The organism is Pseudomonas sp. GL_090 (genome assembly GCF_057837765.1).
Map to the genome: position 1 here is coordinate 4,474,635 of NZ_CM174452.1, position 461,373 is coordinate 4,936,007.

At 58.3% G+C, this 461,373-nt stretch carries 412 protein-coding genes, 6 tRNA genes, 3 rRNA genes and 9 pseudogenes (2 of these 430 running past the window's edge); 168 read left to right on the forward strand and 262 right to left on the reverse strand.

What is annotated here, in order from left to right; translation table 11 throughout:
• The 3 genes and pseudogenes from AC3ITA_RS20020 to AC3ITA_RS20030 form a co-directional block, all read left to right on the forward strand.
• Nucleotides 1-938, forward strand: partial view of a glycosyltransferase family 4 protein gene (locus AC3ITA_RS20020; RefSeq protein ID WP_489278281.1) — the 3' portion only. The gene continues 193 nt to the left of window position 1, outside the view; only the last 938 of its 1,131 coding nucleotides appear in the window; the start codon falls outside the window, past its left edge; the stop codon is at nt 936-938.
• The gene (locus AC3ITA_RS20025; RefSeq protein ID WP_095942492.1) at nt 939-2,069 is read left to right on the forward strand and encodes a glycosyltransferase family 4 protein; all 1,131 of its coding nucleotides are present in this window, start codon (nt 939-941) and stop codon (nt 2,067-2,069) included.
• A gap of 30 nt (nt 2,070-2,099) precedes the next feature.
• A pseudogene (locus AC3ITA_RS20030) lies at nt 2,100-2,219 on the forward strand (LysR family transcriptional regulator); the annotation flags it as partial.
• A gap of 2 nt (nt 2,220-2,221) precedes the next feature.
• Here the strand turns inward: AC3ITA_RS20030 and mrdA are convergent.
• The 6 genes from mrdA to AC3ITA_RS20060 all read right to left on the reverse strand — a co-directional run bounded on the left by mrdA (nt 2,222) and on the right by AC3ITA_RS20060 (nt 9,556).
• Nucleotides 2,222-4,114 carry a penicillin-binding protein 2 gene (mrdA, locus tag AC3ITA_RS20035; protein ID WP_489278282.1) on the reverse strand — a complete coding sequence of 631 codons (1,893 nt, stop codon included), beginning with the start codon at nt 4,112-4,114 and terminating at the stop codon, nt 2,222-2,224.
• 201 nt (nt 4,115-4,315) lie between these two features.
• Nucleotides 4,316-4,431: ribosomal RNA gene (rrf, locus tag AC3ITA_RS20040) — 5S ribosomal RNA — on the reverse strand.
• Nucleotides 4,432-4,600: 169 nt separating this feature from the next.
• Nucleotides 4,601-7,494, reverse strand: a 23S ribosomal RNA gene (locus AC3ITA_RS20045).
• Nucleotides 7,495-7,735: 241 nt separating this feature from the next.
• Nucleotides 7,736-7,811: transfer RNA gene (locus AC3ITA_RS20050), tRNA-Ala, on the reverse strand.
• Between the two features lie 9 nt (nt 7,812-7,820).
• Nucleotides 7,821-7,897, reverse strand: a tRNA-Ile gene (locus AC3ITA_RS20055).
• Nucleotides 7,898-8,019: 122 nt separating this feature from the next.
• Nucleotides 8,020-9,556 (reverse strand): 16S ribosomal RNA (locus AC3ITA_RS20060).
• Together the 16S, 23S and 5S rRNA genes with 2 tRNA genes alongside form the textbook arrangement of a ribosomal RNA operon.
• A gap of 613 nt (nt 9,557-10,169) precedes the next feature.
• Between AC3ITA_RS20060 and rhtA the strand changes: the two genes are divergently transcribed.
• Together rhtA and AC3ITA_RS20070 are read left to right on the forward strand one after the other, a co-directional pair.
• Nucleotides 10,170-11,057 carry a threonine/homoserine exporter RhtA gene (gene rhtA / locus AC3ITA_RS20065; RefSeq protein ID WP_095945815.1) on the forward strand — a complete coding sequence of 296 codons (888 nt, stop codon included), beginning with the start codon at nt 10,170-10,172 and terminating at the stop codon, nt 11,055-11,057.
• Between the two features lie 169 nt (nt 11,058-11,226).
• Nucleotides 11,227-11,508 carry a hypothetical protein gene (locus tag AC3ITA_RS20070; protein ID WP_150673634.1) on the forward strand — a complete coding sequence of 94 codons (282 nt, stop codon included), beginning with the start codon at nt 11,227-11,229 and terminating at the stop codon, nt 11,506-11,508.
• Nucleotides 11,509-11,522: 14 nt separating this feature from the next.
• Here AC3ITA_RS20070 and AC3ITA_RS20075 read toward each other — a convergent pair whose 3' ends face one another.
• Nucleotides 11,523-12,083 (reverse strand): TetR/AcrR family transcriptional regulator, encoded by a 561-nt coding sequence (locus tag AC3ITA_RS20075; RefSeq protein WP_489278283.1) that lies wholly within the window; start codon nt 12,081-12,083, stop codon nt 11,523-11,525.
• A 93-nt stretch (nt 12,084-12,176) separates the two neighbouring features.
• Between AC3ITA_RS20075 and AC3ITA_RS20080 the strand changes: the two genes are divergently transcribed.
• Together AC3ITA_RS20080 and AC3ITA_RS20085 are read left to right on the forward strand one after the other, a co-directional pair.
• The gene (locus tag AC3ITA_RS20080; protein WP_150673632.1) at nt 12,177-12,905 is read left to right on the forward strand and encodes an SDR family oxidoreductase; all 729 of its coding nucleotides are present in this window, start codon (nt 12,177-12,179) and stop codon (nt 12,903-12,905) included.
• Nucleotides 12,906-12,941: 36 nt separating this feature from the next.
• Complete coding sequence (locus tag AC3ITA_RS20085; RefSeq protein WP_095945819.1) at nt 12,942-13,532, forward strand: 2-hydroxychromene-2-carboxylate isomerase; 591 nt, start codon at nt 12,942-12,944, stop codon at nt 13,530-13,532.
• Here the strand turns inward: AC3ITA_RS20085 and AC3ITA_RS20090 are convergent.
• Nucleotides 13,529-14,527, reverse strand: a complete 999-nt coding sequence (locus AC3ITA_RS20090; protein ID WP_489278284.1) for a zinc-dependent alcohol dehydrogenase family protein — start codon at nt 14,525-14,527, stop codon at nt 13,529-13,531. The genes AC3ITA_RS20085 and AC3ITA_RS20090 overlap by 4 nt on opposite strands.
• A 103-nt stretch (nt 14,528-14,630) precedes the next feature.
• Between AC3ITA_RS20090 and AC3ITA_RS20095 the strand changes: the two genes are divergently transcribed.
• Nucleotides 14,631-15,548, forward strand: a complete 918-nt coding sequence (locus AC3ITA_RS20095) for a LysR family transcriptional regulator (protein ID WP_489278285.1) — start codon at nt 14,631-14,633, stop codon at nt 15,546-15,548.
• Here the strand turns inward: AC3ITA_RS20095 and AC3ITA_RS20100 are convergent.
• From AC3ITA_RS20100 to AC3ITA_RS20115, 4 genes are all read right to left on the reverse strand, one after another.
• A complete protein-coding gene (locus AC3ITA_RS20100) occupies nt 15,541-17,349 on the reverse strand; it encodes an aminopeptidase P family protein (protein ID WP_414928974.1) in 1,809 nt (602 codons plus the stop codon). The two genes, AC3ITA_RS20095 and AC3ITA_RS20100, sit on opposite strands and share 8 nt — an antisense overlap.
• A 65-nt stretch (nt 17,350-17,414) precedes the next feature.
• Nucleotides 17,415-18,572, reverse strand: coding sequence for a cysteine desulfurase family protein (locus AC3ITA_RS20105; RefSeq protein ID WP_489278286.1), 1,158 nt, complete (start codon nt 18,570-18,572; stop codon nt 17,415-17,417).
• Between the two features lie 206 nt (nt 18,573-18,778).
• Nucleotides 18,779-19,393, reverse strand: a complete 615-nt coding sequence (locus AC3ITA_RS20110) for a LysE family translocator (protein ID WP_007993943.1) — start codon at nt 19,391-19,393, stop codon at nt 18,779-18,781.
• A 101-nt stretch (nt 19,394-19,494) separates the two neighbouring features.
• Complete coding sequence (locus AC3ITA_RS20115) at nt 19,495-19,764, reverse strand: hypothetical protein (RefSeq protein WP_150673626.1); 270 nt, start codon at nt 19,762-19,764, stop codon at nt 19,495-19,497.
• 283 nt (nt 19,765-20,047) lie between these two features.
• On the opposite strand from AC3ITA_RS20115, the gene AC3ITA_RS20120 reads away from it, so the two are divergent.
• From AC3ITA_RS20120 to AC3ITA_RS20160, 9 genes are all read left to right on the forward strand, one after another.
• Nucleotides 20,048-20,506, forward strand: coding sequence for a VOC family protein (locus AC3ITA_RS20120; protein ID WP_150673625.1), 459 nt, complete (start codon nt 20,048-20,050; stop codon nt 20,504-20,506).
• Between the two features lie 289 nt (nt 20,507-20,795).
• Nucleotides 20,796-21,998, forward strand: a complete 1,203-nt coding sequence (locus AC3ITA_RS20125; RefSeq protein ID WP_489278287.1) for a PepSY-associated TM helix domain-containing protein — start codon at nt 20,796-20,798, stop codon at nt 21,996-21,998.
• Nucleotides 21,995-22,537, forward strand: a complete 543-nt coding sequence (locus tag AC3ITA_RS20130; protein WP_489278288.1) for a thiamine pyrophosphate-binding protein — start codon at nt 21,995-21,997, stop codon at nt 22,535-22,537. Before AC3ITA_RS20125 ends, AC3ITA_RS20130 begins: the two co-directional genes overlap by 4 nt.
• On the forward strand, nt 22,534-22,863 hold the full coding sequence (locus AC3ITA_RS20135; protein WP_489278289.1) for a hypothetical protein: 330 nt from the start codon (nt 22,534-22,536) through the stop codon (nt 22,861-22,863). Before AC3ITA_RS20130 ends, AC3ITA_RS20135 begins: the two co-directional genes overlap by 4 nt.
• Complete coding sequence (locus AC3ITA_RS20140; RefSeq protein ID WP_489278290.1) at nt 22,860-23,432, forward strand: DUF6162 family protein; 573 nt, start codon at nt 22,860-22,862, stop codon at nt 23,430-23,432. Before AC3ITA_RS20135 ends, AC3ITA_RS20140 begins: the two co-directional genes overlap by 4 nt.
• Before the next feature lie 35 nt (nt 23,433-23,467).
• On the forward strand, nt 23,468-24,394 hold the full coding sequence (locus AC3ITA_RS20145; protein ID WP_489278291.1) for a metal ABC transporter substrate-binding protein: 927 nt from the start codon (nt 23,468-23,470) through the stop codon (nt 24,392-24,394).
• Nucleotides 24,391-25,239 (forward strand): metal ABC transporter ATP-binding protein, encoded by an 849-nt coding sequence (locus tag AC3ITA_RS20150; protein WP_489278292.1) that lies wholly within the window; start codon nt 24,391-24,393, stop codon nt 25,237-25,239. The genes AC3ITA_RS20145 and AC3ITA_RS20150 overlap by 4 nt, the downstream gene beginning before the upstream one ends.
• On the forward strand, nt 25,239-26,138 hold the full coding sequence (locus AC3ITA_RS20155) for a metal ABC transporter permease (RefSeq protein WP_056727050.1): 900 nt from the start codon (nt 25,239-25,241) through the stop codon (nt 26,136-26,138). Before AC3ITA_RS20150 ends, AC3ITA_RS20155 begins: the two co-directional genes overlap by 1 nt.
• On the forward strand, nt 26,139-27,041 hold the full coding sequence (locus AC3ITA_RS20160) for a metal ABC transporter substrate-binding protein (protein WP_489278293.1): 903 nt from the start codon (nt 26,139-26,141) through the stop codon (nt 27,039-27,041).
• Between the two features lie 180 nt (nt 27,042-27,221).
• On the opposite strand, the gene AC3ITA_RS20165 is transcribed toward AC3ITA_RS20160, so the two are convergent.
• From AC3ITA_RS20165 to AC3ITA_RS20180, 4 genes are all read right to left on the reverse strand, one after another.
• Nucleotides 27,222-27,449: an MbtH family protein gene (locus tag AC3ITA_RS20165; RefSeq protein ID WP_057713869.1), complete on the reverse strand. Its 228-nt coding sequence runs from the start codon at nt 27,447-27,449 to the stop codon at nt 27,222-27,224.
• 81 nt (nt 27,450-27,530) lie between these two features.
• Nucleotides 27,531-28,931: an aspartate aminotransferase family protein gene (locus tag AC3ITA_RS20170; protein WP_489278294.1), complete on the reverse strand. Its 1,401-nt coding sequence runs from the start codon at nt 28,929-28,931 to the stop codon at nt 27,531-27,533.
• 266 nt (nt 28,932-29,197) lie between these two features.
• A complete protein-coding gene (locus AC3ITA_RS20175) occupies nt 29,198-30,523 on the reverse strand; it encodes an ATP-binding protein (RefSeq protein ID WP_489278295.1) in 1,326 nt (441 codons plus the stop codon).
• Nucleotides 30,520-31,200 carry a response regulator gene (locus tag AC3ITA_RS20180; RefSeq protein ID WP_095945834.1) on the reverse strand — a complete coding sequence of 227 codons (681 nt, stop codon included), beginning with the start codon at nt 31,198-31,200 and terminating at the stop codon, nt 30,520-30,522. Before AC3ITA_RS20180 ends, AC3ITA_RS20175 begins: the two co-directional genes overlap by 4 nt.
• A 294-nt stretch (nt 31,201-31,494) precedes the next feature.
• Here AC3ITA_RS20180 and AC3ITA_RS20185 point away from each other — a divergent pair, with 294 nt between their 5' ends.
• The 5 genes from AC3ITA_RS20185 (at nt 31,495) to AC3ITA_RS20205 (ending at nt 36,761) form a co-directional block, all read left to right on the forward strand.
• Nucleotides 31,495-32,187, forward strand: a complete 693-nt coding sequence (locus AC3ITA_RS20185; protein WP_489278296.1) for a hypothetical protein — start codon at nt 31,495-31,497, stop codon at nt 32,185-32,187.
• A gap of 159 nt (nt 32,188-32,346) precedes the next feature.
• Nucleotides 32,347-34,083: a protein-disulfide reductase DsbD gene (gene dsbD / locus AC3ITA_RS20190; RefSeq protein WP_489278297.1), complete on the forward strand. Its 1,737-nt coding sequence runs from the start codon at nt 32,347-32,349 to the stop codon at nt 34,081-34,083.
• Nucleotides 34,083-34,937, forward strand: a complete 855-nt coding sequence (locus AC3ITA_RS20195) for a TlpA disulfide reductase family protein (RefSeq protein ID WP_095945837.1) — start codon at nt 34,083-34,085, stop codon at nt 34,935-34,937. Before dsbD ends, AC3ITA_RS20195 begins: the two co-directional genes overlap by 1 nt.
• Nucleotides 34,913-35,680, forward strand: a complete 768-nt coding sequence (gene dsbG / locus AC3ITA_RS20200; protein WP_489278298.1) for a thiol:disulfide interchange protein DsbG — start codon at nt 34,913-34,915, stop codon at nt 35,678-35,680. The genes AC3ITA_RS20195 and dsbG overlap by 25 nt, the downstream gene beginning before the upstream one ends.
• Nucleotides 35,681-35,813: 133 nt before the next feature.
• Nucleotides 35,814-36,761 (forward strand): hypothetical protein, encoded by a 948-nt coding sequence (locus tag AC3ITA_RS20205; RefSeq protein ID WP_150673613.1) that lies wholly within the window; start codon nt 35,814-35,816, stop codon nt 36,759-36,761.
• A gap of 94 nt (nt 36,762-36,855) precedes the next feature.
• On the opposite strand, the gene AC3ITA_RS20210 is transcribed toward AC3ITA_RS20205, so the two are convergent.
• The gene (locus AC3ITA_RS20210) at nt 36,856-37,680 is read right to left on the reverse strand and encodes an alpha/beta fold hydrolase (RefSeq protein WP_489278299.1); all 825 of its coding nucleotides are present in this window, start codon (nt 37,678-37,680) and stop codon (nt 36,856-36,858) included.
• Nucleotides 37,681-37,870: 190 nt separating this feature from the next.
• The gene (locus AC3ITA_RS20215) at nt 37,871-50,869 is read right to left on the reverse strand and encodes a non-ribosomal peptide synthetase (protein ID WP_489278300.1); all 12,999 of its coding nucleotides are present in this window, start codon (nt 50,867-50,869) and stop codon (nt 37,871-37,873) included.
• A gap of 379 nt (nt 50,870-51,248) precedes the next feature.
• Between AC3ITA_RS20215 and AC3ITA_RS20220 the strand changes: the two genes are divergently transcribed.
• A complete protein-coding gene (locus tag AC3ITA_RS20220) occupies nt 51,249-51,797 on the forward strand; it encodes an RNA polymerase factor sigma-70 (RefSeq protein WP_095946262.1) in 549 nt (182 codons plus the stop codon).
• Nucleotides 51,798-51,927: 130 nt separating this feature from the next.
• Here the strand turns inward: AC3ITA_RS20220 and AC3ITA_RS20225 are convergent, their stop codons facing one another.
• The 3 genes from AC3ITA_RS20225 to AC3ITA_RS20235 all read right to left on the reverse strand — a co-directional run bounded on the left by AC3ITA_RS20225 (nt 51,928) and on the right by AC3ITA_RS20235 (nt 54,555).
• On the reverse strand, nt 51,928-52,941 hold the full coding sequence (locus AC3ITA_RS20225) for a GNAT family N-acetyltransferase (RefSeq protein WP_150673610.1): 1,014 nt from the start codon (nt 52,939-52,941) through the stop codon (nt 51,928-51,930).
• 75 nt (nt 52,942-53,016) lie between these two features.
• Nucleotides 53,017-53,835, reverse strand: coding sequence for a substrate-binding periplasmic protein (locus AC3ITA_RS20230; protein WP_150673609.1), 819 nt, complete (start codon nt 53,833-53,835; stop codon nt 53,017-53,019).
• 93 nt (nt 53,836-53,928) lie between these two features.
• Entirely contained in the window at nt 53,929-54,555 is a 627-nt protein-coding gene (locus tag AC3ITA_RS20235) for a TetR/AcrR family transcriptional regulator (RefSeq protein ID WP_095946259.1), read from the reverse strand.
• Nucleotides 54,556-54,733: 178 nt separating this feature from the next.
• On the opposite strand from AC3ITA_RS20235, the gene AC3ITA_RS20240 reads away from it, so the two are divergent.
• From AC3ITA_RS20240 to ppnP, 8 genes are all read left to right on the forward strand, one after another.
• Nucleotides 54,734-56,536 (forward strand): acyclic terpene utilization AtuA family protein, encoded by a 1,803-nt coding sequence (locus AC3ITA_RS20240; RefSeq protein WP_489278301.1) that lies wholly within the window; start codon nt 54,734-54,736, stop codon nt 56,534-56,536.
• Nucleotides 56,537-56,548: 12 nt separating this feature from the next.
• Nucleotides 56,549-57,418: an SDR family oxidoreductase gene (locus tag AC3ITA_RS20245; protein ID WP_150673607.1), complete on the forward strand. Its 870-nt coding sequence runs from the start codon at nt 56,549-56,551 to the stop codon at nt 57,416-57,418.
• Between the two features lie 3 nt (nt 57,419-57,421).
• Nucleotides 57,422-59,038: a geranyl-CoA carboxylase subunit beta gene (gene atuC / locus AC3ITA_RS20250; protein WP_489278302.1), complete on the forward strand. Its 1,617-nt coding sequence runs from the start codon at nt 57,422-57,424 to the stop codon at nt 59,036-59,038.
• 25 nt (nt 59,039-59,063) lie between these two features.
• A complete protein-coding gene (gene atuD, locus AC3ITA_RS20255) occupies nt 59,064-60,221 on the forward strand; it encodes a citronellyl-CoA dehydrogenase (RefSeq protein WP_008049124.1) in 1,158 nt (385 codons plus the stop codon).
• Nucleotides 60,218-61,015, forward strand: a complete 798-nt coding sequence (locus AC3ITA_RS20260) for an enoyl-CoA hydratase/isomerase family protein (protein WP_095946255.1) — start codon at nt 60,218-60,220, stop codon at nt 61,013-61,015. The genes atuD and AC3ITA_RS20260 overlap by 4 nt, the downstream gene beginning before the upstream one ends.
• Nucleotides 61,016-61,125: 110 nt before the next feature.
• The gene (locus AC3ITA_RS20265; RefSeq protein ID WP_489278303.1) at nt 61,126-63,087 is read left to right on the forward strand and encodes an acetyl/propionyl/methylcrotonyl-CoA carboxylase subunit alpha; all 1,962 of its coding nucleotides are present in this window, start codon (nt 61,126-61,128) and stop codon (nt 63,085-63,087) included.
• Between the two features lie 70 nt (nt 63,088-63,157).
• Nucleotides 63,158-63,700, forward strand: a complete 543-nt coding sequence (locus tag AC3ITA_RS20270; RefSeq protein ID WP_095946253.1) for a 3'-5' exonuclease — start codon at nt 63,158-63,160, stop codon at nt 63,698-63,700.
• Between the two features lie 69 nt (nt 63,701-63,769).
• Nucleotides 63,770-64,054 carry a pyrimidine/purine nucleoside phosphorylase gene (ppnP, locus tag AC3ITA_RS20275; protein WP_095946252.1) on the forward strand — a complete coding sequence of 95 codons (285 nt, stop codon included), beginning with the start codon at nt 63,770-63,772 and terminating at the stop codon, nt 64,052-64,054.
• Nucleotides 64,055-64,126: 72 nt separating this feature from the next.
• Here ppnP and AC3ITA_RS20280 read toward each other — a convergent pair whose 3' ends face one another.
• Both AC3ITA_RS20280 and AC3ITA_RS20285 read right to left on the reverse strand, forming a co-directional pair.
• The gene (locus AC3ITA_RS20280) at nt 64,127-64,933 is read right to left on the reverse strand and encodes an MOSC domain-containing protein (protein ID WP_095946251.1); all 807 of its coding nucleotides are present in this window, start codon (nt 64,931-64,933) and stop codon (nt 64,127-64,129) included.
• A gap of 206 nt (nt 64,934-65,139) precedes the next feature.
• Entirely contained in the window at nt 65,140-66,075 is a 936-nt protein-coding gene (locus AC3ITA_RS20285) for a chemotaxis protein CheV (RefSeq protein ID WP_150673604.1), read from the reverse strand.
• A gap of 463 nt (nt 66,076-66,538) precedes the next feature.
• On the opposite strand from AC3ITA_RS20285, the gene AC3ITA_RS20290 reads away from it, so the two are divergent.
• The 3 genes from AC3ITA_RS20290 (at nt 66,539) to AC3ITA_RS20300 (ending at nt 68,845) form a co-directional block, all read left to right on the forward strand.
• A complete protein-coding gene (locus tag AC3ITA_RS20290) occupies nt 66,539-67,009 on the forward strand; it encodes a hypothetical protein (RefSeq protein ID WP_095946334.1) in 471 nt (156 codons plus the stop codon).
• Between the two features lie 286 nt (nt 67,010-67,295).
• Nucleotides 67,296-68,189, forward strand: a complete 894-nt coding sequence (locus AC3ITA_RS20295) for a sensor histidine kinase (protein ID WP_150673637.1) — start codon at nt 67,296-67,298, stop codon at nt 68,187-68,189.
• Nucleotides 68,186-68,845 (forward strand): response regulator, encoded by a 660-nt coding sequence (locus AC3ITA_RS20300; protein WP_095946332.1) that lies wholly within the window; start codon nt 68,186-68,188, stop codon nt 68,843-68,845. The genes AC3ITA_RS20295 and AC3ITA_RS20300 overlap by 4 nt, the downstream gene beginning before the upstream one ends.
• On the opposite strand, the gene yegS is transcribed toward AC3ITA_RS20300, so the two are convergent.
• On the reverse strand, nt 68,829-69,746 hold the full coding sequence (gene yegS / locus AC3ITA_RS20305) for a lipid kinase YegS (protein ID WP_095946331.1): 918 nt from the start codon (nt 69,744-69,746) through the stop codon (nt 68,829-68,831). The two genes, AC3ITA_RS20300 and yegS, sit on opposite strands and share 17 nt — an antisense overlap.
• A 208-nt stretch (nt 69,747-69,954) precedes the next feature.
• Here yegS and AC3ITA_RS20310 point away from each other — a divergent pair, with 208 nt between their 5' ends.
• Nucleotides 69,955-70,269, forward strand: a complete 315-nt coding sequence (locus AC3ITA_RS20310) for a hypothetical protein (RefSeq protein WP_224790035.1) — start codon at nt 69,955-69,957, stop codon at nt 70,267-70,269.
• A gap of 64 nt (nt 70,270-70,333) precedes the next feature.
• Here the strand turns inward: AC3ITA_RS20310 and AC3ITA_RS20315 are convergent, their stop codons facing one another.
• On the reverse strand, nt 70,334-71,560 hold the full coding sequence (locus tag AC3ITA_RS20315) for a molybdopterin molybdotransferase MoeA (protein ID WP_150673603.1): 1,227 nt from the start codon (nt 71,558-71,560) through the stop codon (nt 70,334-70,336).
• Nucleotides 71,544-72,083 carry a molybdenum cofactor biosynthesis protein B gene (moaB, locus tag AC3ITA_RS20320; protein ID WP_095946329.1) on the reverse strand — a complete coding sequence of 180 codons (540 nt, stop codon included), beginning with the start codon at nt 72,081-72,083 and terminating at the stop codon, nt 71,544-71,546. The genes AC3ITA_RS20315 and moaB overlap by 17 nt, the downstream gene beginning before the upstream one ends.
• 81 nt (nt 72,084-72,164) lie before the next feature.
• Between moaB and mobA the strand changes: the two genes are divergently transcribed.
• Together mobA and AC3ITA_RS20330 are read left to right on the forward strand one after the other, a co-directional pair.
• Complete coding sequence (gene mobA, locus AC3ITA_RS20325) at nt 72,165-72,767, forward strand: molybdenum cofactor guanylyltransferase MobA (protein WP_095946328.1); 603 nt, start codon at nt 72,165-72,167, stop codon at nt 72,765-72,767.
• Between the two features lie 77 nt (nt 72,768-72,844).
• Complete coding sequence (locus AC3ITA_RS20330) at nt 72,845-73,066, forward strand: YgdI/YgdR family lipoprotein (RefSeq protein WP_007994800.1); 222 nt, start codon at nt 72,845-72,847, stop codon at nt 73,064-73,066.
• Nucleotides 73,067-73,316: 250 nt separating this feature from the next.
• Here the strand turns inward: AC3ITA_RS20330 and AC3ITA_RS20335 are convergent, their stop codons facing one another.
• From AC3ITA_RS20335 to AC3ITA_RS20350, 4 genes are all read right to left on the reverse strand, one after another.
• Complete coding sequence (locus AC3ITA_RS20335) at nt 73,317-74,207, reverse strand: pseudouridine synthase (RefSeq protein ID WP_095946327.1); 891 nt, start codon at nt 74,205-74,207, stop codon at nt 73,317-73,319.
• Nucleotides 74,208-74,333: 126 nt separating this feature from the next.
• Entirely contained in the window at nt 74,334-74,651 is a 318-nt protein-coding gene (locus tag AC3ITA_RS20340; protein ID WP_150673602.1) for a transcriptional regulator, read from the reverse strand.
• A gap of 172 nt (nt 74,652-74,823) precedes the next feature.
• A complete protein-coding gene (locus AC3ITA_RS20345) occupies nt 74,824-75,060 on the reverse strand; it encodes a glutaredoxin family protein (protein ID WP_150673601.1) in 237 nt (78 codons plus the stop codon).
• A 104-nt stretch (nt 75,061-75,164) separates the two neighbouring features.
• Nucleotides 75,165-76,373, reverse strand: coding sequence for an ammonium transporter (locus AC3ITA_RS20350; protein WP_150673600.1), 1,209 nt, complete (start codon nt 76,371-76,373; stop codon nt 75,165-75,167).
• A gap of 328 nt (nt 76,374-76,701) precedes the next feature.
• On the opposite strand from AC3ITA_RS20350, the gene AC3ITA_RS20355 reads away from it, so the two are divergent.
• The 8 genes from AC3ITA_RS20355 (at nt 76,702) to AC3ITA_RS20390 (ending at nt 87,380) form a co-directional block, all read left to right on the forward strand.
• Entirely contained in the window at nt 76,702-77,016 is a 315-nt protein-coding gene (locus AC3ITA_RS20355) for an ElaB/YgaM/YqjD family protein (protein ID WP_095944929.1), read from the forward strand.
• A gap of 1 nt (nt 77,017) precedes the next feature.
• Complete coding sequence (locus tag AC3ITA_RS20360) at nt 77,018-77,407, forward strand: phage holin family protein (RefSeq protein ID WP_150673599.1); 390 nt, start codon at nt 77,018-77,020, stop codon at nt 77,405-77,407.
• Nucleotides 77,404-77,748, forward strand: coding sequence for a hypothetical protein (locus tag AC3ITA_RS20365; RefSeq protein WP_150673598.1), 345 nt, complete (start codon nt 77,404-77,406; stop codon nt 77,746-77,748). The genes AC3ITA_RS20360 and AC3ITA_RS20365 overlap by 4 nt, the downstream gene beginning before the upstream one ends.
• A 215-nt stretch (nt 77,749-77,963) precedes the next feature.
• Nucleotides 77,964-79,292: a deoxyguanosinetriphosphate triphosphohydrolase gene (locus AC3ITA_RS20370; RefSeq protein WP_008049102.1), complete on the forward strand. Its 1,329-nt coding sequence runs from the start codon at nt 77,964-77,966 to the stop codon at nt 79,290-79,292.
• A 178-nt stretch (nt 79,293-79,470) separates the two neighbouring features.
• Nucleotides 79,471-79,863, forward strand: coding sequence for a response regulator (locus AC3ITA_RS20375; RefSeq protein WP_150673636.1), 393 nt, complete (start codon nt 79,471-79,473; stop codon nt 79,861-79,863).
• Between the two features lie 245 nt (nt 79,864-80,108).
• Nucleotides 80,109-80,735, forward strand: a complete 627-nt coding sequence (locus AC3ITA_RS20380; protein ID WP_008002663.1) for a response regulator transcription factor — start codon at nt 80,109-80,111, stop codon at nt 80,733-80,735.
• Between the two features lie 8 nt (nt 80,736-80,743).
• The gene (locus AC3ITA_RS20385; RefSeq protein WP_489278304.1) at nt 80,744-84,385 is read left to right on the forward strand and encodes a transporter substrate-binding domain-containing protein; all 3,642 of its coding nucleotides are present in this window, start codon (nt 80,744-80,746) and stop codon (nt 84,383-84,385) included.
• A 49-nt stretch (nt 84,386-84,434) separates the two neighbouring features.
• Nucleotides 84,435-87,380 (forward strand): HD domain-containing phosphohydrolase, encoded by a 2,946-nt coding sequence (locus AC3ITA_RS20390; protein ID WP_489278305.1) that lies wholly within the window; start codon nt 84,435-84,437, stop codon nt 87,378-87,380.
• Here AC3ITA_RS20390 and AC3ITA_RS20395 read toward each other — a convergent pair whose 3' ends face one another.
• Nucleotides 87,381-87,863 (reverse strand): GAF domain-containing protein, encoded by a 483-nt coding sequence (locus AC3ITA_RS20395; protein ID WP_095944935.1) that lies wholly within the window; start codon nt 87,861-87,863, stop codon nt 87,381-87,383.
• Nucleotides 87,860-88,750, reverse strand: a complete 891-nt coding sequence (locus AC3ITA_RS20400; RefSeq protein WP_095944936.1) for an ATP-binding protein — start codon at nt 88,748-88,750, stop codon at nt 87,860-87,862. Before AC3ITA_RS20400 ends, AC3ITA_RS20395 begins: the two co-directional genes overlap by 4 nt.
• Nucleotides 88,751-88,873: 123 nt before the next feature.
• Here AC3ITA_RS20400 and AC3ITA_RS20405 point away from each other — a divergent pair, with 123 nt between their 5' ends.
• Entirely contained in the window at nt 88,874-91,237 is a 2,364-nt protein-coding gene (locus tag AC3ITA_RS20405; protein ID WP_095944937.1) for a hybrid sensor histidine kinase/response regulator, read from the forward strand.
• Here the strand turns inward: AC3ITA_RS20405 and AC3ITA_RS20410 are convergent.
• The 3 genes from AC3ITA_RS20410 to msrB form a co-directional block, all read right to left on the reverse strand.
• On the reverse strand, nt 91,221-91,682 hold the full coding sequence (locus tag AC3ITA_RS20410) for a MarR family winged helix-turn-helix transcriptional regulator (RefSeq protein ID WP_095944938.1): 462 nt from the start codon (nt 91,680-91,682) through the stop codon (nt 91,221-91,223). The genes AC3ITA_RS20405 and AC3ITA_RS20410 overlap by 17 nt on opposite strands.
• Nucleotides 91,679-92,164, reverse strand: coding sequence for a glutathione peroxidase (locus AC3ITA_RS20415; RefSeq protein ID WP_056727098.1), 486 nt, complete (start codon nt 92,162-92,164; stop codon nt 91,679-91,681). The genes AC3ITA_RS20410 and AC3ITA_RS20415 overlap by 4 nt, the downstream gene beginning before the upstream one ends.
• A 195-nt stretch (nt 92,165-92,359) precedes the next feature.
• Nucleotides 92,360-92,755, reverse strand: a complete 396-nt coding sequence (msrB, locus tag AC3ITA_RS20420) for a peptide-methionine (R)-S-oxide reductase MsrB (RefSeq protein WP_095944939.1) — start codon at nt 92,753-92,755, stop codon at nt 92,360-92,362.
• A gap of 226 nt (nt 92,756-92,981) precedes the next feature.
• Here msrB and AC3ITA_RS20425 point away from each other — a divergent pair, with 226 nt between their 5' ends.
• Together AC3ITA_RS20425 and htpX are read left to right on the forward strand one after the other, a co-directional pair.
• Nucleotides 92,982-94,193 (forward strand): pyridoxal phosphate-dependent aminotransferase, encoded by a 1,212-nt coding sequence (locus tag AC3ITA_RS20425; protein WP_007973513.1) that lies wholly within the window; start codon nt 92,982-92,984, stop codon nt 94,191-94,193.
• A gap of 314 nt (nt 94,194-94,507) precedes the next feature.
• The gene (htpX, locus tag AC3ITA_RS20430; protein WP_007973520.1) at nt 94,508-95,398 is read left to right on the forward strand and encodes a protease HtpX; all 891 of its coding nucleotides are present in this window, start codon (nt 94,508-94,510) and stop codon (nt 95,396-95,398) included.
• A gap of 181 nt (nt 95,399-95,579) precedes the next feature.
• Here the strand turns inward: htpX and AC3ITA_RS20435 are convergent, their stop codons facing one another.
• Nucleotides 95,580-96,236 carry a thiopurine S-methyltransferase gene (locus AC3ITA_RS20435; RefSeq protein WP_095944940.1) on the reverse strand — a complete coding sequence of 219 codons (657 nt, stop codon included), beginning with the start codon at nt 96,234-96,236 and terminating at the stop codon, nt 95,580-95,582.
• Between the two features lie 102 nt (nt 96,237-96,338).
• Between AC3ITA_RS20435 and AC3ITA_RS20440 the strand changes: the two genes are divergently transcribed.
• Nucleotides 96,339-97,106 (forward strand): DODA-type extradiol aromatic ring-opening family dioxygenase, encoded by a 768-nt coding sequence (locus AC3ITA_RS20440; protein WP_095944941.1) that lies wholly within the window; start codon nt 96,339-96,341, stop codon nt 97,104-97,106.
• A gap of 188 nt (nt 97,107-97,294) precedes the next feature.
• Here AC3ITA_RS20440 and AC3ITA_RS20445 read toward each other — a convergent pair whose 3' ends face one another.
• Complete coding sequence (locus tag AC3ITA_RS20445; protein ID WP_007973525.1) at nt 97,295-98,968, reverse strand: DEAD/DEAH box helicase; 1,674 nt, start codon at nt 98,966-98,968, stop codon at nt 97,295-97,297.
• Nucleotides 98,969-99,390: 422 nt separating this feature from the next.
• On the opposite strand from AC3ITA_RS20445, the gene AC3ITA_RS20450 reads away from it, so the two are divergent.
• A complete protein-coding gene (locus AC3ITA_RS20450; RefSeq protein ID WP_489278306.1) occupies nt 99,391-100,182 on the forward strand; it encodes a crotonase/enoyl-CoA hydratase family protein in 792 nt (263 codons plus the stop codon).
• A 116-nt stretch (nt 100,183-100,298) separates the two neighbouring features.
• On the opposite strand, the gene AC3ITA_RS20455 is transcribed toward AC3ITA_RS20450, so the two are convergent.
• Nucleotides 100,299-101,054: a spermidine synthase gene (locus tag AC3ITA_RS20455; protein ID WP_150673594.1), complete on the reverse strand. Its 756-nt coding sequence runs from the start codon at nt 101,052-101,054 to the stop codon at nt 100,299-100,301.
• Nucleotides 101,055-101,204: 150 nt separating this feature from the next.
• Between AC3ITA_RS20455 and AC3ITA_RS20460 the strand changes: the two genes are divergently transcribed.
• Nucleotides 101,205-102,551, forward strand: coding sequence for a class II 3-deoxy-7-phosphoheptulonate synthase (locus tag AC3ITA_RS20460; RefSeq protein WP_150673593.1), 1,347 nt, complete (start codon nt 101,205-101,207; stop codon nt 102,549-102,551).
• Between the two features lie 98 nt (nt 102,552-102,649).
• Here the strand turns inward: AC3ITA_RS20460 and AC3ITA_RS20465 are convergent, their stop codons facing one another.
• On the reverse strand, nt 102,650-103,879 hold the full coding sequence (locus tag AC3ITA_RS20465; RefSeq protein WP_150673592.1) for a winged helix-turn-helix domain-containing protein: 1,230 nt from the start codon (nt 103,877-103,879) through the stop codon (nt 102,650-102,652).
• Between the two features lie 64 nt (nt 103,880-103,943).
• The gene (locus tag AC3ITA_RS20470; RefSeq protein ID WP_046043392.1) at nt 103,944-104,159 is read right to left on the reverse strand and encodes a DUF1127 domain-containing protein; all 216 of its coding nucleotides are present in this window, start codon (nt 104,157-104,159) and stop codon (nt 103,944-103,946) included.
• Between the two features lie 95 nt (nt 104,160-104,254).
• Here AC3ITA_RS20470 and AC3ITA_RS20475 point away from each other — a divergent pair, with 95 nt between their 5' ends.
• Entirely contained in the window at nt 104,255-105,109 is an 855-nt protein-coding gene (locus AC3ITA_RS20475) for a LysR substrate-binding domain-containing protein (protein ID WP_095944945.1), read from the forward strand.
• Here AC3ITA_RS20475 and AC3ITA_RS20480 read toward each other — a convergent pair.
• Complete coding sequence (locus AC3ITA_RS20480; protein ID WP_095944946.1) at nt 105,099-105,833, reverse strand: sulfite exporter TauE/SafE family protein; 735 nt, start codon at nt 105,831-105,833, stop codon at nt 105,099-105,101. The two genes, AC3ITA_RS20475 and AC3ITA_RS20480, sit on opposite strands and share 11 nt — an antisense overlap.
• A 125-nt stretch (nt 105,834-105,958) precedes the next feature.
• On the opposite strand from AC3ITA_RS20480, the gene AC3ITA_RS20485 reads away from it, so the two are divergent.
• From AC3ITA_RS20485 to AC3ITA_RS20500, 4 genes are all read left to right on the forward strand, one after another.
• A complete protein-coding gene (locus AC3ITA_RS20485) occupies nt 105,959-106,915 on the forward strand; it encodes a LysR family transcriptional regulator (RefSeq protein ID WP_095944947.1) in 957 nt (318 codons plus the stop codon).
• A 67-nt stretch (nt 106,916-106,982) separates the two neighbouring features.
• On the forward strand, nt 106,983-107,444 hold the full coding sequence (locus AC3ITA_RS20490) for a MarR family winged helix-turn-helix transcriptional regulator (RefSeq protein WP_095944948.1): 462 nt from the start codon (nt 106,983-106,985) through the stop codon (nt 107,442-107,444).
• Between the two features lie 364 nt (nt 107,445-107,808).
• Nucleotides 107,809-108,228, forward strand: coding sequence for an organic hydroperoxide resistance protein (locus AC3ITA_RS20495; RefSeq protein WP_095944949.1), 420 nt, complete (start codon nt 107,809-107,811; stop codon nt 108,226-108,228).
• Nucleotides 108,229-108,262: 34 nt separating this feature from the next.
• Nucleotides 108,263-109,276 carry an alpha/beta hydrolase gene (locus AC3ITA_RS20500; protein WP_095944950.1) on the forward strand — a complete coding sequence of 338 codons (1,014 nt, stop codon included), beginning with the start codon at nt 108,263-108,265 and terminating at the stop codon, nt 109,274-109,276.
• 186 nt (nt 109,277-109,462) lie between these two features.
• On the opposite strand, the gene AC3ITA_RS20505 is transcribed toward AC3ITA_RS20500, so the two are convergent.
• Both AC3ITA_RS20505 and earP read right to left on the reverse strand, forming a co-directional pair.
• Nucleotides 109,463-110,032 (reverse strand): elongation factor P, encoded by a 570-nt coding sequence (locus tag AC3ITA_RS20505; RefSeq protein ID WP_028619992.1) that lies wholly within the window; start codon nt 110,030-110,032, stop codon nt 109,463-109,465.
• A gap of 48 nt (nt 110,033-110,080) precedes the next feature.
• The gene (earP, locus tag AC3ITA_RS20510; protein WP_414928998.1) at nt 110,081-111,223 is read right to left on the reverse strand and encodes an elongation factor P maturation arginine rhamnosyltransferase EarP; all 1,143 of its coding nucleotides are present in this window, start codon (nt 111,221-111,223) and stop codon (nt 110,081-110,083) included.
• 124 nt (nt 111,224-111,347) lie between these two features.
• On the opposite strand from earP, the gene AC3ITA_RS20515 reads away from it, so the two are divergent.
• Nucleotides 111,348-111,758 (forward strand): hypothetical protein, encoded by a 411-nt coding sequence (locus AC3ITA_RS20515; RefSeq protein ID WP_095944952.1) that lies wholly within the window; start codon nt 111,348-111,350, stop codon nt 111,756-111,758.
• 2 nt (nt 111,759-111,760) lie between these two features.
• Nucleotides 111,761-112,243, forward strand: a complete 483-nt coding sequence (locus AC3ITA_RS20520) for a GreA/GreB family elongation factor (RefSeq protein WP_095944953.1) — start codon at nt 111,761-111,763, stop codon at nt 112,241-112,243.
• A gap of 15 nt (nt 112,244-112,258) precedes the next feature.
• On the opposite strand, the gene cysB is transcribed toward AC3ITA_RS20520, so the two are convergent.
• From cysB to AC3ITA_RS20545, 5 genes are all read right to left on the reverse strand, one after another.
• Nucleotides 112,259-113,233 (reverse strand): HTH-type transcriptional regulator CysB, encoded by a 975-nt coding sequence (gene cysB, locus AC3ITA_RS20525; RefSeq protein WP_015094029.1) that lies wholly within the window; start codon nt 113,231-113,233, stop codon nt 112,259-112,261.
• A 113-nt stretch (nt 113,234-113,346) separates the two neighbouring features.
• On the reverse strand, nt 113,347-113,850 hold the full coding sequence (locus AC3ITA_RS20530) for a universal stress protein (protein ID WP_046043379.1): 504 nt from the start codon (nt 113,848-113,850) through the stop codon (nt 113,347-113,349).
• Between the two features lie 95 nt (nt 113,851-113,945).
• On the reverse strand, nt 113,946-114,851 hold the full coding sequence (locus AC3ITA_RS20535) for a 5'-nucleotidase (protein WP_046043378.1): 906 nt from the start codon (nt 114,849-114,851) through the stop codon (nt 113,946-113,948).
• Between the two features lie 25 nt (nt 114,852-114,876).
• On the reverse strand, nt 114,877-115,830 hold the full coding sequence (locus tag AC3ITA_RS20540; protein ID WP_095944954.1) for a putative 2-dehydropantoate 2-reductase: 954 nt from the start codon (nt 115,828-115,830) through the stop codon (nt 114,877-114,879).
• Nucleotides 115,827-116,213: a thioredoxin family protein gene (locus AC3ITA_RS20545; protein WP_095944955.1), complete on the reverse strand. Its 387-nt coding sequence runs from the start codon at nt 116,211-116,213 to the stop codon at nt 115,827-115,829. The genes AC3ITA_RS20540 and AC3ITA_RS20545 overlap by 4 nt, the downstream gene beginning before the upstream one ends.
• Between AC3ITA_RS20545 and AC3ITA_RS20550 the strand changes: the two genes are divergently transcribed.
• Complete coding sequence (locus AC3ITA_RS20550; protein WP_095944956.1) at nt 116,212-116,655, forward strand: PilZ domain-containing protein; 444 nt, start codon at nt 116,212-116,214, stop codon at nt 116,653-116,655. The two genes, AC3ITA_RS20545 and AC3ITA_RS20550, sit on opposite strands and share 2 nt — an antisense overlap.
• A 187-nt stretch (nt 116,656-116,842) precedes the next feature.
• Nucleotides 116,843-117,919, forward strand: coding sequence for a 3-deoxy-7-phosphoheptulonate synthase (locus AC3ITA_RS20555; RefSeq protein WP_015094024.1), 1,077 nt, complete (start codon nt 116,843-116,845; stop codon nt 117,917-117,919).
• 86 nt (nt 117,920-118,005) lie between these two features.
• Here the strand turns inward: AC3ITA_RS20555 and AC3ITA_RS20560 are convergent, their stop codons facing one another.
• A complete protein-coding gene (locus AC3ITA_RS20560) occupies nt 118,006-118,293 on the reverse strand; it encodes a GNAT family N-acetyltransferase (RefSeq protein ID WP_007973562.1) in 288 nt (95 codons plus the stop codon).
• A 638-nt stretch (nt 118,294-118,931) separates the two neighbouring features.
• On the opposite strand from AC3ITA_RS20560, the gene oprI reads away from it, so the two are divergent.
• On the forward strand, nt 118,932-119,183 hold the full coding sequence (gene oprI, locus AC3ITA_RS20565) for an outer membrane lipoprotei OprI (protein ID WP_003199355.1): 252 nt from the start codon (nt 118,932-118,934) through the stop codon (nt 119,181-119,183).
• A 123-nt stretch (nt 119,184-119,306) separates the two neighbouring features.
• Here oprI and AC3ITA_RS20570 read toward each other — a convergent pair whose 3' ends face one another.
• The 3 genes from AC3ITA_RS20570 to AC3ITA_RS20580 form a co-directional block, all read right to left on the reverse strand.
• Entirely contained in the window at nt 119,307-120,281 is a 975-nt protein-coding gene (locus AC3ITA_RS20570; protein ID WP_095944957.1) for a L,D-transpeptidase family protein, read from the reverse strand.
• Between the two features lie 1,208 nt (nt 120,282-121,489).
• Nucleotides 121,490-121,783, reverse strand: coding sequence for a hypothetical protein (locus tag AC3ITA_RS20575; protein ID WP_007991769.1), 294 nt, complete (start codon nt 121,781-121,783; stop codon nt 121,490-121,492).
• A gap of 56 nt (nt 121,784-121,839) precedes the next feature.
• Nucleotides 121,840-122,445 carry an arylesterase gene (locus tag AC3ITA_RS20580; protein ID WP_008049055.1) on the reverse strand — a complete coding sequence of 202 codons (606 nt, stop codon included), beginning with the start codon at nt 122,443-122,445 and terminating at the stop codon, nt 121,840-121,842.
• A gap of 10 nt (nt 122,446-122,455) precedes the next feature.
• On the opposite strand from AC3ITA_RS20580, the gene AC3ITA_RS20585 reads away from it, so the two are divergent.
• Genes AC3ITA_RS20585 through greB form a run of 3 tightly spaced genes read left to right on the forward strand, consistent with a single transcriptional unit; the run spans nt 122,456 to nt 126,175 of the window.
• Complete coding sequence (locus AC3ITA_RS20585; protein WP_046043370.1) at nt 122,456-123,139, forward strand: ABC transporter ATP-binding protein; 684 nt, start codon at nt 122,456-122,458, stop codon at nt 123,137-123,139.
• Entirely contained in the window at nt 123,139-125,643 is a 2,505-nt protein-coding gene (locus AC3ITA_RS20590) for an ABC transporter permease (protein ID WP_150673589.1), read from the forward strand. Before AC3ITA_RS20585 ends, AC3ITA_RS20590 begins: the two co-directional genes overlap by 1 nt.
• A gap of 34 nt (nt 125,644-125,677) precedes the next feature.
• On the forward strand, nt 125,678-126,175 hold the full coding sequence (gene greB / locus AC3ITA_RS20595) for a transcription elongation factor GreB (protein ID WP_007973570.1): 498 nt from the start codon (nt 125,678-125,680) through the stop codon (nt 126,173-126,175).
• A gap of 3 nt (nt 126,176-126,178) precedes the next feature.
• On the opposite strand, the gene AC3ITA_RS20600 is transcribed toward greB, so the two are convergent.
• The 3 genes from AC3ITA_RS20600 to AC3ITA_RS20610 all read right to left on the reverse strand — a co-directional run bounded on the left by AC3ITA_RS20600 (nt 126,179) and on the right by AC3ITA_RS20610 (nt 128,695).
• On the reverse strand, nt 126,179-126,487 hold the full coding sequence (locus AC3ITA_RS20600; RefSeq protein ID WP_046043367.1) for a hypothetical protein: 309 nt from the start codon (nt 126,485-126,487) through the stop codon (nt 126,179-126,181).
• A 248-nt stretch (nt 126,488-126,735) separates the two neighbouring features.
• Entirely contained in the window at nt 126,736-127,170 is a 435-nt protein-coding gene (locus AC3ITA_RS20605) for a DoxX family protein (protein ID WP_150673588.1), read from the reverse strand.
• Nucleotides 127,171-127,273: 103 nt separating this feature from the next.
• Nucleotides 127,274-128,695: an MltF family protein gene (locus AC3ITA_RS20610; protein ID WP_150673587.1), complete on the reverse strand. Its 1,422-nt coding sequence runs from the start codon at nt 128,693-128,695 to the stop codon at nt 127,274-127,276.
• Between the two features lie 237 nt (nt 128,696-128,932).
• Here AC3ITA_RS20610 and AC3ITA_RS20615 point away from each other — a divergent pair, with 237 nt between their 5' ends.
• The 3 genes from AC3ITA_RS20615 (at nt 128,933) to AC3ITA_RS20625 (ending at nt 132,025) form a co-directional block, all read left to right on the forward strand.
• Entirely contained in the window at nt 128,933-129,742 is an 810-nt protein-coding gene (locus AC3ITA_RS20615) for a TatD family hydrolase (protein ID WP_095944962.1), read from the forward strand.
• A 206-nt stretch (nt 129,743-129,948) separates the two neighbouring features.
• Nucleotides 129,949-131,430, forward strand: coding sequence for a methyl-accepting chemotaxis protein (locus AC3ITA_RS20620; RefSeq protein ID WP_095944963.1), 1,482 nt, complete (start codon nt 129,949-129,951; stop codon nt 131,428-131,430).
• A gap of 229 nt (nt 131,431-131,659) precedes the next feature.
• A complete protein-coding gene (locus AC3ITA_RS20625) occupies nt 131,660-132,025 on the forward strand; it encodes an Mpo1-like protein (RefSeq protein WP_008049048.1) in 366 nt (121 codons plus the stop codon).
• Here AC3ITA_RS20625 and AC3ITA_RS20630 read toward each other — a convergent pair whose 3' ends face one another.
• The 3 genes from AC3ITA_RS20630 to AC3ITA_RS20640 form a co-directional block, all read right to left on the reverse strand.
• Nucleotides 132,026-132,823, reverse strand: a complete 798-nt coding sequence (locus AC3ITA_RS20630; protein ID WP_489278307.1) for an acyl-CoA thioesterase — start codon at nt 132,821-132,823, stop codon at nt 132,026-132,028.
• A 246-nt stretch (nt 132,824-133,069) separates the two neighbouring features.
• Nucleotides 133,070-133,828, reverse strand: coding sequence for a CHAD domain-containing protein (locus AC3ITA_RS20635; RefSeq protein WP_150673585.1), 759 nt, complete (start codon nt 133,826-133,828; stop codon nt 133,070-133,072).
• A 100-nt stretch (nt 133,829-133,928) separates the two neighbouring features.
• Nucleotides 133,929-134,207: a hypothetical protein gene (locus AC3ITA_RS20640; RefSeq protein ID WP_034150181.1), complete on the reverse strand. Its 279-nt coding sequence runs from the start codon at nt 134,205-134,207 to the stop codon at nt 133,929-133,931.
• 221 nt (nt 134,208-134,428) lie between these two features.
• On the opposite strand from AC3ITA_RS20640, the gene AC3ITA_RS20645 reads away from it, so the two are divergent.
• Nucleotides 134,429-135,466 carry a patatin-like phospholipase family protein gene (locus tag AC3ITA_RS20645; RefSeq protein ID WP_150673584.1) on the forward strand — a complete coding sequence of 346 codons (1,038 nt, stop codon included), beginning with the start codon at nt 134,429-134,431 and terminating at the stop codon, nt 135,464-135,466.
• A gap of 152 nt (nt 135,467-135,618) precedes the next feature.
• On the opposite strand, the gene AC3ITA_RS20650 is transcribed toward AC3ITA_RS20645, so the two are convergent.
• The 6 genes from AC3ITA_RS20650 to kdpF all read right to left on the reverse strand — a co-directional run bounded on the left by AC3ITA_RS20650 (nt 135,619) and on the right by kdpF (nt 143,694).
• Complete coding sequence (locus AC3ITA_RS20650) at nt 135,619-136,317, reverse strand: response regulator (protein WP_150673583.1); 699 nt, start codon at nt 136,315-136,317, stop codon at nt 135,619-135,621.
• A 48-nt stretch (nt 136,318-136,365) separates the two neighbouring features.
• The gene (locus AC3ITA_RS20655; protein ID WP_150673582.1) at nt 136,366-139,017 is read right to left on the reverse strand and encodes a sensor histidine kinase; all 2,652 of its coding nucleotides are present in this window, start codon (nt 139,015-139,017) and stop codon (nt 136,366-136,368) included.
• A gap of 133 nt (nt 139,018-139,150) precedes the next feature.
• Nucleotides 139,151-139,696, reverse strand: a complete 546-nt coding sequence (kdpC, locus tag AC3ITA_RS20660) for a potassium-transporting ATPase subunit KdpC (protein WP_414929001.1) — start codon at nt 139,694-139,696, stop codon at nt 139,151-139,153.
• Nucleotides 139,697-139,833: 137 nt separating this feature from the next.
• Nucleotides 139,834-141,891: a potassium-transporting ATPase subunit KdpB gene (gene kdpB, locus AC3ITA_RS20665; protein ID WP_414929002.1), complete on the reverse strand. Its 2,058-nt coding sequence runs from the start codon at nt 141,889-141,891 to the stop codon at nt 139,834-139,836.
• Nucleotides 141,892-141,901: 10 nt separating this feature from the next.
• Nucleotides 141,902-143,596: a potassium-transporting ATPase subunit KdpA gene (kdpA, locus tag AC3ITA_RS20670; RefSeq protein ID WP_095944971.1), complete on the reverse strand. Its 1,695-nt coding sequence runs from the start codon at nt 143,594-143,596 to the stop codon at nt 141,902-141,904.
• Between the two features lie 8 nt (nt 143,597-143,604).
• Nucleotides 143,605-143,694, reverse strand: a complete 90-nt coding sequence (gene kdpF / locus AC3ITA_RS20675; RefSeq protein ID WP_007899818.1) for a K(+)-transporting ATPase subunit F — start codon at nt 143,692-143,694, stop codon at nt 143,605-143,607.
• Nucleotides 143,695-144,110: 416 nt separating this feature from the next.
• Here kdpF and eat point away from each other — a divergent pair, with 416 nt between their 5' ends.
• The 3 genes from eat (at nt 144,111) to AC3ITA_RS20690 (ending at nt 146,507) form a co-directional block, all read left to right on the forward strand.
• The gene (eat, locus tag AC3ITA_RS20680) at nt 144,111-145,475 is read left to right on the forward strand and encodes an ethanolamine permease (protein ID WP_489278308.1); all 1,365 of its coding nucleotides are present in this window, start codon (nt 144,111-144,113) and stop codon (nt 145,473-145,475) included.
• Between the two features lie 141 nt (nt 145,476-145,616).
• On the forward strand, nt 145,617-145,784 hold the full coding sequence (locus AC3ITA_RS20685) for a DUF2897 family protein (RefSeq protein WP_007985427.1): 168 nt from the start codon (nt 145,617-145,619) through the stop codon (nt 145,782-145,784).
• Nucleotides 145,785-145,949: 165 nt separating this feature from the next.
• A complete protein-coding gene (locus AC3ITA_RS20690) occupies nt 145,950-146,507 on the forward strand; it encodes a TetR/AcrR family transcriptional regulator (protein WP_095944973.1) in 558 nt (185 codons plus the stop codon).
• Here the strand turns inward: AC3ITA_RS20690 and fabF (AC3ITA_RS20695) are convergent.
• The 31 genes and pseudogenes from fabF (AC3ITA_RS20695) to mtnA form a co-directional block, all read right to left on the reverse strand.
• Nucleotides 146,504-147,778: a beta-ketoacyl-ACP synthase II gene (gene fabF, locus AC3ITA_RS20695; protein ID WP_095944974.1), complete on the reverse strand. Its 1,275-nt coding sequence runs from the start codon at nt 147,776-147,778 to the stop codon at nt 146,504-146,506. The genes AC3ITA_RS20690 and fabF (AC3ITA_RS20695) overlap by 4 nt on opposite strands.
• A gap of 31 nt (nt 147,779-147,809) precedes the next feature.
• Nucleotides 147,810-148,604: an SDR family NAD(P)-dependent oxidoreductase gene (locus AC3ITA_RS20700; protein ID WP_150673575.1), complete on the reverse strand. Its 795-nt coding sequence runs from the start codon at nt 148,602-148,604 to the stop codon at nt 147,810-147,812.
• 292 nt (nt 148,605-148,896) lie between these two features.
• A complete protein-coding gene (locus AC3ITA_RS20705) occupies nt 148,897-149,157 on the reverse strand; it encodes a DUF6429 family protein (protein ID WP_258696284.1) in 261 nt (86 codons plus the stop codon).
• Nucleotides 149,158-149,226: 69 nt separating this feature from the next.
• Nucleotides 149,227-150,738 (reverse strand): IS66 family transposase, encoded by a 1,512-nt coding sequence (gene tnpC, locus AC3ITA_RS20710; protein ID WP_489278309.1) that lies wholly within the window; start codon nt 150,736-150,738, stop codon nt 149,227-149,229.
• 18 nt (nt 150,739-150,756) lie between these two features.
• A complete protein-coding gene (gene tnpB, locus AC3ITA_RS20715; RefSeq protein WP_052966798.1) occupies nt 150,757-151,116 on the reverse strand; it encodes an IS66 family insertion sequence element accessory protein TnpB in 360 nt (119 codons plus the stop codon).
• A gap of 86 nt (nt 151,117-151,202) precedes the next feature.
• Nucleotides 151,203-151,538, reverse strand: coding sequence for a ComEA family DNA-binding protein (locus tag AC3ITA_RS20720; RefSeq protein WP_095943941.1), 336 nt, complete (start codon nt 151,536-151,538; stop codon nt 151,203-151,205).
• Between the two features lie 112 nt (nt 151,539-151,650).
• Nucleotides 151,651-153,639 carry a polysaccharide biosynthesis protein gene (locus AC3ITA_RS20725; protein ID WP_008049027.1) on the reverse strand — a complete coding sequence of 663 codons (1,989 nt, stop codon included), beginning with the start codon at nt 153,637-153,639 and terminating at the stop codon, nt 151,651-151,653.
• A 79-nt stretch (nt 153,640-153,718) separates the two neighbouring features.
• Nucleotides 153,719-154,735, reverse strand: coding sequence for an MraY family glycosyltransferase (locus AC3ITA_RS20730; RefSeq protein WP_191628412.1), 1,017 nt, complete (start codon nt 154,733-154,735; stop codon nt 153,719-153,721).
• Complete coding sequence (locus tag AC3ITA_RS20735) at nt 154,735-155,718, reverse strand: UDP-glucose 4-epimerase family protein (protein WP_150673573.1); 984 nt, start codon at nt 155,716-155,718, stop codon at nt 154,735-154,737. The genes AC3ITA_RS20730 and AC3ITA_RS20735 overlap by 1 nt, the downstream gene beginning before the upstream one ends.
• Nucleotides 155,715-156,869 (reverse strand): glycosyltransferase family 4 protein, encoded by a 1,155-nt coding sequence (locus AC3ITA_RS20740; protein WP_150673572.1) that lies wholly within the window; start codon nt 156,867-156,869, stop codon nt 155,715-155,717. The genes AC3ITA_RS20735 and AC3ITA_RS20740 overlap by 4 nt, the downstream gene beginning before the upstream one ends.
• Nucleotides 156,870-157,013: 144 nt before the next feature.
• Entirely contained in the window at nt 157,014-157,976 is a 963-nt protein-coding gene (locus tag AC3ITA_RS20745) for an NAD-dependent epimerase/dehydratase family protein (RefSeq protein WP_150673571.1), read from the reverse strand.
• Nucleotides 157,977-157,990: 14 nt separating this feature from the next.
• The gene (locus AC3ITA_RS20750; protein WP_150673570.1) at nt 157,991-159,064 is read right to left on the reverse strand and encodes an EpsG family protein; all 1,074 of its coding nucleotides are present in this window, start codon (nt 159,062-159,064) and stop codon (nt 157,991-157,993) included.
• Between the two features lie 40 nt (nt 159,065-159,104).
• A complete protein-coding gene (locus AC3ITA_RS20755) occupies nt 159,105-160,013 on the reverse strand; it encodes a glycosyltransferase family 2 protein (protein ID WP_150673569.1) in 909 nt (302 codons plus the stop codon).
• Nucleotides 160,013-161,308: an O-antigen translocase gene (locus tag AC3ITA_RS20760; RefSeq protein WP_150673568.1), complete on the reverse strand. Its 1,296-nt coding sequence runs from the start codon at nt 161,306-161,308 to the stop codon at nt 160,013-160,015. The genes AC3ITA_RS20755 and AC3ITA_RS20760 overlap by 1 nt, the downstream gene beginning before the upstream one ends.
• The gene (gene rffA / locus AC3ITA_RS20765) at nt 161,292-162,437 is read right to left on the reverse strand and encodes a dTDP-4-amino-4,6-dideoxygalactose transaminase (RefSeq protein ID WP_150673567.1); all 1,146 of its coding nucleotides are present in this window, start codon (nt 162,435-162,437) and stop codon (nt 161,292-161,294) included. The genes AC3ITA_RS20760 and rffA overlap by 17 nt, the downstream gene beginning before the upstream one ends.
• On the reverse strand, nt 162,434-162,994 hold the full coding sequence (locus AC3ITA_RS20770) for an acyltransferase (protein ID WP_150673566.1): 561 nt from the start codon (nt 162,992-162,994) through the stop codon (nt 162,434-162,436). Before AC3ITA_RS20770 ends, rffA begins: the two co-directional genes overlap by 4 nt.
• Nucleotides 162,995-163,033: 39 nt before the next feature.
• Nucleotides 163,034-163,912: a glucose-1-phosphate thymidylyltransferase RfbA gene (gene rfbA / locus AC3ITA_RS20775; protein WP_150673565.1), complete on the reverse strand. Its 879-nt coding sequence runs from the start codon at nt 163,910-163,912 to the stop codon at nt 163,034-163,036.
• Nucleotides 163,913-164,126: 214 nt separating this feature from the next.
• Nucleotides 164,127-165,188 (reverse strand): LPS O-antigen chain length determinant protein WzzB, encoded by a 1,062-nt coding sequence (locus AC3ITA_RS20780; protein WP_489278310.1) that lies wholly within the window; start codon nt 165,186-165,188, stop codon nt 164,127-164,129.
• A gap of 430 nt (nt 165,189-165,618) precedes the next feature.
• Nucleotides 165,619-165,750, reverse strand: a pseudogene (locus AC3ITA_RS20785) (dTDP-4-dehydrorhamnose reductase); the annotation flags it as partial.
• Nucleotides 165,747-166,823 carry a dTDP-glucose 4,6-dehydratase gene (gene rfbB / locus AC3ITA_RS20790; protein WP_489278311.1) on the reverse strand — a complete coding sequence of 359 codons (1,077 nt, stop codon included), beginning with the start codon at nt 166,821-166,823 and terminating at the stop codon, nt 165,747-165,749. The pseudogene AC3ITA_RS20785 and the gene rfbB, both read right to left, overlap by 4 nt.
• A 222-nt stretch (nt 166,824-167,045) precedes the next feature.
• Nucleotides 167,046-167,285, reverse strand: a complete 240-nt coding sequence (locus AC3ITA_RS20795; protein WP_414929020.1) for a LapA family protein — start codon at nt 167,283-167,285, stop codon at nt 167,046-167,048.
• A 27-nt stretch (nt 167,286-167,312) separates the two neighbouring features.
• Nucleotides 167,313-167,609, reverse strand: coding sequence for an integration host factor subunit beta (ihfB, locus tag AC3ITA_RS20800; RefSeq protein WP_150673561.1), 297 nt, complete (start codon nt 167,607-167,609; stop codon nt 167,313-167,315).
• Nucleotides 167,610-167,758: 149 nt separating this feature from the next.
• Nucleotides 167,759-168,043: a hypothetical protein gene (locus AC3ITA_RS20805; protein ID WP_150673560.1), complete on the reverse strand. Its 285-nt coding sequence runs from the start codon at nt 168,041-168,043 to the stop codon at nt 167,759-167,761.
• A 214-nt stretch (nt 168,044-168,257) separates the two neighbouring features.
• Nucleotides 168,258-169,949, reverse strand: coding sequence for a 30S ribosomal protein S1 (gene rpsA, locus AC3ITA_RS20810; RefSeq protein ID WP_007973639.1), 1,692 nt, complete (start codon nt 169,947-169,949; stop codon nt 168,258-168,260).
• A 120-nt stretch (nt 169,950-170,069) separates the two neighbouring features.
• Nucleotides 170,070-170,759: a (d)CMP kinase gene (gene cmk / locus AC3ITA_RS20815; RefSeq protein WP_095943965.1), complete on the reverse strand. Its 690-nt coding sequence runs from the start codon at nt 170,757-170,759 to the stop codon at nt 170,070-170,072.
• The gene (locus tag AC3ITA_RS20820) at nt 170,756-172,963 is read right to left on the reverse strand and encodes a bifunctional prephenate dehydrogenase/3-phosphoshikimate 1-carboxyvinyltransferase (protein ID WP_263597165.1); all 2,208 of its coding nucleotides are present in this window, start codon (nt 172,961-172,963) and stop codon (nt 170,756-170,758) included. The genes cmk and AC3ITA_RS20820 overlap by 4 nt, the downstream gene beginning before the upstream one ends.
• 28 nt (nt 172,964-172,991) lie before the next feature.
• A complete protein-coding gene (hisC, locus tag AC3ITA_RS20825) occupies nt 172,992-174,104 on the reverse strand; it encodes a histidinol-phosphate transaminase (protein WP_150672657.1) in 1,113 nt (370 codons plus the stop codon).
• A 13-nt stretch (nt 174,105-174,117) separates the two neighbouring features.
• Entirely contained in the window at nt 174,118-175,212 is a 1,095-nt protein-coding gene (gene pheA, locus AC3ITA_RS20830) for a prephenate dehydratase (RefSeq protein WP_007939916.1), read from the reverse strand.
• On the reverse strand, nt 175,212-176,297 hold the full coding sequence (serC, locus tag AC3ITA_RS20835; RefSeq protein WP_095944015.1) for a 3-phosphoserine/phosphohydroxythreonine transaminase: 1,086 nt from the start codon (nt 176,295-176,297) through the stop codon (nt 175,212-175,214). The genes pheA and serC overlap by 1 nt, the downstream gene beginning before the upstream one ends.
• Before the next feature lie 247 nt (nt 176,298-176,544).
• Nucleotides 176,545-179,199 (reverse strand): DNA gyrase subunit A, encoded by a 2,655-nt coding sequence (gene gyrA / locus AC3ITA_RS20840; RefSeq protein WP_095943968.1) that lies wholly within the window; start codon nt 179,197-179,199, stop codon nt 176,545-176,547.
• A 416-nt stretch (nt 179,200-179,615) separates the two neighbouring features.
• Nucleotides 179,616-180,692 carry an S-methyl-5-thioribose-1-phosphate isomerase gene (gene mtnA, locus AC3ITA_RS20845; RefSeq protein ID WP_095943969.1) on the reverse strand — a complete coding sequence of 359 codons (1,077 nt, stop codon included), beginning with the start codon at nt 180,690-180,692 and terminating at the stop codon, nt 179,616-179,618.
• Nucleotides 180,693-180,800: 108 nt separating this feature from the next.
• Here mtnA and AC3ITA_RS20850 point away from each other — a divergent pair, with 108 nt between their 5' ends.
• The 5 genes from AC3ITA_RS20850 (at nt 180,801) to AC3ITA_RS20870 (ending at nt 185,762) form a co-directional block, all read left to right on the forward strand.
• Nucleotides 180,801-182,135 (forward strand): TRZ/ATZ family hydrolase, encoded by a 1,335-nt coding sequence (locus tag AC3ITA_RS20850; RefSeq protein ID WP_150672656.1) that lies wholly within the window; start codon nt 180,801-180,803, stop codon nt 182,133-182,135.
• A 57-nt stretch (nt 182,136-182,192) separates the two neighbouring features.
• Nucleotides 182,193-182,891, forward strand: coding sequence for a bifunctional 2-polyprenyl-6-hydroxyphenol methylase/3-demethylubiquinol 3-O-methyltransferase UbiG (ubiG, locus tag AC3ITA_RS20855; protein WP_007985381.1), 699 nt, complete (start codon nt 182,193-182,195; stop codon nt 182,889-182,891).
• A gap of 4 nt (nt 182,892-182,895) precedes the next feature.
• On the forward strand, nt 182,896-183,567 hold the full coding sequence (gene mupP / locus AC3ITA_RS20860) for an N-acetylmuramic acid 6-phosphate phosphatase MupP (protein WP_057713765.1): 672 nt from the start codon (nt 182,896-182,898) through the stop codon (nt 183,565-183,567).
• Nucleotides 183,568-183,717: 150 nt separating this feature from the next.
• Nucleotides 183,718-184,458, forward strand: a complete 741-nt coding sequence (locus AC3ITA_RS20865; protein WP_007999919.1) for a YciK family oxidoreductase — start codon at nt 183,718-183,720, stop codon at nt 184,456-184,458.
• A 377-nt stretch (nt 184,459-184,835) separates the two neighbouring features.
• Complete coding sequence (locus tag AC3ITA_RS20870; protein ID WP_095943971.1) at nt 184,836-185,762, forward strand: GGDEF domain-containing protein; 927 nt, start codon at nt 184,836-184,838, stop codon at nt 185,760-185,762.
• Nucleotides 185,763-185,900: 138 nt separating this feature from the next.
• On the opposite strand, the gene AC3ITA_RS20875 is transcribed toward AC3ITA_RS20870, so the two are convergent.
• The 7 genes from AC3ITA_RS20875 to AC3ITA_RS20905 all read right to left on the reverse strand — a co-directional run bounded on the left by AC3ITA_RS20875 (nt 185,901) and on the right by AC3ITA_RS20905 (nt 193,720).
• Nucleotides 185,901-186,662 carry an iron-containing redox enzyme family protein gene (locus tag AC3ITA_RS20875; protein WP_414929023.1) on the reverse strand — a complete coding sequence of 254 codons (762 nt, stop codon included), beginning with the start codon at nt 186,660-186,662 and terminating at the stop codon, nt 185,901-185,903.
• Between the two features lie 76 nt (nt 186,663-186,738).
• Complete coding sequence (locus AC3ITA_RS20880; RefSeq protein ID WP_489278312.1) at nt 186,739-189,198, reverse strand: EAL domain-containing protein; 2,460 nt, start codon at nt 189,196-189,198, stop codon at nt 186,739-186,741.
• A gap of 192 nt (nt 189,199-189,390) precedes the next feature.
• The gene (locus AC3ITA_RS20885; protein WP_489278313.1) at nt 189,391-191,208 is read right to left on the reverse strand and encodes an ABC transporter ATP-binding protein; all 1,818 of its coding nucleotides are present in this window, start codon (nt 191,206-191,208) and stop codon (nt 189,391-189,393) included.
• On the reverse strand, nt 191,201-191,803 hold the full coding sequence (locus AC3ITA_RS20890) for a DsbA family protein (protein ID WP_414929098.1): 603 nt from the start codon (nt 191,801-191,803) through the stop codon (nt 191,201-191,203). The genes AC3ITA_RS20885 and AC3ITA_RS20890 overlap by 8 nt, the downstream gene beginning before the upstream one ends.
• A gap of 36 nt (nt 191,804-191,839) precedes the next feature.
• The gene (gene trhO / locus AC3ITA_RS20895; protein ID WP_489278314.1) at nt 191,840-192,781 is read right to left on the reverse strand and encodes an oxygen-dependent tRNA uridine(34) hydroxylase TrhO; all 942 of its coding nucleotides are present in this window, start codon (nt 192,779-192,781) and stop codon (nt 191,840-191,842) included.
• A gap of 102 nt (nt 192,782-192,883) precedes the next feature.
• Nucleotides 192,884-193,183 carry a BolA family protein gene (locus AC3ITA_RS20900; RefSeq protein WP_008048982.1) on the reverse strand — a complete coding sequence of 100 codons (300 nt, stop codon included), beginning with the start codon at nt 193,181-193,183 and terminating at the stop codon, nt 192,884-192,886.
• A gap of 12 nt (nt 193,184-193,195) precedes the next feature.
• A complete protein-coding gene (locus tag AC3ITA_RS20905) occupies nt 193,196-193,720 on the reverse strand; it encodes a DUF2059 domain-containing protein (protein ID WP_489278315.1) in 525 nt (174 codons plus the stop codon).
• A 191-nt stretch (nt 193,721-193,911) separates the two neighbouring features.
• On the opposite strand from AC3ITA_RS20905, the gene AC3ITA_RS20910 reads away from it, so the two are divergent.
• On the forward strand, nt 193,912-195,306 hold the full coding sequence (locus AC3ITA_RS20910) for a class II fumarate hydratase (RefSeq protein WP_008048978.1): 1,395 nt from the start codon (nt 193,912-193,914) through the stop codon (nt 195,304-195,306).
• Between the two features lie 99 nt (nt 195,307-195,405).
• Here the strand turns inward: AC3ITA_RS20910 and AC3ITA_RS20915 are convergent, their stop codons facing one another.
• From AC3ITA_RS20915 to pap, 3 genes are all read right to left on the reverse strand, one after another.
• The gene (locus tag AC3ITA_RS20915) at nt 195,406-196,365 is read right to left on the reverse strand and encodes a DMT family transporter (RefSeq protein ID WP_095943976.1); all 960 of its coding nucleotides are present in this window, start codon (nt 196,363-196,365) and stop codon (nt 195,406-195,408) included.
• Between the two features lie 265 nt (nt 196,366-196,630).
• Complete coding sequence (locus AC3ITA_RS20920; RefSeq protein ID WP_489278316.1) at nt 196,631-197,815, reverse strand: thiolase family protein; 1,185 nt, start codon at nt 197,813-197,815, stop codon at nt 196,631-196,633.
• Between the two features lie 102 nt (nt 197,816-197,917).
• Nucleotides 197,918-199,438 carry a polyphosphate:AMP phosphotransferase gene (pap, locus tag AC3ITA_RS20925; protein WP_095943978.1) on the reverse strand — a complete coding sequence of 507 codons (1,521 nt, stop codon included), beginning with the start codon at nt 199,436-199,438 and terminating at the stop codon, nt 197,918-197,920.
• Between the two features lie 153 nt (nt 199,439-199,591).
• Here pap and mnmC point away from each other — a divergent pair, with 153 nt between their 5' ends.
• The 5 genes from mnmC (at nt 199,592) to AC3ITA_RS20950 (ending at nt 207,004) form a co-directional block, all read left to right on the forward strand.
• The gene (gene mnmC / locus AC3ITA_RS20930; protein WP_489278317.1) at nt 199,592-201,571 is read left to right on the forward strand and encodes a bifunctional tRNA (5-methylaminomethyl-2-thiouridine)(34)-methyltransferase MnmC2/FAD-dependent 5-carboxymethylaminomethyl-2-thiouridine(34) oxidoreductase MnmC1; all 1,980 of its coding nucleotides are present in this window, start codon (nt 199,592-199,594) and stop codon (nt 201,569-201,571) included.
• 170 nt (nt 201,572-201,741) lie between these two features.
• A complete protein-coding gene (locus tag AC3ITA_RS20935; protein ID WP_150672652.1) occupies nt 201,742-203,514 on the forward strand; it encodes an N-acetylglutaminylglutamine amidotransferase in 1,773 nt (590 codons plus the stop codon).
• A gap of 3 nt (nt 203,515-203,517) precedes the next feature.
• Nucleotides 203,518-205,266, forward strand: a complete 1,749-nt coding sequence (gene ngg / locus AC3ITA_RS20940; RefSeq protein WP_489278318.1) for an N-acetylglutaminylglutamine synthetase — start codon at nt 203,518-203,520, stop codon at nt 205,264-205,266.
• Nucleotides 205,267-205,391: 125 nt separating this feature from the next.
• On the forward strand, nt 205,392-206,582 hold the full coding sequence (locus AC3ITA_RS20945) for an osmoprotectant NAGGN system M42 family peptidase (protein ID WP_150672651.1): 1,191 nt from the start codon (nt 205,392-205,394) through the stop codon (nt 206,580-206,582).
• 194 nt (nt 206,583-206,776) lie between these two features.
• Nucleotides 206,777-207,004: a YheU family protein gene (locus tag AC3ITA_RS20950; protein WP_056727184.1), complete on the forward strand. Its 228-nt coding sequence runs from the start codon at nt 206,777-206,779 to the stop codon at nt 207,002-207,004.
• A 5-nt stretch (nt 207,005-207,009) separates the two neighbouring features.
• Here the strand turns inward: AC3ITA_RS20950 and csrA are convergent, their stop codons facing one another.
• The 3 genes from csrA to AC3ITA_RS20965 form a co-directional block, all read right to left on the reverse strand.
• Nucleotides 207,010-207,195 (reverse strand): carbon storage regulator CsrA, encoded by a 186-nt coding sequence (gene csrA / locus AC3ITA_RS20955; RefSeq protein WP_489278319.1) that lies wholly within the window; start codon nt 207,193-207,195, stop codon nt 207,010-207,012.
• Nucleotides 207,196-207,349: 154 nt separating this feature from the next.
• On the reverse strand, nt 207,350-207,682 hold the full coding sequence (locus AC3ITA_RS20960; RefSeq protein ID WP_095943984.1) for a YnfA family protein: 333 nt from the start codon (nt 207,680-207,682) through the stop codon (nt 207,350-207,352).
• A gap of 64 nt (nt 207,683-207,746) precedes the next feature.
• On the reverse strand, nt 207,747-208,562 hold the full coding sequence (locus tag AC3ITA_RS20965) for an SDR family oxidoreductase (RefSeq protein WP_095943985.1): 816 nt from the start codon (nt 208,560-208,562) through the stop codon (nt 207,747-207,749).
• A 277-nt stretch (nt 208,563-208,839) separates the two neighbouring features.
• Here AC3ITA_RS20965 and AC3ITA_RS20970 point away from each other — a divergent pair, with 277 nt between their 5' ends.
• A complete protein-coding gene (locus AC3ITA_RS20970) occupies nt 208,840-208,998 on the forward strand; it encodes a DUF3309 family protein (protein ID WP_172435350.1) in 159 nt (52 codons plus the stop codon).
• Between the two features lie 58 nt (nt 208,999-209,056).
• On the opposite strand, the gene AC3ITA_RS20975 is transcribed toward AC3ITA_RS20970, so the two are convergent.
• The 10 genes from AC3ITA_RS20975 to AC3ITA_RS21020 form a co-directional block, all read right to left on the reverse strand.
• Nucleotides 209,057-211,150 carry an LTA synthase family protein gene (locus tag AC3ITA_RS20975; protein WP_150672649.1) on the reverse strand — a complete coding sequence of 698 codons (2,094 nt, stop codon included), beginning with the start codon at nt 211,148-211,150 and terminating at the stop codon, nt 209,057-209,059.
• A 338-nt stretch (nt 211,151-211,488) separates the two neighbouring features.
• Nucleotides 211,489-212,094: an START domain-containing protein gene (locus AC3ITA_RS20980; RefSeq protein WP_095943987.1), complete on the reverse strand. Its 606-nt coding sequence runs from the start codon at nt 212,092-212,094 to the stop codon at nt 211,489-211,491.
• Nucleotides 212,095-212,190: 96 nt separating this feature from the next.
• Complete coding sequence (locus AC3ITA_RS20985; RefSeq protein WP_095943988.1) at nt 212,191-212,445, reverse strand: YkgJ family cysteine cluster protein; 255 nt, start codon at nt 212,443-212,445, stop codon at nt 212,191-212,193.
• 167 nt (nt 212,446-212,612) lie between these two features.
• Nucleotides 212,613-213,092 (reverse strand): translation initiation factor 2, encoded by a 480-nt coding sequence (locus tag AC3ITA_RS20990; RefSeq protein WP_150672648.1) that lies wholly within the window; start codon nt 213,090-213,092, stop codon nt 212,613-212,615.
• Nucleotides 213,093-213,172: 80 nt separating this feature from the next.
• On the reverse strand, nt 213,173-214,612 hold the full coding sequence (locus AC3ITA_RS20995; RefSeq protein WP_008050371.1) for an aminotransferase-like domain-containing protein: 1,440 nt from the start codon (nt 214,610-214,612) through the stop codon (nt 213,173-213,175).
• Nucleotides 214,613-214,813: 201 nt separating this feature from the next.
• Entirely contained in the window at nt 214,814-215,626 is an 813-nt protein-coding gene (locus AC3ITA_RS21000; protein WP_489278320.1) for an OmpA family protein, read from the reverse strand.
• Complete coding sequence (locus AC3ITA_RS21005) at nt 215,623-215,979, reverse strand: DUF4398 domain-containing protein (RefSeq protein ID WP_095943991.1); 357 nt, start codon at nt 215,977-215,979, stop codon at nt 215,623-215,625. Before AC3ITA_RS21005 ends, AC3ITA_RS21000 begins: the two co-directional genes overlap by 4 nt.
• Nucleotides 215,980-215,988: 9 nt before the next feature.
• The gene (locus AC3ITA_RS21010) at nt 215,989-216,828 is read right to left on the reverse strand and encodes a substrate-binding periplasmic protein (RefSeq protein ID WP_489278321.1); all 840 of its coding nucleotides are present in this window, start codon (nt 216,826-216,828) and stop codon (nt 215,989-215,991) included.
• 198 nt (nt 216,829-217,026) lie between these two features.
• The gene (locus AC3ITA_RS21015; RefSeq protein ID WP_095943993.1) at nt 217,027-217,956 is read right to left on the reverse strand and encodes an electron transfer flavoprotein subunit alpha/FixB family protein; all 930 of its coding nucleotides are present in this window, start codon (nt 217,954-217,956) and stop codon (nt 217,027-217,029) included.
• Complete coding sequence (locus tag AC3ITA_RS21020; protein WP_116263300.1) at nt 217,957-218,706, reverse strand: electron transfer flavoprotein subunit beta/FixA family protein; 750 nt, start codon at nt 218,704-218,706, stop codon at nt 217,957-217,959.
• Between the two features lie 549 nt (nt 218,707-219,255).
• Here AC3ITA_RS21020 and AC3ITA_RS21025 point away from each other — a divergent pair.
• Nucleotides 219,256-220,920, forward strand: coding sequence for an electron transfer flavoprotein-ubiquinone oxidoreductase (locus tag AC3ITA_RS21025; RefSeq protein ID WP_414929031.1), 1,665 nt, complete (start codon nt 219,256-219,258; stop codon nt 220,918-220,920).
• A 178-nt stretch (nt 220,921-221,098) separates the two neighbouring features.
• Here AC3ITA_RS21025 and AC3ITA_RS21030 read toward each other — a convergent pair whose 3' ends face one another.
• From AC3ITA_RS21030 to AC3ITA_RS21055, 6 genes are all read right to left on the reverse strand, one after another.
• On the reverse strand, nt 221,099-221,902 hold the full coding sequence (locus AC3ITA_RS21030; protein ID WP_489278322.1) for an IclR family transcriptional regulator: 804 nt from the start codon (nt 221,900-221,902) through the stop codon (nt 221,099-221,101).
• A gap of 60 nt (nt 221,903-221,962) precedes the next feature.
• Nucleotides 221,963-223,273 carry an MFS transporter gene (locus AC3ITA_RS21035; RefSeq protein ID WP_489278323.1) on the reverse strand — a complete coding sequence of 437 codons (1,311 nt, stop codon included), beginning with the start codon at nt 223,271-223,273 and terminating at the stop codon, nt 221,963-221,965.
• A 187-nt stretch (nt 223,274-223,460) separates the two neighbouring features.
• On the reverse strand, nt 223,461-224,609 hold the full coding sequence (gene dgoD, locus AC3ITA_RS21040) for a galactonate dehydratase (RefSeq protein ID WP_008047041.1): 1,149 nt from the start codon (nt 224,607-224,609) through the stop codon (nt 223,461-223,463).
• A gap of 48 nt (nt 224,610-224,657) precedes the next feature.
• Nucleotides 224,658-225,278, reverse strand: coding sequence for a 2-dehydro-3-deoxy-6-phosphogalactonate aldolase (locus AC3ITA_RS21045; protein ID WP_414929032.1), 621 nt, complete (start codon nt 225,276-225,278; stop codon nt 224,658-224,660).
• Between the two features lie 19 nt (nt 225,279-225,297).
• Entirely contained in the window at nt 225,298-226,290 is a 993-nt protein-coding gene (locus tag AC3ITA_RS21050; RefSeq protein ID WP_489278324.1) for a 2-dehydro-3-deoxygalactonokinase, read from the reverse strand.
• 145 nt (nt 226,291-226,435) lie between these two features.
• Nucleotides 226,436-226,918 (reverse strand): GNAT family N-acetyltransferase, encoded by a 483-nt coding sequence (locus AC3ITA_RS21055; protein WP_095943999.1) that lies wholly within the window; start codon nt 226,916-226,918, stop codon nt 226,436-226,438.
• A 174-nt stretch (nt 226,919-227,092) separates the two neighbouring features.
• Here AC3ITA_RS21055 and AC3ITA_RS21060 point away from each other — a divergent pair, with 174 nt between their 5' ends.
• The 3 genes from AC3ITA_RS21060 to AC3ITA_RS21070 all read left to right on the forward strand — a co-directional run bounded on the left by AC3ITA_RS21060 (nt 227,093) and on the right by AC3ITA_RS21070 (nt 229,102).
• The gene (locus AC3ITA_RS21060; protein ID WP_489278325.1) at nt 227,093-228,298 is read left to right on the forward strand and encodes an MFS transporter; all 1,206 of its coding nucleotides are present in this window, start codon (nt 227,093-227,095) and stop codon (nt 228,296-228,298) included.
• A gap of 80 nt (nt 228,299-228,378) precedes the next feature.
• Nucleotides 228,379-228,702: a hypothetical protein gene (locus AC3ITA_RS21065; protein ID WP_489278326.1), complete on the forward strand. Its 324-nt coding sequence runs from the start codon at nt 228,379-228,381 to the stop codon at nt 228,700-228,702.
• Nucleotides 228,703-228,721: 19 nt separating this feature from the next.
• Nucleotides 228,722-229,102 carry a Rho termination factor N-terminal domain-containing protein gene (locus AC3ITA_RS21070; RefSeq protein WP_489278327.1) on the forward strand — a complete coding sequence of 127 codons (381 nt, stop codon included), beginning with the start codon at nt 228,722-228,724 and terminating at the stop codon, nt 229,100-229,102.
• Between the two features lie 129 nt (nt 229,103-229,231).
• Here AC3ITA_RS21070 and araH read toward each other — a convergent pair whose 3' ends face one another.
• The 13 genes and pseudogenes from araH to AC3ITA_RS21135 form a co-directional block, all read right to left on the reverse strand.
• The gene (araH, locus tag AC3ITA_RS21075) at nt 229,232-230,200 is read right to left on the reverse strand and encodes an L-arabinose ABC transporter permease AraH (protein ID WP_095944016.1); all 969 of its coding nucleotides are present in this window, start codon (nt 230,198-230,200) and stop codon (nt 229,232-229,234) included.
• 12 nt (nt 230,201-230,212) lie between these two features.
• A complete protein-coding gene (gene araG, locus AC3ITA_RS21080; RefSeq protein ID WP_414929037.1) occupies nt 230,213-231,757 on the reverse strand; it encodes an L-arabinose ABC transporter ATP-binding protein AraG in 1,545 nt (514 codons plus the stop codon).
• Between the two features lie 64 nt (nt 231,758-231,821).
• A complete protein-coding gene (locus AC3ITA_RS21085) occupies nt 231,822-232,826 on the reverse strand; it encodes a substrate-binding domain-containing protein (RefSeq protein ID WP_095944004.1) in 1,005 nt (334 codons plus the stop codon).
• A gap of 127 nt (nt 232,827-232,953) precedes the next feature.
• Nucleotides 232,954-233,772 (reverse strand): SDR family oxidoreductase, encoded by an 819-nt coding sequence (locus AC3ITA_RS21090; RefSeq protein WP_095944005.1) that lies wholly within the window; start codon nt 233,770-233,772, stop codon nt 232,954-232,956.
• Between the two features lie 273 nt (nt 233,773-234,045).
• Nucleotides 234,046-234,921, reverse strand: coding sequence for an SMP-30/gluconolactonase/LRE family protein (locus AC3ITA_RS21095; protein WP_489278328.1), 876 nt, complete (start codon nt 234,919-234,921; stop codon nt 234,046-234,048).
• A 45-nt stretch (nt 234,922-234,966) separates the two neighbouring features.
• On the reverse strand, nt 234,967-235,683 hold the full coding sequence (locus tag AC3ITA_RS21100; protein WP_046037461.1) for a FadR/GntR family transcriptional regulator: 717 nt from the start codon (nt 235,681-235,683) through the stop codon (nt 234,967-234,969).
• Nucleotides 235,684-235,872: 189 nt separating this feature from the next.
• On the reverse strand, nt 235,873-236,433 hold the full coding sequence (locus AC3ITA_RS21105; protein WP_489278329.1) for a DUF1285 domain-containing protein: 561 nt from the start codon (nt 236,431-236,433) through the stop codon (nt 235,873-235,875).
• Nucleotides 236,434-236,449: 16 nt separating this feature from the next.
• Complete coding sequence (locus tag AC3ITA_RS21110) at nt 236,450-237,058, reverse strand: DUF4823 domain-containing protein (protein ID WP_095944007.1); 609 nt, start codon at nt 237,056-237,058, stop codon at nt 236,450-236,452.
• 164 nt (nt 237,059-237,222) lie between these two features.
• Nucleotides 237,223-238,191, reverse strand: a complete 969-nt coding sequence (locus AC3ITA_RS21115) for a GTP 3',8-cyclase MoaA (protein WP_414929038.1) — start codon at nt 238,189-238,191, stop codon at nt 237,223-237,225.
• A 137-nt stretch (nt 238,192-238,328) separates the two neighbouring features.
• Complete coding sequence (locus AC3ITA_RS21120; protein ID WP_008050425.1) at nt 238,329-238,967, reverse strand: TetR/AcrR family transcriptional regulator; 639 nt, start codon at nt 238,965-238,967, stop codon at nt 238,329-238,331.
• A gap of 387 nt (nt 238,968-239,354) precedes the next feature.
• Entirely contained in the window at nt 239,355-240,143 is a 789-nt protein-coding gene (locus AC3ITA_RS21125; RefSeq protein ID WP_095944009.1) for a TatD family hydrolase, read from the reverse strand.
• Nucleotides 240,144-240,215: 72 nt separating this feature from the next.
• Nucleotides 240,216-241,202, reverse strand: coding sequence for a DNA polymerase III subunit delta' (locus AC3ITA_RS21130; protein ID WP_150672637.1), 987 nt, complete (start codon nt 241,200-241,202; stop codon nt 240,216-240,218).
• Nucleotides 241,195-241,533, reverse strand: a pseudogene (locus AC3ITA_RS21135) (dTMP kinase); the annotation flags it as partial. The gene AC3ITA_RS21130 and the pseudogene AC3ITA_RS21135, both read right to left, overlap by 8 nt.
• 116 nt (nt 241,534-241,649) lie before the next feature.
• On the opposite strand from AC3ITA_RS21135, the gene AC3ITA_RS21140 reads away from it, so the two are divergent.
• From AC3ITA_RS21140 to AC3ITA_RS21175, 8 genes are all read left to right on the forward strand, one after another.
• On the forward strand, nt 241,650-242,483 hold the full coding sequence (locus AC3ITA_RS21140) for a deoxynucleotide monophosphate kinase family protein (protein WP_223434643.1): 834 nt from the start codon (nt 241,650-241,652) through the stop codon (nt 242,481-242,483).
• Complete coding sequence (locus AC3ITA_RS21145) at nt 242,484-244,709, forward strand: hypothetical protein (RefSeq protein ID WP_223434644.1); 2,226 nt, start codon at nt 242,484-242,486, stop codon at nt 244,707-244,709. It begins immediately after the preceding gene.
• Entirely contained in the window at nt 244,702-246,894 is a 2,193-nt protein-coding gene (locus AC3ITA_RS21150; protein ID WP_223434645.1) for a tyrosine-type recombinase/integrase, read from the forward strand. Before AC3ITA_RS21145 ends, AC3ITA_RS21150 begins: the two co-directional genes overlap by 8 nt.
• Nucleotides 246,887-247,930 (forward strand): hypothetical protein, encoded by a 1,044-nt coding sequence (locus tag AC3ITA_RS21155; RefSeq protein WP_223434646.1) that lies wholly within the window; start codon nt 246,887-246,889, stop codon nt 247,928-247,930. The genes AC3ITA_RS21150 and AC3ITA_RS21155 overlap by 8 nt, the downstream gene beginning before the upstream one ends.
• 32 nt (nt 247,931-247,962) lie before the next feature.
• Nucleotides 247,963-249,309: a site-specific integrase gene (locus AC3ITA_RS21160; protein WP_489278330.1), complete on the forward strand. Its 1,347-nt coding sequence runs from the start codon at nt 247,963-247,965 to the stop codon at nt 249,307-249,309.
• A gap of 244 nt (nt 249,310-249,553) precedes the next feature.
• Nucleotides 249,554-249,838 carry a hypothetical protein gene (locus AC3ITA_RS21165; RefSeq protein ID WP_093216022.1) on the forward strand — a complete coding sequence of 95 codons (285 nt, stop codon included), beginning with the start codon at nt 249,554-249,556 and terminating at the stop codon, nt 249,836-249,838.
• A 450-nt stretch (nt 249,839-250,288) separates the two neighbouring features.
• Nucleotides 250,289-251,848, forward strand: coding sequence for a hypothetical protein (locus tag AC3ITA_RS21170; protein WP_223434648.1), 1,560 nt, complete (start codon nt 250,289-250,291; stop codon nt 251,846-251,848).
• A gap of 146 nt (nt 251,849-251,994) precedes the next feature.
• Nucleotides 251,995-252,378: a hypothetical protein gene (locus AC3ITA_RS21175; RefSeq protein WP_223434649.1), complete on the forward strand. Its 384-nt coding sequence runs from the start codon at nt 251,995-251,997 to the stop codon at nt 252,376-252,378.
• Between the two features lie 514 nt (nt 252,379-252,892).
• Here the strand turns inward: AC3ITA_RS21175 and AC3ITA_RS21180 are convergent.
• The 4 genes and pseudogenes from AC3ITA_RS21180 to AC3ITA_RS21195 form a co-directional block, all read right to left on the reverse strand.
• On the reverse strand, nt 252,893-253,642 hold the full coding sequence (locus AC3ITA_RS21180) for a hypothetical protein (protein ID WP_223434650.1): 750 nt from the start codon (nt 253,640-253,642) through the stop codon (nt 252,893-252,895).
• 86 nt (nt 253,643-253,728) lie between these two features.
• Complete coding sequence (locus tag AC3ITA_RS21185) at nt 253,729-254,172, reverse strand: hypothetical protein (RefSeq protein WP_223434651.1); 444 nt, start codon at nt 254,170-254,172, stop codon at nt 253,729-253,731.
• Nucleotides 254,173-254,533: 361 nt separating this feature from the next.
• Nucleotides 254,534-254,737: pseudogene (locus AC3ITA_RS21190) on the reverse strand (ABC transporter permease); the annotation flags it as partial.
• Between the two features lie 53 nt (nt 254,738-254,790).
• A pseudogene (locus AC3ITA_RS21195) lies at nt 254,791-254,856 on the reverse strand (hypothetical protein); the annotation flags it as partial.
• 268 nt (nt 254,857-255,124) lie between these two features.
• On the opposite strand from AC3ITA_RS21195, the gene AC3ITA_RS21200 reads away from it, so the two are divergent.
• Entirely contained in the window at nt 255,125-255,316 is a 192-nt protein-coding gene (locus AC3ITA_RS21200) for an MbcA/ParS/Xre antitoxin family protein (protein ID WP_093216014.1), read from the forward strand.
• A gap of 662 nt (nt 255,317-255,978) precedes the next feature.
• Here AC3ITA_RS21200 and AC3ITA_RS21205 read toward each other — a convergent pair.
• Both AC3ITA_RS21205 and AC3ITA_RS21210 read right to left on the reverse strand, forming a co-directional pair.
• Nucleotides 255,979-258,222, reverse strand: coding sequence for a methyl-accepting chemotaxis protein (locus tag AC3ITA_RS21205; protein WP_489278331.1), 2,244 nt, complete (start codon nt 258,220-258,222; stop codon nt 255,979-255,981).
• Between the two features lie 813 nt (nt 258,223-259,035).
• A complete protein-coding gene (locus AC3ITA_RS21210) occupies nt 259,036-259,398 on the reverse strand; it encodes a hypothetical protein (protein WP_489278332.1) in 363 nt (120 codons plus the stop codon).
• Between the two features lie 195 nt (nt 259,399-259,593).
• Between AC3ITA_RS21210 and AC3ITA_RS21215 the strand changes: the two are divergent.
• Nucleotides 259,594-260,247 (forward strand): annotated as a pseudogene (locus tag AC3ITA_RS21215) (type VI secretion protein); the annotation flags it as partial.
• Between the two features lie 160 nt (nt 260,248-260,407).
• On the opposite strand, the gene AC3ITA_RS21220 reads toward AC3ITA_RS21215, so the two are convergent.
• The 3 genes from AC3ITA_RS21220 to AC3ITA_RS21230 form a co-directional block, all read right to left on the reverse strand.
• Nucleotides 260,408-261,478, reverse strand: a complete 1,071-nt coding sequence (locus AC3ITA_RS21220) for an aldo/keto reductase (RefSeq protein ID WP_223434653.1) — start codon at nt 261,476-261,478, stop codon at nt 260,408-260,410.
• A gap of 138 nt (nt 261,479-261,616) precedes the next feature.
• On the reverse strand, nt 261,617-262,003 hold the full coding sequence (locus AC3ITA_RS21225; RefSeq protein WP_223434654.1) for a carboxymuconolactone decarboxylase family protein: 387 nt from the start codon (nt 262,001-262,003) through the stop codon (nt 261,617-261,619).
• Nucleotides 262,000-263,424: an aldehyde dehydrogenase family protein gene (locus AC3ITA_RS21230; protein WP_223434655.1), complete on the reverse strand. Its 1,425-nt coding sequence runs from the start codon at nt 263,422-263,424 to the stop codon at nt 262,000-262,002. Before AC3ITA_RS21230 ends, AC3ITA_RS21225 begins: the two co-directional genes overlap by 4 nt.
• Before the next feature lie 100 nt (nt 263,425-263,524).
• On the opposite strand from AC3ITA_RS21230, the gene AC3ITA_RS21235 reads away from it, so the two are divergent.
• Nucleotides 263,525-264,463: a LysR family transcriptional regulator gene (locus AC3ITA_RS21235; RefSeq protein WP_223434656.1), complete on the forward strand. Its 939-nt coding sequence runs from the start codon at nt 263,525-263,527 to the stop codon at nt 264,461-264,463.
• Between the two features lie 11 nt (nt 264,464-264,474).
• Here AC3ITA_RS21235 and AC3ITA_RS21240 read toward each other — a convergent pair whose 3' ends face one another.
• Entirely contained in the window at nt 264,475-264,915 is a 441-nt protein-coding gene (locus AC3ITA_RS21240; protein WP_223434657.1) for an RrF2 family transcriptional regulator, read from the reverse strand.
• A gap of 96 nt (nt 264,916-265,011) precedes the next feature.
• On the opposite strand from AC3ITA_RS21240, the gene AC3ITA_RS21245 reads away from it, so the two are divergent.
• Both AC3ITA_RS21245 and AC3ITA_RS21250 read left to right on the forward strand, forming a co-directional pair.
• Nucleotides 265,012-265,485 carry a nuclear transport factor 2 family protein gene (locus tag AC3ITA_RS21245; protein ID WP_223434658.1) on the forward strand — a complete coding sequence of 158 codons (474 nt, stop codon included), beginning with the start codon at nt 265,012-265,014 and terminating at the stop codon, nt 265,483-265,485.
• Between the two features lie 10 nt (nt 265,486-265,495).
• Nucleotides 265,496-266,422 carry an NADP-dependent oxidoreductase gene (locus tag AC3ITA_RS21250; RefSeq protein ID WP_223434659.1) on the forward strand — a complete coding sequence of 309 codons (927 nt, stop codon included), beginning with the start codon at nt 265,496-265,498 and terminating at the stop codon, nt 266,420-266,422.
• Nucleotides 266,423-266,884: 462 nt separating this feature from the next.
• Here AC3ITA_RS21250 and zapE read toward each other — a convergent pair whose 3' ends face one another.
• The 8 genes and pseudogenes from zapE to AC3ITA_RS21290 form a co-directional block, all read right to left on the reverse strand.
• The gene (gene zapE, locus AC3ITA_RS21255; RefSeq protein ID WP_223434705.1) at nt 266,885-267,907 is read right to left on the reverse strand and encodes a cell division protein ZapE; all 1,023 of its coding nucleotides are present in this window, start codon (nt 267,905-267,907) and stop codon (nt 266,885-266,887) included.
• 241 nt (nt 267,908-268,148) lie between these two features.
• Nucleotides 268,149-269,012, reverse strand: a complete 864-nt coding sequence (locus tag AC3ITA_RS21260) for a methyl-accepting chemotaxis protein (protein WP_489280815.1) — start codon at nt 269,010-269,012, stop codon at nt 268,149-268,151.
• A pseudogene (locus AC3ITA_RS21265) lies at nt 269,004-269,771 on the reverse strand (MCP four helix bundle domain-containing protein); the annotation flags it as partial. The pseudogene AC3ITA_RS21265 and the gene AC3ITA_RS21260, both read right to left, overlap by 9 nt.
• A 390-nt stretch (nt 269,772-270,161) precedes the next feature.
• Entirely contained in the window at nt 270,162-271,292 is a 1,131-nt protein-coding gene (locus tag AC3ITA_RS21270) for a methyl-accepting chemotaxis protein (RefSeq protein WP_317850741.1), read from the reverse strand.
• A 29-nt stretch (nt 271,293-271,321) separates the two neighbouring features.
• A complete protein-coding gene (locus AC3ITA_RS21275; protein ID WP_223434661.1) occupies nt 271,322-272,923 on the reverse strand; it encodes a GMC family oxidoreductase in 1,602 nt (533 codons plus the stop codon).
• Nucleotides 272,924-272,944: 21 nt separating this feature from the next.
• The gene (locus AC3ITA_RS21280) at nt 272,945-274,420 is read right to left on the reverse strand and encodes an aldehyde dehydrogenase (RefSeq protein WP_489278333.1); all 1,476 of its coding nucleotides are present in this window, start codon (nt 274,418-274,420) and stop codon (nt 272,945-272,947) included.
• Between the two features lie 29 nt (nt 274,421-274,449).
• The gene (locus AC3ITA_RS21285) at nt 274,450-275,637 is read right to left on the reverse strand and encodes an OmpP1/FadL family transporter (protein ID WP_223434663.1); all 1,188 of its coding nucleotides are present in this window, start codon (nt 275,635-275,637) and stop codon (nt 274,450-274,452) included.
• A 480-nt stretch (nt 275,638-276,117) separates the two neighbouring features.
• Nucleotides 276,118-277,062, reverse strand: a complete 945-nt coding sequence (locus AC3ITA_RS21290; protein ID WP_223434664.1) for a LysR family transcriptional regulator — start codon at nt 277,060-277,062, stop codon at nt 276,118-276,120.
• Nucleotides 277,063-277,358: 296 nt separating this feature from the next.
• On the opposite strand from AC3ITA_RS21290, the gene AC3ITA_RS21295 reads away from it, so the two are divergent.
• The 15 genes from AC3ITA_RS21295 (at nt 277,359) to AC3ITA_RS21365 (ending at nt 291,472) form a co-directional block, all read left to right on the forward strand.
• The gene (locus AC3ITA_RS21295; protein ID WP_223434665.1) at nt 277,359-278,696 is read left to right on the forward strand and encodes a Rieske 2Fe-2S domain-containing protein; all 1,338 of its coding nucleotides are present in this window, start codon (nt 277,359-277,361) and stop codon (nt 278,694-278,696) included.
• On the forward strand, nt 278,689-279,645 hold the full coding sequence (locus AC3ITA_RS21300; RefSeq protein ID WP_223434666.1) for a PDR/VanB family oxidoreductase: 957 nt from the start codon (nt 278,689-278,691) through the stop codon (nt 279,643-279,645). The genes AC3ITA_RS21295 and AC3ITA_RS21300 overlap by 8 nt, the downstream gene beginning before the upstream one ends.
• Nucleotides 279,646-279,767: 122 nt before the next feature.
• The gene (locus AC3ITA_RS21305) at nt 279,768-280,661 is read left to right on the forward strand and encodes a transporter (protein ID WP_223434667.1); all 894 of its coding nucleotides are present in this window, start codon (nt 279,768-279,770) and stop codon (nt 280,659-280,661) included.
• Between the two features lie 26 nt (nt 280,662-280,687).
• Nucleotides 280,688-281,422: a 4-oxalmesaconate hydratase gene (gene galB / locus AC3ITA_RS21310; protein ID WP_223434668.1), complete on the forward strand. Its 735-nt coding sequence runs from the start codon at nt 280,688-280,690 to the stop codon at nt 281,420-281,422.
• Entirely contained in the window at nt 281,419-282,129 is a 711-nt protein-coding gene (locus AC3ITA_RS21315) for a 4-carboxy-4-hydroxy-2-oxoadipate aldolase/oxaloacetate decarboxylase (protein WP_223434669.1), read from the forward strand. Before galB ends, AC3ITA_RS21315 begins: the two co-directional genes overlap by 4 nt.
• 518 nt (nt 282,130-282,647) lie before the next feature.
• Complete coding sequence (locus AC3ITA_RS21320) at nt 282,648-283,778, forward strand: 4-oxalomesaconate tautomerase (protein ID WP_223434707.1); 1,131 nt, start codon at nt 282,648-282,650, stop codon at nt 283,776-283,778.
• Nucleotides 283,779-283,824: 46 nt separating this feature from the next.
• Nucleotides 283,825-284,730 (forward strand): amidohydrolase family protein, encoded by a 906-nt coding sequence (locus AC3ITA_RS21325; protein ID WP_223434670.1) that lies wholly within the window; start codon nt 283,825-283,827, stop codon nt 284,728-284,730.
• A gap of 52 nt (nt 284,731-284,782) precedes the next feature.
• Nucleotides 284,783-285,184, forward strand: coding sequence for a protocatechuate 4,5-dioxygenase subunit alpha (gene ligA / locus AC3ITA_RS21330; RefSeq protein ID WP_223434671.1), 402 nt, complete (start codon nt 284,783-284,785; stop codon nt 285,182-285,184).
• On the forward strand, nt 285,177-286,016 hold the full coding sequence (locus AC3ITA_RS21335; RefSeq protein WP_223434672.1) for a class III extradiol dioxygenase subunit beta: 840 nt from the start codon (nt 285,177-285,179) through the stop codon (nt 286,014-286,016). Before ligA ends, AC3ITA_RS21335 begins: the two co-directional genes overlap by 8 nt.
• Nucleotides 286,009-287,025, forward strand: coding sequence for a Gfo/Idh/MocA family oxidoreductase (locus tag AC3ITA_RS21340; RefSeq protein ID WP_223434673.1), 1,017 nt, complete (start codon nt 286,009-286,011; stop codon nt 287,023-287,025). Before AC3ITA_RS21335 ends, AC3ITA_RS21340 begins: the two co-directional genes overlap by 8 nt.
• Nucleotides 287,026-287,055: 30 nt before the next feature.
• Nucleotides 287,056-288,441: an MFS transporter gene (locus tag AC3ITA_RS21345; RefSeq protein WP_223434674.1), complete on the forward strand. Its 1,386-nt coding sequence runs from the start codon at nt 287,056-287,058 to the stop codon at nt 288,439-288,441.
• Between the two features lie 42 nt (nt 288,442-288,483).
• Nucleotides 288,484-289,188, forward strand: coding sequence for an alpha/beta fold hydrolase (locus AC3ITA_RS21350; RefSeq protein WP_223434675.1), 705 nt, complete (start codon nt 288,484-288,486; stop codon nt 289,186-289,188).
• Nucleotides 289,189-289,369: 181 nt separating this feature from the next.
• The gene (locus AC3ITA_RS21355) at nt 289,370-289,873 is read left to right on the forward strand and encodes a hypothetical protein (RefSeq protein ID WP_223434676.1); all 504 of its coding nucleotides are present in this window, start codon (nt 289,370-289,372) and stop codon (nt 289,871-289,873) included.
• 352 nt (nt 289,874-290,225) lie between these two features.
• Nucleotides 290,226-290,615 carry a hypothetical protein gene (locus AC3ITA_RS21360; protein ID WP_489278334.1) on the forward strand — a complete coding sequence of 130 codons (390 nt, stop codon included), beginning with the start codon at nt 290,226-290,228 and terminating at the stop codon, nt 290,613-290,615.
• Nucleotides 290,616-291,139: 524 nt separating this feature from the next.
• Nucleotides 291,140-291,472, forward strand: a complete 333-nt coding sequence (locus AC3ITA_RS21365) for a hypothetical protein (protein WP_093215812.1) — start codon at nt 291,140-291,142, stop codon at nt 291,470-291,472.
• A gap of 888 nt (nt 291,473-292,360) precedes the next feature.
• Here the strand turns inward: AC3ITA_RS21365 and AC3ITA_RS21370 are convergent.
• The 3 genes from AC3ITA_RS21370 to AC3ITA_RS21380 are packed head-to-tail and all read right to left on the reverse strand — an operon-like array spanning nt 292,361 to nt 297,009.
• Nucleotides 292,361-293,608, reverse strand: coding sequence for an aromatic amino acid transaminase (locus AC3ITA_RS21370; protein WP_223434678.1), 1,248 nt, complete (start codon nt 293,606-293,608; stop codon nt 292,361-292,363).
• Between the two features lie 40 nt (nt 293,609-293,648).
• Complete coding sequence (locus AC3ITA_RS21375; RefSeq protein WP_093215799.1) at nt 293,649-294,920, reverse strand: dihydrolipoamide acetyltransferase family protein; 1,272 nt, start codon at nt 294,918-294,920, stop codon at nt 293,649-293,651.
• A 1-nt stretch (nt 294,921) separates the two neighbouring features.
• Complete coding sequence (locus AC3ITA_RS21380; RefSeq protein ID WP_197678821.1) at nt 294,922-297,009, reverse strand: alpha-ketoacid dehydrogenase subunit alpha/beta; 2,088 nt, start codon at nt 297,007-297,009, stop codon at nt 294,922-294,924.
• A 267-nt stretch (nt 297,010-297,276) separates the two neighbouring features.
• Between AC3ITA_RS21380 and AC3ITA_RS21385 the strand changes: the two genes are divergently transcribed.
• The gene (locus AC3ITA_RS21385) at nt 297,277-297,759 is read left to right on the forward strand and encodes an Lrp/AsnC family transcriptional regulator (RefSeq protein WP_093215790.1); all 483 of its coding nucleotides are present in this window, start codon (nt 297,277-297,279) and stop codon (nt 297,757-297,759) included.
• Between the two features lie 67 nt (nt 297,760-297,826).
• On the opposite strand, the gene AC3ITA_RS21390 is transcribed toward AC3ITA_RS21385, so the two are convergent.
• On the reverse strand, nt 297,827-298,735 hold the full coding sequence (locus tag AC3ITA_RS21390) for a LysR family transcriptional regulator (RefSeq protein ID WP_093215786.1): 909 nt from the start codon (nt 298,733-298,735) through the stop codon (nt 297,827-297,829).
• Nucleotides 298,736-299,330: 595 nt separating this feature from the next.
• Between AC3ITA_RS21390 and AC3ITA_RS21395 the strand changes: the two genes are divergently transcribed.
• The 10 genes from AC3ITA_RS21395 (at nt 299,331) to AC3ITA_RS21440 (ending at nt 310,654) form a co-directional block, all read left to right on the forward strand.
• A complete protein-coding gene (locus AC3ITA_RS21395; RefSeq protein WP_093215781.1) occupies nt 299,331-300,305 on the forward strand; it encodes an ABC transporter permease in 975 nt (324 codons plus the stop codon).
• Nucleotides 300,302-301,201 (forward strand): ABC transporter permease, encoded by a 900-nt coding sequence (locus AC3ITA_RS21400; RefSeq protein WP_093215776.1) that lies wholly within the window; start codon nt 300,302-300,304, stop codon nt 301,199-301,201. The genes AC3ITA_RS21395 and AC3ITA_RS21400 overlap by 4 nt, the downstream gene beginning before the upstream one ends.
• Entirely contained in the window at nt 301,198-302,175 is a 978-nt protein-coding gene (locus AC3ITA_RS21405; RefSeq protein WP_489278335.1) for an ABC transporter ATP-binding protein, read from the forward strand. The genes AC3ITA_RS21400 and AC3ITA_RS21405 overlap by 4 nt, the downstream gene beginning before the upstream one ends.
• A gap of 2 nt (nt 302,176-302,177) precedes the next feature.
• Entirely contained in the window at nt 302,178-303,197 is a 1,020-nt protein-coding gene (locus tag AC3ITA_RS21410; protein WP_093230316.1) for an ABC transporter ATP-binding protein, read from the forward strand.
• 73 nt (nt 303,198-303,270) lie between these two features.
• Nucleotides 303,271-304,875: an ABC transporter substrate-binding protein gene (locus AC3ITA_RS21415; RefSeq protein ID WP_197678820.1), complete on the forward strand. Its 1,605-nt coding sequence runs from the start codon at nt 303,271-303,273 to the stop codon at nt 304,873-304,875.
• A gap of 97 nt (nt 304,876-304,972) precedes the next feature.
• On the forward strand, nt 304,973-306,367 hold the full coding sequence (locus tag AC3ITA_RS21420; protein WP_093215763.1) for a dipeptidase: 1,395 nt from the start codon (nt 304,973-304,975) through the stop codon (nt 306,365-306,367).
• 249 nt (nt 306,368-306,616) lie between these two features.
• The gene (locus AC3ITA_RS21425) at nt 306,617-307,978 is read left to right on the forward strand and encodes an OprD family porin (RefSeq protein ID WP_093230313.1); all 1,362 of its coding nucleotides are present in this window, start codon (nt 306,617-306,619) and stop codon (nt 307,976-307,978) included.
• Between the two features lie 105 nt (nt 307,979-308,083).
• Nucleotides 308,084-309,448 (forward strand): acyclic terpene utilization AtuA family protein, encoded by a 1,365-nt coding sequence (locus AC3ITA_RS21430; protein WP_093215748.1) that lies wholly within the window; start codon nt 308,084-308,086, stop codon nt 309,446-309,448.
• Nucleotides 309,445-309,762, forward strand: a complete 318-nt coding sequence (locus AC3ITA_RS21435) for an AtuA-related protein (RefSeq protein ID WP_093215743.1) — start codon at nt 309,445-309,447, stop codon at nt 309,760-309,762. Before AC3ITA_RS21430 ends, AC3ITA_RS21435 begins: the two co-directional genes overlap by 4 nt.
• Nucleotides 309,763-310,237: 475 nt before the next feature.
• Nucleotides 310,238-310,654 carry a hypothetical protein gene (locus tag AC3ITA_RS21440; RefSeq protein ID WP_093215737.1) on the forward strand — a complete coding sequence of 139 codons (417 nt, stop codon included), beginning with the start codon at nt 310,238-310,240 and terminating at the stop codon, nt 310,652-310,654.
• A gap of 634 nt (nt 310,655-311,288) precedes the next feature.
• On the opposite strand, the gene AC3ITA_RS21445 is transcribed toward AC3ITA_RS21440, so the two are convergent.
• The 5 genes from AC3ITA_RS21445 to AC3ITA_RS21465 all read right to left on the reverse strand — a co-directional run bounded on the left by AC3ITA_RS21445 (nt 311,289) and on the right by AC3ITA_RS21465 (nt 314,119).
• Nucleotides 311,289-311,459 (reverse strand): type II toxin-antitoxin system PrlF family antitoxin, encoded by a 171-nt coding sequence (locus AC3ITA_RS21445; RefSeq protein WP_197678818.1) that lies wholly within the window; start codon nt 311,457-311,459, stop codon nt 311,289-311,291.
• 53 nt (nt 311,460-311,512) lie between these two features.
• Nucleotides 311,513-311,923 (reverse strand): antitoxin Xre/MbcA/ParS toxin-binding domain-containing protein, encoded by a 411-nt coding sequence (locus AC3ITA_RS21450; protein WP_093215723.1) that lies wholly within the window; start codon nt 311,921-311,923, stop codon nt 311,513-311,515.
• 424 nt (nt 311,924-312,347) lie between these two features.
• Nucleotides 312,348-312,746 (reverse strand): DUF6957 family protein, encoded by a 399-nt coding sequence (locus AC3ITA_RS21455; protein ID WP_165939615.1) that lies wholly within the window; start codon nt 312,744-312,746, stop codon nt 312,348-312,350.
• Between the two features lie 129 nt (nt 312,747-312,875).
• Entirely contained in the window at nt 312,876-313,220 is a 345-nt protein-coding gene (locus tag AC3ITA_RS21460) for a hypothetical protein (RefSeq protein WP_093215714.1), read from the reverse strand.
• A 167-nt stretch (nt 313,221-313,387) separates the two neighbouring features.
• Nucleotides 313,388-314,119 (reverse strand): metallophosphoesterase, encoded by a 732-nt coding sequence (locus tag AC3ITA_RS21465; protein WP_489278336.1) that lies wholly within the window; start codon nt 314,117-314,119, stop codon nt 313,388-313,390.
• A 199-nt stretch (nt 314,120-314,318) separates the two neighbouring features.
• Between AC3ITA_RS21465 and AC3ITA_RS21470 the strand changes: the two genes are divergently transcribed.
• From AC3ITA_RS21470 to AC3ITA_RS21480, 3 genes are all read left to right on the forward strand, one after another.
• On the forward strand, nt 314,319-314,798 hold the full coding sequence (locus AC3ITA_RS21470; RefSeq protein WP_223434682.1) for a helix-turn-helix domain-containing protein: 480 nt from the start codon (nt 314,319-314,321) through the stop codon (nt 314,796-314,798).
• A gap of 166 nt (nt 314,799-314,964) precedes the next feature.
• Entirely contained in the window at nt 314,965-316,518 is a 1,554-nt protein-coding gene (locus AC3ITA_RS21475) for an LA2681 family HEPN domain-containing protein (RefSeq protein WP_489278337.1), read from the forward strand.
• 186 nt (nt 316,519-316,704) lie between these two features.
• Nucleotides 316,705-317,172: a hypothetical protein gene (locus AC3ITA_RS21480; RefSeq protein WP_489278338.1), complete on the forward strand. Its 468-nt coding sequence runs from the start codon at nt 316,705-316,707 to the stop codon at nt 317,170-317,172.
• 58 nt (nt 317,173-317,230) lie between these two features.
• On the opposite strand, the gene AC3ITA_RS21485 is transcribed toward AC3ITA_RS21480, so the two are convergent.
• From AC3ITA_RS21485 to AC3ITA_RS21580, 20 genes and pseudogenes are all read right to left on the reverse strand, one after another.
• Complete coding sequence (locus tag AC3ITA_RS21485; RefSeq protein ID WP_223434685.1) at nt 317,231-319,438, reverse strand: hypothetical protein; 2,208 nt, start codon at nt 319,436-319,438, stop codon at nt 317,231-317,233.
• Nucleotides 319,439-319,463: 25 nt separating this feature from the next.
• Nucleotides 319,464-319,643 carry a hypothetical protein gene (locus AC3ITA_RS21490; protein ID WP_121731952.1) on the reverse strand — a complete coding sequence of 60 codons (180 nt, stop codon included), beginning with the start codon at nt 319,641-319,643 and terminating at the stop codon, nt 319,464-319,466.
• Between the two features lie 527 nt (nt 319,644-320,170).
• Nucleotides 320,171-321,721 (reverse strand): TIGR04141 family sporadically distributed protein, encoded by a 1,551-nt coding sequence (locus AC3ITA_RS21495; protein ID WP_489278339.1) that lies wholly within the window; start codon nt 321,719-321,721, stop codon nt 320,171-320,173.
• A gap of 256 nt (nt 321,722-321,977) precedes the next feature.
• Entirely contained in the window at nt 321,978-323,102 is a 1,125-nt protein-coding gene (locus AC3ITA_RS21500; protein WP_223434687.1) for an XRE family transcriptional regulator, read from the reverse strand.
• The gene (locus AC3ITA_RS21505) at nt 323,095-323,712 is read right to left on the reverse strand and encodes a hypothetical protein (protein ID WP_223434688.1); all 618 of its coding nucleotides are present in this window, start codon (nt 323,710-323,712) and stop codon (nt 323,095-323,097) included. Before AC3ITA_RS21505 ends, AC3ITA_RS21500 begins: the two co-directional genes overlap by 8 nt.
• A 169-nt stretch (nt 323,713-323,881) precedes the next feature.
• Entirely contained in the window at nt 323,882-325,255 is a 1,374-nt protein-coding gene (locus AC3ITA_RS21510) for a hypothetical protein (protein WP_223434689.1), read from the reverse strand.
• A gap of 285 nt (nt 325,256-325,540) precedes the next feature.
• Nucleotides 325,541-326,920, reverse strand: a complete 1,380-nt coding sequence (locus AC3ITA_RS21515; protein WP_223434690.1) for a hypothetical protein — start codon at nt 326,918-326,920, stop codon at nt 325,541-325,543.
• Between the two features lie 238 nt (nt 326,921-327,158).
• Nucleotides 327,159-329,174, reverse strand: a complete 2,016-nt coding sequence (locus AC3ITA_RS21520) for a DUF3732 domain-containing protein (RefSeq protein ID WP_223434691.1) — start codon at nt 329,172-329,174, stop codon at nt 327,159-327,161.
• Entirely contained in the window at nt 329,171-329,626 is a 456-nt protein-coding gene (locus tag AC3ITA_RS21525; RefSeq protein ID WP_223434692.1) for a three component ABC system middle component, read from the reverse strand. The genes AC3ITA_RS21520 and AC3ITA_RS21525 overlap by 4 nt, the downstream gene beginning before the upstream one ends.
• Before the next feature lie 2 nt (nt 329,627-329,628).
• Entirely contained in the window at nt 329,629-330,789 is a 1,161-nt protein-coding gene (locus tag AC3ITA_RS21530; RefSeq protein WP_223434693.1) for a hypothetical protein, read from the reverse strand.
• Nucleotides 330,790-331,511: 722 nt separating this feature from the next.
• A pseudogene (tmk, locus tag AC3ITA_RS21535) lies at nt 331,512-331,808 on the reverse strand (dTMP kinase); the annotation flags it as partial.
• Nucleotides 331,809-331,827: 19 nt separating this feature from the next.
• Nucleotides 331,828-333,060: an endolytic transglycosylase MltG gene (mltG, locus tag AC3ITA_RS21540; RefSeq protein ID WP_095946393.1), complete on the reverse strand. Its 1,233-nt coding sequence runs from the start codon at nt 333,058-333,060 to the stop codon at nt 331,828-331,830.
• 3 nt (nt 333,061-333,063) lie between these two features.
• Nucleotides 333,064-333,879 carry an aminodeoxychorismate lyase gene (pabC, locus tag AC3ITA_RS21545; protein WP_489278340.1) on the reverse strand — a complete coding sequence of 272 codons (816 nt, stop codon included), beginning with the start codon at nt 333,877-333,879 and terminating at the stop codon, nt 333,064-333,066.
• Nucleotides 333,879-335,123: a beta-ketoacyl-ACP synthase II gene (fabF, locus tag AC3ITA_RS21550; RefSeq protein WP_095946391.1), complete on the reverse strand. Its 1,245-nt coding sequence runs from the start codon at nt 335,121-335,123 to the stop codon at nt 333,879-333,881. Before fabF (AC3ITA_RS21550) ends, pabC begins: the two co-directional genes overlap by 1 nt.
• A gap of 109 nt (nt 335,124-335,232) precedes the next feature.
• A complete protein-coding gene (acpP, locus tag AC3ITA_RS21555) occupies nt 335,233-335,469 on the reverse strand; it encodes an acyl carrier protein (RefSeq protein ID WP_003175607.1) in 237 nt (78 codons plus the stop codon).
• Nucleotides 335,470-335,665: 196 nt separating this feature from the next.
• Entirely contained in the window at nt 335,666-336,406 is a 741-nt protein-coding gene (gene fabG, locus AC3ITA_RS21560; RefSeq protein ID WP_007987168.1) for a 3-oxoacyl-ACP reductase FabG, read from the reverse strand.
• A 16-nt stretch (nt 336,407-336,422) separates the two neighbouring features.
• The gene (gene fabD, locus AC3ITA_RS21565; protein ID WP_095946390.1) at nt 336,423-337,361 is read right to left on the reverse strand and encodes an ACP S-malonyltransferase; all 939 of its coding nucleotides are present in this window, start codon (nt 337,359-337,361) and stop codon (nt 336,423-336,425) included.
• 125 nt (nt 337,362-337,486) lie between these two features.
• Entirely contained in the window at nt 337,487-338,497 is a 1,011-nt protein-coding gene (gene plsX, locus AC3ITA_RS21570; protein ID WP_150672635.1) for a phosphate acyltransferase PlsX, read from the reverse strand.
• A 4-nt stretch (nt 338,498-338,501) separates the two neighbouring features.
• Nucleotides 338,502-338,684 carry a 50S ribosomal protein L32 gene (gene rpmF, locus AC3ITA_RS21575; protein WP_003179396.1) on the reverse strand — a complete coding sequence of 61 codons (183 nt, stop codon included), beginning with the start codon at nt 338,682-338,684 and terminating at the stop codon, nt 338,502-338,504.
• Between the two features lie 13 nt (nt 338,685-338,697).
• A complete protein-coding gene (locus AC3ITA_RS21580) occupies nt 338,698-339,225 on the reverse strand; it encodes a YceD family protein (RefSeq protein WP_007942001.1) in 528 nt (175 codons plus the stop codon).
• Nucleotides 339,226-339,330: 105 nt separating this feature from the next.
• Between AC3ITA_RS21580 and AC3ITA_RS21585 the strand changes: the two genes are divergently transcribed.
• Complete coding sequence (locus AC3ITA_RS21585) at nt 339,331-339,909, forward strand: Maf family protein (protein ID WP_150672634.1); 579 nt, start codon at nt 339,331-339,333, stop codon at nt 339,907-339,909.
• A 54-nt stretch (nt 339,910-339,963) separates the two neighbouring features.
• Here AC3ITA_RS21585 and AC3ITA_RS21590 read toward each other — a convergent pair whose 3' ends face one another.
• Genes AC3ITA_RS21590 through rluC form a run of 3 tightly spaced genes read right to left on the reverse strand, consistent with a single transcriptional unit; the run spans nt 339,964 to nt 342,589 of the window.
• Nucleotides 339,964-340,953, reverse strand: coding sequence for a S49 family peptidase (locus AC3ITA_RS21590; RefSeq protein WP_150672633.1), 990 nt, complete (start codon nt 340,951-340,953; stop codon nt 339,964-339,966).
• Between the two features lie 24 nt (nt 340,954-340,977).
• The gene (locus tag AC3ITA_RS21595; protein WP_489278341.1) at nt 340,978-341,640 is read right to left on the reverse strand and encodes an HAD-IA family hydrolase; all 663 of its coding nucleotides are present in this window, start codon (nt 341,638-341,640) and stop codon (nt 340,978-340,980) included.
• The gene (gene rluC / locus AC3ITA_RS21600) at nt 341,627-342,589 is read right to left on the reverse strand and encodes a 23S rRNA pseudouridine(955/2504/2580) synthase RluC (RefSeq protein WP_095942602.1); all 963 of its coding nucleotides are present in this window, start codon (nt 342,587-342,589) and stop codon (nt 341,627-341,629) included. Before rluC ends, AC3ITA_RS21595 begins: the two co-directional genes overlap by 14 nt.
• 702 nt (nt 342,590-343,291) lie before the next feature.
• Here rluC and rne point away from each other — a divergent pair.
• Nucleotides 343,292-346,537, forward strand: a complete 3,246-nt coding sequence (gene rne / locus AC3ITA_RS21605; RefSeq protein WP_489278342.1) for a ribonuclease E — start codon at nt 343,292-343,294, stop codon at nt 346,535-346,537.
• Between the two features lie 191 nt (nt 346,538-346,728).
• On the opposite strand, the gene AC3ITA_RS21610 is transcribed toward rne, so the two are convergent.
• The 12 genes from AC3ITA_RS21610 to AC3ITA_RS21665 all read right to left on the reverse strand — a co-directional run bounded on the left by AC3ITA_RS21610 (nt 346,729) and on the right by AC3ITA_RS21665 (nt 358,197).
• Nucleotides 346,729-347,325, reverse strand: a complete 597-nt coding sequence (locus tag AC3ITA_RS21610; protein WP_489278343.1) for a nucleotidyltransferase family protein — start codon at nt 347,323-347,325, stop codon at nt 346,729-346,731.
• Nucleotides 347,322-348,305, reverse strand: coding sequence for an XdhC family protein (locus AC3ITA_RS21615; protein WP_489278344.1), 984 nt, complete (start codon nt 348,303-348,305; stop codon nt 347,322-347,324). The genes AC3ITA_RS21610 and AC3ITA_RS21615 overlap by 4 nt, the downstream gene beginning before the upstream one ends.
• Entirely contained in the window at nt 348,305-350,626 is a 2,322-nt protein-coding gene (locus tag AC3ITA_RS21620; RefSeq protein WP_489278345.1) for a xanthine dehydrogenase family protein molybdopterin-binding subunit, read from the reverse strand. The genes AC3ITA_RS21615 and AC3ITA_RS21620 overlap by 1 nt, the downstream gene beginning before the upstream one ends.
• Nucleotides 350,623-351,093 (reverse strand): (2Fe-2S)-binding protein, encoded by a 471-nt coding sequence (locus AC3ITA_RS21625; protein ID WP_015096391.1) that lies wholly within the window; start codon nt 351,091-351,093, stop codon nt 350,623-350,625. Before AC3ITA_RS21625 ends, AC3ITA_RS21620 begins: the two co-directional genes overlap by 4 nt.
• A gap of 250 nt (nt 351,094-351,343) precedes the next feature.
• On the reverse strand, nt 351,344-352,363 hold the full coding sequence (gene murB, locus AC3ITA_RS21630; protein WP_150672628.1) for a UDP-N-acetylmuramate dehydrogenase: 1,020 nt from the start codon (nt 352,361-352,363) through the stop codon (nt 351,344-351,346).
• On the reverse strand, nt 352,360-352,824 hold the full coding sequence (locus AC3ITA_RS21635) for a low molecular weight protein-tyrosine-phosphatase (protein WP_095942608.1): 465 nt from the start codon (nt 352,822-352,824) through the stop codon (nt 352,360-352,362). The genes murB and AC3ITA_RS21635 overlap by 4 nt, the downstream gene beginning before the upstream one ends.
• Nucleotides 352,824-353,588, reverse strand: coding sequence for a 3-deoxy-manno-octulosonate cytidylyltransferase (gene kdsB, locus AC3ITA_RS21640; protein WP_095942609.1), 765 nt, complete (start codon nt 353,586-353,588; stop codon nt 352,824-352,826). The genes AC3ITA_RS21635 and kdsB overlap by 1 nt, the downstream gene beginning before the upstream one ends.
• Complete coding sequence (locus AC3ITA_RS21645; protein WP_003179363.1) at nt 353,585-353,770, reverse strand: Trm112 family protein; 186 nt, start codon at nt 353,768-353,770, stop codon at nt 353,585-353,587. Before AC3ITA_RS21645 ends, kdsB begins: the two co-directional genes overlap by 4 nt.
• A 23-nt stretch (nt 353,771-353,793) precedes the next feature.
• Nucleotides 353,794-354,804 carry a tetraacyldisaccharide 4'-kinase gene (gene lpxK, locus AC3ITA_RS21650; protein ID WP_489278346.1) on the reverse strand — a complete coding sequence of 337 codons (1,011 nt, stop codon included), beginning with the start codon at nt 354,802-354,804 and terminating at the stop codon, nt 353,794-353,796.
• Nucleotides 354,804-355,232: an ExbD/TolR family protein gene (locus AC3ITA_RS21655; RefSeq protein ID WP_095942611.1), complete on the reverse strand. Its 429-nt coding sequence runs from the start codon at nt 355,230-355,232 to the stop codon at nt 354,804-354,806. The genes lpxK and AC3ITA_RS21655 overlap by 1 nt, the downstream gene beginning before the upstream one ends.
• Complete coding sequence (locus AC3ITA_RS21660; RefSeq protein WP_489278347.1) at nt 355,229-355,864, reverse strand: MotA/TolQ/ExbB proton channel family protein; 636 nt, start codon at nt 355,862-355,864, stop codon at nt 355,229-355,231. Before AC3ITA_RS21660 ends, AC3ITA_RS21655 begins: the two co-directional genes overlap by 4 nt.
• A 98-nt stretch (nt 355,865-355,962) precedes the next feature.
• Nucleotides 355,963-358,197 (reverse strand): DNA internalization-related competence protein ComEC/Rec2, encoded by a 2,235-nt coding sequence (locus AC3ITA_RS21665; RefSeq protein WP_489278348.1) that lies wholly within the window; start codon nt 358,195-358,197, stop codon nt 355,963-355,965.
• 135 nt (nt 358,198-358,332) lie between these two features.
• Between AC3ITA_RS21665 and AC3ITA_RS21670 the strand changes: the two genes are divergently transcribed.
• Nucleotides 358,333-358,848, forward strand: a complete 516-nt coding sequence (locus AC3ITA_RS21670) for a DUF2062 domain-containing protein (RefSeq protein ID WP_095942614.1) — start codon at nt 358,333-358,335, stop codon at nt 358,846-358,848.
• Between the two features lie 97 nt (nt 358,849-358,945).
• Here the strand turns inward: AC3ITA_RS21670 and AC3ITA_RS21675 are convergent, their stop codons facing one another.
• The 4 genes from AC3ITA_RS21675 to AC3ITA_RS21690 all read right to left on the reverse strand — a co-directional run bounded on the left by AC3ITA_RS21675 (nt 358,946) and on the right by AC3ITA_RS21690 (nt 362,113).
• On the reverse strand, nt 358,946-359,725 hold the full coding sequence (locus AC3ITA_RS21675; protein WP_008054107.1) for an ABC transporter permease: 780 nt from the start codon (nt 359,723-359,725) through the stop codon (nt 358,946-358,948).
• Nucleotides 359,722-360,654 (reverse strand): ABC transporter ATP-binding protein, encoded by a 933-nt coding sequence (locus AC3ITA_RS21680; protein ID WP_095942615.1) that lies wholly within the window; start codon nt 360,652-360,654, stop codon nt 359,722-359,724. Before AC3ITA_RS21680 ends, AC3ITA_RS21675 begins: the two co-directional genes overlap by 4 nt.
• A 132-nt stretch (nt 360,655-360,786) precedes the next feature.
• Nucleotides 360,787-361,410 (reverse strand): glutathione S-transferase family protein, encoded by a 624-nt coding sequence (locus AC3ITA_RS21685; RefSeq protein WP_095942616.1) that lies wholly within the window; start codon nt 361,408-361,410, stop codon nt 360,787-360,789.
• Nucleotides 361,411-361,453: 43 nt separating this feature from the next.
• The gene (locus tag AC3ITA_RS21690; RefSeq protein WP_489278349.1) at nt 361,454-362,113 is read right to left on the reverse strand and encodes a transglutaminase-like domain-containing protein; all 660 of its coding nucleotides are present in this window, start codon (nt 362,111-362,113) and stop codon (nt 361,454-361,456) included.
• A 204-nt stretch (nt 362,114-362,317) separates the two neighbouring features.
• Between AC3ITA_RS21690 and AC3ITA_RS21695 the strand changes: the two genes are divergently transcribed.
• The 5 genes from AC3ITA_RS21695 to AC3ITA_RS21715 all read left to right on the forward strand — a co-directional run bounded on the left by AC3ITA_RS21695 (nt 362,318) and on the right by AC3ITA_RS21715 (nt 368,197).
• Nucleotides 362,318-364,765, forward strand: a complete 2,448-nt coding sequence (locus tag AC3ITA_RS21695; RefSeq protein ID WP_489278350.1) for an acyl-CoA dehydrogenase — start codon at nt 362,318-362,320, stop codon at nt 364,763-364,765.
• A 74-nt stretch (nt 364,766-364,839) separates the two neighbouring features.
• Nucleotides 364,840-365,247: a PA2817 family protein gene (locus AC3ITA_RS21700; RefSeq protein WP_007991629.1), complete on the forward strand. Its 408-nt coding sequence runs from the start codon at nt 364,840-364,842 to the stop codon at nt 365,245-365,247.
• Between the two features lie 605 nt (nt 365,248-365,852).
• Nucleotides 365,853-367,076 carry a type II and III secretion system protein family protein gene (locus AC3ITA_RS21705; RefSeq protein WP_150672622.1) on the forward strand — a complete coding sequence of 408 codons (1,224 nt, stop codon included), beginning with the start codon at nt 365,853-365,855 and terminating at the stop codon, nt 367,074-367,076.
• A gap of 119 nt (nt 367,077-367,195) precedes the next feature.
• Entirely contained in the window at nt 367,196-367,909 is a 714-nt protein-coding gene (locus AC3ITA_RS21710; RefSeq protein ID WP_150672621.1) for a tetratricopeptide repeat protein, read from the forward strand.
• Between the two features lie 18 nt (nt 367,910-367,927).
• On the forward strand, nt 367,928-368,197 hold the full coding sequence (locus AC3ITA_RS21715; protein ID WP_150672620.1) for a DUF3613 domain-containing protein: 270 nt from the start codon (nt 367,928-367,930) through the stop codon (nt 368,195-368,197).
• A 275-nt stretch (nt 368,198-368,472) separates the two neighbouring features.
• Here the strand turns inward: AC3ITA_RS21715 and AC3ITA_RS21720 are convergent, their stop codons facing one another.
• The 11 genes from AC3ITA_RS21720 to AC3ITA_RS21770 all read right to left on the reverse strand — a co-directional run bounded on the left by AC3ITA_RS21720 (nt 368,473) and on the right by AC3ITA_RS21770 (nt 378,420).
• Nucleotides 368,473-369,435 (reverse strand): type II secretion system F family protein, encoded by a 963-nt coding sequence (locus tag AC3ITA_RS21720; RefSeq protein ID WP_150672619.1) that lies wholly within the window; start codon nt 369,433-369,435, stop codon nt 368,473-368,475.
• A 29-nt stretch (nt 369,436-369,464) separates the two neighbouring features.
• Complete coding sequence (locus AC3ITA_RS21725; protein ID WP_489278351.1) at nt 369,465-370,451, reverse strand: type II secretion system F family protein; 987 nt, start codon at nt 370,449-370,451, stop codon at nt 369,465-369,467.
• A complete protein-coding gene (locus tag AC3ITA_RS21730; protein ID WP_489278352.1) occupies nt 370,448-371,890 on the reverse strand; it encodes a TadA family conjugal transfer-associated ATPase in 1,443 nt (480 codons plus the stop codon). The genes AC3ITA_RS21725 and AC3ITA_RS21730 overlap by 4 nt, the downstream gene beginning before the upstream one ends.
• Before the next feature lie 3 nt (nt 371,891-371,893).
• Nucleotides 371,894-373,114 (reverse strand): AAA family ATPase, encoded by a 1,221-nt coding sequence (locus AC3ITA_RS21735; protein WP_150672616.1) that lies wholly within the window; start codon nt 373,112-373,114, stop codon nt 371,894-371,896.
• On the reverse strand, nt 373,108-373,602 hold the full coding sequence (locus AC3ITA_RS21740) for a TadE/TadG family type IV pilus assembly protein (protein WP_150672615.1): 495 nt from the start codon (nt 373,600-373,602) through the stop codon (nt 373,108-373,110). Before AC3ITA_RS21740 ends, AC3ITA_RS21735 begins: the two co-directional genes overlap by 7 nt.
• On the reverse strand, nt 373,602-374,081 hold the full coding sequence (locus AC3ITA_RS21745; RefSeq protein ID WP_150672614.1) for a TadE/TadG family type IV pilus assembly protein: 480 nt from the start codon (nt 374,079-374,081) through the stop codon (nt 373,602-373,604). Before AC3ITA_RS21745 ends, AC3ITA_RS21740 begins: the two co-directional genes overlap by 1 nt.
• An 8-nt stretch (nt 374,082-374,089) precedes the next feature.
• Entirely contained in the window at nt 374,090-375,424 is a 1,335-nt protein-coding gene (locus AC3ITA_RS21750) for a TadE/TadG family type IV pilus assembly protein (RefSeq protein WP_150672613.1), read from the reverse strand.
• Nucleotides 375,425-375,499: 75 nt separating this feature from the next.
• Nucleotides 375,500-376,315: a Flp pilus assembly protein CpaB gene (gene cpaB / locus AC3ITA_RS21755; protein WP_150672612.1), complete on the reverse strand. Its 816-nt coding sequence runs from the start codon at nt 376,313-376,315 to the stop codon at nt 375,500-375,502.
• Nucleotides 376,316-376,330: 15 nt separating this feature from the next.
• On the reverse strand, nt 376,331-377,659 hold the full coding sequence (locus tag AC3ITA_RS21760) for a DUF8689 domain-containing protein (protein WP_150672611.1): 1,329 nt from the start codon (nt 377,657-377,659) through the stop codon (nt 376,331-376,333).
• A 15-nt stretch (nt 377,660-377,674) separates the two neighbouring features.
• Complete coding sequence (locus tag AC3ITA_RS21765) at nt 377,675-378,193, reverse strand: A24 family peptidase (RefSeq protein ID WP_489278353.1); 519 nt, start codon at nt 378,191-378,193, stop codon at nt 377,675-377,677.
• A 26-nt stretch (nt 378,194-378,219) separates the two neighbouring features.
• On the reverse strand, nt 378,220-378,420 hold the full coding sequence (locus AC3ITA_RS21770) for a Flp family type IVb pilin (RefSeq protein ID WP_150672609.1): 201 nt from the start codon (nt 378,418-378,420) through the stop codon (nt 378,220-378,222).
• 405 nt (nt 378,421-378,825) lie between these two features.
• Here AC3ITA_RS21770 and AC3ITA_RS21775 point away from each other — a divergent pair, with 405 nt between their 5' ends.
• Nucleotides 378,826-379,695, forward strand: coding sequence for an AraC family transcriptional regulator (locus tag AC3ITA_RS21775; protein ID WP_489278354.1), 870 nt, complete (start codon nt 378,826-378,828; stop codon nt 379,693-379,695).
• Nucleotides 379,696-379,753: 58 nt separating this feature from the next.
• Here the strand turns inward: AC3ITA_RS21775 and AC3ITA_RS21780 are convergent.
• From AC3ITA_RS21780 to AC3ITA_RS21795, 4 genes are all read right to left on the reverse strand, one after another.
• Nucleotides 379,754-379,829: transfer RNA gene (locus AC3ITA_RS21780), tRNA-Gly, on the reverse strand.
• Nucleotides 379,830-379,832: 3 nt separating this feature from the next.
• Nucleotides 379,833-379,908: transfer RNA gene (locus AC3ITA_RS21785), tRNA-Glu, on the reverse strand.
• A gap of 104 nt (nt 379,909-380,012) precedes the next feature.
• Nucleotides 380,013-380,088, reverse strand: a tRNA-Gly gene (locus AC3ITA_RS21790).
• 2 nt (nt 380,089-380,090) lie between these two features.
• A tRNA-Glu gene (locus tag AC3ITA_RS21795) sits at nt 380,091-380,166 on the reverse strand.
• 385 nt (nt 380,167-380,551) lie between these two features.
• Between AC3ITA_RS21795 and AC3ITA_RS21800 the strand changes: the two genes are divergently transcribed.
• A complete protein-coding gene (locus AC3ITA_RS21800; RefSeq protein WP_191628382.1) occupies nt 380,552-381,310 on the forward strand; it encodes a hypothetical protein in 759 nt (252 codons plus the stop codon).
• 537 nt (nt 381,311-381,847) lie between these two features.
• On the opposite strand, the gene AC3ITA_RS21805 is transcribed toward AC3ITA_RS21800, so the two are convergent.
• The 4 genes and pseudogenes from AC3ITA_RS21805 to AC3ITA_RS21820 form a co-directional block, all read right to left on the reverse strand.
• Entirely contained in the window at nt 381,848-382,729 is an 882-nt protein-coding gene (locus tag AC3ITA_RS21805) for a methyl-accepting chemotaxis protein (RefSeq protein ID WP_371918222.1), read from the reverse strand.
• Nucleotides 382,709-383,812: pseudogene (locus AC3ITA_RS21810) on the reverse strand (HAMP domain-containing protein); the annotation flags it as partial. The gene AC3ITA_RS21805 and the pseudogene AC3ITA_RS21810, both read right to left, overlap by 21 nt.
• Before the next feature lie 108 nt (nt 383,813-383,920).
• The gene (locus AC3ITA_RS21815; protein WP_489278355.1) at nt 383,921-385,306 is read right to left on the reverse strand and encodes an aminotransferase-like domain-containing protein; all 1,386 of its coding nucleotides are present in this window, start codon (nt 385,304-385,306) and stop codon (nt 383,921-383,923) included.
• 277 nt (nt 385,307-385,583) lie between these two features.
• A complete protein-coding gene (locus AC3ITA_RS21820) occupies nt 385,584-386,345 on the reverse strand; it encodes an SDR family oxidoreductase (RefSeq protein ID WP_095942646.1) in 762 nt (253 codons plus the stop codon).
• 236 nt (nt 386,346-386,581) lie between these two features.
• Between AC3ITA_RS21820 and AC3ITA_RS21825 the strand changes: the two genes are divergently transcribed.
• Entirely contained in the window at nt 386,582-387,586 is a 1,005-nt protein-coding gene (locus AC3ITA_RS21825; protein WP_095942647.1) for an NADP-dependent oxidoreductase, read from the forward strand.
• Between the two features lie 121 nt (nt 387,587-387,707).
• Here the strand turns inward: AC3ITA_RS21825 and pyrF are convergent, their stop codons facing one another.
• The gene (gene pyrF, locus AC3ITA_RS21830) at nt 387,708-388,406 is read right to left on the reverse strand and encodes an orotidine-5'-phosphate decarboxylase (protein ID WP_172435306.1); all 699 of its coding nucleotides are present in this window, start codon (nt 388,404-388,406) and stop codon (nt 387,708-387,710) included.
• A gap of 296 nt (nt 388,407-388,702) precedes the next feature.
• On the opposite strand from pyrF, the gene AC3ITA_RS21835 reads away from it, so the two are divergent.
• The 3 genes from AC3ITA_RS21835 to xopAW all read left to right on the forward strand — a co-directional run bounded on the left by AC3ITA_RS21835 (nt 388,703) and on the right by xopAW (nt 391,376).
• Entirely contained in the window at nt 388,703-389,461 is a 759-nt protein-coding gene (locus tag AC3ITA_RS21835) for a response regulator (RefSeq protein WP_150672603.1), read from the forward strand.
• On the forward strand, nt 389,461-390,510 hold the full coding sequence (locus tag AC3ITA_RS21840) for a sensor histidine kinase (protein WP_414929062.1): 1,050 nt from the start codon (nt 389,461-389,463) through the stop codon (nt 390,508-390,510). Before AC3ITA_RS21835 ends, AC3ITA_RS21840 begins: the two co-directional genes overlap by 1 nt.
• 233 nt (nt 390,511-390,743) lie before the next feature.
• The gene (xopAW, locus tag AC3ITA_RS21845; protein ID WP_150672601.1) at nt 390,744-391,376 is read left to right on the forward strand and encodes a XopAW family type III secretion system calcium-binding effector; all 633 of its coding nucleotides are present in this window, start codon (nt 390,744-390,746) and stop codon (nt 391,374-391,376) included.
• 147 nt (nt 391,377-391,523) lie between these two features.
• On the opposite strand, the gene AC3ITA_RS21850 is transcribed toward xopAW, so the two are convergent.
• The 10 genes from AC3ITA_RS21850 to AC3ITA_RS21895 form a co-directional block, all read right to left on the reverse strand.
• Nucleotides 391,524-392,579 (reverse strand): AI-2E family transporter, encoded by a 1,056-nt coding sequence (locus AC3ITA_RS21850; RefSeq protein WP_095942651.1) that lies wholly within the window; start codon nt 392,577-392,579, stop codon nt 391,524-391,526.
• A 69-nt stretch (nt 392,580-392,648) separates the two neighbouring features.
• Nucleotides 392,649-393,455 carry a DUF4892 domain-containing protein gene (locus tag AC3ITA_RS21855; protein WP_095942652.1) on the reverse strand — a complete coding sequence of 269 codons (807 nt, stop codon included), beginning with the start codon at nt 393,453-393,455 and terminating at the stop codon, nt 392,649-392,651.
• 8 nt (nt 393,456-393,463) lie between these two features.
• Nucleotides 393,464-394,123: a glutathione S-transferase family protein gene (locus AC3ITA_RS21860; protein WP_095942653.1), complete on the reverse strand. Its 660-nt coding sequence runs from the start codon at nt 394,121-394,123 to the stop codon at nt 393,464-393,466.
• A gap of 50 nt (nt 394,124-394,173) precedes the next feature.
• The gene (locus AC3ITA_RS21865; RefSeq protein ID WP_095942654.1) at nt 394,174-395,028 is read right to left on the reverse strand and encodes an alpha/beta hydrolase; all 855 of its coding nucleotides are present in this window, start codon (nt 395,026-395,028) and stop codon (nt 394,174-394,176) included.
• Entirely contained in the window at nt 395,025-395,831 is an 807-nt protein-coding gene (locus AC3ITA_RS21870; protein WP_150672600.1) for an alpha/beta fold hydrolase, read from the reverse strand. The genes AC3ITA_RS21865 and AC3ITA_RS21870 overlap by 4 nt, the downstream gene beginning before the upstream one ends.
• Before the next feature lie 113 nt (nt 395,832-395,944).
• Nucleotides 395,945-396,388 carry a hotdog fold thioesterase gene (locus AC3ITA_RS21875; RefSeq protein WP_095942656.1) on the reverse strand — a complete coding sequence of 148 codons (444 nt, stop codon included), beginning with the start codon at nt 396,386-396,388 and terminating at the stop codon, nt 395,945-395,947.
• 32 nt (nt 396,389-396,420) lie between these two features.
• A complete protein-coding gene (locus AC3ITA_RS21880; protein WP_150672599.1) occupies nt 396,421-398,088 on the reverse strand; it encodes an AMP-binding protein in 1,668 nt (555 codons plus the stop codon).
• Nucleotides 398,089-398,302: 214 nt separating this feature from the next.
• The gene (gene sixA / locus AC3ITA_RS21885) at nt 398,303-398,758 is read right to left on the reverse strand and encodes a phosphohistidine phosphatase SixA (protein ID WP_095942658.1); all 456 of its coding nucleotides are present in this window, start codon (nt 398,756-398,758) and stop codon (nt 398,303-398,305) included.
• Nucleotides 398,755-399,102 carry a DUF4389 domain-containing protein gene (locus AC3ITA_RS21890; RefSeq protein ID WP_056727994.1) on the reverse strand — a complete coding sequence of 116 codons (348 nt, stop codon included), beginning with the start codon at nt 399,100-399,102 and terminating at the stop codon, nt 398,755-398,757. Before AC3ITA_RS21890 ends, sixA begins: the two co-directional genes overlap by 4 nt.
• A gap of 31 nt (nt 399,103-399,133) precedes the next feature.
• Nucleotides 399,134-400,159: an NAD(P)H-dependent glycerol-3-phosphate dehydrogenase gene (locus AC3ITA_RS21895; RefSeq protein WP_095942659.1), complete on the reverse strand. Its 1,026-nt coding sequence runs from the start codon at nt 400,157-400,159 to the stop codon at nt 399,134-399,136.
• Between the two features lie 195 nt (nt 400,160-400,354).
• On the opposite strand from AC3ITA_RS21895, the gene AC3ITA_RS21900 reads away from it, so the two are divergent.
• From AC3ITA_RS21900 to AC3ITA_RS21925, 6 genes are all read left to right on the forward strand, one after another.
• Nucleotides 400,355-402,478 carry a TonB-dependent receptor plug domain-containing protein gene (locus AC3ITA_RS21900; RefSeq protein ID WP_489278356.1) on the forward strand — a complete coding sequence of 708 codons (2,124 nt, stop codon included), beginning with the start codon at nt 400,355-400,357 and terminating at the stop codon, nt 402,476-402,478.
• 1 nt (nt 402,479) lies between these two features.
• Complete coding sequence (locus tag AC3ITA_RS21905) at nt 402,480-403,412, forward strand: ABC transporter substrate-binding protein (RefSeq protein WP_150672596.1); 933 nt, start codon at nt 402,480-402,482, stop codon at nt 403,410-403,412.
• Nucleotides 403,409-405,310, forward strand: coding sequence for an ATP-binding protein (locus AC3ITA_RS21910; RefSeq protein ID WP_489278357.1), 1,902 nt, complete (start codon nt 403,409-403,411; stop codon nt 405,308-405,310). The genes AC3ITA_RS21905 and AC3ITA_RS21910 overlap by 4 nt, the downstream gene beginning before the upstream one ends.
• A 247-nt stretch (nt 405,311-405,557) precedes the next feature.
• Nucleotides 405,558-406,073, forward strand: coding sequence for a 3-hydroxyacyl-[acyl-carrier-protein] dehydratase FabA (gene fabA / locus AC3ITA_RS21915; RefSeq protein WP_003227150.1), 516 nt, complete (start codon nt 405,558-405,560; stop codon nt 406,071-406,073).
• Between the two features lie 11 nt (nt 406,074-406,084).
• Entirely contained in the window at nt 406,085-407,305 is a 1,221-nt protein-coding gene (fabB, locus tag AC3ITA_RS21920; protein WP_095942662.1) for a beta-ketoacyl-ACP synthase I, read from the forward strand.
• A gap of 403 nt (nt 407,306-407,708) precedes the next feature.
• Entirely contained in the window at nt 407,709-407,897 is a 189-nt protein-coding gene (locus AC3ITA_RS21925) for a hypothetical protein (RefSeq protein ID WP_095942663.1), read from the forward strand.
• A 67-nt stretch (nt 407,898-407,964) separates the two neighbouring features.
• On the opposite strand, the gene AC3ITA_RS21930 is transcribed toward AC3ITA_RS21925, so the two are convergent.
• The 8 genes from AC3ITA_RS21930 to AC3ITA_RS21965 form a co-directional block, all read right to left on the reverse strand.
• Nucleotides 407,965-408,912, reverse strand: coding sequence for a hypothetical protein (locus AC3ITA_RS21930; RefSeq protein ID WP_095942664.1), 948 nt, complete (start codon nt 408,910-408,912; stop codon nt 407,965-407,967).
• 158 nt (nt 408,913-409,070) lie between these two features.
• Nucleotides 409,071-409,613, reverse strand: a complete 543-nt coding sequence (locus tag AC3ITA_RS21935) for a DUF2058 domain-containing protein (protein WP_008051468.1) — start codon at nt 409,611-409,613, stop codon at nt 409,071-409,073.
• 28 nt (nt 409,614-409,641) lie between these two features.
• Complete coding sequence (gene mazG / locus AC3ITA_RS21940; protein ID WP_489278358.1) at nt 409,642-410,475, reverse strand: nucleoside triphosphate pyrophosphohydrolase; 834 nt, start codon at nt 410,473-410,475, stop codon at nt 409,642-409,644.
• Between the two features lie 138 nt (nt 410,476-410,613).
• A complete protein-coding gene (gene relA / locus AC3ITA_RS21945) occupies nt 410,614-412,857 on the reverse strand; it encodes a GTP diphosphokinase (RefSeq protein WP_095942666.1) in 2,244 nt (747 codons plus the stop codon).
• Between the two features lie 102 nt (nt 412,858-412,959).
• Entirely contained in the window at nt 412,960-414,312 is a 1,353-nt protein-coding gene (gene rlmD, locus AC3ITA_RS21950) for a 23S rRNA (uracil(1939)-C(5))-methyltransferase RlmD (protein WP_414929067.1), read from the reverse strand.
• Nucleotides 414,312-415,214, reverse strand: coding sequence for a cysteine synthase CysM (gene cysM / locus AC3ITA_RS21955; protein WP_489278359.1), 903 nt, complete (start codon nt 415,212-415,214; stop codon nt 414,312-414,314). The genes rlmD and cysM overlap by 1 nt, the downstream gene beginning before the upstream one ends.
• A 168-nt stretch (nt 415,215-415,382) precedes the next feature.
• A complete protein-coding gene (locus tag AC3ITA_RS21960) occupies nt 415,383-416,804 on the reverse strand; it encodes a histidine kinase sensor domain-containing protein (protein WP_489278360.1) in 1,422 nt (473 codons plus the stop codon).
• Entirely contained in the window at nt 416,794-417,513 is a 720-nt protein-coding gene (locus AC3ITA_RS21965) for a response regulator transcription factor (protein WP_489278361.1), read from the reverse strand. Before AC3ITA_RS21965 ends, AC3ITA_RS21960 begins: the two co-directional genes overlap by 11 nt.
• Nucleotides 417,514-417,728: 215 nt before the next feature.
• Between AC3ITA_RS21965 and AC3ITA_RS21970 the strand changes: the two genes are divergently transcribed.
• From AC3ITA_RS21970 to AC3ITA_RS21985, 4 genes are all read left to right on the forward strand, one after another.
• The gene (locus AC3ITA_RS21970; RefSeq protein WP_095942671.1) at nt 417,729-420,482 is read left to right on the forward strand and encodes a response regulator; all 2,754 of its coding nucleotides are present in this window, start codon (nt 417,729-417,731) and stop codon (nt 420,480-420,482) included.
• Nucleotides 420,483-420,577: 95 nt separating this feature from the next.
• A complete protein-coding gene (locus AC3ITA_RS21975; protein WP_150672590.1) occupies nt 420,578-421,570 on the forward strand; it encodes a 2-hydroxyacid dehydrogenase in 993 nt (330 codons plus the stop codon).
• A 77-nt stretch (nt 421,571-421,647) separates the two neighbouring features.
• On the forward strand, nt 421,648-422,082 hold the full coding sequence (locus tag AC3ITA_RS21980) for a hypothetical protein (RefSeq protein WP_095942673.1): 435 nt from the start codon (nt 421,648-421,650) through the stop codon (nt 422,080-422,082).
• A complete protein-coding gene (locus AC3ITA_RS21985) occupies nt 422,082-422,486 on the forward strand; it encodes an META domain-containing protein (protein WP_095942674.1) in 405 nt (134 codons plus the stop codon). The genes AC3ITA_RS21980 and AC3ITA_RS21985 overlap by 1 nt, the downstream gene beginning before the upstream one ends.
• A 40-nt stretch (nt 422,487-422,526) precedes the next feature.
• On the opposite strand, the gene AC3ITA_RS21990 is transcribed toward AC3ITA_RS21985, so the two are convergent.
• A complete protein-coding gene (locus AC3ITA_RS21990) occupies nt 422,527-422,994 on the reverse strand; it encodes a TlpA disulfide reductase family protein (RefSeq protein ID WP_095942675.1) in 468 nt (155 codons plus the stop codon).
• Between the two features lie 114 nt (nt 422,995-423,108).
• Between AC3ITA_RS21990 and arsC the strand changes: the two genes are divergently transcribed.
• Genes arsC through AC3ITA_RS22005 form a run of 3 tightly spaced genes read left to right on the forward strand, consistent with a single transcriptional unit; the run spans nt 423,109 to nt 424,482 of the window.
• Nucleotides 423,109-423,462 carry an arsenate reductase (glutaredoxin) gene (arsC, locus tag AC3ITA_RS21995; RefSeq protein ID WP_150672588.1) on the forward strand — a complete coding sequence of 118 codons (354 nt, stop codon included), beginning with the start codon at nt 423,109-423,111 and terminating at the stop codon, nt 423,460-423,462.
• Nucleotides 423,459-424,055 carry an NAD(P)H:quinone oxidoreductase gene (gene wrbA / locus AC3ITA_RS22000; protein WP_095942677.1) on the forward strand — a complete coding sequence of 199 codons (597 nt, stop codon included), beginning with the start codon at nt 423,459-423,461 and terminating at the stop codon, nt 424,053-424,055. The genes arsC and wrbA overlap by 4 nt, the downstream gene beginning before the upstream one ends.
• Nucleotide 424,056: 1 nt before the next feature.
• The gene (locus tag AC3ITA_RS22005; RefSeq protein ID WP_150672587.1) at nt 424,057-424,482 is read left to right on the forward strand and encodes a DUF2069 domain-containing protein; all 426 of its coding nucleotides are present in this window, start codon (nt 424,057-424,059) and stop codon (nt 424,480-424,482) included.
• A 100-nt stretch (nt 424,483-424,582) separates the two neighbouring features.
• Here the strand turns inward: AC3ITA_RS22005 and AC3ITA_RS22010 are convergent, their stop codons facing one another.
• Complete coding sequence (locus AC3ITA_RS22010; protein ID WP_095942679.1) at nt 424,583-425,257, reverse strand: DNA-3-methyladenine glycosylase I; 675 nt, start codon at nt 425,255-425,257, stop codon at nt 424,583-424,585.
• A gap of 147 nt (nt 425,258-425,404) precedes the next feature.
• Nucleotides 425,405-426,229, reverse strand: a complete 825-nt coding sequence (gene ttcA / locus AC3ITA_RS22015; protein ID WP_489278362.1) for a tRNA 2-thiocytidine(32) synthetase TtcA — start codon at nt 426,227-426,229, stop codon at nt 425,405-425,407.
• Between the two features lie 282 nt (nt 426,230-426,511).
• On the opposite strand from ttcA, the gene AC3ITA_RS22020 reads away from it, so the two are divergent.
• Nucleotides 426,512-427,114 carry a Yip1 family protein gene (locus AC3ITA_RS22020; RefSeq protein WP_008051494.1) on the forward strand — a complete coding sequence of 201 codons (603 nt, stop codon included), beginning with the start codon at nt 426,512-426,514 and terminating at the stop codon, nt 427,112-427,114.
• A gap of 157 nt (nt 427,115-427,271) precedes the next feature.
• Complete coding sequence (locus AC3ITA_RS22025) at nt 427,272-427,766, forward strand: SprT family zinc-dependent metalloprotease (RefSeq protein ID WP_095942681.1); 495 nt, start codon at nt 427,272-427,274, stop codon at nt 427,764-427,766.
• A 121-nt stretch (nt 427,767-427,887) separates the two neighbouring features.
• Here AC3ITA_RS22025 and AC3ITA_RS22030 read toward each other — a convergent pair whose 3' ends face one another.
• The gene (locus AC3ITA_RS22030; RefSeq protein WP_489278363.1) at nt 427,888-429,069 is read right to left on the reverse strand and encodes a CaiB/BaiF CoA transferase family protein; all 1,182 of its coding nucleotides are present in this window, start codon (nt 429,067-429,069) and stop codon (nt 427,888-427,890) included.
• Between the two features lie 145 nt (nt 429,070-429,214).
• Nucleotides 429,215-430,549 carry a dicarboxylate/amino acid:cation symporter gene (locus AC3ITA_RS22035; RefSeq protein ID WP_414929081.1) on the reverse strand — a complete coding sequence of 445 codons (1,335 nt, stop codon included), beginning with the start codon at nt 430,547-430,549 and terminating at the stop codon, nt 429,215-429,217.
• A 338-nt stretch (nt 430,550-430,887) separates the two neighbouring features.
• On the opposite strand from AC3ITA_RS22035, the gene AC3ITA_RS22040 reads away from it, so the two are divergent.
• A complete protein-coding gene (locus AC3ITA_RS22040) occupies nt 430,888-431,886 on the forward strand; it encodes an AraC family transcriptional regulator (protein ID WP_489278364.1) in 999 nt (332 codons plus the stop codon).
• A gap of 74 nt (nt 431,887-431,960) precedes the next feature.
• Here AC3ITA_RS22040 and AC3ITA_RS22045 read toward each other — a convergent pair whose 3' ends face one another.
• The 3 genes from AC3ITA_RS22045 to AC3ITA_RS22055 all read right to left on the reverse strand — a co-directional run bounded on the left by AC3ITA_RS22045 (nt 431,961) and on the right by AC3ITA_RS22055 (nt 434,773).
• Nucleotides 431,961-433,307 (reverse strand): ATP-binding protein, encoded by a 1,347-nt coding sequence (locus AC3ITA_RS22045; RefSeq protein WP_095942685.1) that lies wholly within the window; start codon nt 433,305-433,307, stop codon nt 431,961-431,963.
• Nucleotides 433,304-433,981 (reverse strand): response regulator, encoded by a 678-nt coding sequence (locus AC3ITA_RS22050; RefSeq protein ID WP_489278365.1) that lies wholly within the window; start codon nt 433,979-433,981, stop codon nt 433,304-433,306. Before AC3ITA_RS22050 ends, AC3ITA_RS22045 begins: the two co-directional genes overlap by 4 nt.
• Nucleotides 433,982-434,170: 189 nt before the next feature.
• Complete coding sequence (locus AC3ITA_RS22055; RefSeq protein WP_095942687.1) at nt 434,171-434,773, reverse strand: hypothetical protein; 603 nt, start codon at nt 434,771-434,773, stop codon at nt 434,171-434,173.
• A 233-nt stretch (nt 434,774-435,006) separates the two neighbouring features.
• On the opposite strand from AC3ITA_RS22055, the gene AC3ITA_RS22060 reads away from it, so the two are divergent.
• On the forward strand, nt 435,007-435,732 hold the full coding sequence (locus tag AC3ITA_RS22060; protein ID WP_224790002.1) for a 4'-phosphopantetheinyl transferase family protein: 726 nt from the start codon (nt 435,007-435,009) through the stop codon (nt 435,730-435,732).
• Between the two features lie 126 nt (nt 435,733-435,858).
• On the opposite strand, the gene AC3ITA_RS22065 is transcribed toward AC3ITA_RS22060, so the two are convergent.
• Together AC3ITA_RS22065 and AC3ITA_RS22070 are read right to left on the reverse strand one after the other, a co-directional pair.
• On the reverse strand, nt 435,859-437,469 hold the full coding sequence (locus AC3ITA_RS22065; RefSeq protein ID WP_095942689.1) for an ATP-binding protein: 1,611 nt from the start codon (nt 437,467-437,469) through the stop codon (nt 435,859-435,861).
• Nucleotides 437,466-438,188 carry a winged helix-turn-helix domain-containing protein gene (locus AC3ITA_RS22070; protein WP_489278366.1) on the reverse strand — a complete coding sequence of 241 codons (723 nt, stop codon included), beginning with the start codon at nt 438,186-438,188 and terminating at the stop codon, nt 437,466-437,468. Before AC3ITA_RS22070 ends, AC3ITA_RS22065 begins: the two co-directional genes overlap by 4 nt.
• A 737-nt stretch (nt 438,189-438,925) precedes the next feature.
• On the opposite strand from AC3ITA_RS22070, the gene AC3ITA_RS22075 reads away from it, so the two are divergent.
• Nucleotides 438,926-441,820 (forward strand): ribonucleoside-diphosphate reductase subunit alpha, encoded by a 2,895-nt coding sequence (locus AC3ITA_RS22075; RefSeq protein WP_095942690.1) that lies wholly within the window; start codon nt 438,926-438,928, stop codon nt 441,818-441,820.
• A gap of 270 nt (nt 441,821-442,090) precedes the next feature.
• Here the strand turns inward: AC3ITA_RS22075 and flgE are convergent, their stop codons facing one another.
• From flgE to AC3ITA_RS22105, 6 genes are all read right to left on the reverse strand, one after another.
• The gene (flgE, locus tag AC3ITA_RS22080) at nt 442,091-443,431 is read right to left on the reverse strand and encodes a flagellar hook protein FlgE (RefSeq protein ID WP_095942691.1); all 1,341 of its coding nucleotides are present in this window, start codon (nt 443,429-443,431) and stop codon (nt 442,091-442,093) included.
• A gap of 31 nt (nt 443,432-443,462) precedes the next feature.
• Nucleotides 443,463-444,185 carry a flagellar hook assembly protein FlgD gene (flgD, locus tag AC3ITA_RS22085; protein WP_095942692.1) on the reverse strand — a complete coding sequence of 241 codons (723 nt, stop codon included), beginning with the start codon at nt 444,183-444,185 and terminating at the stop codon, nt 443,463-443,465.
• Between the two features lie 15 nt (nt 444,186-444,200).
• Nucleotides 444,201-444,644 carry a flagellar basal body rod protein FlgC gene (flgC, locus tag AC3ITA_RS22090; RefSeq protein ID WP_095942693.1) on the reverse strand — a complete coding sequence of 148 codons (444 nt, stop codon included), beginning with the start codon at nt 444,642-444,644 and terminating at the stop codon, nt 444,201-444,203.
• 3 nt (nt 444,645-444,647) lie between these two features.
• Nucleotides 444,648-445,055: a flagellar basal body rod protein FlgB gene (gene flgB / locus AC3ITA_RS22095; RefSeq protein ID WP_008051530.1), complete on the reverse strand. Its 408-nt coding sequence runs from the start codon at nt 445,053-445,055 to the stop codon at nt 444,648-444,650.
• A gap of 364 nt (nt 445,056-445,419) precedes the next feature.
• Complete coding sequence (cheR, locus tag AC3ITA_RS22100; RefSeq protein WP_095942694.1) at nt 445,420-446,247, reverse strand: protein-glutamate O-methyltransferase CheR; 828 nt, start codon at nt 446,245-446,247, stop codon at nt 445,420-445,422.
• A 12-nt stretch (nt 446,248-446,259) separates the two neighbouring features.
• Nucleotides 446,260-447,225, reverse strand: a complete 966-nt coding sequence (locus tag AC3ITA_RS22105) for a chemotaxis protein CheV (RefSeq protein ID WP_095942695.1) — start codon at nt 447,223-447,225, stop codon at nt 446,260-446,262.
• 82 nt (nt 447,226-447,307) lie between these two features.
• Between AC3ITA_RS22105 and flgA the strand changes: the two genes are divergently transcribed.
• The 4 genes from flgA to AC3ITA_RS22125 all read left to right on the forward strand — a co-directional run bounded on the left by flgA (nt 447,308) and on the right by AC3ITA_RS22125 (nt 449,915).
• Nucleotides 447,308-448,066: a flagellar basal body P-ring formation chaperone FlgA gene (gene flgA / locus AC3ITA_RS22110; protein ID WP_095942696.1), complete on the forward strand. Its 759-nt coding sequence runs from the start codon at nt 447,308-447,310 to the stop codon at nt 448,064-448,066.
• A gap of 167 nt (nt 448,067-448,233) precedes the next feature.
• Entirely contained in the window at nt 448,234-448,560 is a 327-nt protein-coding gene (flgM, locus tag AC3ITA_RS22115) for a flagellar biosynthesis anti-sigma factor FlgM (RefSeq protein WP_056728065.1), read from the forward strand.
• Nucleotides 448,561-448,608: 48 nt separating this feature from the next.
• Nucleotides 448,609-449,076: a flagella synthesis protein FlgN gene (locus AC3ITA_RS22120; protein WP_095942697.1), complete on the forward strand. Its 468-nt coding sequence runs from the start codon at nt 448,609-448,611 to the stop codon at nt 449,074-449,076.
• A 92-nt stretch (nt 449,077-449,168) separates the two neighbouring features.
• Nucleotides 449,169-449,915: a flagellar brake protein gene (locus tag AC3ITA_RS22125; protein WP_095942698.1), complete on the forward strand. Its 747-nt coding sequence runs from the start codon at nt 449,169-449,171 to the stop codon at nt 449,913-449,915.
• A gap of 62 nt (nt 449,916-449,977) precedes the next feature.
• Here the strand turns inward: AC3ITA_RS22125 and AC3ITA_RS22130 are convergent, their stop codons facing one another.
• The 4 genes from AC3ITA_RS22130 to AC3ITA_RS22145 all read right to left on the reverse strand — a co-directional run bounded on the left by AC3ITA_RS22130 (nt 449,978) and on the right by AC3ITA_RS22145 (nt 455,170).
• On the reverse strand, nt 449,978-451,360 hold the full coding sequence (locus tag AC3ITA_RS22130; protein ID WP_150672582.1) for an MFS transporter: 1,383 nt from the start codon (nt 451,358-451,360) through the stop codon (nt 449,978-449,980).
• Between the two features lie 70 nt (nt 451,361-451,430).
• A complete protein-coding gene (locus AC3ITA_RS22135) occupies nt 451,431-452,675 on the reverse strand; it encodes a glutamine synthetase family protein (protein ID WP_172435308.1) in 1,245 nt (414 codons plus the stop codon).
• 201 nt (nt 452,676-452,876) lie between these two features.
• On the reverse strand, nt 452,877-453,569 hold the full coding sequence (locus tag AC3ITA_RS22140) for a sensor histidine kinase (RefSeq protein ID WP_150672580.1): 693 nt from the start codon (nt 453,567-453,569) through the stop codon (nt 452,877-452,879).
• Entirely contained in the window at nt 453,566-455,170 is a 1,605-nt protein-coding gene (locus tag AC3ITA_RS22145) for a response regulator (RefSeq protein WP_414929083.1), read from the reverse strand. The genes AC3ITA_RS22140 and AC3ITA_RS22145 overlap by 4 nt, the downstream gene beginning before the upstream one ends.
• A 343-nt stretch (nt 455,171-455,513) precedes the next feature.
• Here AC3ITA_RS22145 and AC3ITA_RS22150 point away from each other — a divergent pair, with 343 nt between their 5' ends.
• The 3 genes from AC3ITA_RS22150 (at nt 455,514) to AC3ITA_RS22160 (ending at nt 461,182) form a co-directional block, all read left to right on the forward strand.
• Nucleotides 455,514-459,647, forward strand: coding sequence for a CheR family methyltransferase (locus AC3ITA_RS22150; RefSeq protein WP_489278367.1), 4,134 nt, complete (start codon nt 455,514-455,516; stop codon nt 459,645-459,647).
• Between the two features lie 558 nt (nt 459,648-460,205).
• Nucleotides 460,206-460,472 (forward strand): hypothetical protein, encoded by a 267-nt coding sequence (locus tag AC3ITA_RS22155; RefSeq protein WP_489278368.1) that lies wholly within the window; start codon nt 460,206-460,208, stop codon nt 460,470-460,472.
• Nucleotides 460,469-461,182: a response regulator transcription factor gene (locus AC3ITA_RS22160; RefSeq protein WP_489278369.1), complete on the forward strand. Its 714-nt coding sequence runs from the start codon at nt 460,469-460,471 to the stop codon at nt 461,180-461,182. Before AC3ITA_RS22155 ends, AC3ITA_RS22160 begins: the two co-directional genes overlap by 4 nt.
• A 35-nt stretch (nt 461,183-461,217) precedes the next feature.
• Here AC3ITA_RS22160 and AC3ITA_RS22165 read toward each other — a convergent pair whose 3' ends face one another.
• Nucleotides 461,218-461,373, reverse strand: partial view of a hypothetical protein gene (locus AC3ITA_RS22165; RefSeq protein ID WP_489278370.1) — the 3' portion only. It continues 9 nt past the right edge of the window; the window shows 156 of its 165 coding nt (coding positions 10-165); the start codon falls outside the window, past its right edge — the gene reads right to left on this strand; the stop codon is at nt 461,218-461,220.

Sequence of the window (461,373 nt, forward strand, 5' to 3'; positions counted from 1 at the left end):
AGATTCCGGGGGCCTATCAAGCCCGGCGGTGGCTGGAGCAGAAACGCTTCGATCAAGGCCGCGCGCAAGCCATCGACCTCTACCACGAACCGAGTTTGTGGCCGCTGTCATTCGACGGCCCGACAGTCATCACCCTGCATGACCTGACTCACCTGCACTATCCCGAAACGCAGCCACCGGCGCGCTTGCGAGAAATCGAACGGCGCGTGACCGATGGCGTGCGACAGGCAAGCCTGATTCTTACCGACTCGCAGTTCATTGCTGACGAAGCCCAGGCGCATTTCGGGTTACCGGTCGAGCGGTTTGTCGTCGCACCGCTGGGTGTAGCCACGCGTTTTCACCCGCGATCCCCCGAGGCTATCGACGCTGTACTCAAGAACCATGGCGTTGAAGCGCGGGGATACTTCCTCTGTGTCGGTACCCTGGAGCCGCGCAAGAATCTGTCCCTCGCCCTGCGCGCCCACGCCCGATTGCCGGAATCGGTCCGTCAGCGTTTTCCATTGCTGATCGTCGGCATGGCCGGCTGGCAGCGCGAGCAGTTCAGCGAAGAATTGCACCAGGCCCTGGCCCGCGGTTGTGTCTGTTTGCTGGGCTATCTGCCTGACGAGCACGTTGCGCAGCTGTTGGCCGGCGCCCGGGCATTGATTTTTCCGTCGCTTTACGAAGGTTTTGGCCTGCCGGTGCTGGAAGCCATGGCTTGCGGAACGCCGGTCATTCTGACCCGACGTTCGGCCATGCCCGAAGTCGCAGGCTCTGCGGGTAACTATGTTGAACCGGATGAAACCGACGGCTTGCGCGATGCAATGAGTCGTCTGATCGAGGATCTAGCGCATTGGCAGGCATGCCGAGAAGCCGGATTGCTACAGGCAAGGCTTTTTACCTGGGAGCGCTGCGCGCAAGTCACGGCCAGCGCTTACCGCCAGGCTCTGGGAGGTTGAATGCGAGTTCTTCATTTTTTCAAGACGTACCTGCCTGACTCGGTCGGCGGGATCGAACAAGTGATTTTCCAGTTGTGCGAAAGCGGCGCCCTGCACGGCGTTGAAGGCAAGGTGCTGACACTCAGTGCCGATCCGACACCGCCGGTGATGCAGGTCGCGCATCATGAAGTCCATCGAGCCCGGCTCGACATTCAGTTCGCCTCCACGGGTTTTTCCTGGAGCGTCTTCAAACAGTTTTGCGAGCTGGCAGCGGAGGCCGACGTAGTCAATTACCACTTTCCATGGCCGTTCATGGACCTGGTGCATTTCGCAAGCAGTCTGAACAAACCCAGCGTGGTGACGTACCACTCGGACATTATCCGCCAGAAACAGCTGCTCAAACTTTACCGGCCGCTGATGAATCGCTTTCTGCACAGCGCCGACCGGATCATCGTTGCATCGCCTAATTACCTGCACACCAGTGATGTGTTGCAACAGTTTCAGCACAAGACCCGAGTGATCCCCTATGGATTGAACAAGACGGGTTACCCACAGCCGGACAGCGATCGAACGGCTCACTGGCGGCAAAAGCTTGGCGATAAGTTCTTTCTGTTTGTGGGTGTGATGCGCTACTACAAAGGGTTGCACATCCTGCTCGACGCCCTGAAGGACCTGGATTACCCGACAGTAATTGTCGGTGCCGGCCCGTTGGAACAAGAGCTGCATGCCCAGGCGGCCGCCTTGGGTTTACGCAATATTCACTTCCTCGGGCGTCTGGGAGACGAGGACAAGGTAGCGTTGCTGCAACTGAGCTATGCCATCGTGTTCCCGTCGCACCTGCGCTCCGAAGCCTTTGGCATTTCACTGCTGGAAGGCGCGATGTATGGCAAACCGATGATCTCCAGTGAGATTGGCACTGGCACCAGTTACATCAACATCCATAACGAGACCGGGCTGGTGGTGCCACCGAGTAATCCATTGGCGTTTCGCGAGGCGATGCGCACGCTTTGGGAAAACCCGGTGCTGGCGGCGCAAATGGGCGAGAAGGCACAGGCCCGTTATCAAAATCTGTTCACGGCGGACGAAATGGGTCGCAAATGGGCAAATTTGTATGAGGAACTGCTGGAAGAAAAAACCCTCGCCTACGCATGAGGCCTTCCTGCAGATCCGAGTTCCCCCCTGCTGCTGCCCCACGAAGGGATTGCCGATGTGGACATTCATTGGCTGTGGAACCGCGAACAGCGCATGAGCCGTGCCGAGACGATCTTTCTCGAAAGCCTGCAACAACGGCTGACAGACTAAATTCAGACGTGAGGATCGCCCGCAGCCTTGCTCGGCGCTGCGTACTGCGGCTTGAGATGGCCATCCTGGTCGAGTAGCCAGGCGTCCATGATCTCCCGCACCACGGGACCGGCAACGCGACCACCGGCCTCGCCGTTTTCGATCATCACCGAAATCACGATCTTCGGGTGCTCGGCCGGGGCGAAACCGACGAACAAGGCATTGTCGCGGTTACGCTCGCGGGTTTTCTCCCGGTTGTAACGCTCGCCCTGCTTGATTGCCACCACCTGTGCGGTACCGCTCTTACCGGCAATACGGTACTGCGCGCCCGCCGCTGCGGCCCGGGCAATCCCGCGGGCATCATGCATCACCATCTGCATGCCATGGTTGACCTGCTCCCAGCCGCGTGGATCCTTGAGCAGAATATTCGGCATCGGATGCTCATCCACCGGCGCGACACCGTCCACGGTTTTGGCCAGGTGCGGACGATTCCACACGCCTTTGTTGGCAATCAGCGCGGTGGCCTGGGCCAACTGCAGTGGCGTGACCTGCATATAGCCCTGGCCGATACCGAGAATCACCGTCTCGCCCGGGAACCAGGCCTGACGACGGGTGGCGCGTTTCCAGGCTTGGGATGGCATCAGGCCGGGAGACTCTTCATTCATGTCCAGGGAGACTTTCTCACCCAGTCCGAACATCGCCATGTAATCGTGCAGACGATCAATCCCCAGTTTGTGAGCAAGGTCGTAGAAATAGGTGTCGTTGGAACGCATGATCGCCGCATCCATATCCACCCAGCCGTCGCCGCTGTGGTTCCAGTTGCGGTACTTGTGATCGAAATCCGGCAGTTGGTAATAACCGGGGTCGAACACACGGGTCTGTGGTGTGACGACACCGGCATCGAGGCCGGCGATTGCCACTTCCGGCTTGATGGTCGAACCCGGCGCATAGAGACCGCGCAGCACACGGTTGAACAGCGGTCGGTCGATGGAGTCCCGGAGTGTGGAGTATTCCCTGGAGCTGATACCGGTGACGAACAGGTTCGGATCGAAACTCGGGTTGCTGACCATGGCCAGCACTTCACCGGTCGACGGATCCAGCGCGACCACCGAACCACGGCGATCCCCCAGGGCTTGTTCGGCGGCTTCCTGAAGCTTGATGTCGAGGCTCAGGACAATGTTTTCGCCGGGCACCGGGTCAGTGTGCTTGAGCACCCGCAGCACGCGACCCTGGGCATTGGTTTCGACTTCCTCATAACCGACATGGCCGTGCAGTTGCGACTCGTAGAATTTTTCGATCCCGGTCTTGCCGATGGATTGGGTACCTCGGTACTCGACGTCATCCAAAGCCTTTGACTCTTTCTCGTTGATACGTCCGACGTAGCCGACTGAATGGGCGAAGTGCTCGCCCAATGGATAGTGCCGAACGAACTGCGGCTCGACATCGAGGCCCGGCAGACGGAACTCGTTGACGGCGAGTACGGCAATCTGTTCTTCGCTCAGCTCATAGAACAGTGTCACGGGTACGAAGGGGTGACGTGCCTGCTTCATCGCCTTGTCGAACAGCGTGCGATCTTCAGCGGGCAAGTGCAGGAGATTGACGACCTCGTCCAGCTCTTCGTTGACATTGGATGCACGTTCGCGGGTGATGGTCAGGTTGAAGCTGGGGCGGTTGTCTGCGAGGAGTACGCCGTTGCGGTCATAGATCAACCCGCGGGGCGGTGTAATCGGCAGGACATGTACGCGATTGTTTTCGGAGATGGTCGAGTGATAGTCGAACTCGACTACCTGCAGGACATACATGCGCACTACCAGTGCACAGGTGACAGCCGCAACGAACAAGGCGCAGGCCATGAGTCTCTTGTTGACCAGGCATGTCTCTTTTTCGTGGTCCTTGATCGGTATCGGTTCGGGCACTTGTGCAGCAACTCTTTGAAAAAGAATGCCGATCCGTGGGCGCAAATTCAGTCCATTAAAAATGAGCTGCACCATACCAAAAGCGTGGAGCCTGGTTTGTGTGATTTTTTTTATAATTGACCTTGGGTGGGCCGGCCTTGTTTTTCGAGCGCAAAAACAAAACCCCTACCTGCATACGCAGATAGGGGTTTCGGAATTTAATCTTGACGATGACCTACTCTCACATGGGGAAACCCCACACTACCATCGGCGATGCATCGTTTCACTGCTGAGTTCGGGATGGGATCAGGTGGTTCCAACGCTCTATGGTCGTCAAGAAATTCGGGTACCGAGTCGTGGCCGGTCGGCCGCGCTTCAGCAAATTGGGTATGTGACAGCTAGGTGTTTTGTGAGCATCTCGAACTTTCGGTTCGTTTCGTCTTCACACACCGCAATCTGGTCTCTTTCGTTTCTTCAACTAGGAGCATCAAATTGCTTGGGTGTTATATGGTCAAGCCTCACGGGCAATTAGTATTGGTTAGCTCAACGCCTCACAGCGCTTACACACCCAACCTATCAACGTCGTAGTCTTCGACGGCCCTTCAGGGGACTCAAGGTCCCAGTGAGATCTCATCTTGAGGCAAGTTTCCCGCTTAGATGCTTTCAGCGGTTATCTTTTCCGAACATAGCTACCCGGCAATGCCACTGGCGTGACAACCGGAACACCAGAGGTTCGTCCACTCCGGTCCTCTCGTACTAGGAGCAGCCCCTCTCAAATCTCAAACGTCCACGGCAGATAGGGACCGAACTGTCTCACGACGTTCTAAACCCAGCTCGCGTACCACTTTAAATGGCGAACAGCCATACCCTTGGGACCGGCTTCAGCCCCAGGATGTGATGAGCCGACATCGAGGTGCCAAACACCGCCGTCGATATGAACTCTTGGGCGGTATCAGCCTGTTATCCCCGGAGTACCTTTTATCCGTTGAGCGATGGCCCTTCCATACAGAACCACCGGATCACTAAGACCTACTTTCGTACCTGCTCGACGTGTCTGTCTCGCAGTCAAGCGCGCTTTTGCCTTTATACTCTACGACCGATTTCCGACCGGTCTGAGCGCACCTTCGTACTCCTCCGTTACTCTTTAGGAGGAGACCGCCCCAGTCAAACTACCCACCATACACTGTCCTCGATCCGGATAACGGACCTGAGTTAGAACCTCAAAGTTGCCAGGGTGGTATTTCAAGGTTGGCTCCACGCGAACTGGCGTCCACGCTTCAAAGCCTCCCACCTATCCTACACAAGCAAATTCAAAGTCCAGTGCAAAGCTATAGTAAAGGTTCACGGGGTCTTTCCGTCTAGCCGCGGATACACTGCATCTTCACAGCGATTTCAATTTCACTGAGTCTCGGGTGGAGACAGCGCCGCCATCGTTACGCCATTCGTGCAGGTCGGAACTTACCCGACAAGGAATTTCGCTACCTTAGGACCGTTATAGTTACGGCCGCCGTTTACCGGGGCTTCGATCAAGAGCTTCGCGTTAGCTAACCCCATCAATTAACCTTCCGGCACCGGGCAGGCGTCACACCCTATACGTCCACTTTCGTGTTTGCAGAGTGCTGTGTTTTTAATAAACAGTCGCAGCGGCCTGGTATCTTCGACCGGCGTGGGCTTACGGAGCAAGTCCTTCACCCTCACCGGCGCACCTTCTCCCGAAGTTACGGTGCCATTTTGCCTAGTTCCTTCACCCGAGTTCTCTCAAGCGCCTTGGTATTCTCTACCCAACCACCTGTGTCGGTTTGGGGTACGGTTCCTGGTTACCTGAAGCTTAGAAGCTTTTCTTGGAAGCATGGCATCAACCACTTCGTGTTCTAAAAGAACACTCGTCATCAGCTCTCGGCCTTAGAATCCCGGATTTACCTAAGATTCCAGCCTACCACCTTAAACTTGGACAACCAACGCCAAGCTGGCCTAGCCTTCTCCGTCCCTCCATCGCAATAACCAGAAGTACAGGAATATTAACCTGTTTTCCATCGACTACGCTTTTCAGCCTCGCCTTAGGGACCGACTAACCCTGCGTCGATTAACGTTGCGCAGGAAACCTTGGTCTTTCGGCGTGGGTGTTTTTCACACCCATTGTCGTTACTCATGTCAGCATTCGCACTTCTGATACCTCCAGCAAGCTTCTCAACTCACCTTCACAGGCTTACAGAACGCTCCTCTACCGCATCATCCGAAGATGATACCCGTAGCTTCGGTGTATGGTTTGAGCCCCGTTACATCTTCCGCGCAGGCCGACTCGACTAGTGAGCTATTACGCTTTCTTTAAAGGGTGGCTGCTTCTAAGCCAACCTCCTAGCTGTCTAAGCCTTCCCACATCGTTTCCCACTTAACCATAACTTTGGGACCTTAGCTGACGGTCTGGGTTGTTTCCCTTTTCACGACGGACGTTAGCACCCGCCGTGTGTCTCCCATGCTCGGCACTTGTAGGTATTCGGAGTTTGCATCGGTTTGGTAAGTCGGGATGACCCCCTAGCCGAAACAGTGCTCTACCCCCTACAGTGATACATGAGGCGCTACCTAAATAGCTTTCGAGGAGAACCAGCTATCTCCGAGCTTGATTAGCCTTTCACTCCGATCCACAGGTCATCCGCTAACTTTTCAACGGTAGTCGGTTCGGTCCTCCAGTCAGTGTTACCTAACCTTCAACCTGCCCATGGATAGATCGCCCGGTTTCGGGTCTATTCCCAGCGACTAGACGCCCTATTAAGACTCGCTTTCGCTACGCCTCCCCTATTCGGTTAAGCTCGCCACTGAAAATAAGTCGCTGACCCATTATACAAAAGGTACGCAGTCACCTAACAAAGTAGGCTCCCACTGCTTGTACGCATACGGTTTCAGGATCTATTTCACTCCCCTCTCCGGGGTTCTTTTCGCCTTTCCCTCACGGTACTAGTTCACTATCGGTCAGTCAGTAGTATTTAGCCTTGGAGGATGGTCCCCCCATATTCAGACAAAGTTTCTCGTGCTCCGTCCTACTCGATTTCATGACCAAGAGATTTTCGCGTACAGGGCTATCACCCACTATGGCCGCACTTTCCAGAGCGTTCCGCTAATCTCAAAGCCACTTAAGGGCTAGTCCCCGTTCGCTCGCCACTACTAAGGGAATCTCGGTTGATTTCTTTTCCTCAGGGTACTTAGATGTTTCAGTTCCCCTGGTTCGCCTCTTGCACCTATGTATTCAGTACAAGATAACCATCTTATGATGGCTGGGTTCCCCCATTCAGACATCTCCGGATCAAAGTCTGTTTGCCGACTCCCCGAAGCTTTTCGCAGGCTACCACGTCTTTCATCGCCTCTGACTGCCAAGGCATCCACCGTATGCGCTTCTTCACTTGACCATATAACCCCAAGCAATCTGGTTATACTATGAAGACGACATTCGCCGAAAATTCGATTGAGCTCCTAAGAGCAACTCACAAATTTTACCTTAGCCTGATCCGTTACCAGTGAAAGTAACGTTCAGTCTATCTTTCTATCACATACCCAAATTTTTAAAGAACGATCTAATCAAAAGACTAGAAATCAATATTCACGCTGGAATATTCATTTCTAAACTCTCAAACGCTTCGAAGCAGTTAATGGTGGAGCCAAACGGGATCGAACCGTTGACCTCCTGCGTGCAAGGCAGGCGCTCTCCCAGCTGAGCTATGGCCCCATACAAAATTGGTGGGTCTGGGCAGATTCGAACTGCCGACCTCACCCTTATCAGGGGTGCGCTCTAACCAACTGAGCTACAGACCCAATTTCGAGCGCGTAACTGTTAGCTTGGAGCTATCAGCTTGGAGCTTAAAGCTGCTTCTATCGTCTTCTTCAATGAATCAAGCAATTCGTGTGGGAACTTATGGAGCAGCTGAGTCGTCGATTAAGGAGGTGATCCAGCCGCAGGTTCCCCTACGGCTACCTTGTTACGACTTCACCCCAGTCATGAATCACACCGTGGTAACCGTCCTCCCGAAGGTTAGACTAGCTACTTCTGGTGCAACCCACTCCCATGGTGTGACGGGCGGTGTGTACAAGGCCCGGGAACGTATTCACCGCGACATTCTGATTCGCGATTACTAGCGATTCCGACTTCACGCAGTCGAGTTGCAGACTGCGATCCGGACTACGATCGGTTTTGTGGGATTAGCTCCACCTCGCGGCTTGGCAACCCTCTGTACCGACCATTGTAGCACGTGTGTAGCCCAGGCCGTAAGGGCCATGATGACTTGACGTCATCCCCACCTTCCTCCGGTTTGTCACCGGCAGTCTCCTTAGAGTGCCCACCATAACGTGCTGGTAACTAAGGACAAGGGTTGCGCTCGTTACGGGACTTAACCCAACATCTCACGACACGAGCTGACGACAGCCATGCAGCACCTGTCTCAATGTTCCCGAAGGCACCAATCCATCTCTGGAAAGTTCATTGGATGTCAAGGCCTGGTAAGGTTCTTCGCGTTGCTTCGAATTAAACCACATGCTCCACCGCTTGTGCGGGCCCCCGTCAATTCATTTGAGTTTTAACCTTGCGGCCGTACTCCCCAGGCGGTCAACTTAATGCGTTAGCTGCGCCACTAAGAGCTCAAGGCTCCCAACGGCTAGTTGACATCGTTTACGGCGTGGACTACCAGGGTATCTAATCCTGTTTGCTCCCCACGCTTTCGCACCTCAGTGTCAGTATCAGTCCAGGTGGTCGCCTTCGCCACTGGTGTTCCTTCCTATATCTACGCATTTCACCGCTACACAGGAAATTCCACCACCCTCTACCATACTCTAGCTTGTCAGTTTTGAATGCAGTTCCCAGGTTGAGCCCGGGGCTTTCACATCCAACTTAACAAACCACCTACGCGCGCTTTACGCCCAGTAATTCCGATTAACGCTTGCACCCTCTGTATTACCGCGGCTGCTGGCACAGAGTTAGCCGGTGCTTATTCTGTCGGTAACGTCAAAACACTAACGTATTAGGTTAATGCCCTTCCTCCCAACTTAAAGTGCTTTACAATCCGAAGACCTTCTTCACACACGCGGCATGGCTGGATCAGGCTTTCGCCCATTGTCCAATATTCCCCACTGCTGCCTCCCGTAGGAGTCTGGACCGTGTCTCAGTTCCAGTGTGACTGATCATCCTCTCAGACCAGTTACGGATCGTCGCCTTGGTGAGCCATTACCTCACCAACTAGCTAATCCGACCTAGGCTCATCTGATAGCGCAAGGCCCGAAGGTCCCCTGCTTTCTCCCGTAGGACGTATGCGGTATTAGCGTTCCTTTCGAAACGTTGTCCCCCACTACCAGGCAGATTCCTAGGCATTACTCACCCGTCCGCCGCTGAATTCAGGAGCAAGCTCCTGTCATCCGCTCGACTTGCATGTGTTAGGCCTGCCGCCAGCGTTCAATCTGAGCCATGATCAAACTCTTCAGTTCAAACATCTTTGGGTTTTGAGAAAACCCTAAACTTGGCTCAGCAATCGTTGGTTACATCTTTGATTTCTCGCGGAGTAACTTGTGATGCTGATAATCTGTTGACTAGCAGTCTGACTCCACAAGCACCCACACGAATTGCTTGATTCAGTTGTTAAAGAGCGGTTGGCTAAGATCTTTCGTCTCAACCGAGGCGCGCATTCTACAGCAGCCTCATTTGCTGTCAAGTGATTATTTTCTGAAGCTTTCAAAGTTTCCTTTGTAACTTCAACCACTTGCGCTTCAGATCTCTCATCAGCGGGAGGCGAATTCTACAGCGTTACACGCTGCTGTCAACACCTCTTTTTCAACTCCCTTTCGGCTTCGATGAACTGAAGCAACCTGCTGCCGAAAACTGCGTAACTCATTGTTTACCAAGGAGTTTTCCGTTTCGACTGCGCCGGAAGTGGGGCGAATTATAGGCCTCCAGAATCTGCCGTCAAGCACTGATTCGGGTTTCTATCGATATGTGCAAAAACACTGCGTATATATAGACGCGCCCGCATGGAATGCGCAGTATATTGCCCAACACAAATAGAAATACCCTTGATTCCTATATTTCGGACGATGCCACGTAATGAATGACCAGCCTCGCAGCCTAGCCTCTACTCTGTTCTCGGTTGGGCTGCTGCTCATAGCCATGGCGTCGATCCAGTCCGGAGCCTCCCTGGCCAAAAGCATGTTCTCCGTTGTCGGCCCTCAGGGGACGACAACATTACGACTGATTTTTGCCAGCGTGATCATGATGCTGATACTGCGTCCATGGCGGGCAAAACTCACGGCAAAATCCCTGCGCACCGTCATCGTCTACGGCATGGCGCTGGGCGGCATGAACTTCCTCTTCTATATGTCATTGCAAACTGTCCCGCTGGGTATCGCAGTGGCGCTTGAATTCACCGGCCCACTGGCGGTGGCAATCTACGCCTCGCGTCGTGCGATCGACTTTTTGTGGATCGCCCTGGCAGCCGCCGGCTTACTGTTACTGATACCGACGGGAGAGGCGACCGCCGGCATTGATCTGGTAGGCGCCGGTTATGCCTTGGGTGCAGGGGTCTGCTGGGCACTGTACATTTTGTTCGGTCAAAAAGCGGGGGCCGACAATGGCGTGCAAACCGCCGCACTCGGGGTAATGATCGCGGCGCTCTTCGTAGCCCCTATCGGTATTGTCCATGCCGGTTCCGCTCTATTGACCCCGTCATTGATTCCTGTGGCCCTGGGCGTCGCCATCCTGTCCACCGCCCTCCCCTACACCCTGGAGATGGTCGCGCTGACCCGCATGCCGGCCAGGACCTTCGGCACCCTGATGAGTATCGAGCCAGCCTTCGGCGCGCTATCCGGCTTGCTGTTCCTTCATGAGTACCTCTCGCTGTCACAATGGATGGCCATCATGTGCATCATTTTGGCATCCGTCGGTGCCACCATGACCATGAGCTCAGCCGCCAGACCAGCAGTAGCGGCAGATTGAAAGCGGATATGACACGGCTCTGGTATTTGCCGCTCAATTAGGCCATGTTTAGCCCCGCACCCCAGAGTCATGCCATGGACCATTTCAGATAGGGATATCGGTACGCGTCAAGCAAAAGCGAATGCAGCCAGACCCGGGCACAAGATCCGGGGACGCTATAAGGACAGTAATGAACCGATTTTTGATACTGGTCGCCGCACTTGCAATTGCGGGCTGCGCAGCGACCTCGGAAACACAGATCAAGCACGGCAGGAAAGGGCTACACATCAACTGTTCCGGACTGTCTTCATCCTGGGACAAGTGCTACGCCAGCGCAGCCAACTCCTGCGCGCCCAAGGGATACAAGGTCATCGCCAAGTCGGGGGATGCCGTGGAAGAGCCCGGCGACTACCCATTTGGCCTCAATCCAGCGGGCTATACCAGCCGCAGCATGATTGTCATCTGCAAATAGGCAGGGCCATTGCGTCAGGTTCTCGGACCTGCGATCTGACGGCCGATTTCCTCGTAGCTGGACTTCAGCACTGTGCGCTGGATATCCGGGCTAGCCAGCATGCGCGCCACGACCAGCGCGCCAATACATTGCGACAGAATCGCCCACGCCAGGCTGTCGCTTTGCAGAACACCCGCCCAACGTTCCTGAAGCCGACAAATCCAGAGCTCCGCTTGTTGGCGGACAGTCAGGTCGGAACGGGCAATTTCCGCCCCCAATGCCGGCAATGCACATCCGGTTTCCGGATTCTCGACATGAGACATACTCAGGTACTGCTTCAAGCAGCGCTCAAGCTTGTCACGGTCCTGCCCCTCCCCCAGTCGCGTCAGGCTTTGTCCCAACTCACGTTCGACAATGCTGGCGAACAACTCGTCTTTCGACGAGAAGTGGCTATAGAAGGCGCCGCCACTCAAGCCAATCGCTTTCATCAGGCCGTCCACGCCTACCGTTGAAAATCCGGACTTCTTGGCCGATACCGCACTGCTCTCCAGCAGCCTTTGCCTGGTTTCCAGCTTGTGACTGGCCGAATAACGCATTGTCCTTCCCCCTGGATTGCTCACCTTGACGTCTGTCGAATCATAGCATAACGTTCGTTTAGTTAACGATCGTTTACCAAAAGGGATCTACCCATGAATAACAAGAAGGTCGTACTGGTCGTCGGTGCAGGTGATGCCACGGGCGGCGCCATTGCCAAGCGTTTCGCCCAAGAGGGTTTTGTCGCCTGCGTCACCCGCCGCAGTGCGGACAAGCTCCAGCCACTGGTGGATGCCATCAAGGCCGATGGTGGCGAGGCACACGGTTTCGCCTGCGACGCCCGCAAGGAAGACGATGTGGTGGCACTGGTCGAGCAGATCGAAAGCGAGGTCGGCCCCATCGAGGCATTCGTGTTCAACATCGGCGCCAACGTGCCGTGCAGCATTCTCGAAGAAACCGCCCGCAAGTATTTCAAGATCTGGGAAATGGCCTGCTTCTCGGGGTTTCTCAATGCGCGGGAAGTGGCCATACGCATGGCCAAGCGCCAGCGGGGCACAATCCTGTTCACAGGTGCCACTGCAGGCCTGCGTGGCGCAGCCGGGTTCGCCGCATTTGCCGGTGCCAAGCACGGCATTCGTGCACTGGCGCAAAGCATGGCCCGAGAGCTCGGACCGATGAATATTCACGTTGCCCATGTCGTCGTCGACGGCGCCATCGATACCGACTTCATCCGTGACAGCTTCCCCGAGAAATACGCGACCAAGGATCAGGACGGCATCCTCAACCCCGAACACATTGCCGAGAATTACTGGTACCTGCACAGCCAGCCCCGCGACGCCTGGACTTTCGAACTGGACCTGCGCCCCTGGAGCGAACGCTGGTAAGCCCTCCCCTACAACAATAAGCAGAGCGCACCGAACATGAGCAAAACCGTGGAATTCCTTTTTGACCTGGGCAGCCCCACCACCTACCTGGCCTATACCCAGTTACCTGCAATCTGCGAGCAAACCGACAGCCAGCTGATCTACATCCCGATCCTGCTCGGCGGTGTGTTCAAGGCCACCGGCAACGCCTCCCCGGCGACCATTCCGGCCAAGGGTCGCCACATGATTCAGGACCTGGACCGTTTTGCCCGGCGCTATGACGTGCCACTGAAGTTCAATCCGCACTTCCCGATCAACACTCTCGTGCTGATGCGTGCCGTGACCGGCATTCAGTTGCACCAACCCGAGCGTTTTTTTGCCTTCATTGACTGCCTGTTCAAGGCCCTATGGGTCGACGGCCGCAACCTCAATGACCCGGCAACCGTGGCGGCGGTGCTGAGCGACAACGGTTTCGATCCCAATGAGGTGCTGGCACTGACCGCCGACGAAACAGTCAAGGCAACGCTCAAGGACAACACCGAGAAAGCAGTGCAGCGCGGTGTATTCGGCGTGCCAAGCATGTTTGTCGATAACCAGCTGTACTTCGGCCAGGATCGACTGGACTTCGTGCTCGAGGCCCTGAGTTAAATCTCGACCACCAACCGCCCCTTTGCCGCTCCTGACAAGAGCAGTACATGGGCGGCTTCTGCCGATTCCAACGTGAACGAGTGCGGGTCAAGCAATGGCGCGAGCTTGCCCGCTTCAATCAACTGCGCCGCCTCGTGCAGAATCTCGCCGTGATGCTCACGCCCCTTGCCGGTCAGGAGCGGCAGCAAAGTGAAGACACCGGAGTAAGTCGCCCCGCGAAAGGAAAGCGGTGCCAGACTGTGCTGCCCCCACCCCAGGCAACTGAGCACATGACCGTGATACATCCGTGCCGCCTTGAATGACGCATCCAGCGTTTCCCCCCCTACTGTGTCATAGACAATGTCGAAACCCTCACCGGCCGTATGCTCAGCCACATAATCTTCAACCGAAGACTTGCGGTAATCGATAAAGGTCGCGCCGAACCCTTCGATAATCGACTGCTGCCCGGCAGAACCCGTGGCAAAAACTTCTGCGCCAAAAGCGCGGGCAATTTGCACCGCTACATGGCCAACACCACCGGCACCACCATGGATCAATACCTTCTGCCCGAGCCGGACCCGAGCCCGGTCGACCAGACCTTCCCAAGCGGTGATCAGCACCAGCGGCAAACCGGCAGCCTCACGCATGCTCAAGTTGTGTGGTTTGCGAGCCAACAATCGCGCGTCGACCACCGCGTACTCGGCCAATGAACCTTGGATACCACCTATACCGGTGGCCATGGCATATACGTCATCCCCCGGCAGCCAACCACTGACGCCCTCCCCCAACGCCTCTACCGTCCCAGCCAGATCCATCCCCACTATCGCCGGCAATGGTTGAGCCGCATGAACCGCCTGCCCGGAGCGGATTTTGCCGTCCAGCGGATTCACGCCGCTGGCCTTGATCCTGACCAGTACCTGCCCCGCCTGCGGCATGGGCCGCGCAATGGAAACCAAACGCAATGGCGCATTGGCCGAGTCGACCATCAGAGCGCGCATATTCAGTGAGTCAGTCATTTCGTCATGCCCCATCAGAAGTGGATGTGGGGCCATCTTGCCTCGCTCAATTCATGCCGATAAGACGCTATATCGCTATAGTGATCATTCCACTACAGCATCAATGAGCGATCCCGTGGACAAACTCAATGCAATGGCGATTTTCGTGCGGGTGGTCGAACGGGGCAGTTTTTCCGCGGTTGCCCGGGAGTTGCAGACCAGCCAGCCGACCATCAGTAAAGTGCTGCAGGCACTGGAAACCCGATTGGGCGGAAAGCTGATTGCCCGCAGTACCCGCAAGCTGTCCCTGACGGACGAAGGTCGGCGGTACTACAACGAATGCCGCCGCATCCTCGCCGCCGTGGATGCGGCGGAACATAGCTTTCAATCCGGTCGGGAAAAGGTCGCCGGACCGTTGAAAGTCGGCTCGTCGGTCAGTTTCGGACGTTTGCAGATCGCCCCCCGCCTGCCGGACTTTCTCAGACACTACCCTGACGTACAGATCGACCTGCAACTCAGCGATCAAAACCAGGATCTGGTCAGCGAAGGGCTGGACGTGACTTTCCGGATCGGAGCCCTGAACGACAGTGGCCTGATCGCTCGCCTTGTCGGTAGCACCCACCGTGTGACCGTCGCCTCCCCTGACTACCTCAGGCAAAACGGCCAACCGCAAACACCGCAGGAACTGGGCGGGCACAACTGCCTGATGTTCAACCTGTTGAGCAGTCAAAACCTGTGGCTGTACACAAAAGACGCCCAACGCCACGAAGTGCGGATCAAGGGCAATGCGCAGAGCAACAATTCCGAGGCGATCCGCGAAATGGTGCTGGGGGGATTGGGGATTGCGTTGTCACCGGTGTGGCTATTCAGCGAAGATCTGAGCGCCGGCCGGGTGAGCGCGATTTTGCAGGACTACAGTACGTTGTCGCTGCCAATTTATGCCGTATCCCCGGCGAATCGTCGCCAATCCGCCAGGGTCAAAGCCTTTGTCGACTACATGGCTCAAGCGCTGGAAAAAGCACCTGAGCTTCACATCAGATAGCCGCAGTACGGGTATTCAGCCACTCCAGCGCGGCACCTTCGACCAACGGACTCAGGCGCTCGCGCACTTCAGCGTGGTAGGCGTTGAACCACTGCTTTTCCTCGTCCGACAGCAGCGAAGTTTCCAGGCAGCGCGTATCGATCGGGCACAGGGTCAGGGTTTCGAACTTGAGGAACTCGCCAAATTCGCTTTTGCCTGCCTCACGGTTCATCGCCAGGTTTTCGATCCGCACCCCCCAACGACCCGGACGATAGGTGCCCGGTTCAATGGACGTGATCATGCCCGGTTGCATCGCGGTTTGCGGTGCAGGTGCGGCCTGATAAGCGATGACTTGCGGACCTTCGTGGACGTTCAGGAAGTAGCCGACGCCATGACCCGTGCCGTGACCGTAGTCGACACTTTCCGCCCAGATGGGCGCACGGGCGATGGCATCGAGCAGCGGCGACAGGATGCCTTTCGGGAACTGCGCGCGGGATAAGGCAATCACGCCCTTGAGCACGCGGGTGCAATCGCGCTTTTGCTCATCGGTCGGTGTGCCCACCGCAACCATCCGCGTGATGTCGGTGGTGCCGCCCAGGTACTGGCCGCCGGAGTCGATTAGCAGCAGGCCGTCCCCTTCGATCACCGCGTGCTCTTCTTCGGTGGCATGGTAGTGCGGCATCGCGCCATTGGCGTTGAACGCGGCGATGGTGTTGAAACTCAGCGACACATAATCCGGACGACGCTCACGGGCGGCGGTGAGTTTTTCGTCGATGGTCAGTTCGGTGATGCGCTCGCGCCCCAGTGCCGAGTCCAGCCAGGCGAAGAATTCGCACAGCGCTGCGCCGTCCTGTTCCATGGCCTGACGGATGTGTTCGGCATCGGCCAGGCTTTTTTGCGATTTGGCCAGGGTGGTCGGGTTCAGGCCTTCGATCAGCTTCACCCCGCTGTCGAGGTTATCCAGCAACCCCGCCGTGACCCGCGCCGGGTCGACCTGCAGGCTCGCACCGCTCGGCACGGCGCGCAGTGCGGCGGCGACCTCGCTGTAATCGCGTAAGGTCACGCCGTCCTGTTCGAGGATGACGCGCAGCTCGGCACTGACTTTGCTCAAGGCGACAAACAGCGTGGCCTGTTGCTGATTGATCAAGGCGAAAGAAACAAACACAGGGTTGAACGACACGTCGCCGCCACGCAGGTTGAACAGCCAGGCGATGTCATCCAGGGTGGCGATGAAATGCCAGTCGGCACCTCGCGCCTGAAGGGTTTCACGCAGTTTGGCGAGTTTTTCCCCACGGCTGACGGTCGCCTGTGGCGGCAGGTGCTGATAGATCGGTTCGTTCGGCAGGCCCGGGCGATCGCTCCAGACGCCGCTCAACAGGTCGATGTCGGTGCGCAGGCGGGCGCCACGCTCTTCAAGTTTGCCGCCCAGGGTCCGTGCCGATGCCACGGCCATGACCGCGCCATCGACCGCGACAACGCCGCCCTCGGGGGTTTGCTCGGCCAGCCATTCCAGTGGCCCGGGTTGACCCGGTTGCAGCTTGACCAGATCAATGCCGCTGCCCTTGAGCTCCTTGCTCGCCTGCTCCCAATAACGGCTATCGGCCCAGACGCCGGCAAAGTCCGGGGTCACGATCAGGGTGCCGACTGAACCATGGAAACCCGACAACCACTGGCGCCCTTGCCAATAGCCCGGCAGGTATTCGGACAGGTGCGGATCGGCCGACGGCACCAGCAAGGCGTGAATGCCCTCCCGGCTCATCAGTTCGCGGGTTTGCGCCAGGCGCTGGGGCACCGATCCATTGATCGAAAGCTGCGTATTCATCGTGTCTCCTGCTAATCACTTGTTCATTATTGTTGAGTGCCGATCAACGTCGGCGCTTCGTCGCCCTATTGCCAGAATGCCGGAGCACTGGCGCAGGCTGCCTTGATCAGTTGAACCGCCTGGTCGATGTCCTGCTCGGTGGTGAAGCGCCCGAGGCTCAAGCGGATGGTGCGACTGGCCGAACGGGCATCATGCCCCAGGGCAAGCAGTACATGGGATGGGGTATTGCTCGCGGAATTGCAGGCCGAGGTCGCGGAAAACGCGATCGAGGCCAGCAATGCCGCCGGGTTGAACTCGCCTTCGCTGAAGGTCAGGCTCAGGGTATGGGGAATGCGCCGGGTCGGGCTGCCGTTCAGGTGCACGCCGGGAACACACTGCAATTGCTCAAGCAAGCGTTCACGCAAACGCACGATAGTGGCTTTCTCTTCATCGAACGCAGCCGCCGCCAGTGCAAAGGCCGCGCCCATGGCCACGATCTGATGGGTCGCCAGCGTGCCGGAACGCAAACCGCCCTCATGCCCGCCGCCATGGATCTGCGCCTGCAAGCGCTGTTGTGCACGCGGACCGACGTACAACGCGCCGATGCCTTTGGGGCCATAGAGCTTGTGCGCGGAAAACGACATCAGGTCCACGGGCCATTGTGCGAGGTCGATCGCCACTTTGCCCGCGCCCTGTGCGGCGTCGACATGAAACAACGCCCCGCGATCACGCACGACCTGACCGATGGCGGGAATATCGTTGAGGGTGCCCAGTTCGTTGTTGACCAGCATCAGCGACACCAGGAAGGTGTCCTCGCGCATGGCTTCGCTGACCGCTTGCGCAGTGATCAGGCCCTCGGCGTCCGGCACCAGATAAGTCACCGCGACACCGGCTTCCTGCAGTTGCTTCGCAGTATCGAGAATGGCCTTGTGTTCGATCTGGCTGGTGATGATATGGCCGCCGCCAGTGCCGCGGGCCTGGGTCACGCCTTTGAGCGCAAGGTTGTTGGATTCGGTGGCGCCGGAAGTCCAGACGATCTGCCCGGGCGTCGCGCCGACCAGTTCGGCGACCTGGCGTCGCGCCTGTTCGACCGATTGCCGGGCCTGCTGGCCGAAGACGTGGGAGCTGGAGGCCGGGTTGCCGAAGTTGCCGGTAAAGCCCAGACACTCGACCATTACCTTGATGACCCGCTCATCCACCGGCGTGGTGGCGGCGTAATCGAAATACAACGGACGTTTATTCATATAAGACTCGCAGAGCGTGTTCCGGGATCAGGAAGCTCGTGACTGCAAACGGCAAAGCGCAGCCTTGTGAGCTGCGCGCTGTTTTCAGAACGCTACCAATACCTGATCGGATGCCGTTAAAGAAGAATTACTTCATTTAAAAGTGCGTAGGAACGCTCCTGAAAAGTCAGCTTAACAGGCATCGGGCAACCGGCTGAAGCAATGCATCAGCTAAAGCTTTCGAGCAACAGCGGATACAGCGAGCCCACGAGCAACGCGGCCATGCCCCAATTGAACAGACGCAGCCAGCGGCGATCCTTCAGAACGTTGCGCAACAGCGTGCCGCAAGCGGCCCAGACACCGACACTCGGCAGGTTGATGATCGCAAAGACGGCCGCGATCACGATCACATTAGTGAAGTAACCCTGCATCGGCGTGTAGGTGCTGATAGCGCCAATGGCCATGATCCAGGCCTTGGGATTGACCCACTGGAACGCGGCGGCGCCCAGATAGCTGATCGGTTTCGCCTCGCCCTGCTGACTCTCCGACATGGGCCCGGAATGGGCGATTTTCCACGCCAGGTACAGCAAATACGCCGCCCCCACATAACGCAGCACCGTGTAGAGCAAAGGGTAAGTCTGGAACACCGCGCCAAGGCCAAAACCGACCGCCACCACCAGTACGAAGAAGCCACAAGTGATGCCGAGCATGTGCGGAATTGTGCGGTTGAAGCCGAAGTTCACCCCGGATGCCAGCAACATGGTGTTGTTCGGGCCGGGGGTGATTGAAGTAACGAGAGCAAACAGGGCGAAGCCCAGCAGCAGGTCAAGAGAGAGCGTCATGGGTGGCAGTCCGTCAGGGTCGGTCAGGTGTTGACCCTATCGCACACCCAGAGCGAAACCCATGGACAGTTACGCGAAACTTGGAGCAGTACAGTTTCGCCTCAGCTTGGACGGCCGTGCAGCTGTACAGATCGCCCAGCGTTCATTTCACCCTGGTTGTCGAAGTTGAACGACTTTTGCGGCTGGCCAAGCAGTTCGGCTTTTTTAGCGTGGTATTCGTCGAAGGACAGGCCGCGGCGGTTCAGCGCTTCCAGTGCCAGTTCCTTGCTTTCTTCAGCCGTGTAAGGCCGAAGTTCAGGGGAAACATGGCTGGCACATCCGGCGAGTACGGAGACGGCGAGCACCAGCAAAGTAGCAATCATCGGTTTCATTTTGGCGTCCTGGCGACTGGGTTAGAGGCAATGGACACAGGCTACCCGCGCCTCCCGGGCAGCAGAAATCAACGCTTTCAATAGTGGCTATCAAGAAATGGCGATCATTGTCGATGTGCCGGGGAACGCGAGCTGGAGACGCACGGGTTGGAGCTGATGGCAGTTGAATGGCATTGCTGCTCGTCGGGCACTCGGTGAAGCGAAAGAGGCTGACCTATATTTATTCGGTCGTATAACGGCAGAGGTACTTTCTATTCACACATCCGGAACAGGGAGATCCATCATGAGCGTCAAACCCATTCCAGAGGGGTATCACAGCGTCACCCCCTATCTGGGCATCAAAAAAGCCGCCGAAGCCATCGCCTTCTACAAAAAAGCCTTCGGCGCCATTGAAATCATGCGTCTGGACATGCCCGATGGCGGTGTCGGCCACGCCGAACTGCGCATCGGCGATTGCCCGATCATGCTCGGCACACCGTGCGATCAAGGGCCGCTGAGCAACCCGGACAATTCACCGTCCGTGGGTCTGCATTTGTACGTGTCGGATGTCGACAAGTCCTACAAACAGGCGATCGATGCCGGCGCAACCGTTGTATCGGAGGTCAAGGATCAGTTTTACGGCGACCGTTCAGGGACCTTGAAGGATCCCTACGGGCACCTGTGGTTCCTGGCCACGCACAAGGAAGACCTGACTCAGGAACAGATCGAGCAACGGGCGAAGGAGATGTTTGCCCAGGGTTGAAATCCTTGGTACTGGAGCGGGCCTCTTCGCGAGCAGGCTCGCTCCCACAGAGGCCCCGCCTTCTACAGCACCGCCGACTTGCCAATCACTTGCGCAAGCATGCCCGCCCCTGACCTGTCGGCAATGAGAAACATTTTCTTTCATTTCCCCTTTCGGGATTTCCCCTGCTCATCCGTCCTACATAGATGCAGTCCTTTCGCGTAGGCAAAAGCCACGACTGGACCTTCAGGGCGCTCATCCCTGCGAAGCCCGCAGCCGAGTTGCCTCTCATCGAGCCAAGACCTCCAATATGTCAAAGAAGTCCCGTTCAAAAATCTGGTTTCTGGTCCATAGCTGGCTGGCATTGCCGATCTGGTTTTTCGTGCTGATCGTCTGTGTGACCGGAACCCTGGCCGTCATCAGCCAGGAGATCGTCTGGCTGGCCAACCCGCCAATGCGCGCCAGCCAACCCTCGGACGATGCTCCGCTGCTCAGCTACCAGCAGGTCATCGAGGCCATCAACAGGGCCGAGCCGCAGACCGTGGTGCAGAGCATCAGTCGCCCCGACGAATCGCACTTCGCCCTGGATGTCGAAGTCAGCTACCCCGACGGGCGCTCGGTGGTGATTTATGTCAATCCGTACAGCGGCGTGATCCAGGGTGTCGCACCGGAGTTCAACTTCCGCGCCTTCACCCGCGCGCTGCACGCTTGGTGGCTGGTGCCGTTCACCAATGGTTACAGTTGGGGCTGGTACCTGGTGTCGTTTCTCGGTTTGCCCTTGCTGGCTTCGCTGATCACCGGGCTGGTGGTCTACAAACGCTTCTGGAAAGGCTTCTTCCGTCCGACCCTGCGCCTTCGCCACGGCGCGCGGATTTTCTGGGGCGACTTTCATCGCTTGAGCGGCATCTGGTCGATCTGGTTCATCGCGGTGATTTCCGTCACCGGCACCTGGTTCCTGATCCAGGCAGTGCTGTCCGACAACCAGATTTCCATTTCCACGGAAAAGATCATCCCGGCGATGTCCCGCGAAGCGGTGCCGCTGTCGCCCAATGGCTCGCCCCCGCCGCGTATCGACCTCGACCGCGCGGTTGAAATCGCCACACAGAAAATTTCCGGGCTGGAAGCCAGTTTCGTCAGCCTGCCGGGCAATGCCTACAGCCACTTGGATGTCGGCGGACGCGGTTGGTATCCATTGATGTTCCAGACCGCCACGATCAACCCGTACAACGGCGAAATCGCCGCCTCGCGCCTGATTTCGGACCGTTCGCCCCTGGAGTTCGTCACCGAATCCATGCGCCCGCTGCACACCGGCGATTTCGGCGGACTGTGGATCAAGCTGATCTGGGCGTTCTTCGGCCTGCTGCTGAGCATGATGGTGCTCAGCGGTCTGCTGATCTGGACCAAGCGCACGGCGCTGGCCACCGCCAATGCCTTCAAACGCAGTAACAAGAAACAGCGCGACACCGCGGCGCAAGCGGCCACGAACCACGAAGTGTCAGAGGTCGACCTGTGAGCCAAGACATTGCAGCCCCGCAACCCTCGCGCCTGAGTGTGTTCTGGCACAGATGGCGCTTTCACCTGAACGTCCTGTTGCTGCTGATCCCACTCGGTTTCATGCCCAAGTACTTCGCCGACGAGGCATTGATGCGCGGCGACAGTGGCCTTGGCGAACGGGAAGTCGGCGAAGTCCGGGTCGGCCCCTGGAGCCTGCGCCTGGCGGAATTGCGCAACTCAGCCCCGATGCTCGAAGGCCCCGCCGGCTTCATGAAGGGTTTCAACGCCGCGCTGTGCGAGGCCTGTATCGACCAGGTCAAGGCCACTTACCTGCGCATCGGCAAGCCCCGCAGCCTGCGCGCCGCCGGGGTGATTTTCTTCGGCGCCCCGTACCGCATGGGCGCTTCGCTGCCCGTCCCGGAAAAGACCACGGCCGATGCCGAACTGTGGATCACCATGGAAGGCTGGGACGGCGCCATGCATCAGGCATCCATTCCTTTGAGCCAGGCCTCCCCCGCCACCATCGCCTGGTTGAACAAACAAGGAGGCACACCATGATCAACCCTCTTCGCCCGCTCAACGTCGTGTTGCTGGTGCTTTGCGCCGGCTTCAGCGCCAGCACCCTGGCCCACAACCCGATGTGCGAATGCAAGGCCATCGACGCGGAGCAGATCAAGTGCACCGGCGGTTTTTCCGACGGCAGCGGCGCTCCGGGCGTGACCCTCGATGTGATCGGCTACGACGAAACCATTCTGGTGCCGGGCAAGCTCGGGCCTGATTCGTCCCTGACCTTCAAGAAGCCCGGCGCCGAGTTCTATGTGCTGTTCGATGCCGGCCCCGGTCACGTCGTGGAAATCGACCAAGCGGACATCGAGGCGCCATGAGCACTCCAACGACCCAAGTCGTGCGCCCGGCCGGTGCCGGTCACGAAACCCTCTACGTTCTGCTGCTGTGCCTGATGATCCTGGCGGTCGCAGGTACCGTGGTGCTCTGGCGCGGTGAATCCCATGAGGTGAGCAGCGTCAGCAGCCATCAACTGGATGCGCGCCGTGACCTCAGTGCATCCGAGCAAGGTATCTACGCCGATCTGCGGGTGACGCTGGACGAGATCCATTTGCTGCTCCAGGAACAGCAAGCGCTGCCGACACCCGAGGCGCTGGCCGAGGAAGGGTTTGCGCCGTTTGCCCGGGACGCCAGCTCCGTCAGCCGGGGCGGCCATGCCTGGCAATTGCTCGACGCCAAGGCCTATTTCGGCCAGAGCCAGACACCGACGGTCGCCGGTTCTTTCCTGATGCGCCTGGCCGCAGCCAATGATGCACCGGACATCTGGCTCAACCGCGCCAGCACGCTCACGGCACCGGCCGACCTCAGCGACGCCGCGCTCGAAAGCGCCGGCTGGCAGCAGGTCATCGCGCAATTCGATGCCGGCGTGACCCGCCAGCACCGGCACTGAACCCTCGCCTTTTTCCGAGAGAAGACCGCTTTCCCATGCCCAATTCATCTCACCGTTGTTTTTTACGCCTGCTGCTGGTCGGCTTGCTCGCCTGCCTGCTGCCCTCACTGGCCAGCGCTGATGAAGTCAAGCGTCTGCGCATCGGCATCACCCTGCACCCTTACTACAGCTACGTGGCGAACATCGTCGGCGACAAGGCTGAGGTGGTGCCGCTGATTCCGGCCGGTTTCAACCCGCATGCCTACGAGCCCCGCGCCGAAGACATCAAGCGCATCAGCGGGCTGGACGTGATCGTGCTCAATGGCGTCGGTCATGATGATTTCGCCGATCGCATGATCGCCGCCAGCGAAACCCCAAAGGTCCCGGTGATCGAAGCCAACGAAAACGTACCGCTGCTGGCCGCCACCGGCGTGGCCGCACGCGGCGCCGGTAAAGTGGTGAACCCCCACACGTTCCTGTCGATCAGCGCCTCCATCGCCCAGGTCAACAACATCGCCCGGGAGCTGGGCAAGCTCGACCCGGCCAATGCCAAGACCTATACCGAGAACGCCCGCGCCTACGGCAAGCGCCTGCGCAAGATGCGCGCCGACGCCCTGGCCAAACTGACCCAGGCACCGAACGCCGAACTGCGGGTGGCCACGGTGCATGCCGCCTACGACTACCTGCTGCGCGAATTCGGCCTGGAAGTGACGGCCGTGGTCGAACCGGCCCACGGTATCGAGCCGAGCCCGAGCCAGCTGAAAAAAACCATCGATCAACTGCGTGAGCTGGACGTGAAGGTGATCTTCTCGGAGATGGACTTTCCTTCCACTTACGTCGACACCATCCAACGCGAATCCGGGGTGAAGCTGTATCCGCTGTCGCACATTTCCTACGGCGAATACACCGCCGACAAGTACGAAAAGGAAATGACCGGCAACCTCGACACCGTGGTGCGGGCGATTCAGGAGTCCGGCGCATGACTTCAAAAGAAACACTAATCGCCCGAGACGCCGAAAATCCTGTGGGAGCCAGCCTGCTGGCGAAGGCGTCCGGCCAGCCAACATCTTCCTTGAATGACACAGCGCAATCGCGAGCAGGCTCGCTCCTACAGGGGGCGGGGCCGACGCTGGATTTTGCTAACGTCAGCCTGACCCTCGGGCGCACGACGATCCTCGACAAGGTGACCTTCCAGGTCCGCCCCGGCGCCGTGCACGCACTGGTCGGCCCCAACGGCGGTGGCAAGAGTTCGCTGATCAAGACCCTGCTCGGGCAGATGCCGCATCAGGGCCGCTTGAGCCTGCAATGGCCTGCGGTGCCTGGGACCATCGGTTATGTGCCACAGGCGCTGGAGTTCGACCGGGGCTTGCCGATGACCGTCGACGATTTCATGGCTGCCATGTGCCAGCGTCGCCCGGCCTTTCTCGGTTTGAGCAAACACTACGCGGCGGCGATTGGCGAGGCGCTGGAGCGGGTCGGCATGCAGGACAAGCGCAAACGCCGCATGGGCGCGCTGTCCGGCGGCGAACGGCAACGGGTGTTGCTGGCCCAGGGACTGATTCCGTCTCCGCAATTGCTGGTGCTCGATGAGCCGATGTCGGCCCTCGATGAAGCCGGCATCCGGGTATTCGAACGCTTGCTCGGCGACTGGCGAGCGGCGGGCATCACCGTGCTGTGGATCGAGCACGATCTGGAAGCGGTCGGGCGCCTGGCCGATCACGTCACCGGGCTCAATCGCCGGGTGTTGTTCGACACCACGCCGCAACAGGCGCTGACACCGGAGCGCCTGTTGACGCTGTTCTCGACGCACCCACGGAGCCTTGCCTAATGAGTTACGAAGCTTTTCGCCTGATGGTCCAGGGCTGGGCGTCGTCGGGTTATCTGCCCGAGGCGCTGGCCTATGGATTCGTGGTCAACGCCTTGATCGCCGGGCTGCTGATCGGCCCGGTGCTGGGAGGCCTGGGCACGCTGGTGGTGGTCAAGCGCTTCGCGTTTTTCTCCGAGGCGGTCGGTCATGCCGCGTTGACCGGCGTGGCCATCGGCATCCTGCTCGGCGAACCCTACACCGGACCTTACGGCAGCCTGTTCGGCTACTGCCTGCTGTTCGGCATCCTGCTCAATTACCTGCGCAACCGCACCGGCCTGGCGCCGGACACCTTGATCGGTGTGTTTCTCTCGGTGTCGCTCGCCCTGGGCGCGAGCCTGCTGCTGATTCTGGCGGGCAAGATCAACGTGCACATCCTGGAAAACGTGCTGTTCGGCTCGGTGCTGACGGTCAACGGCAATGACCTGTTGGTGCTGGCCATCGTCGGTTCACTGGTCATGGCCCTGGCCTTGCCTTTGTACAACCGCATCATGCTCGCCAGTTTCAATCCGCAACTGGCGGCGGTACGCGGGGTGGCGGTGAAAACCCTGGATTACCTGTTCGTGATTCTGGTGACGCTGATCACCGTCGCCGCCGTCAAGGTCATCGGCGCGATTCTGGTCGGCGCCCTGCTGGTGATTCCGGCCGCCGCGGCACGCCTGCTCAGCCAATCGCTGAAGGGCTTTTTTTGGTGTTCGGTACTGATCGCCACCGTCAGCACCCTGTGCGGGATTCTCGCGCCGATCGTCTTTGACCTGCCGATCCCGTCCGGTGCCGCGATCATCCTCGTGGCCGGTATCGCCTTCGCCCTGGCCGCCCTCGCGCGCGGCGTCGTCCCCAGCCTTAAAGGGAACCTTGGATAAATGACTTTTTCACTGCGTCAACTGACCCTCGCCGTCGCCCTGTGCGGGCTGGTGACAACGACCATGGCCGCCGACAACGGCAAACCGCTGCGGGTGCTGGCCTCTTTGCCGATTACTTATGGGCTGGGTGAAGTGTTGCTCAAGGGCACCGATGTCAGCCTCGAACGCGCAGCCCCGGCCAACCTGCCCGGCAGCCGCCAGACCGCCTACTTCACCGGCCGTGGCGCCCCGGCGTTGGCCAAGCTGGCGGACAGTGCCGATGCGGTGATCGGCCTGCGCTCACTGTGGCCGGATGACCCGCTGTACCCGATCTCCCGGCGCAGCAATATCCGCATCGTCGAAGTCGACGCTGCCCGCCCGGTGGACGGCGCCCTGCCCGGTATTGCCGTGCAACCCGGTAACAAGATCGACGGGTTGAACAGTCAGCCGTGGTTCTCCAGCAATAACATGGGGCGCATGGCCGATGTGATGGCGGCGGACCTGGTACGCCTGGCCCCCGAGGCCAAGCCGAAAATCGAAGCCAACCTGGCAACGTTCAAGCAGCGCTTGCTCAAACTCAGTGCCACCAGCGAAGCACGGTTGGCCAATGCGGACAACCTCAGCGTCATGAGTTTGAGCGAGCACTTCGGCTACCTGATTGGCGGACTGAATCTGCAACTGGTCGGGCTCGACGCCAGGCCAGAGGCCGAGTGGACACCGGAGGCACTCAAGGAGTTGGGCGTACAGCTCAAGGACAATGACGTGGCGGTGGTGCTGCATCACCGGCAGCCGTCGGATGCGCTGAAAGCGGTGATTACCGGGTCGGGTAGCCGGTTGGTGGTGTTGAGTACCGATGCCGAGGATCCGGTGGCGGAACTGGAGGGGAATGTGGATTTGCTGATCAAGGGACTGAGTGGTGTGTAGCTGAGTTATCGCGAGCAGGCTCGCTCCTACAGGGGATTTTCAGTGGACACCGAACTTGTGCAAATCCGAGATCCAATGTAGGAGCGAGCCTGCTCGCGATAGCGGCCTGATAGGCGACACAAGACCTGAAAAAGCCCGCTGACCGTCACCAGTCCAGCGGGCTTCTTTTTGCATGACCAATCAGTGCGCCACAGCCGCCTGCTCGTCCATTTTCTGCCGCAGGCTCAACGGGCGCATGTCGGTCCAGGTCTCTTCAATATAAGCCAGGCATTCCTTTTTCAGCCCGCTTTTGCCCACGGTGCGCCAGCCTTGTGGCACGGCTTTGTAGTCGGGCCAGATCGAGTACTGTTCTTCGTGGTTGACCACGACCTGAAAGAGGATGTCCTCGCGGTCGAATACTGACGTCATGGTGTCTCTCCATCGTTATCGGGTGGGCTGCGCTGTGTGCACAGCCGTTATGTAGAAGGAACGGTCCGCAGGGCGGAAAATTTAAAGACTGGTGGTGGCGGCGGTCAGGGCCTGGCCGAAGATTTCGGCCACGCGATCGATCTGCACGGCAGTAATCACCAGCGGCGGCAGGAAACGCACCACCGCGCCATGGCGGCCACCGAGTTCCAGAATCAAGCCACGCTTGAGGCATTCGCGCTGCACCAGGGGTGCCAGGCGGGCGAAGGCCGGCGGGTGACCTTGAGCATCCAGTGCGCCTGTCGGGTCGACCAGTTCGACGCCAAGCATCAAGCCACGTCCGCGAATGTCACCCAGTTGCGGGAAGTCCCGCTGCAGGATGCGCAGGTGCTCGGCCAGGTGCTCGCCCATCGCGGCGGCATGCTCGCAGACCTTGTGTTCCACCAGATAACGCATCACTGCGGAACCGGCGGCCATCGCCATCTGGTTGCCACGGAACGTCCCCGCATGAGCACCCGGCAGCCAGGTGTCGAGCCAGTCGCGATAGACCACCACCGCCAGCGGCAGGCTGCCACCGATGGCCTTGGACATCACCACGACATCGGGAATGATCCCGGCGTGCTCGAAGGCGAACATTTTGCCGGTGCGGGCGAAGCCACTCTGGATTTCATCGACGATCAGCGCGACACCCGCCGCTTCGGTGATCCGCCGCACACCGCGCAACCAGTCCAGATCCGCCGGGATCACCCCGCCCTCGCCTTGCACCACTTCCACAATCACTGCCGCCGGCAATTGCACGCCGGCCTCGGGATCGTTGAGCAGGTTTTCCAGATAACTCAGGTTGGCCTTGACCCCTTGCGCGCCGCCAAGCCCGAACGGGCAGCGGTAATCGTAAGGGTACGGCATGAACTGCACGCCACTGCCGAGCAAGGCGCCCAGGGGCTTTTTCGGCCCCAGGCTGCCCATCAGGCTCAACGCGCCCTGACTCATGCCGTGGTAGCCCCCCTGGAACGACAGCACGGTGCTGCGACCAGTGGCGGTGCGCACCAGCTTCAGTGCCGCTTCCACCGCGTCGGTGCCGGTCGGGCCGCAGAACTGGATCTTCGCTTCAGCGGCGAGGGCTGGTGGCAGCAGACCGAACAGATCCTGGACGAACCGGTCCTTGACCGGGGTGGTCAGGTCCAGGGTATGCAGCGGCAGTTCATCGGCCAGCACTTGCTGAATGGCTTCGATCACCACCGGGTGGTTGTGCCCCAGGGCCAGGGTTCCGGCGCCGGCCAGGCAATCGATGAAGGTGCGGCCTTCGACGTCTTCGACATACAGGCCCTTGGCGCGCTTGAGTGCCAGGGGAATGCGCCGTGGATAGCTGCGGGCGTTGGATTCCTGCCGGCTCTGACGGGCGAGCAGCGGCGATTCGTTGAATTGATAAAGCGTCTCGGCGGACGTCGCCGGCTGCTCTTCGATAAGGCTGGTAGCGACTGACATCTCTCGACCCCTCAATACGCTGTGAATAGTGACCAAAACTGCACACCGGGCAGGTGCGCGTTCCGGTCACGGGGCGCACTTGTCAGGTTTTCCTGTTCTGGAAACGCATCAGCGCTGGAAGGATTTAGGCGGTAACACGCAAACCTCGGTAGGAGCGAGCTCTGCTCGCGATGGACTCAAGAACACCGCGTGCATTCAGAAAGCACGCGTTATCGTTATCGACCATCGCGAGCAGAGCTCGCTCCTACAGTGGTATGTGGTGATTTTCAGACCGGTTGCAGCGGCATCGTCAGCTCAACCCGCAAGCCGTCCGGCCGGCTATCGAAATGCAGGGTGCAACCGCAACGCTGAACGATGGCCTGGACAATCGCCAGCCCCAGACCACAACCGGTGCTCTGGCCGTTGCGCCAGAAACGCTGGGTCAGGTGTTGCAGGTCTTCTTCGGCGATCCCCGGCCCATGGTCGCGCACCACGAACTGCACACGATCGCCGGTGGTTTCCAGGCTCAACTCCACCGTTTTGTCGGCAGGGGTATGGCGCAGTGCGTTGTCGAGCAAGTTGCGCAGCGCGGCAATCGACAGCACAGCGGGCATTTGTACCGGCGCGGCGGAAACCTTGCCCGGCGCCTGAAACCTGATGCGCTGGCGATCGCCGCTCGCCGCGTCCTGGATCGCCAGTTTCGCCACTTGCTCGGCGTTGCATTGCACACCGTCGTCAAACGACAGACTGCCCTCGACCCGCGCCAGCAACAGCAATTGTTCGAGGGTCCGGTGCATGCGGTCCGCCCCCTCTTCGGCCCGGGCCAGGGACTGATCCCGGGCGCTGCCGTCAGTCATCCGCGCCACTTGCAGGTGGGTCTTGATCGCGGTCAGCGGGCTGCGCAGTTCGTGGGCCGCGTCTCCGGTCAGGCGACGTTCGCGCTCGATGGTCTTGCCGATGCGCTGGAGCAACTGGTTCTGGGTTTCCAGCAAGGGTTGCAGCTCGCTGGGCAGCGGCTGGACCTGCAAGGGTTCGAGGGAGTCGGCGCTGCGGCGCATCAAGGCGTCGCGCATGCGGTTGAGCGGCGCCAGCCCCTGACCGATACCCAGCCAGAGCAAACACAGGCAACCGAGCAGCGCCACACCCACCGGCACTGAAGCGGCCAGCAGGATCGACATGTTCAACGCCTCGCGCTCGATCTGCCGGTCGGCGGTGGTGATGCGCAAATCACCCCGGGCCAGTGTGAAACTGCGCCACGGCGCGCCGTCGATCATCTGATCGTGAAAACCGAGTTTCTCGGCCTCCAGAGTCTGCTGCGGCTCGGTGTGACTGCGAGCGAGGATTTCACCGCGCAACGAGCTGACCTGACAGGCCATGCCGCCCGGAATGTTCAGTTGTTCGGCGCTGAAATGAGTGCCCTCGCCCTTGCTCGGCACGGGCGGCAGTTGCTCCATCAGGCCGGCAACCATGCGTGCCGATGCCACCAGGCGCTGGTCGAGGGAAAACATCATTTGATTGCGCAAATCGCTGAGCATCCAGGCCGCGGCCAGGGCCCAGATCAAGGCAAATGCGGCGCCGAGCGTCAGGCTCAGGCGCAAACGCAGACTCATCACTTCGATTCTTCTCCGCCATCAGCCGGCCCCAGGCGATAGCCCAGGCCGCGCACCGTCTCGACAATACCATTGCCAAGTTTACGCCGCAGGTGATGGATATGGACGTTGAGGGCATTACTCTCCAACTCGTCGTTGAAGCCATAGACGCTGTCCTTGAGCTGCTCGGTGGACAACACCCGCCCACGGTTGTGTAACAAGGCTTGCAGCAGCGCCTGTTCGCGGCGCGACAAGTCCACCGGCAACCCCGCGAGCGTGGTTTCGCGGCTGCTCGGGTCGTAGGTCAGGGCGCCGTGTTCGATCAGGTTGACGCTGCGCCCCGCCACCCGCCGCAACAGCGTGTGCAAGCGTGCAGCGAGTTCGCGCAGATCGAACGGCTTGAGCAGATAGTCGTCGGCGCCGGCCTGCAGGCCATCGACGCGATCGGTGACCGAGTCACGGGCCGTGAGGATCAGCACCGGCAGTTCCAGACCGTTATGGCGCAACTGCTGCAACAACTTGAGGCCATCTTCGTCGGGCAAGCCAAGATCGAGCACCATGACGTCGAACTCCGCCACCTTGAGCATCGCCCGGGCTGCTGACGCCGTGGCCACATGTTCCACGGTCAGGCCCTGGGCAGTCAGGCCGGCGACGATACCGCTGGCGATCAGTTCATCGTCTTCGCAAACCAGTACGTGCATGGGCGCTCCAAAAGTAAAAACCAGAGTCAAACACCTGTGGATTAAGGCGCAATTATGACAAGGGGACCGACTGACGAACAGCACGAAAAAGCTCCAGCCCATCCGTCGCGCCCGACACGCGTGTTTACAGGAACACGCAAGTTTGGTGACCTCAACTAGCATGGAAATATAAAGCCGATAAAAACACCTTCAACTTACTCTAGCAAAAACGATAATCTCGTCCCAACTTCGAAGACTGAAAACAGCACATCTCGAAGTACTTCACCACTTAAACATTCTGAAAGGAATCAGATCATGCCAGAACTTAAAAATTTTGTAGCTACCGACCACCGCAGCGGACCCGATCGCATTTACTTTTTCTTCAAGGACACGAACACCTACTCTCGCTTCAACTTGGGGGACAACAAGGTCGCGGACAATCACCCCGCCTCTGTAGTCTCGCACTGGGACGACTTCGACCAACATGTGAAAGACCTGTGCTTCGGGTTTAACACTTCGGGCCGTAACTGGAATCTCGAATTCGAAAGTGATATGACTTGGTTTTTCTATTACGATGGCAATACACCGATGGTATGCAAGTACGATCAACACAACGACAAAGTAAAGTTCAAAAAAAACATTTCAGAAACTGACTGGTCGCCACTACTACCTTACTTCGACAAAATTATTGGTGTCATGTGGGATGAAAAGGCGGAAATCAAGCACACTTTCCACATACTGCTGAATGACGGAAACTACTTCATCTACAATCCGTGGTTAAAAAAAGCATCGAAATTAAACCCGCTCAAAGGCTCGATGTGGAGCAAGCTTGAGCAATATAAAGATCGCATGATAACGACAGTACTTAACGACCACCCACTACTTGACACATTCTTTTATATCTTCCTGACCAATAATGAATATCTGAGATTTGACGTAAATAAACGGAGCATATCGGATCCGATCGCGATCGATGAAGAGTCGTGGCCAGGATTAATTGTAAAATAGGCATCCACGCCCACATGATTCGGGTACCCGTCATCGATCAACTGTCTGAAAAGCCGGAATCAAACGACGCATTTTTAATCCCACAACGGATGGGGTTAATCATCGGTTAATCGCCACCCGCCACCGTGCACCTCATCAGCACAGGGCAAAGGCTTATCCATGCGTCGTCTGTTTTTACTTTTTACCCTAATGATCGCGGGCCTGGCCCAGGCGGGAACCAATCCGTTCGACACCAAACCTGAATTTCTCCCGGTTGATAAAGCCTTCACGTTTACCTCTGAACGTCTGGATTCCGGTGAAACCCAGCTCTATTGGCAGATCACCGACGGCTATTACCTGTACCAGAAACGCTTGAAGTTCGACGGACTGCCCGTCGCGCAGCATCCCGCGTTGCCGGAAGGTGAAACCCACAGCGACGAGTTTTTCGGCGAGCAGCAAGTCTACCGTCAGGGCCTGGAATTGAAGATTCCGGCGGGGGCCAGCGGCCAGGTCAAGGTCAGTTACCAGGGCTGCGCCGATGCCGGCTTGTGTTATCCGCCGCAAACCCGGGTCGTGGACCTGGGTAACGCCAATACGCAGAGTGCGGCCAATGAAGCACCGGATCAGGCACTGGCCAGTAGCCTGCAGCAACGGGCGTTGGGCTGGAGCCTTTTGCTGTTCTTCGGCCTGGGCCTGTTGCTGGCCTTCACGCCTTGTTCATTGCCGATGCTGCCGATCCTGGCCGGGTTGATCGTCGGCAGCGGCGCCACGCCCAGACGTGGATTGGCCCTGGCCAGCAGTTACGTGGTCAGCATGGCGCTGGTGTATGCGGCGATGGGTGTCCTGGCCGCCTCCCTCGGGGCCAACCTGCAAGCCTGGTTGCAGAACCCCTGGCTGCTGGGGAGTTTCGCGGCGATTTTCGTGCTGCTGGCGCTGCCGATGTTCGGCTACTTCGAACTGCAGCTGCCAGTGGCCGTGCGTGATCGCCTGGAAAACGTCTCACGCAATCAACGTGGCGGCAACCTGATCGGCGCCGGGGTGCTGGGGGCGCTGTCTGGTCTGCTGGTCGGCCCATGCATGACCGCACCGCTGGCCGGCGCCCTGCTCTACATCGCGCAAAGCGGTAACGCGTTGCATGGCGGGCTGATCCTGTTCGCCATGGGCATCGGCATCGGTGTGCCACTGTTGCTGCTGGTGACCGTCGGCAATCGCTTCATGCCCAAACCCGGTGCCTGGATGAACCTGGTCAAAGGCATTTTCGGCTTCCTGTTCCTCGCCACCGCATTGTTGATGCTACGCCCGGTGCTCGACGAGTCCCTGTGGGTCGGCTTGTGCGGTGCGCTGCTGTTGATCGCGGCCTACAGCGCCTGGAAACAGTCGGAAGGTTTTGGCCGTATCGCACACCTGTTTGGCGCCAGTTCATTGTTGCTCGGTTTGTGGGGTGGCCTGCTGGTGATCGGGGCGGCCGGCGGCAGTGATGATCCGTTCAATCCATTGCAGGTCTTCCGCGCCTCGGACCAGGCGGTGACCGCCGTGCCGGTTGGCCACGATGCCTTCACCACTCTCAAGGACCCGCAGGCACTGCAACGGGAACTCGACACCGCCCAGGCTCAGGGCCAGTGGGTGCTATTGGACTACTACGCCGACTGGTGCGTGTCGTGCAAGGTCATGGAAAAACAGGTCTTCGGCAAAACCCGTGTCCTCGAAGCCTTGAGTGATGTGCGCTTGCTCCGACTGGACGTCACCGCCGACAATGCCGCCAGCCGCGAACTGCTTGGCCGTTACAAAGTGCCAGGGCCACCGAGCCTGCTGTGGATTGGCGTTGACGGTGAAGAGCGGCGCAGCCAGCGCATCACCGGCGAGGTCGATGCCGATACTTTCCTGCAACGCTGGACCGCCACCCGAGACGCTCGTTAATGCTGACCTTCACCCTCGGCACCTTTGCCATCGCGCTTAATCACCTGCTGCTGATCAGTGCGCTGGCGCTGGCCACCTTTGTCGGCTGGCGGGTCGCCAAGCGTGGTGGTGAAAACCCCGAATCGGTACTGTTCAGTCTGTTCCTGCTGGGCATGCTGGCGGCCCGAATCAGTTTCGTGGTGGCCTATTGGGTGCACTATCGCAACGATCCGTGGCAGGTCATCGACCTGCGCGATGGCGGTTTTCTCGCCTGGCCGGGGGTGATTGTGGTTTTGCTCGCCACGCTGTATCGCGGCTGGCGTCGCCCGGGGCTGCGTCGCCCATTGGGCTATGGCGTGGCCAGTGGCCTGGCGTTCTGGCTGCTGGCGACGTTCTCCCTGTCGATTTATGAACAAGGCACACGCCTGCCGGAAATCACCCTGCGTAACGCCGCCGGCGAAACCGTGCAACTGGCCGACTACAAGGGCGGCCCCTTGGTGATCAATCTCTGGGCTACCTGGTGCCCGCCGTGCCGCCGGGAAATGCCGGTGCTGGAAAACGCCCAGCAACAGCGTCCGGACCTGACGTTCCTGTTCGTCAATCAGGCGGAAAGCATGCAAAGCGTCGCGACCTTTCTGGAAACCCAAGGCCTGAGCCTGTCCAACGTGCTGTTCGACGGCAGCGGGCGTCTGAGTCAGGCCGTCGGTTCCATGGCGTTACCGACTACGCTGTTCTACAACCCCGAGGGTCGCCTGCTGGGCAGCCATCTGGGCGAGTTGTCGGAAGCCAGCCTGGCCCGCGCGCTGGAAAACTTCGACACCGTACCCGCCACCTCTTCAAGGAAATTGCCATGTCCCGCCTCCGCCACCTGCTGACCCTGAGCCTCGGTGCCGCCCTGTTGCACCTGCCATTGGTGCAGGCCGAAGAGTTGCCCGATGCGATCAAGAAAATCGAGGCCAAGGGCGCGAAAATCGTCGGTCAGTTCGACGCCCCCGACGGTTTGCGCGGTTATGCCGCGCAATACCAGAACCGCGGCATGGCGCTGTACCTGACCCCGGATGGCAAACACGTGTTGCTGGGCAACCTGTATGACGCCCAGGGCAATGACCTGAGCAGCGCGCCATTGCAGAAACTGGTGTATGCCCCGATGGCCAAGGAAGTCTGGGCCAAGTTCGAAACCAGCAACTGGATCGGCGACGGCAAGAAGGATGCGCCGCGCGTGGTGTACCTGTTCAGTGACCCGAACTGCCCGTACTGCAACATGTTCTGGGAGCAGGCCCGGCCGTGGGTCAAGGCCGGCAAGGTGCAGTTGCGCCACATCATGGTGGGCATCATCCGCGAGGACAGCCCCGGGAAATCCGCCGCACTGCTCGCCGCCAAAGACCCGGAAAAAGCCCTGCAGGATCACGAAGCGGCTGGCAAGGACAGCGCGCTCAAGGCCTTGAAGGAAGTGCCGCCGGTGATTCAGGCAAAATTCGCAGCCAACATGCAATTGATGGAAGAGCTGGAACTGCAGGCGACCCCGGCGATTTTCTACATGGACGACAAGGGTAATCTGCAACAGCAGCAAGGCGCGCCGTCGCCGGACAAGTTGGCGAAGATTCTCGGGCCTGAATAATAATCCGACATCCACCCCGGACCAACAAAAGGCAATACAACAACACTTAAAACACTTGGCCAACCATTAGAGCTATCAGATAGTCTTATCTTGGCAATGGATAGACCTTCGACATAACTCAAGGACGAATAAAATGGTCAGCGAATTCACCAGAAACTTTGAACCAAGCGCGATGGTTACCGAACTCACCGTATCGATAGCCATCGACAACGATTACTGGGCCGGCACCGACGACAGCATTTATATAAGCATGGGCCACACAACCAACATGCAACTGCTGAAACAGGCCCCGAGAGCCGGATCCAACACCACCATCGAAGTTGATATTTTGAGATTATTTGGAAAACCAAGCATACACATCAGCGAAATAAACCATGTGGGAATTTATCAAATTCCGACAGATCATCCGCTGGACAATGATGATTGGGAACTAGGAAGCGTGACGCTGACCGCAAATGGCATTTTCAGTAATTCATCCTTCAGAAAAATCCACCAATGGCTCGGGAATCACTCAACACACCTGCATCAGGTCTGGGCCGGACAGATCGAATGGTCTGCATGGTCAAACACTGATAAACGTCCTATCGATCTGAATGCCCAGACCTATCCGGTCAGATGGCTGCCCTACATCGCCGATCTGAAATCCTGGCGCACTTACGATCCGTCGAAAATTGAAGGTGTGGGCCAACTAATCGGAATGATAGACGGGAAACTGGTTGGCGAGCTTTTGAAAACACGAGAAACCGAGATCCTGCACCCCAATGCAGACAATGATAGTTATACTTGGGTGTATACACCGGAAGGATCAATAATTTATCGGCGCTGGAAACACGCAGACACTCAGGATTACATACGACACAGTCAACTTGGCAGCGGTCGCCCCGTGATTTGCGCGGGCGAATTCAAAGTTGAGTCGAAGACAAATTCCACCCCCATTAAAAATGTGATCGTTCACATCAATGATGCGTCCGGCCACTATAAGCCTGATGGAGGATCTTGCCTGAGATACGTAGCAGAAAAGTTAAGCGCATTGGGTATCGACGTGAGTGACACCCAATGGTGTTGGACAGCGAGATCTTGAGTATCAGGTATATCAGCCCAAATCGGCCCGCTTTTACAACAACCCTGCAAACCGCAGAATCAGTGTAAAAGCGAGGCTGTTGATGATTTTGCATTCAAGCGTTTCGCGAGTTTTGCTCCGTCAAAAACGCCAGCAAGGTTTCAGTCACAAACCCAGGATTCTCCAGATTGGAAATATGCCCCGCCTGCGGCACCAGTACCCAGGGGCAGCCAATCAGCTCAGCCATTTCACGGGCTTCACCCGGTGGTCGAGGTTTGTCCTGATCGCCGCACATCACCAGTGTGGTCGCTGCGTCCAGTTCGCCCAGTCGTGGCAACAGATCATCCCGCCCAAACGTAATCCGCCCCATCGGCACGATGCTCTCACGCAGGCGATCCGCGGGTAGAGCCTCCAGAGAAGCGCGAAAATCCCGGTAGAGCGCCGACTGCGGATCAATGCCCGGCCGGAAGAAAATCGGCACCACGACATCCAGCAGCGCTGGCGTGATGACACCCGCCTCTTCGATCTGCTTCAACAGTGAAAAGTAATACTGGCGAGTCGGTTCCGGTTCGGCGCCGGCGTAGGTGTCCATCAACACCAGGCCATTGAGCCGGTGCGCTGCCGACAGCGCCAGGCGCACGCCCCACATGCCACCGACCGACAAACCGACCAGCGTGACCCTTTCGATGTCCAGGTGGTCGAGCAAGGCCAATGCCTGACGCGCCAGGTCATCCAGCGATGTCGTACCGACAGGCAACGGCCCGGATTGGCCGTGCCCCCACAGGTCCAGGGCGATCACACGATACTGTTGCGACAGCGCGGCAATCTGCGGCGCCCACATGGCCTGGTCCCACAGATAGCTGCCGACCAGCAGCACCGCCGGGCCGGTGCCTTGATCGATGTAGTGAAGGGCTTGTCCGTCCAGGGTTACGAAGGACATCGAGTGTCTCCGCTAGAAAAATGGAGCAGGAAGACTGAGCGGCTGACGGACAGCCGTCAATCGCCAGAATGTATGCGTTTGTACAATCGCCATCGCGGGCAAGCCCGCTCCCACAGGGTTCGAGGTGTTCACCGACCATGAGTACACCACCTAACTTGCTCGCGATGGGGCCGGCACTGACGCTAAAGGATCAAAGCCCCTCCAGCTCCGCCATCAGGTCATTCAAGCGATCCACCTTCTCCTCGGTGAGTTCGCTCACCGCCAACCCGTCGATGTACCGGGCCAACTCTTCCACCGTGCTGCACTCGAACATCGCCCGCAACGGCACATCCCGTTGCAGGGCTTTCTGCACCCGCGAGGCGATTTGCGTGGCCAGCAGCGAATGCCCGCCCAACTCGAAGAAGTTGTCGCGAACGCCCACCTGCTCGACCTTCAATACTTCGGCCCAGATGTCTGCCAGGGTCTGCTCCAGCTCATTGCGTGGCGCCTGGTAATCCTGACGTTGCAGTTGGCCGATCTCCAGCGCCGGCAGGGCCTTGCGGTCCAATTTGCCATTGGCGTTGAGCGGCAGCTTGTCCAGCCACAGCCAGTGCAGCGGCACCATGTATTCCGGCAGTTCGGCACGCAGGCGTTGCTTGATGCGCTCCAGGCGTTCAGCCGGATTGAGCACTGAATCGACCGCCACCAGATAGCCGACCAGGTGCTTGCCGTTCGCCCCCTCCTGTACACCGACCGCCGCATCGCGGACTTGCGGTTGTTCATGCAGGCGAGCCTCGATTTCGCCCAATTCGATGCGATAACCGCGGATCTTCACCTGATGGTCGATGCGACCGACGTACTCCAGTACGCCGTCACTGCGACGACGGGCCAGGTCGCCGGTGCGATACAGGCGCTCACCCGGTGCACCGAACGGGTTCGGCACAAACACCGGTGCCGTGCGCAGCGGATCGCTGACATAGCCGCGACCGACCCCGGTCCCCGCCACGCACAACTCCCCCACCGCGCCGAGCGGCACCGGTTCCAGCGCTCCGTCGAGCAGGTACAACTTGTTGTTGTCGGTCGGCGTACCGATCGGCAGGTAGCTGCCGCGAGTCGACGCCATATCAACACGGAAGAACGCCACATCATCCGAGCACTCCGCTGGACCGTAGGCGTTCACCAGCCCGATCTGCGGATAGCGCAGCAACCATTGATGCGCCAGTTCCGGTGGCATCGCCTCACCCGTCGGCAGCATCCAGCGCAAGCCGTCGAGGCTCATGCGTTCCTGGGCGAGCATGCCCTGGATCAGCGACGGCACGCTTTCCAGCACGCTGATGCCCTGGCTCTGCACATGGGCCAGCAAGCCTTGCGGATCGTGGGCGATGGTGTTCGGCACGATGTCCACCCTTGCGCCGAACAACGGCGCGGCGAGGAACTGCCAGACCGAAATATCGAAGCTTTGCGAAGCGGTTTGGGCGATCACGTCGGCGTCGCTCAGGTTCAGGTACGGCACCTTGCTCAACTGGTTGTTGAGCATGCCACGCTGTTCGACCATCACGCCTTTGGGCAAACCGGTGGAGCCGGAGGTGTAGATCACATAGGCGAGGTTGTCCGGAGCACTGTAGACACCAGGATTGTCCGCCGACAGCGCAAGGGCCTGGACTTCTTCCCAGACCAGCAGCCGTGGCCGGCTGGTGCTGCCGAACTCCTCAAGCAAGGCCTGCGCCTGCTCACGACTGGCTTGCGTGCACACCAGCAATGACGTGCGGCTCAGATCGATGATCCGGCTCAGACGCTGACTCGGCAAACCCGGGTCCAGCGGCAAGTAACCCGCCCCCGCCTTGAAGCTGCCGATGATCATGCCCAGCAAATCGAGGCTGCGTTCGGCCAGCAGGGCGACCGGTTGATCGCGCCCGACACCGGCGGCGATCAACGCATGACCGAGACGGTTACTGCGCTGGTTCAACTCCAGATAACTGTACTGCCGGTCCAGACAACTGGCGGCAATCCGCTGCGGGTGCCGGGCGACCCGGGATTCAAACAGTGCAACGTAGCTCTGCTCCAGCGGGTAATCCTGTTCGCTCTGGTTGCAGCCATGGATGAGGAAGTCTCGCTCCTCGGCCCCCAGCAGCGGCAGATCGGCCATGTCGCCATGGAAACCCTCCACCAACGCCAGCAGCAAACGCTTGAACTCACCGAGCATGCGCTCGACCGTGGCCTCATCGAAGTAGCGCTGGTCGTAGGACAGGTGCAAGCCCAGGTCATCCCCCGGATAGCACACCGCCGTGAGCGGGAAATTGGTGTGGGTCCGGCCCGAATCCGAGGTCGCGTTGAGGCTCTGCGCACGGTCCAGCACCGAGACCTCCACAGGGGCGTTTTCGAACACGAACAGGCTGTCGAACAGCGGCTGGCCCTTGGGCAGTTCGCTTTGCTCCTGGATGTTCACCAGCGGCAGGTATTCGTATTCACGCAGCTGCATGTTGTGGTCGAGCAGACCGCGGAGCCACTGGCGCACGCTGCAACGCTGGCCGTCCTCGGGCATTTTCACCCGCAGTGCGATGCTGTTGATGAACAGGCCGACGGTACGCTGCATCTGCGGCATGTCCACCGGACGCCCGGCCACGGTGACGCCGAACAGCACATCGCGATCACCGCTCAAGCGCCGCAGCACCAGCGCCCACGCCGCCTGGACGAAGGTATTGATGGTCAGCTGATGGGCCTGGGCCAGTTCGCGCAGTTGCGCGCCGTCACGGGCATCGAGTCTTGTGTAGCGGTCGCCGACGATCATGCCGCCGCTGTCGCCGGCATGTTCGCGCAGCAATGGCCGGTCGCTCGGGATCGGTGTGGTCCGTTCGAAACCCTGCAGGTTGGTTTTCCACCACTGCCGCGCTTCGGCCAGGCTCTGATGCTGCAACCAGCCGATGTAGTCGCGATAACGTGGCGGCACCGCGAGTTGCGCTTCCCGGCCTTCGCCGAGGGCGCTGTAGATTTCGAAGAAATCGTTCATCAGCAGCGAACGGCACCAGGCGTCGATGAGGATGTGGTGGTTGCTCATCATGAACCAGTAGCGTGCCGCGCCCACACGGATCAAACGCAAGTGGAAGGGTGCCTGATTGAGCAGATCGAACCCCGCCTCGCGTTCGGTCTTGAGCAAGAGTTGCAGCTTCGGTTCTTGGTCGGCTTCGGCGAGATCGCGCCAGTCGAGGTATTCGATCGGCGTGCTACCCGGTTTGTGGATCACTTGCAGCATGTCTTCGCCGACGTTCCAGCAGAACGACGCGCGCAACGCTTCGTGGCGGGCGATCACCGCTTGCCAGGCCTGGGCGAAACGCTGCGGGTCGAGTTCGCTGTTGATGCGGTAGCGGTCCTGCATGTAGTACAGGCCGGTACCCGGCTCCAGCAAGGTGTGCAAGAGCATGCCTTCCTGCATCGGGGTTAGCGGGTAGACGTCTTCGATGGCGCCGGCCGGGACCGGCAGCGAATCCAGTTGTGTCTGGCTGAGATTCGCCAGGGGGAAGTCCGACGGCGTCAGGCCACCCGCGTCATCGCGCAGGCAATGTTCGATAAGACTTTGCAGTTCGCCGAGGTAAGCGTCCGCCAACTCGTCGATGGTTTGCGGATCGAAGCGTTCGGCGCTGAACGTCCAGCGCAGCACCAGTTCACCGCCATATACCTGACCGTCGACGCTCAACTCGTTGGGCAGCGGGGCATTGGCATCGTGGGCCGCGCCGATGGCTTCATCCAGTGGATGGAACAGCGCGTCCGCCCCGAAACTCTGGTCAAACTGGCCGAGGTAGTTGAAGGTGATCGGCGCCACCGGCAACCCGGCCATGCGCTGGCGACTCTGGTCATCGGCGAGGTAGCGCAGTACGCCATAACCCAGGCCTTTGTGCGGCACGGCACGCAGTTGCTCCTTGATCGCCTTGATCGACGCACCCTGCCCGGCGGCTTCTTCAACGTTCGACGGGGTCAGGCGCAGGGGATAGGCGCTGGTGAACCAGCCGACGGTGCGGGTCAGGTCGATCTCGTCGAACAGCGCTTCGCGACCGTGGCCTTCCAGTTGAATCAGCGCCGATGGCTGACCGCTCCAGCGGCACAGCACGCGGGCCAATGCGGTCAGCAGCAAGTCGTTGACCTGGGTGCGATAGGCACTCGGTGCCTGTTGCAGCAACTGCCGGGTACGCTCGCTGTCGAGGCGCACGCTGACGGTTTGTGCATGCCGGTTCTGCCGCCCGCCTTCGGGGTGATCGCAGGGCAAATCAGCAGTGGGTCCGGCCAGTTGCGCCTGCCACCCATCCAGTTCCTCACGCAGGGATTCACTGCCGGCGTAGGCCTGCAAACGTGCAGCCCAGTCCTTGAAGGCGCTGGTTTTCGCCGGCAGTTTCACCGACTGCCGCGCGTCCAGTTGGCGATACACGGTTTGCAGATCGTCCAGCAGCACGCGCCATGAAACGCCATCGACCACCAAATGGTGAATCGCGATGAACAGCCGTTGCTGGCCCTCGGGACCATCGACCAGCAACACGCGCAGCAACGGCCCTTGTTCCAGGTCGAGGCTGCGCTGGGCATCGGCGAACAAGGCCGTGCATTTGTCCATGGACGAAACGCGCACCTGCCACAACACCGGCGTGTCGGAAATCCCCTGGTGTGTGGCCTGCCATTGGCCGGCGACCTTGTTGAACCGCAGGCGCAAGGCATCGTGCTGTTCGATCACAGCCAGCAGCGCTTGCTCCAGGCGATGAGGTTCCAGGGCGACAGTCGGTTGCAGCAACAACGCCTGGTTCCAGTGCTGGCGGTGCGGGATGTCGGTGTCGAAGAACCAGTGCTGGATCGGCGTCAGTCGCGACTCGCCCATAATCAAGCCTTGCTCGGCGCTGACCTGCTCGCTGCGAGTGGCCACGGCGGCGAGGGTCTGCACAGTCTGGTGCTGGAACAGGTCACGGGGGCTGAAGTGAATGCCCTGCTGCCGCGCCCGGCTGACCACCTGAATCGACAGAATCGAGTCGCCACCCAGTTCGAAGAAATTGTCGTTGAGGCCAACCTGCCCGACGTTCAGCACTTCGCACCAGATCTGCGCCAGCGTGATTTCAAGCTCGTTGCTCGGCGCCACGTAGTGTTGACGGTTCAGCTCCGGGTCCGGTGCAGGCAGTGCGCGACGATCGAGCTTGCCGTTGGTGGTCAGCGGCATGCCGGCCAGCAGGATCAGGTGCGTGGGCACCATGTAGTCTGGCAGTTGCGATTTCAGATGCGCCTTGAGGGCTTCGCGCAAGGCCGATTGCTGCGTTTCATTCTGTCCGGCGACGTCAGTCACCAGATAGCCGACCAGTTGCTTGCCGCTCGGGGCATCGAGCGCCAGCACCACCGCTTCACGGATCGATTCGTGCTCCAGCAGACGGGTTTCGATTTCACCGAGCTCGATGCGGAAGCCGCGGATCTTCACTTGATGGTCGATGCGTCCGAGGTATTCCACCAGGCCGTCGGCGCGCTGGCGCACCAGGTCGCCGGTACGGTAGATACGCCCGCCGCTGGCGGCAAACGGATCGGCGACAAAGCGCTCCGCGGTCATGCCCGGACGCTGGTGATACCCCTGAGCCAGGCCCGCACCACCGACGTACAACTCGCCCGTCGCGCCTTGCGGCACCAACGCCAGGTCGGCGTCGAGAATGTAGGCCACGCGGTCGCCGATCACGCTGCCGATCGGTACGCTGCCGGCGCCCTCTTCCAGTACTTCAGGGGCAAGACCGGCCAGCGGCATGACCACGGTTTCGGTCGGGCCGTAGGCGTTGAAGAACCGGCTCGGCTGGAAGGCTGCGCGAATGCGCGCCAGGTGATCACCGGTCAGCGCTTCGCCGCCGGTGATGATCATGCGCACCGGCAGGGTTTCATTTTGCGTTGCCAGCCATTGCGCCAACTGGCCGCCGTAGCTTGGCGTGAAACCGAGGACGTTGATGTGATGACGACGGATCAGGCCACAGATTTCTTCCGCGTCCCACTGCCCTTGAGCCCGCAGCACCACCTGCGCACCGCTGAGCAACGGCACCAGCAATCGCTCGGTGGCGGCGTCGAAGTTGATCGAATAGAAGTGCAGTTCGCAATCGTCCGGGCGCATGCCAAAACGCTCGATCACCGCGCGGCAGTGCATGGCGATTTCGCCGTGGGACACCACCACGCCTTTCGGCTTGCCGGTCGAGCCCGAGGTGTAGATCAGGTAGGCCTGATGCTGCGGCAGGCTGATCAGCGGCAGCTCGGTGGCCGGGTAATCGATCAGTTTTTCCGCGTCTTCTTCCAGGCACCAGCGACCCACCGTCGGCGGCACTGCACCCAGGGCTTTGAACATCGCTGCATCACTGAGCAGCAATCCAATGCCGCTGTCTTCGATCATGTAATGCAAGCGGTCCAGCGGGTACTCCGGATCCAGCGGCACATAGGCGCCGCCGGCCTTGAGAATCGCCAGCAGGCCGACGACCATCTCCTGCGAGCGCTGCAGTGCCAGGCCCACGCGCACCTTCGGCCCGACGCCACGCTCGCGCAGCATCCAGGCCAGGCGGTTGGCGCGGCTGTCGAGTTCGGCGTAGCTCAAAGTCTGCCCGGCGAAGGTCAGGGCCGGAGCGTCTTTGCGCGTCAAGGCTTGCTCGGCGAACAGGTGATGGATGCACTGATCCAGCCGGTGTTCGCCCGGCGCGACGCCGAGGCTGTCGAGCAGATGTTGTTGTTCGCCACACGCCAGCAGCGGCAGCTCGCTCAAGCGCTGCTGCGGATCGGCAATCAGCGCCTCCAGCAGGTTGCGCCAATGCCCGGCCATGCGCGCGATGCGCGGCTCGTCGAACAGATCGGTGCTGTAGGTCAGGCAGCAACCCAGGCGATGGTCGAGGTCGGTGACTTCCAGGTTGAGATCGAACTTGGTCGCGCGGGCATCGTTGGCCAGGTACTCGACCGTCATGCCGGCCAGGCTGCGGCTTTGCTGGAACTCCCAGCGCTGCACGTTGCACATCACCTGGAACAACGGGTTGTAGGCGGCGCTACGCGGTGGTTGCAGGGCTTCCACCAGATGATCGAACGGCAGGTCCTGATGGGACTGGCCTTCAATCACCGTATGGCGCACCTGCTCGAACAACTCGCCCACGGACATCTGCCCGTCGAGCCGGCAGCGCAGCACTTGGGTGTTGAGGAACGCGCCAATCAGCCCTTCGCTTTCCGGACGAATGCGGTTGGCCACCGGCGCGCCGATGCGCAGATCGGTCTGGCCGCTGTAGCGGTACAGCAGCGTCGCCAGGGTGGCAGTCATGGTCATGAACAGGGTCAGGCCGTTTTGCGCGTTGAAGGCGCGGACCTTTGCCGCGAGCTCATCGCTCAGGTCAAAACGATACAACTCACCCTGATGGCTTTGCACCGGCGGGCGCGGACGGTCGGCCGGCAACTCCAGCAATGGGTGTTCGCGGCCCAGTTGCGCGGTCCAGTAATCGAGCTGGCGCTGACGCTCGCCGGACTCCAGCCACTGACGCTGCCACACGCTGTAATCCAGGTACTGCACCGGCAACGGCGCCAGCGGTGACTCACGATCATCGACGAACGCTTCGTACAGCGCGCTGAGTTCCCGGGCAAAAATGTCCATCGCCCAACCTTCGGTGACGATGTGGTGCAGGGTCAGAACGAAGTAGTGTTCCTGTTCGGCGGTCTTGACCAGGCAGGCGCGCAGCAAAGGTCCGGTTTCCAGATCGAACGGCTGGTGCGCTTCGTCGTCGGCCAGTTGCTGGACCTGCCATTCTCGGACTTCGGCATCCAGCGCGGTGAAATCCTTCCACGCCATGCGCACGCCAGTTTGCGCGTGTACTTGCTGGCGGGCGACACCGTCGATGCTCGGGAACGTGGTGCGCAGGGTTTCGTGACGCAGGATCAGGGTTTGCAGCGCGGCTTCGAAACGCGCCACGTCGAGCACGCCGCGCAGCCGCGCCATGCCGCCGACGTTGTAGGCCGGGCTGTCGGGCTCCATCTGCCAGAGGAACCACATGCGCTGCTGGGAATAGGACAACGGCACCGGCTGGCTGCGGTCGACTTTTTCAATGGGCGGCTGTTTATTGGTGCTGCCGCTGGCCTGGATCAGGCGAACCTGTTCGGCAAACGCACCAAGCTCGCTGTGTTCGAACAGCGCCCGCAGCGGCAACTCGACGTCGCAGGCCTGGCGGGTGCGGGAGATGATTTGCGTGGCCAGCAGCGAGTGGCCGCCGAGGGCAAAGAAATCATCGCGCAAACCGACTTGCGCCAAACCCAGCACTTCGCGCCAGATACCGGCGATGGTTTGCTCCAGTTCAGTCTCTGGCTCGACGTGTTCGCGCACCTGCCACTGCGGTTCCGGCAAGGCGCGACGGTTGAGTTTGCCGCTCGGGCCGAGGGGCATTTGTTCCAGGCGCATCAGTTGCGCCGGCACCATGTATTCCGGCAGTTCGGCGGCCAATGCGTTTTTCAGGCGGGCGGTTTGCTCGGCTTCGTCCCCGGCATTGCTCGCTGCGGTGTAATAACCGATCAACTGCGCCCCGGCCACGGTGTCGCGTACCAGCACCACGGCTTGCGCAACGCCGTCCTGGGCCAACAGCCGCGCCTGGATTTCCTCCGGTTCAACGCGGAACCCGCGCAACTTGACCTGCTGATCGAGACGACCGAGGTATTCGATCACGCCGTTGGCCGTCCAGCGTGCCCGGTCGCCGGTGCGATACAGGCGTGCGCCCGGCTCGCCCGACGGATCGACCACGAAGCGTTCGGCGGTCAACGCGGGGCGACCGAGGTAACCACGAGCTAAACCAACGCCGCTGATGCACAGCTCACCCGGCACGCCGGCCGGCACGGGATTCAAATCGCTGTCGAGCACGCGGCAGATCACGTTGCCCAGTGGCCGGCCAATCGGCGAGCGTTCGCCGTCGGCGCTGGAGCAATGCCAGTGGGTGACGTTGATCGCGGTTTCGGTCGGGCCGTAGCGGTTGTGTAATTGCACTGTCGGCAGTTGCATCAGCACCCGGTTGCGCAGCTCCGCCGGCAAGGCTTCGCCCCCGGAGAACAGCCGGCGCAGGCTGGTGCATTCAGCGCTGAGCGGTTCGTCGATGAACAACGAAAGCAGCGGCGGCACGAAGTGCAACGTGGTCACGCCGTAGGCTTGCACCAGCTGCGCGATGCGGTGCGGATCGCGGTGTTCACCGGGGCCGGCGATCAGCAAACGCGCGCCAGTGATCAGCGGCCAGAAGCACTCCCACACCGACACGTCGAAACTGATCGGCGCCTTTTGCATCAGCACATCGGTTTCGTTCAGGCGGTAAGTGTTCTGCATCCATTGCAGGCGCTCGGCCAGCGCGGCGTGGGTGTTGCCGACGCCTTTGGGCTGGCCGGTGGAACCGGAGGTGTAAATCACATAGGCGAGGTTGTCGCCGTGCAGATGCAGCCCTGGCGCATGGCTCGGCCAGTTCTCCAGATGCAGGGCATCCATGGCGATCACGCTGACGCCGTCAGTCGCTGGCAGGCGCTCAAGCAATCGGGTTTGCGTCAGCAGCAATTCAACACCGCTGTCGCTGAGCATGTAGGCCAGGCGCTCGGCGGGGTAATCCGGATCCAGCGGTACGTAGGCGCCACCGGCCTTGATGATCGCCAGCAGGCCGATCAGCAGTTGCGGCGAACGCTCGCAGGCGATGGCCACGCAGACGTCCGGGCCGACGCCTTTGTCGCGCAGATAATGCGCCAGACGGTTGGCCCGGGTGTGCAGCTCGGCGAAGTCCATCTGGCCGCCGTCCCACATCATCGCGGTGCGCTGCGGGGTCTGGCGTGCCTGCTCGTTGAGCCATTCCGGTAGCCATTGGCTGGCCGCTGCGCAGGGTACGGTGGCCCAGTCTGATTGCTGAAGGTGTTCGGCGGCCGTCAACAGTGGCAGGTCACTAATGGTGGTGTCCGGTTGCTCGCAGACAGCGCGCAGCAGGTTACTGAAATGCTCGGCCAGGCGCTCGATGGTCGCGGCCTCGAACAATTCGCTGGCGTAGTCGAAGGACACGGTCAGGCGACCGTTGCGGTCTTCTTCGCTGTGCAACTGCAAATCGAACTTGGCTTCGCGGCTATGCCACGGCAGCTCTTCAGCCAACAGCCCCGGCAAGCGCTTCAAGGCGCTGAGGTCCCTTTGCTGATGGTTGAACATGACCTGGAACAGGCCCTGCTCGCGAGCCTGCGGGAAGGCTTCCAGCAGTTGCTCGAATGGCAGGTCCTGATGGGCTTGCGCACCCAATGCGGCTTGCCGGGTCTGCGCCAGCAGCTCAACGAATGGCAGGCGCGAGTCCACCTCGGCACGCAGCACCTGGGTATTGATGAAGAAACCGATCAGGCCCTGGGTTTCCAGGCGCGGACGGTTGGCATTGGGCACGCCGATGCGGATATCTCGTTGGCCGCTATAGCGATGCAACAAGGTCTGGAACACAGTCAGCAACAGCATGAATGAAGTCGATTCATGGGCCCGCGCGGTCTGCCGAATCGCATCGCTCAGGGCTGTGCCCAGACGCACGGTGTGGCGAGCGGCGCTGTGCAGTTGTTGGGCAGAACGTGGATGATCGGTGGTCAGGCTCAGGGGCGGATGCTCATCACTCAAGTAATCCTTCCAATAGGCCAGTTGCCGCTCGCCTTCCCCTTGCGCCAGCCATTGCCGTTGCCAGCTGCCGTAGTCTGCGTACTGCGTCGGCAATGGCGCCAGCAGCGCTTGCTGGCCTTGGGTCGCCGCTGCGTACAACCGAGAGAACTCGTCGATCAGCACATTCAGCGACCAGCCGTCAGCGATGATGTGGTGCATCGTCACCAGCAACTGATGGTCTTCGTCGTCGAGGCGAACCAGCGTCACCCACAGCAGCGGGCCTTTCTCCAGATCGAATTGGGTCCGCGCTTCGTCCTCGCGGATCTGCCGCGCCCGGACCTCACGCTCGGCGGCCGGCAGGTCGCTGATGTCGATCAATTGCAGGTTGAACCCGGCAGCCGCAACGACCTGTTGCAGCGCCACGCCGTCACGCTCGAAGAATCGCGTGCGCAGGGATTCGTGACGCTCGATCAACTGCTGGAAACTGGCGCGCAATGCCTCCTCATCCAGTTCGCCGCGCAGGCGCAAGCCGCCGGGAATGTTGTAGGCGCTGCTGTGCGGGTCGAGTTGCCAGGTGATCCACAGACGGTTTTGTGCCAGGGATTGCGGCATCGGTTGCTGGCGCGACAACGCCGTGATCGCGCCCTGGGCCAGGCCACCGTCCTGTTGCTGGCAGGCCACGACATCGGCGAATGCACCGAGGGTCGGGGCTTCAAACAGCAGGCGCAGGTTCAACTCCAGACCGAGCTCTTCACGCAGGCGCGCCACCACTTGCGTCGCCGCGATGGAGTTGCCGCCGAGCAGGAAGAAATGATCGTCGGCACCCACCTGCCCCACCTGCAACTGCTCACACCAGATCTGGCCGATCAAGCTTTGCAGCTCGGAGCCCGACTCGATCTGGCCTGCACTTTCGGTGGCGGCCGACGGGAACATCGCGTAGCTGTCGAGACTGCCGTCAGCCAGACGATTGCGACACGCCGAGCGCTGCAATTTACCGCTGGAGGTCTTGGGCAGCGCGCCCGGATTGAGCAACACCACCACGCTCGGTGCTTGCTGATACGCCTCGGCAACAGCTTGGCGAATGGCTTTTATCAAGGATTCGGGCGGCAGGATTTTCTGCACGCTACGGCTGATTTCGGCAGCGATGCCGATGCCTTCCTGACCGTCAACCGTGACGGCGAAGGCGGCAACCCGGCCTTTGCGCACCACTTCCACTTCGCGCTCGACGGTCTGCTCGATGTCCTGCGGGTACAAGTTGTGCCCGCGCACGATCAGCATGTCCTTCAGGCGCCCGGTGATGAACAGCTCGCCGTTGCGCAGGAAACCCAGGTCCCCGGTGCGCAGCCAGGTCTGCCCGGCGTGCCGGACAAAGGTCTTGGTCGACGCCTCGGGGTTGCGCCAGTAGCCTGAGGCGATGCTCGGCCCGCTGGCCCAGACTTCGCCGACAACGTTGTCGGCCTGTTCGCTGAGCAAGACCGGGTCGATGATCAGTACCGCGTGCGCCGGTTGGCTGATACCGCAACTCATGATCGGGCTGCCCTCGCCCGCTTCGACACGGTTCTGCGCCAGGGCCTGACCGTCTACCCGCAGGTTGCCGATGCCTTGGCCGCGCGCTGTGCCGGCCACGAACAAGGTGGCTTCGGCCAGACCGTAGGAGGCCATGAAACTGTCCGCGGTGAAGCCGCAGGTCGCGAACTTCCCGGCGAAGCGCTCCAGGGTGTCGAGGCGAATCGGCTCGGAACCGGAATACGCCACGCGCCAGCCACTCAGGTCGAGCCGCTCCAGGGCCGACTCGCTGACTCGCTCACTGCACAAGCGATAGGCGAAATCCGGCCCGCCGCTGATGGTGCCGCCGTATTCACTGATCGCCTCCAGCCAGCGCAACGGCCGGCCGAGGAAGTACGCCGGGGACATCAACACGCAAGGCACGCCGCTGAAAATCGGCTGCAACAGGCCGCCGATCAGGCCCATGTCGTGGTACAGCGGCAGCCAGCTGACGATGACGTCGTCGGGGTTCAGGTCAATGCCGAAACCGTGGCGAATCAGCAACTCGTTGGCCACCAGATTGCCGTGGCTGACTTGCACACCTTTGGGCAGCGCGGTGGAACCGGAGGTGTATTGCAGGAAGGCGATGTGATCGTCCTGCAAGTCCACCGCGACCCAGCGTTCGGCCAGCGCACCGTCGAGGGTATCGACACACAGCAGCGGCGGCGCCCCTTCGATCTGCTGCAATCCATCGCGTAACCCGGCACCGGTCAGCAGCAAGCGCGGCTGGGCATCGCCGATGATCGACAGCAGGCGTTCCTGGTGATGACGCCGTGCCGACTCCGGCGGATAGGCCGGCACCGCGATCACGCCCGCGTACAGGCAACCGAAGAATGCCGCGACGTAATCCGGGCCGCTGGGGAACAGCAACACCGCGCGGTCGCCGACATCCGCCTGCGCCTGCAACGCTCCGGCAATCGTCCGCGCCCGCAGGTCAAGTTCGCGATAGCTGAGCACCACAGCCTGGTCCGGGGTCTCGGCGAGAAAGCGCAGGGCCACCCGATCCGGCGTCAGGGCCGCGCGGCGCTGAAGGGCTTGGACCATTGTGCTGGGGAGTTCGAACGCGTCGGTCATGAGGTTTCCTGCCTGATTTCGGCTGTAGGAGCGAGCTTGCTCGCGATGGACGTTAACGATGACGCGTTGCCATTGGATAAACGCGGCGCCGGTGAGCCCATCGCGAGCAAGCTCGCTCCTACAGGGGGTATGAGGATTGCGCTGTTGCATTCACCAATGAGAACGGATGACGTCTGGAGATAATTAGTCGCCAGGCTGGAACACAAAGAGGTGTGAAGTGAGTCAGCGTGTCGCAGTTCTCACTCTGCATCGCTGCAGCGCATTAATTCTTTTTCTCATTTGACAATCATTATCATTAAGCCTAATTTGTCGCTCGATGTGTAGGACGCCCCCCGGTTTTTCGCCGTCCCACTAACCTTTTGGCAGCAGGGTGATTTCCATGATGGAACCAGTATCCACAAGCAGGTGCGATACACCGCTACTTCAGGCATTCGTCGACAATCGACTGATTCTGGTGAAGATCGCAGCCCGAATTACCGGTTGCCGCTCACGTGCCGAAGATGTTGTGCAGGACGCATTCTTCCGGCTGCAATCGGCCCCGCCCATCACCAGTTCGATCAAGGCTCAGCTCAGCTACCTGTTCCAGATCGTGCGCAACCTGGCGATCGACCACTACCGCAAGCAGGCGCTGGAGCAGAAGTATTCCGGTCCTGAAGAGGAAGGGCTGAATGTGGTGATTCAGGGTGCGTCGCCGGAAACCTCGCACATCAATTTTTCGACGCTGGAGCACATTGCCGATGCGTTGACCGAGTTGCCGAGCCGCACCCGCTACGCCTTCGAGATGTATCGCCTGCACGGCGTACCGCAAAAGGACATCGCCAAGGAACTCGGCGTCTCGCCGACCCTGGTGAACTTCATGATCCGTGATGCGCTGGTGCACTGCCGCAAGGTGTCGGGCAACCGGGGCGATATGGCTGCTCGCCAATAAGATCCGATTTTTCAGCGCCTCCATCGCGAGCAGGCTCGCACACAGGGTCCTGCGAGCACAGGGTAAATGTGGGAGCGAGCCTGCTCGCGATGGGGCACTCAAGACCGCCAAAAATCGTGAGCCTTACGCCTCAAGCCAGTGTACAGCGGTCAAAAAACCGCTCCCGCCCCAACACCATCAAGGCCGCGCGCTTGTGCGGGAAGTCGAACTCTTTCTCGCAGTGAAAGCGCTGTTCCTGCATATAACCGATCATCTTCGCGTTATCGGCACGGGGCTCGGCAACCACGCGCTGGGTGCGCGGATCATCGAGAAACAGGTAATGCACCAGCGCCGATAACCAGCTCGCCACCTTGTGCGGACCGCGGTGATTTTCTTCCCCCACCAGCATGTGAATGCCACGGTCGTAATTGCTGGCCTCGTAGAAGGGTGAGATGCGATCTTCCCTGGCCCAGTAGGCTTCGAAATAAGCGAAGGGCTGATCGTCGAAACAACCGATCAGCGTCAGCGTGTGCGGGTCGGCCTCGAGTTTGCTCAGGTATTGGCGATGCTGTTCGAGGCTGCCCTCCTCCTGCCAGAAACTGGCGACTCGCGGGCTGTTCTGCCAGCGGTTGAAGCGTGCCAGGTCTTGCTCGATGTCCAGCGTGCGCAGGGAAACCCGGGCACCCAGCCGCGCATCGAAGCGTCGATACACTTCACCACGAGGCTTGACCGGCCGCCGTGGATGACGCTTGCCGTCGGTGATGAGCATTTGCTGCGGGTAGCTGCCAGTCAGGGAATGCCCCAGCCACGGCTGCGGCAACTGCCAGAACACGGTGCGCTCGCAGCGATACTGGCCACTGACGGGAGTTGGAATCAGCAGACCGCCGGACACGGCTTCGTCCGGCACCTCTTGCAGTTGCCAGGTAAGACACTGGCAGTCGGGGTCGCGAGCGAACAGCCAATAACAGGCCGCCCACAATGCCTGCCCTTCGGGGCGCCTGAAACGCTCCTCCAGTTGCACGTGCAACTCGGGGCCACGACTGAGCCGCAGGGCGGGCAACGGTTGCCCTTCCAGGCTGAGGCTCAGGCGGCAATCGGTTTCATCAGCGGCAAGACGACTGCCTGTCGGCAGACACAAGGCAGTCAGTTCATTCAGATCGGACATGGGTCGGGCTCACGATAATCGTCGACAGTTCAACGAGGTGACGTGAGCCACGGCGGGAAATTTAGGCAAAGACCATCATTTGGCGGCTTGTGGCGCCGGTGCGTTGCGCTGGACCGGCACCAGCGCAATCTTGTACGGTTCGAAAATCTTCAACATCTGGCCATTGTCCCGCAAGCCTTGCAACAGCTTGCCGAAGGCTTCGCCAGTGATGGGCGCGGTCGGACGCAGAATGGCGTAGTGGTGATAGACCTGGTCGACGCGCTGGGACGCCAGCAACTCGCCAGCGACTTTTTCATTGCGCAGGAAGTAGTCGCTCAGGTACGAACGCGTGACCAGGGCGATGTCGGCCCGGTCGCGCAATACCATCAGCAGATTGCTGTCATGGGAATAGGTCAGCGTGGCGTTGTAGTTTTTCGCGAGGTACAGGGGGTCGGCATTGAAGTTGGCGAACTCGTAGTGATAGCCACTGAACAGTGCCAGGCGCTTGCCTTTCAGGTCGGCAAAATAGCTTTGCTGTCGATCGGGCAGGCGTTGCGCGACAAAAATCTCGGCGTCCTCCAAGCCCATGTCGACGGCAGTATGGGGGATATCTTCCCAACCCCAGGCGGGATTTTCGAAGATGGCCATGTCGACCCGGCCCTGCTTGAAATCACCGAAGCGCCGGGGAATGGAAGTGGGCACCAGGATAAACTGGTAGTCAGTTTGCGAGGCATTCAGGGCCTCGACCAGTTGCGGCAGCAACCCGGTATCGGCCCCGGATTCCGGGCGCACGGTGTAAGGCGGAAAGTGCGCGGCACCAATGCGCACCAGTTGCGCAGCCTGGGACGGCATCATCGCTGACGCCGCAAACATCGACAGCAAAAGCCGCGAGGCTGACCAAATTGGTGAACCCATGAAAACGCCCCCACTCCCCAATAAAACGGTACCAATGCATTCAAGCTAGGCGGTTTCGCCCAGTTAGCCAGTTTAATGTAGGCCAATACAAGCTTATTGCCGGTCTTCCAGCACCAGAATCAACGCCTCATCGGCCAACTGATCGAGGCTCATGCTGCCGCCGGCGCGAAACCAGGTGGTGGTCCAGGACAATGCACCGGTCAGGAAGCGGCGGGTGATGAACACATCGCCGCGGATAAACCCGGCGTTCTTGGCTTCGCCCAGCACTTGCAGCCAGATGTCTTCGTAGATGTCCCGCAGCGCCAGCACCTTGGCCTGGCCCTCTTCGGACAGCGAGCGCCATTCGTAGACCAGCACGGCCATGGCCTCGCCGCTGCCGCCCATGATCGACTGCAATTCACAACGGATCAGCGCCAGCACTTGCTCGCGCACACTGCCGGCCTCGGCGATGGCCGCTCGCATCAACGCGGTGTTGTAGAGAATGGTCTCCTCCATCACCGCCCGCAGGATTTCGTCCTTGCTCTTGAAGTGATGAAAAATGCTTCCGGACTGAATGCCCACGGCGCCGGCCAGGTCGCGCACGGTCGTGCGTTCATAGCCTTTATTGCGGAACAGGTGGGCCGCCACTTGCAGCAGCTTGCCACGGGCGCTGTCCGGGTCGGTCAGTTGGCCGTCGTCGACCAATTGGCGCATCACCCTCAGGGCTTTTTGCTCGTCCACCCGTTCTCTCCTACAGTCGTTCAATCAATAACGCCGATCCCCCCGAAAACAGCGGGGTTGCGCGGGCAATTTAAGCGTATGGGTGCAACCAAGCAAGCGCTTGGGCAGAAGATAATCAAGTCATTTACAAACCAAGCGCTTGCTTGGTAATGTCGATGCACTTCGGTTGGAGGTAGTTATGGAATGGACTGCGCCTAAAACAATTCGCATCGGTTGCGCCAGCGCCTTCTGGGGCGATACCTCGACCGCTGCCGCGCAGCTGGTGGAACACGGGCATCTGGACTATCTGGTCTTCGATTACCTGGCCGAAATCACCCTGTCGATCATGGCCGGCGCGCGGATGAAAGATCCCCAGGCCGGCTATGCGGGCGACTTCATCGAAGTGCTCGCGCCCTTGCTGCCGCAGCTTGCGCAGCAAAACATTCGGGTCATCAGTAATGCCGGCGGGGTCAATCCCCAAGCCTGCGCCGCCGCCCTGCAAGCGGCCTGCGACAAGGCCGGGGTGGCGCTGAAGATCGCCGTGTTGCTGGGTGACGACCTGCAACCGCAATTCAAACAGCTGCGCAACCTGCGCATTCATGAAATGTTCAGTGGCGCGCCCCTGCCATCGATGTGTGTCTCGACCAACGCCTACCTCGGCGCACCCGGCATTGTCGAAGCCCTGCGCCTGGGGGCGGACATCGTGATCACCGGGCGCGTGGTCGACAGTGCGGTGGTCAGCGCCGCGCTGGTGCACGAGTTCGGCTGGTCGTGGCACGACTACGACAAGCTCGCCCAGGCGGCATTGGCCGGGCACATCATCGAATGCGGCGCCCAGTGCACGGGCGGCAACTTTACCGACTGGCGCGACGTGCCCGACTACGAACACATCGGTTTTCCCATCGTCGAAGTCAGCGCCGACAGCCAGTTCATCGTCAGCAAACCCGAAGGGACCGGCGGGCTGGTCACGCCGCTGACAGTGGGCGAACAGATGCTGTATGAAATCGGCGACCCGCGGGCGTATCTGCTGCCCGACGTGGTGTGCGATTTCACTCAGGTCAAACTGCTGCAACAAGGCAGGAATGCGGTGCAGGTACACGGTGCCAAAGGCTTGCCGCCGACCGCGCAATACAAGGTCAGCGCCACGTACCCCGATGGTTTCCGCTGCACCGCCAGTTGCCTGATCGCCGGCATCGATGCCGTCGACAAGGCGCGGCGGGTTGCTGATGCGATCATCAACAAGACCTCGGAAATGTTCCGCCAGTGCGGCTGGGCGCCGTACAGCGACGTGAATATCGAGTTGCTGGGCAGCGAGGCCACCTACGGCCCCCACGGCCAGCGTCAGGACAGCCGCGAAGTGGTGATCAAACTCGCGGTGCGCCATCCGGACAAGCAGGCGTTGATCGTGTTCTCCCGGGAAATCGCCCAGGCCGCCACCGGCATGGCGCCGGGGTTGACCGGCATTGTCGGTGGCCGGCCGACCGTGTATCCGCTGATCCGGCTGTTCTCGTTCCTGATCGACAAAACCGCCTGCACGCTGGACATTGATTTCATCGGCCAGCGCCGCTCGTGTGCCCTGCCCGCCCTGGATGTGCTCGACCCGCTGGCCCTGCCAACCCCGATCGCACCACCGAAACCGGTTGGCCTGGCCGACGCCAGCGTGGCCCTGGTCAAACTGGCGGTCGCCCGCTCGGGCGACAAGGGCAACCACAGCAACATCGGCGTCATGGCCCGCGAACCCGAGTTCCTGCCGTGGATCGCAGAAGCCTTGACCCCGGAAGTGATCGTCGACTGGATGGGCCACGTCCTCGATCCAGTCCACGGGCGAGTCGAGCGCTGGTACTTGCCCGCCAGCCACAGCCTGAATTTCCTGCTGGAAAACGCCCTCGGCGGCGGCGGTGTCGCCAGCCTGCGCATCGATCCGCAAGGCAAGGCCTTCGCCCAGCAACTGCTGGAAATCCAGATCCCGGTGCCGCAGCGCATCGCCGACCAGTTCAACTAGAGGATTGCCGCCATGGCCTACGATTCGATTTTCAAAGCCGATTTGTTTGCCGGCCAAAACATCATCGTCACCGGTGGCGGCAGTGGCATCGGCCGCTGCACCGCCCACGAACTGGCGGCCCTCGGCGCCCATGTGCTGCTGGTCGGGCGCAAGGCCGACAAGCTGAAAACCGTTGCGGCGGAGATCACCGACGACGGCGGCAAGGCCGACTGGGCGGTTTGCGATATCCGCGAGGAAGAATTGGTGCAGCATCTGGTCAGCGAATTGATCCGCAAGCATGGCCCCATTCATGGCCTGGTCAATAACGCGGGCGGGCAGTACCCGTCGCCCCTGGCCTCGATCAATCAGAAGGGTTTCGAAACCGTGATGCGCACCAATCTGGTGGGCGGTTTCCTGATGGCCCGGGAAGTGTTCAACCAGTCCATGAGCAAGCACGGCGGGGCCATCGTCAATATGCTCGCCGACATGTGGGGCGGCATGCCGGGCATGGGGCACTCCGGCGCAGCACGTTCGGGCATGGACAACCTCACCAAGACCGCCGCGTACGAATGGGGTCATGCCGGGGTGCGGGTCAACGCCGTGGCGCCGGGGTGGATTGCCTCCAGCGGCATGGACACCTACGAAGGCGCCTTCAAGGCCGTGATCCCGACCCTGCGCGAACATGTGCCGCTCAAGCGTATCGGCACCGAATCGGAAGTCAGCGCGGCGATAGTTTTCCTCCTCAGCCCGGCAGCGGCGTTCGTCAGCGGCAGCACCTTGCGCATCGACGGCGCCGCCAGCCTCGGCGGCCGCGCCTGGCCGATCCACAAGGCGACCAACAGCGAGTCGTACAACGGTTTCCACCGCGCCTACATACCCGACGTATTGAAGGACAAGGAATAACCCATGCCGGTGATTCAATCGTTACTCGATCCCCACAGCGAGTCGTTCGCCCAGAACCGTGCGGTGATGCTGAGCGCCATCGAGCAAGTTCGCGTGCTCGAACAGAACCTGCTGAACAAGGCTGACGAAGCCAGGTCGAAGTTCGAAAAACGCGGCCAGTTACTGCCCCGGGAACGCCTCAATCTGCTGCTGGACCCCGGTGCGCCGTTTCTCGAACTGGCGAGCCTGGCCGGCTACAAGCTGCACGACGACAAGGACGGCAGCTGCGCCGGTGGCGGCTTGATCGCCGGCATCGGCTACGTGTCCGGCGTGCGCGTGCTGGTGGTGGCGAACAACAGCGCGATCAGGGGCGGAACCATCTCTCCCAGCGGATTGAAGAAATCCCTGCGCCTGCAACAGATCGCCATGGAAAACAAACTGCCGGTGATCACCCTCGCCGAAAGCGGCGGCGCCAACCTCAATTACGCGGCGGAGATTTTCGTCGAAGGCGCACGCAGCTTTGCCAATCAGGCGCGGATGTCGGCCATGGGTTTGCCGCAGGTCACCGTGGTGCACGGTTCGGCCACGGCGGGCGGCGCGTATCAGCCGGGACTGTCGGATTACGTGGTGGTGGTACGCGGCAAGGCCAAGCTGTTTCTCGCAGGTCCCCCACTGCTCAAGGCCGCCACCGGCGAAGTCGCCACCGATGAAGAGCTGGGCGGCGCCGAGATGCACGCACAAACCGCCGGCACCGCCGAATACCTGGCTGAAAACGACGCCGACGGCGTGCGTCAGGTACGCGAGATCGTCAGCCTGTTGCCATGGAACGAGCAGTTGCCCCCACTACCCGAACGTCGCTGGAAGGAACCGCTCTACCCCATCGATGAACTGCTGGGGCTGATCCCGGATGATCCGAAAAAGCCCTACGACGTGCGCGAAATCATCGCCCGCCTCGCCGACGCTTCGAACTTTCTTGAATTCAAGGGCGAGTTCGATCAGCAGACGGTGTGCGGTCATCTGAAAGTTCAGGGCCGCGCCTGTGGTTTCATCGGCAACAACGGCCCGATCACGCCAAAGGGCGCGAGCAAGGCCGCGCAGTTCATCCAGCTGTGCGACCAGAGCCAGACGCCGCTGCTGTTTTTCCACAACACCACCGGATTCATGGTCGGCACCGAATCGGAACAGCAAGGCGTGATCAAGCACGGCGCGAAGATGATTCAGGCGGTGGCCAACGCCCGGGTGCCGAAACTGACCATCGTCGTCGGTGGCTCCTATGGTGCCGGCAACTATGCAATGTGCGGGCGCGGCCTGGACCCACGCTTCATCTTCGCCTGGCCCAACAGCCGCACCGCCGTGATGGGCGGCGCGCAAGCGGGCAAAGTGCTGCGCATCGTCACCGAGGCCAAACAGGCCAAGGATGGCCTGGTGCCCGATCCGAAAATGCTCGACATGCTCGAACAAGTCACCGCGCAGAAACTCGACAGCCAGTCCACGGCGCTCTACGGCAGCGCCAATCTGTGGGACGACGGTTTGATCGACCCGCGCGATACCCGGACGTTGCTGGGTTACTTGCTGGATATCTGTCACGAGGCCGAAAGGCGGCCTCTGCAAACCAACAGCTTTGGTGTGGCGCGGCTCTAAGCCGACTAACAGGAGAACAATAAAAATGATCTTCACCCAGGAACACGAAGCACTGCGCCGCACCGTTCGCCAGTTCGTCGAGCATGAGATCAACCCCCACGTCGAGGAATGGGAAAAGGCCGGGCGCTTCCCCATCCACGAGATCTTCCGCAAGGCCGGCGATCTCGGTTTGCTGGGCATTTCCAAACCGGAAAAATTCGGCGGCATGGGGCTCGACTACAGCTATTCGATCGTCGCCGCCGAAGAGTTCGGCACCATCCATTGCGGCGGCATTCCGATGTCCATCGGCGTGCAGACCGACATGTGCACACCTGCACTCGCACGGTTCGGCTCCGATGAACTGCGCGAGGAATTCCTGCGCCCGGCCATCAGCGGCGAGCAGGTCGGCTGCATCGGTGTCTCCGAAGTCGGCGCCGGCTCCGACGTCGCCGGGCTGAAAACCACGGCGCGCAAGGACGGCGACGACTACGTGATCAACGGCAGCAAGATGTGGATCACCAACTCGCCGAGCGCCGACTTCATCTGCCTGCTGGCCAACACCTCAGACGACAAGCCGCACATCAACAAGTCGCTGATCATGGTGCCGATGAACACGCCGGGCATCAGCTTGAGTTCGCATCTGGACAAGCTCGGCATGCGCAGTTCGGAAACCGCCCAGGTGTTTTTCGACAACGTGCGCGTACCGCAGCGCAACCGCATCGGTCATGAAGGCGCGGGGTTCATGATGCAGATGCTGCAGTTCCAGGAGGAACGCCTGTTCGGCGCGGCCAACATGATCAAGGGTCTGGAGTACTGCGTCGACAGCACCATCGAATACTGCAAGGAGCGCAAAACCTTCGGCAACGCGCTGATCGACAATCAGGTGATCCACTTTCGCCTGGCTGAACTGCAAACCGAAATCGAATGCCTGCGGGCGCTGGTCTATCAGGCCACCGAGCAGTACATCAAAGGCCAGGACGTCACGCGCCTGGCCTCCATGGCCAAGCTCAAGGCCGGGCGACTGGGCCGCGAAGTCAGTGACAGTTGCCTGCAATACTGGGGTGGCATGGGCTTCATGTGGGACAACCCGGTGGCCCGGGCTTACCGCGATGTACGGCTGGTGTCGATCGGCGGCGGCGCCGACGAAATCATGCTGGGGATCATCTGCAAACTCATGGGCATTCTGCCGGGGAAGAAGAAATGAACAACCTGCCGGTTTGCCAGACCTTGCTGCTGGAACTGCACAACGGCGTGTTGCACATCACCCTCAACCGCCCGGAATGCCGCAATGCGATGAGCTTGCAGATGGTCGCCGAGTTGCGCTCGGTGCTGGCCGCGGTAGGCGATAAACCCGGAGTTCGCGCCCTGGTGATCGGCGGCGTCGGCGGGCACTTCTGTGCCGGCGGCGACATCAAGGACATGGCCAATGCCCGCGCTCAAGGTTCGACCGCGCACAAGGACCTGAACCGGGTATTCGGCGCCCTATTGCAAGAGGTGCAACACGCACCTCAAGTGGTGATCACGGTGCTGCAAGGCGCGGTACTCGGCGGCGGTCTCGGCCTGGCCTGCGTCAGCGATATCGCCCTGGCCGATCACCAGGCGCAATTCGGCCTGCCGGAAACCAGCCTCGGCCTGTTGCCAGCGCAGATCGCGCCGTTCGTGGTGCAGCGCATCGGCTTGACCCAGGCCCGGCGCCTGGCCCTGACGGCGGCGCGTTTCGACGGTACCCAGGCGCGGCGCATGGGGCTGGTGCATTTTGTCGAGCATGATCCGCAGGCCCTGGCCGAACGTCTCGATGAGGTGTTGGCCCATGTGCTGTGTTGTGCGCCAGGGGCGAATGCGGCGACCAAAAAACTCTTGCTGGCCAGTGCGGGACAGCCCTCGGATGCGCTGCTTGATCAGGCTGCCGAATGGTTCAGCGAAGCGGTGACCGGAGCCGAAGGTGTCGAGGGAACGATGGCCTTCGTGCAAAAACGCAAACCGGGGTGGGCCTCCTGAAAAGCATCGCGAGCAAGCTCGCTCCCACATTTGCAATGCATTCCCCTGTGGGAGCGAGCCTGCTCGCGAAGAGGCCAGCACTTTCACCGCACAATTTGAGAGACACCCCTATGCCCGGACTCAAAAAAATCCTCATCGCCAACCGCGGTGAAATCGCCTGCCGCATCCAGCGCACGGCCCAGGCACTGGGCTATCGCACCGTCGCCGTGTTCAGCGACGCCGACGCCGATGCGCTGCACGTGCGGATGGCCGACGAGGCGGTCAATATCGGCCCGGCCCCGGTGCAACAGTCTTACCTGAATATCCCGGCCATTCTCGACGCAGCGCGGCGCACGGGCGCGGATGCGATCCATCCGGGCTACGGTTTCCTCTCGGAAAACGCCGGGTTTGCCCTTGCCTGCCGGGACGCCGGTTTCACCTTCATCGGCCCCAGCCCCGAGGCCATCGAACTGATGGGCAGCAAGCGCCTGTCGAAAATCGCCATGATCGACGCCGGTGTACCGTGCATCAACGGCTATCAGGGCACCGAACAGGACGACGCCACCCTGAGCCGCGAAGCCGAGCGCATCGGCTATCCGTTGATGATCAAGGCCAGCGCTGGCGGCGGTGGACGCGGCATGCGCCTGGTGCATGACGCCCGCGACTTGCTGGAACAGATTCGCACCGCGCGCTCCGAAGCCTTGAACGGTTTTGGCAACGGCGAACTGATTCTAGAACAGGCACTGGTCGAACCCCGTCACGTCGAGATCCAGCTGTTCGGTGACCGGCATGGCAACCTGATTTACCTCGGCGAACGCGATTGCTCGGTGCAGCGCCGGCATCAGAAAGTCATCGAGGAAGCGCCCTGCCCGGTGATGACCGCTGAGTTGCGCCAGGCCATGGGCGAAGTGGCGCTCAAGGCCGGGCGCGCGGTGAACTACGTCGGCGCGGGCACCGTGGAGTTTTTGCTGGATGCGCGCGGGCAGTTCTATTTCCTGGAGATGAACACCCGACTGCAAGTGGAACACCCGGTGACCGAACTGATCACCGGGCTGGACCTGGTGGCCTGGCAACTGAACATCGCCGAGGGGCAACCATTGCCCTTGCGCCAGGAACAGGTGCAACTCACAGGCCACGCCATGGAAGTACGCCTGTACGCCGAAGACCCGGCCCAGGGTTTCCTGCCGCAAACCGGGCGCATCGTGGCCTGGGAACCGGCATTGCAGGACGGCGTGCGAATTGATCACGGCCTGATCGAAGGCCAGCTCATCAGTCCCTTCTACGACCCGATGCTCGGCAAACTCATCGCCCACGGTGCCACCCGCGAAGAAGCCCGGCGCAAATTGCTGCGGGCCGTACAAGACAGCGTGCTGCTGGGGCTGCAAAGCAATCAACGCCTGCTTGCCAGCCTGCTGGAACACCCGCAGTTCGCCAGCGGAGATTTCAGTACCGGGTTCATCGCGCAGCACTTCGCCGACCACCCCTGCCTGCATCGCAAAACCCCAGCTGCGCACCACTTGGCCATCGTCGCCGCCCTGTTTTATCAGGCGGCGGCACAGGCTCACCCGGCACCGCTTGGCGGTTGGCGCAACAATGCCAGCGTGCCGCTGCACTATCGCATCGGCCTTGAGGATCAGGACTGGCCGGTAGCGTTGCAGGCGATCCCGGGCCAGCCGTTGCGCATTCAGGTCGCCGAGCGCAGCTTCGAACTGAAGATCATCCACAGCGACGGACGCTGGGCCACCCTGGAAATCGAAGGCGTTCGCCAACGCCACGCCTATCGTCTGGAGGCCGGGCGTCTCTGGCTGTTTACCCGGCCAGGCAGCCTGCAGTTCGTGGATCGCACTCAGACGCAGGTTACCGGTCAGGCCAGTGTCAGCTCCGGTACCCTCAAGGCGCCGATGGACGGGGCGATTGTCGACGTCCTGGTCAACGAAGGCAGCAAGGTGACCAAGGGCCAACTGCTGGTCGTACTGGAGGCGATGAAAATGGAGCACCCATTGAAATCGGGCATCGACGGTGTTCTCAAACGCTTGCAGGTCAAAGTCGGGGATCAGGTGAAAAACCGGCAGATTCTGTTGGAGGTCGAATAAGGCGCTAGGCGGAACTGCCGGGTTTGGCTACGCTCAAACCCTACAGGACGCGGATACCAGGAACCCTGCAATGCCTCATTGGCTGGTCATTGATCTGGAGGCCACCACCGATGAAGGGGGTTGGCCCGTAACGGATATGGAAATCATAGAAATCGGCGCCACTCTGGTGGACCGCAAGGGACGCGAGCTGGACCACTTCCAGCGCTTCGTCCGCCCTGTGCGGCGGCCGTTGCTGACGCCGTTTTGCCGCGAGCTGACGCGCATCACCCAAGCCAACATCGATACCGCGCAACCGCTGGGCGAAGTCTGGCCGGCGTTTGAACGCTGGCTCGGCCAACACCATACGCGACTTGAGGGCTGGGCCAGTTGGGGCGATTACGACCGCAAACAACTGCTTCAGGATTGGCAGCAACTGGGACTCGCCAGCATGCTGGCCAACGTACCGCACATGAACCTCAAACAGCGCTTTGCCAAGGCCAGACGACTGGAACGCCCGCTGGGATTAAACGGCGCGTTGCAACTGGCCGGCTTGCAGTTCAACGGCCAACAACACCGGGCGCTGGAAGATGCGCGCAATACCGCACGCCTGCTGCCGCTGGTTCTTCCGCTTTAGACAGGTGACGACTCCCGGGGCCTTGTGCATACTGGCCGGCCCTTTTTAGCCCTTTTCGAGGAATCGCCCATGTTTAAAGTCAACGAGTACTTCGACGGCACCGTCAAGTCGATCGCCTTTGGCACCGCAGAAGGTCCAGCGACCATCGGCGTCATGGCTCCGGGCGAGTACGAATTCGGCACCAGCCAGCGTGAAATCATGCACGTGGTCAGCGGCGCATTGACCGTCATGCTGCCAGACAGCAGCGACTGGGAAACCTTCGCCGCCGGCAGCCAGTTCAACGTGCCGGCCAACAGCAAGTTCCAGCTGAAAGTCGCCGTCGACACCGCTTACCTGTGCGAATACCGCGGCTAAACCTGTCGGGCTTCACTGCCATAAAAAATGCCCGTGTTTTTCGACACGGGCATTTTTTTATTCTGCGCAAAGTTACTCAAGGATCTCCACCGGCATGCCGACTTCGAGTCGACCGTTGCCGTCGTTGACCAGGTTCTGGCCGAACATTGCGCCGTCCGCCTGGGCACGGTATTTCTGCAAGGTGGCCAAGGGTTCGCGATCTTCGCTGCGCTCCCCGGTCTGCGGGTCGATGGTAGTCAGGATGCAGCGCGAACAGGACTTGACCACGCGAAACTCGGCCTCGCCGATACGGATACGCTTCCAGCCATCCTCGGCGAACGCTGCACTGCCTTCGATCACCAGGTTCGGCCGGAAACGCAGCATCTCCAACGGGCGCCCGACCCGTTGCGACAAGTCCTCGAGAGAGGCCTGGCCAATCAGCAACAGCGGATAGCCATCGGCGAAGGCCACCTGGTCGTCATCCTTGCCGAAGCCGGCCTCCGTCATCCGCGCCCGATCCAGCGGCACTTGCACCAGGCGTGTCGGTTTGCCGATGAACCGGCTGACCCAGGCCCCCGCTTCATCGCCCGCATCAGGGACTCGCAAGGTATCGCGCCAGATCGTCACGCCACGCAACTCTGCATCGTTACCAGGCATGGCAATATCGATCGGCGAATGGCCGGGCGCGCTGAGGGTCAAGCCACCCTCGGCATTCCACAGCGCCGACAACTGGCTCATCTGCGCCACCGCGCGCTGGGTCAGGAAGCGCCCACTGGCCTCGTCCACCAGCATCCAGCGGCGATCGCCGTCCAGTCCGAGTTTATCGAGGCCGATCGCTTGCAAGGTCTCGGCCTTGGCGGACTTCAACGGATAACGATACAGCGCGCTCAGACGCAACATGGCCAGCTCCCTGTCAGGTAAAAACGCCACCCTATACGAGCTTGATCACCGAATCAAAGGCTGACAATCGCTTACCGCCATCCCTGTGGGAGCGAGCTTGGTCCGGGCGGCGTTCCGACGATGAGTGCGTATCAGTCGACATTGAGGCCAAATGTCACACCGCCTTCGCGAGCAGGCTCGCTCCCACAGTATGTCCGCTGTTTTATTCAGGCCGTTACTTCGTCGAGCATCAGGCGCTGGCGCACCACATCGACGAGTTTGTCCGGCTGGAATTTGGAGAGGAAATTGTCGCAGCCGACCTTTTTCACCATCGAGTCGTTGAAGCTGCCGGACAGCGAGGTGTGCAGCACCACGTACAAGCCGCGCAGGCGCGGATCGTTGCGGATCTCGGTGGTCAGGCGATAGCCATCCATTTCCGGCATTTCCGCATCGGTGAAGACCATCAGCAGTTTTTCGGTCATGTCCACGCCGGTATCGGCCCAGGCCTTGAGCATGTTCAAGGCCTTCAACCCGTCACTGGCGATGTGCATCTTCACGCCCAACTGTCCCAGGGTATCGCGCAATTGCGTCAAGGCCACGTTTGAGTCATCCACCAGCAGCACCTCACGGCCACGGGCACGTTCCAGCACCGGATCTTCGAGCTTGTCGCGGGAGACCTTGGCGTTGTACGGGACGATTTCGGCCAGGACCTTTTCGACGTCGATGATTTCCACCAGTTGGTCATCGACCTTGCTGATGGCTGTCAGGTAGTGCTGGCGGCCGGCGCTGCTTGGGGGCGGCAGGATGGCTTCCCAGTTCATGTTGACGATCCGGTCCACCCCGCCGACCAGGAAGGCCTGAACCGAACGGTTATATTCGGTGACGATAATCGTGCTGCCAGGCCCCGGCACCAACGGACGCATGCCAATGGCCTGGGACAGGTCGATCACCGGCAGGGTCTGGCCACGCAGGTTGACCACGCCGCACACAAAAGGATGGCGCTGCGGCATCAGCGTCAACTTTGGCAGCTGCAGGACTTCCTGTACTTTAAAGACGTTGATCGCGAACAATTGCCGTCCGGCGAGCCGGAACATGAGAATTTCCAGGCGATTCTCACCCACCAGTTGCGTGCGTTGGTCTACCGTGTCGAGAATGCCGGCCATCAATGACTCCAGGTCTTGTTCGGATGAATTCACTTAAGGAAGGTTATCGGCTGTTGTTGCCGAAGCTTGACCCTCTCTAAAATGCCACGCCCGGCCATTGATGTCACATTAACATCATGCTTTACTGACGCTGTGATTACATTTGCCGCACTTCTTCGCCACGCGACCCTGGTTCTCGCGAAAGGTTCCCCTGCGTAAGGGATTCCCCTATCAACAATCAGGTGCAACCTGATATTCGCAATATCCAATAGCCATTAATGTGACGCCATTCTCATTGCATGAACGGAGTCAGGCTTTTGTGTGCGATCGCAAGCCAGTGGCCAACCACCTTCTCGTGTTCCCCAGCCTGCTTGCGGGCCAGTCGCAGTTCGTTCACCCGACGACTCGGCAATGCCGGGGTTCCGACCGCCCTCGTCGACACACACGATATCCCCTCATTTGACATGACGTTGTGGAGATAAGTATGCCGAACGACCGTAAAGAGTGGGCTCAGCGGCTCCCGGAGTTTCTTGTCGAGGCTGAAAAACTCCTGGCTAAAACCGAGGAATGCCTGAGTCATCTGCAGCTGATCAGCAATGACAAGGACGCCATCGACTGCATGCTCAGCACATTGCTCAAGCTGGCCAACAAGGCCGATACCCTGGCGTTGGCGGCCGTGTCTGAATTCTCTCTGCATATTCATGGCCTGCTCAATCATGCACAGAACACCATGAGCCTGCACGACGAGGCGCTCAGTGCCCTGAAAGACTGCCTGACCCTGATTGCCTGGCAACTCGAACTCATCGACCAGACCACCGGACAGCTCAGCCTCGACGACAGCGAGCAGGTCACCCTGATCGAAGCCTTTGCCTTTCAGGTCGGGCAAAGCCGGTTTCAACCACCGGTCAACGCCAGGCCTTTCACCCTCGTATCCTATTCGGAGCGACAGGCCTGAACTTGCCAAAACATGCCATATGGCGTGTTCTGGTTATCAATTCCGCGCTGTAACTTGAGTGCGCACATGTCGCAAATGACCACCTATATACGGACGCGACCAACGGTATCTTAAGTGCTACCATGCCGCCTGTTAGTTGACGCCAATTAATGGCAGTGTGAATGCAGCCGGACACAGCTCATTGCAGTTCGGAGCTGAGCTCGTCGGCGCTCCACATAAAAAACAGGGGCCTGTCAGCCAGCATGACCGGTCAGCCCGCAGCGAACATCCATTGGCTCCATCCGCTATGCACGCCAGCCTCAAGTCAATCGCCAAGTGGCCACCCTCCCGGGAAAATGCACGCTCATTTACGCTGTCGCTATGCGCCTGCTCGACCCTCGGCAGTCTACTGGTCTATGGCTTGTCCATCCCGTTGCCCCTGTCATTGCTGGTGCTCAACATTGCGGCACTGACCAGTGTTGTCGCGCAGTACTGCCTCTCGCGCAAATCGATCAAATTCCAGCCCCAGGAACTGGCCGACCGGCTGTTGCAGGTCCAGGAAAACGAACGTCACCGGCTTAGCCGCGAACTGCATGACGACATCGGTCAATTGCTGACCGCCGCCAAACTGCAAAGTGACTGGCTCAAACGCCGGATGCCCGAAGAGCTCCAGGGACAATGCACGGTCCTCTGCGACACGCTGGAAGAAACCCTGGCCAAAGTTCGTGACGTATCCGCCATTCTCAATCCCCGGCAGTTGACCAGCCTTGGGCTGGAAGCCAGTCTGCGGGCGCACCTGCTCAAGACTTTGGCCAACACCCCGGTGCACTGGAGCCTGGAATGCCAGCAGCGCCTGACCGGCATACCGGAGGAAATGGCCGTGGCAGCTTTCCGCATTACCCAGGAAGCGGTCACCAACATCCTGCGACATGCCCAGGCCAAGAACCTGCTAGTGTGCCTGCAGCGCCTGCCCCAAGGCCTGAAGTTGCAGATCAGCGACGATGGTCAGGGCTTCGCCCCCGCAACCGACCCTGGTCGTGAAGGGCAGCGCGGTATGGCCGGGATGTCGGAACGGATCGATCAACTGGGCGGCACACTGACCGTGACCAGCGAGCCGGGTAAAGGCACTCAAATCGAAGCTCTTTTCCCCTGGGCGCCCCGCGCGCTCGAACGGGCCAGTTCGAATAAGGTTATGCATTGACTTGTAATTTACTACTGGTGGATGACCACTCGCTGATCAGGGCTGGCGTGCGCGCCCTGGTAATGGATCTGCCCGGCTATGCCGTCATCGGTGAGGCCAGTGACGGCTCGCAGCTGCTCGAAATGGTCGGGCATCTGTCCCCGGATATTGTCCTGCTGGATATTTCGATGCGCCAGACCGGCGGCCTCGAAGCCTTGCAACAGCTCAAGCGGGTGCGCCCGCAGAGCAAGGTGCTGATCCTCTCGATGCACACCGACCCGACCCTGATCATGCAGGCGCTGGAGTCCGGAGCCCATGGCTACCTGCTCAAGGACACCACGGCGACCGAACTCGAACACGCGCTGGAGGCCTTGCGCAACAACGAGCGCTATCTGAGCCCGGCCATTGCCCACACGGTGATCAACCAGGCACTGACCCGAAACCAGAAACACCAGCCCGAACCTGCCGACTCGCACAACCTGACGGCACGTCAGCTGGAAATCCTGCGGTTGATCGTTCGCGGAAAATCCACTCGAGAGATCGCCAACGGCCTGGGGTTGAGCGTCAAGACCGTCGAAACCCACCGTTCGCAGGTCATGAAGCGCTTGCAGATCTACGATGTGGCCGGCCTCGTGCTGTTTGCCGTGCGCGAACAAATCATCAGCCTTGATGACTAGGCACTTCACCGGCACGTAACAGCGGCGAACCCTCGGGCAGATGCACGAGTAACGCCGCCGGGCGAACCGAGAAACGCAGGTTGTCCCCTTCCAGCGGTTCTCCATCAAGATTGATGTACAGCCCTTCCGAAACCTTGATCTCGACCCAGGGCAGGCGCGCCCGGACAAACAGGCTGTCGATGCCGAAACCTTCGGTCAGCAGGTTTTTCAATGTCCCGACCACCTCCTGCGGCGCTGGCAGGATGCTGATATCCAGCAAACCGTCATCAACCAATGCCTGCGGGCACAACACCCGCCCACCTCCGGCCTGCCGGCCATTGCCGATGCCCAGTGCCAGCAGATCGCCGCGCCAGTGAAAATCCGGCCCCTGCAATTCACCGTAGGCGGTATGCAGCTCATTGAAGCGTGACAAGCCGGTGAACAGGTATGCCGCACCGCCGAGGATTTTCTTCAGATCCTCCGGGGTGTTCGCCGTGACATGACTGCCGAACCCACCGGTCGCCATATTCAGGAATATCTGCCCATCAACCTCCCCCAGATCAATGGCAGTCGGCACGCAATCAAGCAGCTCCAGCGCCTGATCAGGCTCCAGAGGCACACCCGCCGCACGCGCAAAGTCATTGGCGGTACCTAACGGCATCAATACCAGGCCGGCCTTTTTCGAATGCCCGGCCATGGCTTCGGCGATATCGCGCAAGGTGCCATCGCCGCCTCCGGCAATGATGTATCGATACCCGGCCGCCAACGCTTCGCCCACCAGTCTCTGCGCATCGCCGGCTTCCCAGGTCAATCGAACAGCCAGCTCCCAACCTCGCTCACGCTGGTTTTCGACGGCGGTGCGAACCGCCTCGTTGAGCGCTTGCTTGCCATGCAGAATCAATAGCGCCTTGCGATCGCTCATTACTCACTCCCGCTTTGAATGGCATCTGGGAGATGTTGACCGCGAAGGCTCCGGTAAAAGTCGCAAAAAATCGAATTATTTCCAGCCGGAAAGTCTTGCCCCCCACACCACAGGAATTTTCTTACAAAACATGAGGAATCGGCCCAATTGACCGGAGATCTGAATTGATAGAGTTTTAGGAGCCAGCGGGACATCACAAGGAAGTGCCATGCAACGCCAAAACCTCGCGTCACCGACCCTTTCGGTCTTGCCGCTCACAGATAATAAAAATGCAGGCCATCGAGCTGAATGCCGCAACAGCACAAAAGCCACGGGAGAAGTTGATATGGAACCTCGCGTCACCGAGCTGGAAACACACCTCAAGTGCATACGCAGGGACATGGAAGAAGCCCGGGATGACGTCAAATCCATCAAGCACCGGCTTGTCTATTCCGCCTGCGGAACAGCCGTGATCCTCGGCCTCCTTGGCTGGATCGCCAATAGTCGTTTCGAGCAGGTCATTTCATTGCTTCTGGCGCATTGAGTTGCCACCCACACAGGACCCGGCTCAATCAACCGGGCCTTGTGTGACAGAGCCACTGAAACTATCAGCCCAGGACTTCGCTCAGCGGAATGAAGAAAACGCTATCGCCCTGAGCCAGCGTGCGACCCTCCAGGACTTCTACCAGTCCATCAGCCCAGGCAGCGCTGCGCAGTACACCGGAACTCTGGTTCTTGTAGATCGTCGCCCTGCCGTTTTCCAGCCGTCCGCGCAAATACTCGCGCCGATTGCCTGGCTGGCGCCAGTCAAACCCCGCCGGCACCTGCACCTTCAGTGGCTCAACGTCTTGCACACCCTGACGGCGCAAGAGATAGGGTCTGGTCAACAAGGCAAAGGTCACGAGGGTCGACGCCGGATTGCCCGGCAAGCCAATCACCGGCACACCGCGAAAATGCCCGAACGTCAGCGGTTTACCCGGCTTGATGGCGAGTTTCCACAGCGTCAGTTCGCCCTCTTCGCGCAGGGCGATGCCCAGAAAATCGGCTTCCCCCACCGATACGCCACCGGTCGAGAGGATCAGGTCGACATCCTTCAACTCACCTAATCGGGAGCGAGTGGTTTCCAGATTGTCCGGCAGAATTCCCGCGTCGACGACCTCACACCCCAAGCGCTGCAACCAGCTACACAACAACACCCGATTGCTGTTGTAGATCTGCCCTGGCCCCAGCGCCTGCCCCGGCTCAATCAACTCGTCACCGGTAGACAGCACCGCCACGCGCACCTTGCGAACCACTTCCAGCTCAGCACATCCCAAGGAGGCAGCCAATCCTTGCTCGATCGGCCCCAGCCGCGTACCTGCCGGCAGAATCAACTCGCCGACGGTGGTTTCCTGGCCTTGCGGGCGAATGTTCTGACCTTGGCTCAAGGCTTGAGTGAAACGGACTCGCTCATCGGCCTGAACCTCGGTGTTTTCCTGCATCTCGACGCAATCGGCACCGGCGGGAACAGGCGCCCCGGTGAAAATGCGCGCACAGGTGCCTGGCTGCAACGGATCGGGGGCCTGACCGGCAAACACCTTCTGACTGACCAGCAACGGCTCTCCCGTCCAGTCAGCCATGCGCAAGGCATAACCGTCCATGGCGCTGTTGGGCCAGGGTGGCAGATCGAGCGTCGACACCAGATCTTCAGCCAGAACGCGCCCTTGTACCTGCGCCAACGGCAAGCGTTCACGCTCGACAATCCTCGAGGCCTCGGCCATTTCCAGCAAGCGCGCCAACGCCTGCTCGACAGGCATCAGGCTGCCAGACTTGCCAGGCTTACCCACGGGATTCACAAGGCGCAGCCTGTTTCAAATGGGGCACGAAATTGCACGGACGATGCCGCGAATCCAGCTGCTCGGCCAGTATGCCGTCCCAAGCGGTGCGTACGGCATTGGTCGAGCCCGGCAAGCAGCAAACCAGCGTGCCGTTGGCCAGACCGGCCAACGCCCGAGACTGAACGGTCGAGCTGCCGATATCGGCAACCGAGATCTGGCGGAACAGCTCACCAAATCCATCGACCTGTTTGTCCAGCAGGCAACCGACGGCTTCCGGCGTGCTGTCACGCCCGGTAAACCCGGTACCGCCGGTGATCAGCACCACCTGCACGACATCGTCGGCGATCCAGTTGGCGACTTGCGCTCGAATTTTGTAGAGGTCATCTTTGAGCAACACCCGGGCGGCCAGGTAATGACCGGCAGCGGTCAAGCCGTCGACAAAGGCCTGACCTGAGGTGTCGGTTTCCAGTGTGCGGGTATCGCTGACAGTCAGCACTGCAATATTCAGCGGTGCGAAAGGTACATCAGCCTTGGCTTTCATAGGCTCGTCCAGTTGTAGGAGAAACAGCCCGGTGTTATATCACAGCGCTCCGTTTTTTCGCCGCCCCCATGGAGGCCTGCCATGACCACGAATTCACAATTGCCACCCTGCTCCATTCTGCTCCTGGCGGGCGGCCGCGGCCAACGTATGGGGGGGCGGGACAAAGGGTTGCTGGACTGGCACGGCGAACCGCTGATTGTGCATCTGCATCGCAAAACCCGTCCGCTGACCGATGACCTGATCATCTCCTGCAATCGAAACCTTGAGAAGTACGCCCCCTACGCCGACCAGTTGGTCCACGATGATGAAGGTGACTTCCCCGGGCCGCTGGCAGGTATTCGCGCAGGCCTGAAAGCTGCTCGCCATAGCCACCTGCTGGTCATGCCGTGTGACGTTCCGGGTATTGATGCTGCGCTGATCGGCACGATGCGCGAGGCCGCCAACCTGCATCCGGACAAGCCGTTGATGGTGCGGCATGATGGCCACTGGGAGCCGTTGTTGTGTGTAATTCCCGTGCTACACAGGGCAGTATTTGAGAATGCCTGGAACGAGGGTGAGCGCAGCCCTGGCCGGTTGATGCGCAAGCTCGGCGCGACAGCGCTGCAATGCCCGGACAACGACCCTCGGCTGGCAAATCTCAACACGCCGGAACTTTTAAGCGGTCATGACACTGTGTCAGACTGATATTGATCAGGAACTTGCGTGGACGGTGCACGTCTCAAGTTCAGCAACCAAAGAATTCTTTTTCGGAGACACAACTCATGACTCAACGGACCCTCGCCACTTTCATGCTCGCACTGGGCCTTGCCACCCTCGCCGGTTGCGCGTCGCCTACAGTGATCACCTTGAATGACGGTCGAGAAATCCAGGCCGTCGACACGCCACAATTCGACAAGGATTCCGGTTTCTACGAATTCGAACAGCTCGACGGCAAACAGACCCGCATCAACAAAGACCAGGTTCGGACCGTCAAGGAGTTGTAATCCTGAACCCGCCGGATACAGAAAAGCCCGCTTGATGCGTAATGCTGTTCACTTAAGCGAATGTGGTCCTCTGTAGGAGCGAGCTTGAACGCGATGGTCGTTAACGATAACGCGTATTTACTGGCTAAACGCGGCGTTCTTGAGTCCATCGCGAGCAAGCTCGCTCCTACAACTTCCTTAACTGAACAGCATTACGCTTGATGCGGGCTTTTTCATGCCTGGAGAACAGCGCTTCAGAGTCGCTTCCTGATCACCATTGCAGGGTGATTTCACTCTCGAACTCACGCGCCTGGCCGGTGACCGGATCGATAAACTTCAGCCCCTGAGCCAGCAATTTCAAAGGGTTGGCGTAGTCATCCTGCGCATCCTTGAGCACATCGGGGTAAAACGGGTCGTTGCAGATACCGGCGCCCAACGCCGCCATATGTACCCGTAGCTGATGTTTCTTGCCTGTCACCGGGTAAAGACCATAACGCCAGAGATCCCCCTGTTTCTCCCTGACTTCGACCGCCGTCTCGGTGTTGCTGGCTCCCGGACCTTCCTGCATGCGGAAGAACGGCTCCCCATCGACCAGTCGGCTCTTATGAACCAACGGAAAAGCCAGGTCGGGTAACGCCTTTGCGATGGCCTCGTAGCGTTTTTCGATTTGCCGGGTTGGAAACAACGACTGATAAGCCGAACGGCTCTGCGGATTGGCAGAAAACAGCACCAGCCCTGCGGTGTGCCGGTCAATGCGATGCAATGGCACCAGGTGCGGATTGTCCAGGCGCCGAATCAAGCGTCGCAGCAGCGTCTGTTCGACGTATTCGCCAGCCGGCGTCACGGGCAGGAAATGTGGCTTGTCGGCTACCACCAGATGCTCGTCCGCGTACAGAATCGACTCGATCACCGGGATCGGCTTTTCATCCGGCACTTCGCGAAAATAATGAATCCGCAAACCTTCCCTGTAGGCCAGATCGAGGGCAATCGGCATGCCCTGCCCGTCGAGGACCCGGCCACGGGCAATCCTGTCCAGCCATTGTTCACGACCGATGGCGCTGAAATGCTCACACAGGCAATCGACAACAGTCTGCCACGGGCCAGGTGGCAAGTAGAGCGTACTGGCCTGACTGTGTGCCGCGGAAAAAGAAGAAGTGGACATACGAAAGCTCTAACCCTCAGTGCAGGCTGGCATTATCCAACAGCAAGGGGAATGAACCTAGGGGGCGTTCTCAATAAGTTTTCCCCGCATGAAAACCTATTGAGAACGCCCCCTGGAGAAGATTCCTCAAGCCGGGATCTGTGCGCGCGCCACCGCTTCGGTGTACTCCTTGAGCCAGCGCAGTACATCGACCGCCTCCCAGCGAGCGGGGTCATACAGGGCGTACAACAATCCCTGATAACCCACGACATCGAGTTGCCGGTGATAACCCGCGCGTTGAAACAAAGCTTCGATTTCTGCGAAACAGGTATTGAAATGCGTTTTGTTGAAGGGCGTTTTCCCCTCGGTCACCAGACCATCCAGACGCAACTCAAGGACAGCCTCGCGTACGACGTCCGCGGACATCCGGTTCACGCTGTTCTTCAACTGTTCGACATTGACCACTATTCATCCCTCTGACGCCCGGGCTTGCCTGCTCACTCCCGAAAATCAGGAACGGCAAGGCAGGCACCGCGAATAACTGTATGCGCATACAGTATCCGATCAACGCCGAATAAGCCAAGGGGATCGATCGCAAAGTTCGACAGGCGGGACATGCCGCCAGCGCAAGAACCGCTCAACGCAGGAACGCCACCACCTGATCGGCACTGAACGGCCAGCTCAGTTCAGCGCCGGTATCGACTCGCCGCAACACCGGAATCCGCAGGCTGTAGGCTGCGAACCATGATTCATCGTCGGCGATGTCCACCAGCTCCACCAGCAGACCGCGCTCGACGAACTCCATCAACATGGCTTCGGCTACTTCACAGAGATGGCATCCAAGGGTGCCGAACAGCTGACATTCGGGAAGCATGAGCGCTCAACCAGAAAATGAAGTGACCATTCTAGGCCTGCCCCGAAAAACCGTCGAGCCATTGAGGCCCCTACCTGATGCCACCGTAAATAAAGAGCCCCGAATCAGTCCTGGCTCACGGCACCGATCTTGTGGATCGACAGGTCCGCGCCGTAGTACTCCTCTTCCTGGCTCAGGCGCAATCCATGCAACGCCTTGATCACGCCGTACACCGCAAACCCGCCGGCCAGTGCCACAGTGATGCCCAGCGCAGTGCCGATCAACTGGCTGATCAGGCTGACCCCGCCCAGCCCGCCCAAAGCGATCTGACCGAAAATGCCGCAGGCGATGCCGCCCCACACGCCGCACAAGCCATGCAACGGCCACACCCCCAACACATCGTCGATGCGCCATTTGCCTTGGGCCGCGGTGAAGCACCAGACAAACAGCGCCCCCGCGACGGCACCGGTGACCAGCGCTCCCACAGGATGCATCAGGTCGGATCCGGCACAGATTGCCACGAGCCCCGCCAAAGGGCCGTTGTGCAGAAAGCCGGGGTCGTTGCGCCCGACAATCAGCGCCGCCACCGTACCGCCAACCATGGCCATCAACGAGTTCACCGCCACCAGTCCGCTGACACCTTGCAGGGTTTGCGCGCTCATGACGTTGAAGCCGAACCAGCCAACGATCAGGATCCACGAGCCCAGTGCCAGAAACGGGATGCTCGATGGCGCGAACGCGACCAGCCGACCCTCGCGATAGCGGCCATTACGCGGCCCGAGCAACAGCACCGCCGCCAGTGCCAGCCAACCGCCCATGGCATGCACCACCACGGAGCCTGCGAAATCATGGAAACCGGCGCCAAAGCGTTCCAGCAACCAGGCTTGCAAACCCAGGTTGCCGTTCCAGACAATGCCTTCGAAGAACGGATAGATGAACGCGACGATCAACGCGGTTGCACACAACTGAGGAGCAAACCTGGCGCGCTCGGCGATCCCCCCGGAAATGATCGCCGGGATCGCCGCGGCAAAGGTCAGCAGGAAGAAAAACTTCACCAGTCCATAACCATGGTCGGCATTGAGCACGGCCGCTGGCTGCATGAACGTCACGCCATAGGAAATCCAATAGCCTATAAAGAAGTAGGCCAGTGTCGAAACGGCGAAGTCGCTGAGGATTTTCGACAACGCATTGACCTGGTTTTTCTGTCGCACGGTTCCGACTTCGAGAAAGGCAAAACCGGCGTGCATGGCCAGAACCATGACCGCACCGATCAGAATGAACAGCGTGTTGGAGCTATGGACCAGGGTGTCCACAGCACTTTGCAGATTTTCCATGGAATGGGCAGACCTTATGGCAGAAAAAAGCACCAAAGCAGTTCGCGATGGCTGCCCATGCACCAAGTTGCAGCTTCAAGGCATCAGCGTACTGATCCCGTTGAACCACTTTGGCGCACGGACGCCGCCCAGGAAAAACGCGCCCCGGCCGTTTACGCGAGTTTTTGATTGTTGGTCCTACGGTTTTACTGAAATCATGCCCGGCATTAGCGCAATGGTGCGCACCGGCGCACCAAGACTCAGCAAAAGTTGTACCAGTCATTTGTACTGAACCTTCGTCGAAGGCTCATACTCGAACGCATCAGAAAGCCACTTAAGGAGATCCACCATGGCCCGCACACAGGCAAAGACCGCCCAAGAAATCCTGATGAACGACTTTCAGACACTGGTCAGTGACACCGAGCGCTTGCTGGAGCACACCGCGACCCTGGCCGGCGATCAGGCCGACGAGTTGCGCGAGCAGATTCACGGCAGTCTCTTGCGTGCCCGTGAAACCCTGAAACTGACCGAAGATTCCCTGCGCGAACACGGCAAGGCTGCTGTCACCGCCACTGAAGACTATGTCCAGGCCAACCCTTGGCAATCCGTCGGGATCGCGGCCGGCGTGGGTTTCCTGATCGGCCTGCTGGCCAGCCGGCGCTGATATGTCGATCGGCGAATCCGGCCCGTCCGTGACGGGAACCAGCTCCTCATCGCGGCGCCTGGGTGCTGCCTTCCTTGGGTTGCTGCATAGCCATGTCGAACTGTTCGGCATCGAATTGCAGGAACAAAAAGCCCGCACCGTCAGCCTGCTGCTGTTTGCCGGCCTGGCGCTGGTGTTTGCGTTGCTGCTGCTGGTAGGGCTGTCGACGCTGGTGCTTATCGTGTTCTGGGACACCTATCGCCTGACCGCCATCATCGGGCTCTGCGTGTTCTACACCCTCGCCGCCATATTCTGCGGAATGCGCTTGAGGGCGGCGATTTTCGATGAGTCCTCGCCCTTCAATGGCACCCTGGAAGAGCTGGCCAACGATCGGGAGCGCCTGCTGCCATGAGCCTGCCTGAATTGCCAAACAACAGCTCGCGCGCGGAAATGCGCAAGGCCCTGATCCGCCTGCGCATGGAAATGCACCGTCAGGAAATCCGCCACGAATCCGCGCAACTGCTGCAGCCCTTGCAACGGGTGCGCGGGATGACGCAAAACCTGCAGGACGGTTTCGGCATCAAGCACGCTCCACTCTGGGGCGTGGCCGCTGTCACCTTGCTGGGCTTTCTGACCGGCAAGGGTGCGAAAAACGGGGGTGGCCTCAGCAGTCTGACCCGGCTGATCCGCCTCGGCGCCACACTGGGGCCGCTGATCAAACTGATCATGCAGGGCTCTTCGCGCAAAGACTGATCAGTTTTTTCTGGCTGTATTCTTGCCATGCCGACGGGATGCGCCCCTTTATCGAGGGGTGCAATCCTGTGCGCCTGCCCGGCCAACAAGCACCCTCCAGGACATGATCTTGCAAGGAGGCCTCGATATCGACGCCGCCGGGTTGTAGTTCCGCTTGCAGGTCATGGCGCGAAACGGGAAGCTAGGCCATCAGACACCTGACGGAGAGACCCGCCTTGGATTGGCACACACTGCTTACCCGCGAACGCCTCGGAAAACCTCTGCACAGCCCTGAAGAACTCGGCCGCAGCCCTTTTCACAAAGACCACGACCGCATCATTTTCTCGGGGGCTTTCCGCCGCCTCGGGCGCAAGACCCAGGTCCATCCGGTGTCCAGCAATGATCACATTCATACGCGCCTGACCCACTCGCTGGAAGTCAGCTGTGTGGGTCGTTCGCTGGGCATGCGCGTCGGCGAAACCATCCGCAGGACTCTGCCCGAATGGTGCGAACCCAGCGACCTGGGGATGGTGGTGCAATCGGCCTGCCTGGCACATGACATCGGCAACCCGCCGTTCGGCCATTCCGGTGAAGACGCGATCCGTCATTGGTTCCAGCAAGCCGCCGGCCGCGGCTGGCTGGATGCCATGAGTGAGGCCGAGCGCAATGACTTCCTGAATTTCGAAGGCAATGCCCAAGGCTTTCGGGTACTCACTCAACTGGAGTATCACCAGTTTGACGGCGGCACCCGCCTGACCTATGCAACGCTGGGCACGTACCTGAAGTATCCATGGACAGCCAGGCACGCCGACTCGCTGGGCTACAAGAAACACAAGTTCGGCTGTTATCAGAGCGAGCTGCCACTGCTGGAGCAGATCGCCCATAAACTCGGCTTGCCACAACTGGAGGAGCAACGTTGGGCGCGGCACCCGCTGGTGTACCTGATGGAGGCCGCCGACGACATCTGCTATGCGCTGATCGATCTGGAAGACGGCCTGGAAATGGAGTTGCTCGAATATGCCGAAGTCGAATCCCTGCTGCTGGGTCTGGTGGGCGATGACTTGCCGGAGACCTATCGCCAGCTCGGTCCCGACGATTCGCGCCGGCGCAAACTGGCGATCCTGCGCGGTAAAGCCATCGAGCACTTGACCAATGCCGCGGCCCGCGCCTTCGTCGAGCAACAGGATGCGCTGCTGGCCGGTACGCTGCCCGGCGATCTGGTGGAACACATGCACGGTCCCGCCAAGCGTTGCGTACTCAATGCCAAGGACATGGCCCGCAAGAAAATTTTCCAGGACAAGCGCAAGACCCTGCACGAGATCGGCGCCTACACCACGCTGGAAATCCTGCTCAACGCCTTTTGCGGTGCCGCGCTGGAGCAGCACAACGGGCGTACGCCGTCGTTCAAGAGCCGCCGCATCCTTGACCTGCTGGGCAACAATGCACCCGATCCTCACGGCCCGTTGCATACCTCGTTTTTGCGCATGATTGATTTCATAGCCGGTATGACCGACAGCTATGCCAGTGACATGGCCCTGGAAATGACCGGCCGTGCCAGCCACTGAGGAGAATGGATTGATCAGCCATTACGGCATTCGTTATGGCCGATCCCCCCTTCAACATCCAACAGCACTCAAGTTTCGTCGAATCGCCCTACAGCACATGGCGAGCAAACTGATCGCTTGCCCGGAACGCTCGCGAAACAATCGCCCTCCCTTCTGTTCGACAGATGAAGTGTTCCCCATGGCCGAAGACGATCTACACATCCTCGTGGTAGAAGACCACCCCTTCCAACTAATAGCCACTCAATACCTGCTGGAAAGTTATGGCTTCACCCGACTGACGACCACCGACAGCGCCAAAGGCGCCGTGCAGCAAATGCTCGAGGCCGATCAACCGTTCGACATCCTTTTATGCGATCAATGCCTGCCCGATCTGAAGGGGCTCGATCTGGTCCGGTTCGCCAGCCAGCGAGGGCTGATTAGACAGGCAATCATTCTGAGTAGCCTGACGACCTCTGAACTGGATGAACTTGAAAAAACGGCCATTTCACATGCGCTGCCATTATTGGGTTACTTGATAAAACCATTGAAACAATCTGAATTTAGAGACTTGTTGACCTCAGCAAAACTATAAAAAAACACTTATAAAAACCAGCAAACATACAAAACAAAACTTACCAACAACCCCCCTTTAAATCGCACCCAAATGCTGGACTTTTTTCAGCCTTCCTAATAAGAAACCTAGTTAATGCGTAGTCCTATTCTTTTTAATATGTAGGACTTTTCCTATATTGCTGCTACAGGTCAGTCAGTTCATGCGCCTCTTCAACTATCTGAGCTATGGTGCGCGCTTTATTTGAGCTCGTATGGGACTTGATTATGAACTCCGTTTTTATTGTCGACGATCACCCCGTTATCCGCCTTGCCGTTCGAATGTTACTGGAACATGAAGGTTACAAAGTCGTCGGCGAAACTGACAATGGGGTCGACGCCATGCAGATGGTTCGCGAATGTATGCCGGACCTGGTCATTCTCGACATCAGCATTCCAAAACTGGATGGTCTGGAAGTGCTGTCCCGATTCAATGCAATGAGCACCCCCCTTAAAACACTGGTACTGACAGCACAATGCCCGACACTTTTCGGTATTCGTTGCATGCAATCGGGCGCATCGGGCTATGTCTGCAAACAAGAGGACATCAGTGAACTGGTCAGCGCCATAAAAGCGGTATTTGCAGGTTACAACTATTTCCCCAGTGAGGCCTTGAACCCCGTCCGCGGAGATGAAACACGCTGCATCGAACTGGAACTGTTCAAATCGGTAAATGACCGGGAACTGATGGTCTTGCAACTTTTTGCCCAGGGCCGCACAAACAAGGAAATCGCCAAGGGCATGTTTCTGAGCAACAAGACCGTAAGCACCTACAAAAAGCGCCTCATGCAGAAACTCAAAGCCAAATCCCTGGTTGAACTGATCGAGATGGCAAAACGTAACGCGCTAGTGTGAGAATCTGGATGCCCAGCCGTTTGAAGGTCTATCTGATTCAACTGACCGCAGGTCTATGCGTGAGCACCTCGTTGTTCGGGGCACCGGGCAATGAAAACTACACGTTGCTCAGCCGCTCGAAGGTCGGAGCGCTGGAGGTTCGGCTGGATGAATCCCAGCAACAATGGATAACACAAAAAAAACAACTGACGCTCGGTACGTCGGCCCCGGACTATCCCCCATTCGACCTGACCACCAGTGGCCGGGACTATGAAGGGTTTACCGCCGATTACGCCGGTCTCCTGGAAAAAGTAACCGGTTTGCCCGTCACGGTTCAGCGTTTCGATTCCCGAGGGGCCGCGATCGCTGCGCTGGAGAACGGCGATGTCGATCTGCTGGGCACCGCCAATGGATTCGAAGCCGGCAATGCTGACATTGCCCTGTCCATACCCTATGCCGTCGACCAACCCGTACTGGTGACCCGCGAAGGGGAAACCCGATCCCTCACCGATGGTCTGGCCGGATTGCGCCTGAGCATGGTGTATCACTACTTGCCGCTGGCGGAAGTCAAGGCGTTGTACCCGAAGGCGATCATCACGTCCTATCCGTCTTACCAGAATGCGATCAATGCCGTTGCTTTCGATCAGGCGGACGTGTTTCTCGGTGACACCATTTCAACTCACTACATGATCAACAAGGGGTACCTGAACAACATCCGCATGGCCAACTTCGGCAAACATGAAGCCTTTGGCTTCAGCTTCGCCGTCAACCGGAACAATCCCGAACTGCTCGGCATCATCAACGCGATGATCACGGCCATCCCCTCCAGTGAACGGGAAAACATCGCCAAACGCTGGAGCGCCGGCAGCGACATTCTGCTGACCGATCAAAAGCTGCAACTCACCGACCGGGAGGAACGCTGGCTGAGCCACCACCCGATTGTGCGCGTTGTCGTCAACGAAGCCTTTGCGCCACTGACATTTTTCGATAGCAATGGCAACTTTCGTGGCGTCACCGCGGATCTGCTTGAGCTGATCAGGCTGCGTACCGGCTTGCGCTTCGATATCCGGAGCAGTCGAAGCGATGACGAGATGATCCAACAGATCAAGGACAACAGGGTAGATGTGATTGCCGCGTTGCTCCCCAGCGCCGAACGTCAAACCCAGCTGAACTTTACCCGCCCCTTTCTGGAAAACTCCTACGTCCTGCTGACCCGCAAAGCAGCCGACAGCCCGACCAACCTCGCGCAGTTGCAGGACAAGCGCCTGAGCATTGCCCGCGGTAATCCACTCATGGATTACCTGCGCAGAGAGTTTCCCCGGATCAAGTTGATCGAAACCCCGGACACCTTCAGCGCCGTGGAGTTACTTGCCGAAGGCCAGGCCGAGGGCGCGGTGAACTCACTGGTCATTGCCAATTATTTCATTTCCTCGCGACTGTTCGAGCACACATTGCAAATCAGCACCACCATCGGCACCGAACAGGCCGCGTTTTCCCTTGCCACCGCTCGGGGCGCCAAAGAGCTGAACGCCATTCTCGACAAGGCGCTGCTGAGCATCTCGCCGGAAGAACTGGGCATCATCAACAGTCGCTGGCGCGGCTATTCGGCGTCCTCGCAAAGCACCTGGCGCAACTATCAAAGACTGTTCTACCAAATCGTCATCGGTGCAGGCGTGCTGTTGCTGATTTCCGTTGCGTGGAACGACTACATGCGACGCCAGATCAAGCAACGCAAGGCGGCCGAGCGTGCGCTGAACGATCAATTCGAGTTCATGCGATCGCTGGTCAATGGCACACCCCATCCGATCTACGTGCGTGATCGCCAGGGGCTGCTGCAAAGTTGCAACGACAGTTACCTGCAAGCGTTCTGCGCCCGGCGTGAAGATGTCATCGGCAAAAGCGTCATGCAGGGATCGATGAGCAATGTGTTCGAAGCCCGGGAGTACCAGGCCGACTACCAGCGCGTGGTGGCCGAGGGCAGACCGTTGATCGTCGATCGCGAGCTGCACATTGGTGGCCGGCGACTGACGATCTACCACTGGATTCTTCCCTATCGGGATTCCAGCGCAAAAGTGCAAGGCATTATCGGTGGCTGGATCGACATCAGCGAACGGCGGCAACTGCTCGATGATCTGCGTTGCGCGAAAGAGCGCGCCGATAACGCCAACCGGGCCAAAAGCACGTTCCTGGCCACGATGAGCCATGAGATCCGCACACCGATGAATGCAATCATCGGCATGCTTGAACTGACACTCAAGCGTCTTGATCATCAGCACCCGGAGCGTCCGGCCATCGATGTCGCCTACCACTCGGCGAAAGGGTTGCTGGAATTGATCGGCGACATTCTGGACATCGCCAGAATCGAATCAGGCCGATTGAGCCTGAGTCCGGAGCGGGTCAATCCGGGTGAACTCGTGACCTCGGTCACGCGGATTTTCGAAGGCCTGGCCCGACAGAAGGAACTCGAACTGGTACTGGAGTTTTCATCGGCGAACCCGAACTTCGATGTGTTGCTGGATCCGTTGCGCTTCAAGCAGGTGCTGTCCAACCTGATCAGCAATGCCATCAAGTTTACCGAACAAGGTCAGGTCCGGGTCATTGTCGACCTGCACCCGGCAACGCAACCTGAGCGTGTTCAGATGCGGCTGCAGGTTCACGACAGTGGTATCGGGATCAGCGAACAGGATCAACAACGCCTGTTCGAACCCTTCGCCCAGGCCGACCACGCCATGCAATCGGCCAGGGGAGGCGCAGGGCTGGGGCTGGTGATCAGCCGCAATCTCTGCGAGATGATGGGCGGCAGCCTGCAATTGCACAGCGAGCCGGGCATCGGCACCCAAGTGGAGGTGTTGTTGCAGCTGGAGACGTTGCCGCTGCAACAGTTGGCCCAAGTTGTCGAAACCCAAGTCGTCGTCGCCACAACCCCATTGAATGTTCTGGTAGTCGACGATCACTCGGCCAATCGATTGCTCACATGCCAGCAACTGGAGTTTCTTGGGCATCGATTCACTGTCGCGGCCGATGGACAGGAGGGATTGGAGGCATGGAAAGACCAGTCTTTTGATCTGGTGATCGCCGATTGCAACATGCCGGTCATGAACGGTTACGAGCTGGCACGTGCCATTCGCCAGCATGAGCGACAACTCCATCGCCCTCCCTGTACCGTTCTTGGCTTTACCGCCAATGCCCAACCGGAAGAAATACAACGCTGCAAACAGGCAGGTATGAACGACTGCCTGTTCAAACCCCTCAGCCTCGGGGCCTTGAGTCAATGGGTGCAAGGCATTGAACCCACCCATGCAGCCCCGGCGTTCAGCCTTCACGGATTGAAACAGCTGACCGGGGGCAACCCGGTGTTGAACCGACGATTGCTGAACGAACTGGTGAGCAGCAACCGCCAGGATCTGCCGACGCTGTTGTCGCTATCCAGCTCAGGGGATACGCAAGCGCTGCGAGACATTGCCCACAAAATCAAAGGCGCGGCCCGGATAGTTCAGGCCTCCCGCCTGATCGACTGCTGCGAGGCACTCGAAGCCGCCTGCCATGAGGATTTCGATCGCGAAGAAGTGGCCGGATGCTGTAAATCCATGGAGCGCGTAATGCTTGAGCTGGAGGACGCATTGCTACGTCAGATCGAGCATTACGACCAAGGCAAAATGCCAGAGCCTTAACTATGCTTGGTCCCTCGGCAGTGTGTTGACCATCATGGAGAAACCCGCAATGCCTGACCCACTGCGCACGGATCCACGAAGGTTTCCGCTGCATGTCCATATCAGCGTGATGTTCACCTTTTTGTTGTTGCTGACCGGGGTGGTGCTGGGGCTTTTCAACTACCGGCAAACCACACAGATCATCTTGTCCAGCAGTGAAAAACTCTTCAACCGCATCGAGCAGGATGTCCGGCTGGACCTGCACGCGACCTATGACCCCATTCGTCATCTGTTAAGCCTGTTGGCACTCAATCCGGCGGGCCAGTCCCCTGATCTGGAACAACGCCTGGCACTGCTCGAACCGTTCAGCCAGTCACTCGAGGACAACCCCAACCTGGCTTCGCTGTACCTGGGCTACGACAATGGCGACTTTTTCATGGTCCGCCCGCTGCGTACCCCAGAGGTCAAAAACCTGGTCAAGGCCCCGGACACGGCGGTTTACCAGGTCTGGAGCATCGAGCACGACAGCAGCGGGCAGGCCCACTCCCAGTCGTTGTTTTTCGACCGGAACCTGACACTTGTCAGCCGTCAGGACAACCTGAACGACACCTACGATCCTCGCAACCGCGCCTGGTTTACCAGCGCCCGCGTCGACAATGCCCAGATCACCACCGAACCCTATATCTTCTTTTCCACCCACAACATCGGCACGACGCTGGCACGACGTAGCGGTGACAAGGCAATCCTGGCCGCTGACCTGACCCTGGCCGAACTCAGCGCGACCCTGGCCAAGCACGTCGTGACCCCCAATACCGAAATCGTCCTGTTCGATGCCGAAGGCAATGCCATTGCCTACCCGGACAGCCGCAGGCTGATCATCGATGATCAGACGTCCCGTCTGATCAAGGCGGCGGACCTGAGCCCCAGCCTGGGTGCGTTGCTCAACAGTCCCCCTCAGGGAAGTCGCCTGAACGCCAGCGGCCGGCAGTGGATCGTGGCCCGCGGCAGCATGCAGGAAGGCGGCCCCCAAGGCCTGCAACTGGCGCTGCTGGTGCCGGAAGACGAGTTGCTCGTCGACGCGTACCGGATGCGCTGGCAAGGTGCGCTCATTACCCTGGCTACCCTGCTGTTATGCGTACCGCTGGGTTGGCTGACGTCAAGAGTTCTGGTCAAACCCTTGCGCGCACTGGTGCAGGAGGCCGATGCGATTCGCAGTTTCGATTTCAATTTTCCGCTTTCCCGTCGCTCGCCGGTGCTCGAAGTCGACCAATTGAGTGTGTCGATGGCACGGATGAAAGACACCCTGGCGAGCTTCTTCCAGATCACAGACAGCCTCAGCGCCGAAACCCGTTTCGCCCCGCTGCTGGAACGGGTGTTGTTTGAAACCGTGAAAATCGGTCAGGCCCAGGCCGGCCTGATCTATTTGCGCGAAGGTGACGGCGAGCACATGGAACCCCATGGACTGGTCATCAACAACACCGCCGAAAACCTGCAAACCTTCGACATCAGCGGACACTCGCTCAAGAACCCGCAAAGCCCCCCATGGCTGCACCAGTTGGCCAACGTCGACACTGTCGTCAGCAACCTGGGTTTCGAGCAGGCGGGTGACCTGCAGAAAATCCTGCTCGCCCTGGAAAGTCCCCGGGTCCATCTGATCGGTATCCGCCTGCACAATCGTCACAACGAAACCGTGGGCGTGCTGGTATTGCTGTTGGCCGACAGCGGCGAGCAGAGCGATCTGGACAAACTGCGGCCGGACCGCATTGCGTTTCTCAAGGCGGTGTCCGGCGCGGCCGCCGTGTGCATCGAGAGCCAGCGCCTGCAAGCCCGGCAAAAACAGCTGCTGGACGCCTTCATTCAACTGCTGGCCGGCGCCATCGACGCCAAAAGCCCCTACACCGGGGGCCATTGCCAGCGCGTTCCGGAACTGACCCTGATGCTCGCCCAAGCGGCGGCAGACAGCCAGGAGCCCGCCTTCAGCGCTTATCAACCAACCGAAGATGAATGGGAGGCACTGCACATCGCCGCCTGGCTGCACGATTGCGGCAAAGTCACCACCCCGGAATACGTTGTCGACAAAGCCACGAAACTGGAAACCCTGACCGATCGCATCCACGAAATCCGTACCCGCTTCGAGGTACTCAAGCGTGATACCTGGATCAGCTACTGGCAGGCCATTGCCCTGGGGGGGGACGAGCCAGCGCTGGCAGAATTGCGCAATGCCAGCCTGGCCGGGCTGGATGATGATTTCGCCTTCGTGGCCCGATGCAATCTCGGCGGTGAAGCCATGGCCGACGCTGACCTGCAACGCCTGCGCTGCCTGGCTGAACGCACCTGGACCCGAACCCTGGATGACCGGCTGGGCGTGTCCTGGGAAGAAAACCGGCGTCAGGCCCGAACGCCCGCCCCTACCCTGCCCGTCAGCGAATCGTTACTGGCGGACAAACCCGAGCATCTGTTCGAGCGCAGCGATAACGAAGTGATACCGCAAGACAATCCCCTGGGCTTCAAACTCGACGTTCCACCCCACAAATACAACCGGGGCGAGCTGTACAACCTGAGCATTGTCCGGGGCACACTGACGAGCGAGGAGCGTTATGTCATCAATAACCACATCGTTCAGACGATCCTGATGCTCAACCATCTGCCGTTCCCCGAGCACTTGCGCAACATCGCGGAAATAGCCGGCGGGCATCACGAAAAAATGGACGGCACCGGGTATCCGAAACGCTTGAAGCGAGAAGAAATGAGCCTGCCGGCGCGGATGATGGCGATTGCCGATATCTTCGAAGCCTTGACGGCCGCCGACCGCCCCTACAAAAAAGCCAAGACCTTGAGCGAGGCGCTGGGCATCATGGCGTTGATGTGCCGTGATGCCCACATCGACCCGGAGGTGTTCGGGCTGTTCATCAAGACACAGGTCTATCTGCAGTACGCCAGGCGCTTCCTCGACCCTGGGCAGATCGATGCGGTGGACGCCTCGGGCCTGCTGGCCAAGGCCGGCCTGGCGTCTTGATCAGCAGTCGGTCAGGCGCAGGAAAATCGCCGCCAGTTGTTCGATTCCAGCCTGGTCCTGCGCGGTGAAACGCGCGAGTTTCGGACTGTCGAGGTCAAGCACGCCGATCAATCGGCCGTCCTTGACCAGCGGCACCACCAATTCGCTGTTCGAGGCGCTGTCGCAGGCAATGTGACCGGGGAACGCGTGCACATCTTCGACTCGTTGAGTCTGCCGGGTGGCTGCCGCCGCTCCGCAAACGCCGCGACCAAACGGAATCCGTACACAAGCGATCTGCCCCTGAAACGGGCCCAGCACCAGTTCTTCATGACGGTTGAGGTAGAAACCGGCCCAATTCAAGTCATCGAGTTGGTTGAACAGAAACGCCGAGAACTGTGCGGCATTGGCGATGAAATCCCGCTCGTCCGCCAACAAGGATTCAAGCTGCGCCTGCAGCATGCCGTAGCCTTCGAGGCCTTGGCCGCTCTTTTGTAAATCGATCATGCCTTGTGCTCCAACAGCTTCAGCCCGACCCAATAACGGGCAAATTGATAGGCGCAACGCCCATTGCGATTGCCTCGGCCGGTGGCCCAGCGCACCGCCAGAATGTCCAGCTCCTCGGTGCGCTGCCACGCCAGTCCGGCCTTGCCAGCCAACTGGCCGATCCAGTGCTCGACGACGTCGAGGAAGTGTTCCTGGGTAAACGGATAGAACGACAGCCACAAACCGAAACGGTCCGATAGCGCGATCTTGTCTTCCACCGCTTCGCTCGGATGCAGTTCGCCGTCAACCCGTTTCCAGTTTTCGTTGTCACTTTCCTTTTCCGGCACCAGGTGGCGACGGTTGGACGTGGCGTACAGCAAAACGTTGTCCGGTGCCTGTTCCAGCGAGCCATCGAGGACACTCTTGAGCACTCGGTAATCACCCTCGCCCGACTCGAACGAGAGGTCATCGCAAAACAGCACGAAACGCTGGGGCAGCTTGCCGATCTGTTCGACCACCCGCGGCAGGTCCGCCAGGTGATCACGTTCAATCTCGATCAAGCGCAAGCCGGCTTGAGCGTGCTCAGCCAACAAGGCGCGCACCAGCGACGACTTGCCTGTGCCGCGCGAGCCCCAGAGCAAGGCGTGGTTGGCCGGCATGCCATCGAGGAACTGTTGGGTATTGCGCCCAAGCTGCTCGACTTGCCGGTCGACGCCGATCAGGTCCGACAAACGCATGTCGAGGCTGACCTCCAGCGGCATCAGATAACCGCCGCGCGACTCACGCTGCCAGCGCGCGGCCAGGCATTGCGTCCAGTCGATGGCTGGCCGGGGGGCCGGCAGCAACGGCTCGATACGGGCCAGAACGGCATCGGCACGTTCAAGAAAAGCATTCAATCGGGAATCCACGACTTCTCCTCGGGCTCGTTCACAGTAATGATGGTGATACAGCGACGAAACACAGCGTCACACAAGCGGCGGCTCCCACAATACAGGCCTCGCGAGAACATCAGCAGGCAGGCATGATCGACTATGCTTGAGCAGCGAAAGGAAACGGAAGTGGTTCACCCCCCCATGGACATCAAATTCACCAACCGGCTGTCATTCAAGCAAGCCCGGCTTACCGTGCTGGTCGGTTTCATTCTGGGTACGCTGCTCAGCCTGCTGCAAATAGGCATCGATTATGCCAGTGAAGACGCCTCCATCAATCGTGAAATCCTTTCATTGCTGGAAATCAGCCACAACCCGGCCTCGCGAATCGCGTACAACATCGACGCCGAACTCTCCAAGGAACTGACCCAGGGCCTGCTGCGCTCGCCGGCGATCATTGGCGCGAAACTGACCGACAACAACGGCACCGTGCTGGCCAACGTCAAGCGGCCCGGCGTGGAAAACGGTTACCGGATGCTCAGTGACTTCCTGTTCGGCGCCAACCGACAGTTCGAAGACCGGCTTTACCTGGATCATATGCCCAACGAATCCCTGGGTACGCTGCGCCTGAGCGTCGACACTTACGCCTTCGGCGACCGGTTCCTGCGCCGGGCCGAAGTGACCCTGCTCAATGGCTTCGCCCGCAGCCTGCTGCTGTCCGGCATCCTGCTGGCGCTGTTCTATGTGATGCTGACCAAACCCCTGGTACGGGTCATCCGTGAACTCAGCGGTCGCGACCCGAGCAGCAACGAATCGACCTCACTGGAGTGCCCCTCCGGGCACGCCAACGATGAGATCGGCGTGCTGGTCAAGGCTGCCAACCAGCAATTCAAGAACATCGCCACCGAAATCCAGCAGCGGCGCAACGCGGAAAACCGCCTGACCGAGTATCTGGGCCAACTGGAAAACATCGTCTCGGCCCGCACTGCCGAACTCAAGGCGATCAACGCCCGGCTGAGCCAGTCCAACGAGGAACTGGAAGTCGCGCGCAGTACCGCCCTCGACATGGCCGAAGCCCGCTCGGTGTTCCTGGCCAACATGAGCCATGAAATCCGCACCCCCCTCAATGGCTTGCTCGGGATGATCGCGCTGTCCCTCGACGGACCGCTGAACCCCGAACAACAGCAGCAACTGTCGATCGCCCATGACTCGGGCAAAGTGCTGGTGGAATTGCTCAACGATATTCTCGATTTGTCGAAGTTCGATGCCGGCCAACTCGAACTCGAACACATCCCCTTCGACCTCGGTTCGCTGATCGAAGACACCGCCAACCTGTTGTCACAGAACGCTGCCCCCAGCGTCGAACTGACCTGCCTGATCGACCCGGATTTCCCGGCACTGGTGCTCGGCGATCCGACCCGGGTGCGGCAGATCGTCAGTAATCTGCTGTCCAACGCGTTGAAGTTCACCCGTTTCGGACGGGTCGACGTGCGCCTGTCGACGTTCGGCGATGGCGTCAGGATCGAAGTGTGCGACACCGGCATCGGCATCCCCCAGGATGCCCAGGTCAAGATCCTCCAGCCTTTCACCCAGGCCGGCGCCGGTATTACCCGACAATTTGGCGGTACCGGGCTGGGCCTGGCCCTGACCTACAACCTTTGCGAAGCCATGCAGGGGCGCCTGACGATCAGCTCCGAGGCGGGGTTTGGCAGCCAGTTCTGCGCGGACTTGCCATTGCCCGGTCATACCCGTGCAATACCTGCTGTTTCGCTCAAGGGCAAAGTCATTGCCATCACAGCCGCCAGCAGCGGGCTGGGGGAAATGTTGAACAGCTTGTTGCCTGTCTGGGGGCTGGACTATGAACGGCGTTCCATCGATGACCCACTGCTTGGCCTGACAGCCGACGTGCTCATCACCGACTGCCCCGAATGCCTGTTCAATCTGCGCCCCAACCTCAGCGCGCCGATCCTGCTGATTACCGCGTATGGCAACTTCATGCCCGGCGAAGAGGTCAACGCCCTCGCCCCCCTGCAACAACAGGCCCGCCCCTTGGCCCGCAATACGCTGCTTCAGACGTTGCGGCGGATCCTGCAACCGCAAACCCACCCGGTCAACGAGGCCCGACTCGACACACAATGCCCGCAACGCCGCGGGAGCGTACTATTGGTGGAAGATAATCCGGTCAACCAGTTGGTGGCCAAGGGCATGCTCGGCAAACTCGGCTGCGAGGTCACCACCGCGGCTCATGGTGGCGAGGCCCTTGACCAGCTCGAGCAACGGGAATTCGACCTGGTGCTGATGGACTGCAACATGCCGGTGATGGACGGCTATGAAGCCAGCCGGCAAATCCGCCGCAGCGGACGCTGGCCTCAACTGCCCATCGTCGCCCTGACGGCCAACGCCATGTCGGAGGAGCGCGAACGCTGTCGTGCCGCGGGCATGAGCGACTACCTGGCCAAACCCTTCCGGCGCGAAGAACTGGCCGCCCTGCTGGACCTGTGGATCCCCCCTACGACAGTGCCTTGATCTGCCCCAACAGGTGATCGAGACCATCGCGCAACTCGTTTAGACGATTCAGATCGACCCCACTGTCGCACAACAGGCGCGCCTTGAGCGGGCCGACCCGGTCGCGCAAGGCCGTGCCGGTTGGCGACAGGCTCAGGTGCACTTCACGCTCATCGCGCGCCGAACGCTGACGCTGCACCAGTTGCAGTTGTTCCAGGCGCTTGAGCAAGGGTGTCAGCGTGCCGGAATCCAGGGCCAGGCGCTCGCCCAATGCCTTGACGGTCGGTTGCTCCGGGGCCGCTTCCTGCCACTCCCACAACACCAGCATCGCCAGGTACTGAGGGTAAGTCAGGCCCAACTGATCGAGCATGGGCTTGTAGGCGCGAATCACCGCCCGGGAAGCCGCGTACAACTTGAAACACAACTGGCTGTCGAGCTTCAGGGAATCGACTGACAAGGTATTCATTTGAGCAGGGCTTCGATCTCGCGGGTCAGGTCCTGCGGCTTGGTCGCCGGAGCGAAGCGCTTGACCAGTTGCCCGTCCTTGCCGATCAGGAACTTGGTGAAGTTCCACTTGATGCCCTGGGAACCCAGCACCCCCGGTGCGCGCTTTTTCAATTGCACGAACAGCGGATGGGCATCGGCACCGTTGACATCGATCTTTTTGAACAGCGGAAAGCTGACACCGAAGTTCAGCTCGCAGAACTCGGAGATCGCTCCTTCGTTACCCGGCTCTTGCTTGCCGAACTGGTTGCAGGGAAAGCCGAGCACCACCAGGCCCTGGTCCTTGTAGGTTTGCCACAGCTCTTCCAGGCCCTTGTACTGCGGAGTGAAACCGCACTTGCTGGCGGTGTTGACCACCAGCACGGCCTTGCCGGCGAAATCCGCCAGGGTCTTTTGCTCACCCTTGATCGTGGTGCAAGGGATGCTCAGCAGGTTGTCGCTCATGTTTGAGGTTCCGAACGAATGGAAGAACCAACAAAATAGCGAGCAATTGAATTGTGTGCAATTTAAATTATCGAACGCCAATCCACTGTAGGAGCGAGCTTGCTCGCAATGGACCAGAGAACAACTCGGGGCACCAGGCTTCCCGCGTTATCGTTGACGACCATCGCGAGCAGGCTCGCTCCTACAGGGCTCGCATTACTCGCGGGGCACCAGTTCCAGGCACACCGAATTGATGCAATAGCGCAGGCCCGTCGGGGGCGGGCCGTCGGGGAACACGTGGCCAAGATGCGCGTCGCATTTGGCGCAGACCACTTCGGTGCGGATCATGCCGTGGCTGACATCGCGGATTTCGGTCATGGCGCTGTCGCCGATCGGCGCGTAGAAACTTGGCCAGCCGCAACCGGAATCGAATTTGGTGCTGGAGTCGAACAGCGGTTCGCGGCAGCAGATGCAGTGGTAGATGCCGTCGGTCTTGGTGGCGTTGTATTTGCCGGAAAACGGACGTTCGGTGCCTTTGAGGCGGCACACGTTGTACTGCTCCGGGTCGAGCATCGCCTTCCATTCTTCCAGGGTTTTTTCCAACTTTTCCATCATCACACCTCAGCGGCTGAAAAAGCCCGATCTGTACCTTTTCCACGGATCGGGCGGCACGTATGATTGCGCCTCGTCAAACGCCAGTCTGGCAGCCAGACCACGCGCATTCAAACGGAAATATGGGTGCTGCATCTCAAGGCGTCAGGCCTGTGTGAATACGCAGGATTCCCAGCACGGTTGCCCAAACGCCGTCTGGATCGTTCATTTTCGGGAACACATCGCCATGCAGGTCAGCAAATCGAACAAGCTCGCCAACGTCTGCTACGACATTCGCGGCCCGGTGCTCAAGCACGCCAAGCGCCTGGAAGAGGAAGGCCATCGCATCCTCAAGCTGAACATCGGCAACCCGGCGCCCTTTGGTTTCGAAGCACCGGATGAAATCCTCCAGGACGTGATCCGCAACCTGCCGACCGCCCAGGGCTACAGCGATTCCAAGGGCCTGTTCAGTGCGCGCAAGGCCGTCATGCAGTACTACCAGCAAAAGCAGGTGGAAGGCGTCGGCATTGAAGACATCTACCTGGGCAACGGCGTTTCCGAACTGATCGTGATGTCGATGCAGGCGCTGCTCAACAATGGCGACGAAGTGCTGGTGCCAGCGCCGGACTATCCATTGTGGACCGCAGCCGTGAGCCTGTCTGGCGGCAATCCGGTGCATTACCTGTGCGACGAGCAGGCCAACTGGTGGCCGGACCTGGCTGACATCAAGGCCAAGATCACCCCGAACACCAAGGCCCTGGTGATCATCAACCCGAATAACCCGACCGGCGCGGTGTATTCGAAGGAAGTGCTGCTGGGCATGCTGGAACTGGCCCGCCAGCACAACCTGGTGGTGTTCTCCGACGAGATCTACGACAAGATCCTCTACGACGACGCCGTGCACATCTGCACCGCCTCCCTGGCGCCGGACCTGCTGTGCCTGACCTTCAACGGTCTGTCCAAGTCCTATCGCGTGGCCGGTTTCCGTTCCGGCTGGATCGCCATTTCCGGCCCGAAACACCACGCCCAGAGCTACATCGAAGGCATCGACATGCTGGCGAACATGCGTCTGTGCGCCAACGTACCGAGCCAGCATGCGATCCAGACCGCCCTGGGTGGCTATCAGAGCATCAATGACCTGGTGCTGCCCCAGGGCCGCCTGCTGGAGCAACGCAACCGCACCTGGGAGTTGCTCAACGACATTCCGGGCGTGAGCTGCGTCAAGCCGATGGGCGCGCTGTATGCGTTCCCGCGGATCGACCCAAAGGTCTGCCCGATCCACAACGACGAAAAGTTCGTCCTCGACCTGCTGCTCTCCGAAAAGCTGCTGGTGGTTCAAGGCACCGCGTTCAACTGGCCATGGCCAGACCACTTCCGCGTCGTGACCCTGCCCCGTGTCGATGACCTGGAAATGGCCATCGGACGCATCGGCGGCTTCCTCAAGTCCTACCGCCAATAAGCGGTCCGTCACCGTGCGACGCCCCGAACGTCGCACGGTGATTCATCCGGCAACATTTGTTTGCATTGCGCCACTGGCAGTCGCTTTTTCGCTGCCGGACAGCGCCTTGCCTGCTCGTGCCTAACAAAGGCGGGGCCTTCGACATGAATTGACTGACAAACACTTCCCGCATACTTGTCGGAAATGCCCTGCAAGCAGCTAGACTGTTGCCGTAGGACACAGTTTGAAATAGTCACCCGGTTGAATACCCCGGTGCAGCACCTTATATACCCCGCAGTACGCTACATCTTTAGCTTGAGGAGATTTCTACAACCATGATGCGCATCCTGCTGTTCTTGGCCACTAACCTGGCGGTCGTGCTGATTGCCAGCATCACCCTGAGCCTTTTCGGCTTCAACGGGTTCATGGCGGCCAATGGGGTTGATCTCAACCTCAATCAGCTGCTGATTTTCTGTGCGGTCTTTGGTTTCGCAGGTTCGCTGTTCTCGCTGTTCATCTCCAAGTGGATGGCGAAGATGAGCACCAGCACCCAGATCATCACCCAGCCACGCACCCGTCACGAGCAATGGCTTCTGCAAACCGTCGAGCAACTGTCCCGCGAAGCCGGGATCAAGATGCCCGAAGTCGGTATCTTCCCGGCCTACGAGGCGAACGCCTTCGCCACTGGCTGGAACAAGAACGACGCATTGGTCGCGGTCAGCCAGGGTTTGCTCGAGCGTTTCTCGCCGGATGAAGTGAAAGCCGTACTGGCCCACGAAATCGGCCACGTTGCCAACGGCGACATGGTTACCCTGGCGCTGATCCAGGGCGTGGTAAACACCTTCGTGATGTTCTTCGCACGGATCATCGGCAATTTCGTCGACAAGGTGATCTTCAAGAACGAAGAAGGCCAGGGCATCGCCTACTATGTGGCGACCATCTTCGCCGAACTGGTTTTGGGCATCCTGGCCAGCGCCATCGTCATGTGGTTCTCGCGCAAGCGCGAATTCCGTGCCGACGAAGCCGGTGCAAACCTGGCCGGCACCGCCGCGATGATTGGTGCCCTGCAACGCCTGCGGGCGGAACAAGGGCTGCCGGTGCACATGCCCGACACCCTGAACGCCTTCGGCATCAACGGTGGCATCAAGCAAGGGTTCGCTCGCATGTTCATGAGCCACCCGCCGCTGGAAGAGCGTATTGATGCGCTGGCTCGTCGTCGCGGCTAAGAGACTTCACGGCAAAAATGAAAAGGCCCGCAGCGATGCGGGCCTTTTTTTGTCTGCTAATTATTGGTGTGTGTGAGGGCCTCATCGCGAGCAGGCTCACTCCTACAGGTGATTTGTGAACGATGCAGACCCCTTGTAGGAGTGAGCCTGCTCGCGATGAGGCCAGAACTGTCGCTACAAATTACCGCGTGGAAACCCGATACACCCGCTCCTCCAGCCGCGTAACACCCGCCTCCAGGAATTTCCCGCTCTCGCTCAACACATCCTGATCTTCCAGGATCTTCAGCGCCCATGAGTCCCCGAACAACCGCAGCACCTCATCATCGAGTACAGCAAACGGCGGGCCGGGCATTTGCGCCTGGTCATAGTCCAGGGTAATCAGCAGTCCAAGGGATTCCTTCGGCAGTATCCGCTTCAAATGGGCGGCATAGCGCTCTCGCATTTCCGCCGGCAGTGCGATCAACGCCGCGCGATCATAAAGCGCGGAGCAATCGGCAACATCACCTGCCGTCAGCTCGAAGAAATCGCCGCACCACAGCTCAATGGAGCCTGCCCGATAGACCTTGAACGGCCCCTGCTCGCTGACGGCTGGATCAAAGCCATGTTCGCTGAAAAACTCCTCGACGGCTTTTTCCGACAGTTCGACTCCCAGGACCTCATGGCCTTGATGGGCGAGCCAGAGCAAATCCAGGCTTTTTCCACATAACGGCACCAACACGCGCGCGCCTTCTTCAAGGCTTAACGCTGGCCAGAACCGTTTCAGATGAGGGTTCACCTGCGGCAGGTGAAAGCCGATCTGGTTCGCCGCCCATTTCTTGTGCCAAAACTCCGGCTGCATAAATAACCCCGAAAATTCGATCAAAACACCCTAAAACTTATATTAGATTTAGATTAATGATCTGACTGAAGATGTTGCATCTTAACTCTCAGGAGCTCATTCATGTTCCCCAGCCTGTACATATCCCACGGCTCCCCCATGCTCGCCCTGGAACCCGGTGCCAGCGGGCCGGCACTCGCTCGCCTGGCGGCCGAAATACCGAAGCCCAAAGCCATCGTGATTGTTTCTGCACACTGGGAAAGCAATGAGTTGCTGGTCAGCGGTAACCCGCAACCGGAAACCTGGCATGACTTCGGCGGCTTCCCCAAAGCCCTGTTCGAAGTCCAGTACCCGGCTCCCGGCGACCCACGACTCGCCGCAGAGGTTGCCGAGTTACTGAAAACCGCTGGTTTTCCTGCACGTATCGACAGCAATCGGCCTTTCGATCATGGTGTCTGGGTGCCTTTATCGCTGATGTACCCGCAGGCAGACATCCCGATTGTCCAGGTTTCGCTGCCCACCCGTGGCGGCCCCGCCCTGCAGACCCGCGTCGGCCACGCGCTGGCCAGCTTGCGCGAGCACGGCGTGCTGCTGATCGGTTCCGGCAGCATCACTCACAACCTGCGGGAACTGGACTGGCATGCCGGCCCCGAGAGCGTTGAACCCTGGGCTCTGGCATTTCGCGACTGGATGATCGAGAAACTCGCCGCGAACGATGAAGCCGCACTGCATGACTATCGCGCGCAGGCGCCGAACGCTGTACGCAATCATCCGAGTGATGAGCACTTGTTGCCGTTGTACTTTGCCCGGGCCGCGGGCGGGCAGTTCGGGGTTGCCCACCTGGGGTTCACCATGGGCGCGCTAGGGATGGACATCTACCGCTTCGGTTAACCCAAGAACCGAGTCGCCCCCATCGCGAGCAGGCTCGCACACAGGGGGGGGATCGCATTCCAATGTGGGAGCGAGCCTGCTCGCGATGGCTGCAACACCATTCGAACGCCGAACACAAATCAACAGACAAAAAAATCCCCGAACCAGTCGGGGATTTTTTATGTTCGATCAATCAGCTCGAGAGCGGATCAATCTTCGCGGTAGCGACGCAGCTTCAACTGCTTGCCGGCAACGCGAGTGTCCTTCAGCTTGGTCAGCAACTTTTCAAGACCATCTTCCGGCAGTTCGACGAGGCTGAAGCTGTCACGCACCTGGATGCGACCGATCGCTTCACGCGCCAGACCACCTTCGTTGAGGATGGCACCCAGCAGGTTCTTGGCGGCGATACCGTCACGCGCACCCAGCGCGGTACGGCAACGTGCACGGCCTTCGCCCAGCGGCATTGGAGCACGACGCTCGCGGTCACCACGCTCAGGACGATCACCGGAACGCTCTGGACGATCGCCACGCGGTGCGTTGTTCGGCACCAGTGGACGTTCTTTCTCGATAGCGGCCAGGTTCAGCGCTTGACCGTTGGTTGCCTTGCGCAGCAGGGCAGCAGCCAGGGCACGCGGGCTGCAACCGATGTCGGCGGTCAGACGATCGAGCAGATCACCGTGAGTCGATTCGGCCTCGGCCACCAGCGGCGACAGGCTGTTGGTCAGTTTCTTGATGCGCGCATCCAGAACGGCTTGAGCGTCCGGCAGGCGAACTTCAGCAACCTTTTGACCGGTTACACGCTCGATCACTTGCAGCATGCGGCGCTCACGAGGAGTCACCAGCAGCAGTGCACGACCTTCGCGACCGGCACGGCCGGTACGGCCGATACGGTGAACGTAGGACTCTGGGTCGTACGGCATGTCAACGTTGAACACGTGAGTGATGCGCGGAACGTCCAGGCCACGAGCGGCAACGTCGGTCGCCACAACGATGTCCAGACGGCCATCCTTGAGGGAATCGATCACGCGCTCACGCTGGTTCTGGGCGATGTCACCATTCAGCGCAGCGGCTTTGTAGCCTTTGGCTTCCAGGGCACTGGCCAGATCCAGGGTCGCTTGCTTGGTGCGCACGAACATGATCAGGGCGTCGAAATCTTCCACTTCCAGCAAGCTGAGAACGGCCGAAGTCTTCTGGTCAGCATGAACCAGCAGGTGAGCCTGCTCGATCGCGGTAACGGTCTGGGTCTTGCTCTGAATCTTGACGTGCTTCGGATCGCGCAGGTGGCGTTCGGCGATGGCACGGATCGATTGAGGCAAGGTTGCCGAGAACAGTACGGTCTGACGGGTTTCCGGCATGGCCTTGAAGATGACTTCCAGGTCGTCCATGAAGCCCAGTTTGAGCATTTCGTCGGCTTCGTCGAGAACCAGGTGGTTCACGGTCGCCAGTACTTTTTCGTCGCGACGCAGGTGGTCGCACAGACGGCCCGGAGTGGCGACAACAATTTGTGCGCCATTACGGATTGCTTTCAATTGTGGGCCCATCGGCGCGCCGCCGTAGACAGCCACAACAGTCACGCCCGGCATTTGCTTGGCGTAGGTTTCGAAAGCGGTTGCAACTTGTAGCGCCAACTCACGAGTTGGGGCCAGGATCAGAGCTTGCGGCTCGCGCTTGGACGGATCAATGCGGTGCAGAATTGGCAGGGCAAAGGCAGCGGTTTTACCGGTACCGGTTTGCGCCTGACCAATCATATCGTGACCGGCGAGAATGATCGGGATCGACTGCTGCTGAATGGCCGAAGGCTCTTCATAGCCGGTAGCGACTACTGCAGCGACAATATTTGGATGAAGTTCAAGAGCGGCGAAGCCGCCGATTTCCTGGGTCATGGGTCTGCCTCTAAGTGCATCCGCAAAGACCCATGCTCCAAAGCTGCACATGCCGTGTTGAGACTCAAGAGTCGCCCTGGCAGCTTTGTCGGCGGGGATTTGCGAAAACGAATGAATGAAAAGAATCGTCAAGGAAGAGTCCGCTGGGCGGACGTGCAGCCGAAGCTGGCTTCGGGGAATTGCGCTACCTAAACGCGGCCCGGTTAAAGGCCGGCGCGCACTATACCGGAATTCGCCCAAAAAGGGAGCTTTTTTTATCGGAAATCCACCGAATACACCGTTGTGTAACAGGCTTTGCGAATAATCGGTCAGCCGTCTATTTTTCAAAGGCCCGGCCTTGCGGGTGATGGCGCTAAAACGGTTCACCCTTTGCCGTGCAGACCGCCGGTCTGGCACGCCTTTCCCACCCTGAGGATCGCTCCATGAATCAGCCCTGCCCCAGTCGAGTCAGCCGCGAACGGCATGGTCATGTGTTCCTGATCGGTCTGGATCGGGTGGCCAAGCGCAACGCCTTCGATCTCGACCTGCTCAACGCGTTGAGCCTGGCCTATGGCGAGTTCGAAGCCGACAGCGAGGCGCGGGTGGCAGTGGTGTTCGCTCACGGCGAGCACTTCACCGCCGGGCTCGACCTGGTCAATGCCAGCGTCTCACTGGCAGATGGCTGGCAGGTTCCGCCCGGCGGCTGTGATCCGTGGGGGGTGTTCGCAGGCCCCAGGGTCAGCAAACCGGTGATCGTCGCCGCCCAAGGCTACTGCCTGACCATCGGCATCGAGTTGATGCTGGCCGCCGACATCAACCTGTGCGCCAGTAACACCCGGTTCGCGCAGATGGAAGTGCAACGCGGGCTCTTCCCGTTCGGCGGCGCCACCCTGCGCCTGCATCAGGTATCCGGTTGGGGCAATGCCATGCGCTGGTTACTGACCGGTGATGCATTCGACGCCCGTGATGCCTTGCACCTGGGCCTGGTGCAGGAAGTCATGGCCAGCGAGGATCTACTGCCCCGGGCGATTGAACTGGCCGAGCGGATCGCCCGCCAGGCACCGCTTGGGGTGCAGGCGACGCTGATGTCTGCGCGACAGGCCCGGTATGAAGGGGAAATCGCGGCGGCACAGGCGTTGCCTCTGATGGTCAAGAAGTTGATGGCCAGCGAGGACGTCAAGGAAGGTGTGCGGTCGATGGTGGAGCGGCGGCCTGGAGTGTTCAAAGGGCTTTAGCCTTGTATTGCCAGTTGGAAAGCTATCGCGAGCAAGCTCGCTCCTACAGTGGATATTCGGTGTTCACAAAACCCTGTGGGAGCGAGCCTGCTCGCGATGGGGCCATCACTGACAACTCAGGTCGCCGGACGAATACACTTGATCAACGACTCCAGCGAATACCCCAACCGTGGCGCCAGCACTTCGGCGCGGGCGATCAGGCCGTCCATGTCCAGTTCCTGATCCAGCTCCGACGGCACGATCAGGATCACGTTGCCCTCCTTCACCGGCAGCTCCCAGTAATGTCGGTGATACAAACCGCGCAACAAGGCGGCGCCCAGGGGTTTGCCATCGTCGGTAGCCCACTGATTGATGATCAGCCAGCCCCCCGGATTCAATCGCTTCTGGCAGTTTTCCAGGAAACTCCAGGCCAGATGCCCGACGCCCGGGCCGACATCGGTATAAAGGTCGACGAAAATCAGGTCCGCCGGCTCAGCGGTGTCCAGCAGCTCCAGCGCATCGCCAACGCGGATGTACAGGCGCGGATCGTCATCCAGCCCCAGGTACTCGATGGCCAGGCGCGGTACGTCGGGGCGCAGCTCGATGGCCTCGACATCTTCCAGCGGCAGGAACTTGAGGCAGGCCTGGGTCAGCGTACCGGCACCGAGGCCGAGGAACAGCGCGCTTTCCGGCTGCTCATGGCACAGCGCGCCGATCAGCATCGCCCGGGTGTAGTCGTACTCGAGCCAGCTCGGATCCGCCGTGAACACGCAGCTTTGCTCGATGGCATCACCGAACTCGAGAAAACGGTAATCGGCCACTTCCAGTACACGAATCACGCCGAACTCGTCCTGTACCTCGGCGAGCAGATGCTCGACGCGCTCCTCAGTCATTTCATCTCCTGATCGTCACCGGGGCCGGCAACGCAATAACACCGCGTGTAGAGAGCGGCAAAGGCGAGATTGTCGGCGAAGCGACGGGAACAGGTCACGCACTAATTTGCTGATAACATGGACGTCCGAGCGAAAACACTAGAGACCGTGATGAGCCAACCCTGGAGCCCTGACAGCTGGCGCGCCCTGCCGATCCAGCAACAACCCCGATACCCCGATGCCGCGCATTTGCAGCGGGTCGAGCAGACCCTGGCCAGCTATCCGCCGCTGGTGTTTGCCGGCGAAGCCCGGGAGTTGCGCCGTCAGTTTGCCGAGGTGACCCAGGGCCGCGCGTTTCTGTTGCAGGGTGGCGACTGCGCGGAAAGTTTCGCCGAATTCTCCGCGGCGAAAATCCGCGACACCTTCAAGGTGTTGTTGCAGATGGCGATCGTGATGACCTTTGCCGCCGGCTGTCCGGTGGTCAAGGTCGGGCGCATGGCCGGGCAGTTCGCCAAACCCCGTTCGGCCAATGACGAAACCATCGATGGCGTGACCCTGCCCGCCTACCGTGGCGACATCGTCAACGGCATCGGTTTCGACGAAAAAAGCCGCGTGCCAGACCCGGAACGCCTGCTGCAGTCCTATCACCAGTCCACCGCCACCCTGAACCTGTTGCGCGCGTTCGCCCAGGGCGGGTTTGCCGATCTGCATCAGGTGCACAAGTGGAACCTGGACTTCATCGCCAACTCGGCACTGGCGGAAAAGTACAGCCACCTGGCCGACCGCATCGATGAAACCCTGGCGTTCATGCGCGCCTGCGGCATGGACAGTTCGCCGCAGTTGCGCGAAACCAGTTTCTTCACCGCCCACGAAGCGTTGCTGCTGAACTACGAAGAAGCCTTCGTGCGTCGTGACAGCCTGACCAACGATTACTACGACTGCTCGGCTCACATGCTGTGGATCGGTGATCGCACCCGCCAGCTCGACGGTGCCCACGTCGAATTCCTGCGCGGGGTGAACAACCCGATCGGGGTCAAGGTCGGCCCGAGCATGAACCCCGACGACCTGGTTCGCTTGATCGACGTGCTCAACCCGGACAACGATCCGGGCCGCCTGAACCTGATCGCGCGGATGGGCGCGAACAAGGTCGGCGATCACTTGCCGCAGCTGATCCGCGCCGTCCAGCGTGAAGGCAAGCAGGTGCTGTGGAGTTCCGACCCGATGCACGGCAACACCATCAAGGCCAGCAGCGGCTACAAGACCCGCGACTTCGCGCAGATCCTTGGGGAGGTGAAGCAGTTCTTCCAGGTGCACGAAGCCGAAGGCAGTTATGCCGGTGGTATCCACATCGAAATGACCGGGCAGAACGTGACCGAGTGCATCGGTGGTGCGCGGCCGATCACCGAGGATGGCTTGTCGGATCGCTACCACACCCATTGCGACCCACGGATGAATGCCGATCAGTCGCTGGAGCTGGCGTTTTTGATTGCTGAGACTTTGAAGCAAGTCCGGCGTTAAATCGCGTCACCCCTATCGCTAGCAGGTTAGCTCCCACATGGGTTTTGTGGACGACACAGATCCAGTGTGGGAGCCAGCCTGCTGGCGATCAGGCCAGATCAGTCACCACCGATTTGGGACAATGCCACCCGCAAACGATCCGCACTCGCCCGCGGGCAATTCATCTGAACCTGTGCCAGCTCCAGCCAACCCGCCATCTGCCGCAGGTTGACCGCCAGCGCCAGCATCCCCTCGTCATCCAGCCCCGGCTCTTCCTCGTGCACCGCATGCACCGCCAAACGGCCAGCCACCCGTTCGGCGCGCAGGTCCACCCGTGCGGCAATCCGTTCGTTGTGCAAAAACGGCAGGACGTAATAGCCATACACCCGTTTGTCCTGTGGCGTGTAGATCTCCAGCCGATAGCGAAAATCAAACAACCGCTCGGTCCGGCTGCGCTCCCAGATCAGCGAATCGAACGGTGAAAGCAAGGCACTGGCGGTGACTTTGCGCGGCACTTTTGGCTCGGGCAGGCAATAGGCCGGTTGTCGCCAGCCCTGGACTTCGCAGATCAGCAATTCACCAGCCTCGACCAACTCGGCCAAATGTGGGCGACTGTCCGCAGGGTTCAAGCGGAAATAGTCACGCAAGTCCTTCTCCGTACCGACCCCCAAGGCCGTTGCCGCATGCCGCAACAGGCCGCGCTGAGCGTCGTCTTCACTCAGAACGGGGTGCGCAAGAACTGCCCGGGGAATCACCCGCTCCGGCAGATCGTAGAGCCTTTCGAATCCGCGCCGTCCGGCAACGGTCACTTCACCGGCCGCGAACAACCATTCCAGCGCATGCTTTTCCGCGCTCCAGTCCCACCAGGGGCTGGCCCGTTCCTGACGGGTCGACAGACTTCCGGCACTCAACGCGCCCTGCTCCTCGACCGAAGCCAGCACCCGGCGAATGGTGTCTTGCTGTTCACGGCCAAAACGCGCCAGTTGCTCATAAATATCTTCGCCACGGCTCGCACGCTGCATGCGCCAACGCATCAACGGGTACATGGAAAGTGGCAATAACGAGGCTTCATGGCCCCAATACTCGAACAACGTACGGCGCCGGCCCTGACTCCAGGCAGCCTGGTCGAGCAAATCGGAGGAATAATTGCCGAGGCGGGAAAACAGCGGAAGATAGTGCGAACGCACCACTGCATTGACCGAATCGATCTGCAGAACGCCCAGCCGTTCGATCAGCCGATTGAGCGCAATAGCCTTGATCGCCGCTGGCGGCGACCGCCCGTTGAACCCTTGGGCGGCCAGCGCCAGACGCCGAGCCTGTTTGAGGGTAAAGGACAACGTTGCGGGCATGAGCGTCTCCTTGTCTGCTCGCAACCTACCTCACCGGTAAGGGGTTTGTGTAGCGTGGCATTCATCATTTATGCATCGGATCATTCCAGAACGGTTTGATCGACTCGTTCTCCACATCCGCACGGCTCATGCCGATGTCCTTGAGTGCTTCGTCGCTCAAGCTCGCCAGCAGTTCGCGCTCGCGATGCAGTTCGTACCAGCGGCCGACCTTGTGCAGCAGATCGGATATCACGTGAATCGAGTGTTTTTCTGATCCGTGGAACTCGTGTTGACCTTTCATCTTGTTGCCCTCCGTTTGGATGACTCCAGTCTCGCGCCGGGTCTAAGATCAATCCAACGAATGTTTCTGATGTCACATATCTCGGAGATTGATGGATGTCCGCCTACCCGAGTATCGATACCGAAGTGCTGCGCACCTTCGTCGCCATCGCCGACCAGGGCGGCTTTACCCGCGCCGGCGAAATGGTCAACCGCACCCAGTCAGCCGTCAGCATGCAGATGAAACGCCTGGAAGAAGATGTGCTGCAGCGCCAGTTGTTCCAGCGCGACGGGCGGCAAGTGCGGCTGACAGCCGAAGGCCAGGTGTTGCTGGGCTATGCGCGGCGCATCCTCAAGTTGCACAGTGAGGTGTTCAATACCTTGCGTGAGCCCGACATGGTTGGCACGGTACGCATCGGCACGCCGGATGATTATGTAATGCGATTCCTCCCGGGGATTCTGCGCCGGTTTGCCCAGTCTTACCCGCTGATTCAGATAGAAGTGCACTGCGAATCATCAAAACAACTGTTGATGCGCCAGGACCTGGACCTGTCCATCGTTACTCGCGAACCGGGCAGCGAAATCGGCCAGTTGTTGCGCAAGGAACGTTTTGTCTGGGCCGAGGCGCAATGCTACAGCGCTCATGAGCAGACGCCGCTGCCACTGGCGATGTTCAACAGTGATTGTTTCTGCCGTCTGTGGGCCTGCAACGCCCTGGACGCCCGGGGGCGCGATTACCGGGTGGCGTACAACAGCGACAGCCTGTCGGCGATCATGGCGGTGGTCAGCGCCGGCCTGGCCGTCACGGCGCAGCTTGAAAGCCTGATCACCGCGGACATGCGCATCCTCGGTGAGGCCCAGGACCTGCCGCTGCTGCCCGAGGCCAGCATCATGCTCGTGCGCAACCTGCATAACCCGTCACCCATCACCGAGTGCCTGGCCGAGCACATCGTCGAAGGCTTCAAACTTTGAAGGCGAGCATCACCGCACAGAACACCAGAAACCCGCAAAACAGCCCGCGCAGCAGCCGCTCCGGCAAAGCGTGGGCAATCTTTACGCCCCAACTGATGCTCATCAGCCCGCCGACCGCCAAGGGTAAGCCGATCACCCAACTGACCTGATGGTGCGCGGCGTAAGTCACCAACGTCACTCCCGTACTCGGCAAGGCCAGCGCCAACGACAACCCCTGCGCAACCACCTGGCTGGTGCCGAACAGACTGGTCAGCACCGGTGTCGCCACCACCGCGCCCCCCACGCCGAACAACCCGCCCATCGTACCGGATGCGGCGCCAAGCAGGCCCAGCCAGGGCCATGAGTAGTTCATCTGCGAGGCCGCCGGGGCGCTGGCGGCGAACATGCGAACGAGGTTGTACGCCGACAGAGCGATCAGAAACGCGACAAAGCCTATGCGCATGGTTTGCGCATCAATGCCCACCGCCCAGATCGATCCGAGCCAGGCGAAGCAGAACCCCATGATGGCCAGCGGTAATGCGTGGCGCAGTTCGATCCGGTTGCGCTGATGATAGCGCCACAGCGCCAGCATCACGTTCGGCACCACCATCACCAGCGCTGTGCCTTGGGCAATCTGCTGATCGAGCCCGAACAGCACGCCCAGCAGCGGAATGGCGATCAGGCCGCCGCCGATGCCAAACAACCCGCCGAGCGTGCCCAACGCAGCGCCGAACATCAGATACATCAAGAACTCAATCACAGCCTTTCCCCGTTGCCGTCAGGCCTTTGATCCTACGCAGTTGCTTCTGGCGCGGAAACGCACAGCATCGCACAATGGCTGTGCCAAATTCGCACAAGCGCAAACCTGCCATGAACCCCAATCAACTGACCGACCAACTGGCCTTGTTCCTCGACGTACTGGAAACCGGCAGTTTTTCCGCCGCCTCGCGCCGTCATCCGCTGACCCCTTCGGCCGTGGCACGGCGTATCGACAGCCTGGAAAGCGCGGTCGGCAGTCAGTTGTTCCTGCGCAGCACTCATGCGGTACGCGCCACCCCGGCGGGACTGGCCTTTGCCGAGCGCGCACGGCGGATTGTCGCCGAGTTGCGCCTGGCCCGGGCCGAGGCCGTGTCCCTGAGCTGCGCGCCAGAAGGCCTGATTCGTATCGATGCGCCGGCAGCCTTTGGTCGGCGGCACCTGGCACCGGTAATTGCCGACTTCCTGATGCTCTACCCCGGGCTCGATGTGCAGTTGCACTTGATCGACAGCTTCGTCGACATGCAGGGCCTGAACCTCGGCAAGGTCGATCTGGTGTTGCGCGCCGGGCAATTGGCTGACACCCGGCTGGTGGCCACACCACTGGCGAGCATCGTGCGTATCGCCTGCGCCAGCCCTGATTATTTGCGGCGTCGCGGCGTGCCGATCGAGCCGTCACGGCTGATGGAACACGACGGACTCGACTGGGATGGCCTGGCCCCGCCCTTCGCCTGGCGTTTCGAGCGCGACGGGCAAATGCAGTTGCACCGGCCGGCACGGATCCGCATGAGCGCCAACAATGCCGAGGCACTGGTGTGCGGCGCATTGGCCGGACTGGGTATCGCGCATCTGCCGACCTGGCTGGCCAGCGAGTACCTGCTGCGGGGTGAGTTGCTGCCGCTGTTCTGCGACAGCGGCCTGCCGAAACCGGAAAGCGCCGGCATCTACGCCTTGCGCCTGGAACAGCAGCCCAACTCCCGCAGTCGTTTGTTGCTGGAGTACCTGAAAACCCGCTTCAGCCCGATTCCGCCCTGGGATCTGGTGCTGCAAACCCATCTGCAACGGCACTGATCAGAATTATCTGGCGCATTAAAGATTCGCCCGCTAGATTCTTGAGATCACAGATCAAGGCTTCGACATGACCACCGAGCGCAACACTCCGGACAACTGCGACAACCTGCTGCTGGACAATCAGGCCTGCTTCGCCCTGCATTCCACATCGCTGATGATGACCAAGGTCTACAAACCCTTGCTGCAAGCGCTGGGCCTGACCTACCCGCAATACCTGGCGATGATGGTGCTGTGGGAAAGGGACGGTTTGACCGTAGGTGAAATCAGCACGCGGTTGCTGACCGATCCTGGCTCGTTGACGCCACTGCTCAAGCGCCTGGAAGCCGAAGGCCTGCTCAGCCGGACCCGCAGCCGCGAAGATGAGCGGGTGGTGATCGTCGAACTTACCGAACAGGGCCGGGCCTTGCGCGACAAGGCCCGTGATGTTCCCCAGTGCATCCTTGGTGCCAGCGGGATGACCGTGGAGCGCCTGCAAAAGCTGCAAGCGGAGCTGCAGGAGCTGCGTCGCCACCTGCAAGACAGCCTCTAATTTCAAGGCCAGCACAGCCCCCTGTGGGAGCGAGCCTGCTCGCGATTGCGTTGTGACATTCAGCCTCTACGTTGACTGACACACCGTAATCGCGAGCAGGCTCGCTCCCACATTTGTTTTGCGCCAGGCCGAAAAATAGGGTTCAGCACCTGTTTCTGAAAAAAATCCTTGCTGAAAAAATCCTCCTCGATAGCTCTAGCTCAACACTTCCAACCAAAACCGCCCCACAGCCTTTCGTTTTTTTCAAATGTCTTTGAAAATTTATATTGCGCACTAAACATTTGCGCGATACATTCATTTCGCACTTACTTAGCGCGCAAACATTTAGCGCAAAACAAACCAAATCCCAAACGAGGCTTTCACCATGCAAACTCTCTATACCGCAATCGCAACTTCCACCGGTGGCCGTGACGGTCGTGCGGTTTCCAGCGATAACATCCTCGACGTCAAGCTCGCCACGCCGAAAGAACTCGGCGGTGCCGGCGGCGCGGCCACCAACCCTGAGCAACTGTTCGCCGCCGGCTACTCCGCCTGCTTCATCGGTGCCCTGAAATTCGTGGCCAGCCAGACCAAGCGCAGCATCCCGAACGACGCTTCGATCACCGCCCACGTCGGCATCGGCCAGATCCCCGGCGGCTTCGGCCTGGACATTGACCTGCACATCAGCTTGCCGGGTCTTGAACAGACCGATGCACAGGCACTGGTCGATGCGGCCCACCAGGTCTGCCCGTACTCCAACGCCACCCGTGGCAACGTCGATGTGCGTCTGCACGTAACCGTCTAAGCGTTGACTACCCAGGCCCGAACAGGAAATGAACATGAACACTTTCAGCAAAGTCTTGACCGGCACCCTTCTCGCCCTGTCCATCAGCAACGCGTTCGCAGGTACCGGGGTTGAACACAACACCCAGGCATTCCTCGACGCTCTGAACGCCGGCACCGGCAAGCCGATGGAACAAATGACACCCGCCGAAGCCCGCGCCGTGCTGGTGGGCGCCCAAGCCGGGGTGAAGCTGACGCTGCCAAAAGCCGATGTCAGCCAGAAGACCATTCAAGTCGACGGCCAACCGATCAGCCTGACCATCGTCCGGCCAGCCGGGGTCAAGGGCGAGTTGCCGGTGTTCATGTTCTTCCACGGCGGTGGCTGGGTGCTGGGGGACTTCCCGACCCACGAGCGGCTGGTGCGTGACCTGGTGACGGGCTCGGGTGCAGCGGCGGTGTTCGTGAACTACACGCCGTCACCGGAAGCGCATTACCCGGTGGCGATTAACCAGGCTTACGCCGCGACCCGATGGGTGGCCGAGCACGGTAAAGAGATCAACGTCGATGGCCAGCGTCTGGCAGTAGCCGGCAACAGCGTCGGCGGCAACATGGCGGCTGTGGTTGCGCTGATGGCCAAGGACAAGGGCACACCGGCGATCAGGTTCCAGGTGCTGTTGTGGCCGGTGACTGATGCCAACTTCGAAACGGCGTCCTACAACCAGTTTGCCGAGGGGCACTTCCTCACCAAAAACATGATGAAGTGGTTCTGGGACAACTACACCACCGACGCCAAACAACGGAACGAGATCTACGCCTCACCACTGCGCGCAACCACCGCTCAGTTGAAAGGACTGCCTCCAGCGCTGGTGCAGACCGCCGGAGCCGACGTGTTGCGCGACGAAGGCGAAGCCTACGCCCGCAAACTGGACGAGGCCGGTGTGCCGGTGACCTCGGTTCGCTACAACGGCCTGATCCACGACTACGGTTTGCTCAACGTGGTAAGCCAGGTGCCAGCGGTGCGTTCGGCGATGCTGCAGGCGTCTGAAGAACTGAAACAACACTTGAAATAACACCGCCCAACTGTAGGAGCGAGCCTGCTCGCGATGGACGCCCAGACAACGCGGGCATTCAGGAAGCCCGCGTTATCGTTAACGCCCATCGCGAGCAGGCTCGCTCCTACAGGAGAACTGGATGTTACATCCAGGCACAAAAAAGCCCGACTCAATGGTCGGGCTTTTTCATTCCTCAAGCGGTGCTTATTTGGCACGGCCTTTGTAGGAACCGCCTTCGCGGGTATCGATCTCGATCTTGTCACCGATTTCGATGAAATCAGCAACTTGCAGCTCAGTACCGTTGCTCAGCTTGGCAGGCTTCATCACCTTGCCGGAAGTGTCGCCGCGAGCCGAACCTTCGGTGTAGTCAACTACGCGCACGATGGTGGTCGGCAGTTCTACGGAAACCAGACGCTCTTCGAAGAAGATCGCTTCGCAAACATCGGTCATGCCTTCTTCAACGAAAGGCAGAACGGCTTCGATGTCTTCAGCGTTCAGCTCGTACATGGTGTAGTCGGTGGTGTCCATGAACGTGTAGGTGTCGCCGCTGATGAAGGACAGGGTCGCTTCTTTGCGGTCGAGGATTACGTCGTCCAGTTTGTCGTCGGCGCTGTAAACGATCTCGGTCTTGTAACCGGTCAGCAGGTTCTTCAGCTTGGTCTTCATGATCGCGCTGTTACGACCGGACTTGGTGAATTCAGCTTTCTGAACCAGCCAAGGATCGTTTTCGAGACGAATCACGGTCCCGGGTTTCAGTTCTTTACCAGTTTTCATTGCGAATATCCGAATTTGGATGGGATTTACAAAAATCTAGGCCGCGTATCATATCCAATTTCCATAAAACTGTACCAGCGCCGTGGCAAGATCGGCCCGCAAGGCCTGTTCCTGACACCACGCCTCGGCGTGTTTTTCCAGCTCTGGCCAGTGTTTACGGGTGAATTGCCAGTGGTCGGCTATTTTTTCACCAGCGTTCCACGCGCGCCAGAGACCGCTGATCGCCTCCCGCGCAGGATCAGAAAGCCCTTTTATATAGACTTCGAGGAAGGCCTCGAGTTTGTCCAGATGGATATCTTCTTCCTGCCGGTAGATGTGCCAGAGAAATGGCCGGCCGGCCCATTGGGCGCGCACAAAGGAGTCTTCGCCGCGCACGGCATTGAAATCGCAACACCACAGCAACAAGTCGTACTGGTCCTGGCGGACGAATGGCAGCACTTGCACAGTCAAGGCATCACGCACATGCACGGCACCGGCCGCCAAACCCTCCACACCGAGCCAACGCTCGACGTCGCCGAGAATCCGCCCTTCCGGCACCAGCAGATGAGTAGCCGTAGAATCGCCAGCCATCGCATCGAGCCAACTGGCCAGCCCGGTGTTTTCGTAGGCAAACAATGAGATCAACTGCGCACCGGGAGCACGATCAATCCCCAAACCGTGCAGGAATTCTCTTTGTGCCTGTGGGTTTTGCTGAAATTGCCGACGACGCTCAAGCAACCCGCGCTCACGTAACAACCCGCCAGTGCCCTTCTGGAACCCCGGAAAGAAAAAGAACTTCTGCACGTTTTTGTACTTCACCGAGGGCAAACCGTGGCAGCCGATCACCCAGTCCTCGGCACTCAGGTAGTCGAGGTTCATCCACAGCGGCGGCTTGTCCCGTTCGACCATGGCGTCCATATAGGCGCTCGGCAATTGACAGGCAAAGGCAGCAATCACCACATCGGCGGCTTCGGTCGGCTGCCACTCGGCGGGCCATTGGCGCACTTCGACGTCGTGCTGCCACTGCCGCGCAGCATGGATGTCGATTTCCGGGCACAGGCGCTCGAACGCTCGCAGGTCATCGACCCATAGACGTACCGCCAGCCCATGTTCGGCCACCAGTTGCCGGGCCAGTCGCCAGGTCACGCCGATGTCGCCGAAGTTGTCGACCACGGTGCAAAAAATATCCCAGCGGGTTTTCATTTCAGGCATTCCAGGCTCCCGTTGGCAAAGGCGCCGATTGTCCGCATAAATTACCCCGTGCAGAAGAGCCGACGGCGATTATTCTTCATGCGACAATCGCCACTCGCCAGTGACCTTTCGCCAGGAGGCAACCATGCCCCACCGCCCCACTCAGCGCCGATCCTTCCCGATCAGCCTCAACGCCCTGCAACTGACCGGCAGCATCGCCCTCGGCATGTGGCTGGGGTTCATTGCCATCGTGCTGACCTGCTGGCTCGCTTCGCGCCTGCTTTTCAGCGAACAACTGGCACCCGTGGCGGCAGCAGTGGAGCAACTGGCCAAACCGCCGATGGAGGCTCAACCGATACCGAGCATTCCGCCACAAAGCCCATTGTTCGAGCAATATGAAGAAAACCTGCGCAAGAACGAGCAGCAGCAACGGCTCGATCAGGCGCGCGGCAGCAGTCGCAACCTGTCCAATCCAAGCTGTCAGTTCTGGTTGCAACAGGACCAGACTGCACCCAGCGAAAAAAGCCGCGCCAACGTCCTGCAATTCTGCGATTGATCATGAATAAGCAAACCGTCCACCAACTGATTCTCGACAAGCTGCGGATCGATCTCGACATCGCCGAACGGGCCGCGCAGACCGCCTACGAAACGGCGACCCACGAAGAAAACATCGCCGAGAACAAGTACGACACCCTGGGGCTGGAAGCATCCTATCTCGCGGCCGGGCAGGCCAGGCGGGTCGAGGAAATTCGCCAGTCACTGAGCCTCTGCCAGAACCTGGCCCCGCGTCCGTATGACGATCAGCGGGGCATCGAAGTGGGCGCGCTGCTCGGGCTCGAGGACGAAAAGGGGCGCGAACAATGGCTGTTTCTGGCCCCCGACGCCGCCGGCCTGAAGGTCGATCTGGTGGGGCAACTGATTACCGTCATCACCCCGCGCTCACCGCTGGGCAAAAGCCTGCTGGGCAAGTTCGAGGGCGATGAGGTGGAGATCATGGTGGCGGGCGCTCGGCAACAGTTCGCAGTCACCGAGGTGGTTTGACCGGCAGAAACGCTGTCAGTGAACGGGCAGTTCAACGCCCTCGAACAGCTCTTCCAGTTCCTGCTTGTTGTGGCACTGAATGGCCTTGGCCATGACTTCGCGGGTCAGGTGCGGCGCGAACTTCTCGATGAAGTCGCACATGAAACCCCGCAGGAAGGTGCCGCGACGGAAGCCGATCTTGGTCACGCTGGACTCGAACAGTTCACTGGCATCGAGTACCACCAGGTCGCTGTCGAGCTTGGTATCGACCGCCATTTTCGCCACGATGCCCACACCCAGACCCAGTCGAACATAGGTCTTGATCACGTCGGCGTCGGCAGCGGTGAACACCACTTTCGGCGTCAGGCCGCGATGGCTGAAAGCTTCGTCGAGTTTCGAACGGCCGGTAAAACCGAACACGTACGTCACGATCGGGTATTCGGCCAGTGCTTCGAGGGTCAGTTTCGACAGCTTGGTCAGCGGGTGGCCCTGAGGCACGACCACGCAACGGTTCCAGCGGTAGCACGGCATCATCACCAGATCACCGAACAGCTCGAGCGCTTCGGTGGCGATGGCGAAATCCACGGTGCCATCAGCGGCCATTTCGGCGATTTGCATGGGCGATCCCTGGTGCATGTGCAGGGCAACGTCCGGGTATTGCTTGATGAAATTGCTGATCACCGGCGGCAATGCATAACGCGCCTGGGTGTGTGTGGTAGCAATCGACAGGGTGCCTTTCTTCTCGTTGGAGAATTCCTGGGCGATCTGCTTGATGCTTTCAACCTTGCGCAAAATTTCGCCAGCGGTGGTGATGATGCGCTCGCCGGCCGGGGTAACGCGGGTCAGATGCTTGCCGCTGCGGGCAAAAACCTCGACGCCCAGTTCGTCTTCCAGCAGACGGATCTGCTTGCTGATGCCGGGTTGAGAGGTGTAAAGGCTTTGGGCTGTAGCGGAAACGTTGAGGTCGTGGTGCGCCACTTCCCAGATGTAGCGCAATTGTTGAAGCTTCATATGAATCCCTCAAAGCAGGTAGACGCCACGGGCATCAGCGACGATATATAACTATATTAATGGCTCGAAGAATAAATCTAGAACTTTTTTATCAGATTGCCATTATTCGTGTCCTAGCGGTCCCCTTGACGACGACGTTGCACCAGCGGCACCAGATAGACAGGCACCTTGGACAGTTGCAACACACGGGCGGCGGTTCGCCCCAAAGGCGTTTCCGCACCGGCACCGTGGCTGTGACTACCTACGATCAACAAATCCACGGAGAGTTTCTGCGCCTGGTCCAGAATCACCTGTGATGGATCGCCCTGTAGCACCCGTACTGCCTGAATCCGCTCCAGGTCGTGCTCCCCTTCATCCCCCAACTCTTCACGAAAACTGTCGAGCACCCGCTGCTCGATACTGGCGATCACCGTATTCAGGCCCTGGCTGTGAAACTCGTTCAGCGCCTGTTCATCGAGATAACTTTGCAGCACCGACTCGGCAAACAACCCCATGGGTTCAACCGCATGCACGACATACAAACCGGCATTGAAGGTCCGGGCCAGTTCCAGGGCATGCTGCATCACCACGGGCGCGTACAGGCCAAGGTCAGTGGCATACAGCATCGTACGAATCATATGACCTCCTCGACTGCCAACATGGCGGAGATTTGATTCAGCTTAGCAGTGCCTTGGCGACTGCGACGTGCGGCGCAACGCATTGAACGGCGGGCTTAAACCTTTTGCTCGTTGCTTATGCCATGGGGCACATGACCGGTGGCGACGACTTCACGGGCCAATTCGCAGTGGCCGGCCTGATCGTCGAAAAACACGTCGGCCGCGAAGGCTTCGAGAAAGGCCGATTTGGTCAGGCCGCCGAGGAACAGCGACTCGTCGAGACGGATGTCCCATTCGCGCAACGTGCGAATCACCCGCTCATGGGCCGGCGCCGATCGCGCCGTGACCAGCGCGGTACGGATCGGACAGGTGTCCTCCGGGAATTCACGCTGCAACAGGTTGAGGGCTGCGAGAAAGCCCTTGAACGGCCCACCGCGCAAGGGCTCGCGGGCGGCCTCACGCTCGCTGGCCTGGAACGCTTCCAGACCGCCGGCCTGATAAATGCGCTCCGACTCATCGGAAAACAGCACCGCGTCTCCGTCGAAGGCAATGCGCAGCTCGTCGCTGGCCGCACGGCTGGCACCGCCCGACAGAATGGTCGCCGCCGCGAACCCGGCGTCCAGTGCATTGCGTACGTCTTCGGCGTGGGTCGAGAGAAACAGGTCGCAGCCAAAGGCCTTGAGGTAGGGATACGGACTGCGCCCGCCGACAAAGGCCGCACGGGAAATGGCCAGTCCATAGTGGTCAATCGAGTTGAACACCCGCAACCCGGTGTCGGCGCTGTTGCGCGACACCAGAATCACCTCGACCCGGGCGCGGCCGAGGCTGTTGTTGAGGTTCAGGAGTTTCTGCACCAACGGGAAGGCATCGCCGGGTTCGAGGATTTCGTCTTCATGTTCGATCTGGTATTGCCGGTAGGCTTCGACGCCACTCGACAGGTAGACCTTGTGGCTTTCGCTCAGGTCGAACAGCGCCCGCGAAGAAATCGCCAGCACCAGCTTGTCGTCAATTGCCTTTGGCATGCCCTTCCCCCTCAGGTCGGTCGACTCAGGTATTGCGTCGATCAATGAAACTCAAACTGCGATACAAGGCCTCGATGCGTGGCATCTCACACCCGGCTGCCTTCGCCGCCGCCAAAGGCCGGGCGTAGATCGCGGCCAGCTCCAGTGGCCGCTTGTGCAAGTAATCGTGGTACATGCTCGGCCAGTAGTCGGGCATCTTTTCGGTCACCATGAACAAATGCTCGGCATACCCTGCCGGTACGTCGTGCCCGCAGGCAACAGCGCCTTGCACCACTTCAGCCATCAGCGCCTTGATCAGCTCGCGGCTGTCGGCATCGGCCATCAACGGTGTAGTGCTCGCCCCCAGCAAAACCGAGAGACCGTTGTAAGGGATATTCCAGACCAGTTTTTGCCAACGCGCCTGGTGTAAATTCGCCATGGCCTGGGAGTCGAGGCCGGCGCTGCGAAACAGCCCGACGCCCTCTTCGACAATCGCGCTGCGTGCCGGTCCATCGGCGGGGCCGCTGTGATAACCCACATGCACCGCGCCCAACGCCTGATGGGTAATCACACCCGGCGCTTCACGATGGACGCAGATGTAGCAGAGCCCTCCGAGCACATGCAGCGAATCGGGGAGCAGCTCGCGCAGGCCGTCTTCCACATCCAGGCCGTTTTGCAACAGCAGTACCTTGGCGTTCGGTGCCGCCGCCTGCAGGATGGCGGGTGCCAGATCGGCGTTGTTGGTGGTTTTCGCCCCCACCAGCAGCCAGTCGCAGGGCGGCATGTCCTCAGCACTTGAATAAGCCTGCACCGGATTCAGTTTCAACGCGCCGTGGGGCGCGCTATCGACTTGCAACCCGTGCTCGGCCACGGCGGAAAATTCGCTGCGCAGCAGAAAATGCACATCAAAACCGGCACGCGCCAGCATCACTCCGTAGAAACCGCCGATTGCGCCGGTCCCGATAATGCCGATCGTCGGCCTGGCAACTGCTCCCATCATGGCAACTCCTCTGCTGTTCGACTCAGCGCCTGGCGCACGGCCCGATTGAGCTCGGTGTCGGTCAGGCGCGATTTCAGTGCTCCAAAGAATTCGCCGTCGCGAACGACAAACAGCGCCGGCAAGTGAAAGACCTGATAGCGCTCGACCACCCCTCCGTTGTTGCCCGCATCGATCCAGCACAGTCGGTCGACTGCCAGGTCGAGTGTCGGTAATTGCTCGCGGGCAAAACGGCAACCGGCGCAGCCGACACTGGTGAAAATGACCAGCGATACACCACTCATCGCCAGCAGCCGTTGGTCGGCGTCAAAATCGGTCAGTTCCAATTCGACCACTATACTGGGAGGAACAATGTCAGATGGCCGACACATGGAGTCTGTGTTCATGGGACGTTTTATTCCTCACCCTGACGATGTGCCCGTCGAATTAACGTTGCTGAAACCTGAGTGTATTTCGCGACGACAGCTGCACACTATCAGTCTCGGGGGCATGGCTTGCAATTATCACCGCGCGTGGCGCCACGGCACGGCGCTGGAGGTACGCATGCCGACGGTAAACCCGGACATGCGCTACCTGGGCTATGTCGCCTGGTGCCTGCGACGCAAGCGCGGTTACCTGGTCGGCATCGCATTCGTTGATGAACAAACGCTGTTCAGTGCCCGAATGGGCGAGCAGGTGTGCCAGATCGAACGCTACTGCCGCCTGCATGACGCCCACGAAGACTTGCAGGATATCCAGGCCCTGGCCCTCGAATGGGTCCAGGAGCATGCCGACGAGTTCTCTCACGATTCGGTGCGCAAGGCTTTTGCGCAGCCGGTGCTGGAATAGGAGCGTTCTTGACCGGTTTGCCCCTCACGGCAGGGAAACTGACTGCAAAAGCCCACCAAACCGGCGTCTGCCCATTGTCGAGCCACGGTGTAACGCGCTAAGGTTCGGCTCCCCGACGCGCTTAATTTGCTGTGCTCCGCCGCGCGGGTTCGCTGGCGGCCGGCACCCGTGACCTGACGAGTAAACGATGGCTGATTTACCGATCAACGACCTAAACGTCGCCTCCAACGAGACACTGATCACTCCCGATCAGCTCAAGCGCGATATTCCCCTGAGCGACGCCGCACTGCGCACCGTCACCAAGGGCCGCGAAGTCATTCGCAATATTCTGGATGGCACCGACCATCGCCTGTTCGTCGTCATCGGGCCCTGCTCGATCCACGACATCAAGGCTGCCCACGAATATGCCGAGCGCCTGAAGGCTCTCGCCGCCGAAGTGTCCGATACCCTGTATCTGGTCATGCGCGTGTATTTCGAGAAGCCACGTACCACCGTCGGCTGGAAAGGCTTGATCAACGACCCGTACCTGGACGACTCGTTCAAGATCCAGGACGGCTTGCACATCGGTCGCCAGTTGCTGCTGGACCTGGCCGAAAAAGGCCTGCCGACCGCCACCGAAGCCCTCGACCCGATCTCCCCGCAGTATTTGCAGGACCTGATCAGCTGGTCGGCCATCGGCGCGCGTACCACCGAATCCCAGACTCACCGTGAAATGGCGTCCGGCCTGTCCTCGGCCGTCGGCTTCAAGAACGGCACCGATGGCGGCCTGACCGTGGCGATCAACGCCCTGCAGTCGGTTTCCAGCCCGCATCGTTTCCTGGGCATCAACCAGGAAGGTGGCGTATCGATCGTGACCACCAAGGGCAATGCCTACGGCCACGTGGTGCTGCGCGGCGGCAACGGCAAGCCGAACTACGATTCGGTCAGCGTTGCGCTCTGCGAGCAGGCGCTGAACAAGGCGAAGATCAAGCCGAACATCATGGTCGATTGCAGCCACGCCAACTCCAACAAGGATCCGGCCCTGCAACCGCTGGTGATGGAGAACGTCGCCAACCAGATCCTCGAAGGCAACAAGTCGATCATCGGCCTGATGGTTGAAAGCCACCTGAACTGGGGCGCCCAGGCGATCCCGAAAGACCTCGCCGACCTGCAGTACGGCGTGTCGATCACCGACGCCTGCATCGACTGGACCGCGACCGAAAACACCTTGCGCAGTATGCATGCCAAGCTCAAGGATGTGCTGCCTAAACGCGATCGCAGCTGATCGCCTGGTTGGCGGCGCAAAAAGCGCACACAGAAAAACGCCGGGCTGAACCCGGCGTTTTTTTTATGCATTCGTTTTGTTGAAGGTCACTGACTCAGCTTGGCCGCATGCCGCTGGTGACGCTCCATGTAGCGCTCGACGTAGGAGCACGATGGAATGACGGTGTAGCCCATTTCGTCAGCGTACTCCAGCGCCTTCTCGGTCAAGGCTGCCGCAATACCGCGACCACGCAATGCGTTGGGCACGAAGGTGCGATAGATATCCAGGGTCTGTTTACCCAGATCCATATAGGTCAGATAGGCACGATGACCGTCCACATTGGTCTCGAACTGATGACCAGCCTGGTCATGGTGGATGGACAACGCCTCGCTCATCACTACTCCTCGCGGGTCTGGAATTCCGACCCCTACCTTACCGATGTTTTTCCGGCGAAGGAACATCTACGCCACCCCGTGCCTGTATGGACACCGAGAAGAGCTGCACCGATCTCGCGCTACCGGGCACGTACAAATAGTAGGCACCATTGGCAGAAATGCTCAAGGTGCGCTCGTCATCGTGCGGATTGGCGGGTGCTGCTCCGGATCACGCAGGATTGGCTCGACCGAAGATGACTCCGGGTCGATAGCCTGTACATTGCCGGATGTTGAGACTTAAGACGAGCGCCCGTTGTTTAAGTCACCTGAACATCGAGAAAGATATTGAGAGGCGCCACACAAAAGCCGAACAAAAGTGTAGACGAATCCATGTAGGCGGACTTTAGCCCCACTGAAAAACAGCGCCATGCCACAAAAACTTTTTCTCGCCAGCTCGCTCAGCCACGGGCCTTGCAGCTGGATATTTTTTAAACAATTCGGTTAAAAGTTGCTCGAAAAAGAATCAACGCCTACAATTTTTTTTGCTTCTTGCGTCACGTCAGTTTTACTTACTACAAGTAATGGGTAGTATGTACGCCGGCTATTTCCTCAATCGGAGGAGATAGCTACTTAATAGAAAGTCCTTGAAGGGGAACACGATGAACAACGTTCTGAAATTCTCTGCTCTGGCTCTGGCCGCAGTTCTGGCTACCGGTTGCAGCAGCGCATCGAAAGAAACCGAAGCACGTCTGACCGCTACTGAAGACGCAGCTGCTCGCTCCCAGGCTCGTGCAGACGAAGCTTACCGTAAAGCTGATGAAGCTCTGGCTGCTGCTCAAAAAGCACAACAGACTGCTGACGAAGCTAACGAGCGTGCTCTGCGCATGCTGGACAAAGCTAGCCGCAAGTAATAATCCTTCGGGATTGTTATCAAGCCGACCCATTTTTTGGGTCGGCTTTTTTATTGCCCGGCGTTTCTCCAGGCAATAAAAAACCCGTCGACGCAGTCCGCGCCGACGGGCTCTTTGCCCGCGCTATTGCAGCGGGTCGATCGGCATGCTGGACACCATCGGTGCAACGCCGTTGCCCGGCACGGCGATCTCAACCGGCAGGCCGTCTTCAGCGGCGACCACATCACGCACCACATCCCAGTTCATGCGCAGGTTGTTGGTGATGTCTTCACGCTTGAGCATCGCATTGATGACTGAGGTGTGCTTGTCGACCACCGACGGGTTGCCCTTATCGTCCAGCGGCGTGTGCGCCTCCAGATAGACCTTGCCGCCACTGAGGCCAAACTTGTACGGGTCGTTGATGATCCGCACCGACGTACCGACCGGCACCATGCCCGCCATTTCCAGCACGTTGTTGTTGAACATGCGGAAGCAACCGTGGCTGGTGCGCATGCCGATACCGAACTTCTTGTTCGAACCGTGAATCAGGTAGCCCGGTGTGCCCAGGGTGAACTTGAACGGCCCCAGAGGGTTGTCAGGGCCAGCCGGCACGACGTTGGGCAGCGGATCACCGTCTGCTGCGTGCTCGGCCTTGATCGAAGCCGGAGGCGTCCAGGTAGGGTTCGGTGTCTTGGCGGTGATGCTGGTGTGGGCAATCGGCGAGCCCCAGCCTTCACGACCGATACCCAGCGGGAACGTGTACACCACGTTCTTGCCTTTCGGGTAGTAGTAGAGGCGGTACTCGGCCAGGTTGATCACGATGCCTTCACGCGGGCCCGGTGGCAGGATGAAGCGGGTCGGCAGGATGATTTCCGTGCCGACGCCTGGCAACCAGGCATCGACACCCGGGTTGGCCGCGACCATTTCCGTGTAGCCCAGATCATAGGTGGTACCAAGGTCGGCGAAGGTATCTTCGTACTTGGCCTTGATCACCTGCACCTGGCCGATGATGTCCTCACCGGGCGGTGGCAGGGGAAGCTCCAATGCTGCGACTGGACCGGCCACAAAGAGGGCGGCAAGAGTCAGGCAGCGGGTGACGGCAGGAAAGCGCGGCAACATCCGGAAAATCCTTCGCATGATCAACAGAGATATAAGAGCGCGATTGTACACCGCTGTCTGTTATTTCGGGGAGATGGCCCGATTGCAGGCAGTGCGAGGCGATTTTGCGATTGTTCTCGGTCCCCCGGGTTTACTCGGGACTTGTGGCCACTGAAGATCCCTGTGGGTTGGTCCGGGCGGCGTTCCGATGATGGCTATGTGTTGGGTGATGAGTGTTTTGAGGGTGTACATATCCGTTGCTGCGGTAACGGCTACTTAGGGTTCCGCCCTTACGGCGGGTCACTTTGGAAAAGCCCCAAAGTAACCAAAAGGCTCTTGCCCCTGACATTCGGTGCCTCGCCCAGGCTCGGCATGCCCTCGCTCCGGTCCTGCTCCGTGGGCCCGCCGCCATCGGCCATCCATGGCCGGCGGCGGCTAACCCGGCATCCATGCCGGGTTGCCCACTGCGCAGAACCTGCGCTCGGCCTCACGATGGGGCGTGCACCGCAACAGCAACCGAGGCGGCCTACCGGCCGGCCTGTTTGCCGGGTGCGTTCGTCTGGGAGGTACCTGGTGACTGGCAGGCCGCCTTCGCGAGCAAGCCCGCTTCCACAGGGTCGAGGTACATCCGCCAGATTCAGGTCGGATGGCAGGTCGCTATCGCGAGCAGGCTCCCACAGGGTCGAGGTACATCCGCCAGACTCAGGTCTGCTGGCAGGCCGCTATCGCGAGCAGGCTCGCTCCTACAGTTGGGCTGGGGACATCCGAAAGGAATTGGTCGGCTGGCAGGCCGCCATCGCTCCCACAGAGAGCAGAGGCAGATCGGCGTACACCCCCGCTCCTCACCACTCATCAGGCCGAGCGTTAGCTCGCCTGCAGCTCTTGATCTTGATCTTGATCTACCCGCCCCATCGGCAGGCTGAGTGGAGGTGTTCATCCGGGGATTGGCGCGCAGCGCCGTTCGACGCAGTCGAACTCATCGCATGTAGGTGCCAGCGAAGCCAACCGGAGGGCGATGCCCCCGGATGGATACCGCAGCGAAGGAACGCCGAGCCTAAGCGAGGGGCCGTACGTAAGGGGCGAGCGTTTTTTGCTTACTTTTTTAGGCGCTTGTAAAAAAGTGAGTCGCCGTAAGGGCGAAACCATAAGTCGCCGTTACCTAAATAACGGATATGTACACGGTCAACAAAAGCCAGATCGGCTCGAAGGCCGCCTCGACACGCGACGGATCAAAGCTCAAACCGCAATTCAGGCCAGATCGGCGATGTCCCCCGCTTCTGCGACTCAAGAATGGCCCGGCACAACGAACACAGCCGCTGGTCCTGAAACACCCGGCGATCAACACTCGACCAGCGAGGCGAAGCCGGCAACAGGCTGCCACACAGGGTCCGGTCCGCCGAGCCGCCCAACTCCAGTTGACGGGTCACCAGATGCACCCTCACTTCCTGGCAGGCGAACAGATCCAGCTGTTCGTCAGGCTCGATCAGTTGATAGGCAAAGAGTGACCAGGCGGGACGCGGCATCGGGGGCTCCAAATCGGGGGCGCCACCTTAGCCGAAAGCCTGCTTCTAGAAAAGTGTCATAACAGCGGTTTTAGGGTAGGCCAGACATTTTCCAGCAACTTGTCCTGGGCCCCGGCCGCCGGGTGTATGCCGTCGGCCTGCATCAAGTCCGGATGGCCGCCCACGCCGTCGAGGAAAAACGGCACCAGCGGGATTTTTTTCTCGTCGGCCAGGTTGCTATAGACCTCGGCGAACGCCTTGGTGTAACGCGCACCATAATTAGGTGGCAATTGCATACCGAGCAGCAACACCTTGGCACCGCTGGCCCGGGAGCTGTCGATCATCGAAGCAAGATTTTGTTGCAATTGAGTTGGCAGCATCCCGCGCAGGCCGTCATTGCCGCCCAACTCGAGGATCACCAGTTCCGGTTTATGCTCTGCAAGCAGCGCGGGCAGGCGCGCCTGACCTCCGGCACTGGTGTCGCCACTGATGGACGCATTGATCACTTTGTCGTCGAAACCTTCGCGCCTGAGCCGTTGCTCAAGCAGCGACACCCATCCCAGCCGGGTATCCAGCCCGAAACCGGCGCTGATACTATCGCCAACGATCAGGACTGTACCCGCCGCTGCGTTTTGGGCCATACACATCAAGGCCAGGCCAGCACTCAAAAACCACACACGCATCGGACTCTCCATGGGCGCAAGCATTCTCATCGCGAAGGACCTTAGCAAAGTGGTTCCCAGCGCGGAAGGTGAACTGACCATCCTGCACCAACTCAGCCTGGAACTGAACAAGGGCGATAGCCTGGCCATCGTCGGCGCTTCCGGCTCCGGCAAGTCCACCCTGCTGGGTCTGCTCGCCGGCCTCGACCTGCCGAGCAGCGGCGAAGTCACTCTCGCCGGGCAAGGCCTGAGCAACCTCGATGAAGACCAGCGTGCGCGCATCCGCGCCGAGCACGTGGGTTTTGTCTTTCAGTCGTTTCAACTGCTCGACAGTCTCAATGCCCTGGAAAACGTCATGCTGCCGCTGGAGCTCGATGGCCGCAAAGACGCCCGCGAACGCGCCACCCAATTGCTGCAACGGGTGGGCTTGGGCCAACGCCTGACTCACTCGCCGCGCCAGCTCTCCGGTGGCGAGCAACAACGCGTGGCGATTGCCCGCGCGTTTGCCGCCGAGCCGGATGTGCTGTTCGCCGACGAACCGACCGGCAACCTCGACAGCCATACCGGCGAGCGCATCAGCGACTTGCTGTTCGAGCTCAACCAGGAGCGCGGCACGACCCTGGTGCTGGTGACACACGATGAACGCCTGGCCCATCGCTGCCGGCGCCTGATCCGTCTTGAAGCCGGCCTGCTGGTCGCCCCTCTGGAGCCTTGATGGCACGTCTGCCGCTGTTGCGCCTGTTCAGCCTCGCCATCCGCCAATTACTGCGCGATGCTCGCGCCGGTGAATTGCGCGTGTTGTTTTTCGCCTTGCTGGTAGCCGTGGCCGCCAGCACAGCCATTGGTTATTTCGGCGCGCGCCTGAACGGTGCCATGATGCTGCGCGCCACCGAATTCCTCGGTGCCGACCTGCTGCTCGAAGGCAGTTCGCCTGCGCGCCCCGAACAGATAAGAAGCGGCACCGAACTGGGTCTGGAACACGCTCAAGTGGTGGAGTTCTCCAGCGTCATCGCCACCGACAACGGCATCCAGTTGTCCAGCATCAAGGCGGCCGACGGCACCTACCCGCTACGGGGCGAATTGAAAAGCGCGCCCTCACCCTATGCCACGGAAATAGTCGGTGGCGGACCGCAACCCGGTGAAGCCTGGGTCGAGGCACGCCTGCTGACCGCCCTGGACCTGAAGATCGGCGACAGCATCGATGTCGGCATGAAAACCCTGAAACTGGCGCGGGTGCTGACCTACGAGCCCGATCGCGCCGGCAATTTCTACAGCCTGACGCCGCGAGTGCTGATCAACCTCGACGACCTTGCGGCCACCGGCGTGGTGCAGCCCGGCAGCCGGGTCAGCTATCGCGAATTATGGCGAGGCAACGCTCAGTCCCTCGAGACCTATCGGCAACTGATCAAACCGGGGCTCGCCGCCAACCAGCGCTTGCAGGACGCCCGCGACGGCAACCGGCAGATCGGCGGCGCCCTGGGCAAGGCCGAACGTTACCTGAACATGGCCAGCCTGGTGGCGGTGTTGCTGTCCGGCGTGGCCGTGGCGCTGTCGGCAACCCGTTTCGCCACCCGTCGGTTCGATGCCAGTGCCTTGCTACGCTGCCTCGGGCTGTCGCGCCGGGAAACCATGGTGTTGTTCAGCTTGCAACTGACCGTGCTCGGGCTGCTGGCCAGCATCAGCGGCGCCCTCCTCGGCTGGCTCGCACAGCTGGGGTTGTTTGCCCTGCTGCATGACTTGTTGCCGACCGACGTGCCTCCCGGCGGGCTGTTTCCAGCCATTGCCGGGATCGGCACCGGACTGGTGGCGCTGGCCGGATTCGCCTTGCCGCCTCTGGCGGCTCTGGGCCGGGTTCCGCCATTGCGCGTGCTGCGCCGGGACATGCTGCCGATCCCCTCCAGCACCTGGATGGTCTACGGCGCAGCGCTGGGCGCCCTCGGCCTGATCATGTGGCGCCTGAGCCTGGACCTGGTGCTGACCTTTGCCCTGCTCGGCGGCGGTGTGGTTGCAGCGCTGGTGCTGGGCGGCTTGTTATTGCTGCTGTTGAAGAGCCTGCGGCGCATGCTGGCGCGTGCGTCCCTGCCCTGGCGCTTGGGACTGGGCCAATTGCTGCGTCATCCCCTCGCTGCCGCGGGCCAGTCCCTGGCGTTCGGCCTGATTCTGCTGTCGATGGCGCTGATTGCGCTGCTACGCGGCGAGTTGCTGGACACCTGGCAGAACCAGCTGCCGAAAAACGCACCGAACTACTTTGCGCTGAACATCCTGCCGGCGGACAAACAGGCCTTCACCGATCACCTGATTGCCGTGTCGGCGCAATCGGCACCGCTGTACCCGGTAGTGCCCGGGCGCCTGATCAGCATCAACGGCGAGCCGGTGCAGCAAATCGTCACCAAGGAATCGGCAGGTGATCGGGCGATCCAGCGCGACCTGAGCCTGACCTGGGCCGCGGACCTGCCGGCGGGCAACAAGCTCACGGCCGGCAATTGGTGGAACGAACAGACGCCGGACGATGTTCCAGGCGTGTCGGTAGAGGGCAAGGTCGCCGAAAGCCTGAAGATCACGCTCGGCGACCACCTGGTTTTCAGCGTTGGCGGGGTCAATCGCGAGGCGAAGGTCACCAGCCTGCGGGAGATCAACTGGGACAACTTCCAGCCGAACTTCTTCATGATCTTTCAACCCGGCACCCTCAAGGATCTGCCGGCGACCTACCTGACCAGTTTCTATCTGGCACCGGGTCACGATCAGCAGATTGTCGACCTGTCCCGCGCCTTCCCGGCGGTGACCATCCTGCAGGTCGAAGCCTTGCTGGAGCAACTGCGCAGCATCCTCGCCCAGGTGACCCTGGCGGTGGAGTACGTATTGTTGTTCGTGCTGGCGGCGGGGATGGCGGTGCTGTTCTCCGGCCTGCAAGCGACGCTGGATGAGCGCATTCGCCAGGGCGCGTTGCTGCGTGCGCTGGGGGCGGAGCGGCAATTGCTGGTCAAGGCTCGACGTATCGAGTTCGGTTTGCTCGGCGCAGTCAGTGGCTTGCTGGCGGCGCTGGGTTCGGAAGTGGTGAGTTGGGTGCTCTACCGCTACGCCTTTGACCTGCCGTGGCATCCGCATCCATGGCTGTTGTTGCTGCCACTGCTGGGCGCCGTGCTCATTGGCGGTGCCGGGGTGTTCGGCACCCGTCGGGCATTGAACGCCAGCCCGCTGACAGTCCTGCGCGAGGGTTGATAGACTCCTGACATCCTCACCACAAGAAGCTGTCATGAGCCGTTACCGCCCTCCCCGCACCGCTGGCACCGCGCTGATCACCCCCGAAGGTGAAGCGCGGATGCGCGCCGAGTTCCATGAGCTGTGGCATGTACGTCGGCCCCAGGTTACCCAGGCTGTCAGCGAAGCCGCGGCCCAGGGTGATCGTTCGGAGAACGCCGAATACACCTACGGCAAAAAGATGCTGCGCGAAATCGACAGCCGCGTGCGTTTTCTCACCAAACGCCTGGAAGCGCTCAAGGTTGTCAGCGAAAAGCCCAGCGATCCGAACAAGGTCTATTTCGGCGCCTGGGTCACGATCGAAGACGAGGATGGCAAAGAGTCGCGCTACCGCATTGTCGGGCCCGATGAACTGGACCTCAAGCAAGGCCTGATCAGCATCGACTCGCCCCTGGCCCGCGCACTGATCGGCAAGGCACTGGACGCCGAAGTCCGGGTCCAGACACCGACCGGTGAACAGTGTGTGTACATTGTGGCAATCGACTACCCGTGAGCTTTAACGCCGAGTAATCAACCCTTGCCGGGCAACGCGGGTCAGTTGCCGGATCACTTCAGGCGCATCTTCGAGGCTGGGGGATTGAATCACTGCCAGATCGAAACTGTCGTCGGCGAAACGAGCGAGGGACTCACCGTCTTCGACAAACTGGATCAGGAAGGCAGCGGGACCGCCGGTACGACGTGGCCAGCCATCGAGATAACGCAAGAGCGTCGGCTGATGTTTGCCACCAAGCAGGATTTTTGGATTGCGCTGGGTCAGGTGTGCCGTGATCGGCGCGGGACGTACAACGGCGTTTAGTGCATTCATTGTGTCGTGTCTCTGCCTCAAAAGTCTGCATGGCAGGTGAGAGGCAACACCGAACCAGCGCTTTAGCGGTATTTCGAAGCCTGTTCCGGCTTCTATCGGCAACTGGATGAGTCACCTGGCGCCCCGCAAGTAGCTGTTTAAATCGGCGCATGAGCAACATCCTAGAGAAGCTGACTGTACAGTGTCAAGAATGACGCTCAACAAAAAAGGCCCGTGCAATGCGGGCCTTTTTTGTTGAGCCAGAGCGGTCAACCAGCGATGGCGCGGTCCGCCGAGAGTTTGCCCGCACCTTCGATCAATACTGCGATACTGCCACCGAGCAACGCCAGGGCGAACTCATAACCGTTGTTGGCCATGAACAGACCGTTGCTGATATGCACCGAGAAAATCGCGACCAGCGACAGGAAGATCAGGCCCAGCGCGGCCGGGCGAACCAGCAAGCCGATGATCAGGGCCAGGCCGGCGAAGAATTCGGTGCCGCCCGCCAGTGCCGCCATCAGGTAACCCGGCGCCAGTCCGATGCTTTCCATGTACTGCCCGGTTCCAGCCAGACCATAGCCGCCGAATGCCCCGAAGAGTTTCTGCGAGCCGTGAGCGGCGAAAATAATGCCGACCACGATGCGCAGAACAGTCAGGCCGTAACCAGCGCGGGTAGACAGTACCTTGTTGATCAGAGTGCTCATGCTGTTTCATTCCTTGTAAGTGTGTGTTGGTTGGCCGCCATATTAATCAGTTAATTACATGTTAAAAGCGCAAAAAACCCACCATTACAATCAGATTAGTTGATCATTTGCGTGAAGCAACCTTTGGCTCCTGGGGCTCCAACGACTCCCGCTCTCGGTCGAACGCCAAGTAATACTTGTTCACGCTATTAACATAGCTGACAGGCCCCATCCCCACTTGCTCCATGGCAATGCGCTCGACCTGGAAGAACCACTGGTTGGGGTTCAAGCCTCTGCGCCGGGCTTCGGCGCGCATGCCTTGCACCCGCTCCGGCCCGATGTTGTAGGCCGCCAGCACGAAGGCCATGCGTTCGCGCTCGTTAAGCTTCGGACTGGCAAAGAATTTACGCCGGATCATCGCCAGGTACTTGGCCCCGGCCTGCACATTGCCATCAAGCTCCTGAATATTGTTGACCCCCACACGCTGTGCCGCAGAAGGCGTGATCTGCATCAAACCGGTGGGGCCACCGCCACTGCGGGCGGCGGGTTGCAGGGCTGACTCCTTGAAGGCCAGCGCCGCCAGGTTCAGCCAGTCCATGCCCTGGGCATCGGCGTGTTTCTGCAGCACCGGGCGAAGTTTTTCCAGACGCTGCCGGTCTGCCTTGGCCAATGGATAGTGCACTTGATAGAGGCGACGATAGATCCGCAGGAACGCGGCGTCCTGATCCGATGGCTTTTTGTAGACGGTAAGAAAGCGATCGATGCTGGCCCGCAGCATCGAGGCATCACGGCGCACGAACCAGAACTCTTCTCCCGGCTCGCTGATGAGTACTTGCTTGTCGAAACGCAGCTTGGGCAGGATCTTGCCCCAGCGTTCGGCGATCGGCTGCTCGACGATGGTCAGATGGAAGATCCCGCCCTGCACCATCTCCAGTACGTCCTCGACGGCAAGGCTCGGATCGACCCATTCGACTGTGACCGGTGGCAGTTTGTGCAGGGCGAGCTTTTGATTGATCTGGCTGACGGCATCCCCGGCGGCGCTGCCGGCGGGTAACGCCAGGGTCTTGCCGGAAAGCTGTTCAAGTTTGGTGTAGCGGCGTTCGCCCTTGATGCCCACCAGCACTAACGGAATGTTGCTGGCAATCGGCTCGCTGGTGCTGACGGCGAAACCCGGTTGCAGATCGAGCAACTCGCCTGGCGCCACCAGATCGCCCTCCCCGCGCTGCAATGCGCCGAGCAGTTGATCCTTGGCCCTGGGAATGATCTTGAGGGTGATTTCCTGGCCGTCCCGGGCATGGCCGTTGAGGTATTGCTCGAACGCTCTCAGGCGATGGTATTCGACCCCGATCGCCTGCCCCTGGACTTCGCCGGAACTGTTGCGGCTCTGGTTGACCAACACCCGCAGCACGCGACTGCTGCGAATTTCACCAAGGTCGCGCACCTTGCCGGCCGGTACAGCTTGCAGCGGCCCGGGCAGACGCGCGACCGCCGACATCGGCAGTAGCAGCGAACAACACAGCAGTAGCAAAACCGAGGGACGAATCATCCACTCTCCGGAAAGAATATGAGGCCCGCTGCAATGACGAAAACCATCAAGCGCGGCGACAAAAACAGAGCGCCCAAGGCGCTGGCAAAGTGCGAAAGACTGGCACAATGATGGCAAAACTACCAACCCAGCCTGGCCCGCGGCTCAAGAGACAGCGTTAACCCGTTGTAGTTCTTGGCTTTTCTTATAAATCCACGGCTCTGATATGCTTTCCGGCCTTTGGGCCGAGGTAGCACCATGCAACTCATCGATATCGGCGTCAACCTGACCAACGCCAGTTTTGCCGACAAACACCAGGCCGTACTCGATCGCGCCTACGCGGCCGGCGTGTGCCAGCTGGTGCTGACCGGTACCAGTGTCGAGGGCAGTGAACAGGCCCTCGAGCTGTGCCAACAACTGGATGAAAGCGCCCAGCGCCTGTTCGCCACTGCCGGTATTCACCCTCACTGCGCCAGCGACTGGAACGCCGACAGCGCCCGACGTTTGCGCAGTTTGCTCAACGAGCCGAATGTAGTGGCCGTGGGTGAATGCGGGCTGGATTTCAACCGTGATTTCTCGCCACGCCCGCAGCAGGAGAAAGTCCTGGAAGAACATCTGGCCATGGCCGTCGAATTGCAAATGCCGGTGTTTCTGCACGAACGCGACGCCAGTCAGCGGTTGCTGGAAATCCTGCGCGACTTTCGCGACCGACTGCCGGCCGCGGTGGTGCACTGCTTCACCGGAGAGCAGAAGGCGCTGTTCAGCTATCTCGACCTCGATCTGCACATCGGCATTACCGGCTGGATCTGCGACGAGCGCCGGGGCACGCATTTGCATCCGCTGGTCAAGGAGATCAAGCGCGGGCGCCTGATGCTCGAAAGCGATGCACCGTATCTGCTGCCGCGCAGCCTGCGCCCCAAGCCGAAAAACGGGCGAAACGAGCCGGCGTACCTGACCGAAGTACTGCGCGAAGTGGCGCTGCATCGCGGGGAAAGCCAGGAAGATCTGGCGGCGCACACCACCGCGTGCGCGCGGGCGTTCTACGGCTTGCCATCAATCCCCCGGTAACCACAAATCCCCTGTGGGAGCGAGCCTGCTCGCGAAGGCGTCGTGTCTGCCGGCATAAAGTTGAATGACAGACCGCTTTCGCGAGCAGGCTCGCTCCCACACTGAATGCTGCGGGCCTGTTGATCTGCATCAAGAATCAGCCACCTGAGTAGCGGCACAATGCTGGCACCTTGCCAAAACTGTTTCCGCTATCAGAGAAGACCTCCATGGGTGCCTGGCTTAGCAATATCTCGCTGAAATACAAATTCTGGGCGGTCAACGCCGTCGCTTTCATCACCACCCTGTTGCTGGTGCTGTACGCCGTGCAGCTCGAACAACAGGCCAGAAGTCACGCCGCCCAGGCTTCGGCCCAAGCCCAGGCGCGATTGCTCAAAGCCTGGCCCGCCGGGCAACCGCTTCCCCACGTCGACAACCTGCTGACGTTCAATCGCGGACAGGCGCCTTCGCTGAATGAACAACCCATTGCGCAACTCATCAACGCAAACGGCTGGGTCGAGATCAACCTGATGCCGCTGTTCGGTGACAATCCGTTGATGGGTGCCGAGGTGTTTACCCGTGCCGATGGCCAACGGATCGCCGTGATTGCCTACGGTCCCAGCCTGAGCCAGGTGTTCAGCGAGCGTTTGGCCAATTACGCGGTGGCCGTGTTCATCCTGATGTTGGCAATGCTCGGCGCATCGCAGTTATTGATTCGCTTCCTGCTCAGCCAGCTCAACACTTTGAAAGACGTCATGTTGCACGTGGAGAAAACCGGCGACCTGTCGGCCCGCGTGCCCTTGGCTTGCAGCGACGAAGTCGGGCAAATGGCCAACGCCTTCAACGCCATGCAGGCCGGTTATCAACGGGTGGTCAACACCGTCGCCAGCACCGCCCGGCAACTGGACATCGGCGCCGCACGGCTGGCGGCCAGCATGAATGAAGTGCGCCACGGCATGTTGGGCCAGCAAAGCGAAACCGATCAGGCCGCCACGGCGATCAATGAAATGACCGCCACGGTCTATCACATCGCCCAACACGCGGGCGCCACCCGTGACCTTTCGCAATCGGCCAATACCCTGGCCGGCAGCGGGCAGGAGGTCGTGACGCGGGTGCAGCGCTCGATTGCCGGACTGTCCACCGGCGTCCAGCAGACCGCCGAGATGATTCAACGCCTGGCCGAGGACAGCCAGAAGATCAACGGCGTGGTCAACGTGATTCACAGCATCGCCGAGCAGACCAACCTGCTGGCGCTGAACGCCGCCATCGAAGCGGCCCGGGCCGGCGAGATGGGTCGCGGTTTCGCGGTAGTTGCCGATGAAGTACGCAACCTCGCCAAACGTGTACAAGCCTCCACGGATGAAATCACCCTCATGGTCTCGGCGTTGCAGGCCGGCACACGGGACGCCGTGGATTTCATGCAAGAGAGCTCGTTCAAGGCCGACGACTGCGTACAACAGGCGCAAGAGGCCGGCGCGGCATTGGCCGAGATCACCGGCGCGGTGGCGCAGATGCGTGAAAGCAACACGCAGATCGCCGTGGCGGCCGAGCAGCAGAGCCAGGTAGCGGAAGAGATGAACCGGGCGGTGGTGAGCATTCGTGACGTGACCGAGAACACGGTGCAGCAGACGGTGACTTCGGCGACCACCAGCAATGAGCTGGCAGCGTTGGCCGGGGAGTTGAGCAAGGCCATCGGTCAGTTGAAACTTTGAGAGCCCTTTCGCGAGCAGGCTCGCTCCCACAAGGGATCTATGTATGCCCAGAATCTGATGGTTACCGAAGATCGATGTGGGAGCGAGCCTGCTCGCGAAGGCGTCAGAACTGGCACCATCCATTCCAGTCATGGCACCTATCGAGCCAATAGCCAGCCTTGATTCGCCGCCAGCATTGAGCGGGCCTATTCTTCCTACATGTGTTCAACATGGATCGAGGATCGGCATCATGGGCAAACGTCACCCCAACCTTCCCGCCTGGCAATGGCGAGCGTACCCGAACAATCATCAGCACCCGACCAATCTGGTGCTGCACCTGATCGCGGTGCCGCTGTTCATCGTGGCATTTCTGCTGATTGTGTCCGGGGTGTTCAGCCTGAGCCTGGCAAACATCGCCATCGGTGTGATCGGTGTGATAGCGGCGCTGGCCTTGCAACGCCATGGCCACAGCCTGGAGACCCAAGCCTCCGAACCCTTCAGTGATCGCAAGGATGCGGTATCGCGCCTGTTGGTCGAGCAGTTCCTGACGTTTCCGCGGTTCTTCCTCAGCGGCGGCTGGTGGCGCGCCTGGCGTGAGCGCCACCGCCGCCACTGATCAGGCGAACACCGTCACCGTCTGCCGGCTCATGGCGATCAACCGGCCATCCGCGCTCCACATTTTTGCGGCGGCATGCCCGTAGCCGTCGGTGGCGTATTCGGTTTCGACGAGGTATTTGCACCAGTGCAGGGTGGTCAGTTCCAGCAGCGGCTGCACGAATTCGATAGTCCAGGTCAGCGTGCTGCCCATCGCCGGCTTCTTCAAAAACGGCATCAGGGCCGGCGGCCAGGCGTCCACCAGCGCCAGGATATGCGCCTCGCCGATAGCCTCTTCCTTCACGTCACCGCGCAAGCGTACCCAGCCACCCATTTGCCGGGATGTGCTACCGCTGAACGGCAGCCCGCCGACACTCCAGCGGATCGCCAGATGTCGCATGAACTCCGGGATGACACCTTCGACAAAAGGCAATTCCAGGCATTCGTCCCAGTGCTTCATTTCAGGTGCCGGTTCAGCGGCCACCGCCACTTCCGAGGGTCGCGAGGCGCCGAAGCTGCCCTGGATCAACGTCACCACCTGGCCCTTCTGCACCGCCCGGCCCAGCACTTGGCTGACGGCCTTGCCTTCGCGCAGCACCTCGACTTCAAAACTGACCGGCACCTCGGGCTCAACCGGGCCGACGAAGGTGATTGCCAACGAACGCACCGGCCGATCCGCCGGCACTCGGGCGCGCATGGCTTCGTATTGCAAAGCGGCCACCAGGCCACCGAAACTGGCTCGCCCCTGGGCCCATGAGGCCGGAATAGACAGCTCCTGCGGCTGGCTGCGGACAGCGTCGAGCAGTTCGGAAAAACGCATGAAAACCTCAGGGATCGGAAAAAGATGAAGGGATCTTAACCATCTGGCGAAGTTGATACATCGCCTATTCCGGCCAAATTGACTGACAGATGAGCCGTGCCCGGTCCTAACACAAAATCCAGGGTCAACATTGAGCCCATGTGGGAGCGAGCCTGCTCGCGAAAGCGGTCTGACAGTCACAATGTGTGCTGAATATTAATCCGCTATCGCGAGCAGGCTCGCTCCTACAATGGATCCGGGGAGGTCTCAGGATTTGAAACAGGCCTTGCTGAGTTTTTCCAGCACCCGATCCGCACGGCTTTCAGCCTCGGCCATGGTGGCTTCCCAGACAGCAACACAGGGTTGCAAATCCGCTTCCCGTTCAGCCATGGCCAGCCATTGCACGCAATCGTGCCAGTCGCCCAGCGCGCCCTGGGCCGACTTCAACCGGGGCATGGCGGCTTTCGGCAAACGGTCCAGTTCGGGGTAAGCATCGATGCCATAGCGCACGCGCTTGATCAGCAGGCGCAGTCGATGACGGTCATGAGCCGGATCGTGCAGCGCCTCGTCGAGTTTTTTCCACTGCTTGCCCAAGCGTTTTTCGATGCGTTTGCGCAGGCCCTTGAGCAATCCCTGGCGCTGGGCGGCACGCAGAAAACGCGGAAACGCATCAAGGACGATCAGCATTTGCGCGAGCTCGGGACTGGCTGCCACGGCCGGATAGGCCTCGGCCATTTGCGCCATGCGCCACTGTGCGGCTTGGGGTTGATGGTGCTGGAGCAGATACGCCGCCAACACTTCGCGATCGCGTAAAGGCGTGCTCAGTTCGCCCACCCGGGAGGCGGCCGCTTCCAGTTGTTCGACACCGGGCAGCCCGCGCAAGGGCCGCAACAGGCTGCGTAACCGCCGCATGGTTGTGCGCAGGTCGTGTAACGCTTCAGGGTCTGTACACTCTTTCAAGCGGGCCTGACAGGCAAGCAGACGAACTTCCAGACCCAGAACCTGAGCCACCAACCGATCGATCATGGGGGTTTACTCCGTAAACAGCGCCAGGTTGCAAGCTCCAGGCTGCAAACTCGAAAGATCTTGCAACTTGCAGCTTAGAGCTTGTAACCGCTTTTCGCTTTTAACGCCCCGCGCGCGATTCACGAATATAGAAACGAGCCTTCTCGGCTTTCTTGGTGCAGCCTTCGAACCCCTCGAATTGCTGCTGGGTCTTGGCCGCGGTCAACAGCGACAGGGCCTTGGAGTAGCTGACAGTCCCGGCGAACCCTTCGGCCTTGGCCAGGTCCAGTTCATGCCATGCCGCATCCAGATTACTACCACAGCTGTCGCGATAAGCGGTTTTGCCGGCACAACCGGCGAGCGCCAGGGCAATCAATGGCACGCAGATCCAGGCTTTCATCATTCACTCCTCAAGAATAGGTCAACAGTCATGCAGGTAAGACGTTGTAGCACCTGAAAAGTGCCGTTGGTCAGCTGTGCAAACTATAGCGCTGCCGAGAATAACCATGTGCCGCCATGGAGTGTCGAAAATACGACGCTCCTGTCCGCTCGAACGACCATGGCGATTGAAGCATGGCCCTCGATGGGTGCATTGTTGAACCATTCAAACGAGGGCGATTCATGAAAAAGCGCGTCGCACTGGTATTGGGCTCGGGTGGAGCCCGGGGTTATGCACATATCGGGGTCATAGAAGAGATCGAACGGCGTGGATATGACATTGCCTGTATCGCCGGATGCTCCATGGGCGCGGTGGTGGGCGGGATCTACGCCGCCGGCAAACTCAATGATTACCGCGACTGGATCGAGAGCCTGGACTATCTCGACGTGTTGCGCCTGGTGGACGTCAGTTTTCGTCTGGGGGCGATCCGTGGCGAGAAAGTCTTCGGGCAGATCCGCAAGATCGTTGGCGAGATCAACATCGAAGATTTGCGCATCCCCTACACCGCCGTTGCCGCCGACCTGACCAACCAGCAGGAAATCTGGTTCCAGGAAGGTTGCCTGCATCAGGCCATGCGCGCCTCGGCAGCGATTCCCAGCCTGTTCACCCCGGTGATGCAGGGCAACCGCATGCTGGTCGATGGCGGCATTCTCAACCCGCTGCCGATCGTGCCGGTGGTGTCGAGCCATTGCGACTTGATCATTGCGGTCAACCTCAACTCCACCAACCAGCGCCACTATCAATTGCCGGTCATCCAGCGTCCCGCCGCCTTCAAGACACGCTTCGACAGCCTGATCAACTCCCTGGGCTCGAAAATGCCGTTCCGCCGCAAACAGGCCGAGCAATTGTTGATCCTCGAGCAGGAAGCCCTGAGGGCCGAAGGCGCGAACCTCAATCCGTGGATCGAATCCGCCGAGCCAGAAGGGCAGCAACCGGCGGCGGCTCCGCAAGCCAGTGGCGCGCCCCGCTCCGCCACCGGTTCATTCATCATCGACAACGTCGGGCCGGCGTCCTTGCTGGATTTGATCAACCAGAGTTTCGAGGTGATGCAGACGTCGCTGGCGCAGTACAAGATTGCCGGGTATCCGCCGGACATCCTGATCAACGTGCCCAAGCGCGTGTGCCGTTTTTTCGAGTTCTACAAGGCGCCGGAGCTGATCGCGCTGGGACGGGAGATTGCGCGGGATACGCTGGATCGGTATGAGAATGAGCAGAACTGAGCACCTGAAAGTTCTCGGGTGACTATCAGGCCTTCATCGCGAGCAGGCTCGCTCCCACAGTGGATCTTCGGCGGTCACAAAATGTGTGTCTGACCAGGATCCCATGTGGGAGCGTGCCTGCTCGCGATGGGGCCAGGTCAGGCAACGAAGATCTAAAGGCTACCCTCACTCAACAACCGATATCCCACCCCTGCCTCAGTGACGATGAACCTGGGCTGGGTCGGGTCATCCGCCAGTTTCTGGCGCAAGTGCCCGACCACGATGCGCAGGTAATGAGTGTCTTCGGTGTGGGTCGGCCCCCAGATGTCCTTGAGCAATTGCTGCTGGGTGATTACCCGTCCGGGATGCCGCGCCAGTTGCGCCAGCACGGCGTATTCCTTGCGGGTCAGCGCGACTTCGACACCGTCGAGCAGCACCCGGCGATACGCCAGGTCGACCGTCAACGGACCGAAGTCCAGCGCAGCCTGTTGCGCCTCGCCTGTGGGTGCCTGGCGCAATAACGCACGGATCCGCGCGAGGAATTCCTGAATGCCGAACGGCTTGGTCACGTAGTCATTGGCGCCGCCATCCAGGGCCTCGACTTTCTGTCCTTCACCGGCGCGCACGGAGAGCACCAGCACCGGCACCGTCGACCACTCGCGAAAGTCGCGCAATACCTGTTGTCCATCCATGTCCGGCAAGCCGAGGTCGAGCACCAGCAAGTCCGGTTTGTTCAACGCGGCTTGCGCCAATCCTTCACTGCCGGTACCTGCCTCCAGCACTTTGTAGCCCTGGGAAGCGAGGCTGATCCGCAGGAATTTGCGGATCTGCGGTTCGTCGTCAATGACCAGGATGGTCGCGGTCTGGCTCATGAATTCACATCAACACAAAGAAGTTGCAAGAGAGTAGCGCAAGAGCGATCAGGCTTCACTTTCGAATCCCGGCTGAGCCTGCAGCGGCAGGTGCAACGTGATGCAGGTGCCACGCCCCTCGATGCCGTCGGCGACGCTGATGCGCCCGCCATGGGCACCGACCATGCCCTGACAAATCGCCAGCCCCAACCCGGTGCCCTGCCCGCCACGATCACCTCGCGCTGCGGTGTAGAACATGTCGAAAATCTTCGCCCGTTCCTCTTCCGGAATCCCCGGCCCCTCATCGCAGACCGAGAAAAACAGCTCACTGTCATCGGCCCCGGCGCGCAATTGCAAGCGCCCGTGGGGCGGCGAAAACCGCGCTGCGTTTTCCATCACGTTGACCAGTGCCTGTTCGATCAGCGCGGCATGCACATACAGCAACGGTAACTCGGCCGGTACGTCGGTGCTGACCTGCAACGGCGCAAGGACTGCCCGCAGGCGATTGCGCGCGCTACCGACGATGTCCGCCGGCGACACCCAGTCCCGCGCCAGCTTCAAGGCTCCGTGGCCGAGCCGGGTCATGTCGAGCAAGTTTTGAATGTAGCGATCGAGGCGCTCGGCTTCATCGCGGGTGCCTTCGAGCAACTCACGTCTGTCCTCCAGCGGGATCGCTTCACCCAGGGCCAGCAGGCTGTCGATACTACCGCGCATGGACGTCAGCGGAGTGCGCAAATCGTGGGACACCGACGCCAGCAAGGCACTGCGCAGTTGCTCGGTTTCGCCGTGCAGCCGCGCCGCTTCCAGATCATCGGCCAGTTGCGCCCGGGCCAGCGCCTGGGCCAGTGGCTGGCTCAGCGCGGTCAACAGGCGTCGGCGCTGGCCGCTCAGGGTCTGGCCTTCTTTGGCACACACGCCGAGTAGCGCCAGTGGTCCGTCTTCCACCGACAACGGCCACCACCACCAGCGCCCGAACGGCAAAGTACCGGTGCCGGCACCGGCGGGTTGATCGTGCTGCCAGGCCCAGTCAGCGGCGGCGCGCTCGGCTTCGCTGAACTCCAGCGGCCCACCGGTTTCGACTTTCCATCCGTTTTGCCCGTCGCGATTGAGCAGGCACAGTTGCACATCGCTCCAACCATCCAGGTGCTGGGCGGCCGCACTGACCACGGCCTGGCGGTCGGTGGCGGCGGTGAGTTTGCGTGACAGGTCGAGCAGTTCGGTGGTCTCTTCCTGGGTATCGCGCAGTGCCTGCAGTTGCCTGCGCTGGCGCGCCGCGAGGTTGCCGGTGAGGGCCGCCATCAGCAGGAAGAACAGCAAGGTCAGCACGTCTTCTTCGCGCTGGATTCTGAAAGAAAACTTCGGTGGAATGAACAGGAAGTCATAGGTCAGGAACGATAGCGCCGCACAGGCCAGCGCCGGCCCGAGACTGCTGCGCACCGCCACCAGCAACACGGCGGCGAGGAACACCAGTGAAATGTTCGGCAGAGGCAGAACGCTCGCCACGGCCCAGGCCAGGGTGCTGGCCAGAACCGTCGCGACCACGGCCAATGCGTAGTCGAACCAGACCAGTGAATGCATCGACCGCTGATGGGGTTGATGCTGTTGGTGATCGCCGTCGAGAACGTTGATTTCCAGTCCACGAGCATTGCGCAGCAGTCGCGCCGCCAAGCCGCCACCGAACAGACGTCGGTGCAAACGCAGCCGGGACTGACCGACCAGCACCAGGCTGGCGCGGCGTTCGGCGGCATGCTGGATCAGGGTTTTCGCCACTTCACCGGCGCGCAGCAACACCACTTCGCCACCCAGGCGCTCGGCCAGTTGCTGGGCGCTTTGCAGGCGCAGGCGCGACTGTTCGTCACGCACGCTGCCGTTGTCCACGTGCACCAGGCTCCAGGGCAGGTGCCGCCGCTGGGCCACGCGACTGGCATGACGCACCAGGCGCTCGGCCTGGGCATCGCCGTCGACCCCTACCAGCAAGCGTCCGCGCACAGCCGGCGCCGCTTGCCCCAACTGACGATACCCTTGGGCCAGATCGTTATCGACCTGAGCCGCCGCCGTTTGCATCGCCAGTTCGCGCAGGGCCGTCAGGTTGGTCTGGGAAAAGAACGCGTCGATGGCCGCCCGCGCCTGCTCCGGCACATAGACCTTGCCATCGCGCAGGCGCTCGAGCAGCTCCCGTGGCGGCAAGTCGATCAGCAGCAGTTCGTAGGCTTCCTGCAATACCCAGTCCGGCAGGGTCTCGCGGACCTGCACGCCGGTGATGCCACGCACCTGGTCGTTGAGGCTTTCCAGATGCTGGACGTTGACCGTGGTGTATACGTCAATGCCGGCGGCAAGCAGTTCCTGAATGTCCTGCCAGCGTTTTTCGTGACGGCTGCCGGGTGCATTGGTGTGCGCCAGTTCGTCGACCAGCACCAGTTTCGGTTTGGCGACAAGCAGACCGTCGAGGTCCATTTCTTCGAGCAACACGCCACGGTATTCGGAACGTACCATCGGCTGCTGCGACAAGCCGCCCAGCAATGCTTCGGTTTCGGCCCGACCGTGGGTTTCGACGACGCCGGCGATGACCTTCACCCCTTGGCGTAACTGGGTGTGGGCCGCTTGCAACATGGCGTACGTCTTGCCGACACCCGGCGCGGCACCGAGAAATACCTTGAGCCGACCACGGCCATCGCGGGGCAGGTCTGCTAACAGCGCGTCGGCGCGGCCGGAGTTGCTCATGTATGAAGCTCTCTTTTTTTCTGGAATTGATATAGCGACTGTTCTGACGCCTTCGCGAGCAGGCTCGCTCCCACAAGTTGGAATGCGTATTCCTGTGGGAGCGAGCCTGCTCGCGAATGGCAGCGCCGCCGATCTACAGGTTTTCCAGCGCCCGATTCAACTCAAGCACATTCACCACCGGCGGACCTACCAATGGCTGTTCGATGTGGGCGTCCAGCAGTTGTTGCAGCGTCGCTACCGGCAAGTTGCGCGCCGTCGCGACACGCGCCAGTTGATAGGCAATCGCCGCCGGTGGCAAGTGCGGATCGAGACCGCTGCCGGACGTAGTGACCAGCGCCAAGGGCACCGGCCCCTGACCGGGCACCAGCAGTTTGCCGGCATCGTCGTTCACTCGCGTCGCCAACGCAGGGTTGCTCGGCGCCAGGTTGCTGGCACTGCTCGATACGGTGGCAAAGGCACCGGCCGAAGGGCGCGGGTGGAACCAGGCCTCGCCGACGAAATCCTGGGCGATCAGCGAGGAACCGCGGACCTTGCCCTCGGCATCCCGCACCAGGCTGCCGTTGGCCTGATCCGGGAAGGCGACCTGGGCCACACCGGTGACCACCAGTGGATAGGCGACGCCGGTGATCAGCGTCATCAGGACCAGCAGGCTCAGGGCCGGGCGTATCAATGTGGACATTTCAAAATCCTCTAATTCGTAAAAACAGCTGTAGGAGCGAGCTTGCTCGCGATGGATCTGAAGGCGCCGCGCTTTATCAGAAATGGCGCGTTATCGTTAACGCCCATCGCGAGCAAGCTCGCTCCTACAGAGGGCGGTCAAACCAGATGCAACGCCGTCAACAGCATGTCGATGGCCTTGATGCCCACGAACGGCACCAGGATCCCGCCCAGGCCGTAGATCAGCAGATTGCGCCGCAACAACGCCGCCGCACTCGCCGCGTGAACCCGCACACCGCGCAGCGCCAGCGGAATCAGCACCACAATGATCAGGGCGTTGAACACGATCGCCGAGAGAATCGCGCTCTGCGGACTGCTCAGGTGCATCACGTTGAGCACCCCCAGTTGCGGATAGATCGCGGCGAACAGCGCCGGCAGGATCGCGAAGTACTTGGCCACGTCGTTGGCGATGGAAAAGGTCGTCAGCGCACCGCGGGTGACCAGCAACTCCTTGCCGATCTGCACCACGTCCAGCAGCTTGGTCGGGTCGCTGTCGAGGTCGACCATGTTCGCCGCTTCACGTGCCGCTTGGGTGCCGTCGTTCATCGCCATGCCCACGTCCGCCTGGGCCAGGGCCGGGGCGTCGTTGGCGCCGTCGCCGCACATGGCAACCAGACGACCGTCGTTTTGTTCGTGACGAATGCGCGCCAGTTTTTTCTCCGGCGTGGCTTCGGCCAGCACATCGTCCACACCCGCCTCAGCGGCGATGGCGGCAGCGGTCAACGGGTTGTCGCCGGTGACCATGACAGTGCGGATTCCCAGCTTGCGCAGCTCGGCGAAACGCTCGCGGATACCGGGCTTGACCACGTCCTTGAGGTGGATCGCACCGAGCAACTTGCCGTCGGCACACACCAGTAGCGGGGTGCCGCCGCTTTGGGCGATCTTGTCGATTTCACGGGACAAGGCCGGTGCCAGGTCAGCGCGTTTCAGACCCACGAACGCCAGCAACGAATCCACCGCGCCCTTGCGGTACACGCGTCCTTGATAATCGACACCGGACAAGCGGGTTTCGGCACTGAAGGGCACGGCTGTCAGCACGTCGGCGGACGGTTCCGGTTGCGGATGGGTGCCGCGCAGGTACTCGACGATCGACTTGCCTTCGGCGGTGTCATCTGCCAGCGAAGCCAGCAATGCGCCTTCGGCCAGCTCCCTGGCTGTCACGCCAGGCGCGGCATACACCGCCGAGCAACGACGGTTACCGAAGGTGATGGTACCGGTCTTGTCCAGCAGCAGAACGTGCACGTCCCCCGCTGCTTCCACCGCACGACCGGACTTGGCGATCACGTTCAGGCGCACCAGACGATCCATCCCGGCGATCCCGATGGCCGACAGCAAACCACCGATGGTGGTTGGAATCAGCGTGACCAACAGCGCCACCAAAAACACCAGTGGCAGGCTGCCATTGGCGAAGTGGGCGAACGGTTGCAGGGTGACGACCACCAGCAGGAAGATCAGGGTCAGGCCGATCAGCAGGATATCGAGCGCCACTTCGTTCGGAGTTTTCTGACGCTTGGCGCCTTCGACCAGAGCGATCATGCGGTCCAGGGTCGACTCACCGGGGTTGGCGGTGATTTTCACCAGCAGCCAGTCGGACACCAGTCGGGTGTTGCCAGTAACGGCCGAGCGGTCGCCGCCGGACTCGCGAATCACCGGCGCCGATTCGCCGGTAATCGCCGCTTCGTTGACCGCCGCGATGCCTTCGATCACCTCGCCGTCACCGGGGATCATCTCCCCCGCTTCGACGCGCACCACATCGCCTTTGCGCAGGTTGGCGGCGGGCACCACCTGAAAGCCGCCGTTGCCGGTCTTGCGCCGGGCGCTGAGGCCTTCGCTGCCGGCCTTGAGGCTGTCGGCGCGGGCCTTGCCGCGACCTTCGGCCAGGGCTTCGGCGAAGTTGGCGAACAGTACGGTGAACCACAACCACACCGCGATTTGCGCGGCGACGAAAGTCGGCACAGCCGTGTCGGGAATGAAGCACAAAACGGTGGTCAGGATCGCCGTCAGTTCGACCACCAGCATTACTGGCGCGCGCTGCAACTGCCGTGGGTCGAGCTTGACGAAGGCTTGCACCAGCGCCGGGCGCCACAGGGCCGAGATCGCGGTTTTTGTTTGCTCCGGCGCCTTGGCGGCAACGGTTTTGGTTACGGGCATATTCATTGTCTATTCCTCAGAAGCCCATGCTCAGATGTTCAGCGATTGGGCCCAACGCCAAAGTCGGCAGGAAGGTCAGGCCGCCCACCAGCAAAATGGTCACGGTCAGCAAGGTCACAAATAGTGGGCCGTGGGTCGGGAAGCTGTTCTGTCCGATCGGCGCGGTTTTCTTCATCGCCAGGCTGCCGGCCAGGGCCAGGACCGGGAGGATGTAGCCGAAACGACCGATCAACATGCCCAGGCCCAGCATCAGGTTGTGGTACGGGGTGTTGGCGCCGAAGCCAGCGAAGGCGGAACCGTTGTTGGCGCTGGCCGAGGTATAGGCGTAAAGCAACTGACTGAATCCGTGAGGGCCAGGGTTGCTCACGGCGGCGACCGGGCCGGGCAGACTGGCGGCAATCGCGCTGAGCACCAGCACGCCAATCGGCATGACCATCAGGGTCACCACCAGTAATTGCACTTCCCTGGCTTGCAGTTTCTTGCCGAGGTATTCCGGGGTGCGGCCGATCATCAGGCCGGCGAGGAACACCGCGATCAGCACGTTGAGCAACATGCCGTAGAGCCCGGCACCGACACCACCGAAGATCACTTCGCCGACCATCATGTTGACCAGCGCCACCATGCCGCTCAGCGGGTTGAGGCTGTCGTGCATACCGTTGACCGAGCCGTTGGACGCGGCCGTGGTGGTCACCGACCACAGCACGGTGGCGGTGGTGCCGAAGCGCGCTTCCTTGCCTTCCAATGGCGCGGCCTGTTCGACGGCGACATTGTTCAACGCCGGGTTCGGCTGGTACTCAGCCCACAGCGAGGTGGCGCCGCCGATCAGAAACAGCGCCAGCATGCAGGCGATGATCGCCCGGCTCTGACGCAGGTCCTTCACGTAATGACCGAAGGTGAACACCAACGCGACCGGGATCAGGATGATCGAGGCCATCTCGAACAGGTTGCTCCAGGCCGTCGGATTCTCGAACGGATGCGTCGAGTTCACGCCGAAGAAACCGCCACCGTTGGTGCCCAATTGCTTGATCGCAATCTGACTGGCAGCAGGCCCCAGCGGAATCACCTGATCGACGCCCTGCATCGTCACCGTATTCACATACTGCGCGAAGGTTTGCGGCACGCCCTGCCAGACCAGATACAGCGCCAACAGCAGGCACAGCGGCAGCAGGCCGTAGAGGGTGGCGCGGGTCATGTCGACCCAGAAGTTGCCCAGGGTCCGGGTGGATTTGCGGCCGATTCCGCGACACAGCGCGACCAGTACCGCCAGGCCGGTGGCGGCGCTGACGAAGTTCTGCACGGTGAGGCCAACCATCTGGCTCAGGTAGCTCAGGGAAGCTTCGCCGCTGTAGGCCTGCCAGTTGGTATTGGTCATGAAGCTGACGGCGGTGTTGAACGCCAGCGTCCACTCCTGACCCGGCAGATTCTGCGGATTCAGCGGCAGGTGGTCCTGGAACAACAGGATCGCAAATAGCAGCAGGAAACCCGCGAGGTTGAAGGCGAGCAAGGCCAGCGTGTACTTCTGCCAACTCTGTTCGGCCTGCGGATCGACGCCGGCCAGACGATAACAACCGCGTTCGACCGGACCGAGAACCGGTGTCAGCCAGGTGCGCTGCCCTTCCATCACCCTGTAGAAGAAGCGCCCGAGAAACGGCGCCGGAACCAAAACCAGGGCAAAAAAGCCGAGGATCAGCCAATAGTCATAACTGTGCATAGCCGCTCCTAGTTCCGGTCCGCGCGCAGCAGCGCAACCAACAGATAAATGAACAGCCCCACTGCCAGCAGCAGCGACACCCCGTCCAGAACGCTCATGGAAGTTCTCCGTGTTACGGCGTATTGCCGCGTGTGGAGTCATTGTCGGAAAGGAGGCTGTAAAGGAACGAGACCGAGGGTGCCTGCAGGGCATAAAGAAAGCGTAAAGAGTGGGTTTATGGCTTTGTTACTGCAAGGATTGATGGCGCATGCGCGGGCCTCATCGCGAGCAAGCTCACTCCCACATTTGAGAGGCGTCAGCCCATACAACATGGCTCCACTGTGGGAGCGAGCTTGCTCGCGATGGCGGCACAGCAGACAACAACGCACCCAACTGGCGCATCAAAAAGCATGCATCCAGCAGCGATCATCCCCGATACGACAGCTTTCCGCGCTTTACGACGGGAAAATCGGAAATGGCACGCCCACTGCACTGGCCTCCCGTGAGCTTTCCAAACCACTCAGGGAGCAACCCCATGAACACACAACTCAAATCCACGCTGGGCACCTTGCACCTGTGGGGCATTGCGGTCGGGCTGGTGATTTCCGGAGAGTATTTCGGCTGGAGCTATGGCTGGGGCGTGGCCGGGACTTTGGGCTTTCTGGTGACCTCTTTCATGGTCGCCACCATGTACACCTGCTTCATCTTCAGTTTCACCGAACTGACCACCGCCATTCCCCACGCCGGCGGTCCCTTTGCCTACAGTCGTCGCGCCTTTGGCGAGAAAGGCGGGTTGATCGCCGGGCTGGCGACACTGATCGAATTCGTCTTCGCCCCACCGGCAATTGCCCTGGCCATCGGTGCCTACCTCAATGTCCAGTTTCCAGCCCTGGACCCGAAACACGCGGCAGTCGGTGCCTACATCGCCTTCATGGGCCTCAACATCCTCGGCGTGAAACTGGCAGCCACTTTCGAATTGGTGGTCTGCGTGTTGGCGGTCGCCGAATTGCTGGTGTTCATGGGCGTGGTCGCCCCGGCATTCAGTTTCAGCAACTTCGCCCTAAATGGCTGGGCCGGTTCCGATGTCTTCGGTGCTCCGGCGATTGCCGGGATGTTTGCGGCGATCCCCTTTGCTATCTGGTTCTTCCTCGCCATCGAAGGCGCGGCCATGGCAGCCGAAGAAGCCAAGGACCCGAAACGCACGATTCCCAAGGCCTACATCAGCGGCATCCTGACGCTGGTGTTGCTGGCCATGGGCGTGATGTTCTTTGCCGGTGGCGTCGGTGATTGGCGCACCCTGTCGAACATCAACGACCCGTTGCCGCAAGCGATGAAAGCCGTGGTCGGCGAAAGCTCGGGTTGGTTGCACATGCTGGTGTGGATTGGGCTGTTCGGACTAGTCGCGAGCTTCCACGGGATCATCTTGGGTTACTCGCGGCAGTTCTTCGCCCTGGTCCGCGCGGGCTACCTGCCGGCGTCCCTGGCCAAGTTGTCGCGTTTTCAGACACCGCACCGGGCGATCATCGCCGGCGGTGTCATCGGCATTGCTGCCATCTACAGCGACGGCTTGATCAACCTCGGCGGCATGACGCTGACCGCCGCGATGATCACCATGGCCGTGTTCGGCGCCATCGTGATGTACATCATGAGCATGCTCAGCCTGTTCAAACTGCGTAAAACCGAGCCGAACCTGGAACGCACCTTCCGTGCCCCTTGCTACCCGCTGATACCGTTCATTGCACTGATGCTGGCCGTGGTGTGCCTGCTGGCGATGGCCTGGTTCAACACCTTGATCGGCCTGATCTTCCTGGGCTTCATGGCGGCAGGTTTCGTGTACTTCATGCTCACCGCACAACTGCGCGCAGACGCACCGGCGGATGCGATGCTGACCGGACTGTGAAAGCGTTCGAGTGAACCTTGAACAACAGGCATAGAATGGGGGTGATAGCGATGGAACTGCGATGAAACCCCATCACTCAAAACGGTATGCACGATCGGTTGGCGAACCCTCGCCGACCGTCTGCTTTTCAAGGAGAGTCCTATGCCCTGGTATGCCTGGTTGATTCTGGTCGTTGCCATCGGCTCGATCGTTGGTGGCCTGATGTTGCTGCGCGACACCGCCAACAAGGTCGAACTGACCGAAGAGCAACGCAAGCGCGTCGCCGAACGCAATGCGGAAATGGACGCCAAGGAAGCCCAGGACCGCTGACCGAAAACCCCGCCTTGAACAGCGGGGTTTGTTTTTGCGTGAAAACTCCCGAATTCATGCCGCTTTGCACTCATATCGAAGCATCTGCATGTTTTTTAGAAGTAGAAGTACAGTCACCATGCAATTTTCATTGGTTAATATGGCGCATTGATGCGGAGATATCAGATGCGTTACTCGCAGGACCATAAAGCCCAGACCCACCAACGCATAATCAAGGAAGCTTCAGCGCGATTTCGACGCGACGGTATCGGCGCGACCGGGCTGCAGCCCCTGATGAAAGCACTGGGCCTGACTCACGGTGGCTTTTACTCGCACTTCAAGTCCAAAGACGAACTGGTAGAGAAAGCCTTGCAGGAGGCTGGCGCACAAGTCGATGAGTTGTGCGCGCAAATCTTCGCCGAGGAGCAGCCACTCGAAGCCTTCATCGACGCTTACCTGTCCGAATGGCATCAAACCTCACCCCACGAAGGCTGCCCGCTGCTGACCATTTCTTCGGAACTGGGGCTGCGTGGTCAACCGAGCCCGACCAGCGACGTCGTGCTCCAGGCGCGACTCGACCAGATCCAGCACACCCTTGACGGAGAGCACACCGCCGACCGCAGCATCGTCATCATGTCTACGCTGGTCGGCGCCTTGCTGTTATCGCGCAGCGTGGCCGACGCCGAGTTTGCCCAACGGATTCTCGACGTCGCACGCGAACACCTCAAGCACTCGCAGGATTAACCCTGCCAACGCTTGAACAGCACACTGGCATTGACCCCGCCAAATCCGAAGCCGTTGGACAACGCGTACTCGATGGCCATCGGTCGCGCCTGGCCATGAACGATGTCGACACCTTCAGTGGCAGGGTCCGGGTTCTCGAAATTGAGGGTCGCCGGTGCAACCTGGTCACGGATCGCCAGCAAAGTAAAGATCGCCTCGATTCCCCCCGCTGCACCGAGCAAATGCCCGGTCGCCGACTTGGTCGATGTCACGGCAATGCCGTTCTGTGCACCGAACAACGCCTTGATCGCAGCCAGCTCACCCAGATCTCCCACCGGAGTCGAAGTTGCATGAGCATTCAGATGCTGAACCTGGGCCGGTGAAACACCGGCCTGTGCCAACGCCAACGACATCGCCCGCCGCGCACCATTGCCGTCTTCGGGGCCGGCGGTCAGGTGAAAGGCATCGGCGCTGGTGCCGTAGCCGACCAGCTCCGCCAGGGGCTGGGCTCCCCGGGCCAGCGCATGGTCCAGAGACTCGATGACCAGCAGCCCGGCCCCTTCTCCCATGACAAAACCATCGCGACCACTGTCGAAAGGTCGCGAAGCGCGCTCAGGCGTTTCGTTGTAGGCGCTGGACAAGGCGCGAGCAGCCGCAAACCCGGCAAGGCTGACCCGATCGATCGCCGCTTCCGCACCGCCGCACACCGCGATATCCGCCTCACCCGCACGAATCAACCGCGCCGCGTCGCCAATCGCCTGAACCCCGGCGGCGCACGCCGTGACCGGTGCGCCCAATGGCCCCTTGAAGCCATGCTGGATCGACACATGACCTGCCGCGAGGTTGACCAGAAACGAAGGGATTGTGAATGGAGACAAACGTCTCGGACCACGACTATCAGTGGTGCGCACCGCGTCGGCGATCGCGCCGAACCCCCCCACACCTGAACCGATAATGGTGGCCGTGCGCTCCTGGGCATTGGCATCCAGCGCTTGCCATCCGGCTTGCTCCAGTGCCTGACGCGCCGCTTCCATGGCGAACAGGATGAAGCGGTCCATCTTCTTCTGTTCCTTGGGTGGGGTTGCCCGGTCCGGGTCGAACCCCGCCTGCGGATCATCCGCCAGCGCAGGCACGGCACCGCCGACCGTGGCCGGCAGATCGGCAACCACCTCGTGCGGCAAATTGCGCAGTCCGGAACGACCGGCCAGCAGCCGCTGCCAAACCACTTCGACGCCGCTCCCCAACGGCGACACCAGGCCCATGCCCGTTACAACCACTCGACGATCATTCATACCCAATACACCTCAAGCCGATTGATGGCACTTACCGATAACGGGCTGCAGCCTTGCTTTTGGAAAGGTTAGGCGCCATCACATGACGTGCCGCCACGAACGCATCCCAATCTGCCGCATCAGGCAACGAAGGAATGGTGATCAGTTCACCCTGATCCAGACCCGATAACGCAGCATCGACCATTTCACCCGCCTCCATCACCATATCCGCAGGAATTTGTGAAGCATCGATACCGGAGCGCTCCCAGATCTCGGTTCGTGTCACACCGGGCAGCACCGCCTGGATCTTCACTCCAGTGCCATTCAGCTCGGTGCTCAACGATTGAGTCAAGCTCAATACATAGGCCTTGCTGGCGCTGTACGTCGCATTGAAACGTTCGGGAAACAACGCCACCACCGATGCGATATTGATGATCGTGCCGCGCCCGGCCTTGGTAAAGCTGGCCGCAGCCGCCGACGCCAACCGCGTAACCGCCGTGATGTTGAGTTGAATCAAGCGCTCGAGTTGGTCCATATCGGCATTGGCCAGCAAACCATCCGCTGCCACACCTGCATTATTGAGTAGCAGGCTGATGCTCGAGTCACTGCGCAATCGCTGCTCGAGCTTGAGTATGTCCTCCTTTTGAGTCAGGTCCGCTTTAAACACCTCTACCCGAACACCATGCTCGGTGCGCAGTTTGCTGGCTGCGGACTCCAATCGATCCTGATCGCGGGCAACCAGCAACAGATCAAAACCGCGTGCCGCCAAACGCTCGGCGTAAACCGCACCGATACCCGACGAAGCACCGGTGACGAGGGCCGTACCTGGGGACTGAACAGAATTCATGGCAGTGCTCCTGAGAAACGCAAAAAGAAAACCAGCGCCTGTGTTTCAGGACGTGGTGTCGGAATGTCAATTTATTATAGGCATAATTTTACAAATAGATGATAGTCATAATTTTATGATGCTGACAGAGAACCAGTCTCAATGATTGGAGCCAGGAACAGTCAATGCCCGGAGTGTTCCCATTTGCCAGAATGTAAAAAGGCCGGTCAATGACCGGCCCCTTGGCGTAGATTTACAAGTTTAGTTGTATGCGATCCATAAACCCCACCTACCGGATGGCCGTGGTATGAAGTCAGGTATCCGACTCGGATGCATGCTCCCCTTGGGTTCCTACCCCAAACAACCGGTCGGCTGTCTGCCGACCTCGCTCCAACCCTTCAGCCGTCAACCAAATCGATTTGTTCTTGTTCACCGGATTACTGATGAAACCCTGTTCATGTAATCGGCTCATGGTCTCGAAGTCGAACCCTTTCCAAGCATTGCCGTTATCAAAACTGAAGGTTGCCAACAGGGCAAGCACGGCTTCTTCAATCAGTTTATCGTCGTATTCCATGATCGTTGCTCCGCTCGTATTCTTTAAGCTCACCGTAAACCCTACCAGCCAGCAAGATGGATAGCGCGTTTAACTACGCGATACCGACGAGCAGTTCCAGGGCAGTAAAGCTTCGTAATCCTCAACCGAAGAAGCCGTCGGCAGGCGCTCAAGTGCGTGGCGCAGCCACGCATAGGGCTCTTGGCCGTTGGCTTTGGCAGTCTCGACCAAGCTATAAAGTTGAGCGCTGGCCGTCGCACCTTTGGGGGTGTCGCTAAACAGCCAGTTCTTTCTTCCGATCACGAAGGGCCTGATGGCGCGTTCGGCAGCGTTGTTGTCGATCGGCAAGTAACCTTCCTCGACGTACCGTTCAAGTTTGTTCCAGTTGCTCGCCAGGTAGCTGATGGCTTTGCCCAGGGCGTTTTGAGCGGTGACCTGGGGTTGGGTCTTTTCCATCCAGCTTTTCAACTGAGCCAGCACCGGCAGGCTGTGCGCGTGACGACCGGTTTTTCGTTCGCCGTCGTTGCCGGCCTGTAGGTCGCGTTCGATGCCATAAAGCTTGTTGATCAGGTTCAGCGCGATGTCGGCACGTCCCGTCTTGCCTTTGGGCTGCACTTTTTGCGCTTCGACGAATTTGCGCCGTGCATGCGCCCAGCAGCCTAAACGCTCCACTCCTTCCTGCGCGCCCAGCGCGTTGTAACCGGCGTAATCATCGGTCATCACGTAGCCGCGATAGCCATCAAGCAGGCGCGTCGGCACCTCCTGAGCCCGGCTGGTGGAGTAGTCGAAAAGGATCACTGGTTTGTCGGGTGGGCCGCCGGTTTGCACCCACATCCAGGACTGGCTGCTGGGCTCCCGATCCTGCTCTTTCAACACCTGCACGCGGGTTTCATCGCAGTGGATGACGCGGCTTTCCAATAACTGGTCGCGCATTAAATTCAGCAGTGGTTGCAAGTGTTCGCCGCACTGGATAACCCAGCGGGCCAAGGTCTGGCGCGGGATATCGATGCCATGGCGGCCCAGCACTTTTTCAAAACGGTGAAGCGGCAAACCGTCCACGTATTTGGTGGTCAGCAGCATCGCCAGCACGCTTGGGCTGGCCATACTTTTTTCAATCAACTGAGCGGGCTTGTCCGCAGTGACCGGAGCCGTTTCACAGGCGCGGCAACCGTAGACCTTACGGACGTGCTTGATCACGCGAATTTGCATCGGCACGATTTCAAGCTGCTCGCTAACTTCCTCGCCGATGGCGTGTTTGCGGCAGCCGCAGGCACAGGTCAGTTCATGTTCGGGCAGTTCGTGGATGACTTCGATGCGGGGGAGATCGGCCGGCAGCGGTTTGCGTTTGCCACGCCGCTGGGTCGGCGCAACAGCCTCTTCTTCTGCCGCTTCATCAATGGGCTCGACGACGCTTTCCGCCTCATTGAACAGGGCCAACTGCGGCGTTGCCGGATCAACCGTTTGCTCGGACTTGCGTCCGAACAGGCGCTGACGCAACAGCGCATTTTCTTCTTCGAGGAAACCGACTCTGGACTGCATCTTCGCAAGCATCTGCTTGAGCAATTCAGGATCATCGGGGAGGTTTTCGGGCATGGAAATCATGCCCTGGATTATACCGAATCAGGCCACGTATCGAGGCGTCAAAACCTGATGAGGACGGTTGCGCCAGAGATCAAAACCATCCAGTAGCCAGTTCAGTTCCTGGACGGTCAGGATGATCGCTTCATCGTTGGCATCGGGCGATGTTTTAAATCGTTCGGATTCGAGGCGCTTGAGCCAAAGGCAGAAGCCGTTGCGTTCCCAATACAAAATCTTCACGCGGTTGCGTGGTTTGTTGAGGAAGACGAAAAGCACAGGGTCGAATACCGCGACTTTGATATCCAGCTCGACAAGTGCGGCCAGGCCATCAATGGATTTTCGAAAGTCGACGGGCTTGGGGTAGAGATAGACTTTTTCGACTTTGGCATCGGGTCGCATCATGGCGGGCTGGCTCCTGAGGGAATCGGGAGCACAGCATCCGGGATCAGCTAAGCGCTTTGAATGTGGGGTTCATGGAGCGTTTACGTTTAGTTCACCTCAAGCTTCTCGCGGTTTTTATCGAGAATGGCTTTGCCGATACCCTTGACCTCAAGCAGTTCGTCAATTGAAGCAAAGGGTCCATTATCCTCACGATACGCAACAATCGCTTTCGCCTTGGCTTCGCCCACACCGGACAGTTCGCGGTGCAGTGTTGCTGCATCCGCCGCATTGAGGTTGATTTTGCCGGACTGCTCTTTCTCTGAAGCTTCCATCACCACAGGAGGATTTCCAGCTTCCTGTTTGACCGCAGGTGCAGCTACGACGGCAATTGAAGTGCTGGTCAGCAGGGCAAAAACGAGAGAGTAGAAATAGCCAGTACGCATAAATGACGCTCCATGACATCGATTGAGAAAGCAGCTTTTCCGAAGCTGCCTTCAAAACTTAGGTGATGTCTGGAGCGTGTCAAAAATGTGTCCGTTACAGCATGTGAAACAATCAGGGTTCGAGGCGACGCTGCTGATAGATCCAGTCGACAATCTCGCCGTCGGGGGTATAGCCGCTGACGGTTTCGCGCAGGAGTTGGCGGACGCAGGAGTAGTCATCCTGCTCAACTGCGGCCAGCAATTCCGCCAGTTTGACTTTAAGAACCTCCCAGGAAAGGTAGTCCTCAGTGGCGGTCATGATCATTGGATGAGGCGTTGCGGCTACGTTGTCGCCGATCAACAACTCTTCATACAGTTTTTCACCAGGGCGAAGTCCGGTGAACTCAATCGAGATATCTCCATGGGGATTTCTCTCCGAGCGCACACTGAGACCGGACAAGTGGATCATTTTTTCCGCCAGCTCGACAATCTTTACCGGCTCGCCCATGTCCAGAACGAAAACGTCGCCTCCCTGCCCCATTGAGCCTGCTTGAATCACAAGCTGGGCCGCCTCGGGGATCGTCATGAAATAGCGAGTGATCTTCGGATGCGTAACCGTCAGTGGGCCACCGAGTTGAATCTGCTTGTGAAATAGCGGGATGACGGACCCTGAAGAGCCCAGGACGTTGCCGAATCGAACCATCGTAAAACGGGTTTTATTGACCCGCGAAACATTCGAGGCGTCCCCAAACAAAACAGGTGCCAACTCCTGACTCAATGCCTGGAGCGTCATCTCAGCCAAACGCTTGGTGCTACCCATGACGTTGGTAGGCCGTACTGCCTTGTCCGTTGAGATGAGTACAAAGTTGGCAACATTGGACTGCAATGCAGCCTGCGCGGTATTCAGCGTACCGATGACGTTGTTGAGTACACCTTCGGCGATGTTGTGCTCAACCATCGGGACATGCTTGTAAGCCGCGGCGTGGTAAACCGTATCGACACGCCACGTCTTCATCACGTCCAGCAGCTTTTCCTGATTACGGACAGACCCAAGGATCGGCAGCAACTTTACAGGCAAAGACTCGCGTGCAACCCGCTGCTCCAATTCGGACATAATGCTGTAAAGATTGAACTCACTATGCTCAAACAACAAAAGCGTAGTGGGTCGCAGCACCAGTATCTGGCGGCAAAGCTCAGATCCGATCGATCCACCTGCCCCCGTCACCAGCACGACCTGGCCCCTGATGCAATGCTCGAGCAGATCGCCTTGCGCAGGCACGGCATCGCGCCCGAGCAGGTCCGCAATATCCACTTCCTGAATGTCGTCAACTTTTACACGACCGCTCGCCAGATCCATAAAGCCGGGAACACTTCGGACATGCAGTGGAAAGCCTTCCAGGTACCCCAATATTTCACGACGCCGCCCGCGATTTGCCGACGGGATGGCCAAAAGGATTTCCTGAGCCCCGGTAACATCGATCATCTTCTCAATATGCTTGGGCTCGTAAACGTGCAATCCCGAAATGACCCTGTCAGCAATACTGGTATCGTCATCGATAAACGCGACAGGTCTCATCAATCGTCCCATGCGAAGCGCTGCTACCAGCTGGTTTCCCGCCGCTCCTGCTCCGTAGATTGCAACCTTTGGCAACCCCTTGTCTCTATTCGTGAATGGGACATGCTGAGCAGCAGTAAGCCAATCGCCAAGAAAATACTGGCGCATTGCTAGTCGCAACCCGCCGATCATCAACAAGCTGAGCCACCAATAGTTAAAAATGATCGAGCGGGGAATAACAGTCTGATGATTGCTATACCAATAAACCACGAGCCCGAGGATCAGCGACGAGAGACTAACCGCCTTCACGATTTCAATCAGTGCGTCGTTTCCGAAGTAGCGTAAAACCGCACGATACAATCCGAAGCGAATGAACAGCGGAATCGCGACAATCGGTGCACACACGAATAACCAGGTGTGCGCCTGCAGCGGATTTACGATCTCGTCAATACCCAAGCGAACGACGAATGCCAACCAAAGCGCAGCCCAGACCAGAAAAATATCGGTCGCAACTTGCATCAGCCTTTTTTGGCGCCGCGGAAGCTGCAGTAGCCATTGGCGAAGCATCTCAATATCCTTTTCAAATAAAGCAAACGACAAGCTTAAAGCTCAAGCGTGTTTATCTCAAACAACTTCAAGCGACACATCACACTTCGCGCTGACCAGCTTTGAATCGCAATGCCAGCAGAAGCAAGGGTGCATAAGCCACCAACAATCCGACGAAACCATCAAGCAGGCCTATCGCCACCAGCATGGCAATTGGTAACAGCCAAACCACATTTATGCCGGTTACCGAAAGCGTTACAGGTAAATGGCTGCCGTACTGTCGTGACGCGTACTGATAAGCGTGACTGCGATGCGCCTCGTAGACCTTATCGCCTCTAATCAGTCGAACGAAAAGCGTGCATGTCGCATCGACAATGAACGCGCCCAGGAGAATCAGCCACCCCCAGAACAAAGTGGGGTTTACCCACGCTGCTTGCAATGACAGAAAACCTAGTGTTATGCCCAGGAAACCGCTCCCGGCATCGCCCATGAAAATTCGCGCCGGAGGGAAATTCCAATACAAGAAACCGGCAACAGCCAGCGCGAGCGCCACCGGCCCCCACACAGAATCGGGATTTCCTGAGACGACGTACAGGACGGCTCCACCCAGGCAAACAAAAATGGCTTCCATACTCGCCAATCCATCGATCCCGTCCATAAAGTTGTACAGGTTCAATAACCAGACCAGATAGAAGCTTCCAAACAAATACGCCGCCCATCCTAGATCAATGGCCATACCGAACAGGTGAATCGCTGGCATTCCATTGAAAATCACCATTCCGATGATTGCCGACGAAAAATGGCCTAACAGTCTCCAACGCGCCGGGATATGACCGTGATCGTCGAGAAAACCAATGATCGCGACAAGTCCCCCGGGCACCAAGACAGCCAAGGCGACGGACCATTGAATCTGTTCAGCCACAGCAAGAAAAATCGCACTCAAAAGGAAGGAAACCACGATCGCGACCCCTCCTCCCCTGGGGGTGGGTAGCACGTGCGAGCTCCGCGCGTTTGGGACATCAATAAGGCTATTGGACAATGCATATCGACGTAGAACAGCAGTGCCTACCAGAGCGCCAACAAACGCCAAAGGTAAAATCCAATATAAGTTCGTCATCAGTGATGTTCCAAAAATTCTTTGGCTGTTTTGTCTAGAGCGTCTTCGACTGATACTGCTGGGTACCATCCAAGAAGATGCCGGGTCTTTTGTATGTCTACTTGCAGTGATCCACACAAACGCTGGGATAGTGATCGACGTCCCAAGGCAACAGCACAAAATGCCAACATCTTTGCAGGAACCGGAAGCAGCCGACTCTTGACCCCTAGCGCCTTAGCAGTACGTTGTAATAATTCAGTTGTAGATAAATCAATGCCATCACTGACCAAAAATGTTTGTCCCGCGGCTTTGGGGTGCTCAACGCAAACCATAATCAAACTGACGAGATTATCGAGTGAAACCAAACTTCGTTTGTTATGAATAGAACCAAATGGCAGCGGAATACCCTTGTGGAGCCAAGTCATCATATTTCTAAAATTAGCTTTTACACCAGGACCATAAACCAAGGTAGGCCGAATGATGACAACCTCCATACCCGTTTCTTTCGAAATAACACGCAATGCGTCTTCGGCTTCTTTTTTGGAAACACCATAGGCATCGGATGGGGCAGGCTTATCGTCAGCGGTGAACGGCTTACCGAAATCTGTCTGTTCCCCATTTACCTTTATGGAACTGATGAAAATAAAACGTTTAACTCCCGCTGCAGCAGCCTGCCGAGCAAGATTGATCGTGCCTTGAACATTAACCTTCCTGAACTCGGCTAACGCATCCTGCTCTACCTCCTTCATCACGTGAACACGTGCGGCAGCATGAACAACTACTGCAGCGTCCTTTACTCCAGCACTCCAATCAGTTGCAGAGGATATATCCGGAACCGAGAATATTGACGAAGAAAGTTTCTGGCCATCTTTTTTTGAACGCGCGACAGCCACTGGGAAATATCGCTCAACTTTATCCAGTGCACTCACCACCGCAGACCCGACAAAGCCGCTTGCCCCTGTAACTACGATACGTAGGGGGACCTGAACTGAATCAATAGTCAATTAAAAAACCTCTTATATTCGTTAATCAACAGTTCAGAGCAGGTACTCGCACTGAATTCAGTGATGGCCCGCACCTTCGCAGCCTCCCCCATCGCCTCCAATAAACGAGCATCACTCAATATCGAAACAATAGCTTGCTCAAGTGAAGCAGGATCCCTGACAGGAACCAAAATTCCCGTCTCACCATTTACTATCGCGTCAGACAAACCATAAATATCGGTACCTACCGTTGGGGTCCCCATGGCTGCAGCCTCAATGACAACGGTGCCGAAACCTTCGCGATAACTGGGTAGACATAGCAAGTCCGCCAAAGCCATATACTTTTCAGGCTCATTTGAATAACCGACAATTTTAAGGTTACGACTTAAGTCCTCCGTAGAGGCGCTAGCGACAATTTCTTCGGCATCGGCTTCAAATGGTCCTACCAGAATGAGAAATACACTTTTATCGGCACGTACAATCTCACGAAATGCCGACAAAAGTTCTATGATTCCTTTGTCCGGAGTAACTCTCCCGACAAACAATAGTATTTTGCTACCCTCTGGAATACCAAGACCATTTCGCAAATCGGCCAACGCCTCCACGCCATAACGAGAAGGATCAAACCGATCAAGATTTATGCCTGCCAACGATCCACTTCCTAGAACGGAAATTTTTTCAGCTTTTATTACACCGCTGGAAACAAGAAAATTCTTTTGGCTTATACTATCGGCATAACAGTGTGTATTCAGCAACCCTATAATTTTATCACAAAACTTCAGTATTAATTTTTTGGCTCCGCCCATCGTTACCCACGGCTGCCCGGTAAAGGTATGCAGACGAACTTCAGTACCCGATAGAAAGCCTGCAATTGCACAAAGCAACCCTGCTTTCGGTGTCGTAGAGTGAACCACGTTGAACTTTTTGTTTCTGAAAACCTTAATCAGTGATATCAAACTTAACAAATCCCTTACAGGATCTATCTTACGCTCAATATTTACTGGTATATAATTCGTACTTTCCGCTAGCTGACTGCTCATTTCATCGTAACTAGCAATAACAGTAACCGCAGCACCAGAAGCAGCCAATGCGTCAATCTGCGCTTTCAACTGTGTTAGAACAAAAAAAGGAACAGTTGAAACTCGAGCAATTTTTAAGTTTTTATCCTGCACTATGAATCCCCCTCTTAACACCTTGGCTCCCTCCATTACCCTGCGTCGAAACAATCAAACCAATAGCTGCACCTACAGGCTGCAAAGAAATACGAATGATAGTTTGGAGTACTTGGTCGTAAAACATAAAGAGAACTCCACTTATCAGACTATCGGCCGTTTTGTAAAAAGTTCACTGATAGCCTCTGGCACATTTTTTTCAGGAACAAAACCGAGGGTGTCACGAATCTTGGTGGTTGGGTAAGTTGTTTTAGACACTAATGCGTCAATACGTGCTGGAGTGACGGGTAGGCGCAAAAAACGATTGGCTACGGTAACCATCACGCGCAGCAGCGTTTCAGAAACGCTCCATTTCGGACGGGATACATGTTGTGCATCGGCCATTCCGTTTATCAGATCAGACAATGGACAGTCATTAGAAAGATTAAATACCTCACCTCTAGCCAATGGGTGGAATCCACAAAGCATCAAGGCAGAGGCAACGTCCTCAACATGGACATATGTAGCGACGGCATCTCTCCTGGCAGTTCCTATGTAAAAAAACAAGCCTTTCTGTACAATTTTACCAAGCTGACGAAGCGAATTGTTCGTCATGCTTGTACCAAATACGTTAGACGGCCTCAATATCGAGTAACTGAAGAACTCACTACTTCCACCTTTCATTACCAGTGAGTCGGCTATCGTCTTGGTTTCTTCGTAGGTTCCTTGAGGATTTTCTTTTGTTGTTTCACTTACGATACGGAGCGCACCTTGGGCAGGGCCATATGCTCCGACACTACTTAATTGAACAAAGTGGATGGGGTGTTCCGCAGATGCCTGACGATTAACAGCTGCAATCAAACGACCAGTGGCATCGACATGAAGTGATCGCATGGCCTTTTCATCGCGAATTTCACCCGCGCAATTGAAAACGACTTCACAACCGGATACCAAAGAGTCGTAATTCGTTTCAGGGTTCGTCAAATCAGCCAGCACAACCTCTACGTCGCTGAAACTGGTTTCAAAGGAGGTACGAGTTACAACCCTGACCTTATGGCCCGATGCACACAGGCGCGCGAGCAATTGGCTTCCAATAAAACCCTTAGCACCTGTCAGTAATACGAACATCTCACCTCCCCCCCTTACAAAAACACATTTTCGTTTCCAGTTTCTTTTGGTCGCTTTCCGGCTGCTAAACTGGCACATGCGAGGCGAATGATGTACCCGATCTCCAAGGGATAAAAAATCCAGGCATAAATGCCAAATCTGTCATTATAAGCCACATCAAACATCGCTATATGCAAACAAGAAAGAAACGCACAGATATAAAATATATACGTTTCATTTGTGCGGCCTCTCTCTAGCAGTTTAAGCACTATCAACAACACAATGGAAAACGATGAAAACGCCCAGAAATCCCATCTAAACCCTGTGAGATAATCAATATTATCGACATCAGTATAGTTTATTGACAAACCGTAACCTGACAACAACTCGAACAACATGGACACCAACAAAGAAAAAACCTTAAAGTAGGATGCCATGGACACCAACAGCCAAAAAATCACTACACTAAAAACACCAACCCCCATAATTTGCTTTCGAAATAGCACAAAAGGAAAGTAAACCAATGAGGACTTATGAAACAATGTTGCCAACAATGAAAACACTAGACCTCGACGCCAATAGCCCTTCACACAACAAACCAAAGAAAAGTTCACGAAGCACAGAGCAAAACCTTGCCGAATAATATTTGCCGTCAATGAAAAAAAGAATGGATAAAACAACAAGAACCCAAAAGCTGGGAGCACCCAACTGGAGCTACTACCAAACACAGCTTTCAGCAAAAAATAGTAGGACCATAAAAACATAAATGCTACAAAGAAGAAAAAACACTGATAGTTCAAACCAAGAAAACCAAAGAAACTGACTACTCCGATAAAGCCAGGCTCAAAAGTTTGAAATGGATTTTCGAGACCAGAATTATAATCATTATAAAAATTTATATAGACCTCAGTATCACCTTCCATATCAAATGGTCGATTAGATATATAATAGGACGCCAAAACAATCGCAAAAAAAACGATAAAAATTTCTATCGTGCGAAACAGATTGCTCGCCCTGTTATCAGGCACCAACGCCCTCACTGCAGTCAATAACAGTAAAAAAACACTTATCACATACAGTGGCGTGCCATACAACTCTAAACCAGCCATTTTCTCGCCTCGATCAGCCTCACATCGCACTGCTCTCTAGTCAACGAACTTTGCTCTCAGGGCCTACATGCTTTCTGACACTTACCGTATCCATAAATTTGTGTAGTCGGAAGTAGTAAAAATTACGCAACAGAAAAATCAACCCCTTGAATGTGCACTTGCGAGTAGATTTCGCCATCGCCAGGAATGTGACAATAAAATTTGAATATAGATCTTTTCTCAGTTCCGGTAACTGGTAAAAATATCGATACAAATCATCAAAATAAATCGTATACGATTTTATTTTCCCTTTAGTCGTCGACAAATAAGAACCTGCTGATGGATTGCACCGATATTTTACTAAAGGAGAATTTATGTAGGCTGCCTTGCCGTTAGGAAGTAAAGAATCGATAACGAAGAACCACTCCATAAATTCTCGCGTAATGACTGCCTTCCTGGAAGTTCGACGATAGGCGTAGGAACTGTGAACCGCAATCGCGCCCCAGCGAGCCATTTCCTGAAGCGAGATAAAAGAAACCAGGCTAGCGTCAGAATTTGGGTACTGAGTTTCAGAAGCGTAAGAACCGTCATCAGAAAAATAAATAGCTTTGTGGAACACGACATTTACATCCGCGTTCTCTTTGAAAATATTATACTGCTGCTGAAGCTTCCCCGGCAGCATGACATCATCACCATCGAAATGATAAACAACATCTCCTGACGCCATCTTGTGGACACCATGGTAATTCAAGGCGGCGCCAACGTTTTTCTCTCTCAACAGCAGCTTTATTCTACCTTCGTGCTTGCTTGAGTACTCACGAAGTATTTCCTGTGTTCGATCGGTTGAACAATCATCCGAGACAATAATTTCACAATCAAAATCTATATTCTGAGAAAGGATACTATCCAGACACTCCTCTATGTAATCCTGCTGATTATAACAAGATACAACTACACTCCCGGATAACATCAGGCATTTCTCCTTTTATAAATAACAAAACCGAAAACCGAAACAATAAAATAAATTACATTCATTATTAAGTTAGCGACAAAAGCGCCTTCGACGCCCTGCCCACTATTCAAAAAAAATAGACTTAAACTGCAAAACACCACGCCCTGAGTCAGTTCACTTAACAAATATATTTTGAGTGCCGCCCGTGCCACAACGACAAAGCTTATCACATATGTGATAACACGGAAAAAATCCGCCAGCAGTTGATACTTAATAAGACCTTCAAGCTCGGAAAACTCGGATGAAAGCAGTAATGGAATAACGTATTGACGAAGAGCGAAAAACACCGTTCCACCCAATACGAAAATCACCATGACGAGCTTCATAAATCTAAAAACCAGAGGTGTTATTTCCGACACTTTGGTCTTTTCTGAAACCATTGGCATAAAATAAACAGCGAGAAAAATTGTAAAAAAACCCATGTATGCACTGGATATCTTTATCGATGCCTGCCAAATACCTGCCGCTACAAATCCAACATGCTCAATAATTTGTTCACGAATAATAATTTCGACCAATGGAACACTGATTGCTCCAACTGTTGCCATCAATGTAAAAGACAATAATCTTTTAAAGCCTTGTTTCTCAAACTTGAAACCGATGGGCAACTTCAAGAAAATAGATTTACAGTAAAAATACAGTGCTGGTATCGAATAAAACGAGAAAAAAAGCACCATCGATATCGCTGCACCGACAAAATCAAACCTCTGAATCAAGATCCAGCTTACCGGAAGAACCAATATATTTCCGACTATTTGTATAACCGCAAATGTCTTGGTATCGCGAAGACCATTTGCGACTCCCGTCACTAGATTGGTAAAAGCAAACCCAAACTGAGAAACAGAAAGAAATACCACAATCCAATAATAATCAGGCGTCTTAAAGATATAGCTGGAGATAATCCTGGAAAAAGAACACCCCAACAAACACACAACAACACAAAAAGTTAAAGAGTACGCTTTGGAAACCGCAATCGTCTTCAGCAGTTCCTTAGGTTGTTTTTTGTACTGTGCGACATATTTAATAAGGCCGTTTACAATCCCTCCTCCTGCAAGCAGAGAAAGCATGGTAACAGCACTCATAAAATGCCCCAATTGCCCCATACCCTCTGCACCGAGGTACACAGCAACAAGCTTAATGAAGGCGAAACCTACTCCGATTTTCGAAATTTGGGCGAGAGTAGTTAAAGCGGCGCTGATTAGCGCACGCTTACTATCAGAGAAGTTTTTTGCAACTTTACTGGTCGGATGCATGAACCGCACCGATGACAACAGAAGCTACTCGATCTATGTCCTTCTTCTGCATGCCGTACCAAATTGGCAGACGAATCAGGCGCTCACTCTCAACTGTGGTGCAAACATCCTTGCCGTGAAAACGACCAAGTCGCAATCCCGCAGGCGCTGAGTGGAGTGGAATGTAATGGAAAACCGCACCGATCTCTTGATCTTTGAGTAGGCCCAATACTTTTGTTCGAACGTCGATATCCCGAACTTTTATATAAAACATATGGGCATTGCCGACACATCCATCAGGTGTCGTGGGAAGTTCGATAAGGCCAGCGTCGGAGAGTTCTTTTAATGCCAGATAATAACTTTCCCAGATTTGGCGCCTTGCACTATTTATCTCGTCAACTTTTTCGAGCTGACCGAATAGATAAGCAGCTTGCAGTTCTCCTGGAAGATAACTACTACCCACATCGACCCAGGTATATTTATCAATCATGCCACGGAAAAACAGGCTGCGATTAGTCCCTTTCTCACGAATGATTTCTGCCCGGACTATAAATTGTTCATCATTAATCAGCAGCAGCCCTCCCTCACCACCACTTGTATAGTTTTTTGTTTCATGAAAACTATAGGCCGCCATGTGGCCAATGGTACCTAATGCCTTGCCTTTATAGGTCGACATCATACCTTGAGCGGCATCTTCGATGACAAACAAGTTATGCTGCTTTGCGATGGACATAATTGTGTCCATTTCGCATGCAATCCCTGCGTAATGGACAGGCACAATAGCTTTGGTTTTGTCGGTAATTGCAGCCTCAATAAGCGTTTCATCAATATTCATAGTGTCAGGGCGAATATCAACAAATACAATTTTTGCACCGCGCAATACAAAAGCATTAGCTGTACTGACAAATGTATAACTAGGCATGATCACTTCATCGCCTGGCTGAATATCGACCAGCAACGCGGCCATTTCAAGTGCCTGAGTACACGACGGCGTTAACAATGCTTTTTTGCAGTGTAGTTTTTCTTCAAACCAACGTTGGCAGCGAAGGGTAAACTCCCCGTCACCAGACATCTTTCCGCTGCGCATTGCGGAAATGACGTATTGGTCTTCATTTCCGGTATAAGGTGGTTTATTAAATGGAATAGTCATTTTTGTTCATCCAGAAACTTTTGTTCGAGTGCCAGGAGATCTCGCTTACGCTCCTTCACTCGCTCAGCAGGGACACCAACGTAAATCCCCCATGGATCAGTGCTTTTCGTAACCAATGCCATAGCACCTATCGAGCAGCCTTCTTTAATAGTGACTCCAGGCATCACTATTGCCCCTGCACCAACTATTACGTGACGCTCGAGCTTAACCTTCTCGAATATTTCTCTTTTATACTTCTTTGGAACCAATGAGTTAGTAAGTGTGGCACCACTGTAATCGTCTGACTGCGAGAAAATTTTGACACCATAAGCCAGCGTACAGAAGTCGGAAAACTCGATACCTGGCTCTCCACCAGCAACGAGGCACATTGGTGTAATATGATTATACTTACCAAACACCACGCGTCCCGACACCACGCAAAAATCATCTATTCGCGTGTAGTCCCCAAGGTCAATCAACTCTGGATTATAGATAGCAGCCTTGTCACTGATTTTTACTTCTTTCCCTAGGGTTCTGAAACCTAGTTCACTCAACTGTATTGCGCTCAAGTACGCCATAGGCCACCCATGTAGAACTTAACTCAAACTCTAAACAAATTACTTCTCATCAATCTCGTCAACCAGACTCAACAGGTACTGTCCATAACTGTTTTTCTTCAATTCATTCCCAGTCCTTTGGAGTTCTGCAACGGTCAACCATCCGTTATTAAAGGCAATTTCCTCTAAACAGGCGACCTTGTAACCTTGGCGCTTTTCTATTGTTTCAACAAAATGCGAAGCCTCGAGCAAGCTTTCGTGGGTCCCCGTATCCAGCCACGCAAATCCTCGCCCCAGAAGTTCGACATGCAAACTTCCTCGTTCCAGATATGCCTGGTTTATACAAGTAATTTCCAACTCGCCGCGAGCAGAAGGCTTGACTTGCTTTGCAATTTCAATCACGTCATTGTCGTAGAAGTACAACCCGGTTACTGCGAAATTCGACTTGGGCTTGAGTGGCTTTTCTTCAATAGAGATCGCTTTACGACCTTCATCGAACTGAACAACACCAAATCGTTCCGGATCCTTCACTTGATAACCGAATACAGTGGCACCGCTTTTACGCTTCGTCGCCTCTTGGAGCATGGGCGTAAACCCCTGACCATAAAAAATATTATCGCCAAGCACCAAACACACCGAATCCTTGCCAATAAACTCTTCACCGATAAGAAATGCTTGTGCAAGACCATCGGGACTTGCCTGTACTGCATAGGTGAGGCTGACGCCGATCTGACTGCCATCAGCAAGCAAACGTTGAAATCCTGCCTGGTCTTCAGGTGTCGTGATAATCAGGACGTCACGGATCCCGGCGAGCATGAGTACAGAAAGCGGATAAAAAATCATCGGCTTGTCGTAAATCGGAAGCAGCTGCTTGGATACCCCTTTCGTCAGAGGATACAAACGGGTTCCCGAACCGCCAGCCAGAATGATGCCTTTCATACTCTTCCCTCGTGCCTGATCCTAGGCTTCTGATCAACATTGATACAAACAATCTACCGGCTAAACATAATCGTACACCTGTTTAGTGCTATTTTTCCGATAGACGAACATAAAGCCGTCCCACAAAACGACCAGCGCCGTTCAATAGGTCCGGCAAATTCAAACAACCATCACGATAAATAAAACCTATCAGAATGGACGAAATCACTGCGTGTTATACGCTCTTCTGCACAGCCACCTTATTGGCCACAAGAAAGTCCCGAACAAGCGCAACAACCAGCCCAAAACCAAGACCTGATAACATACCAGCCAGGATTACAAACAAAAATTTTGGCTTGACTGGTGCACCCGATTTTTCTACGAGTCCATCTATCCTGAAAGCTTTAGCTTCTCGATAGCTTTTTGAAAGTCGAGTATAAAAATTGTACTTCGTTTCTATCTCTCGCAATTTGCCGATAAATGGATCGTCAGACTTCCTTGCTTTCAAATTTTCTATTTCAGCCGTCAGTGCTTTCGTGCCGCGCATATAGGTAAGATCACCTTCCATGTTGCCTAAAATACCCATCGAGGTTTTCGAGTCGCTGCCAATGGCAGGTGGCTTTTCAAGACCAATCGCTTGGGCAACCACCAGGGCCTCACGAAGTTTAATCAAGCTATCTTCTCTTGTCTTGTCTCCAACTTCTCGCAGCGAGACCATTTCCTGAAGAAGATTCTGAGACTCAATATCATATTCACTGGAGATATTTTTATTAATCTCTTGTATCGTTAATTGTTGCGCACGCTCCAACAGTTGCTCAATCCACTTGGCGCCCATTTCCGGATCCTTATTCAGGATAACAACGGAGTATCGGTCCAGCGCATCTTTACCAACTATCGAGATAACAAGATTTTTCGAAAGCTTCTCGTATAACTTCCCCTTGGGATCCTCACTCTTACCCTGTGCGGCTAAATATGTATTTTTGAAAAACTCACGGCGAAGGGACTCACTTTGCAAATTTTTCAAAAAAACCGAATAAACTTCTTTTACAGTAAATTGGGGCAACTTGGTCTGTTCAATGCGACCGTAGTTTAAGTTCTCAATATCATTTTGGGTCGGCGGGATTACAAATGCCTTCGCTTCGTATAAAGGCTCTGCGAGAAATGCATAGGTAGCGGCTACAAATGTTCCCAGCAAAGCCGCGCACAAAATCACAATCCTTTGTCGCCAAAGCGTATAAGCGAGCGCGTGCAAATCAAGACCATCATTGACTACAGAATTACTTGAACCAACCTGCATATCCTAAAACCCTTGAAATAATAAAAACCATAGCCCCAACCATGTAAAACACCTTCAATTCCTCTCCGCACGCGCCCCACTGACTCAAATCAGTGTCCTTCAATAAGCTTAGTCACACATCGAGGTGAAAATATTTTATTTAAGCATGGAAAAAACTTTAAAAATCATGATAGCTAGAGTAAAAAATACTACCCATTGAAACTACAGTCCTGTATTTGTATTTATCAGCCGCTTATAAGCTCCCCAAGCTTTCCGGCCTATGCCCGATTGCCAGTTTAGCAAGTACATAGCGGATACCCGGCAATTCTTTCCGAGTCTGAATTTTGCTGAATAGCCAATGCGGTGACATCGGCGATCGGATCCGCACCTGTCGCAACCCTGTCTGATCAGCAATGACGCTTAAAGTTTCAAGCTCTTTGGAAGGACGTAGCAGATCAGACAAGTCTCCGAAGAGACGATCAACCTTCTGAGGATCCAGCGCGACCAGCTCGCCCAATGGCGCGAGTGATCGCTGTAGCTCCCGGCCGACCTGACCGTTTTTCCCGAGCTGGAGGATTCTCATACCGTACTCGAACGACCCGCGTAATTCTGGTCGATCCACTGCTGGTAGCTACCGCTCTTCACATGCTCCACCCAATCAGTGTTGTTCAGATACCACTCAACCGTCTTGCGGATGCCCGTTTCGAATGTTTCTTCCGGCACCCACCCAAGCTCACGCTGAATTTTGCTGGCATCAATTGCATAACGCTGGTCGTGACCAGGACGATCCTGAACATAAGTGATCAGGCTAGCGTGGGGACGGTGAGCAGAGTTTGGACGCAGTTCATCGAGCAACGCGCACAGCGTATGGACGACTTCGATATTCTGCTTTTCGTTATGACCACCAATGTTGTAAGTCTCACCGATGACGCCTTCGGTTACAACTTTGTAGAGTGCACGGGCGTGGTCTTCGACATAGAGCCAGTCACGAACCTGATTGCCTTTGCCATAGACAGGCAGGGGCTTGCCTTCCAGAGCATTGAGAATGATCAGCGGGATCAATTTTTCAGGAAAATGGCAAGGGCCGTAATTGTTCGAGCAGTTGGTGATCAGGGTTGGCAGACCGTAAGTACGACTCCAGGCGCTGACCAAGTGATCGGAACTGGCCTTGCTGGCCGAGTAAGGCGAGCTTGGCTGATAGGCTGTAGTTTCAGTGAATAAGTCTTCCGGACCTTCCAGGTCTCCGTAAACTTCATCAGTCGAAATGTGGTGAAACCGAAAACTGGCTTTGCGTGTATCGTCCAGCGCCATCCAATATTGACGCGTGGCTTCCAGCAAGGTGTAGGTGCCGATGATATTGGTCTGGATAAAATCGGAGGGCGCCGAGATCGAGCGGTCAACGTGCGACTCTGCAGCCAAATGCATGATAGCGTCGGGTTGAGACTCAAGCAGTACACGATCGATCTGGTCACGGTCGCAGATATCAACGCGCTCGAATACGTAGCGCGAGCTCTGACTGGCTTTCGCTAAAGACTCGAGATTACCGGCATAGGTAAGTTTATCGACGTTAACAACAGAATCGGCGGTATTCGAAATGATATGACGAATGACTGCCGAGCCAATAAATCCGGCTCCGCCGGTTACGAGAATTTTCACGCGAAACCATACCTTGAGTTGCTGAAGGGGCTGCACATCAGCGCTGCCAAATCCATGTATAAAAAGCCATCAAACATGCGGCTTCTGTCAGAGCTAGTCTAAATCGGTGTGGAGATAGACCACTCTCGAACAGCGCTACATTTTACAGCTTAATGACCGATTTACTAACGGATGTAGAGAAGCGATGGCGCGAGCTCTCTGAGCACTTCTTACTTGATGTTACTAGACAAGCCGTTTGCGTAAAATCCTGGACGATCGTCCTAGAATCCAGCCAAGCAGCGGTCCGACGACCATCCCTGCCAGCAACGCCAGAACTATTACCAAAGATACTGGCAGTTGCGGGCCAGCCCATCCGAGAAAAAACAAGGTGACCGATTGCTGATTCTCCAGCACGAACGCCAGGATCATCAGCACCAGAAAAAGGACTAACACACCAAGCAGCACTCGCATGAGATTACGCATGAAGGGCTCCTTGATCGGCAGTGACTGTCAAAGCACATCCTCCTCTTCTTCATTCACCCGGTCACGCAGCTCTTTACCTGGCTTGAAGTGAGGAACGAATTTGCCGTCGAGACTGACAGACTGGCCGGTTTTCGGATTGCGCCCTACCCGTGGTGCGCGATAGTGCAGAGAGAAGCTGCCAAACCCCCGGATCTCAATGCGATCCCCGGTAGCCAGACATTGGGACATTTGCTCAAGCATGGTCTTGATGGCCAACTCCACATCCTTGGATGAGAGCAGCCCTTGATGGGTGACAATTCGTTCGATCAACTCCGACTTCGTCATATTTTTCCCTTCTTTTTCAAGCAGCTAGATCAGCGCTCCAAAGGTTTTAGCATGCCTGCACGATTTTGAACAGCCTGAGTTTCGCCATCCATCCCAGCCCACCAAAATGCTGGATTCCTCGAACGGGAAGACTCTGGGCGATCACCCTGTCATCGGCAAATCACCAGCATAGTGCGCGTCAGGAAACCCGCCGGGTTGAACCCCAAAAGCCCCCCTTCCTCCTCCTCTTCCTTGAGATCATCAGACCTTGTCACAACCTGGTAGCCCGCCCCTTTGCATTCCCTGGCCGCACGCTTGTAACACTTCTCCCATTTCGAACCGAGCCCCGAGCAATCGACCTCAACACCGCTAACCCCACGCACTGCGTGAGTTTTGGCATTAGTGGTACAACCTGCTAATGCCAGCACCGCTACTGCGACAATGAGCTTGTTCATTCACGTCCTTTTGCCAGAAAGCCTATCGGGCGATCATTAGCCTCAGGCTAAAGACTAGCTGCAAATAAGCGATTGATCCGACTAAACATTCAGACCCTCTTTCGGCGTTTTTGGTTCACGACCCAAGCAACCGCATGCATCCGCACCCGATTCACCAAACGCCGGACACAAAAAAGGGCGACCGAAGTCGCCCTTTTTTACAGAAAATCAGAACTTAGTTCTGTTTTTCCATTTGTGCACGCAGCAGGTCACCCAGAGTGGTGGCCACAGGAGCATCAGTAGCTACTGGCTTGTCGCGCAGGCTCTGGATTGCTTCTTTCTCGTCTTCAACGTCTTTCGACTTGATCGAGAGCTGAATTACACGGCTCTTGCGGTCAACGCTGATGATCTTGGCTTCTACTTCTTCGCCTTCTTTCAGAACGTTGCGCGCGTCTTCAACGCGGTCACGGCTGATTTCGGAGGCTTTCAGAGTCGCTTCGATATCGTCGGCCAGAGTGATGATGGCGCCTTTAGCGTCAACTTCCTTCACGATGCCTTTAACGATGGCGCCTTTGTCGTTCTCTTGAACGTACTCGGAGAACGGATCGCTTTCCAGTTGCTTGATACCCAGGGAGATGCGCTCGCGCTCTGGGTCAACAGACAGGATAACGGTGTCCAGCTCGTCGCCCTTCTTGAAGCGGCGAACGGCTTCTTCGCCCACTTCGTTCCAGGAGATGTCGGACAGGTGAACCAGACCGTCGATGCCGCCGTCCAGACCAATGAAGATACCGAAATCGGTGATCGACTTGATGGTGCCGGAGATTTTATCGCCCTTGTTGAACTGGCCAGAGAAATCTTCCCATGGGTTGGATTTGCACTGCTTGATGCCCAGGGAGATACGACGACGCTCTTCGTCGATGTCCAGAACCATAACTTCCACTTCGTCGCCGACTTGTACGACTTTCGAAGGGTGGATGTTCTTGTTGGTCCAGTCCATTTCGGAAACGTGTACCAGACCTTCAACGCCTTCTTCCAGCTCAGCGAAGCAGCCGTAGTCGGTCAGGTTGGTTACACGCGCGGTAACGCGAGTGCTTTCCGGGTAACGGGCTTTGATAGCAACCCATGGATCTTCGCCCAGTTGCTTCAGGCCCAGGGAAACACGATTGCGCTCGCGATCGTACTTCAGAACCTTGACATCGATCTCGTCGCCAACGTTGACGATTTCGGAAGGATGCTTGATACGCTTCCAAGCCATGTCGGTAATGTGCAGCAGGCCATCGACGCCACCCAGATCGACGAATGCGCCGTAATCGGTGAGGTTCTTGACGATACCTTTGACTTGTTGGCCTTCCTGCAGGGATTCCAGCAGAGCTTCGCGCTCGGCGGAGTTCTCGGCTTCCAGGACGCTGCGACGGGAAACGACAACGTTGTTGCGCTTCTGGTCCAGCTTGATGACCTTGAATTCCAGCTCTTTGCCTTCCAGGTGCGTGGTGTCGCGCACTGGACGGACGTCAACCAGAGAACCTGGCAGGAACGCACGGATGCCGTTAACGTCGACAGTGAAGCCGCCTTTAACCTTACCGTTGATAACGCCCTTGACCACTTCTTCGGCTGCGAAGGCTGCTTCCAGAACAATCCAGCATTCAGCGCGCTTGGCTTTTTCACGGGACAGCTTGGTTTCACCAAAGCCGTCTTCAACCGAGTCCAGAGCAACGTGAACTTCGTCACCGACGTTGATGTTCAGTTCGCCAGCGTCGTTGTAGAACTGCTCAAGCGGGATGAGTGCTTCAGACTTCAGGCCAGCGTGAACGGTTACCCAGCGAGCCTGGTAATCGATATCAACGATAACACCGGTGATGATGGAGCCTGCCTGAAGGTTCAGGGTTTTTAGGCTTTCTTCAAAGAGTTCCGCAAAGCTTTCGCTCATTTTAATTCCTGTTGATGAGGGCGAAGAATACGCCCATCTCCACACCCCAGACGGTGTGGGTTAGTTTCATTTAAAAGAAGCCACCGCAGGACTATGACTGGTCCCCTGCGGCCTTCTTGGTCACCCGGCGATATCGCGAATGGCGATCTCGCTCATGATGCGTTCCAGCACCTGATCGATGGATAATTCCGTGGAATCCAGCTGTATGGCGTCAGCCGCCGGTTTGAGCGGGGCTACCGCTCGCTGGGTGTCACGCTCATCGCGCGCACGTATCTCATCTAGCAGACTCGACAGACTAACACCCTCGACTTTGCCCTTCAACTGCAAATATCGACGGCGTGCCCGTTCCTCGGCGCTGGCGGTCAGAAAAATCTTCAGCGGCGCGTCAGGAAAAACCACCGTGCCCATGTCGCGACCATCCGCCACAAGACCCGGCGCTTCCTGAAAAGCCCGCTGGCGCTGCAGCAGCGCCTCGCGTACAGCGGGCAGCGCAGCCACCTGGGAAGCACCGGAACCGACGCTTTCGGTGCGAATGACATCGCTGACTTCATCACCTTCCAGAATGATGCGTTGCAACTGCCCCTCCGTCGCCGCGATGAACTGCACATCCAGATGAGCGGCGAGTTTCTTCAGCAGCTCCTCATTGGTCAGGTCGACACCGTGGTTATGCGCAGCGAAGGCCAGCAATCGGTACAACGCACCGGAGTCCAGCAGGTTCCAGCCCAGGCGTTTGGCCAGGATCCCGGCTACCGTGCCCTTGCCCGAACCGCTTGGTCCATCGATGGTGATGACCGGTGCAATGTTGATCACGACTGCGCCTCTTGTGCCACGCGAATACCGACCTGTGCGCACAGCGCCAGGAAATTCGGGAACGACGTCGCGACGTTGGCGCAATCATGAATGCGAATCGGTGCACTGGCGCGCAGCGAAGCAACGCTGAACGCCATGGCGATACGGTGATCACCATGACCGTGCACTTCACCGCCGCCGATCTGGCCGCCATCGATGATGATGCCATCCGGGGTCGGCTCGCACTTGACGCCCAGCGCCAGCAAACCATCCGCCATGACCTGGATGCGATCCGACTCCTTGACCCGCAGCTCTTCAGCGCCACGCAACACGGTGCGCCCTTCGGCACAGGCGGCGGCGACGAACAGCACCGGGAACTCGTCGATCGCCAGCGGAACCAGCGTCTCGGGAATCTCGATACCCTTGAGTTTAGCTGCACGTACGCGCAAGTCAGCTACCGGTTCGCCACCTACTTCACGCTGGTTTTCCAGGGTGATATCGGCGCCCATCAGGCGCAGGATGTCGATCACACCGGTACGGGTCGGGTTGATGCCCACGTGCTCCAGCACCAGCTCCGAACCTTCGGCGATCGATGCCGCCACCAGGAAGAACGCCGAGGACGAAATATCACCCGGGACCTCAATGTGGGTCGCGGTCAGCTTGTTGCCGGACTCGACCGATGCGGTCGCACCGTTGACCGTCACCGGGTAGCCGAAGCCACGGAGCATGCGCTCGGTATGGTCGCGGGTCGGAGCAGGCTCGGTAACCGTGGTCTTGCCTTCGGCATACAGACCGGCCAACAGCAGGCAGGACTTAACCTGGGCACTGGCCATCGGCATGGTGTAAGTCAGGCCCTTGAGCTTGTGGCCACCACGAATGGTCATCGGCGGGCGACCTTCAGCGGCGGTTTCGATCACCGCGCCCATTTCACGCAGCGGATTGGCCACGCGATTCATCGGGCGCTTGGACAGCGAAGCGTCGCCGGTCAGGGTGCTGTCGAAGCTCTGCGCAGCCAGCAGGCCGGACAGCAGACGCATCGAAGTACCGGAGTTGCCCAGGTAGATCGGGCCCGGTGCAGGCTTCAGGCCATGCAGGCCAACGCCGTGAATGGTCACGCGACCGTGGTGCGGTCCTTCGATGACCACGCCCATGTCACGGAACGCCTGCAAGGTCGCCAGGGCATCTTCGCCCTCCAGGAAACCTTCGACTTCGGTGACACCTTCAGCCAGGGAGCCAAGCATGATCGAACGGTGGGAAATCGATTTGTCACCCGGTACGCGAATCCGACCGGACAGGCGGCCACCAGGTTGAGCCAGGAAAATCAGATCGTTGGAATTCATAGCGTCCACATAGGCCCTGCGGGCCAGGATTTTACTGAAATGCTCGCGGGCAACCCGGGCGCGAGTGAAAACGCCCAACAATTGGTGCCCATCCCCTGCATCGACCGCGTCGCGCAAGGCGTCGAGATCGCTGCGAAATGTATCGAGTGTGCGCAGGACAGCTTCGCGGTTGGCGAGGAAGATGTCGTGCCACATGACCGGGTCGCTTCCGGCGATTCTCGTGAAATCGCGGAAACCGCCCGCAGCGTAACGGAAGATCTCAAGATTTTCATTGCGCTTGGCCAACGAATCGACCAAGCCGAATGCCAGCAAGTGCGGCAGATGACTGGTCGCGGCCAGTACTTCGTCGTGACGCTCGACCTGCATGTGTTCGACATCGGCGCCCAATTCGCGCCACAAACGGTCGACTACCGCCAGTGCTACCGGATCGGTCTGATCCAGCGGCGTCAGGATCACTTTGTGGCGACGGAACAGCTCGGCGTTGGAGGCTTCCACCCCGCTTTGCTCGGAACCGGCAATCGGGTGCCCCGGCACAAAGCACGACGGCATACTGCCGAATGCTTCGGTGGCCGCACGCACCACATTGCCCTTGGCGCTGCCGACATCGGTCAGGATCGCTTGCCCCAGATCCATGCCCGCCAGACGCGCGAGCACTTTCTCCATGGCCAGGATCGGCACCGCCAACTGAATGACGTCGGCGCCCTGACAGGCAACACCCAGGTCTTCCTCGCAGCGATCCACCACACCCAACTCGACCGCGAGTTTGCGCGATTGTGGATCGAGATCCACCCCGACCACCTCGCGGCACAGACCGCTTTCACGCAACCCCTTGGCAAACGAACCGCCGATCAACCCGAGACCGACCACCACCAGGCGACCGATCATAGGCTCAGCAGATTGCAACGCAGTGACATCAACCACGAGCCAGAACCTTGGTCAGCGCCTCAAGGAAGCGACTGTTCTCTGCCGGCAGGCCAATGGTGATGCGCAAGTGGTTCGGCATGCCGTAATTGGCCACCGGACGCACGATCACGCCTTCACGCAGCAAGCCCTGGAACACCGGGGCCGCGACTTGACCGAGATCGACGCAAATGAAATTGCCCTTGGATGGAATCCAGCTCAGCCCCAGCTCACGGAAACCGGCTTCCAGTTGCCGCATGCCGGACTCGTTCAACTGACGGCTTTGCGCCAGATACTCTTCATCCTTCAACGCTGCACAGGCCGCGGCCAGGGCCAGGCTGTTGACATTGAACGGCTGGCGCACACGGTTCAGCACGTCCGCGACTACCGTCGTGGACAAGCCATAACCCACGCGCAGCGCCGCCAAACCATAGGCCTTGGAGAACGTGCGGGAAACCAGCAGGTTTGGATAAGCCGCGAGGAAGTCCAGACCATCCGGCAGATCGCTGCCTTCGGCGTACTCGATGTAAGCCTCGTCCAGCACCACCAGTACATGCTCCGGAACATCCTGCAGGAATTCGTCCAGCGCCTCGGCGTCGAACCAGGTCCCGGTCGGGTTGTTCGGGTTGGCGATGAACACCACTCGGGTGTTGGCATCGATCGCCGCCAGCATGGCAGGCAGGTCATGCCCCCAATCCTTGGCTGGAACCACCTTGGCCTGTGCGCCGACCGCCTGGGTGGCAATCGGGTAGACAGCGAACGCATGCTCGCTGAACACGGCATTCAAGCCCGGCGCCAGGTAGGCGCGCGCCACCAGCTCAAGAATGTCATTGGAGCCGTTACCCAACGTCACCTGATTCAGCTCGACGCGGCACTGCTCGGCCAACAGACTCTTGAGCGCAAAACCATTGCCGTCCGGATAACGGGTCAGCTCGACCAGCGCATCGCGGATCGCCGCCAGTGCCTTGGGGCCAGCACCCAGCGGGTTTTCGTTGCTCGCCAGTTTGACGATGCTGGCTGGATCGAGATCCAGCTCACGCGCCAGTTCGTCCACGGGTTTGCCCGGAACGTAAGGCGAAAGTTGTTGCACGCCCGGCTGTGCCAGAGCGAGGAAATTGCCACTCATTTGCTACCGCCCCTTAGAGAACTGCTTTCGGGTAGGAACCCAGCACCTTGAGTGCCACTGCTTCCTGACTGATCTTTTCCAGCACACCTTTGACCAGCGGGTCGCGGTGGTGGCCGACGAAGTCGATGAAGAACACGTAGGTCCACTTACCACTGCGCGACGGACGAGTCTCGATTCGAGTCAGGTCGATGCCATTGTCGTGGAATGGCACCAGCAACTCATGAAGCGCACCCGGCTTGTTGCTCATCGAAACGATGATCGAGGTCTTGTCGTCGCCGGTCGGCGGCACTTCCTGATTGCCAATCATGAGGAAGCGCGTGGAGTTATCCGGACGGTCCTCGATCTTCTCGGCCAGACGGGTCAAGCCGTACAGGCCGGCCGCCATATCGCCGGCAATCGCCGCCGAGTTCCACTCTCCCTTGACCCGCTTGGCCGCTTCGGCGTTGCTGGACACCGCCACGCGCTCGACATTCGGGTAATGGGCGTCCAGCCACTTGCGGCACTGGGCCAGGGACTGGGCGTGGGAGTAGATGCGGCTGATGCTGTCGGTCTTGGTGTTTTCACCAACCAACAGGTGATGGTGGATACGCAGCTCGACCTCGCCGCAGATCACCATGTCATGTTCCAGGAAGCTGTCGAGGGTGTGGTTGACCGCGCCTTCGGTGGAGTTCTCCACCGGCACCACGCCAAAATTCACCGCCCCCGCCGCCACTTCACGGAACACTTCGTCGATCGCCGCCATCGGCTTGCTGATCACGGCGTGGCCGAAGTGCTTCATGGCCGCCGCCTGGGTGAACGTACCTTCAGGGCCCAGGTAAGCCACTTTCAGCGGCTGCTCGAGCGCCAGGCACGAAGACATGATTTCACGGAACAACCGCGCCATCTCTTCGTTGCCCAGCGGCCCCTGGTTACGCTCCATGACACGCTTGAGCACCTGAGCTTCGCGCTCAGGACGATAGAACACCGGCACTTCGCCTTCGGCCAGCGAGGCCATCTTTACCCGCGCGACTTCCTGGGCGCAGCGCGCGCGCTCACTGATCAACTCCAGGACCTTTTCGTCCAGGGCATCAATGCGCAGGCGCAGTGCCTTGAGTTCTTGCTCAGACATTAGCCGTGTTCCTTCTCGAACTCTGCCATGTACGAAACCAGCGCGTTGACGGCGTTGATGTCGACGGCGTTATAGATGGAGGCGCGCATGCCGCCCACGGAACGGTGCCCCTTGAGGTTCAACAGGCCACGCTCGTCGGCACCGGCCAGGAACGGCTTGTCCAGACGATCATCGGCCAGGCGGAACGGCACGTTCATCCACGAGCGGTCCGACTTGTTGATCGGGTTGCTGTACAGGCCGCTGGCATCGATGAAGCCGTACAGCGTGCGCTGCTTGACTTCGTTGAGCTTGCCGATGGCCTCTACGCCGCCTTGCTCCTTGAGCCACTCGAACACCAGGCCGGACAGGTACCAGGCCAGAGTCGGAGGGGTGTTGTACATCGAACCGTTATCGGCCGCGACCTTGTAGTTGAGCATAGTCGGGCACAGGGAACGGGCCTTGCCCAGCAGGTCTTCGCGAACGATGTTGACGACGATACCGCTCGGGCCGATGTTTTTCTGGGCGCCGGCGTAGATCATGCCGAAGCGCGAAACATCCACCGGGCGCGACAGGATGTCCGAAGACATGTCGGCGACCAGCGGAACATCACCGGTCTCCGGGATCCATTGGAATTCCAGGCCGCCGATGGTTTCGTTCGGCGCGTAGTGAACGTAGGCCGCGTCTTTCGACAGCTTCCACTCGTTCTGGCCTGGAATGGCGAAATAGTCGTAAGGCTTGGCGGTGCCGGCAACGTTGACGTGGCCGTAGCGCGAAGCTTCTTCGATGGCCTTCTGCGACCAGATACCGGTGTCGATATAGTCGGCAGAGCCGTTTTCCGGCAACAGGTTCAGAGGAATCTGAGCAAATTGCTGGCTGGCGCCACCTTGCAGAAACAGCACTTTATAGTTCGAGGGGATATTCAGCAGATCACGCAGATCCTGCTCGGCCTTGGTGGCGATGGATACGAACTCATCACTGCGATGGCTCATTTCCATGACCGACAGACCCTTGCCGTGCCAGTCGAGGAGTTCACCCTGGGCGCGCTGCAGGACAGCTTCGGGAAGCGCCGCGGGACCGGCACAGAAGTTATAGGCTCTCTTGCTCACATCCAATCTCGCTCTGATTTGGTGGTATCACGCAATAAATCACATTATCAGCCGACACCGGGTCCCTGTTGAAACAGGTCTGTGGGAGCGAGCCTGCTCGCGATTGCATCACCGCGATACTTCAGACGTACCGCGGCGCCTGCATCGCCAGCAGGCTGGCTCCCACAAGGGATCTCCGGAGGTGTCGATATTTCATTACGGACAAACAACAAGGGGGCGAATTTTCATCCGCCCCCTGCTTACCCGCTTATTCCTGTGGCTCTTCGTCAGCGGCGGCGTCGAGTTGCTGGTCTTCGGCAACGTCGTCGATCACGACTTCACCGACAAACCCTTCACCCTCTACACCTTCCAGCTCTTCACCTTCGACTTCCGACGGCTCCTGAACCCGCTCCAGCCCGACCAGTGTTTCGTCGTTGGCCAGTTTGATCAGGGTCACGCCCTGGGTGTTACGACCCAGGCTGGACACTTCGTCGACACGGGTACGCACCAGGGTGCCCTGGTCGGAAATCAGCATGATTTCCTCGCCGTCGAGCACCTGGACCGCACCGACCAGACGGCCGTTACGTTCGTTGCTGACCATGGCGATAACGCCCTGACCGCCACGCTTGTACTCAGGGAACTCGGTGATCGCCGTGCGCTTGCCGTAGCCACGCGCCGAAGCGGTGAGGATCTGGCTGCCTTCTTCCGGGATCAGCATGGAAATCAGCTTCTGGCCTTCCGGCAGACGCATGCCGCGTACACCGCGGGCGGTACGGCCCATGGCGCGAACGTCGGATTCCTTGAAGCGGGTAACCTTGCCGCCGTCGGAGAACAGCATCACTTCGCGCTCGCCATCGGTGATGGCCGCGCTGATCAATACGTCGCCTTCATCCAGCTCCAGCGCGATCAGGCCGACGCTGCGTTGACGGCTGAAGGATTCCAGCGGGGTCTTCTTCACGGTGCCGTTGGCGGTGGCCATGAAGATGTAGTGACCTTCGGTGTATTCCTCGACCGGCAGCATGGTGGTGATGTACTCACCATCATCCAGCGGCAACAGGTTGACCAGCGGACGACCACGGGCAGCGCGGGACGCTTCAGGGATTTCGTAGGTTTTCAGCCAGTACACCTTGCCCTTGCTGGAGAACAGCAGCAGCGTGGTGTGGCTGTTGGCAACCAGCAGGTGAGCAATGTAGTCCTCATCCTTGACGCCGGTCGCCGACTTGCCTTTACCGCCACGACGCTGGGCCTGGTACGCAGCCAGCGGCTGGGTCTTGGCGTAGCCACCGTGGGAAATGGTCACGACGCGCTCTTCTTCCGGGATCATGTCACCCAGGGTCAGGTCGAGACGGGCATCGAGGATTTCGGTACGACGCACGTCGCCGTATTCGGCGCGAATCACTTCCAGCTCTTCGCGGATCACTTCCATCAGGCGCGTGGCGCTGCTGAGGATGCGGATCAGCTCGCCGATCTGGTTGAGGATCTCTTGATACTCGGCCAGCAGCTTTTCGTGTTCCAGACCGGTCAGACGGTGCAGACGCAGTTCCAGAATGGCCTGCGCCTGTTCCGGCGACAGGAAGTACTTGCCATCGCGCAGACCGTATTGCGGATCGAGGTTTTCCGGACGGCACGAATCGGCGCCGGCACGCTCGACCATCGCCACCACGGCCGAGGATTCCCAAGGGGTGCTGACCAGCGCTTCCTTGGCTTCCGACGGGGTTGGCGACGCCTTGATCAGGGCGATGACCGGGTCGATGTTCGACAGGGCAACCGCTTGACCTTCAAGGATGTGACCACGCTCGCGCGCCTTGCGCAGTTCGAACACGGTACGGCGGGTAACGACTTCGCGACGGTGACGGACGAAGGCTTCCAGCAGGTCCTTGAGGTTCAGGATCCGTGGACGGCCGTCGATCAGCGCGACGATATTGATACCGAACACCGCTTGCAGCTGGGTCTGGGCGTAGAGGTTGTTGAGGATGACCTCAGGCACTTCGCCGCGACGCAGTTCGATCACGACGCGCATACCGTCCTTGTCGGACTCGTCGCGCAGCTCGGTGATGCCTTCAAGCTTCTTCTCTTTGACCAGCTCGGCGATCTTCTCGATCAGACGCGCCTTGTTCAGCTGGTATGGGAGTTCGGTGATGACGATCTGCTGGCGGCCACCGACCTTGTCGATGTCTTCGATCATCGAGCGGGCGCGCATGTAAATGCGCCCGCGACCGGTGCGGTAGGCTTCGATGATGCCGGCGCGACCGTTGATGATCGCGGCGGTCGGGAAGTCCGGACCGGGGATGTATTGCATCAGTTCATCGACGGTCAGCTCTGGGTTGTCGATGAGCGCCAGGCAACCGTCGATGACTTCACCGAGGTTGTGCGGCGGAATGTTGGTCGCCATGCCCACGGCGATGCCGCTGGAGCCGTTGACCAGCAGGTTGGGAATACGGGTCGGCATGACCGCCGGGATCATTTCGGTGCCGTCGTAGTTCGGCACCCAGTCCACGGTTTCTTTATGCAGGTCAGCCAGCAGCTCGTGCGCCAGCTTGGTCATGCGCACTTCGGTGTATCGCATGGCCGCGGCGTTGTCGCCGTCCACCGAACCGAAGTTGCCCTGGCCGTCTACCAGCAGGTAGCGCAGGGAGAATGGCTGTGCCATCCGAACGATGGTGTCGTACACCGCGGTATCACCGTGCGGGTGATACTTACCGATCACGTCACCGACAACACGGGCAGATTTCTTGTACGGCTTGTTGAAGTCGTTGCCCAGCTCGCTCATCGCGAACAGCACGCGCCGGTGCACGGGCTTCAAGCCATCGCGCGCATCCGGCAGTGCCCGCCCGACAATTACGCTCATCGCGTAGTCGAGGTAGGACTGCTTCAGCTCGTCTTCGATATTGACCGGGAGGATTTCTTTGGCCAGTTCGCCCATGAGAAGCCTGATTCCTTTTTCTGGTGAAACTTCGTCAGGACCAACGAAGCTCGCCGCTGCAGGCTCAGTGCCATGCATTGGCTTACAACAAATCAACGAGTTATGCCATGGATCTGCGCAGTACGGGTCGCCACTTCGGGCAACCCTGGAAACCGCCGGATGTTATCACAAGAGCCGCCACGCACCTATCCCCCAGATGCGCATGGAGAGTAGTTAGTTGACCGGTGACAGGCTTGAATGGGACGAGAGAGGCTTAGAGCCGCTGCGAATGCTGAATTCGGGGCCGAATTACGGATGTTTATTGACTTTCAGACCCCAATCGCCAGCAGGCTGGCTCCCACATTGACCGGTGTCGATCACAAAACCTGTGGGAGCCAGCCTGCTGGCGATGGCGCCCATTCGAACGCCACGGCCGATCAATGCAGACGCTTACGGCACATCAACTGCGCCATTTTCGCTGTATCCGGGCGTTCGACGATGCCTTTTTCGGTGACGATCGCATCGATCAGGTCCGCCGGCGTCACGTCGAACACCGGGTTAAAGGCATCGACGTCGGCGCCGACGCGCTTGCCACCCACCTCCAGCAGCTCGCGACCATCACGCTCTTCAATCGGAATGTCATCGCCACTGGCCAGGTTCATGTCGATGGTCGAACTCGGCGCCACCACCATGAAGCGCACTCCGTGGTGCATGGCGTTGACGGCCAGCTGATAGGTGCCGATTTTGTTGGCCACGTCGCCATTGGCGGTGATCCGGTCCGCGCCGACGATGACCCAGGTAGGGCCTTTGGTCTTCATGATATGCGCCGCGGCGGAATCGACATTGAGGGTCACGGGAATGCCTTCATTGGCCAGTTCCCACGCGGTCAACCGCGAGCCCTGCAACCATGGGCGGGTTTCGTCGACATAGACCTGCTCGACCATACCCTCGATGAAAGCCCCACGAATCACCCCCAGCGCCGTGCCAAAGCCGCCCGTGGCCAGCGCGCCGGTGTTGCAGTGGGTCAGGATCGCCTGGGCGTTGCCCTGATGCTTGCGGATCAGGTCGACACCCAACTGCGCCATGGTCAGGTTGGCTTCGCGATCACTTTCATGAATGGCGATGGCCTCGGCCTCCAGCACCTCCAGCGGATCGGCATTGTCTTTCAGGCGATCAAGCCGGTCGTGCATGCGGCCCAGCGCCCAGAACAGGTTGACCGCGGTGGGACGGGAATCGGCCAACAGCATGAAATCCTCTTCCAGCGCAGCGTACCAGTCGCCACCTTCGGCAATCCGGGCGCGGGCCGCCAGTACGATGCCATAGGCTGCGCTAATGCCGATGGCCGGCGCGCCACGCACCACCATCGAGCGAATGGCCTCGGCCACGCCAGCGGCGCTGGTGTAGGCAATCCAGGTTTCCTCGAACGGCAAAATACGCTGATCCAGCAGATGGAGAGCGCCATCACGCCAATCGATGGCCTTTACCTTTTCCGCAGCCAACAGTCGATCGCGCATCCCTCACCCCGCACTCATGAACAAAAGCCGCCGATTATAGCGATCCCCCCGCGAAGACGCTCGGGTATACTTCGCCATCCTATACAAAAGCACTGGAACCGACCCTCGATGCCGAACACTGCCGCTGCGCTCGACCTGTTATTGCTGCCGACCTGGCTGGTACCCGTCGAACCCGCTGGTGTTGTCCTCAAGGAACATGGCGTGGGCATCCGTGATGGACGCATCGTGTTTATCGGCCCACGTTCCGCCGCTCTGAAGCTTAACGCAACCGAAACCCGCGAATTGCCCGACATGCTGCTCAGCCCCGGACTGATCAATGCCCACGGGCACGCGGCGATGACACTGTTTCGCGGCCTGGCCGATGACCTGCCATTGATGACCTGGCTGGAAAACCATATCTGGCCCGCCGAGGCCAAATGGGTCAACGAAGATTTCGTGCGCGACGGCACCGATCTTGCCATCGCCGAGCAAATCAAAGGCGGCATCACCTGTTTCTCTGACATGTACTTCTTCCCGAAGGTTGCCAGTGAACGCGTGCACAACAGCGGCATTCGCGCGCAGATCGCAATCCCGATCCTCGACTTCCCTATTCCGGGCGCCGCTACGGCGGACGAAGCCATTCGTCAGGGCGTCGAGCTGTTTGGCGATCTCAAGCACCACGAGCGCATCAAAGTCACCTTCGGCCCCCATGCACCCTACACCGTGGGCGACGAAAACCTGGAAAAAATCCGGGTGATTGCCGAAGAACTGGACGCTTCGATTCACATGCACGTACATGAAACCGCTTTCGAAGTGCAGCAATCGGTCGAGCAACGCGGTGAACGACCGCTGGCCCGACTGGCGCGCCTGGGCTTGCTGGGACCACGCTTCCAGGCGGTTCACATGACCCAGATCAGCGAAGACGACCTGGCGCTGCTGGTAGAAAGCAACAGCAATGTGATTCATTGCCCGGAATCGAACCTGAAGCTGGCCAGTGGGTTCTGCCCGGTCGAGCGTTTGTGGCAGGCCGGGGTCAATGTCGCGATCGGCACTGATGGCGCAGCCAGCAACAATGACCTGGACCTGCTCGGCGAAACCCGCACCGCGGCCCTGCTGGCCAAGGCTGTCGCCGGCTCGGCCACCGCGCTGGATGCCCATCGTGCCTTGCGCATGGCCACCCTCAACGGTGCCCGGGCGCTGGGTATCGAGGCCGAAACCGGCTCGCTGGAAATCGGCAAGGCCGCGGACATGGTGGCTTTCGACCTCTCCGGCCTGGCCCAGCAGCCGGTCTACGACCCGGTTTCGCAGCTTATATATGCCACCGGCCGGGACTGCGTGAAACACCTTTGGGTTGCGGGCAAGCAGTTGCTCGACGACCGTCGCCTGACACGCCTGGATGAACAACAGCTTGGCACTGTCGCCAAGGCCTGGGGCCAGCGCATCAGTGGCCACACCGAATCGTAAGCACCCTGGAGCACAATCCGGGGCAACAGGATTTTTCAAGTTTTAGAGGACTAGACCATGAGCAACGTCGACTACGCCGAAATCGCCAAATTCGAGGCCCTGGCCCATCGCTGGTGGGACCGCGAAAGCGAATTCAAACCGCTGCACGACATCAACCCGCTGCGGGTCAACTGGATTGACGAGCGGGTCAACCTGGCCGGCAAGAAGGTCCTCGACGTCGGTTGCGGCGGCGGCATCCTCAGCGAAGCCATGGCTCAGCGCGGCGCGACCGTGATGGGTATCGACATGGGTGAAGCGCCGTTGGCGGTCGCGCAGTTGCATCAGCTGGAGTCGGGCGTCAACGTCGAATACCGGCAGATCACCGCCGAAGCCCTGGCCGAGGAAATGCCCGAGCAGTTCGACGTAGTCACCTGCCTGGAAATGCTTGAGCACGTGCCGGACCCGTCGTCGGTCATCCGCGCCTGCTTCCGCATGGTCAAGCCCGGCGGCCAGGTGTTCTTCTCCACCATCAACCGCAACCCGAAAGCGTATCTGTTCGCCATCGTCGGCGCCGAATACATCATGAAGTTGCTGCCGCGCGGCACCCACGACTTCAAGAAATTCATCCGCCCGTCCGAACTCGGCGCCTGGAGCCGCATGGCCGGCCTGACCGTCAAGGACATCATCGGCCTGACCTACAACCCGCTGACCAAGCACTACAAACTGGCGGCCGACGTGGACGTCAACTACATGATCCAGACCCTGCGCGAGGAGTAAGCCGATGCCAATCAGAGCAGTTCTTTTCGACATGGACGGCACCCTGCTCGACACCGCGCCGGACTTCATTGCGATCTGTCAGGCGATGCGTGCCGACCGCGGCTTGCCGCCGATGAACGACAAGCACATCCGCGACGAGATTTCCGGCGGTGCCAAGGCGATGGTCGCGGTGACCTTCTCCATGGACCCGGAATCGCCGGGGTTCGAGGAACTGCGCCTGGAGTTCCTGGAGCGCTACCTCGTCGGTTGTGCAGTCCACAGCAAGCTGTTCGACGGCATGGGCGAACTGCTGGCGGACATCGAGAAGGCCAACCTGATCTGGGGCGTGGTCACCAACAAGCCGCTGCGCTTCGCCGAGCCGATCATGCAACAGCTGGGGCTGGCTGAACGCTCGGCGCTGCTGATCTGCCCCGATCATGTGAAGAACAGCAAACCGGATCCGGAACCGCTGATCCTGGCCTGCAAGATGCTCGACCTGGACCCGGCCAGCGTGCTGTTCGTCGGCGATGACCTGCGCGACATCGAGTCGGGCCGCGATGCCGGCACCAAGACTGCCGCCGTGACCTTCGGCTATATCCACCCGGATGACAATCCGCGGCATTGGGGTGCGGACGTGGTGGTCGATCATCCACTGGAGTTGCGCAAGGTGCTCGATAGCGCGCTTTGCAGTTGCTAAGTCTGTCGCAGACCTCTGTAGGAGCGAGCTTGCTCGCGAGAAACCCGAGAACGCCGCAGGGTGTTGGGTTTGTCGTGTAATCGTTCAAGACCATCGCGAGCAAGCTCGCTCCTACAACGGCCGCTGTCTTCTGATTTGTTGAGGTTTTTTATGTTTGATTATTCCGCCCGCCCCGAACTGCTCAAGGATCGGGTCATTCTGGTCACCGGCGCAGGACGCGGCATCGGCGCCGCAGCGGCAAAAACCTACGCGGCACACGGCGCAACCGTGCTGCTGCTGGGCAAGACCGAAGCCAACCTGACCCAGGTCTACGACGAGATCGAAGCCGCCGGCCATCCACAACCGGCAGTCATCCCCTTCAACCTCGAAACCGCCCTGCCCCATCAATACGATGAGTTGGCAGCGATGATCGAAAGCGAATTCGGGCATCTCGACGGTCTGCTGCACAATGCTTCGATCATCGGCCCGCGCACGCCGATCGAGCAGCTTTCCGGCGAAAACTTCATGCGGGTCATGCAAGTCAACGTCAATGCCATGTTCATGCTCACCAGCACACTGCTGCCGCTGCTCAAGCTGTCGCAGGATGCTTCGGTGGTGTTCACGTCCAGCAGCGTCGGCCGCAAGGGACGTGCGTACTGGGGCGCTTACGGCGTCTCCAAGTTCGCCACTGAAGGCCTGATGCAAACCCTGGCTGACGAAGTCGACACCGTGGCCCCGGTACGCTCCAACAGCATCAACCCCGGCGCCACCCGCACCAGCATGCGCGCCCAGGCTTACCCGGGTGAAAACCCCCTGAACAACCCGACGCCCGAGGAGATCATGCCGGTCTACCTCTACCTGATGGGCCCGGACAGCACGGGCATCAATGGCCAGGCGTTCAACGCCCAGTAACAACCGTACGTCGCTTTTTGGTGCCGCGCCAGCTTCCTGTCGCGGCACTCGAAGGCTTCAGGATTCGAACCAGGCACCTGTCAAACAAACGTCACACCCTACGTCACCCAGGTAGCAGACGACAATCAACCGATTGATTCAAAACAACTTTTATTCGGATGAACCGAATGGCACGACTTTCGCTCTAAGTTTGCTCAGACACGTAACGTGAAAGCAGACGGGGGTGAAGCTTGAGTCCAGAGATTACTCTTCTTCTACAAAGCGGATTAAACTTGTACGAAATGTCCTACGGGACTGACGGACCAGTACGACGCGCAGCCCTAAGCCGCTCTCACCCTGCTTGTAAGACAGCCTTACTGCTTAGGGGCGCACGCCTTATGAAACCACCCTCCCAGACCAACGCAATTGACTTCGATAGCGCCAAATTGCAGCGCCTGGGCTTTGGTCAGCAGCCGCCCCTCCTGGAAAGACCTGTCAGTCTTGCGCAATTGCGCCAGCAGCTGAGCCTGCAGCTGCAAACCAGCCTGGAACCGCAACGCATTCTTGGGACTTTCTATCGCGAGATTCAACGGCTGGTGCCGTTGGATGCCTTGTGCTACCAGCACAAGAGCAGTGACCTGCGCCTGGAGTTCGGCCAACGCGGCCACCACTCCATCAGCTACAGCCTCAGCCACGAAGGCGAACATCTGGGCGAGCTGATCTTCCGTCGCAATCAGCGTTTCAGCGAACTGGAACAGGGCCATCTCGAATCACTGCTGGCCGCGCTGCTTTTCCCGATGCGCAATGCGCTGCTGTACCGTACCGCTACCCAAAGCGCACTGCGCGACCCGCTGACGGGCGCCGGTAACCGCATCGCCATGGACCAGACACTGCAAAGGGAAATCGAGCTGTCCCGGCGCCACCTGCAACCGTTGTCGGTGCTGATGCTGGACATCGATCATTTCAAGCTGGTTAATGATACCCACGGCCACAGCACTGGCGATGACGTGCTCAAGGCGGTCGCTGCCTCGATCAAAAACCAACTGCGCAACGTGGACATGGTGTTCCGCTATGGCGGCGAGGAGTTCCTGATCCTGCTGTCGAATACCTGTCGCGAGGCCGCGGCCATGGTCGGTGAGCGGCTGCGGTTTGCAGTGCAGTCTGAAGAGTACCTGGCCAATAGCCACAAGATCCTGCTGACGGTCAGCCTAGGCTGTTCGACCCTGTTGCCCGGCGAGTCTGCCGAAAGCCTGCTGCGGCGGGCAGACAGCGCATTGTATGTGGCCAAGCGCGAAGGTCGTAACCGGCTGGAGATGGCGGGCTGAAATTTCAGTCACGGCACAAACCAATGTGGGAGCGAGCCTGCTCGCGAATGGGACCTGACCTTCAACGATGATGTTGACTGACAGTCCGTATTCGCGAGCAGGCTCGCTCCCACAGTTGTTTTTCAAGCAGCGATTGAATCAGCTTTCGACCAATGCCATCCGCTCACGCACGACCGGTGCCCGCTCTGCGTGTTCCATTTGCATGCAACGTTCGAGAAACAGGTACATATAGTCGTAGCTCTTGCAAACAGCCTGACGCAGCTCCACCTGCAGGGATTTGCTCGGGTTGGTGCCCGCCAGTGTGCAGATGATGTCCAGGGCTTCCCATGGATGGGCATCGTCATACTGCGCATGCATCTTCAGCCATTTCATCGCCCGCTTGCGATCTTCCTCGGGGAACGAGGCGGCGTAGACACCGTTGGAACACACGACCGCCGACCATTCCCCGGTCGCCCCTTCGATCGCGTAGTTGGTGGCGGCAATCGCAACGATCAGCGAGTCGGCGGAACTGGTGTGCCAGCACCAATGGCTCAGGGCGTGAAGCTCGGGTGGAACCTGCTGAGCCTGCAACTCTTCCAGGCTGACACCGTGCGCGCGACTCCAGTGCACCCAGTAATCGGCGTGGTTCAGTTCGACGCGGATGTTACGCATCAGCCAGCGACGGGCCATGTCTTCGCCGGGATGACGGGCAAAGCGGGTCTTGGTCAGGTTTTGTGCCATATACAACGCGAACTGTTCGACCACCGGCCAGCCACCGATCAGGTACTGGCGCATGGTCTTCGCACTGAGTTTGTTGTCTCGCATGCGTTGGTACAGTTCGTGTTCGACAACCCGGCGCTTGCTCTCGCTGCAATCCTGGATCAGGCGCTGGGCCCAGGCAGGGTAACTTGCAGCTTCCATGAGCGGTCCGGTTCGGTTGAATGTATCGATCACTGTCGAGCTCCTTTTGATTGTGATTGTAAGACCGGCAGGAGTTTCAACGGAACGTGCCAGGGGCCTTGAACAACAGCGGCTGAGGCCTGGCGGGACGGCTTAGCAGGCTATCAAAGGTAAACAGATGCGGGCGTTCAATCACATACCCTTGAGCGTAATCCACCCCGATCTCCAGCAATGCCTGCTCGATCTGGGGCGTTTCGACAAACTCGGCAATCGTGCGCTTACCCATCACATGGCCAATGTGGTTGATCACTTCGACCATGGCGCGGTTGATCGGGTCGTCCAGCATATCCTTTACGAAACTCCCATCGATCTTCAGGAAGTCTACAGGCAAATGTTTCAGGTACGCGAATGAGGACATTCCGGCACAAAAGTCATCCAGTGAAAAATAGCATCCTAAGCCTTTGAGTTCATTAATGAATCGAATGGCGCTGCCAAGATTTGAAATAGCACTGGTTTCAGTAATTTCAAAACAAATCATTTCAGGCGGAATCGAATACGTCACAAACTGTTCGCGCAGGAAGTCCAGGAATGCCTCATCCCCAATGGTCGTGCCTGACAGATTGATCGCACACATGGCCAGCGGCCCATGGCCTTGCTCGGCCCTGCATTGGGCAATGATCTTGAACACGTTCTGCACCACCCAACGATCGAGCGAGCTCATCAAGCCATAACGCTCGGCAGCCGGAATGAAGCTGTCGGGCAGGATCATCCGTCCGGCTTCATCATGCAATCGCAGCAGAATCTCAATGTGCCCGCCGCCCTGTTCGACATGACCCAAGGGCACAATTTCCTGGGCGTACAGGCAAAAGCGGTCTTCCTCCAGCGCCATGTGCAAACGCTGCACCCAGGCCATTTCGCCGAAGCGCAGAGACAATTCCGAGTCATCCGGATGATAGACCTGGACCCGATTACGCCCCTTTTCCTTGGCCATGTAGCACGCCATGTCGGCAGCACGCAGCGAGGCTTCAAGCGTCGTCGGATTCTGCGCGACATGGACCAGCCCGATACTGACAGTGGTCACGAAAGGCCGGCCCTTCCAGACAAAATGCAGATTCTGCACAGTCTGGCGCAGGCTTTCGGCAATTTTCTCCGCCGCTTCCGGTGCGCAGTTTTCCAGCAGGATGCCGAATTCGTCGCCGCCAAGGCGCGCCAGGGTGTCGCCCTCGCGCAGCCCGGATTGCAACAGCGCGCAGATGTGCCGCAACAGTTCGTCGCCCGCCGCGTGGCCGCAGGTATCGTTGACCAGCTTGAACTGGTCCAGATCGAGGAACATCAGGGCATGGCGACCCGAATGGCGGGTTAGGTTGTGCAGCGCCTGTTCCAGGCGATATTCGAACTCGCGACGGTTGGCGAGCCCCGTCAAGGCGTCGTGGGTCGCCTGCCACGACAGATTCGCGATGTATTGCCGCTCCTGGGTCATGTCATGCAGCACCAACACCGTCCCGCTGACTTTGCCGGCATTACGGATCGGCGCGCCCACCAGCGTGACCGACACCGTGCTGCCGTCCAGACGCTGGATCAGCTTGGAGTGTTCACTGCCGCCACTGAGCTGGCCGCTGAGAATATGCTCGATCAGGGTGAATCCATCGGTCTGGGCATTTTCGTCCAGCAGGTTGAACAGTGCCGCCAGAGGCAACCCCGTCGCCTGCTCGGCCTTCCAGTGGGTCAACGCCTCGGCCGCGGGGTTCATGTAAGCAATCGCACCGGAAACATCCGTGGTGATCACGCCGTCACCAATCGATTGCAGGGTGATCTGCGCCCGCTCTTTCTCCACTTGCAACGCATCGGCGAAGGCATGGCGCTGCTTGAGTAGTTTATGGGTGCGCATCAGCGCCAGCGCGATCAATCCAAGAGCCGTGGCGAGGTTAGTCAGCAACAGCAGACGAAGAATGACCCGCGACCCCTCCCCCAGTGCATCGCTGAAGGCTTTCGCCGCCGGAGTCACCTCATCATTGATCGCGAAAATCTGCTCCCTCCAGCGCTGTACATCCGCCCTGGAAGCCGGGCCGGCAGCGATGTGCCGATGCATGTCCCTGGCAACGTTATCGAGTTTGACAAGATAGGCATCACCCACGGTCCAGAGGTCGATGGCTTTTTCAAGGTAGCTGAAGTGACGAAAGTTGAGGTACAGCCAAATCAGGCTGGAAACGTCATCCGGGTGGTTGCCCCCCTTGAGAATCCCCGCACGTGCCGCCTCGATATTCGGCGGTTGGTGGTCCAGTGCCACGCGTAACTCATGCCCGCCCTGGGGCACGGACATCGCGTGCTGGTATTTACGAAAAATCGCTTCGTCGCCACTGTCGGCGTAAAGATTGAGGTAATAGATGGCGTCTTTCTGGCCCTTGGACCAGAGGCTTTCGCCGGCAACATAGCCGCGAACCGCCGACAGCACATAAAGGCTAACGCCGCCCAGCAAGGCTTGAAACACCACAACGGCGATAAATGGCCAGACGATGCCCAACAGCCGTGGCGTTCCGAGAGTCCGCGTTTGATTCATGGGGTCCCTTGCATTGGCACTGTCTGCTCGTCTTCCGGACGAAATCGCTATAGCTAGACTAGGGGGCGATCCTGCTTCCGGCAAGCGACAAGCTTCGCCCGGAGGGAGTATCGGCCACTGAATTCGCTCGCGATGAATTTTTATAGTATTGAAACAGCGCTCTGCAACCTTGAAGCGACCTCGCTACAACCGCTACAACCGCTGCAAATGCCCATACAGCTTGGCGTACAACCCACCGTCGGCAATCAGTTGCTGGTGGTCGCCATCCTCGGCAACTTGCCCGCCGTCGAACACCAGCACCCGATCCGCCTGTTTTACCGCCGAAAGGCGGTGGGCAATGATCAACGTGGTGCGGTTGCTCAGGAACCGCGCCAAAGCCTGGTGCAGGTTGTATTCGGTGGCGGCGTCCAGTGCCGAGGTGGCTTCGTCGAGGATCACCACCTTGGGCTCGGCCAGCACCATTCGGGCGATGGCCAGGCGTTGACGTTGCCCGCCGGACAAACGCACCCCGGAGCGCCCGACGATGCTGTCCAGGCCATTGGGCAAATCCCGGACCGTGCCATGCAACTGGGCAATTTCCAGCGCCTGCCAGCAGGCCTCGTCACTGCGTTCGCGGCCCATGGTCAGGTTGGCCCGGATGGTATCGTTGAACAGCGCCGGATGTTGCAGGACCACGGCAACATTTTCCCGCACGGTTTCCAGGCCGATCTCCTGCTGGGTCGAACCGCCGAAGCGAATGGTTCCGGCCAACGGCGTGTACAAACCCAGCAGCAGTTGCACCAGCGTGCTCTTGCCACCGCCACTGGCACCGACGATCGCAACCTTTTCGCCGGGGGCGATGGACAGGTTCATCTGGTTCAGGACCAGTTCATCACCGTAACCGAAGCTCAACCCTTGTACTTCCAGCCCGACCGTCTCGCGACCGACGAAAGGGTCGACTCCGCCCGGGTATTGTGGCTCATCGGCCCGGGACAGCAGTTCGTTGATTCGCGACAGCGCACCGCCGGCAGCGTAGTAGGCATATTGCAGGTTCAGCAGTTGTTCAACCGGACCGATCATGAACCACAGGTAGCTGAACACCGCGAGCATCTGGCCGATTGAAAGGTCGGAAAACAGCACGGTGAGCATCGCCGCGGCCCGAAAAATATCGATGCCGAACTGGAACAGCAGACCGCTGGCTCGATTCGACGCATCGGTTTTCCATTGCGAATTCACCGCATAGTCACGCACGTCTCGGGCGCGTTGCCCCAGGCGACCGAGGAAAAACCCCTGGCGGTTGCCGGCGCGCACTTCCTGGATGGCGTCCAGGGTTTCGGTCAGTGCCTGGGTAAAGCGTGAAGTGCTGTCGTTCTCGAGTTTCTTCAGGTGCTTGACCCGCTTGCCCAATTGCACCGTGGCATAGATCACCAGCGGGTTGAACAGCAGAATCAGCAATGCCAGTTTCCAGTGCATCCACATCAGAATGCCTGCCGTGCCGACCAGGGTCAGCATGGCCACGAGGAAACGGCTGAGGGTTTCGCCGACGAATTTGTCCAGGGTGTCCAGGTCGGTGACCAGATGCGTGGTCACCGTGCCGCTGCCCAGGCTTTCGTATTCGCCCAGGGAGATACGCTTGAGACGCTCGATCAGGCGTATGCGAATGCGGTAGACGATGTCCTTGGCCAACCCGGCGAACAATTTCGCCTGCACCACGTTGAACAGCAACGCGGTGCAACGCAGGGTCAAGGTCACCACCAGCATCAGGCCGATGTAGCCCGCGGCCTTCTGCCAGCCTTCGGGCAGCGCGTGGTTCATGATCTTCAGCGCGGCATCACCATGCCCCAGCAACACCTCGTCCACCAGCAACGGCAGGAGCAAGGGAATCGGCACGCTGCACAGGGTCGCCAGCACGGCCACACCGTTGGCGATCCACAGGGATTTCTTGTGATGCAGGGCCAGGCGGCGGATTTCCGCCCAGCTCAGACGGTCGACACGTTTAGCGGGTGCGACATCATCAGGCAGGTCATGCACAGGCAGCACGCTCCAGCCAGCGGCCGAGCAGCGGGGACAACTCGCTCAACGGCTGATAGCCATTGGTCAACAACGCCAGTTGGCCGTTACGCTCGGCCAGCAGAGTGGGGAAACCGGCAATGCCCAGGTCCTGGACCCAGGTGAAATCAGCCGCCGTTGCGGCATGCATATCGGCGCGGTCAAACGCGGCGGCGAACTCGATGCGCGGCACGCCGGCTTGCTCGGCCAGTTCCACCAGCACGCTGGCGCGGGTGACATCCCGGCCTTCGACATAAAACGCATGCTGGATCAGCCCGAGCAGCTTCCAGGCGCAATCCGGCGCCAGTCCGCGCGCCGTCACCAGTGCCCGGCAGGCAGGCTCGGTGTCATAGACAAAGCCATCGGGTAACGCGCCCTCAAACTTGAAAGGCTGGCCGGTGGCTTCGGTGACCGCCTGCCAGTGTTCAAGGATGTAGCGTCGGGTGGTCGGCTCCAGCGCCGCACCGCTACCGGTGCGCAAACCACCCACGATCAGATGCACATCCACACCCGCGGCTTGCGCCTGCTCGACCAGTGCGTTGGCCACCGGGGCAAACCCCCAGCACCAGGAACACATCGGGTCCATCACATAAAGCAGGCGTGCAGACATGGTTCAGGCCTCGGAGGATGCTTGCTTGTAGTTGAAGCCGATCGGGTGAGGCTGGTTACGAGCCTTGGCCAGTTCGATCTGCTTCTGCCGGTCGATCGCGCTGCGACGGGTCTTCTCGCTCAGCTTATCCCAGCAATGCGGGCAACTGATGCCGGCCACGTAATGCTCGGACGCGCGGTCTTCCACGCTCACCGGCGTGCGGCAGGCATGACATTGATCGTAGTCGCCTTCGCTCAGGTCGTGACGAACGGTCACGCGGTTGTCGAACACGAAGCAGTCGCCCTGCCACTTGGTTTCTTCCTGCGGCACCTCTTCGAGGTACTTCAGGATGCCACCCTTGAGGTGAAAAACCTCACCGTAGCCCTCGCTGAGCATGTAGCTCGAGGCCTTCTCGCAGCGGATGCCGCCGGTGCAGAACATTGCGACCTTCTTGTGCACGGCCGGGTTGAAGTTGGCTTTGATGTAATCGGGAAACTCGCGAAAACTGGTGGTTTTCGGGTCGATGGCGCCTTCGAAGGTACCGATCGAGACTTCGTAATCATTACGGGTGTCGATCAACAGCACTTCGGGGTCGCTGATCAGGGCGTTCCAGTCCTGCGGATCGACGTAGGTGCCGACCTTTTTGTTCGGGTCCACGCCTTCCACGCCGAGGGTGACGATTTCTTTCTTGAGTTTGACTTTGGTGCGATAGAACGGCTGATCGTCGCAGTACGACTCTTTATGGTCGATGTCGTCCATGCGCGGGTCGTTCTTGAGCCAGGCCATCAGCCCGTCGATGCCTTCGCGGCTGCCGGACACGGTGCCGTTGATACCTTCTTCGGCAATCAGCAGGGTGCCTTTGATGCCGTTGTCGACCATCGCTTGCAGCAGGGGCTCGCGCAGGGCGACGTAATCTTCCAGGGTGACGAACTTATACAGTGCCGCCACGACAATCTGTTGTGTCATGGGTAAATCTCCAGGTGGCTACCCTCGTAAGGGGTGAACCGGATGCGAAAAAAAACGCGCCGGGTTAGCGGCGCGTTGGGCATTCTAACAAAAAACCTGTGTTTAGTGCTTGCTGCCGCCGGCACAGGTCGGCGAGGCCGGAGCCGCGTCGATCCGGGCCCATTCCTCTGGCGTGTAGGTATGCAGCGCCAACGCATGGAACTCGCCCATCAGCTCGCCAAGCGTGCCGTAGACCTTCTGGTGACGCTTGACCCGGTTCAGGCCTTCGAACTGCGCGCTGACCACCACCGCCTTGAAATGGGTTTGCAGCCCACGGCTGTGCATGTGGCTTTCATCCAGCACTTGCAGATGCTCGGGCTGAAGCAGGGCCAGCGTCGATTCGATGCGTTGTTGCATGGTCATACCGAACTCCGCTTAAGGCTTTTTCTTGGCTGGAGCAGCCGCGTCTTTCGGCGTCAGCTCGGCGGTCATGTCAGCCAGCAGCTTGTTGACCACAGGCACCGCGCTTTCCAGCTTGGCCTGGGTCATCTGGGCCGATTGCTGGGTCAGCTGAGGCATTTTTTCCAGGACTTTCTTGCCCAGTGGCGACTGGTAGAACGCAACCAGGTCCTTGAGCTCGGATTCGCTGAAGTTGGTGGTGTAGAGCTTGACCATGTCCGGTTTCAGCTTGTTCCAGCCAATGGCCTGGTCCAGAGCGGCGTTGGCCTTGGCCTGGTAGGTTTCCAGCACGGCTTTTTTCGACTCAGGGGCTTTGGTTTGTTCGAAACGCTGGGCAAACATCTGCTGTACTTGCATGTACACCGGGGTGCCCAGTTTGTCAGCGTGCGCCATGGTCAGGAAAGCCTCGGCACTGGCGTTATGGCTGGCGGTGTCGGCAAGAACCTGGCCGCTGGCGCAGACCAAAGCAACGGCGGTACAGATGGCACGAAGACGAGTCATCGAGTTTCCTTTTCTAGCTGGCGAGGTAAGACCCCAAGGGCGTCCATTCTGCGCCTAAAAAAGTGTGTCGCTCAACCCCAAGCCTTGTCGCGCCTGATTTAGAGGGGTTGAATGGTCAAATTCAGACTGATGGAACCACGGCCGTCGATCACGGCCTAAACTGCGCAATCGGACCTACAGGAGTGAGCAAGATGAGCCGTATCGAAACCGACAGCCTCGGCCAGGTTGAAGTCCCGGATGAAGCCTATTGGGGCGCTCAGACGCAACGCTCACTGATCAACTTCGCCATCGGCAACGAACGCATGCCGCTGGCCGTGTTGCATGCCCTGGCGCTGATCAAGAAAGCCGCGGCACGGGTCAATGATCGCAACGGCGACGTGCCCGCCGATATCGCGCGCCTGATCGAGCAGGCGGCCGACGAAGTGCTCGCCGGCGACCACGACGACCAGTTTCCGCTGGTGGTCTGGCAAACCGGCAGCGGTACCCAGAGCAACATGAACGTCAACGAAGTGATCGCCGGTCGCGCCAACGAGCTGGCCGGCAACCCCCGTGGCGGCAAGTCCCCGGTGCACCCCAACGATCACGTCAATCGCTCCCAGAGTTCCAACGACTGTTTTCCCACCGCCATGCACATCGCAGCCGTCCAGGCGGTGCAACAGCACTTGCTGCCGGCGATCAGTGAACTGACCGGCGGGCTGGCCGAACTGGCCGCACGCCATATGAAACTGGTCAAGACCGGTCGAACCCACATGATGGATGCGACACCGATCAGCTTCGGTCAGGAAATCTCGGCGTTCATCGCGCAACTCGATTACGCCGAGCGGGCAATCCGCAGCGCACTGCCCGCGGTCTGCGAGCTGGCCCAGGGCGGAACGGCCGTCGGCACCGGGCTGAACTCACCCCATGGCTTCGGCGAGGCCATCGCCGCGGAATTGGCAGCCCTCTCCGGCTTGCCGTTCATCACCGCGCCGAACAAGTTCGCCGCACTGGCCGGCCATGAGCCGCTGACCACGTTGTCCGGCGCACTGAAAACCCTCGCCGTGACACTGATGAAAATCGCCAACGATCTGCGCCTGCTGGGTTCCGGCCCGCGCGCCGGCTTCGCCGAAGTCAGGCTGCCGGCCAATGAACCGGGGAGTTCGATCATGCCGGGCAAGGTCAACCCGACCCAGTGCGAAGCACTGTCGATGCTCGCCTGCCAGGTGTTGGGCAACGACGTCGCCATCGGTTTTGCCGCCAGTCAGGGTCACTTGCAGTTGAACGTGTTCAAACCGGTGATCATCCATAACCTGCTGCAATCGATCCGTTTGCTGGCTGATGGCTGCAGCAACTTCCAGCAGCACTGCGTGGCCGGCCTGGAACCGGATGCGGAAAAAATGGCTGAACACCTGGAGCGCGGTCTGATGCTGGTGACGGCGCTCAACCCGCACATCGGCTATGACAAATCGGCGGAGATCGCCAAGAAGGCCTACAGCGAAGGCCTGACCTTGCGCGAGGCGGCGTTGCAGCTCGGGTATCTGACTGACGAAGAGTTCGATGCGTGGGTGAGGCCGGAGAACATGCTGGAGGCTGGGGCCAAGGGCTGAATTTTGCGCTGATTGAAAGTCCGTCTTCGCGAGCAGGCTCGCTCCCACACTGGATCTCTGGGGGAGCGAGCCTGCTCGCGAAGGGCGCGATGAAGATTTTCAGCCAACGACCATTTTGGCTTTTCTGGCCTTCAATCCGGCAATCAACGAAGGCCCCAACGCCACCAGCGCCGACCCCAGCACCACCAGCACCGCGCCGCCATATCCCAGGCCATTGATCGTCTCGGCATGCACATAGTCGGGCCACAGCCACGCAGCCATGGCAACCGCGGCAAAGGTCACCAGCGGCGTGATGGCCAGCGTCGCGCTGACCCGGGAAGCTTCCCAATGGGCCAGGGCCTCGGCAAACGCGCCATAGGCAATCAGGGTGTTGAGACAGCACGCCAGCAACAACCACCCCTGCAAGGGGTTCAATTGCAACGCTTCGAGCGGATGCACCCACGGCGTCAACAACAGCGCGCAAAACAGGTAGATCACCATCATCACCTGCAGCGAATTCCACACCGTCAGCAATTGCTTCTGCCCCAAGGCATAGAAGGTCCAGACCGTGGACGCCAGCAGCACCAGCAGCACGCCGGCGGTGTAGTCGGTCAGCGACGTGAGCAACTCACTCAAGCGCTGGTTGAAAAACAGCGCAAAGCCGATCAACAGCACCAGCAAGCCAATCCCCTGCCCCAGGCTGAAACGCTCCTTGAACACAAACAGGCTGGCGATCAGCAGCATGATCGGGCCCATCTGCACCACCAATTGCGCCGTGCCGGGGCTGAGCAGGTTCAGGCCCATCAGATACAAAACATAGTTACCGACCAGTCCGAGCACCGCCATCAGCACCAACCAGCCACCACGAGGTCCGAGCACCTTGCGGCTGGGTAGACGCCTGGTGGCCGCCAGGTAAATGAACAGGCAGCCGCCGGACACCAGCAGACGAAACCAGGTCACCGTCACCGGATCCATCACCAGCAACACCTGCTTGAGCTTGATCGGCAGGATTCCCCACAACAGCGCGGTCAACAAGGCCAGGAACAGACCGTAACCCCAGCGACCCGATGAAATGTGCATGTGAACCCCAACGCCAACTGACAGGAGTCGTCATTCTAGGCTTGGAGCGGTGACGTACACAGGGACAGTTTTGGACTGGCCGCGAATGAAACTGTGCGGGTCGCAATCTTTGAGGGGGATTTTTTACAACCGAGGTGAGCCCATCGCGAGCAGGCTCGCCCCCACAGTGATTAGCGGCGATCACAAATGTTGTGTACGCCACCAAACCTGTGGGAGCGAGCCTGCTCGCGAAAGCTATCTGGCAGACAACGAAAAATATCGAGGCTTAACGCACCGCCTCAAACAACCCCGTAGCCCCCATCCCGCCACCCACGCACATGGTGACGATGCCGTACCGCAGATTGCGTCGCTGCAACTCACGAACCAGATGCCCGACTTGGCGCGAGCCGGTCATGCCGAACGGGTGACCGATGGAAATCGAGCCGCCGTTGACGTTGTACCGGGCGTTGTCGATTTCCAGCCGGTTGCGGCTGTACAGGCACTGCGAGGCGAACGCTTCGTTGAGTTCCCACAGGTCGATGTCGTCAATCCGCAAACCTTTGGCCTTGAGCAGTTTCGGTACCGAAAACACCGGGCCGATGCCCATCTCGTCCGGCGCGCAACCGGCCACGGTAAAGCCGCGGAAGAACGCTTTCGGCTTGAGCCCCAGCTCCAGTGCTTTTTCGAGGCTCATCACCAGGGTCATGGACGCGCCGTCGGACAGTTGCGAAGAGTTGCCCGCCGTGACCGAGCCATCTTCGGCGAACACCGGTTTCAATCCGGCCAGGCTTTCCAGGGTGGTGTCCGGTCGGTTGCAGTCATCGCGGTCGACGATGCCGTCGAGGATCTGTGCCTGACCTGTGGCCTTGTCTTCGACGCGATACTTCACCGCCATCGGCACGATTTCATCGCTGAACAACCCGGCGGCCTGCGCCGCTGCGGTACGTTGCTGGCTTTGCAGCGCGTACAGGTCCTGCTCTTCACGGCTGACGCCGTACCGACGCGCGACGATTTCAGCCGTCTGGCCCATCGGAAAATAGATGCCCGGCACCTGCTCCTTGAGCAGCGGGTTGATCAGGTTGTCGGTGTTGACGCTCTTCATGGTCAGGCTGATGGACTCGACGCCGCCGGCGACGATGATGTCGCTGCAACCCGAAGCGATCTGGTTGGCGGCGATGGCGATCGCCTGCAAGCCCGAAGAACAGAACCGGTTGAGGGTCATGCCGGCCGTGCCGATACCCAGGCGCGAGAGCACCGCGACATTGCGACCGATATTGAAACCCTGGGCACCTTCGTTGGAGCCGGCACCCACGATGCAGTCCTCGACGCTCGCCGGATCGATACCGGTGCGCGCCAACAGTGCATCGACACAGTGGGCCGCCATGTCATCCGGGCGGGTCATGTTGAATTTACCGCGAAAGGATTTGGCCAGGCCGGTCCGTACGCTGTCGACGATCACCACTTCACGCATGGCATACCTCATTGTTGTTATCGGTTGAGAGTGGACCGAGCATAAGTCCAGCGCTTCACCGACCGCGACGATCATTCACCTCGCGTATGCGTAACCATGGCCTCAATTCTTGTCCTTGCGCTTGCGTTCATGCCGGTCGGATTTCTCGAAAGCCTCTTCCAGCGCCCGGTTGATGGTGCGTAGCACCTTGACCCGTGCCCAGCGCTTGTCATTGGCTTCCACCAGGGTCCATGGCGCAATCTCGGTACTGGTACGGTCGACCATGTCACCGACCGCCGCACGATAGTCATCCCATTTTTCACGGTTACGCCAGTCATCTTCAGTGATCTTGAAGCGCTTGAAGGGAATCTTCTCGCGCTCCTCGAAGCGCTCCAATTGCGTCTGCTTGTCGATCGACAGCCAGAACTTGACCACGATCACACCGGCGTCGGCGAGCTGTTCTTCGAAATCGTTGATTTCACCATAGGCACGCAGCCAGTCCGCCGGGCTGCAAAAGCCTTCGATGCGCTCCACCAACACCCGGCCATACCACGAGCGGTCGAACACCGTGAACTTGCCCCGGGCCGGCAGGTGCCGCCAGAAACGCCATAGATACGGCTGCGCCCGTTCTTCTTCGGTTGGCGCGGCAATCGGTACGATGCTGTACTGACGCGGATCCAGCGCTGCCGCTACCCGACGGATCGCCCCACCTTTGCCAGCCGCGTCATTGCCCTCGAACACCGCCACCAGTGCGTGGCGGCGCATGCGTTTGTCACGCATCAACCCGGAAAACCGCGCCTGCTCGGTGATCAGTTGTTCTTCGTAATCATCCTTGTCCAGGTGCAGGGTCAGGTCCAGACTGTCGATCAGGTTCACTTGATCGACACTGGGGAACACTGGCGCGGCGCTGACCTTTTCCGGATGGATCTTCGGTCGCTTCAATGCCCCTTGCAGGCCCGCCAGCAGAATCCGACCCACGGCCAGGCTGCGATAATGGGCATCCGCCCCGGCGATCACATGCCAGGGTGCATAGTCACGGCTGGTTCGACGCAGCGCCCGTTCACCATACTTCACGAACCGGTCGTAGGTTTGCGACTGCTGCCAGTCCAGCGGGCTGATGCGCCAGCTGTGCAGCGGGTCGTCGGCCAATGCCTTGAGGCGTGCCTTCATTTGCTTTTTCGAGAGGTGAAACCAGAACTTGAAGATCAGCGCACCTTCATCGCAGAGCATCTTTTCCAGGCGCTCGGCGCCATTGATCGCCTGGTCCAGTCGCGGATCCTTGAACTCGCCATGGACCCGCCCCTGCAGCATCTGGCTGTACCAGTTGCCGAAGAAAATCCCCATGCGCCCCTTGGCCGGGAGCATCCGCCAGTACCGCCAGGCCGGCGGCCGCGCCAGTTCTTCATCGGTTTGCTGATCGAAGGTACGCACCTCGATCAAGCGCGGGTCCATCCACTCGTTGAGCACCTTGATCGTCTCACCCTTGCCGGCACCTTCGATGCCATTGATCAAAATGATCACCGGAAAGCGGCGTTGCTGCTGCAATTCGAATTGCGCTTCGAGCAACGCTTCGCGCAGGGCCGGGATTTCGGCGTCGTAGGTTTCTTTGTCGATGGCGTGATCGATTTCGGCGGATTCAAACATAAGCGGCTCCCTTCCAGATGTGAGCAAGACTAGCGGATTGAACTGAAGGCCAGCAGAGATTCTCCCGGTCTCGGCCAATGCATACCTTGCCACGGATCAAGCACCACGCCGTCGATCGGCTAGAATGGCGGCCTTGCCGTTGCCGAGCCTGCCATGAAACCTGTATTGCCCCACGCCCAGCTCGACTGGGACGACCAAGGTCGCCCGTATTCGCGGGTATTCGACGATGTGTATTTCTCCGACCAGTCGGGGCTGGACGAAACCCGCTATGTCTTTATTGAGCAGAACCGTCTGGTGGAGCGTTTTGCTGCCCTGCCCGAGGGCGGGCGGCTGGTCATCGGTGAAACCGGGTTCGGCACCGGGCTGAATTTTTTGTGCGCCTGGCAGGTGTTCGATCAACACGCGGCGGCCGGTGCGCGGCTGCATTTTGTCAGCGTCGAGAAGTACCCGTTGAGCCCCGACGACTTGCAGCGGGCCCTGGCGCTGTGGCCGGAACTCAAGGTGTTTGCCGATCAACTGCTTGAGCAATACGTGGCCATCCATCAGGGCTTTCAGCGCCTGACGCTGGACCACGGCCGCGTGACGCTGACCCTGCTGATCGGCGATGCACTGGAGCAACTGCCGCAACTCGATGCCCGAATCGACGCCTGGTTCCTCGACGGTTTCGCCCCGGCGAAAAACCCCGACATGTGGACCGCCGAGCTGTTTGCCGAACTGGCGCGCCTGGCCGCCCCCGGTGCTTCCATCAGCACGTTCACCAGCACTGGCTGGGTGCGGCGCCTGCTCAACGCCGCCGGCTTCAAGATGAAACGCACCCCCGGCATTGGCCACAAATGGGAAATCCTGCGCGGCGAGTTCCTCGGCTGGCCCCAGGAAAAACCGACCCCGGCCCTGGATAAACCCTGGTTCGCCCGGCCGGCCACGCTGACCGGCGAACGCCAGGCTCTGGTGATCGGTGCCGGCCTGGCCGGTTGTGCCAGCGCCGCCAGTCTTGCCGCGCGGGGCTGGCAAGTGACTTTGCTGGAGCGCCACGACGCCATCGCCCAGGAAGCCTCGGGCAACCCGCAGGGCGTGCTCTACCTGAAGTTATCCGCCCATGGCACGGCGCTGTCGCAAATGATCGTCAGCGGATTCGGCTACACCCGACGCCTGCTCGAACACTTGCAACGGGGCCGCGACTGGGACGATTGCGGCGTGTTGCAGTTGGCGTTCAACGCCAAGGAAGCCGAGCGTCAAGCGCAGTTGGCAGCGGCGTTTCCAGCGGACTTGCTGCACCTGCTGGATCAACCCGAGGCACAGGCCGTGGCCGGCATCGGGCTGGCACAGGGTGGCCTGTTCTATCCCGAAGGCGGCTGGGTTCATCCACCGGCGTTGTGCCAGTGGCAGGCTGCGCATCCACAGATTCAACTGCTCACCCATCACGATGCGCTGGAGCTGCGCAAAGTTGAAGGCCGTTGGCAAGCCTGGGACGGCGAGCGCTTGCTTGCCGACGCCCCCGTGGTGGTGCTCGCCGGTGCCGCCGAAATCCGGCGTTTCCCCGAGAGCGCCGAGTTGCCGCTCAAACGCATTCGCGGGCAAATCACCCGACTGGTGCAAACCCCGCAAAGCCAGGCCCTGAGCACCGTGGTGTGCGCCGAAGGCTATGTCGCCCCTGCCCGTTTGGGCGAACACACCCTGGGAGCCAGTTTCGATTTCAAGAGCGATGACCTGGCGCCGACTACGGCGGAACACCTGGGCAACCTGGCCATGCTCGAAGAGATTTCCCACGATCTGGTCGAGCGTTTACAGGCCGATAAACTTGCACCTGAAAGTCTCCAGGGTCGCGTTGCCTTTCGCTGCACCAGCCCCGACTACTTGCCAATCGTCGGTCCGTTGGCCGACACCCAGGCGTTCACTCAGGTGTATGCAGCACTCAGCAAGGACGCCCGGCAGGTGCCGGACGTCGAATGCCCATGGCTTGACGGTTTGTACATCAACAGCGGTCACGGCTCGCGCGGCCTGATCACCGCGCCGCTGTCCGGAGAACTACTGGCAGCCTGGCTGGACAACGAACCCCTGCCATTGCCCAGAAGCGTGGCCGAAGCCTGTCACCCCAACCGGTTTGCCTTGCGGCGCCTGATCCGGGGCAAGTAGTCGATACAGCAGTCGAAGTCGCCCTCATGGGGCGATTCGGCCGTGGTCAGTCGCGCATATAACTCATCGATCTAAAACTCCCCTTACCGAGGAGGGTCACTTTCTGAGTACCCGCTGTTTCGACGCGGTATCGATCGACCCTCCCCAACGGAAAAACCGGTAAGGAATTTATGTGCGGATTAGCTGGCGAGTTACGTTTTGATCATCAACCTGCAGACCTTGCAGCCATTGAACGAATCACCCATCACCTGGCCCCTCGCGGCCCCGACGCCTGGGGATTTCATAGCCAGGGGCCGGTTGCCCTGGGCCATCGGCGCCTGAAAATCATGGACCTGTCAGACGGCTCGGCGCAGCCGATGATCGACCCGCAACTGGGCTTGTCCCTGGCCTTCAACGGGGCGATCTACAACTTTCCGGAACTGCGCACGGAACTTGAAAACCTGGGTTACGCCTTCTATTCCGGTGGCGACACCGAAGTGTTGCTCAAGGGCTATCACGCCTGGGGCGAAGCGCTGCTGCCGAAACTCAACGGCATGTTTGCCTTTGCCATTTGGGAGCGCGATGCCCAACGCCTGTTCATCGCCCGCGACCGACTCGGCGTAAAACCGCTGTACCTGTCGCGCACCGGCCAGCGCCTGCGCTTCGCCTCGGCCCTGCCGGCATTGCTCAAGGGTGGCGACATCAACCCGCTCCTCGATCCCGTGGCGCTCAATCACTACCTGAATTTCCACGCCGTGGTCCCGGCACCGCGCACCTTGCTGGCGGGCATTGAAAAACTGCCGCCGGCCACCTGGATGCGCATCGAAGCCGATGGCCGCACCGAACAGAAAACCTGGTGGACCCTGCCCTACGGCCCTAACGCCGATGAGACGGACTTGAGCCTCGAAGACTGGCGCGACCGTGTACTCGACAGCACCCGCGAAGCGGTAGCGATTCGACAGCGTGCGGCGGTGGATGTCGGCGTGCTGCTGTCCGGTGGTGTCGATTCCAGCTTGCTGGTGGGCCTGTTGCGGGAAGTCGGCGTGGACAATCTGTCGACCTTCTCCATCGGCTTCCAGGATGCCGGCGGCGAACGCGGCGACGAGTTCCAGTATTCCGACCTGATCGCCAAACACTACGGCACGCAGCACCATCAACTGCGCATCGACGAAAAGGAAATCATCGAACAACTGCCCGCCGCCTTCCGCGCCATGAGTGAGCCGATGGTCAGCCATGACTGCATCGCCTTCTATCTGTTGTCCCGGGAAGTAGCCAAACACTGCAAAGTCGTCCAGAGCGGCCAGGGCGCCGATGAGCTGTTCGCCGGTTACCACTGGTATCCGCAAGTGGACGGTGCGAGCGATCCGTATTCCGCGTACCGCGAAGCGTTTTTTGACCGCAACTACGACGACTACGCCGCCACCGTGCAACCGAAATGGCTGACTGCGAATGACGCCGCCGGTGACTTCGTCAAAGCCCATTTCGCTCAGCCCGGTGCCGATGCGGCGGTGGACAAGGCCTTGCGTCTGGACAGCACGGTGATGCTGGTGGACGACCCGGTCAAGCGGGTCGACAACATGACCATGGCCTGGGGCCTGGAAGCGCGCACGCCGTTTCTCGACTACCGCCTGGTGGAGCTGTCGGCACGGATTCCGGGGCGTTTCAAACTGCCGGACGGCGGTAAGCAAGTCCTGAAGGAAGCGGCGCGACAAGTGATTCCCAGTGAAGTGATCGACCGCAAGAAAGGTTACTTCCCGGTGCCGGGCCTCAAGCATTTGCAGGGCGATACGCTGGAATGGGTGCGCGAGCTGCTGCTCGATCCGAGTCAGGATCGCGGCCTGTTCCACCCGGCGATGCTCGATCGACTGCTGACCGACCCACAGGGTCAATTGACGCCATTGCGCGGCTCGAAGCTGTGGCAACTGGCAGCCCTGAACCTGTGGCTCAGCGAACAAGGAATCTGACCGATGAAATCTCACGCCACGGCTTTCAGCCAACGCCTGTTGCGCGGCCAGTCACCCTCCTACGAACGCTTGCAGGCACGTCTTGCCGAGGATCGCTGTGAACGCGGCGGGGCGCCGATTGCCGTGCATTGCGGCTGGGGGCGCCTGCTGATCGGCCACACCTTTGCCGATGCCGCGAGCCTGGCCGGGGAGTTGCTCAACGAGCAGCCCGGCGAGCGGGACATTGCCCTGTACGTCGCCGCGCCCCAGCAAGTGCTGGGGCTGGAGCCGACGCAGTTGTTCCTCGACCCGTCCGATACCTTGCGCCTGTGGTTCAGCGACTACCGTCAGGCGACCCGGGTGTTTCGCGGTTTTCGCATTAGACGTGCGCAAAGCGATGCCGACTGGCAGGCGATCAATCAGCTGTATCAGGCCCGTGGCATGTTGCCGATCGATGCCACCCTGCTGACGCCGCGCCATCTGGGCGGCCCGGTGTACTGGCTGGCCGAAGACGAGGACAGCGGCGCGGTCATCGGCAGCGTCATGGGCCTCAACCACCACAAGGCCTTCAACGACCCGGAAAACGGCAGCAGCCTGTGGTGCCTGGCGGTCGACCCGCATTGTGCGCGACCAGGTGTCGGTGAAGTGCTGGTGCGGCATTTGATCGAACACTTCATGAGTCGCGGGCTCGCCTGCCTCGACCTGTCGGTGCTGCACGACAACCGCCAGGCGAAAAGCCTTTACGCCAAGCTCGGTTTTCGCAACCTGACGACCTTCGCCATCAAGCGCAAGAACGGCATCAATCAACCGCTGTTTCTCGGGCCCGATCCGGAAGCCGCGTTCAATCCCTACGCGCGGATCATTGTCGAGGAAGCACACCGTCGTGGCATCGATGTGCACGTCGATGACGCCGACGCTGGGATGTTCACCCTCAGCCATGGCGGGCGCCGGGTACGTTGCCGTGAATCCCTGAGCGACCTGACCAGTGCCGTCAGCATGACCCTGTGCCAGGACAAAAGCCTGACCCACAAAGTGCTCAAGGCCGCCGGGTTGAACTTGCCGGCGCAGCAACTGGCGGGTAACGCCGATGACAACCTGGCGTTCCTCGATGAACACCAACGCGTGGTGGTCAAGCCACTCGATGGTGAACAAGGCCAAGGGGTGGCGGTGGATTTGCGCACCATCGAGGAAGTGCAGCAAGCCATAGAAGCCGCTCGCCACTTCGACAGCCGCGTGTTGCTGGAAAGTTTCCACGAAGGCCTGGACCTGCGCATTGTGGTGATCGGTTTTGAAGTGGTCGCCGCCGCCATTCGCCGGCCGGCCGAAGTGGTGGGCGACGGCCAGCACTCCATCGGTGCATTGATCGAAGCCCAGAGCCGGCGGCGACAAGCGGCCACCGGTGGCGAAAGCAAGATCCCGCAGGACCGGGAAACCCAGCGCACCTTGCGTGCCGCCGGTTACGACTACAGCAGCATTCTGCCGGCCGGTGAGCACCTGTTCGTACGGCGCACGGCGAATCTTCATACCGGCGGCGTGCTTGAAGACGTCACGGCGATCCTGCACCCGACGCTGGTGGATGCGGCGGTACGGGCCGCGCGGACACTGGACATTCCCATGGTCGGCCTCGACCTGATGGTGTCCGCCGCTGACCAGCCGGACTATGTATTTATCGAAGCCAACGAACGGGCCGGGCTGGCCAACCATGAACCGCAGCCGACGGCGGAGCGGTTTGTGGATCTGTTGTTTCCGTACAGTCAGCCGGTGGTCTCTTAGCCATGTGTTGTCTGGACTGGCCCTTTCGCGAGCAGGCTCGCTCCCACATTTGATCGCGTTCCCCCTGTAGGAGCGAGCCTGCTCGCGAAGGCGGCCGTACAGGCGATAACCAATCAGGAGTCTCCATGACCAGCAAAATCCCCGAGCCGGACCTCGGCTATCTGCAAAAAGTGCTGCTGGAGATGCTCGCCATTCCCAGCCCCACCGGGTTCACCGACACCATCGTGCGTTACGTCGCCGAACGCCTTGAAGAACTGGGCATTCCCTTCGAGCTGACCCGTCGCGGCACCATCCGCGCCACGCTCAAGGGCAAGAAGAACAGCCCCGACCGCGCCGTTTCCGCCCACCTGGACACCATCGGCGCGGCGGTGCGTGCAGTGAAGGACAACGGCCGCCTGACCCTCGCGCCCGTCGGCTGCTGGTCCAGCCGCTTTGCCGAGGGCAGCCGGGTCAGCCTGTTTACCGACCATGGCGTGATCCGTGGCAGCGTTTTGCCGCTGATGGCTTCCGGGCACGCGTTCAATACCGCCGTGGATGAGATGCCGATCAGTTGGGATCACATCGAGTTGCGCCTGGACGCCTACTGCGCCACCCGTGCCGACTGCGAGTCGCTGGGCATCAGCGTCGGCGATTTCGTCGCCTTCGACCCATTGCCGGAGTTCACCGAAAGCGGCCACATCAGCGCCCGTCACCTCGACGACAAGGCCGGGGTGGCCGCGCTGCTGGCGGCGCTCAAGGCCATCGTCGACAGTGGCGAAGAGCTGATGATCGACTGCCATCCGCTGTTCACCATTACCGAGGAAACCGGCAGTGGTGCCGCAGCGGCGCTGCCTTGGGACGTCAGTGAATTCGTCGGCATCGACATCGCACCGGTCGCGCCTGGCCAACACTCCAGCGAGCACGCGGTGAGCATCGCCATGCAGGATTCCGGCGGGCCCTATGACTATCACCTGTCGCGCCACCTCCTGCGCCTGGCCAGCGACAACGAGTTGCCGGCACGCCGGGACCTGTTCCGCTACTACTTCAGCGACGCACATTCAGCGGTGACCGCCGGCCACGACATTCGCACCGCCCTGCTCGCCTTCGGCTGCGACGCCACCCACGGTTACGAACGCACCCACATCGACAGTCTCGCCGCCCTGAGCCGCCTGCTCGGTGCGTACATCCTCAGCCCGCCAGTGTTTGCCAGCGATGCACAACCGGCCAAGGGCTCACTGGACCGTTTCAGCCATCAGCTTGAACATGACACCCAGATGGAAAGCGATACGCGGGTGCCGTCGGTGGACAGTCTGGTGGGGCAGCGGTCGGAGAACTGATCAGGATCTTCATCGCCAGCCATGCCGCCATCGCGAGCAGGCTCGCTCCCACATTCGACCGCATTCCCATGGAAGAACTCGGTCTACTGTGCGAGCCTGCTCGCGATAGCGTCAGACCAGACAACACAAATCCCGGGCTGGCCGTCCACGCCCAATCGCCGTAGCATCGCGCCATTGATCCAACCGAGGTGCCTATGCTGATCCCCCACGACCAACTTCAAGTCGACACCCTCACTCGCCTGATCGAGGATTTCGTGACCCGCGACGGCACGGACAATGGTGACGACACCCCCCTGGAAACCCGCGTACTGCGCGTGCGCCAAGCGCTGACCAAGGGCCAGGCACTGATTGTCTTCGACCCGGAAAGCGAGCAATGCCAACTGATGCTCAAGCACGACGTGCCCAAGCACCTGTTTGACTGAAGTCTTCAGCGTCCCTTGGTCTTCGCCAGTTTGTTCTGGATGCGTTCGTAGATTTCGCAGCGGTGCACATTCACTTCCTGAGGCGCTTCGATGCCAAAGCGAATGTTGTTTCCGTTGATCGCGAGAACACGCACGGTAATGTTGTCACCGATGGAAACGTTTTCGCCCACAACGCGAGTGAGTACGAGCATGAGGAATGTCCTTCAGGGATTTCTGGCCCTTGAAGATGCCCTCCCCGCCGTACGCCTACAATGCTCCGACAGCAAACCAGACCGGACTGACACCCCTTGACGCACACCACTTACGGAAAGGTCTGACAGGCCGGCCAAATGTAGGGCCAATCTGTCAGGACGCGGAGAATCGCGGCCCGAACAGAATGATGCTCGCGCCGATCACACACAGCGCCACGCCGAGCCAGTCCGAACCCAACGGACGAATCCGCTCGACCACGGCCAACCAGCCGATTGAGGCAATGATGTAGATGCCACCGTAAGCGGCGTAGGCGCGGCCGGCGTAGGTGGCTTCGATCCGGGTCAGCAGCAGGGCGAACAGGGTCAGGCTCAAGAGCGCCGGCACCACCCACCACATGCTTCTACCCTGGCGCAGCCACATCCAGAAGGCAAAGCAACCGGCAATTTCGAACAGCGCGGCGAGGAAAAACCACAGGTAATTGAGCATGCGAGCGTCTCGCGAGGATGGCCGATGGCGGCCACCCTAACCACAGCGTCGCCCGCGGGCAAGATCAGCTTGCGGATTGCCCGGCCTTGGCGCGCATTTTGTCGGCCATGGCGGTCATTTCGTTGTAGAGCAATTGCGGGTTCTTCTGCTTGATCGCCCAGGCCATGCGTCCCTGTTCGTGGGGCAGGATCATGAACTCGCCTGCCGCGACCTGCCGATAGATGTAGTCGGCGATGTCGGCGGCGCTGATCGGCGAGCTTTCCAGCAACTTGCCGACCTGGGCTTTCATGGCCGGGGTCGGGCCACGGAAGGAGTCCAGCAGGTTGGTCTGGAAGAACGACGGGCACACCACATGCACGCCGACTTCCTGATGCGCCAGCTCGATCAGCAGGCTTTCGGACAACGCCACCACGCCCGCCTTGGCCACGTTGTAGTTGCTCATCGCCGGGCCTTGCATCAGCGCGGCCATGGACGCGATGTTGATGATCTTGCCTTTGCTTTTTTCCAGCAGTGGCAGGAACGCCTTGCAGCCCTTGACCACGCCCATCAGGTTGATCGCGATCTGCCAGTCCCAGTCCTCCAGGGACAACTCACTGAAAAATCCGCCAGACGCGACACCTGCGTTATTGACGATGACATCGATACCGCCGAGTTTGACTTCGCAAGCCTGGGCGAACGCTGTCAACTGGCTGTAATCGCGCACGTCACAGCGCTGGATAAAACCGTCGCCGCCCGCTTCGCGGACCAGCTTGAGGGTTTCCTGCAAGCCGGGCTCGCTGACGTCCGACAAGGCCAGTTGCCAGCCTTCGCGCGCCCAGCGCAGCGCGATTTCGCGACCCAGGCCAGAGCCTGCACCAGTGATCATCATGCGATTTTGCATAGCAGACAGCCTTGTTGTTCTCGGAAGAGGCATCGAGTGTAGCGAAGGAAGCTGCCCGACCCACGCTCCATCAGATTGCTGAATGGCCCGAGCAAACCGCGGGAACGCCTGAAGTAACTAAGGCACCAAAATAGAAATAAGAACCCGCTCGAATTACTTCAAAAAACTTGGAATTTTCCTGCAAGCACAAAAGTCGGATTTTTTAAGCAGCTCGAATTTACTTCATTCACGCTGACCTTGATTGGCAGGGTCAATCCACTGCATTTTCGACAAGGAAATAGACATGGGCACAATACTGATCATCATTCTGATCCTGTTACTGATCGGTGGTTTACCGGTCTTCCCGCACTCCAGAAGTTGGGGTTACGGCCCGTCCGGTATCATCGGCGTCGTATTGGTGGTGTTGTTGATCCTGCTCTTGCTCGGCCGAATATAAATATCCGCCAGGCAAAAAAAGAGGCCCGTGAAGGGCCTCTTTTCCATTGCGTCACAACTTAGTCCGGCTTGCCATCAACAACACCGGCGGTGTTGTCCAGCAGGCTCTTGGTCGCTGTTTGCAGGAACGCTTCGAGCTTGAGTTTCAACTCGGCGGTACGCGGCGCATCTGCAATGACTTCGGCGCGAGGCTTGGCACCCAATTCATACTGATACAACTTCGGCGCCATGTCCTTGTCCTTCGGCAGGACCAGAATCTGGTCTGCGGTGAGGATGGCCGTGGTCTGCTCGCTGCCCGACGGCTTGATCACACCAATACCGGCGTCGCCTTCCGGCAGGTTGAGCAGGTCGCGTCCCCAGCACTGATGACGCACTTCGCCACCGATGCGGCCCATGATGGTCGGCACGATGTCGATCTGAGTGCCCACGGTGTGGTCACGCTGGCCGAACTTTTCCTGGATGCCCGGCGCGATCATCAGCATCGGCACGTTGAAACGGCCCAGGTCCATTTCGGTGATCTGCTGTTCGTTGCCGAAACCGTGGTCACCGACGACGACAAACAGGGTTTCCTTGAAGTACGGCTCCTTGCGGGCCTTTTCAAAGAACTGGCCCAGTGCCCAGTCCGAGTAACGCATGGCGGTCAGGTGTTCGTTCAGGCTGCCACGATCGGTCACGCGCTCGACCGGCAATGGCGTCGGCAAGGCGTAAGGCGTGTGGTTGGACAGGGTTTGCAGCAAGGCATAGAACGGCTTGCCGTTTTCCCGTGCCTTGAGCTCGACCAGGCCACGGTCGAACATGTCCTGGTCGGACACGCCCCAGGTCGGATCAGAGAACACCGGATTCACGAAATCGTTACGGCCGATGAAGTTGGTCATGCCCTGGTTGCTGAAGAAACCCGACTGGTTGTCCCAGGCGAAATCGCCGTTGTAGACATACACGTCGTCGAAGTCACGGGCGCTGAGCAACTGCGGCAGACCGGACAGCTTGTGGCTGCCTTCCGGGGTCTGCATCAGGTATTCGAAACCCGGCAGGTTCGGGAAGCAGGCCATGGTGGCGAACATGCCCTGGTGGGTATGGGTGCCATTGGAGAAGAAGCGGTCGAACAGCAAGCCTTCCTTCGACAGTTTGTCGAGGTACGGCGTGATGTTGCCCGGCCCACCCAGCGCACCCACCGAGTGACCAGCCATGCTTTCCATCAGGATCACGACGACGTTCTTGATCGGCAGGGTCTTGTCGGCTGGCGGGGTGTAATCGCGACGTACCGCCGCAGTGCCGGCATCGACCAGTTTCTCGGCCGGCAGCACCAGCATGTCACGCACCACTTGCTGGGCTTGTGGCTGTGGCAAGGTCGCCTTCCAGATATTGTCGCGATCTTCGGACATGCGGCTCTTGGCTGCGGCTACCAGCGACAGCGTACCGTTGAGGCCCAACTGGTTAGCGAAATTCGAATCGGTGGTATAGACATCACCCCAACGCAGCGGCGGGCCCTGGCGCAGGGTGCCACGGGCGGCGACCACGCAAACCAGCAGGCACACCATGAATACCGCGATACGCGCGTACCACGGCGCAACCTTGCGTGTGCCGATGCTGCCGCCACTGAACGGACCACGAGGGCGGGTCGCACGGTCGGCGCCCTTGAATGCCAGGCTCAGGATCCAGGTGCCCACGGCCCAGGCCAGCAGGTAACGGACCACCGGGAAGCCGTACCAGAGCATGCTGGCCACGGTTTTCGGGTCTTCCTTGACGTACTGGAAGACCAGGCCGTTCAGGCGCTGGTGGAACTCACGATAGAAGTCCATCTCCATCAGGCCCAGGAACAGCGCAATGCTGGAGACCACCGTCAGCCAGAGACGGAACAGCCCGCGTGCGGCCATGGCCCGGGCGCTGAACAAGGCCAGCAGCAACGGAATACTGAGATAGACCACCAGGCGCAGGTCGAAACGCAGACCATTGGCGAATGCCTCGAGGAAGGTCGAGGCCGGCGTGTCGAGGATCATCGAGCGGTTGTAAGCCAGCAGCGCGACGCGCAGCAGGCTGAACATGACCATCATGACCAGGGCACACAACAGCGTGTAGGCCAGATGTGATTTGACGGTCGGTTGCAGCAGGCGACTAGAAGCTCGCTGCTGACTCAGGGCGTCCGGGATTGCCATGTCGTTTTAGGACCCATTGGAAAGTTGAAGTTTCAAAAATACAGCTGCGCCCTGCCCTCTTTTCGGCCCGTACAAGGCCTTGGGGTTTGCGCGGTGCGCAAATGTTGCACGATCAACGGCAGCATTGCCATTGATAACTACCCTCATCCCGACTCTTTCATCCTGCACTCAGGCATACGCAACGTGTTGCGGGAGAGCCGGCGAATTGTCTTGGAGGCTGGGTGAAAATTTCGTGCAACGCATATCCGGAAACAAATTAAAGCCTGCGCACCGGTCAAAAACGCAAACGCCCCGATCAAGTCGGGGCGTTACGAAGTCATCTCAAAAGAGCGACACAGTTACTTCTCGGCGCGTTCCTTGAGGGCTTTCAAGGTATTGAACGGGGCATCCACCACGAACTTGTTGGCCACCATCGACGGCACGCTGCCACCCGGCTCGGTGTGCACCTGATAGGTCACTTCGATCTGGTCGCCCTTGGGTACGAACTTCCAGAAACCGTCGACCTTGGCGACCCGGACGAAGCCTTTTTCTTCAGGCAGGTATTTCGGCACGCCTTCGAGCTTGCGGGTCAGGCTGCCATCGGCCCCTTCGAGAGTGGTGATGTGCAACACCGAATCACGGGGAGTAACCGGCCAAGGGGTGTTGAACTGAGTGTAGGTCCAGCTCTGGTCACCTTCGTGCTTGAGCAGCTTCTGGGTTTTGCATTCGTGAATCCAGGCGCAGGCTCCAGGCACGTCTTCCTGCAACGCGCGCAGCTTGGCCATGGTGGTCTTCATCAGCGTGACGCCCTGGTAGGCCTTGTAGTCGGAGCCGGCCACTTCACTCAGGGAAATCCTGATGCCGTCTTCGTCCTTTTTGACTTTCCAGTCTTCGGCCTGGGCGGTCGAGGTAGCCAGCGCAACCGTCAAACCACACAGCACAGCCATACGATGCAGCGAACCCATAGTCTTATTCCTTATTGTTGAAGTTCCGTTCGTTGGGCTTGCACCTGCGATCACTTCCAGGTTTTTCGGAGGTGATCGCAAGTGCAAGCCCACACATCACGCCGCCGTCATTTGCTCCCACCAGCCAATCAACCGGATGGCTTCTTCGCTGCTGCTTCCACACACCTCGGGGTCGGCCTCGAAGGCAGAACACACCGCCGGCCGCTCCGGCTGGCCGAAAATACGGCACAGGTTATCGGAGGAAAGTTGCAGGCAACGTTGCCCCGCGGCTTTGCCATTGGGCATACCGGGAATCGGCGAACTGATGGAAGGGGCAATGCAACAAGCGCCACAGCCCTCACGGCATTTCATGACGACAAGCTCCTCGCGACGAGCAATGTGTTAATGGACGGGGCACAGAGTACCCGCTTAAACAGTTGTTTTAAATTACCTGCGAGCGGGTTTTTCAACGCAAACGGGCATGACCGGCCAGTCTCCGACAAAGCGTCTGGCCTGCGGCTCGCGGATCCTTACGGGGGTTACTGCTTGAACTCGAAATCCAGTGCCGCGCCTTCGACCTCGTGGCGCTCTTCATTTCGCAGTTGCAGCTGCATTTCATTGCTGAGCAGGCGGCCGTTGAGCTGGAACTCGCTGTTGGCGCTTTTGTCACCGAACATCTGGGGTAACAACGGTTCGCGCTTGACCAACGGAACCGTTCCCACCGGCTTGAGCTCCTGAACCATATCCTTGGGCAAGCTCAGATCCAGTTTGGCAGATGGAAGCTCAGTCTTTACCACCTCGCTGGCCGGTTTCGATTTGGAGGCAATGGGCGGACGCTTTTTCACGGGCGCAGCCTGCTTACTGCCCGCCGAGGCTTTTTTCGCAGGCGCGGTTTCTATCGGTGCGACGTGGAAACTGCCGGTTGTCTGATCCTGCTCGGTAGCGGCCACGGCGGATGCCGGCTGAATACTCGCAATCAGGCAGAGCAAAAGCCAGGCGGCAGGAAAAGTCGGTTTCATGGATCCAACGGTGGGTGCAAACGGCAGAGATGCCTATGCTCGCCTGTTGCAGCCCACAAGACAAGCGCAGTCGCAGCCTGTTACAAACCGCCAGCCATCTCCTGGCAGAGTTGGGTGGCCAGCATGCCCAGGGTCATCAATGCGCGCTCGGCTTCACGGTTCCACGGGATGCCGCAGTTGAGCCGGATGCAGTGATTGAATTGCTCGGTATTACTGAAGATCAGTCCCGGCGCGATACTGATGCCCTGCTGCAATGCCCGCACATGCAACTCTTGCGTATTGACCCGCCCCGGCAGACTGACCCACAGAATGAAGCCGCCGGTAGGCCGGGTCATCTGCGTGCCTTCCGGGAAATACTGCTGCACGGCCAACTGGAAGGCACTGAGGTTCTTGCGGTACTCCTGACGGATGAAGCGCAAATGCCGGTCGTACCCGCCATTTTCAAGGTACGCGGCAATGCCCATCTGGGTCACGCTGCACGCGGAATGCGTGCTGAAGGTCTGCAAGCGCTGGATTTCCTGCTGGTACTTGCCGGCAATCATCCAGCCGATCCGCACGCCAGGCGACAGGGTCTTGGAGAAACTCGAGCAATAGATCACCCGATCCAGCCGATCGTAGGCCTTGAGGGACTTGGTGCGCCCCTGCTCGAACATCAGCTCACCGTAGATATCGTCTTCGACAATCTGGATATCGAAGTCCGACGCCAGGCGCAGCAATTGTTTCTGCCGCTCCTCCGGCATGGTGCCGCCCAATGGATTGCTCAGACGGGTGGTCAGCACCAACGCCTTGATCGACCATTGGTTGGCCGCCAGCTGCAGGGCTTCCAGGCTCATGCCCGTGGCTGGATCGCTGGGGATCTCGATGACCTTGAGGCCCAACAGATCGGCCAGTTGCAGCAAGCCGTAATAGGTCGGCGACTCGGCCGCGATCAGATCACCCGGACGGGTCAGCACACGCAAGGACATCTGCAGCGCATCGACACAACCGTGGGTGATCACCACTTCCGACGGATCGACCACCACGCCGGCATCGCGCATGCGGATCGCCACCTGTCGGCGCAACGGCTCGAAACCGGGGCTGAACATGTAGCTGAAGGCCCGCGGACTATGGAAACGGGTGACCTTGGCCAATTGCTGATGCAGTGCCCGCACCGGCAAATAGTCGACACTCGGCACCGCAGCGCCCAGCGGGAACACGCCTTCACGACGGGATTCGACCAGGACTTGCTGAATAATGCTGCTGCGGGTGACCAGGCCGGGGCGTTCAACCCGGGCGATGTCCGGCGTCGGCGCGGTGAGTGCCGGCGTCTGGTGCACGTAGTAACCCGACTGTGGCCGGGCGCGGATCAGACCCTGATCCTCGAGATTGGCATACGCCTGCAACACCGTCGCATGGCTGACATTGAGCTGCGAGCTCATCTTGCGCACCGAAGGCACGCGCTCTCCCGGCTGATAGACCCCACGACGGATGTCTTCGGCCAGTTGTTGAGCAATACGTTGATAGAGCAAAAGGTTGGTCATGACGCAGCACTCGATTTCACGGGCATTTTATTCTTGTGTGAAACAATACCGGAACAGTTTAGAAGTGTACGGGGACAGTTGCCACAATAGTCGACCGTACAGTGCAGTGTCAGCAAAATCTGTACTGTTTTGTGCGGTAATCGGCAGGCGTAAAAAAACCCGGCGCTGCATGGCAGGCCGGGCTTTCCAGCGACGCAACCCCTAGCGGGCGGCGCCGAGCTGGCCCTTCTCGTCGGAAAACACAATTTCCACCCGACGATTCTGCGCCCGGCCCCGTTCCGACGCATTCGCGTCCACCGGATACTCGTCGCCATAACCCTCGACCTGGATGCGCTTGTCGTCGATACCCAGGTCGATCAGCACGTCAGCCACCGATTGTGCGCGGTCGCGGGACAGCTTGAGGTTTTCCTGCTTGCCCCCGGTACTGTCCGTATAACCTTCGATCCGCACCACCCGCTTGGGGTTGAGTTGCAGGAACTGCACGATCTTCAACACCACACGGTTGGCCGACGGTTTCAATTCCGCTTCGCCCGTGTCGAACAGCATGTCGCCCAATGTCATCACCAGCCCACGGTCGGTCTGGCTGGTGGTCAATGCCAGGATCTGCTCCTCGAGCCATTTGCCTTGCTGCTGCACGCTGAACAGTTTGGATTCACGCAGTGCCAGTTGCAGACGCTGCCGTTCCAGTTCGAGCTTCGCCGCCCGCTCTTCGTTGAGCACCTGATTGGTGTGTTCCCGGGCAATGGCGCTATAGCGCTGGCTCAGGTAGGCGTAATGCACCACGTCCGAACCGCTGCCCCAATAGCTGGACAGGCGATCGGCACGGGCCAGGGATTCACCGGCGCGAATCACGTCCTTGGGGGCGATTCGCAGTACATTGGAGTCTTCCTTGACCTTCTGAAAGTCGGCACCGGCCTGCTGCAACGCGGACTCGCTATGCTGGCTGGCGCAGCCAAAGAGGCTCGCGCAGCCTGCCAGGATCAAACCGCCGAGGGCTTTGCTCTTGAGGCTCATTGGGCATCTCCCAGTTGCTTGCGCAGGCGGGCGATGCGGGTGTTGAGCACATTCAACTGTTCCTCGCTCTTGGCCGTCAACACCTTGGCTTCAGCCAGGCGCGCATCGAGTTCGGCCTGTTCGGCCCGCATGCGTGCGTTTTTGAAGGATTGATCGGTCATGTTGCCCTTGGCACGGTTGAACTTGTCTTCGGCCAGCTTCATTTCCGGCACATCGTCTGCCGTGGCGCCCACGGCTTTGGCCTGTTCGAGTGCTTGTTCGGTCAGGCGAAACTGTTCATTCGGCGCAGGATCGGTTGCACAACCCGCCAGGGCGGCAAAGGCCACGGCAGCGAAAAGAAGTCGAATACTCACTAAATATCCTTACTGTTTTGGGGTACTGACGGGTTGTTGCGGGGGGCTTGGCTGTGGTTGTGAGCGTTGTGCTTTCCAGCGCTCGATATTGCGCATCAGCACGGTCTCCGTCAGTCCGGACGCGGGCAATTCTGTCATCTTTTTGGCCAACTGTCCGCGCAACCACGGATCGTTGCAGGCCGAGTCATGGGAAATCGCCAGGTACAGGCCTGGCTTGTCGACCGGTTGCGAGCGCGCGATCAGATCAGCGGCCATGCCCAGTGTCTGCGCAGTCGCCATGCCCGAGTAACGCCCTGCCAGTATAAATTCGACCTCGCCCAACAGCAGTTTCTGAAAGGCCTGGGTCAGGTTGGACGTGCGCGTGAGGGTCAGTTGCTGTCCGGCAAAGGCACTGAATTGCGCGGTCAATCGGGCCTTTTCCGACACGGCGCCGGGATGGCCGTGCAGATCTGGTGCTTCGTTGTAGACCAGCGTCGAGTCCTTGCGAGTCCAGACCAGATAGTCGTTTTCCAGCAAGGGTGGATGGATGTAGTCCAGGGTTTCCAGCTCGCTGACGGTCAACGTCGCGTCCACCAGCATGTCCATGCGCCCGCTGCGCACTTCGTCCAGGGCCTGGGCGCGTTTGCCGGCATAAAGCAGTTCGACCTTGAGCCCCAACTCCCCCGCCACTTGCCGCAGCAAATCGGCGCTGGCACCGATCAGGTATTTGGGATTTTGCGGGTCTTGCCACAGGTACGGCGGCGCGTCCGGGCTGCCGGTGACCACCAGGCGTTCGCATTTGCCTGCGGCGACAGACAGCGTCGGCAATAACGCCAATCCCAGTAAGCTCCACGCAAGTCGCAGATCCATGGCAATTCACTCCACTCAAACCCGGTTATGCCCTCTGTAGGAGCGAGCTTGCTCGCGATGGTCTCAAATGCACCGCGTGTATCCAGGATCCCCGCGTCATCGTTGACGTCCATCGCGAGCAGGCTCGCTCCTACAGGGGAAAAAGGCAAAAAAAAGCCCGACCAAAAGGCCGGGCTCTTTATAAGTGAAGCAGCCGGATTAGACCAGCTTCTCCAGCTCAGGGATGGCTTCGAACAGGTCCGCCACCAGGCCGTAATCGGCCACCTGGAAGATCGGCGCTTCTTCGTCCTTGTTGATCGCAACGATCACTTTGGAGTCTTTCATGCCGGCCAGGTGCTGGATCGCGCCGGAGATACCGACGGCAATGTACAGCTGTGGAGCAACGATCTTGCCGGTCTGACCGACCTGCATGTCGTTGGGTACGAAACCTGCGTCGACCGCGGCGCGGGAAGCACCGACGGCAGCGCCCAGCTTGTCGGCCAGGGCGTACAGGTGTTTGAAGTTGTCGCCGTTCTGCATGCCACGGCCGCCGGAAACGACGATCTTGGCAGCGGTCAGTTCCGGACGATCGGACTTGGCCAGTTCTTCGCCAACGAAGCTGGAGATGCCAGCGTCGTGGGCAGCAGCAACGGCTTCAACGGCAGCGGAACCACCTTCAGCGACAACCGGGTCGAAACCGGTGGCACGCACGGTGATCACTTTCACTGCAGCGTTCGATTGAACGGTAGCGATGGCGTTACCGGCGTAGATCGGACGCTTGAAGGTGTCAGCGCTTTCGACCGAGATGATCTCGGAGATCTGGTCAACGTCCAGTGCAGCGGCAACGCGCGGCAGGATGTTTTTGCCGTTGGAAGTGGCGGCAGCCAGGATGTGGCTGTAGCCCTTGCCCAATTCGGCAACCAGCGGCGCGACGTTTTCCGGCAGTTGGTGAGTGTAGGCGGCGTTGTCGGCCACCAGCACTTTAGCCACGCCAGCGATTTTCGCCGCGGCTTCAGCCACGGCACCAGCGCCCTGACCTGCAACCAGAACGTGGATGTCACCACCGATTTTAACGGCGGCAGCCACGGTATTCAGCGTGGCCGGGGCCAGCACTTTGTTGTCGTGTTCAGCAATAACCAAGATAGTCATTTAGATTACCTTCGCTTCGTTTTTCAGTTTCTCGACCAGTTCAGCCACCGACTTGACCTTGATACCCGCGCTGCGTGCAGCTGGCGCTTCGACTTTCAAGGTTGTGTTGGTGGAGGCGGTGGAAACGCCCAAAGCGTCCGGAGTCAGCACTTCGAGAGGCTTCTTCTTGGCTTTCATGATGTTTGGCAGAGACGCGTAGCGCGGCTCGTTCAAACGCAGGTCGGTGGTGACGATCGCCGGCAGCTTCAGGGAAACCGTCTGCGCGCCGCCGTCGATTTCACGGGTTACAGCTACGCTGTCGCCGCTGATTTCGACTTTGGACGCGAACGTGCCCTGACCGTAGCCGCTCAATGCAGCGAGCATCTGGCCAGTCTGGTTGTTGTCGCTATCGATGGCCTGTTTGCCAAGGATCACCAGCTGAGGCTGTTCCTTGTCGACAACAGCCTTCAACAGTTTGGCAACAGCCAGGGAAGTCAGGTCTTCGGCGGACTCGACGAGGATGGCGCGGTCGGCACCCAGAGCCAGCGCGGTGCGCAGTTGCTCTTGAGCGGTGGACGGGCCTACGGAGACGACGACGATTTCAGTCGCAACACCCTTCTCTTTCAGGCGTACGGCTTCTTCCACGGCGATTTCGCAGAACGGGTTCATCGACATCTTGACGTTGGCAAGATCGACGCCGGAATTGTCCGCCTTGACGCGAACCTTGACGTTGTAATCCACAACGCGTTTGACAGCTACAAGAACCTTCATGGATTCCTCGTTACTCTCCGGTGAAAAGAAAGTCGCCTAGGCGAACCTGGCGGTTGATGCTCATCGGGCGCAAGGGCACCTCCAAAAACGCCGGCCAAGGTGTCAAGTGACCATCGCTCATGATCTGGATGACCGTTCGTCAGTGGTGACTGACGAGTCATTCAACATCGCGGCGTGTAAACTGCACATCAAACCCGCGCAGCGCATCACTCTCTACTGCCATCGCCCTGTCTTTAGAGGTGCTCTTGAAACCAACAGTCAGCCTACGGCGAGCGCAAAACCGCCCGTATCTTGACCGGAACGCCTATTCCGGTCAATACGCCAAAATGGCCGTTCATAAGGCGCGTGACTTTGATTTCTCTGGCTTTGAGCCAATTCAAACAAACGTTTGTATTGGACGCTGAGAGTGGTGTAGATATAATGCGCCACCCAAAGGGAAAGGTGGTCAATCGATTGTCCTCTTCCGGCGTTGCGCCGGGATTCATGGATGCGACACCAAACCTCAAAATTAGAAAAAAAAACTGTTGAGCCTTGAGTAGGAGATAGCCTGTGGAACGCGAATACATGGAATTCGACGTGGTCATCGTCGGTGCCGGCCCCGCTGGCCTGTCTGCCGCCTGCCGTCTGAAGCAGAAGGCCGCCGAAGCCGGTAAGGAAATCAGCGTCTGCGTGGTCGAAAAAGGCTCCGAAGTCGGTGCTCACATTCTGTCCGGTGCCGTGTTCGAACCACGGGCCCTGAACGAACTGTTCCCGAACTGGAAAGAACTCGGCGCGCCGCTGAACACGCCCGTCACCCGCGACGACATCTTCGTGCTGAAGAACGCTGAAAGCGCGCAGAAAGTTCCAGACTTCTTTGTGCCCAAGACCATGCACAACGAAGGCAACTACATCATCTCCCTGGGCAACCTGTGCCGCTGGCTGGCCCAGCAGGCCGAGAACCTGGGCGTGGAAATCTACCCGGGCTTCGCCGCACAGGAAGCGCTGATCGACGAGAACGGCGTGGTACGCGGGATCATCACCGGCGACCTGGGCGTCGACCGGGAAGGCAATCCGAAGGAAGGCCTGTACACCCCGGGCATGGAACTGCGTGGCAAGTACACGCTGTTCGCCGAAGGTTGCCGCGGCCACATCGGCAAGCAGTTGATCAAGCGCTTCAACCTGGACACTGACGCTGATGCCCAGCACTACGGCATCGGCCTGAAAGAAATCTGGGAAGTCGACCCGGCCAAGCACCAGCCAGGCCTGGTGGTGCACACCGCCGGTTGGCCGATGGACATCATGGGCACCGAGAACACCGGTGGCTCGTTCCTCTATCACCTGGAAAACAACCAGGTGGTGGTTGGCCTGATCGTCGACCTGTCCTACAGCAACACCTACCTGTCGCCGTTCGACGAGTTCCAGCGCCTCAAGCATCACCCGGTGCTTGCTCAGTACCTGGAAGGCGGCAAGCGCATCAGCTACGGTGCCCGCGCGATCAGCAAGGGCGGCCTGAACTCGCTGCCGAAAATGGTCTTCAAGGGCGGCGCGCTGATCGGTTGCGACCTCGGCACCCTGAACTTCGCCAAGATCAAAGGCAGCCACACCGCGATGAAGTCCGGCATGCTCGCCGCTGAATCCGTGGCCGAGGCGCTGTTCGCCGAGAAGGACGGCACCGAAGAGCTGACCACTTACGTCGACGCGTTCAAGAAGAGCTGGCTCTACGAAGAACTGTTCGCCAGCCGCAACTTCGGCCCGGCGATCCACAAGTTCGGTGCCATCGTCGGTGGTGGTTTCAACTGGCTCGACCAGAACATCTTCGGCGGCAAACTGCCGTTCACCCTGCACGACACCAAGCCGGATTACGCTTGCCTCAAGCTCGCGGCCGACTGCAAGAAGATCGACTACCCGAAACCGGACGGCAAGCTCAGCTTCGACAAATTGAGCTCGGTGTTCATCTCCGGTACCAACCATGAAGAAGAACAGCCGTGCCACCTGAAGCTGACCGACCCAAGCATCCCGATCAGCAAGAACCTGCCGCTGTACGATGAGCCGGCACAGCGTTACTGCCCGGCCGGCGTGTACGAAGTGATCACCAAGGAAGACGGCGAGAAGCGCTTCCAGATCAACGCCCAGAACTGCGTTCACTGCAAGACCTGCGACATCAAGGACCCTGCACAGAACATCACCTGGGTGACACCGGAAGGCGCTGGCGGCCCGACTTACCCGAACATGTAAGCCGAACCGCGAACATCAAGGCTCCCGAAAAGGGGGCCTTTTTGTTGCGTGCGATTCAGGGCATAACACAAGACCAGTGTAGGAGCGAGCCTGCTCGCGATGGCGGCGTATCAGTCAACAAATGTATTGAATGTAAAACCGCAATCGCGAGCAGGCTCGCTCCTACAGTGTTTTGTATTTAAACCTTGAGGCCAAGTTCGGCCGACAACCGAATAGTGACGCCTTTGATCAGGGGAATCAGCTCGGCCATTTTTTCCAGCGGCATGTAAGGCACCGTACTGGCGATGCTGATGCCGGCGACGATGCGCTTGCTGGCATCGCGGATCGGCGCCGCCACGCAGCGGATCGACGGTTCGTTGTCTTCCAGGTCGAAGGCATAACCGCCGGCCACGTACTCGACCATGCGCCGCTCGAACTGCTCCCAGGACTGCTCCGGGTGCTGCGGCCAGAACTGGTTTTTCCCACCCACCGGCAGGCTGACTTCGTACAGGCGCTGCCACTCTTGCGGTGAATCATCGAGCATCAGCGCCTTGCCGATCCCGGTGCGCGCCAACGGCATGCGATGGCCGACCCGCGAACGCATTTCCGGGCCATTGCGCCCCGGATTCTTGTGCAGGTACAGCACTTCGTCGCCTTCGCGGATCGCCAGGTGAATGGTGTCGCCGGTCAACGCCGACAACTCGTCCAGATACGGCCCGGCCAGGGTCACCAGCGGCAACTCTTCACGGGCCTGAAAGCCCAACTCGATCAGTTTCGGCCCCAGCAGATAACCGACTTGCGGCACCACCCGCAGATAACGCTCGTCCACCAGGCAACTGGCCAGACGATGGGTGGTGCTGCGCGTGGTGCCGATCAGCCGGGCGATTTCCTTGAGATCGCGGGCGCCGCTGGCCACGGCATGAACCACACCCAGACCGCGAAGCAGAGTCTGGGTGCCGGTCGGTGCGGCGTCCTTGGCGATTTTTGGGGCGTCTTCCTGCATATCCAGCCTTTACCGTTGAGCGAGTGAACGGGCGGCATTATGGTCACCCGCGTGCCACGACTACAACTTGATACGCTCGACCTTGCCCACCAGCAGGATGTAGGACAGTGCGCCAATCAATGCCAGCACCGAAATGTAGGTGATTGCCGGAGCAAAAGAATCACCCGTCGCGAGGAAGCCGATCACGATAGGCGTGGCAATCGCCGACAGGTTGCCGATGAAGTTGAACACCCCGCCGGTCAGCCCGAGCAAGCGCGCCGGAGCCAAGGTCGACACCAGCGACCAGGTAATCGAAGCCAGGCCATTGCCGAAGAATGCCAGCGCGAGGAAGGCAATCACCAGCGGCGTCGACTCGACGAAGTTGGCGCCGATGATCGAGGTGGAAATCAGCAGTCCACTGATGATCGGTAACTTGCGGGCGAAACCTACCGTGTAACCGCGACGGATCAAAAAGTCCGAGAAGAAACCGGAACACAGTACGCCGACAAAGGCCGCGAGAAACGGCAGCGACGCCAACAGGCCGGACTTGATGAAGTCCATGCCGCGGTATTTCACCAGGTAGGTCGGGAACCAGGTGAGGAAGAACCACAGCGTCGAGTTGAGGCAGAACTGCCCGAGGTAAATGCCCCAGAGCTTGCGCTTGGTCAGGACGATGCCCAGGTCGGTCCAGCTGAATTTGGCTTTGATCCTGGCTTGTTCCGCCTGGATATCCACCAGCCCGCCGCCCTCGCGGATCAGATCGATCTCTGCATCATTGGCGCCTTTGAAATCCCGTGGTTCGCGATACACCGCGTACCAGATCACCGCCCACACAATGCCCACCGCGCCGGTGGTGACGAACACCATATGCCAGCCGAATTCGTGTTGCAGCCAGGCCAGCACCGGCGTCAGGAAGGCCAGGCCGACGAATTGCCCGGAGGTGTAGAAACCGATGGCCGTGGCGCGCTCGCGCTCGGGGAACCAGGTGGTGACCACGCGGCTGTTGATCGGATAGGCCGGCGCTTCCAGGGCACCGACCGCCATGCGAAGGACGAACAACGCGATGAAGCTGCCGGCGAAGCCGAGCATCACCGTGGCCACCGACCACAGCAGCAAGGCGACGCTGTATAGAATGCGTGGTGGTACGCGGTCCACCAGCCAGCCGCCGGGGATCTGCATGGCAGCGTAGGTCCAGCCGAACGCGGAGAAAATCAGACCGACGTGGATCGGGTCGATGCCCAAGTCACTGGTCAATGCCGGGGCGGCAATCGACAGATTGCTGCGGTCCAGGTAATTGATCACCACGGTGATGAACAACAGCACCATGATGAAAAAACGCTTGCGGCTGGGCGTCACCAACGACGCCTGCCCGGTGAGGGTTTGCGGTTGCATGAGGGGTGCCTCTTCTTATGGTTATTGAGGTCGATGTGAAATGCAGATCTCCGGAGTCATGGAGATCAAACTGTGGGAGCCAGCCTGCTGGCGATAGCGGAGTGTCAGCCACCATAAATGCTGGATGTGCCGACCAAATCGTCAGCAGGCTGGCTCCCACAGGGGTTTGTGGTGAGTCAGGAAGCACTCACCACTCGGCAAAACTGCCATCGGCATGGCGCCAGATCGGGTTGCGCCAGCGGTGGCCGATGGCGGCGCGTTCGATCACGTACTCCTCGTTGATCTCGATGCCCAGGCCCGGGCCGTTGGGGATTTTCACGAAGCCTTTGTCGTAGTCGAACACCCGCGGATCTTTCACATAATCGAGCAGGTCGTTGCTCTCGTTGTAATGGATGCCCAGGCTCTGTTCCTGGATGAATGCGTTGTAACAGGCGGCGTCCAGTTGCAGGCAGGCCGCCAGGGCAATCGGGCCCAGCGGGCAATGCAGCGCCAGCGCCACGTCGTAGGCTTCGGCCATGTTGGCGATCTTGCGGGTTTCGGTGATGCCGCCGGCGTGGGAAGCATCCGGCTGGATGATGTCGACGTAGCCTTCGCTGAGCACACGCTTGAAATCCCAGCGCGAGAACAGGCGCTCACCCAGGGCAATCGGCGTGCTGGTCAACGGCGCAAGTTCCTTCAGCGCTTCGTAGTTTTCGCTGAGCACCGGCTCTTCGATGAACATCAGCTTGTACGGATCAAGCTCCTTCATCAGCACCTTGGCCATGGGCTTGTGCACCCGGCCGTGGAAGTCCACGCCGATGCCGACGTTCGGGCCGACGGCATCGCGCACGGCAGCGACATTGGCCAGCGCCTGGTCGACCTTGTCGAAAGTGTCGAGAAATTGCAGCTCTTCGGTGCCGTTCATTTTCACTGCGGTGAAACCACGCTCGACCGCTTCTTTGGCCGCACGCGCGGTGTCCGCCGGACGGTCGCCGCCGATCCACGAATACACACGGATCTTGTCCCGCACCTGACCACCCAACAGATCGCTGACCGATACGCCCAGCGCCTTGCCCTTGATGTCCCACAAGGCCTGGTCGATACCGGCCAGGGCGCTCATGTGGATTGCGCCGCCACGGTAGAAGCCACCTCGGTACAGCACGGTCCAGATGTCTTCGATGTTGCGTGGGTCTTTGCCGATCAGGTAATCGGACAACTCTTCAACGGCCGCGGCAACGGTGTGGGCGCGACCTTCAACCACAGGCTCGCCCCAACCGGTCACGCCCTCGTCGGTTTCGACCTTGAGGAAACACCAACGCGGCGGAACGATGAAGGTGGTCAGTTTGGTGATTTTCATCTTTTGGCTCTCTTATTAGATGCAGCGCGCTCGGCGCTCAAAGAAGTCTTATCGAAGGGCTTTCCAGGCAGCGACGTAGGCCTTGGCATTGGCTGCCACTTGCGCAGGCGTCATGCCCGGTTTGAACAGACCGGAACCGAGGCCGAAACCTTTGACGCCGGCGTCGATGAACACTTGCATGTTGTCCGGCGTGATGCCGCCGACCGGCGCCAGAATCGTTCCCGCCGGCAGCACGGCGAGCCAGGCTTTGACGACCGCCGGGCCCATCTGCTCGGCCGGGAACAGCTTCAGCACATCGGCGCCTTCAGCCAGTGCCGCGAAGGCTTCGGTCGGCGTGGCGACACCCGGCGACAGGTACAGCCCCGCCGCTTTCGCCGCGCGCAACACCTTCGGATCGCTATGGGGCATGACGATCACCTGGCCGCCCGCGGCTTTCACTTGCTCGACCTGCTCCGGCGTCAACACTGTGCCGGCACCGATCAGGCAATCGGCGGGCAAGGTACTGCGCAGGATGCGGATACTTTCGTACGGCTCAGGGGAATTGAGCGGCACTTCGATGACGCGAAATCCGGCGGCGTACAGGACTTCGCCGATGGCCGCCGCTTCCTGTGGGCGCAGGCCGCGCAGGATCGCGATCAGTCCGTTTTGCGCCAGGGCTTGTTTGAGCATGTCAGGACTCCAGTCAGGTTTAACGGGATGCGGTGCGCGTGACCAGGCCGGCAGCCAGCGCCAGTTGCCACAACCCGCTTTCGGTGGCCTGTTCGGCCAGGGTCACCCGGGCAAAACCGCAGGCGTCGAGCGCACGGCTGTAGCGGGCACAGAGTTGGGTGTTGCCGATGAGGATGATCGAAGGCAGATGCACGCTGTTGCGTCGGCGCCGCTGCACGTTGGCCAGCGCCACCAGCTCGTGGCCGATCAGCAGGCCGGACAGATAGTCCGCCTGGGCGGTGGCGCTCAACTCGCCGGTCAGCCCGAGACTGCGGGCGCTGAACAGGGTCGAAAGCGGACCGATTTCAGCGTCCGCCGACAACGCGACCTTCACGCCGCGATCAAACGCATCGCCATCGAAAGACGCGCCACGTTGCTGGGTGCGTCCGAGAATGCTGTGTTGACTGAGCACAGCGAAGACTTCGCCGGTCATGAAAGTGTCGAAATGCATGATGCAGCCGTCGGCCACTTCCACCCATTTCGAATGGCTGCCCGGCAGGCCGATCAGCAGATCAGCACCCGCCTCGCTCGCCAGGTTTTGCAGCACGCCGAGCACCTGGGTTTCTTCGCCGCGCATCACGTTCGGCAAAGGCGAACGCTCGATGACGCCGGGCACGATGTGCACATCGACGCCGCGCAGGCTGCGCACGGTTTGCAAGGAAGTACCGAGCGTGGCGACGTTCGCCGGTGTGTCGCGGTAGGCCGCTTCGCTCCAGCCCTGGGCGCTGCCGACCATGCCGCAGGCAATCACCGGCAAATTCGGCTGGGCATTGAGCCAGTCGCCGCAAGCCTCATCGAAGGCCAGTTCGAAACCATCGGTGCATTCCCGGCCGCCAATGATTCGCGGCGCTTTCGGCAGCTGCATGATCCCCGACGACAGCGAACGCTGTTCGAGCACTTGCCCGCCTTCAGCCAGTTTGTAAGCACGTAATGAGGTTGTCCCCCAGTCGAGCGCGATCAATTGCGCCTGCATCGCTTCACCTGTTTTGGTTTTTGGCAGTGAGTGAGCGGGACTATAAACCTGCGCAGGGATAAATCTCAATATATAAATATCAATCCCATATTATGAGACAAGACAAAAAAATCGCAGCCCGAAGGCTGCGATCCTTTAAAAGCGATCAGTTACCCGCTGCAAAATCCCGCAACACCGCCCCATCCATCCGATAGCGCACCCACTCTTCCTGCGGCTGCGCCCCCAGGGACTTGTAGAAATCGATGGCCGGCGTATTCCACTCCAGCACGCTCCACTCGAACCGCCCGCAATCATTGGCGCAGGCGATTTTCGCCAGGTGCCGCAGCAGGGTCTTGCCCGCACCGCCGCCGCGCTGTTGCGGGGTGATGTAGAGGTCTTCGAGGTACAGGCAGTTGCTGCCAAGCCAGGTGGAATAGCTGAAGAAGAACACCGCGAAACCGATGGGCGCACCGTCGCGCAGGCAGATCAGGCCATGGGCGGTGGCACCTTCGCTGAACAGGCTGCGCTCGATATCGGCAACACTGGCGATGACTTCATGGCGGGCACGTTCGTAGTCGGCCAGTTCAGTGATGAACGCGAGGATTTGCGGTGCGTCACTGGGGGTCGCCGGGCGGATTTCGATCGTCATGGACGTGCCTTGTCAAAAGTTGAAAACACCATACTAAGTCGGCGCGTAGCCTGTGGCGAGGGAGCTTTACTCCGGCCAACACTAACCCTGGAATCGATAACCTCGGACCTGACATTCGGTCACTGCGTGGTTAGATAGCCGCACAGCTCATTTAGCCGGTCAAGGAACTGCGTCATGTCTACCGCAACACCTCCAGTTTCAAGCAAGCTGTTCGGCCTGTTTTGCCTCGCCAGTTACCTGTTGTCGTTGTCCTACGGTTCGACGTTTTTGCTCTCATTACTGATCGGCTCGCGCGGCGGTAACGAACACGATGCCGGTAGTGTGATTTCGGCGGCGATGCTCAGCACCTTTGCGGCGGTGATTGTTTCCGGTCATTTGTCCGACCTGCTCGGTGCCGCCCGCTCGGTGGCGCTGTTCGGTGTATTGCTGGTGGTGGCCAGCCTGGGCTTCGCCCTGACCCCGGGCTTCGGTCACCTGCTATTGTTTTTCGGGCTGCTGCTGGGCCTGGGCTGGGGCGTGTTCTACACCCTGGGGCCGATCATCGTGGCAAGTCTTGTGACACCCGCGCAGCGCGCCAAATACTTCGCCTTGCTGTCGGGCAGCATGATGACCGGGATCGGCAGCGGCCCGTTGCTCGGCCGCGCGGCGAGTGCGCTCGGTTATCCGGTGACGGCGGCGTTTTACCTGGCGGCGCTGGCCAGCCTGATCGGCGTATTGCTGTTCTGGCGCCTGGATCGACAACTGAAACAAGCGCCCGCGCAATCCGGCAGTGTGTCGCGGATTTCCTGGCGTGCAGCGGGTCAGGTGCTGTCGTCCAGGGCGGTGTTCCCGATCATCATGGTCGGTCTCGGCGGCTGCGTATTCGGTGGTCTGTCGAGTTTTCAAACCAGTTACGCGACGGCGCACTCACTCGACTATTCGCTGTTCTTCCTCGGTTTCATGGGCGCGGCGATCAGCGGCCGCATGCTGGTTGCCGGTTTCGTGGTCAAGCGCGATCCGTTCCGTGCGTCGTGCCTGCTTTCGGGGCTGATGCTGGCGTCGATCGTGATGTTCGGTTTTGTCGTCGACAGCAGCTTCAGCTACGTGCTCGCGGCGGCGGTGCTCGGGATCGGTTACGGCCTGACGTACTCGGTGATCAACGGCCTGGCCGCCAATGAAGCGCCGAACGGCACCACCGCACAATCCTTGCTGCTGTTCAGTCTGTCGTACTTCATCGGCGTATTCGGCTTTCCATTGCTGGCCGGGAAAATCATCGTCGAGCAAGGCATGGCCACGCTGTTGCTCACGGTGCTGGTAGTTGCCTCGCTCAACTGGCTGATCACCGTGGGCCGGTTGATCTGGCGTAGAGCCACGGCGATCAGGGCACTGGAGCAGGCCTGAGCCGTTCGTCGCCAACACTGCACCCATCCGGATCGAGGGCGGACTAATCAGGTAAGGACTCTACTCGTTGGAGACACCCCATGATTCTGTCCAGGTTGACCGCCCTCGTTCTCACTGGGCTTTTGTCCGCAGCCTCCTTCGCCGGGACCATCGGTTCGAGCACCGGCCCGACCAATCCGGTGGAAAAACCCAGGGCCCCCGCCATCCAGAGTGCCCCCGGTATGAACACCGATGGCACGACGATCGACCATAACCTGCCGCCCGCCACCGGCACCGACCCACGGGTTAAAGGCAATGACGCGGGACGTCAGGATGGGACGAACCTGCCGGACAAAAAAACGCCCGGCAGTGGCGGCTTCGGCTCAAGCACCACCGAGGACGAGGACAGCAACATGAGCCAATAATGAAGCCAGGAGAAATCCCATGCCTCGTGGAAGCAAAACCAAATACACCGCCGAGCAAAAGCGCAAGGCGCAACACATCGAAGACAGTTACGAAAACAAAGGCGTCTCAAAGGACGAAGCCGAAGCCCGCGCCTGGGCGACGGTGAACAAACAGTCCGGTGGCGGCGAACGGGCCGGCGGTTCGGGGCGCAAGAAACCCGCCAGTGCAAAGTCGACAGATCGCAAGGAATCGGCGCGTCGGGCGGTGGCAAGCCGTGAAGGAAACTCACGTAGCAGCAAGGCCTCGCGAGAGACTCAAACAGTCGATAGCTTGAGGAAGGAAGCCAGGGCAAAGGATATTCCCGGGCGGTCCTCGATGCGCAAGCAAGAGCTGATCGAGGCGTTGCGCAAGGCGAGCTAGGGCCTGCTTATGTATTGAACGTTGAGGCCCAATCACGAGCAGGCTCGCTCCCACAGGGGACCGCGTTCGCCTGACCAACCCGGTCAATTGTGGGAGCGAGCTTGCTCGCTTCCACAAGTGTAATGGGTGTCAGCGCTGCTTCAGACGGTCAATCACGACGGCCAGAAGCAGAATCGAACCCCGGATCACATACTGATAAAACGTATCGATGTTCTTCAGGTTCATCGCATTCTCGATGATCGCCAGAATCAACACCCCGGCGATCACATGCCGGATCATGCCGATGCCGCCGCTCAACGACACCCCGCCCAGCACACAGGCCGAGATCACCGTCAGCTCGAAACCCTGGCCGATCATGGGCTGGCCGGAGGTCATGCGTGATGCCAGGATCACCCCGGCCAATGCACCGATCACACCGTGCACGGCGAAGATGATGATCTTGGTCCGATCGACATTCACACCAGCCAGCAGTGCCGCTTCCTGGTTGCCGCCGATGGCCATGGTGTTGCGCCCGTAGGTGGTGTAATTCAGCAGCCAGCCGAAGAACAGGAAGCAGACGATGGTGATCAGGATCGGTACCGGCACACCAAACAGCTGGCCGTTACCGAAGACAAAGAACGATTCCTGGGACACTCCCACCGCTTTACCGTTGGCGAAGATGTAGGCCAGGCCGCGCACGATCTGCATGGTCGCCAGCGTGGTGATCAGTGCATTGACCCGCAGCTTGGCGATCACTATCCCGTTGATCAGCCCGACGATCAGGCCCATTACCAGCGCCGCACAGACTCCGAGGAACACGCTGTCGGTGTCGCGCATCACCACCGCCGCGACTACCCCGGCGCAGGCAATCACCGAGCCCACCGACAAGTCGAAATGCCCCGACGCCAGGCAATACAACATGGTGCACGCCGCGATCCCGGTGGTGGAAATCGCCAGGCCCAGGCCACGCATGTTCAGCGGTGACAGGAAGTTGTCGATCAGCAAGGTGCAGGCGACAAAGATGCCGACCGCCGCCAGCAGCATCACCCAGTCATCGAGGAAGCGTCGCAGGTCCAGCGGTTTGCGTGTGGTTGGCAGGGTGTTGTTTTGGGTTGTCATCATAGTCACCTCTCAGTTCGCCACGCCGTCGGCGCGTTGGCGCGGCAAAGCCAGTTGCAGCAGGTTGGATTCGTTGGCCTGTTCGCGGCTCAGCTCGCCACGCAGGGCGCCTTCGCACAGCACCAGGATGCGGTCCGAAATGCCCATGACTTCCATCAAGTCGCTGGACACCACAATCACCGCGATCCCCTCGGCGGCCAGGTTATGGATGATCTGGTAGATCTCGGCCTTGGCACCGATGTCGATGCCGCGGGTGGGCTCGTCGAGCAGCAGCACTTTCATCGGCATCGACAGCCAGCGGCCGAGAATGGCCTTCTGCTGATTGCCGCCGGACAGGTACATGATTTTCTGCGCCGCGTTGGGCGTCTTCACTTTCAGCGTCTTGATCTGCTGCTCGGCGTTGTCCTTCTCCCACAGACCGCGCAACAGGCAACCGAAGGTGGAGTGGGCGCCGCGCGCACTGATGTTGATGTTCTCGGCAACGCTGGCCAGCGGCAGGATGCCTTCCTTCTTGCGGTCCTCGGGGCACAACAGGATCCCGGCGGCAATCGCGTCCCGGGGTGAGCGCAGCTTCAGTTCATGGCCACGAAGTTTCAGCTGTCCGGCACTGTTACGCGCCAGGCCGCTGAGCAGGCGCAACAGCTCGGTGCGACCGGCACCGACCAGTCCGAACAGCCCGAGGATTTCGCCTTTGTGCACCTCGAAGCTCACCGGCTCGCGCAACCCCGGCCCGAGCAGGCCGTCGACCTTGAGCGCCACCGCGCCACGCTGGCGCGGGCGGTAATCGTAGATGTCCTGGATGTCGCGCCCGACCATGCAGGTGACCAGTTGATCGTGGGTCAACTGGCTCATGTCGTCGAAGGTGCGCACGTAACGCCCGTCCTTGAACACCGTCACCGCGTTGCAGATGCGGAACACTTCTTCCATGCGGTGGGAGACATAGAGCACCACTCTGCCCTCGTCCCGCAGTCGGCCGATGATCGCCATCAAGCGTTCGATCTCCCGCGCCGAAAGGCTGCTGGTGGGTTCGTCGAAGGCAATCACATGGGCGCCACGGGACAACGCCTTGGCGATTTCCACCAGTTGCCGCTGGCCGAGGGACAGGCGCCCGACTTTCTCCTGCGGGTCGATTTCATCGGCCAGGCCTTTGAGACAGGCCAGTGCCTGCTGACGCAGGGCACCGCGGTTGATCAGGCCGAAACTGGCGGGCAGATGCCCGAGAAACAGGTTCTCGGCCACGGTCATTTCCGGCACCAGATGCAGCTCCTGGTGGATCACCGCGACGCCACTGCCGATGCTGTCGGCGGTGGACTTGAAGTCCATCGTCCGCTCGCCGATCTGCAAGGCGCCGCTGCAAGGCGTGTAGGCCCCGCCGAGGATTTTCAGCAGCGTCGACTTGCCGGCCCCGTTCTCGCCCATCAAGGCGTGAACCTGCCCCGGATGAGCGACGAAGCTGATGTTGTCCAGCGCCTTCACCCCGGGAAAGGTCTTGCCGATCCCGTTGAAGCGCAAGCTGCCGGTGAGGCTGTGTTCGTGTTGGATTGTTTGCGCGTGCATAACCACCTCTTCACACCGATCAGGCAGCCCCGCCACCGAGGCCGCCGCTGAAATCAAACGGCCGTCAGTTCCACAGGCCGATCTTTTCCAGCTCTTGCTTGAAGTTGTCGCGGGTGATCAGCGTCACGTCGTCCATGGCGGTGTACTTCGCCGGTTCTTTGCCGGTGGTGACCCACTCGTACATCATGCTGGCGGTGTTGTAGCCCTCGATGTGCGGGCTCGGCAGCATCGAACCGTAGAAGCCGCTGTCGGGTTTCTTCAGCTCGCCAATGGCGTCGGTACCGTTGATGCCGATGCCGATCACGTTGGCCGCCGCGAAACCGGCGCTCTCGGTGGCGCGCACACCGCCAAGCACGGTGTTGTCGTTCATGCCGCCAATGATCAGGTTCTTCGCCGCCCCCGGCAGTTTCACCAGGGCCGAGTTGGTGGCATCCATGCTGCCCGGCACGTCGAGGGTCTTGAGGGCCGCGAACAGGATATGGTCTTTCGGCATGCCGGCATCTTCCAGCGCTTTGACTGAGCCATCGGTGCGCTTCTTACCGGTGTCGAGTTCGTTGTAGGTGTTGATCACCGCGTAGGTGTCTTTCCAGTCCCAACCGCGTTTCTTCGCTTCGGTCGCCATGGCATTGCCTTGTTTCTGGCCGACTTCGAATGCAGCCATGCCAAGGTACGGTACGTCTTCCATGAACTTGCCGCTGGCATCGACGAAGCGGTCATCGACAGCAATCACTTTCAACCCGTTGAGTTTGGCCTTGGCCATGATCGCCGGTCCCAGGGAGACGTCCGGCGGGCAGATCACGAACCCCTTGGCGCCGTTGGCCGCGAGGCTGTCGATGGCAGAAAGGGTTTTCTCACCATCAGGCACGGCAATCTTGATCAGGGTGAAGCCCTTCTCTTTCCCGGCCTTTTCGGCAAAGGCCCACTCGGTCTGAAACCAGGGCTCTTCAGCCTGCTTGACCAGGAAACCGATCTTCACTTCCTCGGCTGCCAGCAGCGTGTTGCTCAGGCTGAACGCCGAGACCGCCAACGCGGCACAGCACAGGGAACGAATAGCATGACGACGATTCATAAGCTGACTCCTTGTTATTTTTCTTGAGCGTTCGTTGAAGCCATGACGCGGTGAAACATACTGCCAATAGTCATATCATATGATGATTGTATTTCAGACGTAGCAACACGCCTGAAAGCCCGATCACTCAGTCGTGGTACATCACCGAGCGCCCGCCATCGATAGTGATGCACGAGGCATTGATGAACGGCGCTTCATCACTGGCCAGGAACACGGCGGTCATCGCCACTTCGATCGGCTGCCCGATGCGACGCGGCGGGTGCAGGTCAAACGCGCGCTGCCGTTCGGCGTGGGGGTCGGCGAAACCGTTCCAGTAATCGATGTTGATCTGGGTTTCGATGTAGCCCGGCGCGATGGCATTGACGCGGATTCCCTTGGACGCATATTCGATGCCCAGGGCACGGGTCAGACCGAGCAAGCCATGCTTGGCCACCGGGTATGGAAAGCAGCCGGGAATGATGTGGGAGGAATGGGTGGAGGCAATGTTGATGATGCTGCCGATGCCCTGCTCGATCATCTGCGGCAGCACCGCCTTGCAACCGTACCAGGCGCCATCGAGGTCGATGGCAAAGCAGCGACGCCAGTCTTCCTCGGTCATTTCCAGCGGATCGCGGAATACGTTGACCCCGGCGCAGTTGACCAGCACATCGATCCGGCCGTGTAGGTCGATCGCCAGCCGGGCCATGGCGTGCAGATCCTGTTGACGCGACACGTCGGCCTTGATCGCCACCACATCGGCGCCCTGGTCCCGCCAGTGCGCCGCGACCTTCTCGACTTTCTCGGCCTGAATGTCGCTGATGATCAGCCTGGCCTGCTGGGACGCGAAGGTCGCCACAATCGCTTCACCAATCCCCTGGGCGGCACCGGTCAGCAATACGACCTTGTTTTTCAGGCGTTCGCCCTTGGGCGGTTCGGGCACCGGTGGCAATGACAGTGGTTCAGCCATGGATCAAGACTCCTGTTCGAAGACACGACGAAAACCGGGCATCTGTCGATGTCCGGTCAAAAGGCGCTGGGTAGGAAACAAGTGAGTGCGAAAACGTTTCAGCTCGGAAACGCTCTGAGGCACTGGCTCCGCAAGGGAGCACGGGGGAACTTCGCTGCATCACTTCACCTGTTTTGTTTTTTTAAGTGTGAGTGCATGTAACTCGTGAGGCCGACTATAAACCCGGCTCGCGACAAATCTCAATATATATATTTACATCCCATATTTTGGGATTTACCCAGCAAAACGCGTGCAATGCTTTCCAGGCACATCCACTGCAATCGACAACACAGCACCATCCAATGGATGGCCCAGCGGACTTGCCGCGCTGGTGATGTACAGGGTTTTCAGGTCTGCACCGCCAAACACACAGCTGGTGGGACGACTGACCGGCAGCTCGATGATCCGATCGACTTTGCCGTCCGGGCTCAACCTGAGCAGGCAGCTGCCGTCCCAACGGGCATTCCAGATAAAACCTTCGGTATCCATCGCCGAGCCGTCCGGGCCGCCACGCCCGTGCGGACCAAACCAGACCTGTGGCGCATCGAGGGCTCCGTCGGTACGGATGAAATGTCGATACAAGGTGCCGTCGAGGCTGTCGCCGAAGTACACCGTGGTGGCGTCATCGCTCCACAGCAGCGTGTTGGGAATGCCCAGGTTACGCAGCAACGGCGCAACCCGCCCGGCGCGATCGATGCGAAACAGCCCACCGGAACGACGGACGAGGGGCAGGTCTTCGCCCTGTTCTCCGATGTTGTTTTGCATGGTGCCGAGCCAAAGCCGGCCCTGGGTGTCGCAGCGGGCTTCGTTGGGGCGGTTGCCCGGTTGCGGATCGGCCACGCAGAACAACGTCAGGCGCGGTTCCAGGCCGGGTGAATCAAGATCGAGGCGATACACGCCGCTGCTCAATGTCACCAGGGCATCGCCGCTTTCGCATGGAATGAACGCCGATACGTGCTCCGGCATCTGCCAGATCTGCACGTTGGCGCCGATCAATCGCAGCGCCTGTTTACCGGCGATATCCACCCAGTACAGGGCTTGGGTGGGCGCATCCCAGAACGGGCCTTCGCCCAGTTGAGCCCGATGTTCGGTCACCGCAGTCCACGCCATGAAACCTCCTGCATTGTTCTTGTTTTTATATGGGGATTTTCGTTGTCAGCTGGCCTTTTTATCGGCCATGACTTGCGGGTAGTAGCGCTTGATCGCCAGGTCCGCGTTATCGATCAGAGTCATGCAGGCCCAGACACCCCGGGCGGTATCACGGGCCGCGATCGCCTCAGCCAGGTCCCGGTGAATCGGCAGGGTGCGACGCAGTTCATCCGGGTCGGCGGCGGACACTTCAAAGGCCACCGCCAGCAAAGCGCCGAGGGCGGGAACCATTTGTTCGATGAATTGGTTGTGGCTGGCGGCGAGGATGCATTCGTGGAAGAGCTGGTCGGCGCGGTTGTAATCGATGCCGCTGTCCACCGCCCGTTCCAGCGCGTTACAGGCCAACAGGATCGCGTTCACCTGTTCGCCGGTTGCGCGCTCGCAGGCCCAGCGCACGGCCATCGGCTCGATGGTGCGGCGCAGGTCGAGCAGATCGTCGACGAAGTTTTCCGGCAAGCCGCTGCGCGACAACCAGCCGACGACTTGTGGATCGAAGAGATTCCAGCGCCGTACCGGCAACACCCGCGTGCCGACTTTCGGCCCGACCTCGAGCATGCCTTTGGCCACCAGGGTCTTGATGGCTTCACGGATGACCGTGCGGCTCACGCCGAGTTGTTCGCCGAGGTCGGCTTCGACCTTGAGTGACTCACCCGGCTTGACCTGCCCCGTGGCGAGCCAACAGCCCAGCCAGTCAACCGTCGATGCATGAAAGCTGCTGGACATGGACACCTCAAAGCCGTTCGCAATGGAGGCCCACGCTAATCATCATACGATTGGATGTCAATCTGGTTCTTTCGAGAATTTCCGAAACCACTGTAGGAGCGAGCCTGCTCGCGATTGCGGTTCAGGCACAGATGTCGTCGACTGACACTCCGTCATCGCGAGCAGGCTCGCTCCTACAGGGTTTATGCGTCAGGGTTCGAGACCGATGGGGAAGAACTCGCCGCCACTCCATACACCGAGCCAGCGCTGGCCGTCGATCTCGCGACTCACCGCCAGCTCCACCAACTGATAGAACACGTTGCGATGGATCAAGGCTTCAAGATTGCTGCGCACATGCACGTAAGGGGCCGGCTCTTGCGTTACCGGGTCGATGACCACACGCATGGGATGATCGGCGCCGACCTCGGTGGTTTCATCGACGTTGGTGGTAAAGCGCAACACCTGCGCCTCGCCCTCGCCTTCCACATCGACGGCAATCGCCACGAACGGCGCATCGTCGACCTTGATGCCGACCTTTTCCACCGGAGTGATCAGGAAATAATCATCGCCATCGCGGCGGATGATGGTGGAGAACAGTTTGACCATCGGCTTGCGCCCGATCGGCGTGCCCAGGTAATACCAGGTACCGTCCCGGGCGATGCGCATATCGATGTCGCCGCAGAAATCGGGATTCCACAGGTGCACCGGCGGCAAGCCTTTGGTCTTGGGGATTTGCCCCAGCAGGTCGTTGGCTTTTTGCGGGCCACTCATGGCGTTCTCCTCCGGATTACTGGTCGCTGAGCCCCAGCAGGCTGCGCGCATATTGTTGCAGCGGCGGGCCCATCAGGTCTTCGGGTTTTTTATCGTGGAACGTCAGTAAACCGCCACGACTCTTGATGGTTGCAGTATCAATCAAATACTGGGTGCTGGTCTCGATCAACATGATCTGAATCATACCGCTGTCGATGCCGAGACGATCCAGGGCTTCCTGGTCCAGCCACTCGTCCGAGTTGCCGATACGGTCGTCAGACTTGGCAAACCGAGTGTAGAGCAGGTAGTGCGCACCAGCGGCACGGGCTTCGCCCATGGCCTGGTCGAGGCCTTCCGGCGTACGGGCACGGCGGACCATCGGGAAGTATTCGATGAAGCCATCGAACGCGACTTCGGCAATCACGTTGGGCCGTGGGTAAACGGCGCTGCCCGGCGGCATGAAAGCGCCTTGGGCGATGTAGACGAACGAGTCCGGCTGAATGCGCAGGTTGTTTACGCGACGGCTCTCACTGTGGTCGAGCAACCCCGCATCGCTCATATGGTAACGAGTCCCTTCGGCCATATCGCTGACGTTCATGCAGCCACCAATTGCCAATACGGCCAGCAGCAAAACCAGGCTACGCATCCTATCCTCCAGAGGCCGGTGTCGGAAAACCGGCGAATGGCCGTAGGATGCAGCTTTTGCGCCAGCTCCCGCTCACCAACACTCAGATCGCATCGCGAGCAGGCTCGCTCCCACAGAGGGTTGCATTTCAATGTGGGAGCGAGCCTGCTCGCGATGAGGAATGATCAGCCACCGATGATTTTCATCACGGTCGCGCCACCAGAGAACGCCACTTCCTGCTTGTCACCCAGGGCTTTCACCAGAAGGCGTTGCAAGGCCGGCAGCGCTTGATGGCGCGGCTTGTCCAGCAGGTCGCCGATGTAATGGCGATTGCTCGACGACAGGCAGCCATGCAGCCATCCGGTGGAAGACAAACGAAGTCGCGAGCAGGTCCGGCAGAACGGCACACTTTCATTGGCGATCACGCCGAAATAGCCGTGCCCCGGAATTTCATAGCGCACCGCCGTCGCATCGACAGGTGCATCGGCTTGCAGATATTCGTAGCGCTCGCCGATCAGGCTCAGCAATTGCTGAAGGCTGACGAACTGCTGCAGAAAGGCATTGGAGTCGTTTGCCAGGTGGCCCATGCGCATCAGCTCGATGAAGCGCAGTTCATATCCACGTTCCAGGCAGTAATCGAGCAGCGGCATCACTTGATCGAGGTTCTGTCCGCGCAGCGGCACCATGTTGACCTTGATCTTCATGCCGGCCGCACTGGCCTCGCTCATGCCGTCGAGCACGGTGGCCAGGTCGCCACCCCGGGCAATGCCGCGGAACGCACTGGCGTCGAGGGTATCGAGGGAAACGTTGAGGCGCCGAATGCCGGCGTTCACCAGAAGTGGCAGTTTCTTCGCCAGCAACTGACCATTGGTGGTCAGGCTGATGTCTTCCAGGCCCATCCGCCCGACCGCCGTCATGAACGCTTCGAGTTTCGGGCTGACCAGCGGCTCGCCGCCGGTAATGCGCAGACGCTCGATACCCGCCGCTTCAATCAGGTAAGCCACGCCACGCGCCATGGCTTCGGCCGACAATTCATCCTGCGCAGCCACCAGCCGCTTGCCGTTGGGCACGCAGTAGGTACAAGCGTAATTGCAGGCTGAGGTCAGACTGATTCGCAAGTTGCGAAAACGCCTGCCTTGACGGTCAACGATCATGGTCACTCCGGCGGAAGAATATCGGGCCGCTAAAACTTGACTCAGAAATCAAGTTTTAGCAAGTCCTCTACCTGAGTATATTCCTGCGGTACTGCGCCAAGTAGCAAAATCATGGCGCAATAAGGCAACTGAATGGCTCAGCTGCCGGAAGTGTCGGTGTCGCGTTTGCGCTTGTTGCCCATGCGCACGCCGATGTCCATCAGGAACTGGAAGAAACCTTCCTGGTCTTCCAGCACATTGCTCCAGAACGGCGAGTGATACAGCGCGACGGCACCGTGCACCAGGGCCCAGGATGCGCAGTAGTGGAAGTAAGGTGGCACGTCTTCCAGCTTGCCTTCGCTGATCCGGCCCTTGATCAGCAGTGTCAGGCGTTCGAAGTTCGAGGCACGGATCTTGTGCAGTTCCTCGATCATCTCCGGCACCTGGTTGCCCTTGACCACTTTTTCTTCAAGGCGGTCGAACAGGCGGTAGCGCTGTGGATCGCGCATGCGGAATTCGAAGTAGGCCCGGGACAGGGCTTCCTTGTCCTTGTCGACATCGGCCGAATGCAACAGCTCGTTCAAATCGCGCTCGTAGTCGAGCATCAGGCGCAAATAGATTTCCGCCTTGGATTTGAAGTGCTTGTAGATCGTGCCTTTACCGATACCGACGGCATCAGCAATCATCTCGACGGTGACACTGTCTTCACCTTGTTCGAGGAACAGCTTGAGCGCGGTATCGAGAATTTCCTGCTCGCGGCGACGGAATTCACGGACCTTACGAGGTTCTTTATGCATAAGAAAAGGTCTGCAGGGGTCAAAATTCGAAGCCGCGTATTATGCCTAACTTACGCAAAAATGCACGGATCATCCGACCATATCTGCGCTTTCTGGTCATTCCGCGTACGTTTACAGGGTGATGAGAACTCTTCCGAAGCGCACGTATTCCAAATTTGTTTAAAAACCCGGGCCGCTAAACTGGACGAGGCGCAATCCTGATCAATACTTGAACTGTCGGCGGGGCATCTCCCCCAAGTGTCACGCCGATATTGGTACCAACGGACCGCGTGCCATTGTTTTACTCCTAATGGTCTTAACCCGGATTCACCCCCCAGAACCCGGGTTTTTTTTGCCTGCGATTTAACCTTGTGGGAACGAGCCTGCTCGCGAAAGCGGCTTCGAACCCTAAACTGATTTCACATGCGCCAGCGGGAACAGGCGCTTGAAATTCGCCGTGGTTTGCTCGGCAAACCGCTCGTAGGGCTCACCACGCAACATTGCCAGAAATTCCGCAACTTCACGCACGTACTGCGGCAGGTTTGGCTTGCCGCGATAGGGAATCGGTGCCAGGTACGGCGAGTCGGTTTCCACCAGCAACCGGTCGGCCGGCACCTTGCTGGCCACATCGCGCAACGCATCGGCATTGCGAAAAGTGACAATCCCGGACAGGGAAATGTAATAGCCCATGTCCAGCGCAGCCTTCGCCATCTCCCAGTCTTCGGTAAAGCAATGCAATACGCCCGCCTGGGGCAACGCCGCCTCACGCAGCAAGCCCAAGGTATCGGCGCGGGCGCCGCGGGTATGGATGATCACCGGTTTGCCGGTCTGTTGCGCTGCCTGCAGGTGCAGGCGGAACGACTCCTGCTGCAACTCTGCCGCTTCCGGCTCGTAGTGATAGTCCAGACCTGTTTCGCCAATGGCCACCACACGCGGGTGATTGAGTTCGTGCAACAGCCAGTCCAGCGCCGGCGCGGCACCTGGCTGCACATCCAGAGGGTGCACGCCCACCGAGCAGTCGACGTCGTCATAACGTTCGGCCAGGGCTTTGACGTCGGCCGCGTTGTCCGCGCTGACACCGATACACAGAAAGTGCCCTACCCCACGTTGCCGGGCCGCATCCAGGGCAGCATCCAGGGAGCCGTCGTGAGCGGTCAGGTCGAGGCGATCAAGGTGACAATGGGAATCTACGAGCATAAAGGGCTGCAACTTGTATCGAATGGGTGGGACGGTCGGATGTACCAATACTCAGAGTTTAGGTGCAGACGGTCATCGTTGGGCAGGCAACGACGCCCATTGCACCAGCAATGCCTCCAGCAGCAAGGCCGGGTTGAGGTTGGCCTTGCTCAGGACTTTCTGTCGCTGGGCGAGGATCCAGTCCTGGATATCGAGGACTTTGCCCTGGGCGCTTTTCTGCGCAAGGTATTGCACGACCTTGCGCATGTCGGTCAGGCCAAGGCCGGCTTCGTCCTGGGTCAACTGGTAGCGCAGGATCAGGCTCGACCAATCGCAGAACCAGTCGAACAGGCGCAACATCGGAATGTTTTTCCATTCCTCGGCCAGTTGCGTTGGCGACTGCTGTTGCTTGAGGAGTTTTTTCACCCCTTCCACCACTTGCGCGCGCTGTTCACGTACGCCCTGGCCCTGGAGGTTGACCGCCGCCAGCGGCGAACCGGCGGCCAGGGTCAGCAGTTCGACGCGTTCGTCTTCGGAGCACTCCGGCAACGCCTGGGCCAGCCACTTCAAGCTCATGGCCTCGCCCGGCAGTGGACAGGCCTGCTGCACGCAGCGACTCTTGATGGTTGGCAACAAGCGGCTCGGCTGATGGCTGACCAGCAATAGAACGGTATCGCCGGACGGCTCTTCAAGACTTTTGAGCAGGGCATTGGCGGCGTTGATGTTCATCGACTCGACCGGCTCGATCAGCACCACTTTACGCCCGCCCAACTGCGCGGTCTGCACCACGAAACCGACCAGGTCGCGCACCTGGTCGACCTTGATCGCCTTGTCGGCTTCTTCCGGCTCCAGGATGTAGTTGTCGGGGTGGCTGCCAGCCTTGAGCAGCAGGCATGATTTGCATTCGCCACAGGCCTCCAGCGCGTTCGGGCGCTGGCACAGCAAGCTGGCCATCAAGCGTTCGGCCAGTGCCCGCTTGCCGATCCCGGCCGGCCCATGCAGCAGGTAGGCGTGCGCATGCTGGGCGCGACCGGCCAGTTGCTGCCAGAGGGTTTCCTGCCATGGATAGACCTCAGCCACGGCTCAACTCCAGCAGGCGCGGCAGCAAGACATCCAGAGACTGCTGAACTTTTGCCAACGGTTGGGCAGCATCGACCAGCACATAACGCGCCGGATCCGCCTTGGCCCGCTTGAGGAAGGCACTGCGCACGGCATCGAAAAAGGTCCGGCCTTCGAGCTCGAAGCGATCCAGACGACCGCGAGCGCTGGCGCGGGCCAGGCCGACTTCGACAGGCAGATCGAAAATCAGCGTCAGGTCCGGGCGCAGATCGCCCTGAACGAAGGTTTCCAGGGTCGCGATGCGCTCCAGCGACAAGCCGCGACCGCCACCCTGATAGGCGTATGTCGAATCTTGTTTTCCGTTTGTTGTGAATGTAAACGTCAAAGGGATACAATCCTTTTTACAGAACGTAAACGCGCTTAAAAGCCCCGAGGTAGAGGGCTTGAGCAAAAAATCAGGAGTCCACCGTGAGAACAATCATTGGCCTCGCAGCCCTAGCCAGATCAGGAAAAGACACCGTAGCATCAATGCTTCTGACCTACCCGGGGGTAGCCGCCTTTGCTTTAGCCGACCCTCTCAAGGTTGGTTGCCAAGCCCTTTTCGGTTTGACCGATGAGGAGGCTTGGCAGGACGACATGAAAGAGAAGGCCATTGAACTATGGGGCCGCTCGCCAAGAGAGTTCTTTCAAACGGTTGGAACTGAATGGTTGCGCAATCATAACCCAGACCACTGGCTGATGAGAGCAGACCGAGAAATCAACCCACCAGCGGGGGTGAAGGACGCCTCCTTCCCAGCCAACCTTACCTCCCCGGATGCCCCTTTCGCCTTAGCCGCCCAAGCCTTTTTCGACTTCACTGACGACCAAGTCTGGAACCCCACCAGCTTAGCTATAAAAGATGAGTACTGGGGACTGGCCCCAAGCGAAGCCATTGAGCTTTTGAAACACCACGCCTACACCCTCTTCCCTGATTACGATCAGAGACGAGCCGCTCGCCCAGTGATGCTGCTCAAGCACAGGGGGCAACTTACGCAAGACGCTCGAACAATCATTATCAAAGACATCCGCTTTGAGAATGAGGCGTCGTTCCTGCGCGCTCATCAAGGTTCAATCTGGCATATCACGCGCCCCGATCTTCAGAAGGTGAATGCGCATTCCTCAGAGTTAGGTATCGACCAGGCTACCGACGATGTTCGGCTGCTGAACAGCGGCACCCTTGATGACCTGAGGGCACTGGTGGAAAGTGCCTGGGAGGCACATAAAGCAAAGCAATCAAATCAAACATACAAAGGCGGTGTTTAAATGACTGCCTTTGACCATAGCATTACCGAAGTTGAATCGATTAACGGAATGCGTATCGATTGCCGTTACTTGATGAGCCCGAACTACATTCCGGCCACCAATGTTTGCAGGTCGTTGCATTGGTTGTTCCTGCTTTATGCTCCCGATCGCACTCATCCGAATGGATACTTACTCCGATCCGGAATTGAGCATTTTCTTGATTACATGGCGATGCACAACCTCGCCAATCCTGAGCCTTTGCAAATAAAAAAGTACACCGACATCAACGCGGAAGTATTTAGTGGCTTCGTTAATTATATACGTGACAAAAATATCCCGGTCGCGTGCGCCGAGAAATTGAAAGCAGCCATGACGGTGGTTCCCAAGGATACCGGGAAACTTCCACTCATTGCGCTCCCGATCGTGGCGATGGATAGAAAAAACGGAACACCGCCGCTGAATTCTGACGGGTTTGAATCTTTTGAGCTGGCCATCACCACGCACATTATCGCGGTGTTTAAAAAGCTCATGTTTCGCGCACAAGTAGAAAAAGCCGAACCCTACGATGCCGCAACGGTTATGGAGGAAGTACGTCCAACGCCAACCAAGGAATGGCTGTTCAAATGGCAAAAGAATGAGTTCAAAAAGAAGAAAAGAGCTAAAAAGGAAAGCTATCACAGTCGTTTCAGAAAATGCCTTGATCCGGAAATCAAGGCGCTGACTGATGACGCAGAGGGTATCAGCAAATTCATCGAAATCTACCATCGCGACAACCCCAACGCTGGAGCCCCCCAAAAAACACAAGAAGATCAAGAAGCGCAACAAGAACAAAAAGAACAGGAAGAAGCCTCAGTAGAAGGCAAGGGTTTTGCTAACTGGAAGGTCGATTACGCTCGGATCGTAAAGACGTTCATCGTCCATGATTTCCCGTTCAAGTTCAGCTCAGACGAGCTTTACAACAAATATCGCCAGGCCACAGTGACCACTGTCCCCGAAGATTGCGACGACATCATCGCGATTTTGTTGCACCGACTGACGTGGGCAAATAGAAGCACCAATGGAGCGCAACTCCTCAAGTTCGACGAAGTGCTAGGGCTTTATTACCCGATCATCACGGACATGACAGCAGTCCTTATGTTCATGATGTTTCAGTCTGGATGGAACAAAGAAACCGCTTTGGCGCTCGACCAAGACAATTTCGAGCACCTGCTAACGGGGACTATCGAGGAAGCGATCAAAGTCGTCTTTTCGGAAAAGCATCGTTCCCAGGGCGCAGGTAAACCCTTCGATGCCCCAAAACGGATCAACATGCCTACCCGCAATGATGATCCGTTCAGCTTCTATAACCTCATCCAACTGGCCATCGAGCTCTCAAGCCCACTCGCCGATTACCCATTCGACGTCATTTCTGTTCTTGCGCCGGAAGAGAGAATGAATCCGATGTTTCTATTCATCCGGCCGTGGGGTGAATGGGTCAAGGGTGGACGTCACACTTCAATTGCACACCCCAAGACCTTCCCGGTGGGTGTTCAACAGTTCCTCAAACAGTACGAGGTCATCGATGACGGCAAGCGACTGACCTCGGCAATCGAACTTACGCGACGCTTCAGACCTACCTGGCTTCTCTACAAGAAAAAGCACCATCCAATCACCTTGCTCTCCATGACGATGGGGCATAAAGACCGAGAGACCACTGACATCTTCTATGACAGTTCAAGCGCCGCTCACTATGAGCGTTTGAAACGGTTGCGCTCGGAACTGGAAGAAGTGGTCAAACTGCTACGCACACGGCAGTTTAAAGGACTCTTGGGCAAACAGGCTCAGGCAGAGGCTTCGGCGAACCTCAAGATCTTTCACATCCCGGGTAAACCGCGAGCGCTGTGGGGGTGTGCCAACCAAACGAAACCCGACTGGGTGGGCTCGGACATCATCGTAAGCACGGGCCGCAAATGTTTTGCCATCAAAGAATGCATTTTTTGCAGCCAATTTCGTGTGTTTGAAGACTCACTCCCATTCCTGATGGAGCGCGCGTCACACCTGGAAGAGTTGTTGGGCGATGCCGAGGAATCGGGCTTCAGCTCACGGCTGAGCAAAGAGCTGGAGGTTCTTCAGTTCATTCTGGATGAGTGGGGAGATGAGAACGAGATTACGACCGCAGCACGATACCGCCGCCGGGAGTCGCCACTCTTGCCACGAGACCTGAACATCCTGGAAATCATTTTCGAGAGTGAGGAATACAATGTCTAACGTTAATACAACCTCAGCTTTCGAAACCATTGAAACGGCTGAAAACCTCTCCGATATTGATCCTCTGAACGGATTTGCACCGTCCACCCATGATACTGACGACTTCATCGGTGATGAGGTTGACCAGGAAGAGGACAAGAACACGTCCCAGAAAGAAGACACTGATGATGGAGAGGAAAGTGAATCCGAGGCAGAGCACCTGCTCCAGGAAATGGAAGCCGACTACTCAGAGTCCGAGCTTGAGGAGTTGGAAGCTTTGCAGGAGGAATTCAAGTCCCCCGTTGCCACGCCTTCAGTGACCTTGGGGAGCAAATTGGTAGTCACAGGCGGCAAATTTCCTGTCGCCAAAGGCTCGAACTATAGAGACGCCATCTGGTATTTCCCACATGGCAAACATAGCTTTCCAAACAATGTGCGTTTTGATCGCAAGGTACCCGGATCGAATGAGCTGAAACGCGCACTCATCTATCACGTGATCCCAGAATTCTCGCCCTTCAGCTACATCCGTTCGTACTCGACGACAAAATCATGGGGCAACGAATACAAGATCCTGGAACAGTACATTTTTTCGGCCAACAGGCTGACCGCCGAGCCTCATCATCTTCGAATGATCTCTTTGCCATTGATCCTCCGGGCATTTGAGGCCGCCAAAGAAAGTGAGGCCAAACACCATTATTTTGCGCTGTTCAAGCTGATCAGGCTCTGGATCAACCTCTCGGAGCACCAACTGATCCCTGAAGAGCTTCGATTGGATATCGCTCTTGAAAAAATCGACATCCCGGAGCGGCGTCAGGAGGTAGTGAAATCGCGCTTCCAGGGCACCTTGGATAGCTGGGTCTCCTATTCCGAAGAGGACCTTGAGATTCTGATCGACTACTCAATGTTTTGGGTTGAGGGGGTCATGCCAGAACTGAAGAAGCTCAAGGACTACCTGGTAGAAAGCAAATTCATTCATCTGGCAGACAAGCTCGTCACTCGTCGAGAGCGATTTGAAGAGCTAGAGCAACTCATGACCATCACAGTCAAAGAAAAGACCGTGATGCGCCCCAGCATTCGCAAATTTGCCAAGGAAGGTGTCGATTACTACTCGTACACCTGGATCGAAGGTTACGCCGATGTGCTCGATGGCATTCGTAACGCGATTTTCATTCTGCTGGCGTTGGTGACAGGGGCCAGGAAATCGGAGCTCGCGGTGATGAGCTTCGCGGATTTTGAAATTGATGGCAATGGTGATTACTGGCTCAAAATTACCCGCTGGAAAACGGCTGCCAGTCCAACGCACGGTGAAGATGACAGACTGCCGATCCCCAAATTTATCGGCGACTTGGTCATGCAATACCAGGACCTGCGAAGTATTGAGCCGTTTGTCAAACAAGGCTTTTTGTTCCAGGCGCAGAAATCCAACAAGACCGTGAAGAAAGCGACCCCTGCGCTGATCAATTACATCATCATTCAACTGAAAAACGAACTGCCTATTGATCGCTTGCATTGCCATCGCTTTCGCAAAACCATCGCAGAAATCCTGATCAATCGGGATGAACGGAACATCGATATCATCCGCGCGCTCTTTGGGCATAAGAGCTACGCGATGACCATGCGCTACATCGCGCGCAATCCGTTGATGGTTCGCAGTGTTGCAATTGCCATTGAGCAAAACTACACCAGGGAATTTCATGAAATCGTCGCGGGAATCCGATTCGGCGCTCATTCGGGTGACGCAGCCAAGCGTATCTATCAGCAAATCCTGAAGCGTCCCGATGAATTCAGCGGCAAGCAGCTCAAGGTGTCGCTGATGGCCTATATCAGCCATCTGCTTTCCGCCGGCGAGCCCATTTTCATCCGCCGAACTGCAGTCGGTACCTACTGCTTGACTGGGGAGCATTTCACCCGCGAAACCCTGCCCCCTTGTTTGCATGGTAAGCATGTGGAAGGTGAGTTGATCATGCCCGATCCCTCTAATTGCCAGATGGATTGCAAAAAAATCGTTGTCTTGGCCTCTGCCAAACAAGCGCTGAGCGACAACGTTACGTTTTATACAACCGTTCTGGAAAACTCGACCGGCAAGTTGAGTTCTACGGCGGAACGCGAACTGCAGCGCAGGATTCAGGCAACACAAATTCACCTAAATAACCTTAACGCTGCTGGCCACTCCAGTCCTCAGTTGATCGAGGCGCGCAATGTCTGAGCAGCAGACCACTCAAACTGGCGTACATCCAGACACGCTTGAACAAGGCAGCGGCGCCCAGCGCCGCAAGCTCTTGATCGAGATCATTGTGGAACATCACCTTTCCGGAAACCGTTCAAAGCTTAAGCTCAAGGATGTGGCAGACCGGGCTGGCATCAGCCGCCAGGCACTTGACCGTTACTACGGCGATCTAAAACCGTACATCGCCGGCAAGCGTGATGTCGCCGATCTGGTCAACGGTAACGAACTCCGGTCACAAGTGCAGACCAAGACAGCCGTCAACGAGGTTGAGGCCAAGTATACCGAGCAAATTGAACGTCTTAAGGCTGAACACGAGAAGACGCTTCAGAAGGAATTGGACAGGCACATCACCTCGCTCATGAACAGCGATATTGTGCTATTGGAAAGTGACCAAATACGCATCTCGCTCGAGAGACAGACACTTCACAATGCCGACTTGCTGAGCCAGATTCAAAGGTTGGAACTCAAGTTAGCCTTGGGTGTGGACGCCAACTCGTCGTTTGCAAAAGAAACCGAGTCATCGAAGAACACTAAGCTTGTATTCGACTTGGATATTGAAGCGCTTTGCATTGACTATCAACGCGGGAAAAACTTCGACACGTTCGAGGATCAGAAAAATGTCGAGCTAAGAAAAATTCGCGACAAGTTGAGTAAATATGCAAACACATCAGGCGTCCGTGTTATTTTCTTCTCCGACCGGTACATCTCACGATTCAAATCATTTGCCGATCAGTACATAAGCCTACCAAAGGAAGTCAGCCTGATCGTCAGACTGCCGCTGTTCAGTCGCAGTGAGATTATTGCTTTTACAAGGCATATTCCAAACACATTCAAAACAAGCATTTACATTCCACACTTTTCCGGCTCGGAAAGTGAAAAAAAGCTACAAAGACTTGGAATCTACAAATCATTACTGCCACCCGAGGAGGTCAAAGGCGCGGACAACGCCGACCAGCCTGCCATCGCATGGGGATTTGATGAAGTTAACTTCTTTAAAATAAATCCTGGCAGTTAATTCAATCGGGCCTTGCACACGGATAATCCATAATGCTGACGATAAAATCAAAAGAGATCACTTACAACAGTGCTGAGGTATTGATGGATGTCTCGCATTGCATCCTCATTGCAGGGCAAGACGGAAAAAACATCTTGCTCTCGCACCCTAATATATTTTTGCATTCAGAAACGCGTGCCTCTATAAAAACGTCAAAGCGCTATGCCAGTATCATTTCCATGTTTTATCGCTTTTTATCCACTCAGGAAAAAATGAAGAACAAAGCACTGGGCCTGTATCACGTGTTGGCTGACAATAGAGACATCAAGCTTTGGCAAGTCCAGCGTCAAATTGATCGTGTAGAAGCACAATCACTCCGCCCTTCGTCAGAGACCATTTATGAGGATGCCAAAATTTTGCTGGTGTATTTCAAGTGGCTCAATGACCGTGGCTATCTGACCAACGTCCATATCACCTTGAAAACATGGCGTGCAAATTTTCGTAGTAGGCGCATGCTCAACTATGTGCAACTTATGGCCAGGAGCAAGATTGATGCGAGCAACATTCGTGTCTTGGACAAAAAAAATCGCCAAAAAAGATCTAACTTCCTAATCACTGATCCTGAAATAAAACTCCTACTTGAAAACTATTCCGACCCTGTCTATGCGGCCATGTTCAACTTGGCACTTGGCACTGCGATGCGCCCGATGGACTTGGTAAAGTTTCCTTATATCGGCAATAAAGACAACAAACATATCTCGCCCTATTCAGAAATGGACAAACATCGGATAACAACATCTTATACCGTGTATAAGAGCAAGGGAAACAAAGACCGTGAAATCACCATCCATATGGCAGATTTAAAGTCCCTTGAAGAAAATTACATTATCCCTTATTACACCACCAGAAAACTGCTCTACAAAGAACGGTATGGACATGCCTGCCCACCGGGCGTCTTGTTCCTGAACAAAAAGGGAGAGCCAATCGATGAAAACATGATTGCGTCCCGTACGAACTATACAAAAAACAAAATCATCAAAACTCATCCCGAGTTCCGGGCGCACTTGGCATTTTATCAGAGCCGTCATTGGTGGCCAACGCAACACATCATTGCGACTTTTGGTGACAGGCTACTGACGGAATCGCTGGATGCCTTGTATCTTGCGACCGCGCAAGTCCTTACTGCGCAGATGGGTCACGACGATGTCCAGACCACCTATAAATATTACGTCGATATGGCACGCCTCATCATGCTGCTTCACAAGGGGCGCTCATTTGACCTCGTCACATCACCTGCTCAAACGGTCAGAGATTTTATGAACGGTCTAAAAATGCCCGAAGATGTTTTAGCCAACGAGGAAATTGAATCAATCGACGAAGAGGAGCAGATGGCAGGTTAGGAATCGCAGCGCCCTTGGCTTTCGCAAATCTAGCGCAAGGGTTCGGGGCGGGGATTGCGTGCGCCAAGTCAACAGAGCTTGGCTTGAGGATTCTCAAACGGTGCTTCGCGCAAGCGTTCCCTGCATCAGTCGCATTTTTTCCATCAAAATTAATGAATAGCGAGTGTATGCACACAAAGTGGACTCTCGTTTCGCCTTCGCTTAATCTCGGTCACGCCACCCTCGATTCAACAAGGAGCAATCAATGGCTGTCTTTATGGTGACCTGGAACATCAACAAAGAGCGCGGTAATTACGCTCAAGCTCGACAGGCCTTCATTCAGCATTTGGATCGCTATCCAAACGTAAGCGATCCGGGCCTTGAAACGGTTCGATGGGTTAGCAGCACCGCTACGGCGAACCAGATATCTGACGACCTTCGCGCCAGACTGGATGCCAATGACCGCATTTTCGTCACTAAGTTGAACAACGGGGAGCATCAGGGCTGGCTTAGCAAGATTGTCTGGGAATGGATCAATGCACGCCTTTGACACTGCCCGCGCCCCTCGTATCGCTGGCATTTCAAAGGACGATCCAGGAGCGGGCTGTCTCCTCGGGCATCGGTCAACGCCGAACGCTAAAGCTGCGGGCTACGCTTAGACCCTATCCATTCCCGACATACTGCTCTCCCGCCGCTTCCCGCGGAACAACCTAGTGATTAGCACCGCACCAGCGGATCACCCTCCCTCGCTTCCATCACTACTGAAATCGATCTCTCAAACACATCACATCATTTCAAAAAGCGGATAGTCCATAGCTGGTGCCCAGCATTCTTGGCTGAACATCCAGTATTCTTAAGAGGGGGATTATGCGTCGCAACTTCACTCTCAAGCGTTGTCTTCGTAAGCAAGGAACTCACGTAAGCAAGCTAAGTCACGCGCCGCCGCGAGAGGTGATGAGCTTCCGCCAATCAGTGAACAGATCAGAAGTTAGAGGAATGTATGGGCGATATCGGAGCAGGTGGTGAGCACTTTTTCATGGCTTTTTGCTCCGTCGATGGAGTGACCGCAAACAAAAGCAATGCTGACAAACACGGATGGGACGTTTTCGTCGAGGTCGAACAGGAAACGAGCGAGCTTACACAGCTAACGCTCCATGAGCCCATCATTGCAGGTAAAGTCCAAGTAAAGTCCACCCGCACCACTTCATTGAAAGTCGATGTCACCCTGTCCAACCTGAGAAAAATGGCCACCAGCCCACTTCCCTCCTTCTATGTCCTGATGGATTTTTCTCAGGGGCTGTACTCCCCAAGGGCATTCATACGTCACGTAGATGAATCTCTGATTCGTGAAATTTTGGAGAGGGTGAACACTCATATCATCGCGGGTAAAGCAGAAAAACTGCACAAGCTCACCCTACGCATTGATTTCGGGCTAGGCCGCGAAATGAGGCTCAGTGAACCCAGCACATTCAAGTCAGAAGTCCTTCGTGCGGTCGGACGCTCATCAGCTGAATACACTGACAAGAAGCTGACCTTTTTGAAAACTGTTGGCTTTGAGGATGGCGGTCACGTGATGCATTTCCAGCTTGAGGGCATGGAAAATCTAACCGCATTAGTGAACGCTAGCCTAGGAATGGGCGGATCTGTTCAATTGCAGAATTTGCAGTTTTCCACACGAAGGTTTGGCCAGGTAGACCCTGGTAGTGGTCGAGAATTATCTACAGGGGTAATGGAGATTACACCGGCTGCGCCAACTGCTCGTGGCACGCTGACCTTCCGAGACCTCTCTACCGGCGCGAGCGCGCAAGTGAACGCTTCCGCCTACGCCAGCCCAATGCATGCTTGGCTTCCCGAGCATCTGAAAATCTTGAGATTCGACTGCGGTCCCTTCGACTGGCTAATGAATGAGAACGGCTCAAGCGCTCAGTTCACCTCGACGATTGATCCGGACTTGCCCGCAAATCTGGATGAGCTTTCTAATTTCTTCCAGATTGTTTGCTTGCTGCATTCGCCCAAAAACCTCTCTATAGACATGGATTTCCAAGGCAAACAAAGCTCCGTCACCGTCAAAAACGGCATAGGCTTACCCAGCTATTTGCCAGCACTAGAAACCGCCGATTTGCTGCTCAAAATTAAAAGCTATTTCGGGGATCGGGGACTGTTGATGGTGTCTGTGACAGAGCTGATGCGCAGTCATCGAGAGATCAGGGGACTCTGGGCTTTCTTGAGCAGCGCGGCTGGGGCACATCTTAATTTCAGATTCGACGAGGCTCATGAGCCGTTCAAAGCCGCCTGCTTGACGCCACTTGCCGTAACGGTTGGCGGGAAATGCTATTTAGCTCTCCTTTCAATGTTCGGAGACATGAGTCGGTTGGACAACGGTCGATACACCGTTGCGACAACCGGTTTTGATGTCCTCTATAAAACTGTGTTACGCGAAGAAGAGGTAAATGGGGAGAAAATTCTTCGTCAATTTGAGCGGATCATTGCAAACTATAAGCATTCCCTTCCTGTTGTGAACCTAGTGACCGCGATGCTGGATCACAGCCTGACGCGTTGACCCTGATGGGATTCATCGGAATTTCGTCATTCCCTCTATACGACCGGAAGAGTCCAAAAAAACAGGCCTTGATTTGGCTTGCAGGATAATGGCTAACGTCCAAGATGAGCGGGTGGCACCATTAATCGAGCTCTTCTGGAGAAAACATGTCGCTAAACACGCTAAATCCTTGGGAATACCCTGCTTTGGCATCTGAACGGGCAATGGGACTGCTTTGGCTACTGCTAGCTGCAATGACAATTGTCGCCGGTCTCACTGCGTCAGATGTGTTTTATGGCACGACAGACCACGAAGGTCCGATAAGTCTCGGCTTCAAGCTGTGGGTCATCGCAATATCTTTTAAGGTGCTGGGAACGTTAGCCCCCCTTACGCGGATCACTCAGCGCTGGCATCTACGTCGGCTACGTCAGGAATCTAAGCGCAAAGGACTAACACTGCGTGTAAAACCGACCTACCGTGCAGCATTGGTTGCAGGGGGAGTTCTCATGGCTGCTTCCCAGGCGATTACTTTGTTTTTGGAACACTCATGACCCATTGATGATCTCAGCGAGGTTTGCTCAGGTGCAAGACCGATAAACTGCTTGAGGTGCGCACCTCCTCTGAAGGATTCGCCGCCCCGCACGGTTGGCAGGATGAGACATGATACCGCCAACGGTTTCTCAGCAAATCGTCGCTATTGCGTGTCCATAGGAGTCAATGCCCGTGATTTGCCTGGATGATTGTGTAGCAGGGTGAAAGCCCAGATTGTCCACGCACCTCAATGGCCATGAGGCCCGAACATTTCCCATATATTGACATAGGGGTCGATTCCCCTTATCATAAAGGGACTAAATACATTAGTTTTCTCTACCTCTTACTAACACAGTAACCTTGCACCGTAGAGAAGACGATTGTCATGGACGGCCATCTGGAGAGTGCCAACCACTTCGTAAGTTGTGGAGAGAGCAACAATTCGGAGAAGCTGCCTGATTTGTGATTTAGAAAGAACAAATTTATATGGGGTATTAAACCGCAAGGATTTAATACTCCATATAAAACTAAACTTTAGAAGAAGTCATTGGAGAACATATTTAAATGTGTTCTCCCCTCTCCTCGCCTAACTTGATGATGACCTCCGTGGCAATCGAGAAATGCGCCTTCCACCCAAGTGTCATCTCCCTCCCCCATTGAAACGTTGTAGTGATGCTCCTCGCTGAGTTTGACACCAAATCTGAAGCTATTTAGAGCGGTGCACATCTCAACGTGTGGACTTGCTGTATCGACTTTAGAATGCACCTCATGACCTAGATCGAAGAACCGCTTCGAATCGTCGACACAATATTTATTCGGGTAGTTTGTCTGACGACGAGGTCGTACCAGCCGCTTGCGCATCAGCTGCATTTGAGCCTGGATGAAGTTAAGCATCTCATTCGCATCTTTGACATTAAACCCTTGGATCATGCCATTCACGAAATCAGCAAAAAGCTGAGAATGAAAGTTGTTAACCGGCAGCCGCCATACCCCCTGATCTGCTTGTACCGCGCTTTTTACTGATCGGAAAAATTTAACGGCCTTCACCACATCCCGTGCTACAACATTCTGGGGGCTAGCGATCTGACTTGGAGATAACTCAAAAACGCAAGTGAACGCCACAATTTTCATCTGCCGGCTGACCACCGCCTCCAGACCTTGTTCTAGTAAAAGAATGCATCCTTCAAGCCTCCCCCTATCATGAAGCAACTCGCCCATCACCAGCGCCCTAAGCTCATCCTCACGTTTGGCGATGACTTCGCATTTGATGCCATTCTTGGTCATGTACTCGTAGTCATTCACAACGTCGGGGTGCGAGGATATGAACTCCCGAAGCTCGGGTCTTCGAGAGACGTAGTAGACCCTGATGCTCATTTTTCGAACATCAATTGAGTCAGAATTTCCACAGGGATGATTACTTTCTTTATATCTTCCGATGGAAGCTTGGCTACCAATGCAAGGAAATCCCTTACCACCTTTTCATTCGAATCAACGACATCGGTCGGACGCTGAGCAGTAACCGCTTTAGGAGCAGGTGCTCCACGACTGAATTCAAACGTTTCATGCTTGGGAATAAGGCCCACCAATGCGAGTACGCTTGGGTTTGCGACGACTTTAAAGCCAACGCCATCGTCACGTGCTGCCTCGGCGAGAAAGCGTTTCAACGATACCTCGCCTACAATTTCCTTGTAGGAGACATGTTTCTCAGCGCGCCATAGCGTCGGTATGTTGCTGAGCAGCAATGGCCGTTGCTCCTCGCCCCACTGAACTGCCACTTTTTCCGAAACAAACTCAATAAACTCAGCTTTCGTCACCACAATCGACCCCACAGTCCTTTAGAAAACCCATACCGCAAATGCGCGGCGTTTTGTTTTGCAGTTACGATATGTAGATGGTCATGGACGACACACCTCAAGCAGACGCGCGCCACTACAATGCCATTGTCCTCCCATATTACCGAAACGCCGTTCAATCGCCTATTCTGCTATTTTCAAAGCGTGGCTGTCTGAACGATGCAGTGATGGATACGGCTGTCACTTTCCGACCAGAGAGCCAGTAATACCAAAACTTCCATCAGTATCGGCAGGCAGCAGGCAACGGGCGCCAGCCGGTTTTTGTTAACATGCGAGTACCTACGTAGTGGCAAGGCCTAAAACGCGCTCAATATTTTGAAGATCAGGCAAACGCCCACCAGCGATGCAGCCCGCGCGCAAACGAATCCAGCGCCCCCCCTCCTGCACGCCAATCAACAACACCATCGCCATCACAACGAATACGTCAACCGGTCCCGGGTACTCACAATGAAACACCCAACCCCGCATTGCCCCTGAGCATTTCGCACGGCACCAGGACGATCCACTAAATCCCGATGTACAGGCGCGCCTCGAGCACAGTGTTCAATAAGATCGGCAGATCGCAGCGAAGGTCAGCTAGAACTGGATCGGCTAGTCACCCACGCCCATCAGCATTACCACCCCCGGCATCCATGACAGCGGCGAGAATCGCGGTTTCCCTGGGACGGCTCAGCTTTTCCCCTAATGGTTGCTTTTTTATTATTTTCGTAGCGTATGATTGTGGGGAAAACAGCTTCAACCACAGAAGTTTCAGTAGATTGAACAACCAGACTTGGCTCGTGTTCGTTTCTTTGCTCTCGATGAACATTGAGCGAGGCATCAAAGCGTTTCGTAGCTACTGTTCCAACGCCCGACGCCTACCACAACTGTAGGCTAAACGGCACACACGCCAGCAAACCTGCGAGTGCAAACAATGGATTCTGTTGAGTCAATTCAGCGTCAAGCCGAGCGGGTCTTCGGCAACGAAAATAAGGCTAACGCCTGGTTAAATCAGCCGAAAGTCGCCTTCGGCGATAACACACCACTGCAAGCCATTCAAAATAGAGGGGGATACGAACTCGTAAAGGCGGAGCTTGAAAAAATCAGCCAAGGATATGTGTGTTAATGCGCTCACTTCCTTCTACGCTCATGATGGGTTTTGACAATCAATCCCCATTGCGAAGCCCTCCCTCGTCATGCCGAAGAATTTAAGCCAACGTCGGGTGACCCTCGTGTAAACGCACGTTTACGTGATGCATCACCTGACCCCAAAAAAGCACTCGCGTCACATCTCGAAGATTTGAGCATCTAAGCGAATCTATGGAGACTATCAACACTCTCACCTAATCCATAACTAAGCGAGAGGTGTTTGGCGATCACAGTTCCCCAAGAAGGTAAAATTTGGCAACTTGCCGCTGCGACATTGGGCGTTGAAAGCCTGACGCACTTGGTTGTAGATTTCTTGGGCAGCTATGTGAAATCCCGTCCAGTGGATATCCGCGTTTATCTACATCGCGAATGGGTAGGGGTTGATGCGATACAGGCACTCCTAGCCGCCCTACGCCTGGCCGCAAAACGATCCCAATTATTCGTGCCGTCGCATTGTCCAATGGTCTTCGTCACCATCTGTTGCGCGGTATCGTTCGCGCCCTGCCACCGAATCTATTAAGTGACGAATTGTTGGAGTGGAGGCTGCAGCTCGACGTCGGAGTATAAGTCTCAGATCATTTACAAAAAAAGAACTTGTTGCGGGCTACTTCCATAATTAGCCCGCCCTCATCTGCCTTCTCAAGCAGCCGCCACCCTTCCATTACTGTTGCTGCTCACCTCAAACTGCCCCACTAGTTTTTGCAGTTTATTGGCATTGAGCCTCACGGTCTCGGCACTGCCTTGCAACACCACCACCGTCTGACGCATTTCTGCGGAAGACTGGTCGACCTGTTTGATCGTCTTGCCGTAATCGAGGCTGCGTTTGTTGAGCTGCTGAATAATCGCAAACATACTTTCCACCGCTTGGTGCAATTGTACGTTTTCCGAGGAGGCATCTTCGGCCAGGCGCAGGCTGTTATCGACGTCCTTGACGCCTTCCTTCATGAAGCTGACGGCGGTTTGCGTTTCGTTCTGCAAGCCCTCGACCATCTGCCGAATATCGTCGGCAGCCCGAGAGGTGCGTGAGGCGAGACTGCGCACCTCATCGGCAACCACCGCAAAACCTCGCCCATGTTCACCCGCGCGCGCGGCCTCGATGGCGGCATTGAGTGCCAGCAGATTGGTCTGGTTGGTGATGTCGCTGATCAGGCCGGTAATGTTGCCGATCTGCGTCATACGGCTGTCGAGCAACTGCACGCTGGAAGAAGAGCGCTCGACCACATCCCGAATCGACTGGGTGCCTGCCTGCACAGCGAGAAACTGCTCACGGGCACGGGTGACGACTTCGTCCATTGCCTGCTTCATTTGCTCGGCGCTAGCAGAGGCTTGCTGGATTTCGCCCAATTGGTCCTCAACGATAATCATCATGTGATGCACCGCTTCGGCTACCTCAGCCGAAGTCACGCCAGCTTCCTGGCTGCGGCCCAGCATCATCTGGTTGGTCGCACCGACCGTGCGACTGGCCTTCACCACTTGCCCGACAACCGAGTCCAGATTATCAATGAAGCTGTTGATCCAGCGCCCCATGTCACCGGTCTCATCGTTGGCCATTCGTGTGGTGTCCAGACGTTGACGAAGGTTGCCCTCGCCCTCGGCGATGGTCCTGATCACCCCCGTCATCTCGCTCAACCTTGTCGCAAGCCGTTTAGGCCCCAACAGGCTGAACAGCACCGTGGCGCCGACCATGCCCAGAACCTCGACGGCGTCGATCATCCCCTGTGCCAGGCCGCTGTAATGCTGGACCGTGTAATTGCAGGCAAAGAGCCCTGTCATGGTTGCGAGATAAGGTTTCATCAAGCCATAGCTGAGTGAGCGTCGGCGGTAAACCTCCTCCAGATCGGCCTCACACATCATTCCCCAGCGATCAGGTGATCCTGGCAGCTGGAACGTAACCCCCTTGCCGACCACCGGAATGTGCCGATAGTCCGAATAACCGGGATAGGTCACGAACAGATTGGAACCCATGCGGATGGTTTCGCGCACACCTGGGTGCAACTCCTGGGTCGCCGGGTCAGTGAAGCGCAGTTCCAGCTCGGTGTGCCGTTGAATCTGCACAGTCTTATAGGGCGTGTGCACACCATTTTTCAGATTCTCGCCGTGGGTAAACGTACCGTCCTCGAAACGTGAACGTGACAATGCGGTGCCCGGTGCGATCGCCGGATCAAAGCGTGATTGCGCCATGAACAAATAGTTATCGCCCGATTCGGAATAGATGTGCCCGGCCTCGCGCTGGATAAGATCGCCCAACACATCGTTTGGCACGCGTCCGCAGAGGCAACCAAGGACTTTTCCATCCACCTTCAAAGGTTGATAGAACATCAACGTGACTTCATCGTGAAAGCGTGAGGTCGATGGACCGATTTGCAAGGTCAATGGATCGCGGTAAGGACCGTGAAGAAACGGCGCCTTCAACCCTTCGGCTAAGGCACGGGGTTTCTCAAGCTGATTTCTACCGCGTCCGCTCCAGGTGGAGGCGATGACGACGCCGTCGACGCCAACGACAAACAACTCGGAAAAATCTTCGGCCTGGCTGAGCTTTTCCATCAGCGAACCATTGTCGATATGAGCAAAATCCCGGCCGAGATTTTCCGCCAGTTCAGCGAGGTGTTCCCATTGCTCGCGCGTCCAGTTGTGTAGCAACTGCGCACGAGTTTGCGCAATGGCTTCAAAGGTTTGTTCGATCACCGGGTAAGCCGACTGGTTGAGGCGGCATGACCAACCCATCGCAATTTTTCCAGTCTTGCCGAACCAGGGTAACCAGTGCTTCTCGCTAGAACATAACTGCATGACCTTACTTGAAAGCGACATTTGCCTCTCCAACCGCGACATTCGGATGGCGAATTGACAGCAAATACCAAGCCAAGTCGTAAGCAGCCTAACCATTTGCACTGATCGAAGGAGATTCTACACTCGACAGCATTTTGTTTGGTTGAGTCCGTAAGACCGCGTGCTTCAACTCAGTGCGCCCAGCGCCACATGCTCTGAAAAAGCGCTGATTTCGGACTGGGTGACAGCTCGCTTGGGACTAGCTGTTTCGAGAGTCCGGTAAACTTGGAATTGCCGGGATGCCGCTATCGCCCTAAAAGCTGCCGCGATGTCGTTTAATCGTTTTCCGCCTGGGCCTATTCTGTCCACGCAAGGAGGTGGAAACAGCGTTGGCGTGCTCCCTTCGTTATCGATACGGGCCGTGATGCGAAACCAAATTGCACTCTATTGGACCACCCATTTGCGTTGCGTCCTGACTACTTGTTTGCATTCGCTCTGCCGAGTTGAGTCGACTTGATCGCGTCTACCGAGCGGACAATGGAGTCCAGGCGCGCCCGCCCCTCCGGCACTAAGATCTTACCAACGTGAGAATAGCGCTGATGATTATATGATCAACATCAGATCACCACTCAGACCTCAAGACCCGCCTTCTTAAGTTCAGCTACATCCATTACTTCAAATAAAAGTCCAATTCCTGATGGCGAATTCTGTCAGCGTTATAACCCCACTCCATGATCATGTCATGACTAGTGTCGGAGGGGAGAGACGTTTCATAGACAAGCTATAAATAAGGACGATCCTTATACTTCCAGTTGTACTTACTTTTAAACACTCTCACCCGCAGATCTGTCAATTTTTTATGAGCGCCGACATTAAAACCTTTAGGGGAATTTGAGCATTATAGTTTAGCACCTCGCCGCTATCAAACCCTCACTCCCTCTCCTTAAGGACCCAATAGTCAAACGAGTATAAATTTTCTCCATCGGCTTTCGACAAATCCGACGTTTCAAATTTTTGAGTTCCCAACACAATCTGACACGTATCTAAAAATGTTTTCAATACATCTTGGTCACGTACTTCCATATGCCCATCAGAATGAAAAACATTCACATAAAGACTTAAGAATAATTTCAGATACCGCAACGAGGCTTTGTGAGAACACATAATATCTGGCAACGACGGAATTACAGCCATAGCCAGCGTAAAAATCTCTGGCATGCGATCTCTTATCACTGCACCTTCCCTTCGCAAGCTCCAGCAAAAACTCAATACTTTTAGTTTTTCCATCGCCATTAATTAACGATATGGCTTGCCAAAAAACAGGAAGAGACACGTATATTTTTTCTGTTTTCAAATCGACCGCATAAAGAATCACGTGGGTTCTTTAACTCAATTCAGCCCAATAGAGGAGCGTGCTCTCCTTAATGCCGCTCACGACAGGCACACCGTCTTTTTTAACGTCCTTGAAATGAGTGAGCATCTGGTGGGCCTGGCACGCCAAAGCAGCGCGGCGACGCCTTCATCAACAAGGTGCTGCGCCAGACCAGCAAGGCCGGGGTGAAGCTCGGCAAGGCTGCTGACAAGGTCGGTCAACGGCCAATGCTCGGCGTTTGAAGATCAAGCCGGGGCTGTTGAATTTGGCTAAAGCCGGGCCACGCTCGACCGCCGCGCACCTACGCTACATCGAGCGCGAAGGCGTCGATCGCCAGGGTGTGGGCCGGGTCACGCCTACGGCCCGGCGACCGACGCGGTGGACACTGCCGCCTTCGAGGAACGCGGGCGCGAGGATCGGCACCAGTTCTGTTTCATTGTCTCGCCGGAGGATGCCGAGCAGCTCGACGACCTGCGCACCTATACCCGGCACCTGATGGCGCGGATGGAGGCCGATGTGGGCACATGGCTGGAGTGGGTGGCGGTGGATCACTGGAACAAGGACAACCCGCATACGCACGTCGTCCTGCGCGGCACGAACGACACCGGCAAAGACCTCATCATCTCCCGCGACTACATCGCCGAGGGAATGCGTCACCGGGCGTCGAGTTGGCGACCGAATGGCTAGGACCGCGTACCGAGCTGGAGATCCAGCGCGCCATGCAGCGCGAAGTCGATCAGGAGCGGTGGACGGGCCTGGATCGTGTCTTGCACACTAGGCCGTGGACGGCTTAGTGCAAACAACGAGTACGACTTTGCTGGATCGACAGGGGATCTGGGCTAGAAGCGGTATAGCTGTGCTGGAGTTACGATCTACGGCGCGGACAAAAAGGAAACTCATCCCTGTGCTCTGTCGGGATCACGCGCGCGATTATTTCTTGTTCCCGACATGCACGGCATGGACAGGAGCGTAGCGCTGCCCGACTATCCGTTCCGGCGCGAAGAGGCTGCTGATATAGGTGATTTCGTCCGGGCTAAGGGCGACATTGGTCGCGGCCAGGTTTTCCTCAACATAAACGGCACGTTTCGTTCCGGGGATCGGAACGATGTCGAACGGTTGCAGCAGAAGCCAGGCAAGGGCTAATTGCCCCGATCGGCATCCCTTGCTTGCGGCGATGGCCTTGAGAGTTTCGACGGGCACGAGATTTGTTGCGAGGTTTTCCGGTTCGAATCGAGGGTTGGAGGCGCGGAAATCGGCTGCAGCGAAGCTTGCCCCGACCTGAATCACCCCCGTCAGAGACGAACGCCCCAGCGGGCTGAATGGCACGAATGTGATGCCGAACTCGCGGCAGGTTGGCAGGATTTCCGCTTCAACGCCACGCTCCCAAAGCGAGTATTCCGACTGAAGCGCGGTCAGCGGATGAACCCCATGCGCGCGGCGCAGTTGTTCAACCGACGCCTCGCTCAGGCCTATCGCCCGCACTTTGCCCTGCTCGACCAGACGGGCCATCGCCCCAACAGTTTCTTCGACGGGAATCTTGGGATCAATCCGATAGCAGTAATACAGGTCGATGGTCTCGACTCTCAGCCGCCGTAAGCTGGCCTCGCAGGCCTTTGTGACGTAGTCGGGACGGCCGTCAATGACGACATCCTTGCCGTCTTCACTGAGTCGAGCGGAGAATTTCGTGGCGAGAACCACCTCGTCGCGCCGGCCGGCGATGGCCTCGCCGATTAGTTGCTCATTGTGGCCGAACCCGCGGATTTCGGCGCCCAGGTTGACATCCGCAGCTCCATATATGTCTGATGCGTCCAGAAAATCGACGCCAAGATCGAGAGCGGCGCGGATCGTCGCGACCGACTGTGCATCGTCCGCCGGACCGTAAAATTGCGACATGCCCATGCATCCGAGACCGATAGGGCGTACGGCCAGCTCGGAATGACCCAGACGGACCCGCGCCGACCCCTCGATTGCGTCAGGCAAGTTATTGTCGTTGTTGCTCATCCGTCATCTCCATTGAAGGGGGGTACTTGGTCGCGGCGAGCAAAGGTGTACCGCTGGCTCTCGCTGCATGACCATGACTCCACCCGGCACAGGCTGTTCGATACCCATGCGGGAGGGAGCGGACCATTCGAACGGTGGTTACCGCTGATCGTCAGCGAGTTTTTCCAGTGCGGAAAATGCCTTCGCGGCGCTCCACGCGGCTGGAAAGCCCGCATAGGGAGCCGTCTGCACGATGGCCTCCTCGATCTCGGTCTGGGTCAGGCCATTCGTCAGGCCGACGCGAAGATGGTTCTGTAACTCCGCGGTCTGGCGCAGGGCGATCAGCACGGCGATCGTAACAAGGCTGCGCTGCTTGCGATCCAGCCCACCCCGTCCCCACACCTTGCCGAAGACGAACTCCAGCGACAGATCGGCGATGACAGCCTCCGCGCCGATCCCCTGAGCTATATCCTGCATTTCCGCCGCTCTGTCCGCCCCTCTCAATTCGGCGTAGATGCGGGTGCCTTCCGCATGTTCCGCCTTCATCCCGAGACCGCACCAAGGAGGGCCTTCGGCTCAAGATAGGCCTGGAGTCCGAAGACGCCATACTCTCGGCCAATGCCCGATTGCTTGAACCCGCCAAATGGCACCGCAGGATCGTGCGGGGCGCCATTTATGACGACACGCCCTGCCTCGATCTGGCTCGCCACCGCCCCTGCCCGATCCGGGTCGGAGGAGATGACATAGGCTTGCAACCCGTAGGGCGTGTCGTTGGCAATCGAAATAGCCTCTGCCTCATCTTCATAGGTCAGCAGGCACAAAACCGGGCCGAAAATCTCCTCCCTGGAGATCGTCATGTCATTGGTGACGTTGGCGAAGATGGTCGGCTTCACGAAGTAGCCGCCGAGACCATCGGGATGGCCTTCACCACCGGCAACGATGGTGGCGCCTGCCTCGACGCCGAGCCGAATGTAGCGCTGAACCCGCTCATACTGAGCCTGACTCACCATCGGCCCAATGGTCGTACTGGCGTCGCGCGGGTTGCCTGCCCTTATTTTCTCGAGGGCGATCTGTATCGCTGCTATCGCCTCATCAAGCCGCGAGGCCGGTAGGAGAATACGGGTGCCGGCAATGCAGGCCTGACCGCTGTTTGCGAAGCCGGCCTCCAGCGCCATGGGAATCGCCTTGGCGAAGTCGGCGTCGTCAAGGATGACCGTGGGCGACTTGCCACCGAGTTCCAAGGTCACGCGCTTTAGCGTGTCGGCGGCGCTGCGGAGGATCGACTTGCCAACCGCAGTGGAGCCGGTGAAGGAGATTTTCGATATGTCGGGGTTTGCGGTGATTTCTGCGCCCACAACATCGCCCCGTCCATTGACGATGTTGAACAGGCCGGCAGGCGCGCTTGCCTCATGCAGCGCTTCAAGTACGACCTGTGTCTGAGCCGCACTCATTTCGCTGGGCTTAATGACCGCTGTGCATCCAGCTGCCAGCGCGTAGGCGAGTTTGTTGCAGATGAAGCCGGCGTTGCTGTTCCATGGCGTGATCAGCCCGACCACGCCGACGGGTTCCATGATGACATCCGCCGTGCCTATCCGTTGCGTGAGGTTGAAACCTTCTAGAGTGCGCGCCGCCTCCATGAAGCTGCTCGATGCGTGAGCGGCCATCCAGGTCGATCGGGAGATTGGTGCGCCGTATTCCAAAATGATCGCGTCCAGCAGCGCGCCCTTCTTGGCTTCCATTGCGTCGTGAAGACGATGCAGCAAGGAAATACGATCCGCCTTCGTACTCCGCGACCACGCCGGAAAGGCGCGTTTTGCTGCGGCAATAGCGGCTTTCGCATCATCCACATCTCCCAGCCTAACGCGGCCGAATGCTTCTCCCGTCACTGGGTTGTGCAGATCAAATAGCTCGATTCCGTGCGGCACGACGAAGCGGCCGTCGATGTAGACGTGACTGAACTCTTGCATCTCTATATCCCCTTGCGTTGCACTAACACAAAATATAGCGTTTACCAATAATCATGAAAATCCGTATTATTCTTCATGAAGTGATGCAGGAATATGGATAATGCGCAAAATTGGAATCGTGGAACTTGAGGCGGCGATGGCGGTGGCAAGGCGGAAAAGCTTTCGCGCCGCGTCTGCCGATCTTGGCGTTTCGCCAACCGCTCTCAGTCAGACGATCGCAGGGCTCGAAGCGAGGCTAGGCGTCCGGCTGTTCAACCGAACGACGCGCAGCGTCTCCCTGACCAGCGCGGGCGAGCAATTTCTTGCCGATATCGAACCGGCTTTAGCCGCGATCAATCAGGCAGTTGAGACGGTCAATAGTCGTCGAGCCGAGCCGGTCGGGTCACTACGGATCAATAGTTCCGTTGGAGCCGCCCGTCGCATTCTTTCTCCAATCATCTTGGAGTTCATCCGTCTTTATCCCGAGATGCAGGTGGACCTGGTGACAGAGGACCGCCCGATCGATATCGTCGCTGAGGGTTTCGATGTGGGTGTTAGACCGGGCGATACGGTGCCTGCAGACATGATTGCTGTTCATCTAGAGCCAATGCAGGGATTTGCCGTGGTGGGATCGCCAGCCTATTTCGAGGGCAAGGCTCCGCCTGAGACGCCTCAGGACCTCCTGCACCACACTTGCATCCGCGCGAGAAACCCCAGCGGTAGCATGTATCGCTGGGAGTTTGAGCAAGATGGTCGGGGCATCACGCTTGATGTACCTGGTCAACTCACGCTTGACGATGCAGGCTTGATGCTGGAGGCCGTACTGGCAGGGGTGGGCTTGGCCTACATGGCCGAATGGTGGGTCGGCGAGAGCGTTCGCGAAGGGAAGCTTCGCCGTGTTCTGGACAGCTTCACCCCCTCGTCACCTGGGCTTTGCCTCTATTATCCAAGCCGCCGATATCAACCCGCTGGGCTGCGTGCCCTGATCTCGTTCATTGAAGAAGGGCGCCGCAAGAGCCTATCTGACCATATCGTTTCCGTATCTCAGCATGGCCGGTAGCGACTCTCTTTCTAAACGCGCTCCGTATCGAGGGTGCGAAGTTCCAAGAGGGCATCGGCCAGCGTCCGCCTATCCAACAGGCGCACCACCGACTCATCTACCTCGCCGGCCAAGTTCCCAAAGAATTGTTCGACATTGCAAGTAACGAGGCATCGATGAGGGATATCGCTACGTCCGGTCCATGCCCTCTTGTCCCCCAGAGAGGCCTTATAGATTTCGCCGAGTGTGATCGCGGCAGCGTCGACGCTTAGGCTCACTCCCCCACCTCGCCCCATGGTCGAACGAACAAGACCCGCCTGGATCAGGGGCACCAACAATCGCCTGACAAAGGTTGGATTGGAGTCGACCCCCTCGGCCAACTGAGCGGAACTCAATAGTTCAATGCCTTCGGTCTGAGCCAGAGCCAGGCTGAGCATCATCTGCAGCGTGGTCGGGAAACGGACATCGATCACAGTCTTCTCCTAGTACATTCGATATGTATCTTTTATTGTTGCATATAAAGATAAATATATCTAACATAGGCTCACATTTTCTCAAGGAGAGCTTCCATGTCCGATGAACGTGCAATTCAGGAGGTGCTGGCGCGATACGTCCGGGCCGCCGACAACCGAGACGGAGCGGCAATGAGCAACATCTTCCTGCCCGAAGGCAAGGTCGAGATGTTCTACAACAATGCAGGCACCCCCGAACTTCTTGGCCAGTTGGTCGGGCCGGAAGCTATTGGCGCAGCCGTTACCACGATGATGAAGCCGCATCCGCCGCGAGGGTGGAGCCATCACACCACCCATGACCCGATCATCGAAGTCAATGGCGATGCCGGGACGCTCGACGCCCAGTTTGTGGTGTTCAACGTCGTCGGTGCAGAAAAGCCTGAAGGCGGTTGGCCGGAAGGGGCTTCTGGCGCGCAAGGAACCATCGTCCCGATCGAGACGGGCTACTACCGGCCAATCCTGAAGAGAGTCGATGGGCATTGGATGATCGCGCACCACCGCATCTATCTCGATCTCCCGATGGCCTTTTAGGCGAAACAATATGAAAGGTGTTTTTTATAACCGCTTCGGCGGATCCGGGGTCCTCGAGTACGGTGAACTGCCGGAGCCGAAGCTGTCGCAGAACGCCGTGATGGTCCGGGTGAAGGCCGCGGCCATCAACCCGGCCGACATCGCGCTGCAGGCCGGTTTGGGCGAGAGCCTAATGGAGACTTGGTTTCCGGTCGTACCCGGATGGGATGTCGCCGGCGTCGTCGAGCGCGTAGGAGCCGGCGTGGTCGAATTCCGGCCAGGCGATGAAGTCATCGCCTATATGCATCAGGAAATCCTGCATAGCGGCACCTATGCTGAGCTTGTGAGCGTGCCGGTGGAACGCTTATGGCGAAAGCCAAAGAACGCTTCATGGAGCGAAGCGGCCGGACTGCCACTTGCCGGCCTGACGGCCTATCGCGCGGTGATTGATACACTGCGCGTGTCCGATGTGGACATCGTTCTCGTGCTCGGTGCCTCAGGAGGCGTCGGCTCGCTGGCGACCCAATTGGCGTTGGCGTCAGGCGCTACCGTCATTGGAAGCGCCTCTGCCCCACACCAAACCTATGTGAAGTCGATCGGCGCGGAACCCGTCATGTCCGGCGACTACGTTGCTGAACAGGTCAGAAAGCACGCTCCCGCAGGGGTGACGGCCATCGTGGATTGCGCCGGCCACGGCGCGTTGGCGAAGGCCATGGTTGCAGCGGCTCCGGGCGCGAGAATCTGCTCAATAGCGGATGGCGGCCCCGGGGTAACAACTGTGTTCGCCCGACCAGACACCGGGATTCTCGCTCGGCTTGTTGATCTTGTTGAAGCCGGGTCCCTCCGGGTGACGATTGCGACATCGTTTGCCTTGGCTGATGCTGCAATCGCTCAAGACGCGCTGAAGGCAAGGACCTACGGACCAGGAAAGATCGTCCTCGTTCCTGATGCCGCCTAGTGGGATCGGGCGTTACCGGACCTTGCTCGTGGGAGAGTCCACATCGAGAGCGACGATCACGCCGGCGGGAATTGCCGAATATGGGGCTGGTGATAAGTCAAACATTAAGATTTTGGATGGAGTGATGGTGTTAAAGCCAGTCCGCGATACGACTGCCATATCCTAATGTTTGAAGATTCAATCTAAACTAACCGATCGGGTGATCGCGGTAACCGAATGCGGTTCATAGCCAGGCGAGCGAGCGAAGTGAGAATACCCACTTACATCGACCTGACCGACACCACCTCCACAAACCTGAATTTTTTCTGGCAGTCTTAGTAGCTTCATGCTCTGCAACTAGAGAGCTCAGCATATAGGCCTCATGTACCATCTTTTGCATCTTGCCTTCAAATTCATCTCCCATCACTATGGCTGTTTTGCGGCTTACGGCGATCCATCGCTCGGGGTGCGTAATCGACAGTATCAAAGATTTACCCGGTCCATGCTTTCTGGTTCGAGTATCTGTAATTGCTGCAGCCGACTGCATGTCCGCGAGTAATCCAAAAGCGCGGTGGCAGTCAACAATGCCTGCGGACCTTCCTCGGTGATCAGAAATAACTCAATACCGCTGTCGTAGAGAATGTCGATTAAATTGAGAAAGCGCTGCTGAACGTCGATGCCCTCATCATCAAGGGTCGGTACGGCGGTGATGGCCAATCGTTTGAAGGTGCGGCTCAGCCAGAGAAAGTCGGCGCTGGAATGGGGCACGCGGCACAAGTCCTCAAAATCCAACCAAGCGGTTGCTTGCTGCCGCGCCCGCAGTTTCATGGGGCGATGATTTACCTCCACCAGCACGTTGCGCTCAGCCGACCAGTCGAATTTCAGTCGTCGCTCAACCCAGTCCGCCTGGGTATCAGCCGCGACCTGCGCCACCCCTCCCCAAACGTTGCCGCCCTCGGCGTTCAGCCGGTAATCTTTGCCACCGTCCAGATGATAGATGTTAAAGCGGCGGTCGATCATCTCGATGGTCGGCTTGAAGCGATCCCGGTAAAGAGGGTTCGGACACAGCGCTTGGGGAGCATAGTTGGAAGTGGCAACCATTCCGACCCCCTGATCTATCAGTTGCGCCAGAAGACGACCAAGTAACATCGCGTCACCAATGTCATGCACGTGAAACTCATCAAAACATAACAGTTTAGTGTCCGCTGCGATCTCGCTGGCGATAAGAACCAACGGATCGCGCTGACCAGTGATCTGTTTAAGACGCTCCAGAACGCCTTGCAAAAAGGCGTGAAAGTGCACGCGTCGCTTAGCCTCGAGCGGAGCAGCAGCGAAGAAGGCATCCATTACGAAACTCTTACCGCGCCCGACACCACCCCACAGATATACTCCATCTTTCGGAGCCGGTAACCAAACCCGCCTTTCACGTAGCCAATTTCCCAGCCACTTGTCGAGAAGTTTGATGGCGGCCCGCTGAGACGGGTCAGCGCAATAACCGCGAGCCATGAGCCGCGTCTCTATGTCCTGTTCGACTTGCGACACGATAAGTTCGCCTCCTCTTTGACGCTGCGTTGTAGAGTTTCACAAATCAACGAATACGAACTCCACTCTCCATGAAAGTAATTCAAAGCGGCATGCTGGCTAGCTTAGAGAGCCGCTTGAGTACGGACTCTCAAAGAGAGTTGTCTGCGAGGGCTGTAGTAATAGAACAACCCGAATCATTTACTCGTAAATTGATGTTTGACGCTCAGATCGAAAAGCGCTCTACGAGCCCGTGCATGTCGGCCGCCAGCCGGGAAAGCTCGGTACTGGCCACGGAGGTCTGCTGCGCTCCCGTGGCGCTGTGCACGGACAAATCGCGAATACTCGTCAGATTACGATCCACTGCATGCGCCACTTCGGCCTGCTCTTCAGAGCTCGCGGCAATGTGCATGTTCATCTCATTGATCTGGTAGATAGCATTGGAAATTTCCGTCAGAGCCGCTCCCGCCTCATGGGCGATCAACAGGGTTCCCTGAGCTTCCAGACAGCTATCTTGCATCGCATGAGTAACCTGCTCGGTACCCAAGCGGATACGCTCGATGATCTTCGCGATTTCGCCGGTCGATTGCTGGGTGCGGCCCGCCAGGGCCCGGACTTCATCCGCCACCACCGCAAATCCGCGGCCCTGCTCTCCGGTCCGCGCCGCTTCAATTGCAGCGTTCAGCGCCAGCAGGTTGGTCTGTTCCGCAATGGTGCGGATGACCTCGAGCATCTGGCTGATATCCTGAGATTGCGTGGCAAGATGCTGCACATCGTTGCTGGTGCTCTGGACGGTGGTGCTCAGTTTTTCAATGGCGGCAATGGTGTGCTTCACCTGATCCGAACCGGTGTGGCTCGATGCCCCCGACGAGCGTGCTGCCACAGAGGCTGAAGCCGCATTACGGGCCACGCCTACCACCGCGACCGCCATCTGGTTCATCGCGGTGGCGGCCTGTTCTATTTCCTGGTTCTGTCGAAGCAGGCCGCGGCTGGACTCGCCGGTCACCGCACTCATTTCTTCGGCAGCCGATGCCAACTGGGTCGAAGAGTCACCGATCAGGCGGATCGTATCGCGCAAGCTGTCCTGCATTGCCTTTGCCGATTTGAGCAACATTGAAATCTCGTCCTTACCTCCGATCGCAATATCGCTACGCAAGTTGCCACGAGCGATCGTGTCGTTGATCGACGACGCATATTTCAGCGGTAGGACAATACTGCGCGTAAAAAAATAAGCCAAGGCTAAAGTGACCAGCACGGCGACAAGTATCATTGCGATGATGAACTTAAAGCCGTTGTCATACGTTTGCGCGGAATCGATGCCAGAGCGGCTCACCTCATCGAGGTCCAGTTGTATCAATTGATCAAGAGCCTGCTGCATTTGCCTGGAAAGCGCCACGTGCTCGTCCAGCAGAGCCAGGCTCTCGGCGTTACGGTCTTGCTGGCTGTAGTCGATGCAGATGTCCGCCAGGCGACTCAGGCGCTGAATGCCATCGCTGACCACCTTGTACAGTTGCTGGCCATGGTCGTCAGTGACAAACGCGCCGTACTCCTGTGTTTGCGTGAGCAGTGTCGCACGCAAATCCCGGATGTTCTGGATGACGGTGTTCTTACTCTGCGCGTTGGGCTGGCCAGCAAGCCGTCGGCTTTCAAGCATCAGTTTCAGCACCGTGGCGTCGATCCGGTCGGCGGCGATGACGCTGGCCATCGAATGTTCTTCAACATCGATGGCGATGGTACGGATGGCGTGCAAGTTCCATAACGAAACCACACCCAGGACAATCAACAGCGAGGTAATAACGGCAAAACACAGCGCGGCACGAATTGAAACTTTCATATTTCTAAGCAACATCACATTCCCCTATAGGTAGAACTCCTCCACATAACTTCAATACCAGTGCCGTGATAGAGTCCTCAGCCAAAAAACAATCGACTAGACGAAGCAAACCCAGAGGGTCGTTAACATTATTAGTTAGTTCGTACCGCCTTTTATCCATCGAATTAATGCAGTTCTGGAAAACAACGACTATATTTCAACGCGGAATGAAGCAGGCGGCGCCTGAGGTCCATCACGATTTCCGGGGGGCGCGCGCCGTGTGGAGGGTCTATTACTTGAAGACAAAGTAATAGAAGAGCCAATAGCTTCATGAATATCCCAAAAGCTGCGCGAAACCTTGCCCGATCAACATGCGATTCCCCCAACCGTTCTATAAACCAAGTGCAACCCGCTCTTTGGCGGTTTTCAATTCACTGAAGAAATATCCACTTCGAGTTGCTGTGATGCTTGCGCCAGACTTTGGATGGACAGATTGTTGCTGCGAGACTTTCGCGCCATCATCTCTACCCGCGACGCTATTTCACCCGCCGCTTGGGTCTGGTTACCCAGCTCCTGAGAAATCTCTTCGACGAGGATGGCTGAACGGTGAGCACCTTCGCGGATATGGTCCATGGCGAGTCCCGCTTCCTTTGCCAGTGCGACCCCCTCATTCGCTCGCGTTACGGCTGCCTGCATACTGTCAACGACCTGCGTTGTATGGGTTCTGATGCGGTCGATCATGTCAGTCACTTCCTGGGTGGATTGCGCAGTCCTGGCCGCTAAATTACGAACCTCGTCGGCGACGACGGCAAACCCGCGACCGGCGCTACCTGCACGCGCTGCTTCAATGGCAGCATTCAATGCCAACAGGTTTGTCTGTTCGGCGATACCTCTGATTACTTGAATAATCGAATGCACTTCCTCGGAAGAATGTCCAAGGGCGACAATTCGGTTTGAAGACTGATTGACTGCCTGGACAATGCCTTCGACCCCTGCGATGACATTGGCGATCACCTCGCTTCCGTTATAGGCCAGTTGCTCCGACTGATTCGAAAGGCTCTTCGCGTTGTTAGCCTGCCCGGCAACAAGACTGATAGCGGTACCCAAGGAGTCCAGTGCCTGTGCCATTGTCACAGCGCCAGTCGCCTGGGCGCCGGTGCTATCAGCGATCGACAGGACCTGGTCATTCAATGAACGGGCCGATACCTGCAATGTTTGATCCTGTTCACAGCGTTGCATGCACCTCGCTCGCCAATTCACTTGGACATCCTGCAGCAAACTGACAAGGCGCCACTCGGCGCCGTGGTTTGCAGCAACGGGCTCCGGCCTGAAATCACCGTCGCCCATCGTCTGGGCCACGGCGACGGCGTGTTCACAAACCGCTAACAGCTTCGTCAGATACCGGTTCACCTCCCATGACATCACCAGCAATCCAATGGCCAGTACGGTGAAACCCCACCGGGCAAAACGCACGTCAGTGCTTAATGCACCGAATACGGCGACAGCCATCAGCGCCAGTGTCACAGCAGCCAGAACTCGCTTCGTTCGTATACTCATTCGAGATTTCCTGCGAGAGCGATGTACGTTCAGAACTGCTCGTTGGCCATCATCAGGGTGATGGCCCGGTCCGCCACGGCCATCACCGGTGCATTGGTGTTGGCACTGATGATGTTAGGCATCATCGAGGCATCAATAACTCGTAACCCCGACACACCTCTCACCCGCAGGTCGCCGTGAAGCACGCTCATAGGGTCATGATCTGCGCCCATTTTGCAGGTGCCTACGGGGTGGTAATTGCTCTCGGTGGTGCGTTTTAGGTACTCCAACAATGCTTCGTCCGTCTGCACTTCGATGCCCGGCTGAATCTCTTTGCGGATAATGCTGGCCAGTGGTTCTGTCGCAGCGATCGAACGCATGTATTTGAGCGCTTGCAGGAGGCGCGAACAGTCGCTGGGATCGCTTAGCCAGTTAGGATTGATTAACGGATCATCGCCAGGATGAGCCGAGCGTAAACGGACGGTGCCACGGGACAGCGGCTTGACCAGGTTGGCCATCAGGGTGAAACCATGGGTTATATTTTCTTCACTCTCCATGGGCCACATCACGCCGACGCCGTATATCTGCAAGTCGGGGTCCGACAGCGGATCCTGCAAGTTGACGAAGGCCATCGTTTCGGCGCCGTTCGAGGAAATTGGGCCGTCGTGAAACGCAAAATAACGCAGCGCGTTACGTATCGCCGGCCATCCTTTGTCCTCACCGTAATAACCATAGGCGCCGTTGGTGGTCATCGACAGCAATGCGGTGTTGTGGTCTTGCAGATTCTCCCCGACCCCCGGTAAATCAACTCGCACGTCGATACCATGCTGGCTCAGATGCTTGGCAGGACCGATGCCCGACAACATAAGCAGTTTTGGTGTGGCGAAAGCGCCGGCGGCCAAGAGCACTTCGCCGCTGACATGGGCCTGGTGCACTGATTGCTTGAGCTGATACTCGACACCCACGGCTCGATCATTGTCGAACAGGATCTTGTTGACGCGAGCGCCGGTTATGACCGTCAGCAACGGGTTGTCCAGGATCGGCTTAACAAATGCCGTCGATGCGCTGCTGCGCTCCCCGCGCCAGGTAGATGTCTGCAGGTAACCGACGCCGTACAGATCCCCGGCATTGAAATCGGACCTGAACGGCAGTCCCGCCCGCTGCATCGTGCGCACAAAAATATCGGCGGCTTCCACTCGGTAACGTGGATCCGAGACTTTCAATGGCCCCTCGGCGCCGTGTGCTTCGTTATCGAAACGCTGGTTGCCTTCCTGACGCTTGAAATAGGGCAACAACAGGTCCCAGCCCCACTGCGGTTGTCCGAGTGCCGTGTTCCAGCGTTCGTAATCCTGGCGCGAGCCGCGAGTGTAGGCCATGGCATTGACGGAGCTGCCACCGCCCATGACATTACCTTGCGGCACACGCACCACACGCCCGTTCATTCGTAGCTGCGGTTCGGATTCATACTGCTTGACGTAGGGACTTCCTTCGAAAAGCATCTTGAACGTCGCGGCTGGCATTTTCAGAAGCATGCTTTTGTCCACCGCTCCCTGTTCGAGCAATAACACTCGCTTGCCGTGGTCCACGACAAGGCGGTTTGCCGCGACGCAGCCGGAGCTGCCCCCACCGACAATGATGTAGTCGTATTTCATGTGATACCTGCGGTAAGGGGCTCAAACGCCGGGGAAGTAAATCGCTTGGGATTCGAGAAAAGCGTCCAGGCCTTCAGGACCGCCTTCACGTCCCATACCTGATTGCTTGAACCCGCCAAAAGGAACGTTGGGCGCCATCTGCAGACCATTAATGGTGACGTTTCCGGTCTTGACCTGGCGCGCAAAGGCGGCAGCCCGCTCGGTGGACGCGCTGAACACGCTCCCGCTGAGACCGAAATCGCTGTCGTTGGCCAGGCGCAGAGCGTGAGCTTCGTCCTCGTAGGCGAGGATCACTACCACCGGACCAAAGATCTCCTGGCGTGCAATCGTCATTTCAGGCGTCACGTCGACGAACACCGTTGGCTGAATGAAGAAACCCATTTCCCGTCCTTCGACCCGCGCACCGCCTGTGACGATTCGCGCACCTTCCTCCAACCCGGTCTGGATATAGGTCAATACGCGCTCATATTGAGTCGCACCAGCCACCGGCCCCACATGAGTCGTGTCGTCCCAAGGGTCGCCGATCGTCAGGCCGGCAACCGCCTGTGTATAGGCGGTGACGAATTCATCATGGCGCGACCGAGGCACCAGTAGCCGGGTTTGAGCGAAACAAATCTGTCCGGAAAACGGCATGCTGAAATGGGCAAGAACCCCGACAGTCGTTTGCAGGTCGGCGTCATCCAGCATGATGGCGGCGGACTTACCGCCCAGCTCCAGAGTGAAACGCGCCATGCGCTGGATACAAACGTTCGCGATGTCTTTGCCTACCGCAGTGCTGCCGGTAAAGCTGACCTTGTCGACCCCGGCTGATGCTACAAGGTAGGCACCTTCCTCACGATCTGCTGTGACGACATTGATCACGCCGTGCGGAATTCCCGCCTCTTCAGCGCATTCGGCCAACACCAAGGCATCGAAAGGTGATTCCGGCGGTGACTTGATAATCACGGTACACCCCGCTGCGAGTGCGGCGCCCAGCTTGTACGTCAGGATAGGTAGCTGCGCGTTCCAAGGCGCAATCAGCGCGACGACTCCCACCGGATGACGGACAACGCTGGCCTGGCCTTGGTACGTATCGCGAACCTGGGTGAATTCGAAAGTGTCAGCCAACTGCGCGTAGTAGTCGAGCATGGTTGGACCGAAACCGGAAAAAAGGCCTGCAAAACCCACTGGCGCACCGACCTGTGCGGTCCAGAGTCGCGTGAGCAGGGGTAAGCGATCGTTAACGATCTCTGCAAACTGCCGCAAATGAGTTGCCCGCTGCGGACCTGTCATGCGCGCCCACGGTCCCACATCGAACGCTTGCCGCGCTGCCGCGACAGCTTGGTCGATGTCGGAAAAATTGGCCAAAGGTACATCGCACAGTGGCGCTTCGGTAGAAGGATCGATCAGCACGCGGCGCTGGACTCCGTGCACTGGCAACCATTTACCTGCGATGAAAAAACACGAACGAACGTTATCCGACAGTTCTTTTTTAAAGTCGAAGATGGGCTGTTTCATGGCAACTCCCGGTAAGTAGCGATGGTTGATCAGAATTTGTAGCCATAGCCCATTACGACGTAGCCGTACTTGACGTCGATGGTTGACCCGTCGCTTTTGCCGGTGCCGGTCACGTGCTCGCTGAGGTCTTTAACTAATCCAAAGGTTGCCTCACCGTGATCGCCTACCGTGCGTGTCACGCCAGCGCTGTAGGATTTGTGCAGTAGCCCTGGAATCAGAATGTTGGCAACGAGGGAATCGCTGGCGAACTGACGGTTGGCGTAGTTGATGCCCGTACGGACGGTCCACTGTTCATCGAGTTGATAGGCCAGCCCCAGGCGCATGTTGTGCTGATCACGCCAGCCGAAGGTTTGATCGCTGTTGAGTGCTTCAACCCCAGACCAGCGGATCAACCGGTAATCGAAGGCTACGGTCAACTGGCTGGTGGGTCGCCAGGCCAACCCGGCGCCGAGAATTTCAGGGCTGTCGAGCTTGCCGTCCGAGACCGCCAACAGGTCATCCTTATATCCGTCGAAGCTGGTGGCTTTTTGTTTGCTGGTATACGAGACACCCAATGTCAGAGGGGCGACGGGGGTCCACAGGGCACCTAGGCGAAAACCATAGCTCCAGGCGCCTTGGGTACCATGGTCGGGCAAGATGGCTGGACCGGCTGGCGTTGGCAGAGCAGTGCCACGGACTAAAAGTGACTGGTACGCCGCGGTAACTGAAACACCCAGCGCAAAGTTGTCAGTAACTTTATACGCTAACGTTGGCGCCACACCGGCCTGTTTGAGCATCGCCTGAAACCGTGGCAAACCTTGGTTCTGAAACAGTGGGCCATCGTAGTCCCAGCCCACGCCTGCACCGATGGAAGACACACCCAAGCTCAACTTCGGTGAAAGGTCGTAGTTGAATCCAAACTCCGGGATGGGCACTGTTTTGTGGCCACGCAGACGATTGTCCGGGGAGCCATAAGTAGCCTCGTTACTGCCGATGAATAGCTGAATGTCGCCGTCAACTCGATTGCCTACATACGCCATGCCGGCCGGGTTGGAAGCGGCGGCCATGGAGTCCTGTGGCAATGCAATTGACGCACCGCCCATCGTTACACTTTTCAACCCTTGGCCATCGGTATATAGACCATTGGAAGCATGCGTCATGTCCGGAGCGCCTAGTGCCAACCCCCCCATGCAACCTGCCAAAGTCCGGACGACGTAGTGCCTGAACGTAGTGCTCATGATCCCTCTCTTTTGTTTTTATGGTGAGGCGACAGCAAAGTGACTAAGCCGAGAACCGGATAGTCATTAGTGTAAATTTTCAGGGCGCCAACATGCCGTAATTACCCCCTGGTTAGTTGACACTTTGGTGGTTCATTCATGCTGAATCGAAGCCTGACAAGGCCTCCGTTGCGACTTAGCCAATACTTAATTAATTGGCCACGGGAGGAAAAAGGTATACGACCTCAGGCAATAGCAAGTCGAAGACTAAATGCTCGGCGGGAGAGATAGCGCGATCGGAAAACAGTCCGCGAGAAGTTTCACCCTGCATGGGAAAGTAGAGGCTTGAAGTCTGAGTCATTATTGGCGCTCGCAATCATCGCTTCTTATTGGTCAGAACGTAACGGCATGTAACCGTCGTCCTGTGAAGCGATGGTAGAGAGGCCAATGGACACCAGCAATGCGATCTGGCGCATGACTGTTATCGAATAAAAGCATCGATCAGGTGGGCAGCATCAGTGAGCGTACGGCAATCGACCGTTGCCGGATTTCTTCACGAATGATTGAGTCGATAAGCCCCAATGCTTGCTGGGTTAACAGGTTACATGGCCGATGAGTGGAAGTGGCCAACCAAAGGCTGGTGGCCAGTTCTGGCTCTATCGCCCGAACACTAAGAAGTTTATCGAGGTGACAGTTATCGTCACCGATGGCGTTCATTGGCAGGACTGCGTGGCCGTGTCCCCGCCGCACCAGCTCATGGATGGCCGGAATGCTCTCTATCTCGTAACGCACTTTGATTTTTCGCTCTACCGTCGCTAGGGACTGCTCAAGCAAGAGACGAATATTGTTCGGCCGTCCCGGGATGATGAATTGCAGCTCGGCGAGCGCTTCAAGGCTGATAGAACCACCAATCGTGACATCGTCGTCAGGGGTGCGCGGTGAGATCAGAAACAGCGGCTCTTCAGCTAGAGGCAGGAGATCCACATTCGCCGTAGGCATGGTGTTATAGACCACTCCGCAATCGAGTCGACCAATACCCAACCACTCGAGAATATGAGTCGACAACCCCTCCACCAAGCACAGTGTCACGCCTGGAAACTGTTCACGGAACGCCTCCACCAACGGAACCGTAGCGGTGCGCCCCAAACTGGGTGGCCAGCCCAAAACCAAACGCCCTTCGGCGACATTGCGGTGTTGATCAATGTCGGCTCGCGCCAGATCGATTTGCCGAAGAATGCCTCGCGAATGTTTGAGCAACCGGGTGCCCGCCGCCGTGAGCGTAACGCCACGACCTGTGCGCTCGAACAGTGACGCGCGCAGTTCGATTTCCAACTGGCGGATCTGACGGCTCAGTGCCGGTTGAGCGATATCGAGAAAAGCCGATGCCTTACTGAAACTACCCAGTTCCGCGACCTGACTGAAATATTCAAGCTGCTTGATGTCCATTCCAATCCCGTTTTTTTAGTTGTGAGGGTTGGCTGATTGTGCCGTTGCATTACTTATCAGAATGCACCCCAGCGGCTCGTATCACAACTGCAGCACCACCGAGCAGGGTTATCGAAATTTTGCATAGCTGTTTTTGCATAGCTGCTAGTGGCGGTGCGTTATTGATCGACTCCGCCGCCAACCCTCACTGTTGACACCAGCTTATGACTAATGAGCCTCCAATAAAAACGTAACCGTCCGCCTGCGCAGGTTCATTCCTCCCGGTAGTTCGGTACTTCAAAAACAGGATTTAAAAGATGGACCAGACAAGCCTGATCCCTGTGGTTCAAGACAGTATTCCAAATGAGCGCGGCCCTGGACGCTACCAATATCTGACTCGCACCAACCGCGGAACACCGGCCGGCGAACTCCTGCGCCGCTACTGGCAGCCCATTGCCCTGGCTGATGCCGTACCACCCGGCTCAGCGCCTTTCCCTGTGCGGATCATGGGCGAAGACCTGGTGCTGTTTCGCGATGATAAAGGTGAAGTAGGGCTGATCAATCGCAAGTGTGCGCACCGCTGCGCAGACCTGGCTTTGGGTCGTATCGAAGATGGCGGTCTGCGCTGTCCATATCACGGCTGGCTGTTCGACGGTAAAGGCAAATGCCTTGATCAACCGGCGGAACATTCCCCAAACGCCAAGGACAAGGTACGCACTCATTCCTATCCGCTGCATGAAGCGGCCGGTGCGTTCTGGGCCTACATGGGGCCTGGCGAGCCGCCGCTTTTTCCTAACTACCCGGCGCTCGCGGGCGGCGATGAACACCGTTATACCTGCCGTTGGCGCGGTGATTGCAACTGGCTGCAAGCCAGTGAAGGCAACATTGACCCGGTGCATACCTCCTATCTGCATCAGGTGAATCTGACCGACGAAACCATGCAAGCGCGCTGGGGTGTATTTTCAAACAAAGCACGTCCGATCATCAGCATCGAAGACACCCGGTTCGGTGTTCGTCTTTATACCAAGCGCGCCATTGGCGAAACCCGCGACACCTCAATCCGAATCACAAATTACGTCATGCCTAACGCCTGCGCGGTCGGTGGATTCGAAGGTTATCTGGGGGACGGCGGTCTCACGATGTTGTGGGACGTACCAATCGACGATCATGCGCACTGGCGTTGGGAATTCATCTATCACCGCAGCGGGCAACTCGATAAAGAAAGTCTGGAGAAGCAATACCAGGCAGAGAAAGATGAACACGACCGCATGCTGCGCGCCGATGACCCGCTCTTTATGCAAGATCGCGATTCGATGAAAGAAGCTGCCTACCTGGGCATGGGCGAATGTTTCTCTGTGCACGATATTGCAATTACCCAATCCCAAGGCGTCATCCACGATCATACCCAAGAGCATTTGGGCGCAACGGACGTGGCGATCATGCGCGCACGCCGGATGCTTGACGAGGGCGCCCGCGATGTACTCGAAGGCAAGGATCCACGCGGCGTGGTGCGCACGGTCGAAGAAAACAACTTCAAAGACATGGTAGTGATCACTGGCGTCATTGATCCTAATACCAGCCAGGAATCGTTCTGCACGCTCCACTCCGAGGATCACCTGTTCGCCCCTGAAAGCAGCGGAGGTCGTGATGTTTGAGGTCACCCTTACCCGCAAAGAGCTTGAAGCCGAAAATATTTTTCTGTTCGAGTTCCAGCATCCTGATGGCAGGGCTTTGCCACCGTTCACGGCGGGCTCGCACATCGACGTGCAAGTCCGACCGGGGCTGATTCGTCAATACTCGCTCTGCAATCATCCGGATGAACGCCATCGTTATCAGTTGGGTGTCTTGCAAACCGCAGACTCCCGCGGCGGCTCCAAAGGCATGCATGAGGATTTGCACGTTGGTCAAACGGTGTGGATCAGCGAGCCGCGCAACCTGTTCGAGCTGGAACCGGAGGCCGATCATTCCCTGTTATTCGCTGGCGGTATCGGCATCACTCCCATCCTCAGCATGGCTGAAGTCTTGAATGATCGGGGACAGTCGTTTTCCCTCTTCTACTTCGCTCGTAGCGCCGCCAGCGCTGCATTCGTGAAGCGAGTCGAAGCGTCGTCCTACAGCAGCAGCAGCCAATGCCAATTCGATGTCGATGATGGTCAAGCGCGTCTGGATGTCAGGGAGTTGCTCAGTCATCCGCAGCCGCACAAGCACCTCTATATTTGCGGCCCCGGCGGGTTCATGGACTTCGTTCTCGGCATCGCACGCGAACTGCATTGGCCAGAGGCAAATCTGCACCGCGAGTATTTCAGCGCGCCCGCTAGCGGCGAAGAACAAAGCAGTGATCAGTTTGAGATCCAAGTGGCAAGCACCGGCCAGGTTCTTGAGGTTGGCCCCCAGCAAACGGTAACGGATGTGTTGCTGGCGGTGGGCATCGAGATTCCGGTTTCCTGTCAGCAGGGCATCTGCGGCACATGTGTGACGAAGGTGCTGGATGGGGTTCCTGATCATCGGGACTACTACCTGAGTGATCGCGAAAAAACCTCAAACGACCAATTCACGCCTTGCTGCTCACGCGCCAAAAGCAAGCGGTTGGTTCTCGACCTTTAACCCGGAGCTGGCGAGTGACCACGCTCGCTCGCCGGCTCTGCCTTTTATTGATGGTCTGACTCGTAGCAATCACCAGAATAACGATCGTGTATTCCGAACAAAAACAACAACGGAGACAACGCATGATTTCATTACCTCGCTGTATACGCAACGCCGCCATTCCAGTCGGCGCATTCGCTTCGCTTGGCTGTTTTACGGAAGCGTGGGCGCTGGACGTCTCACCCGGTGCTTACCTGCCCGCCCCGGCCGGTAGCAGCATCGCAATGCTGTATCTGGGAGGTGGGCGGGCAACTGAATACCACCCGGAAAAAGGCCCGACCGTGGACCACGACACTCAACTGGATACCCGGACCGGACTGATTCGGCTCTTCCACATGATTGATGTCGACCAGACGAGAGTTCAGGTGCAACTCGGACTGCCTTTCGGCTCACAAAAACTAAAAGTGAGCGGCAACCATGTCGGCGATGATTCAGGCCTGGCCGACCCATTCGTGGCGGTGACAGCGTGGCCCCTCAACGACACGGTGAATAAACGTTATCTGGGGATCACCGGCTATCTGTTCTTGCCTCAGGGCAGCTATGACAATGACAGCAAAGTCAACATGGGCAACAACCGCTATTCCGCCGCCCTGCAAGCCGGCTATGTACATAGCTTCGGTGCCTGGCGCGCTGAGCTGACCGGCGACGTCAGTTGGTACGGCGACAATACGGAATCAACGCCAGTCAATCGCACACTTAAGCAAGATCCCGTGTACACCCTACAGCCGTGGCTCAGTTACACCTTCGCCAACAAGGTCACCACTTCGGTCGGGCTGACCCGAACCTGGGGTGGCGATTCGACCCTGGACGGCGTTGATACCGGCAGACGTTCAGATTCGACCCGCGCGCGCGCCGGATTGGGCTACTGGATTAGACCAGACGTGCAATTGTATTCGGAGCTCACTCGCGACCTCCAAGTGGATGGCGGATACAAGTTCGATTACTCAGGTTTTGTGCGTATTGGCTACTTCTTCTGATTATTGAAAGACAAAGGAACTCCGACATGTCAAACGAACAAAAATCCGCACTGGTGGTGAGCGCGCACTCGGCTGATTTTGTCTGGCGCGCCGCTGGCGCCATCGCTCTGCATACCCAGCAAGGCTACAAGGTTCACATTGTGTGCCTGTCCTTTGGCGAAAGGGGTGAGTCGGCAAAAATGTGGCGCAAAGGTGAAATGACCGAAGACAAGGTCAAGGTCGGACGTCGGGCCGAAGCCCAGGCAGCAGCGGACATCCTTGGCGCCACTATCGAGTTTTTCGACATTGGTGATTATCCAATGAGAGCGGACAAAGAAGTGCTGTTCCGCCTAGCTGATGTGTTTCGTCGGGTGCAGCCGGCATTTGCATTGAGCCACTCTCTCAAGGACCCCTACAACTACGACCACCCTTTGGCGACGCACCTCACCCAGGAAGCGCGCATCATTGCCCAAGCCGAGGGATATCGCCCAGGGGAAAAAATCGTTGGTGCGCCGCCGGTTTACAGCTTCGAACCGCATCAGCCGGAACAGTGCGAGTGGAAACCCGACGTACTGCTGGACATCACGCCCGTGTGGGATAAAAAACTGGCCGCTATCAAATGCATGGCCGGACAGGAGCATCTCTGGGAGTACTACACCCGGGTCGCTTTACAGCGTGGCGTTCAGGCCAAGCGGAATATCGGAATCACGGCCCAGCGTGACATCATTTATGCCGAGGGCTATCAGAGCGTCTTCCCACGTGTAACAGGAGACTTGTCATGAGCGGGGTCGCAATTCGAAATTTACCGCGATTCTCCCAGCAAATCGGCGAGGAACTGGCGGTATTGGGGGTGGCTACAGTCCATGAGGCTCAGGGCCGTAGCGGGTTGCTGCAGACCTACATGCATCCAATCTACAAGGGCGCGGCGATTGCTGGCCCGGCGGTGACTGTCCTTGCTCAACCCGGCGATAACTGGATGCTGCATGTGGCGGTGGAAATGTGCAAACCTGGAGACATCCTGGTGGTGGGCTGCACCTCGGAAAACCATGACGGTATGTTTGGTGACCTTCTTGCGACCTCACTCATGGCCAGGGGCGTGCGGGGCTTGATCATAGATGCAGGCTGTAGAGACGTGTCCACGCTAACCGCAATGGGTTTCCCTGTCTGGTCGCGATCGATCAGTGCCAAGGGCACGATCAAGGCTACCTTGGGGTCGGTCAATATTCCAATCGTCTGCGCTGGCGCTTACATCGTTGCTGGCGACGCAATCGTGGCTGACGATGACGGTGTTGTCGTAGTGCCCCATTCAAACGTGGAGAAAGTGCTCGCCGCAGCCAAGCAACGTGAAGCACTGGAGATTGGCAAGCGTAATCGGCTGGCCAGCGGTGAGCTTGGGCTGGACATCTATGATATGCGCCCAACCTTGCAGGCACATGGACTCGTCTATTACGACGACCTGCTTCAATACCAAGATAAAAACGCTGGCTAAAATACGCTTGTTAAACCGACCCTGGTTAATGCTGGGGTCGCGTTAAATAATTAAACTGAATTAGCACTCATTGTAAGTGGGCTTGCTTGCCTATTAAGTTTATCTAAGAGATTTTGCTAATAACCTCATTTAATTGGGCGCTCCCGAGAAACTGGAGTACACAAAGGGTTCCTGGCCGCGCAGGCTGTTATTGCCGACAACATCGCCGGCTTGGATCAGTCGATTTACTCCAAATAGCAGTTTGACAATCACCGACACTTCGGACTGGCGTTTTGACTCGACGTGCAATGGGAGCTCGCACGACCAGATCTATATGGAGCAGCTAATGCCATTCATACCGCGACGACTCGTGCGCTCAATGCTAGTAGCAAATTGAGCGATGCTTTTATTCGATAACAGTCATATACCGGATCGCATTGCTGGACTTGGTAGGGCTACCTATCATGATTTAACGGGACGGCGGTAATTAAACACCTCTGCATCCTGACTAATAAGAAGCGACGATTGCGAGCACAATGATGACTCAGACTTCGATCCCTTGCCTTTTCATGCGTGGAGGTACTTCACGCGGTCCTTTTTTCGATCGGGCTGATCTGCCGGTCGATATCTCTACCCGCGATCGTGTCCTACTCGCCATCATGGGTTCCCCCGACCGTCGACAGATCGATGGCTTGGGTGGCGCCCATCCGCTGACGAGCAAAGTGGGCATTGTTGGTATCAGTAATGTTCCGGGTGTGAATCTGGAGTTTCTCTTTGCACAACTCCAGCCCGACAGCGATCGAGTCGATACCACGGCCAATTGCGGCAACATGCTCGCTGCCGTGGTGCCGTTTGCCCTGGAGCGCGGATTGGTTAAAGCCCAAAGCGATGTGACGACATTGCGTGTGCTCACACTCAATACCGGAATGCAGTGTGACATCACCGTACAGACGCCGAGTTCAGGTGACGCGCGTCACGTCGAATATGCGGGTGCCACACGCATCGATGGTGTACCGGGGCAGGCTGCTCCAATCGGTATCAACTTTCTTGAAACCGCCGGATCGGTCTGTTCAGGTTTACTGCCTACCGGCAATCGGCGCGATCGGATCATGTTGCCGGACGGCTTCTCCTTGGACGTGACTTGCATTGACAATGGCATGCCAATGGTCCTCATTCCCGCCAGCGCGCTAGGGCGCACAGGTTCAGAACCAACTTCAATGCTTAACGCCGACGACGAGCTCAAGACCCAGCTTGAAGCTTTGCGACTGGTGTGCGGCGACTTGATGGGGCTGGGTGATGTCAGCGCGCGCAACTACCCAAAAATGTGTCTGATTGCCTCCCCGCTGCAAGGCGGCAGCATCGTCACTCGCTGCTTTATTCCCCATGTATGCCACGACGCTATCGGTGTGCTGGCCGCTGTCACCGTCGCCACCGCCTGCGTCCTTACCGGCACGGTAGCTGACGGACTGGCCGAGGTGCACGGAGGGCTCAAACAGACCGTCAGCGTGGAACACCCGACTGGCGAATTCACTCTGGAACTAGGCCTTGAATCTTCCTCCGACGGTCGCGACCCCACGGTGACGAGTGCCACCCTGTTGCGAACCGCTCGGCTGTTGATGCGCGGTGAAGTCTTCATCCCGCAGGCCGTCTGGCCTGGATTCACGGACTGACTCCAGTCTTAAAAAACGCAGCGTTCCACCTCAATCGAGAGTAATCATGACTAGCGATATCACCCCCGGCTGGCTTAATTTTCACCCCGATCCAAGTAAGCCGTCCTTCCAATTGCCTCCGGGCGCCGTGGATGCTCACTGTCATGTGTTCGGTCCCGCGGCCAGTTTTCCCTTCGCACCAGAAAGAAAATACACACCGTGCGACGCGTCCAAAGAACAGCTATTCGCCTTGCATCGACGCCTCGGATTTGACCGTAGCGTGATCGTGCAGGCCACCTGCCATGGCAGTGACAATCGAGCTTTGGTCGACGCTTTGCTGCACTCCGGCGGTCGGGCTCGCGGTGTCGTTACGCTCAAGAACAACGTAACCGACGAAGAGTTGCGTGAGCTTCATAACGCAGGTGTGAGGGGCGTGCGGTTCAACTTCGTCAAGCGACTGGTGGACTTCACCCCTCGTGAAGAATTACAGGCTATTGCGCAGCGTATCGCGCCATTAGGCTGGCATGTGGTGGTGTATTTCGAGGCGCAGGACTTAACTGAGCTTTGGGATTTCTTCGTTGGTCTACCACTGCCAGTGGTGGTCGACCACATGGGTCGCCCTGACGTCAGTGAAAACGTTGACGGACCATCATTCGGCCTGTTCCTGCGCTTGCTCGACGAGCACTCAAATATCTGGACCAAAGTCAGTTGCCCGGAGCGTTTGAGTTTCAGCGGCCCTGCGGCCTTGAATGGCGAATCACATCCATATCGCGATGCCATTCCTTTTGCCCGAAAGGTCGTCGAAACGTTCCCTGACAGGGTGCTTTGGGGGACGGATTGGCCCCATCCCAATCTCAAGGATCACATGCCTGATGACGGATTGCTGGTGGATGTCATCCCACGCATAGCGATCACCGCCGAGCTGCAACGCAAACTGCTGGTCGACAACCCGACACGATTGTATTGGGCCTGATTCATCGGCGAAACCAGCCTATTAAACCCTGATTTTTCTTATCGGAGCCGCTATGAACCGGCCAAAAGACTACGACGACATACCCGGCACTTATGTGTTCGACGGTAGCCACCATCGTAAGGGCTATGCGCTGAACATGTTCTGCAAGTCCCTGGACCTGGCTGAAAACCGTGAGTCGTTTCGCCGCGACCCATTGGGTTATCTGCGGCGTCACCCGATGACCGAACAACAACACGCCGCGGTGATGAAGCGCGAATGGCTGGAGATGTTGAGGTTGGGTGGGAACATTTATTACACATTCAAATTGGCCATTTTCGATGGCCTGAGCATGCAGCAAGCAGGTGCAGCCATGTCCGGCAACGGAATGTCCCTCGAGGCGTTCCAGAAAATGATGCTCGATGGCGGTCGCTCCATCGTTGGCAATCGCAGCAAGAAGGAGCAAATGCATGGCTGACTTAATTGGCGGGATAGGTACATCTCATGTGCCGGCCATTGGCGCGGCAATCGACCATGGCAAGACCGGCGAACCCTATTGGAAACCCTTGTTCGACGGAGTCGAACCTGCACGCGCGTGGATTGCCGAGCACAAGCCGGACGTTTGTATCGTCGTCTACAACGATCATGCTTCGCAGTTCGATCTGTCGCTGATCCCGACCTTTGCCCTTGGCATGGGAACGACGTTCGATATTCACGATGAAGGCTATGGGCCACGGCCTGTGCCGCAAGTGCAAGGTGATCCTGACTTTGCCTGGCACCTCGCCGAGTCGCTGATTCTCGACGAGTTTGACATGACTCTGGTGACTGACATGACCGTCGACCACGGGTTGACGGTGCCGTTGTCGTTGGCCTACGGGCAGCCTGACGTATGGCCGTGCAAGGTGATCCCTTTGTGCGTGAACGTCATTCAATACCCTCCCCCAACGGGTAACCGCTGTTTCCAATTGGGCAGGGCATTGCGTCGTGCCATCGACAGTTACGACAAAGACATCAAAGTCGCTATCTTCGGCACGGGGGGCATGTCCCATCAGCTTCAGGGCGAACGGGCGGGGTTGACCAACCGGGAGTATGACCTCAAGTGGCTGGATCAATTCGTCAGTGATCCGGCCACACTCCTGAATATCGGACACACCGAGTATCTGCGTGAAACAGGCTCGGAAGGTATCGAACTCGTGATGTGGTTGATCATGCGTGGCGCCATGAACGAGCGAGTCCGCGAGCTGCATCGCTTCCACCATATCCCCGTCTCCAATACAGCCTATGGTCTGCTGGTGCTGGAAAATGACTGATTCAGATACCGGGGCTCGGGTGCGGATTGCGCTGGTAGGCCTCGGCGCGTTTGGGCGAAAACATCTGGACGTGCTGGCGAACATTGAGACCGCTGTAGTTACGGCGTTGGTTGGTATCGACGCGACGCAAAACCGCTTGCTCGCCGCCCACTATGGTATTGGCAGAACCTACTGCGAACTCGATGATGCGCTGGCTGATTCCAACGTCGATGCACTGATTCTGTGTACGCCTACGCCTTTGCACGCTTCCCAGGCTATCCGGTGCCTGGAGGCCGGCAAGCATGTGCTGGTGGAAATTCCGATGGCAGAGAACCTGCCCGATGCAGAGCGCCTGCTGAAGTTAAGCGCCAAAAGTCCTCGCGTTGCGATGGTCGGGCACACGCGGCGCTTCAACCCCTCCCATCAGTGGCTGCATCAGCAGATACGTGAGGACCATTTACGCCTGCAGCACCTAGTGGTCTCCACGCACTTTATGCGCCGTGAAAATCTCAACGCCGAAGGCCAGCCTAGACAATGGACTGACAGTTTGTTGTGGCATCACGCTGCACATACCGTCGACCTTTTCCAGTATCAGACAGACAGTGAAGTCATCGCCTGGAACGTACTGCAAGGTCCACTGGACCCGCAGTTGGGGATCGCAATGGACCTCTCACTGCAACTTAAGAGTAGCAATGGCGCGTTGTGCAGCTTGAGCCTGAGCTTCAACAACGAAGGTCCATTTGGCAGTCACTTTCGTTTTATCGGCGATCGAGGTACCTACCTCGCCCGTTATGACGAGTTGAGCGACGGCTATGGGTTGCCCGTCGACCTGTCGAGCATCGGGCCATATGCCGATGGCATCGAGTTGCAGGATCGGGAATTCGTCGATGCGATACGCAACGATCGCGCGCCTCGCTCCAGTGTAAGCGGTGTCATGAACTGCTACCGCTTGCTGGGTGCGATACAGGATTCGATGCTCCCCCGCGAAAACTTCACCCCACCCACGGATCGCTTCTCGGTTCGTAATTGATCCATAACCAAATCACAAGGCAGAACAATAATGAATAATGCTGCTGATATCTTGGACGCTATTAAAAAAGGGAAAATGAGCCATTATCAGATTCTGATCGTTGCGCTCTGTACCCTTATTGCCGGCCTGGATGGCTTCGACGTTCTTGTGGTGGCCTATACCGGCCCCGCAATATCGATAAATTGGGGGCTTGCCCCCACCGACCTTGGGCTCTTATTCAGTGCTGGTCTGGCAGGAATGGGACTCGGCGCTGTTGCAGTTGCGCCGATCGGCGACATTGTCGGGCGAAAGCCGACGATCATGTTTTGCATGATGCTATTGCTGGTAGGGATGGGATTATCTGCGTTTACCAGCGGACTCGGCGAGCTCGCTTTCATGCGCTTGGTCACCGGGATCGGCATTGGCGGAATTCTGGCCAACGTGAACATCATGGTGACTGAGTATTCGTCGGCTCGCCGAAAAGCATTGTGCGTCTCGCTCATGGCGCTCGGGTATCCAGTAGGCGCTACGTTGGGCGGAATCTTCTCCGTGTTTCTCATTCAAGCGTACGGATGGCAGTCGGTGTATTTGTTTGGTGCTGGCGCCGCCGCGCTATTGCTTCCTCTCATCTGGATTGCCATGCCAGAGTCGGTCGACTACTTGATTGCTAAAAAACCGGCCAATGCTTTGGAGCGTTGTAACCGGATTTTATCGAAAATGGGAATGCCCCAACTGGACCTGCTTCCAACTCATCACTCCGTAACGGACACCAAGCCTGGTTTTTTTGCGTTGCTTAAGAGTGGCGACATGGTCAGTCGATTGTTTTTTACCAGCGTCGTTTATTTCACAGTCATGATGACTTGTTACTTCCTACTCAGCTGGACACCGCAAATCCTCACACGGAGTGGTATGACTCAAACCATGGGAATTTCAGGCTCTCTGTTAATGAACCTGGGTGGAATAGCAGGTTGCTTGGTCTATGGCTTTTTGGCGCAAAAACTTGGGCCTAGAGCGTTAGCTGCAGCGTTCATGCTGGGGCTGGTCATTACCGCCGTGTCATTCGCCGCCGCACCGGGAGCGAGCATGGCTCTACTGGTAGCGGCCATTGCAGTAGGCTTCTGCTTGTTCTCCGCGGTCAATTCGCTTTACGTACTGGTTCCAGGCGTCTTCCCTGTACACGTGCGGAGCACTGGCACCGGCATTGCCATGGGCGCGGGCCGGCTTGGTGCTGTAGCAGGGCCGCTTTTAGCTGGATATCTGATAGCGATGGGTCTCGATAAAACCGTGTATATCGCAATTCTCTCGGCACCTATGATCATTGCAGCGATCGTCTTGGTTAAGCTAAGACCTTTCCAGGACTCTGCCAAAAAAAGCGTAGATGTTTCGCTAAATCCAATAGCAACCAGCAGCAGGCCAGTCGGTGAAAATAGCCATTAGTCTGCATAGGCGTTTTCAACTGCAGCAGTAGTCGAGCCACATATGAAGCCAGATCTCTTACTCCTGTCGGGTCTCATGTGTGACGACACCATTTGGATGAAGGTGATGCCAGGTCTGGCACGCCACGCTCGAATCATGACGATTGATTTCAGCGGGTTCGATAAAATAGGAGCGATGGCCGAGCGGGTGCTAGACGTGGCACCCGATCGGTTCTCGCTCGCAGGTCATTCTATGGGGGCTCGAGTTGCACTCGAAGTCTACCGCCGTGCGCCACAGCGTATAACCCGTATAGCCCTTCTCAGCACAGGTGTGCACCCCGTCAAACCTGGCGAAAGTCATTCCCGCGAGGCGCTGGTAGACCTTGCGTATCAACACGGCATGGTCGCAGTCGTAGAGCGCTGGTTACCGCCTATGTTGCTCCCTAAGCATGCCCAAAGTGCTGCATTCATTGAGCCACTCCGTGAAATGGTTTTGCGAATGACGCCAGATATATTGGCACGTCAGATCAAGGCATTGCTGAATCGGAAGGACGCCTCCCTGCAATTAGCGGCCATCAATTGCCCAACTCTGGTTGGCGTTGGCCGGCAGGATGCATGGAGCCCTGTAACGCAGCACGAATTCATAACTAGCCGAGTTACCGGCTCCCATTTGAAGGTATTCGAGGACAGTGGACATATGGCTCCTTTTGAGGCTTCACTCCAAGTTCAAAACGCCTTGCTCGATTGGTTGAAACTCGAAACAGCATAAACTCCTTTGGATTCAGACGAGCACGGCAGCACTATCCACCTTCTCCGTCTTATACCGTCGTTCCAAAGAATTCCCGGACGTCGATACTCGATCGTTCGCCAATCTTCCGTTAGTACTCCATAAGTCACGCCTCGCAAAGAGTCGTCCGTTTTCGCGCGGTTCACAAAGGAAGGCCCAGTCCGTGTTGTACTTGCCGGATACGCTTAGCGCGCACATTGCTTTGTCGGACCGGATGGAGTGGATCAGTATTTCCTTCATCTCATCGCGACCGATTGCCTTGCTGGATAGCCCTGTGCGACCTATCCATGCTGAAGCCCAGCAGCATTCGCTGATCGGTTCCGGTGCAGGCCCCTTGTTCCTTGATCAGGCGTGCTGGCATCTGCTCAACACCTTGCCAGGCACTGACGTCTTGCTTGCTACCCGTGTTGTTCATGCGATGCGCAGGGCAAAATCTCAGCACACCAACTTCAAGCTGCCGACACTGCGTATCGCCGTGCTCACGGCGCATTCACAGACCATTCGCAGGCTTGAAGTGAGTCGGCGAGACTTAGCCACTCACAGTCAGGTGTTTAAGAAAAATCCCCCTCCACTCATTGAATTCATCCACTTGGCCGTGCCTCAAGCGCAGCAGTTTCTTTGTACGGACAGTGCGGGAGACGACCTCGACAAATGGGTTGAACAATAGGTGCTTCCCGAGTTGAAAGCGAGTGGGGCCCACGTCGCTATCATTGAAACTTTATCTGCTGAGGCAACAGTACATCCAGATTGAGATCCGAAATTCGCGTTGAGATGGTTATTTGCAAAGCATGGTGTCGTCACCCAGTTCATAAGTACAGCGCAAATCGTTGGAGAGGATTACCAAGCTTTGGCGGTACTCGCCGAAGCTGTGCGGTTGTCCGGCAAGCTGTCAGAACCGCTGCCTCGCGAAGCAAGAATTCCCGAAGGCACTTGGACGTTGTCGGTATACCTTGAAAGCATTCAGACGAAGGGGGACGCGAAATACCTCCCAGTCATTACCCTCGCTCAGCTGGATGACAATGCACCCACAAATCTTTTGGTTCGATTCGAAACATGGCAATGCACCGAGTTGGTTCGACTATCGAACTGGAACCACCCTTATCCATTCTACGATTACCCTTTTTTCCCATGAGGCAGTGCGAACGCTGATCGCTCAGGCGCTGCTGGCGCCTACACCTGTCGCTGGGGAGCCTTTGATCATCTACTTACAATCAAGGTTGCGCGAGCTCTATGACGGCTTGCAGGACATTCCTGGCCAAAAGCTTCCAGCGATCAACGATGAAAATGCCTGGATCGTACGCATCAGTACAGATCCCCATATTGCCCGAGTCACTGGTGATCACAGTGCCTCCCTTCTTGCCGCATTTCATTGGAACTCGCAAACTTTTGTTGCGCTCGCAGCACAGTGAAAATGTCTACTTTCACATTTCACCGTCGAAGTGGTACGCCTCCAAAGGGCATTCACAGCGCTACAACACACGCTACGACGTGAATCCATATTAATTGGAGATGCCTGTCAGCAACTGGGTGTAACGGAAATGACCATCATTTGAGAAGGTTTATTTTCTAGCGCTGCGAGTGTAGCCACACAAACAGGGTTGCTGTGCCGCAATGCGCCCACCTAGGGCGGACACCTTCGACTGCCAAGTCCCATGCATTTAGGCGGTGCCGTGGCTAAAACCCACCCTATGATTCAACGACCACGGCGCGCATAGTCTTTCCGACGCGCCCTTATTTTGCCAGCGCGATGGCTTCGATTCTGTGGCCACATCAATATCTTCACGGCGTACTTCCTAACGTTGTTAAAGAGCAAGTCACAATTTTCCACTCTCCACCGCTGGCCATCACATATTGAAAAAAACCACAAACAAGATAGTTGCAACCCTGCTTGCTCCAATTTTACAATTACCTCATAACAAAAAAGGAGATGATCATGAATTACAAGTCAGAAGAATATATCAAGCAATACAATGAGGAGCTGGGCAAAGATTCCCACTGGGAAATTCAGCAATGCAATGACGAGGAGCATGAAGGTTTCTTCGCAATTTATCATATGAACACTCATCCATCGGATCCAGGTAAAGCCGTTTTAATTGGATATATCTCTATCGCGACACCCGTTGAAACGCTGATCGGTTTCGAATCGCTGTGCCATGATTACTACAATTGTGGACAAATGGTTGGCATCAAATCCCATGTCAATTTTCTATTGGGTCATCAAAACGCGCTATTTGCAGGCGAAGATGGGGACATGGACGTGGAATGACGAAAGCTTAAATTTTTAAGCAAAAGCTAGAGAGCCCACTGGGTTGGCATAGGCGGGCTTTAACCCCATTCAGCGCAACAGGTGCTACTGATAAAGGATAAAAGTCACGCGCCTGCCAATAGCGTGACCATGGTTATAAACCATATCGCAAGGCAGCGGCTTACAACTGAAAGTTAGCGATGTCGATATGCTCCTAATGCAGTGATTTCTCTACGTCAGATTTAATAAGTTCGTAGGAGCCAAGAGCATAAATATAGCCCGCACCAATCCCGCGCCTGCACTCGACTATGTAAAATTCTATAACAGCTCCTTGCTTTGAAGCTGACTAGCGTAAGCCATCCAATTCTTTGGCTGGCATACTTCTGGCTATGGTGGGTAATTGCACTGACTTGCCCACCCATTTGCATTCGACCTGACCAGTAATTTGCATCGGATTTGACCATCACGCTTCGTGACCATTACCGGCAGAGAACGACCCAAGGGGTCAGTAAGTTGAGCCAAGGTAAGCGATGGCTGCGCTCATACCAAGCAAGAGTTCTTGATTGCTATCTGAATCTTGAGTCTGCTCTCAGATGACTATCAACAGGATAGATGTTGCTTTGATGGTGATCCGCGTAGATCGCGGCATTAGTCATTTTTGCAGTATTCCCCTCAATCTGTATGAGTAATTTGTTGTTCGAGTACATCAGTGCCCAAAACGCATAAAAAGGAACGACGAACAAAAACATTAGGATCGGCCCGACGAACCCGAACAATAGATCAGACGATGCATTCCTCACAGAAGTGGAGAAATGCACCGCCATTCGTCGCGCCATCGTGCCAGTCATCCAAGCGAGCACCATGGCCTGGATGAGAATTACTCAGTAAAGCTTCAGGCAATCGCCCGTTTCAAACCCGCCCGCCGGAAAGACCTGACTTCAAAGCAACGGCGACTTCGTCCAAACGATCAAACGGTAAGCCCGAGATATTGATTCTTCCGTTCCCTACCATGTAGATCGCACTGCTTTCACGTAAATGCTGCACATACCCGGGCGTGCGATTTAGGAAAGAGAACATCCCCTTCTGCGATTCAATACTGCTGAATGCCTGATAGGCATCAATTTTTCGAAGTTCCGCACACAGGCCATTCCTGAGCATCTTGATCCTCTCCCCCATTTCCAGCACTTCTTGCCGCCACAGCTCTGTCAGTGCCGGGATAGTGAGTATGTGAGCGACTACCGCCCCACCATGGGCGGGAGGCATGGACCAGAGGCAGCGAGCCGTATCAATGATCTGTGACTTCACCGCTTCAAGCACAAGATGCTCAGCGCAACTGATTAGCAAGGCACCGGTGCGCTCGCGGTAGATCCCAACGTTTTTCGAGCACGAAATGCTCGCGATCACTTCGGGCAGCTCATCGCAAAACAGCCGCAGCGCCCATGTGTCCTCCTCCAGCCCAGCACCGAAGCCCTGATAAGCCATATCGAACAGTGGAAGCAGACCCTTGCGGCTCACCACCTCAAGGATCGAACGCCATTGATCTTTATCGGGGTCAATACCGGTCGGGTTATGGCAACACGCATGGAGCAGCACGGCATCGCCTGGGGACAGCGCCTCAAGTGCCGTCAGCAGAGCACCAGCATTAAAATCGCCGTCATCCGTCAGGTGCTGACACGTCTGAACATGCAGGCCGGCGCGCTTGAAGATCTCTTCGTGAATCGTCCAGGTGGGAACCTGGATCAGGATGTTCTGCACGGCGGTTCGCCTGAGAAACTCGGCCATCAGCCTCAATGCGCCAGTGCCGCCAGGTGTCTGGACGGCGGCATAGCGATCACTCAAGCGCGCATCCTCACCAAAAACCAGGGAGAGGATGGCTTGATTAAACTGCGGCAATCCCTCTGAACCGACATAGGCCTTGGTGATCTGGTTCTCCAGCAACCATTTTTCTGCCGCCAGCACAGATGCAAGTACCGGCGTTTTACCGGAGCTGTCTTTGTACACACCAATACCCAGGTCAATTTTTTTGCTTCGTATATCGCGGGCATAGGTATCTGCAAGCCCCAGGATCGGATCATTGGGCAAGACTTGTATGTTCTGGAAAATTGGCAAAATCAGACTCCCGTCCGTTTGTTTTAAGGTCAGATGTTTTTCTTTCAAAAAAAACGCGACTGGGGTCGCGTTTTTGGCTCAGGACCAGTCAGCCTTCCAAAGGCCATTGTTCAATCACTTCCACAAAGCGACTCAGCCAGGCATTCGTTACGCTGCCGTCGAGCACGCGGTGATCTATCGTCAGTGACACATAGGCCTTTGGCCGAACCTGGAAGCTGTCTGCCCCGTCTATTTCTCGAACCACCACACGCTTTTCCAGGGCGCCGATCCCCAGGATTGCCGACTGCGGCTGGTTGATAATGATCGGGGTAGCGAACAAGGAGCCTGAAGTGCCGTGGTTGGAAATCGTGAACGTACCGCCCTGCACATCACCCGACCTGAGCTTGCCGTTACGAGCCGCTTCGGTCAGGCCCTGTAACCGTGACGCGATACCGAGAATGGATAACTCCTGGGCCCGGTGGATCACCGGGACAATCAGCCCGGCCTCCCCCAACGCGGTACCAACGCCAACATTGATGTCCTTGAACACTTCCAGGTAATCGTCGTTCCAGCGACTGTTCACGTTCGGCACGGCCAGCATCGCCTGAACCGAGGCGGCCACGAAATAGGAGGTAAACGTCAGGTTCACCCCTTGGTCGGCGAATAGTTTTTTATATTTTTTGCGATGGGCGATGATCGCGCTGAAGTCGGCCTCAAATACCGACGTGACATGAGGGGCGGTGCTCACTGAATGCTGCATATGTTCAGCGATCTTGCGGCGCATGCTGCTATGGGGAACGTGGGCGCTGACCTGAGGACCGCGCTCTCCTGAGGTGGCGGCAAGGGGCGCGGAAGCAGCCGTGACCTGGGACGCCGGGATCACGGATTGCGCTGCGGTTGGGCTGACGGTTTTTGCCGGTTTGTCCTGCACGAACGTGATGACGTCCTCACGAGTGAGGCGTCCGCCTCTGCCGCTCGCTTCAACGGCTGCCGGATCCAAATTGTGCTCCCTCAAAAGCCTGCGCACAGCCGGTGACAGGCGCAGCTCAGGGTCAAACACCACCGGTAAATCCCCAGTCGCTTCGGCGGTCGGCGCCGGTACTGGGGCGACCACCTCTTCAGCTCCGCCCAGGTTGATCACCCCCAGCACTGCGCCGGGCGCTGCATCCGCATCGTTACCCAGGATGATCTCCAGAGTACCGTCACCAGGCGCGGCAATCTCCACCACCACCTTGTCGGTTTCCAACTCCACGACGGGCTCATGCTTATGTACCGTATCACCGGCCTTCTTCAACCAGGTGCGCACCACCGCTTTGGTGCCTTCCTGCTCAAGGGGCGCAATGATATTCAAGCTGCCGGATTTCAGGGTCATGTCATTCATCTCAGAACCCCACCAGGTAATCGATCTTGTTGCGGATAGCCTCTACCGACGGCAGCACGTGATTGAGCAGGGTCGGATGATGTGGGCTCGGAATGTCTGGCATGGTCAACCGGGCCACGGGGGCATCCAATTCCATGAACGCCTCGTCGGCAACCACCGCCGCGATTTCTGCGCCAAAGCCTGCGGTACCCAAGTCTTCATGCACGATCAGGCAACGGTGAGTTCGACGCACGGAGGCCAGGACCGCAGCGCGATCCCACGGCATCAAGGTGCGCAAGTCGAGCACATCAACAGATCGCCCTTGTGCCGCCTGCTCGCAACGCTCGACCATCGCGCCCCAGGTAACAATCGTCAAATCGTTACCTTCAACAACCGTACGCGCCTGGCCAAAGGGCACGATGAAATCATCCCCCGGGTACGGACGACGAGCGGAAGCAGAGTCCAGCATGGCCCGGTGTTCGAAGAAAATCACCGGGTCATTCCCACGCATGGCGCTGCGCAGCAGGCCGACGGCATCTTCAGCGTTGGAAGGCACCGCCACCTGCCAACCTGGGGAGTGCACAAACTGTACTTCGTTGGTCTGGCTGTGCCACGGGTCACCGCACTTGAAGAAACCACCCGCGATACGCACCACCATCGGCGCAGCAAAGCGGTTGTTGGTGCGCCAGCGCATGGTGCCGCAGTCGTTCAATTGTTCGACTGCCGGGTCCGCATACTTGCGAAATTGAATTTCCGGTACCGGTACCAGCCCAGCCACCGCCATCCCGACGGCGCGCCCGATGATGCCTTCTTCAGAAAGGCTGGTATCGAAGACTCTCGAATCACCGTATTTTTCCTGCAGCCCCAACGTCACCGCGTGCACCCCGCCTTTTGGACCGATGTCCTCACCAAACAGTACAACCCGAGGATTAACCTCCAGCTCGCGGTCTAGTGTGCGGCGGATCGCAGCCACCATATTGAGACGCTGTCCCTCCAGCAGTGGAGTCAAAGTCGCTTGCGGAGCCTGGTAGCCCTCAGACCATTGGCCGCCGCGCTCTTGCAGTTGGTCTTCGTGGAACACGTGTCGGGTAACCCGAGCCGGGTCACTGACAGGCCGCGCTTCGGCCTCGATACGTGACGCATTGACCTCTGTGCGAGCGGTGTCACCCAATTGGTCCCATTCGCTGACGGTCATGAGATCGGGCACTAGAAATTCGCGCAGTTTGTGCAATGGATCGCGCGCCCACTCCATCTTGATGAAGTCTGCGCTTTTATAGGTCTGGGTATCCTGGAAGCTGTGCCCTTGCAGGCGCGGGACTTTCAAGCGCAACAGGCAAGGCCCCTGATGGGCGCGGACATACTCGACAGCCTGGTGAACCAGATCGGCACTTTGCTGCGGGTTAGAGCCATCACCAGAGAGGATATGCAGGTTCTGGAACCCACTGAGGTTGGCCGCGATATCGCCGCCTGGGGTTTGAAAAGTCGACGGGACGGAAATGCCGTATCCGTTGTCTTCGATATAGAACAGCATCGGCAGTTTCTGCGTGGTCGCCAGGGTCAGCGCCGCCCAAAAACCATTGGTTGCAACAGAACCGTCTCCACCCAGTACAACGCTGATCGCGGCGTCGTAGTTTTCATCCTTCAACACCTTGCTGCGATATTCAATCGCCTGCGCCCAGCCAGCGGTGGGCGTGTATTGAGCGCCCACGCCGCCACACATGGGCAGCGCAGTCGGACCGCCTGGGTTGGGATAGTTGAAAACCACCCCGATATCCCGGCCATCCGAGTAGCCACCGGCACGGGCCATGGAGGATCCCAAGGCATCCGCCATGTCCACCCCCATCGCCAGCAGCAACGGGCGCGAACGATAGTATCCGCACGCCGCATCGTTGCGATTTGTCAGCCTCGACCCAAGCAAAATCTGCGCGAGGTCATGACCCCTGGCGGAAAATTGATAGAGCACCTTCTTTTCCGGTACCAGGGTTTTTTCTTCCAACTCATCCAATGCCCTGGAAACGTGCATAAGATAGGCGATACGTGGCCAGTTGAACGCGCAAATAGCCGCGCTCTGACTTTTTACCTCGGGATTTTTACGGCGTGGAGCGGACATTTTATTTTTTATCCTCGCGAGCGGAAGAGCAGGCACAAAGCCTTGCCCAGATGCTGACGAGCTTAAAATTCATCACGCAAAAAGTGTTTTCTCAATTGTTCAGAAATCACGATTTTGAAGTGATATTTTTCCTATAACGACACCCGCACAGAAAATCGTGCTTAATTCCTACTACCCAGTAAAAATACTTGCTTTGACTGGGCAAAGCATCTTATGTATCCCCAGCATCTGCAAAAACTCGCGATTATTTTCCGGAAATTATAAAAAATGGAAAAAAGTAATCTTCTTGACGCCTATAGCCTCAAGATTCTTGCCGAACTGCAATTGGATGGCCGCTTGACCGTGCAAGAGCTTGGCAAAAAAATCGGATTGTCGACTTCCCCGACCTGGAAGCGCTTGAAGGATCTGGAGCGCGAAGGCGTCATCCATCACTACACGGCGGTACTCGATCGAACCCGGGTCAATCTGGGCAACTGTGTACTGGCCGAGGTCAATCTGGCCCGGCATTTCGAGAACGTGGTGGAGGAGTTCGAAAAGGCGGTTCGTGATTGTCCAGCGATCATCGAGTGTCACAGCACCACCGGTCGCGGCGACTACCTACTCAAGGTGGTGACGCCGGACATCACCCGTTATGACGCGTTTCTCTACAACGTGATTTTCAAACTGCCCGGTGTCAGTGAAATTCGATCCAGTGTGGTGTTGCGGGAAATCAAATCACCTTCGCCGTTACCACTGGACCATTTTCATTAGGCCTGCACCTTCGCCCTAGGCATACAGGAGCGCTTGGCGGCGAACGCTCTCCGGCCTGTCCACTGAATCATATGGAAAATGAATCAGAAAGCTCTCGACAAAAATCTTGAGCGATATGCAAAATCGGCGATTTTGTGCGGTTTGCAAGGGTCACGAATACAAACTGCACGCCAATTTCAATTGGAAGATTAACCTTTAACTCGACGAAATCCCCCTTCCGTATTCCTTCTTGTGCAGAGGCAAGAACCCCCAAAAATATCGCATCTGTAGAACTTACGACTTCAAGCAGACGAGAGATGTCCTGACATTCAACCTGGAGCAATTCGTTCGGATGACGGGCGTGCCCTGTGCTGTCCAGAAGCCCCCTGGCGGTTTCGTCACTAAGCGCGGTCGATACAAGTGGAAATTTTATAATGTCGTCGAAAATTAGCTTGTTGGAATTTTGTAGTGGATGCCCTGCTCGACAAACGAATCCAGAGGGAAAGTTATTCCAAATATCGATCTCTATATCATCGTGGGGCTTGATTGAACGATAACTGACTATAATCGCATCGACTTCGCGAGCCCTTAGTTTCGCCAACAGAGCGTCACTGTCGCCCTGAAGCACTTCCATCTGCACTCGTGGGAAGTTATTTAACATGTATGTAATCAGCCTTGATGTAATCAAGGCTGAGGGTGCCGCTCCTAGGGCGACTGTCAACGTACCGGATTCGCCTTGTGACAGGAGTTCGGCACTGCGCTTCAATTCGGAAGCCTCCAAAACAATCCGCTTTGCACGTGCCGCGACTTCCTTTCCAAATGAGGTGAGCTCATTACGTTTTCCAATACGATCAAACAGGCGAACTTCAAGCTCCTGTTCAAGTATGTGAATACTTCTACTCAACGCCGACTGTGTTAAATGCAACTTTTCTGCTGACTTACTAAAAGAACCTGTTTCAACGATAGACAAAAGGTGATTCAGTTGCTGAAAATTCATAAAAAACTCACAGACCGATTTAGCATTGAGACCGCAATTTTCGTGCCGCCTGATTGAAAGTCGAACCCCACCAGACTATTTCATTAGTTCAGACCATCGATGGATTTGCATCGGCCAGAAAACTACGCTCCATTCGGAACACACAGGTCCGAGCACAGAAAATCTGTAGCGCATTATTTTTTCGTTTGCGAATTTTCCTGACCACAACAAAATTCGCTTTGGTATAGGCAGTTACCTCCACTTCCACCGAGTGTCAGAGGAGGGTCATTCGGAAACGATTTCCATAGCCAACCACCTCCTCCCACCTGAAATTTGTTACCTCTCGCCTCACGACTAATCAGCTACGAACCGTATTGGTGCAAAAATAATTGTCATGATTAAAAGTCATAGAAATGAGAAAAACAAGACGTTGGACATTTTTTTGAGCTCCTATTACCGTCGATTTGCTACTGCTTTCATCCTATTAGAGAAACGATGTGGACGATAGGTCAATAATTCTGCATGGCCTGAACAAAAAACGAACCTTTGCGAGAAGGAACGTAGAGTTCTTGTGATGTAATCGAAAACTGTGCTGCATGGGAATGGCGGAAGAATTATGTTCGTTTGGTTAATAAGAAGAATAGTGCAAGCTGCTGTAGTCGTATGGATAATGACAATTATTGTGTTCGTAGGCCTCCACCTGATTGGCAGTCCGGTGGATGTTTTGATTTCCCCGGAGGCGGGACCGGCGGAACGTGCGCAACTAATGCAACAGCTGGGCTTGGACAAGTCGTTATGGCAACAGTACTGGACATTCCTATTCCAGGCCTGGCACGGAAATCTCGGCATCAGTTTTGTTTACAACACACCAGCAATAGAACTTATAAAAGAGCGAATGCCTGCGACCTTGGAATTGGCTTTTATTGCTTTGCTTCTTTCAATCATCATAGGCCTACCGTGTGGCTTAATCGCCGGACTGCGTCCGAACGCTTGGTACTCACGCCTGATTATGACCGGTAGTGTACTGGGCTTCTCATTACCGACGTTCTGGGTCGGCCTTATGCTGATTATGGTATTCAGCGTCAATCTGGGTTGGCTGCCAAGCTCAGGTCGTGGCGAAACAAGGGAAATGCTCGGAGTTCACTGGTCATTCCTGACGGTTGACGGGGTTCAACACTTGATCCTGCCGGCGCTGAATCTGGCACTTTTCAAAATTGCCATGGTGCTGCGGCTTACACGGGCCGGAGTGCGCGAAGTTTCACAGATGGATTATATAAAATTTGCCCGCGCCAAAGGATTGAGCAGTCATCGAATCATAAGCGTGCATATATTGAAAAACATCATGATCCCCGTAGTTACAGTAGTAGGGCTGGAATTCGGCTCCACGATTGCGTTCGCAGTCGTCACAGAAAGCATCTTCGCCTACCCCGGCATGGGTAAGTTAATTATTGACAGTATCAACCAACTGGATCGCCCCGTTATCGTGGCTTATTTGATGGTAATCGTAATGATCTTTGTCACCATTAATCTGGTCGTGGATGTTTTGTATCACCTGCTGGATCCTCGCGTCCGATTGGAGGCGAATGTATGAATGTTGCAGTCGCTGCGATTAAGACTGTTTCTCCGTCCAGGCGCCTTTTATCTGACTTTTGCACGTCGCCTGCGGCTGTGATTGGGCTTGTTGTGTTGGTCATGCTGCTCATCGCAGCCTTGGGTGCCCCTATTTTTGCCCCCCAGGACTCTTATGACCTGCAAAGCCTGGATATTATGGACGGCCGGCTGCCACCGGGTGCCACGGGCATTGGCGGCTTCACCTACCTGCTGGGTACCGATGATCAGGGCCGCGACATGTTTTCGGCGATTCTGTACGGGATGCGCATCAGTCTGGGGGTAGGAATAAGCTCGGCAGCGTTGGCCTGCCTGCTGGGTACGCTTCTTGGGTTGACCGCCGCTTATTTCGGCGGACGTATCGAAACCCTGATAATGCGAGTGGTCGACTTGCAGTTGTCGTTTCCAACCATTCTTGTCGCCCTGATGATTCTGGCAATTCTCGGCAAGAGCATCACGAACGTCATCCTTGCACTAGTCATCGTCGAGTGGGCGTATTACGCCCGGACCGTGAGAAGCGCGGCAATGATTGAACGGCGCAAGGAATATATCGAAGCCGCCCACTGCCTTGCACTGTCGCGTACCCGGATCATGCTTCGTCACCTTCTGCCCAACTGTTTGCCCCCCATCATTGTGATCGGAACCATGCAAGTGGCGCGCGCCATCGCACTCGAAGCGACCCTTAGTTTCCTGGGGCTCGGGGTTCCTGTCACTGAACCGTCACTCGGACTGCTCATCGCGAATGGCTACCAATACATGCAGGCGGGGCTTTACTGGATAAGCGTTTTCCCTGGCGTCGCCCTACTCATCATCATTGTGGCCATCAACCTGGTGGGTGATCAGCTGCGCGAAGTGCTTAACCCGAGGTTGAACAAATGAAGTCAGATCACATCCTGGAGGTGCAGCATCTGTGCACCGAGTTCTCCACGCGAGACGGCGTGTTGCGTGCCGTCGATGACGTTTCCATGAAGCTTGAGCGTGGTCAGGTGTTGGGGCTGGTAGGTGAGTCTGGCTCGGGCAAGTCGGTAACCGGTTATTCGATCATGGGGTTGATTGACCCACCGGGTCGGGTCGCCAGCGGCAAGATCCTGTTCAAAGGACAGGATCTGGTCGGGCTTCCCGAACGGCAGTTCAGCGCTCTTCGGGGCAATCGCATCGCGATGATTTTTCAAGATCCAATGATGACCCTCAATCCTGTTTTGCGAATTGATACCCAGCTCATGGAAACCATTTACGCGCACTCCCGGGCGTCACAGAAAGACGCTCGCCGCCAGGCAATTGAAGCACTGGAGAAGGTCGGTATTCCTAGCCCCGAAGAGCGCATGTTGGCCTACCCGCATCAGCTCAGTGGCGGCATGCGTCAGCGCATTGCCATCGCCATTGCCCTGTTGCACAAGCCTGATTTGATCATCGCCGATGAACCGACGACCGCATTGGATGTGACCATTCAGGCGCAGATCCTGGCCGAAGTGCAACAGCTCGTCCGGGAGTCGGGTACTGCACTTATATGGATTACCCATGACCTGACTGTGGTGGCCGACCTGGCGGACGAAGTCGCCGTAATGTACGCGGGCAAAATCGTTGAGCAAGGTCAGGTCAAAGCCGTCATCGAGCAGCCTCTGCACCCCTATAGCGCTGGCCTGTTGGGGAGTTTGCCCAGCCGCAATGCGGGGCTCACGCGGTTGATGCAAATCCCGGGCATGACCCCACGCTTGTCTGAGTTGCCACAGGGCTGCGCGTTCCGCACACGCTGTTTCAAGGCATCAGGCCTTTGCATAAATGAACCACAACTCTCGCATCCGGCAGTGTCACGCTCGCTACGCTGCTTCAATCCAGTCGGAGCACCCGAATGACCATGTTCACCTCACCGTCTTTCACCGGCACCGGTGCGCAGCTTGCTCTGGAGAACGTCAGTCGTCGTTTCCAGCCCAAAAAAGATGTGCTGACCAGCATGGCCCAGCGCTGGGGGCTGGCCAAGCCCACACCGGTCGTACATGCGGTCGACAACGTCAGCCTTGAGATCAAGACAGGCGAAGTGATTGGGCTTGTAGGCGAATCGGGTTGCGGGAAATCAACCTTGGGGCGTATCGCAGCGGGCATCATCAAACCCTCGGAAGGCATTGTGCGCGTGGGAGGAATTGATGAGTCCCTGGCTTCCCGCGGCGCTGCCAGTACGCTTGAGCATCTGAGTGTTCAGATGATCTTCCAGGATCCGTTTGCGAGCCTCAATCCGCGCATGCGGGTGATGGATATCATTGGCGAGGCGGCACGGGTTCACAAAATACCCGGGGCAGAACACTACGAAGATTACGTTGCCGCGCAGATGAAACGTGCCGGTCTGGACCCCTCTTACATGCGCCGCTATCCGCACCAGTTTTCCGGAGGTCAACGCCAGCGTATCGGCATCGCCCGCGCACTGGCCGTCAATCCTCGCTTCATTGTGTGCGACGAGTCCGTCGCGGCCCTGGATGTTTCGATTCAGGCACAGGTTTTGAACCTGTTCATGGATCTGCGGGATGAGCTCGGATTGACTTACCTGTTCATCAGCCACGACCTGAGTGTGGTCGAACATATTTCGGACCGTGTTGCGATTATGTATCTGGGACGAATCGTGGAACAGGGCTCCAAGGCCGAACTGTTCTCTCGCCCTAACCACCCCTATACGCAAGCACTGCTGGCCGAAGTGCCAACACTTAATGCGAACAAAAGAACCTTCACCGCCATCAAGGGTGAAATTCCCAGCCCGATCAATCCGCCATCAGGTTGTCACTTTCACCCGAGGTGCCCGCATGCAATGCCGCGATGCAGAGAGGAAAAGCCTGGCTTGAAAGAGGTCTCTCCCGAGCATCTCAGCGCCTGCCATTTGAATACGTAAACGTGCTGACGCCACAACAAGAGGCCAGGACAGTAAGTCATTCGGCCCACTCGTACATTGAAGGGGAAATACTGTGCGTAAACCCGAGAAACCGTTGATCAAATGTATTGCCCGGATGTTTGCCGCGTGTGCCATGACGGCATCGCTTTCTGTTACAGCGTTTGCGGCCGTACCGGACACGCTGAACATTGGGCTGGGGGGGGCAGTCAACTCGGTCGACCCGCATTTCACTAACTCAACGCCCAACCACGTGATTGCTCATTCGTTGTTCGACCGGCTGACCGAGCGCAGTCCTCAGGGTGAATTGGTGCCTGGGCTTGCTTTGGCCTGGAACCCGGTAAGCGACACCGTTTGGGAATTCAAGTTGCGCCCCGATGTGAAGTGGCATGACGGCAAGCCCTTCACTGGCGAGGATGTTGCCTTCAGCCTTGAGCGGGCGCGCAATGTCCCGAACAGCCCGGGTGGTTTTGGTGGGCAGTTGGCTTCTATCGTGAAGGTCGAACAGATCGCCCCGCTGACTGTTCGGTTGCATACGTCAGCCCCGTCACCCAACTTGCCCAGGCAGCTCGCCTTTATTGCGATCGTCTCCAAACACGCCGGTGAAGGTGCAACGACGGAGCAATACAACAGCGGGGTTAAAGCGATTGGTACCGGGCCCTACAAGTTTGTTCGCTACATCCCGGGTGATCGCATCGACATGGTGCGAAATGACGATTGGTGGGGGCCGAAGCAGCCCTGGAAAAACGTTTCAATCAGGTTCATCTCTAATGGTGCATCACGGGTAGGCGCGCTCTTGTCGGGCGGCGTGGATGTGATTGACTCGGTGCCAGCGACGGACATCGCGACTCTGCAAAAGGACCCAAAAGTCAGTCTGGTGTCCACCCCGGGCATGCGCACCATCTTCATCGTCTTCAACGTACGCAGCGCCCCGCAGCCGCTCATTACGGACAACAATGGAAAGCCTCTAGCGACCAACCCGTTATCTGACGTACGGGTTCGTCGGGCGCTTTCTGAAGCAGTCAATCGCCAGGGAATCGCTGACCGCCTGATGCAAAACACGGCGAAGGCCACCGGGCAATGGTTGAACCCTGGTATTTACTCGTATGCCGACAGCGTGGCGATTCCATCTTATGACCCGACGGCGGCTAAAAAGCTGCTGGCCGAAGCGGGCTATCCCGACGGTTTCAAAATCACCCTGGTGACCCCGAATGACCGCTATCCAAATGATTCGGCCGTCGCCCAGGCGGTTGCCCAGATGTGGTCCAAGATCGGTGTTCGAACCGCTGTGGATGCCAGGCCTTGGAACACCTTTATCGTTGGACGCGAATCCTATCCATCCTTCTTGTTGGGATGGGGCAGCCCAACTCTGGAGGCCGGGTACTTCCTCACTAATATAGTGATGACGCCTGATTCAAAAAACGGAGTGGGCAGTTACAACTCGGGCGGTTACTCCAACCCGCCCCTGGACGCATTGACTGACCGGGCGCTCACTACACTGGATGATAAAGAGCGCGAAAAAATGCTGGTGCAGGCAGTCGAAATGACCAGTTCAGACCTGCCGATAATGACCATTCTTCAACTGAACAATACATGGGCCGTTCGCAAGGGCTTCACTTACGATCCGCGTACTGATGAACGCACGCTGCCACAAAACACAGCCCCCGTTATTTCACAGTAAACGATCGGTATCACCCGCGCGCGAACGTTAGTTCACGCGCCGGGCACCGCTTTGCCCAAAAACCATTTCGATCACTCAGAGAGAGAAGAGAAACTATATGAACGATCAGGTAATAACTCATCTATTAGATAAACAAACGCCCATCCTCGACTGGATGAAAGACTTTCTGAGAATTCCAAGTGTCAGTGCTGATCCAGGTTTCGATGACAGCATGCACGAGGCCAGAAACTTCCTTGTGCAGCGATTCACCGAAATCGGTCTGGATAACGTTCAATTGCTGGATGGCGGGGGCCAGCCTGCGGTTTATGGTGAATCACTTCGCGCCCCCGGCAAGCCGACCATCATCATCTATGGCCACTACGACGTACAGCCAGCAGACCCTCTGGAAGAGTGGCTCTCGCCACCGTTCGAGCCGACGATTCGCGATGGCTGCCTCTTTGCGCGGGGTTCTTCTGATGTAAAAGGCTCCACGGCCATCGCCATCGAGACCGTGGCGGCCTTCCTGGCCGTTGAAGGAGATTGCCCAATCAATGTGAAATTCTTCATTGAGGGTGAAGAAGAAACCGGCAGCCCATCACTGCGTGCCATCGTGGACAAGTACAGAGAACTGCTGCAGGCCGATGGGGTTCTCTCCGCAGACGGGGGACGGGCGAGCCGGGAAATCCCCACCATCAATACCGGCGCCCGAGGCAACAATGCCTTGGAATTCTCTATCCGGGCTGCCAAGGGCGACATGCACTCCGGTCGTTATGGCGGCGCTGTGCGCAATGCGCTCCATGATATGGCGGCGATCGTGACATCGCTGCACTCCTCGGACGGCACAGTAACGGTCAAGGATTTTGATATTGACGCCACTGCGCCGACCCAACGACAAATTGAAGATACGGCAGCCTTCCCGTTCGACCAACGAGCCTTCCTTGATCACGTCGGTGCCGTCGCTCATGGTGATCCGGCTTACACCACCCGCGAGCAACTTACGCTGCGGCCATCCATTGAAGTGAACGGGATGTGGGGGGGATACACCGGCAATGGGGTGAAAACCATCGTTCCTGCCCAGGCCCATGCAAAAATCACGATCCGTACGGTATCCGGGCAGGACCCGATACGGGCCATTGAGTCTGTGCGAAAACACCTGATTGCCCATTGCCCGAAAGGCGTGCAAATCAGTTTCTCGTACGTTGGTACGGGCTCGCCTGCCTCGACTCTTTCCCCCCTGAGTCCTCTGGTACTCTCGGCCGAACGAGTACTCCAGGCAGAAATGGGCTTGCGGCCTATTCATGTTCGTCTGGGTGCAACAGTGCCGATTACATCAATTTTTCAAGAGATGTTGGACATCGGTACGTTGATGTTCGGATTCAATCTTCCTGATGAGCCCGTTCATGCCCCTAACGAATTTTTCCGACTGGAATCTGTGGAAAAAGGTTTGCGGGCCTGGACGAAAATCCTGAGGGAGCTTTCAACGCATAAAACAAGCGAGTTTGCCTTGAAGTAACCCATTACTCACAGCGAGCGTTCAAGGCATCACTACTTATAGTGCCCTGCAAGAAACAACCGGCAAGCTCACATCGCAGGGCCTATAAAACACAAGAATTGGTTAATAAGTTTCGTCACTGGCCACTCACAAATAACAAAAATAATCTTTGATAGGATGGCTGCTTCATCACGGACCGAAGATCAACGTCGTCTTCGTTATTCACCTGATCGACTGCAGCTATCTAAAGCGAGCACGGACATGTCAAATATAAAATCAGCGATCATAGCGCTCCCCGTTTTACTTTGTACGGCTTCAGCCTCCGCTCGCGCGGCAGGGTTTATTGAAGACAGCAAGGCAACTATAAGTTTGCGCAATATGTATTACAACAGTGACTATCGAAGCCCCAATTCCTATCCCAAACAAAACGAGTGGGGGCAAGGTTTCAGGCTCGACTTTCAATCGGGCTATACACCCGGCACTGTGGGGTTCGGAGTTGATGCCCTTGGCCTCCTCGGGATTAGATTGGACGGCGGTGGCAAGTCTGGCACCAATAACAGTAGCCGTAACCCAAGCCCGAATGCAGGAGCTGGCAACCTGTTTCCGGTCGACAGTGATAATAAAGCCGTCAGTGACTTTGGCAATGTGGGTCTGACAGGAAAGGTCAAGATCTCTAAAACAGAAGCTAAGGTGGGTACGTTGCTGCCGAAGTTGCCTGTGGTTGTCAGCAATGATGGTCGATTGCTTCCGCAAACCTATACCGGCGGCCAGATCACCTCCAAGGAATTGGATGGGCTGATCCTTATCGCGGGGCAGTTGAAAAGCGCCAAAGGGCGCGCCTCTACCGACGATGATCCGCTTTCCATGTCCGGGGCACGCTTTGGCGCAGACACCAACAAGTTTTACTATGGCGGTGCGGACTACCAACTGTCGAAAAACCTGCTGGGGCAATATTACTATGGCCAACTTCAAGACTTTTACGCTCAACACTTTCTTGGCGTTATCCACGACATGAGTCTCCCCGTCGGCACCCTGAAAACCGAACTTCGCTATTGGTACAGCATTTCCGATGGTAAAAACAGCAGTGCGTCGGGCCGAGCCGATGGCTATCTTGCCAGCGGATATTACGGTACCTCCGCCGGGGTTCCGATCAATCGCGGAGAAGTGGATAACCGGACCTGGAGTGCAAGCCTTACTTACGGCATTGGGGGCAGCGCCATTACAGCGGCGTACCAGAAAGTTAATGGTGACAGTAATTTCCCGTTTATTAACCAAGGTGATGTCTATCGAGGTTCATCCGGCGCCGGAACCTATTTGATCACCGAACGCCAGCTTACGAACTTCAGCCGATCCGGCGAGAGTACCGTTTACGGTCAGTACAACTATGACTTTGCCGCGTTAGGCGTACCCGGGCTGAGCGCGGGCGTCACCTACCTCAATGGTAATAATATTCGCTCGGCAAATGGATCACTCTCCGAGTGGGAGAGAGACATTGCCCTGAGTTATGTCATTCAATCAGGACCGATAAAGGGGCTTAGTATAAACCTGCGCAATGCGATGTTGCGAAGTGACGTAGCCGGTAATGTTGATCAGAACCGCCTGATATTCAACTACGCCATCGCCCTCTTTTAACCACGGGCTTGTAGAACCAACGGCCCCTCAGCGTTTCCTTATCCATTTCACAGGCGCGCCTGGTGCGTATGCACCCTGCCCGCGTTGCACTTTGGAGTTATTCTAATGAGAACTATACGTATCGGCAGTGGTGCCGGTTATTCCGGCGACCGTATCGAACCGGCCATAGAACTGGCAGAAGATGGCGAACTGGATTACCTGGTGTTCGAGTGCCTGGCAGAACGCACTATTGCTTTGGCACAACAGGCGCGGCTTGTAGATCCAGAGGCAGGATTCGATCCGCTACTGAGCGAACGTATGCGCCGGGTTCTGCCGTTTGTTGGTCGAGGTATCGATGGGGGCCGCCGTCGCTTGCGGGTGATCACTAATATGGGGGCGGCGAACCCGTTGGCCGCGGCGCAGGAGGTACGCCGGATCGCCGCACAACTGGGATTGTCTGGGCTCAAAGTGGCTGCGTTAACCGGCGACGATGTGCTGCAAATACTGCTGCGCGACCCCTCGCACAAGTTGGATAACGGAAAAACGCTAGCGTCGTTGGGCGAGCAACTGATTTCGGCCAATGCATACCTCGGCGCTGAAGGGATCGTTGAAGCCTTGCAGGCCGATGCTGACATCATCATCACCGGGCGGGTGGCGGACCCTTCACTTTTTTTGGCGCCGCAGATGTTTGAGTTCGGCTGGGCAGCGGATGACTGGGTGCGGCTGGGGCGCGGTACGTTAGTAGGGCATTTGCTTGAGTGTGCGGGACAAATCAGCGGCGGCTATTTCGCGGATCCCGGCGTCAAGGATGTACCAGATCTGGAGCGCCTGGGGTTCCCATTGGCAGAAGTTGACGCCACGGGCAATGCAGTGATCAGCAAGGTGGCGGGCTCGGGAGGACGTATCGATACTGCTACGTGCACTGAACAAATGATCTATGAAATCCATGATCCGGCCGCCTACCTGACACCGGATGTCAGTGCTGACTTTTCAGGGGTGTCATTTGCGACTCAGGGAATCAATGAGGTGTGTGCTCAGGGCGCCACTGGCCGCGTTCGTCCCAAGTCGCTGAAGGTTTCCGTAGGGTTTCTTGATGGCTGGATTGGCGAAGGACAAATGTCATATGGCGGACCGGGCGCACTGGCCCGTGGACAATTGGCTCGCGAAATTGTGCTCAAACGCTTGAATTTGATTGGCGTGGCGTGTGAGGAGATTCGCGCCGAATTGATCGGTGTTGATGCCTTACATGGCAACGATTTAAGCTTTCGTGCTGACAGCGAGCCTTGGGAGGTGCGCCTCCGGGTAGCAGGCCGTTGCGCTGATCGCAGCGACGCGGTTCGTATCGGGAATGAAGTAGAAAGCCTGTATACCAATGGGCCATATGGCGGTGGAGGAGCAGCCAAGTCGATACGTCAGGTGGTGGCGGTCGCTTCGTTATTTTTGCAACGCGAAAACGTCAGCCAACAGGTGCATGTGGAGAACATTGTATGAATCGCATCAAGCTGCGTGAATTGGCTCATTCTCGAACGGGTGACAAGGGTGATACCTCCAACATCTCAGTGGTTGCCTTTCGTGCCGAGGACTATCAGCTCCTGTGCCAGCGGCTGACGATTGCAAGGGTCACCGAGCATTTTTCCGAACTGCTGGGTCAGCAAAATCTCCCCATACGTAGATACGAATTGCCCAACGTTTATGCACTTAACTTCGTCCTGCCCGGCGTTCTCCGTGGTGGCGTGACCCGCTCCCTAGCCCTGGATGCTCATGGTAAAACGCTAGGGGCGGCCTTACTCGATTTGACACTGTAACTGGCGTACCCGCAACTTGAATCCCTCGGGCTTCTTAGATACCTCGTTACCTTAGATGAGGCCAATTAGGAGGCGATGAGCAATCCGCGCGCCCCGAAGGATTCAAAATTCAATCGGTGAAACCAGTGACCGAAAAGCAGCGGTATGTGGCTGATGTTGCGGTACGTCTTGGCGTGTCGACGCACAAACGGTGGCAATGCCATGATCCGGCCCACACTACGGATGAGCAAATCCAGCACAGGCAATGGCTTGCAAGCAATCAGACTGGGCCGAGGACATCTCGGCAGCTGGGTCAATTCAGCGACAGCTCCAACACCTGGCAGCTATGGGTCCGCTCCCTGCCGGTAGTCAATACGGCTTGCGCTGGTCAAGTCGAATGCAAACGATAGGTCAGATCGGATGCAATAGGCTGGTCAGCGGCAATGCAAATGGGTGGTCAAGCCCATGCAATTTCCCATATGGCTAGGAAACACTGATGAATACCGATCTAAATACGTTATGGCAGCGCGAACGCAAACGGCGGGAACCGCTGTGGACGCTTGAGGGCTTGCGCCCTGGCGCTAAAGAAGCGAAACCACTGCTGACCTTGCTTGATGAGATTGCTCAACTGGATCTCAAGAGCCCGATTGGTGATGCATGCTCCATGTCCGTCGATGCCCTGGGCGAACTAGTCCCGGAAACACAATTTGTCGGGTGCGATGGCTATCCTTTCGTCATCATACTTAGCCAACACATCCCCCAACCTTGGCGTGAGCGATTCGAAGCGGCGAGCCCACTTTCTACGAGGCTGCCAGAGGGGAGTTATGCGAGTGTCCGGCGTCGTTTTCTTCGGGGTTGGGTTCGAGAGATGCAGCACCTTGCTGCGCACAGAGAGGCACGCATGAATGATTGAATTTGATTTGAACACCAACGACTGTGAGACTTTGTTGCGGCACTGCGAAGGCTTTGTCCCTGAGGGTGATGACCCAAGGGAGAAGCGGCGATTGCTGACGGCCTTGGACGTTCTTCGAGAAGCACTGATCAAGCATCTGAGTAACGACAAATCTCTGGAATAGGGACGGCGGGAAGGTGAGGCGGCACGTCAGCTATGTGAGCCAGTTACAGCCCTAAATCTCTGCCCAATTGATCCTCCTTCATGTGCTCAGTGGCCAGGTCATTGACCACGAGATGCCATTGCATTTGATGAGACAGATGATTTGTCAGACGGGATCCGATCTCGATGTAATCCTCTGAGATGCTGGCATATAAACCTCGACTGCTCACTACGTTTTGCAATACCTGAACGCACGGTAACCCGAGTTCGGATACGGTAACTCGAGTCGGCCAATCGTATATAGGTACACGCTTGTAGCTGGTGAGCGCATCTTCAACCAACCGCACAAACTCAGTGACACCACATGCCTCATGCACTGAACACCAAATGGCTAAATCACGCTCCCTATACATCACTTTCCCTTATTACGAGGTTTTGCGTAGCATGAACTTGTGAACCCCGAATTTGACGAAGATCAGAGATCTTGCCCACATCATTCATCATCGACCACAAGCGGTACATTCAGATCAACGTCTAGATCGCCTACGAGAGAGGTAATGCGGGCGATCAACTCACAGTTCAAAGGCTGCAATTGTTCGGGTCGGTGAAGAATGTCATCCGCCAAGAAATCGAGGATCTGGATTACCGCACAATCTTCTTTCAAGGGTTCAACCTCCTCCAAATGCCGTGTTCGTTGCCCCATAAAATAGAAACCATTCAGGTGAGGACACCGTGTTCGAGCTGTCCGATCAGATCGATCACGGCGCTCGCGCCCTCCTCGGTAATGAGCATTTCTAAAGGTGCATTTGAGTTAAAACAACGCAGCGGCGAGCGTAGGAAAACCCCGGCTGCCTGGACATCGCCTTCGAACAGTTCGCAGGACGCCTGTAGAGCAACGATCAATCCATACAGGCGTCGGCTCTCGCTCAGAGGAAAAAATCCTACAGTCGTTGCGTTCGATAAGAGTGCGGAAGACATCCCCATGCGCTTACCAAGCAGATCTTCATCGATACACAACATCTCGGCTAGAAATCGAAATGAGGGAAAAGGCATACGGTGCCTAACGACATCGTGAAATTCAATGCCTGGCGAAGGCAAATTCACAGTGCCCCAAATGTCTGTTTTCATGGATTCAACGACGAGCTTTCCGTGAGCTCATGCGCAGCCGCTTGAGGGTGACCAGTTGACGTGATCAAGGCACCGTACGCTGAGCCAGTGCTCCCCTCCCAAAGTCCCGACTTGGCCACAGACCTCGCAAGTCGATAATGACCTTTCTTCTGCCCTCGCGACTGCTTCACGGCAAGCCATATCACCTCCGGAATAGTAGAAGCGTAACCCCCCGAATTTTTCCTTGACCTGACGCACCTGAATCGGCGGCAGCTCAGGGTGAGAATCCATGTAAGTTTTCAGCGTGCGACAAAGCTCATCGATTAAATCCAGCCAACCTGGCAGGCATCCGATTTCGCGAAGAGGCGCACTGCAGAAAAACGTTGGGTAACGATCACGCAGGACAGGCAGCAGATCTTCAATCATTGGATTTTGTGCTCGCTTACTAATACGCAGATAGTGCCTGGACAGCGGGAAAGCTCGCATGCTTGCGCGCTCCTCGGCCGGCCAAGATGAAGATCGTGTCGTTACTTTCAAAAAAGCAGCCGTCAAAATCACGTTGATATCCGCTTACGATCCTATCGCCAGGCTGGTACTTGTTCTGGCTGTCGAACACCGCTGCGAGGGCATACAAAAGTGTTGCCTCAAGCCCCTGCGCTTTGATTTCTCGCTCCTGAAATTCTGGGAGCATCACATCCAAAATCATCCAGTGTCTGACGATGCAAAAAGGCTTTTCTCTGAAGGCATCGGCGGCCAGTTGGATCAACTCATCGTCGCCAAGTTTTGAGCCTCCTAGAGGGCGTGCTGAGCCGAACAGTAAATCGCTCAGCAGGTCTGCATCCATAACTCTTGTATTCATAATCTCGCTTCAACTCTTGCCCCGCATACCAGGTCAAGAATCTTTTCCCGATCCCCTTTACCACCTGGATAACCCGAAGCTTTTTTGCGACGCGTATCCGCAATTGCAGATCGCTCAGTGATAAATCCGATTCATATAAAGGTTGTTGCCGCCCGGCGCCCAACTGACTACCAAATACTGACTTCCTGCAACGGTGTGAAATATTGAATAGCCATTGACGAAGTTGACGCCTGTAATCCTGGACGTGCGGATGCTGGCACCTTCACGAAAACGCCCCGTTGTATCGCCATAGACTGTCCCCATCAGGATTGGAGGGCTGTCTACGGCTGCGAATAAATACGCTGTGATGGGCATACCGAAATCCATCTCCATTGCCATGGCGACTGCTGACGGAATCGATGGGCCACGCTCTACCTCGCTCATAACGCTGCGACTGAGAAGTGCATCTGAGTCACCCATGGTCGTGTTTGGTCTTTTCTACGCATCATTCAAAGTCCGCATATCATGAAAAACCGGACACCGACCGGCGCGCTTACAGCATTGGAATGTAGACATGGTCGATATGCGCCAGAACCGTTTCACAGGTTTCATGGCGTGCTTGGTGGACGCATGACGTCTCATTGCACTCATGAAAGGCTAACCACCAGACTAGGATCAAAACCAGTGTCTTCGCGTGGGTAGCCGCGAGGGTTAGAGACCACACGACACCGGCCTAACTTGACGTCGATGGCGCGATGCGTATGACCGAAAATCCAGAGATCCGCTTTTTCCAGAAGCGCATGCCAGCTGTTGGTGTAAGCAGCGATCAGATGCCCCTCATACTTATCCCCGACCACTTCGCGCACAGGTGCGTGATGCGTCACGACAACGGTTTTGCCGTCGAAAGGTTTATCCAGTTCATGGGCAAGCCAGTCGTGCGTTGCGTGATTTCGGTTGACCAGGTCACAAGGGCGCAGCTTGCGGAAGCTGTCATCAATACGGATTACACTGAAATCATTCATCCGTTCCAATGCGTTTTGGGCAGCTGCTACGACATTTCCAGTGGCGGAGAAATCAGTCCAGGCGGTGGCGCAGAGGAACCTTGTTTGATTCCAAATAAAGGTTTCGTTTTCCAGGACGTGGACGTGCGGTAAGGCGGCTTCCTTCATCTTGCGCAGCGTGTGATCAATGTGGCCACCATAGTATTCGTGATTACCGCAGATGTAGATGACAGGGCACTGAAAGGCTTCATTTGCCCATGTCACGCCCCTCCCTTTGACATCAATGTCTCCGCCCAAAATCACTAGGTCAAAGGCATTGGCCGTGGGCTGATAGGGCGAAAATTCGTTGTGCAGATCTGACAGCACGTGAAGCTTCATCAATGGCCTGGTCTCGATTTACAGCTAAATTGATAAGGCTAGTAAAGGCTCGTGGGCAGGCGTTCCAGCGAGGCAGACGCCGATGCTTTGGCACGGTTCTACAGCCATGTAGATCTACCCGGAAATCCGGCAAGGGGACTATATACCGTCGTTCCGGACTGCGCAACATGGCTACATCCTCGTTTTTCGAGGGACGCTGATGTCATTGAGCAATGGGTTCGCAGCCGTACTAAAGGCTGTCCGAGCGGTCAGAGGTTTATCTCAGCAAGACTTGGGAGATGTCAGTGATCGCAAACACTTTTGGCAAATTGAAAATGCGAAGTCCTCTCCCACCCTGAACAAGTTGGAAAAGCTGTCTAAGGCGCTTCAATTTGACCCAGTCACTCTGCTGACTCTGTCTCTCGCAGTCCGCGACGAAGTCTCCCCCTCCGAGGTTCTTCAGCGGGTTCAGAAGGAGCTTGCTGATTTTGAGAGGATGGGAGGGCTGAAGGAATTGGTCGACAGCATGCAATCTGGCGTACCCAAATCACGCGCAAGTGAGCAACTACGCAAGCTGGCCGCCGTCCAACTGTGCAAGCGAGAAGGCCTCACACAAAAAGCGACGACGGAGAAGTTGGGGCTTCCAAAGTCCACGGTTCACGACCTTTGGAAAATGACCGATCCGGACGAAGAATCCTGAATCTGATCTAGCATTGTCTGCGCTCGACGCCTCTTACCCTTTCTCACCTATCCTCTACCTGCGCCCTAGCTGTAATCACTCCATCAGAAAATGGAATGATTAGTAGGCTCTTGGTACTCGGCCTATGAGTTGCAGAGAACCGCACCCACGACACGAGAGCCGTCCAATGCCATCAATACTTAGCCGTTACAACGAGCTGTTCACGCATCTCGAGCACTTATTGAATACCAACCCAGCTCTGGCCGTGACACAAGCTCGTGAGATCGACCTTGATACACCTGAGCGACCCCATTGGTTGAATCTACGGGCGAGCATTCTGGTAGATGGAGGTGCGATGACCCAACAGCAGGATGCAATTGAAGAAGGCCTCACTTTGTTTCAAGAGCTTCACAGTTTGCATCCAACCACCCGCGTAACCTACAACTTGGCAAACGCGCTCGTCGCGGCGGCTGGGCATCCGCAGGGGAAATCCAGTTGGCTGGATCATCAGGAGCGTAATCGAGAGTACCGTGCGCAGGCGCGCCGGTGTTTCTGGAAGGTTGGCCAAGACGTTGATGCTGAGCCATCACTGAGAACACAGGCCTGGACGAATCTCGCGAACCAGTTCAGCAATAGTTTACGGCTGGGCGAAGCCCATGATGCAAGGCTTACTGCACTTGAAATCGACCCCGAAAACGGGGTTGCCGCATATCGCGCGGCCCGTGATTTGCTGTGGCTTTTTGACCAAGGAGGATGCTCAGATCTGACGCGCATTGAAGCCAGCATGCTAGCTAAAATCGCGCATAGAAACGAGGATCGAATTGTCGAATATGCAGGTGCGCAGGCAGCAAAGGAAATCGCAGCGTTCGCTAAAAAGCTCGGAGATCCACCACCGCGATCACCCCACACTGATCCGTTCATCACATGGGTGGAAACTGAACGACTAACGCTCGCTCCAGCTGTCGAACTCGTCGACCCAACATTGGGCAAGCTGGATTGGCTCATGCTCCCCGCGGTATTGGAACGCGAGCCCGGCGAAGTGGCAACGCCTCCACCTCTGTTCGCCATGTTCAACATGCTCAAGAGCGACTTTATTCTTGCCCGTGATCTGGCATGGCGAGCTGTCGACGAAAGCGTTTGGCCGAAGACAGGTCGATTCTCAGACACGCTCGACTTTGCCACCTACGGCCCGGATACCTCTGCACTCATAGTTGCTCACCGGACAGCGCTTGACCTCCTCGACAAGGTCGCGGTAACGGCGAATCACTACTTTGAACTAGGCCAGTCTCCCACCAGCGTTTCCTTCGGTACGTTATGGCGGGGAGCCAAAGATAAATTGACGGGCGTACGCCCGCTCTCCACTAAAGTCGAGACGGTCATTCGCAAAGGCGCCAAAGCCCTCTACGGCCTTGTGGAGCTCGCCGAAGACTATGCCGGCGAAGAGGGCATCCTTCGACCACAAAAGGAGCTGCGTAACTCCGGCACGCACCGCTTCGTGGTACTTCATGATCTTGGTGATCCAGCTTCCAGCAGACAAGCACCTGAAGTCGAGCACCATCATCGCGAGCAGTTTACCCAGGACGTGTTGCGCGCCCTGCGTGTGACCAGATCAGCCATTCAGATGCTCGCCCTCGCAATTACTCAACACGAAAATGGATTGGCACAGCGAGAAGGTGGCTTGGTCGGAGAGCTGATTATTCCTGACCACGACTGGATTCGGGGGCATGAAGAGGACGAATAGATCCGGCCGTAAATTCCATATCACACGAACCCCTGAGGAAGAAGCCGATCAACTAGGGTTCGCCGCTTCATGTGCACCCGATTATAAATTCGGTATAACCAAACTTACCAAACTGTCAACCCAAAAGTGTTTGTGGGCAAAGTAGCTGGATGTTAGAATTAACCATAACAACAAAAGGAGCAACTTATGTCGTATGTCATTCACATTGAACATCGTGAAATTCAAGAATTCGCTTGGGTTGAAATAACGGGCTTTAGTGAGGAATTCCGCTCTGCGAGAAAGTGCCGACTCCAAACTATTGGCTGGATTCTAGACATTGTAGATACCGTTCACAACAAAGTTGGGGCAGTGAATGTATTGGATGACGATTATGCAATAAATGCGCTTATCAAATACGCAAAAATGGATTCTGAATCTGCGGCTCGACTTCTAGCGGCTCCAAACTGGAGAAAACGTTTTGAAACTGCCTGGGAGGTTCTAGATGATCTAGAGCGCGAAGAGGCCGTGACCCTTGATTATGATTATTGGCATAATTTCTGGCCAGGATTCGACACCTACAACTGCACGCTGCGCCGATTCCTCACCAATTACCAACCTCAAATCCTGGACACCAGCACCCTCGATATGAGCTCATCTTGCGACGTGGCGCCTTGATTGCTATGAAGACAGAGCCGGTTTTTTGTCCCGGCTACTCCGACTTTGATGCGACCGGTCAACGCCCCTCTATTACCTGTATGTCGAAAGACTGCTCAGGAAAATAGCGCTCGAAACGAACTTTTGCATTCCCTAGCAATTCAATTCGGTTGTTGTAATCCCGGCTATAACGCCCTGACTCAACATTGATCAGCAGCACATCGCCCGTCGGAGAACGTCTGATCTCGCCCGCTATTCGAGCGGGTTTGAAGCCAGTGATGCTGGGATGTCCACGACCGTCATACTCAGCGGCAATTAATAGATCACCTTCAAGTGAAACTGCCCAGATCAAATTCCCGACACTGCCATCAGCGAACGACGGGAACATGTCCAGCAGCTTTTTTCCGTTCGGCTCGTACAATGTCTCCAGCGTCCTGTTTAGAACGATATTCCCCCCTTCGAACTCACTCTCCCGGAGATTTTTTGGTGCCCGGGGAGAGCCATAGGTATCGTCAAGGTGCTTAGCCCGACTGGATTTGTCTTTCATCAGGCGACGAAGGAACGACTGGTAAAAGTGACCAGAGTTGACGACCACTTCGTTTGGGTCAGCGCTTTCTCGAATCAGATCCAGCAGCACATTCCCCAAACAAATATCGTAGGCAAGAATGGCGGAGACCGCATTTCCCTGAGGAATTTCGCTAGCGTCAATGAGTACCTTGAACAGCGGCGCTCCTAACCAGTTAAACGACACAACCCACTGGAGTCGAGCGTAACTGGTGGTCAGGAATTCGACTTTTTCTACTTGCCAAGCCTCGCGCTCTTCCGGTGTCACCGTGCGAAATCCATTCCCCTCCAGCGTCGTGGCTGTCGGCTCATGCTCCAAAACTTCGCGTCGGATATCAGAGATCTCACGCAGCTCGATTTTCTGGCTCAGGGAACTCAATTGTTCGCCACCTGCCATGGCCATGTTCTTCAGTTCCTTGACAATGACCTGGCACGTTTCATAAACGTACAGGAAAGGCAGGCGAGCTTTTCTGTCACAAGGCACTACAGAGAAATCAGGTGTAATGAGTTCGTGTGGCTCCTCCCACTCATCCTTGTTTTTCATTCGCTGCAAGCCAAGCGCCCACTTGATTTCGCGGGGAGCCGCGCCTTCGATCAAGGTGTAGTCATCGATACTGATCAGCTTCGCCCGTGCATAAGGACCCAGTCGGTCATCATGCACATACAAAACCTCTTCATCCTGATCAACCTTATAACCCACTACACAAATGGCGTGCCCTCCACGGGCCCTGAAAACAGGCTTTGCCGTTTGACCACCGCCACTGTCAGTCAAATCCTGTGTTTCTGATGCCCCAAGAGGTATTACCGGGGCTGTAGCAGTGTCTACGTCTGCATTAACGGCAGGCAGTGTAGCGATGGTTGTCACGTGGGAGAACACTTCACCCGTAAGAATCATAGGAAGCGAACTGTCGATGTGCGCGATTATTGACTGGAGGAAATACGCCTGATCAGGTGCTTCCATGCTTTTGGCGTGGTACCGCAACCCTTCAACATCCAACGAGCGCAGGATTTGCTTGTTGCTCAGTTGCTGACTCGGAAAACTGTTGGAGGAATCTTCAACATGGTTGATGGCATTGATCGTGATTTCGCTGCAGGAATGGATGCTGCGGGTGTTACGCAGTTTTAGCGCATGCAAGGAAGCCCAGATAGCCGTTGTCGCACAAGCAGCAACAACCTTGTCTTGTTCCTGAAAGGCAATTGACTCCACCTTGAGCGAGATCCCGAACAGATCGACCGTGTACTCACGGGCAAGCCGCCGCTTGCACTTGTTCTCGCTGAGCTCATCCGGCATGACCTTCAAGCAGGTTTTCCCAATGAAAGTACGCGGTAACGGTTTGATCACCATGAAGCCAAGATAGCTTTTGTTCAGGTCATCGATTTCGCTCCCTGCGTCTTTGCCACGCTGCAGGATCGACGTGATCGTCCGATGGTCGACGCTGGACGAAAAAAAGTGAAGGCGAGCGCACTTGTGACCGTCGTTGCCAAATCGCTTCACGTAATAGCGCGAAAAGTCCTCCAGGTAGTCCTTGTCGACATAGTTGAATTCAAGAAGCACTGTCTTGGCGTCCAGACAGGTCAGATAGGTAAACAGGTAGTCGACCTGATCCTTGCTGAAAATGTCAGGGAAGTCGTCCCCAAAGCATTCCCTGACAAGATTGGTGAGCGTCGGCTTCGCGAATTCAGAAACAAGGTACGGAGTCATAGGCATAAAAAAAGCAGCCATTGGCTGCTTTTTCCTTCGAAAATAGTTAGAGGCTGCAGGTCTTAGCTAGCAGTGCCTGGCTTACGGCTTGGGAGGCGATACGCTGCTCAATCTCTTGGTCGTACTGACGCAGGCGCACGCGGCTCTCCTCCATCCGCATAGCGCGGGCATTGGAATCCTCATACTTTCGACGATTAGTCAGTTCAATCAGTGCGGTCAGACTCATGGCTTCTCTCAAGAAACAGCATGGATGATTCAAATTAGCATGTGAGCTTCGCTAAGCACAAATGGGTGTTAGCGCTTGTTTCTCACCGAAGCCTCAGCCGTTAAGCGGGCGTTCGAGCATCCAATTGGTCAATCAGTATACAGATTGTGAGCTTCAAGGAACACTGCCGTGTTCCCAGCGGCATTGTGAAAGCAATCCTTCCACCGTAAAGACCACCGTTGAATGCCAGCGTTCAGAATTCACGTTCTTTCACCTTAGCTTCGATACCCAAAGGTGTCTACGTCACTTCTAGCTATCGGCACATGCGTAGAAAACTGAAACGATAACGACTGTAACGCTCCTGCCTTACGCAGAAGCTTGACCCGGTGGGCACTACCAACAAGTCAGAACGTTGTCCGAGACCCATGCAGCACGAACGCTCTGATCACTACGCCAGCGACTCGAAGAATTGAAATGGCCTGAACCAGGTAGGCAGTCTCTTCCAGGCTACGGGATGCGAAGCTTCCTAGCGCAGGTCCCATTATTCCTCAGTTACCGATCCTGCACACCTCCACCTGGTACCCCATTGCGGTCAATCGCTGGGCAAACTGCCTGAAGTTGACCTTCGAGAAGAACGGCATATGGAGGACATCGTTGGTCTGCATGATGGCGAACACTATCTTGTTTCTGGGCTGTGTGGCCGAGTCGAATACGAACTGGAACTCCCCCTCCTGAGCTAGATATCCATTGACCTGGGCAGTCACGTCGGGATCATTGATGAGCGCTTCTGCGGATACGTACCCTTGGGAGAACAGGTGGCTCAGTACGCTGGACGATGAGTATTTTTTTACGTGGATAAGGTGGTTTTCTGGCGTCAGAAGGTCACAGAATTCGAATGGATCCGCAGCACCGCTCAACCGAACCAGCTTCTGATCAAGTAGAAAGAAATTTACGTTGTCGGCGACCCGTCTTAAGTACGGGCCTTCCTGGTCGGTACCGTACCGAGGGAACTCCAGGGTGGATCGGGTGGCCGCGTCAAAGTATCGATTGACCTGATCGGTGTAGTCTCGATCAATCTGGAACCAATCACCTTCGCTAAGCAGGTAGATTTTTTCTTCGAACTCGATCTCCGCCTCAAGACAACTGTACATGGGCCAGGCGGCGTGTAGCTGCTCATCAGCGCCATACAGGTAAATACGCTCCGAGTTAAGCGATTGCAGTGTGACCGCCCCAAGGATCTGCTTGGCCAAGAGGGCTTGTCGAAGATCCAGATCGAAGACAACCGCAGGGCCGTTACGCGATCGTGCGCGGTGCCTCAGATAACCAAAGCCGGAGATGTCATCAGATAGTAGCTGGGGAGCTGCCGCGCGGACTCGATCAAACTCTTGAGCGTTAACCGCTACGACCAGCAACTCATCAAGCTGAGCCACAAGCGCGGCATCTCGTACCGGCACAATGAAGTCCATCCATGGGTATTTTTCTTTGCAGCGCTCGTCCTCATAGGCCAACAGCAACCGAGCAGCGATCTCTGGAAGTTGTTCGAGCCTGACATCCGAATGCAGAGCCAGGGAGTCCGAGCCACTCACATACTCGCCTTCATCTTGGTCGCTCTCGACGACGCCAGTCAGCGACTTGAGAATCTCCGAGTCGAATTTAAAATCGAACTCCGAGATCGACAAGTGCCGTGAAGATTGCGCTTTCGAGCGCAACGGGGTTCGATCAATGCTCGCCTTCTCCACTGATTTGATCAATAGCGGATCAGTCAAGCTTAACGCTGTTCTCAGTCCAAAATAGCGCTCGATTCCGAGTCCATCAATCAGATGCCTTGCGTGACCGAACGTGAAGCAAAACACCCTATCCTGCACCGCCATGACCAGGAGCGCCTTGAGCGACCTGCCTGTCAGATCCAGCTGAGCGACTTCTTCAATATTACTGAACAGCTGTGTCCATTTTGGGTGAGACGGATTTGTCTGGTGGTAGAAGAGGCAATCGACATCCTGCAGTAGAAATGAAATCGGCTGTATCCTGACTTCATCAGAAAGCGCGTCGTGAATAGTCCTTCCTGCCTTAAGCAAGAACACATTAATAGTGATCTTCACACGCCCTCCATGACTAAGCAGCTTGATGCCAAATTGACACCCACAATTGCGCACGTCAAGACGGCTTTAAACACCTGCAGTCTTCAGGATTGCGCTCTTTTTATACGCCCCCTGCCCTGCAGCATATCGACTCCAACTTGCTCGCAAAACTAATCTATGTGAGCGCAGATACCGCAATTGGCTTGGCTCATGGGACTAGAGCATCCGGGGCGATTCAGTGCATATCTTTTTGCCAATTGCCGATCGCTTTCAGGTCTTAGTAACCCGTTGAATCAAGCGTTCTCTTAACGAGAGACAACGGAGCGACAGGTACCTGGAGCATGAAGCGATTGATAACAAGCGCATCCGAAAGGCCAGAATCCTTCAAGATACCGCGCCACGTTGCGTGATCCAGAAGCTCGATGGCTTTCTGAACAAGGCTTGGTGATTCCATTTCAATCTGCTCATCCAATTCCTCTCGCCGAGTAAACCCGTTGCGATTGAGATAGGTAAAGCCCGATCGCGCCTGATCCTGGGTGATCAGATTCAGCGTCTGTGCACGGTAAATGAGCGCTTTGAAACTCACCTTCCAACGTAGCTTGAGTTCCCTGAGTGCAGACCAATTGAGGTACTGCCCTCGCATTGGAGGAAACTCTCCTGCAAAGCTCGCACGAGGCATCAACAAGGCGCTCGCAAACTGGTTGGCTTGATCTTCAGTCGTGCGACATCCCGTTTCGATACCTTGGTGCATGACCAAGTGGCCCAACTCATGAGCAATGTCGAAGCGTTGACGACAGGGGTTTTCCTTCGCAATGTTGCGAACGATGAGAGGTCGCTTGTTGTACAACGAGAATGCATCGACTCGGTCATCCGCATCCGCGAGGTTCACAACCAAAACGCCAACGCTTTCCACCAAGCGGGTCATATTAGCGATGGGGCCAATACCAATCGACTGCTCACGCCGAAACCGCTCTGCGGCGACCTCCATCGAATCGTGATTTAAAAGCGTGTCGTCGAAGGTAGAGAACTTCACGGCAGGAAAGTCGATTTCCTTTTCGAGTCCATCGAGAAACAGCTCAAACAACTCAACCTGAGAAGCAATGCTCTTCTTCACAGTTTGTGTCGATGAGCGAAGGCTTCGAAAGTGACATTGCTCAAGCTCCACAGAGCCACGCCGAGGGCTCGATAGAAATCCCTCGGTAACGCCCAATGCCTTACTGAGCACTTCGATCTGCGCCCTATTAGGCACGGTGTTGATTTCGAGCTTGTGCGCGAACTGCCGGCTAACGCCAAGCAGCTCGCCCAACTCCGCGAGCGAAAGGCCCGCGGCGCACCTGGCCAACCGGAGCTTCTCGGGAGAAAACTCCTCGCCAAATGCTAGCTGTTGTGTTCTTTCATCCATCTATCGGGCCAACATCATCTGTAGTGTCTGCATCTGCGTCTTTCTTTTTACGACGCGGTTGAGCTTCAGATACATCGACCTGCGGATGCTGTTCCATGGCGCGAACAGAAACACCTGAACGCTGCTCATGCTTCCAAAGGCAGACGACGTTCTGATTGGCGTCAAAACCGACAATCGCCGTTTCTATTTTCGGGAATTCAGGATCCTGGTTGCTCGATAGGTACACCCGCCAAGTGCAAACCTCTGGAGACACCTCAAACAAACTCAGTTGGTGTTGCTCCAACGGATTGGCCTTGATGCGGTGAGTTTTCCTGATGTCTTGAGGATTGTCCGTAACGACCTGAAAAAGGACGCCGTTCACGCTGACCGTGAAGTCCAACGTCGCATTTCTCAACTCCAACCAAGGCAACGATTTGTCTTTACCTAAGACCTGAGAAAGCCCCTGCAGTCGACCAAACAACAGCGTGCCGCGCGTGTAAGCGGTGTCGTATCGCGTAGTGGAATCTTCAAGCGCACCGTAGGCGACAGAGGATACTTCCTGACAAAACCTGTCCAAGTACTCTGGCTGCAGTCGGGGTTCGAAATAGCTGGGGTGTTGAGTCTCAAGCATTAGGCGGATCCTCAAAAACTATGCATATCGAAAAATCTGTCAACTGAATTTTTATGCAGTTTCTTGGATTTGTCAACCAGGTTTGCGCGCAGACTTATTGTTCTAATGAGCTTCCCAGGTCACTGAGCAATTTGACTGCTGACAAGGCATCGATACCCGAGGCTGAAGGCTAGGGCTTGCAAGGTGTGCTGACATAACAGTCTTGAGCATCAAGCCAGCCGTCTGGCACCTCCATGTAGAATTCACCACCGTTTGGATTGGCTGCCGCAGGAAGGCTCTCAAGCTTGATTATCTCCATCTGTGATGCCAGTCCATCCGCAAACCACCTAAGCGATTCAAACTGAGTGGCTGTTCGCAGGAAATGGAATTCACTGGCCCTGAAAATTCCCTGATCACTAAAAGGATGAAGTACTTTCCTTTGAGTCACGCCCCCAACACCTACCGCATCGCCCACCTCCTCACGTCTCATCCCATTGTCCGCTTCTGGCTCAGACAACACGTCATTCTTGACCTCAAACCCCCAAGAGACTTGGAGCGCATGCACGCCATCCATCAGAACTACCGGATTTAAATTTTTCTGGACAAGCAGGTCTTTCAAAATCGCCAGATCGATGAGCACGACGCCAGTGATTACTTCCTGCATAAATAAAACAGCGTTGGCCGGCGACAGGGAGACCGTGAATGAATAGTGAGGCAGCCATGTCGGATCTGGAGTAAGCGCAACGCACAGCGTTGAGCCGTTCGAGTGAGTTTCAACAGCCTCGAACATTGCCTTACTCCATCGACCTTCCGTTCTCGCACAGATATAAGTCAATCCCGATTCGGGAGATACAATTTCCATGCCATTCGTGAGTGCTGTGGCCATACACTCATTGAACTCGCGCTTATAACTCACCACTGGCGGCCCAAGAGCAACGCGCTTGGCAGGCAGCCCTCGGAATGAAGTGGCACCATCATTCGTGTAGAAATCGTGAAGCACTTGCAGTTGCTCAATTTGGCGTCGCACCCGATCGTTAATGTTCGAAGAGGACTTGACCTCGATCGGCACAGGATCAGCTTGAGCCAGAAAGCAAACATCTCCGTGCCGAATGATGTTCGTCAGATCCGAAAGTATCGCCGGTACTTTCATTTGGAGAGCTTTACGCAGCAAGCGGTATTCCCGTATCAACCCCTCCTTCCCCAACACAAACCCCGGATCACTTTTGATCTGATAATCCGCATCAAAGTAGAGATGCTTAAGGCTGTACGTACTCTGATAAATGCACGCGATGCCATCACCAAAGCACCGCCACAAAAACAAAAGATGGTGGATGTCCTTGACCCGCAAATCGATCCCCTGGAGAACCTTTTTCAGCTTTGAGGCTGTGGCTTTTTCAGGCCTTTTACTGGAAAGGAAGGAACGAATCCGTTGCCTGGCATTTTTGAGTCGCTTTATCCGGCGCTCACAATTAACGATTTGACGAAGGAGCATACGGTGCAACTCCCTCAGCGCCTTGAAATTATCAGGCGTCTCTTTGATCGCATGGAGCAACAACGCAGCCATCCCGAGGCGCAGGGTTTCCCTTGGATATCTCATTGTGAAATCTCCATTCCATTCGTTCTAGTGCGGGTCAGGCGGGCACCCACTGATGCAGCAGCAGTTGGTCATTCTTACTCGACGATGCAGGCGTACCTGCCGAATCTGATTCGACTTGATTGTTACTGCCCAGGCGGCTCCATTTTCGAGTTAGCACGCCTTTACCACAACGGTATGCATCAAGGCCTGACAATTGAGGCATGGACTCTCACTGGGCGGCGCCTCCCCAGCACCACCCTGCTAAGTCCGGATTCACTGGGTAGATTTGGCAGCCTTATCCTGCTCCCAATGAGTTATGCCCTCAACTTCGTGGGTGTTGTCTGCGGACAGCATCAAGGCGTGAGGGTAGAGATCCATCAGGTACGGCACGCGAGCGAAGCTCTGTACCGTCTCCGCCCATTCGTAGCGATTCTCAAAGGGGTAATAGTTCACACCGTGAATCAGAACCCCCACCACCGTTGTCCCGGAGGCATCGAACAATGAAAGGCTGTCGATGTTCTTATCCAGTCGTATTTCCTCAATGTCGATCCCCTCAACCGTCTCGTACCAGACATGCACGACTCCAGGTTTATCAGGAGGTATCTGGGCAATCCCATTTTTGGCGAGCCCCTTGAAGTGACGTGAGCGCCGTTCAAGCGAGATCGCGTGGTCACATCGCCATTGAGCTGCCACGCAGTTGGCAACGTCCTCCACGAAAATATTGAGAAAGACGTCCGGTGTGCCCGGCCGAACGATACTTCCAGCTATCGTCGCGATGCTACGTTTCTCATTACTATCCATGTCACCGAATACCAACATCTCTTGCTGAGGACTATTGGGCCTGACAGCGTTGGAGCGGTGATGACGTTCAAGGTGTGCCCTATCTATACCGCGAATTTCAGCACTTACCGAACCCTCCAGAACCCTGCCAGCCCCATTCTCAATAGCAAGATCCACCGCCCTAATCACATCATCCGCTGTCACACCAGAAATCTCGTCATGGAAGGTCAGGTCGACGATGCACCACGGTGCGACCTCAAGCATGTGCAGGCTTACCTGACTCCATATGCTGCTCCAGGAATCCTCTTCAATCTGCGAGTATTGAGTCTGCTTGTCCGCTCGTTTGCACTCAACGTACATCTCCATGTCATCGTCCTTGACGAGCAGATCCGGTGACTTTTTCGTTTCCCCGTCCGGCCAGGCGATGCTGTTCTCCGGGATGAAGGAAACCTCATACTCGTTTTTCAGATAGAACGAAGCCGTCAGCAGCTCGAAAATCTGCGTCTCAGGTTTCCTGTTTTTACCCAGCATCTTGTTCAGAACCCCGTTCACATTTGGGACTTTCCGAAGCTCCTGTGAAAAGGCACCGATGGTCTTGGCATAGGGATAGATTCGATCGCTGCTATAGGCACAGTCGCTGTATGGGGAGTCGTAAGCCAACTCAGCCACCAAGATATACCAGTCAATATCGTCCTCTGGCGGAACGAAAAGTTGAGGCTCGATCGGTATCCTCAGATCAATATTCGACTCTTTCGCTCGGATACGCTCCACAAAAGCGGCCCTTCTCTTGGCCCACACTTTAGCCCCAAGCCTATCCACCAGCAGACTGTAGAAAGCTTTGATTTTTGCATACTCAACCTGACGATCATCCACTGTGATTTATCCTTGTATTGATCTAGCTGGCGAAACGGTGATTGATCGACCTAAATCGACGGGGCCAGGGGACTGCTCAGCAAGCGGTGCTGCCAGCAGCATTCGAAATTTCTAAGGATATCCAGGGCTCGCAGCTGCCTCCGCCATCACCCAGATGCTAGCTAAGTCAGGGAGACAAATGATGCATTTGAAGAATGAAGGGAGAGAAGCGAGCCCCCCTCCCAATGACACTTTGCCGCTAGGCCGGCTCAACCTCTGCAATGAAACCACGCGTACGCCAAGTAGCTCTCACGTAATCACTGAACTCCAACCCCTCTTCCAAATCCAGGTTGTCGGCATGGTCACAGATGATCATCTGAGGCATCACCCCTGTCTGTTGGTGCGTATCAGTGCAGAAGTTGGCGATCTGGTTGAACATGTTGGTCACCGCATCGATATCATCTTCTAGCTTGTCCTGCCTGTTGGCCTGAATAGCCAATACCTCAGGGGCGAATTTCTTGCCAGCATCCAATGCGGCGGGGAAGTACACCTGCGTTGGCTGATCAAGGAACAGAATGGGCGGTATCTTGCAGCCTGAGTCGGCTCGGGCCGCGAATTGGTAATGCAATGACATGAACAACGTTAAATGCGAATACAGCCAATTGGCACCACTGCCCATTGAGCGCAGATACACCTTGGTGTCCTTGTCTTTTTGGTGCCAAAGGTCAAAGGTTTCAAGGTCGAACCGAAGATCGACGGGCTTGTAAGCCTCCTCGAAATCGAAGTTCTGCCCAAGCTGACGCATCTTGTCATTAATGTCGTTCTGAAGCTTTTCGAGCTCAGACGCGACCTGGTATTCCGCCATCTCGTCGGCCAAAGCCTTAACACGTGCCTTCCAATACGCTTCGGAGTCGACAAGGTCTGAAGGCGGCTTCTCGATACGCTGCTTGATGGCCTCTTCAAGTCTAAACTTGGCTCGCTGAGCAGACTCATCGACATTCTTCGAAAGCTTCAGGCGAGTGATTTCTTCATCAAGAGGCTTCAGTGAGTTTTGAACCTCTTTGAGCTGCGCCTCAATGGCCTTTATTTCTTTCTCAATGGAACGACGTTCCTCACCAAAGCTTTCACGTGCGTAGGAGGAGAGCTTGAGTTCTTTGTTTAGCCAGTGGATGGCATCCGAGAGTTTATTTGCTTCATCTTCTGGAGTATCTGAGTGCGCGTCGCAGAATGGGCAAATAGCAGCCTCTTCCAAGACACTGGAGCTCGGGATCGGCAGGCTTGTCATAGTCAGCCCAAATCCGCTTGCGGAATCGATAGATGACTTGGCGAGGCGCAGGTCACCCTGAGCGGAACGAAGCTTTATCATCAACTCCGCTTTGGTGTCGAGCAACCCGTTTCGTTTTTTCTCGAACTCATCTGACAGCCCATCAATTCGAACAGACCGCTCCATGACCTTTCTCAGAGCTGGCTTTGGATTTTTCCACATCTCCTCTGGGGTCAGCTCAATCAACGGAGTGCCGGCAAGTGCGAGATACTCAGACAGGCAATCTGAAAACAATGCGATCGCTGAAGCCTTGACCATGTCTTGCTTCGGAATCTGCAACTGAATTCGGCGCAGTTCCTGCTTGGCTACGTTATGCTCCTTCGCCAAATCGAAGTACTCTTCGCCCACGATCCCCATCAAAATTTTGAAATGTTCGATCGCCTGGTCGCGCTTGTGCTTCTGATCAAACCTGTAAAATATCGCATGCTTATTAGCAACAAGATTCTGATGCTGAAGCATAAAGGAAGGAAAACTGCGAATAGATGGCGTTTCACTTTTCTTACCAGTGAGTTCCTTGTGGAGCGGATCCTCATCGATATTCTCCAGCGTCACCCCAAAGTAGCGTCCAAGGCTTTTTATAAAATCAGCAAGCGGGACATAGTAACGAGGATCAAAAAAAGCCCCTACGCTCTCAATAAGCGCGATAAGGCTATCCGCTTGCGCACTAGGTACCTCACGAAGAAAACATTTATTGGTTCCGGCATTCCTTCCTAAAACCAGAACAAATGACGCAAACTGTAATGCCACAAAAAATATCTTTGACCGATCGGTAATAACTCCAACCGGAATAGTATCCTCACTGCTACCCATGCAGTAGTCAAAAATCTCTAAAATCGCACTTTTCCCGGTAGAAGATTTCCCGGTAATGACATTTAACCCAGGATAAAAAGGCACATAGTGAATTTTGTCCCGGGTATCAACTATACCAATATATTTCAGGAAGCATTTCATAGCGACTTAAGCCCCAATGTCCTGTAAATAGAAACAACTTCGATATCAGCAAAAATGGCAGCCAATTTTTTACTCATCTTCAAAAGATCGGCGTGCGCATTACCCGAACAAATCTTGCCAATAGAGGTCAGCGACATATCCTCCCCTACTTCAACCCCTTTCTCTGCCAACAATATCAATAACGCAGCATTAGTGAGAGACTTGAAGTCCTGAACGCGAGCATCCAGCCCAATAAGGCGACGATGATCATTGCACAATGTTCTTAAGGTGCTTCTTTTGTTTGCGCCCTTTAAGAACTTCTGCATTGGTGGGTATAGCAAGAGAGGCAGAATCAAATAACTGAGTAAAATCCCCTTTTCCTTTTCCTCTGCTTCATCATAAAAGGCATGAAGCAGTGGAGCCAAGGCAAATGGGGTGCGGTGGAGAGTAAAGATATGATCAGTAGCGCCCATTGTCACTTCCACAGTTTCCAGTGAAACTCATCATCGATGTCTTCAGGCTGTTCTTCTGCCAACAGATGATAGATACCATTTCGAAATTCAAGAGTGGTATTTTCAAAACTGCACAACTGCTCAGCTTGCAGGGCATGCCTCTGATGGTAAAACTGCATTGACTCTGCTTTCAGATCATCCATATCGGTGATTTTCCGAACTTCAATCATCCGGCCAGCTCGATGACTCAGGTGACTTCCAAGCTGATTAGCCTGATAGCGTGCCAAATCAGGTTTATGAAGCCGGCACTCCGAGAAAAGCTCCGCAATTGTTTGCTCGGCTATGAGTTTGTGTAGTGCTGCCTTCTTGATATGGTCATCCCCACCGACCTCTTGAATTTTCTTTACAAATGTAAGATCCATGAGGTCGGAAACATTGATTGTCCGTTTTAAATAATCAATGTCCACTTCCGGAAACTTATTCGAAAAACGCATATGCCGCGCGTTGAGCTCGCTGAATTTGTCGTCAAACATCGCTCGGGTGATTTTCCAACCGTTCGCCACAAGCTCGGTACTGCTCATGAACCCCAGCAACTCATCAATAAACTGCTGCTGCTTGTCAGTGCGAATGGCCGTCAATTGACTCTTTTTGATTCGATGTAGCCGCTCTGTTAGCGTTTCTGCATTGGTCGTGATCACAACCTTTTTCAGAATCTCAATCAGATCTCCCCTGCGCGCAGAATCCATCACTAGACGCTGGAGTTTCAGGGAAGCAGGAACGCTGGTCTTTTTTGAAGCGACGAATCGCTCCTCTGTGCCTTGGAGAATCGCTTCCATCGCGGATATTTTGTCCGCCACTGTCCGAGTGTTCCAGCCGGCTAGGGTGGCTTGGCTTCCAAACTCTTGGGTGGTCAGCAGGACAAGAGTCTTGTATGCCACATGGTCGAACTTTTCGTTCATCCAGTTCTTTAGGGTGTTCCAGAAATTGGAATGCCCGTCAGTGAGATCACCAGTATAAAACTTGACCTCAACCTGGGCCTTGCCGGGGACGGTCACATCCCCATACACCTCCAGCCAAACGCACTCATCCTTCTCAAGCTCAAAACAATGATCAACTGCGACGAGCAACTGATATTGGAGCGCCTCGAAAAGCTTGGTCGCATCGACGTTCAGCTTGCTATCCATACAATTTCCACAGCCGTCTTCGACCCCCGATGATTTGATCCGTTATCGGTTCATCACAGCTCGAAGAGATTTCCATTGTGAAGTGAATGCTATCGCTAGATCGCACTTTGAACTAGCCAAGCAGACCACTGTATATAATTACAGGTTATATAAATTGGATCACTTCCATGGTAACAGCACTATAAACATGATCGCAAAGCGCTATCACTCTTGAGGGGGCGCTCGCATTGCTTTGATCGTTTTGGTCGTCTGCGCTGGATCGAGAAAGCACAAAACATCCGGGTTGGCCACGTGAGTGCGTGGCGCTCCCCAGCAGGATGCTAAACGTGCGAGCTCAATCATCACGTCAATATCCAATGCCCTTGTTCGCTGCAAAAAATTAGCTTTGGAGACAGAAACTGGATTCAACATGGCGGTAAAAAATTGGAAAACGTAAACCCTGAAACCCAGCAATTACGGGGGTTTTGGCGTGGCACCATCTTAAGGAAGGGGGGATGATCGGAATTGCGAGGGCAATTGGGTTTACAAAATTCTGAAAAATAGTTGAAAAAGGGGCTTGTTTACGTTTTGGATCTAGTGGAAGCTATAAATAAGACAGCAGAACTCAAGTCATCGGCTGGAGACCCAATATTCACGGGTGCTCAAGCTTCAAAGCGGTTTTTCAGATGTTTGGAAAGGTGAAACGAAAAAAGTTTACCTACCAACAAAAGAGAAACTAGCATTTCGGTGAAACGATCACACAAGACCACGGCACCGCGGGCCAGTGCCGGGCGAATCACCTCGGCCAGGTGCTGGGCACGCGCCGCGAACACCAGCAGCAACTCGGTATCCGGGTTCATGACCTCATCGACCGGGGCCAGCAGCACTTCACGGATTCGCTCGGCCAACGGCGTACCACCCGGCTCTCGGGTCAGCACCACCTCGATGCCGGCGGCGCGCAGGCACTCGGCCAGGTATTCGCGATTGGTGCTCTTGCCGGCGCCTTCCGGGCCTTCCAGAGTAATAAACAAGCCAGTCACAGGCAGTCCTTAGTCAGAGTCATTGCGGGCTTTTCGGTGCGCTTGCATCGGGTTCGGGCGTTTCAGGGGCTGGCGCAGGATCTTGCGCCGGCACCTGCGGCAACGCCTCGGGAGCTGTGTTTGGTGAAGCGGCCGGGATCGGCGCCTGCTCTTGGGAAGCCTTGGCCTCCTGCGTACCGTTTTGCTCAGCCTGGGTTGGCGGCATCTCGGGCGCAGTAGCGGGTGCCGGGCTGGAGCGGTAATCGGCGCGACGCTTGAGCTGGAACTCCTTCACGGCATTGTTGTGGGCATCCAGATCGTCGGAGAACACGTGAGTGCCATCGCCACGCGCCACGAAGTAAAGGCTGTTGCCCTCCACCGGATTGAGTGCCGCATGGATGGCCTCGCGACCGACCATGGAAATCGGCGTCGGCGGCAGGCCCGCATTCATGTAGGTGTTATAGGGCGTCGATTCCTTGAGGTGAGCCCGGGTCAGCTTGCCGCTGTAGCGGTCGCCGAGGCCGTAGATCACTGTCGGGTCGGTCTGCAGCAGCATGCCCATCGCCATGCGTCGCACGAACACGCCGGCAATCTGCCCACGCTCCTGCGGCACACCCGTTTCCTTTTCCACCAGCGAAGCCATGATCAGCGCCTGGTAGGGCTCCCTGTACGGCACATCGGAAGAGCGCTGTGCCCACTCCTTGGCGAGCACTTCGTCGAGGCGGTCGTAAGCGGTTTTCAGCACCTCGATATCGGACATGCCCCGCACATAACGATAGGTGTCAGGGAAAAAGCGCCCTTCCGGAAAAATCCCGGTGTGGCCGAGCTTGTCCATGACCTGGCTATCGCTTAAACCCTCGAGGCTATGGTCGAGCTTCTCTTCCTTGGCCAGCGCTGCGCGGACCTGACGGAAATTCCAGCCTTCGACCAGGGTCAGGCTGTACTGAACCATTTCCCCGCGTTTCCACAGGTCGATCAGGCCTTCGACGGTCATGCCAGGTTGAATGCGGTATTCGCCGCTGTGCAGGGGTTGTTTGGCGAGGTTGAAGCGCCAATACACCCGCAGCCAGAATGCGTCCTTGATGACGCCATTGGCTTCGAGTCGGTAGAAGGTGCGGGTCGGCGTGGTGCCCTTGGGCACATCCAGCAATTGTTCCTGGGCAATGTTCAGCGGCTGTACCAGCGCCGAATGAATTTTCCAGGCTGAAGCACCCATCAGCAGCCCCGCCAGAACCACTCCGGTTTCCAGCAGCAGCAAGAGTTTACGTCTCACGTATCAAGCATCCAGTAGCACACGGGCAATGGTTTGGAGTTTACGGGTGAGCGGCCCAACCGGCCAGTGAAGAGCAGCATAGGCGCGCACCGGCCAGATACCATACACGCTGTTGCAGACAAAGACTTCGTCAGCCCATTGCAGCTGTTCGAGGGGGATATCGGTGATTTGCGTGGGAATTCCCAGCGACTTGGCTTGAAACAATATTTCGGCACGCATCACGCCTGCCACGCCGCAACGCTTGAGGTCAGCCGTGATGAGCACGCCATCACGCACCAGGAACAAGTTACTGAATACACCTTCAATCACCCGTCCGGCCTGATCGAGCATCAAGCCTTCGGCATGCTCGGTGTCCTGCCATTCGGCTCGGGCGAGAACCTGTTCAAGACGATTCAGGTGCTTGAGGCCGGCCAGTAATGGCTGCCTGGACAATCGCGTGGCGCAAGGAAACAGCCGAACACCCTGCTCACCGTGCGCGGCAGGATACGCCGCCGGTGGATTACCTTGCAGAATGCGTCGAGCCTGGGCCGAAGGATCGGGGGCGTAACCACGCAGACCGTCGCCACGGGTGAGAATGAGCTTGAGCACCCCGTCACCCAGTGCCGCGGCGCAGGCCAGCAGTTCGCTGCGGATCAGCTCATGCTCGGCGTTTATCGCCAGGCGCGAGCAGCCGTCCACCAAACGCGACAGATGCCGGTCCAGCAACACAGGCTGCCCGTTGCGCACGGCGATGGTCTCGAACAGACCATCGCCATAAACCAGGCCGCGGTCCTTCAGCGACAACGCGTCAGCCGGCTGACCGTCGACCCAGCTGTCCATCAGCCTGCGAACCGGCGGAACACCAGCGAGCCGTTGGTGCCGCCAAAACCGAAGGAGTTGGAAACGACCACATCGATCTCCATGTTGCGCGCCGTGTGCGGCACGAAATCGAGATCGCAGCCTTCGTCCGGCTCATCGAGGTTGATGGTCGGCGGTGCCACCTGGCTGTTGATCGCCAGCACGCTGAAGATCGCCTCGACCGCGCCCGCCGCACCCAGCAGGTGGCCGGTCATGGACTTGGTGGAGCTGACGGCCAGCTTGTAGGCGTGGTCGCCGAACACCGACTTGACCGCATTGACTTCGGCCAGGTCGCCTGCGGGAGTCGAAGTGCCGTGGGCGTTGATGTACTGCACTTGATCGCCATTGATTTTGGCATCGCGCAGCGCATTGGTGATGCAGCGCGCTGCACCTGCGCCATCGGCTGGCGGCGAGGTCATGTGGTAGGCATCGCCACTGGTGCCGAAGCCGATCAGCTCGGCGTAGATGGTCGCGCCACGCGCCTTGGCGTGCTCGAGTTCTTCCAGCACCAGCGCACCGGCACCATTGGACAATACAAAGCCATCGCGGCCCTTGTCCCATGGACGGCTGGCGCGGGTCGGCTCGTCGTTGCGGGTCGACAGCGCGCGCGAGGCACCAAAGCCGCCCATGCCCAGACCGCAGGCCGCCATCTCGGCGCCGCCGGCAATCATCACGTCGGCTTCGTCGTACATGATGTTGCGGGCTGCCATGCCAATGCAGTGTGTACCGGTGGTACAGGCCGTGGCGATGGCGTAGTTGGGTCCCTGTGCACCGAGGTGTATGGACAGGAAACCGGAAATCATATTGATGATCGAGCCTGGCACGAAGAACGGAGAGATCCGTCGCGGGCCGGTCTCGTGCAGCGTGCGGGCGGTTTCTTCGATATTGGTCAGACCGCCAATACCCGAACCCATGGCCACGCCGATACGCTCACGGTTGGCGTCAGTGACTTCCAGACCGGCATTGCGTACCGCCTGAAAACCTGCGGCCAGACCGTACTGAATGAACAGGTCGAGCTTGCGGGCTTCCTTGACCGACAGGTACTCCTCGACATTGAAGTCCTTTACCGAGCCGCCAAAACGGGTGGAATAGGCAGAAAGGTCGGCGTGTTCGATCAGACCAATGCCACTGCGGCCAGCCAGAATGCCCTGCCAGCTGCTCGGCACATCCGTGCCCAGTGGCGACAACATACCCATACCGGTGACTACGACGCGTCTACGCGACACAGCACTCTCCTTTTTTCAAATGACGACTTTGCATCAGGCCTAAAGAAAAAACCGCACGCCATGATGGCAGTGCGGTTTTTCCATGACAGCGAGCAACGATTACAAACTATTACGCCTGGTGGCTAGTAACGTAGTCGATTGCAGCTTGTACAGTAGTGATCTTCTCGGCTTCTTCGTCAGGGATTTCGGTCTCGAATTCCTCTTCCAGAGCCATCACCAGCTCAACGGTGTCAAGGGAGTCGGCACCCAGGTCTTCAACGAAGGAAGCGGTGTTGACCACTTCTTCTTCTTTAACGCCCAGTTGCTCAGCAACGATTTTCTTGACGCGCTCTTCGATGGTGCTCATACCTTGTTTTCACTCCTAATGGACAAATTCAGGCAGCTGGCCAGTGGGTAAGTGTATAGAAAGGCTTTTCAGCTTTTCAACTGAAAGCTTCACTCCTCGAACCCGGTGACCCTCTGCCTATAAATAGATTGCAGCTTTATAACGGATTTTAGACAGCTCGTATGACATTTTTTTGAAGCAATCCGTCACATTTGAATTACATGTACATCCCGCCGTTCACCGGGATTGTAGCTCCGGTAACGTAAGCCGCACCGTCCGACGCAAGAAAAGCGACCACGGACGCGATCTCTTGAGCCTGCCCCAGACGACCCAGCGGAATCTGCGTCTGCAAGGCTTCACGCTGCGCCTCGGGCAGTTCACGGGTCATATCGGTATCGATGAACCCAGGGGCCACCGAGTTTACCGTAATCGAACGCGAACCGACTTCACGCGCCAGTGCACGGCTGAAACCTTCCAGACCGGCCTTGGCGGCAGCGTAGTTTACTTGGCCTGCGTTGCCCATGGCACCCACAACCGAGCCAATACTGATAATTCGGCCCCAACGGGCTTTGGTCATGCCGCGCAAAACGCCCTTGGACAGGCGGAACAGACTGTTCAGATTGGTATCGACAACGTCGTGCCACTCGTCGTCTTTCATGCGCATCATCAGGTTATCGCGGGTGATACCGGCATTATTGACCAGAATCGCCGGCGCACCGAACTGCTCCTGAATGCTCGCCAGAACACTTGCCACAGACTCGTCGCTGGTGACATTGAGCTCCAGGCCAGTGCCCTGAATACCATTTTCCTTCAGGGTCGCGGCAATGCGCTCGGCACCCGACGCGGAGGTCGCGGTACCCACAACGATGGCGCCCTGACGACCCAGCTCCAGGGCGATGGCCTGGCCGATGCCACGGCTGGCACCGGTGACCAGTGCAACTTTACCTTGCAGACTCATGCAAGCTTCTCCTGATTCAGGCCAACGCTGCACGGGCGGCAGCGAAAGCGTCTGGGGTATTGAGGTTGGATGTCGACACGCCTTCAGCGCAACGCTTGTTCAGACCGGCCAGTACTTTGCCCGGACCACACTCGACCAGGTTGGTCGCGCCCTTGGCGGCCAGCGCCTGGACCGATTCAACCCAGCGTACTGGCTTGTACAGTTGCTCGAGCAGATCGCGCTTGAGGGTTTCCAGATCGGCCGGCACTTGGGCACTGACGTTCTGCACCACAGGAATCTGCGGTGCCTGCCAGTTGATCGCGGCGATCGACTCGGCGAAACGCTCGGCGGCCGGACGCATCAGCTCGCAGTGCGACGGCACGCTGACCGGCAGCGGCATGGCGCGCTTGGCACCACGCGCCTTGCAGCCTTCGATGGCGCGCTCGACGGCAGCCCTGGCACCGGCGATGACCACCTGGCCCGGCGAGTTGAAATTGACTGCACTGACTACCTCGCCTTGCGCCGCTTCGGCGCAGGCTGCCAGTACGTCAGCATCGTCCAGGCCCAGGATGGCAGCCATGCCGCCTTGCCCGGCCGGAACGGCTTCCTGCATCAACTGGCCACGACGCTCGACGAGCTTCACCGCGTCGCCCAGGCTCAGACTGCCTGCCGCGACCAGCGCGCTGTATTCGCCCAGGCTGTGCCCGGCAACGTAAGCCGGACGCGCGCCACCTTCGGCCAGCCACAGACGCCACAGGGCGATAGAGGCGGTCAGAATGGCCGGCTGGGTTTTATCGGTTTGATTGAGTTGCTCTTCCGGCCCTTGCTGGGTCAGTGCCCACAGGTCGTAACCCAGTGCATCGGAAGCTTCTTTGAATGTTTCAAGGACAACCGGATGTTGCGCGCCCAGCTCGGCCAGCATGCCGAGGGACTGCGAACCCTGTCCTGGAAAGACGAATGCGAGGGAAGCAGACATGTAACAAGCCCCTAATGATCTTGTCGTCGGAGAGTTGGCGCCCCGCTTTGGGGACGCAAGAAACTGACAGTTGGATGGCCCATCGAACCAAGCGGTCACATTTAAGCATTGTCCGACGAAAACGCCTAAAGCAACAAATCCTCCAGACGACCGTGCAGGCGCTCGGGAAGATTCTCCTGAATCTCGATCAAGGCGCGTGCAATGGCACTCTGAAACCCCTGGACCCCGGCAGAACCGTGGCTTTTCACCACAATCCCCTGCAAACCGAGAAAGCTCGCGCCGTTGTGCCGTGCAGGCGCCAGATCGGCCTGCAGACGCTTCATCAAGGGCAGCGCCAGCGCGCCGACCACGCGAGAGGCCACGCTTTTTCTGAACAACGCCTCGATACGCCCGGCAATCATGGTCGCCAGGCCTTCGCTGGATTTGAGCAGGATGTTGCCGACAAAACCGTCACACACCACCACATCCGCTTCGCCACGGTACAAACCGTCGCCCTCGATAAAGCCGATGTAATTGATGCCACGGGCGCCTTGCAACAAAGTCGCTGCCAGCTTGACCTGTTGATTACCCTTGATGTCTTCGGTGCCGATGTTCAGCAACGCCACCCGCGGACGGATTATGCCCAGGGTCTCCGCTGCCACCGAGCCCATGACCGCAAACTGCAACAGATGCTCGGCACTGCAATCGACATTGGCGCCCAGGTCAAGCAACTGGCAGTAACCCTTTTGTGTCGGAATCGCCGCCACCATGGCCGGACGATCAATGCCCGGCAGGGTCTTGAGCACGAAACGCGACAATGCCATCAGCGCGCCGGTATTACCGGCACTGACACAGGCCTGGACCTTGCCGTCGCGCAACAACTCAAGTGCCACGCGCATCGACGAGTCGGGCTTGCCACGCAGGGCCTGGGCAGGTTTTTCGTCCATGGTGATGACTTCGCACGCCGGCGTAATCGACAGGCGCGCGCGATCCACAGCCGGATAGCCAGCGATCAATTCTTCAAGAAGGGAGGGTTGACCGACGAGGGTCAGGTGCAGCGAGGGTGTAGCAGACAGGCAGGCAAGGCTGGCCTGGACAATGCTGCGGGGACCGAAGTCCCCGCCCATTGCGTCAATCGCGATGACTTGAGCGGACAAGTGATTACTCGTCAGCGCCCTTGTCGATCACTTTACGGCCACGGTATACGCCTTCTGGCGATACGTGGTGACGCAGGTGAACTTCACCGGTGGTTTTTTCTACAGACAGGGTGCTAGCCTCGAGAGCGTCGTGCGAACGGCGCATGTCACGGGCAGAGCGGGATTTTTTGTTCTGCTGAACAGCCATAATTGATTAACTCCTAAACGTTTGGGTCACGCTTTAACTGCGCCAATACACTGAACGGGTTGGACCGCGTTACCTCGTCCTCGCTCGGTTCGGGCTCATCTGCTCCCGCCGGCTGCTGGCATTCTTCCGGATGATGAGCAGGCACAATGGGCAAGGCGAGCAGAAGCTCCTCCTCGATCAGTGACTGCAGATCCAAAGGATCTTCGCCCAGTTCCAGCACGTCATAACCTTTCGGCAACGACTGGGTATTCGCACCCTCCTTCACCACAGCGTAACTGCATTCGCTATGGATCGGCAGGGTGACCAGCTCAAGACAACGCTGGCAAACCATTTTGACTTCAGTGTCGATAAAGCTGTGGATGACCACAGATTTACGTTCATCTCGTTCAAAAACGAATTTAGCCTGCACCGTACCGACATTGTCGGAAAGCGGGTCGCAGAGTCTCTCCAAATCGGCCAGCAGCATTTCACCTTGAAGGGTGGTGCCACGATCAGCCAATTTGCGCGGGTCAACGTGAGGTGGAATCGGGTCATTCAACATAGGCGCAGCATTATAGGGATGCACCCGCCCATGTCAAAGGAAATTCAGCCCTGTCCGTCACTTGGAAGCCTCGCTAGAATTCGCGCACGCCTTATGGAGTTGCGCATGCTGCCTTTATTACTCGCTTCCAGCTCGGCCTATCGCCGGGAATTACTGACCCGCCTGCAGCTGCCTTTCACTTGCAGCTCGCCGGATATCGACGAAAGCCATAACCCGGACGAGTCCGCCATCGAGCTGGTCAAGCGCCTCGCCGAAGAGAAAGCCCGCGCCCTGGCTGACAGCCATACCGCTCATCTGATAATCGGCTCCGACCAGGTCGCCGTGCTGGGAGAGCGGATTATCGGCAAGCCCCACACGTTCGAAAAAGCACGCGAACAACTGCTGGCCGCCAGCGGCGCCAGCGTGACGTTCCTGACCGGCCTGGCCCTGCTCAACAGCCAGACAGGGCACTGCCAGGTCGATTGCGTGCCGTTCACCGTAAACATGCGCACACTCGACGCACCGCGCATCGAACGCTACCTGCACGCCGAGCAACCCTACGACTGCGCAGGCAGCTTCAAGGCCGAAGGCCTGGGGGTCAGCCTGTTTCGCAGCACCGAGGGGCCCGACGCCACCAGCCTGATCGGTCTGCCGCTGATTCGCCTGATCGACATGTTGCTGACCGAAGGCGTACAGGTTCCTTGAATCCCGATACTAAAAAACCGGCCACGCAGGCCGGTTTTTCATGTCGTTTCAGAATCAGCGCAGCGACGGACCGCTAAACCCCATCCACATCGCCAAATGCTCAGCCACGCTGGCACCGAGCTTTTTCGAGAAGCGATCGAACGGCGACTCCTGAACGGTGAAGTCCACCAGCTCTTTCTCGCCGATCACATCCCGCGCAACCGAACTGGCATTACCCAGCCCATCGATCAGCCCCAGCGGCAGCGCCTGCTCGCCGGACCAGACCAGGCCGGAGAACAGCTCCGGATGCTCCTTATCCTTCAGCCGATCGCCGCGCCCCTGCTTGACGCTATTGATGAACTGCTTGTGGGTCGTATCGAGTACGCCCTGCCAGAAGGCAGTTTCTTCCGGCTTCTGTGGCTGGAACGGATCAAGGAACGACTTGTGCTCGCCAGAAGTGTAGGTGCGACGCTCGACGCCCAGTTTCTCCATGGTACCGACAAAACCATAACCGGCCGCCGTCACACCAATGGAGCCGACCAGGCTCGCCTTGTCGGCGTAGATCTGATCTGCCGCGCTGGCAATGTAGTAAGCACCGGAAGCCCCCAAGTCGGAAATGACCGCATAGAGCTTGATGTCCGGATGCAGGCCGCGCAGGCGACGGATCTCGTCATAGACATAACCCGACTGCACCGGACTGCCGCCCGGGCTGTTGATGCGCAGGACGACGCCCTTGACCTTCTTGTCCTCGAAAGCCGCGCGCAGACTGCCAACGATATTGTCCGCGCTGGCCGACTCCTTGTCGGCAATCACACCTGTCACGTCGATCAACGCCGTGTAATTGGCACTGAGGGTCGCAGCCTTTTCCATATCCATCAGCGGCGAAAACAGCGCAATTGCGCCGAACAGATACACAAAAATCAGAAATTTGAAGAATATCCCCCAGCGACGGGACCGACGCTGCTCCTGTATACCGGCCAGCAGCGTCTTTTCCAGCAGCTTCCAGCTTCTGTCGTCACCGCTCTCTGCGCTCGCCTTGGCGGGCGCCTTCCATTCGTCGGTCATGCCATCCACCCCACAAACAACCGGTTAAGCCTGCTGACTCAGCCAGGCATGCAATTCTGAAAAACGATCGATGGCCAGTCGCGGCTCATACAACTTCAACGCATCGATCGTTTGAGCGCCATAGCTGACGGCCACCGAGCCCATGCCGGCGTTGCGCGCCATCTGCAAATCAAAGGACGAATCGCCGACCATCAACGCCTGTTCCGGGCGAACCTCGCAATGGGCGAGAATTTGTTCGAGCATCAGCGGATGGGGCTTGCTGGCGGTCTCGTCGGCGGCACGAGTGATATCGAAGTAATTCTCCCAGCCATGGGACTTCAACACCCGATCCAGCCCGCGACGAGCCTTGCCGGTCGCCACAGCCAGATGATAGCCCTCGGCACGAAATGCCTCGAGCGATTCGACCACACCTTCGAACAGCGGCGAAGGCACAGCCTCCGACGCAATGTAATGCTCAGCATAGTGCTCGCGGAACGCGATCAGCTCGGCATCGCCGATTTCGGGGTACAGGGTGCGGATCGCCTCCGGCAGACCCAGGCCGATGATGCCCTTGACAGCCAGGTCATCGCACAGCTCAAAGCCGGAACGCCGGGAGGCGACGTGCATCGCCTCGACAATCCGGCCAATGGAATCGGCCAGGGTGCCGTCCCAATCGAAGATCAGCAGCTTGTAATCAGATGGGCGCACTCAATCGCTCCACGGTTTTGGCCCACATCTCGTCGACCGGCGCTTGCAGCTTCAGTTCACCGCCATCGGGGAGTGGCACGGTCAGCATGTAGGCGTGCAGGAACAGGCGCTTGCCACCCAGATCGCGAATTTCCTTACTGAAATCGTCATCGCCGTACTTGGTGTCACCGGCAATGCAGTGACCGGCGTGCAAGGTATGGACGCGAATCTGGTGGGTGCGACCGGTGATCGGCTTGGCTTCGATCAAGGTGGCAAAGTCGCCAAAACGCCGCAGGACCTTGAACACGGTCACAGACTCCTTGCCCTCCTCCTCGTCGACCTCGACCATACGCTCGCCGGAGCGCAGATTGCTCTTGCCGAGCGACGCCCGGACTTGCTTGATCGAGGACGCCCAGTTACCGCGAACCAGCGCCATATAACGCTTATCGACGCCATCGCCGCGCAAGGCCGTGTGCAAGTGACGCAGCATGCTGCGCTTCTTGGCGATCATCAACAGGCCGGACGTATCACGGTCAAGACGATGAACCAGTTCGAGCTCCTTGCAATCGGGGCGCAACTGACGAAAGGCTTCGATCACTCCGTAATTCAAGCCGCTGCCGCCGTGAACGGCGATGCCGCAAGGCTTGTTGATCACGATCAGCGCCTTGTCTTCGAAGACAATCGAGGCTTCGAGTCGCTGCAGCAGGCCTTGAGCCAGTGGTACCGGCTCGTCGCGCTCAGGCACACGAACCGGCGGTACGCGCACGATATCGCCCGCCTGCAGCTTGTACTCGGGCTTGATCCGACCTTTGTTCACGCGCACTTCGCCCTTGCGCAAAATGCGGTAAATCAAGGTCTTGGGCACGCCTTTGAGTCGGGCGAGAAGGAAATTATCAATGCGCTGGCCGGCATATTCCGGCGAGACCTCAAGCAGTTGTACGCTTGGAGTCGGGAGGGTAGTCGTCGTCATGGCGCGGATGATAACAATTTTTTATGGAATTGAAGCACTTAATCATTGCTGCTATAGTCGCGAACGTCGCCAAAAGCGGCCTGGACAGCGGACCAACGGTCAAAAACCGGCCCTGACCAACGCAATTCACCAGGACGCGAGGCCGTCCTACGGGGCTTTCGCTACGTAACGGTGGAGTTTGCAGGTGTAACGAGCGCAGGTGACATGAGGCCTGAATCACGCCACAAAACAGAGTTTTCCACTCGTTTTGCGCGCCATATTCACGGCCAGTTCACAAAGTGCAGTCAGCTGCGAATGACCCCGAGCGAAGGCATCGGAAACAACGCCTAAATTAGCCATGATGCGTGACCTCCCCTTTCGGAGCTCACGGTAAATGCCAACCCGCTGCGGATTCTGCGCGCGGCAGCACCCGAATTATCAGGGATACGTGTAGGGTGGAGATGCACAACCGCCGGACTGTGTAGCAACAGGCTTTCTCAAGACGCTTCATCTCGTCCACAGCCGCTGGTTGATTCCTCCTCCTGACTGAGTGCTTAAGTAGCCACAGCAAGCAGGACGCGTACGTCGCGATGAAGGCCCACATTGGCCGGACTTCGCTGGACACGGGAAATGGCCAACCACTCCCGACGCACCTGACACCGACCGTGAGAAGTCGTGTGTGCCGAACGCCGTTTCCGGCAGCCCGGAAACCGACGGTACTACATGAAAAGAATGCTGATTAACGCAACTCAACCCGAAGAGTTGCGTGTTGCACTGGTAGATGGCCAGCGCCTCTACGACCTGGACATCGAATCCGGTGCACGCGAGCAGAAGAAGGCCAACATCTATAAAGGCCGGATTACTCGCATCGAACCAAGCCTCGAGGCTGCCTTTGTCGATTTCGGCTCTGAGCGCCACGGCTTCCTGCCCCTCAAAGAAATCTCCCGCGAATACTTCAAGAAAGCCCCGGAAGGCCGCGTCAACATCAAGGACGTCCTGAGCGAAGGCCAGGAAGTCATCGTTCAGGTCGAAAAAGAAGAACGTGGCAACAAGGGCGCCGCCCTGACCACCTTCATCAGCCTGGCCGGTCGTTACCTGGTGCTGATGCCGAACAACCCGCGTGCCGGCGGTATTTCCCGTCGCATCGAAGGTGAAGAGCGCAACGAACTGCGTGAAGCCCTGAACGGCCTGGTTGCCCCGGCCGACATGGGTCTGATCGTGCGCACTGCCGGCCTTGGCCGCAGCAGCGAAGAAATGCAGTGGGACCTCGACTACCTGCTGCAACTGTGGACCGCCATCAAAGAAGCCTCGCTGGATCGTTCCGCACCGTTCCTGATCTACCAGGAAAGCAACGTGATCATCCGCGCGATCCGCGACTACCTGCGCCAGGACATCGGCGAAGTGCTGATCGACAGCGTTGAAGCCCAGGACGAAGCCCTGACCTTCATCCGCCAGGTGATGCCGCAGTACGCCAGCAAGATCAAGCTGTACGAAGACAGCGTTCCGCTGTTCAACCGCTTCCAGATCGAAAGCCAGATCGAAACCGCCTTCCAGCGCGTTGTCGAACTGCCTTCCGGCGGCTCCATCGTTATCGATCCGACCGAGGCCCTGGTGTCCATCGACATCAACTCGGCGCGCGCCACCAAAGGCAGCGACATCGAAGAAACCGCGCTGCAAACCAACCTTGAAGCGGCCGAGGAAATCGCCCGTCAGTTGCGCCTGCGCGACATCGGCGGTCTGATCGTCATCGACTTCATCGACATGACCCCTGCCAAGAACCAGCGCGCCGTGGAAGAGAAAGTCCGCGAATGCCTGGAAGCCGACCGCGCCCGCGTGCAAGTCGGTCGCATCTCGCGCTTCGGCCTGCTGGAAATGTCCCGTCAGCGCCTGCGTCCTTCCCTGGGCGAAAGCAGCGGCATCGTCTGCCCGCGTTGCAACGGCACCGGCATCATCCGTGACGTTGAATCGCTGTCCCTGGCGATCCTGCGCCTGATCGAAGAAGAAGCCCTGAAAGACCGTACCGCCGAAGTTCGTGCACAAGTGCCGATCCCGGTGGCCGCTTTCCTGCTCAACGAAAAGCGCAACTCGATCACCAAGATCGAACTGCGCACCCGCGCCCGCATCGTCATCCTGCCGAACGATCACCTCGAAACTCCGCACTTCGAAGTGCAGCGCCTGCGTGATGACAGCCCGGAAGCCGCGACCAATCAGTCCAGCTACGAAATCGCCGCTGCCGCTGCCGAAGTCGAGGAAGTCCAGCCAGCCGCCGCGACCCGCACCCTGGTTCGCCAGGAAGCCGCGGTCAAGACGGCCCCGGTCCGCGCCAACGCTCCGGTGCCGACCGAAGTGACCGCTCCGGCTCCTGCTCCGGTTGCAGTGCCTGAGCCAAGCCTGTTCAAAGGCCTGGTGAAGTCGCTGGTGAGCCTGTTCGCCACCAAGGAAGAGCCTGTAGCTCCGGTTGTGGTTGAAAAACCTGCGACCACCGAGCGTCCGGCCCGCAACGAAGAGCGTCGCAACGGTCGCCAGCAGAGCCGCAACCGTAACGGTCGCCGCGATGAAGAGCGCAAGCCTCGCGAAGAGCGTGCACCGCGTGAAGAACGCGCACCACGCGAGCCGCGTGAAGAGCGTCAGCCACGTGAAGTGCGCGAGCCTCGCGAAACCCGCGAAGAAACGCCGGCAGTAGCCCGCGAAGAACGCGCACCACGCGCGCCTCGTGAAGAACGTGCACCGCGCGCTCCGCGTGAAGATCGCAAGCCACGTGGCGAGCGTGAAGAGCGCGTTCGTGAACTGCGCGAGCCACTGGATGCTGCTCCGGCTGCTCCGGCTGCTCCGGCTGCTCCGGCCGCCGCTGCCACCGCTGCCACCGCTGAAGAGCGTCCAGCTCGCCAGCCGCGTGAAGAACGCGCTCCACGCCCACCGCGTGAAGAACGTCAGCCACGTGCCGAACAAGCTGCCGCAGCCGCAACCGAAGAAGAACTGGTCACCAACGAAGAGCAACTGCAGGAAGACGGCCAGGAAGGCGCCGAAGGCGATCGTCCACGCCGCCGCTCCCGTGGTCAGCGTCGTCGCAGCAACCGTCGCGAGCGTCAGCGTGACGCCAACGGCAACGTGATCGAAGGTTCGGAAGAATCCGAGTCCGGCGAAAACGCTGAAGCGCCAAGCACTGCCGATCTGGCCGCCGGCCTGGCTGTCACCGCAGCCGTTGCCAGCAGCGTGATCAGCGCTCCAGCCGAAGCTGAGGCCAACGTGCAAGCCGAACGCGCCACTGCCGCGACCCTGGAACCGGCTCCGGTTGAAGCGCCAGTCGTTGAAGCGACCACACCGGTCGAAGTCACCGCCTCGCCGGAAATCGAAGTGTCGTCTGCGCCGGAAGCTCAGCCTGCTGTTGAAGCGGCTGCCGAGCCAGCGCCAGTGGTAGAAGCACCTGCTGAGGCTGCAGAAGCGGTTGTTGAGACCGTGACTGAAACCGTGCGTGAAGTTCGCGAAGAACAAACCGCATTCAACTGGGTTGCCGAGCCAGCCGTCGCTGAAGCCGCTGCACCTGCCGCTGAAGCCCAAGTGGCTGAAGCCATGGTTTCCGAGCCGGTGGTTACCGCCGCGGAACCGGCCCCAGCGCCAGTCGTTGAAGCTCCGGTCGTTGCCGAGGCACCAGCTCCGGTAGTCGAAACTCCTGCCAGCGCCCTGACGCCAAGTGGCCGTGCGCCTAACGACCCGCGTGAAGTGCGTCGTCGCAAGCGTGAAGCCGAGCGTCTGCAGAAGGAAGCTGAACTGGCTGCCGCTGCGGCTCCAGCTCAAGCGGTTGTCGCTGCCGAGCCTGCACCGGTTGCTGCTGAAGTGGTTGAGGCAGCTCCTGCCCCTGAGGCGGCTGCCGAGCCGGCTGAGTCGGTGATCCACGAAGCACCGCGCTCCGTTCAGGAAGCGGTAGAGCAAGCCGAGGAAAAAGAGCACGAGACTAAACCTCTCGTCTGATTCCATCGGCCACTAAAAAGCCCCGCCTGGTGATCCCAGGCGGGGCTTTTTTATATCCGGACTTCACAACAATCCATTGTAGGAGCGAGCCTGCTCGCGATGGCGGTGGATCAGATTGCATCTCTGTTGGATGCCAGATCGCTATCGCGAGCAAGCTCGCGCCTACAGGGGATCCAGGTTGATCTGTAGATCTATGCGGGGCTAAAGATCAATGCCTGCGGCACATCCACATCCCACAACACACCGGGATCCGCTACTGCCACCTCAACCACCCGCCCTTGGGCAAACAGCGGTTTGGCACCGCGATCCCCCGACAATGCCGTCAACCCCGCCGCGAAGTCCCGTCCGAACCCGACCGGATGCCCATACTCACCGCCCTGCACGGGCACGCTGATACGGTCATCGCCAATACCCGCCACCACTTGCCCGATACTGGATGGCAGGATGAACGGCATATCCCCCAGCACCATCAGCCAGCCATCAAGCTGCTTGCAGGCAGCGACTCCTGCGGCAATGCTGTCACCCATTCCCGTCGATTCGATCAGCACAATCTCGCAGCCATAGGCCTGAGCCATGCGAATAACCTGCGGGCGGTCAGCCGTGGTCACCAGTACGCGTTTGTCCAGCGCCGCCGGCAGGTTGACCAACGTGTGCTCGATGACGGACCGCACCACGCCGTCACGCCCGGTGCAATCGGCCACCAATTTATCCTTTTCGTCACCCGCCACCTGACGAAAGCGGCTGCCCTGCCCTGCCGCCAACACGATGACGCCAATGGACTCGCTCATACCCTCTCCTGCAGGACTTTCTTCTGCTTCAGTTCGATGCCGTTTTTGACCGCCACGATTTCCGCCATGAGCGACAAGGCAATTTCCGCCGGATTATGACTGCCGATGTGCAAACCGATCGGACCATGCAAGCGGTCAATCGCCGCTTGCGACAAGCCCAGTTGAGCCAGGTTTTCCCGACGTTTCTGGCTGTTGACTCGCGATCCCAGCGCCCCGACGTAAAAAGCCCTGGAGTCCAGAGCCGTGAGCAGCGCCATGTCATCAAGGCGCGGATCATGGGTCAAGGCCACGATCGCCGTGCGTTCATCGGTCTGAATGTTCAATACCGCCTCATCCGGCATGCCCGAAACGAACCGTCCGTGCTGCTCCTCCCAGCCGTAGACGAATTCGCTGCGCGGATCGCAAATCAGCACCTCGAAATCCAGCAGCCGGGCCATTTCCGCCACAAAGCGCGACAACTGCCCCGCGCCGATCAGCAGCAAGCGCCAGCGCGGGCCATAGATCGCCCGCAAGGTCTGTCCGTCGAACGTCAACACGTCAGTTTTACTGGCCGGCAGCAAAAGCACTTTGCCGGTGGTCAGATTCAGTTCGCGCGCAACGATTTCATGGGCCTCGCAATGGGCAAGCAATTGCTCGACCCAATCCCCATCGTCGATACGCTCCTCGGTCAAGCGCAAGGTGCCACCGCAGGGCAAGCCGAAACGCGCGGCTTCCTCGCGGGTCACGCCGTACGTGATCAGCTGCACCGGCGGCCCGTCAAGCGCCAGGCGCCCGTCGTGCAGCCGGGCGATCAAGTCATCTTCGACACACCCACCCGAGACCGAACCAATCACCATGCCGTCTTCACGCAGAGCCAGCATGGCGCCGGGTGCCCGGGGCGCGGTGCCCCAGGTTTCGACCACGCTGTACAACACCACCCGCTGACCGGCGCGATGCCATTGCAACACGCTGCGCAGCACGTTCAGATCAGCGCTGTCCATCAGGCGCCTGCCTTCTGCCAGCCCGACAGCTGATAACGAACCGGCAGATTGCGGATGCGTTTGCCGGTGGCAGCAAAGATCGCATTGCACAGTGCCGGCGCAATCGGTGGTACGCCCGGTTCACCCACACCGCCCAATGGTACGTTGCCCGGCGGCGTCACCAGATGCACCGCCACTTCTTTCGGCGCCAGGGACATGCGCGCCACTTCGTACATGTGGAAGTTATCCTGCTGGACCTTGCCGTCCTTGAAGCTGATTTCCCCCAGCACCGCATTACCCAGACCCATGACGCAGGCGCCCTCGAACTGCGCGCGAATCCGCTCGGGGTTGATCTGCGGACCGCAATCGACAGCAATGTCGGCCTTGTGCACCACCAGCGTACCGTCGTCCTTGACCTCAACTTCGATCACCGCCGCCACATAGGTCACGAAGCTGTAATGCACCGCCAGGCCCAGGCCGCGCCCCTTGGGCAACTCACGCCCCCAACCGGCAGCTTTGGCGGCGGTCTCCAGTACCGTGCGCAGGCGCGCGGTATCGATCGGATAACGCTCGGGGGATTCGCCGTAGTTCCACTCTTCACTCAAGGTGCGCGGATCGATCTGACGGTCCGGGCCGAGCAATCTGATCTGGTACTTCAGCGGATCCTGCCCGGCCTTGTGCGCCAGTTCATCGATAAAGCTCTGGATCGCGAAGCCATGTGGAATGTTCGACACCGAGCGATACCAACCCACTCGGGTATGCACCGTTGCCTCGGGGTTCTCCAGGCGAATGTTGGGGATCGCATAGGCCATGTTGGTGAAGCCCATGCCCAGCTCGAACGCCGCCTCATGGTTCATGCCCGGCGCAAACAACGCGGTGATGCTCGGCGCCACCGTACGGTGCAACCAGCCGGACGGCAGGCCATCCTTGTTCAGGCTGGCCTTGAGGTATTCGGCCGACACGGTATGGAAGTAGGAACAGTGGATGTCGTCTTCACGGGTCCATTGCACCCGCACTGCTTTTCCGGGAAATTCCTTGGCGAGGACGGCGGCCTCGATGATGAAGTCAGGCTTGGACTTGCGCCCGAATCCGCCACCGAGCAGGGTCACGTTGAACGTGACCTTGTCGAACGGCAGGCCCAGACGCTCGCCGATTCGCTCCCGGCTGACCTGCGGCGCCTGGCTTGGCCCCCAGGCTTCACACGCACCGCCCTTGAATCGCGCAATGGCGACCATCGGCTCCATCGGTGACTGTGACAGATGCGGCAAGTAGTAGGAGGCTTCCAGGGTGCTATCGGCGCTGGCCAAGGCCTGATCGATGTTGCCGGTACTGCGCACCACTTTGCCGGGTTTGAGCGAGGCGGCTTCGAGTTCCTTGCGATAGGCAATCGAGTCGTAGCTGGCGTTGGGGCCGTCGTCCCATTCGATTTTCAGTGCCTCGCGGCCCTTGATCGCCGCCCAGGTATTGCTCGCCACCACGGCGATCCCGCCGAGCGGTTGAAATTCCGAGGGCAACGGACGGCTTTCGATCTGTACCACTTTGACCACGCCAGGGACTTTCATCGCCGCGCTGCCATCGAAGCTTTTGACCTTGCCGCCATACACCGCGGGCCGCGCAATGGTCGCGTACAGCATGCCGTCGAAATGCACGTCGGCGCCGTACACCGCACGACCGTTGACGATGTCTTCACCGTCGATGGCCTTGGTGCCTTCCTTGCCGATGTATCGAAATTCCGAAGGTTGCTTGAGCTTCAGGCTGTCGCGGGCCGGAACCGGCAAGGCGCTTGCGGCGAAAGCCAGAGCGCCATATCCGAGCTCGCGGCCTGAAGGCTCATGGACGACTTTGTGCAGTTTCGCGTGACACTCACCGACCGGCACTTTCCATTGTGCGGCGGCGGCCTGTTCGAGCATGGTTCGCGCAGCGGCACCGCAACGGCGCATCGGCTCATACCAGTGACGCATGCTGCGCGAGCCGTCGGTGTCCTGATTGCCGAAGCGTACTTCATCGCCAGGGGCCTGCTGCACCTTGACCATCGCCCAGTCGGCTTCCAGTTCATCGGCCACCACCATGGTCAGGCTGGTGCGTACGCCCTGGCCCATTTCCGAACGGTTGCAGATCACGGTGACCGTGCCATCGGCGGCAATGCTCACATAGACTTTCGGATCGTCAACCCAGCCGTGAGGCATGCCGTCGGCGCCGAACTTCTTCTCTTTCTCTTCGGCAAACGCGTCCTGCCAACCCCAACTCGCGGCGACCACCAGCGCACCGGTCGCCCCCACGCCCTTGAGAAAACCACGGCGACTGAGATTACTCAGGGCGAAATCATTCGGTAACCGGCTCATGCCTTAGCCTCCTTCAGGTGAGTGGAAGCCTGGCGGATCGCGGTCTTGATGCGGTTGTAGGTGCCGCAGCGGCAGATGTTGCCGACCATGGCTTCTTCGATCTGCTCATCGCTCGGGTTCGGATGGGTCTTGAGCAGCGCCGTCGCCGACATGATTTGCCCGCCCTGGCAGAAACCGCATTGGGCCACTGCCGTGTCGAGCCAGGCTTGCTGCACGACTTTGCCGATCGGGTCGGCATGCAGGTTGTCGATGGTGCTGACATTCTGCCCGACGACTGAACCGATGGGCGTGATGCAACTGCGTGCCGGGGCCCCTTCGATATGAATGGTGCAGGCGCCGCACAGGCCCATGCCGCAGCCGAATTTGGTGCCGTTGTAACCGGCCACGTCGCGGATCGCCCAGAGCAGCGGCATGTCCTCGGTGACGTCGAGTTGATGGTCTTGACCATTGAGTTTCAGGGTAATCATGGGCACGCCCGCATAGGTCTTGAGTTATGGGGTCGAGCAATCTGCCGCTGGATCTCAGGCTTTGCGACGTAGGGTCGCACGCAGATCGACTCAGGCTAATAGGCTCTCTTGTGCGGACGCAAACGGTCTGCACCGGGCCTTTGGTGGAGCAAGAGTGTGCATCGTTAGCTGACTAAGTTAACCGAGCATTAACAAAAAAGCCCTGCACAATAAACATTGTGCAGGGCTTGATCCGTCTCGAAAGCTTAGCTCAATAGCGGTTCGGCTCCATTTCCAGATCGACATGGAAACGCTCGAAAATGTCTTTCTGGATGCGTTGTGCCAGATTCAGCAATTGCAGGCCCGTCGCGCCGCCATAGTTGACCAGCACCAGCGCCTGCAATCTATGCACGCCAGCATCGGCCTCACGGAAACCTTTCCACCCTGCCCGCTCGATCAGCCAACCGGCGGCCAGTTTCATCTGCCCGTCGGGTTGCGCATAGGCCACCAGGTCGGGGTATTCGCCCTTGAGTCGTGCAGCCAGCGCCGCCGACACCAAAGGGTTCTTGAAGAAGCTGCCGGCATTGCCGAGTACGGCCGGGTCCGGAAGTTTTTCGTTGCGGATACTGCAAATGGCCTGGCTGACATCGCTGGCGGTCGGATGCTCGATGCCTTGTTCGGTCAGGCGCTGACGCACCGGGCCGTACTCCAGATGCAGATGCGCGGCGCGGTCGAGGGCGAAACGCACACGCAGGATCAACCAACGCCCCGGCTCCTGCTTGAACAGGCTGTCGCGGTAGGCGAAGTTGCACTCCGCCAGGCTGAAGTCGCGCAGTTCGCCGCTCAGGCGATCAAGGGCAGTGAGGCCGGCGAAGACGTCCTTGATCTCGACTCCGTAAGCGCCAATGTTCTGCATCGGTGCCGCGCCGACAGTGCCGGGAATCAGGCTGAGGTTTTCCAGACCGGAGAGCCCGAGGGACAGTGTGTGTTGCACAAAAGGATGCCACGGCTCACCCGCCTCGGCCTCGATCACCACGTTGCCACCCTCATCGCTCAGCACGCGAATCCCGCGCGTGGCCATGCGCAGCACCAGTGAATCGATATCCGCCGTCAGTAGCAGATTGCTGCCACCGCCGATCACCAGTACCGGGACCTCGTGTTCCAGCCCATAGGCCAGGGCTTCGCGCACATCGGCGTCGCTATGGGCCTCGGCGAACAGCCGGGCCTGGACATCCACGCCAAAGCTGTTGAACGGCTTGAGCGAAACCTGCGATTGAACCTGCAAACTCATAACCGTCCCTTCAATTCGATCACCAGCAAATCACTGGCGTGTTCGATCAAATCCAACACCTGCTCGAAACCCTGATCGCCGTCGTAATACGGATCCGGGACCTCGTCGATTTCCGACTGATAACGACGCAGGAACAGGTCGAGTTCGGCCTTGCCCTTGGCTGGCTGCAAGGCCTTGAGGTTGCGCAGGTTGCCGTTGTCCATTGCCAGGATCAGGTCGTAGGTGGCGAAATCGGCACGGCTGACCTGTTGGGCGCGCTGGGCGGACAAGTCATAACCGCGCAGCTTTGCCGCGGCCTGACTGCGCTTGTCCGGCGCCTTGCCGACATGCCAGTCGCCGGTGCCGGCGGAAGCCACTTCAACCTGATCGGCCAGGCCAGCCTCGCGCAGCTTATGCCGCAGCACACCTTCGGCCGTGGGTGAACGGCAGATGTTGCCCAGGCAGACAAACAGAACCCGCATCACGCCTCCAGCAGGCGACGAACGCGCTCAAGGTCTTCAACGGTATCGACGCCGGCGGGCGGCGCGATCAGTGCGTCGGCCACGTGGATCCGCACGCCATGCCACAGGGCACGCAGCTGTTCCAGGCACTCGGTGTTTTCCAGCCAGCATGGGCCCCAGCTGACGAAGTCCTGCAAGAAACCGGCGCGGTAGGCATAGATGCCGATATGGCGGCGGTACGGCACACCTTCGGGCAACTGCTCAGGGTTCACGGCGAAGGCATCCCGCGCCCAGGGCAAGGTGGAACGGCTGAACGTCAGCGCCAGGCCATTGAGGTCGCTGACGACCTTGACCACGTTGGGATTGAACAGGGTGGCCGCGTCTTCGATCGGCTCGGCCAGGGTGGCCATGCGCGCTTCGGCGTGGGCCGCCAGATTGGCGGCGACCTGATCGATGACGCTCGGCGGGATCAGCGGCTCGTCGCCCTGGACGTTGACCACGATGGCGTCGGGCGCCAGGCCCAGCTTCATCGCGACTTCGGCCAGGCGATCGGTACCGGAGTTGTGATCTTCACGGGTCAACACCACTTCGGCGCCAAAGCCTTTGCAGGCCTCGACGATGCGCGCGTCGTCGGTGGCCACCACTACCCGCTCGGCGCTGCTTTTGCTCGCCTGTTCCCAGACGTGCTGGATCATCGGCTTGCCGGCGATCAGCAGCATCGGCTTGCCCGGCAGGCGGGTGGAGGCGTAACGCGATGGAATGACGACGGTAAAGGCTGTGGTCATTTATCCAGGCGCTCGTCGGTGGTCAGGGTGCGCGCTTCGGATTCGAGCATCACCGGGATGCCGTCGCGAATCGGGTAGGCCAGGCCTGCACCCTTGCTGATCAGCTCGGTCTTGTCGGCGCTGAGCTTGAGCGGGCCTTTGCAGACCGGGCAAGCGAGGATATCGAGCAATTTGGTGTCCATGAGCATTCCCTGAAAAAACGGAGTTAAGGCAACAAACGAGCCGGCAGCAGGCGCATCAGCTGTGTGTCGAACCAGGCCACGAAGGCCGGCGACGGCACGGCATCGACCGCCAGGTACCACCAGTCGGCGGCGGCAAAGGCACGGCATTTCACCGCGTCCTTTTCCGTCATCACCAACGGCAATGACGGCGTGAAATTCAACGCCTGCACGCTGTATTCGGCGTGGTCGGCAAACGCATGTGGAACCGGCTGCCAGTGTAGCGTTTCGAGGGTCTTGAAGAAACGTTGCGGATTGCCGATGCCGGCCACCGCGTGCACAGACTGGCCTGCGCCAAAGTGGTCGAGGGGACGCCGTTCGCCGCTGCGCAGGTTGACCAGCGCGGTGGGTTGCAACTGAAATGCAAATCCATTATCGCGGTCAGCGGTGGCACCGTTATAGAGCACCGCGTCGACGCTTTGCAGGCGCTCGACCGGTTCACGCAATGGCCCGGCGGGCAGGCAACGGCGATTGCCCAGGCCTCGGGCGGCGTCGATCAGCACCAGTTCCAGGTCGCGGGCCAGGCGGTAGTGCTGCATGCCGTCGTCGGACAGGATCAGGTCCAGCGACTCTCTGGCCAGCAAGGCTTTGACGGCGTTGCTGCGATTGGGGTCGATCATCAGCGGCACGCCCGTGCGCTGGACGATCAGCAACGGCTCGTCACCGGCGATGTCGGCGCTCTGCTCGGCCTCGACCCGCCACGGCAACTGCGGCGGTTTGGCGCCGTAACCCCGGCTGACCACGCCGACCCGCAGGCCGCTGCGCTGGCAGTGCTCGATCATCCACAGAATCAGCGGTGTCTTGCCGGTACCACCCACAGTGATGTTGCCGACCACGATCAGCGGCACCGGCGGCTGATAGATCTCGCCCTCACCCGCCAGAAAGCGCTTGCGCTTGTTCATGACCACGCGCCGGTACAGCCATTCCAATGGCTGCAACAGCTTCAGGGCCGGATGACCTGCGTACCACGCGGCGAGCAATCGATCGGACATGGCCATCAGGGCGCCGGGGGCGCCGCCTCGATGGTGGTCATGCGCAAATGACTGAAGCCGAGTTTGCCGGCCGCATCCATGGCCGTCACCACGGACTGATGCGCAGTCTTGCCGTCAGCGCTGATGGACAGCGGTCGGCTGGTGTCGCCGTTGGCTGCTTTTTGCAGCGCGTCCATCAGCGACGCCAGGTCACTTTTCGGCAAAATCTGGTTGTTCACCGAGAACACGCCGTCGGCGCTGATGGCGATGTCCAAAGGTTTGCTCTGATCGTCGGCCGGCGCGCCGCTGACGGCTTCCGGCAGATCGACGCGCAACTGGGTTTCACGGGTGAAGGTGGTGGTCACGACAAAAAACAGCAGCAGGATAAACACCACGTCGATCAGCGACGCGAGGTTGATGTCCACCGTTTCCCGTGGTTTGCGGCGGAATTTCACGCTTTGCCCTCGGCCAGGTCCACGTCGCGGTCGCCTTGCACTACCTCGACCAGTTTGATCGCTTCCTGCTCCATCCCTACCACCAGCTCATCGATCCGGCGTTGCAGGAATCGATGGAAGAATACCGCCGGGATACCGACCATCAAACCGGCAGCCGTGGTGATCAGGGCCTTGGAAATACCACCGGCCAGCACCGAAGCGTTGGTGGTCATGCCATTGCCGGTAAACGCGCTGAAAATATCGATCATGCCCAGCACGGTACCGAGCAAGCCCAGCAACGGGGCCATGGCAGCAATGGTGCCGAGGGCATTGATGTAACGTTCCAGATCGTGGATGACCCGTTGTGCGGCCTCTTCGATGCACTCTTTCATGATCTCGCGACCATGCTTGGAGTTGGCAAGGCCCGCGGCGAGGATTTCACCCAGCGGCGAGTTGGCGCGCAGTTCCTTGAGTCTGTCTTTGTTGAGTTTCTTGTCCTTGATCCAGACCCAGACCTGCCCGAGCAAATGCTCAGGGGTCACGCGGCTGGCCCGCAGGGTCCACAGACGTTCGGCAACGATCGCCATGGCCGCGATGGAACTCAAAATGATCGGCAACATCATCCAGCCGCCGGATTTGACCAATTCCCACACAGTGACAGCCCCCTCGAAAAAGTGCGCCACTCTAACATAGGGGGTTGAAGCACCGAAAACCGTGATGTCGCAACCGGTCGGGCCTTGATAAGGCTCGATTATGGGCTCGAAGGTGGCGGATCACGCCAGAAACGCCGTTCCTGGCGCATTGACCACGGCGGCTCGAAGCGTCCCAGTTGCAGACGAATGGCACCCTGTTCGACGCTGTCGTAGATCGCCATTCCACGTTTTTGATAACGCGCGATGACCATCGCATGCGGATGGCCAAACGAATTGCCCTGCCCGCGGGAAATCAGCGCACCTTTGGGTTGCAGAACATCCAATAGTGCATTGGACGACGAACTGCGACTGCCGTGGTGTGGCGCCTGCAGCCAATCGGTGGGCACGGCCAGCGGGCTGTCCAGCAGGGCTCTCTCGGCGGCGGCATCGATGTCGCCACTCAACAGCAACCGTTCGCCATTGGCCTCGATCAACAAGACACATGAATTCTGGTTGCTGTCGCCGGCCAACGGCCAGTGCCAGAGCTGAAAATCGACTTCATCCCAGGTCCATTGCCGACCGCTCTCACAGCTCCCGGCCTGCAATTGCGCAGGCAAGTCTGACGGTTCACCACTGACCACCTGCTTCACCGGCAAGCCCCTGGCAACCGCCGGGGCACCGCCGGCATGATCGGCATGGGCGTGGCTGATCAGCATCATGTCGAGCCCCTTCACTCCCAGTTTGCGCAATGCCGGCAACACCACTCGTTCCCCTTGGTCGAGCTCACCGAAACGCGGTCCGGCGTCATACAGCAACGTGTGATGCCGAGTGCGCACCAGGATCGCCAGGCCCTGCCCCACGTCCAGTTGCCAGACTTCGGCCCTGCCCTCCTGCAACAACGGCCTGGGCGAAAAAACCAGCATCAACAGCATGGGCCAGCCTAACGGGCGCATCGGCAAGCCTCGCGGCAGCAATAGCAAAAAAGCACCAATGGCACCGATTATCCAGGCCCATAGCGGGACCGCCGCGGGCACCCACGCGGGAACCTGACCGGAGACGACCCCCAACGCCCTGAACCACCATTCGATCAGGCCGCCCGCCAGCCACAGCAATTTCTCACCCACGTATGGCACCGGCAACAACAGCGTCCCGAGCAATGCCGGTGGCAGGACCACCAGACTGATCCAGGGCACCGCGAACAAATTGGCCAGCGGCCCGCTGAGACTGATCGGCAACCCCAGTGTCAGTAACAACGGACACAATCCGATTGCAATCAGCCACTGGGCACGGGTCCAGGTCTGCCACCAACGCCACGGCCCCAAACGTCCGCCGAAGGTCAGTATCAAGACTGCGACGGCCGCGAAAGACAGCCAAAAACCAGGCTGGAGACTCGCCAGCGGCTCCAGCAGCAAAATGCCGTTGAGTGCCAACAACAGTGGCCACCATGCACCGAGATGACGGAACCGCAGACGCCACAACAACACCATTGCGATCATCAGGCAGGCCCGCCGCACCGGCACCTCGAAACCGGCCAGCATCCCGTAACCGAGCGCAGCGGCGAATGCCAGGCCACACGCCCAGGGCAACCATGGCTGACGGTTCGGCCATAACCCGAAGCGGGCCAGGCCGGCGATCAGCAGATACACGACGCCCGCCAGCAACCCGATGTGCTGCCCGGAAATCACCAACAGATGCACCGTGCCGGTGTCCTGCAATACCTGCCAGTCTTCGCGACTCAACCCGGCACCGTCCCCGAGCACCAATGCCGTCAGCGCACCGTTTCGCCCTTGGGCATCCACCGCCAGCAAACGCTGACGGATTGCATCGCGCCAGGCCCATCGCGCTGGCGCAAGGCGTTCGCCCTGCTTGATTGTCCCGGTGGCCCCGATGCGTTGCGCCAGCAACCAGGCCTGGTAGTCGAAGGCCTGCGGATTGAGGAGCCCGACCGGGCGCTTCAACTTGACTGCCAGACGCCAGCGCTCGCCGCTGTTCACCGGCGGCCCGCCATACCAGGCCAGACGCATTTGCCGCGGCAGCCGGGTACGTCGGGACTGGATATCGGTCAATTCGAATCGCACGACACCATCGTCATGCCGGGGCAAGCCCGTAACCCGCCCTTCGACCCAGCGAGTTTCTCCGTCCAGCGCCGGCGGTAACCGGTCATCGAGCGCCCACTGCGCATTCACGCAGGCCCAACTCAAGCCGAACAAGTAAAACGCTACCGGAAAAGTCCTGAACGGCAGCAACATCAAACCCGCCACCGGCATCGCCAACCACAACCAGACAGGCGGTAATGCCGGTAAAAAACGCAAGGTCAACAGACCCAACGCCAGCGCCATCATCCCTGTGCGCATAAGCCCGTCCTTGAAAGTCCCTTGCAAGGCTTAGCCCACCCGTCGCGTGGGCGTCGTTATCAATTGTCACAAAGTCTGAATGGGCAGTTCATGGAATCCAGACATACTTGCCGCCTTGACCGACCGAGAAGCCTTATGCCCCGGCGATTATTCAAACGCTACATGCCAGACCCGATGAGCATCAGGGAACACAAATCCTTACGCTTTCTCGGCACGCTGCTGCATGACCCGAACCTGTGGCACCTCAACCGCCACTCCGTTGCCCGCGCCATGGCGGTGGGCCTGTTCGCCGCTTTCCTGCCGATCCCGCTGCAGATGCTGCTGGCGGCAATCCTCGCCATCATCGTGCGCGGCAACATGCCGATTGCCGTGAGCCTGGTCTGGCTGACCAACCCGATTACCATGCCGGCCGTGTTCTTTTGCACATACCAGACTGGCGCCTGGCTGATGGATGTCCCTGCCCGGACGTTGCCGGACTCGCTGACCTGGGAATGGATCAGGGGCGAAATCTCGACCTTGTGGCAACCATTTCTGCTGGGCTCGGTGGTGACGGGGCTGGCACTCGGTGCATTGGCCTACTTTCTGGTCATGATGTATTGGCGCTGGTGGGTGGCCAGGCAGTGGAAGCGGCGCAAGAAGAGCCGGATGTGAGCATGCAAAACGGCCTCCACTTGGGAGGCCGTTTTTTTGCGGTGTCTGAACTAAAGCTATCGCGAGCAGGCTCGCTCCTACAAGGGTTTGCTGCGGGTCAGGTACGCATCCCGCGGCCACTTACCAGCAACCGCGCACTACCGAGATACAGCACCACGGTCGCCACCAGCATGAAGGCGATGGCCACGCTGATGCGGATATCCGAAACGCCCAGGATGCCGTAGCGGAACGCGTTGACCATGTGCAACACCGGGTTGGCCAGGGACACGGTCTGCCAGAACGGCGGCAGCAAGGTGATCGAGTAGAAGACCCCGCCCAGGTAGGTCAGTGGCGTCAGCACGAAAGTCGGAATGATCGAAATGTCATCGAAGTTGCGGGCAAACACGGCGTTGATGAAGCCCAGCAGCGAGAAGATCGTCGCGGTCAGCACCACCACCAGAATGGTCACGCCCAGGTGATGCACCTGCAAGTGGGTGAAGAACAGCGACAGCAGGGTCACGATGATCCCCACCATCAACCCGCGCAGCACACCGCCCAGGGTGTAGCCGATCAGAATGGTGTGTGGCGACAGCGGCGAGACCATCAGTTCTTCAATGGACCGCTGGAACTTGCTGCCGAAGAAACTTGACACCACGTTGCCGTAGGAGTTGGTGATCACCGACATCATGATCAGCCCCGGCACGATGTACTCCATGTAAGTGAAGCCACCCATGTCGCCGATCTGCCGACCGATCAGATTACCGAAGATCACGAAGTACAAAACCATGGTGATCGCGGGTGGCAGCAGGGTCTGCGGCCAGATCCGGGTGAAACGCCGGACTTCACGGTAAACGATGGTGTTGAGGGCAACGAGGTTGGGGCGCAGCTCGGAACTCATACCGCCACCTTCGACAGATTTTTCTCCACCAGGGACACGAACAACTCCTCGAGGCGATTGGTTTTGTTACGCAGGCTCAGCACTTCGATGTTCTGCTGCGCCAACTGAGTGAACAGCGCGGTGATGCCCATGGACTTGTCCACCTGGACTTCCAGGGTGTGGCCGTCGATCAGCCGGGACGGGTAGCCGAGCAACTGAGGCGCCACTTGCAACGTGTTCTTCATATCCAGCAGGAACGTTTCCACATGCAATTGGCTGAGCAACTGCTTCATGCTGGTGTTCTCGACGATGATGCCGTGGTCGATGATGCCGATGTTGCGGCACAGCTGTTCAGCCTCTTCCAGGTAGTGGGTAGTGAGGATGATGGTGATGCCTTTCTGGTTCAGCTCGGTGAGGAAACTCCACATCGAGCGACGCAGTTCGATGTCCACCCCGGCGGTCGGTTCGTCGAGGATCAGCAGACGCGGTTCATGAACCAGCGCGCGGGCGATCATCAGGCGACGCTTCATGCCGCCGGACAATGAGCGCGACGGCACGTCCTTCTTGTCCCACAGGCCGAGCTGGGTCAGGTACTGCTCGGCGCGTTCCTTGGCGATTTTCGCCGGGATGCCGTAGTAGCCGGCCTGGGTCACAACGATGTCGAAGGTCTTTTCGAACTGGTTGAAGTTGAATTCCTGAGGCACCACGCCGATGGAGCGCTTGAGCTGCGCAGGATTCCTGTCCAGGTCGTGACCGAAGATATTCACCGTGCCGCTGGTCTTGTTCACCAGGGTCGAGAGGATGCCGATGGTCGTGGATTTGCCGGCGCCGTTGGGGCCGAGCAAAGCGAAAAAGTCACCTTCGGCGACATCCAGATCGATACCACTCAGGGCCTGGAAACCGTTGCCGTAGGTTTTGGTTAGCTGCCGGATGGACAGAGCGGAACTCATATCTGATTTACGCACCAAGAAGGGAAGAAAGGAGTAAGTATGGGCGGCGGCGAACAATACAACCGCAGCGACCTGGCACAATGGTGCTTGTCGCCGCCACACAAGTACAGTCAAGCGTGTCGATAGTGAGTATTAAGTCAACGCGGTCATGACCGCCTTTTGATACGCCGGACGCTGTTTCAACCGCGCGTACCAGGCCTCCAGATGCGGTTGCGGCGCACGTTCGATCGGCATCTCGAACCAGGCATAAATGAAACTGCCCAAGGGAACATCGCCCATGCCGATCTCGTCTCCGGACAGGTAGGGCTTGTTCGCCAACGCCTGATCGGCCATTGCCAGCAACGTCTCGCATTCCTTGATCGCCGCCTTGATGGCAGGCCAGTCCTGTTGGTCTGCCGGGGTACGCAGCACGCCCCAGAACACCGTACGGAACGGGCCGGCAAAGCTTGAGGTGGTCCAGTCCATCCACTTGTCGGCAGTAGCGCGAGCCTTGAGATTGTTCGGGTACCAGGCCGTGCCGTCGGCATGCAAGGCCATCAGGTAACGCACGATGGCGTTGGATTCCCACAACACAAAACCGTCGTCTTCAATGACAGGCACGCGACCATTGGGATTCATGGCGCGGTATTCGGGCGTATCGACAACACCAAAGGCGCCACCGGCATCGATCGCCTCGTAGGCCAGTCCAAGTTCTTCGGCGGCCCACAATGGCTTTCTGACATTCGACGAATTTTTCCGACCCCAGATCTTCAGCATGACCGCCTCTTTTTCGGTAAGTGGGCAGGCAGCATACGCCGGATCAGCCGCGACTCAAATCGCTCTGCATGTCGCCCAGCAGCGGTTGCTGTTGCTCACCGAACAGGTGCGGATAGCATTTTTCCAGGTGTTCGAAAAAGAACGCTTCAGGTACGTCGGCGAACTGGCCGTGATCGACGAGATACTCCATCAGCTTCTCGCCATCGCGGTTGAAGGGATGAAAAACACTGTCGTTGATCCCGTCGAATTCCAGCGGCGCCACATTGAACAGATCGCAGAGTTTGCGGTTGAACGCTGGCGTCGCCTTGACCCAGCGATTCTGCAAATAGAACTCGGTGTAGCCGTGCATGGCGAACATGTCGCTCTTGAGCAATTCAAGCAGCCGTGGCGTCGACAGATGATTGCGCACATCCGCCAGGCCGATCCGCGCGGGAATCCCGCAATGCCGCGCTGCACCGGCCAAAAGCGTGGCCTTGGGCACGCAGTAACTCTCCCCGGTCGCCAGCGCATGACTGCCGCGCAGGGTCTGCGGATCGCGACTGAATGTGTAGGGGTTGTAGCGCACCGCTTCGCGCACGGCGTAATAGAGACTGATCGCCTGCTCCAGCGGATCGCGACTGGCACCACGGTGCTTTTCGGCGAACTCCATCACGGACGGATGGTCACTATCGATGAAGCGGCCGGGACTCAGATACTCGTGCATGAGAATAATCTCCAGAGGAAGCCCCGAGTCTAGCGAGAGCTTCAGCACAGAGATAACGACGTTTCGGCCAAACATGGGCGCTTTGCCGCTCGTTCAATAAACGCTTTTCCCACGATTCCAATCACATCGCTCCGACCAGCCTGTTTCGCGGATGCCGTCTAAGCTCTGTGGGCTGGTTCGCCCTGGTTTCACGGAGGAATGAATATGCTGCTGTTGTGGATACTGGTTCTGCTGGTCGGAATTGCTTATTTGGCCCACCGCCGCATCGCCCCGCTGCCTGCCTTGGTCATCGTGGCCGTCTATGTCGTGGCCATGGGCGCTTTCAGCCGTGCGCCTGGCTGGTTGCTATTGGTTTTCTGGATCTTGATTGCCGCCGTCGCCGCGCCTTTGCTGCTGCCCGACCTGCGCCGCAAATTGTTCAGCGCGCCGATGTTCAACTGGTTCCAGAAAACCCTGCCGCCGATGTCGCAAACCGAACGCGATGCCATTGAAGCCGGCACGGTCTGGTGGGACGGCGAACTGTTCAGTGGCCGTCCGGACTGGAGCAAACTGCTGTCCTATCCCAAAGCGCAATTGAATGAAGAGGAACAGGCTTTCATCGACGGGCCGACCGAAACACTCTGCACCATGGTCAATGAGTGGCAGCTCAGTCAATCCATGGATCTGCCGCCCGACGTCTGGACCTTCATCAAGGACAACGGCTTTTTCGCCCTGATCATCCCCAAGGAGTTTGGCGGCAAGGGCTTCTCCGCCTACGCCCACTCGCAAGTGGCGATGAAACTGGCGAGCCATAGCGGCGACCTCGCCTCCACCGTGATGGTCCCCAACTCCCTCGGTCCGGCCGAACTGTTGCTGCACTACGGCACCGATGAACAACGCAATCACTACCTGCCACGCCTGGCACGCGGCGATGACATCCCGTGCTTTGCCCTGACCGGGCCGCTGGCCGGCTCCGACGCCGGCGGCATGCCGGACTCCGGGGTGATCTGCAAAGGTGAATGGGAGGGCCAGGAAGTCCTCGGCCTGCGCCTGAACTGGGAGAAGCGCTACATCACCCTCGGCCCGGTGGCCACCCTCCTCGGCCTGGCCTTCAAGGCCTACGATCCTGATCACCTGCTGGGCGACAACGAAGACCTGGGCATCAGCCTGGCGCTGATTCCGACTAACATCGCCGGCGTCGAGATCGGCCGCCGGCATCTGCCGTTGGGCGCCGCGTTCATGAACGGCCCGAACTCGGGCAAGGACGTGTTCGTTCCGCTGGACTTCCTCATCGGCGGCCAGGAGATGCTCGGCAAAGGCTGGATGATGCTGATGAATTGCCTGTCGGTCGGGCGTTCGATTTCCCTGCCGGCGGTGGGTACCGGCATGGCCAAGTTCACCAGCCTGGTCACGGGCCAATACGCTCAGGTTCGCGAGCAGTTCAATGTGCCGATTGCCGCGTTCGAAGGCATCCAGGAAGCCATGGCCCGCATTGGCGGCAACGCCTGGATGATGGACGCCGCCCGCATGCTGACCGCCAACGCGGTCGATCTGGGCGAGAAACCGTCGGTGCTGTCGGCAATTCTCAAGTACCACCTGACCGAGCGCGCCCGCGACTGCATCAGCGATGCCATGGATGTGCACGGCGGCAAGGCGATCATCATGGGGCCGAACAATTACCTCGGCCGCAAATGGAACTGCGCGCCGATTTTCATCACCGTCGAAGGCGCGAACATTCTCTCGCGCAACCTGATGATCTTCGGCCAGGGCGCAATCCGCTGCCATCCCTTCGTGCTCAAGGAAATGGCCCTCGCCGGCCGTGAAGACAAGGATCAGGCGCTCAGAGAGTTCGATGGCCTTTTGCTCAAGCACATCGGTTTTGCCGTGGGCAACTCCGCCAGTACGCTGGTGCTCAATCTCGGTTTCGGGCACCTGGAGCACACCCCGGGCGACAAACTCAGCCAGGGTTACTTCCGCGCCCTCAACCGTCAGGCCGCCGCATTCGCCCTGCTCGCCGACCTCAGCATGATGTTGCTGGGCGGTGCACTGAAACGCCGCGAACGCCTGTCCGCACGGCTGGGCGACGTACTGAGCAACCTTTACCTGGCGTCTGCCGCGCTCAAGCGCTACAACGACCTCGATTCACCGCAGTACATGGAACCTCTGCTGACCTGGGCCATGGAAGAAAGCCTGGGCCAGGCGGAACGGGCCATGGATGAGTTGTTGAATAATTTCCCGAACAAAATCGTCGGCTGTCTGTTGCGAGTGATCGTGTTCCCGTTCGGTCGCCGGCACAAAGGGCCATCGGACAAACTCGGTGCCGAAGTCGCCGGGGTGATTGGCCGCGCCAAGGGCGACCCGGCACTGGAGGAAGTGCTCCTGGGTTGCTACCGCCCGCAAACGAGCGACGATCCGGTCGGCGCATTGCAACACGCCTGCAATCTGTTGAGCGCTGCACAGCCGCTGCAGAAAAAACTGCATGTGGCGCTCAAGAGTGGCCAGGTCAAACCGGTGGCCGGTGAGTCGGTGATCGATGCCGCCCTCGAGGCGGGTGTATTGCAGCCAGTGGAAGCCCAAACCCTGCGTGAAGCCGAGGCGGCCCGGCGCAAGGTGATCGATGTCGATGACTTTGACCAAAAGGCTTTGGCACTGGCCAAGGGAAAAGTCCGCTGATCCCTTCAAGCATGTAAAAACGGGCGCGGGCGCTTTATACTCCCGCGCCCGTTTTGCTCTTGAGGACTTATCTCGTGTCCAACATCGTTGCCGATCATCTCGTTTTACTCGACCACCTGCGCAGCATCCTGGTCGCCGTAGGTGAGGCCGAGCAGGTTCCCGAAGAAAGCCATGCCTTGTTCCTCGAGCGCTTCGACGAATTGCTGGCGTCACTGCCGATCGATCCGATCGAAAGCCAATACCTGGGCCAGGACATCCTGACTCAAGTCATTTCCCGTTATCCGCAAATCGCCCACCTGATTCCACGGGATCTGCTGTGGTATTTCGCCGGTGACTGCCTGCACTACTTGTCCGATGAAGAAATCGACCTGTATCAGGCACTGGAAGAGCGTCGCTTCGAAGCCGAACAGAACGACGAACCTTTCGACTGGAACCAGGAAAAGCAGCTGCTGGCGCTGTCGAACCAGGACAGCAAGCACTGATCTTCAATCCGTGATGCCAAAGGCCCGCATGCTTGAGTATGCGGGCCTTTTTTGTTTATGGCCTTCAGCGCAACCCGCCGGTTTCAGGCAACCGCACTGTACTGCGACCTTGCCCGCCCGCCTGATTCGAACCTTTGCACCAATAGTTTTCTCTCTAACTCATGGCACTTTGGTTTGATTGAACTACCTTCAAACTACAAGAAGTCATAACGGCTCGAGTTTCCACGTTAGCTTCAGCGATCAGATAGCGGACTGGCAAAAGGAGTTACCTCACCATGATCCTGGCAGGCGTTTTCCGGCTCTGTACCTGCATTGCCGATTACTTTCAGGGGAAATCAGGACAGCAGACAGTGCCGTCCATGGCCGCGAATATCGCTCTTGCCGGCAGTCCAGGTCACCGGGTCACTGAAAACCGTTTCAGCAAAGGTCGCTCGCTGTCCCGCCAGATCAGCGAATTGAGCCCGCGCGCACGTAGCACGCAAGGAATAACGCCAAGGCCATGGATGAGTGGTTTGGCGCATTGGGGGGGATAGCCCGATCCCCGTGAAGTGATCCGAGACAACTCAGTCCGCCTAAAGACGGTCTATCCAGTGAGGATGTACTTAATGAGCCTTCGTACCGTGCCCGCTTTCAAGCGAATTTTCCATGGCCTGTTCTGGATCGGCCTCAGCGTGGAAGCGGCTCAGGCCGCGCCGGCCAATTGCCCGCAACTGGACAATTGGCCGACAACGTACGAGGTCGGTCAGGGACTGCAGAATGAACTGCGCAGCCCCGTTCCGGTCACGCAACTGGCGGTGGGCGATCCGAAAATTGCCGACGTGCAACCCAGCGGCAGCAACGCCTTCATACTCACGGGCATTGCGCCGGGGACCACCAGCCTGATGGTCTGGACCGCCTGTTCGAAAACGCCGCGCCAAAGCATGGTGTTCGTCAAGGGCAAGGCCACGTCGGCGCTGACCAGCGCGCCGTCGGTGCCTTCCGACGACCCGCTGCTGCCGAGCCAGGTGCAGACCGATATCCGCTTCGTTGAAGTCAGCCGAACCAAGCTCAAGGAAGCCTCCGCCTCGATTTTCGGCGTCCGGGGCAACTGGCTGTTCGGCTCGCCGAGAACCTTGCCCACCATTGGCGGCATTGTCTCGCCGTCGATACCGGTGAGAAACGACCAGTTCAACCTCACGTTTGCTACCGGCAGTACCCTGGTGGCACTCAACGCGCTGGAGGGCAGCGGTTTCGCCTACACCCTGGCGCGGCCAAGCCTGGTAGCGCTCAGCGGGCAAAGTGCGAGCTTCCTGGCCGGCGGTGAAATACCGATTCCGGTGCCCAGTTCAGGCAGCGATAGCGTGTTCATCGAGTACAAGGAGTTCGGTATACGCCTGACCCTGACGCCAACCATCGTCGGGAAAAACCGTATCGCGCTGAAGGTGGCGCCGGAAGTCAGTGAACTGGACTTCACCAACGCAGTGAGCATTGCCGGCACGGTAGTCCCAGCCCTGACCGTGCGCCGTACCGATACCAGCATTTCTCTGGCCGACGGCGAAAGCTTCGTCATCAGCGGCCTGATCAGCTCCCACAACGACTCTCAGGTGAACAAGTTTCCGGGGCTGGGCGATATCCCGGTTCTGGGCGCGTTTTTCCGCGACAACACCATCAACCGTGAAGAGCGCGAACTGCTGATGATCGTCACTCCGCATCTGGTCCAGCCACTGGCTGCCAATGCACAACTACCGTCATTGCCTGGCGAGCAGCTGCGCAATTACGACCCGAACTTCTACCGCATGTTTTTCCTGGAAAATGGCGACTTCGACAGTCTCAGCGGGCTCTCGCAATGAACCGAAGCCTGAACCGGACTGACCTCGCCCTCACTCGTAACGGTGGCTTTGAACGCTTGCCGGGCCAGCTTTACTGCCATTGGCCAGACGTTCAACGTGTTGTCGCCAAGGGGCATTCGATGAAAGCAGTCATTGCAATAGCGGCGACATTAATGCTCGCAGGTTGTGCCAGCAATGGCATGACTTCGCGGCCGGCCAGCTGTGCCAAGCCCGGTTCGGAGCAAGAACTGGCCCTGAACCTGGCCGACAACATGGCCGAAGAAGGCCGTTTGTATGCCAGCCTGGCGAATCTGGAAGGTTTGCCCGATAGCGTGGTCCAGGTTCGCCTGCGCAAGGCTCGGGTGCTGCGCCTGATGGGGCGTAGCGGCGACGCGCAGCCGTTGTACGAAAGCTTGCTCGGCACCTGTCTGGCGGCTGAAGGGGAACATGGCCTGGGCCAGTTGGCCGCCGCCAAAAATGATAACGCCACCGCTGCCACTCACCTTGAGCGTGCGGTGAAGATGGCCCCCACCGACGACAGGATGCGAAATGACCTGGGAGTCGTCTACCTCAATCAGCGACGGATCCCTGAAGCACGCTTTGAGTTCATGACCGCCATGGAGCTCAAGCAGGCAAACACACTGGCGGCACTCAATATGGTGACGTTGCTGATCTACCAGGATAACTGGAAGGCGGCAGCCGAACTCGTGACCCGCGCCGACTTGAGCCCCAAGCAAGTCGTAGAGGCTCAAAACCGCGCGGAAAAACTCAAGGCCTCCGCCAAAAAAGTGGTGGCCTCCGAGGGGAATCGCAAGACTGAGGTAGCCGATGCCTCTTCCAGTGCGAACAAGTAGAACGTACGAGGAGTCGAGATGAATACCAAACGGCTGTTGATCCTGTGCACGGCTTGCCTCTCAACCACTGCCTGGGCCATTGAGCCGGGCCCCTCTTCACCATATCAACAAGGCACCGAGCAGTGGTTGCAGTTGCAGATTCGCGGTGTGGTTGCCTCCCCTCACCTGCAAACCGCTTCGGCTACCGAACGTGACCTGGCCATGCAGCGCTGGCTCAATAGCTTCAACTACCCGATTCCGGAATTTTATGACCAGGATACGGCGGGAGAAATGACCATCGGTGACTGAGGCATGTCGATGGATGATCAACCTCCGGCGAAGTCCAGAGTAGCCTGGCTGCAAAGCCGGGCTTGATGTCGAGTGCAGGAAAGCAGTACTAGCTACACATTATCCAATCCTTACCGAATCACCCCCGAAACTGCCGCAGGCTACGATCCTCTGAATTAAAGGTCCAGGCAACGAATTGCCTGCCAGAAAAATCAGAAGATCGCAGCCTGCGGCAGATGTGTAGATCAGGCTCGGGTGGCCAGGCCATCGCACTCGACAGCCTCCGCCGTTTTACCTCACCCGAATGCTTTGAGTACCCCGATCAAGGCGGGGCCGATAGCGACCAGAAAGAAGCTCGGCCATAGACAGAAAATCAGTGGAAATATCAGCTTGGTACCGATTTTCGCCCCCATCTCTTCGGCGGCCTGCGTACGCCGGTCACGGAACTCTTCGGCATAGATGCGCAAGGTGTCGGCCACGCTGGTACCAAAACGGATACTCTGGGCCAACAGGTTGACCAGACCTTGTACGTCATCCAGCCCAGTGCGCACAGCCAGTTGCTTGAGCGCCGCGGTACTGGAAATACCCGCGCGGATTTGTGCATTGACCAGGGCCAGTTCTTCAGCCAGTTCAACCTGACTGACCGACATCTCCTCAGCCACCCGTTCGATGGTCGTGGGTAAGGCCAGGCCCGACTCCACGCACACCACCATCAGATCCAGCGCATCCGGAAACGCGGCGCGCAGCCGGCCTTGTCGCTTCTGTTTGCGCTTGGCGACATACAGCGCTGGCACCAACCATCCGATACCCGCCACCAAGACCACCAACAGCAGCCCCATGATCAGAGAAACCTTGGGAATCATCGGCAACAGCAGCAACGTAATACCGATCAGTAACAGCGGTAGCATCAAGCGCACTGCCCAGTACATCTGCACCGCCGACGAGGAGCGGTACCCCGCATGCATCAACAGGGTCTGGGTGACGGATGTTTGAGTCGACTCGGCCGAGGCAAAGCGCTGGCCGACCCGCTCCAGCAGTAGTTGCAGGTTACCCGGAGCGTCCTGCCCGGTCGCGTTGCCTAAATGACCACGCTTGATCAGCGCCAGCCGACGCTGCACAGGATCCTGAAGCCCTATCATCAGCAGGATCACGGCACCCACCGCAAGTACCGTACTCAAACCGATCGCGCCAAGGAACAACAGGCGCGCCATCTCCTCGTTCCCCGTGACCCGACTGAATAACCCGAGTAAAAAGTCCATGGCCTGTACCTCCCGGCAGCGAATACCGCTTAAACCTGAATCCGGATAATTTTGCGAATCCAGAAAATCCCCACCAACATGGCACCAAAAGCCCAAAGTATCAGCCTATGGCCCACAGGATCATTGAGCAGCAACGGCATGTATTTAGGGGTAGTGAACAAAATCACAGCCGCCAGTACGAAGGGAATGGCCACCAGTATCCAGGCCGACATCCGCCCTTCGGCCGACAGGGTTTTGACTTTGCGCTGAAAGCGGAAGCGCCCGCGGATCAGCTGACTCAGACGCTCCAGCACCTCGGTCAGATTACCGCCGGTCTCGCGATGGATAAGGAGCGAGGTCACCAGCATCATCACCGTCATGCTTGGCATCCTCTCCAGCAGACCGAGCATGGCCCGGCGCACATCGTTGCCATAGTTGATATCAGAGAAGGTCAGGCCGAACTCATGAGCCACCGGTCCCTTGTGTTCCTCGGCCACCAGGCGCAGGGTTTCGTTGAAGGGGTGTCCGGCGCGCAAAGCGCGGCACATCGCGTCCAGCGCATCCGGCAGGCCTTCCTCGAACGCAGCGAAACGTTTGCCACGGTCGCGAGAGATTTTCAGTATGGGTAACCAGAAGACCGCGAAACCCGCCAGCAGCGCCATCCACCAGACTGACCAAACCATCCAGATCAAGATACCCGCCCAGACACCCAGCACCAGCCCGAGCAGCAATACCCGATAGGCCCGGTATTCGTGCCCGGACTGCTCGATCATTTGCGTCAATGCCTCCATAAAGGGCAGCTTCTCAAGCCCGGCCTCCAATGGCGACAAACGCGTCAGGTATTTCTGTCGCAACACGGTCTGCATGCTGGACTGATTGTTGGCTTTCTCCAGTACATGCAAGCGGCCACGAATACGCTTGCGCATCTTGCCGACCTCGCCGAATACCGGCACCGTCACGCCCTGGGACAAGAGGAAGACGGCAATAAACACCATGCCGAGGAACATCAGAATGAATTCACCGGGAACCTGGTTCATGATTGCCGTGCCTCCATCCACTCGGGCCTGAACATCGCAAGCGGCAACTCGATACCACGCTTGGCCAGTACATCGCGGAAGGCGGGGATCATACCGCTGGGCCGAAAATCACCGAGTACTTCGCCGTTTTCGCCCATGCCGTGGCGCACGAAGGAGAAGATTTCGGTCATGGTGATGATCTCGCCCTCCATACCGTTGATCTCCTGCACACTGACCAGGCGGCGCTTGCCGTCCTCCTGGCGCTCCAGCTGGATGACCACTCCGATGGCCGAAGCGATCTGTTGGCGCATGGCCTTGATCGGAAAGGTCGCCCCAGTCATCGACACCATGTTCTCGATTCGCCCCAATGCATCGCGCGCGGTGTTGGCATGGATCGTGGTCAGCGAGCCGTCGTGACCGGTGTTCATCGCCGTCAGCATGTCCAGCGCCTCGGCGCCGCGCACTTCGCCGATCACGATGCGGTCCGGCCGCATCCGCAGGCTGTTACGCACCAACTCCCGCTGACTCACCTCGCCACGCCCCTCGATATTCGAAGGCCGGGTTTCCAGACGCACCACGTGGGGCTGCTGCAGTTGCAGTTCGGCCGAGTCTTCGATGGTGACGATCCGCTCGTTGTGCGGAATGAAACTGGACAGCACATTGAGCATGGTGGTCTTGCCGCTGCCGGTACCACCGGAAATCAGCACGTTCAAGCGCCCACGGACAATCGCCTTGAGCAGCAGGGCAATGGCCGGGGTCAACGCCCCCACCTGGATCAGACTGTCGGTATTGAGCAGGTCCACGGAAAAGCGCCGGATCGACATGCTCGGGCCGTCGATGGCCAGCGGCGGGATAATCGCATTGACCCGTGAACCGTCCTTGAGCCGCGCATCCACCAACGGCGAGGACTCGTCGATACGCCGACCCAGGCTGGAGACGATGCGGTCAATGATGTTCAGCAAATGCTGATCATTGCGAAAACGCACATCAGTGCGTTGCAGCTTGCCGAAGCGCTCGACATACACCGAGTCATGCCGGTTGACCAAAATGTCGGACACAGTGTGATCGGCCAGCAGCGGTTCCAGAGGCCCCAGACCGAGCACCTCGTCGGTGATCTGCTTGATGATCAACTGGCGGCTGGAAGTACTCACCGGGGCCGAATGCTCATCGAGCAGGCGCTGGCAAATTTCGCGAATCTGCCGTGCGGCCTCAGCCTGTTCCAGGGAGTCCAGCAAGGACAAGTCCATGACCTTGAGCAACTGCTGGTAGATCTTTTCTCGCCACTCGGCTTCCACCGGGGTGACCTGACTTTTGGTTTCGTAAAGAACGTCCGGTGTCGCGCGCTCCCACGCCATTATTTCCTCGGCCGGATCCGGCTGGTCGTCGCCCGGCTGGTTAGCCGACGATGCGGCGGGTTTACCGGACTGTTTGCGCAAGCGGTTACGAAAGTCGCTGATCATGGGTCACCCCCCGAAAAAACGGTTGAAGGCACGTTTGAACACACCTTTTTTTCTAGCCATCTGATGACCGACCAGCTCATCGGCCACGTTGCGCAGGGCAGCGGTGATCGCCGCCTTCGGCGCATGCAGCTCCAACGGCACGCCAGTGTTCTGACTCTGGCTGACCTGGTTGAAGTCGTTGGGTAATTTCGACAGGTTCGTGCAGCGCAGCGCCTCGCCGATATCCTTGAGGCTGACCGCTGCCGCCTTGTCATAACGGTTGACCACTATCTGCAACTGATCCCCACGTACGCCCAGGTCTTCGCGAAGAATCCGCACCAGGGAGCTGGCATCGCGTAGATGGCTGACGCTTTGCTGCACCACCACGTACACCCGATCCACCTGCTCCAGTACGGAACCGGTGAGGTGGTCGATTTGCCGTGGCAGATCGATCACTACCCAGTCATAGCTGGCGCGAGCCAACTGCATGAGGGTGTCGAGTTGCTCAGGCTGGGCATCCTGCGGCAAACACAGCTCACCGGCCCGGCCACCCAGCACATGCAAGGTCGGGCTGAAGTGGCTGCAAAAACCCCGTAGCGCGACACTGTCCATGCCGTCGATCTGATGCAACACCTCCAGGTGGCTGTGGGTTTGCGCCACATCCAGGTAGTGCGTCACGCTGCCAAATTGCAGGTCCATATCCAGCAACAGGGTACTGCCCCCCTTCATGCTGAGCTGCTGAGCCAGATTGCAGGCCAGCATGGTGCCGCCGGATCCGCCCTTGGCGCTGATCACGGCGAGCAATTTCCCGTCTGTCCCGCTGCCGGTCCGAACCTCCATGACCAGCCGATTCAAGGCGGCGACCAGTTCCGTCTCGGCGACGGGCTCCGGCAGCACGTCACGGGCGCCGGCCTGCATCGCCAGGCGCATGCTTTCCTGTTCGCTGAGCAGACCGCACACCAACATCGGCGGACGCTCATGGGCCGGCCGCTGCAACAGTGCCGACAGCTCTTCCCGCCACAGGTGGCTGACGCGCAACAGCAACAGATCGGGCATCCGGTCCAGGCCGTAGAGCGGGTCGACATGCCCATTGCTCACCAGGCGAGTGCTGACCTCAAGGCTGGGCATGCGTTGGCAGACGCTCTGCAGGTCGCGTAACGACGTGGCATCACGACTGCTGATCAGCAACCGTAGCCCTGCTTTGCCGGTCGAGGCAGAGAGTGGATTTTCCTTGGTATTCAGCATGGCGTGATCTCCCCGGAATCGGAATGACGCCCGAGGCTTTCGCGTGGCAACGTTGCCCTGAATGTAGGCAATGTAATGGGCACGCCGAACCCGGGAATGAACAGATTGAAAACGAAGTTTTGCAGGCTCAACCGGACATAGCGGATGGCACGAAAACCGTTGGCGCTGACAGTGTCAGCGGGGTTGGCCACCTGAGCACCATTGACGTCCAGATAGGTCAGCGTCAGATGGGTGGTGGCCAGGCTGCCGATCAGCTGGCTATTGCCTGCATCGCTTGCCGCATTGAAGATCGCCCGCCGCAACACCACCGGATCGCTGATATTGCACACCGCTGCGAGGCGCGTACCACGGCGTACGGCTTCATCCAGAGCATTGACCGTAATGTACAAGCGGCCCATTTCCACTACCCCGAACAACACTGTGAACACCAGCAGACCTACGATGGCAAACTCCACGACATAGGTGCCGCGCATGTGTTTTCTGTTCATCACAGTGCCCTCATCACGGTAGTGGCGACCAACGGAATGCCCAGTGCAATCGAATTGCCAAAAAAACCGGGAAGCGATCCGGCGCAATTGCCGGCGCCAATCACAGGGCAGAACGTATAAGTGATGGTGACCCGCACATGGTCAGTGCCCACGGCGGCGACGACCACGTTGCCAGGCGTTAACCCTGAAATCACAGCGGTCCCGGTGTTGGCAGGCACGCCATAGACTGCAACGTTTTTCGTCTGGGTCTGCAGCGTATCGCTCAGAGCAACCTTGCCCAGCGTCGAGTCCCAGGCCTGGCTGGCGACAAAACGGTCGGCATCGCGACTGGCCTGCAGCAACAAGTTGTACTGATAGAACATGCGGCCGAACTCACCGAAACCCAGTAAGAGCAAAAGCAACACCGGCAGGATGAGGGTGAACTCCACCATGGCCAGGCCTTGCTGGCGCTGACGATGTTTAAATCCGTGAAGTCTCATGACGCCTCCTACGAGTCAGTGCTCGGAGTACCGCTGCCGTTGAGGTAGGTTTTATAGAGCTGAATGATCTGCGGGCCGGAATCGGTGGATGGCGATGGGCCGGCCACGTTGTCGCCTTCACACTCCTTCACGAACTGGCCGAAGATCTCCGCTTCCCCGCCGCCGCCATCCATGGGCTGCACCACGAAATAACAGCCAAAACCGAGGACGGGGATCGAGGTTGAACCACTGTTTTTCCCGGCGCAGTCACCCACCACGATCTTCAGCATCCGTCGCTCGAACACCCCATTTCCCTGACAGCCAGTGGCCCCTGCCACACACGCGGCAACGCTCGCACGCCAGTCGTTGTAGTCCAGTATCGGGTTGCCACCCGCCGTGAGATTGCCATTGTTCGAGGTGACGGCTTGCCCCTGGTACTTCGGGCCTGTGCCGTCGTCAGTGATGGCGGGGTTACTGGACGTGGTCACCAGATCCGGCGGATAGGCCGAGGCACTGATCGGGCCGTTGTAGATGCCGAAGCGCGTATTCAGGCCTTGAGACGCAGGGCCGACCTTGTTGCCAGGTTCGGTCGTGACGCTGTCTCCCACATTGCGACAGACCTCGCCACCTCCGGCCATCTCCTCCCTGACCGCATTGCCACCCGAGCCAAAGTCGAGCAACTGAAAATTGCCTGGACCAATGGGCGACTTATTACCGGAAGCCGTCTTCAACACCCTCAAATCACCAAACTGGAAGCCCCAGAACATACCGGCGCCCGGGTTGTATTGAGCCGGGTCGCCACAGACCATCAAAGGCGCGAGATCGCAGGGGCTGGTAGGACTGGGTCCTGCGGTGGCGATCGCAGCCACCGCCTTGTTTCCCACGGCGCCTAATGACTGGGCGAAGTTCCAGAAAAACTCTGTCAGGCCATAGCTCGCTACCGATACCCGAACGTATTTGGCATCCGCCGGTCCGGGAAAGGTGAACGGGCCATAGACGCTGCTTGCCAGTTCCACCACTGCAAATGCACTGGCATCGCCGCCGACCGCCGTGGCCAATTCCTTGTTGCCTGTGGCATTGGCGTTTTGTGTCAGCGTATTGAGCGCGGCGGTACGCGTCGCGTCAGCCGCGCTGATACTGTTGACGCCCCCCTCTACCTGACTCAGAGTTTTGGCGCCACTCAGGGCGGCGGCGTCCACAGCATTCTGCAGGCGTGTTTTGTTCAGCATCATATGCCCGCCGTCCAGAGCCAACGCCGCCATCATCGCCATCGCCGCCAACGCGATCACCATCAATACACTCACCGATCCTTCCTGGCGCCTTGGCGTCGAAGTGAACGGCCGCTGAATACGAAGATTCATCATCAAGCCCTCGATTGCCGATACTGATCCGGATCGGCTCCGCCAATACCCTGGTACCCGGATATCGGTTGCGCCCTGTCAGCGAATGTTGATTACTTTGGCTTCGATCCCGCGGATAACGGTGATACCCCCGCCGTCGCCACTGCTGCGCTGTACCACGCGTTTTGGCGCCTCGGCAGTGGCCACGGCCATGGCCGGGGCAACAGGTGCAGCAGGTGCAACGGCAGCGACTTTCTTCTCGAGGTTCAGCGGGTTACGCAGCGCCAGTTGCAACTTGCCTTCCGTCTGCGCCGTGACCAGGACTTCCGCTTCAGCCGCAGACATCTCCAGGGTCACCGCGCGTACCACTAACGGTTGGGTCTTGTCGGTACCCGCGGTCTGATCCACCGCCAACACCCGCAAATTCTCGAGGATGGTCTTGGATACGGCATTATTGCCGGCATTTTCCGTGCGTTTAGTCGCCAGTACATCGACCCGGTTACCCGGTAGCAGGAATCCGCCGACGCCGACCACATCGTCGACACGTACCGAAATGGCGCGTTTGTCAGGCGCAATCAAAGAGGCCAGGGTGCTGCCCCCCAAGTGCTCGCTCAGCCGCGCACCACGCACGATGTCGCCCCGCAGAATGTCGAACGTTGCGATCTTGCCCACGGCTTTTTCGCTGGCATCGAAGGCATCGTCCGGGATCGTATCCACGGGCATGCGTACGGTCGTGAGCTGCTGGGCCTCGACCATCTGCCCGAATGGAATCTCCACCGTGGCGACCACCACGCTTCGAAGGTGGTCATCCGGGCTGGCATTGAGCCGCGCGCTCAGCCAGGAGTCGGCCATCCATGCAGCCCCAAGGCCCATGACCAGGGAAGCGCCTATCAGGGTCAGCGTGCGAGAGCTCATGTCAGTATCTCCGTATCAAAGAAAGTCGAGCTGGACGAAGTAGTTGTGCCAGGCCCATTCCAACTCTTTCGGTGACAGTGGTCCGGAACCGCCGATATAACGCTGGCGATCGAGTGCCATGTTCAGGAGATCACGGGGATGGCAGGGCACCAGGGGCATGCCTTCACTTGCATAAAGCCTTTGCAATACATAACGCACCAGCAACGGGTCATAGGAAATGCCCAGACGCTCGCTTTCCTGACGCCAGATCTTTTCGTACTCCTCGGGCTTCAGGTAACCGAATTGCAGCTTGTAGCCAATCCGGCGAAGGAAGGCCTCATCGGCCAGTTCCAGGGGATTGAGGTTGGTGGAAAACACCAGAATCAGATCGAACGGCAGCTCGCAATGCCGACCGCCGCCCAGGTTGAGGAAATCGCGTTTCTCTTCCATCGGGACGATCCAGCGATTGAGCAGCTCGGCGGGGGCCATGCGCTGGCGTCCCATGTCATCGATGATGAACAGGCCATTGCTGGCCTTGAGCTGCAAGGCGGCCTGGTATTGACGGGTAAAAGGGTCATAACGAACGTCCAGCTGTTCCATGCTCAACTCACCGCCCGTGATCACGATCGGGCGTTTGCAGCACAGCAGTCTGCGGTCAATGCCCTCGTTGAGCATCAGAGTGTTCTGTTGAACGTTATCATCGAGCCGCTGATGCACCTGCGGGTCATAAATCTCGATCACCGACTCGTTGATGACGATGGCATAAGGGACCCAAATGGCCTCGGCGAACAGACGGATCAGCCGACTGCTGACATAAGTCTTGCCGGTACCCGCGGGGCCATAAATCATGATCGCGCGCCCGGAGTTCATCGCCACACCCAACTGATCGAGCATCCTCTCCGTGAGCACTACGCCAGCCAGGGCATTGCGCATATCGTTGGCGTTGATGCGACCATGGTGAATGGTCTGTAGCTTGATCAGGGACCGGTAGGTACTCACCGGGAAAGGGGCCGCACCGATATAGCCACTGCGCGACAGGGCATCGCGGGCGGCACTGCGACCACGTTCGGTCAGGCCATAACGCAGCGACTGCCCACCCGTTTGACTCGCCTGACCCAGCACTTCGACACGGCCATCCTTGCGCAGAAACGCCAGGACCTCTTCAAGTACCGCGCCGGTCAGCGCCAGGCGTTCCACCAGCCGCGACATGTCCAGTACACCGGCATCAAACAAATGCTTGCACACCAACTCGCCGAGAAAACTGTCAGTCAGGCCAGTTTCGCGGATAGTGCAGGGTTGAGGAGCCAAGCGTTGCACCGCTCCCCGATCACTGGGGTAGGCATCACTTTCGACGATGACGTGCATGACTAGCCTCCTGGGCTACGGGCCGATCTGCAGCCAATAGCCACTGGCCAGGGTTCCGAGCAAAATTGCAACGGAGTATGGGAAAGGTTTTCCGGCCACTTCATCTACCGCCGGAGCCAAGTAAGTTCGCGCCCTTAATATCAACCCGTAGCGCGCTAAGGTTTGCAGCAACTGGCCACGAAAAAGGATGATCAAGAAACCGCACAAACCACCGGCCGCCAGACTGAAAAGCGCCGTCCACAACGCGTCATGCGGTGTAAAAAAACATCCGACCATCGCCATCAACTTGACGTCCCCGGCGGCCATACCGCCCAGTGCGTACAAGGGTAGAAACACTGCAAAGCCGATCAGCATGGCCAGCGCAGCATTACCAAGCCCCTCAACTCCACTGGCATAAGCCTGACTGGTCAAACCCAAAACAAGTCCTAAAAGAACCAGCAGGTTGGGGATGCGGTGGCGACGAAGGTCGCTCACCACCGCAATTCCTAGCAGCCCTAATAGAACAATTGATATAAATATCTGCTCAAAAGGCATAGCTGCATCTCTCACCGGGAATAAACTTACGTGCACGCCGCCCCACCTGGGACCATACAGGCAGCTAGCCTACCGAGCTGAGTGGTAATGGCGGTGCCCAAGGTGGTAAAAGCAGTGACAACCGCCAGGGTTATTAGTCCACCCGCTACCGCGTATTCCACAATGGTCAGACCATCTTCGTCTTTGACGAACTTCACTACCGAAGCCTTGATTGTTTGCATGATCATTTTGCCCACCTCACTCGAATGTTGTTTTTTCTGAGGCAGTACTTTCTGCGCTGCCTGATGCAACACTAGTCAGGGTGCAGGCATAGGCGTTAGGAAGATTTTGCACATCGCTAGGACTTTTTTGCGGGGCGGCCAAATACGGAGCATTGGCCTTTACAGCAGCAACGGGAGGGGTAAACAGGGCACTGAAACGCAAAGGCAATTGCCATTGATTCACAAGCGACAGGCGGCTCACCCCGATTTTTTCGAAGACGCCCGAGCAAACATTCGTCCGCAGCCGCCTTCCAGGCAACCCATAGAGCGAATAGATCTAAAAATCATCTTTCCTATCGGGATTAAATCTGCAAAGTGATAGCACATTGGCAATACTGGCGAAGAGAGTCACTAGAACCCCAGAGTAGAGACATGACGTCCAATTTGACCAGAAGGCCATCGCTCCTGTGGTTCGATCTGACTCATGATCGGTCCACGAAAGAACTCGTCACGCAGTTCGAGGACGCCTGCGACTGCAAACTGGTAAAAAACTCCGTGCTGCCCATCAGGGAACAGGCAGACATGGTCTGCATTCATTTTGATCGCCCTGACACTCCAGGTTTGAAGCTATTGCTGGAGATCAAACGCACCACCCCCACCATCCCGATCTCCATGTTCACCGTGCAGCATTCGGAGGAACTGGCGGTTTGGGCCATGCGCTCCGCCGTCTGGGAATACATGGTGCTACCGCTCTCGATCACCGAGAAGAAGCGTTACCTGACGGCGGTGGTTCAGCTCTGCGAGCTGCGCCGAAATGCCCACGGCCAGGGCAAGTCATCGCAGATCGACCACTCCCCGACCCTGCCGGACAGCATCCGGCTAACCTCGGGACACCAAAAACACCAGGCGCTGAACAACGTCATGCTGTACATCGAACAGCACTTTCGAGACAGCATCGATCAGAGAGACCTCGCGCAGCGCTGCGGCATGACAACATTTCGCTTCAGCCGCCTGTTCAAGGAAGCCAATGGGCTTGGCTTCACGGATTACATCCTGGACAAGCGCATGAACTTCGCCAAAGACCTGCTCGACAACAGCCAGATGCCGATTACCAGCATCGGCTATGAAGCCGGCTTCAAGGATCCTTCCTACTTCGCCCGTGCCTTCAAGCAGTTCGCCAACTGTACGCCCAGCGAATACCGCCTGGCACGCCAACTCAAAGCAGCTGCGGCTGCGCAACTGGTAGAGGATGAGAAAACCACTGAAGCGCTCGAAAGCCTGGTCCAAAGCCTCAGCGGTTGATCCGGTTTTTTACGCGCAAACGAAAACGCCGCTCAATGAGCGGCGTTTTCGTTAAATATGGAGCGGGAAACGAGACTCGAACTCGCGACCCCGACCTTGGCAAGGTCGTGCTCTACCAACTGAGCTATTCCCGCAAATGGCGTCCCCTAGGGGACTCGAACCCCTGTTACCGCCGTGAAAGGGCGGTGTCCTAGGCCACTAGACGAAGGGGACACGCTACCCGGAACACATGGTGTGTGTTTCGGTGTCCAGAGCCGCATCCGAAGACTTGGTTCTGGTTTCACTCAGCCCTGCCCGAAAGCAACGCTGTTTAAAATTGGAGCGGGAAACGAGACTCGAACTCGCGACCCCGACCTTGGCAAGGTCGTGCTCTACCAACTGAGCTATTCCCGCATTGGCGTCCCCTAGGGGACTCGAACCCCTGTTACCGCCGTGAAAGGGCGGTGTCCTAGGCCACTAGACGAAGGGGACACACGTACAACATTCACTCCCTGCTTCGTTTCGCTGTGTGCTTTACGCTGCAAGTGGCGCGCATTCTATGGATGGATTGAGATGTCGTCAACCCCCTGTTATAAATTTATTTAAATCAATGACTTCGCCCTGCTTTTGGACGCCATTGCGGTTTTTCCGCTGCCCGGCGTTTGACGCCTATATTCTGGCACCCGCCAAGGCGTTATAGTCCACCGGATGATGGCAATCTGTATATCGAGTGCCATCATTTATAGAAGCGGGGCTCCGGCCGATATAAATACAAGCATGTCCGATCCAACCCGTCGTGCGGGCCTGGGCGCTCAAATGCCAAGTAACCAGACTCCCATGCGTAACCTATAAAGAGGTCTTACCGGTGACGCCACTCATGATCACCCTGCTAGTTGTAGCCGGGATCGCACTGTTGATCGCCATTGGCTACATGAACCATGTGGTGGAAAACAACAAGCTGGAAAAGGCCCGTACCAAGATTGAGCTCAATGATCGCCTGCGACGCTGCGGCGAAATCACCGAGACGTTCCCCGGCCAGTTGATGACCCCGGCACTCAAGCTGCTGTTGGCCCGCCTGGAACTCAACGTCTGCCAGCGCCTGCTCAACCTGGAAAAATCCAGCGCCAACCTCAAGGCACGGATCGCCGAACTGGAGGCCCTTGTTGGCAAGGGTGAATCCATCCCGGTCAACAATCCACCGGCACCGATCCAGACCGAAGCCAAGGCCAAGGATGTCCGCTTCCTGCTCGAAGCTCTGCACGGCCAGATTACCCGCGCGGCACAGGACGGCTTCTTGCCCCCCAACGAAGCCAAGCGCTGGATCCGTGAAGTGCGCCACATCCTGGTGCTGCTGCACATCGAGTTCTTCAACAACCTCGGCCAGCACTCCCTGCAACAGAACCAGCCCGGGCAGGCTCGCCTGGCATTCGAACGCGGCGTGCAATACCTGCGCAAACAACAGGAACCACAGGTCTACGCCGAGCAACTGGAGTACCTGGAAAAACTCCTGGCTCGCGCCAATGACCAGGTCATGGATCGCATCGCACCGGTCGAAGGCGAGGTCAACCAGTTGACCGAAGGTCTCAAGGACGTCGAGGCTGACGCGGACTGGAAGAAGAAAGTGATCTACGACTGACCAGCGTAAACCACTGTAGGAGCGAGCTTGCTCGCGATGGTCGTTAACGATAGCGCGTATTTACTGGCTAAACGCGGCGCTCTTGAGTCCATCGCGAGCAGGCTCGCTCCTACAATTTCCTTAACTGAACTGCATTGCTCGCGATGGTCGTTAAGGAGAACGCGTATTTACTGGCTAAACGCGGCGCTCTTGAGTCCATCGCGAGCAGGCTCGCTCCTACAATTTCCTTAACTGAACTGCACTGCTCGCGATGGTCGTTAAGGAGAACGCGTGTTTACTGGCTAAACGCGGCGCTCTTGAGTCCATCGCGAGCAGGCTCGCTCCTACAATTTCCTTAACTGAACTGCATTGCTCGCGATGGTCGTTAAGGAGAACGCGTATTTACTGGCTAAACGCGGCGCTCTTGAGTCCATCGCGAGCAGGCTCGCTCCTACAATTTCCTTAACTGAACTGCATTGCTCGCGATGGTCGTTAAGGAGAACGCGTGTTTACTGGCTATACACGTTGTTCTTGCGTCCATCGCGAGCAAGCTCGCTCCTACAGCCTGAAATGCCCCACCATCCCCTTCAGTTCAACCCCCAGTTGCGCCAGCTGAATACTGGACGCGGCATTGCCCTGCATCGCCAGCGATGACTGATCGGCACTGGCGCGAATACTGGTGACACTTCGATTGATCTCCTCGGCCACCGAGCTCTGCTCCTCGGCCGCCGCGGCGATCTGCTGGTTCATCTGCTGGATCAACGACACCGCCGCCGCAATGCTTCCCAGCGCACTTTCGGTCTGCAAGGCATCGCTGACCGCCAGCTTCACCAGCTCGCCACTGCTCTGGATCTGCTGCACCGACGACTGCGCCGCCAAGCGCAAGGCGCTGACCAGGCGCTCGATTTCCTCGGTCGATTGCTGGGTTCGCTTGGCCAGTGCACGCACTTCATCGGCCACCACCGCAAAGCCCCTGCCCTGCTCGCCGGCCCGGGCCGCCTCGATCGCCGCGTTCAATGCCAGCAGGTTGGTCTGCTCCGCCACGCTTTTGATCACACTCAAAACCGTGCCGATGTTCTGGATTTCCGCACTCAGGCTTTCGATACTCGAACTGGCCGAGGTGGCCGAATCCGCCAACTGCTCGATCCGCGCCATGCTCTGGCGCACCACCTGCTGACCACTTTCAACCTTGCCGTCAGCCGTTTGCGCGGCCAGCGCCGCCTCCTCTGCATTGCGTGCGACATCATGCACCGTGGCCGTCATCTGATTCATTGCGGTGGCGACCTGTTCGGTTTCCTCCTTCTGGGTGCTGACTTCGAGGTTGGTCTGTTCAGTCACCGCCGACAACGATTGGGCGGAAGTCGCCAACTGTTCGATACCCGACTGCAAGCCGCTGACTATATGGCTGAGCCCCGCGCCCATTTGCTGCATTGCCTGCATCAACTGACCGATCTCGTCGCGGCGGGTCACGTCGATGGTCGCACTCAAATCCCCCGAGGCAATCTGTTGCGCCACCTGAATCACGCTACGCAGCGGCGCCACGATCAACCGGGTGATGAACCAAGCGGCAACCAGCCCAACCAGCAAGGCCAACGCGGAAGAGCCAATGATCAGCAGCGAGTTCTTTTTCAGTTCAGCCTGCATCGCCAGGTCTTGCGCGACATAAGCCTGATCCACCCGCTCGACCACCTGGGCTGCGCGTTGATGCAATTGTTGATAGACGGTTTTTTCCTGCTCCAGCAGGCCGGTGTACTCGGCGAGCTTGTCACTGAAACTGGCAATATGGCCTGTCACCTCATTGAGGACGGTCTGGTAACCCTCATCCTTGACCGTAGTCTTGAGCTGCTCGGCCTGGGCCAGTGCCTGGCTGGCCTGTTCGATCTTGCCCTGCCCGGCGCTGTCATCACCTTTGCGGCTTTGATCCAGACGCACGCGGGCTTCATTCATGGCTTGCAGCATCAAGCGTGAAACCTGACTGACCTGGCTGGCCTGTTCGATGAATTGCGCACCGTCCTTGCCTTCGGAATCCTTCAGCGTATAGGTGCCGTCATCGGCAAGCCCGGATTGCAATACATCAAGATTATTGGCCACGCTGGACACCGACCAACTGGCCATTTCCAGCGCGAGGTCCTTGGCCTGGCTGAGCGAGACAAACTCGTCGAAGGCCTTGCGATAGGCCCCCAGGGACTGTTCGACATCATTCATCACCGGCACATTGGCCGCAGATGCGGCCTTGAGCTGGCCGGCCAGGGCGATCAAACCATCGACGCCCTCGTGCAGGGCATCGACGGTTTTCGGATTGCCGTGCAAGGCGTACTCCTGCTCCAGCAGTCGCACCTTGAGCAAACCGCTGTTGAGCGATGACATTTGCTTGAGCCCGTCGAAGCGCTGGCTGATGGTTTGCAGGGACCAAACGCCAATGCCCGCTACCAGCGCAGTCAACAACAGCACCAGGACAAACCCGACACCCAGTTTTTTCGCCATACCGAGGTTGGCAAAACGTCCTTGCACGGCCGAATTCATTGCACTTAGTCCCCTGCCAAAGTCTGTAGACGCAGATTCGCAACGGGCCAGTGGCAACACAAGGCTCTGGCGCCGGAATAATGGCAAAAAGCTACGTCAACGTCGTTTTCAGAACGCTTGAGGTCGATCCCGGGCAGTGGCCCTGAAGAACGCCCGGGCACGCGGATCGCAAGCATATGTCACGTTGATACGCTGCCAGTCACTGGCCTCCCCCGAGGGGTTGAAGGCGGTCTTCGATGACAGCAGCACACCCAAGCGCCGGGCCTGGGTCCGCAGCTGATCGTAGTCGGACATTCTTGATCGCGCCCAGATGAACAGGCCTCCCGCCGGCTTGCCGAAAATCTCCCATTCGGCATCTTCGAGCAATTGCAACACCACCAGCCGGTCGCTGCTCAAGCGTTGGCGCTGACGCTGCACCAGTTTGCGGTAGGCACCGCTAGCCAACAGGCACGCCAGCACCGATTCGCAAAATCGCGAGGCGCCCATGCCACTGATCATCTTGACCTCGGCCAGGCGCGTAATGACTTCGGCATCGGCCACCACGAAACCGACCCGCAAGGAACTGCTGAGTGTCTTGGAAAAGCTGCCTACGTAGATCACGTCGTCGTCCAGCGCAGCCAGTCGCATACCGGAACCGCTGTGCAGATCCGCATAGACGTCGTCTTCGATCACCTGCACACCAAAGGTCCTGGCCAGCTGCAGCACGCGGCGCGCCACCGCCGGTGCAAGGCTGCTGCCCGTCGGGTTGTGATAGAAGCTATTGATGAGTAGCCCTTGAGGCCGATGTTTGACCAGCACCGATTCGAGCACGTCCACGTCCGGCCCGCGCGGTGTTCGCGGCACCTCGACCATGTGGATGCCGTACAGCCTGAGCAGATCGAACAGCACCGGATAACCGGGACTCTCCACGACCACACAATCACCGGCCTTGAACAGTGTCCGCACAATCAGGTCGAGCCCCTGACTGGCACCCGCCGTGGTCATGATCCGGTTGTCCTGCGCCCGAATATCCAGCTGCCGAAGGTGCTTGAGGATCTGTTGTCGCAAGGCTGGCAATCCCAGCGGGGTGCCGTAGTTGAACAGGCTCGCCGTGTCGGTACGACTGACTTGCCGAATCGCGTAAATCAGATCGTCTGTCTCGCGCCAGCTTTCAGGCAGCCCGCCACAGCCCAGCCTCAACGCAGTCGAACAGGGCCCGATCTCGGGCTCAGCCCCCTCGAACCAGACAGGCTCGTGCTTTGCGCCTGTGGCCAATGCCGGGTCGGCAACCGCATAGCCGGCGCCATGACCTGACACCAGCATCCCCTGCGTCACCAGGCGTTCACAGGCCTGGGCGACGCTCACCTGACTGAGCAAATTGATCCGCGCGATCTGTCGCACCGAAGGCAGGCGCGTACCGGGCGATACCCCGCTGGAATGAAGCCAGCGGGTCAGTGCGTCAACAATTTGCTGTACGACAGGCACCAGCGCCTGTCGGTCGATTCTCAATTCCATGAGCAAGCAAACTCCTGTTGATTTTGCGAGAAGCAGTTAATCACAGGCGAGTTCGAAGGCATGTGCGACAACGCCGCCAAAACCCTTGGATCTAATCATTTGAAACACATTGACAGGCCCTATAGCGGAACCAAAAAACCAGTGGGAGCTAGCTTGCTCCGGGCGGCGTTCCGACGATTGCGGCGTATCAGGCGACATCAATGTCGGCAGACACTCCCTCATCGCGGGCAAGCCCGCTCCCACAGGTTCCCGGTGTACCTGATATCGGTGCGTCGTTTTAGAACGCAGTAACACCACCATCCACCGCCAGCGAATGGCCGGTCGTGAACGCCGCGCCATCGCTGCACAGGTACAGCACCGCGCTGGCGATCTCTTCGACCTTGCCGATGCGACCGACCGGATGCATGGCGTTGGCGAACTCGCCTTTTTTCGGGTCGGCTTCATAGGCGCGACGGAACATATCCGTGTCGATCACCGCCGGGCACACCGCATTGACCCGGATCTTCTTCTTGGCGTACTCAATGGCCGCCGACTTGGTCAGGCCGATCACCGCATGTTTGGAGGCTGCGTAGATGCTCATTTTCGGCGCTGCCCCAAGGCCGGCCACCGATGCCGTATTGACGATCGCGCCGCCCCCTTGCGCCAACAGCAGCGGCAACTGGTATTTCATGCACAGCCAGACGCCTTTGACGTTGACGCCCATGATCGCGTCGAACTCGTCGAGCGTACCTTCGGCCAATTTGCCTTTCTCGATTTCAATGCCGGCATTGTTGAAGGCATAGTCGAGGCGACCGTAAGTATTGATCACCTCCTCCATCAGATTTTTTACATCGCTTTCCAGGGTAACGTTGCAGCGCACGAAGGTCGCGTCGCCACCGGCCGTACGAATCAGCGCCACCGTGCCCTCGCCGCCCGCCACGTCCATATCGGCCACCACGACCTTAAGGCCCTCGGCGGCAAATGCCTGGGCAGTCGCGCGGCCAATACCGGCCGCCCCGCCTGTCACCACGACCACCTGGCCGGAAAACGTCATGCTCATTGTTATGTCCTCGAAAAGAAGAATGCGGGGAATCGCGTGGGACCAGTCTAGTCATGGAGGTCTTGAACACGGCAGCACTATCAAGACTCCGGTTGGGTGCCCATGAGTTGCAGTGATGGAACTGCCGTACCAACTATCACTGCACTGGATCAACCTGCATTCGCCGCATCAGCCGAACTTGCGGCATCGGCGCTGACCGGCTATCAACAAAGCTTCATTCATCTTGAGTGCCTGCCATGACCTCCCAGACCAATCGCCAATTCCTGCTCGCCAAACGTCCGGTTGGCGCGGCGACCCGTGAGACATTCACCTACCAGGAAGTACCGGTCGGCGAGCCGGCGGCGGGTCAGATCCTGGTCGAAAACCAATACCTGTCCCTGGACCCGGCCATGCGTGGCTGGATGAACGAGGGCAAGTCCTACATTCCGCCGGTCGGGCTCGGCGAAGTCATGCGCGCCTTGGGTGTGGGCAAAGTCATTGCCTCGAACAACCCGGGGTTCGCGGTCGGGGATTACGTCAATGGCGCCATCGGCGTGCAGGATTTCTTCCTCGGCGAGCCTCGTGGCTTCTACAAAGTCGATCCGAAACTGGCACCGCTGCCACGTTACTTGTCCGCGCTGGGCATGACCGGGATGACGGCGTACTTCGCCCTGCTCGACGTCGGCGCGCCGAAGGCCGGTGACACCGTGGTGCTGTCGGGCGCGGCGGGCGCCGTGGGCAGCATCGCCGGGCAGATCGCCAAGATCAAAGGCTGCCGGGTGGTTGGCATCGCTGGCGGCGCCGACAAGTGCAAGTTCCTGATCGATGAGCTGGGTTTCGATGGCGCTATCGACTACAAGAGCGAAGACGTCCTCGCCGGTCTCAAGCGCGAGTGCCCGAAAGGCGTCGACGTTTATTTCGATAACGTGGGTGGCGACATTCTCGACGCGGTGTTGAGCCGTTTGAACATGAAGGCGCGGGTGGTGATTTGCGGTGCCATCAGCCAGTACAACAACAAGGAGTCGGTCAAGGGGCCGGCCAACTACCTGTCACTGCTGGTCAACCGTGCGCGCATGGAAGGATTTGTGGTGATGGACTACGCCGCCCAATACGCGAGCGCCGCACAGGAAATGGCCGGCTGGATGGCCAAGGGGCAGCTCAAGAGCAAGGAAGACATCGTCGAAGGACTGGAGACTTTTCCAGAGACGCTGATGAAATTGTTCAGCGGCGAGAATTTCGGGAAGTTGGTGTTGAAGGTTTGACCCTTTACCCGAAAAAACAAAACCCTGTAGGAGCGAGCCTGCTCGCGATGGTGTGCCAGTCGACATCAACGTAACTGATACTCCTTCGCGAGCAGGCTCGCTCCTACAGGTTTAGCGGCGTTTACGCTATCTCTGCGACTACGTCGGCGAGCGCCTTCGCTGGATCCGCCGCCTGGCTGATCGGACGGCCGATCACCAGATAGTCGGAACCGGCATCCAGCGCCTGACGCGGGGTCAGAATGCGACGCTGATCGTCCTGGGCGCTGCCCGCCGGACGAATCCCCGGGGTCACCAGTTGCAGCGATGGATGCGCCGTTTTCAGCGCCTGGGCTTCCAGGGCCGAGCACACCAGGCCGTCCATCCCGGCTTTTTCCGCCAGCGCGGCCAGGCGCAGCACCTGCTCTTGCGGCTCGATGTCCAGGCCGATGCCCGCCAGGTCTTCACGCTCCATGCTGGTCAACACGGTCACGCCGATCAGCAGTGGTTTAGGACCGGTGCGCTGATCCAGCACTTCACGACACGCAGCCATCATGCGCAGACCGCCGGAGCAATGCACGTTGACCATCCACACGCCCATTTCCGCAGCGGCCTTGACGGCCATCGCGGTGGTGTTCGGGATGTCATGGAACTTGAGGTCCAGGAACACTTCGAAACCCTTGTCACGCAGGGTGCCGACGATTTCCGAAGCGCAACTGGTGAACAGTTCCTTGCCGACTTTGACCCGGCACAGCTTCGGGTCCAACTGATCGGCCAGCTTCAGTGCGGCGTCACGGGTAGGGAAATCCAGGGCGACGATGATGGGAGTCTGGCAGGCGGACATGAGTGGGCTCTCAGGCAAGTCGAAATCGGCGCGCATTGTAGCGGAACCAGCGCCGCTGCGGGACCCGATGATCGGTAAATCGTCGCGACGGCTCAGGCAAGACTAGCCCTTGAGGCCATTGTGTCGAGTTCGATACAGACACGACACGCCGCCAACACCCTGGCCCGCTACCCTCGGCAACCGCAACAGGTCCCTGCAACAGCACTTCCCGCCTCAGGGCCGGACGCCTATGCTGGAACCACAACCTCGCAGCCTATCTTTGTGGTTGGCAGCCTACCTGGCAGATGAACGCACGCATGCACAACACCCAAGCACCCGTGAACGACGACCAAAAAACGCCCGGTGACGACAAACGCTGGAACATTCGCGCCCTGATCGTCGACGATGACATCCCGATCCGCGAATTGATGATCGACTACCTGGCCCGGTTCAACATCCACGCCAGCGGTGTCACCGATGGCGCCGCGATGCGCTTGGCGATGCAGGCGGAGCATTTCGACGTGGTGGTGCTCGATCTGATGCTGCCCGGTGAAGACGGTCTGTCGTTGTGCCGCTGGCTGCGCGCCGAGTCGGACATCCCGATCCTGATGCTCACCGCCCGCTGCGAACCCACCGACCGGATCATCGGCCTGGAACTGGGCGCCGACGACTACATGGCCAAGCCGTTCGAACCTCGCGAACTGGTGGCGCGGATCCAGACCATCCTGCGCCGGGTGCGCGATGACCGCAGCGAACAGCGGGCGAACATTCGTTTCGACAATTGGCGCCTGAACAGCGTGCTGCGGCAACTGATCGCCGATGATGGCCTGGTGGTGCCGCTGTCCAACGCCGAATTCCGTCTGCTCTGGGTGTTTATCGAACGTCCGCGCCGCGTGCTCAGCCGCGAACAACTGCTGGACGCCGCTCGCGGTCGTTCGATCGAAGCCTTTGACCGCAGCATCGACCTGCTGGTGTCGCGCCTGCGGCAGAAACTCGGCGACGACCCCAAGGCTCCGCAGTTGATCAAGACCGTTCGCGGCGAGGGTTACCTGTTCGATGCCCGAGATATCGGCTGATGCGCGGGCGCTTCGATACGCTGTTCGGCCGCCTGTTTGGCGTGCTGTTGCTGGCGATTATCCTCGCGCACCTGCTGGCCTTTGCCTGGTTTCACCATTACGGTCCGCCACCGCCGCCGCCTCCCCCAGAGTTTTCCGAAGGCCAGGACGGGCCACGCCCGCCGCTGGACCCACGCTTCGAGAAACGGCCACCTCGACCGTGGTTTGGCGGCCCGTTGGTACCCCTGACCTTTCAATTTGTCTCGCTGATCATCGCCGCCTGGTACGGCGCCAAACTGCTGAGCCGGCCGATCCAGCGCCTGAGCGACGCGGCCGAGCGCTTGAGCGAAGACCTCGACAGCCCGCCACTGGATGAATCGGGACCACGGGAAGCACGGCAAGCGGCACACACGTTCAACAAAATGCAGCGCCGCATCCTGGAACAGGTCAAGCAGCGCTCACGCATGCTCGGCGCGGTGTCCCACGACCTGCGAACGCCGTTGTCGCGGCTCAAGCTGCGGCTGGAGAAAATCGACGACGACAAGCTGCAAGGCCAGATGCGCCAGGACCTCGACGACATGATCAGCATGCTCGACGCCACCCTCACCTACCTGCATGAACAGCGCACCAGTGAAGCCCCGCAGTGGATGGACGTGCAGGCGTTGGTGGAATCACTGAGTGAGAATGCCCAGGATCAGGGCGCGAACGTCCAGGCCAGCGGCCACTGCACGCCCCTGCAAGTGCAGCCGATGGCCTTGCGTTCCTGCATCAACAACCTGATGGACAACGCTCTGCGCTATGCCGGACAGGCGCTGATTACCCTGCAAGACCATCGTGACCAGCTGGTGATTCGAGTCATCGACCATGGCCCGGGCATCGCCCCGGAACAACGTGAAGCGGTGTTCGAACCCTTCTTTCGCCTTGAAGGCTCGCGCAATCGCAATTCCGGCGGCGTTGGCCTGGGCATGACCATTGCCCGCGAGGCCGCGCAACGGATGGGCGGGCAGTTGACACTGGAAGAAACTCCGGGCGGAGGCCTGACGGCGGTGATTCGCCTGCCGCGCGCCTGAAAGCCACACCGGCCCATTGTGGGAGCGAGCCTGCGCGCGAAAGCGGTGTATCAGCTACATCCTGGTTGAATGTGATGCCGTCTTCGCGAGCAGGCTCGCTCCCACAGGGGTATTGGTGAGGCTGACAGCTTTGTGTACCACTCGGTACAAACTCCACATACCCACGACAACTCGCCCCCCGAGTCTGCATAAGCCGGTACACCACCGGTTTATCTTTCCAGGGAGTGAGCCCGATGATCGGTAGTATCAGCAGCAGCTACTCGAGCTACACCAGCACCAGCAGCACCACAACCAATAGCGCCCGCAGCCAGCAATTCCAGAAGGACCTGCTGGCCAAACTCGACAGCAACAGCGATGGCACGGTCGATCAGGATGAGCTCAAGAGTGCCTTGTCGCAGAAATCCGACGACGGCCTGCTGGTCAGCCTGAGCAAGAATTTCACCGACCTCGACAGTGACGGCAGTGGCAACCTGAGCGGCGAAGAAATGGCCGCGATGGCTCCACCGCCGCCACCGCCACAACAGGCGTCCGGCGACGAACTGTTCAGCCAGCTCGATGCCGACAGCGACGGTAGCGTCAGCGCTACCGAACTGAGCAGCGCCTTGCAGACCAGCACCAGCAACGCGTCGACCAGCACCGACACCAGTGCCGCGCTGCTCAAGGCGCTGGACAGCGACAGCAGCGGTGGCGTGAGCAGTGATGAACTCAAGGCGGCCCTGCAGACTGGTCGCGAGCAGAACACCAACAGTTCTTCCGATCAATCGAACGTAAATGAAGCGCTGCAAATAATGATCGCCAACCTGAGCAAGCAGTATTCGCTCGATACCGTGGCGAGCGTGGGCAAGAACCTGAACGTGGCGACCTGATTTAAGTATCCAGTCGGATAAACCGAGTCGCTTGCTACGCGAGCAGGCTCGCTCCCACACGGGTCTTGTGATCAACCAGGATCAATGTGAGAGCGGGCTTGCTCCGGGCGGCGTTCCGACGAAGAGGCCCGAAGCTGTATACAAATCTCAGGGCCGGCGATCGTCCACCCGCGCCTGGGTCTTGCTCCAGTCGATCAACAGGCTGTAGGCCACCGCCAGCAATGTCGGGCCAATAAACAGGCCGATAAAGCCAAAGGCAATCAATCCGCCAAACACCCCAAGCAGCACAATGACCAGCGGCAGGTTACCGCCACGGCTGATCAGGTACGGTTTGAGCACGTTGTCGACACCGCTGATGACGAATGTGCCCCAGATGCCGAGGAAAATGGCCATCCCGTATTCGCCCTTCCAGGCCAGCCACGCGGTTGCCGGAATCCACACCAGCGGCGGGCCCATCGGGATCAGGCTGAGCATGAACGTCACGATGCCAAGCACCAACGCACCCGGTACGCCGGCAATCAGGAACCCGATCAGTGCCAGGATCGCCTGGGCCGCCGCAGTGCCAATCACGCCGTTGACCACCCGCTGTACCGTGCCCGCCACCAGTTCAATGTAATAGCCGGCCCGCTGACCGATCAGGCGCTCCAGCAGCGTGTGTACAAACGCCGCCAGGCGCGGCCCGTCACGATAGAAAAAGAACACGAAGACGATGCTCAGGGTCAGCTCGAGAATACCGCCGCCGATCTGTGCGCTGCGCGCCAGCAACCAGTTACCCACCTGCCCCAGATAAGGCTTGAGCGATACCATCATCGCCGCGCCCTGCTCATCGATGCTGTTCCAGATGCCTACCAGCCGCTCGCCGACCAGGGGAATCGACCCCAACCACAGCGGCGCTTCGGGCAGCCCATCGACCTGTACATCCTTGATGAATGCCGTGGCGTCGCGCACATGATCGGCAAGGTTGAAACCCAGCCACACCAGTGGCGCCGCAACCAGCACCATCCAGCCCAGCGTCAGCAATGCCGCCGCCAGCGACTCGCGGCCATTGAGCGAACGGGTCAGCAGGCGCATCAGCGGCCAACTGGCAAATGCCAGCACCGCGCCCCAGAACATCGCCGACCAGAATGGCGCCATCACCCAGAAGCTCGCGCCGAACAACACCACGAGCAGGATCTGCACCAACAGGCGATCGTTATTGATCATCAAAAGTCTCGAAAAAGTCAGTCAGCAAAAGAGTAGGCGAACGCCGCTTGCACGCTCGCCCGGTACAGCCTAGCGCAATAGCTCGATGTGCAGGCCAGAGCCTTCGGCACTGCCGGTTTCCATCCGCGCGGCACGCACGCCCTGGCCAATCAGTGCCTGACGCCAGGCTTCGGCGTTCGCTCCGGAAATGCTGACCCGCAAGGTGGTGTCCAGATTCAGTCCGCGAGAAATCAGGCGTAGCCAGGCCTCGTCGGGTGCGCTGTTCAACGTGGAAAAATCGAGCTCGCCGGTGCTCTTGAGCTCACGCAGCAAGGTCGCTGAGGTCGGCAACAACTGGCCCAGCGGTGTCGAAGCGTCGAACTGCTCGACATGCAGGTAGGCTTTGCGATTACCCCGGGTGATGCTGTACAGCGCGATGAGCGTGTTGTCCCGTGGAGCGGCAAGACGCAGCAGCAGATAGGCTTGTTGATCGTCGGCGCCGTACAGCTTGGCGTTGCCGAAGACCTCATTGGCCCACAGGCTGCTTTCGCCGCAATCGCGTGCCTGGCACCAAAAGAGCAACCCGGCGTCTTGCTGTTGCAAAGCCTCGCGGGCAGCGGTGAACGCCTCGATGGATGAATGCTCCGGTGGCAACTCGTAGGTCACCGAAGTGACGTTGCCGCGGGCACTGACCTGACCGTCGAAACGTAACTGGCCACTGATTTTTCGGATCGAGCCCAACGGGTAGATCCGCTCCAGTTCGGCGGCGGGGCGATAGTCGACAATCTGGGCGTCGACCATGCGCGGCACCATCGGGAGGTCCTGACTGCCCGGAACATCGGCGGCGAACGACAAGGGACTGAAACTGCACAGCACCAGCAAACTGAATGAACGCATGGATAGACTCATCGGATCAGCATGGCCTGGGCGCCTTTGATGATACTGGCTTCATCGGCGCGTTTCGGTACCTGCAAACCACGCTGCACCGCCGGCCGGCCCTCCAGGGTTGCCATCCAGCGTTGCAGCGCCGTCAAGCCCTCCACCGAGACGCCCGACCACTCGTAACCGCGCACCCAGGGAAAGGTGGCGATGTCGGCAATGCTGTACTCGCCGGCGAGGAACTCCACGCTTTGCAACCGCGTGTCGAGCACCTCGTAGAGGCGACGGGTTTCATGCTGATAGCGGTCGATGGCGCCCTGGAGTTTTTCCGGAAAGTAGCGGAAGAACACGTTGGCCTGGCCCTGCATCGGGCCGATCCCGCCCATCTGGAACATCAGCCACTGCAATACCAGCGAGCGCCCCTTCGGGTCCGATGGCATCAGTTTGCCAGTCTGTTCAGCGAGGTAAATCAGGATGGCGCCGGATTCGAACACGGCGAAATCGCCGTTGGCGCGGTCGACAATCGCCGGAATCCGGCCATTGGGGTTGATCTTGAGGAAGTCCGCGGACTTCTGCTCCTTTTTGTCGAAACTCAAGGCATGCACCGTGTAGGGCAGGCCGAGTTCCTCGAGCACGATAGAGACCTTGTGGCCATTCGGGGTCGCAGCGGTGTAGAGATCTATCATGGTTGTCTCCCTTTTCAACCCGCCAAGCCTCGACAGTTGCCCGGCGCAAGTCAAGGAATGGCGAAAAACCGATTGAAACAGTCTGCGACAAGATCGGCACCGGACTCGTCATTGAGGTGCAAATGGTGGCCGCCTGGCAGCTGTTCCCGGCTAAAGGGTAGACGCTCCAGCAGTTCCGGGTGTTTGGCGAGCATGCCGTCGGCAGCGACCACCAATGTTGCAGGACACTTGATCCGCTGGACGAACGCCATGGCCTGTTCGGTGGTAAGACGCAGCGGCGATGGCAGCGTGAGGCGATTGTCGGTGCGCCAGGTGTAACCGCCAGGCACCGGCATCAGGCCACGCTGCGCCAGCAGTTCAGCGGCCTCGCGGCTGACCGCCACCAGGCCCTTCATGCGCGCCTCGATGGCTCGGTCGAGGGTGTCGTAGACCGGCTTGCGCTTTTCCCGCAGGTCCAGCTGCGCCTGCAGGGCCATGCCCATGCGCTCGGCAGCGTTTTCACCTTTGTCCGTAGGAGGAATGATGCCGTCGATCAATGCCAGATGGGTGACCCGCTCGGGCATCGACCCGGCGATGATCAACGAAGCAATCGCGCCCATCGAATGCCCCATCAGCGCAAATTTGCGCAGGCCAAGCTGTTCGGCGACTTGCAGCACATCGTGGGCGTAGTCCCACATGGCGTAACCGGCGCCTGGCGGGCGATGCCCGGAATGACCGTGACCGGCCATGTCCAGCGCGATGATGCGCAGGCCTTTGAGCTTCGGCGCCAGGCGGGCAAAGCTGTTGGCGTTGTCCAGCCAGCCATGCAGGGCAATCACCGGCAAACCGCCTTCAGGGCCGAACAGGTGCGCAGCCAGTTCGATGTGCGGCAGGCTCAGACGAACCTCTTCGACGACGTGGTTCATGCGCAATCCTGCTGTCGACGGCCGCCCCAGCGATAGAACAGGCCTTTGAGCATGCCAGCGGTATCAAGGGGACGTTCGAGCGGAAACATGTGGCCGCCGGGCATGGTCAACGACTCACCCAGCGGCAGGCGGTCGACCGAACTGGCGTGATGACGCATCACCACGCGGCTGTCATGCCCGCGAACCACCGCCAGCGGCACTTGCAACTGCCGGGTGCTGCCCGGGCTGGTGTGCGGCACGCCGCGATAGATGCTGATTTCCGTGGCCGGGTCGAAGCGCAGGCGCAGCTTGTCGCCGACCTGATGCAAGCCGTGTTGCAGGTAGGCATCGAAGCATTCCGGGTCGAAGCCGCGGAACAGGGTCTTGCCAGCGAAATACTTGCGGGCGCTGTCCAGGTCGGCGAATTCTTCACGGCGGCCCAGGGTACGCCCGGCCGGGGTCAAACGGTCGATGAAACCAAAGCGTTTGGCCGCCCGTATGACCCATCGGTCGGTGCGTGTCAGCACTGGCGAGTCGAGCATCACCACCCCGCGATACAGCTCAGGGCAGCGCAAAGCGGCATGCAGGTGCAACACGCCACCGAAGGAGTGACCGACGCCCCACACAGGCTCGGCCTGTTGTTGCAGGTGATGGATCAGCTCATCCACCAGGTTGTACCAGTTGTCGTCCGCCGGAAAACGCGGATCGTGGGCGTGCTGCTCCAGATGCGTCACCTGAAACTCGGGTGCCAGCGCCGCAAACAACTTGCCGTAGGTCCCCGAAGGAAAACCATTGGCGTGGGCGAAAAAGATCTGTTGCGACATACCTGCAAATCCATGAGCGAGAACAGGCGTTGATTGTCCGCAAGACCGCGTCCTGCGGCAATGACCGTAACTGACAGGAATGATGACAGTCCGGTCAAAGCCATGGCTTTGGTTCAACGCGCCGGCGGATTTTCACCCAACGGTACCACTGCCATGGTCAGTCGCGACACGCAGCTGGCCTTGCCCTCATCGCTGGTCAGGCGAATGTCCCAGACATGGGTCGTGCGGCCGATGTGGATCGGTTTGGCCACCGCCGTCACCCGTCCGCTGCGCAGGCCGCGCAAATGGTTGGCGTTGATTTCCAGGCCCACGCAATAGAACTTGCTGGCATCGATGCACAGGTAGCTGGCCATCGAGCCGACCGATTCGGCCAGCACCACCGAGGCACCGCCATGCAACAAGCCGTAAGGCTGGTGGGTGCGGTGATCGACGACCATGCTGGCGGTCAGGGAGTCGTCGTCAAAGGCTTCGAAACGGATGTCCAGCACTTCGCCAATGGTGTTTTTCTGGATTGCGTTCAACCGCTCGATATTCGGGGTGGTGCGCCACAGGCTCATCGCAGAGTTTCCTCGTTGGTTTTATTCGTGGATCAATCCTGCCACAGCACCGCTTCGCTGCGCTCGCTCCATTCCTCAAAGCGCTCACCGTAAGCCGCTTCGATCACGTTGCGTTTGATCTTCAGGGTCGGGGTGAGAAAGCCGTTTTCCACGGCCCAACTGTCCTTGACCACAACCAGGCGCCGCAGTTGTTCATGCTTGTCGAGGGCGCCGTTGACCTCTTCCAGCAGTTTTTCCAGGCTCGAATGCAGGCCCGCGCGCGCGACCCCGCCGGCATCCTGTTGGCCGACCGCCGACAACACGCACAACCCCAGCGGCGCGCTCAAGCCATCGCCCACCACGCAGACCTGCTCGATACGCGAATGCACGGCCAGGCGATTTTCAATCGGTGCCGGAGCCACGTACTTGCCTTTGCTGGTCTTGAAGATTTCCTTCAGGCGCCCGGTCAGGCGCAGATTGCCTTCGGCGTCCTCCTCACCCTTGTCGCCGGTACGCAGGAAGCCGTCCTCGGTAATGGTGTCGGCGGTTTTCTGCGGTTCCTTGTAATACCCGAGCATGGTCGCACCACTGCGCACCATGACTTCCCCCGTCTCGGCGATCCGCACTTCGACTTCCGGACACGGCTTGCCGATCCAGCCCGGTTTGTTCTGGCCCGGCATGCCGATATGGGAGTAGCCGCAACTCTCGGTCATGCCGTAGACCTCCAGCACGTCTAGTCCCAGTTTGCGGTACCACTGCAACAAGGTCTGCGGCACCGGAGCTGCGCCGGACAACGCGATGCGCAACGCATCCAGCCCCAATCCGGCGAGGACTTTATGCCCGACCCTTTTGCCGATGATCGGCAGCCCGAGCAGGAAGTCGAGACGTTTTGCCGGAATCTTGCCGTACACGCCCATCTGGAATTTGGTCCAGATGCGCGGCACGCCAAACAGTGCGGTCGGACGCGCACGCTTCAGGTCAGTGAGGAAGGTGTCGAGGCTCTCGGCGAAAAACACCGTTTGGCCGGTATAGATCGATGCCAGTTCGACGAACATCCGCTCGGCAACGTGGCACAGTGGCAGGTAGGACAACAAGCGGTCCGACTCGTTGAGGCCGAACAACGCAGTGCCGCGCGTAGTGGCGAACCCCAGATTGCCGAAGCTGTGCATCACGCCCTTGGGCATGCCCGTGGTGCCGGATGTGTAGATGATGGTCGCCAGCTGATCGGCGGCAGGTTTGGGATTGTCCTGGATGGGCGAGCTGCGTTGCAGGTCGTCCCAGCTGAAATCAAAGTCGCCAGGAGGATGCAAGGGCAAGCTGATGGTCGGCAGGTCGGGGCTGACGCCACGGGACATGCCTGGCCAGTCGTCGAGCTTGCCGATGAAGGCCAGCGCCGCCTCCGAATGTTCGAGTACTTGGGCAACGGTCTCGGCGGTCAGATTTGGGTACAACGGCACCGAGACATGCCCGGCCATCCAGATCGCCAGGTCGGCAATGATCCAGTGCGCGCAGTTCTTCGAGATCAGGGCGATATGGCTGCCCTGCGGCAGTTCCCGCGCTCGCAGCCAGTGGGCGGCACAGCGGGCCTGATGACCGACGTCGGCCCAGGTCAAGGTCTCGACCTGGCCGCCGCCGACAGGCTGGACCAAAAAGCGCTGGCGCGGATGACGGGCCTCACGCTCGTAAAAGACGTCCAGCGGCAAACGAAAAGCAGCAGACATGCGACTCGCTCCTTTGTTTTTGGTCTGGAGCAAGCGTAGTCAACCAAGCAAGTGCTTGGTTGACTATTTCATACAAATTTTTTCTACATCTGTGGGAGCGAGCTTGCTCGCGATGACTGACTCACATTCAACAAATTTGCTGACTGCTCTACCGCTATCGCGAGCAAGCTCGCTCCCCCAGTGTTCGGCGCCAACTTCAAGCCAGTCAATGTCTTCATGGATGCTTGATGCTGTCGAGCGTCATTGACCCGACCAGCAGCTCATCCCCCTCGAGCTGCGCCAAACCGGCAGTGCTGACCCTTTCCGGCAGATGTCCGGCACCATGTTGCAGGTAGCTCAGCAGATTCCCCACCAGCGGGTTGTGACTGACCAGCAACACGTTGCTTACCGCGACCATCTGTTCGGCCACCTTGTCCGGCTCCGTGTCCGGTGTCAGCCACTCGACGGTGCGGATTTCCGGTTCGAAACCCAATGCCTCTCGTACCAGTTGCGCTGTTTGCTGCGCTCTCAGGTACGGGCTCGCGTAAATGCCGGTCAGCGGCTGACCCACCAGCTCCGCGGCGATTTTCAATACTTCCTTACGACCGTTATCCGTCAGTTCCCGCTCCGAATCGTGGGGGCGAGAGCCGTGTGGTACAGCTTCACCATGACGCAATACCCAGAGTTTCATAGCTTGGGTTCCTCATCTCGGGCCGGATGGGGTGCCGGTGCCACGACATGCGGCGCCTCACCTTCCGGTGTACGCGGCGTCGGCCAGTCGGCGAACGGCCAAGGCTTCTGGTCGCTGTGAAAGCTGCCGAAACGACCGATCTGCGCCAGAAACTGGCTCAGGCTGTCGCCGAAATTCATCAGGCTGGCGCTTGGGGCGCCATAGAACAAACGATAGATCAACTGCACCAGCACGACGGCGCCGAGGATGAACTGCGCCACTTGCCACACCAGCACGAAGAGGATCATCCACAGCACCCGCAGCAGGATGGATTCGTACTTGGCTTCTACTTTTGGATCGTTCATGCGCAACTCCCTGCTTTTCTGGCAAGCGTGATTAGTTGAAATCACTGGTGGAAATAAAGTCGACGTCGGTTTTCGGCTCGCCACGCATTAACAAAGCGATGACCTGCTCCAGCGTGCGGCCTTCGAACAGGATCGCGTGCAGCCCCGCGACCAGCGGCATGTACACACCAACCTCCTGGGCCTTGGCCTTGAGCACTTTAAGGGTGTTGACCCCTTCGGCGACTTCTCCCAGGCGCGTGACCGCCTCGTCCAGGCTCAGGCCCTGGCCGAGGGCGAAACCGACCTGATAGTTGCGGCTCTTGGGCGACGAACAGGTCACGATCAGATCGCCCACGCCCGCCAACCCCAGGAAGGTCATCGGGTTCGCGCCCTGATTCACCGCAAAGCGAGTCATTTCCGCCAATGCCCGGGTGATCAGCATGCTCTTGGTATTTTCCCCCATGCCCAGCGCCACCGCCATGCCGGCGATGATCGCATAGACGTTTTTCAACGCCCCGCCCAGTTCCACGCCGAAACGGTCGGCGCTGGCGTACACACGAAAGGTGCGCCCGTGCAGCGCGGCCTGAACCTGCTGACAGAGTTCTTCGTCTTCACTGGCGACCACCGTGGCGGTCAGTGCATGTTCGGCGATTTCACGGGCCAGGTTGGGCCCGGACAGGACGCCGATGCGCGCCTGCGGGGCAATCTCTTCGAGGATCTCGCTCATCAACTTGAACGTGTGGGCTTCGATGCCTTTGGTCAGGCTCACCAGCATTTTGCCGGTCAAGCGTTCGGCGTGGGGCACCAGCACCGAGCGCAGCGCACTGGAGGGCAATGCAACGAAACACAGGTCGCAGGCGTCCAGGGTGGCTTGCAGGTCGGTGACCGGCGTGACGCCAGGCAGAATCTTGATGCCTTTGAGGTAACGCGGGTTCTCGCGATTGACCCGAATGGCCTCGGCCTGTTCGGGGTCACGCATCCACTGAAGGACCTGATGCCCGTTCTCGGCCAGCAGATTAGCCACGGCGGTTCCAAAACTTCCGCCTCCCAGGACCGCAATCGGGCGCTGCTCAGTCATATGCAATCCGTTAATCCATACCAGTGGCGATGTCGGCATTATACGGGGCAGCCCATCGGCGGCCAGCCCCGACATCAAATACCTGCATCCGTAGGAAGAAGACCAATAAAACCGAGGAAAATGCAGACATCGTGAATGGAAAAGTCATTCGGCTCGGTTAACATGCGCGCCAACAATCACTGGCAGGGATCTGTTGTGTCTCCGGGCTCCCCTTCACCGCATTCGCCTCTGGTACTGGCGCTGATTTTCAGCTCGCCGGCGCTGGCCGACGACTTGTTCCTGGACAGCGAACCGCTGCCGCAAGTGCTCACCGCAACACGCCTGAAGCAGTCACCAGCGGCGGTGCCGGGAAGCATGACGGTGATCGACAGCACCCTGATCCACGCCAGCGGTGCCCGCGACATCAGCGAACTGCTGCGCCTGGTGCCGGGGATGATGGTCGGTAATATCAGCGGCAACCAGGCAGCGGTTAACTACCACGGCACCAACGCAACTGAAGCGCGACGCATGCAAGTGCTGATCGACGGGCGCTCGGTGTATCGCGCCGGCCTGGCCACCGTGGACTGGAGTGACATTCCGGTGGCCATGGAAGACATCGAGCGCATCGAAGTCTTTCGCGGGCCGAATACCGTCAGCTACGGCGCCAACGCGCTGATGGCGGTGGTCAACATCATTACCCGGCGGCCGGCCGACAGTCACGGTACGCGCATGAAGGTCACCCGGGGCCAGCGCGGCATCAATGACTTTTACGCCAGCCAGGGACTGGGCTGGGAAGACGGTGACATGCGCCTGTCCCTGTCCGGCCAGCAAGACGACGGTTTCGACACCGACCGAACGGGCGCGGACTACCATGACAGCCGTCGCCTCGATCGCTTCAACCTGGCCGTCAGCCAGAGCCTCAATGAACGGCAGAGCCTCGATTGGCAATTGAATGCCAAGGACGGCACCAACCAGCGGCCCTATACCTACCGCCCGGTGTTCCCGGGAGTTACCCGCGCGGGCAACGACTCAGACGTCACCGCCAAGGATTACGCCGGGTCATTGCGCTGGAATCTGGACATCGATCCCGACCACAGCCTTTATATTCAGGGTTCGGCCCAACACTGGGATCGCCAGCAAACCTGGCGCGCCTGCGACGCTGAAATATCGTTCAGCCCGCAACTGACCGAACTCTGGCAAATGAACCCGAACTACACCGAACGCCTGGCCCGCAATATCACGCGTTTCCTCGGCCCCGGTGCACCGGCCGGCACGCCCGCCGAGCAGGCGCTGGCCAACCAGGTACTCGATCAATGGCGCAACGGCGCGAGCCAGACCGTTTGCGGCGACATCGACCAGAGCACCCGGGAATCGCGCTACGACCTCGAGCTGCAGGACACCCTGAGCCTCGCCGATAACCTGCGGCTGGTCAGCGGTCTGAATTATCGTTACGACCGGGCCGATTCCGAGACCTACTTCAATGGCACGCTCGATGACACTCTCTGGCGGGCGTTCGGCCAGTTCGAGTGGCGTGCCACCGAACACTGGCTGCTGCAAGGCGGTGCCATGTTCGAGGACACCCGGTTGATCGGCAGTTCGCTGACACCTCGCATAGCGGTCAACTACCTGATCAATCCGCGCCACGGCTTGCGTGCGGTGTACTCCGAGGCCGTCCGTTCGCCGGACATGTTCGAGAATAACGTCAACTGGAGTTATCAGGTCACCAACCTCAAGCCCGGTGCCTTTGGCCAGTCCAGCGCCCGTTATTTCGTCAAGACCCGTGGCCCCGGCGATCTCGATCAAGAGCACATGCGCTCCCGGGAGCTGGGCTACAACGGCTATTTTCCCGAACCGGGGCTGGTGCTCGACGTGAAGCTGTTCCACGACGAAATCACCGGCATGATCAGTGAACCGCTGCGCAACAATCAGTACATCGCCAGCAACGCCAACAAAGCGCGTTTTTCGGGAGCCGAAACCCAGCTCGACTGGCGTGTCGGCAGCCTCGATCGCCTGCGACTGACCTATGCCTACGTCGATGCCGACGCCAGCAATCCGCTGGATGCCAGGCAGACTGCAAGCAACAGTGGCTCGGCCGGATGGCTGCGGGATTGGGGCCAGGGCTGGAACAGTGCGCTTTTCTATTATGGCGATGACGCCCTCAACGGCTACCGCTTCGAACGGGTCGATGCGCGCATCGCCAAACGTATCGCCCTGGGCAAGGCCAGCCTGGAACTGGCCGCAGTGCTACAGCAACGGCTGGACAATCAGCCGACCACCTTCATCGACAATAATTATGACCAGCGCCATGTGATGTATTTCAGCGCGGAGCTGGAGCTTTAAGATGCCGAATCGTCCGGCCTGCAGAATGCCACCCCTGGGTCGGCTGCTGGCCATACTCTGCCTGCTGACAAGCGGCCTGCTGGGCAGCCTGGCGAGTAATGCGGCCGACATTTTGCTCACAGGGGCCGAAGACAGCCCCGCTGTGCGGGCGTTTACCCAAGCCCTGAGCGAGCTGCGACCAAGCGATAACATACGCTTCCAAACGCTGGCTAAAATGCCGATACCGGACAAGCTGCCGGAAAACATCCGCTTGATACTGCTCGACCTGCCCAGCCTCGACTGGCGCCTGCAGAACGCCCAAGGCCCGGCGACACTCGTATTGCGCATCAGCCGCCTGCAAGCCCGGCAACGCTTGGACACCTCGCTGCCTGCGCGCCTTTGCCTGCTATGGAGCGATCCACCACTGGACCGCCAGTTGCGCTTGACCCGTACCTTGTTGCCCCAGGCCAGACGCATCGGTGTGCTCTACGACACCCACAGTGAATTCCTCTTGAATGAGCTGCGTCAGGCCGCCCTCCCCCTGGGTCTTGAGATAGTCACTCAGCGCTGGGACAACATTCACGACAGTCGTCCATTACAGGCCCTGCTTAATGACAGTGACGTGTTGCTGGGCCTGGATGATGCCGACCTGTACAACCCGCAAACCGCAAAGAACCTGCTGCTGAGCAGCTACTCGCGACAAGTGGCGCTGATCGGACCCAACGCCGGATTCGTCAAGGCCGGGAGCCTGGCCAGCACCTATAGCGATCAGAGCGACTGGCTGGCGGTCCTCGACGAATTGCTCGACCGGCCACCGGCCACCTGGCCGCGCACGCACTACCCCCATCGATTCAAGGTCGCGAGCAATCCGCAGGTGGCGCGTTCATTGGGTATCGAACAGATAAACGAAGCGTCTGTCGCCGCACTGCTGGCTGAAGGAGAACGCCGCCCATGAACTTTCGCCGTCGCTGGGACATCAACACCCGCACCCAACTCATCAGCCTCGGCCCTGCACTGCTGCTGACCTTGTTGCTGATCAGCTTCTTCACGTTCGTGCGTATCCAGGATCTGCGTCAGGAAATCACCCACACCGGCCAGTTGATCGCCAATCAACTGGCCCCGGTCACCGAGTACGGAGTGATTTCGGGCAACATCGAAGTGCTCGAAACCTTGCTCAAGGCGACGCTGGCCACGCCCAATGTGAGTTTTCTGGAAATCCAGGACAGCGCCAACCGGGTTCTGGTGTACGTTGAACAACCGAACGAACACCACAATCGCGCGCAACAGCTCGAAGTGTTCCAGGCACCGATTCGGCTCCAGCGCATCGCGTTGCACAATGATTTTTTCCAGAGCAGCAAAACCGCCACCGTGGCCCCTGTCGAAGACTATCTGGGCCGGGTGATCGTCGGGCTGTCCAACGATGCCTTCAGCCGGCGCCAGCAGGAAATCGTGCTCAAGGCCGCCATCCTGGCGCTGTTCGCCCTGCTGTTTACCTTCCTCGTGGCCCGGCGCCTGGCGGGCAGCCTGTCGCAACCGATCCGTGATATCGGCAATGCGGTCAAGGCGATCCAGGACGGCGACTACAAGACACCGCTGCCCATTGTCGACGACACCGAGCTGGGGGCGCTGTCGCAACACATCAATAACCTCGCCAGCGGTCTCGAGCAGGCCAGCCGCGAACAACATCAAGCCATGGCGCAGTTGATCCAGACCCGCGAAGAAGCAGAAAAGGCCAACAACGCCAAATCCGATTTCCTCGCCATGATGAGCCATGAACTGCGCACACCGATGAATGGCGTACTGGGCATGCTGCAGTTGCTTGAAACCACCGACATGACCGAGGAGCAGGTGGAGTACGCGGCGCTGGCCTCGGAATCCACCGAGCACTTGCTCAAGGTCATCAACGACATCCTGGATTTCTCGCGGATCGAACGTTCAGAGCTGGAGCTGGAGCACATCCCGTTCAACCTCGCCGACCTGATCGTCAGTTGCGCCCAGTCGTTCCAGCACAGCGCCGCGCAACGCGGTCTGGACCTGCAACTGATGATCCCCGACGACATGCGCGGCTTGCAGGTCAAGGGCGACCCGACGCGTATCCGGCAGATACTGGTCAACCTGGTCGGCAATGCGCTGAAGTTCACCGAAAAGGGCCGCGTCACCATCGAGGCGCAGTGGCAGTCGCTGGACCACGAGTTGCTGTGGTTCACCTGCACCGTGCGCGACAGCGGTATCGGCATCCCGGCGCAAAGCCTGGAATTGATGTTCAACGCGTTCCAGCAGGCCGACAGCTCTATCTCGAGACGCTACGGTGGCACGGGGCTGGGCCTGCCGATTGCCCGTACCCTGGCCGAACGCATGGGGGGCACCTTGCGCGCGCAGAGCGAGGAAGGCCGCGGTTCGGTGTTCACCCTGGAAATCCCCCTGGCATTGCACCAGCAGACACAACCGCTGTTACCCCCTCGCGCGCAATCGCGCAACAGCAACGGCGAAGGGCGCAATGTGCTGTTGGTCGAAGACAACCCGGTCAACCAGACCGTCATCGAAGCCATGTTGCGCAGCCTGGGCTTCAAGGTCAGTGTCGCCGCCGACGGCGCGCAGGCGGTACGCAGTGCCGAGAGCCTGATCTTTGAAGCGATCCTGATGGATTGCCGCTTGCCGATCATCGATGGCTATGAAGCCACCCGACAAATCCGCAAGCTGCCCGGTTGCACCGACCTGCCGATCATCGCCCTGACCGCCAACGCCTTGCAGGGCGACCGTGAAGCCTGCCTGTCGGCGGGGATGAACGATTACCTGGCCAAGCCGTTCAAACGGACTGATCTGCAGCAAATTCTGCAACGCTGGGTGCAGTAGTACAGGCCTTTCGAGCATCTGCGACTGGCGTGAAAGGCGAAAGTGCGGCAGTCTTAAGCCCCCGAACAGGCCCGAAAAGGGGCTTGAATAATAATTTCAGTGCACAAGTGTACATTCATGTCCTTGGTGCTGTGACTTTCACCACAACGCAATAGTCTATGAGTAGGCTGCCGGTTCGAGGCATGAACGCTTCGATCGGCCGGGAAGATTTGCCCCACCTGCCGCATGGGACTATTGAGGAGCTCGCATGACCAAACAAAACGCCTTTACCCGGGAAGACCTGCTGCGCTGCAGTCGCGGTGAGCTGTTCGGCCCAGGTAACGCGCAACTGCCCGCCCCGAACATGCTGATGGTTGATCGCATCACCCTGATCAGCGAAGAAGGTGGCAAGTACGGCAAAGGTGAATTGGTCGCCGAGCTGGATATCAATCCGGACCTGTGGTTCTTCGCCTGCCACTTCGAAGGCGATCCGGTGATGCCGGGCTGCCTGGGCCTGGACGCCATGTGGCAACTGGTCGGTTTCTTCCTGGGCTGGCAAGGCCTGCCGGGCCGTGGTCGTGCGCTGGGTTCGGGCGAAGTGAAATTCTTCGGCCAGGTCCTGCCGACCGCCAAGAAAGTCACCTATAACATTCATATCAAGCGCGTCCTCAAAGGCAAACTGAACCTGGCCATCGCCGACGGTTCGGTCACTGTCGACGGTCGCGAAATCTACACCGCCGAAGGCCTCCGGGTCGGCGTGTTCACCTCCACTGACAACTTCTAAGGGTTATTCGCATGCGCCGCGTCGTTATCACTGGTCTGGGCATCGTTTCTTGCCTGGGCAATGACAAAGAGACCGTCTCCGCTAACCTGCGTGCAAGCCGCCCTGGCATCCGGTTCAACCCGGAATATGCCGAAATGGGTCTGCGTAGCCAGGTTTCCGGCTCCATTGACCTCAACCTTGAAGAACTGATCGATCGCAAGATCTATCGCTTCGTCGGCCACGCGGCAGCTTATGCCTACCTGGCCATGAAAGATGCCATCACAGATTCCGGTCTGACCGAAGAACAGGTTTCCAACGTGCGTACCGGCCTGATCGCTGGTTCCGGTGGCGCGTCGACCCTGAACCAGATGGAAGCGCTGGACATCCTGCGCGAGAAAGGCGTCAAGCGCGTCGGCCCGTACCGCGTCACGCGGACCATGGGCAGCACCGTTTCCGCCTGCCTGGCCACGCCGTTCAAGATCAAGGGTGTGAACTACTCGATCTCCTCCGCTTGCGCCACCAGTGCTCACTGCATCGGTAACGCCATGGAGCAGATCCAGCTGGGCAAGCAGGACATCGTTTTCGCCGGCGGCGGTGAAGAAGAACACTGGAGCCAATCGTTCCTGTTCGACGCCATGGGCGCCCTGTCCACCCAGTACAACGAAACCCCGGAAAAAGCTTCCCGTGCCTACGACGCCAAGCGTGACGGTTTCGTCATTGCCGGCGGTGGCGGCATGGTCGTGGTTGAAGAGCTGGAACACGCTCTGGCCCGCGGCGCGAAGATCTACGCGGAAATCGTCGGCTACGGCGCGACCTCCGACGGCTACGACATGGTTGCTCCGAGCGGCGAAGGCGCGATCCGCTGCATGCAGCAGGCGCTGTCCACCGTCGATACCCCGATCGACTACCTGAACACCCACGGCACCTCGACCCCGGTCGGCGACGTCGCGGAAATGAAAGGCGTGCGTGAAGTGTTCGGCGACAAGGCTCCGGCCATCAGCTCCACCAAGAGCCTGTCGGGTCACTCCCTGGGCGCCGCTGGTGTTCACGAAGCGATCTACTGCCTGCTGATGATGGAAGGCAACTTCATTGCCGGCTCCGCCAACATCGACGAGCTGGACCCTGAAGTGGCCGACCTGCCGGTACTGACCAAGACCCGCGAAAACGCCAGCATCAACACCGTGATGAGCAACAGCTTCGGTTTCGGTGGCACCAACGCCACCTTGGTACTGAAGCGCTGGCAGGGTAAGTAATACCCCGTCATAACGCCGCACAAAAAACGCCCCGACTGGTTCGGGGCGTTTTTTTTGCCTTGAGAAAAGCCCAAGACAGATGCAAGACCTGTGGGAGCGAGCCTGCTCGCGAAAAGGGAGTATCAGTCGACATATTTATTGGCTGACACACCGCTTTCGCGAGCAGGCTCGCTCCCACAGGTTTTATGCTCGAGACCGGATTTGCGGTGCTTCCAACATGAAGCTTTTGTCATGAAACTTAATGCCCAGCAACCGAATGTCGCGTGTTTAGCGGGCTGCAGGACTGTTTCCGTTTTTGTAAAAAACCCGTACCAAACTCAGTCGTTTACTTAGCAAGCTACCAACATCTATAACAGAGACCTGCACACGCCTTGCTGCAGATAACAGAGATTGGAGCTAGCAGATGACTGTAAAAGTAACCGAACGCGACGATTCACATAAATCCCACGAGGGTGTAGCCGCCGGTATCCGGATCTGGGACGTGCATCAACAAGACCTGCTGGTCGGGATGTTCCACTCCGAGACCGAAGCGCAACACTACAGGGCCGAACTGGAAATGCTCGAGCGCGACCGCGAGCTCGCAACCCGTTGAAGACAGACTCCACCACCGTGCAGCCTGCCCCTCCCCCCACGGGCAGGCTGCGACCAAGGCACGCGGCTCAGGCAATCTGAAAGGCCGCTAAATGAAGGGTGTCGTCGATCACCACCGAAGGAACAACACCGACGATCCAGCCCGCCTCAAGTTTCACCACCTCGCACTCACCATCGCCCATGCCGTCATTGCGGACGGCAAACTGAAGCGAAGACAGATGACGCTTGCCGTAATCGAAGTCCATGCCACAGGCAATCAGAAAATCGATTTTTGCCCCCGTCAGTTCAACTTCCTTGTCCCGCTCACCGTCTTTCAACACCGCATAATCCAGGCACAAATTGATGCCGAATGGGCAACCCGCTACAAGGCTGTTAATAAACGTTCCTTCGTAGCCACCAAAGTAACTGTGCTCGGCCTGCACACTACTGACTGTCTTTACCCTTACCACGACCTGATCGAACAACTTGAAAAACCAGTACCCGTCTTCCGCTCCTACATTTTTTCCAAAATCAATTCCTGACACATAACGTTTCGGCCACATCGACATCAGCGGCATGTCGACCTCATATTCCTTATTGGAAATGGTCAGCACATAATTGATGACATCGTAATAGCTCGACTCCCCCTCTCCCACCTTGATCAACGTCGCACAACTTCCCGCCAATAAAACGATCTTGCCGTAGCGCTCCACTGGCAGATCGCTTATCAAAAGCGTCACACATTCAGTCACCTTCGTCAGATAGGCAGAGTTCAGCTCGTGAAGCTCCTGTTCATTACGGACTTCGTGCCAGGGAATGTTCCAGAAAAACTCAGGCAAGGTAACGAAAACGCACGCGGGACTGCCGTGATCGTCGCGAGCAGCTTTCGCAGCGATCTTGATCTTTCGGCGTACAAGCTCCGCCCGTACGACAAGCTCGTCGTCCAGGTAATCGTGAATGGATTGATCGAGTTGTCGCGGCTGTGAAAGCTGCGATTTAAAAGTGGGTTGGCGTAACGAGGCGATACTTACCAGCATTGAGAATATCCTTATTCATTGAACTTCATTCCATTAGTTCTCTTCCCTGAGAATACTTCGGGCGAAAGAAAACCCGAGAGATCGTATCGACGCGACCTTTCGGGTTCAATTGATTAATCCAGCAATGTACTAACAAACATGTAATGCCAGAGAAGCGATTACCACATCAGATCATCAGGGATCTTGTAGGCCGCGTACGGATCGTCCTCGACGCTGACTTCTTCGGTCTGCACATTCAACTGCACGATGCGTTGCGGGTCGCGCTCCTGAATTTTCAATGCCGCCTCGCGCGGAATCACTTCGTAGCCGCCAGCGTGATGCACGATGGCCAGCGAACCGCTGCTGAGCTTGTTGCGCATCAGGGTGTTGACGCAGATGCGCTTGACCTTCTTGTCGTCGACGAAGTTGTAGTAATCCTCGGTCGTCAATTTCGGCAAACGCGAGACTTCGATCAATTGCTTGACCTGCGCGGCACGGGCCTTGGCCTCAGCCTTTTCCTGCTGCTGTCGGTTGAGCTCCTGGTCGCGCTTGACCTTCTCGGCCATGGCTTCCTGTGCCGCGCGCTGCTGGGAGTCATCCAGCTCGATCTGGCCTTTGTGGGCCAGGCGTTGCTGTTTCTGCTTGTCTTTGCTGACCTGCTTGGCCTGCTTCTGGTTGACCAGCCCTGCTTTGAGCAACTGGTCGCGAAGGGAAATGCTCATGGTGCTTATTACTCACTTAGGCCACTGCTCAACCGCAGCTGGGCAAATTCTTTTCCTGACGTTTGGCTTCGCCCCACAAGGCGTCCAACTCTTCGAGGGTGCAATCTTCCATGGGACGGCGGGTGTCGCGCAATGCCTGTTCGATAAAACGAAAGCGTCTTTCAAACTTGGCGTTGGCGCCACGCAGTGCCGTTTCCGGATCAACCTTGAGATGCCGCGCCAGATTGACCACGGAAAACAGCAGGTCACCGATCTCGTCGGCCACGGCCTCGGGATCATTTTCCGACATGGCTTCGAGGACTTCATCGAGCTCTTCACGCACTTTATCCAACACCGGCAAGGCGTCCGGCCAGTCGAAGCCGACCTGCCCTGCGCGCTTTTGCAATTTCGCCGAGCGTGACAACGCCGGCATTGCAGCGGGGACGTCATCGAGCAACGACAGCTGTTCAGGCGCCGAGGACCTCTCCGCGCGCTCCTCGGCCTTGATCTCTTCCCAACGCTGCTTGACCTGCGCTTCGCTCAGGCGTGGGACATCCAGTGGTGCGTAGAGATCGCCGGTGGGGAACACGTGAGGATGACGGCGGATCAGCTTGCGGGTGATGCTGTCGACCACGCCGGCGAACTCGAAGCGCCCATCTTCCCGGGCCAATTGGCTGTAATACACCACCTGGAACAACAGATCGCCCAGCTCGCCCTGCACGTGATCGAAGTCGCCGCGCTCGATGGCATCGGCAACTTCATAGGCTTCTTCAAGGGTGTGCGGGACGATGGTGGCCCAGGTTTGCTTGATGTCCCACGGACAACCGTACTGCGGGTCGCGCAGGCGGTTCATCAGGTGCAGCAGGTCTTCAAGTGAATACATCGTTCAGTCTCTTTCCGCTCCCTGTAGGAGCGAGCCTGCTCGCGATGGACGTTAACGATGACGCGTGCAATCTGAATGAACGCGCCGTTCTCTGGTTCATCGCGAGCAAGCTCGCTCCTACAGTAAAGCGCTCCCGTCTCAGGGCGTACGGTTACGCCGGGTTTCGATGATGTTCGGCAACTGGGAAATCCGCCCCAGCAACCGCCCCAATGCATCCAGCCCCGGAATCTCGATGGTCAGGGACATCAACGCAGTGTTGTCCTCCTTGTTCGAACGGGTGTTGACCGCCAGCACGTTGATCCGCTCGTTGAGCAAAACCTGCGAGACGTCACGCAGCAGACCGGAACGGTCGTAGGCACGAATGACGATATCCACCGGATAGGTGAGCACCGGCACCGGGCCCCAGCTGACCTGGATGATCCGTTCCGGCTCGCGCCCGCTCAGTTGCAGCACCGAGGCGCAGTCCTGGCGGTGAATGCTCACCCCACGGCCCTGGGTGATGTAACCGACGATGGCATCCCCCGGCAGCGGCTGGCAGCAGCCGGCCATCTGGGTCATCAGGTTGCCGACGCCCTGGATCTGGATGTCGCCGCGCTTGCCCGGTTTGTAGCCGGTGGCCTTGCGTGGAATCAGTTCAAGCTGTTCGTTGCCACGCTCCGGCTCGACCAGTTGCTGCGCCAGGTTGACCAGTTGCGCCAGGCGCAGATCCCCGGCGCCGAGGGCGGCGAACAGGTCTTCGGCGGTTTTCATGTTGGCCTTGTCGGCCAGCTTGTCGAAATCCACCGCCGGCAGGCCGAGGCGATTGAGTTCGCGCTCGAGCAGGGTTTTACCGGCCGCGACGTTCTGGTCACGAGCCTGCAGCTTGAACCAGTGAACGATCTTCGCCCGTGCCCGCGACGTGGTGACGTAGCCCAGGTTCGGGTTCAGCCAGTCACGGCTCGGGGTGCCGTGCTTGCTGGTGATGATCTCGACCTGTTCACCGGTTTGCAGGCTGTAGTTGAGCGGCACGATGCGCCCGTTGATCTTGGCGCCACGGCAGTTGTGACCGATTTCGGTGTGGACGCGGTAGGCGAAGTCCAGCGGGGTCGCGCCCTTCGGCAAATCGATGGCGTGACCGTCCGGGGTGAAGATGTAGACCCGGTCCGGCTCGATATCCACCCGCAACTGTTCCGCCAGCCCGCCGATGTCACCCAACTCTTCGTGCCATTCGAGCACCTGGCGCAGCCAGGAGATTTTCTCTTCGTAGTGATTGGAGCCGGACTTGACGTCGGTGCCCTTGTAGCGCCAGTGCGCGCACACGCCGAGTTCGGCTTCTTCGTGCATCGAGTGAGTGCGGATCTGCACTTCCAGCACCTTGCCCTCGGGCCCGATCACCGCGGTGTGCAGCGAGCGATAACCGTTTTCCTTGGGGTTGGCGATGTAGTCGTCGAACTCTTTCGGGATGTGTCGCCACAGGGTGTGGACGATGCCGAGCGCGGTGTAGCAATCGCGCATTTCCGGCACCAGCACGCGCACGGCACGCACGTCGTAGATCTGGCTGAACTCCAGACCCTTGCGCTGCATTTTGCGCCAGATCGAATAGATGTGTTTGGCCCGGCCGCTGATGTCGGCATCGACGCCGGTGGCCTGCAATTCGTTTTTCAGCTGGCTCATCACGTCGCTGATGAAACGCTCGCGATCCAGTCGCCGCTCATGGAGCAGCTTGGCGATCTGCTTGTACTGGTCGGGTTCGAGGTAACGGAAAGACAAGTCTTCCAGTTCCCACTTGATGTGACCGATACCCAGGCGATGGGCCAGCGGCGCGTAGATGTCAAAGACTTCACGGGCCACGCGGTTGCGCTTTTCGTCGTCGGCGGTCTTCACCGCACGGATTGCGCACGTACGCTCGGCCAGCTTGATCAGGGCGACGCGAACGTCGTCGACCATGGCCACCAGCATCTTGCGCAGGTTTTCCACCTGGCCCTGGGTGCCCAGCACCAGGGATTTACGCGGGCTCAGGCTGTCGCTGATCGCGGCCATGCGCTGCACGCCGTCGATGAGCTTGGACACCACCGGACCAAAGCGCTGGCTGACGGCCGGCAACTTGATCTGGCCTTCACGTACGCCTCGATACAGGATCGCGGCGACCAGTGAGTCCTGGTCGAGTTTGAGATCGGCCAGGATCTCGGCGATCTCAAGCCCGGTACGGAAAGTCGAGTTACCTTCCGACCACAGATTCTGTGCCGCATTGGCTTGTTGTTCGGCCTCGCGAGCGTACTCGCAGGCCTCTTTCAAGGCTTCGCGATCCAGTGCCAGATCGACACTGACCGCATGATCGAGCCAAGCCTCGAGATTGATACTGCCGTCGGTGTTGATTGGCTGGTGTGCTCTCACCTGTACCATCTTGCTTACCTTCCCTACGACGCAGATTCAATGCGTCAAATCGCTGACCTTCGTTGCCCGTGCGCGGCTGCACGGGCGGGCCAGTCGGACCAGACGAGCATCCTAGCTCGCTTCAAATAACGCCATGGCCTCGACATGTGCCGTTTGAGGAAACATATCGAGAATCCCGGCACGTTTTAACCGGTAGCCCTGCTTGATCAATTCGACCGTGTCGCGCGCCAGCGTCGCCGGATTGCACGACACATACACCAAACGTTCGGCGCCCAGGCTCCTGAGCTTGCGCACAACCTCGAAAGCACCGTCACGCGGTGGGTCCAAGAGTACCGCACAAAAGCCTTCGGCGGCCCATTCGGCGTCCGTCAAAGGCAGGGATAAATCGGCCTGAAAAAACTTCGCATTATGCAAATTGTTGCTAGCGGCATTCGCCGCTGCCCGATCGACCATCACTTGCACGCCTTCGACCGCCACCACTTCACGAGCGGCCCTGGCCAGCGGCAAGGCAAAGTTGCCAAGGCCACAGAACAGGTCGAGTACGCGCTCATCCGCTGTCGGCTTCAGCCAGTCCAGCGCCTGGGCGACCATCGCTTCGTTGACCGCGGCGTTGACCTGGATGAAATCGCCTGGACGATACGCCAGCTCCAGGCCCCACTGTTCAAGACGATAGCCCAACGACTGATCGACCTCGACCGGTTGTGGTTCGCCGTCGCCATGCAGCCACAACTGGGCTTGATGGAACGCGCAGAAATCCTTGAGGATGGTCAGGTCGGCGTCGGACAGCGGCGCCATGTGCCGCAGCAACACGGCCAGCGTCGAGCCGCTGAACAACTCCACATGCCCAAGTGCCTGGGGTTTGCTCAAGCGCCGCAGCATCTCCGGCAAGCGGGCCATGATCGGTTGCAAAGGCTGTACCAGCACAGGGCAATCATCGATGCCCACAATGTCCTGGCTGCCGGCGGCACGGAAACCGACTTCGAGTTTTTTCGCCTTCATGTCCCAGCGCACCGCGACGCGAGCACGACGCCGATAAGCGAACTCCGCACCGCTCAATGGCGCCGCCCACTCTTCGGGTTCGACGCCCGCGACCCTCGACAACTGCTCGGCGAGCATGCGCTGTTTCAGGGCAAGCTGTTCGTTGTGGGGCAGATGTTGCACGCTGCAACCACCGCAGCGGCCGGCATGGGCGCACGGCGCCGGGCGGCGCAATTCGCTGGCCTTGAACACCCGTTCGGTGCGCGCCTCGACCACTTTGCCGTGGGCACCGAGGACGCGCGCCTCGATCTCTTCACCGGCCAAAGCGCCGATGACGAACCAGGTGCGACCTTCGAAAAACGCGATACCGCGACCGTCATTGGCCAGGCGCTCGATGGTCAGGCGCTGCTTTTTGCCGGTCGGGACTTGCGGGGCCTTGCTGCCGCCGGTGGGCTGGAAGCGCAGGCCTCTTTCATGTTTGGCCATCAGTTGGGCGCGTCGAAAATGCCGGTCGACAGGTAACGGTCGCCACGGTCGCAGATGATCGCGACGATCACCGCGTTTTCAACTTCTTTGGACAGACGCAGCATTGCCGCCACGGCACCGCCCGAGGACACACCACAGAAAATGCCTTCTTCGCGGGCCAGACGACGGGTCACGTCTTCGGCTTCGCTTTGGGCCATGTCGACGATCCGGTCCACGCGGTCGACCTGGTAGATCTTCGGCAGGTATTCCTGAGGCCAGCGGCGGATACCCGGGATCGCCGAGCCTTCCATCGGTTGCAGGCCGACGATCTGCACGTTGTCGTTCTGCTCTTTCAAGTAGCGCGACACGCCCATGATGGTGCCGGTGGTGCCCATGGAGCTGACGAAATGAGTGATGGTGCCCTGGGTCTGGCGCCAGATTTCCGGGCCAGTAGTGGTGTAGTGCGCCTCGGGGTTGTCACCGTTGGCGAACTGATCCAGTACCTTGCCGCGACCTTCGGCTTCCATCTTCTGCGCCAGGTCACGGGCGCCTTCCATGCCTTCTTCCTGGCTGACCAGAATCAGCTCGGCGCCATAGGCGGTCATGGCTGCCTTGCGCTCGGCGCTGGAGTTGTCCGGCATGATCAGGATCATCTTGTAACCCTTGATCGCGGCGGCCATGGCCAGGGCGATCCCGGTGTTGCCCGAGGTCGCCTCGATCAGCGTATCGCCGGCGTGGATCTGCCCGCGCAGTTCGGCGCGGGTGATCATCGACAGCGCCGGACGGTCCTTGACCGAACCCGCCGGGTTGTTCCCTTCGAGCTTGAGCAATAGGGTATTGCTGGTGGCGCCGGGCAGGCGCTGCAAACGGACCAGCGGAGTGTTGCCGACGCAATCGGCGATGGTTGGGTACTGCAAGGTCATGGCGTATTCGCAATCCAGACTGCGGGGGTGCCTATCATACCGGCAAACGTTCGCAGGCCATATCACGCAAAGTGTGGTGCTTATGGTTTATGGGAATAAGCCCGGATTTATCGGTGTGTGGAAGGGCCTCATCGCGAGCAGGCTCGCTCCCACAGAGGGCTGAGGTGATCACACAATTTGTGGTTGAAACACGGTCAGTGTGGGAGCGAGCCTGCTCGCGATGGCGTTGTCACTGACATCGCCATCATCCGCCAACAACCGCATATTCAGGCGCAACCCGGTCCCGGTGTTCTGCGCCCACAGCTGTCCGCCCTGACGCTGCACCGCGTTTCGGGCGATGCTCAAGCCGAGGCCGAACCCACCATCCCCCGGCCGCGAACCGTCCAGTCGGGTAAACGGCAGGAAGATCCGCTCCAGATCAGCTTGCGCCACGCCGCCGCCGTGATCCTCCAGCCACAGGTGCCAGAAATCGCCATCACGCCGACCGCCCAGTTGGACAATGCCTCCCGCCGGTGAATGCCGAATCGCATTACGCAGAATGTTTTCCAGCGCCTGGGCCAGGGTGTTGAGATGACCGCGAACCCAGCAGGATGCATCCACCGTGCATTGCAACTGCGTATCGGGCCAACCACTTTCATAGCAGGCGTTCTCAGTGAGCATTTCCCACAGGGCCTGGACCTGGATCGCTTCGTCGGGCAACCGGGTGCGCTCGGTATCGAGCCACGCCAGTTGTAATGTGTCTTCCACCAGGCGCTGCATGCCATCGACCTCACGGCCGATGCGTTCGCGCAAGGCTTCGAGCCCCTGTTCACTTTCACTGGCCACGCGCAGGCGGCTCAGCGGCGTACGCAATTCGTGGGACAGGTCGCGCAATAACTGTTGCTGCAAGGCCACGGTGCTTTGCAGGCGCTCGGACATGTGATCGAACGCCCTGCCCAACTCGCCCAGTTCATCGGAACGATTGGTGGTGCGGCTCGACAGTCGTACGTTCAGTTGATCGGCACGCCAGGCATTGGCCTGTTCACGCAGGCTGTTGAGCGGCACCACCAGCAAGCGATACAACCCGACGCACAGCAGCAAGGTGAACAATCCCGGAATCACGCCGTTGGTGATCACCCGCCAGAACACCCGGTAACGCCCGGGTACGAAGCGCTTGGGCAACTCGATCACCAGGCTGCCGGCGGACGGGTCACCGGGAAACGGTATGCGCATCCAGGGTTGGCCTTTCTTGTGGATCGGCCAATCGAGGCCGCGCAAAAAAGTCAGGCGCTCGACTTCCTTGTCTGTCAGCGATTGGTTGCTCAAGGACTGCAAATCACCGCCGATCACACCGACCCAGCCTTTTTCCCGCTGATGCATGCCTTGCAGCCAGTCATCGACACCGGCGCCCTGCCGCTGCCGCCATGCCTGCTCGGCCTCGGCGGCATAGCGTGTCAGGGTGCCACGGGCCTCATCGGAGAGGAACTGGTTACGCTGCTCCATGTACCGACCCCAGGACCAACTCAGCCAGATCATCAGCAGACAGAAAGCGACCAATAGACAGGCCAGTTTCCAGAACAGCGAATGCCTGCCCGGCAAATTACATTTCATCGGCGGCGCTCAGGATGTAGCCCTTGCCCCATACCGTACGCACTTCGCGCTCGGTGTAGCCGATGGCCTTGAGCTTGCGACGGATCTGGCTGATGTGCATGTCCAGGCTACGGTCATGGGCCGCATAACCGCGTTGCAGCACCTGTTGATAAAGGAAGGCTTTGCTCAGTACTTCATCGGTAGTGCGGTGCAACGTCTCCAGCAACCGATACTCGCTGCGGGTCAGGCCGCCAGCCTGGTCCCCGTAAAAGACCTCGAAGCTTTCATCGTCGAAACGCAGGCTGTCCATCGAAGGAGCAGGCGCTGTCGGCACCGGCCGGCGGTCGAGTGCCACCCTGCGCAGAATGGCTTCGATGCGCACCCGCAACTCCACCATGCTGAAGGGCTTGGGCAGGTAATCATCGGCCCCCAGGCGAAAGCCGCTGATACGGTCGGCTTCGGCACCGAGGGCCGACATCAGCAACACCGGGGTGGAATGGCTCTGACGCAACTGGGTCAGTACCGCCAGACCGTCCATGCCCGGCAGCAGAATATCCATCAACACCACATCGAAAGGCTGCCGGCGGGCAATGTCCAGGCCCTCCTGGCCGTTCTGGCACCAGGTCACCTGAAAACCGCTACGGTCCAGGTGCTCATGCACGTAAGCGCCGAGCACAAGGTCGTCTTCGATGGACAGGATTCGCGGGAGGCCGGCAGTGATGGGAGTCATGAGTATCTGCAAATAATTCTCAGTTGAGCGATTATTCAAGATTGCCTCGTCAGGAGCAACCTGCGGTTGGCCTATATCACCAATGACTCGTCCTGGCCGACGAATGACTGCATCATTTTTACGAGGATTGCCCGCAAGCAAATCGCTACACTGCGCAAGGGATGCATGGTGGATGCATGTGCAGGTCAATAAATTGCGGGATGCAGGAGAGATGCGTGCTCAAGAAACTGGGAATCAAAGGCCGCGTGCTGTTGCTGACCCTGCTGCCAACCAGCCTGATGGCGTTAGTGCTGGGGGGATATTTTACCTGGATGCAACAGGCTGACCTGCAAACCCAGCTCATGCAGCGCGGCGAAATGATCGCAGAGCAGTTGGCTCCACTGGCGGCGCCAGCCATGGGCCATCAGGACAACGAACTGCTCGAGCGCATCGCCACCCAGGCCCTGGAACAAACCGACGTACGGGCCGTGACCTTCCTGGCTCCTGACCGCACGCTGCTGGCCCACGCCGGCCCGACCATGCTCAACCAGACACCTTCCGGCAGTGGCACGCAGATGCTGCGCCGCAGTGGCAGCGATGCGACCCGCTATCTGCTGCCGGTATTCGGCAAACACCGCAACCTGGCCGGAGACGTGATTCCCGAAGAAGCCGACCGCCTGCTGGGCTGGGTCGAGCTTGAACTGTCCCACAACAGCATGCTGTTACGTGGTTACCGCAGCCTGTTCGCCAGCCTGATGCTGATTGCCGGGGGGCTGACGGGGGCGGCATTGCTGGCCCTGCGAATGGGGCGCACGATCAATCGGCCGTTGAGCCAGATCAAGCAGGCCGTGGCCCAACTCAAGGACGGTCATCTGGAAACCCGCTTGCCGCCCCTCGGCAGCCAGGAACTGGACGAACTGGCCTCCGGCATCAACCGCATGGCCGGCACCCTGCAGAACGCCCAGGAAGAATTGCAGCACAGCATCGACCAGGCCACCGAAGATGTGCGCCAGAACCTGGAAACCATCGAGATCCAGAACATCGAGCTGGACCTGGCGCGCAAGGAAGCCCTGGAAGCGAGCCGGATCAAGTCCGAATTCCTGGCCAACATGAGCCATGAAATCCGCACGCCGCTCAACGGCATTCTCGGCTTCACCCACCTGCTGCAAAAAAGCGAGCTCACCCCGCGCCAGCTCGACTACCTGGGCACCATCGAAAAATCCGCCGACAGCCTGCTGGGCATCATCAACGAGATTCTCGATTTCTCGAAAATCGAGGCCGGCAAACTGGTGCTCGACCATATTCCGTTCAACCTGCGCGACCTGCTGCAGGACACCCTGACCATCCTCGCCCCGGCCGCCCACGCCAAGCAGCTGGAACTGGTGAGCCTGGTGTACCGGGACACACCGCTGTCACTGGTGGGCGACCCGCTGCGGCTCAAGCAGATTCTGACGAACCTGGTGAGCAACGCGATCAAGTTCACCCGCGAAGGCACCATCGTCGCCCGCGCCATGCTCGAAGAAGAACACGAAGACACCGTGCAGTTGCGCATCAGCATTCAGGACACGGGCATCGGTCTGTCGAACCAGGACGTACGCGCCCTGTTCCAGGCCTTCAGCCAGGCCGACAACTCGCTGTCGCGGCAACCCGGCGGCACTGGCCTGGGCCTGGTGATTTCCAAGCGTCTGATTGAACAGATGGGCGGCGAGATCGGTGTCGACAGCACGCCGGGGGAAGGCTCGGAGTTCTGGATCAGCCTGAGCCTGCCGAAAACCCGCGACGATGCCGAAGACCTGCCCTGCGCACCCTTGCTCGGGCGCCGGGTGGCGGTACTGGAAAACCACGAGCTGGCGCGGCAGGCATTGCAGCATCAACTGGAAGACTGCGGCCTCAGCACCACACCGTTCAATACCCTGGAAAGCCTGACCAATGGCGTCACCGCCGCCCACCAGACCGACCAGGCGATCGACCTTGCCGTGCTCGGCATCACCAGTAACGACATGCCGCCGGAACGCCTGAACCAGCACATCTGGGACCTCGAACATCTTGGCTGCAAAGTGTTGGTGCTGTGCCCGACCACGGAACAGACGCTCTTTCATCTTTCCGTGCCCAACCCCCACAGCCAGCTCCAGGCGAAACCGGCCTGCACCCGCAAGCTGCGACGCTCCCTGTCTGACCTGGTCAGCCCGCGTCCGATGCGCAGCGAACCGGGCGAACCGCTGTCCAGTCGCGCCCCGAAGGTGCTTTGCGTCGACGACAATCCGGCCAACCTGATGCTGGTGCAGACCCTGCTCGAAGACATGGGCGCCAGGGTACTCGCGGTAGAAAGCGGTTATGCCGCCGTCAAGGCTGTGCAGAACGAGACATTCGATCTGGTGTTGATGGACGTGCAGATGCCCGGCATGGACGGTCGCCAGAGCACCGAGGCGATCCGCCAATGGGAAAGCGAACGCCATTGCACGCCTTTGCCGATCGTGGCCCTCACCGCCCACGCCATGGCCAACGAAAAACGCGCGCTGCTGCAAAGCGGCATGGACGACTACCTGACCAAACCGATCAGCGAACGGCAATTGGCCCAGGTGGTGCTGAAGTGGACCGGCCTGGCGCTACGCAATCACAGCCCGGAGCGCTCCGGCGATGGGCATGCTGGCGCTCAAGACCTGCTGGTGCTCGACCACGAGGAGGGCTTGCGCCTGGCCGCCGGCAAGGCTGACCTGGCTGCAGACATGCTGGCAATGCTGCTGGCGTCACTGGAGGCTGACCGCGAAGCCATCCGACAGGCTCAGCAAAGCAATGACCACAACGCCCTGATCGAACGGGTCCATCGCCTGCATGGCGCGACGCGTTACTGCGGCGTACCGCAATTGCGTGCGGCCTGCCAACGCAGTGAAACCCTGCTCAAGCAACAGGACCCGAAAGCCGGCGTGGCACTGGATGAGCTCGACCGGGCAATCAATCGCCTGGCGGCCCAGGCGCGTATGAATGCTTGATGCAGCGCAATCGCGAAGGGTTGCCGGCGAGCTAACCTGACGACTGTCGAATGCCGGCTTGCTCAACGGCGCAGGCCACCTTCAAGGAGCACCGCATGCGTACGATACTTTTCAGCAGCCAGAACTACGACCGCGACAGCTTCCTCGCGGCCGAGCAACCGCCCGGCATCGAGCTGCAATTTCAGCCTGCGCGCCTGAGCCTCGACACGGTGGCGCTCGCCCAAGGGTATGAAGCGGTTTGCGCATTCATCAATGATGACCTAGGCGCGGCGGTACTCGAACGCCTGGCCGCCGGTGGCACACGCCTGATCGCCCTGCGCTCGGCCGGTTACAACCATGTCGACTTGCCAGCGGCAAAGCGACTGGGACTGGCCATCGTGCGCGTCCCGGCCTATTCGCCCCACGCCGTGGCCGAACATGCCGTAGCGCTGATCCTCGCACTCAACCGCCGCTTGCCCCGCGCCTACAACCGCACTCGCGAAGGGGATTTCAGACTGCAGGGGCTGACCGGTTTCGATCTGGTGGGCAAGACCGTCGGCGTGGTCGGCACCGGTCAGATTGGCGCCACCTTCGCCAAAATCATGAGCGGATTTGGCTGCCAGTTACTGGCCTATGACCCCTACCCCAACCCACAGGTCGAAGCCCTCGGCGCGCGCTACCTGAGCCTGCCGCAATTGCTGGCCGACTCGCAGATCATCAGCCTGCACTGCCCGCTCAACGAGCAGAGCAGGCACTTGATCAACCGCGAGTCCCTGGCGCACATGCAACCGGGCGCGATGCTGATCAATACCGGACGTGGCGGCCTGGTGGACACCCCGCCACTGATCGACGCACTGAAAGACGGACGCCTGGGTTACCTGGGGCTGGATGTATATGAGGAAGAGGCGCAGTTGTTCTTCGAGGACCGCTCCGACCTGCCGTTGCAAGACGACGTACTGGCCAGGCTGCTGACTTTTCCTAACGTGATCGTCACCGCGCACCAGGCCTTCCTGACCCGCGAAGCGCTGGACGCGATTGCCGCCACCACATTGCGCAACATTGCAGCCTGGACGGCGGGCACCCCGGAAAACCAGGTCACGGGCGACTGAAACGGATCGAAGGTCATCTGCCTGCGCGATGCGGCGTGCAAGCCCGTGCTAGCATATCGCGCATATTTGGAGGACCCATGGTCGAACACGATTTCCGCTACAGCCTGATGAACCCGCAACACACCCTCACCGAATGCCGCGCCTTGGTGCCGGGCCGCTATCAAGTCACCGGCAACGGTGGTTCGATTCGCAACAATGACGTGCTGGTCGTGACCCTCAAGGGTGCCAGGGACTTGTCCATGCGCCTGACCGTCGAAACGGTTCGCCACCTGATCAACCCGCCCGGCCAATGGGTCGCGGTGGCCAGTGGCCCGGTGTTCGGCGAACTGGCCATCCACACCTGGCAAGTGAACTGTGACAGCTGCGCCAAAGAGCTGAGCTTCGAGTTCGCCGTCGATGCCAAGCTGGGCAACAAGGCCGAAAAACCTGCCGCCACCGCAAGGATTGCCGAATTGGGCTGGACCACCGTTGGCGAGAAACACCTGTGCCCGAAATGCCAGGAGCCTGCGTGATGAAACGCCTCGCTGTGAGCGCCATGGTCGGCGCCAGCCTGCTGGGCTGCGCCGCCGAGCCGGTGCAGCTTGAACACAATCGCAGCTACATTCTGGAGTGGATCGGCGAGCGGCCGTTGATGGACTACAGCCACCTGACCATCACCCTCGGCGAAGACGGCCGGGCGTACGGCAATGGCGGCTGCAACCACTGGTTTGCGCCGTACACCCTCGATGGCGACAAACTGACTTTCGGCAAAATCGGCAGCACCCGCAAATTGTGTGCACCGGCGCTGATGGAACAGGAAAAACGCTTCCTTCAGGCCCTGGAAAACGTCCAGCGCTGGGACGTCTCCCCGATCGAGCAGATCCGCTTCTGGCCAGCCGAAGGCAAGCCGCTGCGTTGGTGGCTTGAGGAGGGTTGATCGTAGCTTTGCAGGAGCCGGCTTGCCGGCTCCTGCAAAGTCAATTCTTCGCCTGCAACGCCTCAAGCTTGGCCATCACCCCCGCCGCCGTCTGTTCACCCATCAACTGCTCACGCACCTTGCCCTTGTCATCGATGATGTAGGTCACCGGCAACGCCTCGCTGCGCGGCAGCTCGAACAGTTCGGAAGGATCCTGGGCCAGCACGGTGAACCTGATCCCCAGTTTCTCGCTCGCGCCCTTCAGCTCTTGCCCCTGGACATTGTCGAAGTTGACCCCGAACACACCGATTTTCTTGTCCTTGAGCTGCTCGGCCAAGGCATTCAACTCCGGTATCTCGGTACGGCAAGGCCCGCACCATTCTGCCCAGTAGTTGAGCACCAGCCATTTGCCGTCCAGTCGGTCGGCGGCGATCTTGTGGCCGTCCTGGTCGATGCCATAGTCATTACCGCAGCCCCCCAGCATCAACGCTCCGATGATCGCCAATGCTGCTGCCAGTCGCCTTGTCATGTCGTGTTCCTTGTCAAAAATAAAATGCGCCTGCGACCCATCGCCTCTCACGGTTCTGGATTGCGCGCTGCACAGTTAGAATAGCTGCCACCTTACGCAAGATGCGACCCGCTCATGACCGATCTGACGCTTTATCACAACCCGCGCTGCTCGAAATCCCGCGGTGCGCTCGAACTGCTTGAAGCCCGTGGCCTGACTCCGACCGTGGTCCGCTATCTGGAAACCCCGCTGGACGCCGCGCAGATCCAGAGCCTGCTGGGCAAACTCGGGATCAGCGCGCGGCAATTGCTGCGCACCGGCGAGGACGAGTACAAGACCCTCGACCTGGCTGACAGCAGCCTGAGCGAAGCGCAGTTGATCGCCGCCATCGCCGCCCACCCGAAACTGATGGAGCGACCGATACTCGAAGTCGGCGACAAGGCCATCATCGGCCGCCCACCGGAACAGATCCTGGAACTGTTGCCATGAGTGCACCGTACATTCTGGTTCTGTACTACAGCCGCAGCGGCTCGACCAACGAAATGGCCCGGCAGATCGCCCGTGGTGTCGAACAGGCCGGGCTTGAGGCCCGCCTGCGCACGGTGCCGGCGATTTCCTCCGAGTGCGAAGCCGTTTCGCCGGAGATTCCCGACGAAGGCGCACTCTATGCCAGCCTCGACGACCTGAAGAACTGCGCCGGCCTGGCGCTTGGCAGCCCGACCCGCTTCGGCAACATGGCCGCTCCGCTCAAGTACTTTCTCGACGGTACCAGCAACCTGTGGCTGACCGGCGCCCTGGTGGGCAAACCGGCCGGTGTGTTCACCTCCACCGCGAGCCTGCACGGCGGCCAGGAAACCACCCTGCTGTCGATGATGCTGCCGTTGCTGCACCACGGCATGCTGATCACCGGCCTGCCCTACAGCGAATCGGCACTGCTGGAAACCCAGGGCGGTGGTACGCCATACGGCGCCAGCCACCACGCCGGCGCCGATGGCAAAAGCGGTCTGGATGCCCATGAAGTGGCGCTGTGCCGCGCGCTGGGTATGCGCCTGGCCAAGACTGCACAGAAACTGGAGAGCTGAGGTGGCCAAGAAACCGAAGATCCTGCCCGCCCTCGAATGGCTCGAACCACGGGTCAAGGCGATGCGCGCCATCAGCCTGCTGTGTTTTTTCGGGCTGGTGGGATTGCTGTGTGTTTACTACCTGGCGATTGCCGATCTGCACGGGGCACGCCCCTGGGTGATCCTGTTGATCGAATTGGTGCCACTGCTGATTCTGGCACCGGGGATGATCATCGGCAGCCCTCGCGGGCATTCGTGGATGTGCTTCGTGGTGAACCTGTATTTCATCAAGGGCGCATTGGCGGCCTATGACCCGAACCGGCAAGTATTCGGTTTGCTGGAGATGGGCGCGAGCCTGGCGGTGTTTTGCTCGGCGTTGTTGTATGTGCGATGGCGGTATCAGTTGAACCGCAAGCTGGCGGGTGAAGGCGAAATCTCTGTCGCCTGATCTGACGCCATCGCGAGCAGGCTCGCTCCCACAGAGGATTTTGTGAACGACACACATCCAATGTGGGAGCGAGCCTGCTCGCGATTGGAGCGACTAGGTCTCAATGATTCACTGTGTAAGCCAGCATCATCGAAATCTGGCTCATCGGCCGCCCGCCACTTTCTTCATGCCACTGGTTGAACACGTCCTGGACCAACGCCAGGTCGCGCAGACTGCTCGGTACCTTGTCGATGATGTCCTGCGCATTCAACGCCGCCACCACGTCATAGCTCGGTACAAAGGTGTCCTTGCCGATCATCCGCAAGAAGCGCGGGGCCGACAGCCCGCCCAACTGATGCCCGCGCTTTTTCAGGAAGGTCCAGAGCCCGACGATATCGGTCACCGGCCAATCGGCGATCAGCGCACCGAAGCTGCCTTTTTCATGGGCCACATCCAGTATGAACTGCGCATTACGCGGTACGCTCTTGAGCTTGCCCAAGTGACGGATGATCCGCGTGTCCTGCATCAGGCGCTCAAGGTGCTCGGCGCTCATCAGCACGACTTTTTCCGGGTCGAACTTGAAGAATACTTCTTCGAAGGCCGGCCACTTGGCATCCACCAGGCTGTGCTTGAGCCCGGCGCGGAATACCCGCAGCGCCATCGTCGAGAGGTAGCGGTCGTCGCTGATCTTGCGCAGTTGCGCCGGGGTCTTGGGAGCGGGCAGATGGGCTTCCAGTTCAGCCGCCGAACCGAAGCGGTTCAGACAGTATTCATTGAGCCACTTGTAATCGCGCATGCCCTCTCCTGAGAATTGAAAAATGAACTGCCAACTTGTGACAAAACCTGTGGGAGCCAGCCTGCTGGCGATGGCGGTGTATCAGTCAACCATGATGGGTCTGACACACTGCAATCGCCAGCAGGCTGGCTCCCACCGTAATTGGGGTTAGAGGTTGACCACGTTGACGAACCGCGAGGCCGCTGATTCGTCGATCTTCAGGCTGGTGAAGTCGAACAGATTGCAATCCGCCAATTGCGACGGGATCACGTTCTGCAGGCTGCGGAAAATGCTTTCGGTACGGCCCGGGGTCTTGCGCTCCCAGTCCAGCAGCATTTCCTTGACCACCTGACGCTGCAGGTTTTCCTGGGAACCACAAAGGTTGCACGGGATGATCGGGAATTGCTTGAAGTCCGAGTAAGCCTGGATGTCTTTTTCGTTGCAGTAGGCCAGCGGGCGGATCACCACGTTGCGACCATCGTCGGCGCGCAGTTTCGGTGGCATGGCCTTGAGCGAACCGTTGAAGAACATGTTCAGGAAGAACGTTTCGACGATGTCGTCACGATGGTGACCGAGGGCCATCTTGGTCGCGCCGATTTCATCGGCGAAGGTGTAGAGCGTGCCGCGACGCAGGCGCGAGCACAGCGAGCAGGTGGTCTTGCCTTCCGGAATCAGCTCCTTGACCACCGAATACGTGTCTTTCTCGACGATGTGGTACTCGATCCCCAGGTCCTTGAGGTAGGCCGGCAGCACGTGCTCCGGAAAGCCCGGCTGCTTCTGGTCCATGTTCACGGCCACGATCTCGAACTTGATCGGCGCGACCTTCTGCAAGTGCATCAGCACATCGAGCATGGTGTAGCTGTCCTTGCCACCGGACAGGCAGACCATGACCTTGTCGCCGTCTTCAATCATGTTGAAGTCGGCAACCGCCTCACCGGCCAGTCGGCGAAGGCGCTTTTGCAGTTTGTTCTGGTTGACTGTGAGAGTGCCCATGACGCGAAATCCGTGAGGTGTGACGAAAAGCCGGCATTTTACGCAAAAACACCTCAGGGGCGAAGTGCCTGGCCAAAAGGGCCGTTCGCCACAGACCCGGCGGCGATTAACAACCGGGTTTACAGCGCGATTTGCTCTAAAGCCCCTACTCCCTCTGGGGAAACTCCTCCCTATACTGCGACATAAGGTCACATACAAATTCAGACCTATGACTTGCTTGGCCACATTGGCCCGTAGGCGCTCCGCTGGGGGGCGATGGTAAAAACAAGAGGAGTGACTGGCATGATCCATCACGTAGTGGGGCTCTTCACCCACCCTGACCAAGAATGGAAAGAAATCCGTGGCGACCAGGAGGAAAGCATCAGCCACATGTACCTGACCCATACACTGATCCTGGCGGCGATCCCCGCCGTGTCTGCCTTTATTGGCACCACACAGGTCGGCTGGGTCATCGGCAATCGACCTCCCGTAATGCTGACCGTAGAAAGCGCGATATGGATGACGATCATGTCGTACCTGGCGATGCTCGGCGGTGTCGCGGTAATGGGCGCATTCATCCACTGGATGGCCCGCACCTATGACGCCAACCCAAGCCTCGCCCGCTGCATTGCGTTTGCTACCTACACCGCTACACCGCTGTTCATCGGTGGCCTCGCCGCCTTGTACCCGCATTTGTGGCTGGGGATGATCGTCGGCACCGCCGCCATCTGCTACACGGTGTACTTGCTGTACGTGGGCTTGCCGACATTCATGAACATTCCATCTGACGAGGGCTTCCTGTTTTCAAGTTCGGTGCTCGCCGTAGGCCTGGTGGTGCTGGTCGCCATCATGGCGTTCACAGTCATTGTCTGGGGACTCGGCGTGGGGCCGGTCTACACCAGTTAGCCGCTCATCACTGAAAATCGGAACTGCCGACAAAGGCCGCCGCAAGGCGGCCTTTTCATTCTTCAGCAACGAGGCGGCATACGACCATTCGTCAACCTGGCGATTCGCAAGGTCCGAGGGTTGCGGCATACTCGACCGCTCTGGAGATCCATCAAGCATGCCCGAGCAACTCAATACCCGCGTCGAAGACTGTTTCCAACAAGCCGAATCCTTTTTCAAACGACCTTTCAAGCGCCCCGTGGTGAGCCTCAAGCTGCGCGGGCAAAAAGCCGGTGTCGCGCATTTGCACGAGAACCTGCTGCGCTTCAACCCACAGCTGTACCGGGAAAACGCCGAAGATTTCCTCAAACAGACCGTGGCCCATGAAGTCGCACACCTGATCGCCCACCAGTTGTTCGGCGACCGCATCCAGCCCCATGGCGAAGAGTGGCAATTGATCATGCGCGGTGTGTACGAACTGCCGCCCAACCGCTGCCACACCTATGACGTCAAACGCCGCAGCGTGACCCGCTACATCTACAAGTGCCCGTGCGCCGACAGCGACTTCCCGTTCTCGGCCCAGCGCCACAGCCTGGTTCGGCAAGGACGGCGGTATTTGTGCCGGCGGTGTCGCAATACCCTGGTGTTCAGTGGGGAGATGCGGGTCGAGTAGTTGAGTTTTGTAGTGGCTGCACTGGCCTCTTCGCCAGCGGGCTGGCTCCCACAGGGGATCATCGGTCCACCATAGATCCATGGTGGGAGCCAGCCTGCTGGCGAAAGCGATTTATCAGGCACTAAAGAACCACCTTGGAACGCCGCAGTTCATCTATCCGCTCAACACTGAACCCCAGTTCCCCCAACACCTGATCCGTATGCTGCCCCAGCGCCGCGCCAATATGCCGGGGCTCAGGCAACCCTTGTGAAAACTTCAGCGGACAAGCCATCTGCGCCTGGGACGAGCCATCGCCCCGGGGCACTTCGGCCACCAACTCCCGCGCCTGCAACTGTGGATGATGCAGCGCTTCTCCCAGGCTCAACACCGGCTCGACACAGGCATCCAGTTCGGCAAACAGTGTGCGCAACTCGGCAAAGTCATGCTTTTCGAATTCGGCCTTCAGCGCGTCTTTAAGCTGTTTCTGCTGCGCCGGTTGCGCTGACAGGCCGAGACCGGCCAAGGCTTCCAACCCCAACGCCGTGCACAGCTGTTTCATGAATACCGGTTCCAGGCTGCCCACCGATAGCCAGCGGCCATCCCGGGAACGGTAGTAATCGTAGAAGCTACCGCCGTTGAGCACCTGGTTTTCCGGACCCGGCTCGACGCCGCAGGCCAGATACCCGGCACCCGCCATCGCATTGAGGCTGAACGCGCAGTCGGTCATGCTGACATCCAGGTGCTGGCCCTGACCGGTTTGCTGCCGGGCAACGACCGCCGCCAGCAAGCCAATCACCCCATGCAACGAGCCACCGGCGACATCCGCCACCTGCATGCCCAACGGCAAAGGCCCACTGTCGGCACGGCCGGTGTAACTCGCCAGACCGGACAGGGCCAGGTAGTTGATGTCATGGCCGGCGCGGTCCTTGTAGGGGCCGGTCTGGCCGTAGCCGGTGATCGACACATAAATCAATTTCGGATTGATCGCCTTCAGGGCTTCGTAACCCAGGCCCAGACGCTCCATGACACCCGGGCGGAATTGCTCGAGCACAATGTCGTAGTCCTGCAGCAACGACCTGATCACCTCCAGCGCCTCAGGCTGCTTGAGGTCCAGGGCGAGGCTGCGCTTGTTGCGGTTGAGGTAGGCATGACTGGCTGACACGCCTTGATCGTGGGGCGGCAACACCCGCAGCAGATCCATGCGGGTCGGTGATTCGATGCGCAGCACTTCGGCGCCCATGTCCGCCAGCAGCAACGAGGCGAACGGCCCCGGCAGCAGTGTCGAGAAATCCAGAACCTTGAGTGATGCCAGTGGACCGAGCATGGGCGTTCTCCCTTAATGATGCCCACAGCCTAGGCAGCCGATCGCTTTGCAGCAATCACCTTATACGCCACGTGCAGTGACCGTTGCGCTCAATCGTCGGGCATGAAAAAACCCGCCGAAGCGGGTTTTCTCATTACAACAAGGCTTACTTGGCGTTAGCTGGGGCTACCTCTTCGACGTGGCCCAAAACATCATCTTTAGGCTCGTCGGCAATGCCACGACCGCCCGAAGCCAGCTCGGCTTGCAGCACGTCGGTGTCCAGTTCCTTGACCCACTTGGCCACAACGATGGTGGCCACGGCGTTGCCGACCAGGTTGGTCAGGGCACGGGCTTCGGACATGAAGCGGTCGATACCGAGGATCAGCGCCAGGCCGGCAACCGGCAGGTGGCCGACGGCGGACAGGGTGGCAGCCAGTACGATGAAACCGCTACCGGTCACGCCCGCAGCGCCTTTGGAGGACAGCAGCAACACCACCAGCAGGGTGATCTGGTGCGTGATGTCCATGTGCGTATCGGTAGCCTGTGCAATGAACACCGCGGCCATGGTCAGGTAGATGGCAGTACCGTCGAGGTTGAACGAGTAGCCGGTCGGGATCACCAGACCCACGACAGATTTCTGCGCGCCCAGACGCTCCATCTTGATCAGCATGCGTGGCAGTACCGATTCCGAAGAAGAAGTACCCAGCACGATCAGCAGTTCCTCACGGATGTAGCGGATCATTTTCAGCACGCTGAAACCATGAATGCGAGCGATGGAGCCCAACACGATCAGGATGAACAGCAGGCAAGTGATGTAGAAGCAGGCCATCAGTTGACCCAGTTGCACCAGCGAGCCGACACCGTAGGCACCGATGGTGAAGGCCATGGCACCGAAGGCACCGATTGGCGCGAGCTTCATGATCATGTTGATGATGTTGAACATCACGTGGGCAAAGCGATCGATGAAGTCCAGCAGCGGCTTGCCGTAGGCACCCAGGCGATGCAGGGCGAAACCGAAGATCACCGAGAACATCAGCACTTGCAGGATGTCACCGGTGGCGAAGGCGCCGACGATGGTGGCCGGGATCACGTTCAGCAGGAAGCCGACGACGCTTTGGTCCGCACCAGCTGCAACATACGTGGCAATTTTGGAGGCATCGAGGGTGGTGACATCGATGTGCATGCCATTGCCCGGCTGCACGATGTTGACCACGACCAGACCGACCAGCAACGCGATGGTCGAAACGATCTCGAAGTACAGCAGCGCGTAGCCGCCGGTCTTGCCGACCGCTTTCATGTCCTGCATGCCGGCGATACCGCTGACGACGGTGCAGAAGATGATCGGGGCGATGATCATTTTGATCAGCTTGATGAACCCGTCACCCAGCGGCTTTACCGCCACACCGAGCTGCGGATAGAAGTGACCGAGCAAAATACCGATGACAATTGCAACGATCACCTGGAAATACAGGGATTTGTACAGTGGCTGACGAGTCGTCATTGCAAAGTTCCTCAAGGGTGCCCGGTGACAACATCCATCTGTTGCCCGCAACACCGCAATTGCGAACCCTCCTGCACTGGAGGGATTTGTTTTTTCGAGCTGCGCAACGGCAGGCATCTGCATGTTGTATCGCAAGGCCCGTGCCACCTTCCGCAAAATCCCTGCAAGCCTTTTGATCTCAGGGGGCGCAGCGAATTCCCTGTTATCGGATGGATACAAGCATGTGGCGGATTTCCGCCCTTCCATTAAAAGTCGTCCTGCTATTTGGCGGATATCCGCCCTGTTCATGGCCGCGGCGCGCAGCTACCATCCGTCGATCAACGGTCAGATCTGCTGCCATGCGCGAACGCACCATTGCCAGTCATTTCGCCCGCGCCGCCCTGGGTGGTGCGCGTCGGCACGGCTACGACTATTCGGGCCTGCTACAGCAACTGAGCATCAGCCCCGAGTTGCTGGACGAGCCCCGGGCACGCATCGCTCCGGAGCAATTCGCCCAACTGATTCAGGCCTTATGGCTGGCACTGGACGACGAGTACCTGGGGTTCGGGCAAGCCCCAAGCAGGCCGGGCAGCTTCGCGATGATGTGCCATGCCGTGATTCACTGCCGCAACCTGGATAAGGCACTCCATCGCGGCTTATTGTTTTATAGCCTATTCCCCGGGGCTCCGCGTTTGACCCTGAGCCGCGAAGATGAATGGGTGCGCCTGAGCCTGGACGACTCGCAACTCTGGGACCCGGATCATTTCCTCAGCGAAAGCCTGCTGGTGATCTGGCACCGTTTCGGCAGCTGGCTGATCGGCCAGCGCATTCGCCTGGAGCAGGCCACGTTCAGCTACCCCCGGCCGGAACACGGCGCCGAGTACGACCTGCTGTTTTCCTGCCCGCTTGAGTTTTCCATGCCCCAGAGCAGCCTGTTGTTTCACAGCCGTTACCTGGCCATGCCGCTGTTACAGGACGAACGCACCCTCAAGCATTTCCTCGAGCGCTCCCCCGCCGACCTGCTCTCGCGCCCGGACGATGGCGACAGTTTGAGCAGCCGCCTGCGGCGCTTGCTCAGTCGCGACAGTTCACACTGGCCCGACCTGGAAGCCGTGGCCGCGCACCTGCACATCAGCCCGCAGACCTTGCGCCGGCATTTGCGGGAAGAGGGTTCGAGCTTTCAGGAGTTGAAGGACCAATTGCGCCGGGACATCGCGATTTATCACCTGAGCCGCGCCGACCTGTCGTTGCAACAGATCGCCGAGCAATTAGGGTTTTCCGAGCCGTCGGCGTTTCACCGGGCGTTCAAGAAGTGGACGGGGCTGACGCCGGGGGCCTATCGAGCTCAGGAAAACTGAGGTTCAAGGCTCAGCTACCTGGTGAACTCACTGACTTCATCGCGAGCAGGCTCGCTCCCACATTTGACAGTGTACTAAACCACCGGAAAATGAATCCGGAACGCCGCCCCGCCCATCGGTGAATCCCCCAGGGTCAGCTTGGCGCTGTAACTTTCGATGATGTCCTTGACCACCGCCAGGCCGATGCCCTGCCCCGGGTGCTGACGGTCCAGGCGCTCTCCGCGCTCGAGAATCCTTGCGCGCTGATCCTGTGGTACGCCAGGGCCGTCATCCTCGACACACAACTCGGTGCCGCTGAGGGTTTCACGAACGCTGATGCGTATTTCGCCCAGGCAAAGGCGATAGGCGTTTTCCAGCAAGTTGCCCATCATCTCCAGCAAAGCGCCCTGCTCGATCGGTACGTAGCACGGGTCGGGCAGGTCGAACGCGACGTGCACGCGCTTGTCGCGATAGACCTTGTCCAGCGTGTCGCACAGGCTCTTCAGTACCGGTCGCAAGTGCACCTGATGACGTACCAGACCGCTTTTGCGCAGGCTGGCGCGCTGCAACTGGTAGCTGATCTGCTGGCTCATGCGTTCGATCTGGGTTTGCAGCACCCAGGCCTGATCGCGATCCTCGGGCCGCTGGGCCATGTCTTCACTGACGCCTTGCAACACCGCCAGCGGCGTTTTCAGGCTATGGGCCAGGTCGTCGAGGGAATCACGGTAGCGACTGCGCTGCTCACGCTCGCTGTGCAGTAAACGGTTGAGGGAACCGGTCAGGCGCAGCAATTCCCGGGGATGTTCCTCACTGAGGCTTTCGCGGGTGCCACCTTCGATCTGGTCCAGTTCCTGGCTCAAGCGCCGCAATGCCTGCAAGCCCCAGGTCAGGCCGATCCACAGCAACGCCAGCAGCACCAGCAGTGCCGCGCCAAAACCCAGATAGAGATTTTCCCGCAGGCCTTCGAGGGTCAGTTCGTACTCGCGAACCGGCTGCAATGCCACGATGCTGAAGGCTGCACTTTTGCCGCCGAGCAACTTGACCTCGACGTCGTAGACGAAGAATTCCTGACCGCTGGCTTCGCGGATCCGTGCAAACTCGCTGCCACGTCCGTCGTAGCGCGGCCTGTAGTTGATGCGTTCTTCCTGGGTCGCTTTCGAGCGCCAGACCAGATGCCCTTCACGGTCATAGATGTAGCCGAGCAATCGGCTGTCGGTGAGGTTGAAGCGCTCGTCAGGCAATTGCGCCGGCATCTGCAGGCTGTTGTTCTCCACCCGGGCGGCCGAGATCAGCGTGGTCACGTCGGATGCCAGGCGCTGCTCGATGGAATCCTGCAGCGCCAGGCTGAAGGCACCCTGCATCGCCGGCAGCAACGCCAGCATGAACAACACCGCCAACAGCGTGGCGGCAAGCATCAAGCGTATGCGCAGCGAACGGATCAAGTGCAACGCTCTTTGAACAGGTAGCCCAGGCCGCGCACGGTGTCGATCGGCTTGAACCCGCCCGGCCCCTCCAGTTTGCGGCGCAGACGGCCGACCAACACCTCGATTACATTCGGATCACGCTCGTCGTCATCCGGGTAGAGTTGTTCCATCAAGCGATCCTTGGGCACCACTTGCTGATGATGGCGCATCAGGTATTCGAGAATGCGGTACTCATACGCGGTCAGTGCCAACGGCTGTTCGTCAAGGGACGCCTGCTTGCGGTTCAGATCCAGCAGTAACGGACCAGCGACGATGGTCGACTGGGTGAAACCGCTGGAGCGCCGCAGCAAGGCATTCAGGCGCGCCTCCAATTCTTCGAACTGAAACGGCTTGACCAGGTAATCATCGGCGCCGGCGGCCAGGCCTTCGACCTTGTCCTGCCAGTTGCCGCGCGCGGTGAGGATCAGAATCGGGAAGGTTTTGCCACTTGAGCGCAACTGGCGAATCAGGTCGAGCCCGCTCATGCCCGGCAGACCGAGGTCGATCACCGCCAGGTCAAAGTTGAACTGTGCGGCCTGGTACAGCGCCTCTTCGGCGTTGGCCACGGACTCGACCACGTGGCCGCTCTCCGTCAGGCGGGTTTGCAGGTGATGACGCAGCAGCGCTTCATCTTCGATGACCAGCAATTTCATATTGCTCTCCCGGGCAAATCAACATCTCCATAGGCACAACGTCGCACCTCGATAGCTAACATGGCAACGGTCACTGTAGGAGCGAGCTTGCTCGCGAAGACGGCGTCACAGTCAACATTGATGTTGCCTGACACACCGCTTTCGCGAGCAAGCTCGCTCCTACAGGCTTCGCGTTGGCGCATGCCCTTGTCAGAAAGCGTAGTTGGCGGACAGGTAAGTCTGGGCGCTGCTGGTCAGGTCCAGCGAACCCTGCTTGCTGCCGCCGCGCTCACTCATCTCGGTGCTGGCGTTGCTGCGCAGGTAACGGTAACCCAGTTCAACCGAAGTGTTCTGCGAAACCTGTTGCAGCACACCCACCTGGCCACCGATGGCGTAGCCGATATCGCTGTCGCGGCTGAAGCCTGGCGACTCCTGAGTCATTTTGGTCAGGCCGGCCGTGGCGCCACCGAACAGCCTGGTGCTGCCGCCCACCGGGTAGAACAGATCGTAGCTGCCCAGGAGGTTTTCCTGACGAAGTTTAATGCCGTTGTGGGAGCCCGACACATTGTCGTAAGTGGCGTAGTAGCGGCCCTTGGTGTTTTGCTGGCCGAGACGAACACCCCAGGTGGTGTCCTTGCCGATCACGCCATCGGCGTTCGGGTGATTGAGGTTGTCGTTCAGGGCGTGGGATTTTTTGACCTTGTCGCTGGTCTGTCCAAGAGTCAGGCTGGCGAAGTTGTCGTCGGACGCGAAAGCTGCGGTGCTTGCGCCCAGAACCGTGAATGCCAGAAGCAGTTTTTTGAATCCAGTCATTGGGGAGTTTCCTCATGTGCCGTTTGTTTTTTGGGTACGGGGCAAGGTTACGCACCGCGCCCTGAACTCCCCCTGAACACATTCTGAACCTGGGCTGAACCGACCCGCCCCGAGTATTTCGAAACGTTTCAACAGCAGATCCGACCATGCAATGGACAAGGCCAGCGCCGACTACCAATGCGTCAGAAGCTTTGCACTACCCAGCCTCAAGCCAACCCGGCAAAATGCCTGATATGAATCCAACCCCCGCCCTGCCCGTCTGTTGCACCCCCCTCGATGACCATTGGCCACTGCCGTTTGTGCTGCCCGATACGGTCCTGTTGAGCACTCACTTCGATAGCACCCAACTGGCCAGCGATGACTTTCAGCGCAGTGCTGTCGAAGCACCGGCGAGCATCCAGCGCTCGGTGGCCAAACGGCAGGCGGAGTTTCTCGCCGGGCGAGTGTGCGCCCGGGCCGCGTTGCAGCGACTCGAAGGCTTGAGTTTCATTCCCGCCATCGGTGAAGACCGGGCACCGGTCTGGCCTGCTCATATCACTGGCTCGATTACCCACAGCACTGGCCGGGCCGCGGCGATCGTGGCGAACAAAAGCCATTGGCGCGGCCTGGGCATGGACCTGGAAAACCTGCTCAATGCCGAACGGGCCGAACGCCTGGCCGGGGAAATCCTCAATCCGCCGGAGCTCCAGCGCATGGCGGCGGCTGATCACGATCAACGGGCGTTGCTGGTCACCCTGACTTTCTCGGTCAAGGAAAGTCTGTTCAAGGCGCTCTATCCGATCGTTCGGCAACGCTTTTATTTCGAACAGGCCGAAGTGCTGGAGTGGCGTGAATCGGGCGAAGTGCGGTTGCGACTGCTCACTGACTTGTCCAGCGAATGGCGCAATGGCACCGAGCTGGATGCGCAGTTCGGGGTCAAGGACGGGCAGTTGTTGAGTCTGGTCAGTATCAAGGCCTGAGGTTAATTGGCGCCTGTCAGGCCGCCATCGCGAGCAGGCTCGCTCCTACAGGGATTTGTGGCGTGACATAGATCCCTGTAGGAGCGAGCCTGCTCGCGATGGGGCCCTATCAGACAACGCAACATTTCAGCGCTTTTCCTGATTTCTCGGCCAGCTCAGGCTGAAGCACGCTCCGCCCAGGCTCTTGCTCTTGCCGATCAACGCGCGCCCGTCATGCCAATGGATGATGCGTCGCACAATGGACAGGCCTAACCCATGACCTCCAGATGCACGGGTGCGGCTGTCGTCGAGGCGCAGGAACGGCGTAAAGATCTTCTCCCACGCCGACTCCGGCACGCCCGGCCCGTCATCCTCGATATCCACCCGGCAACGCTGCTGCCCCACCTGATAGCTGATGGTCACCCGTGATTGCGCATGGCGCATGGCATTAGTCACCAGGTTCTGGATCGCCCGATGCAGGTAGCGCGGTTCAGCCTCGACCCAGGCGTCGTCGTTATCGGCGGCCGACAGGCACAACCCGCGCTGCACCGTGACGTCGGCACGCAACGGCGCCAGCTCTTCGATCACCTGATCGACCAAGGCATCCAGATCGATCCGCTGAAAATTCAGCGCCGGCGAGCCCTGCTCCAACCGCGCGTAGGTCAGCATCTCGTCCACCAGCCGGTCGAGGTCCTCGATGTCGTGGTCCATGCCCTGGCAGTATTTTTCCAGGGCTTGCGGCGTGGTGGCCGAACCGATCATCTCCAGGCCAAAACGCAGGCGCGCCACCGGCGTGCGCAATTCATGGGATACCGCGCGCACCAGTTCGCGCTGGATCGCCAGCAACTGCTGCAAGTGTTCGGCCATGCCGTTGAACGCCGAGGCCAGTCGTCCCACCGAGTCCGCACCGCGAGCGGGTACGCGGGTTTCCAGGCTGCCCTTGGCGATGCGCGTGGCGGCGGCTTCGAGGCCACGCAAGCGTCGCTCGAGCTGGCGCACCAGCAGATAGACGATCAATCCGATCAGCGACAGGCCCAGGGCGGCGATCAGCACCAGCCACTCCGGCGGATAAGGATTCATCTGATACAACGGGCCGATTTCCAGGACCCACGGCGTGCCGACCATGCCGGCAAACACCCGGATCGAATCGCCCCCCTTGCCCAGCGCCATCACCGTGTCGCCCTCGGACACCCGGCGGCTCTGGTCTTCGTCCATGTCCGCCTGGTCGACCGTGACCAGCCGCAGGTCGAAGCCGAAACCCTTGCTTTCCTTCAGTTGCGCCAGGCGTAAGGGCTGGTCGGCAACCGGGGTACGCACCAGCTCATCGGTCAACAGGTAGATGGTCGCCCGGGCCAGTTGTTCGCTGATCTGCTGCACTTCCCCGGTGAGCATCAACTGTTCCTTGTCGCTGACCAGCTTGTAGACCTTCGCCGCGTGCGGCCCGGTCTGTTCCACCAATGCCTGGCCGCGCAACACACGGGTGCGCTGGGTCAGGTCGAGGTCGGTCTCGGCAAAGGTTTTCAGCGCCAGCGGAATCCCCAGCAGCCGCTCCCACACCAGCAAGGCCCGGTGGCGCTCGGTCTGGTTCATCGGTTGCAGGTTGTCGGCCATCAGTGAGAACGTGCCATGGGCCAGGCGTTCGCGGTATTGCTCGCTGCGCACCTCATTGAGCAGGTGCAACGCCAGCACACCGAGCACCGCCACCAGAATCAGCGCGGCGCACATGCCGCCATAGATACGCAGGAAGATCGAGTTCACAGGGACGGGTCTACGCAAGCCTCGGGAACGAACAGATAGCCTTTGCTGCGCACGGTTTTGATCAGCCGTGGATGCTCCGGGTCATCGCCGATTTTCGGGCGGATGCGCGAGATGCGCACATCGATGGAACGGTCCTGACCGTCATAGCCGATGCCCCGCAGCGCGGTGAAGATTTCTTCCCGGGAGAGGATGCGCCCGGCATTGGCCACCAATAGCCAGAGCAAGTCGAATTCGGCGCTGGTCAGCTCGATGCCGTTGCCCTGCAACCAGGCTTCGCGCAAGGCGTTGTCGACGATCAACGGGCCGAACTGTAGACGCCGTTGTTTTTCCGGGGCGACTTCGGGCGTTTCACTGCGTCGCAGCAACGCCTGGATGCGCGCCAGCAACAGGCGCGGACGTACCGGTTTGCAAACGTAGTCGTCAGCCCCCAGGTCCAGGTCGAGAATCTGGTCAGTGTCATCGGTGCGGGCAGTGAGCATCAGGATCGGGCCGTCATAGCGGGCGCGGACCTTGCGGCAAATGCTCAGGCCATCTTCACCGGGGAGCATCAGGTCGAGGATCACCAGGTCCGGCTGTTCCTTGATGATGCGATTCGCAGCAAGCGCGCCATTGCCTTCGATCGATACACGCAGGCCATTGGCTTCCAGGTAATCGCGGGTCAGTTCGGCCAGTCGCTGGTCGTCCTCCACAATCAATACCTGCCAGGCTTCTTGCTCCACGGGTGACCTCTGCTTGCCAAAAACACTAATAAGGAAGGTTCCGCCCGTCTTTTTGTAATGATTCGGGGGGACAAATATGTATACACGCTGGGCCGATTGTATAAACGCCGCCCGTCGAGAACACAAGCGGGTAAATGCGTTCGGACGACAGGGTTTTTTGTGATAGGGTTCGCGCCCTTAAAAATCCGAACGGCTGTTTTCAATCGCTGAAAATCAGTGAAAAACAGTCCGCTCCAGCTAGCTCGCGGCCTACACGCCCGTTCCATCTTTCACACACAATTTACGCACAGGTTTATCCACAGGCAGTACGTTGCAACCCCCTCAAAAACGCATTATCTTGTACCTGGGCGCTAAAAAAACCCTACATGTAGGGTTTTAGCTGAAAAGCCCAACCACATTTCAGACCACAAACTCAAGCGCTTTATCGCCAGTTTTGGTTGAACCAAGCACGATTTTACAAGCCCAAACCGCACAGGCGGATGGCACCGTTTTTTCAGGCCCGAATGGCCAGAACGGTACGGGTGTTGCAGTCATGACAGGCACCCTGAGAAAGGAATCCGGCTTCGAGCTCAGGCTCGGGGCCAAAGACTTCGGCACGGAAGCGGCATCATTAGCCTTTTTCCTACTGTCCCGAAGTTGTTATGCCCGACGCCATGTCGGTTGTAGTGCTTCAGGACAGAACGGTGGGCACCGTGATGGTGCCCAAACAAACATAGAGAATGTGGAGACACCCCCCCATGCAAACCGACACAACTCGCGAGAACCCGCAGGGCACCTTGCCGCAGGCCGCCGATTCGAATCCGGATCTGTCCGCCACCGCGCCAGGCCAGCTGCGTGTGATCAAGCGTAACGGCACTGTCGTTCCCTACACCGATGACAAAATCACCGTCGCCATCACCAAAGCGTTCCTCGCAGTTGAAGGCGGCACCGCTGCTGCCTCGTCGCGAATCCACGACACCGTTGCCCGCCTGACCGAACAGGTCACCGCGACCTTCAAGCGTCGCATGCCTTCGGGCGGCACCATCCACATCGAAGAAATCCAGGACCAGGTCGAACTGGCCCTGATGCGTGCCGGCGAGCAGAAAGTCGCTCGCGACTACGTGATCTACCGTGACGGTCGTTCGAAAGAACGCGCTGCCCACGCACCGGCCGAAGAAGCGGTCAACGCTCACCCGTCGATCCGCATCACCCGTGCCGACGGCAGCCTGGCGCCGCTGGACATGGGCCGCCTGAACACCATCGTCACCGAAGCGTGCGAAGGCCTGGAAGAAGTCGACGGCGACCTGATCCAGCGCGAAACCCTGAAGAACCTGTACGACGGCGTGGCCCTGACCGACGTCAACACCGCCCTGGTGATGACCGCCCGTACCCTGGTTGAACGCGAGCCGAACTACTCGTTCGTCACCGCCCGCCTGCTGATGGACACCCTGCGTGCCGAAGGCCTGGGCTTCCTCGAAGTGGCCGAGAGCGCCACTCACCACGAAATGGTCGACCTGTACGCCAAGGCACTGCCGGCCTACATCGCCAAAGGTATCGAGTTCGAACTGCTGAACCCTGTGCTGGCCACCTTCGACCTGGAAAAACTGGGCAAGGCGATCAACCACGAGCGCGACCAGCAGTTCACTTACCTGGGCCTGCAAACCCTGTACGACCGCTACTTCATCCACAAGGATGGCGTGCGTTTCGAACTGCCGCAGATCTTCTTCATGCGCGTGGCCATGGGCCTGGCGATCGAAGAGAAGCACAAAGAAGACCGCGCGATCGAGTTCTACAACCTGCTGTCGTCCTTCGACTACATGTCGTCGACTCCGACCCTGTTCAACGCCGGTACCCTGCGTCCACAGCTGTCGAGCTGCTACCTGACCACCGTGCCGGATGACCTGTCGGGCATCTACCACGCGATCCACGACAACGCCATGCTGTCGAAATTCGCTGGCGGCCTGGGCAACGACTGGACGCCGGTTCGTGCGCTGGGTTCGTACATCAAGGGCACCAACGGCAAATCCCAGGGCGTTGTTCCGTTCCTGAAAGTCGTGAACGACACCGCCGTTGCCGTTAACCAGGGTGGCAAGCGCAAAGGCGCTGTGTGTGCCTACCTGGAAACCTGGCACATGGACATCGAAGAGTTCATCGAACTCCGTAAGAACACCGGTGATGACCGTCGTCGTACCCACGACATGAACACCGCCAACTGGATCCCTGACCTGTTCATGAAGCGTGTCTTCGATGACGGCAAGTGGACCCTGTTCTCGCCATCCGAAGTACCGGACCTGCACGACCTGACCGGCAAGGCCTTCGAAGAGCGTTACGAGTACTACGAAGCCCTGACCGAGTACCCGGGCAAGGTCAAGCTGTTCAAGACCATCCAGGCCAAAGACCTGTGGCGCAAAATGCTGTCCATGCTGTTTGAAACCGGCCACCCATGGCTGACCTTCAAAGACCCGTGCAACCTGCGCAGCCCACAGCAGCACGTGGGCGTGGTCCACAGCTCGAACCTGTGCACCGAGATCACCTTGAACACCAACAAGGACGAGATCGCCGTTTGCAACCTGGGCTCGATCAACCTGCCGAACCACATCGTCAACGGCAAGCTGGACACCGCCAAGCTGGAACGCACCGTGAACACCGCCGTGCGCATGCTCGATAACGTGATCGACATCAACTACTACTCGGTGCCGCAAGCGAAGAACTCCAACTTCAAGCACCGTCCGGTCGGACTGGGCATCATGGGCTTCCAGGACGCTTTGTACCTGCAGCACATTCCTTACGGTTCCGATGCTGCCGTGCAGTTCGCCGACACTTCCATGGAAGCGGTCAGCTACTTCGCGATCCAGGCGTCCTGCGACCTGGCTGACGAGCGTGGCGCCTACGAGACGTTCCAGGGCTCGCTGTGGTCCAAAGGCATCCTGCCGCTGGATTCGCAACAGATCCTGATCGAGGCCCGTGGCCAGAAGTACATCGATGTCGACCTGAACGAATCCCTGGACTGGGCACCGGTTCGCGCCCGTGTACAGAAAGGCATTCGTAACTCGAACATCATGGCCATCGCACCGACCGCGACCATCGCCAACATCACCGGCGTCTCGCAGTCGATCGAACCGACCTACCAGAACCTGTATGTGAAATCGAACCTGTCGGGCGAATTCACCGTGATCAACCCGTACCTGGTTCGCGACCTGAAGGCTCGCGGCCTGTGGGACTCGGTCATGATCAACGACCTGAAGTACTACGACGGTTCGGTGCAGCAGATCGAGCGCATCCCGCAGGAACTCAAAGAGCTCTACGCGACTGCCTTCGAAGTGGACACCAAGTGGATCGTCGACGCCGCCAGCCGTCGCCAGAAGTGGATCGACCAGGCTCAGTCGCTGAACCTGTACATCGCCGGCGCTTCGGGCAAGAAGCTGGACGTGACCTACCGCATGGCTTGGTACCGTGGTCTGAAAACCACTTACTACCTCCGTGCCCTGGCTGCGACCAGCACCGAGAAGTCGACCATCAACACCGGCAAGCTGAACGCTGTTTCCAGCGGCGGCAACCACGGTGACGACTCGGTCCTGGCAGCGCCTGCCGGCCCTGCTCCAGTGCCGAAGGCTTGCGCCATCGACGAGCCGGATTGCGAAGCTTGCCAGTAAGCTGAGCCCGTGAGCGCCGCAAGGCGCTTACTCGAAACCCCCGATCAGCCTCTGGCGGGTCGGGGGTTTTCTTTTGCCCCAAGGAAAATGGTGCCCGGTCTGACACCATCGCGAGCAGGCTCGCTCCTACAGTTGATCGTGTTTATCTGGAAAGACCAGGTCTCCTGTAGGAGCGAGCCTGCTTGCGATGAGGCCGTCACCTCCAACACAAAACCATAGGCCACAAAAAAGCCCCTCTACGAGGGGCTCCTTGCACAGCACAATCCAGCATCAAGTCATCTGAATGATGGTCTGCATGATGGTGCTCTGGGTGGAGATGGTCTTGGCGTTCGCCTGGTAGTTGCTCTGCGCCTTGATCAAGTCGACCAGTTCGTTGGTCAGGTTGACGTTGGACTCCTCCAGGGAGTTGGAAACGATCGAACCCAGTGTGCCGGTTTCCGGCGCATCGTAGCCCGGAATACCCGAGTTGTAGGTTTCCTTCCAGCTAGTGCCACCCACCGGCTGCAGACCTTGTTCGTTGGTGAAACTGGCCAACGAAATCTGACCGATTGGCTTGGTCTGGTTGTTGCTGAAGTTGGCCAGCAGTACGCCGCTGCCGTCGATGGTCAGGTTGGTGATCTGGCCCGTGGCATAACCGTTCTGCGACGGAATCGAACGCGCGGTGTCGGCGTTGAACTGGGTGGTGTTGCCCATGGCGATGGTCAGGCCCGCCGGGTCGGCTGCTGCGCCGTTGGCTGTCCAGACACCGTTGGTGACGGTGCCCGGCGTCCAGTTGCTGATTTTCAGGTCATCGCTGGTGGTCGATGTTGGCGGGGTCGTCGGCGGCGTCACTGGCGTGGTGACCGAAACCAGTTTACCGGATGTATCAAATGTCATGGTCGAAGCAATTGGATCAACTGCACCCGTGCCGGTAGGCGAGGAGCCGTCCGGGTTGCGGCCATCGATCAGGGTGTAGGTATCCCAAGTGTTCGGCCCGGTCTTGACCATGTATTGATCCATGGTGTGCTGGTTACCCTGAGTGTCGAAAATCGGGGTACTGAACTGCTTGGTGAAAGTTGCCTGTTTGGTCGGATCGAATTTGTTGGTAGCGACCGACTGATCAATCACCACGGCCGTAGAGTTCAGGTTGATCGTGGACGAAACGGTGCTGGTGGATTTTGGCGCCAGATTGGAGGTGTCGATCCGCAGGTCGGTCAACACGCCATTGAGGATCTTGCCATTGGAGTCCACGCCATAACCCTGCAGACGAGCCGTACCGTCGCTGTTCGTCACGTAGCCATCCTTGTCGGTCTTGAACGTACCGGCACGGGTGTAGGTCAGCGAACCGTTGTTGCTCATGACGAAGAAGCCGTTGCCCTGGATTCCCATGTCGAGCACGTTGCCGGTGTTGTTCACGTCACCCTGGCCGAACTGCTGGGAAATGTTGGCCAGGCGCACGCCGTTGCCGACGGTCTTGCTGCCGGTGCCCAGGCGAGTTGCCGAGTACACATCTTCGAATTCCGCACGGGACGATTTGAACCCGGTGGTCGCGACGTTGGCGATGTTGTTGCCGGTCACGTCCAGTTGTTTGTTGGATGCAAAGAGACCGCTAAGGCCGATATTAAAAGACATAATCCACTCCTTTGTGCCGGGTTAGTCGGCCTTACATGCCAATGGTTTGTACTTTGGACAGAGCGACGGTACCCAGCCCGGCCAGATTGAGCATCAACTCACCGCCAGTCTGGCTGATGGTCACGCTGTTGACGGTCGCTGGCAGGTTGGTGATCAGTGCCACGGACTGCCCATCGATCGTGCTGGTAGCACCGAAGGTGTACGTACCTGCAGCGACCGTTTCGCCCGCGTCATTCTTGCCGTCCCAGATGAAGCTGGCGTTGCCTGCTTTCTGAGCACCCAGGTCGATGGTGCGTACGGTCTTGCCGTCCGCATCAGTGATCTTCAGGGTCGCGGCGGCCACCGACGATGGCACCACCACCGTACCGCTGAGGCTCTTCGACGTGTCGACCACAGCCTTGTCACCGGGTGCAATGACCGAACGCCCCACCAGCGAAGAAGCCTGCAATGCCTGGGACGAGTTGTAGTTGCTGGCCAGCCCGCTCACGGTGTCGTTGAGCGAGGTGATGCCTTCCAGGCTGCTGAACTGCGCCAACTGGGCCACGAAAGCACCGTTGTCTTGCGGCTCCAGCGGGTTCTGGTTTTTCAGCTGGGTCACCAGCAACTGCAGGAATGCATCCTTGCCCAGAGCTTTGTTGCCCGTGGCGCTGCCGGTTGCCGACGCAAGACCATCAGTCGTGGTGGTGGTCTTGACCGAAGAGTTGGCCAGGATGTCCTTGAGGCTCAAACCACTGGTGGAATCGGTAACACTCATCTGAGTCGCCCCTTATCACTGACCGAGGGTCAGGACCTTCTGCATCATGGTTTTGGCGGTGTTCATCATTTCGGCGTTGGTCTGGAACGAACGGCTCGCGGAAATCATGTCGGCCATTTCTTCAACCACGTTGACGTTCGGGTAGTAGACGTAACCCTTGGCATCGGCCGCCGGATGGTTCGGCTCGTAGCGAGCTTCGAGGTTGCTCTGGTCTTCGACCACACCCAGCACCTGCACGCCCTCACCGGCGGCGTCCTGGCTCTGGAACAGCGAGTCGCTGCCGCCGCTCTGCCCGCCCTGGAACATGGTGGCGAATACCGGGTGGCGCGCACGGTAGGTCTGGTCGATGCTCGACGAGACGGTCTCGGCGTTGGCGATGTTCGAAGCGACGGTGTTCAAGCGCGTGGTCTGCGCACTCATGCCGCTACCGGCAATGTTGAAAACACTGGATAGAGACATGGCTTACTCTCCGCGCAGGGCTGACACCAGCCCTTTGAATTTGCTGTTGAGCAGGGTGAAGCTGGCCTGGAAGCCGATCGCGTTTTCCGCGTAGTTCGACTGTTCGAGCTGAGCATCCACGGTGTTCTGGTCGATCGACGGTTGCATCGGCGTGCGATACAGCAACGATTCGTCGCCATTGCCCAGGCCTTCAGCCTCGATATGACGGCTGTTGGTCATGTTCAAGGCGAAGGTGCCGCTTTTGGTTTTCTCGTTCTGCTCGGCGAGCACTTTCGAGAAGTCCAGGTCCCGAGCCTTGTAGTTCGGGGTATCGGCGTTGGCAATGTTATTGGCCAGGACTTCGGCACGCTGGGCGCGGAAGCCCAGGGCTTGTTCGTGGATACCGAGCGCTTTATCGAAGCTGATGCTCATGTCGGGAAACCTTCGGGTGACCTGATTTTTCGTAGGATCCACTTAGCAAGCCCCATGCCAATTCAAAAACCCCCGAAAACCGGGGCTTTCCCGGACATGGCAACGCGGCAATGCCAGAAAAGCGGCAACGGTTTTCCGCCGCATGCCGCTTTTCTGCCGCCTCCTCACCCTTTCAGAACACCACCGGCCACTGTGTGCGAGCCTGCTCGCGATAGCGGTGTATCTGGCAAAGTTGAGTTCAACTGTCAGGACGCCATCGCGAGCAGGCTCGCTCCTACAGGAGAATGCAGTGCTGGCGAAAAATCAGCAGACAAAAAAACGGGAGCCCCTGAGGACTCCCGTTTTTTTGACAACACCAACAGAATCACTTCGCCTGGTAAATGATCCCCGGGCTGCACTGGACCATCTGGTAATGATCCGGCAAGCCGTTCAGCGCTTCGGAAGCACCGAGGAACAGGTAACCGCCCGGCTTCAACGTGCTGTGGATGCGCAACAGGATGTCCTTCTTCACCTCGGCGGAGAAGTAGATCAACACGTTGCGGCAAAACACGATGTCGAACTTGCCGAGGGCCGCGTAGCTGTCCAGCAGGTTGAACGAGCGAAATTCCACACGGCTCTTGATCGGTGCCTTGATCGCCCAGCGCCCCGGCCCTTTCGGGTCGAAGTAACGCTGCAGCCGCTCAGGCGACAGACCGCGGCCGATGGCCAGGCTGTCGTACTCGCCGTTCTTGCAGTTGTTCAGCATGGTGCCGGACAGGTCGGTGGCAACAATCTGCACCCCCATCCGCAACTGGCCCATGTTGACCCGTTCGAACTCGTCGATGGACATCGACAGCGAATACGGTTCCTGGCCCGACGAGCACGCTGCCGACCAGATGCGCAGGCGCTGGCCGGGACTGGCCTTGATCGCTTCGGGCAGTACCTTGTTCTTCAAGACTTCAAACGGGTAAGTGTCACGAAACCACAGGGTTTCGTTGGTGGTCATGGCATCCACCACCTGCTCGCGCAAACCGCTACGCGGCTGGGTCTGCATGCGCTGAACCAGTTCCCCCAAAGACTTGATGCCTTGCTGTTCCATCAGTTTATTGAGACGGCTGGAGACCAGGTACTGCTTGTTTTCACCGAGCAAAATGCCACAGGCTTTTTCCAGGAATACCCGGAACTGTTCGAAATCCAAATTACCCGTAGACAATGATGCCGCCTCTTAAATCGTGTTGACTGCCAGGGACACGGGCCCCTGGCTGATATCTGCTGCTTTGATCCGGTCGACTACCCGGGATGCCAGGTCATCAGGACGGAACTTGGCCAGGAAGTCATCGGCACCGACCTTCTTGACCATCGCCTGATTGAATACCCCCGACAACGAAGTATGCAGGATGATATGAAGCTTTTGCATGCGCGGGTCGTTGCGGATTTCCGCCGTCAGGGTGTACCCGTCCATCTCCGGCATCTCGATGTCGGAGATCATCATCAGGAACTCTTCTTCCGGCTTCTTGCCCTCGTCGACCAGTTTGCGCAGGTAGTCCAGCGCCTGCCGACCATCGTTCAACGCCACCACTTCGACGCCGACCGTTTGCAGGCAACGCGTGACCTGCTTGCGCGCCACCGACGAGTCGTCGACCGTCAGCACGCGCAACGAAAGCGCCTTGTGCTGGGTTTCGACATCCACCACACCGACGGAAATCGCTTCCGGCGTCGGCGCCACTTCCGCCAGCACCTTCTCGACGTCGATGATTTCGACCAACTGATTGTCGACCCGCGTCACCGCCGTCAGGTAATGATCGCGCCCGGTTCCCTTGGGCGGCGGATGGATCTCCTCCCAGTTCATGTTGACGATGCGTTCCACCGAACGCACCAGGAAACCCTGGGTCTTGGTGTTGTACTCCGTGATGATCACGAAGGGGTTGTGCTTGTCCTTCAACGCGCCGGAGCCGGTCGCCATCGCCAGATCAAGGATCGGAATGGTCGCCCCCCGGATGTTCGCCACGCCGCACACGACAGGACTGGACTTGGGCATCAGTGTCAGTTTGGGACATTGCAGCACCTCCCGAACCTTGAACACGTTGATCCCGTACAGCTGCTGGCCGTCGAGACGGAACAACAACAGCTCAAGGCGATTCTGCCCCACCAGTTGCGTGCGCTGGTTTACCGAATCCATTACACCAGCCATGCCAGACTCCTACGCCAACGCCAAGTGTTGTTGCGACGTGCCTTCATCACTAAACGGCACGGCGCTTGCTTTTTTAATCGTTATGAACACAGAACCGACATTTTTTCGACGCCTGACCACACCCTACCGCAAACGGCTCGGCGTGCTGGCGGCTGTTTGCCTGTTCAACGCTGGCAGCCCTGCCCTTGCTGACGCGGTTACCTTGCCTGACATGCTTATCGGCGTCACTCAGGGCTTTCTTGAATTCACCGTAGAAGACTATCTGGCGACCAGTCAAACGGAAGGTCGCTACGAGATCCAGGTCAACCCGCTCGATCCGCGCATGCACATGCCCATGTGCGACAAGGAATTGACAGCGACGCTCGAGAGTCCCAAGCCGCTGGGACGGGTCACGGTCAAGGTTCGCTGCGAGGGCGCGTCTCCCTGGACCGTCTTCGTACCCGCTCAAGTCCGCCTGTTTCGCGATGTCGTGACCAGCGCCCGGCCACTACGCCGCGCCGCCATTGTCGAGCCTGGGGATGTGGTCTTGCGCGAGCGCGATATCAGCCTGATCAGCCAGGGCTACCTGACCTCCCTCGATCAGGCGATCGGGCAGCGACTGACCCGACCAATGGTCACCGACCAGGTGATTACCCTGGTGAACATCGAACAGGCCGAAGTCATCCGCAAGGGCGATCAGGTGGTGATCACCGCCCGCAGCGGCACCCTCAGCGTGCGCATGCCCGGCGAAGCGCTGTCAAACGGCAGCCTGAGCGAACAGATCCGGGTGAAAAACCTTAATTCCCAACGAGTCATCAAGGCGCAGGTCATGGCGCCGGGGCAGGTGGAAGTGTCCATGTAAGGTCCTCTGTTGATCGGAATGTGGCGCTTGCCGCGGCTGTTCCCTAGACTGTGCTCCATGCAGGGCAAGCGCTGACGCGCGCAAGGTTCATTGATAAATGAGCCTAAAGTTTTCCAGGGAATGGCCGAAACCATGGCAAGCGTCCAAATTCCCAGAGGTTTTTTATCATGGTCATCGATTTCAGCCGTTTGAACAGCTCCTCGTCCCTGACGGGCAGTACACGTACCAGCGCCAGCAAGGAAAGCGCCGAGGCCGGCAAATCCGCGCCGCTGGAGTCCGCGGCCGAACAGGCCGGTACCGTCAAAAGCGGGGAATCGGTACATCTCAGCAATGAGGCTCAACAGTTGCAGAAGGTCACTGACAAGCTGCGCGATCAGCCTGCCGTCGACAACGCCCGCGTGGCCGAGTTGAAAGCAGCGATTGCCGATGGCAGCTATAAAGTCGACAGCAACCGTGTAGCCAGCAAACTGCTCAACTTCGAAGCCCAGCGCTAGGCCACCGCCGGCGCCAGGCTTTTGGACGCTTAAAACCCAAGGCCAGCCATGCACGACACAAATTTACTGCAACTGATCACCGACGACTTTGCTCCAGCGCAACACTTGCTGGAACTCCTGCAGACCGAATCCCTCGCATTGCATGGCCGCGACATGCCATTGCTCGAGAACATCCTGGCGCAGAAACAGGCATTGGTCGTTTTGCTCGAACAGCATGGCCGCAAGCGCAGTGAAATCCTCGCCAGCCTCAACCTGCCGACCAACCGCGGCGGTCTGGAGCAATTGGCCGGCCAGTCGAGCATTGGCGAGCAGTTGCTGGCGCAAAGTGACGTGCTGACCGATCTCCTGGCCCAGTGCCAGGCCATCAACGCCAACAACGGCCAGTCGATCCTCACTCAGCAGGCCGCGACGGCCACCCAGCTGAAAATCCTCACCGGCGGTGAAACCCCGGCGCTTTACGATGCCAGCGGAACATTCTCCAAGCTTGCCAAGCCGCGCCCGCTCAGTCAGGCATGAGCCGGTCAATGCCCCCGCTCTATCAAGACGCGCAACATACTGGCAAACTGCTAGCTTGCCGTAGTCAAATTTTGTCTGGAGATTGATTAACCGTGTCCAATGCCTTATCCGTGGATGATGCTCCGCAGCCACCCAAGGTGCTCTCCACGCCCTTGGAAATCTCCAGCAACCTGCGCCAGCTGCTCGAAAGCCATGACCCGCTGATCATCACGTTCCACGAGCGCAGCCAGCGCTTCCAGAGCTATCTGGTGGACCTGGACCGTGACAGCAACATGATCGCCCTGGACGAAATGATTCCCCGTGATGGCGAGCGCTACCTGCTGGCGGGTGAGCCGTTCAGGGTCGAAGGCTTCCACGAAGGCGTACGCATTGCCTGGGAAAGCAACGGCCAGTTGAACATCGACGAATCCGGTGGCAGCCGCTGCTATCGCGGCCCCCTGCCCGCTGAAGTGGTGTACCACCAGCGCCGCAATGCGTTCCGCGCCGCGCTGAAGCTGGCACAACTGGTCAACGTCAACCTCGACGGCGAAAAGCTCAAGGCGTCGATCAGCGGCAAGTTACTGGATATTTCCGCTACCGGCTGCAAACTGCGCTTCGACGGCGACATCACCGGCAGCCTGCAACTGGGTCAGGTCTACGACCGCTTCAGCGCCGACCTGCCCTTCGGCAAGATGACCGCACCGGTCGAGTTGCGTTATCTGCACTTCGAAGAAAGGATTTCCACCACCTTCGCCGGCGTTCGCTTCCACAACATGAGCGGGCTGGTGCAGCGCCAGGTCGAGCGCTTCGTCTACCAGTTGCAACGTGAAGCACGTCGCTTCGACAAAGACGACATGTGATAGAGCGTCAACAAAAAACGGGCAGTCCCTTGCGGTGACTGCCCGTTTTTTATGCCCTGGATTTAAGGCCTGGCCTCGCTGAGGTTAGGGTCCCGCCCTGTATCAGGGTCTTGCGGCGGCTGATCGGTTTCAGCTTCGGTGACAGTTTCAGGTTCTGATTCAGGCTCTGGCCCGGTACTCACCGGGTTTTGCATCTGATCCTGCACCACCTGCTCATCAACACGCGGGTCGAGGCAGGCCACCAGCGGTGAACTCGTCATGTTGTCCGGCATGGCCACGTGATGCAGCGGCGCGTCTTCCACCTGATGCAGGTTGGTCACCGCTTTCGGGCGAATCCGCCACACCAGCACCAACGCAAAGAAACTGAAAAACGCATAAAGCATCTGGCTGCCGAACAGCTTCATCAGCACGCCGGCCACCAGCGGCCCGATACTCGCGCCAACGCCGTAGGTCACCAGCAACATTGCCGTCAGGGACACCCGGCGATCACCTTCGACGTGGTCGTTGGAGAACGCCACTGCCAACGGATACAGGCAGAACTGCACCAGCGAACAGATAAAACCGGCGATAAACAGAACCTCCAGCGGCACCTGCGGCATGATCGCCAGCGGCAGTGCCGCCAGTGCCAGGCTGAATGCAAAACTGCGGATCAATACGGCCCGATCGTAGCGATCGGACAACCAACCCAGCGGCCACTGCACCAGCAACCCGGCAAAAATACAGCTACCCATGAACAGGCCGACCTGCTCCGTGGACAATCCCTGCTGCGAGGCATACAGCGGCGCCAGACCGTAGAACGAACCGACGATCAAGCCCGCCCCCAGCACCGTGCTCAATGACTGTGGCACGCGCTTGATAAAGAAGCGCGGCTCCATCGGTGCCGGGTGCAAGGGTGCCGGGTGAATCCGCCGCGTCAGGGCCACCGGCACCAGACACAGGGCGAAACACAGGGCGACCAACATCAGCAATTCAAGCCCCAGCCCTGGATGCATGACCAGAATCAACTGCCCCAGCACCAACCCCAGATACGAAGCGATCATGTAGCCACTGAAGACCATGCCGCGCTGATTGGCATCGGCCTGCTCATTGAGCCAGCTCTCGATCACCATGTACTGACACATCATGCCGAGGCCGACGATCACCCGCAAAAACAGCCAGGCCGGCAACCAGTCCACCAGGCCATGGCCGAGCACCGCCGCGCCAACGATCCCGGCACAGGCCGAGTAAGCCCGGATATGCCCGACCCGGGCAATCAACCGGTGACCGATCTTGCCCCCCAGCACCAGGCCGAAATAGTTGGCAGCCATCAGCGCACCGACCCACAGACTGTCGACATGGTCGGCAGCCAGGCGCAACGCCAGGTAAGTGCTCAACAGGCCCGAGCCGATCAACATCATCAGCGAGGCGAAATACAGCGCTCGAAAGGATTTCCAGATTTGGCGCATCGGCGTTCCGAGCGGCTCCTTGCAGTGAGAATCGGCTACCGCTAAACGATAGCCGGATGTCGATGGATCGTCAGGCCTGGGCTGCTAAAACACGCCGTTCCCAGGGAGTAATTTCATCATGGAAACTGGTCAGTTCCAGGGTCTTCGAAGCAATGTAGCCTTCGATGAATTCCACGCCAAACAGTTCCTTGGCCAACTGACTACGTTTCAGACGCTCAAGTGCCGCATGCAAGGTACACGGTAACGAAAGATTATCCGGCACTTCGAACTCACCCTGGATCGGCGCGCTCGGCTCCAATGCCTTTTCGATGCCATGCAACCCCGCCGCCAGGCTTGCGGCAATCGCCAGATACGGGTTGGCGTCGGCCCCCGGCAAGCGGTTCTCGACCCGACGGGCCACCGGCAAACTGGCCGGAATGCGCAGGCCCGCCGCCCGATTGTCGTAGGACCAACAGGCATTATTCGGTGAGGCGTAAGGGTGGCACAAGCGCTGATAGGAGTTCACGTTCGGCGCAAACAACGCGGTGAAATCGGCCATGCACGTTTGCTGACCGGCAATGAAGTGGCGGAAGATGGCCGTCTCCTGCCCCGCCTCATCGCTGAACACGTTACGCCCTGAATCGATCTCGACCACGCTCTGGTGGATATGCATCGAACTGCCCGGCGTATGCGCCAACGGCTTGGCCATGCACACCACGCTCAGGCCGTGCTTGAGGGCCACTTCCTTGAGCAGGTGCTTGAACAGGAACGTCTGGTCGGCCAGCAACAGCGGATCACCGTGCAGCAGATTGATCTCGAACTGGCTGACGCCCATTTCGTGCATGAAGGTATCGCGAGGCAGCCCCAAGGCCGCCATGCACTCGTAGACTTCATTGAAGAACGGCCGCAAGCCATTGTTGGAACTGACGCTGAACGCCGACTGACCGTCTTCGCGGCGACCGTCCAGCCCCAGTGGCGGTTGAAAAGCCAGGGTCGGATCGGTATTGGGGGCGAAGACAAAAAACTCGAGCTCGGTCGCCACCACGGGCGCCAGGCCGCGAGCCGCATAACGGGCAATCACCGCCTTGAGCTGGCCACGGGTCGACAGATTGGAACTGGTGGTGGTGCCCAGTTCATCCGCATCGCAAATGGCCAAGGCCCGCGGCGGATGGCTCCAGGGCAAGCGGTGGATTTGTGCAGGGTCCGGGATCAACGCCAGGTCGCCATCGTCGCTGCCGTAAAAACGTGCCGGCGGATATCCGCCCATGATGCATTGCAGCAGCACACCCCGTGCCATCTGCAAACGTCGACCGTCGAGAAAGCCCTCGGCGGTCATCACTTTGCCCCGTGGAACGCCATTCAAGTCCGGCGTGACACATTCAACTTGATCAATGCCCGTCAATCGCTGCGCGAGTGAACTCAGGCCAACGGTCGTCATGACGCTATCCTTGTTATTGTACGGGCCGCGAACGGCGACCGTACAAAATAGGCTCCGCGTGTTCGGAATTTCAAGCAGCGTCGTTAAATATGCTGCCGGTCAGGGCAGGTAAAGGCGAAACACTCCCCCACCCAATGGACCACCATTGCTGATTTCGGTACGCCCACCCACGCCGTTGCGCTGATGCAGCGCGGCAATTCGCCCGGCAAAGTACAGGCCCAGCCCGGTGCTGCCGGTGCTTTGATTGATGCCCTGCACGTAATCGGTCTGACGTTCGATCATCTGCGCCGGATACCCCTCGCCATCGTCATTGATGGTCAACACCAGTTGCCCGGCTTCGTCGCTGACGCTGATCAGAACGGCATGCCGCGCAAAACGAATGGCGTTGTTGATGCAGTTGGCCAATACCGACGCGATCAACTCACGATCGAAGAAACCCAGCGGGCTCAGCGGATCCACTTCAAAGGTGGCCATGATGCCGCGGCTGGCGAACACCTCCTGATGACAGGCCAGTTGCGCTTCGATGAAATCATCCAGTTCATGGTAGGCCGGTTGCAGCGGCATCTGGTTGACCCCGAGTTTGTACAATCCCAGCAACTGCACCAGCATGCCGTTGAGGTGAGCGAACTCGAAGTCGATCACGCCCTGCTCCGGCGTCTGCCGCGCCGTCTGCGGCAATCGCCCCAGCCACTGACTGTGGGCCTGCATCAGCATGGCCAGCGAGTTCTTCATGTCATGCACGGTAGAGGCGATCACCGTGGAAAAATCCAGTGCCTGTTGGTTGTCGTTCATTGACCAAGCGCCTTGCTTTTCAGCTTCTGGTAACGCGGATAGCGCGCGTCGGAGTCGGGCATCAGGCCGACCATTTTCAGGCAGGTCCGGCATTCTTCCAGCTCCGCCGAAGGAAGGTTGGTATCGGTGCCATGCAACAACGACTGCGCCAGGTTCAGGGCGATACTGATGTTCTTCGGTTGCATCGCCAGAGCCTTGCGGAATACTTGCCGGGCTTCCACCAGGTTGCCGGTCTTGTAGACGCGCACGCCCTGACGGTTGAGTTCCGCGGCGGCGTTGCCGGAATTGAGGATGCTCGGGTCGTCGGTCTGCTTGGCGATGTCCTTCATGACCACCGGATCGTCGCCGTAGATTTCCACGCAGTTTTTCAGCATCGCGGTACCGGCCTCGGTCTGCCCGAGCAGTTTCAGCTGCTTGGCCACCAGCAAGGCCGCTTCGGCGCTCATGAATTGCTCCATGCCGTCCAGACGCAACATGGCTTGCTCGGTGAGCTTGTCAGCCGTCTCTGCATCGTTGAGCAACAGGCTGGTGGCCTTCATCAGGCGCGCCCGGATTTGCAGGCCCGGATCGGAGGGGTTTTCCTTGGCCACGGCGCTCAACGTGGTGTTGATTTCCAGGCGGGTGCGCGTGTCCAGGCCCCGTTCGCTGCCCTTGCTGATCAACGCGTGAGCCAGGCCGAGGTTGCTTTCAGGATCCTTGAAACGTGATTGCGCGCCTTGGGCCACAGCCTGGCGATAGGCTTTGGAGGCAGTGTCGAAGTCCTCGTTGGTCATCGCCAGCTTACCGAGCAACGCTTGCCGGCGCACCGCCAGAGGCGACAGGCGAATCGCCTCTTCCAGGACACGCTGCGCCCCCTTGGTGTCCCCTTCGGCGACCAATACATCCGCCATGCCGTCATACAGCGACGGCATCATCGGGAAGACTTTCAGGGCTTTTTCATAAATGCCCTTGGCCTGCCCGACCTGACCGCGCTTGAACAGCAACTTGCCCAACCCGGCAAACGCCCATGGCAACGGGCGGTCGGCGATGATGCCGTCGTAGAGGCGCTCCAGCGCTTCGTTCTGATTCAGGTCGCGCAAGGCATCGGCGCGATAGCGCAAGCACAGTGGCGAATAGCGGATGTCTTGTTTGCACAGGGCGATGCAGGCGTTGAGCACCTCCATCGGCTTGCCGCGATCCAGGGCCTGCAGGATCGGCTTGAGCAAGGTCTTGCGCTGCTCCAGGCGCTCCAGGCGCTGGGCCAGGCTGGAGCGGTTGAACGGCTTGGTCAGGTAGGCATCGGGCTCATGTTCCAGTGCACTGAGCACCATGGCCTGGCTGGTTTCGGCGGTGACCATGACGAACACCGCTTCATGACTGATCAGCTTTTCTTCCATCAGGTCTTCGAGCACCTGCTGGCCGTTCTTCTTGCCGTCCCCCAGGTGAAAGTCCTGCAAGATGAAATCGTAGGCTTTCTGCGAGCACATTTTCAGCGCCTGCTCGCCGGTATCGGCAGTGTCCACTTCCTTGACGCCCAGTTCACGCAGCATCGACCTGACCGAACTGCGGAAGTCCGAGAAATCATCGACGATCAGAAAACGCTTTTGGTGATACGACAGCATCGAAGATTTCCAGGCAATTTAAGAAGAAGAACCCAAAGGCAAATACACGGACGGACTCAGCTTCGCAGCCCCTGTTTTGGCGCGCAGATGATAACGGGTGGCACTAGGCTATCAAACACCTTCTCATAGAGATGAGCCCCCCCCAGCCAACCTTAAGAGGCAAAATGCCCCCTGACTGCCCGGGTTATCGGCCAGCAGTGGCGTTCCCTTGAGAATCTTCCCCTGCGGCACACTCTAATTATTTGAAGGCGTTAGCGAAAAACAGGATTATCCTGATTTATCGATTTGCTCTTGCCTCTCCCAGGACTCAAGTGCATGCCCCCCATCGCCAAAGGACGACCCCATGAGTAGACCCTCCAATACCGTTCCAGAGCGAAAGGCCCTGAGCCCAAGCACGCTGGATTTTCCGGTGGTGGGGATCGGCGCGTCGGCGGGCGGGCTGCAAGCGATCAAGCTGTTCTTCGAAAACATGCCGCAGGACAACGGCATGGCGTTCGTGATCATTCTCCATCTGTCTCCCGACCACCAAAGCATCGCCGACAAGATCGTCCAGGAATCAACCAAGATGCCGGTCCTGCAGGTCGGCAGCACGGTGCCTATCGAAAAGAACCGGGTCTACGTCATTTCGCCGGCGCAACAGCTGAACATGAATGACGGTCTGCTTGAGGTCAGCCCTGTCGACCCGCGCCTGGGACGTCACTCGTCGATCGATCTGTTCTTCCGCGACCTGGCCGATGTGCACCGTGAACGCGCGTTCTGCCTGGTACTGTCGGGCACCGGCTCGGATGGCGCGGTCGGCCTGTCGCGCATCAAGGAACAAGGTGGCATCACCCTGGTCCAGACGCCGGAAGACGCCGAGTTCGACGGGATGCCGAAAGCCGCCATCGATACGCGCATGGTCGACTTCGTGTTGCCGGTGGTTGAAATGCCGCAAAAGTTGCTGGAGTTGTGGCGCAACGCCCGGGAAATCAGCCTGCCCACGGTCAGTGATCAGGAGATGAAAAGTGTTGCCCCGGTGTCCGAGCGCGATACCGCGGCGGCCGAGCAGATGCTGCATGACATTCTGATTCAATTGCGCACTGGCACCGGCCATGATTTCAAACACTACAAGCGTGCCACGGTACTGCGACGCATCGAACGCCGGATGCAGGTCACGGCGCAACCGGACCTCGCCTCCTATTACAAATTCCTGCAAAACAATCCCGAGGAAACCAAGGCGCTGCTGGGCGACATGCTGATCGGTGTGACCAACTTCTTCCGTGACCGCGAAGCCTTCGAAGCCCTCGAGCGAGATGTGGTGCCGCAACTGGTCAACGCCGCCACGGCTTCGGCACAGTCGGAGAAAAAAGAAGAAATACGTGTCTGGTCCGCCGGCTGTTCCACCGGCGAAGAAGCCTACAGCCTGGCGATGCTGCTGCACGATCAAATGCAACTGGACTCCAGCAAGGCCACGCTGCAAGTGTTTGCCACCGACATCGACGAGCGCGCGGTCAGCTACGGGCGCAGCGGTCTGTATCCGCAAGCGATCATCACCGACGTGCCTCCGTCACGGGTGCGCCACTATTTCATCAAGGAGAATGACCACTACCGGGTGCGCAAGGAGTTGCGCGAAAGGGTTTTATTCGCCAAGCACAGCCTGTTGTCCGACCCGCCGTTTTCGCAGATCGACCTGATCGTTTGCCGCAATCTGCTGATCTATCTGGATCGCGAAGTGCAGCGCGAGATCCTCCAGATGTTCCACTTCGCCCTGCGCCCCGGCGGCTTCCTGTTCCTCGGCACGTCCGAAAGCGCCGATGCCTGCCATGAACTGTTTGCCCCTGTCGACAAACGCAACCGGATCTTCCGCGCCAAAACCGGCACGACCTCCAGCCGACGCACGCCCACCATGCCCCGTGGCGGCTACGTACGTACCAATATGCCCCGGCAGGCCCAGGAAACCAGCGTGCAACGCAAACTGTCGGTGGCCGACCTGCACCAGCGCGCCCTCGAACAGTCGGCGCCACCGAGCGTACTCGTCGATACCAACGCCGACATCCTGCACATGAGCGAGAGCGCCGGGCGTTTCCTGCGGCATGTGGGCGGCGAACTGTCGCGCAACCTGCTGAACCTGATTCTTCCTGAGTTGCGCCTGGAAATCCGCACCACCCTGTTCCAGGTCCAGCAGAGCGGTACTTCGGTCAAGTCCCGCGGGGTGCCGATCAAACGCGATGAACGGCGCTCCCTGATCGATCTGGTCGCCCATCCCTACAAGGATGAAGTCTCGGAGGGCGAGTACGTACTGGTGATTTTCGAGGAGCTCGAGATCGACCCCTCGGAAGTGACCTTGAGCCCCCAGCTGCAAACCGAAAGCCAGGTGCTGTCCAACCTTGAGCGCGAACTGCAACGCACCAAGCTGCACTTGCAAGACACCATCGAACAATCGGAAATCTCCAGCGAAGAGCTGAAGGCCTCCAATGAAGAAATGCAGGCGATCAACGAAGAGCTGCGCTCGGCCACCGAAGAGCTCGAGACCAGCAAGGAAGAACTTCAGTCGATCAACGAAGAGCTGCTGACGGTCAACTTCGAACTGAAAACCAAAGTCGAAGAGACTGACAAGATCAACGATTACCTGAGCAACCTGATCGCCTCCACCGACATCGCCACGGTGTTTGTCGACCGCAGCTTGCGCATCAAGTGGTTCACCCCCCGTGCCACCGACATCTTCAGCATGCTGCCGGTCGATACCGGACGCTCACTGCTCGATATCACCCATCGCCTGCACTACGAGGACCTGGCCGCCGATGCCGCCCTGGTTTTCGAATCGCTGAACATGATCGAGCGCGAAGTCAGCAGCACCGACAACCGCTGGTACATTGCCCGCCTGTTGCCTTATCGCTCCAGCGAAGACCACATCGACGGTACGGTGCTGACTTTCATCGAAATCACCAAGCGCCGCGCGGCCGAGGAAGAGTTGCGCCTGGGTGAAGAACGCATGCGGCTGGTCGCCGAAAGCACCCGCGACTACGCCATCATCACCCTCGATGAACACGGCGTGATCACCAGCTGGAACAAAGGTGCCGAATTGATCTTTGGCTACAACAAAGACGAGGCCGAGGGGACTCGCTACGATTTCATCTTTTCAGCCGAAGATCGTGCCAACGGCATTCCGCAAAACGAACTGCAATCGGCCCGCAATCATGGGCGCTTCGAAGATGAACGCTGGCACCTGCGCAAGGACGGCAGCCGATTCTTTTGCAGCGGCGAAGTCACTCTGCTCAACGGTGACAAACTTCAGGGTTACGTGAAAATCGCCCGGGACCTGACCGGCCACAAGCGCCAGCATGAAGAACAGAGCCTGCAACTGGCCGAGACGCGCAATACCAGTTACCTCAAGGACGAGTTCTTTGCGGTCATGTCCCACGAGCTCAAGCATCCGCTGAACCTGATCCAGCTCAATGCGGAACTGTTGCGTCGCTTGCCAGTGACGAAAAACCTGTCTCCAGCCGCCAAAGCCGTCAACACCATCTGCGAAGCCGTCACCAGCCAGGCGCGGATCATCGACGATCTACTGGATGTCGCCCGGGTCCGCACCGGCAAGCTCAAGCTGCAATCGGTCGCTGTGGACCTGAACAATGTCCTGCGTGACATCTACACCGTGGTTCTCAATGACGGGCACGACATCAAGGTCGAGCTGCAAGCCCCTGCCGAGGCACTGATGATCCAGGCCGACCCCACGCGTCTGGAACAAATCATCTGGAACCTGGTGAACAACGCACTGAAATTCACCCCGGCCAAGGGCCGCGTGCAATTGATCGCGAGTCAGGCGGGCAACATGGCCAGGCTGGATGTCAAAGACAACGGCATCGGTATCGCGAAAGAGCACCTCGAACACGTATTCGACTTGTTCGGCCAGGCGGAGAAACAGCACGCCTCGCACCAACGCGAGGGGCTGGGGATCGGCCTGTCGCTGGTCCGTCAATTGACCGAGGCACAACGAGGCACGGTGCAAGTGAGTTCCGGCGGCGTGGGTACCGGTTGCACGTTTACCGTCTACTTGCCATTGGCCGAGATCAACGGCGAAGCCCTGCCCGCCGCGCAGATCGAAGACGCTTCCGGCCGGCTCAGCGGCCTGACCATCCTGCTGGTAGACGACTCCGCCGAGGTACTGGAAACCTTGAAGATGCTGCTGGAGATGGAGGACGCCCAGGTGATCGCTTTCGACCGTCCGGCGGCGGCGCTGGACGCGGCAAAAAATACCCGGTTCGACCTGATCATCTCGGACCTGGGCATGCCGGTCATGAACGGCCATGAACTGATCAGCGCCCTGCGCCAATTGCCGCAAGTCAAAAATGTGCCTGCCATTGCGCTGACCGGTTACGGTGCCCAAAGCGATATTCAGAAATCACGGCAATCGGGTTTCAACCAGCACATCGGTAAACCGGTGTCCTACGATGACCTGATCGACACTATTGAGGCTCTGCGGCGCTCATTGACCTGAGGCAACTCAAGTAAGCCCGCTGCACGCAGGCCCGTTGATCGATGGCCTGCTGCAGTCGCTCCTTTGCGCGCCCGCACCTCGACCTGCACGCCGTCGTCGAACACTTCTTCATAGGTCTGAAAGGGTAAGCGGGTATTGGTCCAGAGCCAGTATCCGGTGCCTCTGTGTCGCATCGATTGATCTCCACAGATGTAATTTGAAGCAAGGCACAGCCGTCACCGGGTTTCCACGCAGGTCGTCGGCTGATATCAACAAGCGCTGGCTGGCAGGTGGCTCGGTCAGACCGTGAATCGCCAACAAATTGACCGCCCTCAAATTAGCACTTCTAACTTCACACCACTCGTCGATTAATTGACGACATTGATCGGGATCCGATATTGGCCAGTGGCCACATCCGGCGAGCCTAATTCCTTGATTTTCGAGGGTTACTGTCCCCCTTGAGAACATCGCTCAGGCCTCGTCGCACCGGCTCGCTATCGAGGACCTGACGGATGGGTAGGTTGGTAGCACTCCGGGCTGACCTAGAATCAGTTGATAGGCGGGAGGGAGCACATCATCATGCGTAAACCACTGATAATTACTCGTATTGATCTCCTCTCCCGGGCTTTGCCTGACTTTTGTAAACCTTCGCCCCGCGTGCCAGTGCTGTCGATGGAAATTGCCCCGGGGGGGGTGGTTGCCAATACCCGGGCGGGCATCATCACGGCCTACCGGCGTTCAAATCCATCCTTCAATCGCACCGCCCCAGTTTGCAAGTTACTGACCCTGGAAGGCCGGCGGATGGGGGCCATTACAGGTTTTTCAAGGGGGTCAGGAAGATCATGACTGACCAGAACGAGTCAATTGGCGTGATGTTGATCGATTGTCGCCCCCTCGTACTCAAGGGCCTTCACGACTTGATCAATGCCAGAAAGCCCCGGATGGAAGTGACAGGACAGGCCAGCACCTATACCCAGGCGCTGGACCTTGCCGATCAGTTGCGGCCGGATGTGATTTTTTTCAGTTTCTTTCCGGATGCGCTGAATCCTCTGGATGTCGTCGCGGGACTCACCCGTAGCGCTGAAATGAAAGTGCTGTTGCTCAAGGGCCTGTACGAAGTCGTCCCCGCTGCCCAAGCGATAGAGGCTGGCGCTCGCGGCATCGTGCTCGCGGAAGACCCGACGGAATCGATTATCCAGGCCATCCTCAATGTTCACCATAGCGACTTCGCAATGGACAGAGCCTGGGCTGGCGGCCTTTGCGGCTATGCCGTGAGCGGGCACATACCCATCAAATGCAATCTGGAGCGGGCGAAACAGGCGCGGTTGACGCTGCGCGAGAGAGAACTGATTCGCGCCATCGTGGGCGAACCGTCCGCCAAATATGTAAGCATCGCCGGGCGCCTGGGGATCAGCGAGCACACCGTGCACAACCACCTGAGCAACATCTATCAAAAGCTCAACCTCATCAACCGCATCGACTTGCTGATGTATGCGCTCAAACACGGGCTCAGCAACGAAGCACCGACCGAGTCCGTCTGGGTGGAACTGGATTGAATTCAAGTCGATACAAAACGGTCTGCCCCTTGCTTTCAGGGGTAGGCCTTCACCATTTCGCCCTCCTTGTCGGTGGCCCGGAACAGGATTCCCGGAATGCTGATGTCGTTCTCGATATATCCTGCCGCGTTAACCCGTATCTCCCCCGCCGCCCCCTTCAAGCCTTGTACCGCTCGATAGTTCACCGCGGA

Bases quoted from the DNA above. Each gene is read 5' to 3' on its own strand.
- AC3ITA_RS20495 (WP_095944949.1), top strand. From the start codon at position 107,809: ATGCAAACTCTCTATACCGCAATCGCAACTTCCACCGGTGGCCGTGAC.
- AC3ITA_RS20700 (WP_150673575.1), bottom strand. From the start codon at position 148,604: ATGAATTCTGTTCAGTCCCCAGGTACGGCCCTCGTCACCGGTGCTTCG.
- AC3ITA_RS20640 (WP_034150181.1), bottom strand. From the start codon at position 134,207: ATGAAAGCCTGGATCTGCGTGCCATTGATTGCCCTGGCGCTCGCCGGT.
- AC3ITA_RS21750 (WP_150672613.1), bottom strand. From the start codon at position 375,424: ATGATGAATCTTCGTATTCAGCGGCCGTTCACTTCGACGCCAAGGCGC.
- AC3ITA_RS21290 (WP_223434664.1), bottom strand. From the start codon at position 277,062: ATGGACATCAAGCAGCTTGAATATTTCAGTCAGGTCGCGGAACTGGGT.
- AC3ITA_RS20075 (WP_489278283.1), bottom strand. From the start codon at position 12,083: ATGCGTTATTCGGCCAGTCACAAGCTGGAAACCAGGCAAAGGCTGCTG.
- flgE (WP_095942691.1), bottom strand. From the start codon at position 443,431: ATGTCTTTTAATATCGGCCTTAGCGGTCTCTTTGCATCCAACAAACAA.
- AC3ITA_RS20475 (WP_095944945.1), top strand. From the start codon at position 104,255: ATGTCCGCCTACCCGAGTATCGATACCGAAGTGCTGCGCACCTTCGTC.
- AC3ITA_RS20425 (WP_007973513.1), top strand. From the start codon at position 92,982: ATGCAGGTCAGCAAATCGAACAAGCTCGCCAACGTCTGCTACGACATT.
- AC3ITA_RS20335 (WP_095946327.1), bottom strand. From the start codon at position 74,207: ATGTCCACTTCTTCTTTTTCCGCGGCACACAGTCAGGCCAGTACGCTC.
- AC3ITA_RS20985 (WP_095943988.1), bottom strand. From the start codon at position 212,445: ATGAAATGCCGTGAGGGCTGTGGCGCTTGTTGCATTGCCCCTTCCATC.
- AC3ITA_RS22130 (WP_150672582.1), bottom strand. From the start codon at position 451,360: ATGCGCCAAATCTGGAAATCCTTTCGAGCGCTGTATTTCGCCTCGCTG.
- flgD (WP_095942692.1), bottom strand. From the start codon at position 444,185: ATGAGTGTTACCGATTCCACCAGTGGTTTGAGCCTCAAGGACATCCTG.
- AC3ITA_RS20470 (WP_046043392.1), bottom strand. From the start codon at position 104,159: ATGAAAGGTCAACACGAGTTCCACGGATCAGAAAAACACTCGATTCAC.
- AC3ITA_RS21090 (WP_095944005.1), bottom strand. From the start codon at position 233,772: ATGGCTGAACCACTGTCATTGCCACCGGTGCCCGAACCGCCCAAGGGC.
- AC3ITA_RS20135 (WP_489278289.1), top strand. From the start codon at position 22,534: ATGATCAACCCTCTTCGCCCGCTCAACGTCGTGTTGCTGGTGCTTTGC.
- AC3ITA_RS20685 (WP_007985427.1), top strand. From the start codon at position 145,617: ATGCCCTGGTATGCCTGGTTGATTCTGGTCGTTGCCATCGGCTCGATC.
- araG (WP_414929037.1), bottom strand. From the start codon at position 231,757: ATGCACGCGCAAACAATCCAACACGAACACAGCCTCACCGGCAGCTTG.
- AC3ITA_RS21675 (WP_008054107.1), bottom strand. From the start codon at position 359,725: ATGAGTTCCGAGCTGCGCCCCAACCTCGTTGCCCTCAACACCATCGTT.
- AC3ITA_RS21010 (WP_489278321.1), bottom strand. From the start codon at position 216,828: ATGGATCTGCGACTTGCGTGGAGCTTACTGGGATTGGCGTTATTGCCG.
- AC3ITA_RS21050 (WP_489278324.1), bottom strand. From the start codon at position 226,290: ATGCAGGCGCAATTGATCGCGCTCGACTGGGGGACAACCTCATTACGT.
- AC3ITA_RS20620 (WP_095944963.1), top strand. From the start codon at position 129,949: ATGGGTGCCTGGCTTAGCAATATCTCGCTGAAATACAAATTCTGGGCG.
- AC3ITA_RS21905 (WP_150672596.1), top strand. From the start codon at position 402,480: ATGCCGAATCGTCCGGCCTGCAGAATGCCACCCCTGGGTCGGCTGCTG.
- AC3ITA_RS21375 (WP_093215799.1), bottom strand. From the start codon at position 294,920: ATGAATGACATGACCCTGAAATCCGGCAGCTTGAATATCATTGCGCCC.
- yegS (WP_095946331.1), bottom strand. From the start codon at position 69,746: ATGAGCGATCGCAAGGCGCTATTGATTCTGCATGGCAAGCAAGCGCTC.
- AC3ITA_RS21500 (WP_223434687.1), bottom strand. From the start codon at position 323,102: ATGGATGAAAGAACACAACAGCTAGCATTTGGCGAGGAGTTTTCTCCC.
- AC3ITA_RS21125 (WP_095944009.1), bottom strand. From the start codon at position 240,143: ATGCTCGTAGATTCCCATTGTCACCTTGATCGCCTCGACCTGACCGCT.
- mazG (WP_489278358.1), bottom strand. From the start codon at position 410,475: ATGTATTCACTTGAAGACCTGCTGCACCTGATGAACCGCCTGCGCGAC.
- AC3ITA_RS21580 (WP_007942001.1), bottom strand. From the start codon at position 339,225: ATGTTGAATGACCCGATTCCACCTCACGTTGACCCGCGCAAATTGGCT.
- AC3ITA_RS20260 (WP_095946255.1), top strand. From the start codon at position 60,218: ATGAACAACCTGCCGGTTTGCCAGACCTTGCTGCTGGAACTGCACAAC.
- AC3ITA_RS20960 (WP_095943984.1), bottom strand. From the start codon at position 207,682: ATGCTCAATTACCTGTGGTTTTTCCTCGCCGCGCTGTTCGAAATTGCC.
- AC3ITA_RS20415 (WP_056727098.1), bottom strand. From the start codon at position 92,164: ATGAGCGACAACCTGCTGAGCATCCCTTGCACCACGATCAAGGGTGAG.
- AC3ITA_RS22035 (WP_414929081.1), bottom strand. From the start codon at position 430,549: ATGACGACTCGTCAGCCACTGTACAAATCCCTGTATTTCCAGGTGATC.
- AC3ITA_RS21420 (WP_093215763.1), top strand. From the start codon at position 304,973: ATGAACGATCAGGTAATAACTCATCTATTAGATAAACAAACGCCCATC.
- AC3ITA_RS21260 (WP_489280815.1), bottom strand. From the start codon at position 269,012: ATGCAGGACAGCTTGCGCGATACGATCCGCCTGATCGGTGACTCTTCG.
- moaB (WP_095946329.1), bottom strand. From the start codon at position 72,083: ATGAAAGCCAAGGCTGATGTACCTTTCGCACCGCTGAATATTGCAGTG.
- AC3ITA_RS20405 (WP_095944937.1), top strand. From the start codon at position 88,874: ATGCTTGAGCAGCGAAAGGAAACGGAAGTGGTTCACCCCCCCATGGAC.
- AC3ITA_RS21305 (WP_223434667.1), top strand. From the start codon at position 279,768: ATGATTTCATTACCTCGCTGTATACGCAACGCCGCCATTCCAGTCGGC.
- AC3ITA_RS20185 (WP_489278296.1), top strand. From the start codon at position 31,495: ATGCCAGAACTTAAAAATTTTGTAGCTACCGACCACCGCAGCGGACCC.
- AC3ITA_RS22030 (WP_489278363.1), bottom strand. From the start codon at position 429,069: ATGCTCGGTCCACTGGCATCACTCAAGGTTCTGGATTTCTCGACACTG.
- AC3ITA_RS20605 (WP_150673588.1), bottom strand. From the start codon at position 127,170: ATGAGCACTCTGATCAACAAGGTACTGTCTACCCGCGCTGGTTACGGC.
- AC3ITA_RS21160 (WP_489278330.1), top strand. From the start codon at position 247,963: ATGCTGACGATAAAATCAAAAGAGATCACTTACAACAGTGCTGAGGTA.
- AC3ITA_RS21840 (WP_414929062.1), top strand. From the start codon at position 389,461: ATGCGCGGGCGCTTCGATACGCTGTTCGGCCGCCTGTTTGGCGTGCTG.
- mobA (WP_095946328.1), top strand. From the start codon at position 72,165: ATGACCACGAATTCACAATTGCCACCCTGCTCCATTCTGCTCCTGGCG.
- AC3ITA_RS21100 (WP_046037461.1), bottom strand. From the start codon at position 235,683: ATGTCCAGCAGCTTTCATGCATCGACGGTTGACTGGCTGGGCTGTTGG.
- galB (WP_223434668.1), top strand. From the start codon at position 280,688: ATGTCAAACGAACAAAAATCCGCACTGGTGGTGAGCGCGCACTCGGCT.
- AC3ITA_RS20395 (WP_095944935.1), bottom strand. From the start codon at position 87,863: ATGATCGATTTACAAAAGAGCGGCCAAGGCCTCGAAGGCTACGGCATG.
- AC3ITA_RS20720 (WP_095943941.1), bottom strand. From the start codon at position 151,538: ATGCGTACTGGCTATTTCTACTCTCTCGTTTTTGCCCTGCTGACCAGC.
- AC3ITA_RS21910 (WP_489278357.1), top strand. From the start codon at position 403,409: ATGAACTTTCGCCGTCGCTGGGACATCAACACCCGCACCCAACTCATC.
- AC3ITA_RS20295 (WP_150673637.1), top strand. From the start codon at position 67,296: ATGCACGCCAGCCTCAAGTCAATCGCCAAGTGGCCACCCTCCCGGGAA.
- AC3ITA_RS21510 (WP_223434689.1), bottom strand. From the start codon at position 325,255: ATGGCTGCGTTGTTGCTCCATGCGATCAAAGAGACGCCTGATAATTTC.
- ihfB (WP_150673561.1), bottom strand. From the start codon at position 167,609: ATGACGAAGTCGGAGTTGATCGAACGAATTGTCACCCATCAAGGGCTG.
- AC3ITA_RS20110 (WP_007993943.1), bottom strand. From the start codon at position 19,393: ATGACGCTCTCTCTTGACCTGCTGCTGGGCTTCGCCCTGTTTGCTCTC.
- AC3ITA_RS20945 (WP_150672651.1), top strand. From the start codon at position 205,392: ATGACCAGCAAAATCCCCGAGCCGGACCTCGGCTATCTGCAAAAAGTG.
- AC3ITA_RS20080 (WP_150673632.1), top strand. From the start codon at position 12,177: ATGAATAACAAGAAGGTCGTACTGGTCGTCGGTGCAGGTGATGCCACG.
- AC3ITA_RS20095 (WP_489278285.1), top strand. From the start codon at position 14,631: ATGAGCGATCCCGTGGACAAACTCAATGCAATGGCGATTTTCGTGCGG.
- AC3ITA_RS20270 (WP_095946253.1), top strand. From the start codon at position 63,158: ATGCCTCATTGGCTGGTCATTGATCTGGAGGCCACCACCGATGAAGGG.
- hisC (WP_150672657.1), bottom strand. From the start codon at position 174,104: ATGAGTGGCAATTTCCTCGCTCTGGCACAGCCGGGCGTGCAACAACTT.
- acpP (WP_003175607.1), bottom strand. From the start codon at position 335,469: ATGAGCACCATCGAAGAGCGCGTCAAGAAAATCGTTGCTGAGCAACTG.
- AC3ITA_RS20330 (WP_007994800.1), top strand. From the start codon at position 72,845: ATGACTCAACGGACCCTCGCCACTTTCATGCTCGCACTGGGCCTTGCC.
- AC3ITA_RS20795 (WP_414929020.1), bottom strand. From the start codon at position 167,285: ATGCGTAATCTCATGCGAGTGCTGCTTGGTGTGTTAGTCCTTTTTCTG.
- flgB (WP_008051530.1), bottom strand. From the start codon at position 445,055: ATGAGCATCAGCTTCGATAAAGCGCTCGGTATCCACGAACAAGCCCTG.
- htpX (WP_007973520.1), top strand. From the start codon at position 94,508: ATGATGCGCATCCTGCTGTTCTTGGCCACTAACCTGGCGGTCGTGCTG.
- AC3ITA_RS21035 (WP_489278323.1), bottom strand. From the start codon at position 223,273: ATGCAACCGCAAACCCTCACCGGGCAGGCGTCGTTGGTGACGCCCAGC.
- AC3ITA_RS20530 (WP_046043379.1), bottom strand. From the start codon at position 113,850: ATGATTCGTACGATGCTGTATGCCACTGACCTTGGCCTGTACGCGCCC.
- rpmF (WP_003179396.1), bottom strand. From the start codon at position 338,684: ATGGCTGTTCAGCAGAACAAAAAATCCCGCTCTGCCCGTGACATGCGC.
- fabB (WP_095942662.1), top strand. From the start codon at position 406,085: ATGCGCCGCGTCGTTATCACTGGTCTGGGCATCGTTTCTTGCCTGGGC.
- AC3ITA_RS21205 (WP_489278331.1), bottom strand. From the start codon at position 258,222: ATGGTTAGGCTGCTTACGACTTGGCTTGGTATTTGCTGTCAATTCGCC.
- AC3ITA_RS20550 (WP_095944956.1), top strand. From the start codon at position 116,212: ATGGGACGTTTTATTCCTCACCCTGACGATGTGCCCGTCGAATTAACG.
- AC3ITA_RS20380 (WP_008002663.1), top strand. From the start codon at position 80,109: ATGAACTCCGTTTTTATTGTCGACGATCACCCCGTTATCCGCCTTGCC.
- ttcA (WP_489278362.1), bottom strand. From the start codon at position 426,229: ATGGGCACTCTCACAGTCAACCAGAACAAACTGCAAAAGCGCCTTCGC.
- pap (WP_095943978.1), bottom strand. From the start codon at position 199,438: ATGTTTGAATCCGCCGAAATCGATCACGCCATCGACAAAGAAACCTAC.
- AC3ITA_RS20125 (WP_489278287.1), top strand. From the start codon at position 20,796: ATGTCAAAGAAGTCCCGTTCAAAAATCTGGTTTCTGGTCCATAGCTGG.
- AC3ITA_RS21325 (WP_223434670.1), top strand. From the start codon at position 283,825: ATGACTAGCGATATCACCCCCGGCTGGCTTAATTTTCACCCCGATCCA.
- AC3ITA_RS20350 (WP_150673600.1), bottom strand. From the start codon at position 76,373: ATGGAAAATCTGCAAAGTGCTGTGGACACCCTGGTCCATAGCTCCAAC.
- AC3ITA_RS22135 (WP_172435308.1), bottom strand. From the start codon at position 452,675: ATGACCGCCGAGGGCTTTCTCGACGGTCGACGTTTGCAGATGGCACGG.
- AC3ITA_RS21180 (WP_223434650.1), bottom strand. From the start codon at position 253,642: ATGACCAAGAATGGCATCAAATGCGAAGTCATCGCCAAACGTGAGGAT.
- AC3ITA_RS20090 (WP_489278284.1), bottom strand. From the start codon at position 14,527: ATGACTGACTCACTGAATATGCGCGCTCTGATGGTCGACTCGGCCAAT.
- fabA (WP_003227150.1), top strand. From the start codon at position 405,558: ATGACCAAACAAAACGCCTTTACCCGGGAAGACCTGCTGCGCTGCAGT.
- AC3ITA_RS21480 (WP_489278338.1), top strand. From the start codon at position 316,705: ATGTCGTATGTCATTCACATTGAACATCGTGAAATTCAAGAATTCGCT.
- pheA (WP_007939916.1), bottom strand. From the start codon at position 175,212: ATGTCTGAGCAAGAACTCAAGGCACTGCGCCTGCGCATTGATGCCCTG.
- AC3ITA_RS21360 (WP_489278334.1), top strand. From the start codon at position 290,226: ATGCACCCACAAATCTTTTGGTTCGATTCGAAACATGGCAATGCACCG.
- flgC (WP_095942693.1), bottom strand. From the start codon at position 444,644: ATGTCTCTATCCAGTGTTTTCAACATTGCCGGTAGCGGCATGAGTGCG.
- AC3ITA_RS21740 (WP_150672615.1), bottom strand. From the start codon at position 373,602: ATGAACAGAAAACACATGCGCGGCACCTATGTCGTGGAGTTTGCCATC.
- AC3ITA_RS20760 (WP_150673568.1), bottom strand. From the start codon at position 161,308: ATGCATCCGACCAGTAAAGTTGCAAAAAACTTCTCTGATAGTAAGCGT.
- AC3ITA_RS21000 (WP_489278320.1), bottom strand. From the start codon at position 215,626: ATGAGCCTCAAGAGCAAAGCCCTCGGCGGTTTGATCCTGGCAGGCTGC.
- AC3ITA_RS21430 (WP_093215748.1), top strand. From the start codon at position 308,084: ATGAGAACTATACGTATCGGCAGTGGTGCCGGTTATTCCGGCGACCGT.
- AC3ITA_RS21115 (WP_414929038.1), bottom strand. From the start codon at position 238,191: ATGATCGTTGACCGTCAAGGCAGGCGTTTTCGCAACTTGCGAATCAGT.
- AC3ITA_RS20070 (WP_150673634.1), top strand. From the start codon at position 11,227: ATGAACCGATTTTTGATACTGGTCGCCGCACTTGCAATTGCGGGCTGC.
- AC3ITA_RS20120 (WP_150673625.1), top strand. From the start codon at position 20,048: ATGAGCGTCAAACCCATTCCAGAGGGGTATCACAGCGTCACCCCCTAT.
- AC3ITA_RS20965 (WP_095943985.1), bottom strand. From the start codon at position 208,562: ATGCAAAATCGCATGATGATCACTGGTGCAGGCTCTGGCCTGGGTCGC.
- AC3ITA_RS20505 (WP_028619992.1), bottom strand. From the start codon at position 110,032: ATGAAAACTGGTAAAGAACTGAAACCCGGGACCGTGATTCGTCTCGAA.
- AC3ITA_RS21340 (WP_223434673.1), top strand. From the start codon at position 286,009: ATGACTGATTCAGATACCGGGGCTCGGGTGCGGATTGCGCTGGTAGGC.
- AC3ITA_RS20750 (WP_150673570.1), bottom strand. From the start codon at position 159,064: ATGGCTGGTTTAGAGTTGTATGGCACGCCACTGTATGTGATAAGTGTT.
- AC3ITA_RS20850 (WP_150672656.1), top strand. From the start codon at position 180,801: ATGCCGAACACTGCCGCTGCGCTCGACCTGTTATTGCTGCCGACCTGG.
- AC3ITA_RS20280 (WP_095946251.1), bottom strand. From the start codon at position 64,933: ATGTTGCGTCTGAGCGCGCTGTATCGTTATCCGTTGAAGTCCGCCAAG.
- cpaB (WP_150672612.1), bottom strand. From the start codon at position 376,315: ATGAGCTCTCGCACGCTGACCCTGATAGGCGCTTCCCTGGTCATGGGC.
- AC3ITA_RS20650 (WP_150673583.1), bottom strand. From the start codon at position 136,317: ATGAGCCAGACCGCGACCATCCTGGTCATTGACGACGAACCGCAGATC.
- AC3ITA_RS21485 (WP_223434685.1), bottom strand. From the start codon at position 319,438: ATGGCTGCTTTTTTTATGCCTATGACTCCGTACCTTGTTTCTGAATTC.
- AC3ITA_RS21855 (WP_095942652.1), bottom strand. From the start codon at position 393,455: ATGCGTTCATTCAGTTTGCTGGTGCTGTGCAGTTTCAGTCCCTTGTCG.
- AC3ITA_RS21705 (WP_150672622.1), top strand. From the start codon at position 365,853: ATGAGCCTTCGTACCGTGCCCGCTTTCAAGCGAATTTTCCATGGCCTG.
- AC3ITA_RS20755 (WP_150673569.1), bottom strand. From the start codon at position 160,013: ATGTTATCCGGGAGTGTAGTTGTATCTTGTTATAATCAGCAGGATTAC.
- AC3ITA_RS21975 (WP_150672590.1), top strand. From the start codon at position 420,578: ATGCGTACGATACTTTTCAGCAGCCAGAACTACGACCGCGACAGCTTC.
- AC3ITA_RS21435 (WP_093215743.1), top strand. From the start codon at position 309,445: ATGAATCGCATCAAGCTGCGTGAATTGGCTCATTCTCGAACGGGTGAC.
- AC3ITA_RS20780 (WP_489278310.1), bottom strand. From the start codon at position 165,188: ATGCAGGTTGGTTCAAGTAATTCTGTAGTCAATGATGGTCTTGATTTG.
- AC3ITA_RS20085 (WP_095945819.1), top strand. From the start codon at position 12,942: ATGAGCAAAACCGTGGAATTCCTTTTTGACCTGGGCAGCCCCACCACC.
- AC3ITA_RS20025 (WP_095942492.1), top strand. From the start codon at position 939: ATGCGAGTTCTTCATTTTTTCAAGACGTACCTGCCTGACTCGGTCGGC.
- AC3ITA_RS20460 (WP_150673593.1), top strand. From the start codon at position 101,205: ATGAGCCAACCCTGGAGCCCTGACAGCTGGCGCGCCCTGCCGATCCAG.
- arsC (WP_150672588.1), top strand. From the start codon at position 423,109: ATGACCGATCTGACGCTTTATCACAACCCGCGCTGCTCGAAATCCCGC.
- AC3ITA_RS20975 (WP_150672649.1), bottom strand. From the start codon at position 211,150: ATGGCAATCCCGGACGCCCTGAGTCAGCAGCGAGCTTCTAGTCGCCTG.
- AC3ITA_RS21965 (WP_489278361.1), bottom strand. From the start codon at position 417,513: ATGACTCCCATCACTGCCGGCCTCCCGCGAATCCTGTCCATCGAAGAC.
- AC3ITA_RS20645 (WP_150673584.1), top strand. From the start codon at position 134,429: ATGAAAAAGCGCGTCGCACTGGTATTGGGCTCGGGTGGAGCCCGGGGT.
- AC3ITA_RS21145 (WP_223434644.1), top strand. From the start codon at position 242,484: ATGACTGCCTTTGACCATAGCATTACCGAAGTTGAATCGATTAACGGA.
- AC3ITA_RS21800 (WP_191628382.1), top strand. From the start codon at position 380,552: ATGATCACCCTGCTAGTTGTAGCCGGGATCGCACTGTTGATCGCCATT.
- zapE (WP_223434705.1), bottom strand. From the start codon at position 267,907: ATGGCTCGCGGTTATTGCGCTGACCCGTCTCAGCGGGCCGCCATCAAA.
- tnpB (WP_052966798.1), bottom strand. From the start codon at position 151,116: ATGATGCGACCCGATGCCAAAGTCGAAAAAGTCTATCTCTACCCCAAG.
- AC3ITA_RS20455 (WP_150673594.1), bottom strand. From the start codon at position 101,054: ATGACTGAGGAGCGCGTCGAGCATCTGCTCGCCGAGGTACAGGACGAG.
- mupP (WP_057713765.1), top strand. From the start codon at position 182,896: ATGCCAATCAGAGCAGTTCTTTTCGACATGGACGGCACCCTGCTCGAC.
- dgoD (WP_008047041.1), bottom strand. From the start codon at position 224,609: ATGAAAATCACCAAACTGACCACCTTCATCGTTCCGCCGCGTTGGTGT.
- AC3ITA_RS21200 (WP_093216014.1), top strand. From the start codon at position 255,125: ATGGATTCTGTTGAGTCAATTCAGCGTCAAGCCGAGCGGGTCTTCGGC.
- AC3ITA_RS20365 (WP_150673598.1), top strand. From the start codon at position 77,404: ATGAGCCTGCCTGAATTGCCAAACAACAGCTCGCGCGCGGAAATGCGC.
- sixA (WP_095942658.1), bottom strand. From the start codon at position 398,758: ATGAAACTCTGGGTATTGCGTCATGGTGAAGCTGTACCACACGGCTCT.
- AC3ITA_RS21365 (WP_093215812.1), top strand. From the start codon at position 291,140: ATGAATTACAAGTCAGAAGAATATATCAAGCAATACAATGAGGAGCTG.
- AC3ITA_RS22075 (WP_095942690.1), top strand. From the start codon at position 438,926: ATGCAAACCGACACAACTCGCGAGAACCCGCAGGGCACCTTGCCGCAG.
- AC3ITA_RS21470 (WP_223434682.1), top strand. From the start codon at position 314,319: ATGTCATTGAGCAATGGGTTCGCAGCCGTACTAAAGGCTGTCCGAGCG.
- AC3ITA_RS20870 (WP_095943971.1), top strand. From the start codon at position 184,836: ATGAAACCACCCTCCCAGACCAACGCAATTGACTTCGATAGCGCCAAA.
- AC3ITA_RS20155 (WP_056727050.1), top strand. From the start codon at position 25,239: ATGAGTTACGAAGCTTTTCGCCTGATGGTCCAGGGCTGGGCGTCGTCG.
- pabC (WP_489278340.1), bottom strand. From the start codon at position 333,879: ATGGACAGCTGGGTCGACGGTCAGCCGGCTGACGCGTTGTCGCTGAAG.
- AC3ITA_RS20920 (WP_489278316.1), bottom strand. From the start codon at position 197,815: ATGCGTGAAGTGGTGATCGTCGACAGCGTACGGACCGGCCTGGCCAAA.
- AC3ITA_RS22040 (WP_489278364.1), top strand. From the start codon at position 430,888: ATGCGCGAACGCACCATTGCCAGTCATTTCGCCCGCGCCGCCCTGGGT.
- AC3ITA_RS21820 (WP_095942646.1), bottom strand. From the start codon at position 386,345: ATGAGCATGACGTTTTCCGGCCAGGTGGTCGTGGTGACAGGCGGGGCG.
- AC3ITA_RS20220 (WP_095946262.1), top strand. From the start codon at position 51,249: ATGATGGAACCAGTATCCACAAGCAGGTGCGATACACCGCTACTTCAG.
- AC3ITA_RS21120 (WP_008050425.1), bottom strand. From the start codon at position 238,967: ATGCATAAAGAACCTCGTAAGGTCCGTGAATTCCGTCGCCGCGAGCAG.
- AC3ITA_RS20240 (WP_489278301.1), top strand. From the start codon at position 54,734: ATGGAATGGACTGCGCCTAAAACAATTCGCATCGGTTGCGCCAGCGCC.
- AC3ITA_RS21530 (WP_223434693.1), bottom strand. From the start codon at position 330,789: ATGGATAGCAAGCTGAACGTCGATGCGACCAAGCTTTTCGAGGCGCTC.
- AC3ITA_RS21805 (WP_371918222.1), bottom strand. From the start codon at position 382,729: ATGCAGGCAATGCAGCAAATGGGCGCGGGGCTCAGCCATATAGTCAGC.
- AC3ITA_RS21620 (WP_489278345.1), bottom strand. From the start codon at position 350,626: ATGAGCCGGTTACCGAATGATTTCGCCCTGAGTAATCTCAGTCGCCGT.
- AC3ITA_RS20105 (WP_489278286.1), bottom strand. From the start codon at position 18,572: ATGAATAAACGTCCGTTGTATTTCGATTACGCCGCCACCACGCCGGTG.
- dsbD (WP_489278297.1), top strand. From the start codon at position 32,347: ATGCGTCGTCTGTTTTTACTTTTTACCCTAATGATCGCGGGCCTGGCC.
- AC3ITA_RS21155 (WP_223434646.1), top strand. From the start codon at position 246,887: ATGTCTGAGCAGCAGACCACTCAAACTGGCGTACATCCAGACACGCTT.
- murB (WP_150672628.1), bottom strand. From the start codon at position 352,363: ATGAGTTTGCAGGTTCAATCGCAGGTTTCGCTCAAGCCGTTCAACAGC.
- mnmC (WP_489278317.1), top strand. From the start codon at position 199,592: ATGAAACCTGTATTGCCCCACGCCCAGCTCGACTGGGACGACCAAGGT.
- AC3ITA_RS20210 (WP_489278299.1), bottom strand. From the start codon at position 37,680: ATGTCCTTCGTAACCCTGGACGGACAAGCCCTTCACTACATCGATCAA.
- AC3ITA_RS20555 (WP_015094024.1), top strand. From the start codon at position 116,843: ATGGCTGATTTACCGATCAACGACCTAAACGTCGCCTCCAACGAGACA.
- AC3ITA_RS20160 (WP_489278293.1), top strand. From the start codon at position 26,139: ATGACTTTTTCACTGCGTCAACTGACCCTCGCCGTCGCCCTGTGCGGG.
- AC3ITA_RS21045 (WP_414929032.1), bottom strand. From the start codon at position 225,278: ATGCTCAAACAAGCCCTGGCGCAAAACGGACTGATCGCGATCCTGCGC.
- AC3ITA_RS21720 (WP_150672619.1), bottom strand. From the start codon at position 369,435: ATGGACTTTTTACTCGGGTTATTCAGTCGGGTCACGGGGAACGAGGAG.
- AC3ITA_RS22155 (WP_489278368.1), top strand. From the start codon at position 460,206: ATGCGTAAACCACTGATAATTACTCGTATTGATCTCCTCTCCCGGGCT.
- AC3ITA_RS21925 (WP_095942663.1), top strand. From the start codon at position 407,709: ATGACTGTAAAAGTAACCGAACGCGACGATTCACATAAATCCCACGAG.
- AC3ITA_RS20345 (WP_150673601.1), bottom strand. From the start codon at position 75,060: ATGCTTCCCGAATGTCAGCTGTTCGGCACCCTTGGATGCCATCTCTGT.
- AC3ITA_RS21165 (WP_093216022.1), top strand. From the start codon at position 249,554: ATGGCTGTCTTTATGGTGACCTGGAACATCAACAAAGAGCGCGGTAAT.
- atuD (WP_008049124.1), top strand. From the start codon at position 59,064: ATGATCTTCACCCAGGAACACGAAGCACTGCGCCGCACCGTTCGCCAG.
- AC3ITA_RS21730 (WP_489278352.1), bottom strand. From the start codon at position 371,890: ATGATCAGCGACTTTCGTAACCGCTTGCGCAAACAGTCCGGTAAACCC.
- kdpC (WP_414929001.1), bottom strand. From the start codon at position 139,696: ATGTCCACATTGATACGCCCGGCCCTGAGCCTGCTGGTCCTGATGACG.
- AC3ITA_RS22150 (WP_489278367.1), top strand. From the start codon at position 455,514: ATGAGTAGACCCTCCAATACCGTTCCAGAGCGAAAGGCCCTGAGCCCA.
- AC3ITA_RS20690 (WP_095944973.1), top strand. From the start codon at position 145,950: ATGCGTTACTCGCAGGACCATAAAGCCCAGACCCACCAACGCATAATC.
- AC3ITA_RS21295 (WP_223434665.1), top strand. From the start codon at position 277,359: ATGGACCAGACAAGCCTGATCCCTGTGGTTCAAGACAGTATTCCAAAT.
- AC3ITA_RS21865 (WP_095942654.1), bottom strand. From the start codon at position 395,028: ATGAACCACGTCGTCGAAGAGGTTCGTCTGAGCCTGCCGCACATCGAA.
- AC3ITA_RS20225 (WP_150673610.1), bottom strand. From the start codon at position 52,941: ATGTCCGATCTGAATGAACTGACTGCCTTGTGTCTGCCGACAGGCAGT.
- rffA (WP_150673567.1), bottom strand. From the start codon at position 162,437: ATGACTATTCCATTTAATAAACCACCTTATACCGGAAATGAAGACCAA.
- AC3ITA_RS20880 (WP_489278312.1), bottom strand. From the start codon at position 189,198: ATGAATCAAACGCGGACTCTCGGAACGCCACGGCTGTTGGGCATCGTC.
- AC3ITA_RS21250 (WP_223434659.1), top strand. From the start codon at position 265,496: ATGAAAGGTGTTTTTTATAACCGCTTCGGCGGATCCGGGGTCCTCGAG.
- AC3ITA_RS21335 (WP_223434672.1), top strand. From the start codon at position 285,177: ATGGCTGACTTAATTGGCGGGATAGGTACATCTCATGTGCCGGCCATT.
- AC3ITA_RS22050 (WP_489278365.1), bottom strand. From the start codon at position 433,981: ATGAAATTGCTGGTCATCGAAGATGAAGCGCTGCTGCGTCATCACCTG.
- AC3ITA_RS20485 (WP_095944947.1), top strand. From the start codon at position 105,959: ATGAACCCCAATCAACTGACCGACCAACTGGCCTTGTTCCTCGACGTA.
- kdpF (WP_007899818.1), bottom strand. From the start codon at position 143,694: ATGAGCGTTCTGGACGGGGTGTCGCTGCTGCTGGCAGTGGGGCTGTTC.
- AC3ITA_RS20725 (WP_008049027.1), bottom strand. From the start codon at position 153,639: ATGCTTCGCCAATGGCTACTGCAGCTTCCGCGGCGCCAAAAAAGGCTG.
- AC3ITA_RS21525 (WP_223434692.1), bottom strand. From the start codon at position 329,626: ATGGGCGCTACTGATCATATCTTTACTCTCCACCGCACCCCATTTGCC.
- AC3ITA_RS21070 (WP_489278327.1), top strand. From the start codon at position 228,722: ATGCCTCGTGGAAGCAAAACCAAATACACCGCCGAGCAAAAGCGCAAG.
- AC3ITA_RS20890 (WP_414929098.1), bottom strand. From the start codon at position 191,803: ATGTGTTCCTGGTGCTGGGGGTTTGCCCCGGTGGCCAACGCACTGGTC.
- AC3ITA_RS20375 (WP_150673636.1), top strand. From the start codon at position 79,471: ATGGCCGAAGACGATCTACACATCCTCGTGGTAGAAGACCACCCCTTC.
- cysM (WP_489278359.1), bottom strand. From the start codon at position 415,214: ATGACCTTGCAGTACCCAACCATCGCCGATTGCGTCGGCAACACTCCG.
- AC3ITA_RS21960 (WP_489278360.1), bottom strand. From the start codon at position 416,804: ATGAAATGTAATTTGCCGGGCAGGCATTCGCTGTTCTGGAAACTGGCC.
- AC3ITA_RS21870 (WP_150672600.1), bottom strand. From the start codon at position 395,831: ATGTCGCAACAGATCTTTTTCGCCCACGCCAATGGTTTTCCTTCGGGG.
- rluC (WP_095942602.1), bottom strand. From the start codon at position 342,589: ATGACGACGACTACCCTCCCGACTCCAAGCGTACAACTGCTTGAGGTC.
- AC3ITA_RS20205 (WP_150673613.1), top strand. From the start codon at position 35,814: ATGGTCAGCGAATTCACCAGAAACTTTGAACCAAGCGCGATGGTTACC.
- AC3ITA_RS21715 (WP_150672620.1), top strand. From the start codon at position 367,928: ATGAATACCAAACGGCTGTTGATCCTGTGCACGGCTTGCCTCTCAACC.
- AC3ITA_RS21220 (WP_223434653.1), bottom strand. From the start codon at position 261,478: ATGAGCAACAACGACAATAACTTGCCTGACGCAATCGAGGGGTCGGCG.
- rlmD (WP_414929067.1), bottom strand. From the start codon at position 414,312: ATGGCCAAACATGAAAGAGGCCTGCGCTTCCAGCCCACCGGCGGCAGC.
- AC3ITA_RS20170 (WP_489278294.1), bottom strand. From the start codon at position 28,931: ATGTCAGTCGCTACCAGCCTTATCGAAGAGCAGCCGGCGACGTCCGCC.
- AC3ITA_RS22145 (WP_414929083.1), bottom strand. From the start codon at position 455,170: ATGCTGTCGTATCACCAAAAGCGTTTTCTGATCGTCGATGATTTCTCG.
- AC3ITA_RS21935 (WP_008051468.1), bottom strand. From the start codon at position 409,613: ATGAGCATTTCCCTTCGCGACCAGTTGCTCAAAGCAGGGCTGGTCAAC.
- AC3ITA_RS21390 (WP_093215786.1), bottom strand. From the start codon at position 298,735: ATGAATTTTCAGCAACTGAATCACCTTTTGTCTATCGTTGAAACAGGT.
- AC3ITA_RS21410 (WP_093230316.1), top strand. From the start codon at position 302,178: ATGTTCACCTCACCGTCTTTCACCGGCACCGGTGCGCAGCTTGCTCTG.
- AC3ITA_RS21930 (WP_095942664.1), bottom strand. From the start codon at position 408,912: ATGCTGGTAAGTATCGCCTCGTTACGCCAACCCACTTTTAAATCGCAG.
- AC3ITA_RS20115 (WP_150673626.1), bottom strand. From the start codon at position 19,764: ATGAAACCGATGATTGCTACTTTGCTGGTGCTCGCCGTCTCCGTACTC.
- araH (WP_095944016.1), bottom strand. From the start codon at position 230,200: ATGACAACCCAAAACAACACCCTGCCAACCACACGCAAACCGCTGGAC.
- AC3ITA_RS21590 (WP_150672633.1), bottom strand. From the start codon at position 340,953: ATGACCGACGAATGGAAGGCGCCCGCCAAGGCGAGCGCAGAGAGCGGT.
- AC3ITA_RS22140 (WP_150672580.1), bottom strand. From the start codon at position 453,569: ATGAACGACAACCAACAGGCACTGGATTTTTCCACGGTGATCGCCTCT.
- AC3ITA_RS20540 (WP_095944954.1), bottom strand. From the start codon at position 115,830: ATGATGGGAGCAGTTGCCAGGCCGACGATCGGCATTATCGGGACCGGC.
- AC3ITA_RS20465 (WP_150673592.1), bottom strand. From the start codon at position 103,879: ATGCCCGCAACGTTGTCCTTTACCCTCAAACAGGCTCGGCGTCTGGCG.
- relA (WP_095942666.1), bottom strand. From the start codon at position 412,857: ATGGTACAGGTGAGAGCACACCAGCCAATCAACACCGACGGCAGTATC.
- AC3ITA_RS21085 (WP_095944004.1), bottom strand. From the start codon at position 232,826: ATGAATCGTCGTCATGCTATTCGTTCCCTGTGCTGTGCCGCGTTGGCG.
- AC3ITA_RS22105 (WP_095942695.1), bottom strand. From the start codon at position 447,225: ATGGCTGGTGTAATGGATTCGGTAAACCAGCGCACGCAACTGGTGGGG.
- fabG (WP_007987168.1), bottom strand. From the start codon at position 336,406: ATGAGTCTGCAAGGTAAAGTTGCACTGGTCACCGGTGCCAGCCGTGGC.
- AC3ITA_RS21230 (WP_223434655.1), bottom strand. From the start codon at position 263,424: ATGCAAGAGTTCAGTCACGTCTACATCGACGGCCGCTTCGTCGTGCCG.
- kdpB (WP_414929002.1), bottom strand. From the start codon at position 141,891: ATGAATATGCCCGTAACCAAAACCGTTGCCGCCAAGGCGCCGGAGCAA.
- AC3ITA_RS20165 (WP_057713869.1), bottom strand. From the start codon at position 27,449: ATGACGTCAGTATTCGACCGCGAGGACATCCTCTTTCAGGTCGTGGTC.
- AC3ITA_RS21440 (WP_093215737.1), top strand. From the start codon at position 310,238: ATGAATACCGATCTAAATACGTTATGGCAGCGCGAACGCAAACGGCGG.
- ppnP (WP_095946252.1), top strand. From the start codon at position 63,770: ATGTTTAAAGTCAACGAGTACTTCGACGGCACCGTCAAGTCGATCGCC.
- ubiG (WP_007985381.1), top strand. From the start codon at position 182,193: ATGAGCAACGTCGACTACGCCGAAATCGCCAAATTCGAGGCCCTGGCC.
- AC3ITA_RS21235 (WP_223434656.1), top strand. From the start codon at position 263,525: ATGCGCAAAATTGGAATCGTGGAACTTGAGGCGGCGATGGCGGTGGCA.
- AC3ITA_RS20145 (WP_489278291.1), top strand. From the start codon at position 23,468: ATGCCCAATTCATCTCACCGTTGTTTTTTACGCCTGCTGCTGGTCGGC.
- oprI (WP_003199355.1), top strand. From the start codon at position 118,932: ATGAACAACGTTCTGAAATTCTCTGCTCTGGCTCTGGCCGCAGTTCTG.
- AC3ITA_RS20445 (WP_007973525.1), bottom strand. From the start codon at position 98,968: ATGACCCAGGAAATCGGCGGCTTCGCCGCTCTTGAACTTCATCCAAAT.
- AC3ITA_RS20520 (WP_095944953.1), top strand. From the start codon at position 111,761: ATGAATAAGCAAACCGTCCACCAACTGATTCTCGACAAGCTGCGGATC.
- AC3ITA_RS21320 (WP_223434707.1), top strand. From the start codon at position 282,648: ATGACTCAGACTTCGATCCCTTGCCTTTTCATGCGTGGAGGTACTTCA.
- AC3ITA_RS20535 (WP_046043378.1), bottom strand. From the start codon at position 114,851: ATGCCAAAGGCAATTGACGACAAGCTGGTGCTGGCGATTTCTTCGCGG.
- AC3ITA_RS20195 (WP_095945837.1), top strand. From the start codon at position 34,083: ATGCTGACCTTCACCCTCGGCACCTTTGCCATCGCGCTTAATCACCTG.
- AC3ITA_RS22120 (WP_095942697.1), top strand. From the start codon at position 448,609: ATGCACGACACAAATTTACTGCAACTGATCACCGACGACTTTGCTCCA.
- AC3ITA_RS20310 (WP_224790035.1), top strand. From the start codon at position 69,955: ATGCAACGCCAAAACCTCGCGTCACCGACCCTTTCGGTCTTGCCGCTC.
- AC3ITA_RS21990 (WP_095942675.1), bottom strand. From the start codon at position 422,994: ATGACAAGGCGACTGGCAGCAGCATTGGCGATCATCGGAGCGTTGATG.
- AC3ITA_RS21725 (WP_489278351.1), bottom strand. From the start codon at position 370,451: ATGAACCAGGTTCCCGGTGAATTCATTCTGATGTTCCTCGGCATGGTG.
- AC3ITA_RS21890 (WP_056727994.1), bottom strand. From the start codon at position 399,102: ATGAACGATCCAAAAGTAGAAGCCAAGTACGAATCCATCCTGCTGCGG.
- AC3ITA_RS20490 (WP_095944948.1), top strand. From the start codon at position 106,983: ATGACCACCGAGCGCAACACTCCGGACAACTGCGACAACCTGCTGCTG.
- AC3ITA_RS21670 (WP_095942614.1), top strand. From the start codon at position 358,333: ATGCCCCGGCGATTATTCAAACGCTACATGCCAGACCCGATGAGCATC.
- AC3ITA_RS20580 (WP_008049055.1), bottom strand. From the start codon at position 122,445: ATGCGTGTGTGGTTTTTGAGTGCTGGCCTGGCCTTGATGTGTATGGCC.
- AC3ITA_RS21895 (WP_095942659.1), bottom strand. From the start codon at position 400,159: ATGACTGAGCAGCGCCCGATTGCGGTCCTGGGAGGCGGAAGTTTTGGA.
- AC3ITA_RS20705 (WP_258696284.1), bottom strand. From the start codon at position 149,157: ATGGAATACGACGATAAACTGATTGAAGAAGCCGTGCTTGCCCTGTTG.
- AC3ITA_RS21095 (WP_489278328.1), bottom strand. From the start codon at position 234,921: ATGGCGTGGACTGCGGTGACCGAACATCGGGCTCAACTGGGCGAAGGC.
- AC3ITA_RS21710 (WP_150672621.1), top strand. From the start codon at position 367,196: ATGAAAGCAGTCATTGCAATAGCGGCGACATTAATGCTCGCAGGTTGT.
- AC3ITA_RS21835 (WP_150672603.1), top strand. From the start codon at position 388,703: ATGCACAACACCCAAGCACCCGTGAACGACGACCAAAAAACGCCCGGT.
- AC3ITA_RS22010 (WP_095942679.1), bottom strand. From the start codon at position 425,257: ATGCGCGATTACAAGTGGCTCAATGAATACTGTCTGAACCGCTTCGGT.
- AC3ITA_RS20995 (WP_008050371.1), bottom strand. From the start codon at position 214,612: ATGACCAACCTTTTGCTCTATCAACGTATTGCTCAACAACTGGCCGAA.
- AC3ITA_RS21980 (WP_095942673.1), top strand. From the start codon at position 421,648: ATGGTCGAACACGATTTCCGCTACAGCCTGATGAACCCGCAACACACC.
- kdpA (WP_095944971.1), bottom strand. From the start codon at position 143,596: ATGCACAGTTATGACTATTGGCTGATCCTCGGCTTTTTTGCCCTGGTT.
- AC3ITA_RS21745 (WP_150672614.1), bottom strand. From the start codon at position 374,081: ATGAGACTTCACGGATTTAAACATCGTCAGCGCCAGCAAGGCCTGGCC.
- AC3ITA_RS20745 (WP_150673571.1), bottom strand. From the start codon at position 157,976: ATGTTCGTATTACTGACAGGTGCTAAGGGTTTTATTGGAAGCCAATTG.
- rpsA (WP_007973639.1), bottom strand. From the start codon at position 169,949: ATGAGCGAAAGCTTTGCGGAACTCTTTGAAGAAAGCCTAAAAACCCTG.
- AC3ITA_RS20630 (WP_489278307.1), bottom strand. From the start codon at position 132,823: ATGCGTTTTTCCGAACTGCTCGACGCTGTCCGCAGCCAGCCGCAGGAG.
- xopAW (WP_150672601.1), top strand. From the start codon at position 390,744: ATGATCGGTAGTATCAGCAGCAGCTACTCGAGCTACACCAGCACCAGC.
- AC3ITA_RS21770 (WP_150672609.1), bottom strand. From the start codon at position 378,420: ATGATCATGCAAACAATCAAGGCTTCGGTAGTGAAGTTCGTCAAAGAC.
- AC3ITA_RS21850 (WP_095942651.1), bottom strand. From the start codon at position 392,579: ATGATCAATAACGATCGCCTGTTGGTGCAGATCCTGCTCGTGGTGTTG.
- AC3ITA_RS20515 (WP_095944952.1), top strand. From the start codon at position 111,348: ATGCCCCACCGCCCCACTCAGCGCCGATCCTTCCCGATCAGCCTCAAC.
- AC3ITA_RS20805 (WP_150673560.1), bottom strand. From the start codon at position 168,043: ATGAACAAGCTCATTGTCGCAGTAGCGGTGCTGGCATTAGCAGGTTGT.
- AC3ITA_RS21625 (WP_015096391.1), bottom strand. From the start codon at position 351,093: ATGATTACCCTGAAACTCAATGGTCAAGACCATCAACTCGACGTCACC.
- AC3ITA_RS21695 (WP_489278350.1), top strand. From the start codon at position 362,318: ATGCTGCTGTTGTGGATACTGGTTCTGCTGGTCGGAATTGCTTATTTG.
- AC3ITA_RS20265 (WP_489278303.1), top strand. From the start codon at position 61,126: ATGCCCGGACTCAAAAAAATCCTCATCGCCAACCGCGGTGAAATCGCC.
- AC3ITA_RS21060 (WP_489278325.1), top strand. From the start codon at position 227,093: ATGTCTACCGCAACACCTCCAGTTTCAAGCAAGCTGTTCGGCCTGTTT.
- AC3ITA_RS21615 (WP_489278344.1), bottom strand. From the start codon at position 348,305: ATGGACAGCGCTGATCTGAACGTGCTGCGCAGCGTGTTGCAATGGCAT.
- fabD (WP_095946390.1), bottom strand. From the start codon at position 337,361: ATGTCTGCTTCCCTCGCATTCGTCTTTCCAGGACAGGGTTCGCAGTCC.
- AC3ITA_RS21385 (WP_093215790.1), top strand. From the start codon at position 297,277: ATGGAAAAAAGTAATCTTCTTGACGCCTATAGCCTCAAGATTCTTGCC.
- AC3ITA_RS21465 (WP_489278336.1), bottom strand. From the start codon at position 314,119: ATGAAGCTTCACGTGCTGTCAGATCTGCACAACGAATTTTCGCCCTAT.
- ligA (WP_223434671.1), top strand. From the start codon at position 284,783: ATGAACCGGCCAAAAGACTACGACGACATACCCGGCACTTATGTGTTC.
- AC3ITA_RS21815 (WP_489278355.1), bottom strand. From the start codon at position 385,306: ATGGAATTGAGAATCGACCGACAGGCGCTGGTGCCTGTCGTACAGCAA.
- AC3ITA_RS21760 (WP_150672611.1), bottom strand. From the start codon at position 377,659: ATGCACGTCATCGTCGAAAGTGATGCCTACCCCAGTGATCGGGGAGCG.
- AC3ITA_RS21285 (WP_223434663.1), bottom strand. From the start codon at position 275,637: ATGAGCACTACGTTCAGGCACTACGTCGTCCGGACTTTGGCAGGTTGC.
- AC3ITA_RS20910 (WP_008048978.1), top strand. From the start codon at position 193,912: ATGAGCCGTATCGAAACCGACAGCCTCGGCCAGGTTGAAGTCCCGGAT.
- atuC (WP_489278302.1), top strand. From the start codon at position 57,422: ATGCCGGTGATTCAATCGTTACTCGATCCCCACAGCGAGTCGTTCGCC.
- AC3ITA_RS21280 (WP_489278333.1), bottom strand. From the start codon at position 274,420: ATGAAACAGCCCATCTTCGACTTTAAAAAAGAACTGTCGGATAACGTT.
- msrB (WP_095944939.1), bottom strand. From the start codon at position 92,755: ATGGAAAAGTTGGAAAAAACCCTGGAAGAATGGAAGGCGATGCTCGAC.
- AC3ITA_RS20905 (WP_489278315.1), bottom strand. From the start codon at position 193,720: ATGACTCGTCTTCGTGCCATCTGTACCGCCGTTGCTTTGGTCTGCGCC.
- trhO (WP_489278314.1), bottom strand. From the start codon at position 192,781: ATGACACAACAGATTGTCGTGGCGGCACTGTATAAGTTCGTCACCCTG.
- csrA (WP_489278319.1), bottom strand. From the start codon at position 207,195: ATGCTCGTACTCACTCGCGTTGTGGGCGAAAACGTTTCCATCGGTGAC.
- AC3ITA_RS20410 (WP_095944938.1), bottom strand. From the start codon at position 91,682: ATGAATACCTTGTCAGTCGATTCCCTGAAGCTCGACAGCCAGTTGTGT.
- AC3ITA_RS20585 (WP_046043370.1), top strand. From the start codon at position 122,456: ATGGGCGCAAGCATTCTCATCGCGAAGGACCTTAGCAAAGTGGTTCCC.
- AC3ITA_RS20990 (WP_150672648.1), bottom strand. From the start codon at position 213,092: ATGAAACCGACTTTTCCTGCCGCCTGGCTTTTGCTCTGCCTGATTGCG.
- kdsB (WP_095942609.1), bottom strand. From the start codon at position 353,588: ATGACCACAGCCTTTACCGTCGTCATTCCATCGCGTTACGCCTCCACC.
- AC3ITA_RS21875 (WP_095942656.1), bottom strand. From the start codon at position 396,388: ATGAGCCTGTGGCGCACCACCCCGAATATCGAGCGGTTGAACGCAATC.
- AC3ITA_RS22160 (WP_489278369.1), top strand. From the start codon at position 460,469: ATGACTGACCAGAACGAGTCAATTGGCGTGATGTTGATCGATTGTCGC.
- AC3ITA_RS22025 (WP_095942681.1), top strand. From the start codon at position 427,272: ATGCCCGAGCAACTCAATACCCGCGTCGAAGACTGTTTCCAACAAGCC.
- AC3ITA_RS21210 (WP_489278332.1), bottom strand. From the start codon at position 259,398: ATGGCGATGGAAAAACTAAAAGTATTGAGTTTTTGCTGGAGCTTGCGA.
- cysB (WP_015094029.1), bottom strand. From the start codon at position 113,233: ATGAAGCTTCAACAATTGCGCTACATCTGGGAAGTGGCGCACCACGAC.
- AC3ITA_RS20390 (WP_489278305.1), top strand. From the start codon at position 84,435: ATGCCTGACCCACTGCGCACGGATCCACGAAGGTTTCCGCTGCATGTC.
- AC3ITA_RS21245 (WP_223434658.1), top strand. From the start codon at position 265,012: ATGTCCGATGAACGTGCAATTCAGGAGGTGCTGGCGCGATACGTCCGG.
- AC3ITA_RS21490 (WP_121731952.1), bottom strand. From the start codon at position 319,643: ATGAGTCTGACCGCACTGATTGAACTGACTAATCGTCGAAAGTATGAG.
- AC3ITA_RS20900 (WP_008048982.1), bottom strand. From the start codon at position 193,183: ATGACCATGCAACAACGCATCGAATCGACGCTGGCCCTGCTTCAGCCC.
- AC3ITA_RS20635 (WP_150673585.1), bottom strand. From the start codon at position 133,828: ATGATCGATCGGTTGGTGGCTCAGGTTCTGGGTCTGGAAGTTCGTCTG.
- AC3ITA_RS21505 (WP_223434688.1), bottom strand. From the start codon at position 323,712: ATGCTTGAGACTCAACACCCCAGCTATTTCGAACCCCGACTGCAGCCA.
- AC3ITA_RS21065 (WP_489278326.1), top strand. From the start codon at position 228,379: ATGATTCTGTCCAGGTTGACCGCCCTCGTTCTCACTGGGCTTTTGTCC.
- AC3ITA_RS20730 (WP_191628412.1), bottom strand. From the start codon at position 154,735: ATGACGAACTTATATTGGATTTTACCTTTGGCGTTTGTTGGCGCTCTG.
- AC3ITA_RS20570 (WP_095944957.1), bottom strand. From the start codon at position 120,281: ATGTTGCCGCGCTTTCCTGCCGTCACCCGCTGCCTGACTCTTGCCGCC.
- AC3ITA_RS20600 (WP_046043367.1), bottom strand. From the start codon at position 126,487: ATGAATGCACTAAACGCCGTTGTACGTCCCGCGCCGATCACGGCACAC.
- AC3ITA_RS21275 (WP_223434661.1), bottom strand. From the start codon at position 272,923: ATGAAATACGACTACATCATTGTCGGTGGGGGCAGCTCCGGCTGCGTC.
- AC3ITA_RS21110 (WP_095944007.1), bottom strand. From the start codon at position 237,058: ATGCGTAGCCTGGTTTTGCTGCTGGCCGTATTGGCAATTGGTGGCTGC.
- AC3ITA_RS20215 (WP_489278300.1), bottom strand. From the start codon at position 50,869: ATGACCGACGCGTTCGAACTCCCCAGCACAATGGTCCAAGCCCTTCAG.
- AC3ITA_RS21685 (WP_095942616.1), bottom strand. From the start codon at position 361,410: ATGCTGAAGATCTGGGGTCGGAAAAATTCGTCGAATGTCAGAAAGCCA.
- AC3ITA_RS21300 (WP_223434666.1), top strand. From the start codon at position 278,689: ATGTTTGAGGTCACCCTTACCCGCAAAGAGCTTGAAGCCGAAAATATT.
- AC3ITA_RS21350 (WP_223434675.1), top strand. From the start codon at position 288,484: ATGAAGCCAGATCTCTTACTCCTGTCGGGTCTCATGTGTGACGACACC.
- AC3ITA_RS20875 (WP_414929023.1), bottom strand. From the start codon at position 186,662: ATGGAAGCTGCAAGTTACCCTGCCTGGGCCCAGCGCCTGATCCAGGAT.
- AC3ITA_RS20290 (WP_095946334.1), top strand. From the start codon at position 66,539: ATGCCGAACGACCGTAAAGAGTGGGCTCAGCGGCTCCCGGAGTTTCTT.
- AC3ITA_RS21635 (WP_095942608.1), bottom strand. From the start codon at position 352,824: ATGCGGGTTCTGTTTGTCTGCCTGGGCAACATCTGCCGTTCACCCACG.
- AC3ITA_RS21825 (WP_095942647.1), top strand. From the start codon at position 386,582: ATGACCTCCCAGACCAATCGCCAATTCCTGCTCGCCAAACGTCCGGTT.
- AC3ITA_RS21460 (WP_093215714.1), bottom strand. From the start codon at position 313,220: ATGGGTGACTCAGATGCACTTCTCAGTCGCAGCGTTATGAGCGAGGTA.
- AC3ITA_RS21345 (WP_223434674.1), top strand. From the start codon at position 287,056: ATGAATAATGCTGCTGATATCTTGGACGCTATTAAAAAAGGGAAAATG.
- AC3ITA_RS20140 (WP_489278290.1), top strand. From the start codon at position 22,860: ATGAGCACTCCAACGACCCAAGTCGTGCGCCCGGCCGGTGCCGGTCAC.
- AC3ITA_RS20355 (WP_095944929.1), top strand. From the start codon at position 76,702: ATGGCCCGCACACAGGCAAAGACCGCCCAAGAAATCCTGATGAACGAC.
- AC3ITA_RS20435 (WP_095944940.1), bottom strand. From the start codon at position 96,236: ATGCAGCCGGAGTTTTGGCACAAGAAATGGGCGGCGAACCAGATCGGC.
- AC3ITA_RS20915 (WP_095943976.1), bottom strand. From the start codon at position 196,365: ATGCACATTTCATCGGGTCGCTGGGGTTACGGTCTGTTCCTGGCCTTG.
- AC3ITA_RS21690 (WP_489278349.1), bottom strand. From the start codon at position 362,113: ATGCACGAGTATCTGAGTCCCGGCCGCTTCATCGATAGTGACCATCCG.
- AC3ITA_RS21880 (WP_150672599.1), bottom strand. From the start codon at position 398,088: ATGTCTGCTGCTTTTCGTTTGCCGCTGGACGTCTTTTACGAGCGTGAG.
- AC3ITA_RS22055 (WP_095942687.1), bottom strand. From the start codon at position 434,773: ATGACTGGATTCAAAAAACTGCTTCTGGCATTCACGGTTCTGGGCGCA.
- fabF (WP_095944974.1), bottom strand. From the start codon at position 147,778: ATGAATGATCGTCGAGTGGTTGTAACGGGCATGGGCCTGGTGTCGCCG.
- mtnA (WP_095943969.1), bottom strand. From the start codon at position 180,692: ATGCGCGATCGACTGTTGGCTGCGGAAAAGGTAAAGGCCATCGATTGG.
- flgA (WP_095942696.1), top strand. From the start codon at position 447,308: ATGAACACAGAACCGACATTTTTTCGACGCCTGACCACACCCTACCGC.
- AC3ITA_RS21315 (WP_223434669.1), top strand. From the start codon at position 281,419: ATGAGCGGGGTCGCAATTCGAAATTTACCGCGATTCTCCCAGCAAATC.
- AC3ITA_RS21610 (WP_489278343.1), bottom strand. From the start codon at position 347,325: ATGAGCGAGTCCATTGGCGTCATCGTGTTGGCGGCAGGGCAGGGCAGC.
- AC3ITA_RS21860 (WP_095942653.1), bottom strand. From the start codon at position 394,123: ATGATAGATCTCTACACCGCTGCGACCCCGAATGGCCACAAGGTCTCT.
- greB (WP_007973570.1), top strand. From the start codon at position 125,678: ATGAGCCGTTACCGCCCTCCCCGCACCGCTGGCACCGCGCTGATCACC.
- AC3ITA_RS21015 (WP_095943993.1), bottom strand. From the start codon at position 217,956: ATGACTATCTTGGTTATTGCTGAACACGACAACAAAGTGCTGGCCCCG.
- tnpC (WP_489278309.1), bottom strand. From the start codon at position 150,738: ATGATTTCCATGCCCGAAAACCTCCCCGATGATCCTGAATTGCTCAAG.
- flgM (WP_056728065.1), top strand. From the start codon at position 448,234: ATGGTCATCGATTTCAGCCGTTTGAACAGCTCCTCGTCCCTGACGGGC.
- AC3ITA_RS20150 (WP_489278292.1), top strand. From the start codon at position 24,391: ATGACTTCAAAAGAAACACTAATCGCCCGAGACGCCGAAAATCCTGTG.
- AC3ITA_RS21225 (WP_223434654.1), bottom strand. From the start codon at position 262,003: ATGAAGGCGGAACATGCGGAAGGCACCCGCATCTACGCCGAATTGAGA.
- AC3ITA_RS20180 (WP_095945834.1), bottom strand. From the start codon at position 31,200: ATGCACGTACTGGTTTGCGAAGACGATGAACTGATCGCCAGCGGTATC.
- AC3ITA_RS21455 (WP_165939615.1), bottom strand. From the start codon at position 312,746: ATGGATGCAGACCTGCTGAGCGATTTACTGTTCGGCTCAGCACGCCCT.
- AC3ITA_RS21030 (WP_489278322.1), bottom strand. From the start codon at position 221,902: ATGCAGGAAGACGCCCCAAAAATCGCCAAGGACGCCGCACCGACCGGC.
- AC3ITA_RS21055 (WP_095943999.1), bottom strand. From the start codon at position 226,918: ATGACGATCGAAATCCGCCCGGCGACCCCCAGTGACGCACCGCAAATC.
- AC3ITA_RS20575 (WP_007991769.1), bottom strand. From the start codon at position 121,783: ATGCCGCGTCCCGCCTGGTCACTCTTTGCCTATCAACTGATCGAGCCT.
- AC3ITA_RS20560 (WP_007973562.1), bottom strand. From the start codon at position 118,293: ATGAGCGAGGCGTTGTCCATCCACCATGACCAGGCTGGTCATCAGTTC.
- AC3ITA_RS20285 (WP_150673604.1), bottom strand. From the start codon at position 66,075: ATGGCCGGCATTCTCGACACGGTAGACCAACGCACGCAACTGGTGGGT.
- AC3ITA_RS20450 (WP_489278306.1), top strand. From the start codon at position 99,391: ATGAATCAGCCCTGCCCCAGTCGAGTCAGCCGCGAACGGCATGGTCAT.
- AC3ITA_RS22020 (WP_008051494.1), top strand. From the start codon at position 426,512: ATGATCCATCACGTAGTGGGGCTCTTCACCCACCCTGACCAAGAATGG.
- AC3ITA_RS21765 (WP_489278353.1), bottom strand. From the start codon at position 378,193: ATGCCTTTTGAGCAGATATTTATATCAATTGTTCTATTAGGGCTGCTA.
- AC3ITA_RS21400 (WP_093215776.1), top strand. From the start codon at position 300,302: ATGAATGTTGCAGTCGCTGCGATTAAGACTGTTTCTCCGTCCAGGCGC.
- AC3ITA_RS21170 (WP_223434648.1), top strand. From the start codon at position 250,289: ATGGGCGATATCGGAGCAGGTGGTGAGCACTTTTTCATGGCTTTTTGC.
- AC3ITA_RS21475 (WP_489278337.1), top strand. From the start codon at position 314,965: ATGCCATCAATACTTAGCCGTTACAACGAGCTGTTCACGCATCTCGAG.
- AC3ITA_RS21395 (WP_093215781.1), top strand. From the start codon at position 299,331: ATGTTCGTTTGGTTAATAAGAAGAATAGTGCAAGCTGCTGTAGTCGTA.
- AC3ITA_RS21175 (WP_223434649.1), top strand. From the start codon at position 251,995: ATGTCGCTAAACACGCTAAATCCTTGGGAATACCCTGCTTTGGCATCT.
- AC3ITA_RS21775 (WP_489278354.1), top strand. From the start codon at position 378,826: ATGACGTCCAATTTGACCAGAAGGCCATCGCTCCTGTGGTTCGATCTG.
- AC3ITA_RS21380 (WP_197678821.1), bottom strand. From the start codon at position 297,009: ATGTCCGCTCCACGCCGTAAAAATCCCGAGGTAAAAAGTCAGAGCGCG.
- wrbA (WP_095942677.1), top strand. From the start codon at position 423,459: ATGAGTGCACCGTACATTCTGGTTCTGTACTACAGCCGCAGCGGCTCG.
- AC3ITA_RS20245 (WP_150673607.1), top strand. From the start codon at position 56,549: ATGGCCTACGATTCGATTTTCAAAGCCGATTTGTTTGCCGGCCAAAAC.
- AC3ITA_RS21150 (WP_223434645.1), top strand. From the start codon at position 244,702: ATGTCTAACGTTAATACAACCTCAGCTTTCGAAACCATTGAAACGGCT.
- rhtA (WP_095945815.1), top strand. From the start codon at position 10,170: ATGAATGACCAGCCTCGCAGCCTAGCCTCTACTCTGTTCTCGGTTGGG.
- AC3ITA_RS21020 (WP_116263300.1), bottom strand. From the start codon at position 218,706: ATGAAGGTTCTTGTAGCTGTCAAACGCGTTGTGGATTACAACGTCAAG.
- AC3ITA_RS20980 (WP_095943987.1), bottom strand. From the start codon at position 212,094: ATGGGTTCGCTGCATCGTATGGCTGTGCTGTGTGGTTTGACGGTTGCG.
- AC3ITA_RS20770 (WP_150673566.1), bottom strand. From the start codon at position 162,994: ATGGCGTACTTGAGCGCAATACAGTTGAGTGAACTAGGTTTCAGAACC.
- AC3ITA_RS21405 (WP_489278335.1), top strand. From the start codon at position 301,198: ATGAAGTCAGATCACATCCTGGAGGTGCAGCATCTGTGCACCGAGTTC.
- AC3ITA_RS21735 (WP_150672616.1), bottom strand. From the start codon at position 373,114: ATGCTGAATACCAAGGAAAATCCACTCTCTGCCTCGACCGGCAAAGCA.
- AC3ITA_RS20230 (WP_150673609.1), bottom strand. From the start codon at position 53,835: ATGGGTTCACCAATTTGGTCAGCCTCGCGGCTTTTGCTGTCGATGTTT.
- AC3ITA_RS20545 (WP_095944955.1), bottom strand. From the start codon at position 116,213: ATGAACACAGACTCCATGTGTCGGCCATCTGACATTGTTCCTCCCAGT.
- AC3ITA_RS20615 (WP_095944962.1), top strand. From the start codon at position 128,933: ATGCAACTCATCGATATCGGCGTCAACCTGACCAACGCCAGTTTTGCC.
- AC3ITA_RS20820 (WP_263597165.1), bottom strand. From the start codon at position 172,963: ATGATCGGTCGCCTGGTGGTGGTCGGTCTCGGGTTGATCGGCGGTTCG.
- AC3ITA_RS20625 (WP_008049048.1), top strand. From the start codon at position 131,660: ATGGGCAAACGTCACCCCAACCTTCCCGCCTGGCAATGGCGAGCGTAC.
- ngg (WP_489278318.1), top strand. From the start codon at position 203,518: ATGAAATCTCACGCCACGGCTTTCAGCCAACGCCTGTTGCGCGGCCAG.
- AC3ITA_RS21105 (WP_489278329.1), bottom strand. From the start codon at position 236,433: ATGAGTGGCCCGCAAAAAGCCAACGACCTGCTGGGGCAAATCCCCAAG.
- dsbG (WP_489278298.1), top strand. From the start codon at position 34,913: ATGTCCCGCCTCCGCCACCTGCTGACCCTGAGCCTCGGTGCCGCCCTG.
- AC3ITA_RS21985 (WP_095942674.1), top strand. From the start codon at position 422,082: ATGAAACGCCTCGCTGTGAGCGCCATGGTCGGCGCCAGCCTGCTGGGC.
- AC3ITA_RS20655 (WP_150673582.1), bottom strand. From the start codon at position 139,017: ATGAGCAACTCCGGCCGCGCCGACGCGCTGTTAGCAGACCTGCCCCGC.
- AC3ITA_RS20590 (WP_150673589.1), top strand. From the start codon at position 123,139: ATGGCACGTCTGCCGCTGTTGCGCCTGTTCAGCCTCGCCATCCGCCAA.
- AC3ITA_RS21450 (WP_093215723.1), bottom strand. From the start codon at position 311,923: ATGAAAACAGACATTTGGGGCACTGTGAATTTGCCTTCGCCAGGCATT.
- rne (WP_489278342.1), top strand. From the start codon at position 343,292: ATGAAAAGAATGCTGATTAACGCAACTCAACCCGAAGAGTTGCGTGTT.
- AC3ITA_RS20385 (WP_489278304.1), top strand. From the start codon at position 80,744: ATGCCCAGCCGTTTGAAGGTCTATCTGATTCAACTGACCGCAGGTCTA.
- AC3ITA_RS22060 (WP_224790002.1), top strand. From the start codon at position 435,007: ATGAATCCAACCCCCGCCCTGCCCGTCTGTTGCACCCCCCTCGATGAC.
- AC3ITA_RS21680 (WP_095942615.1), bottom strand. From the start codon at position 360,654: ATGAGTTCCGCTCTGTCCATCCGGCAGCTAACCAAAACCTACGGCAAC.
- pyrF (WP_172435306.1), bottom strand. From the start codon at position 388,406: ATGTCCGCCTGCCAGACTCCCATCATCGTCGCCCTGGATTTCCCTACC.
- AC3ITA_RS21665 (WP_489278348.1), bottom strand. From the start codon at position 358,197: ATGCGCACAGGGATGATGGCGCTGGCGTTGGGTCTGTTGACCTTGCGT.
- AC3ITA_RS20865 (WP_007999919.1), top strand. From the start codon at position 183,718: ATGTTTGATTATTCCGCCCGCCCCGAACTGCTCAAGGATCGGGTCATT.
- AC3ITA_RS21585 (WP_150672634.1), top strand. From the start codon at position 339,331: ATGCTGCCTTTATTACTCGCTTCCAGCTCGGCCTATCGCCGGGAATTA.
- AC3ITA_RS20440 (WP_095944941.1), top strand. From the start codon at position 96,339: ATGTTCCCCAGCCTGTACATATCCCACGGCTCCCCCATGCTCGCCCTG.
- AC3ITA_RS21270 (WP_317850741.1), bottom strand. From the start codon at position 271,292: ATGAGTATACGAACGAAGCGAGTTCTGGCTGCTGTGACACTGGCGCTG.
- eat (WP_489278308.1), top strand. From the start codon at position 144,111: ATGAACACACAACTCAAATCCACGCTGGGCACCTTGCACCTGTGGGGC.
- rfbA (WP_150673565.1), bottom strand. From the start codon at position 163,912: ATGAAAGGCATCATTCTGGCTGGCGGTTCGGGAACCCGTTTGTATCCT.
- earP (WP_414928998.1), bottom strand. From the start codon at position 111,223: ATGCCTGAAATGAAAACCCGCTGGGATATTTTTTGCACCGTGGTCGAC.
- AC3ITA_RS20500 (WP_095944950.1), top strand. From the start codon at position 108,263: ATGAACACTTTCAGCAAAGTCTTGACCGGCACCCTTCTCGCCCTGTCC.
- lpxK (WP_489278346.1), bottom strand. From the start codon at position 354,804: ATGGCCATGTCCGATCGATTGCTCGCCGCGTGGTACGCAGGTCATCCG.
- AC3ITA_RS20935 (WP_150672652.1), top strand. From the start codon at position 201,742: ATGTGCGGATTAGCTGGCGAGTTACGTTTTGATCATCAACCTGCAGAC.
- AC3ITA_RS20480 (WP_095944946.1), bottom strand. From the start codon at position 105,833: ATGTATCTGATGTTCGGCGCTGCGTTGGGCACGCTCGGCGGGTTGTTT.
- AC3ITA_RS20950 (WP_056727184.1), top strand. From the start codon at position 206,777: ATGCTGATCCCCCACGACCAACTTCAAGTCGACACCCTCACTCGCCTG.
- gyrA (WP_095943968.1), bottom strand. From the start codon at position 179,199: ATGGGCGAACTGGCCAAAGAAATCCTCCCGGTCAATATCGAAGACGAG.
- AC3ITA_RS20360 (WP_150673599.1), top strand. From the start codon at position 77,018: ATGTCGATCGGCGAATCCGGCCCGTCCGTGACGGGAACCAGCTCCTCA.
- AC3ITA_RS20100 (WP_414928974.1), bottom strand. From the start codon at position 17,349: ATGAATACGCAGCTTTCGATCAATGGATCGGTGCCCCAGCGCCTGGCG.
- AC3ITA_RS21645 (WP_003179363.1), bottom strand. From the start codon at position 353,770: ATGGACACCAAATTGCTCGATATCCTCGCTTGCCCGGTCTGCAAAGGC.
- AC3ITA_RS20610 (WP_150673587.1), bottom strand. From the start codon at position 128,695: ATGATTCGTCCCTCGGTTTTGCTACTGCTGTGTTGTTCGCTGCTACTG.
- AC3ITA_RS21520 (WP_223434691.1), bottom strand. From the start codon at position 329,174: ATGAAATGCTTCCTGAAATATATTGGTATAGTTGATACCCGGGACAAA.